The sequence below is a fragment of the Pseudomonas sp. LBUM1646 genome, from assembly GCF_059716165.1.
The window spans coordinates 182,672-644,044 of record NZ_CP166810.1; the positions used below are offsets into that span (position 1 = coordinate 182,672).

Genomic DNA, 461,373 nt, shown 5'->3' on the forward strand with positions numbered 1-461,373 from the left:
GTTTCGATGTGCGGGGGAGTGATCTGTCGAAACTGGTAATGATGTGTCTGGACAACGACGGCAAGGTCTCGAAGCACCGACGCAAGCAGTTTCAATACAGCGTGCCGGAGGAGGTTTTTGCGTTTATTGAGGAGGAAGCCGGGAGGCTAGTGACTGAGGAATAACCGTGAGGCTCGTTTCCAGAAACGAATTTGTTTCAAAACTTGACCATCTTTCCCCTCGAATGCGATATTGATAGTTAGCAAACTAACAGTGTGTCATTCCCCGTGCCTCAGAACCTCGACGCTCTCCAGATGAACATCAGCAGTGCCATGGTGGTGGCCGCCAGGCATTGGCGGAAGATCTGCCAGACCACGCTGGTCAATTATGGAATCTCCGAAGCCTGCGCCGTCCCGTTGTTGATGATCGGACGTTTGGGGGAGGGTGTGCGGCAGGTGACGGTGGCGCAGGCGGCGGGGATGGAGAGCCCGTCCCTGGTGCGTTTGCTCGATCAACTGTGCAACTCCGGCTATGTGCGCCGGACCGAAGACGCCCATGACCGGCGCGCCAAATGCCTGAGCCTGACCGACACCGGTCGTGAGCTGGTGCAAGCGGTGGAAGTCGAGCTGGTGCGTCTGCGCAATGAAGTGCTCGAAGGCATCGATCAGAGTGATCTGGAAGCCGCATTGCGCGTGTTGCGAGCCTTTGAAGCCGCCAATCCACCGCTGGTGATCCACCCTTGAGCGGTTTCTGGACAGGCGTTCCCCCGGCGCGGGACTGGTTCTACGGTGTGCGCACCTTCGCTGCGTCGATGATCGCGTTGTACATCGCCATGCTCATGCAAATGCCGCGTCCGTATTGGGCGATGGCCACGGTGTATATCGTTTCCAGCCCGTTTGTCGGCCCGACCAGTTCCAAGGCGTTGTACCGCGCGGTTGGTACGTTCATGGGCGCAGCGGCGGCGGTGTTTTTTGTGCCGATGTTCGTGCAGAGCCCGTGGGTGCTGGTGGTGATCATCGCGTTGTGGACCGGGACGCTGTTGTTTCTGTCCCTGCACCTGCGCACCGCCAACAGCTACGCCTTGATGCTCGCCGGTTACACCTTGCCGCTGATCGCCCTGCCGGTGTTGGATAACCCGCTGGCGGTGTGGGACATCGCCGAAGCGCGCACCGAAGAAATCTTTCTCGGCATTGCCGTGGCGGCGGTGGTCGGCGCGATGTTTTGGCCTCGGCGCTTGGCGCCAGTGTTCAACGATTCGGTGAATAAATGGTTCACCGATGCCTCGACCTATAGCCTGCGCTTCCTCACTCGCGAGGTGAAGCCGGAAGAAGTCAGCACCCTGCGTTCGGCCATGGTTACGACCTTCAATAGCCTGGAATTGATGATCGGCCAGTTGCCCCACGAAGGCGCGCGGCCGCAAACGGTGCGCAATACCAAGGAACTGCGCGGGCGAATGATCCACCTGCTGCCGGTGATCGATGCCCTGGATGACGCGCTCTATGCACTTGAGCGCCGTACTCCGGAGCTTGTGGATAAGTTCGCGCCGCTGCTGACCGCGACCACCGAATGGCTCAACCACAAAGACGCCGACCTCGAACGCTGGCAAGCACTGAAAGACCAACTCGAAGCACTGCAACCGAGTGCCGAGGCGCTGGATGATCGCAAGCAGCTGCTGTTCTCCAACGCCTTGTATCGCCTCGGCGAGTGGATCGATTTGTGGCAAGACTGCCGCAGCCTGCAATACGCCATCCAGTGCGAAAGCCAGGACAGCTGGCGCGCGGTGTATCGGCATTGGCGCCTCGGTCGCCTGACGCCGTTTCTTGACCGTGGGTTGATGCTCTATTCGGCCTTGTCGACAGTCAGCGCGATCATTGTTGCTTCGGTGCTGTGGATTCTGCTCGGCTGGACCGACGGCGGCAGCGCGGTGATTCTGGCGGCGGTGGCGTGCAGCTTCTTCGCCTCGATGGACGACCCGGCGCCGCAGATTTTCCGGTTCTTTTTCTGGACGGCGATGTCGGTGTTGTTCGCCAGTCTTTATCTGTTTCTGGTCCTGCCCAACCTGCATGACTTTCCAATGCTGGTGCTGGCGTTTGCGGTGCCGTTCATCTGCATCGGCACCCTGACGGTGAAGCCGCAGTTTTACCTGGGCATGCTGCTGACGCTGGTGAACACCTCGTCCTTCATCAGCATCCAGGGTGCCTACGACGCGGACTTCCTCAGTTTTTCCAACTCCAACCTGGCCGGGCCGATTGGCTTGTTGTTCGCCTTTGTCTGGACGCTGATTGCCCGCCCATTCGGCGCGGAGCTGGCGGCCAAGCGCCTGACCCGTTTCAGTTGGCGCGACATTGTCAGCCTCACCGAACCGGCGACGTTGTCGGAACACCGCAAGTTGGGTGTGCAGATGCTTGATCGGTTGATGCAGCACTTGCCGCGCCTGGGCTTGATCGGCCAAGACACCGGCGTCGCTCTGCGCGAAGTGCGCGTCGCGCTGAACTTGCTCGATCTGCTTGCCTACACCCCGCGAGTGCTCGGCGTGCCGCAAGTGTTGCTGCATCAAGTGGTGGCGGAAGTCGGCGAGTACTTCAAGGCGTGCCTCAAGGCCGGCGAGCGTTTGCCGGCACCAAGTCCTTTGTTGATGACGCTGGACCGCACCCGTCGCGCCCTCAACAGCGAGTGCGATGACGAGGCCCGGCTACATTTGCTGCACGCCTTGAGCGGACTGCGCCTGGCGTTGTTGCCCGGGGTTGAATTCGTCGGCACAAGCGCACTCGAAGAACCGCTTCCCCATGGCATCGATGGAGCGCCTTTATGATCGGTGATCTGGATATCAGCGGGGTGTTCCTGCCCACGCTGCTGGTGCTGATGGGCATTACCTACCTGTTTTACCTGTTGGTGCACGGGGTGCTCACGCGCCTGCACTTTTACCGTCTGGTCTGGCACCGGGCATTGTTCAACGTGGCTCTCTACGCTTTGCTGCTCGGCGCCGTGGACTCACTCAGTCGATACCTGATGACATGAAAAAACCTTTTTTGACCATTGGTCGCGTGCTGCTGACCCTGCTGATCGTGAGTTTCGCCGTTGTCGTGGTCTGGCGCATGGTGATGTATTACATGTTCGCGCCCTGGACCCGTGACGGGCACATCCGTGCCGACATCGTGCAAATCGCCCCGGACGTGTCCGGTCTGATCCAGCAAGTGCAAGTGCGCGACAACCAGTTGGTGCAACGCGGCCAGGTGCTGTTCAGCATCGACCAGGACCGTTTCAAACTGGCCCTGCGCCAGGCGAAAGCCGCCGTGGCCGACCGTGAAGAAACCCTGGCCCAGGCCCAGCGCGAGGCCAAGCGTAACCGTGGCCTCGGCAACCTGGTGCCGGGCGAGCAACTGGAAGAAAGCCTGTCGAAAGTCGCCCGGGCGCAATCGGCGTTGTCCGAAGCGCTGGTGACGGTGGACAGCGCCCAGCTCAACCTCGACCGCTCGACCATCCGCAGCCCGGTGGACGGTTACATCAACGACCGTGCACCCCGCGCCCAGGAATTCGTCACCGCCGGGCGGCCAGTGTTGTCGGTGGTGGACAGCAATTCCTTCCACATTGACGGCTATTTCGAAGAAACCAAACTGGACGGCATTCACGTCGGCCAAGGCGTGGATATCCGGGTGATCGGCGACCGCGCTCGCCTGCGCGGGCATGTGGAAAGCATCGTCGCCGGCATCGAAGACCGCGACCGCAGCAGCGGCAGCAACCTGTTGCCCAACGTCAACCCGGCGTTCAGTTGGGTGCGACTGGCGCAGCGGATTCCGGTGCGGATCGCCTTCGACGACGTCCCCGCGGATTTCCGCATGATTGCCGGGCGCACCGCGACGGTGTCGATCATTGACGACAAAGACAAAACCGAGGAGCCCGCGAAATGAGCAAAGCCTCGGCTTTGGCGGTGGCCGGGTTAGGCCTGTTGCTGTCGGCGTGTCAGGTGGTCGGGCCGGATTATCACTTGCCGGACGACGCTGCCATGCACCGTGAAGACTTGCAGGGCAACCTGCTGCCGAACGACAAAGATGTGGTGTCGGCGCCAGTGCCCAGCGATTGGTGGCGCTTGTATCAGGATCCACGTCTCGACCAATTGGTGCAGCAAGCCATGGCCACCAACACCGATTTGCGTGTCGCGGCGGCGAACCTGTCCCGGGCGCGGGCGCAGGTGGATGAAGCCCAAGCGGCGGGCGGCTGGAGCGGTGGCGTGAAGATGGGCGCCCAGCGTTTGCAGGAGTCCGGCGAAGCATTCCTGCTGCCAGAAAAAGTGCCGGTGGCCAACGTTGGCGACATTGGGATTACCACGTCTTATCAATTCGACCTGTTCGGCACCTTGCAGCGCGGGATCGAAGCGGCCAAGGCCAATGCCGATGCGACCCAAGCGGCGGCGGATACGGCGCGCATCACCCTGGTGGCCGACGTGGTTCGGGCCTACACCCAAGTCTGTGCGGCCAATGAGGAGCGAGAAATCGCCCAGCATTCCCTCGACCTGCAAGCCCAGAGCACCACCCTGACCCAGCGTCTGCGTGATGCCGGGCGTGGCGATGAAACCCAGGTCACCCGTTCACAAACCCAATTCAAATCTTTGCGCGCCGACATGCCGCGTTATGAGGCGGCGCGTCAGTCCGGGTTGTTCCGTTTGTCGATGCTGCTGGCCAAACCACTGGATCAACTGCCGGCCGGCACTGACAGCTGCGCTGAACTGCCGAAGATTGCGCAATTGTTGCCGGTGGGTGACGGCGCCACGTTGCTCAAACGCCGCCCGGATGTGCGTCAGGCCGAGCGCCGTTTGGCTGCTGCGACCGCCGGCATCGGCATCGCCACCGGCGAGTTGTACCCGGACATCAGCATTGGCGCGACCGTCGGCACCGTCGGTCTGCTGGAAAACCTCGGCAAGCCGTCGGCCAATCGCTGGGGCTTCGGTCCGTTGCTGAGCTGGACCGTGCCGTCCAACGGCTCCCGCGCGCGAATCCGCGAAGCCGAAGCCTCGACCCAAGGCGCGCTGGCGCACTTCGACGGCGTAGTGCTCAACGCGATTCGTGAAACCCAGACCGGCCTGGCCCAGTACTCCGCGCTGTTGCAACGCCGCGATGCCCTGGCCGACGCCGAGCAATCGGCGCAACTGGCGGCGGACCAGACCCACCGCTTCTTCCAGGCCGGTCGCGCGTCGTTCCTGGCGGACCTGCAAGCCACCCGCACCTACACCGATGTCACGGCGCAACTGGCCTCGGCCAACACCCAGGTCGCGATGAGCCAGATCGATTTGTTCCTCGCGTTGGGCGGTGGTTGGGAAAGCGGACGAACGCAAGCGTCACAGCCCGGCAAACCCTGAGGCCGTTGCTATGCTTTGAGTTGATGAGGTCGCGTGACGAGCTCATCAATCAAGGCTCGCGTTGGTCATGGGGACTCTAATAATGAAAAACCCTTATGCTCCCGGCTTCTGGTGCGCTATAGCGGCATTGGTGTTGCTGTCGGCCACCTATTTCTACGGCATCATGCTCGCCCACCAGATCGACAAGGCGCTGGTGTTCCTCGACAGCGCGGCGGCACTGATTGCCGTGATGTCCATCGTGGTGGTGGCCTGGGCTTCGGTTCAGGGCACGCGCATCAAACGAAGACACCTCGAACAAGGCAAAACATTGGTGCTCATTTGGGACACCAAGGTCGCGCTGCGTCGGGTCGAAACCGTGTTCGATCGGTATTTCTGGGGCAGCTACTGGCAACCGGGGCGCACGTTCCAGGAAGTCATGGGCGAACTCACCGGCACGCCGCTGGAAAAAAGCCTCGAAGCCTTGAAAACCCAATGCCTGGCCCTCGACAAGCAAGTCACCGAAGAAGGCTGGCACTGGCTCAACAACGCCCGCGAACTCTCTGACGTGGCCAACGCCATGGCGCGCGAGCGCTATCAACTGGACTTCTGCGACCCGCGTGCGGAAGTGACGGGCGGGGCGGTGATCAATCGGGATTTTGAAGTGCTGGTCTATACGTGGACGGCGCGGCTCAAAAGCTTTGATCATCAGTTGGATGAGATTGAAGTTCAGTATTCCTGACCGCAAAAAGATCGCAGCCTTCGGCAGCTCCTACAGGTTTACGCGTTCCCCTGTAGGAGCTGCCGAAGGCTGCGATCTTTTCAGGCAACACATTCCTTGCATACGGGAACGATCGCCACCCTGTGTGCTCCATAGACACTCTTTCACCTTTAATCATTAAGCCCTCCCGCCCAGCAAATGCTAATCTCCATCGCACTTTTGCGCAGTCGTGACCACGACCCGTCTTGGGTTCAGGGAAGACGAGCACTTTTCAACAACGGACATTGATCGGGTAATTCATGAATAAATCAGCAGGCGTGCTTCTTGGAATTGTCGTCGCCATCGGTGCAATCAGCGCCGGCGGTGCCTGGTACACCGGCACTAAACTGGAAGGCGTGCTCAACGCCTCGGTTGTAGACGCCAACAAAGAACTGCAAACCGCGCTGGTGGGTTCCAATGGCACGGCGTCGCTGGAGCTGGTGTCCGTGGAGCGTGGTGTTTTCAGCAGCACCGCGCATTACCGCCTCAAGGGCGAAGGCGAGATGTTCGGCGGTGCGCCGGTCGAATTGCTCTTCGTCGATCGTGTCGAACACGGCCCGCTGCCATTCTCGCGTCTGGCTTCGTTGAAATGGTTGCCGGTCATGGCCACCAACCACTTCGAGCTGGAAAAGACCCCTACCACCGAGAAATGGTTCGCCGCCGCTAACGGCCAATCGCCGGTCAAAGGCGTGGTCAACATCGGTTATGACAACTCCACCAACGGCAATTTTGAATTGCTGCCGCTGGAAGTGGCGCTGGATGACAAGTCCAGCCTGAAGTTCTCTGGCTTGAACATGGACGTTGACGCCAGCGCCCAGGCCCAGAAGCTCAAGGCCAACGGCTACATGGACAGCCTGAAACTGACCACCGTGTCTGAAGATCAGGCGCCGGTGTTGGTCGAGCTGAATGGCCTGACCCTGGCCAGCAACCTGGTGAAAAGCACCTACGGCTACTACACCGGCGAAAACACCCTCGAGCTGACCAGCAGTAAAACCACTTTCGGCCCCAAGCAGTCGATCGTCGGCGTCAACAAGTTTGAAATGAAGAACCAGACCGAAGAGTCGGGCACCAGCGCTTCCGGGCGTGCCGATTACAAGGTGGGCGAAATCTCGTTCAACGGCAAAACCGTCGGTTCGGCACAGATGGCCATGAGCCTGAAAAACCTCGACATCCCTTCGACGATGTCGCTGATGCAGATTTACCAGACCAAGCTGCAACCGTACGAGAAAGCTGCCACCGAAGCCGCTGCGGCGGGTCTGCCGGCCCCCGAGTTGAACCTGACGCCGGAGGAAGAGACGCAGGTCAAGGCCGGTCTGGAAAAACTGCTGGCCGCCGGCCCGCAGTTTGCGCTGGAAAACCTGTCGTTCAACACCGCCAACGGTGAAAGCCGCGCCAACCTGGTGGTCGACCTGACCAAACCAGCTTCGATGGACGTGCCGCCGGATCAATTGATCCGTCAGATGATCGCGCTGTTGGATTTCAATCTGCAAGTGTCCAAGCCAATGCTCGTTGACCTGCTCAGCGTCCAGGCGCAAGCCGATGGCCAGACCGACGCCAAGACCATCGTCGATCAGGCAACGGCCACCAGTGACATGTTCAGCAGCATGGCCTTGGGCACGCAATTGGCCAAACTGGACGGCACCAACGTCGTCACCAAACTGCATTACGCCAACAATCAGGTGGAATTCAACGGCCAGAAAATGACCGTCGAGCAGTTCGTCGGCTTCGTGATGGGCAAACTCGGTGGCGCTGGGCAGGTCCAGTAAAACCTGAGCGGTACACCGCAACGCCCGGCCTCTGTGCAACGCAGACGCCGGGCGTTTTGCTGTCTGGCGTTTGAGCGTTGCCTGAGCGTGGCGCACTGCTGAACGTTACGAATCTGAATAAATATTGTGTTCTGAATAGCTGACCAAACTCGCGTGCAAGACTGCGCCCCGACAAGCCGGATCCCCTCGATCCGGCCTTCCATTACGAATGGGCAGGGGGGCATTGCGACCCGGCTGGCCAAGTAAGGATGCTGACAGATGCCGCGTTTTGCAGGTCCCTTTATTCATCGTGGTTTACGCCCCTTGTTCCGCATGGCGTTGTGCAGCCAGTTGCTCTGGCCGGCGCTGGCGTTTGCCGACACGCCTTACGACCAGAGGGTCCGCGATGCCCGTGCGGGCAACTACGCGCCCGCGCTGACGACACTACGCCAGGTACCGGTGAACCAGGCCACCACCGGCCAGGTCAGCGATCACTTGCAGATCGCCAGTTGGGCCGGTCTGGATGCCGAAGTGGTGCAAGTTTATGAAACCCAGGGCCGCCACCGCGTGCTACCGGTGCAGGCGTTGACTGCCACGGCGCGGGCCTATCGCAACCTCAAACGTTGGGATTCGGCGACCGAGGTCTACAACAAGGCCTTGGCACTGGAGCCACAGAACCCGGACCTGCAACTCGGACTGGCCCTGACCCAGGCCGACGCGGGTAACCCCGACGAAGCCGTAACCCGCACCAAAACCCTGGTAGCCGCCAAACCGGACGACCCTTCCCGTCGACTGGCGCTGGCCTATGCCTTGACCCGCGCGGGCAATAATTACGACGCACTGTTCGAATACGACCAGGCCTTTATCCGCGCTGGTAGCAAACCTGACGTCGCCCGCGAATACGTGTTTGCCCTGCAACGCGCGCGCCTGCCGGAACCGGCCCTGCGCCTGGCACATCAACGGCCGGGGCTGATCGATCCGGTACTGCTGCGACGTATCGAAGGTGACCTCGCCGCCGAGCGCGTGCGCCTGGCGGAACTGGCCACCCGCAGCGAAAAAGAACGCTATGTAATCGCTGATCGGGCACTGGCTGACTACGACCAACTGCTCGCCACCTGGACCCCGGACCCGACGGCCCACGACGACGTCACTCGCTGGCGCATCGACCGCATGGGCGCGCTCAAGGCCCGAGCGCGCACCGCCGACGTCATCAGCGAATACCAGAAGTTGATCAGCGAAGGGGTGAAGATTCCGACTTACGCCTTGCGCTGGGTGGCGGCGTCCTACCTGGACCAACGTCAGCCAGAAGTTGCAACCGACCTCTATCGCCAAGTACTGGTCGCGCCGGACGCCGATGTCGGCGATCGCCTCGAAGACAGCACCGCGCTCTATTACGCCCTGCTCGAAAGCGACCAGGCCGACGAAGCGCGCAAAGTCGCTGAAGACTTGGCAAAAGCCCAGAAACCACGCGTCGAACTCAAGGGTTTGCCGGTGGGCAACCCCAACGATGAATGGATGGACGCCCAGCAACTCGCTGCCCAGGCCGGGACCTACGGTGCCGATCTGCCGTCCGGCGAGCAGCGCTTGCAGACGCTGGTCGATCAGGCGCCGGGCAATATCGGCTTGCGCCTGGCCCAGACCGATCTGTACCTGGCTCGTGACTGGCCGCGCCGCGCGGAATTGCAGCTCAAGGAAACCGAGAGCATGGTCCCCCGGGACATGGGCCTCGAAGTAGCACAGGCCCATACCGCCATGGATTTGCAGGAATGGCGGCAGATGGATGCGCTGACCGACGACGTGGCCGCGCGTTTCCCGGACAACCGTCAGGTCCAGCGTTTGCTGCGCCAGCGTGAAGTGCATGACATGGCCGAGCTGCGGGTGCAGACCTACGGCGGCAAAAGTTATGGCGGTGGCAGCAGCGGTGCCGGCGCGGTGGCGGGTAGCAAGGATTTCGGGATCGAAACCGTGCTCTACAGCCCGCCCATCGACGAAGACTGGAGGGTGTTTGCCGGTGTCGGTTACGCCTCGGGTGATTTCCAGGAAGGCACCGGCCGAGATCGCACGCAACGGCTCGGGGTCGAGCGTCGCACCCGCGACATGACCCTGGAAGCAGAAGTCTCCAATCACAACTTCGGCTACGGCGACAAGCAAGGCGCGCGGCTGTCGATTGCTCGCGATATCGACGATCACTGGCAGTACGGCGCCAGCCTCGCCTATCTCTCGGCGGATACGCCGTTACGGGCGTTGAACAGCGACGTCACGGCCAACGGCGGCAGCGGTTTCATCCGCTGGCGCGCCAATGAAAGTCGCGAATGGAAACTGGCGGTCAGCCCCTCGCATTTCAGCGACGGCAACAACCGCGTCGAAGCCCTGCTCACCGGGCGCGAAGGCGTCTACACCGCGCCGAAAGTGCAAGTCGACCTCGGCCTAGAAGTCGGCACCAGCCACAACTCCGCCTCCGAGGACGTGCCGTACTTCAACCCAAAATCCGACTTCAGCGTGCTGCCGATGGTGAACGTCAACCACGTGCTGTATCGCCGCTACGAAACGGCCTGGAGCCAGCAATTCCAGGCCGGCGCGGGGACTTACAGCCAACGCGACTACGGCACCGGCGGCATTGGCCTGCTGGGCTACGGCCAGCGCTACAGCTGGAACGACGTGTTCGAGGTGGGCGGCTTGTTGACCGTGATCAACCGGCCCTACGACGGCGACCGCGAAACCGATCTGCGCCTGCTTGTCGACCTCACTTACCGCTTCTAGAAGAGTTTGAAGATGCCTTTTATCTCGCGTTTCATCCTTTTGCTGGGAGCGCTGCTGGTCAGCGCCTGCGCCCAGCAAGCCCCGGCGTTTACCCCGCCGTCCGAGCGCCCGGTGCCGGCCAACGAAAAGCCGTGGCCGAAAAACCACGTGCTGGGGATTGCCTACCACGACGTCGAAGACCGCGACCCCGATCAAGCCGTGGTGGCGGTGCGCACCGAACGCATGATCGAGCAGCTTGCCTGGTTAAGGGAGAACAACTACAAACCGGTCACCGTCGACCAGATCATCGCCGCGCGCAACGGTGGCCGTGAGCTGCCGCCCAAGGCGATTCTGCTGAGCTTCGACGATGGCTATTCGAGCTTCTACACCCGCGTCATGCCGGTGCTGCGTGCCTACAACTGGCACGCCTTGCTGGCGCCGGTCGGCGTGTGGATTGATACGCCGCTGAACCAACCGGTGGATTTCGCCGGCACACCGCGCCAGCGTTCGGACTTCCTGACCTGGGATCAGATCCGGGAAATCTCCAAATCCGGGCTGGTGGAAATCGCCGCGCACACCGATGCCAGCCACAAAGGCGTGTTGGCTAACCCGCAAGGCAACCTGCAACCGGCCGCCGCGACCCGTCGTTACGATGCGGTCGCCGGCCGCTACGAAACCGAAGCCGAGTTCCAGGCGCGTATGCGCACTGACGTCGCGACCATCACCGAGAAGATCCGCAAGGCGACCGGTTACAAACCGCGAGTCTGGGTCTGGCCCTACGGCGCGGCGGACGGCACTTCACTGCAAGTGGTCAGCGAGCAGGGCTACCAAATGGCCCTGACTTTGGACGACGGCCTCGATGCCCTCGACAACCTGATGAGCAGCCCGCGCTTCCTGGTGGCTTCGGACCCGGACGGCGAGCACTTCGCCAACAGCATCGTTTCGGTGCAAGCCGACTCGCCGATGCGCGTGGTGCATGTGGACCTGGATAACGTTTACGACCCGGACCCGGCCCAACAGGAAATCAACCTCGGCAAACTGATCCAGCGCATGGCCGACATGGGCGCCAACACCGTATTCCTGCAAGCCTTCGCCGATCCGCAAGGCGATGGCCTGGTGCACTCGCTGTACTTCCCTAACCGTCACCTGCCGGTGCGCGCCGACATCTTCGACCGCGTGGCCTGGCAGTTGCGCACCCGCGCTCACGTCAAAGTGTTTGCCTGGATGCCGGTGCTGAGTTTTGCCCTGGATGCGAAGCTGCCGCGCGTCACGCGTTGGGACCCGAAAACCGGCACCACGGCGGTGGATCCGGACCAGTACAAACGCCTGTCTCCCTTCGACCCGAACGTGCGGCGGATCATCGGTGAACTCTACGAAGACGTCGCGCGCCTGACCTCGGTGGACGGCATCCTTTATCACGACGACGCGGTGCTGTCGGACTTCGAAGACGCCAGCCCCGAAGCGCTCAAGGTGTATGCCGCCAATGGCTTGCCGGGCTCGATTGGCGCGCTGCGCGACGATCCGGTCACGCTGCAACGCTGGACGCGATTCAAGAGCCGCTACCTGATCGATTTCACCCAGGAACTCAGCGCCAAGGTCCGCGCGATTCGCGGCCCGCAGGTGCTGACCGCGCGCAATATCTTTGCCGAGCCGATGCTCAATCCCCAAAGCGAAACCTGGTTCGCCCAGAACCTCGACGACTTCCTTGGCGCCTACGACTGGACGGCGCCGATGGCCATGCCGCTGATGGAAAAACAGAGCCACGCGCAATCCGGGCCATGGCTTGAAGCGTTGGTAGCGACGGTCAAGGCACGCCCCGGTGCGCTCGATCGCACGGTGTTCGAATTGCAGGCCAAGGACTGGACCCAACAGACCGATTCCGACATCGACGGTGCGCAACTGAGCGACTGGATGGGCCGCCTCAAGCGTCAGGGCGCCACCAGTTTCGGCTACTACCCGGACAACTTCCTCGAGAACCAGCCGGACCTGAAAACCGTGCGGCCCGCGCTCTCCAACAAGTGGAATCCATAACATGCTGGACAGACTGCTGGCCCTGCTGGTTCTGGCGATCGTCCTCGGGATACCCCTCGGGCTGATCTTCCTGGTCACCGGGCAATTCCTGATGGACTTCGTGTTCTTTTATCCCCTGTTCATGTCAGGGCTGTGGATCGCTGGTGGCCTGTATTTCTGGCTGCACTGGGAGCGTCACTGGCCGTGGAAGGACGATACCTTGCCACCGGCACTGGCCGGTGAACCGCTGATTTCGATCCTGATCCCTTGCTACAACGAAGGCGACAACGCCGCCGACACGATTCATGCGGCGCTGGCCCAGCATTACCCGAACATCGAAGTGATCGCGATCAACGACGGCTCCAAGGACAACACCGCCGCCGTACTCGACGCCTTGGCAGCGCAGGATCCGCGCTTGCGAGTGCTGCACCTGGCGGAAAACCAGGGCAAAGCCGTGGCCCTGCGCATGGGCGCCATCGCGGCGCACAGCGAGTACTTGGTGTGCATTGATGGGGACGCGCTGCTGGCGCCGAACACTGCGGCCTATCTGGTGGCGCCCATGCTCGATAACGCACGCCTTGGGGCCGTGACCGGCAACCCGCGCATCCGCACCCGCTCGACGCTGGTCGGCCGGGTTCAGGTCGGTGAGTTCTCTTCGATCATTGGCTTGATCAAGCGTACACAGCGGGTGTTCGGGCGGATCTTTACCGTCTCCGGGGTGATCGTCGCGTTCCGCCGCACAGCGCTGAACCGGGTCGGCTACTGGAGCCCGGACATGATCACCGAAGACATCGACATCAGCTGGAAGCTGCAACTGGACCACTGGAGCATCTTCTACGAGCCCCGCGCGTTGTGCTGGATTCTGATGCCGGAAACCCTCGGCGGCCTGTGGAAGCAGCGTTTGCGCTGGGCCCAGGGCGGCGCCGAAGTGTTGTTCAAGAACATTCGCGGCATTTGGCAGTACCGCCATCGCTACCTGTGGCCGCTGCTGTTCGAATACTGCCTGTCCACCGGTTGGGCGTTCACGTTCCTGCTGTCGGTGATCTTCTGGGGCGTGGGCAAGTTTATCGACATGCCAGAGGCGATCGCGGTGGATCATTTGTTGCCGCCGGCCTTTACCGGATTGCTGCTGGCGATGGTCTGTCTGGTGCAGTTCGCCGTCAGCATCATGATCGACCGGCGTTATGAAAAGGGCCTGGGCAAGACCATGTTCTGGGTTGTCTGGTATCCGCTGGTGTTCTGGTTTATCAGTTTGCTCACCACCTTGGTCAGCTTTCCCAAAGTGTTGTTCGGGCAACATCAGAAACGCGCGCGTTGGGTCAGTCCGGATCGGGGCATCAAGCCGCTGGACGATGAGGAAGAGGTCATCCAATGAAAATTATCAGAACCCGGCAGCGGCCCTTTCTGGTCGTGATCGATGCCTTCTTCACGGTGCTGGCCTGGATAGGCCTGTTCTATTTGCTGGTGCGCGGGTTGTGGCCGCTGATTGATACGCACGATGGGCCGCGCATTGATGTGGCGGTGTTCGACGCCCTCGGTACGTTGCAGATTTATCTATGGGTGGCGCTGTTGAACGCGGTGATCCTGATCTCCTGGGCGCGTTACCAGCATCGCAAAAGCAGGAGCTTTGCCCAGCGCCGCTTGCCAGCGCCGGTGGTGGACGATCATGGCCTGAGCAAGAGTTTCAAGTTGACCGGCGATCGTCTGCAAAAGCTGCGCACACCAGGATCGATGACCATTCACAACAATCAGGACGGCGATGTCAGCCATGTGATCACTCACTACTTCCCGATTGATCCGGCGCTGCCATCACCGTCGCTGGCACCGCTGGAACATCCGTTGGTGATTCGATTGCCGGCTGAGGATCGCCAACTGTAGGAGCATGGCTTGCCCGCGATGGCGTCCGTAAAATCGCCATCGCGGGCAAGCCTTGCTCCTACAGATTTGGTTCAATTCAACGTCAATTCAAATCCCGAACCAATCGCCACGCCTCATCCACCGGCAGCGGCTGTTTCATCCGCTCCGCCAGCATCGCCATCGCCCGCTCTTCATCGCAGGCCACCGCCGCCACCACCACTCCATGCTTGCCGAACAACCCGATAAAGGGCGGATGGTACGGATCACCCTTGAACTCAACCTCATCCCAACTCTCGGCATGGCCCAGGTAGTCGTAGTTTTTGCCGAAGTGCCAGGTCCAGAAATACGGCACGTCGAGATAATGCTCATCGCCGCCGAGCATGTTCGCAGCAGCGATCCGCGCCTGTTGCTGCGCCAGGCGCCAATGCTCGATCCGCTGGGGCTGGCCGTTGAGCGGGAAGGTCGCGATATCGCCGACGGCCCACAACCCATCCCTCACGCGCATGCCACCGTCGACCTTCAGCGACTGATCTTTTTCCTTGGCCAGCTCGGCAAACATCGCGGTGGCCGGGCTGACGCCAATCCCGACCAACACCAGATCCGCCGCTAAACGCTGGCCATTGTCCAAAAGCACTGCTTCGACCTTGCCTGAGCCTTCGATGGACGCCGCTTCGCCCTCGGTGTGAAAAACCACGCCATGGGCGACATGCCGGGCGCGGATTGCCTTGCCGACGGTTTCGCCAAATTGCGCCGCGAAGGGCACGGCATGGCGGGCGAGCACGGTCACGTCCAAGCCATAGGTGCGCAGGGCCGACGCCGATTCCAGGGCAATGAAACTGTCACCGATGATCACGGCTTTTTGCCCGGGTTTGGCCGCGTCGAGAATCCGTTTTGCCTGATCTTTCGAGCGCAACAGGAAAACCTGCGGCAAGTCAGCGCCGGGCAACTCCAGAGGTTTGGGGACGCCGCCAGTGGCCAGCAATGCGGCGTCATAGCTCAGGGTTTGGCCATCGGCCAGTTTTAAGGTTTTGTTTGGCGCGTCGAGGCTGGCCACTTCGCCCCGGATGCGTTCGATGCGCTGTTTACTATAAAAGGCCTCGTCGCGCAGGGGCGGGACTTCTTCCGGCGGCATTTCCCCGGCGATCACGAATTTGCTCAGCACGGTGCGGTCGTAGCCGGCGTCGGCCTCTCGGTCGATCAGGTGTATCCGGCCGCCGAAGCCTTTTTCGCGCAAGGCTGCCGCTGCGGCGGTGCCCGCGGCGCCAGCACCCACGATGACAAAGGTTCGCTCATCGTCTGCAGGCGGGGTATGAGCGTCGACCATCGGCTGGTCGTCGACCCAGACTTCGTCTTCGCGCATTTCCAGCGGATAGCGCTTGAGACCATCCAATGACGGTGGCTCGCACAGCGCCCCGTCCTCGATCCGATAAGCCGCCTTGTGCCACGGACAGATCAGCCGTCCGTGACACAGCGCGCCCTCGGCCAGCGGCGCTCCGGCATGGGGGCATTCGCCCTGGAAGGCGCGCAGTTGATCACCGACCCGCAGCAAAACAATTTTGGTGTCATCGATCCGGACTTCCAGACCCCGGTTTTCCGGCACATCGGCGAAACGGGCAACACGGTGCAGTGCCATGAGCGCTCTCCAGGCAGGTGTTTCTCTATGGAGTTTGCTGCTTATCCCGAGGTTCAGCCCAATTCCCACTGCCACCGCGCGAACGGTACGGCTATAGTCTGCGAGCCGACGACGGCCTAACCCGCACAAGGTGCTCCGGTAATGACCCGATTGACCTCTCTGAACCCTTGGCTGGCGGCCGTTGCAGTCGCCCTTTGCGTGCAATTGCCCGTGCAGGCCCAGGAGCGTTTCACCCTCAACATTCCAGGTGTCACGGACGATCGACTGTTTACTTCGGCAGCCGCCAGCGATGCGCCCAATTGCGGTGGGCACAACCAGTCGCCGGCCTTGAACTGGAACGCCGGCCCGGCGGGTACCCTCAGTTACGCCATCGTCATGCACGACCCCGACGGCGCGAAAGGCCAGGGCGTCGATCACTGGGTGCATTACGGCATCAAACCGACCACCCACCAGATTGCGGCCGGTGTCGGCGCCAAATCTGCCCTTGAAGGCGTCGGCGGCATGAACGTCAAAGGCACCACGACCTATGTCGGCCCTTGCCCGCCGGTCGGCGACAGCGCGCACCACTACGTCATCCAGATTTATGCCCTGGACCTGGCCCCGGACGCTTTACCCGCCGGCCTGACCCGCGCGCAATTGCTGGAAAAAATCAAAGACCACGTACTGCGAAACAGCAGCGTGGTGCGGCGTTATCACCGCTGAAGATTTTTTCTTAGCGGTTTAACCCGAACCGGGCGGGCTGACCGTCTCAGAGGATGAATGGATCAATTTCCTCCTGAGGTCAGCCCCCATGTCCCTCCCTGTGCATTTCCTCCGACCGGCCGCCCATGGTTTCGCCATTGGGTTGCTGCTGGCCGTTGCCGGTTGCGGCGTTTCGTCCAAGCCTGATTCCGCTGTCGTTGCGCCGCCGTCACCGTTGCCGTCATCGGCTCAAGGTGAGTTGAAAGCCGAAGCGGTGGCGCCGAGTCAGACGGTTATGGCGGATGCGACGATGGCCAAGCGCAGCGTGCGTGCGGCGCCGATCGCGAGCTTTGCGCCAATGTCTGAAGCCGCTCCGCCCGGCTATCAGGATGAGCAGCGCGAGCAATATCAAGCACTGGCCGACAACCCGATCCACAGCGTCGCCGAAGCGCCGGTCTCGACCTTCAGCGCCGACGTCGATACCGGCGCCTACGCCAACGTCCGCCGTTTGCTCAATCAGGGGCGCTTGCCACCCGAAGGCGCGGTGCGGCTGGAGGAGATGGTCAATTACTTTCCCTACGATTACGCCCTGCCTACCGATGGCTCGCCGTTCGGCGTGACCACTGAACTGGCGCCGTCGCCGTGGAACCCGCATACCCGTTTGCTGCGCATCGGCATCAAGGCCTCGGACCGCGCGGTTTCGGAGTTGGCCCCGGCGAACCTGGTATTTCTGGTCGACGTGTCCGGCTCGATGGACCGCCGCGAAGGACTGCCACTGGTTAAAAGCACGTTGAAGTTATTGGTCGATCAATTGCGCGAACAGGATCGGGTGTCGCTGGTGGTCTATGCCGGCGAATCCCGCGTGGTACTGGAGCCCACTTCCGGACGAGAAAAAGCGAAGATTCGTACAGCCATCGACCAACTGACTGCGGGCGGTTCAACCGCCGGAGCGTCGGGCATCGAACTCGCCTATCAAATGGCGCAACAAGCGTTCATCCCCAAAGGCATCAACCGCATCCTGTTGGCCACCGACGGTGACTTCAACGTCGGCATCAGCGACTTCGACAGCCTCAAGCAAATGGCTGTGGATAAACGCAAGACCGGCATTTCCCTGACCACCCTGGGTTTTGGTGTGGATAACTACAATGAACACCTGATGGAACAACTGGCCGATGCCGGCGACGGTAACTACGCCTACATCGACAACCTGCGCGAGGCGCGCAAGGTCTTGGTGGATCAACTCGGCTCGACCCTCGATGTGGTGGCGAAAAACGTGAAGCTGCAGGTGGAATTTAACCCGACGCAGGTCAGTGAATATCGGTTGCTGGGGTATGAAAATCGCGCTTTGAAGCGTGAGGATTTTAGTAACGACAAGGTGGATGCCGGTGAAATTGGTGCAGGGCATACGGTGACGGCGTTGTATGAAATTGTGCCGAAGGGGGAGAAGGGGTGGCTGGAGCCGTTGCGCTATGGTGATGCTTCGTCAGTTGCTTCCGGGAAATCCGGGGAAATGGCCATGCTGCGTGTGCGATATCAACTGCCGGAGGGTGGGAATAGTCGTCTGATTGAGCGGCCGATTGCTTCGAGCTCAGCACCTGCCAGTGATGACCTGCGCTTTGCGGCGGCTGTGGCTGCGTTTTCTCAACAGCTGAAGGACGGTCGCTACACCGGTGATTTCAGCCTGAAAGACACCGAAGCCCTGGCCCGTGGCGCCCGGGGCGATGACCGCTTCGGCCTGCGTGCGGAGTTCGTGCAATTGGTCGAATTGGCGCAGAGCTTGCGCACTTCGACCGCATCGAATCAGGTGTCCAATGCCAACCGTATCGAGTGAAAGGGACCATCGTTGATATGACTGCTCCTGAAATGAGCACCGACGCCGGCAGCGACGAATCGCTGCTGGCGCGCTATCGCTCGGGCGACGGGCCGGCGTTCGAGATCTTGTACGCCCGCCATCGTCAGGGGCTTTATCGCTTCCTCCTCGGCCTCAGCGGCAAAGCCGAACTGGCCGAAGAGGTCTATCAGGACACCTGGCTGAGCCTGATCCGCAGCACCAGTCAGCCACAAGGCCGGGCGAATTTTCGTACCTGGCTGTACCAGATTGCCCGCAACCGACTGATCGACCACTGGCGCAAACATGGCATCCACAACCCCTTGCACGACAGCTACGACGAACAGGCCCACGCCGTGATCGACAACGCCGCCGACCCCGAACAACTGCTGAGCCTGAGCCGCGACACCCAGCGCCTCGAAACCGCCCTGCAAACCCTGCCCGCCGACCAGCGCGAAGTCTTCCTGCTGCGCGCCCACGGCGACCTCGACCTGCCACAAATCGCATCCCTCACCGAAACACCGCTGGAAACCGTCAAAAGCCGCTTACGCTACGCCCAGCAAAAACTGCGTCGGCTGCTGGCCGAGGAGGTACTGACATGACTGACGCCCGTAAAACGCCTGACGAACAAGTGATCGAGCATTTTCGCGAACACGGCAACGATGGTCCGCCGGCGCATCTCGACGCGTTCATTCTGGCCGCCGCCCACCGGGAAACACCTGTGCGCAAACCGAGCGTTTGGCAGCGTTGGGTTCAGGCGTGCCAGAAACCGCGTTGGCAGGTTGCGTTTGCCAGCCTCGTTGGCGTGGCGCTGATGTTGGCGTTGGTGCAGCGGACGCCTGAGCAAGAGCCGCAGTACGATTCAGCTCCAGCGCCTGAAATTTCGTCCTTTGCGGCGAAGAAAGAAGCCCCGGCACCAATTGCGCGTTCGTTGTCTGCCCCGGCCGGCGCGTTATCTGCCCCTGCACCCGCAGCGCCAATGGCTGATTACGCCGCGCCCGCCCAGAGCGAATCTCTCAGCGCGGAAATGGCTGACGAAGCCAAGGTCAGCAAGCGTGCGGCTGCTCCGGTGAAAACCCTTGATGACCAACTACGCGAGATCCTGCGCCTGCAAAACACCGGTCAAACCCAAGCCGCCGATGAGCTGTTGAAGACATTGCACAAACGCTTCCCCAACGAAAACCTCACCACTCGACTCAAGGCCCTGAAGAAAAACTGAGCCCCAGCCCCTCCACCCATTTGGCATCAACCCCCGAAAGCGCGCACTATCGGGGCATAGCCGATGCGTTGGAGGAAGCCGTGGCGAAAAAAATCGATCGCATCGCCCAAATGCTCAACTGCCCGCAGAAAGGGGAAGAGCTGAGGCGGGGAATTATTGAGAGCCGTAAGGAGTTTCTGCTGAACAAGCAGGAAGGAGACGTTCCCGAGGAAGACACCGTTGAGGATGAGGTGTTGGAGGAGGGGGACGAGGATGACGATGAATATGACGAGTTTGATTGGACGACTGAATGATAAAAAAACCGCTTAGGCGGTTTTTTTCATTCAGTGATTCGGATAAACCGAACAACTGAATCCTTCAGCATGTCGCTCGCACTGAGATTTAGAGCACCCACAAAAAAGCCCCAGTCCCTAAGGGCCTGAGGCTTTCTCGTTTCTACTATATGGTGCCCAGGCGTCGTTTGAACTGAAGGCTTTAGTGCCCTATCTACGGGGCTGCGGCGGCATTGTTTTCGTCAGGCATACACGTGGGCATACAAGCAGCGAACTGCTGTCATTACCTGTTGGCGTTCTACAAAGGTGGGTATGTGCTGAGACACGACTCATAGAGCGTTATGTTCCTGGCTGATGATTCGTAACCGTTTTAAATCGAAAATCGGAGTTCCGTATAGGAAGCTGGGCGCCGTGACATCCTTTTTACGATCGGGTCTTGAGTGTTCGTGATCGGGAAAAAAGGGGAGGTCGGGGTGATCTGGTGCGGAATCCGCTCTGTAAACAGCTACAGCGTCACCTGGTTTGAAAAGCATGTAGGCATAATCCATCAATGTTCTCAACCGCAGAATCCAATACCATCCAGTGGCAAGTTCAATTTTGAGACACCATCCGTTTTTGCGTTTTTCGGCCTCGCCGACAGTACCTCTTAGCTCGCGCGCTGCAATTTGATGAACCTCAGCGATCATTGCATCGGGAATTGACTCACTCCGAATCGATTCTGGGAGATCAAGGGAAAGCGAAAACATTTTTGATATAAAAGCCAACACACTCGGCTCCGCTTTTGCTTCCTCCAGATGATTTGCGCACAGAGGAAGCTGCACAAGGGTGGCTTCAGAGGCCGCCATACCAATTGTCGTGCTTGCATGCGCGACGGCAGGGGCGGCACACACAACGCATCCCAGCCCGCTCGAAATTATCAACGAACGTTCGACAGAAGTATTTTTGAAGCGGCCTTCAGCAAGGGCCGTCGCCTGTTGATTTCCTTGTGTAGTCCAGTGATGCCAAGCATTGAAAACGGTCCGAGCTGAGGCCGTGTCTAACTGCGAATAAAGTGCCTTTTCGGTGGCCAGTACCACCCACTTGCGCCCCCACTGTTGAGTACGCACCGGGTGATCGACATTGAGCCTATACGTTCGTATGCAACCGCAGTGTTCGGTCGCGTCATAAACGGCCACGCCCTCATTCTCGTCCTGTATCCAGTAGCGTTCGGATGCGCTATCTAACATGTGTAACCAGGTGAATGGGTTATAGGTTGATGACTCGACAATGTGGGGTAGACGTTTTGAAATGAAGTCAAAGCTTTTGTAGGCCAATGATGCGACGTACAAATCAATTGTTGGTCCGACTGGGTCTGAATCAGATAGCGCTTCGACCATGTCGTCTACGTTAAACAGGCGCCATATAGGTTTATGTTCCATTTAAACCGTCTCCTACCACCTGCATGGTGGCAATTCACTTTTTGCCTTCAGTAGGCAGAGATAAAAGCGCTAGGTTGATGAATTCAAGATTCTTGTCCAGGGTATCGAGAGCGCCTCTAACATTACTCGCCACATCGGCAGAGCCTCGTTGCTCCACCCAAACCGCGAGCTCCTCAACTGCTGCGCCTAAGGCCAGTTGATTCTGGTTCATACGGGTAAGCAGTGATGCCAGAAGTGAGATGTCTTCCATGATGGTTCTCCTCGAGGTTTACTGAATGGTAGCTTTGCAATCGTCCACGTAATGCCATCCGTCGTGTAATCGAATTAGTTTCGTTCAGTGGTTGAATTCTGGACCCTGCTGGGGACCCTGAGCATTAACCATGGATACGGGGTCGGAAACCCGCGAGATCTTGGTAGCGACAGTTTTATCAGCTTACTGAAATTTCAACGTTGAAATTGAAAGGACATTGAAGAGAAAAGGGCATCGTTACCGCAACGGTAAAGGTGGACTACCGTGTTGTTGATAGCGAACGGTTGAGCCCCGTCAACCACGTCAACCTGTCAACCAACGTAGAAAATCCAGCCGCTAACACGATTCGGCGGGTTCTTTGCTCCGTGTCATTCAGAAATGCTCAGGGTCCCCGGCGACCTTCCAATATCTTGTGCAATTGCACTGGTGAACTGTGCGTTCACCCGGTTCACCTGTTCACTAAGCTGGGCACCTGTCCGCTAACAAAGTCCGGCGGGTTTCCGACCCCGTGGTTATCCGAATTCTCCAGGGACCCCAGCAACGAGCGAACGTGCAATATGCAAGTGAAGGTAAATAGCAGATCCAACCTGATCTATTTCAGATCATTCAGCAAATGTGATGCCCGTCTTCGCGGATGGCAGCGGGGAGCTACAGCGTTAGATAAAGGGTGTAACTGGTGTTACCGGTGTGGCGAGAACGCTAATCTATTGATTTTGATAGATATTAATTGTTACACGAAGACGAAGTATGTCACGCCCAACCGCGTGTTACAGGTGTATTCGTGTAACAGCAGCCTCCAAAAATTTGTTTGAATGACTATTTTACTAATGGCATCGCCCAGCTGCACGTCTGCCTCGCATGTTTTGAAAAAACCATTTTTTCCATTTGCGACTGGTCTGCGACGAGCTTTGATGCCGTTCAGTCAAAGCGATTTATTCTTGTGTGAATAGAGACCTTTACCTAATGCCTTCACTTCGCAGATGATGGCTATCTGCCTTGTAGTGGGCTGATGGAAAATGCGACTAGGTAATAAGAGAAAATTATAGATGGTAGGGCGGCCACTTTCATGCTATGAGATCGCGAAATGTGTTTGTCGCTGAGATATTGACTAACGTTTTCTACATAGGTGTCGCTTGTAGAAAATTGAAGGACCGCCGAGTAGTGACCGTGCAAAGCACGTATATGGAACCTAATAAATGAATTCTTATATTCCAAAGGGACAGTTTACATTTTGGCTTCCTAAGGCCTTGGAAGGCCAGCAAGGTCAGGTAGATAGCGATTTTCTACATACCTTGTGGCAGCGTTACCCTAAAAGCAGCGCCAAGATTAGGACACTGATTAAGGATCTATCAGCTGTCACATTGACACCAAAAGATTCTGCAATCGATAAACTTGCTGAGCTTCTCATAGATCCCTCTTTTTTGAATCGTTGGCTTACTCAAGAAAAAAAGCCCTATCCATCATTACCTGGTTTAGTATCATCGTATTTTGGCGCTAACGAACAAAATCTTTGTTTCAATAATTTAAAGAAAATTGGGTTTTTAGTTCCGCATAAAACACTCAAGACTAGATTCCTAACTGATATTTCTAAAATACCTATTGTAGTTGGATTCATTGCCGATTCGAAACTAGATGCGCGATATGTTTCTTTGTTTATATGGAAAATGCTCACCGACTCAAAGACTGGGAGGTTAAAGTTTCCGAATGAGTCATCTATCCTAGAATTTGAGAAAGCTTTCATTTTAGCTCTTGAGGAGGAGGGATTAGACGACCTGTTGGTTGGCGCTTATGAGGCTAACTGGCAGCCTGTCGCTCGGTTGAACATTGAGCAAACAAATAATGAAGCGCTGGTTGGTAGTGAAGAACTATCTCCAACAAAATCCGATATTACTGCGCCACCGCAACGGCGCTGCATTATTGGAGAGCAGCATGTTGCAGCAGTTAAAGCGTTAGAAGCAAAAATTGAGAAGTATAGCTTGAGTTGTTATGGGCTGATTTCAAAAACGAAGCTGCTAATTAGTGAAGATGATCCCGCTTCTACCTTGAAGGCGATAAGGGAGTATTCTAGTTCCCTAGAAGAACTTTGCGCAGAAGTAAAAAGCGATTCCGTGGATCTTAATGCTAAGATGCATGATAGTTTGGAATCGGCCTTGCGGAAAGTCGGTATTGCTTTTGAGAGTAAGAACGATGCTAGAGTACCTCTCGCCTCAAGTAAACAGTGGATCGAGGATGTCCAACATAAAATCGAAGTAAACTCCGCGATATTATTGTTGCTGGATCAACTTACTGATGTTGATGCTTTGTCTCGAATCTGTGAAGAGAACCGTTCCTCAGCCGTAAGCTATAAATACGATGATTTGACAGGTGTCCTTGCGGGGATAGCCGACAGATATCAACGTATGATTACCGGCTTAGCCGCAGAGAGAGATTTTGATTTATCGATAAAGCGTAATTTGCATAATCTTGAGTGGAATGCATTTCAAGATTCAACTCTAAACTATGAGGCCTGGTGCCGACTTGCACAGTATTACATCCTTACAGGTGATATTAGTGCTCGGCTTGGTATCGCCGTGCAGAGGACATTCAGAACTACCGCGCTTAGTTTCGGTGATCTTCTCTGCTCGCAATTATCGGCATGTAACAGTTTGGCCGTTGCTGCATGTGTGCATACGTTGTCTTGGCTTACTTTAGGCCAGCAAGAACAGTTGGCTGCCACTCATCCCTCTTTGAAAACATTAGTAGCGCTTAGTCAGTTAGACGCATATTTCAAAGCGCTTAGCCATGGTATGGATTTTTATATTTATTGGAGTACAAGTCCGCTCGGTGAGATCTCTAATAATCATGTGAGCTTGGCGGTTAGAAGTTTCTTGAAGTCGATATATGACCTGGTCTCGGCGGCGGGGGCTGAGCCTCTAAGCGCGCAGTCTTTGGCACTTTGTGTTTCAAGTACGCAAATTGGCAATGCTCGCACTCAAAATGAACAAGCCTCATTAGAAGCTTTTACAGGTGAGTTGCGGGAGATACTGTCGTATAAAAAGAAAGGGGGTAGAACGACTTATGCACATATATGGCAGGCTGCCTATGATGAGGTTTTTTCTCCGTTGTTAGACATACTCAATCATCAAGGGGTGAAAGAGTTTGTTGCTGCCTATGGAAAATGGCAATCTAATTTTGATGTGGATTATAGAATAGATAATTGGAAGTCGGAAATTCCAGATCATTTAAAGAAAAATTCCGAATATGATAAATTTATTAGAAATCAATTTTATCTTAAAACCTTTGAGATTGACGGTTGGTTGAAGGTGTACGAGTCTGTAACGCAGAAGGCGCAACTGCGAAAAACAGATCCGCTCGCTGCCTTTAAATTGACTATCGATAAAATATTCAAGTCGACAGAGCAAGATTGTTCACTTGTTAGCGCATGGCTTGATTCAAAGACTATTGACCAAAAAAACAGATCAAATAATTATATTTGCCAGAACAGAAATTGGGCGGCTGACGTAAATTGTGTTGCAAGCTTTAAAGAGATGGACGCGTATCACCCAAGAGCCTTTTCAAAAATAATAGACCGGAATATAACATACGAGGATATCTATACAGATGACCTTGTTTCAAGTTTTGGATACGGCACTATAAATAATCTCGTAGAACTCTATGCTTCAAATGAGCTTTTCGAAGGTTATGCGTTGATTGCAAATGACTCTAATGAAGAGATTTCACCGGCATTAGATCGTACGGTAGAACGGCGCACTGAAGAGCTTTCAGTTGAACTTAAGCAGCGGATTTCGGCCCTCGATGGTGTACATCGGAGTGATTCGCTTACGACAGCTTTGGTTAATGCACAAGTTTACATTGATAACCAGCGGTGGCGGTTTGCAGCTAGAGAAATTTCAACCGCTGAAGCAATTGCAAACGATATCAATGAGAACTTTAAAGTCTTAGCTGAGCGTGCACGGCTACTCTCTAGGATTGAAAAGTTGGGTGGTCATCCGGCTGCCGGACCTGATGTGGAAAATTCAAAGCTCTTAATTATTGTGAACGATCTTTTGTTGCAATATAAAAGTCGGCGATTACATGTTGTTGTTTTGGAGAAGCTATTAGGCTTGAGTGCTGCTGAGTTTGATACTCAACTTATAGATTGTTTAGAGTATCTAGATCGCGTTGATCGTTATCCGACTGCTGCTGCTTCAGATTTGGTAGCGTACTATCTAGAGCAAGCAGTTGATCCAATATTCAATGAGTTGAGTAGAAGTCGAACACTCCTTGCGACTTATGCTTCCCAGTTGCGGAGACTTGGAAAACTCCTTCTGTTGAATATCCGGCATGATCAAAATCTTTTTGATGATGGATCAAATTTGATTTCAATACTTGTGGACACTGCTGAACAATGGCAACACCTGTCCTCGGAAGGGAAATCAGGTGTGGACAAGATCCTCGCAGTCTTTATGAAAAGAGGTTTTCAAGAGGCTGAAGAGTTGCTAGGCGTTGATAAAGTTGCGGACGCCGGCCCAGTTATACCGGATAAAAATCCTATACATGACGAGATTGATGCATTTGAAGAGTTAACAGCTAAAGCGAGAGAAATAGCTGCTTCGAGCGTGCTTAGGATTTCCAATACCAAAGAAGACATTGCTAAATTGATCCATCTCAAGTCTTGGCAAACAGTCGCAGATGCATCGTTGATAAAGCTAGTAGATAGCCAATTTAGTTCTTCAGAAGATTTGGCTAACTGGGCCGTTAGTACCGCCCTCGACGCTAAAATATCGCTTAATACCGCAGAGCTAGCGTCGGTGTTGCGCATGATCAATGGCAAGGCCAAGTCTTCTGTCGTCAGATATTTGCACCAGGAGAAATCAGTTAGGTCTTTGATTGGTGATTTGGTCAATCGTCTCTTTGTTATTATGTCTAGCAGCGGTGATGTGGACGATACAAAAGAAAGTGGATATCCAGCTCTTGAAGTGTTGCAAACATTACAAGTGAACATAAATCTGACCGTGATTCACCAGGAAAGCTTTAGGCGCTGTTTTGAGGTAAATGTTTTTGAAACTATTGGTCTCAAGGCATATTGGGAAAGGTTTGCTGGTGACCAGAAACAAGCAGAGGCGCGTGCAATACTAATGTATCTGGCTTGGAGGCTTCACTCTTCTCGAGCGCTTGCATACTGCCTAACAATGCCGCCGATAGACTTGGAAAGACGCAAGGCCGAAGCACTTGCTAGAGTGGCAGAGGACGCGCTTGTAAGTGGGAATAGCGACCTGCTCCAAGGTTTCTTCGATCTTAAGAAAAGCATTCAAGCCAAACCCTTTCAAATTTTCGCGGACTTGGTGCTCAGCAAATCGATATCACATGGTGAAAATGCTGCCAAATTAACGTTGCTGGGCGGACTTGAACGCCATAGCGATGGAACGTTGCGGAGCGTTCTGCGGATTGAGCCAAGGCGGGTCGATAGCCCAGATAGTATAACCCTTAAGCTTCCTAATAATTGCCCTGTTCGATTTTCCAATGATACATCTACTGAGAAATTGACTGGACCATTTTTTACCGATACGTCGTTACCGATGTCCTTCAAATTAATAGATGAGCATGCGGTTAAGTTTAGTATCGAATTGGCTTGCTCAGTAGTGTCCCTAACTGGCGAGTCATCGAGTTTCAGTCAGAGAGTCGATTTTTCAGTAATTGGCGATACGGCTTTTGAATCTCTTACAGCTGATGAGATAGATGACGCCTTTGACAATTTTCCAGACGTGCACATGCGAGGAGAAAACTACGTTCCGCGTGTTATTGACGAACAGAAAATTGAAAAAGCTCTTTTCAAAAGCAAAACGGTACGAAGTGTCTGGATTTCCAGTCCACGCAGGTCAGGCAAGACGACGATGCTCTATCGAATTTTAGATGCTTTCTCGCATAAGGTTAATCGAGATAATCTGGTGGTATATCTGACGTTGGACGAAACGTTTGCTGACAGCATGTCGTTCAATCGTTGGATTTGGAGGCGCCTGCGGACATTTTCCCCTAACCGGGAACTTCGGGATCTTTATGAAGATTTCGAAGCTATTGGCCGCGACCTACCATTTGATTCTGATACGGGCACATTCATTGGAGAGTTATCAGATAGGCTACTCAGTTTTCGGCCGGACGGTACACGAATCATATTCTTGATCGATGAGATTGATCGTTTTGCAGCTATGTATTTTGAAGGGGGAGTTAAAAAGAGCGCCGCCGTAGATATCCTTTGGCAGATTAGGCACACGGTAACTGATCGGCGTGATATCGGGATGGTATTTGCTGGATCTTCTGCGGCTAAGCAAATATTCATTACAGATGCGGAGTCCCCTTTTTATAATTGTATCGATCATTTGGAGTTAACACCTTTCTCCTGCAGAAATAAGGCGATGGAGGAGACCTCTCGGCAGATTGTAGAACCTCACAAAGTTAGATTTAAATATGAGCTGCCAAAAGACAGCCTGGAACATTTGATTTGGGTTTGTGCTGGTATTCCCTATTATATGAAGCTTGTTGCAGGAGCGACATTCGCCAGAGCGAAGCAGTCCCATATTCTCAAGTCAGATGTTAACGAAGGGCTCCGAGCTCTGCTTGGCAGAGACACAGGGATTTCGAAGTTAGACGACATGGGAGGAGACCCAGGATCCGATGACCTGAGGACTACAATCTCAATCGAAAAAAGTGATGATGCGATATTAGCCAAGGCGGTACTATACTCGTTTGCAGATCTTCACAGTCCTATAAGTGGACACAAAACATATCGCGGCAAGATTACATCAACAGAAAGTCGGCTCGTATCCCACTATAGTATATCGAAAGTGCAGATTGAAAGAGGTTTAGACATCTGTATTGGCCTAGGGCTTATTCGACTAATAGAAACTGAGTCTGTTCCGGAAATAGACTTCGTAATTCCTATTCTAGGTGAGTCCCTACGGAAATCTTCTGGCAGACTCTGGGCAAACATTGATCACGAACTGGTTGCGCTAGCTCAAGGAGGAGTATAAAAATGTTGCCGTCCGCCCAGAAAACTGTATTGGTAGAAGTGATTAAAACTTGGCTGTTGGCAAGAAGCAATTATGTGATCGTATGTCCGCCGATGAACGGCGAACGACAAGTAATAGAGTTTTTAACATCTGAGCATTCAATATATGAGGTGGTCGGAGATAGCTATCATAAACTGGCAATAGCGAGTTTAGATACCGCAGACTTTAAAACAGAATTAGTTTTTGCTAGGAGTGTAGCTCGAAAATGGGAGGTTGAGACTGATGTTGCCAATGAAAATGATCCAAGGTCCATATTGGAGTTGGCATGCGCGGCTGTAACTCATCAAAAAAGAATACCTATTTTAATCATCCACCGATTTCATGAGGCTTTGGATAAACTCGGTGAAGATATTGGCTCGGCTCTACGTGATCTGGAACATTCTCATAACTTAAAAACCGTTGTAACTATGCCGGTTTCCTTAACTGTACTGCGGGAAAGATGGGAGGCTATGGACTCAAACAAGGCTCCGTTTCTTGCATCGGATTGGGGGCAGGGACATCGAAGTAAAATTTTAAAAGGTTATAGTTCCAACGAGATTCTGGTTATAGGCAGGTCGAAAAATATAGATAGCGATAATTGCGAAGCTCTTTTCAAAGCTACAGGTGGCGTGGTTGGTGTAGTAGATCTGTTAATTGACGAAGTTGCAGGAAAAAAAGGAAGGGGGCTGACTCTTTATTTGCAGCAGCGATCTCCGGAAATTTGCAAGAGATTGCTGGATTGGCTTGATCCTATAAATACATCTAACACGTATAAAAAGTCGTTAGTAAGTTTATTAAATCCGAGCTTCTATCCTACAGCACTTGCCTTTATCATGAATCATGATTGGAAAGCTATATTGCTTAATAAGGAGGGGCTGCTAAATTTTGAAATGTTGGCATGGGCCGCAGCCTCCGTAATGTCCAAATCCACGGATGCGAGCTGGGCCACTACATTGAGGCTGTTGTACCAAGATGAAAATTTTGATGCGGCCATTGCTATGGTGGAAGTTATGTATGGTGCTGATACGGCGAACAGCAATTACTGGATAGCGTTAAGAGATCTTACTATATTCTGCAAGTCGACGAACGATGTTTTTTCTAATTCTGGTCAATGGGCGACGGCCAGAAGGAAGTTGACTAAGTTGTTGGGTGGTAGTAATTTGCCTGCTCAAGTTGTTAAGTCTTTTACTGCGCTGGAGGCTTGGAGGCCAATTACTGAATTACTGTCTAATTTCCTTTCTTGCAAAGCGGTGCATCCGGATCTACGTATCGAAAATTACATATGCATGAAGGGTGATCGAGAATACTTGCTACCCTTTCTTCAATTGCTTGCTTTAAGGCTACAAGCTGCTGAAAGTCACGATACATTCCAATCACTTCAATCGGTTATGACTGCTCCAGAAAGCTTACTGCAAATATATGCATATTTCGAACTTAATATTTGCTTTTGGAAGTTTTCGGGGTTGACTGGTGATCGGTCCGATAAGTTGGAGGAGATCGCCAGGAAACCGTACCGCATCACTAGCGAAGTGCTTGGCTATTCCGATTTGGCGCATCTAATTACTCTATATGGAGAACTCGGTGAAGTCTCTGGTTGTCTGATTTCTAATCGTGGGGAGTTAGATAATGTATTGGCCAAATATGAAGTGCGTAAAGAGAACTCTCATAGTACTGCGTTTACGGAGGCAGTTACATGTCAGCAATATCGCGCATTCTTAGAAGAATTACTTTTGCGCTATTTTAAAGTTTTATCGGCAAATCCCGCTGATACGGACTTGGCTTCTCCTCTGTCTTGTGCTTTGGAGCTGCTCACATACTCGCCTCGATCACCACTTTCTTACTAGATTCACAAAAACGGGGCTGGCTTTTCCATTTTTTGATCATATTGCATACCTCCGGCATTATATTTTCTCTGTCGAAATTTATCTTTGGTGGCCTCGAGTGAGTTTTTCTTGTTTTGTCCTCGGATGTGTAAAAAGCCGACTTGCGCCGGCTTTTTCGGGTTGGCGGTTCAGCTAGTTTCTCTACATCGTAAGCACGTCTTGAATGGTGTGTTGGCGCGCACGTTCTGAAAGCTCATGCCACTTCCAGCTGTGGAAGTTTTCCCCTTCTTCAGGAATGACAAGCTTCATGAGTCCGACCTGATCGTAGCCGAGCAAGTTGTAAGTAGCCCAAAGCCTGCCCCCCACATCAAACAACGCTTCAGCTGCTTCGTTCCACTGTTCCTCAAGAACCATGTGTGCTAGTCGGATAGCGTCCTGTTCAATTTTTTTGTGTTCCTGTTTAGCTTCAGTGATGTGTTTGTCCACAGTAACCAGCTCCTGTTCTAGCGCCGTGATGATCAGTAGTTGTCGGCGGTGATGCTCGGTTGCCGTTGCAAGGCTCTTCGCGGCCTTTTGCGCATCAGCATTGGCACTGTTTTCGCCCTCCACGTCGCCCCAGGCGACCGCCTGTGCATAGGCCGTTGCTGCCACTGTCTCGGCGTGACGCGCCGTTGCCAAGTCTTCTTGAGCCTGCTTCCGGATATGATCCAGACGAGTACTGAGACTTAGTCGCTTTTCATTGAGCTCTTGTTCGTCAGCTTTCCAGTTCGCCATTGAGTCTATGTAGCCCGCCATCAAGGTTGTCCGGTTGGTGAGGTGTTCCCGACGATGAATCTTCCGATTCATTGTGTGGATCTCCAGGTTCAGCGAGTCAAACTTCCGCTTCCGCTCGTTGTATTGATCTCGCACCTCGCGCTCCCGACCCTGTTCGATAACTTCAGGACTTTCCAGTGCCGCCTCGAGGGGACGCATTTCGGCCCTGATACTTTCCATTTCGATGGTCAGTTGTTCGCGGCGCTCTTTCAGTTTTTCGATCTCGTTCATCCGTATTGTTTCTGTGCAATTCGATTGTTTGATTGTTTCGTGGCTCTCTAGCGCCGCGTCATAGGCATGCACTCCGGCTTTGAGATCCTCCACCTCAATGGTCACAGGTTCGCGGTGGTCTTTCATTTCTTGAATATTGGTCATCTGTCTTGTCTCTGTGTATTTCGATTGTGGGGTGGTTGAGCGGCTGGCGAGGCCGGGGGTGAGCCGGCTTTACCTCAATACGTAGGGATGCCATCAGGCCGCCCGGGCCTCGCTCTCATCCGTCCCCGGAATCGTCTTTACGATGTAGCAGCGTTGCGGGCCGAGGCCGGGCAAACGGACCAAGCTCGATGCTTTGCCATCTGTACCGGGCTCCAGTACACCTCGACGTAGAAGCTCCTTGTTCACCGCATTGATGTTCATGCCTTTGAACACCTCGGAGCGCCACGCCTCCGGCAATACGTAATAGGTGTTGGTGGTGTGCAAGGCGTCACCCAGGCCGTGCTCCAGCGTTTTGCGAAAGCCCAAACGGTCAATGGTGCGTGGACCGTGCTCATCGATCTTCGCGGCCGCCGATTCCCAGCGGGTGAAGCGGCTTTCACCGAAGCGCTCGATCACCTGGCGCAACCGCGCCAAGATCGCATCTCCTTCAAGGTTCCCGGCGCCGCCGCGCTCATTCATCCAGGCACTGAGGCAGACCCGGGCGGCAGTGGTGGCGGTGCCGTCCGGCCAGCCGGTAATGCCCATCGCGGTAGCTAGCTCTCCGGCGGCAGCAGCCAGTCCAAAGCGAGCCGCGGCACGATGCGCCTGACCGCTGGCTGAGACGGGTAGCGCTTTGGCGATAAATCCCTCCAAGGTGTGGCGCAGGATCGCTGACCAACCATGCCGCTTGCCGGGCTCACAGAGGGCCGACAGGAAAGCGGTGAGCGGTGTACCGTAGTACTTGCCCACCCGTGCCTTCAGTGCATCGGAGAGGGCGGCTGCATCATCGAAGCCGTTCAGCACATCGAACATACCGAGGCCTTTACTGGCATCCGCTGGGACGGCGAGCATTCGCACCTCCATACCGGCTTTCAGCTCCTTGTTGGCTTCGGCCATGTGCTGCGCAAGCGTCTTCTCTCCAGTCGAGAGAAACAGCAAGCGCCACTCCTGTACCTGTCGACCTGCCTGTCCGCGATCATTGGCGCGAGCCTTCCCGGTACCGTTGCCGAGCATGTACACCGTTTCGCCAATGATGCGTGGATCGCACATGCCGATTTCATCCAGCACCAGGAGCCCGTCCGAGTGCGCGGCGGCGATGGATTCCAAGGCGTTATCCGTGGAGCGCCAGGAGCGCACCAGGCGCGGCCCGCCGTAGATCGAGGCGGCCACTTGCAGGTGGGTGGTCTTGCCGCCCGAGCTGTCGCCGTAAAGGTGAAATCCGCCGGACTCATGGCCGAGCATGTGCAGCAGCGGACCGGCAAACGCCACGCTGGCCACAAACGCTAAGCGGTGATTACCGATGCACAAGGCGCCGATTTGCTCTTGCCACTGCTCCAGGGTGCCGGCTTCGCTGATAGGGGGAAGCTGAGCGCCGGCCTCGTAGAAGTGCAGGTGTTCGGCGTGCGACCCGACCTGTTGTTCAGGCAGCAGGAAGGCGCTGTCGTGCCAACCCAAACGGGTGACCAGACGTGCGCGCTGGGCGCTGTCGAAACCGCCGAGATAACTCTGCAGGTCGTTGCGGGCATTGCGGCCGGAACGACTGCCAGCCAGTCGCAAGCCCATGTCCACCAGTGGGCCGAGCACGTCCTTGCCGAAGTCGCCGGTCATGGTCCGTGCCGGGATGTTCCAGCGCTTTTTCGCGCCATCCGGATCGTCAAACTCGACCAGCAAACCCCAGTTGTGACCTTGCGCATCACGAGTGCGCGCCAGGATTTCCAGTGGCGAACACACCGGTCGTGCTTCGCCATCGTCGCCGGAATAAAACACGCCTTCGGGTGTCAGGCGAAAGCCGCCGGGCAGCAGATCGTTTTTGGGTTTTGCGGTGCGCTTGGTTGTTGGCTTGGCCTTCGCTTCGGGTGGTTCGACCGGTGCTTTCTGCGATTCAACACCGAACAATTCGCCGCTGCGTTCCAGCTCGGCGACGTGTGCCGCCGTCCAGCCTTTAGCTTGGGCATCGGCCGCGTCGTCGCCGTCGTCCCATTGACCACCTTTGGCAAAGGTCAGTTGACCGCTCTTGAGCGTTGGCTTGCGTTTGAAGACATCCAGGGCGATCACACGCACTGACGCGGCGCCGATCTGTTGCAACTGTTCGGTGACGGCGTCCATACAGTTTTTTCCACTGGCGTCGTTGTCTGGCCACAACACTACGGATCGACCTTTGAGCGGTGTCAGGTCAGCCTTGTGCCAGGAGTTCGAGCCATTCGGCCAGCATGTGGCCACATAGTTGGGCAGCAGCTCCGACGCAGCGTCGGCGGCTTTTTCGCCTTCGCACAGAATGACCGGCGCTTCTGCGCGTTGCGCGAGTTCATCCAAGCGCAGCAGAGGGCGCGGCCCCGGCAGAACTTGCCAACGCCACTGCTGTGTTTGGCCGTCGGCACGCTGGCACCATGTCAACGGCGCAAATACTTTGCGTGGCTTGCCGTCCTCATCCGGACCCAAATCGAAACGGTAGAGCGCCATGACTGGCTGGCCCTGAGCGTCGCGGTAAATCCAGACTTTAGACGGTGCGCCGTGTTGCCGGTGTTTGGTCGGGCACTTGTTCATCGCCTCGGCCGGGATCGGCTGGATGGCGAGCCATTCCGGTGTTTTGTTTTTGCTAGGGCTCGGTTTCGATTGAGCCGCGCCAGCGGTAACGCGCAGCAGATCCGCCAACTTGTTGCAGGCCTCGAAGTCGGTACCGCCGTCGAGGTAGCGCACCAGATCGATCAGGTCGCCGCCTTTGTCTCCAGTGGCAAAATCCGCCCAGGTGCCTTTGCTCAAGTTGACCTTGAGGGAGCCGGCGCGCTTGTCGGTTCGGGTTGGATTGGCGGCCGTGTATTCCTTGCCGCCGTCGACGCGTTTACCGTTGGGCAGCCAATGGGAAAGTACCCGGTCGACCTCTTTCAGAGAGGCCGCTTTCACGTCGGCGAAGCTGGGGCGTTTTGCTTTATTGGTCATGGCCAGCCTCCAGTCGCAGGAGAGCGCTGGTCACATCGTCAATCACGGCCTTACCCATTTCACTGAGGTAATGAGCGGCCATCGCGCACTGTTCTGTGTTGTCGCCGTGGGTGGCCAGGAGCGTCATGCGATTCGCGCAGCTCAGCAGGTCGGAAGCATATTCAAGCGCGTCGGATACCGGGACACCGGCACTGAGTCGAAACAGCGTCTGATGGGGCTGCCCGCACTGCGCGAACGTGGTCGCGCCTGGGGTGGTGACGTTGGTCCGAGGGGTCATTGCGCACCCCCGTTTTTAGCCCGAGGTAGCGAAGTCGCATCGCCGTGCAGGGTCAGGGTTTTGATCAGGCCCAGTGTTCCGCGCACGTCCCAAATGACGGCGGCTAATACGTGATTGGCCAGACGCGGTCTGTCGCTTTCGCTTTCGAAGTGGTCCTCGAGCAGGGTCAGTACTGAATCGGCGCGATTAATGGCACACGTGATGGCGTCAATTGGAATGCCGGCTTCGACATTGTTGCTGACGTCGAGCAGGTCTTCGGGTAGGGAGCAACTCAGGGCGTTGTTCATTGGGCACCGCCTGCGGTTTCGAGCGCGCGGGCTTTGGCCATGTGAGCGTTGTAGCGGGAGAGGCGCGTAGCGAGGCTGGAGTTGGCGTGTAAAGCGGCGAGAGCCATTGCACGATGGGCCGCGGCGCGATTTTTGGACGGATCGATAGTGATCATTTGTTGTAGCTCCCGAATCAGAGGAGCCACCACAACCTGCCGCCAAGCAGGAATGGGTGGCGAATTGCGCAAGATTGGCGGACCGGTGATTCAGGAACCCGGCGCACCCGAAGGTGCTCCTGCGCAACTCGCCATAACGCATAATCGCGGGCACAAAAAAAGCGCCTGCAATTGAGTATATGGCGCTGTTGCGCCTGAAATCGTTCGACCCGCCAAGGTCGGTCACTGAATTTGCAGCGACCGCCAGAGAGTAACGTCCCGTTTTCGAAAGTGCAACCGTGCGGAAACCTTGCGCATTTTTTCGATGCGTCATAAATTGTGCGGGCATGTAGATTTACCTCAACGCCTCCGGATCGCTCCCGGGGGCGTTTCCATTTCAGGTGTGAACTTCCCAGTGCAGAGAAAGCAGGGGCAGGAAGTCACCATCAATCATTGAGCGAGCATCTTCGTAGGCTGCTACTTGCTGGCCTTCGTCGACAATTACAGCGCTGAATTTCTCGGTATGCATCGCTAGGGCGCACCAGGTTCCATCAGGCCACTTCAACACTCCCACGACGCGATTAAGGCGTTCGTTTTTGGTTCGGTAGCGCTCGAGTCGTTGCATGTACGATGCCGATAGACCGATCTCGCGAAGGACTGAAAACGGCTTCAATACCGCCCTATGAGCAATGTGCCTTCTCATGCTGCTGCCTCGTTGCGAGCGGCGATACGCGCTCGGGTCCAACTCAAAACCTCAGACAAAACCCAGGCGACTGGAGCACCACGGGCATTGCTGTCAGTGAGCTTTACGGACTGCGGGAATCCGCTTTCGGGCTGACTCATGAGTTTGTAAACGGTAGCGCGACCGATACCTGTGATGGCCATCACCAGGTGAATGCGGATGAGCGTGGCGGCGGGATCGAAGCGTCCTAACTCTGAATCGCTAACTCTCATTGGCGAGGTCGTAGGCGGCACAGATTCTCGAATCGAATCGGCATTGGTTACTGGAAGTGCAAGCGCCGTAACGGTGCATTTCTGCTTGGTTTCAACCATTACGCATGTCCTCGCGCTAAGTTGGTGGTAGCGGAGCACACACGACTTTCGAGCCAGGTGGCGACATCTTGAGGGCGGTAACGCACTCGAGATCCGGTCTTTAGGTAAGGGAGAGAGTTGGTGCGAGAACTGCGCCAAGCGGCAAGCGTTCGGCTGGACAAGCCAAGTGCAGTGGCAACTTGATCGGTGGTCAGCAGTTCAGATGTGATCGTGGTATCAGATGTAACTGAAGCGTTGAGGAGCGTCATAGCGCGTTTCCTGTAGTAGTTCTTACAGGCCCAAGCTATATAAACGCTTTTGCATTTATTGGAAGTTCGATTTTCTGGGGCTTTACCCTTCTGCTGTGCTTTTTTGGGGGGAAAGTCGTGCACGTTCGCAGCACAGTTTTGGTTTTCACTGTAGGCGTCCAACCATGTCCTACTGGTTTTTCATACAGTTTAAAAATGAAAAGTCAGAGATGACGGCTGTGTAAAAATCCGACGAACGGTAGACCCCAGGCCCCTGATCCGTAATCAGGAGCAGCGACGCGAATTCCGCCGGATTACACGTAATGGAGCAGCCTGCAAGAAGGTGAGGAGGATTTAAGGCGTTACGCCTCTTTGCCGCGTAACACCGGGTGGATGGATAGCCTGTGCAGCGTGTTGCGCGGTAATTACCCAATAAATTCAATGGGTTGGTCGTCGCTGTAACACCCGTGACACCCGTAACACCAATTTTTCATGGGTGCTGGGATTGCACAGTCATACCGCCTTGCCAAATTGACCCTGGACAATGTTGCCGTGCTCCAATTCATCAAGGTGGTCTGCATACCACTGCATCATGACTTTGCGCTGGGGCAAGTACACCGCCTTGTTGTACACACCTGCTATTCCCTCTTTTACATGAGAGAGCTGAGCCTCAATGTGGTTTTCGTCAAATCCCTGTTCATTAAGGATCGTGCTAGCAATGTGACGAAAACCATGGCCAGTTTGTCGGCCCGCATATCCCAGCCTGCGCAGCGCCATCAGAAAGACGGTATTGCTACGGGGGATGGTTCGATCTTTTCTCCCAGGGAAGAGAAGGGGGTATGCGCCTGTCAGCGTGCGCAGCTCCGTAATCGATTCAATGGCCTGGCGAGATAGAGGCACAACATGCTCGCGACGACGCTTCATTCTCTCGGCTGGAATCGTCCATAGCTTTTTGTTGAGGTCGATCTCTGACCAGCGTGCTTCTCGAATCTCACTCGGGCGTGCCGCTAATAAGGCCAGCAATCGGAGACCTAGACGGACGTCCTTCGCGTGAGGGTAAGAGTTGATGGCGCGAAGTAATGCAGGCAACTCTTCTATTGATACGTGTGCATAATTTTCAGCACTGCGCGTCTGTAGAAATTTATTGAGGCCTTCAAGGGGGTTGTGGATCGCTCGACCTGTCACGCGTGCCAAGTCATAGATCTCTTTGCAGAAGGCCCGAACTCTGCCCATTTGCTCAATGATCCCTTTCTGCTCCATGCCGCGCAGAAACTCCATCCATTCAAGGGGCAGTATTTCTGTGTAGATGCGTTTGCCGAAAACGGGGAATACGTGAAGCTCCAGTGCTCCAAGGACTCGACGGGACGTGCCGGCTTCCCAGCTTGAGCGCCTTGCCTCAAACCATTCGCGGCCTAATGCTTCAAAAGTGTTGTTGGCAGCCACCCGGTCAGCAATCTTACGAGCCTGCTTACTGACTAAAGGATTTTTACCAGTCGATGCGTCATCCCGCAGTTGCGCCGCCTTCTGCCTGGCTAGCGAACCACTGATTTCGGGGTAACCGCCTAGGCCCAACCAGGACCATTTCCCGTCTGGTTTTTTGTAGCGCAACTCCCACGACTTCTGCCCATTTGCCTTGACCCGAAAGTACAAGCCGTTGCCGTCTTGCTCCCGGTACGTCGCACTCTCCGGCTCCAGTCCTGCGAGAGTAGTGTCGGCCAGTGGGCGGCGTTTGATTTCAGTACGCTTCACTGCGTGTATGCCTCCAGTTCAATGAATCTCAAAGCATACACGTGGGCATACACGGCGTGAAGTTATAGGGGTAGACAGGGAGGGATAGCCAGAAACAAGAAAGCCCGCACAGGGCGGGCTTCTTGGGGTGTTTCGTAGACTGTCTGAGACAGGTCTAGACTGCTATATGGTGCACCAGGCGGGATTCGAACCCACGACCACTGCCTTCGGAGGGCAGTACTCTATCCAGCTGAGCTACTGGTGCAAGCGGCCGCCATGATACTCATAAGCGTTGCGGGCGTCCATGCTGCTGAATCGTCAGTGTTTTTCCAAGCTGTAACAGCCGTTTGCTACGTTGATCAGAAAAAATAGGCAAATGCGCCGTTTTCGTTCTTTTTTTCGAACGCCCTATTGTCCTTTTTCGGCATTGATCCTAGGATTCGTTCGAGATTTCAAACGCTCTTGTCTGGGTGCTGAACCGCACGAGTTTCGATCAGTGCGCTATTTATGTGCTTCAGCCCGGTGAATGATTTCCCTGACGGCAGCCTTCGAGGCGCCTTTCTACAATCATAATTCGCTCCGCGCTGGTCGCGGTGCTGTTAAGGAAAGCCGACATGCAGCTTAAAGACACCCAGTTGTTCCGCCAGCAAGCCTTTATCGATGGCGCTTGGGTCGATGCGGACAACGGTCAGACGATCAAGGTCAACAACCCGGCAACGGGCGAAATTCTGGGCACTGTGCCGAAGATGGGCGCTGCCGAAACCCGCCGTGCAATCGAAGCCGCTGACAAAGCGCTGCCGGCCTGGCGTGCACTGACCGCCAAGGACCGTGCGAACAAGCTGCGTCGCTGGTTCGAACTGATCATCGAGAACCAGGACGACTTGGCTCGCCTGATGACCCTCGAGCAAGGCAAGCCATTGGCCGAAGCCAAGGGCGAAATCGTTTACGCCGCTTCCTTTATCGAGTGGTTCGCCGAAGAAGCCAAGCGCATCTACGGTGATGTGATTCCGGGCCACCAGCCAGACAAGCGCCTGATCGTGATCAAGCAGCCTATCGGCGTGACCGCTGCAATCACCCCGTGGAACTTCCCGGCCGCGATGATCACCCGCAAGGCGGGTCCAGCACTGGCCGCCGGTTGCACCATGGTGCTCAAGCCGGCTTCGCAAACTCCGTTCTCTGCATTCGCTCTGGCTGAACTGGCCCAGCGTGCTGGCATTCCTGCTGGCGTGTTCAGTGTTGTGTCCGGCAGCGCCGGCGACATCGGCAGCGAGCTGACCAGCAACCCGATCGTGCGTAAATTGTCCTTCACTGGCTCGACCGAAATCGGTCGTCAGCTGATGGCTGAATGCGCCAAGGACATCAAGAAAGTGTCCTTGGAACTGGGCGGCAACGCGCCGTTCATCGTGTTCGACGACGCGGACCTGGATAAGGCCGTCGAAGGCGCGATCATTTCCAAGTATCGCAACAACGGCCAGACCTGCGTCTGCGCCAACCGTCTGTACATTCAGGATTCGGTCTACGACGCGTTCGCCGAGAAGCTGAAAGTGGCCGTGGCCAAACTCAAGATCGGCAACGGTCTGGAAGAAGGCACCACCACTGGCCCGCTGATCGACGAAAAAGCCGTGGCCAAGGTTCAAGAGCACATTGCTGACGCGATCAGCAAAGGCGCGACCGTTCTGGCCGGCGGCAAGGTCATGGAAGGCAACTTCTTCGAGCCAACCATTCTGGTCAACGTGCCGAAGAACGCTGCGGTGGCCAAGGAAGAAACCTTCGGCCCACTGGCGCCACTGTTCCGCTTCAAAGACGAAGCCGAAGTGATCGCGATGTCCAACGACACCGAGTTCGGTCTGGCTTCGTACTTCTATGCTCGTGATCTGGGTCGTGTGTTCCGTGTGGCTGAAGCCCTGGAATACGGCATGGTCGGCGTCAACACTGGGCTGATCTCCAACGAAGTCGCGCCGTTCGGCGGTATCAAGGCGTCGGGCCTGGGCCGTGAAGGCTCCAAGTACGGCATCGAAGATTACCTGGAAATCAAATACCTCTGCCTGGGCATCTAAGCTTGTAATAGATAAGCGCCGGCAAGGCATTGCTTCAAGCAGAAAGGGCACGAGAGCGCTGTCCCTTTCTGCGTTTCAAATGGAATTTTCTCTGTGGCCGGGAAAGCTGTGGCAGTCGATCATCGCATGCTGCCGTAGTTGCCTCCCCGCCGCATTTTCCTTGAACCACGCCGCCCGATGAGCGGTGAATGAGGACTTTATGAGCAAGACTAACGCATCCCTGATGAAACGCCGCGAAGCCGCTGTACCACGCGGTGTTGGCCAGATTCACCCGATCTTCGCTGAGTCCGCGAAGAACGCCACCGTCACCGACGTTGAAGGTCGCGAGTTCATCGACTTCGCCGGCGGTATCGCCGTGCTGAACACCGGTCACCTGCACCCGAAAATCATCGCCGCCGTGACCGCTCAGATGAACAAGCTGACTCACACTTGCTTCCAGGTACTGGCTTACGAACCGTACGTAGAACTGTGCGAAAAAATCAACGCCAAGGTGCCAGGTGATTTCGCCAAGAAAACCCTGCTGGTGACCACCGGTTCCGAAGCCGTAGAAAACGCCGTGAAAATCGCTCGTGCCGCCACTGGCCGTGCCGGCGTGATCGCATTCACTGGCGCTTACCACGGTCGCACCATGATGACCCTGGGCCTGACCGGTAAAGTCGTGCCTTACTCGGCCGGCATGGGCCTGATGCCAGGCGGCATCTTCCGCGCGCTGTACCCGAACGAACTGCACGGTGTGAGCGTCGACGACTCGATCGCCAGCATCGAGCGCATCTTCAAGAACGATGCCGAGCCGCGTGACATCGCTGCCATCATCATCGAACCAGTTCAGGGCGAAGGCGGCTTCTACGTCGCGCCTAAAGCGTTCATGAAGCGTCTGCGTGAACTGTGCGACCAGCACGGCATCCTGTTGATCGCTGACGAAGTACAAACCGGCGCTGGCCGTACCGGCACTTTCTTCGCCATGGAACAGATGGGCGTTGCTGCCGACCTGACCACTTTCGCCAAATCCATCGCTGGCGGCTTCCCGCTCGCCGGTGTGTGCGGCAAGGCCGAATACATGGACGCCATTGCTCCAGGCGGGCTGGGCGGCACCTACGCCGGTAGCCCGATCGCTTGCGCCGCGGCCCTGGCCGTGATGGAAGTGTTCGAAGAAGAACACCTGCTGGATCGCTGCAAGGCAGTCGGCGAGCGTCTGGTCACTGGCCTGAAAGCTATCCAGGCCAAATACCCGGTGATCGGCGAAGTCCGTGCCCTGGGCGCGATGATCGCGGTCGAGCTGTTCGTCGATGGCGACAGCCACAAGCCGAACGCTCCAGCAGTGGCAGCGGTTGTGGCCAAGGCGCGCGACAAGGGCCTGATCCTGCTGTCCTGCGGCACTTACGGCAACGTTCTGCGCGTCCTGGTACCGCTGACTTCGCCGGACGAGCAACTGGACAAAGGTCTGGCCATCATTGAAGAGTGCTTCTCTGAGCTCTGATCGCCAAGTGTGACCTGATCGACAAAAAAACCCGCTTCGGCGGGTTTTTTCGTGTCCGCGGAACACATCACGCTGTATCGAATGGCCAGCGTTGACTAAGGTTCATGCATTGCCGTTGGAGTGTGCGAATGACCGCTGTGGTTTTACCCGCTATACCGCGTGTGCTGATTGCCGAAGCTGACCCTTGGTCCCGCGACCTGCTCAAGCAGGTGTTATTGAATGTGCGCTGCGACGCGCGGCTGGACCTGTGTGCCGACGGCCAGCAGGCGATGGAGCTGCTGGCGAATGTTCCTTATGACTTGGTTATCGTCGACTGGGAGTTGCCGGGCATCGATGGCCTGAATGTCTTGCGCAGTGTCCGTCAGCGCAAACGCAACCCGCCGCTGCCGTTCATTCTGATGAGCAGCCGCAATGACAGCGCCAGTGTGCGCGAAGCCTTGCCCCTGGCGCCCACCGCGTACCTGACCAAACCTCTGGACATGGAAGGCCTGACCCATCGTCTGCAGAATTTACTGCTGAACGCTGGTGAAGAGGTGTCCTGCGAGGCGCCAACGCTGTCGCCGGGCATGACGTTGTCGGTGTACCTGGAGCGTCGACGTGAGTCGACAGACGGTGCGCCGCTGATGACCGACGTGCAGTTGGCAGTCAAACGCAGCCTTAATCCCAATGGTCTCGACCTGACGCTACTGGAAGGCGAGATTCGCAATGACCCGCAAATCACCGCGGTCCTGATCGCCGCCGCCAACAGTGCGGCCCAGCACCATGGCGTGGCGGTGCAAACCCTGTCCCAGGCGCTGCATCGCTTGGGCACCGCGCAAAGCATGAACCTGATTCTGGGCTTGGCGCTCAAGCGCTGCGCGCGGCTCAGTGATCCGCAATTGGCCGACTATGCGGAGCGTTATTGGGAGCTTTCCCTGCGCACCGCCGAATATGGCCGGACCCTGGCGCGCTTGCTGGACCTGGATCAGGAGCGCTGCTATTGCGCGGGGATGCTGCATCGTCTCGGCGATCTGGCGCTGTTGCGCTGTTTGCAGGAATGGAAGCAGGCCGGTGGCGAGCTGGATGAATGGGAAGAGGTCGGTGAGGCGCTGGACCAGTTCGGCGCGGGCTATGGCTCGGCGTTGCGTACGCGCTGGCGGTTGCCGTTGGAACTGCGCGAGCTGATCGCAGCGGTCTACCAGCTCGGTGGCGGGGTTTACTCCCGTGAAGCGCTGGTGATGAACATGGCCGCGCAACTGGCGCGTCTGACTGAGCATGAGGGCATTGAAGAGCTGTCCAAGAGCCGCACGGCACGCTTGCTCAAGATCGGCTTGCCGGAGTTGATGCGGCTGCGCAAAAAATAACGCCGCGAGATCGTTCCCACGCTCTGCGTGGGAATGCCGCCCGGGACGCTCGGCGTCCCTTAGCAAGTTGTGACGCAGAGCGTCACAGGATGCATTCCCACGCAGAGCGTGGGAACGATCATCGGCTCAGGCGGAGATGATGCGGTTCTTGCCCTGACGCTTGGCCTCGTACATCGCCGCATCGGCGCGGGCGAACAGGCTGTCGAGGCTGTCATCCTCGGCGGTGAGGCTGGTCAGGCCCTGGCTGACGGTGATGCCAAACGTCTGGTCGTCATGGCTGAAGCTCAGACGCTGAATCTCTCGTTGCAGACGCTCGGCCACTTGCATGGCCATGTCCGGCGCGCAGCCGGGGAACACCGCGGCGAATTCTTCGCCGCCGATTCGCCCGAACAGATCACCCCGACGTAATGCTGCGCGACCGCTCTCGGCGATGTGTTGCAGCACAATATCGCCTACCTGGTGGCCGTAGGTGTCGTTAACCTTCTTGAAGTCATCAATATCCAGCAGCAGGAAAGCCAGCGGCGCGCCCTGCAGCCGCGCCTGTTCGAACTCGCGATGGGCGCATTCGAAGAAGTGCCGGCGGTTGCTGCTTTGGGTCAGCACATCGGTGGTCGCCAAGCGTTGCAGCTCGGTTTCCATTTGCTTCTTTTCGGTAATGTCCTCGGCAATGCCGACGATGATCACCGGTTGCCCTGGCTCGGCCTGACGGTTGATAAAGCATTTGTCGCTGAGCCAGCGCAACTCACCGTCAGCCGCGATGATGCGGTATTCGCGATCTTCTACGGCACCTTTATCCAGCACATCGGCCAGACTGCGCTCGGCGTAGTCCAGATCATCGGGGTAAATACTGTCGCGCCATTGGTTGTAGTCGGCCAGTAACAGGCCGGCGGAACGGCCGAAAATCCGTTCATAGGCGGGGCTGACGTAGAGCACCTGACGGGTTTCCCAGTTGAAGGCCCACAGTACCGCGTTGACGCTCACCAGCAGCGAGCTGAAGAGTTGTTCGCGTTCGCTCAGGCGTGCGACTTCACCTTGGGCGTGCATCAGCGCCATCAGGGTTTGCGCGGCTTCTGGCCACTGCGGGAGGGATGAGTCTTGTAGGTTTTTGGTGACCATCGGCACAAATCTCAAAGGGCGTGCACCGCTCGAGGTTCGAAAGCGGCCACAACATGGGCCCTTATCGATTATTTCTTGTGCCACGACAGACGCATCACGCTCTGTGTGGGAAATAACGGACAACAGGTCCCGGCCCGCCTGGATGGCGAAGTGTCTTTGAGATAGGGGATTTGGAGCTTAGTTCCGGAGGGTGCGCCCGCGAGCGGGGCGCACCGATCAACGGCGTCAGACGGCGGCTGGGCGCAGGGAGTAGGTTTTCAGCTGGTCGGCGAAGTCGCGCAGGGATTGAATCCCGCTGGCTTCGGCTTCGTGCACCCAATCCTTGATAGCGGCAAGCATGTCGTGACCATTTGAGCTGGTCTTGACCCAGATCTGCTGCAAGGCCAGGCGTTTCTCGTAAATTACCTTCAGTGCCTGGCTGTGCTCGAGCATGTTCTGGATGCGGATATGGTGTTTGTCATCCAGCAGGCTGGTTTCCCGCGAGAGCAAACGCTTGGCGCGGTGGAACTGGTGACGGACCGAGTGATCGACCTTTTCCAGCTCTTGCTTGACCAGTGGCGCGATCACCAGCTTGCGGTACTGGGCCATGATCTGGAAGCGGTTGTTGAGGATGGCCATGGCGGTGTCCATGTCCAGGCTGCCCTTGCCTTCGACCCGGTGGGCGATCGGCGCAACACGCTGGACCTTGGCCAGACGGAAGAAACTGAAGACCTGTATCCAGGCCCAGCCGAGGTCGAATTCCCACTTCTTCACCGACAGTTTTGCCGAGTTAGGGTAGGTGTGATGGTTGTTATGCAGTTCTTCGCCACCGATCAGGATGCCCCAGGGCACCAGATTGGTCGCCGCGTCGCGGCATTCGAAGTTGCGGTAGCCGATGGCATGGCCCAGGCCATTGACCACGCCAGCAGCCCACACCGGGATCCACATCATCTGGATGGCCCAGATGGTGATACCGATGGTGCCGAACAGCAGCAGGTCGATGACGCCCATGATCGCTACGCCCAACAACGGGAAACGGCTGTAGAGGTTGCGTTCGATCCAGTCTTCGGGGCAGTTCTTGCCGTAGATGCGCAGGGTTTCCGGGTTTTCCGCTTCTTCGCGATACAACTCGGCGCCCTTGCGCAAAACGGTGGAAAGACCCTTGATGACCGGGCTGTGCGGGTCATCGACGGTTTCGCATTTGGCGTGATGCTTGCGGTGGATGGCTGTCCACTCGCGGGTGTTCTGCGCCGTGGTCAGCCACAGCCAGAAGCGGAAGAAATGTTTCAGGCCGGCATTGAGCTCCAGGGAGCGATGGGCTGAATAACGATGCAGATAGACCGTGACACCAACAATGGTCACATGGGTCATCAGCAGGGTGACTGCCACCAGTGACCAGGGCGACAAGCCGAGAAAACCTTCGTACCACATAGGCTATAGGGCCCTCGATAAATAAATAAACAGCCGTTGCATTATCACTAAGCCCACAGATAAAACCAGTCGCCCTTTCAGATAAGAGTGGCTGGATGTTTCTTTGACCTATAATTCCAACCCTTTTGTAGGGACATGGACGGCCGAATGTCAGCCACATACCGCGATGCCTTGCGTGCAGCGCTGCTTTACCTGGTGCTTTCAGTAGTCTGGCTCCAGTTCAGTGGTTATTTATTGAACAGTTTCTTCGATAGCTCCCATGAACTGTTGCGATGGCAACTGATCAACGGTTACGCCTGGGTGCTGCTCAGCGCCGGATTAATCTTCCTCGCCCGGGCCAGATTGTTCCGATGCCTGGGGATCGGCGCCAAATTGCGCGAGCGCAATGAAGACCGGGAGCGCTTGCGACAGGCCGCCGCTGTGTTCGATTGCACCCGCGAAGGGGTGTTGGTGACTGACAGCCAAGGCCTGATCGTGCATGTGAACCGGGCGTTTATGGAAATCACCGGTTATCAAAGTGAAGAAGTTCTGGGCCAGCAACCGAGTCTGTTCAAGTCCGGTCACCACCCGCCGACGTTCTATCAGGCGATGTTCGCCATGCTCGACAGCTCTGGCGAGTGGAGCGGCGAGATCTGGAACCGCCGCAAAAGCGGCGAGATCTACCCGCAATGGCAGACGATACGCATCATTCATGACGATCTGGGTCGGGTCAGTCATTACGTGGCAGTGTTTTCCGACATCAGCGCGATCAAGAACTCCGAACACGAACTGATGCACCTGGCCCACCACGACCCGCTGACCGATCTGCCCAACCGCCTGCTGTTCACTGATCGCGTCGAGCAGGCGCTGACGTCGGCGCAACTGCACAAGCGTGGCTGCGCCTTGCTGATGATCGATCTCGATCACTTCAAGATGATCAACGACAGCCTCGGGCACAACATCGGCGACCAAATGCTCAAGGCGGTGGCCGAACGTTTCAAGGGGTTGTTCACACCGGGTATCACCCTGGCGCGCCTGGGCGGCGACGAATTCGCCGTACTCGCCGAAAACTGCTCGCAACTGGTGCAGGCGGCGGCACTGGCGCAGCGGATCATCGATGGCCTCAAGGAGCCGTTCGAGATTGACGGCCATCAGTTGTTCATCAATGCCAGCATCGGCATCAGCCTGTTCCCCAGCGACGCCTTGAGCGCCGAGCAATTGCTGCGCAATGCCGACTCGGCTTTGTTCAAGGCCAAGAGCGCCGGGCGCGATGGCTACGCGCTCTACACCGAAGAACTCACCGCCCATGCCCAGCAGCGGGTCGAGATCGCCTTCGAACTGCGCCGTGCGTTGGAACTGCAGGAACTGCGGGTTTATTACCAGCCGGTCCATGACCTCAAAACCAGTCGCCTGATCGGCGTCGAGGCGCTGGTGCGCTGGGAGCACCCGCAACGCGGGCTGATTTCGCCGGCAGAATTCATTCCCGTCGCCGAACGCACCGGGTTGATTGCCGAGATCGATGCCTGGGTCATGCAGCAGGCCTGTCAGCAGATGTGCCAATGGCAGCAGGCCGGGGTGGGGTTGTCCTTTATCGCGGTGAATGTGTCTTCGCGTTTGTTCGCCCGTCGCGAGTTGTATCAGCAGGTGGCGCACGTACTGCACGAAACCGGGCTGGATCCGGCGTACCTGGAACTGGAAGTCACCGAAAGCGCGGTGATGGACGATCCGGAAGTGGCGCTGGAACAGATGCATCGTTTGCGTGAACTGGGCGTGCGGCTGGCCATCGACGATTTCGGCACCGGGTATTCGTCGCTGCTGCGGCTCAAGCGCTTGCCGGTGCAGAAACTCAAGATCGATCAGGGTTTTGTCGCCGGGTTACCGTGGGACGAGGACGATGGCGCGATCGTGCGGGTGATCATCGCGCTGGCCAAAAGCATGGGGATGCAGGTGCATGCCGAAGGGATCGAGCAAGTGGAGCAGGCGGGGTTCCTGCTCGAACACGATTGCGATCTGGGGCAGGGTTATTGGTTTGGCAGGCCGGTACCGGCCGAGCAACTGGATTGGGCGCGGGCGCCAGTGATTGGCTAACCCGATCGTTCCCACGCTCCGCGTGGGAACGCCGCCCGGAACGCTCCGCGTTCCATTCCCGGGCGTGACGCAGAGCGTCACAGGATGCATTTCCACGCAGAGCGTGGGAACGATCAAGCCTGAAATCCCCCGCAACCCCTTGTCCCATCAAATAATACTTTCTGGTTATATAAACATTCTTAAATAGTCTTTTTAAGAATATCCGCGCCTATCTACTATTGCCCTCACGCCGCAAGCAGTGCCGCCACTGCCAGGCAACCTCTCAGTCGAAGGAGCAGCACCATGAGCGCATCCCTACGTAGCGTTGACGGCCAGGACGAAGCAACCATTTTGCGTGAGATCCAGAGCGCATTGCGCGATCTGCGTTTCGGCGCAGTGGAAATCACCGTGCACAACGCCCAGGTGGTCCAGATCGAACGCAAAGAGAAATTCCGCTTGCAGAACCCGACTAACAAGCCGAGCTGAAGCGAAAGATCAAAAGATCGCAGCCTTCGGCAGCTCCTACGGGGGATTGATGTAGGAGCTGTCGAAGGCGGCGATCTTTTTTAACCGGCAACCGCGATTCCAGAAACCCATAAGAAAAGCCAACACCACCAGAATTCCAGGAGCTTTCACCATGTCGTCGATTCGTCATTTCGCTTTGGCCGCGCTGGCCAGCGCCCTTTTTGCGGGTTCCGCGGTTGCCAAGGATTACGAGCTGCTCAACGTGTCGTACGACCCGACCCGTGAGTTGTATCAGGACTACAACGCCGAATTCATCAACTTCTGGAAGAAAGACCACGCTGGCGACAACGTGAAAATCCAGCAATCCCACGGTGGCTCGGGCAAACAGGGCCGTGCGGTGATCGACGGTCTGCGCGCCGACGTGGTGACCCTGGCCCTGGCCGGTGACATCGACGAAATCGCCAAACTGGGCAAGACCCTGCCGGCCGACTGGCAGACGCGTCTGCCGGATGCGAGCACGCCTTACACCTCGACCATCGTGTTCCTGGTGCGCAAGGGCAACCCTAAAGGCATCAAGGATTGGGGCGACCTGGTGAAGAACGACGTGTCGGTCATCACCCCGAACCCGAAAACCTCCGGCGGCGCACGCTGGAACTTCCTCGCGGCCTGGGCCTATGGCCTGAAAGCCAACGGCGGTGACGAAGCCAAGGCCAAGGAATACATCCAGACCCTGTTCAAGCACGTACCTGTGCTGGACACCGGCGCTCGCGGTTCGACCATCACCTTCGTCAACAACGGTCAGGGCGACGTGTTGCTGGCTTGGGAAAACGAAGCGTTCCTGGCGCTGAAAGAAGACGGCGGCGCGGACAAGTTCGAAATCGTCGTGCCTTCGCTGTCGATCCTCGCCGAACCACCGGTGGCCGTGGTCGATAAGAACGCCGAGAAGAAGGGCAACGAGCAAATCGCCGAAGCCTACCTCAAGCACCTGTACAGCCCGGCCGGTCAGGAAATCGCTGCGAAAAACTTCTACCGTCCACGTGACAAGGACGTAGCGGCCAAATACGCCAAACAGTTCCCTAAACTGGACCTGGTGACTATCGACAAGGACTTCGGCGGCTGGAAAACTGCCCAACCGAAATTCTTCAATGACGGTGGCGTGTTCGACCAGATTTACCAGGCGCAGTAACCTGCAGCAGCCATAAAACGAGCCCCGATTTAACCGTCGGGGCTTTGCGCGTTCTCAACCAAGGACTTTTATGTCGCGTCGTATCTCCCCCGTCATACCCGGCTTCGGGCTGACGCTGGGCTACACCTTGGTGTACCTCAGCCTGATTGTGCTCATTCCACTGGCGGCCATGTTCATCCATGCCTCCCAACTCACCTGGGATCAGTTCTACGCCATCGTCACCGCGCCTCGGGTGCTGGCGGCGTTGAAGCTGAGCTTCGGCACAGCGCTGTATGCCGCGATCATCAACGGCATCATCGGCACGTTGTTGGCCTGGGTGTTGGTGCGCTACACGTTCCCGGGACGCAAGATCATCGACGCGATGATCGACCTGCCGTTCGCCCTGCCCACCGCTGTGGCCGGTATCGCGCTGACCGCGCTGTACACGCCGACCGGTCTGGTCGGGCAGTTCGCCGCGGACATGGGTTTCAAGATCGCCTATACCCCGCTCGGCATCACCCTGGCGCTGACCTTCGTCACGTTGCCGTTCGTGGTGCGCACGGTGCAGCCGGTTCTGGCCGACATCCCGCGTGAAATCGAAGAGGCCGCCGCGTGCCTCGGCGCCAAGCCGTTGCAGGTGTTCCGCTACATCTTGGTGCCCGCGCTGCTGCCAGCCTGGCTGACCGGTTTTGCCCTGGCGTTTGCCCGTGGCGTCGGCGAGTACGGTTCGGTGATTTTCATCGCCGGCAACATGCCGATGAAAACCGAAATCTTGCCGCTGCTGATCATGGTCAAGCTCGACCAATACGATTACACCGGCGCTACCTCCATCGGCGTGTTGATGCTGGTGGTTTCCTTCGTCCTGTTGCTGCTGATCAACTTGCTGCAGCGGCGCATCGAAACCCCATAAGGAGGCGCGAACCATGTCCCAATCGTCTATTGCGGCCGCCTCTTCGGCCAACGCCGCCCGCCGTGGCAGTGCTACCTCGCGGCGCATCCTGATTGGCCTGTGCTGGCTGGTCTTCACCCTGTTTTTACTGTTGCCGTTGTTTATCGTGGTGTCCCAGGGCTTGAAAAACGGCCTGGGCGCGTTCTTCACCGCGATCTTTGAACCGGATGCCTTGTCGGCGCTGAAACTCACGGTCATCGCCGTGCTGATTTCAGTGCCGCTGAACGTGGTGTTCGGTGTCAGCGCCGCGTGGTGCGTGAGCAAGTACTCGTTCCGTGGCAAGAGCATGCTGGTGACACTGATCGACTTGCCGTTCTCGGTGTCGCCGGTGATTGCCGGTCTGGTCTACGTGCTGATGTTCGGCGCCCAGGGCCTGTTCGGTCCGTGGCTGCAGGATCATGACATCCAGATCGTCTTTGCCTTGCCAGGCATCGTGCTGGCGACGATTTTCGTCACCGTGCCGTTTGTGGCTCGCGAACTGATCCCGCTGATGCAGGAACAAGGCACCCAGGAAGAAGAAGCCGCGCGCCTGCTGGGCGCCAATGGCTGGCAGATGTTCTGGCACGTCACCGTTCCCAATATCAAATGGGGCCTGATCTACGGCGTGGTGCTGTGTACTGCGCGGGCGATGGGTGAGTTCGGTGCGGTGTCGGTGGTTTCCGGGCACATTCGCGGGGTGACCAACACCTTGCCGCTGCACGTCGAGATCCTCTACAACGAATACAACCACGTGGCCGCGTTCGCTGTGGCGAGCCTGTTGCTGATCATGGCGCTCTTCATCCTGCTGCTGAAGCAGTGGAGCGAAAACCGTATTAACCGCCTGCGCGCCAGCGCCGCGGAGGAATAACTCATGTCGATCGAAGTGCGTAACGTCAGCAAGAATTTCAACGCGTTCAAGGCCCTGAACGACATCAGCCTGGACATCCACAGCGGTGAACTCGTGGCCCTGCTCGGCCCGTCGGGCTGCGGCAAGACCACGTTGCTGCGGATCATCGCCGGCCTGGAAACCCCGGACCAGGGCAACATCGTGTTCCACGGTGAAGACGTTTCCGGCCATGACGTGCGTGATCGCAACGTCGGGTTCGTGTTCCAGCACTACGCCTTGTTCCGCCACATGACGGTGTTCGACAACGTCGCGTTCGGCCTGCGCATGAAGCCGAAAAACCAGCGCCCGAGCGAAAGCCAGATCGCGGTGAAGGTCCACGAACTGCTGAACATGGTGCAACTGGATTGGTTGTCGGATCGTTACCCGGAGCAACTGTCCGGCGGTCAGCGTCAGCGGATTGCCCTGGCTCGCGCGTTGGCGGTGGAGCCGAAGGTTTTGCTGCTGGACGAACCGTTCGGTGCCCTCGATGCCAAGGTCCGTAAAGAACTGCGTCGCTGGCTGGCGCGGCTGCACGAAGACATCAACCTGACCTCCGTGTTCGTGACCCACGACCAGGAAGAGGCGATGGAAGTCGCGGATCGCATCGTGGTGATGAACAAGGGTGTGATCGAGCAGATCGGTTCACCGGGCGACGTCTACGAAAATCCGGCCAGCGATTTCGTTTATCACTTCCTCGGCGATTCGAACCGTTTGCATTTGGGTGACGACAAACACGTGCTGTTCCGCCCGCACGAAGTGTCGCTGTCGCGGCATGAGCTGGAGGACCATCACGCGGCTGAAGTGCGGGATATCCGGCCGTTGGGCGCTACCACGCGGGTGACGTTGAAGGTGGAAGGGCAGAGCGAATTGATCGAGGCGGAAGTGGTGAAGGATCACGACAGCCTGGTCGGGTTGGCCAAGGGTGAGACGTTGTTCTTCAAGCCGAAGGTCTGGCAGAAAGTCGCCAACATCTAAGATCAAAAGATCGCAGGCTTCGCCAACTCCTACAGGAATACGCATTCCCCTGTAGGAGCTGGCGCAGGCTGCGATCTTTTAAGCGGCCTAAGCCGCCGCTTTCTTTGGATTGACCCGCACCCCACCGACTCGCGCCTCGATCTGCTCCTTGAGGTCATGCCGCAACCCCAGCAAAAACGCCAATTCCGCCACCACAAACAACGGCCCGACAATCAACCCCGTCACATCATCGACAAACGCCGGTTTGCGCCCTTCGTAATGATGGCCGACAAACTGAATCGCCCAGCCAATCACAAACATCGCCACGCCGCTGCTCAACCAGAGCAGGGTGCTTTGCTGCGCGAGAATTTGCCCTGCCCAAATGCACAAGCCCAGCAACACCGTCATCAACACCCCGAGGCGCAACTCCAGGCGCAAGTAAAACCACGCCGACGCCAGCGCCAGCAGCACCGCCGGCGAAACCCAGCCACCAACCCACTGCGGCCGCGACAGCAAAACCGCCACCGCCACCACAATCAGCGGAATGCCGATAAAGTGGCTGACAATATTGCGCGGGTCACGGTGGTAGGCGGCGTATTGACTGAGATGGTCAACGAGGCTTTTCATTGTTATTCCTCCTGTAGGGTGAGGGATCATGCCCCGGGTTCAGCGTTCGCTCTGTCAGCCAGGCGACAATTTCCAGGAGTCTTCATGGACATGCAGGTTTGGCGTTCGCGCCTGATGAGCGGGCAGTGGTTCAGCCATTTACCTGTTCCTTTACAGGATAGTCTGCTGGCAGTGGCCCGGCTGCGGCGGTTGGCGCCGGGGCAACGGCTGTTCAAACGCGGTGATCCGCCGTGCGGACTGTACGCGGTGCTCGAAGGCACCGTGCGCATCGGCGCGGTGAGCGAGCAAGGCAAGGAGGCGTTGCTGAGTCTGGTCGAGCCGCCGCATTGGTTCGGCGAAATCTGCCTGTTCGATGGTCAGCCACGGACCCACGATGCCTATGGTGCGGGCCAATGCATCCTGCTGCACATCCCGCAAACGGCGTTGCTGAAGCTGCTCGATGATCACCCGCTTTACTGGCGGCAACTGGCGCTGCTGATGAGCCACAAACTGCGCCTGACCTTCATCAACCTCGAACAGCTAAGCCTGATGCCCGCCCCGGCGCGCCTGGCCCATCGTCTGCTGATGATTGCCGAAGGCTACGGCGAGATCGATCCGCCGCGCCGGGTACTGCAACTGCCTCAGGAGCAATTGGCGTCGATGCTGTCCTTGTCGCGTCAGACCACCAATCAGATGCTCAAGGAGTTGCAGGGGCAGGGGATTATCGGGTTGGGCTACGGCGAAATCGAAATCCTCGATGCCGAGCGGTTGCGGGCATTGGCCACGATCTAAAGCCCAACACAAACCCCTGTAGGAGCAGAGCTTGCTCGCGAAAGCGCTGTCCCTGCCGCAGAAGATGTGCCGGATGTACCGACGCCATCGCGAGCAAGCTCAGCTCCTACAGGGGTATATCGAAGTTAGTGATGGGCAACCGGCCCGAACACGCCTAGCCTGTACCCCTGAATAATCGAGGTGTGCCATGCGTGTCCTGTTAGTGGAAGACGAACCTGAAGTCGCCAAGGTTCTGGCCAACGGCCTGAATGAGGCGAGCTATTCAGTGGATGTGGCGCTCAACGGCATGGACGGCCGGCGCTTCATCGAGTCCGGCGAATACGACCTGATCATCCTCGACGTCATGCTCCCGGGCCTCAACGGCTGGCAGCTACAGCAACAAATCCGCAAACTCGGCGAAACCCCGGTGCTGTTCCTTACCACCAAGGACGGCATTGAAGATCGACTGCGTGGGTTGGAATTGCATGAGGACGACTACCTGCTCAAGCCGTTCGCCGTGAGTGAACTGGTGGCTCGGGTGCGCAAGTTGTTGCGGCGGGATCGGGGGCGTTGAAAGATTTGTAGTGACTGGGCAATTGCCTTCGCGAGCAAGCCCGCTCCCACATTTGATCTTCAGTGAACACAAAATTTGTGAATAACTGAGATCTCCTGTGGGAGCGGGCTTGCTCGCGAAGAGGCCAGATCAGGCAACACATTTAGCAGAATTATCAACGCAACCCATCCCGAAACTGCCCCGGTGTCATCCCGGTCCAGCGTTTGAACGCGCGGCTGAAGCTGCTGGTATCGGCGAACCCCAGCAAATAACTGATCTCACTCAACGAGCACAGCGGATCACGCAGGTGCAGCAGTGCCAGGTTTTCGCGGCTTTCGTTGAGCAGCGTGTCGAAGCGACAACCTTCATCCGCCAGGTGCCGTTGCAGGCTGCGCAAGCTCAAGTGCAGGGTCTTGGCGATGTGTTCGGCGCTCGGTTCGCCTTCGGGCAGTTGCTCTTCGATGGCGTCGCGCACCTTGCGCTCCCAGGTCAGCGGTTTGAGCTGGGCCAGGGTGCGATTGAGCACGGTTTCGTTGTGTGCGGCCAGTTCCGGGTTGGCGTCGTCCAAGTGGCTGTCGAAGTCCACCAGGGCAAATTCCAGTCGGTCCTCGTCGGCGGCAAAGTACACCGGCGAGCGGAAGACCTTGTGCCATTGGTGCGGGTCGGCCGGTTCCGGTCGGCGCAAATACACCGCCAGCGGCGCGTAGTCACGACCTAGACGATTGCGGCAGGTGCGCACGTAAATCGCCGCGAAGGCATCGATCGCTTCGAAGGCCGGGGCCATGCTGCCGGGCGGGACTTTCAGGCGAAAACGGTAACGATCCTCGGCGCGGGTCAGTTCCAGCTCCAGGGCATCGCTGACCACCTGGTGATAGCGCACGATGCGCTCGAAGACTTCCCGAAGACTGCCGCTGGCCACCAGCGCATAACCGAGTGCGTGGAACGTGGTGGGGCTGACGAAGCGCGACACCCGCAAGCCAATCGCCGGGTCGCCGCTGACCTGCACGGCGATTTCCCACAGCCGCGTGGTGCTGGACAACGGGTAACGGGCGTTCGGGTCGTCCATCAACTGCGGGTCAAGCCCCGCCTGTTGGCACAGGGCGGTGCTGTCGAGGCCCAACGCATCGAGTTGCTTGCGCAGGGCGCGGGTCCAGCTGGCGAGGGAGGTCGGTTCAGTCATGCTGATTGGCGCTTCCGGTCAACAGGTTGGCGTTCACGGCTACTACGTTGTGAGGGTTCACAAGGCAGGATGCGAACATCAATAACCAGAGGATGGAAGCATGGACGGTACTTCTGCAAGTCCCCAGCGACTGAATGCAGCCCAACGATCAGCCCATATTCGCGAAGTGGTGCTGGCCAAGGGCGTCGAACTGCGAAAACGCTACCCGATTCTCAACCATCAGGACGCCTTGGGCGCGGGCATTCTGGCCTTTGCGCTGGCCGGAATGATCGGCTCGGCAGCGCTCTACATCACTGGCCACATGGCCTGGTGGGTGTGCCTGTTGCTCAATGCGTTTTTCGCCTCGTTGACCCATGAACTGGAACACGACCTGATCCACAGCATGTACTTCCGCAAACAACGCGTGCCGCACAACCTGATGATGGGGCTGGTGTGGCTGGCGCGGCCAAGCACCATCAACCCGTGGATTCGTCGGCATCTGCACCTCAACCATCACAAGGTGTCCGGCACCGAAACCGACCTGGAAGAGCGGGCGATTACCAATGGCGAACCCTGGGGTATCGCACGGTTGCTGATGGTCGGTGACAACGTGATGTCGGCGTTCATCCGCATGCTGCGGGCCAAGACCTGGGCGCATAAATTCAGCATCATCAAACGCACCTTGAAGGTCTACGCGCCGCTGGCGCTGGTGCATTGGGGCGCGTGGTATGTGTTTCTCGGTTTCCACGGGGCCAACGGTATCGCGTACTTGATGGGGGCGCCGATTGAATGGTCGACGACCACGTTGTCGGTGATGCAAGTGATCGACATCGCGGCGGTGGTGATCATCGGGCCGAACGTGTTGCGCACTTTTTGCCTGCACTTTGTCAGTTCGAACATGCATTACTACGGTGATGTGGAATTGGGCAATGTGATCCAGCAAACCCAGGTTTTGAACCCGTGGTGGATGTGGCCGTTGCAGGCGTTCTGCTTCAACTTCGGCAGCAGTCACGGGATTCATCACTTTGTGGTGAAGGAGCCGTTCTACATCCGCCAGATGACCGTGCCGGTGGCGCATAAGGTGATGCGTGAGATGGGGGTTCGGTTTAATGATTTCGGGACGTTTGGGCGGGCGAATCGGTTTGTGCGCAAGGAAGAGGTGGTGGGGGAAGAGGTGCGTACAGCTCGGGCTTGATGAGCGTATTGATCGTTCCCACGCTCTGCGTGGGAATGCCCTACCGGACGCTCCGCGTCCGCTCTTGGGACGCGGAGCGTCCCGGGCTGCATTCCCACGCAGAGCGTGGGAACGATCAGTCCTGAGTCAATCCGGCTGAAACGGCGATTCAGTCAAAATCACCCCAGTCTCATCCACATATTTCTGCCAATGCTCGATCAGCGCAGTGAGTTTGTCCGGCTGACTTAAAGCCAAATCATGAATCTCCCCCGGATCACTCCGCAGATCATAAAGCTGCCAAGTCGCCGGCCCCACCGGCCCGGGGATATACACCGCTTTCCACTGCCCCTGCCGAATCGCCCGGCGCCCGAATAGCTCCCATCCAGTCACCGTGTGCTCGTCATGCACCTGCGCCGTTTCACCCGACAGAAACCCCAGCCACGATTTCCCCCTCAGCTCTGCCACGTCCTTGCCACGCCAACGCTTGCCCGGATGGCGCACGCCGGCCAGGTCGAGGATGGTCGGCGTGATGTCCATCACCGTGCCAAACCCATGGCTGATCTGCCCCTTGAGCGACAGCTGCGGGTAATGCACCAGCGCCGGCACGCGAATTCCGCCTTCGGTGGTGAAGGCCTTGAACAGCCGTGACGGCGCGGTCGCGACCTGGGCCCAACTCGGTCCATACCAGACGTAGGAGTTGGCGCGGCCGATGTTGTCCAGGCTGTTGTCGTAATGCTGGTTCAGATAGGTCAACAGCTCCGGGCCGAATTTAGGGAAGGCTTCCAGCAGCGCTCCTTCAGCGCCGTTATCGGACATGAACAGGATGAAGGTGTTGTCCAGTTGCCCCTGTTTGCGCAAGTAATCGACGACGCGACCGATGTTCCAGTCCATGCGCTCGACCATCGCCGCGTAAACCTCCATGGCCCGCGCGGAAACCTGCCGTTGTTCGTCGCTCAAGGCATCCCATTGGGCGTTGAGCTGGATCAGCGGATGGGGTTCGACGTCGGCATCGATCAGACCCAAAGCCTTGAGTTTTTCCAGGCGCTCCAGACGCAGCACTTCGGGGCCGGCGTCATAACGTCCCCGGTATTTTTCAACCACGTCGGCCGGCGCCTGCAACGGCCAATGCGGCGCGGAAAACGGCAGATACGCAAAGAATGGCCGGGTCTGATCCCGTTCCTTGAGGTACTGCAAAAGCTTGTCGCCGAAAGCATCAGAGGAATAAAAATCCTTCGGCAATTCATCGATGAATTGGTCGTCTTCGATGTACAGCGCCGGGGTCGATTTGAGCAGGCCAGGCGTTTGTTCATCGTAGGTCGGTTCGAAACCGTAATGGTTGGCGGCGCCCGGCAGCAACGAGAACGAACGCTCGAAACCCCGTGCATGGGGCGCCAGTTCAGCAGTCAAACCCAGATGCCATTTGCCGCTCATCAACGTCTGATAACCGGCCTCGCGCAGCAGTTCTGGCAACGCCACCACGCGGTCGTTGAGGTGACCCTCATAACCCGGTTTGCCGATCAGCTCCGGGGTCAGCGCTTCGGCCATAGTGCCGATGCCGGCGATGTGGTGGTCGGTGCCGGTGAGCAGCATCGAACGGGTCGGCGAGCAGGTTGGCGCGGTGTGGAAATCGGTCAGGCGCAGGCCGTTGTTGGCCAACGCATCGAGGTTCGGCGTGGCGATTTCACCGCCGAACGCGCCGATATCGGAAAAGCCCAGGTCATCGGCCAGGATCACCAGAAAGTTGGGACGTTGCGGCATCAAAAGTCTCCTGTTCAGCAGGCAATGAAGGACAGCGGCAGGTCGCGGATCTGCACCGGCACGGTGGGTTGGTAGTGGTCGTCGCTGGTGAGTTCGTGAAGCAGTTCTTCGCGCAATTGGTGGAAGTCGAAACTGCTGCGCTGGCGCGGGTGGGGCAGGGCGATGTCGACCACTTGCTTGATGCGTCCGGGACGCGGCTCCATCACCACCACGCGGTCGGCGAGGAAGATCGCTTCTTCGACATCGTGGGTGACCAGGATTGTGGTGATTTTCGCTCGACTGCGAATCGCCAGCAGCTCGTCCTGCATCTGCTGCCGGGTCAAGGCATCGAGGGCGCCGAAGGGTTCGTCCAGCAGCAGAATCCGCGGGCTGGCGACCAGGCCGCGAGCGATCGCCACCCGCTGCGCCATGCCGCCGGAGAGTTGGTGTGGATAGGCGCGGGTGAAGTCGCTGAGGCCGACCAGTTCGATGAAGTCGTCCACGCGTTTTTGCTTCTGTTCGGCGCTCAGCGCTTCGTTGACCAAGCCCAGGCCGATGTTGTCGGCCACCGTCAGCCACGGGAACAAACGGTGTTCCTGAAAGACAATCCCGCGCTCGCCACCGATGCCGGTAACGGCTTTGCCGTCCACGGTAATCTGTCCGCGAAACTGCGTGTCGAGGCCCACCAGCAGCCGCAGCAAAGTGGATTTTCCGCAGCCGCTGGAGCCGACAATGGCAACGAATTCACCCTCGGCGATCTCCAGGTTGAATTCACGAATCGCCTCCAGCTCGAAGCCATCGACGTCGAAGGATTTGCCCACGTGATTGAAGCTGACAATCGGTGCGTTCATGCGTGTCTCCAGCGGGTAGCGCGGATTTCCAGGCGTTGGCCAATGAGGTTGAGCAGGGCGCCGGTCAGGCCCACCAGGAGCATGCCGGCCATGATCAGGTCCATGCGCAGCAGTTGTTGCGCGCCGATCATCTGGCTGCCGATGCCACCGTTGGACGACATGAAATATTCGGCGCCGATGGTGCCGAGCCAGGCGTAGATCAGGCTGAGGCGCAGACCGGCGAAAATTCCTGGTGCGGCACCGGGCAAGACCAGACGGCGCAGGCGTTGGCCGAGATTCAGACGTAGCACTTGCGCGGCTTCATTGAGTTGCGGCGAGAGGTTGGCGACGCTGCGTTGGGTGGCGATGAACAGCGGGAAAAACGCGGCAAGGGCGACGAACACCCACTTGGCCAGTTCCCCCAGGCCGAACCACGCGGTGAGCAACGGTACCCAGGCGAAAATCGCGATCTGGCGGATGGCAGCGAGAGTCGGGCCGAGCACGCGTTCGCTGGTGCGCGACAATCCCAGCAGCAATCCCAGCGCAAATCCAAGTCCGCCACCCAGCAGCAAACCGCCGAGGGTGCGGCCCAGGCTCAGGACCATGCCGCCGCTCAAGGTGCCGTCGAGCAAACCGTGCGCGGTGGTTTCTAAAACGGCCAATGGGCTGACCAGAATATTAGCGTCGATCCACTGCTGATCCGTGGTCACTTGCCACAGCACCAGCAGCGCTAACGGCAACAACCACGGCTGCACTCGCTGCCAACCTGCATAACGCGGCCCACGACGAATCTCGGCAGTGGCCGGATGCGGCCAATGCACCAGTTTTTTATCCAGCAGACCGATGCCGCGGTCCATCGCCACGCCAATCAAGCCAATGACCACGATCACCACAAAGACGATGTCGAGCATAAACAACTGCCGCGCCCAGACCATCAGGTAACCGATGCCTTCGCTGGACGCCAATAGCTCGACCGCCAGCAACGACGTCCAACCGGCTGCCAATGCCAACCGTACGCCGGCCATGAACGCAGGGAGGGCGGCGGGCAAGATGAGGCGACGGATCAACAAGCGAGTGGGTAGGCGCAGTACGGCGGCGGCTTCGCGCAGTTTGGGTTGTGCATCGCGCACGCCAACCAGGGTGTGCAGGGTCACCGGCACCACGATGGCCTTGACCAGTACCACCAGTTTCAACACTTCTCCGATGCCGAAAAACACCATGAACAATGGAATCCAGGCCAGGGTCGGGACCTGCGCCAACCCGGCGAACGTCGGGAACACCAACCGCTCCAGACGCCGACTGAAACCCAACGCGGCGCCCAGGGCGGCACCGACGCTGATGCCGGCGAGCAAGCCCCAGAACAAGCGTTGCAGGCTGATCCACAGGTGGTTCCACAACTCGCCTTGGGACAGCTCGACCGCGCTGCTCCAGACCAGCGAGGGCGCGGGCAGGATCTGCTCGCTCATCCAGTGATTGCGGCTGGCCAGCCACCAGAGCGAGAACAGGCTGATCGGTAACAACCAGGGCAACAGTCGCTGGCTCAGGCTTGGCCAGAGGCGTCGGCCGTTGAGCGGCGGGGCGACCAGCGGCGGGCTGAGAAGGGAAACACGGGCCATGGGCGACCTCCGTTGTCGGACTTTTTCTGGGTCAAAATCAAAAGATCGCAGCCTTCGGCAGCTCCTACAGGTATCGACGTGCACCCCGTAGGAGCTGCCGAAGGCCGCGATCTTGGCGATCTAAAAATCTTAAAATGGTTATATTAAAATCAGCATCAATTCTATTGAGAGATAAGCGAGACCATTTAAGGCCTCCAGCCCACACGCATCCAATGCATTCGAAGAATATTTTCGATGCTGTTTATGCATACCCGCCCAAGAACCCCGCGCTGACTGGCATAGACCCAAAAGCTATAAAAATGTGAATTTATAGTATTTAAGCGCTGACCCCGATTAAGCCTACGTTCTGCTCCTCAACGCCGTCGCCACCAGGAGCCGTACCCATGAATCGTCCCTTCAAACGTGTCATCAGTCTGTTTGCCATACCGGCCCTGGCGGGGTTGCTGGCGTTCACCGCCCACGCCGATGAACTCAAGGAAATCAGGATCGCCGTGCCCGACCTCAGCGCCGGCACCCAACACAGTGGCGGCGGTATAGCGGATGTACTGCGCGACCAGCAGATCTACGAAAAAGCCTTCGCCGATCAGGGCATCAAGATTCAGTGGAGCTTCTTCAAGGGTGCCGGTCCGGTGATCAACGAAGCATTCGCCAATGGTCAGGTCGACCTCGCCTACCTGGGTGACCTGGCGGCAATCATCGGTAAGTCCAATGGCCTGGACACCCGCTTGCTCAGCGCCTCCGCACGTGGCGTGAAACAGTATCTAGGCGTGGTGCCCGGCTCTGGGATCAAGACGCTGCAAGATCTCAAAGGCAAACGCGTGGCGATCTTCCGTGGCACCGCCACTCAGTTGTCCTTTGATGCGGCACTGGCCAGCCAGGGTTTGAGCGAGAAGGACCTGAAAGTCATCAACCTGGATTTCAACGGTGCGGTAGCGGCGTTGGCGGCCAAGCAAATTGATGCGTCCTGGGGCAGTTCCGGGTTGACCGCGTTGCAAGCCAAGGGCCTGGCCGAGTTGCCGTTGAACACCAAGGATCTGGGTGGCGCGGGCAGTGTGCAGGCGGTGTTGGTGGGCACTGGCAAGTTTGTCGACGAGCACCCCGACGTCGTCGCGAAACTGCTGAAGGCTCAGCAGCAAGCGGTTGAGTGGCTGACCCAGGACAGCAACAAGGATGCGTATATTCAGTTGGTGTCCGGGCTGGCGAGTTATCCGCCGGTGATTCTTCAGCAGGATCTGAAGGATCAGAAATTGAGCGAAGTGTTCCCGTCGACGCTGGACCCGGTGTTCCTGGGAAAATTGCAGGATGCGGTGGATTTGGCTTCGCAGCAGAAGCTGATTCGCAAGCCGTTCAAGGTCACCGATTGGGTGGTGCCGGAGTTGGCTGCGGCGAAGCTCTGAGTCACCGATCGTTCCCACGCTCTGCGTGGGAATGCCTCAACGGACGCTCCGCGTTCGGCTGTGGATGGGACGCGGAGCGTCCCGGGCTTCATTCCCACGCGGAGCGTGGGAACGATCAAACCGCGACGCTGATCGCTTGTTTATCCACCGCCACCAATGTCTCAATCATCGCCCTTGCGGCAGGCGACAACCGAAACCCGGTGCGACTGACAATCCCGCATCGCGCATTCATGCTCTCGACGTTCTGCGGCAAATTGCGCCAGTGCAACAACACCAGCGAACCCTGGGCAATGTCTTCGACAAACGCCTCTTCCGTACCAATGCCAATCGCATTCGACTGCAGCACGATCTTCACCAGCGCCGGAAAGTGCTCGGTCTCGATGGTCGGTGAAAAATCCATCCGTCCACTGAGGTTCGCCAGCAGTTTGCGGATGCCCGGCGGAATCAACGTGGTCGCCAGCGGGTAGTCGAACATGTCGTTGGTCGACAGGCTGTCCTTGACTAACAACGGATGCCCCGGCCGGCAGAAAAACACCCCACGTTTCGGCGTCAAGGCTTGGGTCTGGAAGTTCGGGTCGGCTTCGAAATGACGGATGTCGGCGATGAAGAATTCGATCTCTTCCCGGCTCAACGCGCGGCTGAGTTTTTCCCAGTTATCCACCTGAAAACAGGTGCGCACTTTCGGGTGCGCGTTGATGAATTGCGCCACGGCATCCGGTACTAATTTGACGGCCGGCGCCGGGCCGCAACCGAAGCGTAGTTCGCCGGCATCGAGCTTGGTCATCTGCGTCACTTCGGCATTGAGCAGCGCCGCGCCTTGCACCAGGGTCAGGGCATGTTGCAGCACCACCTGGCCTTCCGGTGTCGGGCGCAAATCCTTGTTGCCACGGTCCACCAACACACAGCCGAACTCTTGCTCCAGCCCTTGAATACTGCGGCTGAACGCTGGTTGAGTGATGCCCATGGCGTCGGCCGCGCGGACAAAACTGCGGTGTTCGTTGAGGGCGATGAAGTAGCGCAACTGGCGAAGATCCATATGCTTTTGCGGCATCCTAAAAATAGCTCGAAGGCATTTGCGACGAAGGTTGCTAGAGGTTTTAAATGCAAGCTCTTATTCCGTCAACGAAGCATGTGAATATCTATTAGACCCAAACAGAATATAGATAGAGCAATGTTTAGTTGCCGTTCAACCGTCAGCAGTCCGATCGAGGGTCTACCCATGAGCAATGCCGCTTTAGCTGTAAAACCCGCTGTTCACGCGCTTGAAATCCATCCGGTGGCCGGTCGGATCGGCGCCGAGATCCGTGGCGTGCAACTCTCCGGTGAGCTGGACGCGAGCACCGTCGAAGCGATCCAGCAGGCGCTGGTCCAGTACAAAGTCGTGTTCTTCCGCGATCAGACCCAGCTCGACGATCAGAGCCAGGAAGCCTTCGCGCATTTGCTCGGCGAACCCGTGGCGCACCCGACCGTACCGGTGCGCGACGGCACCCGTTATCTGCTGGAACTGGACGGCGCTGAGGGCCAGCGCGCGAACTCCTGGCACACCGACGTGACCTTCGTCGACGCTTACCCGAAAGCGTCGATCCTGCGCTCGGTGGTGGCCCCGGCGTTCGGTGGCGACACCTTCTGGGCCAACACCGCCACGGCCTACAACGAATTGGCGCCGGAACTGCGGGAGCTGGCGGATAAACTGACGGCGGTGCACAGCAACGAATACGACTACGCTGGCGCCAAGCCTGACGTGTCGGCGGAGAAGCTGGAGCGCTACCGCAAGATATTTACTTCTACCGTTTACGAGACCGAACACCCAGTGGTTCGCGTGCACCCGATCAGCGGCGAGAAGAGCTTGCTGTTGGGACATTTCGTCAAGCGCATCAAGGGCTATTCCCAGGCGGATTCGGCGCATTTGTTTGGGCTGCTGCAAAGCCATGTCACCCGTTTGGAAAACACCGTGCGCTGGCGCTGGAAGGCCGGTGATGTGGCGATCTGGGACAACCGCTCCACCCAGCATTACGCGGTGGATGATTATGGGACTCAGGATCGAATCGTTCGCCGGGTGACGCTCAAGGGAGAAGTGCCGGTGGGCGTGGCGGGGCAGCGGAGTCAGACCATCAAAGGGATTTGAGGACCAGATCGTTCCCACGCTCCGCGTAGGAATGCATCCCGGGACGCTCCGCGTCCCATCCAGAGCCGAACGCAGAGCGTCCGTTGAGGCATTCCCACGCGGAGCGTGGGAACGATCAGAGGTGGGTTACCACACGCCGATTTGCACTAACTTCTCGGTTTCCGGCTCGCCATAACGAAACCGCTGCCCGCGCAAATCAATTTCCTGATGACTGATCGTCGTGCGCCGCTTCAGCCCGCGCACCCACTCGAACAAATACCCCGCATGCTCTTCACGAACCGCCGCAAACGCCGGATCGGCGCCCAAATCCCGTAACTCCTGCGGGTCCTCCAACAGATCAAACAGCTGCGGTCGAAAGCCGTCATACGCCAGGTATTTCCAGCGCTCGCTGCGGACCATAGTCATGCGGCAGCGGTCGATGGGTTGTTCCAAACGCTCACGGGCCGGGGCCTGGAAGGCGTAGTCGTACTCGCTGATTGCATAGCGGCGCCAGTCGGTTTTCAGACCGTGCAGCAACGGAATCAGCGAGCGTCCTTCTAGCCGGTGTTCAGCGCTTGGTAAACCCAGTGCCTCAAGAAAGGTCGGCAACGCATCAATGGTTTCCACCAGCCGATCATCCACCGATCCCCGGGTGACATCCGCTGCCACACGCGGGTCGCGAACGATCAGCGGAATCCCCACCGCCGGTTCCAGCAAAAATTCTTTTTCCCCCAGGTAATGGTCGCCGAGGAAGTCGCCGTGATCGCTGGTGAACACGATCAGCGTGTCGTCCCATCGTCCATTGCTCTGCAAAAAATCGAACAACCGCCCGAGTTGATCATCAACCTGTTTGATCAATCCCATATAGGTCGGCACCACGTTCAACCGCACCTCATCGCGGGAAAAATTCAGGCTCTCTTCATGCTGCCGAAAGGCGCCGTACACCGGATGATCGCTTTCCTCGCCCACCGCTGCGCGCACCGGTTCAATCACTTGGTCTGCGCCGTACAACGCGTGATACGGCGCCGGGGCGATGTAGGGCCAGTGCGGTTTGATGTACGACAGGTGCAGGCACCACGGCTGCTCGCCTTGCTCACCAATGAAGTCGATGGCGCGGTCGGTGGTATAGACGGTTTCCGAATGCTGCTCGGGAACCCGGGCCGGCAAATGAGCATTGCGCATTTTCCAGCCACTGAGGATTTCACCGTTATCACCCTCGGCCGCATTGGCCCAGTCGTGCCACGGGTTGCGGCCCTCGAAACCGCGCTCACGCAGGTAATGGGTGTAGGGCGCGGACTCGCGTTTGTCGTCGAACAAAGGGTCGTCCGGGAAGATGCCGTCATGGCGAAAGTACGCTTCGAATCCGACCTCGTTCAGCGCTTCGGCTTGCTCGCTGGAAGGATCGATCGCTAACCGTTGCAAGGCGTCAAGATTGGGCGTGGCGTGGGTCTTGCCCACCAACGCAGTGCGGATGCCATGCGGGCGCAAATAATCGCCGATGGTCAGCTCTTCCAGGGGCAGCGGCACTGCGTTCCACGTTACTTGATGGCTGCTGACATAACGGCCGGTGTAGGCCGACATCCGCGATGGTCCGCAGATCGTGCCTTGGGTATAGGCCCGACTAAAGCGCACGCCGGCAGCGGCCAGACGATCGATATTGGGCGTGTGCAAATGCGGGTGGCCGTAGCACGACAGGTAATCGCGGCGCAGTTGATCGCACATGATGTACAGCACGTTGCGCACGGGTTTTTGGGTGTTGGGCATGGGGTTCACCGATCAGAAGACAGGCGAGGGTTTTCGCTGCTGGGGCGGGGTTGAGGCAAGTGCATTTGGGGAATGGTTTTTATGCAGTGATTGCATCGTTGGCCGGATCAGACAGCGAGATTCTCCAGCGAACACACTTCCTCATCCCGCTGATCAATCTCCTTGATCTGCGCAATCATCGCTTCCGCCAACGGCGACAGCCGATACCCGGCGCGGCTGACAATCCCATACCGCGTGTACAGCTCCTCCAGATCATCGGCCAGCCCTTCGATCTTCAAACACACCAGTTCACCCTTGGCGAGGTGCAGCGCATCTGAATAAGCGCCGACAATCCCGATGGCATCCGATCGCATCACCACGCTCAGCAGGCTGTAGCTGTTTTCGCATTCCACATTCGGGGTGAAATCCGGGCGTCCGCTCAAGTCGACGATGACTTTGCGCAGGTTCGGCGGACGGATGCTGACGGCCATTGGAAAACTCATTAATTCCCCCGCGCTGACGCTTTCGCGCCCCGCCAGCGGATGCCCGGCACGGCAGCAAAAATGCCATTTGCGCGGGCGCAGGCGTTGGGTCAGATAGTCCGGGTTGGCTTCGAAATAACGCGTGTCAGCGACGAAGAATTCGAACTCCTCACTCAGCAGCCGCTTGCTCAGGCTCTGCCAATCGTCCACCTGAAACTGCACCCGCGCTTTCGGATAGCGGCCGATGAAACTGCCGATTGCCCGGGGGATCAATCCGGCCGCCGGTGCCGGGCCGCAACCGAAGCGCAATTCGCCGGCCTCCAGGCCATTGAACTGGCTGATCTCGTTGGCCATCTGCTGCGCGCCGCTGACCAGCCGCCGCGCATGTTCAAGCAACACCTGGCCCTGTTTGGTCGGCGCTAGGTCCTTGCGCCCGCGATCCACCAACTGACAGCCGACGCTGTGTTCCAGCGCCTGAATGCTACGGCTGAACGCTGATTGCGAGAGGTTCACCGCCAGCGCACCCGCGACGAAGCTGCGCTGGTCGGCGAGGGCGATGAAGTGTCGGAGTTGGCGCAAATCGATATGCATTTTTCACATAAAAAATATCGGGCGAATGCATTGGATATGCATCAGGTGGACTCCTTATAAAGGCAATCTCTTATGCAGTAAATCTTTGTAAAAACATAAATAAATAACTTAAAAGAATATGCATTGCTGAATGTCACTGCGTGTTTTTTGACCAGGAGCCGCCTCATGAGTCCGTTGAACCTTGCGTTACCCCTTTCGCCCCGACGGCTCAAACGCCTGCCCCTGGCCCTGTTGCTGGCGGGGAGCGCCCAGGCTTATGCGGCTGGCACCACGACGCCCGAAGCGGTCCCCGCCGGCAAGACCACGGCCGACAGTTCGCAACTGGAAACCGTCACCGTCACCACCCGCCGCCGCGAAGAAAGTTCGCAGGACGTGCCGACGCCAATGAGCGTGGTCAGCGGCCAGGCCCTGGAAACCCAGCGGGTCTATCGCATCCAGGATTTGCAGCAACTGGTGCCCAGCGTCAACGTTGCCTACATGCATGCGCGCCAGTCCAGCGTGTCGATCCGCGGCCTCGGTAACAACCCGGCCAGCGATGGCCTGGAAGGCAGCGTCGGGCTCTACATCGACAACGTCTACCTCGGGCGGCCGGGCATGGCGGTGTTCGACCTGATGGACATCGAACAACTCGAAGTCCTGCGTGGGCCGCAAGGCACGTTGTTCGGCAAGAACACCACCGCCGGGGTGATCAACATCAACACTCGTGCGCCGTCGTTTACCCCGGAACGCAGCATTGAAACTTCGGTGGGCGAGGATGGCTACTTCCAGACCAAGGGCACGATTTCCGGGCCGTTGAACGACGAGCTCGCGGGACGGTTTTCCGCGTACCGCACCCGCAGCGACGGCGACATCAAGAACGAATTCAATGGCCACGACTTAAATGGCGGCTCTCGCGATGGCTTCCGTGGGCAGTTGCTGTACAAGCCCAACGAGTCGTTCAACCTGCGCTGGATCGGCGATTACAACGAAGAGGATTCCAGCGCCGGCACCCGCGTGTTGTACAACACCGGGCCGACCATCAACGGCGTCAACCTTTACTCGGCGCGGGCCGCTGCGGCCGGCGCGACGCTGGTCAACGGCTCCCATCGCAAGGTCAACCTGGACAACGATCAACACGTCACGGTGCATCAGGGCGGCACATCGGTGGAGGCCAACTGGACCTTGCCGAGCGACTTCACCCTGACCTCGGTCAGCTCCTATCGCTGGTGGAATTTCACCCCGCGCAACGACGACGGCTTGAACGTGCCGGCGAGCTACAACGCCGGGGTCTCGGTGGAGGATAAGCAGTACTCCCAGGAGTTCCGCCTCGCATCGCCCAAGGGCGAGTTCTTCGATTACGTGCTTGGCGCCTATTACTTCGGCTCGGACCTGGACAACAAATCCTTCTCCTATTACGGCCCACAAGCCGATATCTGGAACGGCACGCCGCGAGGGGCACTGGCCAACGTCAACAGCGTCGGCAACGGTCATATCGAAACCAATAGCTTTGCGTTGTTTGCCCAGGGCACGTGGCACCTCACCCCGCGCCTGGATTTCACCGCTGGGGTGCGTGGCACTTACGAAGAGAAGAACGCCTGGGTAACTCGCGATGCCCCGGTGGGTGGCGCAGCTGTCACCGGCGCGGCGGCGACGGCACGACGCGGCCGCACTGGCGCCTACGATTCCGGCGATTTGAATCAGTACAGTTCCAGTCCTTCCGGCTTGCTGAACTTGAGCTACCGCTTCACCGATGATTTGCTTGGTTACGCGACCCTGTCCCATGGCGAGAAGTCCGGCGGTGTGAACCTGGCAGTCGGCTCCGCACCAACTGCTGGCGCCGACTCACTGCTGATTGGTACCGAGCGCGCCAACAACGCCGAACTCGGTTTCAAAAGCACCCTGTGGGACAAGCGTCTGCAACTCAACGCCAACGTCTTCTGGACCCAGGTCAACGCCTATCAGACCAACGCCTACGACGACGTCAACCGCGTTCAATACCTGACCAACGCCGGCTCCGTGCGCTCACGTGGCGTGGAAGTCGAAAGCACGATCATCCCGTTGCGCGGCCTGACCCTGAACCTCAACGGTTCCTTCAACGACGTCAGCTACCTCTCCTACAAAGATGCCCCGTGCCCGCCGGAAGTCAGCCAGGCGCCGGGTGCTCCGGCGTCGTGCGACCTCAGCGGCCATCAAGTGGTTGGCGCCTCGAAATGGATCGGCAACGCCAATGGTGAATACAAATGGAACCTGAGCAACGGCTTCGAAGAGTACGTCACCGCCAGCTACGCGTTTCGCTCCAAAGCGGTGGGCACGGTCGAGGATTCCGATTACGGGCAGATTCCGAGTTATGCGGTGGTCAACTTATCCACCGGCCTGCGCGACGACTTCAACCAAGGGCAATGGGATGTGTCGCTGTGGCTGAAAAACGCCTTCGACAAGACCTATTACACGACGCTATGGACTGGCGGTAATGGGGGGTATGAAGGTTTGCTCGGAACGCCTCGTACCTTGGGTGTGACCGGTCGCTATGACTTCTAAACCGGCTTAGTTCTTACGGAAGTAATGTTTGAATATTTTGGAATAACTTATGAAAACTTTGCATAGTGGCTATCGCATTTTCGTCGACAAATAAGTGTGTTTCGGCGTGGACAATAATCGAATGTCGAACCATGCTTTGTTTCGTGAGTTTCCAGGAGGAAACTTGCTCTCATCGGAAGACACTTATTTAACCGATAAAGGAAGTCGAACCATGTCGAGCATTAATGGTACTTACGTAAATTCCAATGCTGGCGCCAAACTGGTGATTACCGACGGTAATGATTCCAACGGCACATTCAGTGGCACGTTCAGCCAGGGCGGCGTGAACTACGATGTCAGCTACGGGCACTACCACTTCCAGAACAGCACCGGACAACCTACCACCCTCACGTTCGTCGGCCTGAATGGCAGTAGTGGTTTTCAGGCGTGGTCGTTGTTCTCACCTGATCACAACTATTCAAAAGTTCGTGCGGTAGGTTCGCGTACCAACTTTGATGGTGAAGTAGTCGGGTTGGCTGGCGAGTTCGTCAAGCAATAAATAGTTCTGTGGCAAATAACAGGCTGATGCATTGAACATGCATCAGTCTGTTTTTTTTTTGTGGGCGATATACGTGGTTGTTAGTTGTTTCTCTCGTAAATCGATGCCTTGCGCGAATACTTTCAATGCTTGAAAAGCATCGTTTTACAGGCGTTCCGCTACAAGCCTTGTACGGCGTGGCTTTGGCGGAACTGATCCTTTTTAATATTCGATTAAGATCTATTCATAACCTCAAATATTACTTTAAGAGATAAGTGTCTGGCCCAATGATTGGCCCGTCGATACGCCTCGCGGGGGATTCAAGTGCGGGTGTGTCGAGCTGTTCATGAACAGACCGTAAAAGAGACCGCAGGGAGTTAATCAATGGGCAATGTCCAGACCGCCGCCGGCGCACATGAGGTGCTCTGGCGCCAGGCGCCGAGTGGCGAGTTGGTCGACCTCGGCAGGGTGCACCGTGTGCCGTTGGGCCAGTTGCGTTTGCAGCGGGCGCCCAAGGGCATTCTGAGCCGGCGCGAAACGATCCTGCTCGGTGTGCTGGCGTTGCTGGTGCATGGCGCGGTGATCTATTGGGTCAATCAGCAACCGACCACCGTGCTGCCGATCGTGCCGCCGGAAATTCCGCCGATGACCATCGAGTTCTCGCGCCCGGCACCGCCGGTGGTCGAGCCGCCACCGCCACAACCCGTTCAACCCGTGGTCGAGCCACCGCCGCCCGTGGAAGACGAGTTGGCCGTGAAACCACCGCCACCGAAACCGATTCCTAAACCAAAGCCTGTCGCCAAACCCGTACCGAAACCGGCCCCTAAAGCCGTCGAGCAGCCTCCGGCGCCGCCTCAACCGACAGCGCCAGTCGCGGCTCCAGCGCCACCCGCACCACCGGCGCCCGCGCCAGTGACCCCGGCCTCGGCGAATGCCGCGTACCTGAAAAATCCGGCGCCGGAATACCCGTCCCTGGCCCAGCGTCGCGGTTGGGAAGGCACGGTGTTGTTGCGGGTGCATGTGTTGGCCAACGGCAAGCCAGGCGAAATCCAGATTCAGAAAAGCAGTGGTCGCGATCAGCTCGACGAGGCCGCGCTCAACGCGGTGAAGCGTTGGAGTTTCGTGCCGGCCAAGCAAGGTGATGTTGCCCAGGATGGCTGGGTCAGCGTGCCCATCGATTTCAAGATTCATTAAACCGAAACCAATTTCGCGCGAAACGTTTACACGAGGGAATACATCATGACGTTACTGGCCTCTCCACTTGAATCCATCGAAGGCGCGGTGATCTGGCTGCTGGTGGTTTTTTCCGTTGCCACCTGGGGTTTGGCGTTGCTCAAGGGCGTGCAGTTCGGTCGCCTGAAAGCCCAGGATCGCAAATTTCATAAACAGTTTTGGGCGGCGTCGAGTCTCGATTCGGCGGCCGAATTAAGCGAAACCCAACCCGGCGCGGCGGCGCGTGTGGCCCAGGCCGGTTATGCAGCAATCCAGGTGGGCGAGGCGCCGCAGGCAAATGACTTGAGCCAGGCGATCAATCATCAGGATCGTCTGGAGCGAGCGTTACGTCAGCAAATCGTCCGCGAACGTCGTTCGCTGGAAACCGGGTTGGCGGTGGTCGCGAGTATTGGCAGCACCTCGCCGTTTATTGGCTTGTTCGGCACGGTGTGGGGAATCATGGAAGCGTTGAAAGGCATCAGCGCGGCGGGCTCGGCGAGTCTGGAAACGGTCGCCGGGCCGATTGGTGCGGCACTGGTCGCCACCGGTGTGGGGATTGCCGTCGCGGTGCCGGCGGTGCTGGTTTACAACTACTTTTTGCGTCGGCTGAAACTGACGGCGGCGGACCTGGATGACTTCGCCCATGACTTCTACAGCCTGGCGCAGAAGAGTTCGTTCCGCCTGTTGGTTCACCCGACTTCGCACAAAGTCGTGGCCCAGGGCGGCGCGCAGAAAGTGAAGGAGGCGTCCTGATATGGCCTTCTCCACGCAAGACAGTGATGAGGTGTTGAGCGAAATCAACGTGACGCCGTTGGTAGACGTGATGCTGGTGCTGCTGGTGGTGTTTATCGTCACCGCGCCGCTGCTGACCAACGCGATCCCGATCAACCTGCCCAAGACCGAGGCCATGGCCCCGGTGGAACAGAAGGACCCGCTGGTGGTGAGCATTGATGGCGCCGGCAAGCTGTTTATCAACAAGGACGAAATTGAGCCGGGTTTGCTGGAGTTCAAGCTGCAAGCGGCGAAGGCCAAGGATCCGGAAGTGCGTGTGCAATTGCAGGCCGATGACGGGGTGAATTACGGCGAAGTGGCACGGGCCATGGCCTCGATTGAGCGGGCGGGGATTACCAAGTTGTCGGTGATTACCGCGCGGTAAGTTTTCTACAGTTTTCCGGGGCCGTCTCCTTGGCAGGGTGCGGCCCTTTTTTTATTCCCCGAAAGATGCCGTCAGAGATCGTTCCCACGCTCTGCGTGGGAATGCCTCAATGGACGCTCCGCGTCCGCTTCGGCAGGGACGCGGAGCGTCCCGGGCTGTATTCCCACGCGGAGCATGGGAACGATCAGTATCCGGCTTTATATTCTTTATAGGTCTTAATAAATAGCTTCTTATTCCTTAACGAATATAACTCTCGTCCCTATACTCGATCAGGAACAGACACGCAGCAGGAGAGCTCCCCCATGCGCAACGAATTAATTCGCTACCTGATTGTGCCGGGCTGGCAAGGATCGCCGGAAGATCATTGGCAAAGCCATTGGCAGAACAGTCTGCCGAACAGCGCACGGGTGGAGCAGGCCGACTGGCTGACGCCGCGCCGTGAAGACTGGGTCGCGGCGCTGGCCGAGGCGATTGCAGCCGACAGCACGCCGGTGATCCTGATCGCCCATAGCCTGGGTTGCATCACCGTTGCCCATTGGGCAGCCACCGCGCCATTGCAGTTTTTACGTCAAGTGCGCGGTGCCTTGCTGGTCGCGCCGGCAGACGTCGAGCGTCCGGCTTGCTCGCCAGCCTTGCGTAATTTCGCACCGATTCCGACCACCCTGTTGCCGTTCCCGAGCCAAGTCGTCAGCTCCGACAACGACAGTGCCGTCAGTGCGCCGCGAGCGATGGAGCTGGCCCGCAACTGGGGCGCCGAGGCGGGGATTCTGGCGGGTGCCGGGCATATCAACGTCAAGTCCGGTCATCAGCGCTGGGAGCAGGGTTTTGCCTATCTCTATCGCCTGCAAAACCGCATGGAACATCACGCCCGGCGCCGTGCCTGAGTTTTTTATTTTTTAAACGCCTCCGTCTCCCGACGGTTTTGGGCGGGAGTCTGCCATGAGTTTTGAAGCCTTCGGTCAGCCACTGCTGACCTTCCCCGACGCCGAAAAAAGCCCCCTGAGCATCCGCGCCAAAGCGCTGGTGTTCGTCGATCCGCGCTCGCGGCAGTTGCGCCAGGAATTGGAGCAATTGGCTCCACGCGCCATTTCCGTATTGATTCGCGGTGAAACCGGCAGCGGCAAGGAGTTGCTGGCGCGGCACATCCATCGTGCCAGTGATCGTGGCGGGCTATTCGTCTCGGTCAATTGCGGCGCGATCAGCCCGACCTACGCCGATGCCGAACTGTTCGGTTATGCCGCCGGCAGCTACACCGGCTCGGCCAGCAGCCGTGCGGGCTGGTTTGGTTCGGCCAATGGCGGGACGCTGTACCTGGATGAGATCGGCGACTTGCCGTTGCCGATCCAGATCAAACTGCTCGCCGCCCTGGAAAACCACGAAGTCACCCGCGTCGGCGCTCATCAGCCGAGCCCGGTGGACGTGCGCCTGGTCGCCGCCACCAGCATCGACCTGGCCCAAGCCGTGGCGGCGGGGAAATTCCACGAACGGCTGTATCACTACCTCAGCGAAGGTCAGCTCGAATTGCCGGCGTTGCGTGAGCGGGTGGGCGACATCTTGTCCCTGGCTGAATACTTTCTGGGTATCTACAGCCAGCGCCTGGACCTGCCGGTGCCGTTGATCAGCGAGGCTGCGCAGCATCTGTTGGAGGCCCATAGCTGGCCGGGCAACACCCGAGAGCTGGAGAACGTCATTCACTTTGCGCTGCTGGTCAGCACCGGTGATGAGATCTTGCCCGAGCATTTAAATCTGCCCGAGGCATCCCCTTCATTGGTGCAGATCGAGCGACAACTCAAACAGATCCTAGCCAGTGGCTCCGCCGCCGATCAAGCCGCCCTGAAACAACTCCTCAAAAACACCGCACTCCCGTAGGAGCAAAGCTTGCTCGCGAACCCAGGCGACGCGGTGTTTCAGGAAGGACGCCTTCGCGGGCAAGTCTCGCCCCTACGGGGATGTGCGGATTAGAGCGGGCGGTGGTTGTATGAACAAAATGGAATATCAAAGTGAATAAAAGATATTGTTCGGGAATAAAAAATCCCGGTATTGTCCGCTTCACGCCAGCGATAGCACTTCACTGGCACTCGTACTAATAGCCGTCGCCACGAGCGACCGTGATTCCCGATAAGGACACTGCATGAAAAAGGTTCTGTTGTTCACCGCATTGGCGGCTGCCCTGACTGCGGGCCTGGCCCAGGCTGGCGAGAAACTGGTGGTTGCGGCGACCCCGGTCCCACACGCCGAGATTCTTGAATTGATCAAGCCGACCCTCGCCAAAGAAGGTGTGGATCTGGAAATCAAAGTCTTCACCGACTACGTTCAGCCGAACGTGCAGGTCGATCAGAAGCGTCTGGACGCCAACTACTTCCAGACCCTGCCGTACCTGAAAAGCTTCAACGAAGGCAAAGGCACCAACCTTGTGACCGTGATCGGTGTGCACGTCGAACCGTTTGGCGGCTACTCGAAGAAAGTCAAAAGCCTGTCTGAGCTGAAAGACGGCGCAACCATCGCTATCCCTAACGAAGGCAGCAACAGCGGCCGTGCCCTGATCCTGTTGCAGAAGGCTGGCCTGATCGAGTTGAAAGACCCGAAAAACGCCCTGGCCACCCCGAAAGACATCGCCAAAAACCCGCACAACTTCAAGTTCAAGGAACTGGAATCGGCCATGCTGCCGCGTGTGCTGGACCAGGTCGACCTGGACATGATCAACACCAACTACGCGCTGGAAGCAGGCCTGAACCCGGCTAAAGACGCGCTGGTAATCGAAGGTGCAGATTCGCCTTACGTGAACTTCCTCGTGGCTCGTCCGGACAACAAGGACAGCGATGCCATCCAGAAACTGGCCAAAGCCTTGACCAGCCCGGAAGTGAAAGCATTCATCGCGAAGAAGTACAACGGCGCGGTACTGCCGGCGTTCTGATTCGACGCAACAACAAACCCCTTCAAGGTTTCAACGCCGACGGCTGGTATTAGCGTCGGCGTTTTTGTATGTGCATTGATCGTTCCCACGCTCTGCGTGGGAATGCAGCCCGTGACGCTCCGCGTCACTGGACGCGGAGCGTCCCTTGAGGCATTCCCAAGCGGAGCGTGGGAACGATCATCTCAGGCCACCCTGGCCTTCAACGCTCTGCGCAACGCCACCAACAACTTCACAATGTCCTGCGGATCCAGCCGCTGCGGTGCTTTTACGTCAGCCATTTTTCTCTTCCTTGTGATGGTTTGGCCGAGAGTCTGGCCAAAAGCTGTGCGTCCTTGGAGGGGCTTTTTGAAAAAAAGATCCTTCCTACAGCGAAAAGGAAAATAGCCGTCTTCCGTTGGCGCCGCAAATCCACGGGATAGTTTTTTGCGTGATATCAATATGCTTTAACGGTATTTAAATTCTTATTTTTATACCTTTAAAGTCGGTGCCTGCCGGGCGGTTATCCACCGCCCATGGACTGCACCACCGTCGCTTACCGAGCGACGTTCAGGATGTTCAATGACCTTCGATTACGCATTTATCCTCAGCACCCTGCCGGCGTTTCTCAAAGCCGTGGGCGTGACGCTGCAGGTCGGCTTCATTGCCATCGGCACCTCGCTGCTGGTGGCGCTAATCAACGCGACGATTCTGGTGTTCCGCACGCCTTACTTGCAGCGCCTGGTCGGGCTGTACGTGGAACTGGCGCGCAACACGCCTTTGTTGATTCAGCTGTTCTTCGTCTACTTCGCCCTGCCGGCGCTGGGCATCAGCGTTTCCGGTTTTACCGCGGCGATCATCACCATGACTTTCCTCGGCGGCGCCTACCTCACCGAAGTGCTGCGCGCTGGTGTGGATGCGGTGCCGCAAGCACAACTCGAATCCGGCCGCTCCATTGGCCTGTCCCACGGGCAATTGCTGCGCTATGTGATCCTGCCGCAAGCCGGGATCCTCAGCCTGCCGTCGCTGTTTGCCAATTTCATTTTCCTGCTCAAGGAAACCACCGTGGTCTCGGCGGTGGCGGTGCCAGAGATTCTCTACACCACCAAAAGCTACATCGCGCTCTACTACAAAACCTACGAAATGCTCGCCGTGCTGACGTTGATTTGCGTGCTGCTGTTCTTGCCGCTATCGCTGTTGCTCAGCCGTCTGGAAAGGAGGCTCCAGCATGGCCAGTTCGGGTCTTGAGTTGCTCTGGGTGTCGTTGCCGCAACTGGGCAAAGGCGCGGCGCAGACGTTGTCGATTTCCTTCCTGAGCATCGCCATCAGCACCGTTGGCGGCGTGCTCTACGGCGTGTTGCGCACGCTGAATTCGAAATGGCTGAACGCAATCCTGCGGGTCTACCTGGAACTGTTCCGGGCGATCCCGGTGCTGGTCTGGCTCTACCTGCTGTTTTTCGGCCTGCCGATTTTCTTCGGCGTGAGCATCCCGAGTTTCTGGTGCGCGGTGCTGGTGCTGTCGCTGTGGGGCGCCAGCGAGGTCGGCGAAGTGGTGCGTGGCGCGTTGCTGTCGTTGCCTCGCGGCCAGCGTGAGGCGGGGCTGTCGATTGGTCTGGACGGTCCGCAACTCTATGGCTACGTACTGCTGCCGCAAGCGCTGAAACGCATGACGCCGCCGACCATCAACGTCTACACGCGAATCATCAAGACCAGCTCCCTGGCGGTGCTGATCGGTGTGGTGGACGTGATCAAGGTCGGCCAGCAGATCATCGAGCGCACTTACGAGTCGGTGCTGATCTACGGCGCACTGTTCCTGTTTTTCTTTTTCATCTGCTACCCGCTCTCGGCCGCCTCGCGCGTGCTGGAGCGGCGCTGGACGCAAGCATGAGCGCATTGATCGAGTTCAAGGGTTTCAACAAGTTTTTTGGTGAGCAACAGGTGCTCAACGAGATCGACCTGCAAGTGAAACCGGGTGAAGTGATCGTCATCCTCGGCCCCAGCGGTTGCGGCAAAAGTACCTTGCTGCGCTGCCTCAACGGCCTGGAAGTCGCCCACAGCGGCAGCTTGAAATTCAATGGTCGCGAGTTGCTGGACAAGGGCACCGACTGGCGCGATGTGCGGCAGCAGATCGGCATGGTGTTCCAGAGTTATCACCTGTTCCCGCACATGAACGTGCTCGACAACTTGCTGCTCGGCCCGGTCAAAGTGCAAAAGCGTGATCGCCGCGACGCTCGCGCCCAGGCCGAAGCGTTGCTCGAACGCGTGGGCCTGCTGGACAAGCGCGACGCCTTTCCGCGCCAGCTCTCCGGTGGCCAGCAGCAACGTATCGCCATCGTTCGTTCGCTGTGCATGAACCCCAAGGTCATGTTGTTCGATGAAGTCACCGCCGCCCTCGACCCGGAAATGGTCAAGGAAGTACTGGAAGTGATTCAGGGCCTGGCCCGCGAAGGCATGACCCTGCTGATCGTCACCCACGAAATGGCCTTCGCCCGCGCGGTGGCCGACCGCATCGTGTTCATGGATGCCGGGCGCATCCTCGAACAAAACCCTCCCGAGCTTTTCTTTACGAACCCGCAAACCGCACGAGCGCAGCAGTTCCTGGAGAAATTCTCCTACGTCGAAGCCCTGCCCAAAAAGACTCAATCAAAGGAACTGGAACTGCTATGAAAACTGCCAAGTCTTCACTCTTGCTACTGCCGCTGCTCGGCCTGGCGTTGTTGGCCGGCTGCAACAAATCCGAAGAAACGCCAAAGCCAAAAGTCGCCAGCGAAAGTACCGCGCCGGCCAGCTACCTGGACAAAATCAAGGCCCGGGACAAGCTGATCGTTGGGGTCTTCACCGACAAGCCGCCGTTCGGTTTCGTCGATGAAGCAGGGCGCTACGTCGGTTTCGATACTGACATTGGCCGTCAATTCGCCAAGGATCTGCTTGGCGATGAAAACAAAGTCGAATTCGTCGCCGTGGAACCGGCCAGCCGTATTCCGTTCCTGCAAAGCGACAAGGTTGACCTGATCCTGGCCAACATGACCGTCACCCCGGAGCGCAAGGAAGCGGTGGAATTCACCAACCCGAACCTCAAGGTCGCGGTGCAGGCCCTCGTGCCGCAGGGCAGCTCGGTGAAAAACCTCGATGACCTGGCGACCCGCACCACCATCGTCACCACCGGTACTACCGCCGATATCTGGCTGACCAAGAATCATCCGGACTGGAAACTGCTGAAGTTCGAGAAAAACTCCGAGTCCCTGCAAGCCTTGGCCAATGGGCGTGGCGATGCCTATGCGCAGGACAATCTGGTGCTGTTCAGCTGGGCCAAGCAAAACCCTGGCTACCGCGTGTTGGCCCAGACCCTGGGCGCCGAAGCACCGATTGCACCAGCGGTGAAGAAGGGCAATATCGAACTGCGTGATTGGGTGAATACCGAGTTGGCGAAGCTGGGTGAAGAGAAGTATCTGCTCAAACTGTACGACCAGTACGTGCGTAAAGAACTGAGCGATGACACCCAGCCTGAGAGCGTGATTGTCGAGGGTGGGAAGTGGCAGGGGTGATTCTCTGACCTGATCGTTCCCACGCTCCGCGTGGGAATGCAGCCCGGGACGCTCCGCGTCCCATTGGAACGCAGAGCGTCCCTTGAGGCATTCCCACGCAGAGCGTGGGAACGATCGGTGCGCCTCAATCCGGCCAATTCCACGCCGGCTCATCCAGCACCCGCTGCCCGACTATCCCGGTCTGGCCCAAGGTCTTCTCCAGCACAATGCAATTGCACTCCAGGTCTTCCTGTAACGCCGAGATCAACCGTCGGGCATGGGACACCACCCACACCTGACACTGTTCGGACGCGCGGATAATCAAGCGCGCCAACGCCGGCAGCAGGTCCGGATGCAGGCTGGTTTCCGGTTCGTTCAGCACCATCAGCGTCGGCGGTCGAGGTGTCAGCAGCGCCGCGACCAATAGCAAATAACGCAGCGTGCCGTCCGACAGTTCTGCCGCCGACAACGGTCGCAATAAACCTTCCTGATAAAACTCGATGGCGAAGCGTCCACCGGGCAGCGGTTCGATGTGCAGTCTCGCGCCGGGAAAGGCGTCGCTGATCGCTGCCCGCAGTGCCTCGGGGTCACCGATTTCGATGATGGTCTGCAAGGCTGCCGCCAAGTCGCGACCGTCGTGGTGCAACACCGGCGTGCGGGTGCCGAGCTGCGGTTGGCGCACCGGGGCATCGGCATCACTGCGAAAGTGATCGTAGAAGCGCCAGCGACGGATAAACTCGCGCATCTCCAGAACCTCCGGCGAAGTGCGCAAGCTGCCGACCTGATCGAATAGGCTGTCAAAGTTCGGCGTGTGCTGGGCCAGCACGTCCCAGCTACGGTTGGCTCGGGCGCGAATCATCGGCCCATCGCGATCTATCAGCAGGCTCGCTGGACGATAGAACGGCCCGGCCCAGACGCATTCGCGCTTGATTTGCGGGTCGAGGCTGAAACGTGACGGAATGGGTGAGCTGTGCTCGGGCAGCATGAAGTGGCCGTTGGATTCGGGCAGCCCGAGGCTGATCGAGTAACCGAAGTCTTCACCGGCAAATCCCAGGCGCAAGCGCTTTGCACCGTGTCGAACAGTCGCCTCGACTGGCACTTCACCGTTACGCATACGCCGGCTGATGTTCTCCGGCCCGGCCCAGAACGTCGAATCCAGCCCGCCCTCACGGGCCAGCGCATTGACCACGCCACCCTGGGCGGTTTCCGCCAACAAACGCAGCGCACGGTAGAGGTTGGACTTGCCGCTGCCGTTGGGGCCGGTGATCAGGTTCAACCGACCCAGCGGGATCACCAATTTGTTGATCGAGCGGTAATTGGCCACCGCGAGTGTTTTGAGCATAAGAGCTTCCTGCTGCATAGGCGGCCAGTTTGCCTTATTGTCGGGAACACCGTGACCTGTAGCAGCTGGCGAAGCCTGCGTTCGGCTGCGAAGCAGTCGTCAAACCTGAGTACTCAGTCTGCCTGATACACCGCGGTGTCTGACTTCACGACTGCTTCGCAGCCGAACGCAGGCTTCGCCAGCTGCTACAAAGACAGCGGTGTGATCGCATTATTTAACGCTTCCAGTGCACCCATTGAACCCTGTTCTAAGCTCACAGTCGTATCGTCACTGGCACGTTCGTACAACGCAAAGGAGTCTGCATGGCGGGTCCCGGATTGAAAATAATGATCGGCCTGAGCCTCCTTGCGATGCTGGCTGGCTGCGGCGATAAAAAACCGGTCGAGAAAGACCTGCCGCGCGTCTTCGTGCAAGCGGTAAAGCCCGCGGATTACGCCGCTTCGGTGACCCTCACCGGCGACGTCCAGGCTCGGGTGCAGACTGAGTTGTCGTTCCGCGTCGGCGGCAAGATCATCCAGCGCATGGTCGATGTCGGTGACCGGGTTTCCGCCAAACAGGTGCTCGCCAAACTCGATCCGAAGGACCTGCAGACCAACGTCGATTCGGCCCAGGCCCAGGTCACCGCCGAACAGGCTCGGGTCAAGCAGACCGCCGCCGCGTTCGTTCGCCAGCAAAAACTCTTGCCCAAGGGCTACACCAGCCAAAGCGAATACGATGCGGCGCAGGCTGCTTTACGCAGCAGTCAAAGTGCCCTGACCGCCGCCCAGGCGCAATTGGCCAACGCCCGTGAACAACTGAGCTACACCTCGCTGATCTCTGAAGCGCCAGGGGTGATTACCGCGCGTCAGGCCGAAGTCGGCCAAGTGGTCCAGGCCACCGTGCCGATCTTCAGCCTGGCCCGGGACGGCGAACGCGACGCCGTGTTCAACGTCTACGAATCGCTGCTGTCCGAGCCGCCCTCGGACAAATCCCTGGTTGTCAGCCTGCTCGATAACCCGGCGATCAAAACCACCGGCACCGTCCGGGAAATCACCCCGGCCGTTTCGGCGCAGACCGGCACCGTACAAGTCAAAGTCACCCTTAACGGTCTGCCTGACGGCATGCAGCTTGGCTCGGTGGTCAGCGCCACGGCCAAGGCGCCGGGCAAATCCGCCGTGGAATTGCCCTGGTCAGCGCTAACGAAAAACCTCAGCGAACCCGCCGTGTGGCTGGTGGACGCGGACGGCAAAGCCCAATTGCACACCGTCACCGTCGGCCGCTACCTGACCGGCAAAGTCATCATCAGCGGCGGCCTGGACGGTGGTGAAAAAGTCATCATCGCCGGTGGCCAGTTACTGCACCCGGGAATGAAAGTGGACATCGCCGAGAACACCTACAAGGATCTGGCACCGGGAGCCGACCAATGAAGCGCCTGATGCTGCTGTCCGCCGGTTTGCTGCTGGTCGCCTGCTCGAAAAAAGAGCCACCGCCGGAGCCGGTGCGCCCGGTGCTGTCCATCGAAGTCAAAGCGTTGAATGAGGAAGACCTCGGCCGTTTCGCCGGCAGCATCCAGGCGCGCTACGAAAGCAATATCGGCTTCCGCGTGCCGGGTCGTATCGCCAGCCGTAATGTCGATGTTGGCGCCGAAGTCGAGAAGGGCGCTTTACTCGCGACCCTCGACCCCACCGATCAACAGAACCAATTGCGCGCGACCCAGGGTGATCTGGCGCGCATCCAGGCGCAATTCATCAATGCCCAGGCCAGCGCCCGTCGCCAGCAGGAGTTGTTTGATCGCGGGGTCGGTGCCCAGGCGCAACTGGACATCGCCCAGACCGACCTGAAAACCACCCAGGCGTCCCTCGATCAGGCCAAGGCCGCGGTCGATCAGGCCAAGGACCAACTCAACTACGTCCAGTTGCGCACCGATCACAAAGCCATCGTCACCGCGTGGAATGCCGAGGCCGGGCAAGTCGTCACCGCCGGCCAGCAAGTGGTGACCCTGGCGCAACCGGACATCAAGGAAGCGGTGATCGACCTGCCGGATACCCTGGTCGATCAACTGCCGACGGACGTGGTGTTCCAGGTCGCCTCGCAACTGGACCCGAGCATCACCAGCACTGCGATCATCCGCGAAATCGAACCCCAGGCCCAAAGCGCGACCCGTACCCGTCGCGCGCGCCTGACCCTGACCGACACGCCACCGGGCTTTCGCCTCGGCACGGCGATCAGCGTGACCCTCAGTTCGGCGATCAAACCGCGCATTGAATTACCCGTGACTGCGCTTCAGGAGGCGGACGGCAAAATCCGTATCTGGGTCATCGACCCGCAGACGCAAACCGTTGCTCCGCGCGACGTCAGTCTGATCAGCCGCACCGATTCAACGGTGGTGCTGGCCGACGGCGTGAAGTCCGGTGAACGGGTGGTCAGTGCCGGTGTGAACAGCCTGAAACCTGGGCAGAAAGTCAAAGTCGATGAGGGCAGCCCACAATGAAAGGGAGTTTCAACTTATCCGAATGGGCCCTCAAGCATCAGTCGTTTGTCTGGTATTTGATGTTCGTCGCGCTGCTGATGGGCGTGTTCTCGTACATGAACCTGGGTCGTGAGGAAGACCCCTCGTTCACCATCAAGACCATGGTCATCCAGACCCGCTGGCCGGGCGCGACCCAGGAAGAAACCCTCAAGCAGGTCACTGACCGCATCGAGAAAAAGCTCGAAGAGCTCGACTCCCTCGACTACGTGAAAAGCTACACCCGACCCGGTGAATCAACGGTCTTCGTCTACCTGCGTGACACCACCAGCGCCAAGGACATCCCGGAAATCTGGTATCAGGTGCGCAAGAAGATCAACGATATTCGCGGCGACTTCCCCAAAGGCCTGCAAGGGCCGGGGTTCAACGACGAGTTTGGTGACGTGTACGGCTCGGTGTACGCCTTCACCGCTGACGGCTTGTCGATGCGCCAATTGCGCGATTACGTAGAGCAGGTTCGTGCCGCGATTCGTGACGTGCCAGGGCTGGGCAAGGTCGAGATGATTGGTGAGCAGGATGAAGTCCTGTACCTGAACTTCTCCACGCGCAAACTCGCCGCGCTGGGCATTGATCAGCGCCAGGTTGTGCAGAGCCTGCAATCGCAAAACGCCGTGACCCCGGCCGGTGTGATCGAGGCAGGTCCCGAGCGGATTTCCGTGCGCACTTCCGGGCAGTTTGCTTCCGAAAAAGACCTGGCCAACGTCAACCTGCGACTCAACGATCGCTTCTATCGCCTGGCCGATATCGCCGACATCAGTCGTGGCTACGTCGATCCGGCTACCCCGGAGTTTCGCTTCAACGGGCATTCGGCCATTGGCTTGGCGATTGCCATGAAGAAGGGCGGCAACATCCAGGAGTTCGGCAAGTCCCTGCACCAACGCATGACCGACCTGACCGCCGATTTGCCGGTGGGCGTCGGTGTGCACAACGTGTCCGACCAGGCTGCCGTTGTGGAAAAAGCTGTCGGCGGTTTCACCAGTGCGTTGTTCGAAGCGGTGGTGATCGTGCTGATCGTCAGCTTCATCAGCCTCGGCGTGCGAGCAGGGCTGGTGGTGGCCTGCTCGATTCCGCTGGTGCTGGCGATGGTCTTCGTCTTCATGGAATACAGCGGCATCACCATGCAGCGGATTTCCCTCGGTGCGCTGATCATTGCCCTCGGCCTGTTGGTGGACGACGCGATGATCACGGTCGAGATGATGGTCACGCGCCTGGAAATGGGCGAAACCAAGGAGCAGGCGGCGACGTTCGCCTACACCTCGACCGCGTTTCCGATGCTCACCGGCACGCTGGTGACGGTCGCCGGTTTCGTGCCGATTGGCTTGAACGCCAGTTCCGCCGGTGAGTACACCTTCACGCTGTTTGCGGTGATTGCCGTGGCGATGCTGGTGTCGTGGATCGTCGCCGTGCTGTTTGCCCCGGTGATCGCCGTGCACATCCTCAGTACCAATGTGAAACCGCATTCCGCCGAGCCGGGTCGCATCGGCCGGGCATTCAACGGCGGCATGCTCTGGGCCATGCGCAATCGCTGGTGGGCCATCGGCATCACCATTGCGTTGTTCGTGGCGTCGGTATTTTCCATGCAGTTCGTGCAGAACCAATTTTTCCCATCCTCGGATCGGCCGGAAATCCTCGTCGACATCAACCTGCCGCAAAACGCCTCGATCGACGAGACGCGCAAGGCTGTGGACAAGCTCGAAGCGACGTTCAAGGACGACCCGGACATCGTGCGCTGGAGCACCTACATCGGCGAAGGCGCGATTCGTTTCTACCTGCCCCTCGACCAGCAATTGCAGAACCCGTACTACGCGCAACTGGTGATCGTCAGCAAAGGCCTGGAATCGCGCACCGCGCTCAGCCAGCGCTTGCGTGAGCGGCTGCGCAAAGACTTCGTCGGCATCGGCAGCTACGTGCAGGCCCTGGAAATGGGCCCGCCGGTGGGGCGTCCGATTCAGTACCGGGTCAGCGGCAAGGACATCGATCAGGTGCGCAAGCACACGATCGAACTGGCCACCGAGCTCGACAAGAACTCGCACATCGGCGAGATCATTTACGACTGGAACGAACCGGGCAAAGTCCTGCGCATCGACATCGCCCAGGACAAGGCGCGGCAACTGGGGTTGTCGTCGGAAGACGTGGCCAACCTGATGAACAGCATCGTCGTCGGCTCGCCGATCACCCAGGTGGACGATGACATCTACCTGATCAACGTCGTCGGTCGCGCCGAAGACGCCGAGCGCGGTACGCCGGAGACCTTGCAAAACCTGCAAATCGTCACGCCGGGTGGCACCTCGATCCCGCTGCTGGCCTTCGCCACGGTGCGCTATGAACTGGAGCAACCGCTGGTCTGGCGCCGGGATCGCAAACCGACCATTACCATCAAGGCAGCGGTGCGCGACGAGATCCAGCCGACGGACCTGGTGAAACAGCTGCAACCGACCATCGATAAGTTCGCTGCCGGGTTGCCGGTGGGTTACAAGGTCGCCACTGGCGGTACGGTCGAGGAAAGCGGCAAGGCACAAGGGCCGATTGCCAAGGTCGTGCCGCTGATGTTGTTCTTGATGGCGACCTTCCTGATGATCCAGCTGCACAGCGTGCAGAAGCTGTTCCTGGTGGCCAGCGTCGCACCGCTCGGCCTGATCGGCGTGGTGCTGGCGCTGATCCCGACGGGCACGCCGATGGGCTTCGTGGCGATCCTCGGGATCCTGGCGCTGATCGGCATCATCATCCGCAACTCGGTGATTCTGGTGACGCAGATCGATGCGCTGGAGAAGGAAGGCCTTGAGCCGTGGGATGCGGTGGCGAAAGCCACGGAACATCGGCGTCGGCCGATTCTGCTGACGGCGGCGGCAGCGAGTTTGGGGATGATCCCTATTGCCCGGGAAGTGTTCTGGGGGCCGATGGCCTACGCGATGATTGGCGGGATTATCATTGCGACGTTGCTGACGCTGCTGTTTTTGCCGGCGCTGTATGTGGCCTGGTACAAGATTCGCGAGCCGAAGAAAGAGGCGCGGTAAGGCACATACCCAGTGGGAGCGGGCTCGCTCCCACTGGGGGAATGCTGTCTCCTGTCGGAGCGAGGCTTGCCCGCGAAGGCGATCTACAATTTCCCAACATTTTACTGCCCGACATTTCCATTGCGGTTGATTACCCTCCCTGCTCTTGACGCAGAAGGGACACCCCCATGCCGCCTCGCCATCGCTCTCTGTTGCTGATCTGCACCTTGCTGTTCTCGCCTTGGGCCCTGGCCGATATCGTGCTGGAAAACCCGCTGTGGCGTGTCGAACTCGACCCGGCAACCTTGTCGATCCGCGCCACTCCCGCGCACAACCTGCCCGTGCAGGCGTCGGCCGGTGTGCCTGAGCACAAGGTCAGCCAGCTTGTGCAGACTCCCCAGCGCATCGATTGGCAATGGGACGACGGTGCCTGGACCCTCAGCGCCAGTCTCGACCAGCGTGATCTCTCCCTGTCCATCAGCGCGCGCGACCCCGGAGCGCTGAGCTTCCTCAAGCAACCTGGCAGTTCAATGGGCAAAGCCCTGATCTGGCCGCTGGCAGAAGGGCATTACGTGCCGGCCGGGGATCCGCTGTGGCAAGCCTTTTTGCTCGATCAGGGCGAGCTCAATACCACCCAGGACCTGAGCCTGCCGCTATGGGGCGTCGATCACGGCAGTTTCACGCTGAACTGGCTGATGACCAATCCCTACAATAATCACCTGACGTTCAGTGCCGAGGGCAAGACCCTGGCGCTGGCCGCCCGTCACCAGTTCACCGCGCTGGCACCCGGCACACCGCTGACGTTCACGTTGTCGTTGGGCGACGTCGATCCCCTGGCCGGTGCCAAGCGCTATCGACAATGGCTGATCGACAGCGGGCAATACGAACCCCTGAGCGACAAACTGCTGAAAACCCCCGAGGCCAAAAAACTGTTGGGAGCCAGTCATGTTTATCTGTGGGGCAACGACCTGCTCGGCCCCGACGATGTGCGCAGTTGGCCAGCATTGCTGAAACTGCTGCGAGGCACTGGCGCTCTGGCCAGCGAGTTGCGTGGCAGCTTTGACGCTGAAACCCGGCAGATCCTGAGCCGCGCCCAACCGCCCCTCGACCGTTACCAGCAAACCACGTTGCTGCGCAGCCTCAATGGCGCGCTCAACCAAAAGGCGCGAAGTGGTTGGCAGGCCGTCGCTGAGCCGGACATGCAAAAACTGGCTGAAGGTTATGGCCGGCTGCGCACGGAAGTGGCTAAAGCCTTTGCCGAAGCGCTGACCCCAACCCCCGAACGCTGGGGTAGCACGTTGTCGCCGAGAACGTTTGAACAGTTGCAAGCCGCCGGGTTATCGCGCTTGTGGCTGGGTCTCGGCGAGGGCTGGGAGGGCGGTCTTTGGCATCCCGAAGCAGTGCGCCAAGGCGTGGCGGCCGGGTATCTGGTGGCGCCTTACGACTCTTATGAAACGGCGTTGACCACATCTGAAAACCCGGACTGGACCACTGCGCACCTCGGCTCACGGGCCAATCTTGAGTGTGCGATTGTCTTGAACGGTGGCGCCTTCAAAAGCGGTTTCCAGCAATCCGGGCATTACACCGATCCGCGTTGTGTGCGGCCGTTGCTCGAGGCTCGCATCAAAGCCGTGCAGGCCAAGGCCGGTTTCAACAGCTGGTTTCTCGACGCCTACGCCACGGGTATGGTGTTCGACAGCTATCGCCCCGGCGCCAGCATGACCCAGGCGCAAAACGCCGAGGGCAATATCGACGCTTCGCGCTGGCTCAACGAGACGTTGCAACTGCCGGCCGGCTCCGAGGATGGCAACGCCACCACGGCCCGGGGCGTGCTGTTTGCCCACGGCATGCAGACCTCGGTGATCGGTTGGGGCGATGCGGACATGAGCAAGAACCCTAAGTCGCCCTATTACTTGGGCCGCTGGTTTCCCAACGAAAAGCCCCAGGTCTTTTTCAAAATCGTGCCGCTCAAGGAACCCTATCGCACGGTGCACTTTGCCCCGCAGACGCGGTTGCCGCTGTATCAGGCGGTGTTTCACGGCTCGGTGATCACCACTCATCATTGGCTGTTCGACAGCCTGAAACTGAGCAACGTGCGGGCCGAGAACGAACTGATGCAGCTGCTCTACAACGTGCCGCCGCTGTACCACCTGAGCGCCGATACGTTGAAGCAGCGCTTGCCGGTGATTGCACGGCAGGATGGGTTTTTCCGGCCGCTGCACGAACGTCTGGCGACTGAGGCGATGACGGATTTTCGCTGGCTGAGCAAGGATCGCCTGGTGCAGCAGACGACGTTTGCCGATGGCACGCGGTTGGTGGCGAATTTTGATGCGCGTGAGCGTGATGTTGAAGGCAAGACACTGGCTAGGCAGAGCATCACGGCGTTTGGCACGGACGGGACGGTGGTGAAATATCAGGTTTCTTTGTCGCCCTGAAGATCTTCGCGGGCAAGCCTCGTTCCTGCAGGGATGTGCGGCGCGCTGTAGGAGTAAGGCTTGCCCGCGAAAGCGTCGGACCTGACTACACAGGCTTACGCCAAACACTCGCCAACCAAGGTTGCTGTTCGCGCGGCAACCCCGCCGGCCGGTAGTAATGCTCCAACTCCACAAACCCCGCCTCGGTCAGCAATGCCTGCCACGCCTGCAAATCGTGATACGCCCCATACCGCGGCCCATTCCAGCCTTCCTGATTCTCCCCACGGGGATTGGAGCTGAACAACACCCCGCCCGGTTTCAGCGCCGCGTGCAGTTCCTGCAACACCCGAGGCAATTCCTGACGCGGGATATGAAACAGCACCGCATTGGCAAAAATCCCGTCAAAGCGTTCGGCCGGCAGATCAAGCTTCAGAAAATCCTGCTGCCAGACCTCGCAACCACTGTCCTCCCGGGCCATCTGCGCAAACTTCTCCGAACCGTCGAGGCCGACGGCGATGTGGCCCATGCGTGTGAAAGTTTGCAGGTCACGACCCGGACCGCAGCCGAAATCGAGAATGCTGAACGGCGCTTCACCCTGGATGTGCCGCAGCAACGCGTCGATGTTCTGGCTCACATCATGATCGCGCGTCCCCTCACGAAAACCCTCGGCCACCGAGTTGTAATGGCCCAGGGTGGTGGAGGTGATCTGCTGGAGGTCGTCGGGGGTCTGTTTCATGGTGGGCTGCGCAGGCAATGGGGATTTGCCGAATATACGCCATCAAACATGGGGCTGCTTCGCAGCCATCGCGAGCAGGCTCGCTCCCACAGGGGAACGCGGTCAACTGTGGGAGCGAGCTTGCTCGCGCTGGCAATATCACTGACAACCAATAACCCAAGCCAGACTCAGCGCTTGTTAAGGCCCCGAGCCAAGCGATCCCCACCGAGTTGAATAATCGCCACCAACACCACCAGTAACACAATCACCGTCAGCATGATCTGGCTATCAAAGCGCTGATACCCGTACCGATACGCAATGTCCCCCAGCCCACCGGCACCAATCGCCCCGGCCATGGCCGACGAATTGATCATCGTCACCAGCGTAATGGTGAAGCCGCCAACAATCCCCGGCAACGCCTCAGGCAGCAGTACATGCCAGACGATATGCCAGCGTCGGCATCCCATCGCTTGCGCGGCTTCGATCAAGCCGTGATCGACTTCTCGCAAACTCACTTCGGCGATGCGCGCAAAGAACGGTGTCGCGGCAATGGTCAGCGGCACCACAGCCGCCCAGACACCATAAGTGGTGCCGACGATCAGCCGCGTGAACGGAATCAACGCCACCATCAAGATCAAGAATGGAATCGAGCGAAACAGGTTCACGAACGCGCCCAATGCTCGGTTAAGCGCCGGAGCTTCGTAAATCCCGCCCTTGGAGCTGGTCACCAGGATCACCGCCAGCGGAATGCCCGCCAGCAGCGCGATGAGCGATGACACACCCACCATCAAAAACGTATCGATAAAGCCCTGCAGCAAGCGATCAAACCACATAACCCAGCACCTCCACCTGTTGCGCCCAGTTGCCGGCGCGCTGACGCAGTTCTTCAGCGCCCAGGGACGAGCCTGTCACCGCCAACAGCAGTTGCCCCAGCGCATGGCCCTGGATCCGCTCTACGCCGCCCTGAAGCAACCGTACGCGGCCACCGAGCGCCGCGAACAGCGCCGCCAGGTCCGGTTCGTCGGTCGCGCTGCCAGTGAATTGCAAACGCAGCACCACAGCGGCGTCCGAAGATTGCGGCTGTGCCTGTAAACGACTCTGCAATTCCTCCGGCAACGCGTGTTGCAGCGGTGCGAGCAAGGTCTTGCTGACTTCATGCTGCGGGTTGCCGAAGACTTCCCACACCGGCCCTTGCTCAACGACACGTCCGTGTTCAAGCACCACGACCCGGTCGCAGATATCGCGGATCACCGCCATCTCGTGGGTGATCAGCACAATGGTCAAACCCAGGCGCCGATTGATCTCGCGCAGCAGGCCGAGGATCGATTGGGTGGTCTCCGGATCCAGCGCCGAAGTCGCTTCGTCGCACAGCAAAATCTCCGGGTCATGCACCAGCGCGCGAGCGATGCCGACGCGCTGTTTCTGCCCACCGGAAAGCTGCGCCGGGTAGGCCTTGTGCTTCTCTTGCAGCCCCACCAGTTCCAGCAACTCACGGACTTTCTTTTCGCGTTTCTCCTTGGGCACGCCAGCGACTTTCAGCGGCAATTCAACGTTCTGCCAAACGGTCTTGGCTGACATCAAATTGAAGTGCTGGAAGATCATGCCGATCCGCCGCCGCAGCGCCACCAAACGGTCTTCATCGAACTCGCCGATGTCGACCTGATCAATCAGCACCCGCCCGGTGCTCGGTTGTTCCAGGCGATTAATCGTGCGAATCAGCGACGACTTGCCGGCGCCGCTACGGCCGATGATGCCGAACACTTCACCGCGCTGGATCGCCAGGTCAATGCCGTGCAACGCCGCCACCGGACCTTGCTGGCCGTTGTAGGTTTTGCCCAGGCCAATGAAGCGCACGTGAGCGCGATTGAGGTCCGGGTGCAGTTCCTTCTGTTCGGCTTTCTGAGGCTCTGGAATATCCAGTCGCCGTTGGATCGCGGCCGTCATGCTCAGCTTTCCCAACCGGCTTGATAGAGCTTGCCGTGAGCCTTATCCAGCGCTGCGCGAACGGCGGGCGAGTGCTGGTAGATGTCGACGAATTTGATCAGGCGCGGGTCGGTTTTGCTTTTTGGCTGGATCACGAACTGAATCACGTATTCCTTGTGATCGAGGCCGTCGAACAGCAGCGCCGAGCCGGCATCGAAGGTCTTCGACAGGCGAATGTAGGCCGGGTAGCCCTGGACCAGATCGGCGTCGTCATAGGCGCGCACCAATTGCACGGCTTCGACCTGGAGGATTTTGATCTTCTTCGGGTTGGCGATGATGTCTTCTTCGGTGGCCTTGTAGCCAACGCCAGGCTTGAGGGTGATCAGGCCTGCTTTAGCCAGCAGTTGCAGGCCGCGACCGCTGTTGATCGGGTCGTTGGCGATGGCGACGGTGGCGCCTTGCGGGAGCTCGTCGAAGCTTTTGTATTTCTTCGAGTAGAGGCCGACGTTGTTGATGATCCCCGGCGCGAACGGCACCAGGTCAAAACCGGCGGCAGACTTGGCGTTTTCCAGGAACGGGATGTGCTGGAAGTAGTTCACGTCGATGTCGCCAGCGGCGAGGCTGACGTTGGGGGCGATCCAGTCGCTGAACTCCACGAGCTCGACGTTCAGGCCTTGTTTGGAGGCTTCTTCAACGGCGGCTTCCAGCGGGATGGCGAAGGCGGCGGTGGTGCCGACTTTCAGCGGCGCTTCGGCGGCGAAGGTGACGGAACTGAAGAGGCCGAGGGCCAGGGCCAGTGCTTTGACTGGGTGAGAGAGGTAGTGCTTGGTCATGATGGTTATTCCAGTCAGTGCATTGAATTCGGATCGTTCCCACGCTCTGCGTGGGAATGCCTCAATGGACGCTCTGCGTCCGCTCTTGGGACGCGGAGCGTCCCGGGCTGCATTCCCACGCGGAGCGTGGGAACGATCAGGTATGGGGTTGGTATCGGTAATGGGCGCCCGTGTGTTGCTCAGGCAAATGCGCGTCACCGTGAAACAGCTTCTCGCGCAGGCTGCCGCTGTCGTAGGCGGTCTTGTACGACCCGCGACGCTGCAACTCGGGAATCACCAGATCGATGAAATCCACATAGCTTTCCGGGGTGACAATCCGCGTCAGGTTGAAGCCATCCAGCCCGGTTTCGGCGATCCACGATTCCAGCTCATCCGCCACTTGCTCAGGCGAACCCACCACGGTGATGTAGCGGCCACCGAGGGCGTGTTGTTCGAGCAATTTGCGCCGGGTCCAGTCGTTGTTTTGCAGGTTCTTGGTCGCCGACTGGATCGCGTTGCTCTTCACGTACTGGATCGGTTCGTCAATTTCGTACTGGGAAAAATCGATCGCCGTGGACGCCGAAAAGTGCGCCACGCCGGCCTCGGCACTGGCGTAGCTCAGGTACTCGGCGTGCTTGGCCCAGGCCAGTTCCTCGGTGGCGCCGACGATCACGTTCAGGCCCATGAACACCTTGATGTCCTCAGGGTTACGCCCGGCCTCGACCGCGCTGGCGCGGACCTTGTCCACCTGCACTTTGGTCGACGGTTTGTTCTGGCCGCTGATGAACACGCACTCGGCATGACGCCCGGCGAACAGCAATCCGCGATCCGAACTGCCAGCCTGGAACAGCACCGGCGTGCGCTGCGGCGACGGCTCGCAGAGGTGATAACCCTCGACCTGATAGAACTCGCCCTTGTGCTCGACCTTGTGCACTTTCTCCGGCTGGGCGTAGATCCGTTGCTTGGGATCGTTGAGCACTGCGCCGTTTTCCCAGCTGCCTTCCCAGAGTTTGTAGAGCACTTGCAAGTACTCGTCGGCCTGGTCGTAGCGGCGGTCGTGCTCGACTTGTTCGCTCAGACCCATGGCCTTGGCGGCGCTGTCGAGGTAGCCGGTGACGATGTTCCAGCCGACCCGACCGCGACTCAAATGGTCGAGCGTCGACATGCGCCGGGCAAACAGATACGGCGGTTCGTAAGTCAGGTTGGCGGTCAGGCCGAAACCGAGATTTTTCGTCACCGCAGCCATGGCCGAAACCAGCAGCAGCGGGTCGTTGACCGGCAGCTGGATCGACTCTTTCAGCGGCACGTCCACCGAGTTTTGATAGACGTCGTACACGCCAACGATGTCAGCGATGAACAAACCGTCGAACAGTCCACGCTCCAGCAACTGCGCCAGTTCAGTCCAATATTCGACGGTTTTGTATTGGGTCGAGTTGTCTCGTGGGTGCGTCCACAGGCCGTGGTTGATGTGCCCGATGCAGTTCATGTTGAACGCGTTGAGCAGGATCTTCTTCTTGGTGTCGGCCATCAGATGGTCCCCCGCAGCGGCGGGTTTTCATCGTTGAGGTAGTAATTGCCCACCGCGTGATACTTCCAGCGCACCGGGTCGTGCAAGGTATGCACGCGAGCGTTACGCCAGTGCCGATCCAGACCGTGTTCGATCAGGGTTGCCTGGCTACCGGCCAACTCGAACAGCGTGCTGCCGGCGGCGAGGGAAATTTCGGTGCTGATGGCCCGAGCCTCGGCGACGGCAATCGAGGCGGCGGCCACGGTCTCGGCATTCATGTCGGCCTGGGCCTTGTCGAGGAATTCGCCGGAGCGTTCCAGCAGTGCTTCGGTGGCGTGCAGGCGAATCGCAAGGTGGCCGAAGCTCTTGATCGTCAGCGGGTCTTCGACGGCTTTTTCATGGGTGGCGTCGATCCACGGCCGGGTTTTGGTGCGCACGAAATGCAAGGCATCTTCGTAAGCCGCGCGGGCTATGCCGGTGTCGATGGCGGCGTGAAGGATCTGCGCCAATGGGCCGACGGTGGTTGGGCGTTCGAAAGCACTTTGGAACGGGATCACATCTTCGGCGGCGACGTACACGTCTTCGAACACCACCGAACCGCTGCCGGTGGTGCGCTGGCCGAAACCGCTCCAGTCGTCGATCACGGTCAAGCCTTTACTGTCGCGAGGCACGAAGGCCAGTTGCTGCACGCCGTTTTCATCCACCACTGAAGTGGGGATGCGTTGGGCGTAGATCGCGCCCGTGGCGTAGAACTTGCGACCGTTGATGCGATAGCCGTCGCCGTCGCCGTCGCCGTCGCGGGTCAGGCTGGTGACGCGGTCGTGGGCGGTTTTGGTGCCGAGTTCGGCGAGGGCATTGCCGAAGCGCTGACCGGCCAACACTTCGGCGTAGAGACGTTTTTTCTGCGCTTCGCCGCCGTTCACGCGCAGCACTTCGAGGGCGTAAAAATGGTTCTGCGGGATTTGTCCGAGGGAGCCGTCAGCCTGGGCAATCAAGGCAATGACCTTGGCCAAGGTGACATTGGAAACCCCGGCGCCGCCGTATTCTTTTGGCACGCTGATGCCCCAGAGGCCCGAGCGGGAAAACACTTCCAGTTCCGGGTGCGGCAAACGGCGTTCGCGGTCGCGCAGGGCGCTGTCGCGTTTGAAATCTTCGGCCAGGTCACTGGCGACGATCAGGGCTAGCTCATCGCTGGTTATGACCGCGACGTGGTGAGAAAGAGTCATGTGTTTCTCCAGAGGTCTGGTCAAATCCAGGAGTGGCGAGCCGGCAGCGTGCCGTTCAAGTGGTAAGTGCCGACGGCGTGATATTTCCAGCGGACGGGGTCGTGCAAGGTGTGCACGCGGGCGTTGCGCCAGTGGCGGTCGAGGTTGAATTCGGCGAGGGTGGCGCGGCTGCCGGCCAGCTCGAAAAGCTTTTCGCTGGCCAGCAACGAGATTTCGGTGGTCAGCACTTTGGCTTCGGCCACGGCGATTGAAGCGCGGGCGGCGGACTCGGCGGTGAGTGGCGCGGCATTGACCTGATCGAGCACTTGCCCGGCCTTGCGCAACAGGGCTTCGGCGGCGTGCAGTTCGATTTTTAGTTTGCCGATGTCGGCGATCACGTAGAGGTCGTCGCTGGCGCGTTGGACCTTGGCGTCGATCCATGGCCGGGCGCGGGTTTTGACGAATTCGATGGCGTCGTCGATGGCACCACGGGCGATGCCGGCGTCGATGGCCGCTTGAATCAATTGCGACACGGCGCCCTGGATGTTCGGGCTGTCGTTGATCTTCCAGTTATCCACCACCAACTCGGCGTCGACCGGCACGTTGTTGAGCAAAATGGTGCCGCTGGCGGTGGTGCGCTGGCCGAAACCGGACCAGTCATCAACGATGCGCAGGCCCGGCGTGCCACGGCGGACGAAGGCCAGCACTTGCTTGCCGTCATCGTTCAACGCCTTGACCGCGACCCAGTGGGCGAACAGCGCGCCGGTGGAGTAGAACTTCTGGCCGCTGATGACAAAACCGTCGCCGTCAGCAGTGATCCGCGCCTTGAGTTCGAGGGTGTTTTTGGTGCCACGTTCTGGCCCGGCATTGCCGATGCGCCAGCCTTCGAGCACGCTTTTGAACAGCTGTTTTTTCTGCGATTCAGTGGCGCTGCCGAGCACCAGGTTCAGGATGCCGAACTGGTTCTGCGGGATTTGCCCGAGTGCCGGGTCCGCCGCGGAAATGATCGCGAAAACATCGGCGATGGTGACAAAGGAAACCTGCGGACCACCGTACTCGCGCGGGATGGCAATGCTGCCCAGGCCGCTACGGGTGAATTGTTCAATTTCCGACCACGGCAGCTTGCGCTGCTGGTCACGTTTGGCTGCCTGCAGGCGAGCGACTTGCGCCAGCTCATGGGCAGCCTTGATGGCTTGTGCGTCGTTGCGCAAAACCTGCGCGGGCAACAACAGGGGGGCGATATCCAGGTCACTCTGGATAGTGGCTTCTGCCAGACTGGACATCAGTGCCGCTCCTTGGCTGCACGCAATGCCCTGGCGTTCTGCACTGGGGTGATTGTGTTCCGGACCATACCTACCTCACATCTCATGAAAACGCCGCGACGGTTGCGGCGAACGAATAACAAGAAGGTCCGGTGGTCCGGTGTATATACCCTAAGCGCGTATAAATAATTAATAAACTAACTTTTAGGAATATGCATAGAAGGGCGTCTGTCCGCAGAACAACACTTGTTCATGTAGCAACAGCGGAGGCTGGGGGTTGGCTCTGTAGCTCTGTAGCTCTGTAGCTCTGTAGCAGCTGTCGAGCACCGCGAGGCAGCGTTCGGCGGCGAAGCCGTCGTCAAACTGAGAACGCGGTCTACCTGCAACACCGCGTAGTCTGATTTCACGACGGCTTCGCCGCCGAACGCTGCCTCGCGGTGCTCGACAGCTGCTACACAAGCCGAACTCAGGGCTCAGCGTTTGTGGGGTTCTGCTGCCTTGAGCGCTTCTTTGAACGGCGCTTTCAGGTAGGGATTGGCACACCCGATCTTCAGCATCCGCGGCGGCGCCCAGCGAGAATTGTTGCCCACCCGGTCGAGGATGCAGTAGGTCACTTCCAGCCTCAGGTCTTCGCCGGCTTCGAGAATGATCGCCGGCGGCACCCACACATGGATTGGCTCGCCGACATCGCCAGCCCTGAGCTTGGGCAGGTCCATGCGCACATCGCCCCAGCGCAGGGTGATTTCGTCGTCGATGGCCATGTTCAGGTAGGGCTCGATGGTCAGCGGTACGCCGCGTTTGATCTGGTTCGGATTGACCCCTTGGCGGCGAATGGTTTCGGGGAGGTTTACCGGGGCGAGACTCTGGTTTTCGTCGCCGGATGCGGCAGGTGACTGGCCGCCCGGGCAGTCAAGCTTGATCTGCACCCGCGTGGTCGGCGACAAGGCCGGGTCTTGCCCGACCTGCATGATGCGGTAGTGGACGTGTGAGGTGCCATTGATGACAAAGCTCTCGGGCACTCGCAGTTGCACTGGTTGATTGACGTCGTCGACGATCAGGGCTTTTGAAGCCACGTAGCAGTCGTCCCAGTAGAGTTCGATCAGATCGCCTTCGTCCATGCCGGGGTAGGGTGCTACCGCGATCAGCAAGTGGGCGGCCGAGGTGATGTTGATGCCACTCCTGTGGGATTGCGCCAGGGTCGGGGCCGCAAGTTCGGGTTTGTTCGAGGTGCTTATCATGGGTTTTCTCCTTGAAGCCTTGCAGCGAAGTCCGTTTCTGGAAGTTCAAGAGGCGTGAATTACCGGGCAACAAAAAGTTCGTTAGGGGTAGCTGTTATTTAACGAATGAGTTGAGGTGTTTGACGCCTGTTGGAGACTAGATAAGAGCGCGCCGGAATAGGTGTCAATAGAGTTTGTTAGTTGGGTGATGGATTCGGCGTTATTCAGAAATTTCCTACGGTGTGCAGTTAATAAGCCGCATTGCCGTGTCGACCTTTACCTGCTTTTATCCGGTATTAATGCGTCGCATACGACCACACGTTGAGTTGTGCGATCCGGGTGTATGGCTGATTTTAGGCGAGATGATTCTGTTGCAGGACATATATATGCACCGCACAGGTCGATAGGAAGTTGTATATGTTGTGTGCGAGAGGAATGAATCAAGGAACGATTATGAGGGTGTTGTTAGTGGCGGTTAAATATCACTTCCTTCCATGGAAGTTAACAAGTATCAAACGGTGTTTCAGTGGTGCGTGTTATTCAGAAACTTGCTGAGGAACTGCTTTGTCCGTTCTTCTTTAGGATTGGCAAACAGTGCCTTCGCTTCACCTTGCTCGACGATCACACCCTTGTCGAAAAACACCACGCGGTTCGCCACGTCACGGGCAAAGCCCATTTCGTGGGTGACGATGACCATGGTGCGATTCTCCTCGGCGAGGCTGCGGATGGTCGCCAGCACTTCACCGACCAGCTCTGGGTCGAGCGCTGAGGTGGGCTCATCGAACAGAATCACTTCCGGCTCCATCGCCAACGCCCGGGCAATCGCCACACGCTGTTGCTGGCCACCGGACAGGCGTCGCGGGTAAGCGTCTTCCTTACCCGCCAGGCCAACCCTGGCCAACAGCTTTTTGCCCAGGGCAACGGCTTCGGCGTGCGGGATCTTCTTCACGATGATCGGGCCTTCGATGACGTTTTCCAGAGCAGTGCGATGCGGGAACAAGTTGAAGCTCTGGAACACGAAGCCCACGTGTTGGCGCAAACGTCGCACCAGACCCTGCTGCTGGTTCAGCGGGCGGCTGCCATCGATTTCGATGTCGCCGACCTTGATCCGGCCGCTGGTGGGTTCCTCGAGGAAATTCAAGCAACGCAGGAACGTGGTCTTACCCGAACCGCTCGGCCCGATAATCGCCACGACCTCGCCTTCCTTCACTTCCAGATCGATGCCGTTGAGCACCACTTGACCCTTGAACTGCTTTGTCAGTTTTTCCACGACAATCATTGGGTCAGGACTCCTGGTCGTGCCGATTGACCCGTGCTTCCAGCTGGTTTTGCAGGTGCGACAGCACCGTGGCAAGAATCCAGTAGATCAGCGCGGCGGCCAGATACATGGTGAAGATTTCGAAGGTGCGGGCGGTGATCAATTGCGCCTGGCGGAACAGTTCCGGCACCTGGATGGTGGCGGCCAGCGCCGTGTCCTTGACCAGCGAAATGAAGCTGTTGCCCAGCGGCGGCAGAGCGGTGCGCATCGCTTGCGGAATGATGGCCCGGCGCAGGGTCTGCGCGCGGGTCATGCCGATACTCGCGGCGGCTTCCCACTGGCCACGCTCGATGGAGCTGATCGCGGCACGCAGGATTTCGCAGGCGTAGGCGGCCATGTTCAGCGAGAAGCCGATCAGCGCCGCTGGCAATGGATCAAGTTCGATGCCCAATTGCGGCAAGCCGTAATAGATCACGAACAGCTGCACCAGCAACGGCGTGCCGCGAAAGAACGACACGTAGATGCGGGCCAGCCAGCTCACCAGTTTGAAGCGCGACAGGCGCATCAACGCCAGGCCGAAGCCCATCACCAGGCCGAAAAACATCCCGCCCAGGCTCAAGATGACCGTGTAATACGCGCCCTTCAGCAGGAAGGGCGCGGAATCCAGCGCCAGTTGGAAAGCTTCTTCCATTATTGAGTGACGTCAGCGCTGAAGTATTTTTCCGAAAGCTTTTTCAGCGTACCGTCGGCACGCAGCTTGTCGATGGCCTTGTTCACCGCGGCCAACAGCTCAGGCTCGCCTTTGCGCAGGGCGACACCGGCTTCCTGGCGGGAGAACGCTTCGCCGGCGGCGGAGGTGTCCTTGGCTTTCTTGGCGTATTCCAGCGCGGCGAGGCGGTCGATCAGGATCGCGTCGATGCGACCGTTTTTCAGGTCCGCAAACTTGGTCGGATCATCGTCATAGGTGCGCACGTCAGCGCCCGGTACGTTGGCTTTGACCCACTGTTCGTAGTTGGTGCCCAGGCCCACGCCGACTTTCTTGCCAGTCAGGTCGGCCGCGGACTTGATGTTCAGCTCCGCAGCTTTCTTGGTCTGCACCAGCGCCTGAATCCCGGAAACGGTGTAAGGCTCGGAGAAGTCATACTTCTTCTTGCGCTCGTCGGAGATGGTCACTTGGTTGATCACCGCGTCCAGACGCTTGGATTCCAGTGCCGCGAGAATGCCGTCCCATTTGGTCGGTTGCAGTTTGACCTTCACGCCCAGCTCTTTGGCCAGGGCTTCGGAGAACTCGACTTCGAAGCCGGCCAGTTTGCCGTCGGCGTCGACGAAACTGAACGGTGGGTAAGTGCCTTCCAGGCCGACGTTGATCACGCCTGCGTCCTTGATTTTTTGCAGTTGCTCACCGGCAACCGCTTGCCCCAACAGGCCGGCGCTCAATGCCAGGCCCAGCGAACCTACCAGCAGGTTGCGACGTAGTGCGGAAAAATTCATGACAAGCCCCTGTATTTTCTTATGAAGACGCTTTTAGGAATGTTGGCAAAATCGGGATTTGAACGACTGCAATATCCTGCCCTAAAGCAGCTGATGCGTCTCCCGGCAAATTCGCCTGCGGCGCGACTATATGACGACACCGTTAGATAGGAAAATACTAAATATAAAGTTTGTTATTCCTTTTGTGCATATTAGCGCTCCCACGCTGATCGTTCCCACGCTCCGCGTGGGAATGCCTCAAGGGACGCTCCGCGTCCAGTGACGCGGAGCGTCACGGGCTGCATTCCCACGCGGAGCGTGGGAACGATCGGTCAAAGGAAATCTTTATAGGCAAACAACGCCGGCGCGCCACCGGTGTGCAGGAAGATGATCGGGCCGTCATCAAAACGTCCGCGCCCAATACCATCCAACAACCCGGCCATGGCCTTGCCGGTGTACACCGGATCGAGCAGTAAACCTTCCTGGCTCGCCAGCAACTTCACCGCCGACGCCGTCCCGGCATTTAGCGCTCCCACGCTGATCGTTCCCACGCTCCGCGTGGGAATGCCTCAAGGGACGCTCCGCGTCCAGTGACACGGAGCGTCACGGGCTGCATTCCCACGCAGAGCGTAGGAACGATCACTTACAGGAAATCTTTATAGGCAAACAACGCCGGCGCGCCACCGGTGTGCAGGAAGATGATCGGGCCGTCATCAAAACGTCCGCGCCCAATACCATCCAACAACCCGGCCATGGCCTTGCCGGTGTACACCGGATCGAGCAGTAAACCTTCCTGGCTCGCCAGCAGCTTCACCGCCGACAGCGTCCCGGCATTCGGCTCGCCATAACGCGGGCCGAAGTATTCATCCCACAACTCGACTTTGAAACTCGCCGGCAGGCTCACACCCAGCAACTCGGCCGTGCGCTCGGCAAGGCCCTGGACTTTCGGCCGCTGATCTTCCTCGCTGCGGGAAACCGTCACGCCAATCACTGGCAGATTCGGGAGTGCTTCGTTCAATGCCAGCGCCAGACCGCTGTGAGTCCCGGCACTGCCCGACGCCAGCACCACGGCGGCGAATGTCAGGCCGGTGTCCTTGATCTGTTCTGCCAGTTCCAGGCCGGCGCGCACGTAACCCAGGGCGCCCAAGGCGTTGGAGCCCCCAATCGGCACCACATACGGCTTCTTGCCGTTGTTGTGCAGGCGATCAGCCAAGGCTTGTAATTGATCGTCGGCGTTGTCGAGGTTTTCTACCAACTCGACTTTGGCATCAAACAGGTCGAGCAACAGCCGGTTACCGTTGCCGACATAGTTGGCGTCGTCGGTGCCCAGCGGGTTCTCCAGCAACGCCACACAACCGAGGCCAAGTTTGGCCGCGATGGCGGCGGTCTGGCGCACATGGTTGGATTGCAACGCACCCGCGGTGATCAAGGTGTCGGCGCCCTGGGCCAGCGCATCGGCGGCCAGGTATTCGAGTTTGCGCAGCTTGTTGCCGCCCATGGCCAGGGGGGTCAGGTCATCGCGCTTGACGTAGACATCGCGGCCCAGCCAGGTCGACAGGCGTTCGAGTTTTTCCAGAGCGGTAGGGTGGCCAAGCAGGTCGAGGCGGTTAAAGCGGGCAAGCGATTGTTTGATCATGGGTCCGTACTGGCGGAGGAGGATGTCAGGACTATAGGCACGGCTATTTGTACGGGCAACCGCCAATCGCTTATATCCGAATGTACTGATCACAGCACAATTGGTTCTTAATTCGGCCTCCAGCCCTTGCCGTAAAGTAATCGCCGTCAGCGCGGCCAGACAGTCCGGCCGCCCGTGTGGAGTTTTTACCGTGAGCGAGCGTTCCAGCCATTGGCAATTGCAGACCATCGTCAGCCAACTGCGCACGGCGCGTGATCAATGGCGTGCACAAAACGGCCGTGCCAGCGGCGAGCAGGGCGGTCGTGAGTTACCGTCCCGGGCGGCGATGGCGGACATTCTTGAAGCCTTGTGCGGTGCGTTGTTCCCGATGCGCCTGGGGCCGGTGGATTTGCGCGAAGAGAGTGAAGACTTCTACGTTGGCCACACCCTCGACGTCGCATTGAACGCGTTGCTGGCCCAGGCGCGGCTCGAATTGCGTTACGCCGCCCGCCACAGCGCCGAGGCCGACACCGAAGTCGAGGCCAAAACCATTTCCATCATCCAGGACTTTGCCCTCGCGTTGCCGGGGCTGCGCAGTCTGCTGGACACCGACGTGCTGGCGGCCTATCACGGCGACCCGGCGGCCCGCAGCGTCGACGAAGTGCTGCTGTGCTATCCGGGGATCCTGGCGGTGATTCACCATCGCCTGGCGCACCATTTGTACCGCGCCGGGTTGCCGCTGCTGGCGCGGATCAGCGCTGAAATCGCCCACTCGGCAACCGGCATCGACATTCATCCGGGGGCGCAGATCGGCCGCAGTTTCTTTATCGATCACGGGACGGGTGTGGTGATTGGCGAGACGGCGATCATTGGTGAGCGCGTGCGGATTTATCAGGCGGTGACGTTGGGCGCCAAGCGTTTCCCTTCGGATGAGGATGGTCAATTGCAGAAGGGCCATCCACGGCATCCGATTGTCGAGGACGATGTGGTGATCTATGCCGGTGCGACGATTCTCGGGCGGATTACCATCGGCAAGGGCTCGACCATTGGCGGTAACGTCTGGCTGACCCGCAGCGTGCCGGCGGGGTGCAACCTGACGCAGGCGAATTTGCAGCATGATGATGGGACGCAGAAGTAAGCCCCCACCCGATCATTCCCACGCTCTGCGTGGGAATGCCTCCAGGGACGCTCCGCGTTCCAGGGCTATCGCCAATGTTGTGCCTGGCACTGATGTGACGCAGAGCGTCACGGGCTGCATTCCCACGCAGAGCGTGGGAACGATCTTTTGACACTGAACGAATCCCCCAAACCCCGCGTCATACCCTTCCTTGAGCTAGCGTAGGAAAGCAACCGCCGAGCCCTGCGATTAGTCCTTAGCACGCTATTCATGTTTAACTTGAACGCTCATTCAAGTTAAACCGCCGGTTTGCTGCCCGCTCACAACAGGAGGCTTGCCCTTGCCGAGTCCGTTATTGATTGCCCTGTTTCACCCCCTTGAGGTGCGCTGTTCATGAGTGCACCGTCCACCCCTCCAAGCGGCCAGGTCCGCATGAATCCGCCCGTGTTCTACTTTGCCGCGGGTTTCATTCTGTTGTTCGGCATCGTGGTTATTGCCTTGCCTGAACAGGCCGGTGCCTGGTTGCTGGAAGCGCAAAACTGGGCGGCCAATACGGTCGGCTGGTATTACATGCTCGCGATGACCCTGTATCTGGTCTTCGTGGTGGTCACCGCCTTGTCCGGCTACGGCAAGATCAAGCTCGGTGCCGACCACGACGAGCCCGAATTCAGTTATCTATCTTGGGCGGGCATGCTGTTCGCCGCCGGGATCAGCATTACGCTGTTTTTCTTTTGCGTCTCTGAACCGCTGACGCACTTGGCGCAACCGCCCCAAGGCACTGCCGGTACGCCTGAAGCGGCGCGGCAGGCGATGCAGATTCTGTTTCTGCACTGGGGCCTGCACGGCTGGGGCGTGTTCGCCTTTGTCGGCATGGCGCTGGCCTATTTTGCGTATCGACATAACCTGCCGCTGGCTCTGCGTTCGGCGTTGTATCCGCTGATCGGCAAGCGTATCAACGGCCCGATCGGCTACGCGGTGGACGGCTTCGGCATCATCGCCACGGTGTTTGGTCTCGGTGCCGACATGGGGTTCGGCGTGTTGCACCTCAACTCGGGCCTGGACTACCTGTTCGGCATCGCTCACACCCATTGGATTCAGGTCGGCCTGATCACGCTGATGATGGGCGCGGCGATCATCGTTGCGGTGTCCGGCGTCGATAAAGGCGTACGGGTGATGTCCGACATCAACATGCTGCTGGCCTGCGCGCTACTGCTGTTTGTGTTGTTCGCTGGCCCGACTCAGCATCTGCTCAACACCTTGATCCAGAACATCGGCGACTACCTCGGCGCGTTGCCGATGAAGAGTTTCGACCTTTACGCCTACGACAAACCCAGCGACTGGCTGGGTGGTTGGACGGTGTTCTACTGGGCCTGGTGGATTGCATGGTCGCCATTCGTAGGCTTGTTCATTGCGCGGATTTCCCGTGGCCGGACCATCCGTGAATTCGTCTTCGGCGTGCTGCTGATCCCGCTCGGTTTCACCCTGGCGTGGATGTCGATCTTCGGCAACAGCGCCATCGACCAGGTGCTCAACCACGGCATGTCGGCGCTGGGCATGTCGGCCATCGATAACCCGTCGATGACCCTGTACCTGCTGCTGGAAACCTACCCGTGGAGCAAGACCGTGATCGCGGTCACGGTGTTTATCAGCTTCGTGTTCTTTGTCACGTCCGCCGACTCGGGCACCGTAGTGCTCTCGACACTGTCGGCCAAGGGCGGCAACCCGGATGAAGACGGGCCGAAATGGCTGCGGGTATTCTGGGGGGCGATGACGGCATTGGTGACCAGTGCGCTGCTGTTCTCCGGCAGTATCGACGCGCTGAAGTCAGCGGTGGTGCTGACCTCGTTGCCGTTCTCGATGATCTTGCTGCTGATGATGTGGGGGCTGCACAAGGCGTTTTACCTGGAGTCCCAGAAGCAGATCGCGCAGATGCATTCCTTGGCACCGGTCTCCGGTTCCAAGCGTGGAGGCTGGCGTCAGCGCTTGAGTCAGGCGGTGCATTTCCCGTCCCGGGATGAGGTCTATCGCTTCCTCGAAACGACAGTGCGACCGGCGATTGAAGAAGTGACGGCGGTGTTCGTCGAGAAGGGTTTGAGCGTGGTCGCTCAGCCGGACCCGGCGAATGACAGCGTCAGCCTGGAAATCGGGCATGGCGAGCAGCATCCGTTCATCTACCAGGTGCAGATGCGTGGTTACTTCACGCCGTCCTTTGCCCGTGGCGGCATGGGTTCCAAGCAGCTCAACAATCGTCGCTACTACCGCGCCGAAGTGCATTTGAGCGAGGGCAGCCAGGACTACGATCTGGTGGGTTACACCAAGGAACAGATCATCAACGACATCCTCGACCAGTACGAACGGCACATGCAGTTCCTGCACCTGGTTCGTTGATCGAGAGCCGGTGGCGCCTAGGCTTTGTTCAACACCATGAACAGAACCAGCGCCGCCACCGGCACGCTGAACACCACCGTGCCGACCACCAGTTCCGAACTCACCGGCTGGCCGGCTGTGACCACGCCCACCGCGCCGTTGATCACCGTCAAGGCCAGCCACAGGACGACGAAACTGTAGGTCAGCGTCTGGCGGCTGAAGCCGACTCGCTCGCCGATGTAGAGCATCAGCGCCAGCAGGATCAGGCCGAAGAAAATGATGATGGTGGTGTGCATGGTGTGGGCCGTCCTTCAGATGTCTGTTGCCTTGAGATCGTCTTCGAGGGCAAGTCGAATCGTCGCACCGCTCGCTCCTACAGGGTTTATGCGCACTCTGTAGGAGCGAGGCTTGCCCGCGATGGCGTCCTTACAGATTTACGCGAAGCAAATCATCAATCCCGATCCGCTTGGCAAAGTCGATCCGCACCCGCTCCGACACTTCCAACACCTCAGCCGCGCCGTCCCCGACAAAATCGATCACCGAGCGCGCCGGCCGTGAGCCTTGGGGCAACCCGACAATGCGCACAATGTCATCGGCTACGGCTTGCGGATCGGCATCCTCCGGGGTCAATGCACTCAATCGTTCGCCGACTTTATCCATCACCCCGTCATATCGAGCATAGGCGGCGTTGCGTGCGGCGTCGGCCGGTTTGCCGGCGCTTGGGAAATGATCGGTGCCGCGGGTGAACGCGCCGGGCACCACGATCGAGGTTTCGATGCCGAAGCGGGTCAGTTCGTAGGACATGCTCACCGCCAGGGAATCCATCGCCGCTTTCGCGGCGGCGTAAGGCCCCATGAACGGTGGGTAACCGCCCTTGGTCGTGGTGCTGCTGATCCACAACACCAACCCTGAGGCCTGAGCGCGCATCTGCGGCAACACCGCACGGCTGACCCGCTGGGCGCCGTAGAAGTTGGTGTCGAAGACCTTCATGATTTCTTCGGCGGTGAAGGCTTCGGTCGGGCCGATCACCAGGTGCCCGGCGTTCTGCATTACTACGTCGAGACGACCTTGCTCCTTGACGATGGTGGCTACTGCAGCGTCCGCCGAATCCTGGGACAACACGTCCAGTTCCAGCGGATGCAATTCAACGTTCTGCTCCCTGGCCCACTGGCGAAGGCCATCGGCCCGCTGGGCGTTGCGCCCGTTCACGTCTCGCATGCTGGCGTAAACGATGTGCCCGGCCCGGGCGAGGGATTCGGCGGCGAGTTTGCCGATTCCGGTGCCGGCGCCGGTGATGAGAATGACGTTTTTCATGAAGTTCTCCTTGATCGTGGATATTCAGAAAGGGCTGGCTTACACCAGGCCGCCGTTGACCCGCAGGATTTGTCCATTGACCCAAGCCGAATCCGGGCCGACCAGGAAGGACACGACGCGAGAGATGTCTTCCGGCTGAGCCAGGCGTTCCAGCGGCGCCATTTTGGCGAAGGTCTGGATTTGTTCTTCGCTCTTGCCGTGCAGGAACAGGTCGGTGGCGACCGGGCCCGGTGCCACGGCGTTGACGGTGATGTTGCGACCGCGCATTTCCTTGGCGAACACTTGGGTCAGGGATTCCACCGCCGCTTTGCTGGCGATGTACACCGCATAGCCCGGCAGGTTCAGGCCGACGGTGCTGCTGGAGAAGTTGATGATTCGCCCGCCAGCGTTCAGGCGAGTCGGGGCTTCACGCAGGGTATTGAAGGTGCCACGAGCGTGGATGTTGAAGTTCTGGTCGAACAGTTCGTCGCTGTGCTGGGCGAGTGGCAGCACCTTGAGGATGCCGGCGTTGTTGACCAGCACATCGACCTTGCCCAGTTGCGCTTCGGTTTCGTCGAACAGACGGCGAACGTCGTCGGCACTGGAAACGTCAGCCTTGATCGCTATGGCCTGGTGGCCGGCCTGGCGTAATTCGACCACCAGTTTCGAGGCTTCGGTGGCGCTGCTGGCGTAATTGATGGCGACGGCAAAACCTTCGCTGGCCAGTTGTTTGGCGATCACCGCGCCGATGCCGCGGGAGGCGCCGGTGACGATGGCTACTTTTGAATTTTGAGTGGTCATGGCGGTGCTTCCTTTGAAGTTGTTTGCTTGGGGTGAAGCCAGGTTCACATGTTTACTAAGGGTGATAAATGCACGAGAGTTGCCTTTACTGTTCAATAATCGCCAACAATCGAATGCCGGGGGCCGGACGTGGATCAAGTCAAAGCGATGAAGGTGTTCGTGCGGATCTACGAGCGCAGCAGCTTCACCCTGGCCGCCGATGACCTGAGCCTGTCACGGGCCACGCTGACCCATACGCTGAACCAGTTCGAAGCCTGGCTCGGAACGCGTCTACTGGAGCGCAGCACGCGCAAGGTGCGCCCGACGCTGGATGGCGAGGCGTATTACCTGCGTTGCGTGCAGTTGCTGGCGGAGCTCGAAGAAGCCGAATTGGCGTTTCGCGGCGTGGCACCGAAAGGGCGGTTGCGCGTGGATTTGCACGGCACCTTGGCCAAGCACTTTGTGATCCCGGCGTTGCCGCAATTCATGGCCCGTTATCCAGACATCGAACTATCAATCAGCGAGGCCGACCGTTTTGTCGACCTGATCGCTGAAGGCGTCGATTGCGTGCTGCGTGCCGGCACCCTGAGTGACTCGGCACTGATCGGCAAACGCGTGGCCAACCTGCGCCAGATCACCTGCGCCAGTCCTGTGTACTTGCGCAGTTACGGCGAACCGAAACGCCTCGAAGACCTGAAAAATCACCGCGCGGTGAACTACGTGTCGCGCACCACCGCCAAGCAGTTTCCGTTTGAATTCATGGTCGATGGCGAGCTGAAAGAGGTGACCATCGACGGCGCGCTGTCGGTGTTCGGTGCGGAAATATATGCGGCGTCGGCGATTGCCGGGCTCGGCATCATCCAGTGCCCGCACTACCGGATGGAGGCGCTGATTTCCCAAGGGCTGGTGCAGGAAATCCTGACCGATACACCGCCGCCGCCAATGCCGGTTTCAGTGCTGTATCCCCATAACCGACACATGTCGCCACGGGTTCGGGTGTTTGTGGATTGGTTGGGGGAGGTGTTTGCGGGGGCGATTTAAGCGTGGCTCAAGATCAAAAGATCGCAGCCTTCGGCAGCTCCTGCAGGTGTACGGCATTCCAATGTAGAAGCTGCCGAAGGCAGCGATCTTTTCAGGATGTGTACTGAGCACCTGCAACCACGTCCGCTCCCCTCTCCCCGCAACACTCCCAGACTCTCCTGTGCTCCCTCATTGTCTCTAGCGCGTTGATCGCTACCAAGAGATTGCGCGCTACTTTCCGCCTACAGATTCCTTTGAACAGTTGATTTTCCCAGCGGCTTTGGGCGCTGTGACAGGGCGTTCCTGGCTGAGTACCAAGGCCGAAAACCACGAAAAATCGCCGTACCATGTGGTACGAAAAATGGCTTGCCTGGAGTCTTCCATTAGACGGGCGCTCAGGGTGAATTTCGGCGAATTTTGGCTGATTTTAGCCAAGTAATTGATCCTCTACGGCGGTACGTACTGTTACCTTGAAAAAGTACACGTCCATGTGTCATTTGCGAGTGATCCGGGAAAAATTTGAAACGTTTCAGCAATTCGTCGAACACGAGGTTGGCGTGGCATTGCTTGGGCGTATGCTGGGCACTTCAATTTATCGAGGGTAGTTCAAAACCCGGCACGGGGCCGGTCCTTGGGTTGGCCGGGTCAGGCAACAGATGTGCGTAACACTATTCGCGAGCAGGCTCGGTCCCACAGGGGAATGCATTCCAGATGTGGGAGCGAGCCCGCTCGAAGAAGTCGACACCATTTCAAAACAGACAAGAGAGGATTCGATGACTTACACCGCTGCCGAAAACCGCTATGACTCTATCCCGTACCGCCGCGTAGGCCGCAGCGGGCTGGTTTTGCCGGCCCTGTCCCTGGGGTTGTGGCACAACTTCGGCGACAGCACGCCAATCGACACCCAGCGCTCGTTGCTGCGCACCGCGTTCGACCTGGGCATCAACCACTTCGACCTGGCCAACAACTACGGCCCGCCGTACGGCAGCGCCGAAATCAACTTCGGTCGTTTGCTGCGCGAAGACTTCAAGCAGTACCGCGACGAACTGATCATCTCCAGCAAGGCCGGTTGGGACATGTGGCCAGGCCCTTACGGCCAGGGCGGCGGTTCGCGCAAATACGTGCTGGCCAGCCTCGACCAGAGCCTGCAGCGCCTGGGCCTGGACTACGTGGACATCTTCTATTCCCACCGTTTCGACCCGGACACTCCGCTGGAAGAAACCGCCAGCGCCCTGGCTACCGCTGTGCAACAAGGCAAGGCGCTGTACATCGGCATCTCGTCCTACTCCGGGGTGAAAACCCGCGAAATGGCCGCGCTGTTGCAAGAGTGGAAAGTGCCGCTGCTGATTCACCAACCGGCCTACAACCTGCTCAACCGCTGGGTGGAAAAGGATCTGCTGGACGTCACCGACGAACTCGGCGCGGGCGTGATTGCCTTCACCCCGTTGGCTCAGGGCCTGCTGACCGACAAATACCTCAACGGCATTCCGAAGGACGCGCGGGTCAACCGTCCGGGCGGTGGTTCGTTGCAGTCGGCGCACCTGTCCGAAGCCAACATCGCCCACGTACGCGGGCTCAATGAGATCGCCAAGCGCCGTGGTCAGAGCCTGGCGCAACTGGCGTTGGCATGGACGCTTCGTGACCCGCGCGTAACCTCGGCACTGATCGGCGCGAGCCGGCCGGAGCAGATTATCGAGAACGTCGGGGCGTTGAAGAATTTGAGCTTTAGCGCGGAAGAGTTGGCGGAGATTGATCGGTTTGCCCAGGAGGGCGGGATCAATCTTTGGGAGAAGCCTTCGACGGCTGAGTAACGCCTACGGATCATTCCCACGCTCCGCGTGGGAATGCATCCCGTGACGCTCTGCGTCACAGTGGACGCGGAGCGTCCATGGCTGCGTTACCACGCGGAGCGTGGGAACGATCGGTTCACCGGAAGAACGGCACATCCCCCAACACCGTCGCCCGTTGCATCACCCGCCGCGCCGGGCGGTAATCATCCACCGCGTAATGTTGGGTCACGCGGTTATCCCAGAACGCCACATCGTCCTTCTGCCAACGCCACCGAATGGTAAATTCCGGCCGTATCGCATGGGCGAAGAGAAACTTCAAAATCACCTCGCTCTCGGTCTCCGACAACTCATTGATCTTCGACGTAAAGCCTTCATTGACGAATAACGACCGACGCCCGCTCACCGGATGTGTACGGATCACCGGGTGCGACAGTGGTGGGTTCTTGCGCCGTGCTTCTTCCCATTGGGCCAGCGCTTCCGGCGTGTTGCCGTAGCGTTCCAGCGGGAATGAACGGGTGAAGTCGTGAGTCGCAGTCAGCCCTTCGAGCAAGGTCTTCATCGGCGCCGACAACGCTTCGTACGCCGCAATCCCGCTCGCCCACAACGTGTCGCCACCAAACTCCGGCAACAACTTGGCGCTGAGCACCGCGCCCATCGCCGGGGTCGGGAGGAAGGTCACGTCGGTGTGCCAGATCGCGTTGTCGCGCACGTCGGTGACGGCGGTGTCAAGGATCAACACTTCAGGTTGTTCCGGCACGTTGGGGTAGATCGGGTGAATGTGCAGATCACCAAAATTCGCAGCGAAACGCGCTTGCTGCTGCGGCGTGATCGGTTGGTCGCGGAAGAACAGCACTTGATGCTTGAGCAGCGCCTGTTCGATGGCGTCGCGCTGTTCCTGGTCCAGCGGCTGGCTGATGTCGATGCCGCTTATTTGTGCGCCGAGAGCCGAGCTTAAAGGGACGATTGTCAGAATGCTCATGGTGGTTCTCTTCAATCCGGTGGTGCTGAGTTTTAGCTTTTTTGTGGGAGCGATGTTTAGTGCGCCTGGCCGTGCCACGGCACCAGTTTGCGTTGCAGCGCGCGCAGGCCCATTTCCATGGCGAAGGCGATCAGCGCGATCACCAGAATCCCCAGCACCACCACATCGGTGACCAGGAACTGCGCAGCCGACTGCACCATGAAGCCCAAACCGCTGGTGGCGGCGATCAATTCGGCGGCGACCAGCGTCGACCAACCCACGCCCAGACCAATGCGCACGCCGGTCAAAATGTCCGGCAGCGCGCTCGGCAGAATCACATGCCGAATCAACTGCGCCCGGGTCGCGCCCAGGGACTGCGCGGCGCGCAACTTGGCTGGATCGACCGTGCGTACGCCGGTCGCGGTGGCGATGGCAATCGGGGCGAAGATCGCCAGATAGATCAGCAAGACTTTCGACAGCTCACCAATGCCGCACCAGATCACGATCAGCGGCAGGTAAGCCAGCGGTGGAATCGGGCGATAGAACTCGATCAGCGGATCGAGAATCCCGCGAGCAATGCGGTTGTGGCCGATGGCAATCCCGACCGGCACGGCGGTCAGTACGGCAAAGCCGAGGCCGAGGCCAATACGGCTCAGGCTCGCGCCCAAGTGCTGCCACAAGGTCGAATCCATATAGCCTGTAGTCGCCAGCAACCAGCCTTTTTGCAGCACGGCGGACGGTGGCGGCAGGAACAGCGGTTCGATCATTCCGGTGGCGGTGACGGCCCACCAGATGAGCACCAACGCGACCAGCGTCAGCACACTGATCCAGCGTGTGCTCACACTGCGCCGTACCGGAATCACCGTCGAACCGGGCTTCACTGTGACGCCCGGAATTTCATAGCTGCTCATGCGCGCTCCTGCCGCGTGGCGGCGCTGCGTTGGGAGAACACTTTGGCGAGCACGTGTTCGCGGGTTTCGATAAAGCGCGGGTCGGATTTGATCGCCCGTGCCGACTCCCCGGCGGCGTAACGCTGGCCGAAGTCCAGGCTCAGGCGTTCGACGATTTGCCCAGGGTTGGGCGCCAGCAGAATCAGGTCGGTGGCGAGGAACACCGCTTCTTCGATGTCGTGGGTAATCAGGAACACCGGTTTGGCAGTGCGCTGCCAGACTTGCAGCAACAGCTCCTGCATCTGTTCGCGAGTGAAGGCATCGAGGGCACCAAAGGGTTCGTCCATCAGCAAGACGCGTGGGTCAGCGGCGAGGGCGCGGGCTAGGCCGACACGTTGCTTCTGGCCGCCCGAGAGCTGCCAGATACGACGGTTTTCGAAACCGGAAAGGTCGACCAGCGCGAGCATTTCCCGAGCACGGATTTCCCGTTTGTCGCGGGAAACGCCCGCCAGTTCCAGGCCGAATCCAACGTTAGCCAACACGTCCTGCCAGGGCAGCAGGGCGTCATCCTGGAACACCACGCCGCGTTCGGCGCTCGGGCCTTTGACCGGTACACCGTCGAGGGTGATGCGCCCGGCGCTGGGCTCGACGAAACCGGCAATCAGGTTCAACAGCGAAGTCTTGCCACTGCCGGACGGGCCGAGGGCCACCAGCAATTGCTGGGGCCCCAGGCTCAAGGAAATATCCGTCAGTACCGGTTCCGGACTGCCGGGGTACTGTGCGCTGATGCGCTCCAGCTGTAGCAAAGCCATCGCGGTTAACTCCGATCAGTTGGTGATGTATTTCGAGCTGACGTACGGGGCGTAGTCCGGCAGCACGGCCTCGACCTTGCCTTGTTCTTTCAGGAACGCGGCGGTGTCGGTGATGGCCTTGGTGGTCGGTGCGCCGAGGGTGATGACTTGATCAGCCGCCAGCGGGTAGACGTTGCCTTGCAGCAGCAATGGAATGTCGGTGGCTTTGGCGCCGGACAGCTTCACCAGTTTGTCGACGTTGCTTTGGTTGGCGAGCCAGGTTTTCGGGTCTTTGCGGTAATCGGCGTAGGCGTCGAGGGTCACTTTGGCGAACGCGGTGACGATTTCCGGGTGCTTCTCGGCGAAGTCTTTACGCACGATCCAGGCATCGAAAGTCGGCGCGCCGAACTTGGCAAGTTCGCCAGAGGTGATCAGCACTTTGCCGTTTTCCTTGGCCACGCCAAGCGCTGGGTCCCAGACGTAAGTGGCGTCGATATCACCGCGTTTCCACGCGGCGACGATGGCCGGTGGAGCGAGGTTGAGAATGGTGACTTTCGATGGATCGATGTTCCAGTGCTTCAACGCGGCGAGCAGGCTGTAGTGGCCGGTGGAAACAAAGGGCACGGCGATTTTTTTGCCGATCAAATCCTGTGGCGTCTTGATCCCGGAACCGTCACGGGCGACCAGCGCTTCGGCGGCGCCGATCTGGGTGGCGATGAGGAAAGTTTCAACCGGGACTTTGCGAGTGATTGCCGCCGTCAAAGGGCTGGAACCGAGGTAGCCGATCTGCACGTCGCCGGAAGCGATGGCGGCGATGATGTCGGCACCGTTGTCGAATTTGCGCCAGTCGATCTTGGCGTTGGTGGCTTTTTCGTACGCGCCGTCGGCCTGGGCGACTTTGGCCGGGTCCACGGTGGTCTGGTAGGCGACGGTCACGTCAGCCGCCTGGGCAAAGAAACTCGCCGCAGCCAAAGACGCGGCCGCCAGGAGGCGAAGAGGGAAATTCAATTTCATTGGGAAGCTCCTTGTCAGGCGACCGAGGATCGGCGTGAAAGGAGACTAAATGATATAAGAATCCGAAAATAAATAACTTTTTCGAATGAGCTTATGAGCGGAAAATTCTAAGCAGGTCACCTTGATCGTTCCCACGCAGAGCGTGGGAACGATCAACTTTTTCGAATGAGCTTATGAGCGGAAAATTATAAGCCGATTACCCGATCGTTCCCACGCTCCCGCGTGGGAATGCAGCCCGTGACGCTCCGCGTCACCTGGACGCGGAGCGTCCCTAGAGGCATTCCCACGCAGAGCGTGGGAACGATCAACTTTTTCGAATGAGCTTATGAGCGGAAAATTATAAGCCGATTACCCGATCGTTCCCACGCTCCCGCGTGGGAATGCAGCCCGTGACGCTCCGCGTCACCTGGACGCGGAGCGTCCCTAGAGGCATTCCCACGCAGAGCGTGGGAACGATCAACTTTTTCGAATGAGCTTATGAGCGGAAAATTCTAAGCAGGTCACCTTGATCGTTCCCACGCGCCCGCGTGGGAATGCAGCCCGTGACGCTCCGCGTCACTGGACGCGGAGCGTCCCTAGAGGCATTCCCACGCAGAGCGTGGGAACGATCAACTTTTTCGAATGAGCTTATGAGCGGAAAATTCTAAGCAGGTCACCTTGATCGTTCCCACGCTCCCGCGTGGGAATGCAGCCCGTGACGCTCCGCGTCACCTGGACGCGGAGCGTCCATAGAGGCATTCCCACGCAGAGCGTGGGAACGATCAACTTTTTCGAATGAGCTTATGAGCGGAAAATTCTAAGCAGGTCACCTTGATCGTTCCCACGCTCCCGCGTCGGAATGCAGCCCGTGAAGCTCCGCGTCACTGGACGCGGAGCGTCCCTAGAGGCGTTCCCACGCAGAGCGTGGGAACGATCAACTTTTTCGAATGAGCTTATGAGCGGAAAATTCTAAGCCGGTTACCTGATCGTTCCCACGCTCCCGCGTCGGAATGCAGCCCGTGAAGCTCCGCGTCACTGGACGCGGAGCGTCCCTAGAGGCATTCCCACGCAGAGCGTGGGAACGATCAGAGGGTAGGTGATTAGTTGCTAATCGCCAGAATACTCGCCTGATACGACCCGACAAACACATCGAAATCGCCAACTTCGTTCTGTTCCAGCTCCGCCTGCTGAGCCAGCGACGAACGCGCCAGCTCTTCAAACTTCGCCTGATCCTCAACGCTCAGCGGCTCGCTGCGGAAGTACTCGGCATGAGCACGGCTCTGACGCAGGGAGAACTGGGCAAAGCTTTCCTTATGCTCGGCCATCGCCGCCAGCACTTGGGCTGACGGGGTCCGGGACGGGTCCTTGATCTTCTCCAATTGCACGTCCAGCGCCTTGCTATGAGCTTCGCCGCCATGGCTTTGATCGAGCAACGCGGCGAGCGGGGCAATCTTCTCCAGCAGTTCGGTGGCCCATTCCTTCATGTCCACCGGTTGACCGTCGCGCTGCAATTGCAGGCCCGGACGACGACCTTCCTTGACCACACTGAGGAAGTTCGAGGTCGCATTGTTGCAAGTGTTGTTGGCCAGCAACGGGCTATCGTTCAGTGCGCAGTAAAGCAAGAAGGCGTCGAGGAACCGCGACTCTTGCAAGTCGATACCCATCGGCAGGAACGGGTTGATGTCCAGGCAACGCACTTCGACGTACTGAATGCCGCGGGCGACGAGCGCCTGGATCGGCCGTTCGCCAGTGTAGGTCACGCGTTTCGGGCGGATGTTGGAGTAATACTCGTTTTCGATCTGCAGGATGTTGGTGTTGAGCTGAACCCACTCACCGTCCTTGTGCGTGCCGACTTCAACGTAAGGTGCATAAGGCGTCGCAACCGCTTTGCGCAGGCTGTCGGTGTAGCTCGCCAGGTCGTTGTAGCACGGCGTCAGGCCGGCCTGGGCGTTGCTCTGGTAACCCAGGTCGCTCATGCGCAGGCTGGTGGCGTACGGCAGATACAACGTGTCCGGGTCCAGTTGTTCCAACTGGTGCGAACGACCGCGCAGGAAACCGGCGTCCAGCGCTGGCGAGGCGCCGAACAGGTACATCAGCAGCCAGCTGTAGCGACGGAAGTTGCGGATCAGCGCGATGTAGGCCGACGACTGATAGTCGCGGTCGGTGCCGACAAAACCTTCAGCCTCTTTGAGCAGCGGCCAGAGCTTTTCCGGCAGGGAAAAATTGTAGTGAATCCCGGCGATGCACTGCATGGTCTTGCCGTAACGCAGGGCCAGGCCTTTGCGGTAGACGTACTTGAGCTGACCGATATTGGACGTGCCGTAATAGGCAATCGGGATGTCTTCCTCGGCCGGCAACGGGCACGGCATCGATGGACTCCACAGGTACTCGTTGCCGAGTTTGCTGTAGGCAAAACGGTGAATGCTGTCCAGGCTCGCCAGGGTGTCTGCCGGGTCGGGCAGGGCGGGCGTGATGAATTCCAGCAGCGATTCGGAATAATCGGTGGTGATTTTTTCGTTGGTCAGCGCGGAACCCAATTCTTCCGGGTGCGGCGTTTGCGCCAGGCGACCTTCGTCGGTCACGCGCAGGCATTCACGTTCGATGCCGTGAAGGCACTGTTCGAGCAGAGAGAGGTTAGCGCGCTCGCCGAGCAGAGCCAGGCGGCGGTTGAGAAGTTCGCTCAAGTTGGATTCCTTCACGCGTCAGTCGCCCCAATATGGGGGTGGGCAAGACGGTCTACAAGGGTGAAGTTAAAACTGGCGTTTTCGCCTGGTTCTTGAGCCATAAAGGCCCGTACTGAAATGCCAACTTCACTCCCTGAATCTGGCTATCGCGCACGCGGAAAAATTCGACGCCGCAGTCGTAGCGCCGAAATTAACTCAAATCGAGGGTGGGGAGCTATAGGACAGCGAACGTGCCTTGCGCTTTTGCGACCAGTTTGTCGCCTTGCATCACGTCGGCTTCGACCACCAATGTGCGGCGGCCCGGGTGGATGACCCGCGCCGTGCACATCACTTCACCGTCAGAAACCGCGCGAATGTAGTTGATCTTGCATTCGATGGTCGCGCTCTGCTGGTCAAAGCCGTGGGTGCTGGAACAGGCCAGCCCCATGGCAATGTCCACCAGACTGAACAAGGCCCCGCCGTGCAGCTTGTTGCCACGATTGCGCAGCTCTGGCGCAAGCCCCAGGGCGACTTGCGCCACCCCGGCTTCCAGACTGTGCAAGCGACACCCCAGCAGCTTGAAAAAAGCGCTTTCGGTCAGCCCGGCAGGGATCTCCATCAGCGTTTCTTCAACTGCTTGGCGTTGGCAAACAGCGAAGCCATGGCGTTGTTGGCCGGGGCTGGCGCCGTGGTTTCCTTGCGCGGTGCAGTGTTCTGGGATGGGCGCGAAGACGAGCCGGGGCGTGCGCCACGAGCACCGTCGATTTTCTCGCCCGGGGTGTCGCTCATGCGCATCGACAAGCCAACGCGTTTACGCGGGATGTCGATTTCCATGACCTTCACTTTCACCACGTCACCGGCCTTCACCGCTTCACGCGGATCTTTGATGAACTTCTCCGAAAGCGCAGAGATGTGCACCAAACCGTCCTGATGCACGCCGATGTCGACGAACGCGCCAAAGTTGGTCACGTTGGTCACCACACCTTCGAGGATCATCCCCAGTTGCAAGTCCTTGAGGTCTTCGACGCCTTCCTGGAACTCGGCAGTCTTGAACTCGGGACGCGGGTCGCGACCCGGTTTTTCCAGTTCTTGCAGGATGTCGGTCACCGTCGGCAGACCGAAAGTTTCGTCGGTGTACTTTTTCGGATCGAGGCGCTTGAGGAAGCTCGCATCGCCGATCAACGAACGGATATCACGCTCGGTTTCAGCGGCAATGCGCTGCACCAGCGGATAGGCTTCCGGGTGAACGGCCGACGAATCCAGCGGGTTGTCACCGTTCATAACGCGTAGGAAACCGGCAGCCTGTTCGAAGGTTTTTTCGCCCAGACGCGCGACTTTCTTCAACGCCGCGCGGGTTTTGAACGCGCCGTGCTCGTCGCGGTGGCTGACGATGTTCTGCGCCAAAGTCGCGTTGAGACCAGAGATGCGGGCCAGCAGCGCCACCGAAGCAGTGTTCACGTCCACGCCCACGGCGTTTACGCAGTCCTCGACCACTGCGTCCAGGCCGCGCGCCAGTTTCAGCTGCGACACGTCGTGCTGGTACTGACCGACGCCGATGGATTTCGGATCGATCTTCACCAGTTCGGCCAATGGATCTTGCAGGCGACGAGCGATGGACACCGCGCCACGGATCGACACGTCGAGGTCCGGGAATTCCTTGGAAGCCAGTTCCGACGCCGAGTAAACCGATGCGCCAGCCTCGGAGACCATGACTTTAGTCATCTTCATCGCTGGGTATTTTTTGATCAGCTCAGCGGCCAGTTTGTCAGTCTCGCGGCTGGCGGTGCCGTTGCCGATGGCGATCAGGTCCACCGCATGCTTGGCGCACAGGGCGGCGAGCACGGCGAGGGTCTGGTCCCACTTGTTATGCGGCACGTGCGGGTAAACCGTGGCGTGATCCAGCAGTTTGCCGGTGGAATCGACTACGGCCACCTTGCAACCGGTGCGCAGGCCCGGGTCGAGGCCCAGTGTGGCGCGCGGGCCGGCCGGGGCCGACAGCAGCAAATCGTGCAGGTTGTGCGCGAACACGTTGATCGCTTCGGTTTCTGCGCCGTCGCGCAGTTCGCCCAGCAGATCGGTTTCCAGGTGAGTGTAGAGCTTGACCTTCCAGGTCCAGCGCACCACTTCGCCCAGCCATTTGTCGGCGGCGCGGTTCTGGTTCTGAATGCCGAATTGCTGGCCGATCATGCCTTCGCACGGGTGCATGGTACCCGGCAGCTCTTCGCCGACTTTCAGCGCGGAGCTGAGAATGCCTTCGTTGCGGCCACGGAAAATCGCCAGCGCACGGTGCGATGGCATGCTTTTCAGCGGTTCGTCGTGTTCGAAATAGTCGCGGAACTTGGCGCCTTCCTCTTCCTTGCCGGCGATCACGCGAGCACTGAGGATCGCTTCCTGCTTGAGGTAGCTGCGCAATTTGTCCAGCAGGCCGGCGTCTTCGGCGAAGCGCTCCATGAGGATGTATTTGGCGCCTTCGAGGGCGGCCTTCACATCGGCCACGCCTTTTTCGGCGTCGATGAAGCGCGCGGCTTCGGCGTCCGGCGTCAGGCTCGGGTCGTTGAACAGGCCGTCGGCCAAGTCTCCGAGGCCGGCTTCCAGGGCGATCTGGCCCTTGGTGCGGCGCTTCTGCTTGTACGGCAAGTACAAGTCTTCGAGGCGGGTCTTGGTGTCGGCGAGTTTGATGTCGCGTTCCAGTTGCGGGGTCAGTTTGCCTTGCTCTTCGATGCTGGCAAGGATGCTGATGCGCCGTTCGTCGAGTTCTCGCAGGTAGCGCAGACGCTCTTCCAGGTGCCGCAACTGGATGTCATCGAGGCTGCCGGTCACTTCTTTCCGGTAGCGGGCGATGAAGGGAACGGTAGAGCCTTCATCGAGTAGCGCGACGGCCGCTTCGACCTGTTGTGGGCGTACACCGAGTTCCTCGGCGATGCGGCTGTTGATGCTGTCCATAAAACCACCTGACAAATTGTGAAAGCAGGCTCGCAGGCGCAGGGATAAAGGCTCGGCGAGACTGGTTGAGCGGCCTGGCCTGCGCCGCTACCTGGGTCAACAGGCATCCCGTTGACCCGTGAAATCGAACAATTACTGCGCGGGCCATAAAAATAAAAAGCGGCCGACTACAGTAACGATCAGACGTTGCCTGACACAAAACGCCGCGCATTATAACCAGCGTTCTGTCATTCGGGGGCATTGCACCCTGTAGGCAGAAAGACTGGTTTTCTGGCGATCAAGGAAAAATCTGCTAACAATGCACACGGTGCGTATAACGGCAGCTACGCCATAATGCGCGCCGAGCTAAAAGGAGCATCTAATGAGCAGCACTGCAAACAATGCTGAAGGCGAAAAAATTCTTATTGTTGATGACGATCCAGGGCTGAGCAGCCTGCTGGAACGCTTTTTCGTCAGCAAGGGCTACCGTGCCCGCGCCGTCCCGAACACCGAACAAATGGATCGCCTGCTGGCGCGTGAAGTGTTCAACCTGGTCGTCCTCGACCTGATGCTGCCCGGTGAAGACGGTTTGACCGCCTGCCGCCGACTGCGTGGCGCGGACAATCAGATCCCGATCATCATGCTCACCGCCAAAGGTGATGAGCTGAGCCGTATCAAGGGCCTGGAACTGGGCGCCGACGATTACCTGGCCAAGCCGTTCAACCCGGACGAACTGATGGCCCGGGTCAAAGCGGTCCTGCGTCGTCAGGCAGCGCCGGTGCCGGGTGCGCCGGGCAGCGAAGATGAAAGCGTGACCTTCGGTGACTACGAACTGTCCCTGGCCACCCGTGAACTCAAGCGCGGTGACGAAGTGCACATGCTCACCACCGGTGAGTTCGCGGTACTCAAGGCCTTGGTCATGAACGCCCGTCAGCCGCTGACCCGCGACAAGCTGATGAACCTGGCCCGTGGTCGCGAATGGGATGCCCTGGAGCGTTCTATCGACGTGCAGATCTCCCGTCTGCGCCGGATGATCGAGCCCGATCCGTCCAAACCGCGCTACATCCAGACAGTCTGGGGCGTGGGCTACGTGTTTGTTCCGGACGGCGCCGCCACCAAGTGATCGGCGATTTGTAGGAGCGGGTCTTGCGGACGAGATTGTCCGCAGACTCGCGATCCGCAATATGCGAGCATCGCTCGCTCCTGCAAGTGTGTAGCGGTTATCCATGAAAACCCCCGTTTGGTTCCCCCAGAGTTTCTTCTCCCGCACCCTGTGGCTGGTGCTGATCGTCGTCCTGTTCTCCAAGGCACTGACCCTGGTTTATCTGTTGATGAACGAAGACGTGCTGGTGGACCGCCAATACAGCCACGGCGTCGCCCTGACGCTGCGCGCCTATTGGGCCGCCGATGAAGAAAACCGCACGAAAATTGCCGATGCCGCGACCCTGATCCGAGTAGTGGGCGCCGGTGTGCCGGAAGGCGAACAGCACTGGCCGTACAGCGAGATCTACCAACGGCAGATGCAGGCGGAGTTGGGTGCCGACACCGAAGTCCGGTTACGCATGCATTCCCCGCCGGCGCTGTGGGTCCGGGCGCCGAGCCTGGGCGATGGCTGGTTGAAAGTGCCGCTGTACCCCCATCCGCTGCGTGGCCAGAAAATCTGGAACGTGCTCGGCTGGTTCCTCGCCATCGGTTTACTGTCCACCGCCTCGGCGTGGATCTTCGTCAGCCAGCTCAATCAACCCTTGAAGCGTTTGGTCTATGCCGCGAGGCAACTCGGCCAGGGCCGCAGCGTGCGCCTGCCGATCAGCGACACGCCGAGTGAGATGGCCGAGGTTTACCGGGCCTTCAACCAGATGGCCGAAGACGTAGAACAGGCCGGTCGCGAGCGTGAATTGATGCTGGCTGGGGTGTCCCACGACCTGCGAACACCGCTGACCCGGTTGCGCCTGTCTCTTGAGTTGATGGGCGACCACAACGACCTGACGGACGACATGGTGCGCGACATCGAGGACATGGACGCGATTCTCGACCAGTTCCTGGCGTTCATTCGCGACGGTCGTGACGAGTCGGTGGAAGAGGTGGACCTGACGGATCTGGTGCGGGAAGTGGCAGCGCCCTACAACCAGAACGAACAGAAAGTCCAGTTGCGCCTGGAGCCGATCCAGCCGTTTCCGCTACGTCGAGTCTCGATGAAGCGCTTGCTGAACAACCTGATAGGCAATGCCTTGAACCATGCCGGCAGCGGTGTTGAAGTCGCGGCTTATGTGTCCGGCGACGTCAATGCGCCGTATGTGGTGCTGAGCGTCATGGACCGTGGGGCGGGGATTGATCCGTCGGAACTGGAGGCAATCTTCAATCCGTTTACCCGTGGTGATCGGGCTCGGGGCGGCAAGGGCACCGGGTTGGGTTTGGCGATCGTGAAGCGGATTGCTTCGATGCATGGCGGGAATGTTGAGTTGCGTAACCGGTCCGGTGGCGGGCTGGAAGCTCGGGTACGGTTGCCGCTGGGGCTTATGCTGCCGAGGGATGCGGTCTAACCCGATCGTTCCCACGCTCCGCGTGGGAATGCAGCCCGGGACGCTCCGCGTCCCATTCAAAGCCGAACGCAGAGCGTCCGTAGAGGCATTCCCACGCGGAGCGTGGGAACGATCAGTGTGTTAGCCCTTGCCTTTGGTGCGGGTCATATTCGGCCCACCATTCTTCTCAAGATGCTCAATGATGATCCCCGCCACATTCTTCCCTGTGGTGGTTTCAATCCCTTCCAGCCCCGGTGACGAGTTCACTTCCATCACCAGCGGCCCGTGATTGGAGCGCAGGATATCCACGCCCGCCACCGCCAGACCCATCACCTTCGCCGCTCGCAACGCGGTCATGCGTTCTTCCGGCGTGATCTTGATCAAACTGGCGCTGCCGCCACGATGAAGATTGGAGCGGAATTCCCCCGGCTTGGCCTGACGCTTCATCGCCGCGATCACCTTGTCGCCGACCACGAAGCAGCGAATATCCGCACCGCCGGCTTCCTTGATGTATTCCTGAACCATGATGTTCTGCTTCAGGCCCATGAACGCCTCGATCACTGACTCCGCCGCCGTCGCCGTTTCACACAGCACCACGCCGATGCCCTGGGTGCCTTCCAGCACTTTGATTACCAGCGGTGCGCCGTTGACCATGTCGATCAGGTCGGGAATGTCGTCCGGTGAGTGCGCAAACCCGGTGACCGGCAAACCGATCCCCCGGCGCGACAGCAGTTGCAACGAACGCAGTTTGTCTCGCGAACGAGCGATGGCCACCGATTCGTTGAGCGGGAACACCCCCATCATTTCAAACTGGCGCAACACCGCGCAGCCATAAAACGTCACCGACGCACCGATCCGCGGGATCACCGCATCGAAACCTTCCAGCGGCTTGCCGCGGTAATGGATCTGCGGTTTGTGGCTGGCAATGTTCATGTAGGCGCGCAAGGTGTCGATCACCACCATTTCATGGCCGCGCTCGGTGCCGGCTTCGACCAGACGACGGGTGGAATACAGACGCGGGTTCCGCGACAGCACAGCGATCTTCATGCAACACCTGTGGAAGAGGTAGATACCGGGAACACCGGCTTGTCTTGTACGTATTTGATCCCCGGATTGACCACCAACTGGCCGTCGATCAGGGCTTTGGAACCGAGTAACAGGCGATAACGCATGGACTTGCGGCAGGCGAGGGTGAACTCGACCCGCCAGACCCGATCACCGAGGGCCAGGGTGGTGCTGACCACGTAGCGCATTTGCGCGTGGCCGTTGGAGCTCTTGATGGTTTTCATCGTCACCAGCGGCGCCTCGCAGCGCCGGTGGCGCAATTGCACCACCGTGCCCAGGTGCGCCGTGAAGCGCACCCACTCTTGCCCGTCCCGTTCGAACGGCTCGATGTCGGTGGCGTGCAGGCTGGAGGTGCTGGCGCCGGTGTCGATTTTTGCCCGAAGGCCCGCGACTCCCAAATCCGGGAGCGCCACCCACTCGCGCAGACCGACAACGGTCAAATGGTCAAATGTCTTCAATAGGAAAAAACCAGCGATTAACGCGCCCAGGCCTCAGGTGATACCGGAGGCAGCGCTTTGAATGCAGGTTTGGCGAACCAGTAACCCTGCATCAGAAATATTCCACAGTCCGCCAGGAAATCCCGTTCACCGGCGCTCTCAATGCCTTCGGCAATGACTGTAACGTTCAACTCCGCACACATTGTGACAACCCCCCGAACGATAGCCTGACGAACACGGTCGCGATCGACATCGCGGATCAGCGCCATGTCGAGTTTGATCAGGTCCGGTTGGAAATCAGCCAGCAGATTGAGCCCCGAATAACCGGCACCGAAATCGTCGATGGCGGTCTTGAAGCCGAATTCGCGGTATTCACGCAGAATATTGGTCAAATGGCGATAGTTATCTACGTGCTGGCTTTCCAGGGTCTCGAAAATCAGTCGATCGATGGGGAAATTGTGTTTTTTCGCAGCCTCAAGAGTGCTGCGAATACATAGCTCTGGACGGTACACGGCGTTGGGCATGAAGTTGATCGACAAGTGTGTCTGCATATTAAGATTGGCCGCGCCTTCTATGGCGCGGGTCCGGCAGAGCTGGTCGAAGCGGTAGCGGTTTTCTTCTGTAACCTGATCCAGCACGGACAACGCGCCTTCACCCGCCAAGCCCCGGACCAAGGCTTCGTGGGCGAAAATCGACTGGTCGCGCAAGTCGACGATGGGTTGGTAGGCGAAGGCAAAATCAAAGCCCAGCGCCTCGCTTTGCTGGCAGCCCTGGCACCCGGTCTTGGGCGAGGTCAATGAAGTCGGAAATATAGTCACTCGATCACTCCATGCCGATGAGCCGGCTGAGACCAGATTCTAGCTGGCGGGCCAGGTTCTTGCGCCCGACAGAATCAGTAGTACAGTTCCGACTATTGGCAGAAAGAGGAATTCATATGGCACAAAAACAGGAAGAGGACGACAAGGTCCGTCTCGATAAATGGTTGTGGGCCGCGCGTTTCTACAAAACACGGGCTTTGGCCAAGTCGGCCATCGAGAGTGGCAAGGTGCATTGCCGGGGCGAACGCTGCAAACCGGGCAAGGAACCGCGAATTGGTGACGAGTTTCAGATTCGCATCGGGTTTGAGGAGAAGACGGTTGTGGTTCAGGCGCTGTCGATCGTGCGCCGTGGGGCGCCGGAGGCTCAAACGTTGTATGCGGAGACCGAAGCGAGCGTCGCCAAGCGTGAAGCGGCCGCGGCGATGCGCAAGGCTGGCTCGTTGGGCATGAGCACCGATGGCAAGCCGAGCAAGAAACAGCGGCGGGATTTGTTCAAGTTTCGCGGGAGCAGTAACGACGAGTGATCCAAGGATCGTTCCCACGCTCTGCGTGGGAATGCAGCCCGGGACGCTCCGCGTCCCAAAGCGGACGCGGAGCGTCCATTGAGGCATTCCCACGCAGAGCGTGGGAACGATCAGGCTTCAGCTTGCAGTTCGCACCACACTCATCCGCGAAACCACCGGCAATTTCCCCAGCAGCCCAAACACCGGCGCCGTCACTTTCAGGAAAAACTCCGAAACGTAATACGCAAACGGCGTGTAGTAACCCCAGCCCAACGCCCACACCGCCAGCAGCACGCCACCGATGTAATCGTCCTGGCCCCAATGGGCGCCCGCCACCAGTCGCGGCATCATGAACAGCAGCGCCAGTCCCCAGATCGTCAGCGTCTGCCCGTTTCCGCGGCTGAACACCGTCATGAACAGCGCCCAGATCAGCAACACCGAAGCATGGTCGCCGGGGAAGCTTTGGCTTGAGCGGTCCTTCAATTCCCACGTCTTCTCGAGTCCGGGGAAGTAATCGCTCATCTGAATGGCGCCGTTGATCATCATCGACGGACTGCTGTGCTGCCAATCCATGTGATCGGCAAGCTTCGAGAACAGCATGCGGATAAACAGCAGCAACAGCAGAATCGCCAGGAAACCGAAAAACGCCCGGCGCACATCAATGGCGTCAAACACCCAGTCACCTTTGATCAGCAGCGTCAGCAAAATCACTCCGACCACCGCGTCAAATGGCCGCAGACTTGCAATTGCCCAGATGTGGAGCCATATCGGGTTGCTGGCCAGCGGAGCATTGAGCAGGTGAAACAGCCACTCGTCGAAAATCACGCACAACATCTGACCCGTGGGCCATAACCAGAATGCCAGCAGCGCCAGAGGCACAACATTGCACAAAACCAGCCGGCGGAGGTTCCACCTTGCTTGGAACAAACCCGGATTGTTCATAAAATGCCTCCAATGGCTGAACATCGCGCACCAAAACGGTGCCGCAAAGGCGTGATTTTCACTGCTTGTAACTAAATTGTCATCACTTCAGATACCCAGACCTATGACCGATCTACCGGATTCCGACTTCACCCAACGCTTCATCTTCGATGACAGCGACACCCGCGGCGAGCTGGTGTCATTGGAACGCAGCTATGCCGAAGTGCTGGCCAAACACCCCTACCCAGAGCCAGTCGCGCAATTGCTGGGCGAACTGATGGCCGCCGCCGCGTTGCTGGTGGGCACGCTTAAGTTCGATGGACTGCTGATTCTGCAGGCTCGTTCCGATGGCCCGATTCCGCTGCTGATGATCGAGTGCTCCAGCGAGCGCGAAATCCGTGGCCTGGCTCGCTACGAAGCCGACCAGATTGCCCCTGACGCGACCCTCGCCGACCTCATGCCCAACGGCGTGTTGGCGCTGACAGTCGACCCGACCCAAGGCCAGCGTTACCAGGGCATCGTCGACCTCGACGGCGAAACCCTGTCCGAGTGCTTCACCAACTACTTCGTCATGTCCCAGCAAGTCGGCACGCGCTTCTGGCTGTACGCCGATGGCCGTCGCGCCCGTGGCCTGTTACTTCAGCAATTGCCTGCCGACCGTCTGAAAGACGAAGAAGAGCGCGCCGCCAGTTGGCAGCACATCACCGCGCTGGGCAGCACCCTGACCGCCGACGAATTGCTGAGCCTGGACAACGAAACCGTGCTCCATCGCCTCTACCACGAAGAGCAGGTTCGGCTGTTCGATGTGCAGAAACTGCGCTTCCGTTGCAGTTGCTCTCGCGAACGTTCTGCCAATGCGCTGGTCAGCTTGGGTCTGGAAGATGCCCAGTCGCTGGTGATTGAACACGGCGGCCACATCGAGATTGATTGCCAGTTTTGTAACCAGCGCTACCTGTTCGATGCCGCGGATATCACTCAATTGTTCGCTGGCGCGGGTGTCGATACGCCGTCAGATACCCGGCACTAAAACGGTTCAGCGCAGGTAAATTCACTGGTTAGCGCCGGAATAACGCCGTTACGACGGGAGGGCCCTACTATTTTTGGGCGTTTCTGGCATAATCCGGCCCACTTTTTGTCGCGGTAGTAGTGCACGACTTTCTACTACAAAACGTTTGGAGCACACTCGGCCACTGGCCGACGGGGAATCTCATGACGCAAGCCAATAACGCCGTGTACACCGATCTGAGTGTTGATGATCTGGTAAAAGAAGCCTTGAATCGCGGTGAAGGCGAGCTTGCCGATACCGGCGCGCTGGTTGTTCGCACCGGTCACCGCACCGGCCGTTCGCCAGTCGATCGGTTCATCGTAGAAGAGCCTTCCACTCAGGCAGCCATTGCCTGGGGCCCGATCAACCGCAAGTTCCCGGCCGACAAGTTCGATGCCCTGTGGGCTCGCGTCGAGGCGTTCAACAACGCGCAAGAGCATTTCGTTTCCCACGTGCATGTAGGTGCGTCTGAAGACCACTACCTGGCTGTGAAGATGACCACCCAGACTGCCTGGCAGAATCTGTTCGGTCGTTGCCTGTTCATCAACCCGGCGCAGTACAACCCGGCCGGTCGTGACGAGTGGCAAGTGCTCAACGTGGCCAACTTCGAATGCGTGCCTGAGCGTGACGGCACCAACTCCGACGGTTGCGTGATCCTCAACTTCGCACAGAAGAAAGTGCTGATCGCCGGCATGCGTTACGCCGGTGAAATGAAGAAAGCCATGTTCTCCGTGCAAAACTTCCTGCTGCCGGCCGCTGACGTGCTGCCAATGCACTGCGCCGCCAACATCGGCGAAGCAGGCGACGTGACCCTGTTCTTCGGTCTGTCCGGCACCGGTAAAACCACCTTGTCCGCCGACGAAAGCCGTTACCTGATCGGTGACGACGAACACGGCTGGGGCGAAGGCGTTGTCTTCAACATCGAAGGCGGCTGCTACGCCAAGTGCATCGACCTGTCCGAGAAGAACGAGCCGGTCATCTGGAAAGCCATCAAACACGGCGCTGTGCTGGAAAACGTCGTCATCGACGACGCCAAGCACGCTGACTACGCCGATGTCAGCCTGACCCAGAACAGCCGCGCCGCCTACCCGCTGGAACACGTTGCCAAGCGTTCCGAGCACAACCTCGGTGGCGAGCCAAACGCTGTGATCTTCCTGACCTGCGACCTGACCGGCGTCCTGCCGCCAGTGTCCATCCTCAGCGAAGAACAAGCGGCTTACCACTTCCTGTCCGGCTACACCGCACTGGTGGGCTCGACCGAAATGGGCTCCGGCAGCGGCATCAAATCCACCTTCTCCACCTGCTTCGGCGCACCGTTCTTCCCGCGTCCGGCCGGCGAATACGCAGAACTGCTGATCAAACGCATCCGCGGCTTTGGCTCCAAGGTCTACCTGGTAAACACCGGCTGGACCGGCGGCGGCTACGGCGTCGGCAAACGCTTCAACATCCCGACCACTCGTGGCGTGATTGCAGCGATCCAGAGCGGTGCTTTGATTGGTGTTGAGACTGAGCACCTGGACACCATCAACCTGGACGTGCCGTTGACTGTTCCTGGTGTTGAGACGGGCCTGTTGAACCCGCGTAACACCTGGGCTGACAAGGCTGCTTACGATGAAGCGGCTAAGGCGTTGGCCGGGTTGTTTGTTGAGAACTTCAAAAAGTTTGAAGTGAGCGATGCGATTAAGGCTGCTGGGCCTAAGTTGTAAGGTTTGGTCTGACGTAATGAAATAGCCGCCCTTAGGGGCGGCTTTTTTGTGTGCGCCCAGCATGGGCGCAATCTTGTGGGTGAAAGTCCCGCCGTAAGCTGACCACAGCGAACGAAGTGAAGCGCAACTGCATGAGGGCGACCGAGTGTGGGGAGGAAGCGTGAATCGAAGCCATGAGCCGATGGACAAGAATCGGATACAAGGCGAAGCCGATCAGGGCGAGCGGGCATAAAACCGCGAAGCTCTTGTGGTCAAGGATCAGGCTGCGTAAATCCGGCGGTTGTGTGGTGAAGGATTGCGTCCTTACCTGGGGAGATCTCGCCTTGCGCCTGAAAGGGCGACGGTGCGAATCGGAGCGAGAAGTCAGCAGAGGTCGTAGTAGTCATCTTTTTTTTGACGAAGGGCCAAACGAGAGAAAGCGTTATAGGCCATGTTGATGCGAGAAACCGGAAGTCAGATGCCTGCCAAACGCGGGGCGGATGGAGACTGCGAACGGTGAAGCCGTGAGAAGCTCCGTCAGCGACGAGGTCAATCGCCCGCAAAATGAAACCGACAACGCAGGGCAAGGGCTGCTGAAGCGGGCCTTTGCGAAAGAGAACTTGAAACGGGCGTGGAAGCGGGTCAAAGCCAACAAAGGGGCAGCAGGTATCGATGGTCTGGATATTGAACAGACCGCCGAATATTTGTTGAGCCAATGGCCGAGGATTTGTGAGCAGCTTCTTTCAGGCGCCTACCGGCCCAGCCCGGTAAAGCGCGTAGTCATTCCCAAACCTGACGGCGGTGAACGCGAGTTGGGTATCCCGACGGTTACCGATCGGCTGATTCAACAAGCGTTGCTGCAAGTCTTGCAGCCATTACTTGATCCAACTTTCAGTGAACACAGCTACGGCTTTCGTCCGGGGCGTCGTGGGCAGGACGCCGTTTTGGCGGCTCAGCGTTACGTATCCTCAGGCCGAAAAGTGGTCGTGGATGTAGACCTGGAAAAGTTCTTCGACCGGGTTGATCACGACATTTTGATTGATCGTTTACGCAAACGGATCACGGATCGGGCGGTTATCCGACTGATTCGGACTTATCTGGACGCGGGGACGCTGATCAATGGAGTGATCGAGAAAAGCCGCTGCGGGGCGCCGCAAGGCGGCCCGCTGTCGCCGTTACTGGCGAACGTGCTGCTGGATGAAGTGGATCGAGAGCTTGAGCGTCGAGGTCATTGTTTCGTGCGCTATGCCGACGATGCGAATGTGTATGTTCGTAGCCAGAAGGCCGGGCAGCGAGTGATGGCCCTGCTGAGGCGGTTGTACGAAAAGCTGCACTTGAGCGTCAACGAGAGCAAGAGTGCAGGGACGAGTGCGCTTGGTCGTAAGTTCTTGGGCTATGAGTTATGGACGGTCCGAGGCGAAGTCAGGCGCGCAGTCTCTTACAAGGCGCAAAAGCAGTTCAAGCAGCGTATCCGCTGGCTCACTCGACGATCGTGCGGTCGCAGCTTGCAACAGATCGCAGATAATCTTCGGCCCTATCTTCTGGGTTGGAAAGCTTACTTCACGTTGTCGCAAACACCTGCGGTCTGGCACAAGCTGGATGAGTGGATACGACATCGATTAAGAGCAATCCAACTCAGGCAGTGGAAACGGGGCCCTAAGATATATCGCGAGCTTCGAACGCTGGGAGCGAGTCAACAGGTGGCAGTCAGGGTGGCCAGCAACTCTCATCGCTGGTGGCGTAATAGCCGTTTTGAGTTAAACCGTGTGCTGAATATTGCATGGTTCGACAGGCTGGGATTGGTACGTCTCTCATAACCTCAATCTCTCGAACCGCCCGGTGCGGACCCGCATGCCGGGTGGTGTGGCAGGGGAGCGGCCTGAGAAGGCCGCCACCTATGCCGATGGACGCTCGTTTCAGGTTTTCAGGTGCAGAACGAATGCGCCGACCAAGACCAAAACGACGCCCAACACTTGTACCTTGGCCAATCGCTCCTTGAAAAACACATAACCCAAAATCGCCGCAATCCCGCCCGACAATGTGCTGATCACGGTCACTACCGATACGGATCCGGCCACCGCACCCCAAGCGAATGACGAAAAACCACCCAGATTCATCAGGCTCGCGCCCGTCAGCGTCATGCAGTTTTTCAGGGGCGGGATTTTCAAGCCGTCCTTGATCTTCAAAACCATGACAACCAATACGATCAACCCAACCAGATAGGCGAGCCATAACATCGTCACCGGCCCAAGGACAGGAAGGACGAAGTGGCCTTGCAACCAAAAACTGGTGCCATAGAACACGGCGGCCAACAACGCATAGGCAATCGAACTGCTGGCCTGAGTGGTGTGCGGCACTTTCGAGTCAGAATGAATGCTGGAGAGGATGACGCCGAGCACGCACAAGGCGATGCACAGCATCTGGATCAGGTTGATTTGTTCGCCTCCGGCCCAGGACAGCAACGTCGTCACCACGCCGTAGGACGTCACCAGCGGCGCAACAATAGAGGCTTTGCCAAGGGCGAACGCTTTGGACAAGGCCAGGGCGCCGGACACGGTCAGGATGGCGGCGCCGATGCCAATCAACCAGACAGTGAGTGGTGCAGCCATGGATTTGAAGATGAAGCTGGGAACGGCGATCAGCAGCAGGCTCATGATCGTGAAGCCCAGCGCCTGCCCGAAATACACGGCGCGTTTGACGCCGACGGCGCGGGCATTCAAGCCCACCAGAAAATCCGTACCGCCCCAGAGTAGGGCGGCGAGTAAACCCATCAGTACGTCCACGCTATGTCCTTATAGGTGTTCGCTGCGCACGTTTAGAAGCCTTCAAGCTCCTGAGTGTCCCAGCGTTGAGCCTTGATGGCTTGGCAAAGCATGCCGATGGTCAGCGGGACTTTATCGCCACGCCCTTTGGCTCTGCGTTTGAGGAACACATCGTAGCCTTCGGGTTGGAGGTAGCGATAGGTATCTTGTTCGATGATAAGAAGGGGCTCTCAGCTATTTTCCTGATAGCCGAAACGCTGAAGCCATGTTGTCTTGCTCCCGTTTCGACAGGCCCGCGGCACTGGCTACTTTTGGCCACTGGCTCACCACTTCTTGGAAACGCTCAATAATATCTTGCGCATCATCACGGCTAACCCGATAGATTTCGGCCACTTCGCGGGCGAGTTCGAGATCCAAGGCGTTGTCGGCATCGGTAATGTTGAGCTTCAACCCATCGGCATGAGCCACCGGGTTCATGTCATAGGCGTCAGACAAACGCCATCCACGACCAGGATCAAGAAGAAAACCATGGTTACGCAGGTGGTCGTCGGTGTTGGAAACCAGGATGTTGAACACAATCCGTGACCACAGCTCGCGCAGATCCTCGTTGGGTTCTGAGCCGTGCTCCACGAGCACTTCCGCCAATTCAAGGTAACTGGCGCCTACCGATGCGTCGTCACCGTCCACGCGGTCGGTCATGGTCATGGCTGAGGCGAAATGCAGTCGCCTTCCCGTTGCAGTGCGGTCGAAGCGTTTGACCATGAAGCAGTGATGGTCGCTCGCATAACGTTGCGCCATCCCCATGGCCACTCGCAGACCACATTGCTCCGCCAGGGCATTCACCACGAATTCCCACCCGCCGACGTCATAGTCGTCGCGAGTGCTCGGAAACTTGGCGATCCACAGATGACCGTTCTTGTCAGCAACGCTGGCCTTGGGTCTGGTGCCGCCCAGTGAGCCACCGGGTGCGATCAACATTCTCAACCACTCACGCCCATCGAGTGAGGTGTTGTCTGGATCGTTTTCCAGCGCGCGACTTGCCTGTTCCAACGCGCGTAGTTCGGTAAAGGGCGGCGCTGCCAAGTTATCTCGATCGTCCAGAAAACTGCCTTCGTCATTCAACTTGTAGCGAATAGCACCGACTCGATAGAGGTCATGAACGCCTAGCAGGTAATCGGACTCGTAGAGCTTTGTACCCTTTGGGACCAAGCCTTCGCGGATGTCTCGTTCCAATCGGCGTTTCATCAGCAATTGCCCCCAGCGATCCGGGCTTGAGTCGGCAAAAACGCCGAAGCGGGTCTGGTGCTGCCCAGGGAATTGTCGTCCTTCGAAGAGCCCGATACGGGGATCCAGCGTCGTGAAGTTCAACTCGGGATCGGCCAAAGTGGCGGGGTCGTATTCAAACTCGAACACGTTGGTGGATCGAGCCTTTCGGGCATGGAGAAACCCAAGACGCCTTGGTCCGTTCAGGGTTTCCCAATCGGCATACACCGCGATCAGTGTCATTTTTAATCCGTCTCAGGTTTGGATTTTTTCGTGGTGAACAACTTGGAAAACGAGTAGGTGTTCAATGGAAAATCAACCTCGATATCCGAATCGGAAATGGGGCTTTCCGATGCTTCCTCTGTCCTGTCGCGAATCGGTGACGACGTCTTCGTGGAGGTCATGTTGCGCACTCGTTGGCGTTTACTGGCTGCTGTGTTCACCTGTGGCGTTAAGCGCGCGTCTTGCAGTTGGCGTCCCAACTCGTCGGTCGCAGCGAGCTTGTTCAAGTCTTTCTCCAAGCCCAGAACCTGCATCACAGACATGTACGCCCCCATCGTCACGCCTGAACCGCCGGACTCCAGGGAGCGAAGCGTTGTCAGCGACATGCCTGCTCTTTCGGCGACTTGCTTTGCGGTCAGCCTGCGACGCAGTCGAGCGAGTTTCAGGCGTTCGCCAAACTCCGCGAGCAGTCTGGATGCGGAGGGCATGAGAGGCGCTGTTTTCTTAGCCATGTGCCATTATTCCTTCACTTTTTGGCTTCAACTGCCAGAATAATAGCACTTATGTTGTGATCTGCAGGGCGTTGCAAGGCTCCGTTTTCCGGTACAACGGCAATCGACGGGATCGGAATCCATTTTTTATAACTGCCATTATTCCAGCTGAATTAGCAGTAGACAGCCAGAATAATGCCACTTATCTGTTCAGCTAGAGGCTTTCCAGCGTTTGCGTATCCCACCGTTGCACCTTGACCGCTTGGTAAAGCATGCCAATGGTCAGCGGGACTTTGTCTCCGCGCCCCTTTGCCCTGCGCTTTAGATGCACATCGAACCCTTCTGGCTGGAAGTAGCGGTAGGCGTCGTAGTCGATGAAGTCGATCCCGAACTGTTCTTCCAGTGCTTCCATCAGATTCCGCGCATCGGCGCCATCGCAGCCGAGGTCAAAGTTGATCGAGGTGGTGAGGCTGATGGTTTTGCGTTCGGGCAGGCCAAGTTCTTCGTGTAATAACTGCATGAGCAGGTGCATGGCGTGGTCGTCGGGGAAGTTGGGGGCGAGTTTCATGGTGCGTCTTCCGTCAGGGGCATTTCGATGAGGTGGATTAAGCCTGATTTCGCGGCGTGTCGGATGTTGATCCGTGCTGTGAACATGGTGTTTGCGGGAAGGTTGGCGCTCGCCGCGTAGGATTCCGTTCATCTGTTGCACACTTTCCATTAGCTCATCAAAAAACATGCTCATGGTTATCCTCAGATTTTGATCGTTCCCACGCTCTGCGTGGGAATGCAGCCCGGGACGCTCTGCGTCCCTAAGAGCCGAACGCGGAGCGTCCGTGGAGGCATTCCCACGCGGAGCGTGGGAACGATCTTTGCTGGGTGTCAGGTTGGGGCTTTCCAACCCATCATGCGTTGCTGGGCGACTTTGAGCAGGTCGCAGCCGTCCTGGCTGAGCAGGTAGAGCGCGTGGGTGATGTGGGGGATGTCTTCGACGTCGCCGTGTTTGAAGCAGACGCAGTGCAGGGTTTTGAGGAGGTCGCTGGAGGCTCGGATGCGCTGGAGGGCGGCTTCGAGGATGTCCTGAGGGTCGGCCTCTGTGTCGATGATCAGGGGCGGGGAATCGGTGAGGTTGGTTTGTAGTGGGAGGTAGCGATCGTTTGTGAACGGATTCCATGAATTCATTTATGTAGTCTCAAATGTGTCATCAAATGAAGCCACCGCCATCGTGACCAAGCGATGGAGGCGGACTGTGTTCGGGTTGGTCAACCGGTGGAACCCATAAAGACCGGCACGCCTTACGGCGTCCCGAACACAGCCACCATATAGCGTGCAGACACTTGAGATGCCGGCAGCATACAACGGACGCGCTTATGGATTCCATCGGGTGACCAAGCCCGAATCGCTGACTAGTCAGCGACAGTCACGACTATAGAGATGGGCTGCGGGGCCGCGATAGAAGACAAGGAGTCTTCTCCTGTAGGAACGGGACGAAGCTTCTATAGGCTGTTCCTACCGTTTCGCCGACCTTTTAAACACGTCGCGTTTTTCTGTTATCAGACGCCTCAACGAATATGCTGATACGACCCCTTATCCATCTTCAAACTCGCCGCCAACCCCGTCGCCGGTGCATAGACCGCACCTTTCACCGCCGAAAAATTAACCCCTTTGCTCCCCAGCGAAACGTACCGCTCGCCCTTATCCAGATCCGTGAAGTACGTGTACGAGCACTTCTGCATCGCCACGTATTTCGCTTCAGCGCTGGCCATGACGCTGTGCAGGTTTTCCAGATCCGCCTGAGTCAGGTTGAGGGTTTTGTTCAGCGGTACGCCCCAGCGCTTGAGGCAGACTTCGGCGAAGTGGCGGACGATCTGGCCCGGTTCGGCCAGGACTTTCGGGCCGCTGACGCCGTCGGCGGAGGCGTTGCCGACCAGGGTGCCGTGGCGGCCGGGCATCGGGTAGATGTGGGTTTTGGTCAGGGCGGAGGTTTCCGGGACGACGCAGCAGAAGCCTTTCGAGCGTTCGTCGCGGGCGTAGAAGGCGACGTACTCTTTGACGTTCTTGTTGAGTTTGACTTTGTCATTCTGGAAGTTGGCGGTGCCCGGTACTGGATCAACGGCAAAGATATTGACCGGGATGTCTCGTAGTTGGATGTCGTCGTACAGTGCGTTGGCCAGCATGTGGCAACTAATGCCGCCACGGCTCCAGCCGACCAAGTTGATTTGAGTAGGGATAACGCCGTCCTTACGGAAGGTTTTAATAATCTGTTCCTGTAACGTTTGCTGAGTGACACTGCGATCACCGTAGTTATATTTACGCCACATCCAGGAACCTTCGACTTTCACATCATCGATGGGAATGCCGGCGGCTTTCAGACGGTTGTATTCGGCTTCAGTCAGTTTCTCTCGTTGCCAGTCACAGCGGCCGATGATGATATTGATCGCGTGCTTGACGTTCTCTTCCCAGCCCTTGCCGAACAGGGTGCCGCTGAGGCCGTAGTCCTTGGATTGGGTGAACAGTTCGTCGGCTTGCAGGTTGCTGGTGCCGGGGCCATCGACCACGATCCAGTCGGCAAATTCGCGGCCGGAATGATGAGAGGCCAGTGTCGAAACCAGTTCGCCGTTCCAGTAAGTTGCATTCTTATTGTCGAATTTAGTCGAGCCGGTACCGCAAAAGAAAATAGTTAATGTAGTCATTGTTAAACTCTAAGTTGATTGAAAGAGTCTGCAGACTAATTTTGGTTGGCTGAATAATAAAGCGCTTAGTTGTTGCTGGTTTTGTATTAGGGTTTGATTCTTGTTTTTGCAACTTCCAGAAGTTGGTGTCCGTCTTGGGTTAGTAGGTAAAGTGCATTAATGATATGTGGAATATCTTTACTGTCCGCTTCGTTGAAGTTCTGGCAATAAAGCGTCTCAAGCAAGTTGCTGGCGGCGCGGATGCGTTGGCGGGCGGCGTCGAGGATTTCGTGCGGGTCGGCTTCGGTGTCGATGACCAAAACGGGAGTGTCGCTGTAGCTGGTCTTGAGCGGGCGATAGCGGTGGGTCTGTGAATGGAGCGTGTTCATCGAGGTTTGTCCTGTGCGAAATCACGGCAGGCCGAGACACTGTTTCAGCCGCGCCGCAGACTATAAAAGGGCATTACATCGCTCGGCAATACGGCCGCGATGGACAGTATTCGTAGGGGTTTTACCCGTGTTTTAGGACCGTGCCTACGCGTTACCCGTGGTTTTTTACGGCGAAACCCTTACGAGTAAAATTTCCCACGGGTTTGTCAGGCAATGCGCGGAAAACCTCTGTATGGTGCGCGCCAGAATCTGTAGGGCGTTTCCAAACGTCTGACCAACGCTTAAAGGGAATTAGGTATGCAATGGCTACGTATGGCCTCGATTGTGTTGTTGTGGGCCGGTGTTTGTCGTGTGGCGGGCGCCACTGACGCGGGTGGTTCGATGGTACAGGCCAATATGGACCGAACCGGTTGGCCGGATGCCCTCACTACCCAGGCCGAAGTCGATACTGCGTCTCGCGCTGAAGTGCTGATGATCGGTAAGGCGCTGCTGGACAGCGAAGCGCTGGACGAACCAGGCCTGAAACAACGTCTGGGCGTGCAGGCGGTGAAGCTCAAGTCTGTACGGCAGGTGCGTGACGGGTTGTGGGATCGCTTGCTGACCACCTACCGCAATGCCAGCCAGAACTGTGACGGCGAACCGTTTTGCCCGCGTGCGCGCAGCGTTGCTGATTTGCGTCAGTTGGCGGCAGCGTTCACCGGTGAAATCAGCCCGGCTCATGCAGCATGGGCGAGCAAGAGCCGGGTATTTCAGGAGCAGATGTTGAACGAGCAACTGCGGGTGGCCGTGGCGGTGCCGTAGCCACTTACCGCGCGGTTGTCAGGACGTTCGCCAAGTCTGTTGGGCTGAACACTCCAGGGTGTCGCATGTAGCGAGCAACGGTGGCTCGTCAGGAAGGCCATTGCAGCCGCTTAGCAGCAGGGATGTCAGGAGCAGGGCGATTGCATAAAACGGTTGTTGAGGCATGGTCGTTCCTTGTTCAAATGCCGCGCTCATCAGGCGTCCTGCCATGATGTGAAGTGCGCGGACGGTGGTTGTGCGCCGAAGACCTTACCGTCCGATTGAGCAGAATCGCCAGGCACAAAGTGTTTCGTTTGTTTCAACCTGTGGCAAAGGTGCCTCGGGCGAAGGCTGTATCATCCCGTATCGTTTTGGTCCCCGACCTTTTCTCGACTCGCTGCAATCGCCGGCTAGGCTTTTGGCATCGCAGCAGTCAACGGAGTGACAGCTTATGCACAACACCCTGGAACAGGTTTTCGGTTATCCACAGTTTCGGCCCGGCCAGGAGGCGGCGGTCAGCGCGGTGTTGGCCGGGCGCTCGGCGGCGGCGATTTTCCCCACCGGTTCGGGCAAGTCCCTTTGCTATCAATTGCCGGCATTGTTGCTGCCACACCTGACGTTGGTGGTGTCGCCGCTGCTGGCGCTGATGCAGGATCAGTTGGCGTTCCTGCAACGCCACGGCATCTCGGCGGGCAGTATCGATTCGGCGCAGAGCCGTGACGACGCCAGTGACGTGATGGCCCGGGCCAAGTCGGGCGAGCTGAAGATTTTGATGATTTCCGTGGAGCGTCTGAAGAACGAGCGCTTCCGTAATTTCTTGCAGCAAGTGCCGATCTCGCTGCTGGTGGTGGACGAGGCGCACTGCATCTCGGAGTGGGGCCATAACTTCCGTCCCGATTACCTCAAGCTTCCGGACTACCAACGCCAGTTCAATATTCCCCAGGCTTTGCTGCTGACCGCCACCGCAACGCCCAAGGTGATCGCGGACATGGAGGCGAAATTCGCCATCGCCCCCGAAGACGTGGTGACCACCGGTTTCTATCGACCCAACCTGAATCTGCTGGTGGAACCGGTGCGCGGCCAGGACAAACGCCGACGCCTCGTCGAGTGGATGAGCCAGCGTCCCGGCCAGCCGAGCATCGTTTACGTCACCCTGCAAAAAACCGCCGAGCACATCGCCGAGCACCTGGGCCGCAACGGCATTCAGGCCGAGGCCTATCACGCCGGTTTGCCCCACGAACAACGGGAAGGCATTCAAAAGCGCTTTATGGGCGGCCAGTCCAATTGCATCGTCGCCACCATCGCTTTCGGCATGGGCATCGACAAGAGCGACATCCGCAACGTCGTGCATTTCGACCTGCCCAAATCCATCGAAAACTACAGCCAGGAAATCGGCCGCGCCGGGCGTGACGGACAGCCCTCCGATTGCCTGGTATTGGCCAACCGCGACAGCCTCAACGTGCTGGAAAACTTCGTCTACGGTGACACGCCGGAGCTGGACGGCATTCGCTGCGTACTCGACGAGTTACAAGCCGCCGCGCCCGAAGGGCAGTGGGAGTTTTTGCTGGGGCCGTTGGCGGATCAGAGCAACATTCGTCAGCTACCGCTCAAGACCCTGCTGGTGCAACTGGAACTGCGTGGAATCATCGCCCCGCGTTACGCCTATTACGCGGAATACCGTTTCAAATACTTGCAGGAACCGGAGGCTTTGCTCGCTCGTTTCGAGGGTGAGCGCAAGGACTTTGTCGCGGCGATTATCCAGACCTCTACGCGCGCGCGGACCTGGGCGACGGTGAATTTCGACGCGCTGTATGAACAGCATTCGGCCGAGCGTAATCGGGTGGTCAAGGCGCTGGATTACTTCCAGGAAAAGGGCTGGGTCGAGCTGGAAAGCAAGCAGATGACCGAGGTCTACAGCCTGCTGCAAACCGGTTTTGATGCTCAGGTCCTGAGCGAAGAGTTGCACGCCTATTTCACCCGCCACGAACAAACCGAGATCGCACGGATCCACGCGATGCTCGATCTGTTCGCCACCGATCACTGTCTGGGTTATCGCCTGGCCGAATACTTCGGCGACGAAAATGCGCCCCGACAGTGCGGACATTGTTCGGTGTGTCACGGTGATGTGGCGCGCCTGCCGACGCCACCCGAGTTGCCAGCGCTTGTGGATAAAAACTTTGAAGCGCTGTGTGGTGATTTTATCCACAGGCATGAGCAGTACACCGGGTATTTTCCGTCGGCGGAGCGGGTGACACGGTTTTTGTGTGGGATCAGTGTGCCGTTGTTTACCAAGCTCAAGGCGCGTTCGATTCCGGGGTCGGGTGCGCTTGAGGATTATCCTTATGCTGAAGTGCGGGAGTGGGCGCAGGCGCACCTCTGATCCTTGGGGCATATCCATCCCCTGAATGTCCCCCATCACACGAATAAATTTCAAAAACGTGCGATGGCTGACTATGGTGAAGGCTGTCTTTGGATCGCCAACAAGAGAACAACAATGAGCCAGACGCCGTTCAATATTCAGCGCGCCGCCGTGATCGGCGCGGGCACCATGGGCCGTGGCATTGTCATGTGCCTGGCCAACGCCGGGGTGCCGGTGCAATGGGTCGATAACAATCCGCAGATGCTTGAACAGGCGTTGGCTGCCGTCGTCGACACCTACGCCCACAATGTGCGACAGGGCCGAATCGATCAGGCTGAAGCCGATGCTCGCATTGCGCGAGTGACCAGCGCGGCTGATTACGCGGCGATCCGCAATGTCGATCTGGTGATTGAAGCGGTGTACGAAAACCTCGAGCTGAAGCAGAAGATCTTCCGCGAGCTCGACGGCTTGCTCAAACCCGAAGCGATTTTGGCCAGCAATACTTCGGCGCTGGATATTGACGCGATTGGCGCTGCCACTCGCCGCCCGCAACAAGTGCTGGGCCTGCACTTCTTCAGCCCGGCGCACATCATGAAATTGCTGGAAATTGTCCGTGGCGAGCAAACCGCTCCGGCGGTGCTCGATGCCGCGCTGGCTCTAGGTAAACGCATGGGTAAGGTCAGTGTGGTGTCGGGCAACTGCCACGGTTTTATCGGCAATCGCATGCTGCATACCTACGTGCTCGAGGCGCGCAAGATGCTGCTTGAAGGCGCATTCCCCTATCAGGTGGACGCGGCGCTGCAGGGCTTCGGTTTCGCCATGGGGCCGTTTCGTATGTATGACGTGGTCGGCATCGATCTGGAATGGCGTGCTCGCGAACTGGCAGGAAAGGGTCAGGATGCGCCCGAGGTTCAGGTCGATAATCGCCTGTGTGAGTTGGGACGGTTTGGCCAGAAGAGTGGCGACGGTTATTACCACTATGAACCGGGCAGTCGGCAGGCTGAACACGATGTGGAGGTCGATGCGCTGGTGCTGAAGGTCAGCGAGGGTTTGGGCTTCCAGCGGCGTGAGATCGGGCCTGAAGAGGTTCTGGAGCGCAGCTTGCTGGCGCTGGTCAACGAAGGGGCGAAGATCCTTGAAGAGGGCATTGCCGGATCGGCCCATGACATCGATCTGGTTTATCTCAACGGCTATGGCTTCCCGGCGGACAAGGGCGGGCCGATGGCCTGGGCGGATCAGCAAGGGTTAGCTGATATTCATCAGCGGTTGCTGGCGTTGGAAACCCGGCAGGGCGATCAGTGGAAGCCGGCGCGGTTGATTGGAGAGTTGGCGGCGGTGAGTAAGGGGTTTGCTGACAGGTAGACTCCACTGCGGTGATCGTTCCCACGCTCTGCGTGGGAATGCAGCCCGGGACGCTCCGCGTCCCAAAAGCGGACGCAGAGCGTCCATTGATGCATTCCCGCGCCGAGCGTGGGAACGATCCTTCAAACTGAGAGCTTTCGATGAACCAACGCACCGACTACCCGCACTTCCAGCCCATCACCACCCGCTGGCATGACAACGACGCCTACGGTCACGTCAACAATGTCACCTACTACAGTTTTTTCGACACGGCGGTGAACACCTACCTGATCGAAGTCGGCGGGCTGGATATCCATGACGGTGAAGTGGTGGGTTTTGTGGTGAGTTCGGCTTGCGATTACTTTGCGTCCATCGCGTTCCCGGATCGCATCGAGATCGGCTTGCGGGTCGGCAAGTTGGGCAACAGCTCGGTGCAATACGAGCTGGCGGTGTTCAAGCAAGGGGAAGACGAGGCCTGTGCTGCCGGGCGTTTTGTGCATGTGTTTGTAGATAGGGCGTCGAATCAGCCAGTGGCGATTCCTGCCGGGTTGCGCGGGGCGCTGGAGCGGTTGGTGGTTTGATGGGCAAAAAAAATCGCAGCCCCGGGCTGCGATTTTGGTTCTACCTGTCTGCGAAGCCGTTCAGGCCTCAGCGATGACGATTGTATTTGTGATGCTTGCGGTGGCCATAGGCATGACCACGACCCCGGTGGTCATCGCGGTAGTAGCGACGATCATCACGGCCACGATAGGAACGACGATCGTCATCCTCATCGCTCTTGTTGCCCATGTAGTTACCCATCGCGCCGCCAGCACCGCCGCCGGCTGCGGAGCCGATCAGGCTGCCGGTGCCGCCGCCCAGGCTACGACCGACCACGTTACCGCCTGCTGCGCCCAACGCACCGCCAATGGCGGCTTCGCCACGGCTGCGTTTGTCGGCGCCGACGGCACTACCACCCGCGCCGCCCAGGGCCGCGCCGATGGTGGAACCTGTATTGCCGCCTAGTGACTGACCGACGACCGAGCCCAAAACCCCGCCCAATGCGCCGCCCACACCTGCTTCGGTGGTGCCTCCGGCAGAAGCAAAGCCACTGGCCAGGCTAAGGGACAACAAGAGAATCGAGGAGAACTTCATAGAGGAACCTCAAGGGGATGACGGCGCGATCCTGAGGCTGTGTCCTGATTGTGACAATCGAAATCCGACGAGTAACACGACTTGTACACAATTCTATAAGTTGCTGTTTTTTGGGCGGAACTTAAGGGTTTTTTGCCGGTCTTTAGCTACTTCAGACAGGCCGTTTCCATGCAGAAACGGCCTTTTTTGTGGGCGATTGGAAAGTGTTCCCAGTGATCGTGATCGTTCCCACGCAGAGCGTGGGAACGATCGGACCTGCTGCCGCGTCAGGCCGACTTGGCGAAAATCAACCCCGTCTCACTCGCCATTTCCAACCGAATCGCCACAAACTTCGACGTCGGTGTATGGCTGCCATCCCCGGTGCTTTCCAGCGGCACCAGCGGATTCACTTCTGGATAGTAAGCCGCCGCCTGCCCCGCAGGAATATCAAACGCCAACAGCGTAAACCCTTTCACCCGACGCTCACGGCCATCGTCCCAGATCGACACGATGTCAGCCTTCTGCCCTGGCTTGAAGCCCAGGCGAATGATTTCCGCTTCGTTGACGAACAACACATCCCGCTGACCCTTCACCCCGCGATAACGGTCATCAAGGCCATAAATCGTGGTGTTGTACTGATCGTGGGAGCGCAGCGACTGCATGATCAGGTCCGGCAATACGCCCGTGGCGCGCGTGCGTTCGTGCACCAGGTCTTTGGGCAGGACGTTCGGACGGAAATTGGCCCGGCCCGACGGTGTGTTCCACTTGCGCGCACCGGCACTGTTGCCGAGGTAAAAACCACCCGGATTCTTCACCCGCTCGTTGAAGTCGCGAAAGCCCGGAATAGTGTCGGCGATCAGGTCGCGGATGCGGTCGTAGTCGGCCACCAGCCAGTTCCAGTCCACCGGTTTGCTGCCCAGGGTCGCGGCGGCGATGCCAGCGATGATCGCCGGCTCCGAACGCATCTGGTTCGACAGCGCCTGCAACTGACCGTTGGAGGCGTGGACCATGCTGAACGAGTCTTCCACGGTGACGGCTTGCGGGCCTTCGGTCTGGATATCGATGTCGGTCCGGCCCAGGCACGGCAGGATCAGCGCTTCTTTACCGTGGGCCAAATGGCTGCGGTTGAGCTTGGTGCTGATTTGCACGGTCAGGTCGCAATTGCTCAGGGCCTGGAAGGTGCGCGGGCTGTCCGGGGTGGCTTGGGCGAAGTTGCCGCCCAGGCCGATAAAGACTTTGGCGCGACCGTCGGCCATGGCGTGAATCGCTTCGACCACGTTGTGACCGTTTTCACGCGGCACCTTGAATTGGAAGCGGCGCTCCAGGGAATCGAGGAACGCCACCGGCGGACGCTCGTTGATGCCCATGGTCCGGTCGCCTTGCACGTTACTGTGGCCACGCACCGGGCACAAACCGGCGCCCGGCCGACCGATGTTGCCGCGCAGCAGCATCAGGTTGGCGATTTCCTGGATGGTTGCCACCGAATGGCGATGCTGGGTGATGCCCATCGCCCAGCACATGATGACGTTCTTGCCCTTGGCGTACATGCGTGCCGCTTGCTCGATTTCCATCAGGGGCAGGCCGGACTGCTCGACGATCTGCTCCCATGGCGTGTCGTCGACGATGCCCAGGTATTCCAGCACGTTGACGCTGTGTTCATTGAGGAAGTCGTGGTCGAACACCGCAGGCTCGCCGGCCTTCTGCGCATCGCGTTCCCATTGCAGCAGGAACTTGGCCATGCCGCGCATGATCGCCATGTCGCCGCCCAATGCCGGACGGAAGTACGCAGTGTTGGTCGGCTTGTCGCCGTTGGTGAGCATTTCGATCGGATGTTGCGGGTGCTGGAAGCGTTCCAGGCCACGCTCTTTGAGCGGGTTGATGCACACGACCTGCGCACCGCGTTTCACCGCTTCGCGCAGCGGTTCAAGCATCCGCGGGTGGTTGGTGCCAGGGTTCTGGCCCCAGACAAAAATCGCATCCGCATGCTCGAAGTCGTCGAAGGTCACGGTACCTTTGCCGACGCCGACACTTTGCGCCAATGCCACACCGCTGGCCTCGTGGCACATGTTCGAGCAGTCGGGGAAGTTGTTGGTGCCGAAAGAACGCACGAACAATTGATAGAGGTATGCCGCTTCGTTGCTGGCACGGCCCGAAGTGTAGAACTCGGCCTGATTCGGGCTCGACAGGCCCTGCAAATGTTTGGCGATCAAGGAGAACGCAGCTTCCCAACTGATCGGCTTGTAGCGATCGGTTTCGGCGTCATAACTGAGTGGTTCGGTCAGACGACCCTGATATTCCAGCCAATAGTCACTTTGCTCCAGCAACGAGCTAACGCTGTGCTTGGCGAAAAACGCGCCATCGACACGCCGTTTGGTCGCTTCCCAGTTCACCGCTTTGGCGCCGTTCTCGCAGAACGCCACCATGCCGGCTTCCTTGGAATCGCCCCAAGCGCAACCGGGGCAGTCGAACCCGCCGTTCTTGTTGGTTTTAAGCATCATGCGCAGGTTTTTCAGCGCGTTGTCACTGGTCAACCAGGCCCGGGCAACGCTGGCCAGCGCGCCCCAACCACCGGCCGGGCCTTTGTAGGGCTTGTAGCGCGGAACGGGTTTCTGGTCGGCTTGATTGTGTTGACTCACGCTTGATTCTCCAACGCAGGGCTGTAGACCCGCGGCGCACTTTTTTGCGGCAGGTGGATGAGATTGAGGTTGTGGCGACGGGCCCATTGCACGGCAAGGCCGGTGGGCGACGACAGGCTGACCAGGGTTTGAATCCCTGCGCGCAGCACTTTCTGGATCAATTCGAGACTGCAACGGCTGGTGACAATTGCCAGGCCGCCGGTAGTCGGGATGTTCTGGCGGATCAAGCCACCGATCAGCTTGTCGAGGGCGTTGTGGCGGCCGATGTCTTCGCGACCCATCAACAACTCGCCCTGGCCGTTCATGAACACCGCGGCATGCACAGCGCCGCAATGCTGGCCCAATGGCTGGAACGCGCCGATGTGCTGACGCAGGCCGTCGAGCCATTCGGCCGGCGGCAACGGGGCGCCGGGCAGCACTTTGAGATCGGGCAGCGCCTGTTCGACCGCTTCCACACCGCAGAGCCCGCAACCACTGGTGCCGGCCAGTTGCCGACGTTGCTGCTTGAGGTTCCAGAAGGCGCGGTTGGCGATGGTCACTTGCGCGTACTGCGCCGAACCCGAGCCGCTGAGTTGCAGATCGTAGATGTCGGTGGCGTCTTCGATGATGCCGCTGCCGAGGCTGAAACCGACGATGAAGTCTTCCAGGTCCGTCGGGGTGACCAACATCACAGCCTGGCTGATGCCGTTATAGGCGATCGCCAACGCGACTTCCTCGGCCAGCGCGGTGCTGTCCGATTCAACATAGTCGAGCGAGTTGTAGTTGTAGATCTGGCTGGCGGCGGGCGCGGGCGTTTCAAGAGCGGGCGCCGCGCAGACTGGGCGCTTGGCGTTCATAGGGCATCACCGACGGATTAGTCAGTTGTAAGACTAGGCGCGTCAACATGTCGCGTCTAATCACTACTACTGATCTACCGATAGATGACGTCGATCAAGAACCCGCCAGCGATTTCTGATAGATCGCGAAACAGGCCTCCGCCAAGGCCGAACGTGGGGCGCTGCGACGCATGATCAACCCTAGCCGGCCGAGGGTTTGCGCGTTTTCGATGGGTTGCAGGCGCAAATGGTCGGTAAGGTTTTCCAGGCCGCCGTCCAGGGGCATCACCGCGCAGCAGAACCCGCCGTGCACCGCTTGTAACAACTGGTGAACCGCATCGGTTTGCAGCAACGGCTGTGGGGTCAGGCCGCGGCTGTGGAAGTTGTGGTCGATGGACTGGCGAAAGTGCATGCCGCTGGTGAGCATGCCCAGAGGCAGTTCGATCAGCGATTCCCAGCTCAACGGTGCCTCGCCGAAGGTGTAGAAACGCTGATCGTAGAGCAGGCCCATGCGGGTTTCGCTGAAGGCCAGGGAGTCGAAGCGCTCGCCGTCGAGACGCTCCAGATAGGACACACCGAGGTCCAGGCGATTGTTGGCCAGTTGTTCGAGGATCTGCTCGGAACTCAACGCGGAGAGTTCGAAGCGCAGGTTCGGGTGCTCGGCATGCAGGCGTTGCATTAGTGGCAGCGGATCGAAACTCGACAGAGGCACCACGCCCAAGCGCAATGTACCGACCAGATTGCCGCGACACGCCGCCGCCTCGGCCTGCAAACCGTCATAAGCCGCCAACACCGTGCGCGCCCAGGCCAACACTCGCTCGCCCGGCGCGGTGAAGCCTTCGAAGCGCTGGCCGCGATTGACCAGGGGCAGTTCGAGTTCTTCTTCGAGACTGCGCAGGCGCATGGACAGGGTTGGCTGGGTGATATGACAGCGCGCGGCGGCCTGGCCGAAGTGCCGGGTTTCGTCGAGGGCGATGAGGAATTTGAGCTGCTTGATGTCCATCTTCGCTCCAGGGCGCGGTGAGGGTGGGGATTTTAGCGCTTGCGATGGATCGACGTCATTGGTCGGGTTGGAACCAGGGATTGCGGGCTTGGTCTAGTCTTTTGCGTCTGGACCCTTATCCCATGGAGAGAACACGATGAGCCTTTTCAGCTTTTTAAAAGATGCCGGTGAAAAAATCCTTGATGCGCTGACGCCAGACAAGGCCGAAGCCAACGGCGAAGCGTTGACCAAGCACGTCAAGGATGCACTGACGGGAATCGACACTTCCAAAATCCAGGTGAAAGTCGAAGGCGAGAAAATCATCGCCACCGGCGAAGCCGCCAGTCAGGAAGAGAAGGAAAAAATCCTGCTGGCCCTCGGTAACGTGGCCGGTATCAGCGGTGTGGATGATCAGATCACTGTGACCGGTCCGGTGGCCACACCGGCGAAATTCGTCACGGTGGAGAAGGGCGACACGCTCAGCGCGATTTCCAAGCGTGTTTATGGCGATGCCAACAAGTATCAGAAGATCTTTGAGGCCAACAAGCCGATGCTCAAGGATCCGAACAAGATCTATCCGGGTCAGTCGTTGCGGATTCCTGAGTAACCCCCACTCGATCATTCCCACGCTCTGCGTGGGAATGCCTCCGCGTTCGGCTCTAAAAGGGACGCGGAGCGTCCCGGGCTGCATTCCCACGCGGAGCGTGGGAACGATCAGGTGCAGGCAATTCGATCTTTCTACAACCCGGCAATCAACTCTCGATAATCCCCAGCCGCCGCAAACTCCGCCGTGTCCTTCGGCCCTTTGCGGCTGTCCGGTTCGCTCACGGCCAACAGGTGCGCCACACCAAAATTGCGCGCACTGCGCAGGATCGGCAACGTATCGTCGATAAACAGACTGCGCGCCGGATCGAAACCGATGTCCGCCTGCAAGGCATCCCAGAACTGCGGGTTTTCCTTGGCAAAACCGTAATCGTGGGAACTGATCAACCGCTCGAAATACGGCGCCAGTTCAATCCGTTCCAGCTTGAGTGACAGCGAATCGCGGTGGGCATTGGTGATCATCACCACACGCTTGCCGGCCTGTTTGATCGCCGCCAGAAAGGTGTCGGCATCCGGGCGCAGGGCGATCAAGTGCGCGGTTTCCAGTTTCAGTTCACGTACCGGGATTTTCAGCTCGGCGCTCCAGAAGTCCAGGCAGTACCACTGCAACTGGCCGGCATTGCGCTCGAACAGCGGCTGCAATTCCATTTCTGCCATGGCGCGGCTCACCCCATGCAACTCGGCATAACGCTGGGGCAGGTGTTCCATCCAGAAATGGTTGTCGTAGTGCAGGTCCAGCAGCGTGCCGTCCATGTCCAGCAGAACGGTGTCGATGTCGCGCCAGGGCAGCAGGGACATAAAAAACTTCTCCAGCGGTAAAAAAGATATCCGAGGTAAACAATCAGGATAGGCCGGGTATAGTAACCCGCTTACGCCAAGGAGCCTTTTATGCGCCAGAAACCCACCGTCCTCGCCCGCGAGATTGTCGCCACCAGCCGTTTATTCTGCGTCGAAGAGCTGAAGCTGCGCTTTTCCAATGGCGTGGAGCGCACTTACGAGCGTCTGGTCGGTAAAGGCGCCGGGTATGGCGCGGTGATGATCGTGGCGATGCTCGATGCAGACCACGCGGTGCTGGTCGAAGAATATTGCGGCGGTACCGATGAATACGAGCTGTCCCTGCCCAAAGGCTTGATCGAGCCGGGTGAAGACGTGCTGGCTGCGGCTGAGCGCGAGCTCAAGGAAGAGGCCGGGTATGGCGCGCGGCAGTTGGAGCATCTGACCGAGCTGTCGTTGTCGCCCGGTTACATGAGCCAGAAGATCCAGGTGGTCTTGGCCACCGATCTGTACGAAGAGAGACTGGAGGGCGACGAGCCCGAGCCGATGGGCGTGGACAAGGTCAACCTGCGCGAGTTGTCCGGCCTGGCCCAGAACCCTAAATTCACCGAGGGCCGTGCCTTGGCGGCGTTGTATCTGGCCCGTGATTTGCTGACCCAGCGTGGGGTGTTCCTGCCATGAATTTTCCTCATCCGTTGATGGCGCCGGTCGTTGAGTTGGCGTTGAAGGCTGGCGAAGCGATCCTGCCGTTCTGGCGCACCGGCACGGCCGTGACCGCCAAGGCTGACGATTCTCCAGTCACTGCCGCAGACCTGGCCGCCCACCATTTGATTCTGGCCGGGCTGACGGCGCTGGACCCGAGCATCCCGGTGCTGTCCGAAGAAGACGCCAACATCCCCCAGAGCGTGCGCGCCGAATGGCAGCGCTGGTGGCTGGTGGACCCGCTGGACGGGACCAAGGAATTTATTTCCGGCAGTGAAGAATTTACCGTCAACATCGCGCTGATCGAGCAGGGCCATGTGGTGTTTGGCGTGGTGTCGATGCCGACCAACGGGCGTTTCTACGTCGGTGGTGCCGGGTTGGGGGCCTGGCGGGGTGATAAAGGCGCAGCGCCGCTGCCGATTCAGGTGCGCGACGTGCCGGCGGCGGGCGAGGCGTTTACCGTGGTCGCCAGTCGTCGGCATTCCAGCCCTGAGCAAGAGCGTTTGCTGGCAGGGTTGAGTGAAAGCCTGGGTGAGTTGCAATTGGCGAATTTCGGCAGTTCGCTGAAATTTTGCATGTTGGCGGAAGGGGCGGCGGATTGTTATCCGCGCCTGGCGCCGACTTCGCAGTGGGACACGGCGGCAGCGCAAGGTGTGCTGGAAGGGGCGGGCGGTGAAGTGCTGGATTTGAGCGGTGCGCCGTTTAGTTATCCGGCGCGGGAATCGTTGTTGAATGAGTTCTTTTTGGCGTTGCCGGCGAAGGCTACGTGGCGCGAGAAGTTGTTGGAACTCGCACGCGGATAAGCTCGTTCCCACGCTCTGCGTGGGAATGCCTCTAGGGACGCTCCGCGTCCAGTGACGCGGAGCGTCACGGGCTGCATTCCGGAGCGTGGGAATGATCAGTTGTCAGCGGTGCAAAACGTACTGCCCCGTAAACGTCACCGCATTCTCTTCACTCCCCACATTCACAATCCGCGAATGCAGCGTCACCCGCGCTCTCCCATAACGCTTATACATCGCCAAAAACTTCTTCCACACCGCCGCACTCGGCGCCTGGCAAATCGCGATGGCATCGGTGGTTACCGGCAGCGGATAGTTGATCTGCCCTTCCTGAATCACGATGTGCCCGTCTTCAATCCCTTCTTCACGCAACCGCAAATGCAGCCAGCCCCAACCCGCCAACACCGCGCCGCAATACAGGCTGCCGCCGAACATGGTGCTTTTGTGATTGACGTTTGCTTCCAGCGGCAAGTGCAGGCGCAATTGCTGGTCGTGCCAGTCGAGCACTCTGAGACCCATGTCCCGCGTGAGGGGGATGTCGTGGTGCAGAATCGATTCCAGGTGACGACTGTCGCGGCTCATGCACGGGTCTCTTGTTTGAAGATGGTGATTGGACGGTAGCTCAATCGAGGTCATCGGTGTGGCTGTGGGCGCCGCCGTCGGCGAAGTTCAGCCCGTGCTTGCGCAGTTTGTCGTGCAGGGTCTTGCGCGGAATACCCAAGGCTTCGGCGAGGCTGCGCACCGAACTGTGAGAGCGCGCCAGTTCGGCGGCAATCAGGGTCTTCTCGAAGTTTTCCACCTGCTCGCTGAGCCCTCCGCTGACCACGTCGACCGTGGTGCTGACGCCACCTTCCGGTGCGCTGTTATCCAGCGCCAGCTCCAAGCCGAGGGCAAAGCGTTCGGCGGCGTTTTGCAGTTCGCGCACGTTGCCCGGCCAGGTGTGGCGCAACAGCAAAGCCCGTTGCCCCGGTTGCAGTTCGTGGGGCGGCAAACCGTGGCGGGCGCTGGCTTCGTCGGCGAAATGCTGGAACAGCATCAACGCATCTTCACCGCGTTCGCGCAGTGGCGGAATGCGCAGCGGTGCGACGTTCAGCCGGTAATACAAGTCAGCGCGGAAACGTCCCTGATCGGCGGACTGGCGCAGGTCTTCCTTAGTGGCGGCGATGACGCGGATGTCCAGCGGGATCAGCTGATTGCCGCCCAAACGCTCCACCACCCGCTCCTGCAACATGCGCAGCAATTTCACCTGCACATCCAGGCTCATGCTTTCGATTTCATCGAGAAACAGCGTGCCGCCGTTGGCGAATTCGAACTTGCCGATGCGGCGTTTTTGCGCGCCGGTAAACGCGCCGGGCTCGTGACCGAACAGCTCGCTTTCCACCACCGATTCGGCCAGCGCCCCGGCGTTGATCGCCACGAACGGACCGTTGCGGCGGCTCGACAGGTCGTGCAGCGCCCGAGCCACCACTTCTTTGCCAGCACCGGTTTCGCCGAGGATCAGCACGTCGGCCTTGGTCGCCGCCAAGGCGCCGATTTGCTCGCGCAGGCGCAGCATCGACGCCGATTGACCGACCAGTCGGGCGCTCAGTTCATTACGATCACTCAGAGCCAGACGCAGGCTGCGGTTGTCCAGCACCAACCGGCGCAAAGCCAGGGCGCGGCGCACGCTGTCGAGCAGGGCGTCGCTGGCGAAGGGCTTTTCCAGAAAGTCATAGGCCCCGGCGCGCATCGCTTGTACCGCCAACGGCACATCACCGTGGCCGGTGATCAGCAGCACCGGCAACTCCGGGTCTTGGGCGTGGAGTTCGGTCAGCAACTCGAGGCCGTCCATGCCCGGCATGCGGATGTCGCTGACCACCACGCCCGGCCAGTCGCGCTCCAGTTGCCCGGCCAAGCCCTTGGCTTCAGCCAGGGGCAGGATCTTCAGGCCGGCCAGGTCCAGAGTCTGGCTCAGGGCTTGGCGCAAGTGCGGATCATCGTCGATCAATACGACCTGGATGCGGTTATCGATGGTCATGCACTTCGGTCCTCGGACGGTTGCAGGCTCACACCCGGTGCGCCTGCGCGCAGTTTCAGGGTAATCAGGGCGCCACCTTCCTTGTGGTTGGAGAACGACAGTTCACCACCGAAGGCGCGCATCAGGGTGTCGCAGATCGCCAGTCCCAACCCAAGGCCCTGAGTCCGGGTCTTGGTGGTGTAGAAAGGCTCGCCGGCGCGACCCAGCGCTTCCAGGCAGAACCCGGGGCCGTTGTCGCGAATGTACAGGTTGACGCCGTCTGTGGTGGATTGGGCACTCAACCAGAGTTTGCGCGGCGGGCCTTTTTCGGTCAGCGCATCGAGGGCGTTGGCCAGCAGGTTGCCGAGCACCTGACGCAAACGGGTTTCCCCGGCCTCGACCCACAACGTGGCAGCCGGCAGGTCGCGGATCAACTCGACTTCCATGCTACGGCGACGCTTGGCCAGCAACGCCAGGGCATCGTCCAGCGCCGGTTGCAGGGCGACGCTTTCCGGGGCGTGGCGATCGCGGCGGGCGAAAGCACGCAGGTGCGCGATGATCGATGCCATGCGCCCAGTCAGTTCGCTGATCAGCTTGAGGTTGCCACGGGCATCGTCGGTGCGCTGATGATCGAGCAGCACTTCAGCGTTTTCCGCATAGCTGCGGATCGCCGCCAGCGGCTGGTTGAGCTCATGGCTGATGCTCGCCGACATCGTCCCCAGCGCTGACAGCTTGCCGGCTTGCACCAGATCGTCCTGGGCGCGCACCAGTTCCTGCTGGGCGTGTTCGCGCTCCAGCACTTCCTGTTTCAGGCGCCGGTTGAGGCCTTCGAGGTCGCTGGTGCGCTCGGCCACCCGGCCTTCCAGCTCGCGGCGGGCCTTGGCTTCGAAGGCGATCCGCTCCAGATAATGGCGACGGCGTTGCATCATCAGCCCGAGCAACAGCATCAACACCAGCAACGTCGCGCCACCGATGGCCACGACCGTGCGCACCGGGCGGTCGATCAGGGTGCGTGGCGCGAGGATGCTGACGTTCCAGCCGGTTTCCGCGATCGACTGGGTCTGGGTCAGCCAGGCGTTGGGGTTGAGCCTCAACGGCTTCGGATCGCGGGTCGGGTAAGGTTGAATTGCGCTGATGGCTTTGTTCTCGTCGTCACTCAAGACGCGAGTGGAGCGGAAACGCCATTCCGGCCGCGACGTCAGAATGACCACGCCGTTGTGATCGGTCAGCAGCAGTTGTTCCGGGGTTTTGCCCCAAAGGCTTTCGGTGTGATCGAGATCGACCTTGACCACCAGCACGCCGATGACTTTTTCGCCCTCACGCACGGCGGCGGCGAAGAAGTAACCGCGTTTGGCCGAGGTGGTGCCCAGGCCGAAAAAGCGTCCGAGCCGTCCGGCCATGGCTTCGCTAAAGTACGGCCGGAAGGAAAAATTACGCCCGACAAAACTGTCGTGTTTATCCCAGTTGGACGCCGCCAGGGTCTTGCCGCTGGTGTCCATCAGGTACATGACTTCGGCGCCGGTCTGGGCGCTGATATTTTTCAGCAAGCGGTTGGCATTGCCCTGGGTGACGCCATCATCAGGGGCACCCAGCACGGCGCGCAAGGCAGGCAGATCGCCAAGGATTTGCGGCAACACTTCATAGCGGTGCAGGGTGCCCAGCAGGTTGGCGACGTAGAGGTCGAGGGTCTGACGATTCTGCCCTGCCAGCTCGCTGCGGTAATACCGCTCGGCCAGATGCTGCAGCGGCCACAGCAACGGCGCCAGGCACAGTGCGAGCAGGGCCAGGCTGCGCCAACGGGGTCTGCGAGGAAGGGTCGGAGTCATGAGCATCGAGCGCCTGTGGGTACAGGCGCATTATGCCTAGGGTTGCGGGCGCAGTCTGCGTAACCGCGGCCGGCGCGCTGTTGAAGTGAAGATTCAGACAGCGTTTCAGGAAAAGACGTCAGCGTCCTTGAAGAAGGCCGCCGCCGCGTCCTTGCCCGACAGTTTTGGCTCTTCATCCAGTTGCCAGTCGATGCCCAGGTCCGGATCGTCCCAACGAATGGCGCGCTCGGCCGACGGAGTGTAGTAGTCGGTGGTTTTGTAGAGGAATTCGGCGAACTCGCTCAGCACCACAAAGCCGTGGGCGAAACCTTCCGGGACCCACAGTTGACGATGGTTCTCGGCGGACAGGCGCACCGCCACCCATTTGCCGAAGTGCGGTGAGCTGCGGCGAATGTCTACCGCGACGTCGAGCACTTCACCGGCGGTGACGCGAACCAGTTTGCCCTGGGTGTTTTCCAGTTGGTAATGCAGGCCGCGCAGCACGCCTTTTTGCGAGCGGGAATGGTTGTCCTGAACGAACTGCGTGTTCAGGCCGGTCGCGTCTTCAAAAGCCTTGGCGTTGAAGCTTTCATAAAAGAAGCCTCGCTCGTCACCAAACACCTTGGGCTCGATGATCAGGACACCGGGCAGGTCGGTGGTGACTACATTCATGGGGTTTCTCCAGCGATAGGCATTGATGGGTGACATTCTTACGCAAAGTGCTGATTGGTGCGAGTGCTGCGATGTCTTTTGACCGGTGCTGATCAGGGACGGGGGTTGCGTATCGCCCCAAGCGGTGGCGATATAAGCGCCTAATAAAATTTCAGGGGTTGTTGTATGCCGCTCGCCACGTTGATTCACCGCGCCAGTTTGCCCAGCCCGCAAGTGTCTGCGGAGCAAGCGTTAGAGCTGTTGCAGGCACATTACGGGTTGAGCGGGACCTTGCAGGCTCTGGGCAGCCAGCAGGACCTGAACTATCGCGTCGACAACGACCAAGGGCGGTTCGTCCTGAAAATCTGCCGGGGCGATTACTCGGCGCTGGAGCTGCAAGCCCAGCACGCGGGGCTCGAGCATTTGGCTGAGCACTCCAATGTGCACGTGCCGCGAGTGATTCGCGCGAAAAACGGTGCAGACCTGCTCTCCCTGGAAATCGGCGGTCAGGCGGTGCATGTGCGCCTGCTTGATTACATCGAAGGCCAATCGCTTACACACCTCGATCACTTGCCGGGTTCGGTGGTCGCCGGTTTTGGTCGGCTCTGCGGCGAAATGGATCTGGCGTTGGCGAGCTTTGACCATCCGGGGCTGGAGCGCACGCTGCAATGGGACGCCCGCCACGCCAATGCCTTGATCGCCCACCTGCTGCCAGTCATTCAGGATGGTCAGCAACGCGCATTGATCGCTGAAGTCGCCGAACAGGCTGAACGAAGCTTGCTGCCCTTAGTGGCGAAGCTTCCGGTGCAGGCCATTCACATGGACATCACCGACGACAACGTGGTGTGGCAGCGGGATTCGCAACGCCAATGGCAACTGCAGGGCGTGATCGATTTCGGCGATCTGATCCGTACCTGGCGCATCACTGATTTGTCGGTGACCTGCGCGGCATTGCTGCACCACGCCGAGGGCGATCCGTTCTATATCCTTCCGGCGGTACAGGCCTATCACACCGTCAATCCGTTGCAGCATGAAGAGCTGCAGGCGCTCTGGCCGTTGATCGTCGCCCGGGCGGCGGTGCTGGTGCTGAGCGGCGAGCAACAGGTCAGCATTGATCCGGGCAATGAGTACAGTCGCGACAACCTGACCCATGAGTGGGAAATTTTCCGCGTGGCGACGTCGGTGCCGCTGGAGCTGATGGAAGCGGCGATCCTGATCGCCGTCGGCCACACTCTGCCGAGTATAGGCAGCGAAGGTTTCGCGCCGTTGCTGCCGAGCCTGGTCGGCCGTGAATTTGCCTTGATCGATTTGGGTGTACTCAGCCCGCATTTCGAGGCCGGCAACTGGGAGCAAGAAGGCATCGATCAGCGTCTGCTGACGGAAGCCGCAGCGGCCCATGGTCTGGCGGCCAGTCGTTATGGACAATATCGGCTGTCTCGCACCCAACCGGACCGTGCAAATGAACCAGACACTTGCCCACTGCACGTCGAGTTGCGCGTGCCCCACGGCACGGCGGTTGAGTCGCCGTTTGCCGGGGTTGTTCACCAACCGGCGGTGGGCGTTTTACAACTCGACGGCCCGCAACTGAGCGTACGGCTGTGGGGCGTGACCCCGTCGCTGCACACCGGCGCGGCACTGGTTAAAGGTCAGGTGCTGGGTTCGGTCAGCGGGCCACTGATTGTGCAGTTGTGCCGAGGCGCGTCGTTTGATGCGCCATTGTTTTGCACGCCGTCCCGCGCAGCGGCCTGGCAAGCGTTGTGCCCATCCCCGGCGGTGTTGCTCGGGCTGGCGTGTGACGCTGAAGACGAACTCGATTCGCAAACGTTGCTGGCGCGTCGCGACGCCAGTTTCGCCCGTACCCAGAAGCACTATTACGTCGACCCGCCACGCATCGAACGCGGCTGGCGCAATCACCTGATCGACATGCAGGGCCGCTCCTACCTCGACATGCTCAACAACGTCGCGGTGCTCGGCCACGGTCATCCGCGCATGGCCGCGGTCGCCAGCCGTCAGTGGTCGCTGCTCAACACCAACTCGCGGTTTAACTACGCGGCGGTTGCCGAGTTTTCCGAGCGTTTGCTGAAGCTGTCGCCGGACTCCATGGACCGAGTGTTTCTGGTCAACAGTGGCAGCGAGGCCAACGACCTGGCGATTCGTCTGGCGTGGGCCTACAGCGGCGGGCGCGACATGCTCAGCGTGCTTGAGGCGTATCACGGCTGGACGGTGGGCGCGGACGCGGTGTCGACGTCGATTGCCGATAACCCCAAGGCCTTGAGCAGCCGTCCGGATTGGGTGCATCCGGTGATTGCGCCGAACACCTATCGCGGCGAATTCCGCGGCCCGGACAGCGCGCCGGATTACGTGCGCAGCGTCGAACACAACCTGGCGAAAATCGCCGAACAGAAACGGCAATTGGCCGGGTTTATCTGTGAACCGGTGTACGGCAATGCCGGCGGGATTTCATTGCCACCGAATTATTTGAAGCAGGTTTATGCGCTGGTCCGCGCGCAGGGTGGCGTGTGCATCGCCGATGAAGTGCAGGTCGGTTACGGGCGCATGGGCCACTTTTTCTGGGGTTTCGAAGAGCAGGGTGTGGTGCCGGACATCATCACCATGGCCAAGGGCATGGGCAACGGCCAGCCGTTGGGCGCGGTGATCACCCGCCGGGAAATCGCCGAAGCGTTGGAGGCCGAGGGTTACTTCTTCTCGTCGGCGGGCGGCAGTCCGGTTAGTTGCCAGATCGGCATGGCGGTGCTGGATGTGATGGAAGAAGAAAAACTCTGGGAAAACGCCCAGATCGTCGGCGGCTATTTCAAGGAGCGTCTTGAAGCGTTGATCGATATTCATCCTCTGGTGGGCGCGGTGCATGGTTCCGGTTTCTATCTGGGCGTCGAGCTGATCCGCAACCGCGACACCCTGGAACCGGCGACCGAAGAAACCACGGCGCTGTGTGACCGCTTGCGCGAACTGGGGATTTTCATGCAGCCGACGGGGGATTATCTGAACGTGCTCAAGATCAAACCACCGATGGTGACTTCGCGCCGGAGCGTGGATTTCTTTGTCGACATGCTTTCGAAGGTGTTGGACGAAGGGTTGTAGGGCTTGATATCGCTATCGCGGGCAAGGCTTGCCCGCGAAGGCGTCTTCGAAACCGATGCTAAATATCGATTGTTATCGGCTTTTTCTGGTTGTTTTTAGACGGAAGGCTCTTTGGTGACTTTTAAAGCCGATATTTATCGGCTATAAAGTCGCCATTGCCTACCTATAAAAAGACCCAGGAGATGATTCATGAGCCGTATCGTTACCGTCGCCGCTACCCAGATGGCTTGTTCCTGGGACCTTGAAGCCAACATCGAGACCGCCGAGAAGCTGGTCCGTGAGGCGGCGGCCGAAGGTGCGCAGATCATCCTGATCCAGGAATTGTTCGAGGCCCCGTACTTCTGCCAGAAGCCGAACCCGGATTACCTGCAACTGGCCACGACCGTTGAAGACAACGTCGCGATCAAGCACTTCCAGAAAGTCGCCAAGGAACTGCAAGTGGTGTTGCCGATCAGCTTTTACGAACTGGCTGGCCGCGCGCGTTTCAATAGCATTGCGATCATCGATGCCGACGGCTCCAACCTCGGGATTTATCGGAAAAGCCACATCCCGGACGGTCCTGGCTACCACGAAAAGTATTACTTCAACCCGGGCGATACCGGCTTCAAAGTCTGGAACACCCGTTACGCGAAAATCGGCGTGGGTATCTGCTGGGACCAGTGGTTCCCGGAGTGCGCCCGCAGCATGGCGTTGCTCGGCGCGGAAATCCTGTTCTACCCGACGGCCATCGGCAGCGAGCCCCACGACAAGACCATCTCGTCCCGCGACCACTGGCAGCGCGTGCAACAGGGCCATGCCGGCGCCAACCTGATGCCGCTGATCGCCAGCAACCGCATCGGCAACGAAGAGCAGGACGGCTACGACATTACCTTCTACGGCTCGTCGTTTATCGCCAACCAGTTCGGTGAGAAGGTTCAGGAACTCAACCAGACCGAAGAAGGCGTGCTGGTGCAGAGCTTCGACCTCGACGAACTGGAGCACATCCGCAGCGCGTGGGGCTCGTTCCGTGATCGTCGTCCGAACCTATACAATGCGCTCAAAACCCTCGACGGTTCCCTGGAGTCCTGAGCCTGATGACCACTTTAAACAGCACCCCGCGCGCCGACGGCTTCTACATGCCCGCCGAGTGGGCGCCACAAACCCAAACCTGGATGATCTGGCCCGAGCGCCCGGACAACTGGCGCCTGGGCGGCAAACCGGCGCAAGCCGCGCACGTCGCGGTGGCCAAAGCCATTGCCCGTTTCGAACCGGTAACCGTCGCGGTCTCCGCCGGCCAGTATGAAAACGCCCGTGCCCGTCTGGACGTGCCGAATATTCGTGTGGTCGAGATGTCCAGCGACGACGCCTGGGTTCGCGACACCGGCCCGACCTTCGTGATCAATAACAGCGGCGAAGTCCGTGGCGTGAACTGGGACTTCAACTCCTGGGGTGGTTTTGACGGCGGTCTGTACTCGCCGTGGAATCGCGACTCCCAGGTCGGCGGCAAGATCCTCGAGATCGAGCGCAGCCAACGCTACCGCACCGAGGGCTTCGTGCTCGAAGGTGGATCGATTCATGTCGATGGCGAAGGCACTCTGATCACCACCGAAGAATGCCTGCTGAACCGCAATCGCAATCCGCACCTGAACCGGGCGGACATTGAAGCGGTGCTGAGCGCGAATCTGGCTGTGGATAAAATCATCTGGCTGCCGGATGGTTTGTTCAACGACGAAACCGACGGTCATGTGGATAACTTCTGCTGCTACGTGCGTCCGGGCGAAGTATTGCTGGCCTGGACTGATGACCCGCAGGACCCGAACTACCCACGCTGTCAGGCGGCGATGAAAGTGCTGGAAAGCAGCACCGATGCTAAGGGTCGCCCATTCACGGTGCACAAGATGCCGATTCCGGGGCCGCTGTATGCCACCGAGGAAGAGTGCGCTGGTGTTGATCCGGTGGACGGCACCCAGGAGCGTAATCCTACCGTTCGCCTGGCGGGTTCCTACGTGAACTTCCTGATCGTCAACGGCGGCATCATCGCGCCGAGCTTCGATGACCCGCTGGACGGCCCGGCCAAGGAGATTCTGCAGAGCCTGTTCCCGCAGCACGAAGTGGTGATGGTGCCCGGCCGTGAACTGTTACTGGGAGGCGGCAATATCCACTGCCTTACCCAACAGCAGCCCGCGTCGCACAACGAGTGAGTGCAGTTGTAACAGCTTGAGTTGATTGCATATTCAACCGGGCAGAGATTGCCCTGTTCCGTTTAAGAGAAAGCCCGCAGCCCGTCAGGACCGCGGGCTTTTTTGTATCCACTCATCGACAGGTCGGAAACATTGGCACAGCTCTTGTATCTGTCATGGGGCAAAACAGGGAGGGGAGAACGGCGACGTTCTGTCATAAACCTTGGATAAGTTAGCCGCTCACAAACCGGGAGAGAGCGCTGAAATGAACGCCGAAGTGAACGTAGTGAGCGAGCGGACATTGCATCCCCTGGCAGTCAATAGCGAATCGCTACAGATCCTTGCGCACTGGTTGAAATCCAATGGAACGCGTCAGATCAGGGAACCTGATCCGCGCCGGATGATGATCGAGCGCTACCCCGCTGGTTTGTTCAGCGAAGCGGAGCTGGAAGCGTTGTGGGATGTGATGGAAGGATAAGAAGAACAACAACGGATTGATAAAAGCGCTGCCGGGAAGGCGGCGCTTTTTTATGGGCGATGATCGTTCCCACGCTCTGCGTGGGAATGCCTCACCGGAAGCTCTGCGTCCATCTGGGACGCAGAGCGTCCCCGGCTGCATTCCCACGCGGAGCGTGGGAACGATCACGTTAAAGCGAGAAGTTTAGAAGCTGTAGGTGCCGGTCACGACCAGGCTGCGCGGCGCACCCGGTTGAATCTGATATTGGCTGGTTGACGACGCGTAGTAGGTCTTGTCGCTGATGTTGTTCAACGCCGCGCGCAAATCCCAATCCTTCTGCCGGAACCCGGCCAGTGCATCCCAACGCCCATAACCCGGCAGAACAGTGGTGTTCAGGTTGTCGGCATAACGCTCGCCGACCAGCGTCAGGCCGGTTTCGGCGTACCAGCCCATTTCCGGCTTCCAGGTCAGGAATAGGCTGCCGTTGTGCTTGGCCACGTTATTGACGCGTTTTCCTTCAAAGCCATTGTTGTCTTTGACGACGGTAGCGTCCTGCAGGCCCACGCCACCGCGCACGTACCAGTTGCCACCAAGTTTGCCGGTGCCGGTCAACTCGATGCCACGGGAGCGTTGCTCGCCGGTGAGCAGGGTAATGGTTGGGTTGAGCGGATCGCTGGTGCGGCGGTTGTAGAGTTCCAGTTCGTAGATCGCCAGGGTGGTACTCAGGCGATCGTCGAGCCAGTCGCTCTTCACCCCGATTTCCTTTTGCTTGGTCAGTTCCGGGCTCAAGTCGTTGCTGTTGCCGGCCACGCCCGGGGTAATGCCTATCAAGCCGCCGCCAACCGGCGAGAACGTCTTGGTCCAGGAGGCGTAGAAGGAATGATTCTGCAGCGGCGTCCAGACAACGCCTACACGGGGACTGGTGCTGTGGCTGTCACGGTCTTCGGAAATATCCCGCAGCTTGTTGGTCGATTCGATGTCGAAAGTGTCGTAGCGCAAACCGGCCAGCAGTTGCCATTGATCGTTCAGGCGCAGTTGATCTTGCACGTACACCGCACGGCTTTCGACTTCGGTGTGGTTGTTGCTGGAGACCTGCATGCGACCGGTGTGACGCAAATCGCGGTTCGGGTTGTACAGGTCCAGCGCCGGCACGGCAGAGCTGCCGCGCTCGGAAGTTGCGGCGTTGTACAGCGTCGGATCACGACGCTGGCTGCCGATCTCGATGCCGGTCAGCAAGCGATGCTCGAGGCCGAAGGTGTCGAAGCCACCTTCCAGCTCCAGATTGTTGAACACGTTGCGGGTGGTCAGGTCCTGCTGCCAGTGCTGGCGCGTGACTTTTTTGGTCGCCGGTGTGTACCCCGTCAAGTAGGTGTTATCGAAATCGCTGTCGAGCTTGAACACGCCGAGGGTGTGGCGCAGCTGCCAGTTGTCGCTCAGTTCATAGCTGAGTTTCGAACGTAGGGATTGCGACTTGTCGTCGATGAAATCGTGTTCGCTGCCGTAGGTCGTATCCCGTCCTACGTCCGCCGGGCGTCCGTTTACACCGGGAATACCGCGATCCGGTGTACGGTTGTAACGGCTGTATTCGTACTGCACCAGCCAGTTCAGGTCCGGCGTCAGTTGCCAGCTCATGGACGGCGCGAACAGTTGGCGATTGCCACTCACACCGTCGCGGAAGCTGTTCTCGTCCATGTTGCCCATGTTCAGGCGCAGGCTGATGTTCTCGCTCGGATCGGTGCTCAGGTCCGCATAAAGACTGCGCAAATCATCGCTGCCGCCCTGGGCTTCGATGGTCGAGCGGCGGCCGAACTCTGGCAGCTTGCTGACCCGATTGACGATCCCGCCCTGGCTGCCACGGCCATACAGCACGGCGGCCGGCCCCTTGAGCACTTCGATGCGTTCGATGTTGTGCAAGTCGCGCACGTACTGGCTGTCGTCACGGATGCCGTCGAGGTAGAAGTCGTTACTGGCGTCGAAACCACGGATGCGCAGGCTGTCGAAGCGGGTGTCAGCGCCACTGCTGACGTTGGGAATGCCGCTTAGTGCAGTGCCCAGATCGTTAGTGCCGTAGTCCGCGACGTTGGCGGTTTTAATCGAGTCGATGGCTTGGGGCACATAGCGCACCGGCGTTGCCGTGCGGGTGGCGGTGCTGGTTTCTTTTACTCGCGGGTCATCGGCATCGGCGTCGGCGCTGATGGATGTCTCGGGCAACGTTGTAGGAGCAGCGTAGGAAAAACCAGCAGACAGCAGTGCGGAAAGGCCAAGACTGTAGGAAGTAAGACGAAAAGGGGCAGGCATTGAGGAGCGCATCCGTGGGATTTTAGGCAGTAGGGTGTAGGGGGGGGCATGAATGGTAATGCTTGCTATTTACTTCCGTTAATTATTCCTGATAGTCGCAGCGGCTTGATTGTTTCGAATTGTGTCGTGATTGCCACAGTCATTCGCCATAGGCATTCGACCGATTCTTGAAACAGACTCAACGCCATTCCAGCGTTTTTCCGAAACGGTCTGAGGACTAGGCTGCCGGCATCGATTTTTCCTACCTTTGGCCGGAGCCTTCCCATGATCCTTCACTACATTTACGACCCGTTGTGCGGCTGGTGCTACGGCGCCAAACCCCTGGTGCAAGCAGCTCAAGCTGTGCTCCCAGTGATCGCTCATGGCGGCGGCATGATGACCGGCGCCAATCGCCAGACTGTTTCGCTACAACTGCGCAACTATGTGATGCCCCACGACCGACGCATCGCCGAATTCACCGGTCAGCCGTTTGGTGAAGCGTATTTCGAAGGTTTGTTGCGCGACGAAAGCGCTGTTTTTGATTCCGCGCCGCCGATTGCCGCTGTGCTGGCCGCCGAGCAGATCGCCGGCCGCGGACTGGAATTTCTGGGGCGTTTGCAGAGCGCTCATTATCTGGAAGGGCGACGCATCGCTGACGAAGCAGTCCTGTTTGAACTTGCCAACGCCATCGGTCTGGACACTCAAGGTTTCCAGAGCGCTTTCAAACAAGCCGATACCGAGCGCCATATCAAGAAAAGCCGCGCTTTATTAGCCAACGTTGGCGGCCAAGGCTTCCCGACTTTCGCCCTGGAAAAGAAGGGACAATTCACCTTGATCGATATCGGCCCGTGGTTGGGCAAGCCGGAAGCCTTCGCGGCATGGCTGAGCCAATCGCTTCCGGCCCAAGCCTCGGCAGCCGAGTTTCAAGCCTGCGACCTCGACGGTTGCATCCACTGAATTCCCACTAAAACCTGCAACTGACACTCACAGACCAGGGTTTTCTTAGACGATTTTTGCCTATTCTCAGACGATTCATGAAATTGACACAGACTTGAGGGCGCGGATAGGATTCACGCCAACGCCTGTGGCTAACCGCCATGACTCACAAAACAATAAAAAGGCCCGCCGCGATTTTTCGTGGGCGGGCCTTTTTGTTTCGGGGTGAAAAAAGAGCGCAACAGCGCCATTTCAGCCGTTCGGCACAGCGCGTATCAACCGGTAATAAGGAAAAGAACAAAATGTTGAATAAGCGAATCAGCCTGATCGCTCTGGGGATGTTGAGCGCTACACAGGCCATGGCTAACGACCAGGCCGAATCCAAGGGATTTGTTGAAGACAGCAGCCTCAAAGTGCTGTTGCGCAACGCCTACATCAATCGTGACTACAAAGACGGCAACGCGGATAAATCCGAGTGGGGCCAAGCGGCCATCGGTACGTTCTCGTCCGGTTTCACCCAAGGCACCGTCGGTGTCGGCGTTGATGCTTTCGGTCTGTACGCACTTAACCTGGAGCGCAGCGAAGATCGCAGCGGTGCCCAGGGTATCGACTTCTTCAAGAAGGGCGACAGCGGTAACCCGGCCAACGACCTGTCCAAGGGCGGCGCGGCAGTCAAATTCCGCCTGTCCAGCACCACGCTGACCTACGGCGACCAGATGCCGGAATTGCCGGTGCTGAACTACGACAGCTCGCGCCTGCTGCCAGAAAGCTACACTGGCACCCTGATCACCTCCAAGGAGATCAAAGGCCTGGTGCTGAACGCCGGTCGCTTCACCGCCGAATCGCGCAAAAGCGCAGAAGGCCGTGACAGCGGTGGCTTGAAGTCGATCAACGTATTGGGCGGTAGCTACCAGTTCACCGAACAGTTCAAGGCAGCGGTCTACGCTTCCGACGTCGAAGACGTGCTGAAGAAGCAATACGTGAACGCCAACTACGTGTTCCCGATCGATAAGGATCAGTCCCTGGCCCTGGACTTCAACGGCTACCGCACCAAGCTGGACAATTCTTACGTCCGCGAAAACGGTATCACCGGCGACGACAACAAGATCTGGAGCCTGGCCGCGATCTTCGCCACTGGCCCGCACTCGTTCACCATCGCTCACCAGCGCAGCACCGGCGACAGCAACCTGGGCTACGCCTACGGCGGCTATCAGAAAGATCAAGGTCGTGTGGGCGATGGCGGCAACACCATCTACCTGGCCAACTCCTACTGGTCCGACTTCAACGCCGAAGACGAACGCAGCTGGCAACTGGGCTATGGCCTGGACTTCAGCGCTTTCGGCGTTCCGGGCCTGAGCTATAACTTCGCCTACGTGCGCGGCGACAACATCACCACCTCCACCAGCGAAGGCGGTACCGAGCGCGAAATCTTCAACCAGTTCAAGTACGTCGTGCAAAGCGGCCCGGCCAAAGACCTGAGCGTGAAACTGCGCAGCTCGATCCTGCGCGTGTCGCAGAAATCCAGCGAGTACAACGTCAGCGGTAATGAACTGCGTGTGTTCGTCGATTATCCGATCAACATCTTCTGATGATCGGTTGAGTTGCTAAAAACTCACTGAAAAACCCCGACTGGCTCGGGGTTTTTTTTTACTGCTTTAGGGTGAAAACGTTCTAAAAGCGCTTTTTTTGGCATAAAAAAGTCCATTCAAAAGATCTTTTTATGGCGCTTCAAGCAACGCTTGATATGCCTGAAATTCTTTCTCATGGGCCAAAAATCCTACAGATACTAGATTGAGCCGCTAAATGCAGCGGAGACTAGTAATGATCGTTTTAAACAGAGAAGTTGGCGAATCGCTAAGACGCGACAAATTTGTCAACGTCCAGGGTGGTGACTTCAATCTCTACGGTCATTTCGCCGACTTCGTCAGACTGACCAGAAGCTGGGAAAACATGGAGCCAGACAGCTACTACGGCCAGGCCGAATCCGGTATGCGTTTCCGTCGCTACAGTGACTTCGAATACAACCCGGTGACCCGCGAGTTGACGCAGCTGGAACACCGCGCCTATGTGCAATCCAAGGCCAACAACAGCTACGTCGGCGGAATGATTCGCCACTTCCAGGACTTCTCCGATGAAGTGATCAATTCGCCGGTGATGCGTAGCCTGATCGACATCGACTTTGAAGTGTACAAAAACGTGTTGCCGCCGGAGTTGCACGATGAAATCTGGCAATGCCAGATCCATCAAATCCGCATCGAGATCAAGCCGGGCAAGCAACTGGAAATCACCCCCGAAGGCATTCATTGCGACGGTTATCCGTTCAGCGGCGTGCACTTCTGGGGACGTAACAATGTAGACGGTGCCGAGAGCCGTCTGTACTCCGCCCACGAAGAGCAACTGGCGTCGACGACGTATCAGGAAATCCTCGACACCACGTTCTTCCTCGACCGTGATATGCGCCACTACGTGACCCCGGCGCGCAATACCCATTCCCACGACATGGCGTACCGGCAAATCCTGGCGATTTCCTTCTCGCGGCCCGGGACCGCTTTCGACATTGTTCGCTGAACAGCTCGACCTCATGGACAGCCCCTCGACATCAGTCATGATGTGGCGGGCCAATGCAAAGGATGCCGTGCGCCTGGAGCGCTTCTTTCGGCAGTTCGACGAAGTGTCGTTCTGCGACTGGCAGGACGCCAAATGCTTGCGCGGCGTGTTGGTGCAGAAGACCACCACCGCGTACCTGGCGCTGGATCTCAGTGGCGAAGTGGTCGGCGCAGTGCTGGGCGGTATGCTCGGTAGTCGTGGCACCATCAACCATTTGGCGGTAAGCCCGCTGTATCGCGCCCAAGGCGTGGGCCAGCGCCTGGTTGAAGCGGCTTCGGCGGATATGAAACGCGTGGGTGTGCTGCGGATGTTCCTGTTCGTCGACGATGCTAACCTTGCCGGCAAACGTTTTTGGACTGCCCAGGGTTTTTGCGAGCCGCGTGGCGAAACGACCTTTGAGAGGGACCTATGAATGAGACGTCCAGCAGCCAGCCGCTGATGGTCGAGCCGCAGCCTTCGCGCACCTTTGCAGAAGCCAGCCCGGTTGTGGCCGGTTACTTCACGGTGTCGTTCGTGTTTGGTTTGATGGCCGTCAACGCCGGGTTGCCCGTGTGGTTGCCGGTCGCGATGTGCCTGTTCGTGTACGCCGGCGCTTCTCAGTTCGCCGCGTTGGCGCTGATCTCCAGCGGCGCGTCGCTGACCACGATTATCCTCACCACGTTTTTGATCAACGCGCGGCATATGCTGATGTCGGTCTACATGGCCAAGGCATTGCGGGCGTTGGGGCTCAGTCGTTTTGAGCGTTGGTGTTATGCCGGTGGATTGACCGATGAATCGTTCGCCTTTCACAGCGTGAAACTGGGCAGCGGCGCCCCGGTCAACGTGCGTTACCTGATCGGCTTCAACCTGTTTTGCCACACCTCGTGGGTGCTCGGCGGTTTGCTCGGGGCAATCTGCGCGCAGTACGCGTCGCACTTGATCAAGTACCAACTCGACTACGCCCTGACCGCGATGATGCTCTACGTGCTGGTGTCGCTGTGTAACACCCGCAACAAGCTGATCGCCGCAGCGGCCGCGGTCGTTTGCATGGGTGCCTTGAGCCTGGTCGGCAGCTCGCCGTTCAATGTATTTATCGCCACATTCGTGGGTTGCGGGGTGGGTGTATGCCTGACCAAACGTTCCTGATCCTGGTCGTCGTGTTGATGATGGCCGTGACCTTCCTGCCACGCGCGTTGCCGCTGCAAGTGAACACCGACCACTGGCCGCCCTTCGTCGCCCGGGCGCTGGAATACCTGCCAGTGGCGATCGTCGCTGCGATCAGCCTTACGCCCTTGTTGATCAAGGACCAGCATGTGCAGCTCGATCGCCCGGAATTCTATGCAGCGATTCCGACGTTGTTATGTGCGTATTTCAGCAAAAACCTCTTTCTCAGTGTGGCGGTTGGGACGGCTGCGTACATTGCGCTCGGCTCGTTCATGTAGCCGCAGGTCGACCACATCGCTCAAGGCCTGGCCCGACAACTCAGGGTTATTGACCGCCAGCCGCACTTCGAGGAAATCCTCGAAACCGGGAAAAATGGTCAAACCGTTACGTTGTGCAGCGGCGCGGGAGACCATGCCGATCCCGTCCATTTGCGGGATCAGCGACAGGGTCAAGGTTTCACTGCAGGAATAAATCATCCGTTGGCCAGTCTCGTAATTACCGAGACCCGCGTCGAGAAAGCGCAAGAAGCTGTGGGAATACGGACAATCGTCCGCCGGACGAACCTGGAATTTGTCGCCCAGTATCACCAGCGGATCGTTCTCCTGACCGCAGTGCGCGCCGACCACCTGAACGTGTACATCCGGCAGCAAAATGCTCGGCATCCCCGGTTTTTGCGGCCCGATCAAAACGGCCAGGTCGAAATCTTCATTCTTCAGCTTGCTGAGGTTCTCCATCGACTCGGCGTAGGAGAACTCCAACTGATGGTCAGGAAACACCTCAAACAGGCGTCCGATCATTCGCCGATTGAAGTCTTCCGACAGCGTGGTATTCAACGCCACCTTCAGCGTGCGCTGGCCGGGCACTTTCAGCGCTGCAACTTTCTCTTCCATCTGCCGCGTGGCGACCAGGACCTTGTCTATATAAGGCGTGAGCTCCGTGCCCTGCGTGGTCAGGGTCAAGCCCTTGTTGGAACGTCGAAACAGGCGAAAACCAAACTGCTCTTCGACCTTGTTCAACTGCGCGGCCAACGCCTGCACTGTCAAACAGGAATGCTCCGCTGCCGCCGACAACGAGCCGGTCTGCACGATGCGCATGAGGTTGCGTAAGGTTCTGCTATCCATGGGGTAATGCCCTCTAAAGTGGGCTGGCAATTGTTGTGTACTTAGCGGCCGATCCTGCGCCTATGCCGGCTATATTCCTGCACCTGAGCATAGTTGTCGCGGGTTTAGTAGCGAATTGATTCCGCAGCCGATGGCTGGAGGCTTACACAGGATCGGGGTTTTTTGTGATGGTGGGGGTGATTGGGGTCAAATAAGGATGCCTGGACCGGGGAGGTTTGGGCATTTTTTTGGAGAGTGAGGCTTACAGCGGTGTTGGATTCTTCCTGCAATGGACTCGGACATGTCTCAGGGACGGTTGCGATCGGGCTGATGGTAGTTGTTTGCGGAAGTGGCTGTAATAGGTCGAGAACCCTCCAGTCGATAGCCAAGAGACATTTTCCATTGAGTCGGAGGTAAGGCCGCTTATCAACTTGGTATTGACCGAAAATGAGCCCCCCGATCACAATGCAGAGGTAGCGCCAATGTAGCTACAAATAAAAAATGAGGTTATTACCATGGGTGCATTGCTGAAAACCACAGACGTGCGTTGCCGCATTGATGAGGATCTGAAGATGCGTGCTACAGAAGTATTGAGCGCTTGCGGGCTGAGTATCAGTGATGCCATGCGTCTTTTTCTCCGTCAGGTCGTAGCGACTCAAGGACTCCCGTTTGAGGTTCGCGTCCCTTCTGAGAAGACTGCCCGCGCCATGATAGAAGCACGAGATATTCGCCAGCGGTTCGGCTCGATAGACGACATGCTGAGGGACGCTGATGGCGAAACCGGAAAAAAAGCAAAAAAGCGCTGAGCGGCCTAAACAGTGCGCACAAACGTCAGAATTCAAGAAGTCTTGGGAACGCTACAAACGAGCTGGGCGTCGTGACATGAATGAAGTCCGCCAGTTGATGGTCATGCTATTTCTGGGCGAGCAGTTTCCTCCCGAGTACCTCGATCATGCTTTGACTGGCGATTGGACTGAATTTCGGGAGTGTCATATTGGTGGTGATTTCTTGTTGATCTATGAGAACACGAGTTCAGATTTGATTACATTTGTGGATCTTGGAAGCCACTCTGAGCTGTTCAAATAGAGCGCGTGGGACAAAGTTGTCGCAGTTATTTTTGCTACAAAAAAGCAGCCCAATCCAATCAGGCTGCTTTTTCATAAGAGGTCTCACCCGAGCACTGATGTTCAAGTCATCAACGGGGTTCCTAACGCCGACTATCGCCACTTGAAGGCAATAAGTTTCGCGCTCTTGGGTCGTTTTTCTGCAACGAACGGTATTCGCGTCAACTTGTCAAATGGATGCTTAATACGCTTACGGATTAAATTCACATTTTTGTTCATATCTGTACTAGCCTGAACCCAAGACATTCCAAAGGAGGCCACTCGCATGCCTACCTCATCGCCAGCCCTCAGCCCACAGCAACAACTCGACTCCCCAGAAGCCGGCCGGGTCGCGCTCAAGTTCTTCTTCAACCTCATGGAACGCTGGGGCTGCAGCGCCGAGCAACAACGCACGCTACTGGGCAAAGTCGGCAACACCACGTTCTACAAGTACAAACACCTACCGCCCAACGTGCGTCTACCCCACGACACCCTGGAACGCATTTCCTACCTGATGGGCATCCACAAAGCGCTGAGCATCATCTTCAGCAACAGCCGCGAGCGCGCCTACAAATGGGTCAGCAGCCCAAACACCGCCGCGCCGTTCAATGGCCAAACGGCTTTGGACTACATGCTGGTCGGCCGCGTTGTAGACATTGCTGACGTGCGCCGTTACCTCGACGGAGTGCGCGGTTGATGGCGCCGGAACTGGCCGATCCGCAGTGGTCGCGGGCCTATCGGATTGTTAACAGTTGCTTCCCGCCGATCTCGTTGTTCGAAGATGTGCTAGATCCGGAAGACTTGCCGACCGCTTATGCGCTTGAAGCGCTGACCAATGATCGGTTGATGGAAGAGGCCGGTGTGCTTTCTCGCGTGCGCCCTGAAGACCGAATCTCCGGGCCTGGCTCTACGCCGGTCATGGCCGCGTTTACTCATATCGGCAAAACCAGCCGCTTTACCGATGGCACCTTCGGCGTCTATTACGCTGCGAGCAGCCAGGCGGCGGCTATTGCCGAGACGAGCTATCACCAGGAACGGTTTCTCGCTGCCACCAATGAGCCGGACCTTGAGTTGACCATGCGCACCTACGTCAACAAAGTCGTCAAACCGTTGCACGACATTCGTCAGAACTATCCGCACCTTCATGACCCGGACACGACTGCGTATGGTCCGTCCCAAGCCTTCGCCCGACAACTCCGGGAAACGTTGTCCTGGGGGCTGCTATACAACAGCGTTCGGTTGCCTGGGCATGAATGTGTTGCGGCGTTTCGACCGCCGGCGGTGTCGATTCCGAAGCAGGGGAAACACATTCGGTATGTTTGGAGTGCGAGTAGTGGGAGGATTTCGTTTGTTTTTGAGGTGAGTGAGGTTTGAGTGGGGAAGGCCGAAACTGTTATAGCGTGGGTGATTTGGCGGATTTCTAAACGGTTTTATGCAAAAGGTCCGTTTTATGTTTGTTTTTGAGCAAGAAAACTCATTTTTGTGCAGTTGGAGAGCTCGGTTGATAAAAATGCTGTTCCATCAGAATCGCCAGAAATGTTCGTTTTTATGCATTTGCACCTAAAAATAATCATTTTTATGCAGGACAACTCAGTTTTGAGCGTTACTCTCCATTTATAAGCATTTTTGATTGGGCTGAGCTTTCACAGGAGCGTGACCGTGAGTGAGTTCCCCGCAGACCCCGTCGGCGCCGCCTGGCTAGCGACGACATTCGCAGTCCTGCCGATGGCACGGCTGCCGGTGTTAAGTCAGATCGGTAGTCGACGGTCGACTCAGGTCGAGGATGGGATTCGTCTAGAAAGCTACACGGAAAATATGCGCCCCGATCCGGACCTCTCATCCCATCTGCAATTTCACCTGCGGCATGAAGTCCCGAACTTTGAGTTCCTGACCCGACTATTCATCAAGGTCGGCCCTGCACCCGTCCAGGATTGGTTGAACGCCGAGCCTAGTGGTCAATATGTACGCAGGGCCGCTTTCCTGTTTGAGTGGCTGACTGGCGAGCAGCTGCAAGCGCCAGAGCCCATCGGCGGTAAGTATGTAGACGCCATCAACGCCGATCTGATGGTGGCCGCTTCACCTGAAGAAGCGGTGAAAGTCCCGCGTTGGCGAGTGAACGACAACCTGCCCGGCACAAGCTACTTCTGCCCAACCATCGTCAAGACAGAGGCCGTGAAATCGGCCGCCAACCTCGATGTTCCTCAGCTCTTTGGTCAACTGACCGCAGAGTTTGGCGAAGCGCTTCTGCTCCGTGCGGCGGCGTGGATGACGCTCCGAGAAAGCAAAGCCAGCTTCGCCATTGAGGGGGAGGCGGATCGTTCGACTCGTATCCAGCGCTTCGCCGATGTCCTGGCGCGACGCACCGGTCAGGGTGAATTGCCGCTTACCGACGCCGCGCTTGCTGAGATACAAAACGAAATCCTGGGCGCCGTAACAACACTCACCCGCCTGGGGATTCGTCAGTCCCCCGTATTTGTTGGCGAGACGGTGCGCTATCAGGAAATTGTCCATTACGTCGCTCCGCCGGAGACTGACCTAGAGCGAATGCTGGAAGGCATTCGCGTCTTTCTGAATCGCACCAAGGGCCAATCCCCGGTCATGCGCAGCGCAGTAACCGCGTTCGCTTTTGTCTATATCCATCCGCTGGCTGACGGTAATGGCCGGGTACATCGCTTCCTGATCAACGATATTTTGCGTCGTGACGGCGCCATTCCAGACACGGTGATTCTTCCGGTTTCAGCCGTTATCACTGACGACTCGGCCGAGAGGCGCCTGTATGACAGCGTGCTGGGTCAGGTTTCAAAGCCGCTCATGCAGGGCATTCGTGATCAGGTAACGTTCGCCAGTACCCGCACGCAATATCCCGACGGCGTGGTCTCAAATATTGAATTCACTGGCCAGGATCAGGCCCGCCCGGTGTGGCGCTACCCGAACCTGGGGCCGCATGTGGTTTTCATGTCCAACGTCATTCGTCGCACCATCACCGAACAGATGCGTGAAGAGTCGCGGTATCTACGCAGCCACATAAAGGCCCGACAGGCGATCAAAGAGGTTGTTGAAATGCCGGACCATCAGGCTGATCGACTCTTGCGATCGATGGAGCAGAACGAAGGCAAGCTGAGCAACGTACTGGCAAAGGAAATGCCTGTGCTGACGAGGCCGGAAATTTGGTCTGCCATTACCGAAGCGGTGGCTCAGTCTGTGCGGGAGGAAGAGCCGATAGACAGTAGCGTGAGTGATCGATATCACCCTACGCAGCCAGTGGGTAGATGACAGACTGAGGTTTCACCCGCTTAGCCAACGTAAAAAGCCCCGATTGATTCGGGGCTTTTTCATGCGTGCGGCTTGGATTTACATGACTACTCTGGACGGCGATTGTTACACGGTGCATCAAGCACCTTCGCCACGTCATCAATGATTGCCTTGCTCATTTCCTGCAAATAATACGACGCCCAGGCATGCCGGTCTGTTTCGCGAACCATGGCGGCGTCAGAGGCGAGCAATTTGGCGACATGGAGCAGGTTGGAAGCGTGGGAAAGGGCTTCGATCACCGGGACACCGGAATTGATGCGGAACAGTGCTTCGTTGGAGTGGTAGGAGAACGGGGTGAGGCCGATGGTTTTCAGGTCTTGGGGGATGGTCATTGGGCACCTCCGGTTTTTGGGCGGGGGTGGAGGTGAATAGTGCAAATTTGGATTGTATTGCGGGCACGCATAATGAGAACTCCGATTGGTTCCTGCATCGAATTCGAGTTCTCAGGCCCGGTCGCTGAATTGGCAGCGACGGCTTGAAGGTAGCTTGAGGCGAGAGGATGCGCAATCGTGGCGAGGTGGTGGCGCGGGGTGAACGTCCCTGCATCGATCGCAATTATTCGATCTTACCCGTTGCGAACTCGGAAGCACGCGAATCGATCACGTCTAATCCAGCTGCAGCTTCATCCTCTTTTACGCCCGGTTTTTTGAGGCAATCGGCGAGTATTGAAAGCTCCATTTCCCCCGCGATTTTGCTAGCGACTTCCCCGTCATGCGTGACATGGAAAGGGCTGTCGAAGTACTGAATTGTCATGAGCATTTTCCGATATCTAATGATTGCGAAAAAATGGCGGTTGGCCGATTCAACATTTCTGAAGCAGACAGTTTTAGCGTGTATCGCCGCAGCAATCATTACACCAAGTAACTAATGATGTTCCCGCCCCCACCTTTATCCCCCTGACCCAACCCAATACATTTATCTCCAACGCCTCCCCATCATCCCGACGGGGCAGGTCACTGGAGATTTTCCTCATGCCTTTCGTAAGCGTTCGCATCACTCGCGATGGCGTTACCTCCGAGCAGAAAGCTCAGGTGATCGCCGAAATCACTGAAACCCTGCAGCGCGTCCTCAAAAAGGATCCGCACCTGACCCACATCGTGATCGAAGAAGTCGACACCGATAACTGGGGTTACGCCGGGATGACCACCACCCAGTACCGCAAGCAACTGGCAGAGGCGGAGGGCAAGTCATGACCGCGTCCGTCGCCATCGATTTCATCTCCGACGTGGTGTGCCCGTGGTGTGCCTTGGGCGCGACGGCGCTGGAGCAGGCGATCGCGAACGTGGCCGGTGAAGTCTCGGTCGAGTTGACCTACAAGCCTTTCGAGTTGAACCCGGACATGCCGGCAGTCGGCGAGAAAGCTGTCGAGCATTTGATGCGCAAATATGGACGGACCGCCGAAGACGTCGCCGCCGGTAAAGCGATGCAGATCGCTCGCGGCGAGGCCATCGGTTTCACGTTCGATCTGGAGAAGCGCAGCCACTTCTACAACACCTTTGATGCGCACCGGTTGCTGACGTGGGCATTGCGGGAAGGGCGGCAGGTCGCGCTGAAGAAAGCTTTGCTGCGCGCTTATTTCACCGACGGCCAGAACCCGAGTGATCGCGAGACGCTGGTTCGACTGGCGGCAGAAGTGGGGCTGGATGCGGCGGCTGCCCGCGAGGTGCTGGCTTCCGGGGCGTTCGCCACGGAAGTGCGTGATCTTGAGGAGTTTTATCGCGAGCGCGGCATTAATTCGGTCCCGGCCATGGTGCTGAACGGTCGTCAGCTGGTGTCCGGTTCGCAGTCGGTCGAGTACTACGAGCAGATGTTGCGACAAATGGCGCAGGCGCCTGTTGAAGCCTGATTCATCACTTTTTCAAACCATCATTTATTAGTTGAGGTTCGTCATGAGCAATTCGAAAAAAGTCATCGTTATTACGGGTGCTTCCCAAGGTCTTGGGGCTGGCATGGTTAAAGCGTTTCGTGATCTGGATTACAAGGTTGTTGCCACCTCGCGTTCGATCAAGCCGTCCACCGATCCGGACATCCACACCGTGGCCGGCGACATCGGCGATCCGGCAGTAGCCCAGCAAGTGATTCGTGAGGCGATTGAGCGTTTTGGTCGTGTCGACACCCTCGTCAACAACGCCGGGATCTTCGTCGCCAAGCCGTTCACCGCTTACACCCAGGAAGACTACGCGGCGGTGCTGTCGGTGAACCTGAATGGCTTCTTCTACATTACCCAGCTCGCTATTACCGAGATGGAAAAACAGGGCAGCGGTCATGTCGTCAACATCACCACCAGCCTGGTGGACCATGCGATTGACGGTGTGCCATCGGTACTGGCGTCGCTGACCAAGGGTGGTTTGAACGCGGCGACCAAGTCCCTGGCCATTGAGTACGCCAAGCGTGGGATTCGGGTGAATGCAGTTTCCCCTGGCATCATCAAGACGCCGATGCATGGCGAAGAAACCCATGCCGCGCTGGGGAACCTGCATCCGGTGGGGCGTATGGGAGAAATTGGCGATATTGCGCAGGCGGTTGTTTACCTGGATAACGCCAATTTTGTCACCGGGGAGATTCTGCACGTCGATGGTGGGCAGAGCGCGGGTCACTGAGACCTGGTTTCACTCGCCGCTTAAACGACAAAGCCCTCGCAGAAATGCGAGGGCTTTGTTGTGTTCAAGCATGCACTTCCAGAACAGTTGGCCAACGGTAAGTTTGCTCGATATAGCTTTCGCTCAGGCTGGCCTCGGTGCAATGGGACGCGATGCGCAGCGCAGAGGCAATCACTGTTCAGGCTGAGGGTTTTCCTGCAACAGCCGCTTGGGAAGGAACACAGGCGAAATATGGATGATCGACATCCGCACGACGTGGTTGAGCATCACGAACGCCGGATCAAGTTTCAGCAGCAGCGCGGCTGCGGTCATGACCTCGACCCCACCGGGAACCCAGGACATGAACAGGGCTAGGAAGGGCTTGCCGGTCAGCTTGCTGAAGGCAAAGGCGACCAACAGCGTCGTGCAGAACGTCAGGGCAGTGACCACCAGGCCTGCGCGGATGTAGCGCACGAAATCCTTGAAGGTAATGTCCTTGAGGCGAATACCGATCAGGCCGCCCAGCAGAATCAGCGCGACGATCGCGAAGGGATCGGGAACATGCAGATTGGCTTGAGGAAAGCCGACGTTGACCGCGGCGGTGCAAATCAGGCCGGTCAACATGTAAGGCGCGGGAACGTCAAAGCGCTCAAGCAGATAGCCAAGGGCGACAGCTGCGATCGCTGGAGGGATCACGCCAAGGTAGTTATCAAAGGAACCCAGGACTGGCGCCGCGCTTTCGGCATGCCCGCCGGCGATGATCGTCACGACCAGCAGCAGCGCGAGCAAACGCACAATGTGCACGAACGCAATGCGTCCGGAGGCGGGACCTTCCTCCCCGGAGACAGTCATGACAGCGGCCATCGCGCCCGGAATAGAACCCAGCAGGCTTTCGATATGGCCCCATTTCTCCATGCGCCGCAACCAGTTGTAGCCGACGAAGATCTGCGTGGTCATGCAGATGAGAAGCCCGACCAGAATGCTGAAATCGGTCAACTCACGCATCATCGAAGCGGTGACGATGGAACCGACGCTGACCCCGAGCAGAAGCTGGACGGTTGCCACGAACGGGTAGGGCATCCGCATGGGCACGCCCATTTTGCTCAGCGCTGTGACTACGCAAATTGCACCGATCAACTCACCGAGCGGAAGCCCGGTCATGTAGCCGATCCATGCCCCAAAGGCCGCCACGGGAATGGGGATAAGGCTTTCAAACAGCGTCTTCATTGAATTTCCAACTTATCTGAAGGCATGACATTTCCATCCAGCTCAGGAAGGTCAGCGCATTTATTTGGAAAGGACGCGAAGTGCCGGTCTAAGCATTTTGGGCGGGCAAAAAACGATGAGCTGCATATGGCCTTCCTGGCAATCTGGCATAGCTTGTAAAGCTCCAACAAAAAATTGATCCAAACACTCGACGTGGAAGGGCAGCGGTACTTTCTGTTATTGGCGTAGAACGTCCATCGGTTCTTGGCACAGGCTTGGTGCTTAGAACTTATCAACGTCTCCAGGGACGTCAAATCCATTCCAAGTCCGGTGCTTGAAACATCCTGATGAAAACTTTATTCACAGGCCAATACCATTTCCGTCGTGATTGATACCCAACGCTTGACCGTTTGTCAGGGCGGGCACGGGCACTGGTGTTTCAAGTCATGGATGGTTTGAGCCCCGCCGCAAACGCGCAAGCGCGCAGCCCGCTGAAACTTTCTGGCGTCAGGCGAGATTTGGAGGGTGTCGAAGTGGGGCTGTGAGCGCAGGCGAGGCTGCCGAAACATTTGAATGTGGACGTTTTGTGGACGTTTTCACGTTTTGACGTGAGGGAGTTCCGAAGCCCAGATGCAACAAAGCCCCTGCATTTCTGCAGAGGCTTTGTTTTGTATGGTGCCAGGCACCAGGAGTCGAACCCGGGACCTACTGATTACAAGGAAGCTGCTCAGAACGGTAAAATCAAGGGTTTGGGAGATTCCTTATTACGTGCGGACACGCCAAAGCCCGCGCTATTCGGAGGCTCTAGATCGCTTGTTACGTGGGGTTTACTCGGACAGTTCATTCTTGCGGCTGGTAAAGGAAATCCATGTCTTCAGCACTGAGATTCCACTTTTTCGCGATCTCGCGTACTTCACCCGCATGAAGCAGCACGTTCTTGGCTGGGGGAAACAAGCTCGCATAATGATGTGAGAAGTGCCCCATCAGCATGACGATAACCTGCAAGTGACCTGTCCCCAGCATGTACTGATCTTCTAGGGTGACCGCTTGGCCGTTCTGAATCGCACCGATGTAGTCACTGTGGACATGCCCGCTTAGGAAGTAATAGGTCGAGGTGAAATAGGTTCTGTGCAAACCAGCCTCTACTGCCAGATCGTTCCAGTTCGCGGCTACACCCCAGTTACCCTTGCACACACGTTCTTGCTGGGACTTCGTGTAGTTTTGGAAGTGCGGAGAGCTCTGGATCAAAGGCCACAAAGCGGCGGCATCGTCTTTGGCTACCTGTCGGATTTTCCGAGCATCAACCGTGGTGGCGGCTAGTTTGCTCCGCTTTTTCCACCCACAATACTCCCAAACATTATGTCGAAACTCTTGCAGCGATTCATTTCCGCCGCTCAGAAGCCACGTCATGACTAAATAGTTCTCAAGCGATGAGCGAGTCAGAGTCGCTACTGACGAGTGGTCAATAAAGCCGTGTGGTGGGATGATCCCATTTTGAAAGGGAGAAGGTTCCAGTAAAGATCGCGCGGAACACATCTGACGAAAAAGTTTCTTTGCCAGGTCATGCTGACTGAACATCCACCCAGGGGAATCGGCTGTCGGATCGTGTTGAGTTGCCTGCGCGGTGATCATGTCTGCCATGAGCGAAATCAGAAGACCGAATTCCCTCTCAAGCTCTTCCATTCGTTGATACGGCATCCGCTTACCTCCCCGCTTTCTTCATGTTCATTCAGTGTATCAGTTCGCCTGTCGCCGCTGACCAGGCGCGACCTCGTTTCCCGTTACGTGCAAACACGCAAAAGCCCTCATAGATCGAGGGCTCTAGTTCGCTTGTCACGGGGGGTCAGTCAGCAGACGGGGATACGGTAGGGATACTCAAGTCGTAAACGTCCATCATCTTAGGGTCACGATGCCCGCTGGCTTCCTGCTTGTCTGCTCGGTTACCGACCGTATCGGTAATGCCGCGTCGTTTCAGGTCATGCAGGGCAAAGCGTTCCTCTGGCGTGACGGCGCCGTCCGCTATCGCCAGTGTGATGAACCTCTGCCAGGCGGTGTCGAGGCTGGACTTGAGAAGTGGGCCGCCGTGACTGGCCACGATGATGTGCCGCCGTGCTGGTGCGATCGGGATAGCCGTCTTGCGACGTTCCCAGGTCCTTGCACGAATCGCCTTCGCAGAATCCCACACCGCACGCAGGCGTGGGGTCCAACGCACGATGTTGTCCCGGCTACCCTTGCGCCGGTTGGTCAACAGCCCCTCGTCCAGCTCGTTGGCGTCGGTTAGGGTCACGACCTCGATGCCGCGCAGCCGACAGAGATAGGCCAGCTCCATTACGCTGGCCAGGTACTCCGGGCAACCACCTGGTTCATTGCGTGCCAACCGTCCACGTGCAGTTGCTCGATCGATCAGTACGTCCATGACGTTGTGGTGTGGCAGCCGGCGCTGTTTGCGCTCAATCGGCGCCTCGATACCGAGCGCGGGATTCACTTCCAAAAATCCCCGGTTACGGCCCCACTGCAACACGCGACGCAGGTATCGCAGTGCGTGCGCAGCTTTCGACGGTGTGCCTTCATCCGCAAGTCGATCGACAATGCGTTGTACCAGGGCCGCCGTAAATTTCTTTACAGCCAGGTCGCCCAGGGGCTTGCCCAATTTCGTGGGCACGTTCAGCAACACGTCGCGGGAATAGCAGTAATCATCGTGGGTTTTTGGGCTGAGTTTTTTATAGCGGTCGCTCTCGTGGAATTGCTCACAAACATAGCGCAGGGTGCCCCGATCAATGTTGGATGCCTCCTCCATAATCCGGTGAAGTTCTGCGAGTGAGACGTCCGCCGGCGCCAAATTCTTCCGGCGCTGTTTTCCTGTCTCGTCGTAATGAAGGGTGTAGAACGACAATTCCCTGAACTGACCGGTGGCTACCACCTGCCGCGCTTTGCCCGGGTTATCGCCGTGGCCGACGCCCCGGCTGGCGCCGGGATCTGTGACGACTTCCGGCCGCGCTATGCCGTGGACATCGAAGTACTCGGCTCGGATGGTGAAGTCGACCCCCTGTTGCCGCAGCTCGCCGGCGTGCCGCTGCCACTGCCCACCGGTGGCGAAGAAATGGGCATCTATGCTTTTCCAGAGGAAGGCACCCAAGTGGTGGTGTGCTTTGCCTATGGCCTGCCGAACAAGCCCTACATTCAAACCATTCTCCCACACGGGCTGAGCATGCCCCGGGTGCCGAAAGGTGACCAGGTCTGGCAACACAGCGAGGCCGCCCAGCAGCGCGTCGATGCCGACGGCAACTGGCTGCGCCAGACCGATGGCAAGATCCAGGACAAGGCGATCGAGCGCGAAGTGCAGGCCCTGGAGAACCGCGAGCAGTTCCAGAACCACACCCAGGCGATTGATGACCATTCGACCGAGACGGTGGGTGGGGTGAAGACAATCGAGGCGCTGGGCGCGCTGAAGCTGATGTCGGGCGGCTCCGCGAGCTTGGCGGCGGTGGATGATCTGCACCAGGCGACCGGGCGGGATTTGAACTTGGTGGTGGGACAGAAGCATAACGCCACGGTGGGTGGCGATATGCAGGAGCGGATTCAGGGGCTGCGCAGAAGCGTGGCCGGCGTCAGCCAGCAGTTGCAGGCGCCGAAAAACTGGATCGGGTCCGAGGGGGTTAACCTGTTTCAGGTGGTGTGCGACATGTTGGATCTGATACAGCAGATGAACACGCAACTGGCTGCGCACACTCATGTCCCTGGACCGACGCCGAGTCTGACCGATACAGCGGCATTCACGGCGAAGGCTTCCAAATCATTGGCATTGGCATTGGCATTGGCATTGGCCTTGGCCTTGAAATTGAAACCAATCACCGGATAGCAAAAGCGCGCCAGACGGTGGGCTTTGAATGAAGCCTTATGGTTTCGCTGTATCCGTGGTGCACTGCTTCAAGCGATCCGTATCCGTGCCGCTGCCTTCGCTGCTATCGATATCGCCGTTACGGTCGAGGTGAATTTCCGTCGTTGGCCATCGCGGCGTTATGCTGACGCAATGGTTTAGCCCCTTGTCATTCCACCAATCGAACCTCATGAAAAACTTATCGTCGGGAAAGATATGTCCTACATCACCGGTTGTCTCACCCGGACGCAATTCACCTCGGACGATTGTATGTTGTGTATTCAAGACGTAGCTGATGTTCTCTGTGCCATCGTTCGAATAGAAGACGTAGACCTTCGGCGGGGCGTAATACCAGAACGCAACCGCTGCCACGAGCAGCAGGACAATCCACCGTCCAATGTGTAGCGGTTTTTTTTCACTTGCAGACATGCTTTTTAACCCCTGCTGCCCACTCGGCTATTGGCACTGCCAACACCTTGTCCATGATGATTTTCGCGGTGACACCACCAGTCGGGTACTCCTTATAGAGGTTCATCCCGAGGATGATTGAGACCCTATCGGGTACATCGTCCCATGCTCGCATCCCTTCAACGCCTTCCGTTCTACGTGGGCCTTTGAATCTCTTAGAGTCTTGTGCTTTCCGATACAGGTCTGATCCTATTTGCTCAACACCGGCACCATCCAGCAGCACACCATCTGAAAGCCCTCCGGCTATACCAATGTATCCATAATGGATGTTCGACCAAATGTCATAGTAGTAGTCATAGGCCCCTTGCTTGTGCCAAGGGTGCGCACCAAAAATCGCTAGTATTTTCGGCTTGTGGTCCCAGTCCTGACCCTGAGCCACCCGTTCCGTCCAGATAGCGAGCGCAATTGTTTGCTTCCCAAGCGCGAGGCTGTAGAAGTCTGGGCCGGCCCCCATGCGGAGATAGACGGGCACTCCCTCCTCATACTTCTTCGTTTCCGCAGCAGCGTCGTAGCTGTTCAGATCCATCATTTGCCGAACATACGAGCTATTGATATTGGTGTTCATCTCGCCCGCGATGTACTCGGCCAGCTTCTCCATCATGTCCGGATCAGTACAAACAGCAGGTGCCGCCTCTGGCTCAGTCTTCGCCTCCGACTGCTTAGTGACTGCCTTGGGATCTACCAACGCATTAGCAGCGGCCACAGGTATCGCCAACACGGGCCGAGCCCATGAAGTTGATATTTGTGTCAGCGGAGGCAGAGGCAATCGGGGTGGTTCCATGACCAGGCATTGGGCAGACGTGTTTGTCACCCAGTCGTGCAGAAGAAATCATGCTTCGTCCCTATTCCTTGCAAAAAAAGCCTCCGTCATTGGAGGCGAAAAAGCATTGTAGGCCAGAGTCCTTCGAGGTATTGATTGATAGTGAGTTCAACAGGGTTTATCAGGCGAGTTTGTCGAAATTAGGGGTGCTTTCGGTCGAAGAGGCAAGGCAGATTGTCCGCTTCCACCAGTTAGCCAACGGCGTCAGGCTTGATGTAATCCCCGGTGGTGCCCTTGCTAGGGGAACGTCTAATCCTGAGCCTTCAAGGAGGCTGCTGGTTTACTCGAAGCAGCTTTGGATATCGGTCGCGAATTGACTGCGCCAAAGCCGGAACCGTCACCGAAATGGTGGAGGTTCTGGGTCGCTAATAAATAAGTGTGGACACTTTGTGGACGTTTTCACGTTTTGACGTGAGGGAGTTCCGAAGCCCAGATGCAACAAAGCCCCTGCATTTCTGCAGAGGCTTCGTTTTGTATGGTGCCGGCACCAGGAGTCGAACCCGGGACCTACTGATTACAAGTCAGTTGCTCTACCAACTGAGCTATACCGGCGTGTTAGGGCGACGATTATAGCGATTGGGTTGGTTCTGTAAACCCCTGAATTCAGACTATTTTTACTTGGCCCTCAGGTTAGCCTCGAACCAGTGCTTTCCTGAGTTTCTGAAGGGTGCGCCAGCCCCGACTATTTTGCATCGCGCGCAGTTGCGCTTCGGCGGTTTCGGCGCGTTGCAGGGCGGTGGCGAGCTGCTTTTCAGTGTCTAGATCGGCGGCGCTGATGGGGTGGGCGAGCGCATGGCCCTGGCACAGTTGAAAGTTGTCGAGGTTGCACGGTGGGATGTCGAAGGCGGGTTTGAGGTCAAGGTGTTCGTTGGCCAGGAACCAGGTGTTGATGCCGTCGAACAGGATGGCCTGGTAGCCGGCGTCGGTGACGAGGTGTTCCCAGGTGTGGTCGCGAGCCCATGGGGTTTCGATGAGGATGATCCACGGGCGCCAAGTGGCGAAGTCCATGCCGCGCAGGACGGTCTCTTCGTGGCCTTCGACGTCGATTTTCAGGAAGTGGATGGGGCGGTTCCGGGCGTGTTGCTCGCAAATGGAGGTAAGGGTGCGGGCTTTGACGGTTTGGCGGTGGATGTCCATGCCCAGGGCCGTGCGTTCCTGGGCGGTGGCCGGGTCGACGGTGGAGAGGCCGGTGCCGGGGATGCCGTAGAAGATGAGGTCGTCGGCGCTGTCGCTGGCTACGCATTGCAGGTTGGTGTCGTGAGGGCGTTGTTGGCATAGGGCGTCGTAGAAGGTTTGCATCGGCTCGACGTTGATGCCGGTCCAGCCCCGGTCGTAAAAGGCTTTGGTCACGGAGTCGTGGATGGGGTCGTTGGCGCCGACGTCAATGTAGAAGCCGTTTTCGAACTGTTTGAGGGCGCGCCACAGGCGGATGTCTTCGAAATTCTGTGCGTATGAAATGAACGTCACTGTTGCTTCCTGTCAGTCGTTCGTGGCCGCGCTTTTGGCGCCCTTACCCTCTTGTATAGCAAGGGGGGAATGCCGAGTGCGATTTTCCGTTCATGGCGTCCGGTATTCGGCGGTTATGTCCTTTCGATTGGATGCTTATGCACAACGGGATGGCTGATCAGTGGGATCAACGGCGTTTTTGTGGACTCGTTCTCATTTGTTCGCAAAGCCCTGTTTTTAGGCTTTTTTATTTATATGTACGAAAAATGAACAGTTGTGTTTCAGGCGCGAAACAGCGCATTTATTGGATCCACGAGAATTTCATCAACAGAGTTATCCACAGGCTGCGACTGTTTAAGGACGCTCGGCCAGGAGCAGGAAATTGCGCGGTGTGAGTGGGGTTTCGCAGAAGGTGCCGAGACGAACGGTATAACCCTGTTCGCTTAGGAAAAGTGCTCGATCAAGTACCAGCCACAGTTCCAATGGGCGTCGGAAAAGGCCACGCAGCAGCTCCAGATTGCGCACTTCGGCCAGTCGCTGCCAACCGGCGGCTTCAAGGGCAGGCCAATCCTGCGGGCCGATTGTGGATAACTCCTTTAGTGCGGCCAAATGATGGCAGTAGTCGGCAAAGGATTTATCCAGCCAGGCGCTGGGCAGGGAAGGTGTGGGCAGGTATTCGTCGACGCTGCGCAACTGCCGTTGCAGCAGGTCGAAAGCCAGCCGCCGCGCCATGGAAGTGTCGCGTTGACGTCGGACTCGAGCACCCGCAGTGACGGTTTCGCTCATCGGTAGTGCGAGGTCTTCGAGGGACAGCTGTAGGTCGGATCGACTACTCGCCGAGGAAAGGGCCTCATAAGTAGAAAGACTGATCCGGTTATAGCAGCACGGCGCAATGGCCAATTGTTTACATCCGGCCGCACTGGCGAGCCGGATCAACCGCACATGCAGATCACCACAAGCGTGCAGCGCTACCGGCGTGTGCTCAGCCTTCAATAAGGAGGTAGCGCCAACCCCGAGCACATCTTGCTCAACATGCAGCGCATGCAACTGATGACGCTGGCTGAGTGTCTGGCCGCTCAACACCAAAGAAGGATCGTATTCCAGACAGGTCAGCTGCTGTCCGGTTTGCAATAGACGCCGCCCCAAGTGCCCCTTGCCCGAGCACCAATCCAGCCAATGTTTCGGCGGCGCAGCGAACGACAAGCGACTGGCAAACGCCTCAATCTGCTGCCACTTGCGCCCCGGTACATCGACGTTCAACCGATTTCCAGCCACTTCAAGCGCATGTCCCGGCAACTCAGCCACCGAACTCAGCTCAAGCGACAATGCCGCCAATGAAGCAAACGGCTCCGGCGCATCCAGCAAACAAGGTTGGTTATGACTGCTTTCCGCCTCCTCCAGCGACCGTCCACGTAACCACAAGGACAGCGATGGGTAGGACGCTTCCCAAGGAAGCTGCAGATGAGTAAACGGCCGAGGCTTCCACAACGCCTGATGCTCAATCAGAAAAGCATCCAGCGCGGTGAAGCGGGCGAGTAGGGCCTCGCCCGTCAGCACGTAGGAAGTATCAACGCCCTTGGCAGGCATCGACGCGCAGCCAGCGCTCCAGCAGCTTGAAGCCGCGAACCAGCACGTAAGCCATCAACAGATAGAACATGCCCGCGGCGAAGAAGATCTCCACCGGCAGGTAGGTCCGGGCAATGATGGTGCGGGCCATGCCGGTCAGTTCCAGCAAGGTCACGGTGCTGGCCAGGGCGCTGGCCTTGAGCATCAGGATCACTTCGTTGCTGTAGGCCGGCAGGCCGATGCGCGCGGCACGGGGCAGGATGATATAGAACAGCGCCTTGGGCTTGGACATGCCCAGCGCCCGCGCCGCTTCGATCTCGCCCGGCGGAATTGCCTGAATCGCGCCGCGCAGGATCTCGGCGATATAGGCCGCGGTGTGCAAGGTCATGGTCGCCGTGGCGCACCAGAACGGATCGCGCAGGTACGGCCACATCGAGCTGTTACGCACCGCATCGAACTGCGCCAGGCCGTAGTAGACGAGGAACAGCTGAACCAGCAACGGCGTGCCACGGAAAAAGAAGATGTACGCGTAGGGCAATGACCGCACGTACCAGAGTCGCGATGAGCGCGCGATGCCTAGCGGAATCGCCAACAGCAACCCGGCGATCACGGCGATGGCCACCAGTTCCAGGGTCAGCGTTGCGCCTTGGGCCAGTTTCGGCAGCCATTTGATGATGACTTCCCAATTCATTGGGTGCTCCTCGCGAAGCCGCGAGCGGCGCGTCGTTCCAGGAAGTACATGCCGGTCATGGCCAGAATGGTCAGGCCCAGGTACATAAATGCAGCGACCATAAAGAAGGTGAACGGCTGCTTGGACACGGTTACGCCGATTTGCGCGTGACGCATGATTTCTTCCAGGCCGATCACCGACACCAGCGCGGTGTCTTTCATCAGAATCATGAACAGGTTGCCCAGCCCCGGAAGGGCGATACGCCACATCTGCGGCATGATCAGTTTGGTGAAGATGCGAAATTTCGACATGCCCAAGGCCACGCCGGCTTCTCGGTGTCCTTTGGGGATCGCCAGAATCGCGCCACGAAACACTTCCGTGGCATAGGCGCCGAAGCACAGGCCCAGCGCAATCACGCCAGCGGCGAAAGCATTGAGTGCGAGGTCGGGGTTGCCGAAAAACTCGCCCAGGGCACGCATCAAATTGACGGTGCCGAAGTAGATCAACAGCACCCAGAGCAGTTCCGGGATGCCACGAACCAGAGTCGAGTAAGTGCCGCCCAGCCATTGCAGCGGCTTGTGCGGAGAAGTCTTGGCCAAGGCGCCGAGCAGACCGAGTACCAGCCCCAGGCACAGGGCCGAGAGTGCCAGTTTCACAGTCATCAGCGCACCAGCGGCGAGCGCCGGGCCGAATCCGTAGAGGTCGATAATCATGGATTTCTTTTCAATCGCGGCAGGCAATGCCAAAGACTGGCACCGTCAGCGAACGGCGCCAGTCAGGCAGGTCAGAATCAATAGATGCTGAACGGGAAGTACTTGTCGTTAATCTTTTTGTAAGTGCCGTCTTCGACGATTTCTTTCAGCGCAAGGTTCAGCCTGGCGCGGATTGTGTCGCCTTTACGTACAGCGATACCGATCTTGTCGCTTTCTTCTACCGGATCACCCTTGAATTCGTAAGGGCGGCCAGCGTCGCTTTTCAGCCACTCGTAGTTGACGTATTTGTCCGCGAGGATGCCGTCCAGACGACCGGAGGTCAGGTCCAGATAAGCGTTTTCCTGGGTGTCGTAGAGTTTGACTTCAACGCCTTCCATGTTGTCTTCCATCCAGGTACCGGCGAGGGTCGCACGTTGTGCGCCGATCACTTTGCCTTGCAGGGAAGCCTTGTCGGTTTTGAAGTCGACGTCTTTCTTGGCGATGAATTGCAGTTTGTTGGAGTAGTACGGGTCGGTGAAGTCCACCGCTTGCTTGCGCTCGTCGGTGATCGACATCGAGGAGATCAGGAAGTCGAACTTCTTGGCGTTCAGGGCCGGGATAATGCCGTCCCAGTCGGACGTGACCACGGTGCAATCGACTTTCATCTTGGCGCACAGGGCGTCGCCGATTTCTTTGTCGAAGCCGACGACATTGCCACTGGCATCTTTATTGTTGAACGGCGGGTAGGCCGCTTCGATGCCCATCTTCAAGGTCTCGGCGACAGCACCGGCGCTGAAGGCCAGGGTGACGGCAGCAGCCAGGAAAATTCTCTTGTAGTTCTGCATGCGGGTAGCTCCGTTAGCGGTTGCTGGACATGAATTGTTTGCAGCGCGCCGAAAGCGGGTTGTCGAACACCTGCTGTGGCGATCCTTGCTCTTCTACCAAGCCTTGGTGGAGGAACACCACTTCACTGGACACCTGACGGGCAAAGCCCATTTCGTGGGTGACGAGCAGCATGGTGCGGCCTTCTTCGGCCAATGCGCGGATGACATTAAGTACTTCCTGGACCATTTCCGGGTCAAGGGCGGAGGTGGGCTCGTCGAACAGGATCACCTTGGGCTGCATCGCCAGCGTGCGGGCAATCGCTGCCCGTTGTTGCTGGCCGCCGGACAATTGCGCCGGGTAGGCGTGGCGCTTGTCGGCGATGCCGACCTTGGCCAGCAAGGCTTCGGCGACTTCGATGGCTTCGGCTTTGCTCTGACCGAGCACCCGGCGCGGGGCTTCGATGATGTTGTCGAGCACGCTCATGTGCGGCCAGAGATTAAAGTTTTGAAACACAAAACCGATCTCGCTGCGCAGGCGATTGATCTGTTTGCCGTCGGCGGCAACCAGTTCGCCGTTCTTCGCGGCCTTGAGTTTGAGTTCTTCGCCGGCCACCAGGATCTGGCCCTGGTGCGGGTTTTCCAACAGGTTGATGCAACGCAGGAACGTGGACTTGCCGGAACCGGAGGAGCCCAGGATCGAGATCACATCGCCGTCGCGGGCGGTCAGCGAGATGCCTTTGAGCACCTCAAGCTGTCCGTAGCGTTTGTGCAAGTTGCGGATTTCAAGCGCGGGCGTGGCCTCAGCCATGTGCGTTCCTCATAGTGTTTCGCTCCTGCTGTTGGCGGCCTTCCTGGCGAGGCGGCCAAGCTAGCATAGCGTTCGAATGGCAGCCAACAGCGCTACGGGCGGTAAACGGATGGCATGTGGCAGGTTGTCGCATCGGTACAGCAGACTGTCGCGCTGCTATCAACCGAACAGCCGTTTGAACCAGCCATCCCGCGGGTGTCGCGTAAAAAAAGGCGCGATGTTGCCAGCTTTGACGGGGTGTTGGAAGCGCTAACCGGACAAACGTTCCTGATCTGCACTTTTATTGTGCATCACACATTTTTTCAGTGTGTTTCTGGTGCGCTGATTCGTTCTTCAAGTGGGTCGCTCGGTAACGCTCTGGCGAATTGCCATTAATCTCAATGACTTGCGATGACTGCCCGGTCCTGCTGTGAGTCGCAGTTCTGGGGACTTTGTAACATTTTGGCGCAATTATTGCGTGCAGAATAAGGAACGCCCCGTTGGATTCTTTTTACGAGAAAGAAATGCCAGACGCGGTGGACTGAATCGCTTTCCTTGCAAAGGTAGTTTCAATGAGCAGCACCCAAAGCTCCAATGGCCTCGAACAGGGGCTCAAACCGCGTCATGTGACCATGTTGTCGATCGCCGGGGTTATCGGCGCCGGCCTGTTTGTTGGCTCGGGCCACGCTATTGCAGCGGCCGGTCCAGCCGTACTGTTGGCCTACGCCGCCGCTGGTGCGCTGGTGGTGCTGGTGATGCGCATGCTCGGCGAAATGGCCGTGGCCTCGCCGGACACCGGCTCCTTCTCGACATACGCCGATCGCGCGATCGGTCACTGGGCCGGTTTCACCATCGGCTGGTTGTACTGGTGGTTCTGGGTGCTGGTGATTCCGCTGGAGGCCAACGCCGCCGCAACCATCCTGCATGCCTGGTTCCCGAATGTGGCGATCTGGGCCTTCACTCTAGTGATTACTTTGCTGCTGACGGTGACCAACCTGTTCAGCGTGAAGAACTACGGTGAGTTCGAATTCTGGTTCGCCCTGGTCAAGGTCATCGCGATCATCGGTTTCATCGGTCTGGGCATTCTGGCGATCTTCGGCTTCCTGCCGAACAGCCAGGTCAGCGGCGTTTCGCACCTGTTTGACACCCAAGGCTTCCTGCCAAACGGCATGGGCGCTGTACTGGGTGCGATCCTGACCACCATGTTCTCCTTCATGGGTACTGAGATCGTGACCATTGCGGCTGCGGAATCGAAGAACCCTGGCCAGCAAATCTCCAAGGCCACCAACTCGGTGATCTGGCGGATCGGCTTGTTCTACCTCGTGTCGATCTTCATCGTCGTGGCCCTGGTGCCATGGAACGATCCAGTATTGGCCGCTGTGGGTTCCTACCAGACCGTGCTTGAACGCATGGGCATCCCGAACGCCAAGCTGATCGTCGACATTGTGGTACTGGTTGCTGTGACCAGCTGCCTGAACTCGGCGCTGTACACCGCCTCGCGCATGATGTTCTCCCTGGGCAAACGCGGTGATGCACCGGCCGTTTCCCAACGCACCAACAAAAGCGGCACGCCGTACTGGGCCGTGATCCTGTCCACCGGCGCCGCATTCGTCGCGGTATTCGCCAACTACGTGGCCCCGGCCGCCGTGTTCGAATTCCTGTTGGCTACCTCCGGCGCCATCGCGCTGCTGGTGTACCTGGTGATCGCGATCTCACAACTGCGTATGCGCAAGCAGCGCATGGCACGCGGTGAAAAAATCGCCTTCAGCATGTGGCTGTTCCCAGGCCTGACCTACGCGGTGATCTTCTTCATCGTCGCGGCCCTGACCATCATGCTGTTCCAGGAAGCCCACCGCGTGGAAATCCTCGCGACCGGGTTCCTGAGCTTGCTGGTGGTGGCGGTCGGGTTGTTTGTGGCTCGCCGTCGTCGCAATGAAAAGTTGATCGCAGCAGTAGCGCGCTGAGTGTTCTGACTCAAACCAAGTGCTGTTGAAACAAAGAAACGACCGCCATCAGAAATGATCGCGGTCGTTTTTGTTTTCATTCAGGTGTGTGATCAGGTGGCTATCTGATGGACACAATGGTGGCGAGATAGTAGCCTTCGCAGCAAATGTGTATCTCGCTATTGCGAGATGCAATGGAGTTTCAGGACACGGATTGTTCGACGCCCCCAGCCTTTCTGGCTAAAGCCCCCGACCCTTTCATGCCTGCTCCCTCATCTGACGCGCGTCACAGATGCATTTGCGTGTGCCTGCCAATTAACGGCAGATCAGAATCAGAGCTGCATGGAGCTAGCCCCGCCATTCAGCCAATCCATTGGGGCATCAAGGAGATAGACATGGCGTTTACATCGGTTGTGTTCAAAAACCCTCAAACCGGTGCCACGAAAGAAGCGCCAATCGGCTTTTCGTGGACCGTGTTTTTCTTTGGCTTTTTCCCGCCATTGTTCCGTGGTGACATCAAGTGGGCCGCGATCATGTTCGTAGTGGCCTGCTTCACCTTCAGCCTGAGCAATCTGGTGTTTATGTTCATCTACAACAAGCTGTACGTGCAGGACCTGATCGGTGCTGGCTTCAAAGCTCAATCCATCGCCAAAGGTGACCTGAGCTATGCCAGCTCCAAAATCGGCATTGAAATTCCACGTCTGGAAGGTGCCGCTGCCTAAGATTTGATCTTCGGCGGGCAAACAAAACGGGCGCAATCAGCGATGATTGCGCCCGTTTTGTTTGTCCGGGATTCAGTTGATCAGACGGACTCTTCCTTTGCCTCGGCGTCGTCCAGCGTCTGGCGATAGCTGTCCAGCGCAGTGCCGAAGTCAGTGATGAACTGCGGATCGGTCAGCCAGGCCTGGGCGGTTTCGCGGTCCATGCCGTCGGCCCACATGCGGTAGTCGATCAGCATGTCGGCAGCCAGGTGGGTGGCGGCCATCGCTTCGTTGTCGGCGTTTTCCATGTCCAGCAGTTCTGGATGGTCGCTGATGATGTCGGCGAGGTTCGACAGCAGGGTCATCAGCATGTCGTTGCGGCCGATGGCTTCGGCGTCGCGCATTTTGCTGAACATCGCCAGGGTGTATTCCGGGATCGGCTCGCCGATATCGCCCAAGTCATCGTCCAGTGCGGCGGGTTTGCGGCCGTGGATGTTGATTTGCTTGGCTTTGATCTTGGCGCGTTTGGCGCGTTTCTGTTGCTTGTTCAGGGATGCCATTAATTTCAGTTCGCTTTCGGTTGTGTTTGGGCCGCGATGGCGTCAGACGCCGCCACGTAGTCAGCCTGGAAGGCTGGGGATTCGATCCACGCCAGGGCAGCCGCTTCGTCCACTTCGGCGGACCACTGGCGATACTCGATCAGTGCCGCGAGGATGAAGTCGGTCGCTGTCTCTTCGCCTTCCTGCTCCAGCACCAATGCGAGCAGCGGGTGTTCAAGAAAAGCTGCGCACATCGCTTGTTGGCTGATCTTTTGTGCGTCGATCATTTCTTTGAACAGCTCGGTCAGGTCCACCGATTCGAAGTCGATGCGATCATCGTTCGGGTCCAACTCGACCGGCGCAGCGGCGCGTTGGGTGCGGTTCTGCTTGGCCTTGGCTTTGGCGCGGGTGGCGCGTTTTTGCTGCTTGTCGGCGGAGGCCATGGGCGTCGTTCCGTATTTCGTTAAGGGGACAGGTCACTCAGCTGCGTGGCACTCGCCGCCCGGGGGTGTCGGGGGCCAGTTCGCCGTTTTGCAGCCAGGACAATGCAATGGGCCATAGTGTGGCTTGGTATGGGCTGCGAAAAAAGGCGAAATGTCCGACTTCTTCTTCGCCGATGTCTTTCGGCTCGATTCGCAGATGGGTGGTCGTGCCGCCATTGAGGTAGCCGAGCAGGCGCTCGATGGCCGGGATGGTGCCGTAAGGATCGTCGCTGATGCTGATTGCCAGGGTTTTCGCGCTGACGTTGGCGAACGGCAGCCGTCCGTGTCTTGCGTGGATCACGCGGCCGCTGGGGCGCGTCTCGTAACGTGAGGTGGGCGTGCTCCAGTCGCGCACGACGCCAGCGGGAGTGTCTTCCAGCCAGCCAAGGCGTTTGCCGGGGAAGTAGCCGCAGACCATCGTCACCAACGGCATCACCAGGTGCCACTTGCCGAACATTCGCCAGCGATAAGCGGGCGCATAGTCGCGCCAGTAAGCGAACTGCGCGCCGACGGTCACCAAGTGCCGGATCAAGTGACCAGAGGCCCCCAGGCCCGCCGCACAGCCGCCGAAGCTGTGGCCGACCACGTCGATGGGTTGGCCGGGGAATTCACGCTGAGCACGCTTGAGCATCGCCTCAAAATCCAGCGCGCCCCAGTCGGACCATGTGGCGTTGAGCCCTTTCAGCGATGCCGGCCGCGATTCGCCGATGCCGCGGTAGTCGTAGGTGATGACGTCGAAGCCGTTGGCGAACAGGTAATCGGCGAAGCGTGAGTAGTGGCGGCAACGGACCGAGGTGGCGGCGTTGATGATGACGACCGGGCGAGTGCTGTCGTGATGGGTGTGGCGCCAGGTGAAACCGCCGAGGAGGAAGCCGTCGGGAGCGGGTTCCTTGAAGAGTGCACCGACGGTACTCGTTGGCGACCTTTCGGCTTGGGGCGCTGGAGATTGCGCGGGTGGGACTTGTTGCCGCATTGGCGCTCCGTTGCTGGCCAAGCCAGTGTCTGGCGAGGAAGTTTATCTAGAGTTTGTCTAATGTTTAAGGTTAGAAGAACGCCGGATTATCCAGCGACCTTTGTGCAAACCACCTGATTTTTCAATGCTTTGGTCACGCGTCGACATAGAGTGCAGCAGATTGCGAAATTTGTTTTGCTTCTGTTTTTCGTCTAAAGCGTCAGACAGTTTGTCTAGGATCAGCGTGGCCAGCTCAAAGCGTGATGCGGATCCATATTGCGTTAAATAATCGAGAACCATGTCTTTGTAGCAGACATCATTGAATGCCCGGTTGCGAATGTAGTCACTTTGGTTGCCTGTGCTTCGCGCCACTTGGGCCGCGGCGTAATAGTTCGGTTTCCGTCCTTCAATAAGCCCTCGCTTGCGCAACAGTCCAGCGGCATCGTCTGTAATGGTCAGCTTTGCCTTGTCCAGAAACGTCGCAAGATCCCAGGTTGGAATGTCTTCAGCGAACGGCGCATTGCGATGTTTCTCCGAGAACTTTTCTCGTGCAACGCGAAGTGCTTGTTCATCCAGATCACAGAACGTTGCATTCACTACTTTTTCGGCCGACCAGTCTCGGGTATCCATTGGCTCATTCAAAATGGCCTCAAGTCGTTCCTGTCGCATCTCGACCAATGCGTCGTCGAGTCGCTGCCAAGCTTTGTCGTGTGCATATATCGGCAATCTGGGCCGATGCCTGGGGATGTGGAATATCCAGACAGTCTTTCCTGAATCGCTGGTGGTCAGGCTTTCAACGCAAAATCCTTCCGAGTCCAGATTGGTGCATCTTCCTAATAGCCTCTGGCGAATGTTTTCAGGTGTGTAGTCGTGAAACTGCTGGATCCCGACAATGTGTAACGACGTGTCTTGGACGCCAACAATCAGATGCCCACCGGCTATATTGGCGATTGCGGACAGGTAGCTTGCGATATCCGAACCTTTACGCCCGGAGACTGCATGGGCGAGGTTCTTGAATTCCTTCCATTCGCAGGCGGAGCTTTCCTTTGGAAATTTTTCGCGCAAATAGCTTTGGAGAGCCGACTCGTTCATCGTGCGTCCTGATCACGGAGCCGTACTCCAAGTGCCGAGCATTCCCGATCCAGCTCCGCCCGCAGTTCATCCTCGCTCGGCAGTACCAGTTTGTACTTGCTGGCAAACAACTGTTCATTGCCCTGTAACACCGAGTAGCGCACCACTGATTCTTTTTTTTGCGCGCACAGAATGATGCCGACGGTCGGTCCGTCTTCAGCGTTGCGCTTGAGGTCGTCATACATGCGCACATACATGTCCATTTGCCCGACATCTTGATGGGTTAGTTCCCCGCGCTTGAGATCGAAGATGACAAAGCATTTGAGCAGGTAGTTGTAGAACACCAGATCGATGTAAAAGTCTCTGCCCTCGGTGCTTATGCGTTGCTGGCGGGCGACAAAAGCGAAACCGTTGCCCAGCTCAAGCAGGAAGCCCTGAAGTTGCTCGATGAGGGCTTGTTCAAGTTCGGTTTCCAGAACGAGCCCTGCATTGGGCAGGCCGAGAAACTCCAGCATCACGGGATCCCGGATGAATTCCCGGGGGCTCTCCGTCATCGCATGGATGTTGGTCGCGGCTTCCGTCATGACGGGCGCCTTGTCCCGACTCATCAGCAGGCGCTCGTAGTAGAGGGTGTTGATCTGCCGTTCCAGGGCGCGGCTTGACCAGTTCTGGTTGGCGGCTTCGTCCATGTACCACTGGCGAGCCTTGTCACCGTCGACGCGCAGCAGTCTGCGGTAGTGGGTCCAGCTCAATTCGAGACGCAGTGCGTCTCGAATTGGAAACACCTGATAAAACAGGCGCATTTTTCGCAAGTTGGTCTCGTCAAATCCCTTTCCGAACTCTGCTGTCAGAGTCTGCGCCAGCGTCGATAGCAACTGCTTGCCATACACCGCCCTCCGGGCGCCTTCCTGCTCGAACTCAACAATATGCCGCCCAATCTGCCAGCAGGTTTGTACTTGCGCGGTATCGACCGCTCTCAACACGTTCTGCCGCGCCTGCCGGATCAACTCGCCAAGATTGCCAAGCAGTGAGGCGAGTTGTGGGTCTGTGTTGTCGGGTTTGAGGTGGCTCATGAAATCTTCCGCCGCTGGATGAACTGGCGGAAAAGGATGCCAATGACGGGCTGGTCAGCGATGCCGGGCGTTGCTGGTAAACCGGAAGGAAATGCCGGATTCGTTTTGCAGGATCAGGCCGACAAAAACCCAGGCATTTGGAATACACCCTGTAGTCCCATTCGCAGTGACTCCAAGTCCCAATCAATCTAAAACTTGAACATCCCGCCGGAAATCTAAAAGGCGTAACGAGTGGGTTCCATGGAACCCGGGAGTCGCCATCATGAGATACGTCCATTCCCTCGTATTGATATTCACCGCCCTCGGCGTGTTGATGTTTCCAACCCTGTCCTTAGCCGCCAGCCTCGACCCGGTCGACAGTTCGGGCGTGCAAGTGCAGCCGCAACTGCAAAACGGAATTAGCTACTTGTCTGGCGGTATCGGCGAGGATGAGTCAAAGGCCATCCAGCAGGCCAAGGGTTACAACCTGCACATGACTTTTTCCGTGGGTTCGCAGAATGAATACATTCCCGACGTGGATGTGGTCATTCAAAAAGCCGAGGGGCAAACCGTGCTGACGATTAATCAGGCCGGCCCTCTGGTTTATGTCCAGTTGCCCGCCGGCAAGTACACCGTGGTTGCGACGCGCAATGGCGAGGTGCGGCGTGACGTGACGGATGTCGGCGACGGCACGGCTCGCAATCTGGTTTTCCACTGGAATGGTGAGAGCTAGAGGCTGCGGATTTTGACGTGACGAGATCATTAACTTGATCGTGAGTCTGTCCGCCGTACCCGGTCGCTTGCATTGATGAGGGATTTGTCGTGGGACGTCTCGTGTGGAGGCGCGGGGCGGGTCTCGGAGATCGTTGTAAAACTCTCCGGGATATTTCGCAGCGAAGAGCAAAGCAATTCACTGGCTCGCCGAGGCGTGAAGAGGTTGGCGATTTTTTCTGCGAGGGGAGAGATACAGGTTTTGTGTTTTTTTCAGTACACCTGAAATCCCGCGATGTTCGTGCAGGTATGATCGCGTCCTTTGGCGATTGATCAGGGACGACAATGATAAAACGGCACTTATGGATGGGACCGGCGCTGGCGGCGCTATTGAGCGCAACCGGACAAGCGTGGGCGAGCGAGCCGTCCTCGGTGTACCTGCGTTGCACCATGGCCCCGGAGCAGTACGCCAAGGCAATGGCGGCTCCCCCGGGTTCGGCGCACGCGTACAGCGACTGGCAGCGGTGGTTCGACGGGGTAGACATGTCCGGCTCGGGCAAGGTCGATGCCGAGTCGCTGCGTGATTCTGGCGCGCAGAGCCTGGAGGAGTTGGTGCAATCCTGGGGTGGGCGTTCTCGATATGACCAGACCACAGGAAGTTGGCAGTTTGTCTTGCCGCAATTCACCGAAAACTACGGCGAGATGATCCAGTTGCTGGCGCCGCTGCGCAGCGTTGCGCCTTACTGCGCAGCCAACTCCGCCAGTTTCCTGTTGGTCTATTCGTATATCTGGGGTAATGGTGACAACGCCTACCTGACCCTCGACAAACAGCACAGCCAGTTTGCAGCCGCGCCGACGCCAGCCCAGCGTAAAGAGGCAGATGCGGCGCTCGAGGCGCTGATGGATTCAGGTGCGGACTAAGGCAGCCTCAGGCGCTGATTGCTCGCGGCGTGCCTATGGCGCTAAATCGCAGGCAAATAAAAACCCAAGGACATATTGTTCCTTGGGTTTTTTTCGGTATTTGGTGGCAGAGGCTTCGCAGGCGCGGGCAGCGTTTATTTCGTGAAGCGAACCTCTAGAACCTGGCCAGATTTTTCATCTATCCGGCAATTGCACCCAGCAAAATTTGCGACCCACAGTGGTTCCTCAATCGTCACGCTGGTATAGGCGTCCACGGCACCCATTCCAATATCCGGCGCTCGCCAAAGTAGATTGCCTGACCGGCCGTAGCAGAAAAGATTTTGCGCAGGAGCATTCCGCTCAAAAGCCATCCAATCAAATATCACCAGCACCCGCCCATTGATCAAAACGGCTTCAAGGGCAGGATATTGACCCTCAAACCGCACCCCGTCCCCGAAAATCCAGTTGCCGCTCACTTCAAGTTGCATGCGTGCTCTTCCTGTTCGGTGCTTTTACCCAATTGCGCCAGGTCAGCCACTCTTTACCGCTACAATCCCGCGCCTTATAAAGCGCGATATCGTCTGCCCGCTCATCACGGTGGTGTCCCTGCCGGTGGATGCCGCGCTGGACACCGTGTTGCTGCCAGTGGATTACATCAACACGTTATGACGCATCTTCAATCTGACGCGTCCTGTGGCGCGTCAGGCGGGCAGCCGGGCTAACGGCGAGTCCGTTTGCGCTTTGGCTCGTCCGGCGCCGCCAGCACGATTCTATGCAGGTTCATGAGCCAAAAGGTGACTCGGCCTTCGCGGTACGGCGGGGGGTGGGGCAGGGGAGTGCGGGTTTTCTCTGGCTCATGACGTTGGTTACCCTTTTCCGTAAGGGGAAGCAAAAGTACCGCGGATCGTAAGCAGAAAACGCACCGGATCAAATCGCGCCCATAAAAAAACCCTGAATCTTGCGATTCAGGGTTTTCGGTATTTGGTGCCCAGAGACGGAATCGAACCGCCGACACGGGGATTTTCAATCCCCTGCTCTACCGACTGAGCTATCTGGGCAACGGGGCGCATTAAACTGGTTTTTCAGGGGGTCGTCAAGAAAGTTTTCAAAAAAATTTTAATTATTACCGTCGCTTACGATCCGACCCCCGAATAATCGGGATTATTCAGCTGGCGGAACATAGCCTTCGGCCTGGGCGTATTCCTCGCCGGAAAAGAACTTGTCCATCTCGCCCTGCAGATATTTGCGATCTTCGGCGTTCATCATATTCAGGCGTTTTTCGTTGATCAGCAGGGTCTGGTGTTTCTGCCAGTCGGCCCAGGCCTTGGCGGAGACGTGGTCAAAAATGTCCTGGCCTTTTGCGCCAGGGAACGGAGCGCGCTCCAGGGCGGGCAATTCTTCTTTGTACTTGCGGCACATGATGGTGCGGGTCATGACGACTCTCCTGCGTTCAATACGGCAGCCGCGCGTTCGAGCAAGGTTTTGACCGGGGCGGCAAGGCCCAGGCGCGGCGGGGTGGCGAGGTTATACCAGAGCCAGTCGGCCTCGGCCACGTGATGGCCGGCTTCCTGGACCTGGACCAGCCAGGGTTCGATGGACAACTGAAAATGACTGAAGGTGTGCACCAGGCTCGGCAATGCCTGTTGGCTGCCCAGTTCCAGCGAGTGCTGCGTGGCCAGGTGTTGCAGGTCGTCGAGGTCGTCGAGTTCCGGCAAGCTCCACAAACCGCCCCACAGGCCCGTGGAAGGCCGGCGGTAAAGCAGAATCGCGCCTTCGCCGTTGGCGAGCATCGGCATCAGCGTGCGCTTCTGTGGCACGGCTTTGCGCGGCTTGGGGATCGGGTAGCGGGTTTCCAGGCCGAGCATGTGCGCTTCGCAGCCCTTTTCCAGCGGGCAGAGCAGGCAGCTCGGTTTGCTGCGGGTGCAGAGCGTGGCGCCCAGATCCATCATCGCCTGGGTGTAGGCGTTGACCCGATCATGGGGCGTAAAGCGCTCCGCATTCGCCCAGAGCTGCTTGGCGACCTTTGGCTCGCCCGGGTAACCCTCTTGCGCGGTAAAACGCGCCAGCACCCGTTTAACGTTGCCGTCGAGGATCGGCGCCCGCAGGCCCATGCTCAGGCTGGCGATGGCGCCGGCCGTGGACAAACCGATGCCTGGCAGTTCAACCAGTTTTTCCACGTCCCGGGGAAACTCGCCGCCGTGTTCTGCGACGACGATCTTCGCGGTCTTCTGCAGATTGCGCGCACGGGTGTAGTAACCCAGGCCCGTCCACAAGTGCAGCACTTCGTCTTCCGGCGCGGCGGCCAGGGCTTCGACCGTCGGCAGCGAGGCCATGAACCGGTCGAAGTAATTCAGCACGGTGCTGACTTGGGTCTGCTGCAGCATGATTTCCGAAACCCACACCCGATACGGGGTGATGCCCTGCTGCCAAGGTAAATCGTGGCGGCCATGGCGGTCGTACCAATCCAGCACCGCCGATGAAAACTGCTCGGCTCTCATCGCTTGAACAGCCCCTTCAGCGCGTTTTTCAGTTCGGGGCTGACTTTGTCACCGAGCTTCTCGTCGATTTTGTCGCTGAGTTTCTCGCCGGCCAGTTTGGCCGCGACCTGGCCCATGCGTTCGTTGTCCACGCGGCAGGCCTTGGCACCCAATTCCAGCGGGCCACGGCAGCGCAGCGGCCACTCGATACCGACGTATTTCTCGCCGACCTGGCAGGCCGGATCGGGCATATCGCTGGTGTCGCCTTCGACGATGATGCCAACGCGGTAGTCCATGCCCAGCACCCGCAGATCGACGTCGCCGTCACCATTGACGGTCATGCCCGGGATGCGCACTTTCAGGTCCGGATTGCTGGCCACGCCGTTGCGGAAGGTCAGGTTGCCCTTAAGCTCCTGGAACGGCGTGTCCTTGCCCCGCGGTTCGCCGCTGAGGGTCTTGCGGTTCAGGGGGGCGATGCCTTTGCACAGTTGTTGCTCAAGGTTGGCGTTGAGCAACACGCCATTGTTGATGACGAAACTGGCGTTGCCGTTGAGGCTCTCGATCAGTGCGCTCTGGCTATTGCCGCTTCCGGTCAGCGCACTGTTGAGCGTCACCAGGCCTTTGACCGGCGGGTTTTTGCCCTGGCTTTCGAGGATTTTTTCCACCGGCACCTTGGTGATGTGGGTTTGCATGCTCAGCGCCGGCACTTGCTGGCGCACGTCGAGGGTGCCCTTGGCTTCGAAGTTGCCGTTGTACAAGTCACCACGCAAATTCTCCAGGGTCAGCAGGCCGCCCTGGCCGGTGGCCTTGAGCGCAGCGTTCTGGATCGGCAGTTTGTCGAGGGTCAGTTGGCCGAAGGTCAGGTCGGCGTCCACGTCGAGTTTGGCCAAGCGCTCCACCGGCAGCAGGCGCTCGGTGCTCCAGGCGCCTTTGGTCGGTGATGGCGGCAACGGCGTGGAGCCCGCGCCCGCCATGGCATCGGCCTCGGTGCTGGCCACTTCGGCCTGACGCACTTGCGTCGCGCTGCTGGCTTCGGCGGATTTTGGCGGCAGATAGCGGTCGACATTGAAGGTGTCAGCCTTGAGGACTGCTCGCAGCGATTGCTTGGCAAAATCCTCGACGGCGATACGGCCGCTGAAGCTGCTGTCGTCGACTTTCAGGTTGATGTTGTCGAACGCCAGGCTGGTTGGCGTCCCGGAGAGGCGGCTGACCAGCTCGACTTTACTCAGGCTGCCCTCGGCCATGGCCGGGAGTTTCTGGCCGACGCTGTCGACGAATTTCGCCAGGTCAAACTGGGCAATCGACAGGCCACCGTTGATTTGCGGCGTCTTGTCGAGGTCGTTGACCTTGAGTTCGCCCAAAGCACGCAACTGGTTAGCGGAGATCTTGATCCCGGTCCATTCGGCGACGTTGGCTGCTTTATCCAGCAGCAATTGGCCTTGGGCGGCGAAGGTCATGGTCTTGCCTTGCAACGGATCGCCGGTCACTTCGCCCGACAGCTTCATGTCTTCGAACTGGTAACGCTGGAGGGCGCGGGCAATGCGTAACTCGCCGTTCAGCTCAGTACGAATCCGCAGCGCCGGTTGGTTGGAGGACAGGAATGCAGTGAGCTTGAGCGGAATATTGGTCGAGTCGTGGACCGCGCCGGTGCTCATCTGGATGCTTTCGGCGCTGTAGTTCTTGCCGGTTTTTTCATCGTTGTATTCAACCCGCGCGTTGTTCACGGTCAGGCTGTCGATGTCCAGGCGGATCGGCTGCGGCGGTTTTTCCGCGACGACCGGGGCTTCCGGTGCCGGTTCGCCAGCGGGAACGGCAGGCGGGGTCGCGCCGGTATTGGCCGGTGCCGGGATCTTGCCGATGTCTTCCCAATTGCCGTGGCCATCTTTGTCGCGGTTCAGGCGCAGGTTCAAGCCTTCGACGCGTACATCGCTCATCTGCACTTCACGGCGCAGCAGCGGCAGCACGCGGACCGACAGGCCGAGCATCTGCAAGTCTGCAAACGGTTCGGTGGGTTTGACCAGGGTCGCGACACTGGCTTCGTGCAATTCCAGGCCCAGCCACGGGAACAGGCTCCAACCGATGTCGCCATTGAGCGTCAGCTCGATGTGGGCCTTGTCGCGGGCAATCTGGCGAATCTCGTCTTTATAGTCGTTGGGATCGAAGAGGTGGGTCAGGGCAAAGCCCAGCGCCACAATGATCAGCAACAGCCCGAGAAGTACCAGACCCAGGATTTTGCCGAACGCTTTCATGGGCGAGTCCTTGTAGTTAGTCGAATTCGAAATTTAGCCGGGGAGTATAGCGCTCCGAAACTGACGACCGGTCAGTTCATATGGGCAGCACATCCAGTGGCACGTTCAGTTTGGCTGCCAGCGCCTGGGCTTCCAGATGCCCGGCAGGCGCCAGCAGGCGCAATATCGCGCCCGATTGCGACGCCATTTTCTGCGCTTCGTTCACCAGACGCTCCGCCACGCCACGGCGCCGGGTGATTTTTCGTACGCAAATTTGCGAAAGGTGCCAGACGTCCGGTTGACGTTGCAGACGCCCTGCGCCCAGCAGTCGATCGTTGAAGCGCCCGGCGATCAGCGAACCGTCGCCCAGGCAGCCTTCGATCAACTGTACATCGCCGGCAAATGGCGCAAACAGCCAGTCCGGTGCGTCGCGGTAAATTTTCTGCAGGTCTTGCTGATCCTGGTAAGTGGCTTCGGTCAGCGGCTCGACAATGATCGGCATGGCGGTTCCTGTCAGGTTGTATAGATATCGACCCATAGGCGCTGATGAAGACGGCGATCTTTTGATCTTTCTTCGGTTACAAAAAAATCAAAAGATCGCCGTCTTCGGCAGTTCCTGCGCTTGAAAGTCTGTTCTTTCAGTCATACGAGAACAGATGACACAGAAAAGGTGATGTCAGTTTGGTTTTTCTGTCACGAGCAAATGGTAACCTCTGCCGGTTCGTCCGTCCTTCTGCGACGTAACGTCGCGCCCTCATGGAGCTTCACCCAAGAAAAAGGTCATGCCTGCGTGCATATAAGGCTGAGGGTGAGGAGTGGCTGGCGAACCATACTAATAATTGGGGGATACACAATGAGCACGAGCATCACGGCGGACGGCTTCAAAGCCGACCAGCCCGCGTTCCTGTCCAAGGAGCGCATCATCGCCAAGCCCGGTTTCAACCGTTGGCTGGTCCCACCGGCCGCTCTGGCCATCCACCTTTGCATCGGCATGGCCTACGGCTTCTCGGTGTTCTGGTTACCGCTGTCCAAGGCCCTGGGTGTCACCGCTCCAGTGGCTTGCGCGCCGGACATGAGCTTCATTTCGCAAGTCTTCTCGTCTCAATGCGACTGGCCGATTTCGATGCTCGGCTGGATCTACACCCTGTTCTTCATCTTCCTTGGCTGCTCGGCAGCGATCTGGGGTGGCTGGCTGGAACACGCCGGGCCGCGCAAGGCCGGTGTTGTGTCGGCGCTGTGCTGGTGCGGTGGTCTGTTGATTTCAGCGCTGGGGATTTATACCCACCAGATCTGGCTGATGTGGATCGGCTCCGGGGTCATTGGCGGTATCGGCCTGGGCCTGGGTTATATCTCGCCAGTCTCGACCCTGATCAAGTGGTTCCCGGACAAGCGCGGCATGGCGACGGGCATGGCGATCATGGGCTTCGGTGGCGGCGCGATGGTTGGCGCTCCACTGGCTGCGGCGCTGATGAGTCACTTCGCTTCGCCAAGCGGCGTAGGCGTATGGCAGAGCTTTCTGGTGATGGCGGCGATCTACTTCGTGTTCATGATCGGCGGCGCACTGTCCTACCGCGTTCCGCCAACCGGCTGGAAGCCTGAAGGCTGGACCGCTCCAGCGAAAAAAGCGTCGAACGCGATGATCACTCACCGCCATGTTCACGTGAACGTCGCGTGGAAAACCCCGCAATTCCGTCTGGTGTGGCTGGTGCTGTGCCTGAACGTATCCGCCGGTATCGGCATCCTCGGCATGGCTTCGCCACTGTTGCAGGAAGTGTTTGGCGGCAAATTGATCGGTGTCGACCTGCCATTCGGTAAGCTGGACGCCGGGCAACTGGCCTCCATCGCAGCCATCGCAGCCGGTTTCACCGGTTTGCTGAGCCTGTTCAACATCGGCGGCCGGTTCTTCTGGGCTTCGTTCTCCGACTATCTGGGTCGTAAAAACACCTATTTCGTGTTCTTCGCCCTGGGCTTTGCCCTGTACGCACTGATCCCGAACCTCGGTCATTTGGGCAACGTGGCACTGTTCGTGGCGGCGTTCTGCATCATCCTGTCGATGTACGGCGGTGGTTTTGCGACGGTTCCGGCTTACCTGGCGGACCTGTTCGGTACGCAAATGGTCGGCGCGATCCACGGTCGTCTGCTGACGGCATGGGCCGCGGCGGGCGTGTTGGGTCCGGTGTTGGTGAACTACCTGCGTGAGTATCAGCTGAGCATCGGCGTTGAACGTGCCGCGGCTTACGACATCACCCTGTACATCCTCGCGGGCCTGCTGGTGCTGGGTTTCATCTGCAACCTGCTGGTGCGTCCGGTAGCCGACAAGTACTTCATGACCGATGCTGAACTGGCCGCCGAACAGGCGCTGGGCCACGACAAGGGTGCTGACAGCAGCACCGTGCTGGAGTGGAAAGCGGCGCCGGGCAGCAAGCCGTTGGCGATTGCTGCATGGCTGGTGGTGGGGATTCCGTTGGCGTGGGGTGTTTGGGTGACCCTGCAGAAAACCGCGGTCCTGTTCCACTAAGTACCCCGTAACTGATCGTTTCCACGCTCTGCGTGGGAATGCCTCCCGTGATGCTCTGCGTCACTTTCGAAGTGGACGCGGAGCGTCCGGGGCTGCACTCCCACGCAGAGCGTGGGAGCGATCAGTGGTCTTGGGATGCTTGTACTGACATGTACATCGCCGGCAGCGCCGAATTCACTCCGTCAGTCATATCACCTCTCGTGTTTCTGTTTCGCGCCCGCGCCCCTATAATGGCTGCCTTTTTCGCCCAATGATTTTGCGGAGCTGGTGATGGCCGAACGTAAGGCGTCTGTCGAGCGCGACACTCTGGAAACCCAGATCAAAGCCTCGATCAACCTGGATGGCACCGGAAAGGCCCGATTTGATATCGGTGTTCCTTTTCTTGAGCACATGCTGGACCAGATCGCCCGTCACGGGCTGATCGACCTGGATATTGTCAGCAAGGGCGACCTGCATATCGACGACCACCACACGGTGGAAGACGTTGGTATCACGTTGGGTCAGGCCTTTGCCAAAGCCATCGGCGACAAGAAAGGCATCCGTCGCTACGGCCACGCCTATGTGCCGCTCGATGAAGCGCTGTCGCGCGTGGTGATCGACTTCTCCGGCCGTCCTGGCCTGCAGATGCACGTTCCCTATACCCGCGCCACCGTTGGCGGCTTCGACGTTGACCTGTTCCAGGAATTCTTCCAGGGCTTCGTCAACCACGCCCTCGTCAGCCTGCACATCGACAACCTGCGTGGCACCAACACCCACCACCAGATCGAAACCGTGTTCAAGGCTTTCGGCCGCGCCCTGCGCATGGCCGTCGAGCTGGATGACCGCATGGCCGGGCAAATGCCGTCGACCAAGGGCGTTCTGTAATGCAGACGGTCGCGGTTATCGATTACGGCATGGGCAACCTGCACTCGGTGGCCAAGGCCCTCGAGCACGTCGGTGCCGGCAAGGTCTTGATCACCAGCGATGCCGCTGTGATTCGCGAAGCCGACCGGGTGGTTTTCCCCGGTGTCGGCGCGATTCGCGACTGCATGGCTGAAATCCGTCGCCTGGGCTTCGACTCGCTGGTGCGTGAAGTCAGCCAGGACCGTCCGTTCCTCGGCATCTGCGTCGGCATGCAAGCCTTGCTCGACAGCAGTGAAGAGAACGACGGCGTCGACTGCATCGGCCTGTTCCCGGGCGCGGTGAAGTTCTTCGGCAAAGACCTGCATGAAGACGGCGAACACCTGAAAGTCCCGCACATGGGCTGGAACGAAGTGAAACAGACGGTGGATCACCCGCTGTGGCACAACATTCCGGACCTGGCGCGTTTCTACTTCGTGCACAGCTACTACATCGCCGCCGGTAATCCGCGGCAAGTGGTGGGTGGCGGTCATTACGGTGTCGATTTCGCCGCAGCGCTGGCCGATGGCTCGCGTTTCGCCGTGCAGTTCCACCCGGAGAAAAGCCATACCCATGGCCTGCAACTGCTGCAGAACTTCGCCGCGTGGGATGGTCGCTGGTAAATGGCCGTCAAGAAAAAACCGCCGATCCTGACCCTCACTCCCGAACAGGAGAACGAGGCCAATCACAAGATCAAGCGGTTCATGGAAGATCGCTTCGAACTGGACCTGGGTTCGTTCGAAGCGGCTGAAATCCTTGAGCTGTTTACCCGCGAAATTGCGCCGCACTATTACAACAGGGCGATTTTCGATGTGCAGACGCACCTTAAAGAAAGGTTCGAAAGCATCGAAAGCGACCTGTGGGCGCTCGAGAAAGAATAGAAGCAGCGGCGAGCTTAAAGCTGCAAGCTGCAAGAATTAGATACGCGTGCGCGCTTGCAGCTTATGGCTTGCAGCTTGCAGCTCTTTTGACGAAGGAAAAAGCATGCTGATTATTCCCGCTATCGATCTCAAGGACGGTGCCTGTGTTCGTCTGCGCCAGGGCCGCATGGAAGATTCCACGGTGTTCTCCGATGACCCGGTGAGCATGGCTGCCAAGTGGGTGGAGGGCGGTTGCCGTCGTCTGCATCTGGTCGATTTGAACGGCGCCTTCGAAGGCCAGCCAGTCAACGGCGAAGTGGTCACCGCCATCGCCAAACGCTACCCGAACCTGCCGATCCAGATCGGCGGCGGTATCCGTTCCCTGGAAACCATCGAGCACTACGTCAAAGCCGGCGTGAGCTACGTGATCATCGGCACCAAAGCCGTGAAAGATCCGGCTTTCGTTGCTGAAGCTTGCCGCGCGTTTCCGGGCAAAGTGATCGTTGGTCTGGATGCCAAAGACGGTTTTGTTGCCACTGATGGCTGGGCCGAGATCAGCACTATTCAGGTGATCGACCTGGCCAAGCAGTTCGAAGCCGACGGCGTGTCGGCGATCGTTTATACCGACATCGCCAAAGACGGCATGATGCAGGGCTGCAACGTTCCGTTCACCGCCGCGCTGGCCGCTGCCACGCGCATCCCGGTGATCGCCTCCGGCGGTATTCACAACCTGGGTGACATCAAATCGCTGCTCGACGCCAAGGCACCGGGCATCATCGGCGCGATCACCGGCCGGGCGATCTACGAAGGCACCCTCGACGTCGCTGAAGCGCAAGCTTTCTGCGATTCGTACAAAGGCTGAGGACTGACCATGGCGCTGGCCAAACGCATCATCCCTTGCCTGGACGTGGATAACGGCCGGGTCGTCAAAGGTGTGAAGTTCGAGAACATCCGTGATGCCGGCGACCCGGTAGAAATCGCCCGTCGCTACGACGAGCAGGGTGCCGACGAGATTACCTTCCTCGACATCACCGCCAGCGTCGATGGTCGCGACACCACGCTGCATACCGTCGAGCGCATGGCCAGCCAGGTGTTCATCCCGCTGACCGTCGGCGGTGGCGTGCGCACCGTGCAGGACATTCGCAACTTGCTGAATGCCGGCGCGGACAAGGTTTCGATCAACACCGCCGCCGTGTTCAATCCGGAATTCGTCGGCGAAGCGGCGCAGCATTTTGGTTCGCAATGCATCGTCGTCGCCATCGATGCGAAGAAGGTCTCTGGCCCGGGAGAAACCCCGCGCTGGGAAATCTTCACCCACGGCGGCCGCAAGCCGACCGGTCTCGACGCCGTTGAATGGGCGAAGAAAATGGAAGGCCTGGGTGCCGGTGAAATCCTGCTGACCAGCATGGACCAGGACGGCATGAAAAACGGCTTCGACCTGGGCGTCACCCGGGCGATCAGCGATGCGCTGGGTATTCCGGTGATCGCTTCCGGCGGCGTCGGCAATCTGCAGCATCTGGCCGACGGCATTATCGAAGGCCACGCCAGCGCGGTATTGGCGGCGAGTATTTTCCACTTTGGCGAATACACCGTGCAGGAAGCCAAGGCCTACATGGCCCATCGCGGCATCGTGATGCGCTAAAACCGATACAGGCCAGTGGACAGCATGGCGGGCTCAGGGCACTCTTGGGCACGCCATGGATTCCGGTAGCCCGACATGCTTAAACGTCTTCTTCTTGTCCTCGCCAGCGCTTCTCTGTTGCTCATCAACGCAGCCCGCGCCGAAGAAAGCCCAGCCACCGACCTGGTGCTGCTGACGGAAAACTTCCCGCCCTACAACATGGCGAAGAACGGCAAAAACTTCGCTCAGGACGAGAACATCAATGGCATCGCCGTGGACATCGTCCGCGAGATGTTCAAACGAGCCAACATCACCTACAGCCTGACGCTACGTTTCCCTTGGGAGCGAATCTACAAGATCGCCCTGGAAAAACCCGGTTACGGCGTGTTTGTGATGGCGCGGCTGCCGGATCGCGAAAAGCTCTTCAAGTGGGTCGGCCCTATCGGCCCGGATGACTGGATCATGTTGGCTAAGGCTGACAGCAAAATCACCCTCGAGTCGCTCGAGCAGGCGCGCAAGTACAAGATCGGCGCCTACAAGGGTGATGCGATTGCCGAGACCCTGGCCAAGCAAGGGTTGAAGCCGATTGTGGTGCTGCGGGATCAGGACAATGCCAAGAAGCTGGTCAGTGGACAGATTGATTTGTGGGCAACCGGTGACCCGGCGGGCCGTTATTTGGCGCGCCAGGACGGTGTGACCGGACTGAAGACTGTGCTGCGGTTCAACAGCGCCGAGTTGTATCTGGCGTTGAACAAAGACGTGCCGGATGAGGTGGTGGCCAAGCTTCAGGCTGCGCTGGATCAGTTGCGCAAGGAAGGTGTGGTGGACGAGATCATGGCGAAGTATCTCTGACTATTCGCTGATCGTTCCCACGCTCCCGCGTGGTAACGCCTCCCGTGACGCTCTGCGTCACAGTGGACGCGGAGCGTCCATGGCTGCATTCCCACGCGGAGCGTGGGAACGATCTCCGGTGGTGGCCAAGCTTCAGGCTGCGCTGGATCAGTTGCGCAAGGAAGGCGTGGTGGACGAGATCATGGCGAAGTATCTCTGACTATTCGCTGATCGTTCGCACGCTCCCGCGTGGTAATGCCTCCCGTGACGCTCCGCGTCACAGTGGACGCGGAGCGTCCATGGCTGCATTCCCACGCGGAGCGTGGGAATGATCTCAACTCCTGCGCCGAACGCATGTCCCTGTAGGGGCTGCCGAAGGCTGCGATCTTTTAGCGGTACACGCCATCTTTCCCGTGGGCCGCAGTGGCGCGATTGCCGCGCACGCTGATCATTAACTTGATATCAATCCAATCAATCCCCTGACTCTTGAGCTTGGGTAACTCGCGCTCCAGCACCGCCAGTGTCTGCGGATACGGATGCCCGATCATCACCGCCGAACCCTGCTTGTGCGCCAGACTGATCGCTGTTTGTAGCTGCGTGAAAATCGCCGCTTCAGTGCGCTCGTCATCGAGAAACACATCCCGCGAGACACTCGCCAGCCCAATCTTCTGTGCTTCAGCCGCGCCAACGGTTTGCGCGCTGGTGCGGCTGTCGACGAAGAACTTGTGCCGGCGCTGCAAATCCGCCATCAGCCAGGCCATGGCCGGTTGCTGCGCGGTCATGCGGCTGCCCATGTGGTTGTTGATGCCGGCGGTGTACGGCACAGCCTTGAACGCCGCGTCGAGGCGTTTTTCCAGCTCTTCGATGGGCAAGTCGGGGTGCCAGGCGAACGGGCCGGTGGCCGGGTCCATGGGCATGTGCAGGATGACGATCTTGCCGGCGCGATGGGCTTCGCGGGCGAATTCAGCGGCGTGGGGTGTGTCGGGCATGATAGCCGTGGTCACCGGGCCGGGTAGGGCGAGCACGCGACGATCCCGGGGCAGGTTCTGCCCCAGGTCATCGATGATCAGTGTCAGGTAGGCCTTGTGTGGCGTGGTCTTGGCGGGTTCCGCGTGAGCAGCACCCGCCAGACAGCACAACAGGCCGAGGATGAACCACAGGCGCATCTCAGCGGCCGGAGGTGATGCTCAGCCCTTTGAGCAGGCTCAGGGCCTGGGCCAGTTGGTAATCGTCATCCTGCGGCATCGCCTTGGCTTTGCTGCTGGAGGTCGGCTTGTCGGCGCCGCCGTTGCCATTGCCCAGGTGACCTTGCAGATCGGCTTCCTTGAAGTACTCGCCGTCCTGCTCGTTGGTGATCTTGGCCTTGCGCACTTCGATGTCCGGGACGATGCCCTGTGCCTGGATCGAGCGACCGTTCGGCGTGTAATACAGTGCCGTGGTGATCTTCAGGGCGCGATCGTTATTCAGCGGCAGCACGGTTTGTACCGAGCCTTTGCCGAAACTCGTGGTGCCCATGACCACTGCGCGTTTCTGATCCTGCAAGGCGCCGGCGACGATTTCCGAAGCCGAGGCGCTGCCGCCGTTGATCAGTGCGACCATCGGCACGGCTTCGCTTTCATCCTTGCCGGTCGCGGAGAAGCGCAGCTCGGAGTTGGCGATGCGGCCCTTGGTGTAGACGATCAAGCCTTTGGTGATGAAGTGGTCGACCACTTCAACCGCCGCTTGCAGCACGCCGCCCGGGTTGTTACGCAGGTCGAGGATGATGCCGTTGAGCTTCTTGCCGTTGTCCTTGCGCAGCTTGGCCAAGGCCTTGGAGACCTCTTCGCCGGTCTTGACCTGGAACTGGGTGATGCGGATGTAGCCGTAGCCGGATTCCAGCAACTGCGCCTTGACGCTCTTCACCTGGATGGTGGCGCGGGTCAGCACCACGTCGAACGGTGTGCCGCCATCGCGGACCAGGGTCAGGGTGATCTTCTGGCCGATCTTGCCGCGCATCTTGTCTACGGCTTCGGTCATGCTCTGGCCGCGAGTCGGTGCGCCGTTGATCTTGACGATGAAGTCGCCGGCCTGGATGCCCGCCTTGGAGGCCGGGGTGTCATCGATTGGCGAAACCACTTTGATGAAACCGTCTTCGGCGCCGACTTCGATGCCCAGGCCGCCGAATTCGCCGCTGGTGCTTTCCTGCAGCTCAGCGAAGTCTTCCGGGCCCAGGTAGGCGGAGTGCGGGTCGAGGTTGCTGAGCATGCCCTTGATGGCATTTTCCAGCAGGGTCTTGTCATCTACCGGTTCGACATAGGCCGCCTTGATCCGGTCCATGACCTCGGCAAAGGTGCGCAACTCGTCAAGAGGCAATGGCGCCTTGGTGGTCGCAGCCGTGCCCGCAGGTGCAGGAGCTGGCGCAGCTGCCGGGGCAGGCTGAGCGGCAAACGCCAGAGGCGCGCCGATCACCAGGGCGATCGTCAGGGCCAGCGAGGTAAGGCGGGACAAATGCAGCATGTCGAACGAACTCCTAATGTAGGTGACTCAACGCCTATCCTTGCGCGCGGCACCATTGCGCCGGATCACTCGGGTGACCCTGCTGACGAATTGCGAAATACAGCGCTGGTGTGTCCTGGCCGCCACTGTTACCGACAGTGGAGATGGACTCACCGGCTTTAACCACGTCACCCGCAGACTTGAGCAGCGTCTGGTTGTGACCGTAAAGACTCAAGAAACCGTTGCCGTGGTCCAGAATCACCAGCAGCCCCGCGCCGCGCAACCAATCGGCGAACACCACGCGACCACCGTGCACGGCATGCACCTGGCTGCCGGCGGAGGCGCTGATCATCACCCCATCCCACTTGGTCCGGGCGTCGTCGCCGCGGCTTTCGCCGAAGCGCGCCAACAGTCGACCATCAACCGGCCATGGAAGTTTGCCGCGGGTTGAAGCAAATGCGCCGCCGAAGGTCTCGCCTGAACTTGAAACCAGCGCGCCGGGTGTCGATTTAGGCGGTTTGCGTGGGGCATCAGTAGTGGCATCGGCCTGTTCCTGAGCCTCACGTAAACGCTTTTTTTCGGCTTCCTGCTGGGCGATCAGCGCTTTTTGCCGCGCCTCTTCTGCCTCACGGGCCTGACGGGCCAGGGTTTCTTCAATAGTTTTAAGGACTTTAGACAGATCTGCCTGATCCTGCTCGCGGGTGGCCAGCTTCTGATCGCGAGCCTTTACGTCGTCATTGAGCTTGGCCAGGACTTTTTGGCGTTCCTGGCGGACTTTGTCGAGTTCGTCGCGCTGGCTGTCGAGGCTGCTTTTCTGGACCAGCAACTGCGCCTGTTGCATGGAAATGTCTTTTTCGACATTGGCCAGTTGGCGCAGGGTCTCGTTGAAATTCTTCAACTGCTCCAGGCGGGCCTGGCTCAGGTAGTCGTAATAGGTCAGGGTGCGGGCGAATTTTTCCGGGTTTTGCTGGTTGAGCAGCAGTTTCAGGTACTCCTGACGGCCGTTCTGATAGGCCGCGCGGGCCTGGATGGCGATCAGTCGTTGCTGTTCAATGCGCGCGCTCTGGAGTTTTTTTTTCTCACCATCGAGTCGCTGCAGCTCGGATTCGCTTTTCTTCAGCTCTTTTTGCAGAGCATCGACCTGCTTCTCAAGCTTGCCCATCTCGGTCTCGGTGCCCTTGAGGTCTTTCTGCACACCGGATTTTTCTTCCTGCAGTTTGCCCAGCAGTTTTTTCAGCTCGGCAATGTCCTGACGCGTGGCGTCCAACTGTTGTTGGGTTTGCGCGCGCTCGTCAGCGAAGGCCGGTTGGAGCAGGCAAGTCAGGGCAAGGGCTATCAGGACGCGAAGCATAGAGGCGGGCGACACCAGGGAAAGGGACGGCCTAGTATGCCCGCCAAGCGCCGCAAAAAAAACGCCTCAAAGGCAACTGCTTTGAGGCGTTCGTCATAAAAAGCCGTTTCGGGCTGTTTATGGGGGGCTTTTGCTATCAGACCAGTATCGAAGTGCCAGTCATTTCGGCTGGCTTCTCAAGGTCCATCAACATCAGCATGGTCGGCGCCACGTCCGCCAGCACGCCGCCATCGCGCACCTTGAAGTCACGCTTGCCGACATAAATGAACGGCACCGGCTCGGTGGTGTGAGCGGTATGGGCCTGGTGGGTTTCTTCGTCGGACATTTTTTCGCAGTTGCCGTGGTCGGCGGTAATCAGCGCTTCGCCGCCGACTTTATCCAGCGCGTGGACGATGCGTCCGACGCACAGGTCCAGGCATTCCACGGCTTTCACTGCGGCTTCAAGGTTGCCGCTGTGGCCGACCATGTCGCCGTTGGCGTAGTTGACCACGATCACATCAAAGCGTTGGTTGTCGATGGCATCGACGATGCGGTCGGTGACTTCCGGCGCGCTCATCTCCGGCTGCAAGTCATAGGTGGCGACTTTTGGCGAAGGGATCAGGATGCGTTCTTCGCCCGGGAACGGTTCTTCGCGACCGCCGGAGAAGAAGAAGGTCACGTGCGCATACTTTTCGGTTTCGGCGATGCGCAGCTGGGTCTTGCCGTTTTTCGCCAGGTAGTCGCCCAGCACGTTTTCCAGGCTGCCGGCGGCGAAAGCCGACGGCGCAGGAATGCTGGCGGCGTATTGGGTCAGCATGACGAAGCCGGCCAGTTTCGGCTGGCGGGCGCGTTCGAAGTCCTTGAAACCGTCTTCGACGAATACGCGGGTCAGCTCACGGGCGCGGTCGGCGCGGAAGTTCATGAACACCACGGCGTCGCCGTCTTCGACTTTCACCGGCTCACCGATGGAAGTTGCCTTGACGAATTCGTCGCTCTCGCCACGCTCGTAAGCGGCTTGCAGGCCTTCCTGGGCGGTGGCGGCGTTGAATTCGCTCGTGCCGTCGACAATCAGGTTGTAGGCCTGGGCCACGCGGTCCCAACGGTTATCGCGGTCCATGGCGAAGTAGCGGCCGACAATGCTGGCGATCCGGCCTTTGCCGAGGGCCTGGAAGGTCGCGTCGAGCAGTTCGATGGAGGACTGGGCGCTCTTCGGTGGCGTGTCGCGACCGTCGAGGAAGGCGTGCAGGTAGATTTTTTCGGCGCCGCGCTTGAAGGCCAGTTCGGCCATGGCGACCAGGTGATCCTGGTGGCTGTGAACGCCGCCATCGGACAACAAACCCATGAAATGCACGGCTTTACCGGCAGCGACGGCTTTATCCACGGCGGCGCAGATGGTCGGGTTCTCGAAGAACTCGCCGTCGCGGATCGATTTGGTTACGCGGGTGAAGTCCTGATACACCACGCGGCCGGCACCAAGGTTCATGTGGCCGACTTCGGAGTTGCCCATCTGGCCGTCGGGCAAGCCGACGTCCATGCCGCTGCCCGAGATCAGGCCGTTCGGTACGGTGGCGGTCAGACGGTCCAGAACCGGCTTCTTGGCCGAGTACACGGCGTTGGCTTCGTGGCTCTCACTGTGACCGAAGCCATCGAGAATAATCAGGACCAAAGGTTTAGGCGTGGTAGTCATGGATTCCACTCGTGGCTGAGTTAAAAAGAGGGCAATGGAAAAGGGAGTGGCAGTTTAAAGCGAAGTTCCGACCGCGTCACCGCCGGACGGGGTTTGGCCCGCCATAGGGGCTGTGTATACTGGCCCACTTTTCACGCCCTGGAACCACCTTAAATGCTTGATCACCTGATTGCATTTGCCACCACCCACTATTTGCTGGCCGGCATTTTCGTTGTTCTGCTGGCTCTGCTGATCGCCCATGAGATGAAAGGTGGCGGTCGTAGCCTGAGCACCGGTGAACTGACCGGGCTGGTCAACAAGGACGCAGGCGTGGTGATCGACATCCGTTCGGCCAAGGATTTCGCCGCCGGTCACATCGTTGGCGCGTTGAACATTCCTCACGACAAACTGACTGCTCGCGTCGGCGAACTGGAAAAGCACAAGGCCAAGACCATCATTCTGGTTGATGCCCAAGGCCAGACTGCCGGCACTCACGCTCGCGAACTCTTGAAAGCCGGCTTCACCGCCGCCAAGCTCTCCGGTGGGATTTCCAGCTGGAAGGGCGACAACCTGCCGCTGGTGAAGTGATATGAGCAACGTCGTCGTCTATTCCAGCGATTACTGCCCTTACTGCTCGCGAGCCAAGTACCTGCTCGAGAACAAAGGCGTGGCCTTCGAAGAGATCAAGGTCGATGGCAAGCCGCAGTTGCGCGCCGCGATGGCTCAGAAGGCCGGACGTACGTCAGTGCCGCAGATCTGGATCGGCGATCGCCACATCGGCGGTTGTGATGATTTGTTTGCCCTTGAGCGCGCGGGTAAGCTCGACGCCATGCTCAAGGCCTAATGCCTTCCCTACAAGACCCAAGATCAGAAAGGATCTGAGATGACTGACCAACAGAACACTGCAGCTAGCGAAGAAGAAACCGCACCGCAATTCTCCTTGCAGCGCATCTACGTACGTGACTTGTCCTTCGAAGCCCCGAAAAGCCCGGCGATCTTTCGCCAGCAGTGGGAACCGAGCGTTGGTCTGGATCTGAACACCCGTCAAAAGGCCCTGGAAGGTGACTTCCACGAAGTCGTGCTGACCTTGTCCGTTACCGTGAAAAACGGTGAAAACGGTGAAGTGGCGTTCATCGCTGAAGTGCAACAGGCCGGGATCTTCCTGATCAAGAACCTGGACGACGCTTCGATGAGCCACACCCTCGGCGCGTTCTGCCCGAACATCCTGTTCCCGTACGCTCGCGAAACCCTGGACAGCCTGGTAACCCGCGGTTCGTTCCCGGCCCTGATGCTGGCTCCAGTGAACTTCGACGCGCTGTACGCACAAGAACTGCAACGCATGCAGGCGGATGGCGAGACTCCAACCGTTCAGTAAGCGTTCGATGCAGCAACGAAAAAAGCGCCGTAACAGGCGCTTTTTTCATGGGCGGGATGAAACGGCTGCGGGCGGGCGTGATCGTTCCCACGCTCCGCGTGGGAATGCCTCTAGGGACGCTCCGCGTCCGCTTTGGGACGCAGAGCGTCCCGGGCTGCATGCCCACGCGGAGCGTGGGAACGATCAGGCGACCAGGCGCGGGGTTACTTGAAGCCGAGCTGACGCCAGCCTTCGTACACGGCGACGGCCACGGTGTTCGACAGGTTCAGGCTGCGGCAGCCTTCGCGCATCGGCAGGCGCAGGCGTTGTTCGCCGGGCAGGGCGTCGAGTACTTCTGCCGGTAGGCCACGACTTTCCGGGCCGAACAGGAAGGCGTCGCCCTCGGCGAAGCTGGCATCATGAAACGGTCGCGAGCCCTTGGTGGTAAACGCGAACAGCCGTGGATGACCGAGGCTTTCCAGGCAACTGGCGAGGTCGGCGTGGCGTTGCAGGGTGGCGTACTCGTGGTAATCGAGGCCGGCCCGGCGCAGGCGCTTGTCGTCCATCTCGAAGCCCAGCGGTTCGATCAAATGCAGGTGGCAGCCACTGTTGGCGCACAGCCTGATAACGTTGCCGGTATTCGGCGGAATTTCTGGTTGGAAAAGGATGACGTGAAACATGCACGGCTCCGAAGGTAAAGATGAGCGGCATTCTACGCCGCCCGTGGACAACCGTTCGAAACTATTCCCGCGGGTGATCGGTTCGCTGGCGATTGTCGGGATGATGGTCGGGCTGATGATCGGCCGCCTGACCACCCCCGACCCCAGCGAATTGCAGCAGGTCGAGGTCACAGCCGATGGTTTAGTGGTGTGGTTCAACAACGAGCCCAAGACCCACGGCGAGATCGTGGACGGCAGCGTCGCGTTGTTGTTCGGTGCCGAAGGCAAGGCGCAGAAAGGCCAGCTCAAGCTCAACGGCAAAGACGTGAACTGGCGCGTGCGGTTGAGTGATGGGGGATTGTTGCTGACGGTGGTGGCGGCCCGGCCGCTGCTGGGCGAGTGGGTCGGTAGCGAGGTCGATGACCGCTGGCGGCTGGAGATCCATCTCCGAGAGCAATAAAAGAGGGAATCCCCGGCCTGCCTGTACCAAGGTTCCCAAAACGGCAGGGACTTTGCGCTTTGCGGCGTCAGTCCCGGTGTAAAGAAGGAATCCCCGGCCTGCCTGTACCAAGGTTCCCAAAACGGCAGGGACTTTGCGCTTTGCGGCGTCAGTCCCGGTGTAAAGAAGGAATCCCCGGCCTGCCTGTACCAAGGTTCCCAAAACGGCAGGGACTTACGCTTTGCGGCGTCAGTCCCGGTGTAAAGAAGGAACCCCTGACCTGCCTGTATCAAGGGCCCCAAAACGGGTTGGGCTCGTCGCGTTTGCGGTGTGAGCCCGATGTAAAGAGGGGAATCCCCGGCCTGCCTGTACCAAGGTCCCCGAAACCGGGTAGTGAACTGAATCACTGAATGGACTATTGCAGGGGGCGTGCCAGGTTTTAATAAAATGAAACACAAAGTCATGTCGAAGCGCTGAAAGCCCCGTAATTCGGGGCTTTCGTGTTTTTTCGATCGGGGTTCGATTGCGAACTCGGGCGGGATTCTGGATTGGGTGCCGTGCGCGATTGCGGTTCACGGTGCATTGCGGCGGTGCACGAAGCTTTAAAAGTGCGAGCTTGCTCGCGAAAGCGGTAGAACAGTCGATATTGATCGTTCCCACGCTCTGCGTGGGAATGCAGCCCGGGACGCTCCGCGTCCCATCCAGAGCCGAACGCGGAGCGTCCGTTGAGGCATTCCCACGCGGAGCGTGGGAACGATCAGCCGTAACTAGCCCTCTTCCCCCTCATCATCATCTCCACCATCGACCTTCATCCCCAACTCCTTGATCTTGCGCGTCAGGGTATTACGCCCCCAACCCAGCAAAACCGCAGCATCGCGGCGGCGGCCGGCGGTGTGTTTGAGGGCGGTTTCGATCATGATCCGCTCGAACGCCGGCACGGCGCTGTCGAGCAGGCTCGATTGACCGCGTGCCAGAGCCTGGTCGGCCCACTGGCGCAGCGCTTGTTCCCAGTTGGTCACCGGCGCCGAATCCTGCGGCAGGTTCAGCAGTTCTGGCGGCAGGTCGCTGATGTGCACTTCGCGACCCGAAGCCATCACCGTGATCCAGCGGCAGGTGTTCTCCAACTGACGCACGTTGCCGCCCCACGGCAGGTTCTTCAGGTATTCCTCGGTCTCGCTTTTCAGCAGCTTCGGTTCCACCGCCAGTTCTTGCGCAGCGCGGCTGAGGAAGTGCTTGGCCAGGGTCGGGATGTCTTCGCGACGGTCCGACAGCCGTGGGATATGAATGCGGATCACGTTGAGACGGTGGAACAAGTCCTCGCGGAATTTCCCGGCGTGGACCAGTGTTTCCAGGTTCTGGTGAGTCGCGGCGATGATGCGCACATCGACCTTCACCGGCGTATGACCGCCGACGCGGTAGAACTCGCCGTCGGCCAACACCCGCAGCAAACGGGTCTGGGTGTCCGCCGGCATGTCGCCGATCTCATCGAGGAACAATGTGCCGCCGTCAGCCTGCTCGAAACGCCCGCGACGCAGGTTGGCCGCGCCGGTGAACGCACCTTTCTCATGGCCGAACAGTTCGGATTCCATCAGGTCTTTTGGGATCGCCGCCATGTTCAGCGCAATGAACGGCGACGCCGCCCGTGGGCTGTGACGGTGGAGGGCGTGGGCCACCAGTTCTTTACCGGTGCCGGATTCGCCGTTGATCAGCACGGTGATGTTGGAGTGGCTCAAGCGCCCGATGGCGCGAAACACTTCCTGCATCGCCGGCGCTTCACCGATGATTTCCGGGGTGCGGGTCAAAGCGACCGGGACTTCCAGGCCTTGCTGTTCCTGAGCGTGCTGGTTGGCGCGCTTGACCAGGGACACCGCTTCGTCGACATCGAATGGCTTGGGTAGGTATTCGAACGCGCCGCCCTGATAAGAGGCGACCGCGCTGTCCAGGTCGGAGTGGGCGGTCATGATGATGACCGGCAGCCGTGGGTGTTGTTCGCGAATCCGCGCCAATAGGTCCAGACCGCTGGCACCCGGCATGCGAATGTCGGAGATGATCACATCCGGCTGCTGGCGCGCCAGACGGCTCATCACGCCATCGGCGCTGTCGAAGCTTTGCGTGGTCATGCCTTCTTGTTGCAAGGCTTTTTCCAGGACCCAACGGATAGAACGGTCGTCATCGACGATCCACACGGTTTCACTACGGCTCATGTCGATGTGGCTCCTTGTTCCAGTGGCAGAAAGATCGAGAAAGTGGTGTGGCCTGGGTGGCTGTCACACTCGATCAGGCCCTGGTGCTGGCTGATGATGTTCTGGGTAATGGCCAGGCCCAGCCCGGTACCGTCCGGGCGGCCGCTGACCATGGGAAAGAAGATGGTTTCCTGCAAATCCGCAGGAATGCCCGGGCCGTTGTCGATGATCTCGATCTTGGTCACCAAGCGATGGCGCACGTGGCCGATAGTGAACTGGCGCATGGTGCGGGTGCGCAGACTGATGCGGCCCAGGCGCAGCTCGTTCTGGCTGCTGATGGCTTGCATAGCGTTGCGCACGATGTTCAGCACCGCTTGAATCATTTGTTCGCGATCGATCAATACGTCGGGGATGCTTGGGTCGTAGTCGCGCACCAACGTGATGCAGCCCTGGCTTTCGGCCTCCACCAACTGACTGACCCGCTCCAGCACTTCGTGCACGTTGCACATGGCCAGCGACGGCAATTTGTTCGAGCCGAGCATCCGGTCGACCAGGTTTCGCAGGCGGTCGGCTTCTTCGATGATGACGTTGGTGTAGTCGCGCAGGCTTTCCTCCGGCAGCTCGCGAGCGAGCAATTGCGCCGCGCCGCGAATCCCGCCCAGCGGATTCTTGATTTCGTGAGCCAGGCCACGCACCAGCATCTTGCTGGTTTCCTGCTTGGACAGTTGCGCCTCTTCCTTGGTGATCCGCAGCAAGCGGTCACGGGGATGGACTTCCAGCAGCAGCATGGTGTCGCCATTGCTCAGGATCGGCGTAACCGCGTAGTCGACGGTCAGGGTCTGGCCGGTGAGGGCGGTGAGCATCGCTTCGCGCTTGGTGAACGGGTGCGCCTGCTCGACCGCCTGGCGCAAGGAATTCAGCGCCTCGGTGGATTCGGTGAACAACTCACTGATGAACTGCCCATGGCTGCGCTGGCCGCTGATGGCCAGGAGCATCTCCGCCGCCGGGTTCATGTACTCAAGGCGCAGTTCGGCGTCGAGCAGGATGGTGGCAGTGGTCAGGTTGTCGAGTAATAGTCGATGCAGTGCGTCGCTAATGGTCATCCGGACCTCTTTTGGAGCAGGGTGCGCGCAACAAATGAGCGCTGATGCGGGGAAAATGCAAAAAACAAACCAAAGCTCCGAAAAGAAGCGTTTAAGGCCTGAAACGGGCGTTTAGCGCTCGATCGCGTGGCGTTCTGCCAGCTTTCGCGGGTACTTTCGAACCAAAATGGGTTTCGATGTGGGTACGGTGCAACCGATTGCACCAATATAGTGCGCAAACCTGAACGAGGTTAGAAGAACTTCAGGAAGGGATTTTTTTCTTCGGGAGGTTTGTCTTTGAGCGGACATTCTGGCCGTTGGCCGTAGTCGGTGAGGGTGCAGGGCTTGACCTTGCGCTTCTGCGCCAGGGAAATACGCAGCATGTGGAAGGGTTGATTGGCGGTGCGCTCGACGGTGCGACCCTGCTCATCGAGGATTTCCACGGACAGGTTATGGCTGCCACGGTCGATATTGCTCAAGGCGAACACCGGGCTGAGGCCTGGTTCTGCGGTGGGTAGGCCATCGAGTAACAAACGGTAGCGGTGACCGCGTTGCAGGCCGGGTTCGCTGGTAACGCTGACAATCACCTCGCCAGCACTGCTGCGGATCGTGGCGTCCGGTTCTGGTACCAGCACGCGCAGCATGTCGTAGTGGAATAGCGGTTTTTCTTCGGGTTTTTCCGCGGCAATCAGTGGCGCGGCGCCGGTCGGGTTTGAGGACATGCGATTGCTGGTGGCCAACGGCACACGCTTGGCGTTGCCGGGGCGCGGTTGATCGGTGAAAACCCGATTGCCCTGGGCGTCGATGTAGGTATAGACGTCGGCCATTGCCGGGAAGGCGATCAGGCAGGCGATCAGCAACCAGCCCTTCAAGGCTTGTGCACCCGTTGCACGGTGAAGGTCACGGAGGGGCTTTGCTGGACGACACTTTCCCCGTTGATCACCTGGACCGCGAGGCTGTGTTCCCCGCGATCAATGTTCACCAGTTGCAGGATCGGCACGTTGCTCGGCTGCCCGTAAGGTTGGTCATCCAGCAACAGCCTGAATAGGTGCGGGCCTTGCAGGCGCGGCTTGATCAGCACGCTGACGGTGAAGGTGCCATTGTTGGCGCGCAGGGCTTCGGTGGTGGGCAGGCCGGTTAGCTCAAGTACCTCGTAGGCGCTGCGGGCCTGTTCGCGGTGACTGGCTTCAGCGGGAGGTGTCACAGGTGCCGAGGGGGCGACACTGTTGAGCGGCGGCAACTCCACCGGCTGCGCCTTGACGCCATCGGGTGGCTGATTGCTGTAGGCGGTGTTGCCGGAGGCGTCGGTGTACTTATAGATCTGCGCTGCGGCGGGCAGCGCGATCAACAGCAACATCAGTAGAAAACCACGACCCATAAGATTGACCGCAAGCGAAGGCGTTGGGTTGCAGCATAGGCCAGGGCTGGCGATAGACCCAAGTTGTAAACATTTGGGCATGATTTACCGAGGCTTATTGGTCACCCGCCAACCAATGTGGGAGCGAGCAAGCCCGCTCCCACATTGGTTTGTCGCTGGTCGCAAAATCAGTGAATGAATTTTTGCTTGCGTCGTTCCATTTCTGGCGTCGGCGGGGCGCAGCGTTCCGGTATTTCCTTGCCTGTTTCGTCGTAGTTAACCGTGCAGCCCAGAAAGCCACGGTCGAAAAAATAGCGGCTGCTGACTACGCCGTTCGGGTGGAAACACAGCTGTTCGCCGTACAGTTCGGCACCGTCGTAGTCTTTAACCGGTTGCTGGTTGATGGTCATCAGCCTGAAGCCTTTTTTGGTCAGCGTGCACCAGCCGCCGTCAGAACCATAGCTACTAACCGTGACCTGATCGTCCGTGCCGATGATCATTTCCTGGGTTTTTCTCCCGGTTTCAACGTTGTATTCGACGTAGTTTTGTTTGTGCCCGTAGAGGTATTCGCTTTCGCTTTCCAGTTTTCCTTCCTTGAAAACACGGAACTTCCCACAGAGACCGACTTTCGGCCCGTTCTCGTCGAAGCTGCATGAGGTCGTTTCCAGCGCCACGGCGCCCTTGAGGTCACGATCGATCCAGGTGCCGACAAATTTTCCATCGACGTAGTCGCCGTTGGAGGCGACTATGCCGTCGTCGAAGTAGTCGCGATAAGGGCCGTCGAGCACGCCATCGCGCCAGGTCATCTCTCTAATGAGGCGGCTGCCGTCGGTGCTGAAATGCTGGGCCGGGCCATGCGGTTTGCCATTTTCATACTGCTCGCGGAAGGTCAGTTTGCCGTTCGCGGCATAGCCTTCCCGGGTACCTGCGAGCACGCTGGCCTTGTAATGCTCGATCAGCGTCAGCGTGCCGCTGGCGTCGGTATCCCGCAGCTCGCCCTCCTTCTTGCCTTCGACGAAGCTCACACGTTGTGTGTGTCCCTCTTTGGCCTTGAGTATCCAGGGGCCGCTTTGCAGGTCATTTTCAAAGGCGCCTTCACCGGCCTCGGTCAGCCAGGGGCCTTGGCGTTTGTCGTTCTGATAATCGCCCCGCTCGGTTACCACACCATTGCTGCGCCGTTCGCTGGGGCCTTGGAGTTGGTCGTGCAGGTAGTTGACGAAACCGTAGGACTCGGGCTCATCGTCGTCTGGCGGCGAGGTTCGCCAGCGACCTTCGCGCCAGTCATTCTCGTAGTTGCCGACCTGCAGTTCCTGGGGCGTCCAGATGCTCCATCGGCCCTGACGTTTGCCGTTTACGTAGGCGCCGTTCGAGCGATTCTCCCAGCCTTTCTGAAAGGTCCACTCACCGGTTCGCAGATTGTTTTTGTACTGGCCGATGGAGCGCAGAAGTCCGTCGTTAAAGGTCACGGCATCGCCATCACGCGTGCCGTCAAACTGCGTCGGATCGGTTTCCCAGGCGATGCTGGAAATCTGAAAGTTATACGCCGTCCGATCACTGTAAAAGCGCTCCGCTTTATCCGTGCCGCGCCAGTAAGTCACCGTCAGGAAGCGTCCGTTCTTCTTCTGAAAAGTTTTCTTGTAGGTGCTGATGTTGTCCTTGGACAGATCTTCGGGGACCGGGTTTTTCTGGTCATCGAAATAGCTGACAAGGGTGCCGGCGGTGTGATCGATTTGATCAAACTCGGTGACCCCGGTTTCTTCATAGTGGACGCGATAGTCAAACGGGCTCAGCTTCGTCAGTGCCTTGCGGACAATGAATGCGTTCAGGTTTTTCTGATCGTTGGTGATGCGGTCTAGGGCGGGTTGCAGTCGGGTGAGTCTGACGTAGATTTCCGGGCTCTCGGAGAAGCGGTAGGCGCGAATGCCGTAGCGGTTTTTCACCTTGAACAGCACCAGCATCGAGGTGTGTTCGTTGTCCAGCGGGGTATTGAACACGGCTTCGATGGAGGCGTCGCCATAGGAGTCGAGCGCTTGCGGCTGGCGATCCGGCTTCTGGCAAAGGCAGTAATAAGCGGTGACGCCTTTGCTTTCCTTGATGAAGGCCAGGGTTGCCTGGCTGTCCTGGAGGCTGTCGATGGCCGGGTGGGCCAGCGGCTTGCCCTCATAAAAAGGCGCGGCGTGAGCGGTGCTCAAGCACAGGCAGGTCAACAGGCAGAGGTAAGCCAGACACTTCATACGAATCCCTTCGTCAGGGCGCCGGGCGGGGCGCGAGAGCGGCGGATTATCCATGGATGTGTGTCCGGGGGAAACGAGCGCGCACAAAAAAGGCCTCCCGAAGGAGGCCTCTTTTTGTCACGCCGCGTGAAGCAGCGCTACCGGATCAGCAGCTGTAGTACAGCTCATATTCCAGTGGGTGTACGAAGGTGCGGACCTTGATTTCTTCTTCGCTTTTCAGAGCGATGTAAGCGTCGATGAAGTCATCGGAGAACACGCCGCCTTTGGTCAGGAACGCACGACCTTTGTCCAGCTCTTCCAGGGCTTCTTTCAGGCTGCCGCAAACTTGTGGGATCTCTTTCGCCTCTTCAGGCGGCAGGTCGTACAGGTTTTTGTCAGCAGCATCGCCAGGGTGGATCTTGTTCTGGATGCCGTCCAGGCCAGCCATTACCAGGGCCGCGAAGGCCAGGTACGGGTTGGCTGCCGGATCCGGGAAGCGAGCTTCGATACGGCGAGCGCGAGGGCTGGACACGTAAGGAATACGGATCGAAGCGGAACGGTTGCGAGCCGAGTAGGCCAGCATCACTGGAGCTTCGAAACCTGGGACCAGACGCTTGTAGGAGTTGGTCGACGGGTTGGTGAAGCCGTTCAGTGCCTTACCGTGCTTGATGATGCCGCCGATGAAGTACAGGGCGGTATCGGACAGGCCGGCATAGCCTTCGCCAGCGAAGGTGTTCTTGCCATCTTTGGCGATGGACAGGTGAACGTGCATACCCGAACCGTTATCGCCATACAGTGGCTTAGGCATGAAGGTTGCGGTGCGGCCATAAGCGACGGCTACGTTGTGCACGCAGTACTTCAGGGTCTGAACTTCGTCAGCCTTGGCGACCAGGGTGTTGAACTTCACACCGATTTCGTTCTGGCCGGCAGTTGCCACTTCGTGGTGGTGAACTTCGATGACCAGGCCCATTTCTTCCATGGCGTTGCACATGGAGGTACGGATTTCGTGGTCGTGGTCAAACGGTGGAACCGGGAAGTAACCGCCTTTGATACCTGGACGGTGGCCATGGTTGCCGCCTTCGATGTCCTGGTCGGACATCCACGAGCCTTGTTCGGAGAAGATTTTGAACATCGAGCCGGAAATGTCGGACTTGAACTTCACCTGGTCGAAGATGAAGAACTCAGGCTCCGGGCCAACGAAAACGGTATCGCCGATACCAGTCGACTTCAGGTATTCCTCGGCGCGCTTGGCGATCGCACGTGGGTCGCGATCGTAGCCTTGCATGGTCGAAGGCTCGATGACATCGCAAACGATGATCAGCGTTGGGTCTTCGGTGAACGGGTCGAGAACGGCAGTGCTGTCGTCCGGCAGCAGGATCATGTCGGAAGCTTCGATGCCTTTCCAGCCAGCAATGGAGGAACCGTCGAACATTTTGCCTTCTTCGAAGAAAGCTTCATCCAGCGCATCGCGAGCCGGCATGGTCACGTGGTGCTGAGTGCCTTTGGTGTCCGTGAAGCGCAGATCAATCCACTTGACGTCATGATCTTTGATGAGTTGAACCGACTTCGACATAGTGTCCTCCGGGTGGCTTCGGGCTTAAGTAGTGGATGCCCTTAGAATGTGGGTGATGCCGGCGCGAATACTCTGCCAAGGCAACCTGCCTCACAAGGGAGCAAATTGCATGCCAGTGCCCCACCATGGGTTTTTTGCCCCAATTTCACGCTTATAGAGGTGCAATGCACCGCAAAGCTGAAATAAGCGCCCTGTAATGTAGCGTCTATTTCTGTAAATGACCTGTTTTGGTGCGCGCGAAACCTTCTGCATATTAACTGGTTAAACCTTGAGCAATTTCCGCTATAATCCGCGCCCCCCTTTTTCGGCTGGCCCAGCGCGCGCTGTTTTCATGAAACTAATCGTAAAAGTCTTCCCCGAGATCACCATCAAGAGCCGCCCGGTACGGATGCGTTTCATCCGCCAATTGGCCAAGAACATCCGTGCCGTGCTCCGCGATCTGGACCCGGCTGTGGTGGTGAACGGTGTGTGGGACAACCTCGAGCTGGAAACCCGCGTCACTGAGCCCCGGGCCCTGAAGGAGATGACCGAGCGCCTGAGCTGCATGCCGGGCATCGCGCATTTCCTGCAGGTCGACGAATACCCGCTGGGCGACTTCGACGACATCGTTGCCAAGTGCAAGCAGCACTACGGTGATGCACTGGCCGGGAAGATCTTTTCGGTGCGTTGCAAGCGCGGCGGCCATCACACCTTCTCGTCCATGGACGTGGAGAAATACGTCGGCAGCCAGCTGCGTCGTCAGTGCGGCGCCGCCGGGATTTCCCTGAAAGAGCCGGAAATCGAAGTTCGCATCGAAATTCGCGACCAACGGTTGTATGTGATCCACAGCCAGCACAACAGCATCGGCGGTTATCCGCTGGGAGCGCTGGAACAGACGCTTGTGCTGATGTCCGGCGGCTTTGACTCGACAGTCGCCGCCTACCAGATCATGCGCCGTGGCCTGATGAGCCATTTCTGCTTCTTTAATCTGGGCGGCAGAGCCCATGAACTGGGCGTCATGGAAGTCGCGCACTTCATCTGGAAGAAGTACGGCAGCTCCCAACGCGTGTTATTTGTCAGTGTGCCGTTCGAGGAAGTACTGGGAGAAATTCTCGGGAAAGTCGATAACAGTCATATGGGCGTAGTTTTGAAGCGTATGATGTTGCGCGCTGCATCGAAGATTGCCGATCGGCTCGATATCGATGCGCTGGTCACCGGTGAGGCGATCTCCCAGGTGTCGAGCCAGACGTTGCCGAACCTGTCCTTGATCGACTGCGTGACCGAGAAGCTGGTCTTGCGCCCGCTGATCGCCAGTCACAAGCAGGACATCATCGACCTGGCCAACGAAATCGGCACTGCCGACTTCGCCAAGCACATGCCGGAATACTGCGGGGTCATCTCGGTGAACCCCAAGACCCACGCCAAGCGCAACCGCGTGGAGTACGAAGAACAACAGTTCGACATGGCAGTCCTTGAGCGTGCGCTCGAGAACGCCAAGCTGGTGCCGATCGATCGCGTGATCGACGAATTGGGCCAGGACTTGCAGATCGAAGAAGTCAGCGAAGCACTGGCGGGCCAGATCATCATCGACATCCGTCACCCGGATGCCGCTGAAGACGAGCCGCTGGAGCTGGCTGGCATTGAGGTACAGACGATGCCGTTTTATGCATTGAACGCTCGTTTCAAGGAACTGGACCCTACTCGCCAGTACCTGCTGTATTGCGACAAAGGCGTGATGAGTCGCCTGCATGCCCACCATTTGCTCAGTGAGGGGCATGCCAATGTGCGCGTTTATCGACCGAGCTAAGTGCCCGGGGCTGTTTGCCTGTGGCCTGCGTCACCGGCCCCCCGACGCCGCCGTCAAGCTGTAACGGCTTTGCCGGACTCTACTGTTAATCGCTGCCAAGACTTGTCAGCACACCGAATCCTCTGATCGAGATACACAAGTGATCGAAAATCTACGCAACATCGCCATCATTGCTCACGTTGACCATGGTAAAACCACCCTGGTAGACAAACTCTTGCGTCAATCCGGCACCCTGGAGCGCAACGAGCTCAACGACGAGCGCGTGATGGACTCCAACGACCAGGAGAAAGAGCGCGGTATTACCATTCTGGCGAAAAACACCGCCATCAACTGGAACGGCTACCACATCAACATCGTGGACACCCCGGGCCACGCCGACTTCGGCGGCGAAGTTGAACGCGTAATGTCGATGGTTGACTCCGTTCTGCTGCTGGTTGACGCTCAAGACGGCCCTATGCCGCAAACCCGTTTCGTGACCAAGAAGGCTTTCGAAGCCGGCCTGCGTCCAATCGTGGTGATCAACAAGGTTGACCGTCCAGGCGCACGTCCGGACTGGGTTCTGGACCAGATCTTCGACCTGTTCGACAACCTCGGTGCTACCGAAGAACAGCTGGACTTCAAAGTTGTGTACGCCTCGGCCCTGAACGGCATTGCCGGTCTGGAACACACCGACATGGCTGAAGACATGACCCCGCTGTACCAGTCGATCGTCGACAACGTACCAGCACCGAAAGTTGACCGTGACGGTCCGTTCCAGATGCAAATCTCGGCACTGGACTACAACAGCTTCCTGGGCATCATCGGCGTTGGCCGTATCGCTCGTGGTCGCGTCAAGCCGAACACCCAGGTTGTTGCGATCGATGCCGACGGCAAGCGCCGCAACGGCCGTATCCTGAAGCTGATGGGTCACCACGGCCTGCACCGTGTAGACGTTGAAGAAGCAGCTGCCGGCGACATCGTCTGCATCAGCGGCTTCGAGTCGCTGTTCATCTCCGACACTCTGTGTGATCCACAGAACGTTGAAGCGATGAAGCCGCTGACCGTTGACGAACCAACCGTTTCGATGACCTTCCAGGTTAACGACTCGCCGTTCTGCGGCCGTGAAGGCAAGTTCGTTACCAGCCGTAACATCAAAGAGCGTCTGGACAAAGAACTGCTCTACAACGTTGCCCTGCGCGTTGAAGAAGGCGACACCGCCGACAAGTTCAAAGTCTCCGGCCGTGGTGAGCTGCACCTCTCGGTACTGATCGAAACCATGCGTCGCGAAGGCTTCGAAATGGGTGTTGGTCGTCCGGAAGTGATCATCCGTATGGTTGACGGCGTGAAGCACGAACCGTACGAAAACGTGACCATCGACCTGCCAGAAGAATCGCAAGGTTCGATCATGGAACAGATCGGTATCCGTAAAGGCGACCTGACCAACATGGTTCCGGATGGCAAGGGCCGTGTGCGCCTTGAGTACAACATCCCGGCTCGTGGCTTGATCGGTTTCCGTAACGAGTTCCTGACCCTGACCTCCGGTGCAGGCATCCTGACCTCGATCTTCGACCGTTACGACGTAATGAAGTCCGGCGACATGTCCGGCCGTCAGAACGGCGTGCTGGTTTCGGTGGCTACCGGTAAGGCTCTGACTTACTCGCTGGAAACCCTGCAAGCTCGCGGCAAACTGTTCCTGGGTCACGGTGAAGACGTGTACGAAGGTCAAATCGTCGGCATCAACAGCCGCGACAACGACCTGGGCGTCAACCCAACCAAAGGCAAGAAGCTCGACAACATGCGTGCCTCGGGTAAAGACGAAACCATCGCTTTGGTTCCGCCTATCCGTTTCACCCTGGAACAAGCTCTGGAATTCGTTCAAGAAGACGAATTGTGCGAAGTCACTCCTAAGTCCATCCGTCTTCGTAAGAAGATCCTGGGCGAAAGCGAGCGTACCCGCGCTGCCAAGAAAAGCGGCAACTGAGTTTCGACTTAGTTAAGGCTTAAAAAAACGCCCCCGACCGCAAGGTCGGGGGCGTTTTTGTTTGTCTGGCTGTAGCAGCTGCCGAGCTTGCGAGGCTGCGTTCGGCTGCGCAGCAGTCGTAAAACCAAACGCTGCGGTGCACCATTTCAACCGTATTTACCGGACTGCGACTGCTGCGCAGCCGTACGCTGCCTCGCTGGGGCTCGACAGCTGCTACGGGATTAAGGCGTTTTTAAAACTTTTCCAGCGTGCGGCGGCTACTGCTGGTCTCACGCGCCACTTCTTTGGGCTTGTAAGCGCAATACCCCGGCCGCGGGCCGATTTTCGGGTGGTTACGGCAAGTATCCGGGCGCTTTTCATAAATAGTGCACAGACGGCTCTTACGATCCAGGTACAGGCAATCGTTGTTGCTCATGCGCTGGAGGGTGAAGATCTCGGACTTCTGGTTGTAACGCTCGACGATCCCTTCCTTCTGCAAGCGCTTGGCGATGTTCTTCGCCGGCTCGCCGCGTTCGAACTCGTCGACGATACCGATGCGGATCAGATCCTTGATCTTGACCTCGACCGGCAAGGTGCAGCAGCTCGACACGCAGGAACCGCACATCGGGGCAGAGTACTTGGCCCAGGTATCGAGGCGGTCGATCTCCGCAGCGGCGATCAGGTTGGACTTCATCATCGGTTGTTACCAGCGTGTGCATCAGGGCGCGCGATGATACCGGGACTGGTGGATTTTTGAACAACCTTTCGCCAGTTTTTTTCTGGATCACCCAATAATCACCGTTAATCCGGCACGGCCCCTGCATTGATTCAGACACACGACAATGTAATGCCGACCTATCTCGCACTATCAGGAAAAACTGCCGAACCAGAGCCCATACCGCCTGTCAGACCGTCTAGGCTCAGACAACTCAAAGCTCGCTCGAGGTCCTATCGATGACTCAAGAACCACTTGTTCGCGAAGCAGAGGTGGCCGCATTCCGCGACGCCGTCTTGACCAAACTCACCTACGCGGTGGGCAAAGACCCGGATCACGCCTTCGACCACGACTGGTTCGAAGCCATTGCCCTGGCAGCGCGCGACCACATGGTCGAACACTGGATGGACCACACCCGGCAGATCTACCGCAAAGGGCAGAAACGGGTTTACTACCTCTCCCTGGAATTTCTCATCGGCCGCTTGCTCTACGACAGCCTGAGCAACCTTGGCCTGCTGGACGTCGCCCGCGAAGCATTGACCGAACTCGGCGTCGACCTGGAACGCATCCGCCTGCTGGAGCCCGACGCGGCGCTGGGCAACGGTGGCCTCGGTCGCCTGGCGGCGTGTTTCATGGAAAGCATGTCGACCCTCGGCATCGCCGGCCACGGCTACGGCATTCGTTATGAACACGGTTTGTTCCGCCAGGCCATTGTCGATGGCTGGCAGCAGGAACAGACCGAACACTGGCTGGATTTCGGTAACCCGTGGGAGTTCGAGCGGCCAGAGGTCGTGTACCCGATCGGCTTTGGCGGCAGCGTCGAAACCGTGACCGACGAGGCCGGCAAGTCCCGGCAAGTCTGGACCCCGGTGGAAACCGTGCGGGCGATTGCTTATGACACTCCAGTGGTCGGCTGGCGTGGGGCGAGCGTCAACACCTTGCGTCTGTGGCGTGCCCGCGCCATGGAAGATTTGCACCTGGAACGCTTCAACGCCGGTGACCACTTGGGCGCCGTGGCAGAAGTCGCCCGGGCCGAAAGTATTTCCCGCGTGCTTTACCCGGCGGACAGCACCGAAGCCGGCCAGGAACTGCGCCTGCGTCAGGAGTACTTCTTCGTCGCCGCGTCCCTGCAGGATTTGCTGCGCCGCCATCGCAACATGCACACCTCGGTGCTGACCCTGGGCGACCACGCGGCGATCCAGCTCAACGACACCCACCCCTCGATTGCTGTGGCTGAGCTGATGCGTCAGTTGGTCGACGTCTACGATGTCGCGTGGGATGCCGCGTGGCAGGTCACGGTCGATACGCTGTCGTACACCAACCACACGCTGCTGCCGGAAGCACTGGAAACCTGGCCGGTCGGTTTGATGGAACGCATGCTGCCGCGGCACATGCAGATCATTTACCTGATCAACGCCCAGCACATCGACTCGCTGCGCGCCAAAGGCATCCACGACTTCGACGTGCTGCGCGCGGTGTCGCTGATCGAAGAAGACAACGGCCGCCGTGTGCGCATGGGTAACCTGGCGTTCCTCGGTTCCCACAGCGTCAACGGCGTGTCGGCGCTGCATACGCAGCTGATGCGCAAAACTGTGTTCTCCGAACTGCACAAGCTCTACCCGGAGCGGATCAACAACAAGACCAACGGCATCACCTTCCGCCGCTGGCTCTACCAGGCCAACTCCGAACTCACGTCGATGCTGGTCGATGCGCTCGGTCCGGACCTGCTGGACAACGCCGAAGAGCGTTTGCTCGACCTGGAGCCGTTCGCCGAAAAGCCGGCATTCCGCAAGGCCTTCGCCGAGCAACGGTTGCACAGCAAGAAAGCCCTGGCGTACTTGATTCACGAACGGCTGGGGATCGCGGTCAACCCGGCGGCGATGTTCGACGTGCAGGTCAAGCGGATACACGAATACAAACGCCAGTTGCTCAACCTGCTGCACACCGTCGCGCTGTATCAGGCGATTCGTGCCGAGCCGGAAATCGACTGGGTGCCGCGGGTGAAGATCTTCGCCGGCAAGGCCGCCGCCAGTTATCACCAGGCCAAGCTGATCATCAAACTGACCAACGACATCGCGCGGGTGGTGAACAACGACCCGACCGTGCGTGGTTTGCTCAAAGTAGTGTTCCTGCCCAACTACAACGTCAGCCTGGCGGAGAGCATCATTCCGGCGGCGGATTTGTCGGAGCAGATTTCCACGGCCGGCTTCGAAGCGTCGGGCACCAGCAACATGAAGTTCGGTCTCAACGGCGCGCTGACCATTGGCACGCTGGATGGCGCCAACGTCGAAATGAGCGAGCGCATTGGCGTCGAGCACATGTTCATCTTTGGCCTCAGTGCGCAGCAGGTTGAAGCGCGCAAACAGAACCATGAGTTCAACGCCGCGCCGGACATTGCCGCGTCCCATCGCCTCAATGATGTGTTGCAAGCGATTCGCGGCGGGGTGTTCTCGCCGGATGATCCGTCCCGCTACGCCGGGCTGATCGATTCGCTGATCGACTACGACCGCTTCCTGGTCTGCGCCGATTTCGACTCCTACTGGGACGCGCAGATGCGCGTCGAGGCGCACTGGCATGACTCTCAAGCCTGGTGGCGTTCGGCGGTATTGAACACCTCGCGGATGGGCTGGTTCTCTTCTGACCGGACGATTCGTGAGTACGCCACGGATATCTGGAAGGCTTTGGAGTAACTTTTAGCAATAATTGCGAGCAAGGCCCAACGTACGTTGGGCCGGATCGATATACTAAGCGCCAGTTTTGCCGGATGTTTCAGTGACCGCTGCGCGGTCAATCGCGGGCAAGCCTTGCTCCTACAGGGATCGGTGTCTTCTGTAGGAGCAAGGCTTGCCCGCGATGGCGTCAGCGCAGACGCCGCACGGCAATGGGCCGCTTAGGGATATCGACCATGCAATGGATTTTCATGCTGATTGGCTTGGTGCTGGGCTGGGTACTCGACGAGTCGCTCAGCGATGCGCTGTTGGGCGCGTTGCTCGGGTTGGGCATCGGCCAGGCCATTCGCATTGGTCGTCTGGGCTCGCAAGCGGCCGAGCAACACCGTCTGCTTGAGCAGACACAGGTGGCGCTCAATACGCTGCTGCAACGCTTGCTAGCGCTGGAGGGCGCTGGCGTCAAAGCGCCGGATGTCGCTCAGCCCGAAGGCAGTCAACCTGAAGTCAACGAATCCGTTGCCGCCCCTGAATTCATCCTCGACGACATCTCCTTCAAAGCCCCCGCCGAATCCCCGGAGATGATCTGGGATCTCCCGCCTGAACTCGAACCGATCACCGCCGCCGCCGCCGCCACCGAAACCAGCCGTCCGCTGCCCGTCGATGTCTGGACTCCGGAACCGGTCGCCCGCGAACCGCGCCAACCGGCGGTTCCACGCGAACCCAATGTCTTCGACCGCGCCATCAACGGCGCCCGCAACTGGCTGTTCGGTGGCAACACCGTGCTGCGGGTTGGCGTGGTGCTGTTGTTCCTCGGTCTGGCATTCCTGCTGCGCTACGCCACCGAAGGCATGGTGGTGCCGATCGAGATGCGTTACGCCGGCGTTGCCGCCAGCGCCCTGGGCTTGCTCGGTCTGGGCTGGTGGCTGCGCCATCGCAACACCCAATACGCGCTGATGTTGCAAGGCACCGGGATTGCCGTGTTGTACCTGACGGTGTTCGCCGCGATGCGCTTGCACCCGCTGCTCGATCCAACGGCAGCTCTCGGCCTGCTGGTGGCGGTGACAGTGTTCTCGGCGATTCTGGCGATCACCCAGGATTCCCTGGCCCTGGCCTGTGCCGCCGCGTTGGGCGGTTTCGCCGCGCCGATCCTGACTTCGACCGGCGCCGGCAATCACGTCGCGCTGTTCAGCTACTTTGCCCTGCTCAATGCCGGCATCCTCGCCATTGCCTGGTTCAAGGCCTGGCGATTGCTCAATCTGATCGGTTTCGTCGGGACTTTCGGCATCGGCTTTGCCTGGGGCTTGCGTTCCTATGCGCCGGAACTGCTGTGGAGCACCGAACCGTTTCTGATTCTGTTCTTCCTGATGTACCTGGGCATCGGCCTGCTGTTCACCCGGCGCAAGCTGTTGGAGATGACCGACGCACCGGCGGACGACAGTCGCCAGGCTTTGCTGCACTGGTCGGCGCGCAAGGGCGATTACGTCGACGGCACAATGCTGTTCGGGCCGCCGTTGGTGGGCTTCGGTTTGCAGTTCGCGCTGGTCCAGCACCTGGAGTTCGCCGCTGCGTTCAGCGCGCTGGCGCTGGGCATGCTCTACATGGGGCTGGCCCGATTGCTCATGGGCGGTCGCGCGTTGCTGCTGGCGGAAACATGCCTGGCACTGGGCGTGATCTTCACCAGCCTGGCGATTCCTTTGGGCCTTGACGCTCGCTGGACCGCTGCCGCCTGGGCCGTGGAAGGCGCGGGGATCTTCTGGCTCGGCCTGCGTCAGCAACGGCCACTGGCCCGTGCCTTCGCTTTGCTGCTGCAACTGGGTTCGGCGTTGGCATTTCTGAGTGAATTGCAGGCTGGCGCAAGCAGCCTGTTGAACGGTTCATGGCTGGGCGCGTTGATGCTCGGCGTGGCGTTGCTGTTCAGCTTCTACCAATTGCGCAAAGCCCTGCCGGAGCAGGCTTCCGAGTGGGAACGCCAATGCCTGCCAGCGTTGGCATGCCTCGGCCTGACCTTCCTGTATCTGCTGGCGCCGTTATTCTTCCTGACCCACGGCACGGCGATCAGCTGGGCGCTGGCCGGGCTGGCGACGCTGTTCGTCGGCCTGCGCCTGCAATCGCGCACGTTCCTGTTCACCGCGTTTGCCGTGCAATTGCTCGGTGGCGCGTTGTTCCTGTTGCGGTTGCAAGGGGCGAGCGGTGATTCGTCGGCGGTGTTCAGCGCTGGCTGGAGCGGCTTGCTCAGTGCCTCGCTGATTGGACTTGCATTGATCGCCGGCATGTTGCTGGCGGCCCGTGATGAGATGGTCCGCAGCGACGTGCGCTTGCTGCGTGGCTTGTCGGTGATATTGCTGGCCGGTCTGGTGCTGATCAACCTCGCCGTGCTGTTCGTACTGCCCTGGCAAACGGCGAGTGCGGTATGGGCTGCCAGCGGTTTGTTCATCATTTGGTTGAGTTTGTACCTCAAGCAGCGCGTGAGTTTTGTCTTCGGTCTGCTGTTGCAGGTGATCGGTGGTGCGGCGTTCCTGTTCGCCGGTCCGGATCTGCTGGGGCCGTTGGCCAGTGAAGGATTACGACCATTGGCCCATAGCGGTTTCTGGACGCCATTGGTGCTCGGGTTGGCCGCGCTGGTCGGGGCGTGGCGTCTGCAGCTTGGCAACCACGCTTCGGCGTTTGATGTGCTGAGCCTGAGTCGCTTGTCCGAATTGCTGCTGGTGTGGGGCGCGGGCTGGTGGGCGCTGGCGTGGTTCAGTGAAGTGCTGCGCTTTGCCCCGTTGAATCTGCAAACGACCTTGTTGCTGGCCGTCGCGGCGCTGAGTGTGGCGCTGTGGACCGTGTTGGCGCTGCGGCTTAAATGGTCGGCGCTGGGCTTGCTCTGCACCTTCCTGATGCCAGTGGCGGGGCTGGTGTTGCTTGGCGCGTGGCAGTCGCGCTATCACCCGGCGGCCAATTTCGGCTGGCTGGTGTGGGCAGCGGTGTTCGTCGTGCATTTCATCTCGTTGCGGCGTTTGGCGCCGATGCTGCCGGCACGCGCCCTCAGTACTGCCCACGTGCTCGGCTGCTGGCTGTTGATCGGTGTACTGGCCCTGGAGCTGCGTTACGGTTTGCTGTTGTTGTCCGAGCAGTACAACGCCTGGCGCTGGTTGGGTTGGGCGATTCTGCCGAGTCTGTATCTGGTGCTGGCGGCCGCACCGCGTAATTGGCCATGGCCGGTGTCGGCGTATGCGCGCGAATACCGGGTCTATGCCGCCGCGCCGTTGGCGCTGCTGATGCTTGGCTGGTTCTGGCTGGCGAATGGTGTCAGCGACGGCACCGCCGAGCCGCTGCCTTACGTACCGTTGATCAACCCGCTGGAATTGGGCCTGCTGTTTGCGCTGTTCGGCGTATACGTCTGGTCGCGCAGTGCGGTGACGCAATTTGCTTTGCCGAAGGTTTACGCCGAACACGCCACACAATTGATCGCCGGCATTTCGTTGTTCGCCTTTTTCTCCGCAGTGGTCACGCGCACGGCTCACCATTGGGGCGGCGTACCGTTCGAGCTGGACCTATTACTCCCGTCGATGCAGGTGCAGGCCGGTCTGTCGATCGTTTGGACCTTGATGGCGCTGGGCCTGATGATCGGCGGCCATCTGCGTCATCGTCGAGAAGTCTGGTTGATCGGCGCCGCACTGATTGGTGTGGTGGTGGCCAAGTTGTTCTTTGTTGAATTGAGTAACCGTGGCGGACTCGCCCGGATCGTCTCGTTTATTGGCGTTGGCGTGTTGCTGCTGGTGGTGGGCTATTTCGCCCCGTTGCCGCCCAAGCGCGCCGAAGCCGAGCCGGAGGCTGAAAAACCGGCCCCTGCAACCGAAGGAGTGTCGTCTTGAGTCAGAAGCTGAACCTGGGGTGGTTGGGCGCTGTTGCGCTGGGCGTGGCGATGTCGGCCAGCGCCCAGGAAAAACCGTCGGATTTCAGCACTCAAGTGCCGCTTTCCGTGAGCGGGGAAGGCCCGTGGTATCGCCTCGAACTGCCGCTGAGCGTGCAACTTAACGCGCGGCAGACCGATCTCAGCGACGTGCGCGTGTTCAACGCGGCCGGTGAACCTCAGGCCTACGCCTTGGCCCGGGAAACCGCGCAGTCCGCCGAGAACCGCACCACGACCGACGTGAAGTGGTTCCCGCTATATAACTCGGCAGACGCCACCGAACGTGCGCCGAGTGTGCGGGTGCAATCGAGCGCCAACGGCACGCTGGTGGAAGTGCAGCCGTCCACTCAACTGGAGGTGGGCGAAGAAGTGCTGCGTGGCTGGTTGCTCGACGCCAGCGGGATCAAGGCACCGTTGCAGCAGTTGATCCTCGACTGGACCAGCGAGCGCGACGGCTTCCAGCGTTTCAGCATCGAAGCCAGCGACGACTTGCAGCATTGGCAGTCGTGGGGCGAAGGGCAGGTGGCGCGGCTGTCGTTTGCCGACGAGCGGGTCGAGCAGCATGAAGTCGGCCTGCCGGGGCAATCGGCGCGCTATCTGCGTTTGCTGTGGAACACCCCGCAATCGGCGCCGACGCTGACTTCCGCGCAACTGGAAAGCGCCAGCACCCGCAGCCTGCCGTTGCCGTTGGTCTGGTCGCAACCCTTGGTCGGCAGCAGCGTGAAGGCCGGTGAGTACACCTGGCAATTGCCGATGGGCCTGAATGTCGAGCGCGTGCAGGTCGAGTTGAATCAGCCCAACAGCCTGGCGCCGGTGACCTTGTCCGGTCGGCGCGAGAGCAGCTTGCCGTGGCAACCACTGAGCGGCGGTTTGCTGTATCGCCTGACCCAGAACGGCCAGGACGTGGTGCAGAACGAATTGCAGCTGTCGGGGCAAACCGTACAGCAATTGAAACTGATGGTGGACGAGCGCGGTGGTGGCCTCGGCGCTGAGGCGCCGACCGTGAAATTCGCCGTACGCTCGACGCAAGTAGTGTTCCTGGCGCGCGGCGCCGGGCCGTATACGCTGGCGCTGGGCAGTGCGACGGTGAAAACGGCGAATTTGCCGTTGTCGACGTTGATCCCGGATTACAGCGCGGCGAAATTTGCCTCGCTGGGCAAGGCCGCGGTCGATGGCGGGACGCTGGTGACACAGACGCCGACGGCGGTTGCGGCGGCGACGGCTGATACCAACTGGAAGAAGTTCGGGTTGTGGGCGGTGTTGTTGCTGAGTGTGCTGTTTCTGGCGGTGATGGCGTTCAGTCTGTTGCGCAAACCCCCGGTCAAGCCTTGAAAGTGGTTGCTGCGCAGCCAATCGCAAGCAAGCTCGCTCCCACAATGGAATGCATTCCCCTGTGAGAGCGAGCTTGCTCGCGATAGCGGTTTATCGAGCGGTAAAGATCTTCGATTCGAACTACGCTCAACCCCGCACATGAACTCTATTGGGTGTATCACGTCTGATAGGAGGAAATGCGCCCCGACTCGCGTTAAACTGCGCGGGTTTTTAGCCCCCCCATTCCACCGGAGCCTTCCATGTCTCGCGTTACCCTGAGTCGCTATTTGATTGAGCAGACCCGTAGCAACAACACCCCTGCCGATCTGCGTTTCCTGATCGAAGTGGTGGCGCGCGCCTGTAAAGAAATCAGCCACGCCGTCTCCAAGGGCGCCCTGGGCGGCGTTCTGGGCAGCATGGGCACTGAAAACGTCCAAGGCGAAGTGCAGAAGAAGCTCGACGTGATCTCCAACGAGATCCTGCTTGAAGCCAACGAATGGGGCGGTCACCTGGCTGGCATGGCGTCCGAAGAAATGGACAATGCCTACCAGATCCCGGGCAAATACCCGAAAGGCGCGTACCTGCTGGTATTCGACCCACTGGACGGCTCGTCGAACATCGACATCAACGCCCCGGTCGGCACCATCTTCTCCGTACTGCGATGCCCGAACGAATACCTGACCCAGAACGAGCCTTTGAATGAAAAGGCCTTCCTGCAGCCGGGCACCCAACAAGTCGCTGCCGGTTATGCCATCTACGGCCCGCAGACCATGCTGGTGCTGACCCTGGGTGATGGCGTCAAAGGCTTTACCCTGGACCGTGAAATGGGCAGCTTCGTGCTGACCCACGAAGACATCCAGATCCCGGAGTCCACTCAGGAATTCGCAATCAACTCGTCCAACCAGCGTCACTGGGAAGCACCGGTACAACGCTACGTCGGCGAATTGCTGGCGGGCGATGAAGGCCCGCTGAAAAAGAACTACAACATGCGCTGGGTCGCGGCGATGGTTGCTGACGTGCATCGCATCCTGACCCGTGGCGGCCTGTTCATGTACCCACGCGACAGCCGCGAGCCATCGAAGCCGGGCAAACTGCGTTTGATGTACGAAGCCAACCCGATGTCGTTCCTGGTCGAACAGGCTGGCGGCGCGTCCACCGATGGTCACCAGCGCATCCTCGACATCAAGCCAGATGGCCTGCACCAGCGCGTAGCGGTGTTCCTCGGCTCGAAAGAAGAAGTCGCACGCGTCACGGCTTACCACAAGGAATAAACCCATGACCGCGCCCTGGCAGCCGTTGCTCGAATGGTGGTTTGGTAAAGCCGAATCCCCCGACGATGTAGCGGCTGACAAAGGCAAGTTATGGTTCGGCAAGCGCGACAGCCAGGACCTCGAAGCGCGCGAGCGTTTCGGGGACTGGGTCGAGCAGGCACTGGCCGGCGGATTGACTGACTGGGCGCAACGCCCGGAAGGTTGGTTGGCCTTGGTGCTGCTACTCGATCAACTCCCGCGAATGATCTTTCGCGACACTCCCAAATCCTTCTCTGGTGATCTCCGGGCCCAAGCCCTGGTGGCGCAAGGCATTGCCGCGGATTTTGATCGGCAGTTACGGCCGATTCAGCGGGTGTTCATTTACCTGGTGTTTGAGCATTGCGAGAATCTGGCGGTGCAGAACGAAGCGGTTTCGCGGTTTATCGCATTGGTTGCCGAGCAGCCAGAAGCCGATCGGGCAGTGTTTGCCGATAATCTGGATTATGCCGAGCGGCATCAGAAGGTGATTGCGCGGTTTGGACGGTTTCCCCATCGCAATGGGGTGTTGGGGCGTGAGTCTACGGCTGAGGAAGTTGAGTTTCTAAGCGGGCCAGGTTCGAGGTTCTAGTTCAAGGATTGTTTTGCAATAGCCGCTTCATCAGCAATGTCGGTAGATCTCTGCGTGTGTCGGCAATGATGTGGACGTAGACCGTTTGCTCTCGCACTTCATAAATGACGCGATTCATCCCCGAGAGGGTTTGTCGATATTGGCTGAGGTTGAGCTTCTCGATTTCATCCGGGATGGATCCTGCATAAGGCACGCTCCCCAAATGACGGATGGCCGCCTTCAGGCTGGAATAGGTGCTTTGCCAAGTCTGGGTAGAGAAGTGTTTGATGAGATAGGTACGTAGATCTTTGAGGTCTGTTTCGGCTGACTGAAGAATGACGACCTTAAAACTCATTGATGATCGATCCTGTCCAGTTCTGCAAAGACATCTTCGGCATCCCGAAATTTGCCTTCTTCAATCTCCCGATTACCCATCGCCAAGAGCTTCAACAGAGCCATGGTGTCTTCTTGTTCTTCAAAGCTTTTCACATCCATGACCACCAGCTTCGCTTCGCCATTTTGGGTGATGACCAAGGGTTCACGGCTTTCTGTGATGGTTTTGACGATTTCGGCAGTGTGACTTTTCAGATAGCTGATCGGCTTGATTTGAGATGAAAGCTTCATGATGTGGGCCTCGCCAGATTGAATAGGACCGAGTTTAGTCTTAATTCAGTCCTGCGTCAGCGTGTGCCGACCGACGTTTTTCGCGAAGTGCTTGGATCTCCATCGCTGCTGATGCCGTCTTCGCGGGCAAGCCTCGCTCCTACAGGTTGCGCGCGGTTCAAAATGCGGCGCTAATTCTGTAGGAGTGAGGCTGCCCGCGAGAACAGCTTAAATCCTGAAACTACCCACCAACTGCTTCAACCGCGCCGCTTGCTGCTCAAGATCAGAGCACGCGCGCAACGTCGCCTGCAAGTTCTCCACCCCTTCCTGATTCAGCGTGTTGATCTCGGTAATGTCGACGTTGATCGACTCCACTACGGCCGTCTGCTCTTCAGTCGCGGTCGCTACAGACTGGTTCATCCCGTCGATCTCGCCGATACGCTGAGTCACGCTGCCCAGGCGTTCGCCGGCCTGGTTGGCGATGCCAACGCTGCTTTCACTCTGGCGCTGGCTGTCGGTCATGGTGCTCACGGCTTCCCGGGCGCCGACTTGCAGCTCTTCGATCATCTTTTGCACTTGCTGCGCTGAATCCTGGGTGCGGTGGGCGAGGTTGCGCACTTCGTCGGCAACCACGGCAAAACCGCGTCCGGCTTCACCGGCACGCGCCGCTTCAATCGCCGCGTTCAAGGCCAGCAGGTTGGTCTGTTGGGAAATGCTGGTGATCACTTCCAGAATCTGGCCGATGTTCACCGTGTTGCTGTTGAGCGTTTCGATGTTGCCGCACGAATCGCTGATCTTCGCCGACAGCTGCTGCATCGCCGCGATGGTTTTATCCACAACCTGTTGACCGTCTTCGGCCAGGGCGCGGGCGTCGCTGGAGTGTTGAGAGGCGAGGGCGGCGTTCTGGGCGATTTCCTGGGCGGCGGCGCCCAGCTCGTTGATCGCCGCGGCGACGCTGCTGGTGCGCGAGGCTTGTTGGTCGGAGTTGAACATCGAAGAGTTCGACGCAGCGACCACACGCAAGGCGACCTCGTTGACCTGACCGGTGGCCGAGGCCACTTCGCGGATCGAGGTGTGAATCCGTTCCACAAAACGGTTGAACGAAGTGCCCAACGCACCGAATTCATCATGGCCGTGAATGGTCAGGCGTTTGGTCAAATCGCCTTCACCTTCGGCGATGTCATGCATCGCGCGACCCATGGTCAGCAGTGGCTGCATCAGGAAGCTGATCAGCATGCCCAGCAGCGCGATGATGATGACGACGGCGATAACCATGGCGATGATCGCCGAGGTGCGGAACTCGCTAAGCATCGAGAACGCGGTGTCTTGATCCAGCACCAGCGCCACATACCAGTCCGCCGACGGCACACCGTTGACGTGGGTGAAGGAGATGAACTGCGACTTGCCGTCGAGTTCGACTTCTTTCAGGCCCGGGCTCACCCGTGGAGCGCCGTTCGGGTAGGCCTCGGCCAAGGTCTTGAGCACCAGTTTGCTGTTCGGGTGGATCAGGATCTTGCCATCGGCGCTGACGATGAATGCGTGGCCGTGACCGCCGAAGTTCAGCGAGTTGATGATCGCGCTGACGCTGGTCAGGTCGATGTCCGCGCCGGCGACGCCGATCATCTTGTTCTCATGCTGCACCGGCGTGGCGACGGTGATCACCAGTTTGCCCGACGAAGCGGCGATGTACGGTTCGGTGACGATGGTTTGCCGCGCGCTGTCGGCGGCCTTGTACCAGCCACGGGCGCGTGGGTCGTAGTCGGCGGCGCGGTTGCCGGCCGGAATCGAGGTCATTACACCTTCGGTGCTGCCGAAGTAGCTCAACTGGAAGTTGCCGGTGTAGGCCGGCAGGTCGATGGCGCGTTTCAGGCTGGCCGGGGCGCTGCCATCCACGGCGATCTGTTGCGACAACGATTGCAGCAACTGGATGCGGCTTTCCAGCCAGGTCTGGATGTTGCTGGTGGTCAGGCTGCCGAGTTCCTGCATCGAGGATTCGGTACTGCTGCGCAGGGTCTCGCGCTGGCGGTAGTCGTTGAACAGGATAAAGCAGGCGAACGCAACGGCGACCACGAGGGCGGCTGCCAGCAGAATCTTGTGGCTGAATTTCATGTTTCTGGTCATTAGGTGTACTACCGCGGAGGGGCTGGTCAGCGAGGAGCGTCAATTTGCCACAGAGAGGGCTTTGCGCTGCTTCTATGTCGACAGGGCGACGCCAAAGATTAGGCGTTATTTTGCGAAAACCGACGAATTACCCAACAGCACGAGAAAGTCGCTGATTTATTGGTAAAAGGCAGACGAGCGGGATAACAAATAGCCGGGCGGTCGGGGAACCAGATCGGGGTTTTCTCTTCTAAGCTTCAGCTTGGCAGCCATGCCAACCCCCTTCGCCCCAGGAGCTACACCATGTCGCTGCGATCTATCGCCTTGCTCTCGTTCTGCGTGTTGTTGGTCGCGTGCAGCAAGGTCAATCAGGAGAACTACTCCAAGCTGTCGGCCGGCATGCCCAAGGCCGAGGTTGAAACCTTGCTGGGCAAACCCGCCGATTGTTCGGGCGCGCTTGGGATGTCCAGTTGCACCTGGGGCGACAAAAACAGCTTTATCAGCGTGCAGTACGCCGGTGACAAAGTGCTGATGTTTTCCGGCCAAGGCCTGAAGTAAACCGGGGCTACGCGCCCGCGGGAGAAAAACAATGAAGCGGTTATTGATAGTTCTTTTTGCCGGCCTGGTATTGGCCGGCTGCGCCTCTTCTGGCGTAGATCCGTTGGCACCTAAGACTGCCAGCAGCGTCAACCTCAAGCGCTACCAGGGCACCTGGTACGAGTTGGCCCGCCTGCCGATGTATTTCCAGCGCAACTGCGCGCAATCCGAAGCCCATTACACGCTCTTGCCTGACGGCAACGTGGCGGTGCTCAACCGCTGCCTGACGCCGGATTGGCAGTGGGAAGAAGCCAAGGGCACGGCCTGGCCACAGGTGCCGGGCAAGACCGATAAGCTATGGGTCCAGTTCGACAACTGGTTTTCGCGGCTGATTCCGGGTGTGGCGAAGGGTGAGTACTGGGTGCTGTACGTCAGCGACGACTACAAGACCGCCATTGTTGGCGACCCGAGCCGCAAGTACCTGTGGCTGCTGTCACGGACCCCGACTGTCAATGGTGTGGTGCGTGAAGAACTGCTGAGCAAGGCGCGGCAGCAGGGTTACGACACGACGCGGCTGATCTGGCGTGCGTCGGATACGAAGATGGCCAAGACGTCGAACTGATCACTCGGCTACAGATCGTTCCCACGCTCTGCGTGGGAATGCCTCTAGGGACGCTCCGCGTCCAGTGACGCGGAGCGTCACGGGCTGCATTCCCACGCAGAGCGTGGGAACGATCGGTTAGGGATTATCCGAGCAGATCGCGCAGGACTTGGGTAAACGCGCGGCTGCTTTCTTCTTCGCCGGCATGTCGCCCGTCACGCACAACCCATTGGCCGTTGACCAATACATCGCGCACCTGACGATCGCCGCCGGCAAACAACCAGCGATTCAAAATCCCGTCGCCACTGGCCGTTGCCAGGTACGGATCGTTGCCATCGAGCACCAGCCAATCCGCCCGTTTGCCCACTTCCAGCGCACCGATCGGCTGACCCAGCGCCTGAGCACCACCATCCAGCGCCGCGTCGTACAACGTGCGGCCGACCATCGGCTGGTCCGCGCCATACAACCGATTACGCCGCTGATCCCGCAGACGCTGGCCGTATTCCAGCCAACGCAATTCTTCCACCACGCTCAATGACACATGGCTGTCGGAACCGATACCCATGCGCCCGCCCTGGGCGAGGAAATCCACCGCCGGGAAAATCCCGTCGCCGAGGTTGGCTTCGGTGGTCAGGCACAGGCCGGCGATGGCGCGACTCTTGGCCATCAGCGTGACTTCTTCCGGGTTGGCGTGGGTTGCGTGGACCAGGCACCAGCGTTGGTCGACCTCGGTATTTTCGTACAGCCATTGCAGCGGACGACGACCGCTCCAGCTCAGGCAGTCATCGACTTCCTTCTGCTGTTCGGCGATGTGGATGTGTACCGGGCATTGCTTGTCGCTGGCAGCCAGCACTTCGCGGATCTGCTGCGGCGTGACCGCGCGCAACGAGTGGAAACACAGCCCCAGCGACTGCGCCGGTTGCTGCGCCAGGATCGGCTGCAAACGCGACTGAAGCGTGAGGTAGTTTTCGGTGCTGTTGATAAACCGGCGCTGGCCTTCGTTCGGGGCCTGGCCACCGAAACCGGAATGGCTGTAAAGCACCGGCAACAACGTCAGGCCGATACCGGCGGAGCTGGCGGCCTGGCTGATGCGCAGCGCCAGTTCCGCCGGGTCAGCGTAAGGCTGGCCATTGGTATCGTGGTGTACGTAATGAAATTCCGCGACCGAGGTGTAACCGGCCTTGAGCATTTCGATGTACAGCTGACGGGCGATCACACCGAGTTGCTCCGGGCTGATTTTTCCGACGAGGCGATACATCAGATCGCGCCAGGTCCAGAAACTGTCGTTCGGATTACCGGCCACTTCGGCCAATCCGGCCATGGCCCGCTGGAAAGCGTGGGAGTGCAGATTGGGCATCCCCGGCAGCAGCGGACCGCTTAGCCGTTCGGCGCCATCTGCATGGGAATCGGCCTGGATATGGGTCAAAACGCCGTCGGCGCTGACCTCAAGACGTACATTGTTGGCCCATCCACTAGGCAGCAGCGCGCGTTCGGCAAAGAAGGCGGACATGGTTCAGCACCCCATCGTGTGTTATTTGTATATACATATACAGACGTTTGCCTGCTCGGTAAACTCCGGCAAGCTAGCAACCTCTAACAGATGATCAAGGATTAACCGTGCCGACTCCGCCTGCCACATCGCCGCTGAGTGCCAATCTGGGCGACAGTCCGGCGCCCTTGTACGCCCGCGTCAAACAGATGATCACCCAGCAAATCGACAGTGGAAACTGGCCGCCGCATTACCGCGTTCCATCGGAAAGCGAGCTGGTCAACCAGTTGGGTTTCAGCCGCATGACCATCAACCGCGCCCTGCGCGAGATGACCGCCGACGGCCTGCTGGTGCGCATGCAAGGCGTCGGTACGTTCGTCGCCGAGCCGAAAAGTCAGTCCGCGCTGTTTGAAGTGCACAACATCGCCGACGAAATCGCGTCCCGTGGCCATCGCCACACCTGCAAGGTCATCACCCTCGAAGAAGAGGCCGCCGGTTCCGAGCGCGCACTGGCCCTGGACATGCGTGAAGGCCAGAAAGTCTTTCACTCGCTGATCGTGCATTTCGAAAACGATATTCCGGTGCAAATCGAAGACCGTTTCGTCAACGCACTGGTGGCGCCGGACTACCTCAAGCAGGACTTCACCCTGCAAACGCCATACGCCTATCTGAACCAGGTCGCGCCGCTGACCGAAGGCGAGCACGTGGTCGAGGCGATTCTGGCCGAGGCGTCCGAGTGCAAATTGCTACAGATTGAAAAGGGCGAGCCGTGCCTGCTGATCCGTCGCCGCACTTGGTCCGGCCGTCAGCCAGTGACCGCCGCCCGTTTGATCCACCCCGGTTCCCGTCATCGTCTGGAAGGTCGGTTCCATAAATGAAAACGAAGGTTTTACGCGCCAAAGATTACCCGCGCATGCCGTGGAAAAACGGCGGCGGCAGCACTGAAGAAATCACCCGCGATGCCGGCACCGGTCTGGATGGTTTCGGCTGGCGCCTGTCGATTGCCGACATCAGTGAGTCGGGCGGTTTCTCGACGTTCGCCGGCTATGAGCGGGTGATCACCGTGCTGCAAGGCGACGGTATGACCTTGCGCGTCGATGGCCAGGACACCCGGCCGTTGTTACCGCTGGACCCGTTTGCCTTCAGCGGTGAGAGCCAAGTCTCGTGCACCTTGCTCGGCGGGCCGATTCGCGATTTCAACCTGATTTATGCGCCGCAGCGTTACAGCGCGCGGTTGCAGTGGCTGGACGCTGAGCAGCGGTTTTTCACTTCGGCGGGGACGGTGCTGGTGTTTAGCATTGCCGAAGCGCTTGAAGTGAAGGTCGGTAACAGCGACGCGCAATTGGGTCGCCATGATTGCCTGCAACTTGATGGTAATAACGGTCTTTTGGAAATCTCCAGTAACGGCCAGTGCTGTGTGATTGAGCTGATCGCACGCTGATTCAACCCCTCCACTGATCGTTCCCACGCTCCCGCGTGGGAATGCATCCCGTGACGCTCCGCGTCACAGTCGCCAACAGCGGACGCGGAGCGTCCTTGGCGGCGTTACCACGCAGAGCGTGGGAACGATCATGCGATTCGAAAATGCGCACCACTTTGTTACCGAACGCCCCAGCGTGGCGCAAAACCACGCTCAAGTAACAGCTGGCACCCTCCCGCACAAATCCCCACGAAAAATTTCATCTCCACCAAAACCCTTTATCTACAAGCCTTCCAGCCCTCCAGAAACTTTTCTTGAATGCTCATCCAACAAGTTGGCCGCTTGATTGCATATGCTTGTATGTACAAGTAAAGACGTATGCGTATGAGTCGACCGAGACTCCTCGCAGCGTCCACTGATTCGCTTGTGGCGCAACGATGCGCACAGGCTGGCTTGCCCACCGCCAGGGTTGGTTTGAATTGATCGCTGAGGAGTCTTTTTCGTGACTGACAATAAGCCCACTAAGTACCGTGACGTAGAAATCCGTGCCGCCCGCGGCAACAAGCTGACCGCCAAGAGCTGGCTGACTGAAGCGCCGCTGCGCATGTTGATGAACAACCTCGACCCGGAAGTCGCCGAGAACCCTAAAGAACTGGTGGTTTACGGTGGTATCGGTCGTGCGGCGCGTAACTGGGAATGCTACGACAAGATCGTCGAAAGCCTGACCAACCTGAATGACGACGAGACCCTGCTGGTGCAATCCGGCAAGCCGGTCGGCGTGTTCAAGACCCACACCAATGCCCCGCGCGTACTGATCGCCAACTCCAACCTGGTGCCACACTGGGCGAGCTGGGAGCACTTCAACGAACTCGACGCCAAAGGCCTGGCCATGTACGGCCAGATGACCGCCGGCAGCTGGATCTACATCGGCAGCCAGGGCATCGTCCAGGGCACCTACGAAACCTTCGTCGAAGCCGGTCGCCAACACTACAACGATGACCTCAAAGGTCGTTGGGTCCTGACCGCCGGCCTCGGCGGCATGGGTGGCGCTCAACCTCTGGCCGCGACCCTGGCCGGCGCTTGCTCGCTGAACATCGAATGCCAGCAGGTCAGCATCGATTTCCGCCTGAACAGCCGTTATGTCGATGAGCAAGCCACCGACCTCGACGACGCACTGGCCCGTATCGCCAAATACACCAAAGAAGGCAAAGCGATCTCCATCGCCCTGCTGGGTAACGCGGCGGAAATCCTGCCGGAACTGGTCAAGCGCGGCGTGCGCCCGGACATGGTCACCGACCAGACCAGCGCCCACGACCCGCTCAACGGTTACCTGCCGGCTGGCTGGACCTGGGAAGAGTACCGCGCTCGCGCCAAGACCGAGCCGGCCGCTGTTGTGAAGGCCGCCAAGCAATCGATGGCCGTGCACGTTAAAGCGATGTTGGATTTCCAGAAAATGGGCATCCCGACCTTCGACTACGGCAACAACATCCGTCAGATGGCTCAGGAAGAAGGCGTGGAAAACGCATTCGACTTCCCAGGCTTCGTACCGGCTTACATCCGTCCGCTGTTCTGCCGCGGCATCGGTCCATTCCGTTGGGCTGCACTGTCCGGCAATGCCGAAGACATCTACAAGACCGACGCCAAAGTAAAAGAGCTGATCCCGGACGACGCCCACCTGCACAACTGGCTGGACATGGCGCGCGAGCGCATCAGCTTCCAGGGCCTGCCGGCACGTATCTGCTGGGTTGGCCTGGGCCTGCGCGCCAAGCTGGGTCTGGCGTTCAACGAAATGGTTCGCAGCGGTGAATTGTCCGCGCCAATCGTGATCGGTCGCGACCACCTGGACTCCGGTTCGGTAGCCAGCCCGAACCGCGAAACTGAATCGATGCAGGACGGTTCCGACGCTGTGTCCGACTGGCCGCTGCTCAACGCTCTGCTGAACACCGCGAGCGGCGCGACCTGGGTTTCCCTGCACCATGGCGGCGGCGTCGGCATGGGCTTCTCCCAGCACTCGGGCATGGTGATTGTCTGCGACGGTACTGATGAAGCGGCCGAGCGTATTGCTCGCGTCTTGCACAACGACCCGGCGACCGGCGTCATGCGTCACGCCGATGCGGGTTACCAGATCGCGATCGACTGCGCCAAGGAACAGGGCCTGAACTTGCCGATGATTACTGGCAAATAAACAACCCATGTAGCAGCTGCCGAAGGCTGCGTTAAGGGCCGAAGGACCTTCGTTCCACGTTGGAATGCCGGGGTCGCTTCGCAACCCAACGCAGCCTGCGGCAGCTGCTACAGGGATTGCGTAAACCTACAATAACAATCCACAGAGGTTGAACCATGGCTGTCAACGATCGTGTAAGCAGTAAACCGTTGATCGAGAAACGCTCGATCGACTACATCCCGGAAGCGGAAAGACACGGTCGTCTGTTGAGCCAGTTCACCTTGTGGATGGGTGCCAACCTGCAAATTACCGCGATTGTCACCGGGGCCCTGGCCGTGGTGCTGGGCGGTGACGTGTTCTGGTCGTTGATCGGTTTGCTGATCGGCCAATTGATCGGTGGTGGCGTGATGGCGTTGCATGCGGCGCAAGGGCCCAAGCTTGGCCTGCCGCAGATGATTTCCAGCCGGGTCCAGTTCGGCGTGTATGGCGCGGCCATCCCGATCGTGCTGGTCTGCTTGATGTACCTCGGTTTCACCGCAACCGGCACCGTGCTGTCCGGCCAGGCGCTGGGCCAGTTGTTCGGGGTCAGCGACAGCGTCGGCATTCTGCTCTTCGCCAGTGTCATCGTGCTGGCCACGGTGCTCGGTTATCGAGTGATCCACTTCATCGGCCGGGTCGCCAGCATCATTGGCGTGATTGCTTTCGTTTTTCTGTTCTGGCGCCTGATGAGCCAGACCGACGTCGGTGCACTCCTGCAAATTCGACATTTCAGCTTGAGCAGCTTCCTGCTCTCGGTGTCGCTCGCGGCGTCCTGGCAGATCGCGTTCGGCCCTTACGTGGCTGACTATTCGCGCTACCTGCCGAGCAAGACGTCCTCGGTGAAAACCTTCTTCGCTGCGGGTGCGGGTTCTGTCATTGGTGCACAAGTGGCAATGATCCTCGGCGTGTTTGCCGCCGCCTCGGCCAACGGGCAATTCGCCGGGCACGAAGTGGCGTACATCGTCGGCCTGGGCGGTACCGGTGCCACCGCTGCGCTGCTGTATTTCAGCATCGCGTTCGGCAAGGTCACCATCTCCACGCTTAACTCGTACGGCAGCTTCATGTGCATTGCGACCGTGATCAGCGGTTTCCGTGGTGAGCTGAAGGTCACGCGTTTGCAGCGTCTGGTGTTCGTGTTGGTCATCGTCGGCGCGGCGACCCTGATGGCGTTGCTCGGCCAGCACTCGTTCCTCGGTGCGTTCAAGTCCTTCATCCTGTTCCTGCTCGCATTCTTTACGCCATGGAGCGCGATCAACCTGGTGGACTACTACTGCATCACCCGCGAGCGTTATGACGTTCCGGCGCTGGCCGATCCGAACGGTCGCTACGGTCGTTGGAACATCCTCGGCATCAGCGTTTATGTCTTCGGTGTGCTGGTGCAATTGCCGTTCATCTCCACCAAGTTCTACACCGGTCCGCTGGTGGCAGCCCTGGGTGATGTGGATATTTCCTGGATCATCGGTCTGGTGATTCCCGCCGTCCTGTATTACGTGTGCGCAAAAAAATGGCACAGCGCAGTACCCGATCACCTGATTCTGCCGATCGAGCAGAACAGCGATGCAGCACCTAAAACAAGCGGGGCCGGTCGCGCTGCGGCGCAGGCCTGATTGGACGTGGACAGGGCTGGATGCCTCTTGACTGCCGTAAGCCAACTCATGATTAGGAGCGTCACTACAATGAAATCGAACAAGACCCTGCTGACCACATTGCTTTCCATGGGCCTGCTCGCCAGCGCCGGCGCCACTCAGGCTGCCGGTTGGTGCGAATCGGGCAAACCGGTGAAATTCGCCGGCCTGAACTGGGAAAGCGCCATGCTGCTGACCGACGTGCTGCAAGTCGTGTTGGAGAAAGGCTACGACTGCAAGACCGACAGCCTGCCGGGCAACTCCATCACCATGGAAAACGCCCTGAGCAGCAACGACATCCAGGTGTTTGCCGAAGAATGGGTAGGCCGCAGCGAGGTCTGGAACAAGGCCGAGAAGGCCGGCAAAGTCGTTGGTGTCGGCGCTCCGGTAGTCGGCGCAGTGGAAGGCTGGTACGTGCCGCGCTACGTGATCGAAGGCGACGCCAAGCGCAAGCTGGAACCGAAGGCGCCGGACCTGAAAAACATTGCTGATCTGGCCAAGTACTCTGCCGTGTTCAAGGATCAGGAAGAGCCATCCAAGGGCCGTTTCTACAACTGCCCGGCCGGCTGGACCTGTGAACTCGACAACAGCGAAATGCTGAAAAGCTACGGCCTGGAAAGCACCTACACCAACTTCCGCCCAGGCACCGGCCCGGCGCTGGATGCAGCGGTGTTGTCGAGCTACAAGCGTGGTGAGCCGATCTTGTTCTACTACTGGTCGCCAACCCCGCTGATGGGCCAGGTTGACCTGGTCAAACTCGAAGAGAAGCCAGGCGTCGACAAGCGCGTGACCATCAAGGTCGGCCTGTCCAAGGTGTTCCACGAGCAGGCCCCGGAACTGGTGGCTGTGCTGGAAAAGGTCAACCTGCCAATCGACCTGCTGAACCAGAACCTCGGACGCATGACCAAAGAGCGGATCGAATCGCCAAAACTGGCCAAGATCTTCTTGAAGGAACATCCTGAAGTCTGGCACGCATGGGTGAGCGACGACGCAGCCAAGAAAATCGACGCGGCCTTGTAGGTTGAGCCTCTCCGACTGCTGGCAACGGCAGTCGGACGCTTGATCGCAACCCCTTGATTGAGAGTCTCTTATGTTTCCCGAAAGCTTTACCTTTTCCATCGCCGACTGGGTCAACAGTTGGGTCGATTCGCTGGTCACCAACTACGGCGACGTGTTCCGGCACATCTCCGACACCCTGTTGTGGGCCATCGTCAATCTTGAAGGCATGCTGCGTGCGGCGCCGTGGTGGCTGATGCTGCTGATCGTGGCGGGCGTTGCCTGGCACGCGACCCGTAAGGTCGTGACCACTGCGGTGATCGTCGGTCTGCTGTTCCTGGTCGGCGCGGTCGGCCTCTGGGACAAGCTGATGCAAACCCTGGCGTTGATGATGGTCGCGACGATCATTTCGGTGCTGATCGGCATTCCGCTGGGCATTCTCTCGGCGCGCAGCAATCGCCTGCGTTCGGTGCTGATGCCGTTGCTGGACATCATGCAGACCATGCCAAGTTTCGTGTACCTGATCCCGGTGCTGATGCTGTTCGGCCTGGGCAAGGTCCCGGCGATTTTCGCCACGGTGATCTACGCCGCGCCACCGCTGATTCGCCTGACCGACCTGGGCATTCGCCAGGTGGACGGTGAAGTGATGGAAGCGATCAACGCCTTCGGCGCCAACCGTTGGCAGCAACTGTTCGGCGTGCAATTGCCGCTGGCCCTGCCGAGCATCATGGCCGGGATCAACCAGACCACCATGATGGCCCTGTCGATGGTGGTAATCGCCTCGATGATCGGTGCCCGTGGCCTGGGCGAAGACGTGTTGGTGGGGATTCAGACCCTCAACGTCGGACGTGGCCTTGAAGCCGGTCTGGCGATCGTGATTCTGGCAGTGGTGATCGACCGCATTACTCAAGCGTACGGTCGGCCACGGCATGAGGTGAGCAAATGAACGATGCAACCGTGAGCAAAATCGAAGTCAAAAACGTCTTCAAGATTTTCGGCAACCGCTCCAAGGAAGCGCTGGGCATGATTGGCCAGGGCAAGACCAAGGATCAGGTGCTGGCCGAAACTGGTTGCGTGGTCGGCGTGAACGACTTGTCCCTGAGCATCGGCACTGGCGAGATCTTCGTGATCATGGGCTTGTCGGGTTCCGGCAAATCGACCCTGGTGCGTCACTTCAATCGCCTGATCGACCCGACCAGCGGCGCGATCCTGGTGGATGGCGTGGACATCCTGCAATACGACATGGAAGCCCTGCGCCAATTCCGTCGGCACAAAATCAGCATGGTGTTCCAGAGCTTCGGCCTGCTGCCGCACAAGACCGTGGTGGACAATGTTGCCTACGGCTTGAAGGTGCGTGGTGAGAGCAAGCAAATGTGCTCCGAGCGCGCGCTGCACTGGATCAACACCGTGGGCCTCAAGGGCTACGAAAACAAATACCCGCACCAGCTCTCGGGCGGCATGCGTCAACGTGTGGGCCTGGCCCGCGCATTGGCGGCGGACACCGACATCATCCTGATGGACGAGGCGTTCAGCGCCCTCGACCCACTGATCCGCGCGGAGATGCAGGACCAGTTGCTGGAACTGCAAAAGACCCTGCACAAGACCATCGTCTTCATCACCCACGACCTCGATGAGGCGGTGCGCATTGGTAATCGCATCGCGATTCTCAAGGATGGGCGACTGATTCAGGTCGGCACGCCAAGAGAGATCCTGCACTCGCCGGCGGATGAGTATGTGGATCGGTTCGTACAGCGGCGGGCAGCGGTGGTTTAACAGTCGATCGTTCCCACGCTCTGCGTGGGAATGCATCCCGTGACGCTCCGCGTCACCCATGCGCAGGGCTTGAGCCTTGCGCTGACAACGGGACGCGGAGCGTCCCAGGCGGCATTCCCACGCAGAGCGTGGGAACGATCAAGTTCAAGAGGTTGAAGATGTCCCAGGCTGAAAAAATCGTTATCGCCGACGCCCCGTTGCGTTGGCAGGATGTGGTCGCCGTCGCCCGTCATGGCGCGCAGCTTGAGCTGTCGGCCGAGACTTGGGCACGCATCGACAATGCCCAGGCCATCGTCCAGCGCATCGTCGCCAGCGGCGAACGTGCGTATGGCGTCAACACCGGCCTCGGCGCCTTGTGCAACGTCTCGCTGAAAGACGAACAACTCAGCCAACTGTCGCGCAACACACTGCTCAGCCACGCCTGTGGCGTTGGCGCACCCTTGGCCGACGAGCAGACCCGCGCAATTATCTGCGCCGCCATTCGTAACTACAGTCACGGCAAATCCGGCATTCATCGCCGGGTCGTCGAAGGTTTGCTGGCGCTGCTCAATCGCGGCATCACCCCGCAAGTGCCGTCCCAGGGTTCGGTGGGTTACCTGACGCACATGGCCCACATCAGCATCACGCTGCTGGGTGTTGGCAATGTCAGCTATCGCGGGCAGATTGTGTCCGCGCAGCAAGCCCTGGCTGAAGAAGGCCTGGAGCCGGTTCAGCTCGGCGCCAAGGACGGTTTGTGCCTGGTCAACGGCACGCCGTGTATGACCGGTCTCAGTTGCCTGGCGCTGGCCGACGCGACGCACCTGGTGCAATGGGCCGATGTGATCGGCGCCATGAGCTTCGAAGCCCAGCGCGGCCAGATCGCGGCGTTCGATGCCGAGATCATCGCGCTCAAACCGCACCCGGGCATGCAGCAAGTCGGCGTCAATCTGCGGGCGTTGCTCGATGGCAGTGAAGTGATTGCTTCAAGCCTTGGCATTCGCACCCAGGATGCATTGAGCATCCGCTCGATCCCACAGGTTCACGGCGCCGCTCGCGATCAGCTCGAGCATGCGAAAAAACAGATCGAAACCGAACTCAACTCGGTCACCGACAACCCGATGCTGCTGGGCACGCCGGACAACTTCCGCGTAGTGTCCCAGGCCAACCCACACGGCCAATCGGTGGCGCTGGCGGCGGATTTGCTGGCGATTGCCATGGCTGAAATCGGCTCCATCGCCGAGCGTCGTCTGGATCGCTTGATCAACCCGCACGTCAGCGGTCTGCCGGCATTCCTGGTGGCCAATCCGGGGGTGAACTCCGGGATGATGATCGTCCAATACGTCGCCGCTTCGCTCTGTGCGGAAAACCGCCAGTTGGCGCAACCCGCCGTGCTCGATAACTACGTCACTTCCGGCCTGCAGGAAGACCACCTGAGCCTCGGCACCAATGCCGCGCTGAAGCTGCATCGCGCCCTGGAAAACGTCACACAGATCCTCGCCATCGAGTATTTGCTGGCGGCCCAGGCGTTTGAATTCCTCAAGGAACAACGCTTCGGCGCCGGCACCGATACCGCTTGGCGTCTGCTGCGTGAACGCGTCCCGGCCTATGACCAGGACCGTTGGTTGGCACCGGACATCGCCGCCGCTGCCAGCGTGCTGAAAGACCCGATTTTGCTGCACAAGGCTTTACCCAACCTCAACTGATTTCCATAACACCAGCGTGCCAAGGCGCGTCTCCCCAAAAGCGAGACGCGACGGACAACGGACATCTCCGGAGCGTCTGGTGAGTTAATAAGAAGCTCTCAAAAGGAGAATGATGTGACTGCGCTTAATTTGATTCCCGGCCAACTGAGCCTTGCCCAACTGCGTGATGTTTATCAGCACCCGGTGAAAATCACCCTCGATAACAGCGCCTCGGCGCAAATCGAAGCCAGCGTTGCCTGCGTGGAACAGATCCTCGCCGAAAACCGCACTGCTTACGGCATCAATACCGGTTTCGGCCTGCTGGCTTCGACCCGCATCGCCAGCGAAGACCTGGAAAACCTCCAGCGTTCTCTCGTTCTGTCCCACGCTGCCGGTGTCGGCGAGCCGATCAGCGACGCATTGGTGCGCCTGGTCATGGTGCTCAAGGTCAACAGCCTGAGCCGTGGTTTCTCCGGTATCCGCCGCGTGGTGATCGACGCGCTGATCGCCCTGATCAACGCCGAGGTTTACCCGCACATTCCATTGAAAGGTTCGGTCGGTGCATCGGGCGACCTGGCGCCGCTGGCGCACATGTCTCTCGTGCTGCTGGGCGAAGGCAAGGCTCGCTACAAAGGCGAGTGGATGGAAGCGACCGAAGCGCTGAAAGTCGCCGGTCTGACCCCGCTGACCCTGGCTGCGAAAGAAGGTTTGGCGCTGCTCAACGGCACTCAAGTGTCCACCGCTTACGCCCTGCGCGGCCTGTTCGAAGGCGAAGACCTGTTCGCCGGCGCCCTGGCCATTGGTGGTATGACCGTTGAAGCGGTGTTGGGCTCGCGCTCGCCGTTCGATGCACGTATCCATGCCGCTCGCGGCCAGAAAGGCCAGATCGACGCCGCTGCCGCTTATCGCGATCTGCTGGGCGAGCGCAGTGAAGTCTCCGACTCGCACCAGAACTGCGAAAAGGTCCAGGACCCGTACTCCCTGCGCTGCCAGCCGCAAGTCATGGGCGCCTGCCTGACCCAGTTCCGTCAGGCTGCCGAAGTGCTGGCCGTCGAAGCCAACGCCGTTTCCGACAACCCGTTGGTCTTCGCCGCTGAAGGCGACGTGATCTCCGGCGGTAACTTCCACGCTGAGCCAGTGGCCATGGCTGCTGACAACATGGCATTGGCCATCGCCGAAATCGGTTCCCTGAGCGAACGTCGCATCTCGTTGATGATGGACAAGCACATGTCGCAACTTCCGCCGTTCCTGGTGGCCAATGGCGGCGTGAACTCCGGCTTCATGATCGCCCAAGTGACGGCAGCGGCACTGGCCAGCGAGAACAAGGCATTGTCCCATCCGCATTCGGTGGACAGCCTGCCGACTTCCGCAAACCAGGAAGATCACGTGTCCATGGCCCCGGCCGCTGGCAAGCGTCTGTGGGAAATGGCCGAAAACACTCGCGGCGTTTTGGCGGTTGAGTGGCTGGCGGCGTGCCAGGGCCTGGATCTGCGTGACGGTCTGAAGACGTCGACCAAGCTGGAAAAGGCTCGCGCCATCCTGCGTGCTGAAGTGCCGTTCTATGAGAAGGACCGGTTCTTTGCGCCGGACATCAATGCTGCGAGCGAACTTCTGGCGACCCGTTGCCTGAACGAACTGGTTTCGGCGAAGTTGCTGCCTAGCCTGTAAGTCTGATGATGATCGTTCCCATGCTGATCGTTCCCACGCTCTGCGTGGGAATGCCTCTGGGGACGCTCCGCGTCCAGTGACGCAGAGCGTCACGGGCTGCATTCCCACGCTGAGCGTGGGAACGATCATCAACGATCACCTCCGCCAATAAAAATAATTAAGGACGAGCAATGCAACCGCAAGCAAAAGGATTAAAACGCGGGCTCTCTGCCCGACATATTCGCTTCATGGCGCTGGGGTCGGCTATCGGCACCGGGCTGTTCTACGGTTCTGCCTCGGCCATTCAAATGGCCGGGCCTGCGGTACTGCTCGCTTACCTGATTGGTGGCGCGGCGGTGTTCATGGTCATGCGCGCCCTCGGTGAAATGGCGGTGCACAACCCGGTGGCCGGCTCTTTCGGCCACTACGCCAGCACCTACCTGGGGCCGATGGCGGGCTTCATCCTCGGCTGGACCTACGCGTTTGAAATGGTCATCGTCGGTATGGCCGACGTCACCGCATTCGGGATCTACATGGGCTTCTGGTTTCCGGAAGTAGCCCGCTGGATCTGGGTGCTGGGCATCGTTTCGGTGGTCGGCGGCCTGAACCTGTGCAACGTCAAAGTCTTTGGCGAAATGGAGTTCTGGTTGTCGCTGCTCAAAGTCGCGGCCATCGTCGCGATGATCCTCGGTGGCTTCGGCATCATGCTGTTCGGCATCAGCACCGCGCCCGGCGCCCAGGCGACCGACATCAGCAACCTCTGGAGTCATGGCGGCTTCATGCCCAATGGCGTGGGCGGCCTGATCGCTTCGTTTGCCGTGGTGATGTTTGCGTTTGGCGGCATTGAAATCATCGGCGTCACCGCCGGCGAAGCCAAAGACCCGCAGCACGTGTTGCCCCGGGCGATCAATGCCGTACCGTTGCGAATCCTGCTGTTCTACGTGCTGACCATGTTTGTGCTGATGTCGATTTTCCCGTGGCAGCAGATTGGCAGCCAGGGCAGCCCGTTCGTGCAGATTTTCGACAACCTGGGCATCAGCTCGGCGGCAACCATCCTCAACATCGTGGTGATCTCCGCAGCGGTGTCGGCCATCAACAGTGACATCTTCGGCGCTGGCCGGATGATGTACGGTCTGGCCCAGCAAGGACACGCGCCTAAAGGCTTCGCCCGCTTGTCCGTTAATGGCGTCCCATGGATGACCGTGGTGGTGATGAGTGCCGCGCTGCTGCTGGGCGTGCTGCTGAACTACCTGATTCCGGAGAACGTGTTTCTGTTGATCGCCTCTATCGCGACCTTCGCCACGGTGTGGGTCTGGCTGATGATTCTGTTCACCCAGGTGGCGATGCGCCGTTCCATGAGCGCCGAACAGGTCGCGCAACTGAAATTCCCGGTGCCGTTCTGGCCTTATGCGCCGATGGCGGCGATTGCGTTCATGCTGTTCATTTTCGGCGTGCTCGGTTACTTCCCGGATACCCAGGCCGCGCTGATCGTTGGCGTAGTCTGGATCGTGTTGCTGGTGCTGGCCTACCTGACCTGGGTCAAACCCGCGGCAGGTAAAGCCGCATTGGTGGCGCGAGACCCTGATTTTTCTCATCGATAACCTAATGGAGGCCAGGATGAAAACGCTCTGGCAACACTGCAACGTCGCAACCATGGCGCAAGGCGTCTACTCGATCATCGAGGATGCGGCCATCGTGACGTCCGGTGCGCACATTGAGTGGATCGGCCCACGTGCTGAACTGCCGTCGGGCGAATACCCGGCGGTCAACGACTTGAAAGGGGCCTGGGTCACGCCGGGCCTGATCGACTGCCATACCCACACGGTGTTTGGCGGTAACCGCAGCGGTGAATTCGAACAACGCCTGCAAGGCGTCAGCTACTCGGAAATCGCCGCGGCCGGCGGCGGCATCGCCAGCACCGTGCGCGCCACCCGCGCGGCCAGCGAAGACGAACTGTTTGCCAGCGCCGCCAAGCGTCTGAAAAGCCTGCTGCGCGACGGCGTGACCACGGTCGAGATGAAGTCCGGCTACGGTCTGGATTTGGCCAGTGAACGCAAGATCCTGCGAGTTATCCGTCGTCTCGGTGCTGAACTGCCGGTCAGTGTGCGCAGCACCTGCCTGGCTGCCCACGCCTTACCCCCGGAGTACAAGGATCGCGCCGACGCCTACATCGATCACATCTGCGCCGAGATGCTCCCGGCACTCGCCGCCGAAGGGCTGGTGGATGCCGTGGACGCGTTCTGCGAATACCTGGCGTTTTCGCCAGCGCAGGTCGAGCGCGTGTTCATCACCGCCCAGGAACTCGGTTTGCCGGTGAAGCTGCACGCCGAGCAGTTGTCGTCCCTCCACGGTTCGAGCCTGGCCGCGCGTTACCACGCGTTGTCCGCCGATCACCTGGAATTCATGGACGAAGACGACGCCATTGCCATGGCCAAGTCCGGTACCGTCGCGGTGCTGCTGCCCGGTGCGTTCTACTTCCTGCGCGAAACCCAATTGCCGCCGATGGAAGCCCTGCGCAAGCACGGGGTGAAAATCGCTATCGCCAGCGACCTCAACCCCGGCACCTCGCCTGCGTTGTCATTGCGCTTAATGCTGAACATGGCCTGCACCTGTTTCCGCATGACCCCGGAAGAAGCCCTGGCCGGTGCAACGATTCATGCCGCCACCGCGCTGGGCATGGCCGAGACTCACGGTTCGCTGGAAGTGGGCAAGGTCGCAGACTTTGTGGCCTGGCAAATTGATCGTCCCGCTGACCTGTCTTACTGGCTGGGCGGCGACCTGGAAAAACGCGTCGTGCGTCACGGCGTCGAGACAAGCATTTAGGAGAGCAGTTGTGGATAAGGTTCTGAACTTCAAACAAGGCCGCGTGCCGCTCCTGATCAGCATGCCCCACGCCGGCCTGCGCCTGACACCGGTGGTCGAAGCCGGGTTGATCCCCGACGCGAAAAGCCTGCCGGACACCGACTGGCACATCCCGCAGCTTTACGATTTCGCCACCGAACTGGGTGCTAGCACCCTGGCCGGCGAGTACTCGCGGTTTGTCATCGACTTGAACCGACCGTCCGACGATAAACCGATGTATGTCGGCGCTACCACCGGGCTGTACCCGGCGACGCTGTTTGACGGCATTCCATTGTTCCGCGAGGGCATGGAGCCGTCGGCGGCCGAGCGCGCGACGTACCTGGAACAGATCTGGGCGCCGTATCACAGCACTTTGCAAAACGAGTTGGCGCGACTCAAAGCCGAGTTCGGTTATGCGCTGCTGTTCGATGCGCACTCGATCCGCTCGATCATCCCACACCTGTTCGACGGCAAACTGCCGGACTTCAACCTCGGCACCTTCAACGGCGCCAGTTGCGATCCACAGTTGGCCACGCAAATGGAAGCGATCTGCGCCCGGCACACCGAGTACAGCCATGTGCTGAACGGGCGCTTCAAGGGCGGCCACATCACCCGGCATTACGGTAATCCGGCCGAGAACATCCACGCGGTGCAACTGGAGCTGGGGCAGTGCACGTATATGGAAGAGTTCGAGCCATTCCGCTATCGGCCTGATCTGGCGGCACCGACGCAGGTGGTGCTCAAGGAGTTGCTGCAAGGGTTGTTGGCCTGGGGCCAAAAGCACTACGCGTGACTGATCGTTCCCACGCTCCGCGTGGGAATGCCTCAAGGGACGCTCCGCGTTCCAGCTCTCGAATGGGACGCAGAGCGTCCCGGGCTGCATTCCCACGCAGAGCGTGGGAACGATCAGCACTTCGCCATCAAGTCGCCACCGTGCAAATCTCGGTCGCCACAGGTCGCTTTTACCCTCTCGACGCTGCGTAATGTTCTGGGCACGGTGCATAAAGACACCGGCCCCCAACAATAATCTGCCGCACGAGAAAGCTTTCCATGACAAGCACCAAAGGTTTGTTCACCCGCTGTCTCTCAATCCTCTGCGGCACCGCTCTGCTGAGCACCAGCGTCCTGGCCAGTGACGATGCGTCCTGCAAGGCCGTGCGCATGGGTGTGGTCAACTGGACCGACGTGATCGCTACCAGCGGCATGGCCGATGTATTGCTCAATGGCCTCGGCTACGAAAGCAAGCAAACCAGTGCCGTGCAGCAAATCATCTTCGCCGGCATCCGCGACAAGCGCCTCGATATTTTCCTCGGTTACTGGAAACCGGCGATGGACAAAAACATCGCACCATTCGTCGCCGCCAATCAAGTGAAGGTCATGGACACGCCAAGCCTGGCCGACGCCCAAGCCACTCTCGCCGTACCGGACTACGTCGCTGCCGCAGGCCTGAAAACCTTCGCCGATATCGCCAAATTCAAAGAACAGCTCGGCGGCAAGATCTACGGCATCGAGCCAGGCAGCGGCGCCAATACCAATATCAAGACCATGATCGAGACCAACCGCTTCGGCCTGAAGGATTTCAAACTGGTCGAGTCCGGTGAGGCCGGCATGCTCGCCGCCGTGCAACGGGCGGTGAACCACAAGGAATTCGTGGTGTTCGTCGGCTGGACCCCGCACCCGATGAACATCAACATGAAAATCGCCTACCTGACCGGCAGTGAAGACGTCTACGGTCCGAACGAAGGCGCGGCAACGGTCTCCACCGTCACCGCCCCGGACTACGCCGAACGCTGCCCGAATGTGAATCGCCTGCTGCAAAACCTGACCTTCACCGCTTCCCAGGAAAGCCAGTTGATGGTGCCGATCATGGAACGCAAGACGCCGCAGGAGGTTGCCAAGGCCTGGCTGCGTGATCACCCGGAAGACCTTCAGCGCTGGCTGGCCGGGGTGAGCAGTTTTGATGGCAAGGATGGCGTGGCGACCGTACAGGCCAGCCTGAAAAACTGACTTCAAGTGAAGAACCTGTGGGAGCGAGCTTGCTCGATCCCACAGGGGGCTCCTTTTAAACTCAAAATATCCTGAACAGGCTGACACCAGGCCCATGGCTCCTTATCCCCTTTCTGCCCAGATGTCGGCCTTCGTCGAGAAAACCCTCGGCTTCAACAGCACCGACAGCAGCCTCACCGGATTGCGCCAGGCCTACAGCGAGATGTGCCGGGCGTTTACTCCGCCACGTCCTGCCGGGCTTGAGGTTACCGACTTCACTTTGTCGGGCGTCGCGGTGCGTTCCTATCGACCCGCAGTGACGCCACCGGCGAGCGGTTGGCCGTGCATTCTGTATTTGCACGGCGGTGGCTGGGTGGTGGGGGATCTGGATTCCCATGATTTCATCTGTGTCGAACTGGCGTCGGCGCTGGGGGCGATGGTGGTTGCGGTGGATTATCGGCTGGCACCCGAGCATCCGTTCCCGGCGGGGTTCGACGATTGCCTCAAGGTTTGGCAGGCCTTGCGCTCGGGGCCATTCTGGTTCGATCCGGCGCGGATGCTGGTCGCCGGCGACAGCGCCGGGGGAAACCTGGCGGCAGGTTTGTGTCTGGCCTTGCGTGATGCCGGCGAGCCGTTGCCCACCGCGCAGGTGCTGATATATCCGGGGCTGGGTGGCGATCACCGCTTACCGTCCCGCAGCGAATGCGCCGACGCACCATTGCTCAGCAGCAGCGATCTGGACTGCTATCACGCACTTTACTTGCCGGGCACCGCACAACCGAGCGCCTATGCCATGCCATTGCTCGCCGACGATTTCACCGATTTGCCCCCCGCATGGATTGCCGTGGCGCAATTCGACCCGTTGCGCGACGACGGTGTGCGCTATGCCGAGCGACTCAACGCTGCTGGCGTGAGCGCGACGCTTTACTACGGCGAAGGGCTGGTTCACGGTTGCCTGCGGGGCCGCGGGCAGGTCGCCGAGGTCGACCGACTGTATGAAACGCTGGTCGGGTTTCTGGCTGACAGGCTCTGACGCTGCAAGGGCATGCTCATTGACGTAATTCGGGTTTATGATGCCGGACGGCAGAATAATAGAAGTCCCCCCAGGGATGACCTCGACCCCTTACGGAGCGCGCAATGCAGACTTTGTTCCCGCAGATCAAACCCTACGCCCGGCACGATCTGGCCGTCGATAAAACCCACACGCTGTATGTCGACGAAAGCGGTTCACCGGAAGGTTTGCCGGTGGTGTTCATCCATGGCGGCCCCGGCGCCGGGTGTGATGCCCAAAGTCGTCGGTATTTCGATCCGAACCTGTATCGCATTGTCACCTTCGACCAGCGCGGCTGCGGTCGCTCCACGCCCCATGCCAACCTTGAAAACAACACCACTTGGGATCTGGTCGCCGACCTGGAACGGATCCGCAAGCACCTGAATATCGAAAAATGGGTACTGTTCGGCGGCTCCTGGGGTTCGACCCTGGCGCTGGCCTACGCGCAAACCCACCCGGAGCGTGTTCATGGCCTGATCCTGCGCGGGATCTTTCTCTGCCGTCCGCAGGAAATCGAGTGGTTCTATCAGGCCGGCGCCAGTCGTCTGTTTCCCGACTACTGGCAGGACTACATTGCGCCGATCCCGCTGGACGAGCGCGGCGACTTGCTGACCGCTTTCCACAAGCGTCTGACCGGCAACGATCAGATCGCCCAGATGCACGCGGCCAAAGCCTGGTCCACCTGGGAAGGCCGGACCGCGACCCTGCGGCCGAACCCGCTGGTGGTCGATCGCTTCTCCGAGCCGCAACGTGCTTTGTCGATCGCGCGTATCGAATGCCACTATTTCACCAACAATGCTTTCCTTGAGCCGAACCAACTGATCCGCGACATGGGCAAGATCGCCCATTTGCCGGGTGTAATTGTCCATGGCCGTTACGACGTGATCTGCCCGTTGGACAACGCCTGGGAATTGCATCAAGCCTGGCCGAACAGCGAGCTGCAGGTGATCCGCGATGCGGGCCACGCCGCGTCCGAACCGGGCATCACCGATGCGTTGGTGCGAGCCGCTGGTCAGATGGCCCGGCGCTTGCTTGATCTGCCGCCAGAAGAAGCATGAAGGGCCTGCTGCAACGCGTGCGTGGCGCGCGAGTCGAGGTAGCGGGGGAGGTGGTCGGCGCCGTCGACCAGGGTTTACTGGTACTGGTGGCGATTGAGCCCGAGGACACTCGGGCCAGTGCCGACAAACTTCTGCATAAGATGCTTAACTATCGTGTATTCAGTGACGCCGAGGGCAAGATGAATCTGTCCCTGGCGGACGTCGGCGGTGGGTTGCTGCTGGTCTCTCAGTTCACCCTGGCGGCCGATACCAAGAGCGGGTTGCGCCCGAGTTTTTCGACCGCGGCACCTCCGGCCCTGGGTGAAGAACTTTTCGACTATTTATTAGGCAAAGCGAAAGAGGTGCATGGCACTGTGGCATCAGGTAGATTCGGCGCGGATATGCAGGTGCACTTGGTCAATGATGGCCCGGTAACCTTCCTGTTACAGACCTGAAAGCCCCTGAAACATGTTTTTAAGGGCATTTCGACTGAAAACAGGGGGTTTTCGCGATAAATACTTTGCTACCCCTGATGCGTTGTAACGCGCCCTACTAGATAATCGCGCGCTACGGGGATCAGCGTTCGTTGGCCCATTTTGACTTAGGTAGAGACTTGCCCGGAACCTGTTGGGGAATCATTTAGCCCCACAGGAGTCGGAACAATGCTCGCCAACCTGGCATATAGATAGCTGGCCGTTGGTTTTTTGATCTGTTTTCGGCGAGGGTTGCTCGTGATTGTTAGTCCCTGTAATGCACCAAAATTGTCTGCCCAACGGTTCCGAAGCGCTCTGGTAGCGGGCTCTGCACTGCTGTGCCTGCTCAGCGCCGGCCAGCTTTGGGCATTCAACCTGGATGATGTGTCGGTCAAGGCTAAAGAGCTGGCCGGGCAGAAATACGAAGCCCCGCGCAGTAACCTGCCGAACGAATTCCGCGAGATGAAATTCGCGGACTATCAAAAAATTCGTTTCCGCACTGAAAAAGCCGAGTGGGCCGATCAGAAAACCCCGTTCAAGCTGTCGTTCTATCACCAGGGCATGCACTTCGACACCCCGGTGAAAATCAACGAAATCACGGCCAACACCGTCGAAGAGATCAAATACGACCCAAGTCGTTTCGATTTCGGCGACGTATCGTTCGATCCTAAAGCCACCGAACAACTGGGTTATGCCGGTTTCCGTGTGCTGTACCCGATCAACAAGGCCGACAAGCAAGACGAAATCATGACCATGCTCGGCGCGAGTTACTTCCGCGTTGTCGGCAAGGGTCACACCTATGGTTTGTCCGCTCGCGGCATGGCCATCGATACCGCATTGCCGTCCGGCGAAGAATTCCCGCGTTTCACCGAGTTCTGGATTCAACAGCCAAAACCGGGTGACAAACACCTGGTGATCTTCGCCCTGCTGGATTCGCCACGTGCGACCGGTGCCTATCGCCTGACCCTGCGTCCAGGCAGCGACACCGTGGTCGACGTCAAGGCCAAGATGTTCCTGCGTGACAAAGTCACCAAGCTTGGCGTTGCGCCGCTGACCAGCATGTTCCTGTTCGGCGCCAACCAGCCGTCGAAAGTGCTGAACTATCGCCGCGAACTGCATGACTCCAGCGGTCTGTCGATCCATGCCGGTAACGGCGAGTGGATCTGGCGCCCACTGAACAATCCAAAACACCTGGCGGTGAGCAACTTCGCCATCGAAAACCCGCGTGGCTTCGGCTTGCTGCAACGTGGTCGTGACTTCAGCCACTACGAAGACCTCGACGACCGCTACGACAAACGCCCAAGTGCCTGGATCGAGCCAAAAGGCGATTGGGGCAAGGGTTCTGTAGACCTGGTGGAAATTCCGACCGCCGACGAAACCAACGACAACATCGTTGCTTTCTGGAGCCCGGACAAACTGCCTGAACCAGGCCAGCCGCTCGACGTCGCCTATCGCATGCACTGGACCATCGACGAAGCCGCGATTCACGCACCGGATAGCGCCTGGGTAAAACAGACCCTGCGTTCCACGGGCGACGTTAAACAGTCCAACCTGATCCGTCAGCCGGATGGCAGCGTTGCTTATCTGGTGGACTTCGAAGGCCCGTCCCTGGCTGCATTGCCGGAAACCGCCGATGTGCGCAGCCAGGTCAGCATTGGCGACAATGCCGAACTGGTCGAAAACACCGTGCGCTACAACCCTGAAACCAAGGGCTGGCGCCTGATGCTGCGCATGAAAATCAAGGATCCGAGCAAGGCCACCGAGATGCGTGCGGCGCTGGTCGAGAAGATCCAGCCTGAGGATCTGGCCAAGTCGTTGGTACCTTCCTCCAGTTCTTCTGTTGCCAAGGCCGACAAGGTCGCCGCCAAGCAGCAAGAGAAAGTGGACAAGGAAACCAAGGACGCCAAGCAAGCAGACGCCAAGCAGGCCGATGCCAAGCCGGTTGCCGATGCCAAGAACAAGGACAACAAAGACGCCAAGCAGCCAGCGGCTGCGGACGCGGCCCCAGCCACACCGGAATCGACAGAGACTGAAGAAGTCCTGACCGAGACCTGGAGCTACCAGTTGCCTGCCGATGAGTAATTCTCAACTTAAGCCAGAGACTCTCTCCGAGTATCTGGCGCATTTACCGATGACCGACGAGCAGCGCGCGGAACTCGCGGGTTGCCAGTCCTTCAGTGAGCTGCACCAGCGTCTTTCGTCTTCGACGTTCGACGCGCCGACCGAGGCCGCTCAGGCCTCGGTCGGCAAGCGCTTGCTCCTGAACAGTGCTGAAGAGCTGGAAGAAGCGGAGATGCTGGCGGTTGACGCCAGTGGTCGTGTCGTACTCAAGGCGACTCCGCCGATCCGTCGGACCAAGGTCGTGCCGGAGCCATGGCGCACTAACATCCTGGTGCGCGGCTGGCGGCGGATGACCGGTCGCACCAATCCGCCGGCCCCGCCGAAGGATGAACGCGTGTTGCCGGCGGCTCGCTGGCGCACCGTCGGTTCGATCCGTCGCTACATTCTGCTGGTGCTGATGCTCGGCCAGACCATCGTTGCCGGCTGGTACATGAAAGGCATCATGCCGTACCAGGGTTGGTCCTTCGTCGACATGGACGAAATCATCAACCAGTCCTTGATGCAAACCGCGATGCAGGTCCTGCCTTACGCCCTGCAAACCAGCATCCTGATTCTGTTCGGGATTCTGTTCTGCTGGGTGTCGGCCGGTTTCTGGACCGCGCTGATGGGCTTCCTCGAGTTGCTCACCGGTCACGACAAGTACCGCATTTCCGGCAAAAGCGCCGGCAATGAGCCGATCGCCAAGGACGCACGCACCGCACTGGTGATGCCGATCTGCAACGAAGACGTGCCGCGGGTGTTTGCCGGTTTGCGGGCGACCTTTGAGTCGGTTGCGGCCACGGGTGACCTGGATCGTTTCGACTTCTTCGTCCTCAGCGACAGTAACGAAACCGATATCTGCGTCGCCGAGCAACAGGCCTGGCTGGACGTCTGCCGTGAAGCCAAGGGCTTCGGCAAGATCTTCTATCGCCGTCGCCGTCGCCGCGTCAAACGTAAAAGCGGCAACCTCGACGACTTCTGCCGTCGTTGGGGCGGTGACTACAAGTACATGGTCGTGCTCGACGCGGACTCCGTGATGAGCGGCGAATGCCTGACCAGTCTGGTGCGCTTGATGGAAGCCACGCCGGACGCCGGGATCATCCAGACCGCGCCGCGTGCGTCGGGCATGGACACCCTTTATGCGCGGATGCAGCAATTTGCGACCCGTGTGTACGGTCCGCTGTTCACCGCCGGTCTGCACTTCTGGCAGTTGGGCGAATCCCACTACTGGGGCCACAACGCGATCATCCGCATGAAGCCGTTTATCGAGCACTGCGCCCTCGCGCCGTTGCCGGGTAAAGGCGCGTTTGCCGGTGCGATTCTGTCCCACGACTTCGTCGAAGCTGCGCTGATGCGCCGTGCCGGTTGGGGCGTGTGGATTGCCTACGACTTGCCGGGCAGCTACGAAGAACTGCCGCCTAACCTGCTGGACGAACTCAAGCGTGACCGTCGCTGGTGCCACGGTAACCTGATGAACTTCCGCCTGTTCCTGGTCAAGGGCATGCACCCGGTTCACCGCGCGGTGTTCCTGACCGGCGTGATGTCTTACCTGTCGGCGCCGTTGTGGTTCTTCTTCCTGGTGTTGTCCACCGCGCTGTTGGCGGTGAACACCCTGATGGAACCGCAGTACTTCATGGCGCCGCGCCAGCTGTATCCGTTGTGGCCTCAATGGCACCCGGACAAGGCTGTCGCGCTGTTCTCGACCACCGTCGTGCTGTTGTTCCTGCCGAAGTTGCTGAGCATCATCCTGATCTGGGCCAAGGGCGCGAAAGAGTTCGGTGGCAAGTTCAAGGTGACCGCCTCGATGCTGCTGGAGATGTTGTTCTCCATGCTGCTGGCGCCGGTGCGGATGATTTTCCACACCCGCTTCGTACTCGCCGCGTTCCTCGGCTGGGCCGCGACCTGGAATTCGCCGCAACGTGACGACGACTCCACGCCATGGAGCGAAGCGGTCAAGCGCCACGGTCCGCAAACCTTGCTGGGCTTCTTCTGGGCCCTGCTGGTGATCTGGCTGAATCCGAGCTTTCTCTGGTGGCTGGTGCCGATCGTCGGTTCGTTGATGCTGTCGATTCCGGTGTCGGTGATCTCCAGCCGTGTCGGCCTGGGCCTCAAGTCCCGTGACGAGAGCCTGTTCCTGATCCCTGAGGAATACAATCCGCCACAGGCCTTGCTGGCGACCGACCAGTACACCCATGAAAACCGTTATCACGCGCTGAATGACGGCTTCATCCGGGCCGTGGTCGATCCACAGCAGAATGCGTTGGCGTGCGCGCTGGCGACATCCCGTCACGGTCAGGCCGAGCCGATCGAATGGTTGCGTATCGAACGGGTTCGTCATGCGTTGAAGGCCGGTCCTGCCGGGCTCACCAACCATGAGCGCCTGCAACTGCTGAGCGATCCGGTGGCATTGGGTCGCCTGCATGAGCAGGTCTGGAGCGAAGGTCACGCCGAGTGGCTGGACGCCTGGCGCAAATCGGTGAAAGCCGATCCGCATGCGCCGCTGTTGCCGCTCAAACCGTTGAGCGCACAGCCTCAGTTGGCATAACGAAAAACCCCGCGAAAGCGGGGTTTTTTGTTTGTGGTTGATCGTTCCCACGCGCCGCGTGGGAATGCAGCCCGGGACGCTCCGCGTCCCATCCAAAGCCGAACGCGGAGCGTCCGTTGAGGCATTCCCACGCAGAGCGTGGGAACGATCGGTCGAGCAACAATTCCTCTGTAAACCCTTGTGCAAACAAACAAGTGCGATAGGATCCGTCCCCGAATTGGTGTGCCCGGACAGCTTTCTGTTCGTATCTGCCGGTTTTCTAAAGAAAACCGCCGATTGCGCGCCTCACAACGCAATGGTTTTGGGGACTTGATGATGAAGAAGTATCTCTCGATGCTGCTGGTCGGCGTCACGGCATTGGTTGCAGTCAACGCGGCGCAGGCCGGTGCCATCGATGACGCGGTCAAGCGCGGCACGCTGAAAGTCGGCATGGACCCGACCTACATGCCCTTCGAAATGACCAACAAGCGCGGCGAGATCATCGGCTTCGAAGTCGACATCCTCAAAGCCATGTCCAAAGCCATGGGCGTCAAGCTGGAACTGGTTTCCACTGGTTATGACGGGATCATTCCGGCCCTGATGACCGACAAGTTCGACATGATCGGCAGCGGCATGACCTTGACCCAGGAACGTAACCTGCGCCTGAACTTCAGCGAACCGTTCATCGTGGTCGGCCAGACCTTGCTGATCCGCAAGGACCTGGAAGGCACCATCAAGTCCTATAAAGACCTGAACACCGAAAACTACCGCATCACTTCCAAGCTCGGCACCACCGGCGAGATGGTTGCCAAAAAGCTGATCTCCAAAGCCACGTACCACGGTTACGACAACGAGCAGGAAGCCGTGCTCGACGTGGTCAACGGCAAGGCCGACGCTTTTATCTACGATGCGCCCTACAACGTCGTCGCGGTGAACAAGGTCGGCGCCGGCAAACTGGTGTTCCTCGACAAGCCGTTCACCTACGAGCCGCTGGCCTTCGGCCTGAAGAAGGGCGACTACGACAGCCTCAACTTCATCAACAACTTCCTGCACCAGATCCACGAAGACGGCACCTACGATCGCATTCATGACAAGTGGTTTAAAGACACCGCTTGGCTGAAGGACATGGAGTAACCCCTTCCGCTGATCGTTCCCACGCTCTGCGTGGGAATGCCGCCCGGGACGCTCCGCGTCCCTTCGCTGACGTGACGCAGAGCGTCACAGGATGCATTCCCACGCAGAGCGTGGGAACGAGCGCTAAGAGCCCCGCAAATGAAACATAAAAAATCCCAACTGCCCTGGCACGTGTTAACCGTGCTGGTGCTGATCGGCCTGGCCGGCGCGTTGTATTACGCCACCTCGCTGATGTCCTACGAATGGCGCTGGAACCGCGTGCCCCAGTACTTCGCCTACCACGCCGAAGAGTCCCAGCGCGCCGCCGATATTTCCACGGTCAGCGAACTGGTGCGCAAGGGCGACAAGGCTGAAGTCACGCTGCGCAATGACGCAGGCACAGAGCAGCGCCTGACCGTCGACGACAACAGCCTGCAAGTCGCCCAGGGCGATGATGTGGCTGAAGGCGACGTGATCGGTGTCACCCGGCATTGGGCCGCCGGACCGTTGCTCTGGGGCCTGTGGACCACGTTGTGGCTGTCCGTGGTATCTGGCGTGCTCGGTCTGTTGATCGGCCTGGCTACCGGCCTGTGCCGCCTGTCAAACAACCCGACCCTGCGCGATCTTTCGACCATTTACGTCGAACTGGTACGCGGTACGCCGTTGCTGGTGCAGATCTTCATTTTCTACTTCTTCATCGGCACCGTGATGAACCTGTCCCGGGAATTCGCCGGGATCGCCGCGCTGTCGCTGTTCACTGGCGCCTACGTGGCCGAGATCATCCGTTCCGGTGTGCAGTCGATCGCCCGTGGCCAGAACGAAGCGGCGCGTTCGCTGGGTTTGAGTGCCGGCCAATCGATGCGTCACGTGGTGCTGCCGCAAGCGCTGAAACGCGTACTGCCACCGCTGGCCGGGCAGTTCATCAGCCTGGTGAAAGACACCTCGCTGGTGTCGGTGATTGCGATTACCGAACTGCTGAAAAGCGGTCGCGAAGTCATCACCACCTCGTTCTCGCCGTTCGAAATCCTGTTCTGCGTGGCCGGGTTGTACCTGTTGATCAACCTGCCGCTGTCGAAAATCGCCAGCCGGCTAGAGCGGAGGCTCGCGCAAAGTGATTGAAGTCCGCGATCTGGTAAAAGTCTTCGACACCCGCGGCCAAGTGGTGCGCGCGGTGGATAACGTCTCCACGAAGGTGGCCAAGGGCGAAGTGCTGGTGGTGATCGGCCCGTCCGGCTCCGGCAAATCAACCTTCTTGCGTTGCCTCAATGGCCTGGAAGAATTCGACTCGGGCTCAGTGAGCATCGACGGCCTGCAACTGGCCGACCCGAAAACCGACGTGAATGCCTACCGCCGCGAAGTCGGCATGGTGTTCCAGCATTTCAATCTGTTCCCGCACATGACCGTGCTGGAAAACCTCTGCCTGGCCCAGAAGGTCGTGCGCAAGCGTGGCAAGAAGGAGCGTGAGGCCAAGGCTCTGGCGTTGCTGGAGAAGGTTGGCATTGCGCAGAAGGCCAACGAGTTTCCCTCGCGCCTGTCCGGCGGCCAGCAACAGCGTGTGGCGATTGCCCGGGCGCTGGCGATGGAGCCGAAGGTCATGCTGTTTGATGAGCCGACCTCGGCGCTCGACCCGGAAATGGTCGGCGAAGTGCTGGACGTGATGAAAACCCTGGCCGTGGAGGGCATGACCATGGTCTGCGTCACCCACGAAATGGGCTTTGCCCGGGAAGTGGCGGATCGGGTGCTGTTCTTCGATCACGGCAAGTTGCTGGAAGACGCCTCGCCGGCGGAGTTCTTTGATGCGCCGAAGGATCCGCGAGCGCAGGCCTTCTTGCGCCAAGTCCTCTAACTGATCGTTCCCACGCTCTGCGTGGGAATGCATCCTTTTACGCTCTGCGTCACGCTTGAGAAGGGACGCTGAGCGTCCCGGGCGGCATTCCCACGCGGAGCGTGGAAACGATCAGTCCGTGTCCTTAAACCTTGAATCGCCCCACCAACATCTGCAGATGCGTGCCCAATCGCGCCAGTTCAACGCTGGACGCCGCCGTCTCTTCACTCGCCGCCGAGGTCTGCTCGGACACATCACGCACGTTTAGCACGCTACGGTTGATCTCTTCGGCCACGGCGCTCTGTTGCTCGGCGGCAGCGGCGATCTGCTGATTCATCGACTGGATCGCCGACACCGTGCGGGTAATGCTTGCCAGCGAGCCACCGGCCCGGCGGGTCAGTTCGACGCTGCTGTCGGTCAGGCTGCGGCTGTTGTCCATGATCGTTGCCACTTGTTGGGTGCCAGTTTGCAGGCCGACGATCAGCTCTTCGATTTCCTCGGTGGACTTCTGGGTGCGCTGGGCCAGGCTGCGGACTTCGTCGGCGACCACCGCAAAACCGCGCCCGGCCTCACCGGCACGGGCGGCTTCGATGGCGGCGTTGAGCGCCAGCAGGTTGGTTTGTTGCGCCACGGACTTGATCACGTCGAGCACGCTGCCGATCTTGTCGCTTTCGCGTTTCAGGTCGCTCATGGCGACCGTGGAGTTGCCCACTTCGATGGCCAGGCGCTCAATCTGCGCGATGGCTTCGCCGACCACTTTGTCACCTTCGCGGGCCTGCTGATCAGCAGCGACGGCGGCTTCGGAGGCTTCCTCGGCGTTACGCGCGACTTCCTGCACGGTGGCGGTCATTTCGTGCATGGCAGTGGCGACCTGATCGGTTTCCACCTTCTGGCTGTTAACCCCGGCGCTGGTTTGCTCGGTAACGGCGGACAGTTCTTCAGCGGCACTGGCGATCTGCGTGACGCCGTCGCTGATGCCGCCGATCAACTCGCGCAGGCCCAGGGTCATGCTCTGCATGGCGCGCTGGAGCTGGCCCAGTTCGTCCTGGCGTTCGGAGATGAGGTTGTGGGTCAGATCACCGGCAGCGACGCGCTCGGCGACTTTGAGTGTCTGGCTCAGCGGAATGACGATCTGGCGGGTGATGGCCCAGGCTGCGAGCAAGCCAAACGCCAGCGCCAGGATAGAGGCCATCAGGAGTTGGTTCTTGGCATGGGCAGCGTCGGTATCACGCACGGTGGTTTGCGAGGCGGTCAGTTTTTTGCTGACGTTGAGCAGAGTGTCGCCTTGCTCGCTCATGCGCTTAAGTGCGGCGGCACTGGCCACCTGAGAATCGCGGAACTGGCTGACGGCGGCGCGGTAGGCCTTGAGCGAATCACTGGCTTGTTGCAGGTTGGCGGCGTACTGCTCCGGCAGTTTGCCCGGCAGGGTCTCGAGGTTTTTCAGGGCGTTATCGATGGCGTCCAGCGCAGGCTGTTCGGCTTCGGTCTTGGCGCTGTAGGTGTAGCCGCGCACCTGGAAGCGCGCTTGCTGGATGAGTTTGCTCAGGTCGATCACGCTGTTGAACTGGGCGACGCTGTCGCCTTGCAGCAACGCCTTTTCGACTTCAGCGACCTTGGCCACGGCGTTGTCAGCGGTTGCACCGAGCTTGCTGCGGGCGTCTTCGCGGTTGGCGCCGGCCTGGGTCATGGCCGTGAAGGCTTGCTTGTACTGGCTGACGGCGGCCAGTTGCTGGTCGATCATCGCCACATCGGCGGGTTGCTCGATCAGCTTGCGCGCGGTTTGCAGGCCGGCATCGAGTTGGCCCACCAAGTCGTTGACCGCACCCGGGCCTTGTTCACCACGGCGCATTTCGTAGTCCTGACGGGCGAGGCGCAGGTCCTTGGTCAGCTCGTTGAGGCTGGCAATGAACCCGAGTTTGTCGCCGCGGTTCATCACACCCGTCAGGCCGGTCCAACCGGTGAAGGTGATCAACAAGGTCAGGAGCAGGACGAGACCGAAGCCGACACCCAGTTTGCGATTGACGCTTACGTTTCCCAGTTTCTCGGCTAGCCAACGGTACATGCTGCTACTCCCCTTGGAACACAATTTGGTTTTATGGGGACTGTATCGGCTGACGGGAGACATTCTGTAGAGGCTGGATACGCATTCTATGTAGCAGCTGACGAAGCCTGCGTTCGGCTGCGAAGCAGTCGCAAATTGGGCACTGCGGTTATTCAGGTTAACCGTGTAGGCCGGATTGACGACTGCTGCGCAGCCGAACGCAGGCTTCGCCAGCTGCTACAGGGTGTTTTGGGTTAGAAAAGGCGCGCCAGCAGCGCGGTGACGGCGGTTTCGACTCGCAGGATTCGGTCGCCAAGCTGCACCGGTTGCAGCCCGGACTTGCCCAGCAATTCGATTTCGTAAGGAATCCAGCCACCCTCGGGGCCGATGGCCAGGGTCACCGCTTCGTCCAGGCCGCGAGGGCAGGGCGGGTAATTGCCGGGATGGCCGACCAGGCCGAGGGTGCCTTCGGTGATGGCGGGCAGACGGTCTTCGACGAACGGCTTGAAGCGCTTCTCGATGACAATCTCCGGCAGCACGCTGTCCCGGGCCTGTTCCAGGCCGAGGATCAATTGCTCACGAATCGCCTCGGGCTCAAGGAATGGGGTTTGCCAGAAGCTCTTCTCGACGCGGTAGCTGTTCACCAGCACGATCCTTGGCACACCCATGGCCGCCACGGTCTGAAACACCCTACGGAGCATTTTCGGCCGTGGCAGGGCCAACACCAGGGTCAATGGCAGCTTGGCGGGCGGTGGCTGGTCGAGGGTGACGCGCAGTTCAGCTTCTGAAGCCTCCAGGCGCAGCACTTCGGCCGAGCCCATCAGCCCGCCGATCCGGCCGACGCGCATGCTGTCACCGACGACGCAGCGATGGACTTCCTGCATATGCGTCAACCGCCGATCACGCAGGATCACTCGGTCGGCCGCAATGAAATCGGCCTCTTCGAGGAGCAGCAGGTTCACGGCTGGGTCGCTGGCGGCTGGTCGTTATGATCGTCAGCCGGTTGGTCGTCCGGGTGCTCGCCCCGTTTGCTGACCAGGCTGCCGAACAGGATGCCGATTTCGAACAGCAACCACATCGGTACGGCCAACAACGTCTGCGAGAAAATGTCCGGCGGGGTCAGGATCATGCCGACCACGAAGCAGCCGATGACCACGTACGGACGAATCTTCTTCAGGTAAGCAACGTTGACCACGCCGATCCACACCAGCAGGACCACGGCCACCGGGATTTCGAACGCCACGCCAAAGGCGAAGAACAGGGTCATGACGAAATCGAGGTAGCTGCTGATGTCGGTCATCATTTCCACGCCGGCCGGGGTGGCAGCGGCGAAGAATTTGAAGATCAGCGGGAACACCAGGTAATAGGCGAACGCCATGCCGGTATAGAACAGCAGAATGCTGGAGACCAGCAACGGCACCGCGATGCGCTTCTCGTGCTTGTACAGGCCCGGCGCGATGAAGCCCCAGATCTGATGCAGGATCACCGGGATCGCCAGGAACAGCGACACCATCATCGTCAGCTTCAGTGGCGTCAGGAACGGCGACGACACGTCGGTGGCAATCATCGTCGCGCCCACCGGCAGGTACTGGCGCAGCGGTGTGGAGACGAAAGTGTAGATTTGCTGGGTGAACGCGAACAACCCGGCGAAGATGATGAAAATCGCCGCTACACAGCGCAGCAGGCGGGTACGCAACTCGGTGAGGTGCGAAACCAGCGGCATGTGCTGGTCGTTTTCAGGAAGATCGCTCATGGGGCTCGCGGCGGCAGTGTGGGGTCATGAGGAGCGGGAGCGATGGGCGCCGCCGCAGGAGCAACTGGTTCTACGGGTGTCGGCGCGGCGACAACAGGTGCGGGTTCGACGCCGCCCATGGAGGCGACTGGTTCCGTGCCCGGCGCATGAATCGTCTGCTCGGCCATCGGCTCAACCGGCTGCACCGGCGTGGCTTCCTGCTGGGTAGGCGTGAAAATCTTCCGCGCCTCTTGCTCCAGGGACAGAATGTGCTCGTTGTGCAGTTGCCGACGAATCTCGTCGGCACCGATTTCACGTTCAACTTCCTGTTTGATCGCGTTGAAGCTGCGCTTCAGCCGCCCGATCCACAGACCGGCGGTGCGCGCAGCACCCGGCAGACGCTCGGGGCCCAGCACCAGCAGGGCCACGAGGCCGACGAGCAGCAGTTCAGAGAAGCTGATACCAAACATTAGTCTGTGCTCACACGTCTTTGCGGATCGGCTCTTCGACTTTCTGCGCCTGCACGTCGATGGTGTGCGGCTGGTTCAGTGGCGAGGTCGTCGTTGGTTGAGCAGGTGGCACCGGTTGGGCCGGGGTCACGGTCGGATCGGCCGGTTTTTCTTCATCGTTCATGGCTTTGCGAAAGCCCTTGATCGACTCGCCGACGTCAGTGCCGAGGTTCTTCAGTTTCTTGGTGCCGAACACCAGCACCACGACAACCAGGATGACGATCCAGTGTTTCCAGTCAAAAATGCCCATGTTACTGCTCCTCTCAAATTAGTTATTCAGGCGGACGGACGCGAGGCTTTCTCGGCGTGTCCGGACAGACCGAAGCGACGGTCCAGTTCATCGAGCACAGCCTGTGGATGCTGCCCCAGTTGGGCGAGCATGACCATGCTGTGGAACCACAAATCGGCGGTCTCGTAGATCACATCGCTGCAGTCACCGCTGATGGCGGCGTCCTTGGCGGCAATGATGGTTTCGACCGACTCTTCGCCGACTTTTTCCAGAATCTTGTTCAAGCCCTTGTGGTACAGGCTGGCGACATACGAGCTGTCGGCGGCCGCGCCTTTGCGCTCTTCCAGCACTTCGGCCAGACGGGTCAGAGTGTCACTCATGGCTGTGTCCTGCGGAATAGATGGCGTGCGGGTCTTTCAGGATCGGGTCGACGGTTTTCCAGTCGCCGTTCTCGAAGACACGGTAGAAGCAGCTCTGGCGGCCGGTATGGCAAGCGATGTCGCCGATCTGCTCGACCATCAGGATGATCACGTCGGCGTCACAGTCCAGGCGCATCTCATGCAGGTTTTGCACGTGGCCCGACTCTTCACCTTTGCGCCACAACTTGCCACGGGAACGTGACCAGTAAATGGCACGGTTCTCGGCAGCACTCAGTTCCAGCGCTTCACGGTTCATCCAGGCCATCATCAGGACGCGCCCGGTCTTGTGATCCTGGGCAATCGCCGGCACCAGGCCATCGGCATCCCACTTGATCTCGTCCAGCCAGTTTTTCATCTTCGACTCCGACAGCGGGCCCGACACTTCATTAGTCGGGCAGGCGTTGAAACAGTGTGCCAGCGTGCGATGGCTCTGGCTATCGGCGAACGACCAGATACAAACCGACAATCATCATGACCCCGGCCGGCCAATGCCCCAGTTCATTCAGCGGGCCGCCCGCTGCGAGTAGCGCGCCACCGCCCAGATGCGCGCAACCGAGCAACCGCAGGAACCAGTCGTCCTTGCGCCGATGCCACGGCGGCGGCGGATCGTAGGCGTGGGGCTGGGACATGCGTTCCAGCAGGTCGCGGGCCATGTTGGCCAGGTGCGGCAGTTGCTCGAACTGGCTCTGCACGTTGCCGATCAAGGCTTTCGGGCTGACGCGCTCGCGCATCCAGCGTTCGAGGAACGGCTGGGCGGTGTTCCACAGATCCAGGTCCGGGTACAGCTGACGGCCCAGGCCTTCGATGTTCAACAGGGTTTTTTGCAACAGCACGAGTTGCGGCTGCACTTCCATATTGAAGCGCCGAGCGGTCTGGAACAGGCGCATCAGCACCTGACCGAAGGAAATATCTTTTAACGGTTTTTCGAAGATCGGTTCGCAAACGGTGCGGATCGCCGCTTCGAATTCATTGAGTTTGGTTTCCGCCGGCACCCAGCCCGAATCGATGTGCAACTGCGCCACACGCCGGTAATCACGCTTGAAGAAGGCGAACAGGTTACGCGCCAGGTAATCCTGGTCTTCCGGGGTCAGGCTGCCGACGATGCCGCAGTCGATCGCAATGTACTGCGGGCTCCACGGGGTCACGGTGCTGACGAAGATGTTGCCCGGGTGCATGTCGGCGTGGAAGAAGCTGTCACGGAACACCTGGGTGAAGAAGATCTCCACACCGCGTTCGGCGAGCATTTTCATGTCGGTGCGCTGGTCGGCCAGGGTCGCCAGGTCGGTGACCTGAATCCCGTAGATGCGCTCCATCACCAACACTTTCGGGCGGCACCAGTCCCAATAGACTTGCGGCACGTACAGCAGCTCCGAGCCTTCGAAGTTGCGCTTCAACTGGCTGGCGTTGGCCGCCTCGCGCAACAGATCGAGTTCGTCGTAGATGGTTTTTTCGTAGTCCAGGACCACGTCTACCGGGTGCAACAGGCGCGCATCGGCCGAGAGTTTTTCGGCGGCGCGGGCGAGGATGAACAGCCACGCCAGGTCCTGCTTGATGATCGGTTTCAGGCCCGGGCGGATTACTTTGACGACCACTTCTTCGCCGGTTTTCAGCTGCGCCGCATGCACTTGCGCCACCGAGGCCGAGGCCAGCGGTTCGACGTCGAAACGGCTGAAGACTTCGCTGATCTTTTTGCCGAGCTGTTCTTCGATCAACTTGACCGACACTTGCGAGTCGAACGGCGGCACCCGGTCCTGCAGCTTCATCAGCTCATCGGCGATGTCTTCCGGCAACAGGTCGCGGCGAGTGGACAGAATCTGCCCGAACTTGATGAAAATCGGCCCCAGGTCCTGCAGCGCCAGGCGCAATCGCGCGCCACGGGTCAGGTCCAGGGTCTTGCGCGGGAACCAGCGCCACGGCAAGGCGTAGCGCAGCGCCAGCAGAAACCAGGGCAGCGGCAGGGCGAACAGCAGGTCATCGAGGCGGTAGCGGATCACGACGCGCTGGATGCGCAACAAACGGCGGACGGCAAGCAGCTTCATGCGTTATCGCTTGGGTCGAGGGATCGGGAAAGGCGCTCGAAACGCGCCTCGAGACGTTCAAGATCAAGTTTGATCTGGTCCAGTTCACTGAAACGGGCTTCGGCTTCGCGCTGACCGACGAGGGTGCGCGATTCTTCGGCCAGGTATTCGCCCATGTTCTGATTCAGGCTGGCGAACCCTTGCTGGTAAAAGCGAGCGCGGCTGCGCAGGTGACCGCCGAGCAGTTGCGTGGCGACCGGGCCGAGCCAGCGAGAAAGTTCGTACTCCCAGTCCAGCTCAAGGTCTTGCAGGACGGCCGCCAGTTCCAGCAATACGCCGCTGTCACCGTCGAGTTCGACTTCATGGCCATGCAGCACCGAGGTCTTGTCCTTGCTCAGCGCCAGTTTCAACAGGCTCGAGGCCGGTGCACGCAAGGTGCAGTCGGCGCCGGTTTCCCACTGGGAGGCGAGCATCAGGCCTTCATCGCTGGGCAGGATGAACAGCTGCAGCGCCGGGCTGCGGCAATCGACGGCAATCACTCTGCCGCTCAAATGCGCCAGCCGTGGCAGCGCCGTGCTGTCGAGACGCAGCACCCGGTTCAGACCGAGCTCGACGCTGGCGAGCAGGCCGGCCAGCAACATCAGGGCTTGATGCCGCGGTGCAGGGCGACGATGCCTGCGGTCATGTTGTGATAGGTCACGCGGTCGAAACCAGCCTCGACCATCATCGACTTCAGGGTTTCCTGATTCGGGTGCATGCGGATCGATTCGGCCAGGTAGCGGTAGCTTTCCGAGTCGTTGGTGATCAGCTTGCCCATCAGCGGCATGAAGGCGAACGAGTAGGCGTCGTAGGCTTTGGACATCAGCGCGTTGGTTGGCTTGGAGAATTCCAGCACCAGCAAACGGCCGCCCGGCTTGAGTACGCGCAGCATCGAACGCAGGGCGTCTTCTTTATGCGTGACGTTGCGCAGGCCGAAAGCGATGGTCACGCAGTCGAAATGGTTGTCCGGGAACGGCAGCTTTTCCGCATCGGCCTGGACGAATTCGACGTTGCCGGCCACACCCAGATCCAGCAGGCGGTCACGACCGACCTTGAGCATGGATTCGTTGATGTCGGCCAATACCACCTGGCCGGTCGGACCGACGAGGTGCGAAAATTTCTTGGTCAGGTCGCCGGTGCCGCCGGCGATGTCCAGCACGCGGTTGCCGGTGCGAACGCCCGACAGTTCGATCGCGAAACGCTTCCACAGACGGTGCATGCCGCCCGACAGGAGGTCGTTCATCAAGTCGTACTTGGCGGCTACCGAGTGGAAAACCTCAGCGACTTTTTCCGCTTTTTGGCTTTCCGGAACGTTTTTGAAACCGAAGTGAGTGGTGGGTTCGGCATCGCTGCCTTTGCGCTGATCAGTCATATCGCTGTCACCAGAAGAGAATGCGGGACATTCTAATCCCGGTGGCCTGCTTTGTCTTGGCAAGGCTGAAGGTAAGATAGGCGACCACCGGGACGTTTTGCCGCAGCAGCGGTCAAGATGCTTCAGGAAAGTATCCATAAAGCAGGAGTCATTCGATGGCCCGAATTAGTGTTGAACGTGCCCACGGCCTGGGCAAGGAAGCAGCTCGCGAGAAGGCCGACCTGTTGGCGCAGAAACTGTCCGAGCAATATGGCCTGGAGCCGTCGTGGTCGGGCGACACCCTGAACCTCAAGCGTTCGGGGGTGAAGGGCGCGGTGCATGTAGGCGAGGATTCGATCAAGGTCGATGTCGAGCTGGGCCTGTTGATGTCGGCCATGAGCGGCACCATCAAATCGGAAATCGAAAAGGCCCTCGATAAAGCGTTGGTGTGATTCCGGAAAGATCGCAGCCTCGTTTCACTCGACAGCTCCTACAGATGCACGCCGCCGACCTCTGTAGCAGCTGTCGAGTGAAACGAGGCTGCGATCTCTTCCATCAGGCACCCTCTGTTTATGTCAGTTGTTAGGGTGCCGTTTCTAATTTTTCTCCCTACTTTGTGCCTGAGCCCGACACTTTCGCGGGCAGTTCCTCAAACCTTCTGCGCGTGAGGTGCACCATGGCCAAAGTTATTTTGAAGAAAAAAATCGACGCATCGACTAACGCTCTGCAAGACGTCAGAACGTATGCCCGCAAGATCTGGCTGGCAGGCCTGGGTGCCTACACCAAGGTTGGCCACGAGGGCAGCGAGTACTTTCAAGAGTTGATCAAGGCTGGTCAAACTGTTGAAAAGAAAGGCAAAAAAGTAGTCGAGGCGAAACTCGAAGCGGCCAATGCCGAGATCGATGAAGCCAAGAGTGAAGTGAGTACTTTCAAAGGCAAGGTCGAAGTTCAACTCGACAAAGTCGAGAAGGCTTTTGACTCGCGTGTCGCAAGTGCCTTGAATCGTATCGGCATTCCGTCTAAACATGACGTTGAGACACTCTCTGCTAAGCTCGATGAGCTGACGGCATTGCTCGAACGTGTCGCGCGTAAATCTTAAGGAGAACGGGATGGCTGGTAAAAAGAATACTGAAAAAGAAGGCAGCTCGTGGATCGGGAAAGTCGAAGACTACTCCCGCAAAATCTGGCTGGCTGGTTTAGGCGTGTATTCGAAGATCGACACTGACGGCAGCAAACTCTTCGATACATTGGTTAAAGACGGCGAGAAAGCCGAGAAGCTCACCAAAAGCGCAGTCGGCAAAAAAGTCGATGCCGCCAAGGACTCCGCTTCGTCGGCCAAGTCGCGCATCAGCGGCGTGAAAGATCGCGCACTGGGCAAGTGGGATGAGTTGGAAGGGGCTTTTGACAAGCGCCTGAACAGCGCCATTTCGCGCCTGGGTGTTCCGAGCCGCAATGAGGTGAAGGCACTGCACAGCAAGGTCGATACCCTGACCAAGCAGATCGAAAAACTCACCGGCGCCAAGGTTGCCCCTGTTGCGGCGAAAACCGCAGCGGCCAAACCTGCTGCCAAGCCACTGGTGAAGGCCGCTGCTAAAGCGGTTGCCAAGCCAGCAGCTAAAGTCGCTGCCAAAACCGCTGCCGCTAAACCGGCCGCCAAGGCAGCTACCAAAGCAGCAGCCAAACCGGTCGCCGCCGCGAAGGCAGCAGCCAAACCTGCTGCTAAACCGGCTGCCAAACCCGCAGCTGCCAAACCCGCAGCCAAGCCAGCGGCAAAACCTGCCGCAGCGAAGAAGCCAGCGGTGAAAAAACCGGCAGCGCCAAAAGCCGCCGCACCAAAACCAGCAGTGGCTGCCGCCAAACCGGCAACCTCGGCCACTTCAGCGAACTCCGCTGCAGCGCCGACCCCTGCTGTGACCCCGACTGCCGCGCCAGCTCCATCGACGCCAACCAGTCAGTCCTGATTTCAGGGCTCAAGAAAACGCCCGGCCTGCAAAGGTCGGGCGTTTTTTTATGCACGGATTAATGAACACCGTAGATCCCCTGTGGGAGCGAGCTTGCTCGCGATGAGGGCGTGTCAGTCGACATCGATGTTATCTGACACACCGCCATCGCGAGCAAGCTCGCTCCCACAGGGGGTTAGTCGTGTTCTTCGAGGTACTGCAACGCCAGTTGCTCCGTCGCGGCCTTGATCGGCGGCAGCAGGTGCGGCGCCACCAGCATCATGATCTGGTACACCACCAACCTCACTTCACCCTCGCGATCAAGAATCCGCTGATAGTCCAACGAAAACAGCAACGTCATGGTGATCTGTTCCACCAGTTGCCCCAACGCCTGGGTGTCGCTGACCAACTGCCCCTGAGCCTTCAATCGCGCCAGCAATGATGCCAATGTGCGTTTCAGGGCGTTGAGCAAATTGCGGATACCCTTGGCCAGTTTCGGCAGGCGCCCAGCCAGGTTCGACAGGTCCTGGAACAGGAACCGGTAGTGCGCCAGGCGCTCGACGATCAGGTGCAGGAACAGCCAGTAATCTTCGGGACCGAGTTCCACATCGGAAGGCGGATCAAGCAGCGGCGCCAACTCATTCTGGAAGCGTTCGAACAACCCCAGAATCAGCGGTTCCTTACCGTGGAAGTGGTAGTAGAGGTTGCCCGGGCTGATCCCCATTTCATTGGCAACTTCCATGGTGGAGACGTTCGGTTCGCCCTTGTGATTGAACAACTGCAGGGCACATTCGAGGATCCGGTCGCGGGTTTTCATCCAGTCTTCTTAATGGTCGAGTCATGCCACGGCCTGCGTCGGCCGTGGTTGTTTGCGCGTCAGCGCACGCGGACGTAAGTGCCGGGTGCGGCTTCCATCGGTGGATAGTTCTGGTTGCCGAGGGCCATATGGGTTTCTTTTTGCGCTCCGGAGCGTTCCTGAATCCAGCCCAGCCATTGCGTCCACCAACTGCCGTCGACTTGCTTGGCGTCGTAATACCAGGCCCTTGGATCACTGCTCAGTTTCGGGCTTTCGACGAAGTTGGCTTTCGGGTTGGAAGGCGGGTTGAGAATGCTCTGCACATGGCCGCTGTTGGACAGCACGAAACGTCGCTCGCCACCGAGTAGCAGGGTTGAGCGATACACCGCATCCCACGGGGTGATGTGGTCATTCATGCCGGCCACGCTGAAACTGTCGACGGTGACTTTCTGCAAATCGATCGGCGTGCCGCACACTTCCAGACCGCCCGGATGACTCAGCGGGTTGTGCTTGAAGAAGTCCAGCAGGTCGCCATGGAACGCCGCTGGCAGCCGCGTGTTGTCGTTATTCCAGTAGAGAATGTCGAACGCCGGCGGCTCCTTGCCCAACAAGTAGTTGTTGACGAAGTAGCTCCAGATCAAATCGTTGGGGCGCATCCAGGCGAACACCTTGGCCATGTCGCGACCGTCCAGCACACCCTTCTGATAGGAGCGGCGCTTGGCAGCTTCCAGGGTCTGTTCGTCGGCGAACAGGGTGGCCGGGCTGTCCATCTGGCTGTCGAGCAGGCTCACCAGATAGGTCGCGCTCGAGACTCGGCGCAGTTGCCGCTTGGCCTGAAGATGGCCTTGCAACGCGGCAATCGTCAGCCCGCCGGCGCAGGCGCCCATCAGGTTGACTTCGCGCGCGCCGGTGATCGCCCGGCAGACATTCATCGCTTCTTCTACCGCTTCAACGTAGGTCGACAGCCCCCATTCGCGATGGCGAACATCCGGGTTGCGCCAACTGATCATGAAGGTTTGCAGGCCGTTCTTCAGGGCGAACTGGACGAAGCTGTTGTGTGGGCTCAGGTCGAAAATGTAGTACTTGTTGATCTGCGGCGGCACCACCAACAGCGGCTTGGAATACTGCTTTTCGCTCATCGGCTTGTACTGGATCAGCTCCAGCAACTCGTTGCGAAACACCACGGAACCGGTGGTGGTGGCGACGGTTTTACCGACTTCGAAGGCTTGCTTGGTGACTTGTCTGGGCAAGCCATCGTTGTGCAGGAAGTCGTCGATCAGGTGCCCGACACCGCGCACCAAACTATTGCCGCCGGAGTTGAATATCTCCTTGATCGCCAGCGGATTGAGCAAGGTATTGGACGGCGCCACGGCGTCGTTGAGCAGGGCAAACGCGAAGTGGGCGCGGGCCCGATCATCGGGGCTCATGGCGCTCTCGTCGATCCAGCTTTTGACCTGTTTCTGCCAGCTCAGATACGCCTGCAAACTGCGCCGATAGAACGGGTTGAGGCTCCACGCCGGATCGGCAAAGCGACTGTCCTGCGGGTTGGTCGGATGCAGGGTTTCCCCCAGCAGCACACGACCCAACTGACCGCCGAGTTTAAGGGCGTGGCGGGCGCTGTGCACCGGGTTGCGCAAACCGTGGGCGGCAACACTGCGCAGGGTCGAAAACAGATCCCGGCCACGCAGGCCGGTAATCGCACTCTGTGCGTTGATGAACGCGGCGGGAGTGGGTAAAAATTCCCTCGCTGGTTTTTCGCGCATGAATCAACACTCCTTCGTCTTCAGGCCAAAAACAAACACACTGAACCAGAACACCATAGACGCTGTTACGGGTTGTTGCGCGGAACGGCGTCCTGCCATTCCCTTTCCGTCGGCTAAACGGCTGATTAGCCGCCAAATGGCGCCGGATGCGGATGCATCACCGCACGCTGACGTTCTTCCTCGAGGAACTTCATGATGATCGGCGCCACCGCTTCGGCCCGGGTAATCAGGAACAGATGCCCGTCGTCGATGATGTGCAACTGGGCGTTCGGAATCCGCCAGGCCAGTACGCGCATGTTGATCAGCGGGATCAGCGGATCGTCATCGCCGGCCAGCACCAGCGTCGGTTGGTGGATCTTGTGCAGCCAGTGAATGCTGGTCCAGCCGAGGCCGGCGAACAGCTGCCAGTAGTAACCGAGCTTGCCCGCCGAACGCACCTTCGCCGCATGGCTGGCAGCCAGCGTCGGATCGCGGCGGAACGAGCCGCCATAGATCATCGGCGCAATGCGGATCACGTGTGATGGTTGGATATAACGCCTTGGGCTGGCCATCATCCACAACACTTTCGGCTTGCCGGGCACCATCACCGCGCCCGCTGCCGTGGCCGCCAAGACCAGTTTCTTGCAGCGTTCGGGATAGTCATAGGCGAACTGTTGCGCCAAGGCACCGCCCCAGGACACGCCGATCACGTTGACTTGTCCGTAGTCGAGATAGTCGAGCATCCGTGCCGTGAGTTTCGCCAATCCCGGAAAACGATACGGGTGATTGGGCGTTGACGAGCCGCCGACCCCGGGAACGTCGAAGGCGATGACTTCCAGGTCCGGGTCCAGCGCCGCGACGAACGGAAACACCAGCTCCAGGTTGGCGCCGATGCCGTTGAAAATCAGCAAGGGCGTCAAGTGAGGCTTGCCGGGGCGTACCGCCGTGCGGAGGGTCTGGCCATCCAGGTCGACGGTACGAAATATGAACGGTTGCGGCATGCTTCAGGCCCTGTGGGTGAATTCATCCCCGATCCCTGTAGGAGCTGCCGCAGGTTGCGATCTTTTGATCTTGATTCTTGAAACCAGACTCAAAAGATCGCAGCCTGCGGCAGCTCCTACAGGGCGAGGTGTGTCAGTTACCGTTCATGCACGTAAGTACCCGGCGCAGCTTCGCCCGCCGTGTAGGTTTTGTTGCCCAGTGTGGTCGGGGATTTCTTCAGCTTGCCCGAGCGCTCGGCCTGCCACGCCTGCCAGTGCAACCACCAGGAATCGGTGTGCTTGGTGGAGTTCTCTTGCCAGTCCTCGGCCTTCACCGGCATGTCGATGCTGGTCATGTAGCGCGACTTCGGGTTGCCCGGCGGGTTGAGGATGCTCTGGATGTGCCCGCTGCTGGACAGGACAAATTCAACGTTGCCGCCGAACAGTTGCGCCGATTTGTAGCAGGACTTCCACGGGGTGATGTGGTCATTGGTACCGGCCAGGGAAAAGATATCGGCCGTGACTTGCTTCAAGTCGATCGGTGTACCGCACACTTCCAGAGCATTGGGGCGGATCAATGGGTTGCTTTTGAACATCTCGATCAGGTCGCCGTGGAACGCGGCCGGCAACCGTGTGGTGTCGTTGTTCCAGAACAGGATGTCGAACACCGGCGGCTCGTTGCCCAGCAGGTAGTTGTTGACCCAGTAATTCCAGATCAGGTCGTTGGGGCGCATCCAGGCAAAGACTTTCGCCATGTCGCGACCTTCCAGCACGCCGGCCTGGTAGGAATGACGCTTGGCGGCTTCGAGGGTCTGCTCGTCGACGAACAGGGCCACGTCGCTGTCCAGGGTGGTGTCCAGCACGCTCACCAGCAAGGTCAGGGCGTTGACCTTCTTCTCGCCGATCGCCGCGTAGTGGCCCAGCAGGGCGGTGCAGGTGATGCCGCCGGAGCAGGCGCCGAGCATGTTCACGTCTTTGCTGCCGGTGATTGCCATGACCACATCGACCGCTTCCTTGAGCGCTTCGATGTAGGTGGACAGGCCCCACTCGCGTTGTTCCTTGGTCGGGTTGCGCCAGCTGACAATGAACGTCTGCAGGTTATTGCGCAGGCAAAAGCGCGCCAGGCTCTTGTCCGGGCTCAGGTCGAATACGTAGAACTTGTTGATCTGCGGCGGTACCACCAGCAGTGGGCGCTCGTGCACCTGCTCGGTGATCGGCCGGTACTGGATCAACTCCAGCACGTCGTTGCGAAACACCACCGCGCCTTCGGTCACGCCCAGGCTCTTGCCAACCTCGAACGCGCCCATGTTGACCTGGCTCGGCATGCCGCCGTTGTGCACGATGTCCTTGGCCAGGTGGGAGAGGCCGTCAAGCAGGCTCTTGCCGCCAGTTTCGAAGAAGCGTTTGACCGCTGCCGGGTTGACCGCACTGTTAGTCGGGGCCATGGCTTCGGTCATGAGGTTGATCACGAAATGCCCGCGGGCGACGTCTTTTGGCGACAGGCTGCTGTCGTCGATCCAGGCATGGAGTTCCTTGCGCCACGCCAGGTAGGTTTGCAAATAGCGTTTGTAGAGCGGGTTCTGGCTCCAGGCCGGATCGGCAAAGCGACGGTCTTCGCCTGGCGGGTGCAGCTCGGATTTTCCGAACAGCACATTCTTGAGTTCGAGGCTGAAATGAGCGACATGCTTGACGCTGTGAATCGGTTGTTTGATGGCCTGCCTGAGCACCATTCGAGCAGAAGCCAGTAGATCCTTTCCACGCAGCCCAACAACAGGATTAAGCCCCAGGGTGTTTTCCGAGGCTTGATACTTCAGGTCATCGTTGTTCTTGTTACTCATCTACGACGCTCCATTGTCCTGAGACGAGTACCTGAGCCCAGCCGTGTAGTCACACAACCAATACCAGGTACTGCTGCTCGGGTGACCGTTAATTCCGCAACGCTAATGCTGCTTTCTAGTTCATAGAGCACTGCAGGGAACTTGCCAGTTCCATTGGTTACCCGAGTTTAATTTTTTTCGCAAGCGGGCCGATCCTCAGCCACACAGCGGAGCATTCAAACAGATGAAATTAGAAAATGCCCTCTAAAGAGCAAGAGGCCTGACCTAGAGCATCAGCTTGACGATGGACTGGCTCGGATCGCGGGTTTTGCCGGCGGCTTTGAGCTCGGCAAGATAATCGTTCCAGAGGTCTTCCTGGCGCACGCCCAACTGGTACAGATATTCCCAAGTGAAGAGGCCGCTGTCATGGCCGTCGTCGAAGGTCAATTTCAGTGCGTACTGACCGGCCGGTTCTACCTTGCTCAGGCCGACGGCGATCTTGCCAAATTGCAGGATAGGTTTGCCATGGCCCTGGACCTCGGCGGAGGGAGAGTGCACGCGCAGGAACTCGGCGGGCAGGTGATATTCCTCGCCGGACGCGTATTTCAGCGACAGGGTTTTCGAGGCTTTGTGCAGTTTGATGTCGGTGGGAATCATAGAAGGGGCCTTGGGCGGCAAGCTACAAGCTGCAAGCTTAACGCGATCAGCTTGACGCTTGTAACTTGCAACTTGAGGCTCTACAGAATGTAGCGGGACAGGTCTTCGTTCTGCGCCAATTCGCCGAGGTGGCTGTTGACGTACTCGGCGTCGATCAGGATCACCTTGTCATCGTGGGCGCTGGCCAGGTCACCGGCGCTGAACGACACCTCTTCCAGCAAACGCTCAAGCAGCGTGTGCAGGCGACGAGCACCGATGTTCTCGGTTTTCTCGTTGACCTGCCAGGCGATCTCGGCGATGCGCTTGATCCCGTCCGGCTGGAACTCGATGGTCAGGCCTTCGGTTTTCAGCAGCGCGCAGTATTGCTCGGTCAGCGACGCATGCGGCTCGCTGAGAATGCGCTCGAAGTCTTCCGGGGTCAGCGCCTTCAGTTCAACGCGAATCGGCAGACGACCCTGCAGCTCAGGCACCAGATCGCTCGGCTTGCTCAGGTGAAATGCACCGGAAGCGATGAACAGGATGTGGTCGGTCTTGACCATGCCCAGCTTGGTGTTGACGGTGCAGCCTTCAATCAACGGCAGCAAATCGCGCTGCACGCCTTCGCGGGACACGTCGACGCCACCGGAATTGCCGCGCTTGGCGACCTTGTCGATTTCGTCGATGAACACGATGCCGTGCTGCTCGACCGCTTCCAGGGCCTTGGCCTTCAACTCTTCGTCGTTGACCAGACGGCCGGCTTCTTCGTCACGTACCAGTTTCAGTGCGTCCTTGACCTTGAGCTTGCGGCTTTTCTTTTTGCCCTTGCCCATGTTGGCGAACAGGCTCTGCAACTGGTTGGTCATCTCTTCCATGCCCGGTGGCGCGGAGATATCGACACCCGCCACTTCGGCGACTTCGATTTCGATCTCCTTGTCATCCAGCTGACCTTCGCGCAGGCGCTTGCGGAACAGCTGACGGGTGTTGGAATCGGCGGACGTCGTCGATTCTTCATTGCTGAAACCCATGCGTGCCGGTGGCAGCAGGGCGTCGAGGATGCGATCTTCGGCGGCGTCTTCGGCGCGGTGGCGAACCTTGGTCATTTCCTGTTCGCGCAGCAGCTTGATTGCGGCGTCAGCGAGGTCACGAATGATCGATTCGACGTCGCGGCCGACATAGCCGACTTCGGTGAACTTGGTCGCTTCGACCTTGATGAACGGCGCGTTGGCCAGTTTGGCCAGGCGACGGGCGATCTCGGTTTTACCGACACCGGTCGGGCCGATCATCAGGATGTTCTTTGGCGTTACTTCAACGCGCAGCTCTTCCGGCAGCTGCATCCGGCGCCAGCGGTTACGCAGCGCGATGGCGACGGCGCGCTTGGCATCGTCCTGGCCGATGATATGGCGATTGAGTTCGTGGACGATTTCACGGGGAGTCATGGACATAGTAATTGGCGGTCCTCTGGCAAAAGCGAGCCGTGGCACTGGGCCGAAACAGGCTTACTCGGCGAGGTCCTGCTCCTCAATGGTGAAGGTGTGGTTGGTGAATACACAGATGTCGCCGGCGATGCCGAGCGCGGTTTCGACGATTTCCCGGGCTGACAAATCGGTTTTCTTCAGCAAAGCGCTGGCTGCGGCTTGAGCGTAGCCGCCGCCGGAACCCATGGCGATCAGGCCTTCTTCGGGTTCAACCACGTCACCGTTGCCGGTGATGATCAGCGATGCGTCTTTGTTGGCGACCGCGAGCATGGCTTCGAGGCGGCTGAGGGAGCGGTCGGTGCGCCATTCTTTGGCGAGTTCGACGGCGGCGCGAACCAGGTGACCCTGATGTTTTTCGAGCTGGCCTTCAAAACGCTCGAACAGGGTGAAGGCGTCGGCGGTAGCCCCGGCAAAACCGGCGATGACCTGACCGTGGTACAGGCGACGAACTTTCTTCGCGTTGCCTTTCATCACGGTATTGCCTAGCGAAACCTGGCCGTCGCCGCCCATGACGACTTTGCCGTGGCGGCGAACTGAAACGATGGTGGTCAAGGGAGAGTCTCCACGCAGCGGGGCGAAAATGCCTTATGCCAACTCATATGGGGGTGGTGGAGATTTTTTCAACTGTAGGGCGGGAGAGGGGACGAGCGGTGTGAGTGCTGATCGTTCCCACGCACCGCGTGGGAATGCAGCCCGTGACGCTCCGCGTCACTGGACGCGGAGCGTCCCTTGAGGCATTCCCACGCGGTGCGTGGGAACGATCGGAGGTGGGTCAGCGGCTTTGGCGTTGTTGTAACAACAGGTTGCTGAAACCGCTGCCGGCCAGTTGTTTCTGGGCGGTGGTCAGTTGTTCGCGATTGCTGAACGGCCCGACCAACACCCGATACCAGGTTTCATCCTTAACCATGCCGGACTCTACCACCACCGCCTGACCGAGCAAGATGATCTGCGCGCGAACCTTATCGGCATCAGCTTCTTTGCGGAACGAACCGGCCTGCAGGAAGAACTTGGTCACCGGCGCCGCTTTGGAAACCGGTGGCGGCGGTGGCGGCGTAATCCCGGCCAGCGCAGCCTGAGCCCGTGCAGTGTCGATCTTCGCCGCTTGCTCTGGCGTCACCGGGGTGGTCGGAACCGTCGGCACTTGCGGCGTCGGCAGGGTTTTCTCCGGCACCGCGTCCGGCGGCACGATCACTTCCGATTCCGGCAGCAAGGTGTAGAAGTCGTACTTCGGCTTCACCGGTTGTGTCGGGCTCGGCGGAGTCTTGTTGGCCTCGGCAATCTTGCTGGCTTTCTGTTGCTCGATCTTCTCGCGCTTGACGCTCTCGCTGCCTTTACCCGGCTCCAGTTTCATCAGGAACACGATAAACGCGCCGACCGTCAGGCCGATGGCCATCCACAGCCAACCCGGGATCGGTTGTTTTGCAGGAGCGGTGTAACGACTGGCGCCACGCTTGGGTGCAGGTTTTTTCTTGGCAGCCAACTTACATACGCTCCAGAGTTTCCAGACCCAAGAGTTCCAGGCCTTGCTTGAGTGTGCGGCCGGTCAGCGCGGCGAGGCGCAGGCGACTCTGCATTTGCGCCGGGGTGTCGGCGCTGAGGATCGGGCAGTTCTCGTAGAAGCTGGAGAACAGCCCGGCGACATCGTACAGGTAGGTGCAGAGGATGTGCGGCGTCCCTTTATCGGAAACGTTGTTCAGCACTTCACCGAACTGCGCCAGCTTGGCGGCCAGTTCATGTTCGTGTGTGGCTTCGAGGACGATTTGGCCTTCGACTTCGCTGAAGTCCTTGCCGAGCTTGCGGAACACGCCGGCGACGCGGGTGTAGGCGTACAGCAGGTACGGCGCGGTGTTGCCTTCGAAGTTCAGCATCAGGTCGAAGTTGAAGCTGTAGTCGCTGGTGCGGTGCTTGGACAAGTCGGCGTATTTCACCGCGCCGATGCCCACGACCTTGGCGATGTTGCGCAGATCGTCTTCGGCCAGCTCCGGGTTCTTCTCTTTCACCAGGGTGTAGGCGCGATCCTTGGCTTCGGTCAGCAGATCGACCAGCTTCACGGTGCCGCCATCACGGGTTTTGAACGGACGGCCATCGGCGCCGTTCATGGTGCCGAAGCCCATGTGCTCCATTTCCATCGGGTGCGTCACGAAACCGGCCAGGCGTGCGACCTGGAACACTTGCTGGAAGTGCAGGGCCTGACGCTGGTCGACGAAGTACAACACGCGATCAGCTTTCAGCTTGCCGCTGCGATAACGCACGGCCGCCAGGTCGGTGGTGGCGTAGAGGTAGCCGCCGTCAGCCTTGACGATGATCACCGGCAGCGGGTCGCCGTCGGCGTTCTTGAATTCGTCGAGGAACACGCACTGGGCGCCGTTGCTCTCGACCAGCAGGCCGGCGGCCTTGAGGTCGTTGACCACGTTGATCAGGTCGTCGTTGTAGGCACTTTCGCCCATCACGTCGGCCATGGTCAGTTTGACGTTCAGTTGTTCGTAAATTGCCTGGCAGTGCGACAGCGAGATATCGCGGAAGCGCGTCCACAGGGCCAGGCACTCGGCATCGCCGGCCTGCAACTTGACCACCAGGCCACGGGCACGATCAGCGAACTCTTCTGATTCGTCGAAGCGTTGCTTGGCGGCGCGATAGAAGTTTTCCAGGTCCGACAGCTCGTCGCTGGTGATCGGGTTTTCTTGCAGGTAGGCCATCAACATGCCGAACTGGGTGCCCCAGTCGCCGACGTGGTTCTGGCGGATCACGGTGTCGCCGAGGAACTCCAGCACTCGGGCCACGCCGTCGCCGATGATGGTCGAGCGCAAGTGGCCGACGTGCATCTCTTTGGCCAGGTTCGGCGCCGACAGGTCAACCACGGTGCGCTGCACCGGGCCGGCCTTGCGCACGCCGACGTTCTTGTCGGCCAGTGCGGCGTCCAGGCGCGAGGCCAGGGCCTCGGTGTTCTGGAAGAAGTTCAGGAAGCCCGGGCCGGCGATTTCAGTCTTGGTGACGTTTTCGTCAGCCGGCAGGGCGGCGATGATTTTTTCCGCCAAGTCGCGCGGCTTCATGCCCGCCGGTTTGGCCAGCATCATCGCGATGTTGCTGGCGAAGTCGCCGTTCTTCTTGTCACGGGAGTTTTCCACCTGGATCGCCGGCGACAGGCCTTCAGGCAACACACCTTCGTTGACGAGTTGGGTGATGGCTTGTTGGATCAGCTGGCGAATGGTGTCTTTCATGGTGTTCTCTTTCGACCGCAAGCGCGGCGGCGCCTGGATGCGCTAGTGGAAAAACTGGGCATTATCCGTGGCACGGACGTGCTTGCCAACTATAGCGGGCAGGTTATGGATATGTGGTGACAATTAGGACCTCTTCGCGGGCAAACCTCGCTCCTAATCAATACAAATCGACGGGATCAACATCCAAAGACCAACGCACCGCGCGCCCACTCGGCATTTGCTCCAACGCCAGCAACCAACTGCTCAGCAACCGATGCAACGGCGCCCGCGCCGTCGCCTGCAACAACAACTGCGCCCGATAACGCCCGGCCCGACGTTCCATCGGCGCCGGCACCGGCCCGAGCAACTCGATACCGGTCAGATTCTGCTCAGCCAGCAATCGTTCCGCCTCGCTGCACGCCTCATCGAGAAAACCTTCGGCCTGCCCCGGTTTGTGCGCTTCGGCCCGCAGCAGCGCCAAATGCGCAAATGGCGGCAGGCCGGCGGCACGACGTTCGCTCAAGGCCTGTTCGGCAAAGGCGAAGTAACCCTGTTCGGTCAGTTGCACCAGCAATGGATGGTCGGCCAGGTGCGTCTGGATGATCACTCTGCCCGGCTCTTCAGCCCGGCCAGCGCGGCCGGCGACCTGGACGATCAACTGCGCCATGCGCTCGCTGGCGCGGAAGTCACCGGAGAACAGCCCGCCGTCGGCATCCAGAATCGACACCAGCGTTACCCGTGGAAAGTGGTGCCCTTTGGCGAGCATCTGCGTGCCGACCAGGATGCACGGCTGGCCTTTCTGGATGGTGGCGAACAGCTGATTCATCGCATCCTTACGCGACGTGCTGTCGCGGTCGACCCGCAGCACCGGCACATCCGGGAACAAAATCGCCAAACGTTCCTCGGCGCGCTCGGTGCCCGCGCCGACGGGGCGCAAATCGACCTTGCCGCATTTCGGGCAGTGCCGGGGTACGCGTTCGACGTAGCCGCAATGGTGGCAGCGCAGTTCGCCGGAGCGCTGGTGCACGGTCATCCGCGCATCGCAGCGCTGACACTCGGACATCCAGCCGCAATCGTGGCAGAGCAAAGTCGGGGCAAAGCCGCGACGGTTGAGGAAGACCAGGACTTGCTGGCCGGCGGCCAGGGTCTGACCGATGGCTTGCTGCATCGGCCCGGAAATCCCGCTGTCCAGTGGACGACTTTTTACGTCCAGACGCAGGAAACGCGGCTGCTTGGCCCCGCCAGCACGCTCATTCAGGCGTAGGAGACCGTAGCGGCCGGTGTAGGCGTTATGCAGGCTTTCCAGCGAAGGTGTGGCGGAGCCGAGGACGATCGGGATGTTTTCCTGCCGGGCGCGGACCAAGGCCAGGTCGCGGGCGTGGTAGCGCAAACCTTCCTGCTGTTTATAGGAACCGTCGTGCTCTTCGTCGATGATGATCAGGCCGGGGTTTTTCATCGGCGTGAACAGTGCCGAACGGGTGCCGATAATAATGTCGGCGTCGCCGTCCCGGGCCGCGAGCCAGGCTTCCAGGCGTTCGCGATCGTTGACCGCCGAATGGATCAGCGCGATGCGCGCATTGAAACGCTGCTCGAAGCGCGCCAGGGTCTGTGGGCCGAGGTTGATCTCCGGGATCAGCACCAGCGCTTGCTTGCCGGCTTCGAGGGTTTCGCGGATCAGTTGCAAATAGACTTCGGTCTTGCCGCTGCCGGTGACGCCGGCCAGCAGGAACGCGTGATAACTGTCGAACCCGGCGCGGATTGCCTCGTAAGCGGTGCGCTGTTCCGGGTTGAGCGGCAATTCAGGCTGGGCCAGCCAGTGTTCGTGGCGGGCGCCGGGGGCATGCTTGCGGATTTCGACCTGCACCAGGTCTTTGGCCAGCAACAGGTCGAGGCTGTCCTTGCTCAGCATCAATTTGCTCAGCAACTGATGGGCGACGCCGTGGGGGTGCTGGGCCAGCGTCGCCAGGGCTTCACGCTGGCGCGGGGCGCGGGCGATGCGCGGATCATCAAGACTGGCGCCGGGAGCGACGGACCAGAAGCGTTCCTGGCGTGCTTCGGCCAGTTCGCCCTGGCGCAGCAACACCGGCAGCGCCCAACTCAAGGTGTCGCCGAGGCTGTGCTGATAATACTGGGACGTCCACAGGCACAACTTGAACAGCGCCGGTGGCAGCGGCGGCGTGGCGTCGAGCAGGGCGATGGCCGGTTTGAGCTTTTCCACCGGGACTTCGCTGGTGTCGGTGACCTCGACCAGAATGCCGATCATCTCCCTTCTGCCGAACGGAACCCGCAGGCGCATGCCCGGTTGCAACTGGGCGCGCAGGACCCCGGCCGGGGCACGGTAATCGAACAGGCGGCGCAGGGGCGAGGGCAGGGCGAGGCGCAAAATGGCGTCGGGCACGCGAAGGTTTTCTCGATGATGGGGCGGTGAAGAAGGCAGGGAGCCTAGCAGACGGTCGGTAGAAGCGACAGCTTGCGCGATTTCAAAGGTCTGGTAGAATCCGCGGCCTAATTACGTGCGGTATTCAACAATAGTGTTGAGTGGCGGCACGCTAGCCTGAGGAATACACCATGAAAGCCGATATCCATCCAGCGTACGAAACCATTGCAGTAACTTGCAGCTGCGGCAACAAGTTCGAAACTCGTTCGAACCTGTGCAAGCCACTGGGTACTGACGTATGCAACGAGTGCCACCCGTTCTACACCGGTAAGCAGAAGACTCTGGATACTGGCGGCCGTGTACAGCGCTTCGCAGACCGTTTCGGTGCTTTTGGCAAAAAGCCTGCTGCTGCAGAGTAAGGTTGAGAAGCCCTATGGGCTTTTCCTCGCTGTTGAAAAAGGCGTCCCTCGCGGGCGCCTTTTTTGTGTCTGCGATTTGGCTTTCCAGTGCCCAGGCCTTTTGCCCGACGCCGAGCGGTCTGGCGCCTGTCGTGGTGCAGCGGGTGGTGGATGGCGACACCCTGCGCCTGAGCGATGGCCGCAGTGTGCGAATGATCGGCTTGAACACCCCGGAACTGGGCCGACAAGGCCGTACCGACGAGCCGTTCGCCGTGGCCGCACGCCAGCGCCTCGAAGCGTTGGTGGCCGCCAGCAACGGTCGGGTGGGATTGCTGACCGGTAAGGAGGGCAAGGATCGCTACGGGCGCACGCTGGCTCATGTCTACGGCGCTGATGGCGCCAATCTCGAAGCGCAGATGCTCGCCGAAGGCCTCGGTTTTCAGGTGGCAGTGGCGCCGAATGTCGATTTAGTGACTTGCCAGCAAGCAGCGGAGCGCACGGCTCGACAGGCTGGCCTCGGGCTGTGGCGCCAGTCGCCTGTGCTGAAAGCGGATCAGATCCGCGCGTCCGGTTTCGCGATACTCAGTGGTCGTGTGAGCAAGGTCCAGCGCAATCGCGGTGGGGTTTGGATCGAGTTGCAGGATTCGGTTGTATTGCGCGTTGCACCCAATTTGCTGGCCCGGTTCGATGTCGCCGCGCTTGAGCGGCTGAAGGGCAAGCAGATCGAGGGGCGCGGTTGGGTGCTGGACCGCTCGCGCCGTGGCGGGCTCCATGACGGTCAGGCGCGTTGGCTGCTCCCGTTAAGTGATCCTTCGATGCTTCAAGCCCGGCAGTGATAAAAAGTTGTAGACATTTTTTGTACGGATTGTGAACAGTCAATCCCTTGTGTTCCGTGGCTCTTGGCCCAAAGTCGTAGGGCCGGGCGCTTGACAGGGGTGACCGGTCAGTCTTGTAGGGACTTTGCGACACGCGTATCCTCGGCGGTCCGTCTGTCCAACAGTAAAAAGCGGAATGCCCACATGTCTGATTTGAAAACTGCCGCTCTCGAATATCACGCCCATCCTCGTCCAGGGAAGCTGAGTGTCGAGCTCACCAAGGCCACCGCTACCGCCCGCGACCTGTCGTTGGCCTACAGCCCCGGCGTAGCCGAACCAGTACGCGAAATCGCCCGCGATCCTGAACTGGCCTACAAATACACCGGCAAGGGCAACCTGGTTGCAGTCATTTCCGATGGCACCGCGATTCTCGGCCTGGGTAACCTCGGCCCATTGGCTTCCAAGCCAGTGATGGAAGGTAAAGGCGTGTTGTTCAAGCGCTTCGCCGGCATCGACGTGTTCGACATCGAAGTCGACTCCGAAAGCCCGCAAGCCTTCATCGACACCGTCAAGCGTATCTCCATCACCTTCGGTGGCATCAACCTGGAAGACATCAAGGCGCCTGAGTGCTTTGAGATCGAACGTGCTCTGATCGAGCAGTGCGACATTCCGGTATTCCACGATGACCAGCACGGCACCGCGATCGTTACTGCGGCCGGCATGATCAACGCCCTGGAAATCGCTGGCAAAACCCTGGCTGACGCCAAAATCGTCTGCCTCGGTGCCGGTGCGGCCGCCATCTCCTGCATGAAATTGCTGGTGAGCATGGGCGCCAACATCGAAAACATCTTCATGGTTGACCGTACCGGCGTGATCCACTCCGGCCGTGACGACCTGAACCAGTACAAGGCTGTGTTCGCTCACGCGACCGAGAAGCGTACCCTCGCTGACGCCCTGACCGGTGCAGACGTGTTCGTTGGCCTGTCCGGCCCGAACCTGCTGAGCGCTGAAGGCCTGAAGTCCATGGCGGCCAACCCGATCGTGTTCGCGTGCTCCAACCCGGACCCGGAAATCGCCCCGGAACTGGCACACGCCACCCGTGACGACGTGATCATGGCTACCGGCCGTTCGGACTACCCGAACCAGGTCAACAACGTACTGGGCTTCCCGTTCATCTTCCGCGGTGCCCTGGACGTTCGCGCCAAGCGCATCAACGAAGAAATGAAAGTGGCCGCGGCCAACGCCCTGCGTGAACTGGCCAAGCTGCCGGTTCCTCAGGAAGTGTGCGACGCCTACGGCGGCATCAAGCTGGAATTCGGTCGTGAGTACATCATCCCGAAACCAATGGATGCCCGTTTGATCACCGTGATCTCCGATGCCGTGGCCAAGGCTGCCATCGAGACGGGTGTAGCGACCCTGCCGTATCCGAAGAACTACCCGCTGAAAAGCGTGGATGACGTGTTCAACGGCTAAGCCGTTGTAGCGCTTCAACCGAAAGCCCCGGCTCTATTGAGTCGGGGCTTTTTTATGTCTGCCGGATGATCATTCCCACGCTCCGCGTGGGAATGCAGGCCGGGACGCTCTGCGTCCCTTCCAGAGCCGAACGCGGAGCGTCCGTTGAGGCATTCCCACGCAGAGCGTGGGAACGATCGGTGCAAAAAAAGCCCCGCTCTTCTCTCGAAGGCGGGGCTTTTTGCTGCGTTACTCGATCAGAACAAATCGATCGGTGCCGCTTCATCCGCTGGCAGCGGGCTGCCTGGTGCAGTGCCGTTACCCAGTTCGTTCGCCGACGGTGGCGTGTCTTCGGCCTTGAACAGCTCGAAGTAGGCCCCTGGCGTGCTTGGCGTGGCCGCACGGCCGCTGAGCGGATCCACCCGCAGGCTGAGGATGCCTTCCGGTTCGGCTTGCGTATGCGGCGGCTTGCCCTTCAGCGCAGCAGCCATGTAGTTCATCCAGATCGGCAGTGCGACGGTGCCGCCGAATTCCTTGCGACCCAGGCTCTCGGGCTGATCGAAACCGGTCCAGACCGTGGTCACGTAATCGGCGTTGTAGCCGGAGAACCAGGCGTCCTTGGATTCGTTGGTGGTGCCGGTCTTGCCCGCGATGTCGGGACGGCCCAAGGCCAGCGCGCGGCGACCGGTGCCGAGTTTGATCACGTCCTCGAGCATGCTGTTGAGGATGAACGTGGTGCGGCCATCGACGATACGTTCAGCCAGCGCCGGGGTTTGCGGCACTGTGCCGGGAGCCGCCGTGGCCTCGCCCGGAGTCGGGTTGACCGTGAACGTCTGGGCTACCGGTGCGGCAATGCCACTGGTCGCCGCATCGCCCTGAGGCACGCTCGGCGGGTTGGCAACGAACAGCGTATCGCCGTTGCGGCTGTCGATTTTGTCGATGATGTACGGGGTGATCTTGTAGCCGCCGTTGGCGAAGGTGCTCCAGCCGGTGGCGATTTCCATCGGCGTGAGGGTCGCGGTACCGAGGGCCAGGGACAGGTTGCGCGGCAGGTCCTGCTTGTTGAAGCCGAACTTGCTGATGTAGTCGATGGTGCGATCAACGCCCAGCGCCTGCACCAGGCGGATCGACACCAGGTTACGCGACTTGTACAGGCCTTCGCGCAAGCGGATCGGGCCGAGGAAGGTGTTGGTGTCGTTCTTCGGACGCCAGACCTTGTCCAGGTACTCGTCGACAAACACGATCGGCGCATCATTCACCAGGGTGGCGGCGGTGTAGCCGTTATCCAGAGCGGCGCTGTAGACGAACGGTTTGAAGCTCGAACCCGGCTGACGCTTGGCCTGCATGGCGCGGTTGTAATTGCTCTGCTCGAAAGCGAAGCCGCCCACCAGCGAGCGAATGGCGCCGTTCTGCGGATCAAGGGAAACCAATGCTCCCTGGGCCTGCGGAATCTGGCTGAACTTCAGCGAATTGTCCGGCTGGCGCTGCACACGAATCAGGTCACCGACCTGAGCCACATCCGCCGGCTGCTTCGGATTGGCGCCCATGCTGTTGGTGTTCAGGAATGGTCGTGCCCACTTCATGCCGTCCCAGCCGACGTGTTCGTCGCCGGTGCGGGTCATCACTTGCAGGCCGGTCTTGTCGACCTGGGTGACGATGGCCGGCTCCAGGCTGCTGATGGTGCGCTGCTTGGTCAGTTCGGTGGCCCAGGCTTCACGGGTCTTGCCTGGCAGGCGCGATTCCGGGCCGCGATAGCCGTGACGCTGGTCGTAGGTCATCAAGCCTTCGTGGAGCGCGGTGTTGGCCATTTCCTGCAGATTGCTCGGCACAGTGGTCGTGACGCGGAAACCTTCGGTGTAAGCGTCGCTGCCATAACGGCCGACCATTTCGGCGCGGGCCATTTCAGCGATGTACGGTGCGTTAACTTCCGGGGTCGGCACGTGATAGCTGGCGTTCAGCGGTTCGTTGATCGCGGTGGTGTAGTCGGCTTCGGTGATTTTCCCGAGCTTGTACATGCGCCCCAGAATCCAGTCGCGACGCTCCTTGCTGCGGGCCGGGTTGGCCAGTGGGTTGAAGCGCGACGGAGCTTTCGGCAGGCCGGCGATCATCGCCATCTGCGCCAGGCTCACATCTCGAATCGACTTGCCGTAGTAAACCTGCGCGGCCGCCTCGATGCCGTAGGCGCGGTTACCCAGGTAGATCTTGTTGACGTACAGCTCAAGGATTTCGTCCTTGGTCAGCTGCCGTTCGATCTGCAGGGCCAGAAGGATTTCGGTGGTTTTGCGCGAGAAGCTGCGTTCGCTGGTCAGGAAGAAGTTCTTCGCGACCTGCATGGTGATGGTGCTGCCGCCGGATTGAATGTGGCCGCTTTTAACCAGTTGGGTCGCGGCGCGCATCAGGCTGCTGGGATCGACGCCATAGTGGTTGGCGAAGTTATCGTCTTCAGCACTTAGTAACGCATTGATGAAATTGGGGGGAATGTCGGCGAATCGGATCGGAGTCCGGCGCATTTCGCCAAATTCTGCGATCAACTTGTTATCGCTGCTGTATACCCGTAGAGGAATCTGCAACTGAATGCTTCTCAGCGCCTCCACGGACGGCAAACCCGGACTAAGGTAAAGATAGGCGCCACTGAGACCTAAAAGCAGTCCGCAGAAAACGGCGACGATGGACCAACCGAAAAATTTCAGCAGACGAATCAAGGCGTTTGGACATCCAGGGTAAAGAATGAATTTGGCGTCAGGGTCCCGGCTACACAGAGAGCGACCCGCGCTGGCAGTAAAAGCGGAAAAAAACGCTGGGCATTATAAGCATTTTTCCGTGGTGGGCGTCATTTGCGCTTCTGTCAAGACGCAGGGATTGAACGCAATGCACATTACAGAGTCCGTAACTCACGGATAGTCATAGGGAATTGGTAGTGCTAGGACTCTTCAATAAAAAGACCAGAACGCTTCTGGGGATCGACATCAGTTCCACGTCGGTGAAGCTTCTGGAGCTGAGCCGCCAGGGCGACCGCTATCGCGTTGAGGCCTATGCGGTCGAACCGTTACCCGCCAGCGCAGTCATCGAAAAAAACATCGCCGAGCTCGAAGGCGTGGGCCAGGCACTGTCTCGCGTGCTGCTCAAGGCCCGGACCGGCATCCGCAACGTCGCCGTCGCCGTGGCCGGTTCGGCGGTGATCACCAAGACCATCGAGATGGACGCCGGGCTGTCCGACGACGAGATGGAAAACCAGCTCAAGATCGAGGCCGATCAATACATTCCTTATCCCTTGGACGAAGTCGCCATCGACTTCGAAGTCCAGAGCGTATCGGTGCGCAACCCCGAGCGGGTCAATGTATTGCTTGCCGCCTGTCGAAAAGAAAACGTCGAGGTCCGTGAGGCTGCCCTGGCCCTGGCCGGGCTGACCGCCAAAGTGGTGGACGTCGAGGCTTACGCCCTTGAACGTTCCTTTGGTCTGCTTGCAACCCAACTCGCTTCCAACCAAGAGCGCCCGACCGTCGCCGTGGTGGACATCGGCGCGACCATGACCACCCTGAGCGTTCTGCACAACGGTCGCATCATCTATACCCGAGAACAATTGTTCGGCGGTCGCCAGCTCACCGAAGAGATCCAGCGCCGTTATGGCCTGACCATTGAGCAGGCCGGGCTGGCAAAGAAGCAGGGCGGCTTGCCGGACGACTACGTCAGCGAAGTGTTGCAACCGTTCCGCGAGGCTCTGGTGCAGCAGGTCTCTCGTTCATTGCAGTTTTTCTTTGCGTCCGGCCAGTACAACGCGGTCGACCATATTCTGCTGGCCGGCGGCACCGCCTCGGTCTCCGGTCTTGATCGGTTGATCGAGCAGCGGCTGGGCACTCCGACCCAGGTTGCCAACCCGTTCGCCGATATGTCGCTGAGCAGCAAGGTCAACGCCGGTGCTCTGGCCAGCGATGCGCCGGCCTTGATGATCGCCTGCGGTCTGGCCCTCAGGAGTTTCGACTGATGGCGCGGATCAACCTTTTACCCTGGCGTGAAGAGCTGCGCGAAGAGCGCCGAAAGCGCTTTCTGCTGACGTTGGTGGGCGTGCTGGTCGGTTCGGTGGGCCTGGTCCTGATTGCCGACCAGGTTTTCAGCAGCGCCATCAGCCAGCAAGTGGCGCGCAACGAATACCTCGGCAAACAGATTGCCGTGGTCGATGAGCGGATCAAGCAAATCAGTGACCTCAAGGCCCGCCGCCAGCAGCTAGTGGAGCGCATGCGTATCATCCAGGACCTGCAAGGCAACCGGCAGATCAGCGGGCGAATCTTCGATCAGTTGGCGCGTACCCTGCCGGACGGCGTGTATTTCACTGAAGTGAAAATGCAAGGCAAAAGCCTGGCCATCACCGGCGCAGCAGAGTCGAACAACAAGGTCTCTGAGCTGATGCGCAATCTGGATGCCTCGGACTGGTTCGATGCACCGAGTCTGACCGAGGTCAAGGCGACAACCGCCGGTCAGTTGGATCAGGCCAACGTCTTTCAGTTGACCGTCCGTCAGACACGACCCGTTGTGGTGGAGGGCGCTAAATGACTCCATCCGAATGGTTCGAAGGGCTGCGCAAGATCGACATCAACGATCTGGACACCAACAACATCGGCTCCTGGCCGCCGGCAATCAAGGTGGCGGCGGGCATCCTGCTGATGGTCCTGGTGTTGGCGCTGGGCTACAACTTCTTCATCAGCGACCAGCAAAACGAGCTCGATCTCAAGCGCACGCAAGAGTCGACGCTCAAGGAGCAATTCGCCAGCAAGGCGAGCATGGCGGCGAACCTGGAGCTCTATACCCAGCAGATGAAGGAGATGGAAAACTCCTTTGGCGTACTGTTGCGCCAACTGCCCAGCGACACTGAAGTCCCCGGGCTGCTGGAGGACATCACCCGCACCGGTCTGGGTAGCGGTCTGGAATTCGAAGAGATCAAGTTGCTGCCAGAAGTCACCCAGCAGTTCTACATCGAGTTGCCGATCCAGATCACCGTCACCGGCGCCTATCACGACCTGGCCACGTTCGTCAGTGGCGTGGCCGGGCTGCCGCGAATCGTCACCCTGCATGACTTCGACCTTGCGCCGGCCAATCCCGACGGCGGGACGAAGCTGCGCATGAGCATCCTCGCCAAGACCTACCGCTACAACGACAAAGGGCTGCAAAAATGAGCCCGTTTCGTTGTTTTTCGATGGGTGTGTTGCTGGCCGGTCTGGCCGGTTGCGGCGGCGATAATGGCTTCGGCGACCTGGACGCCTACCTGAACGAAGTACGCCTGCGTCCACCGGGCAAGATTGAACCAACGCCGACATTCCGGTCTTACCCCACATTCACTTACAGCGCGGCGAACCTGCGCAGCCCGTTTTCCCGGCAGGTCAGGGTCGATCTGGCGGGTCAGAAGCACGGTTCGCGCAACGTCAAGCCTGATCCCAATCGGGTCAAGCAGTACCTCGAAGGTTTCAACATCGAGCAGTTTGAAATGGTCGGCACGATCTCCAATGCCACCGGCTCCTTTGCGCTGCTGCGCGGGGCGGGCGGTGTGCATCGGTTGAAAGTCGGCGATTACCTGGGGCGTAACGATGGACGAATCGTCGCCATCAGCGGCTCGCAAGTCGATGTGGTCGAAATCGTTCCCGATGGCGAAGGCGCCTGGCTGGAACGGCCACGGACCATCCCTTTGAAAGAGCACTCATAGTGGAACTCGAATAATGAACAGGATTTTCTCAACCCTCGGTATTTCGCTATGGATAGCGCTGCTGTCGCCGATGGTACAAGCGGCCAACCTCAATGCGCTGGATGTCGCCGCGCTGCCGGGTGACCGCGTCGAGTTGAAGTTGACCTTCGACGGGCCGCCACCGCCGCCTCACGGCTACACCACCGAATCACCGGCGCGCATTGCGCTTGATCTGCCGGGCGTGGTCAACAAACTGGCCAGCAAAAATCGCGACCTGGGTGGCGGCAACGCCCGCAGTGCAACGGTGGTGGAGGCCAAGGACCGTACGCGACTGATCATCAACCTGACGCAACTGACGCCCTACAGCTCCAGGGTTGAAGGCAACAAACTGTTCGTGGTCGTTGGGCAAGGCGCTAAAGGCGCGGCGTCCAAACCTGTCGCCAGCACGCCCCGCACTGCTACCGCAACGCCGGCCCCGGCGAAAGCCTATGCGCCAGTGGGCAAGTCGATCCGGGGCGTGGACTTTCAGCGCGGCACCCAGGGCGAAGGCAATGTGGTGATCGACTTGTCGGATCCGTCCATTGCGCCAGACATCCAGGAACGCGACGGCAAGATCATCCTCGGCTTCGCCAGGACCCAATTACCCGAGCCATTGCGCGTGCGTCTCGACGTCAAGGATTTCGCCACCCCGGTGCAATTCGTCAATGCCAGCGCCACCGGCGACCGCGCCGTGATCAGCATCGAACCCAGCGGCGCCTTCGAATATTCGACCTACCAGACTGACAACAAGCTGACCGTCAGCATTCGTCCGGTGACCGCCGACGACTTGCAGAAGCGTAATGCCGAACGCTTTGCCTACACCGGTGAAAAACTCTCGCTGAATTTCCAGGACATCGATGTGCGCTCGGTGCTGCAGCTGATCGCCGACTTCACCAACCTCAACCTGGTGGCCAGCGATACGGTGCAGGGCGGCATTACTTTGCGACTGCAGAACGTGCCGTGGGACCAGGCGCTGGACCTGGTGCTGAAAACCAAAGGTCTGGACAAGCGCATGATCGGTAACGTCTTGCTGGTCGCGCCGGCGGATGAAATCGCCGCCCGTGAGCGTCAGGAACTGGAGTCGCAGAAACAGATCGCCGAACTGGCGCCGTTGCGTCGGGAGCTGTTGCAGGTCAACTACGCCAAAGCTGCGGACATCGCCAAGCTGTTCACTTCGGTGACCAGCGCCGAGGCGAAAGTCGACGAGCGCGGTTCGATCACCGTCGACGACCGGACCAACAACATCATCGCCTACCAGACCCAGGACCGCCTCGACGAGCTTCGGCGCATCGTCGCGCAACTGGATATCCCGGTGCGCCAGGTGATGATCGAAGCGCGAATCGTTGAAGCCAACGTCGATTACGACAAGAGTCTCGGCGTGCGCTGGGGTGGGTCGATCCAGAACAAAGGTAACTGGAACACGTCGGGTGTCAGCAACGGCACCGACGGGTCGGCCACCATTGGTACGCCTGGCGGCACGAACACCAACTCGTCGTTCGTCGATATGGGGACTGCGGCCAATACTTCGGGGCTCGGCATCGCGTTCATCACCGACAACGTGCTGCTCGATCTTGAGCTGACGGCGATGGAGAAGACCGGCAACGGCGAAATCGTCTCGCAGCCCAAGGTGGTCACGTCCGACAAGGAAACCGCAAAAATCCTCAAGGGCACCGAGATTCCCTATCAGGAAGCCAGTTCCAGTGGTGCGACTTCTGTGTCGTTCAAGGAGGCCTCGCTGTCCCTGGAAGTGACGCCGCAAATCACCCCGGACAACCGCATCATCATGGAGGTCAAGGTCACCAAGGACGAACCGGATTACCTCAACAAAGTGCAGGACGTACCGCCGATCAAGAAAAACGAGGTCAACGCCAAAGTGCTGGTCAACGACGGCGAGACCATCGTCATTGGCGGGGTTTTCTCAAATACTCAGAGCAAGGTTGTAGATAAGGTGCCATTTCTCGGCGATGTGCCGTATCTTGGCCGCCTTTTCCGGCGTGACGTGGTTTCGGAGAAAAAATCCGAGCTGCTGGTATTTCTCACTCCGCGTATCATGAACAACCAGGCGATTGCTGTGAGTCATTGATTCTGTGCGAAATTTGATTCTTGTTGGACCGATGGGGGCTGGAAAAAGCACCATCGGCCGGTTGCTGGCCAAAGAGCTGCGCCTGCCATTCAAAGATTCCGACAAGGAAATTGAATTGCGCACGGGCGCCAATATCCCGTGGATCTTCGATAAGGAAGGCGAGCCGGGCTTTCGTGATCGCGAACAATCGATGATCGAAGAGCTGTGTGCCTGCGACGGCGTAGTGCTGGCGACCGGTGGTGGTGCAGTGATGCGCGAAGCCAATCGTCGGGCCCTGCATGCCGGGGGGCGTGTGGTTTATCTGCATGCGTCCGTCGAGCAGCAAGTCGGCCGCACTTCCCGTGATCGCAATCGTCCGCTGTTGCGCACCGCCGATCCGGCCAAGACCCTTCGGGATCTGCTGGCGATCCGCGATCCGCTTTATCGGGAAATCGCCGATCTGGTGGTGGAAACCGATGAGCGGCCGCCGCGAATGGTCGTGCTCGACATCCTTGAACGCTTGCAGCAGCTTCCTCCCCGTTAAAGCGCGGCGCGAAATGCGCTATCCTCGGCGTCCTGTCATGGCCGCTCAAGGTTGTGGCGGATGGCTATCAAACGGCGTCACACCAGCAAGCGCCGCGCACATTCGTTAACTCAAGGCAGGACGCCTGATTCCATCTTCACTGTGGGGACACATGCAGACACTCAAGGTCGATCTAGGCGAGCGCAGCTACCCGATTCATATTGGCGAAGGTTTGTTGGATCAGCCCGAGTTGCTGGCCCCGCACGTTCGCGGACGGCAAGTGGCAATCATCTCCAACGAGACCGTGGCGCCGCTCTATCTCGAACGTCTGACCAAAAGCCTCGCACAATTTTCAGTTGTCTCGGTGGTGCTGCCGGACGGCGAAGCCTTCAAGACCTGGGAAACCCTGCAACTGATTTTCGACGGTCTGCTGACCGCCCGGCACGACCGCCGCACCACGGTGATCGCCCTCGGTGGCGGCGTGATCGGTGACATGGCCGGTTTTGCTGCGGCCTGCTACCAGCGCGGTGTCGATTTCATCCAGGTGCCGACCACGTTGCTGTCGCAAGTCGACTCGTCAGTGGGCGGCAAGACCGGGATCAATCATCCGCTGGGCAAGAACATGGTTGGCGCCTTCTATCAGCCCAATGTGGTGCTGATCGATACCGCGACCCTCAATACTTTGCCGGCTCGCGAGCTCTCTGCGGGCCTGGCTGAAGTCATCAAGTACGGGCTGATCTGCGACGAGCCGTTCCTCACCTGGCTCGAAGAAAACGTCGATCGCCTGCGCGCCCTGGATCAAGTGGCCCTGACTTACGCGATCGAACGCTCCTGCGCGGCCAAGGCTGCGGTGGTCGGCGCTGACGAAAAAGAAAACGGCGTTCGCGCCACGTTGAACCTGGGGCATACCTTCGGCCATGCCATCGAAACCCACATGGGCTATGGTGTGTGGCTACACGGTGAAGCGGTCGCTGCGGGCACCGTAATGGCGCTGGAAATGTCCGCGCGCCTGGGCTGGATTAGCGAGCAAGAGCGAGATCGCGGTATTCGCCTGTTCCAGCGTGCCGGCCTGCCGGTCATCCCGCCGGAAGAGATGGCCGAAGCCGATTTTCTCGAACACATGGCAATTGACAAGAAAGTGATCGACGGTCGTTTGCGCCTGGTGCTGCTGCGCCACATGGGCGAAGCGGTGGTGACCGACGATTATCCGAAAGAGGTTTTACAGGCCACGCTGGGAGCGGATTACCGCGCCCTGGCTCAGCTTAAAGGTTAATAAGATCCCGATGACTAGTTTGCATGCCGACGAGGCTTTCCTCGGCCATTTCCAGTTAAGTCATGACCCTTTCGCTCCACGGGTGCCTGGCTTCAAATTTTTCCCGGCCCAGCGCAAACCGGTGCTGGGACAACTGCATCACCTGGCGCGTTACAGCCAGTTGCTGCTGGTGGTCACCGGCCCGCAAGGCAGCGGCAAGACCCTGTTGCGCCAGGCCCTGGTGGCCAGCACCAACAAGCAATCCGTGCAAAGCGTGGTGGTTTCCGCCCGTGGTGCCGGCGATGCCGCCGGTGTGTTGCGTCAGGTCGCCCAGGCGCTGAACGTGGCCCAGGCCGAGATCGGCGCGATTCTGGCCCAAGTGGTGCAACTTGCCCTCACCGGGCAGGAAGTCTATTTGCTGGTGGATGATGCCGAGCAGCTCGACGAATCCGCGCTCGACGCCTTGATGGCCCTGGCGGCCGGTGCGCCAGAGGGTCGCCCTCATGTGTTCCTGTTCGGCGAGTCGTCGCTGATTGCGCAACTGGAGGCGCTGAGCCTCGAGGAAGAGCGCTTCCACGTCATCGAATTGCAGCCGTACACCGAAGAAGAAACCCGCGAATACCTGGATCAGCGTCTTGAAGGCGCCGGTCGGGGTATCGAACTTTTCACCGCGGATCAGATCTCTGATATTCACGAAAGCTCCGACGGTTGGCCTGGCAACATCAACCAGGTCGCCCGCGATGCGATGATCGAAGCCATGATTGCCAGCCGCACAGCGGTGAAGCGTCCAAGTATGGGGTTCAACATGCCGAAGAAACACGTATTGGCGATATCCGCCGTAGTCGTGGTCGCGGTAGCCGCCGCCTGGTTGATGCCGGGCCGCAGCAAGACACCGACCACCGGCGCACCGGCCAACGAGCAAGCCCAGTTGCCATTGGGTACGCCACAACCGAACGCCGCTGGCGGCGCTCCTTCCGTGGAGTTCGCCGGTAATACGCAACCGATGCCTTTGCCGCTGGTCGGCCAATCGCAACCGGTCATGCGCAGCCCGCTGGCCGAAGCGGCTGGTGGTATCACTGAAGGCGACGACGGCGTGCCGGTCGAAGGCTCCAGCGCTACACCGCCGACCGTTACCACCATCGCACCGCCTACCGGCATCCAGCCAGGCCCTGCGCCGACGCCTGCCGCGAAACCGGCTCCGGCACCGACCCAGGTCGCTACCGCCAAGCCAGCGCCTGCACCCGTGGCCAAACCGGCTCCAGCGCCGGCCAAGCCAGTCGTCGCCGCCAAACCTGCCGAGAAGCCGGTTACCGTGGCCAAGGCCGCCGGCGGCACCTGGTATGCCGGGCAGCCGACGAGCAATTACGTGGTGCAGATCCTCGGCACCAGCTCCGAAGCCGCTGCACAATCCTTCGTCAAGGAGCAGGGCGGCGAGTACCGTTACTTCAAGAAAGTCCTCAACGGCAAACCGCTTTACGTCATCACCTACGGCAGCTTTGCCAACCGTGATGCAGCCGTTTCCGCCATCAAGGCCTTGCCAGCGAAGGTTCAGGCTGGTAAACCTTGGCCTCGCTCTGTCGCCAGCGTCCAACAAGAACTGGCCACAGCTCGCTGAAGATTCGGCGGCCTTACCCAGGCCGCCTCTCCCGGCACCTCAAAATTTCTACAAGTGCATGCCGTCTCTACAGACCGCGTGCCTTGTGGTGTCTGCGTCATAGTGGTCTTTGAGTCGTTGCGGTCAAAATTAAAAAAGTTTTGACTAGCACAGCATATCGCTTTAAACCTTTCACAAATGCGACATAGATTTGCGACATTTCGTCGTCAAATTTGTGAGCCTAAGTGTCGGTGTGTACAATGACCTCCCTTTTGCCCCCGCAAAGCTGACGTACGTTCGGCGTGGATGGCAAGTGGTTGAATTGAAAAGAAATTTGCCTCGGAAAGAGGCAGCCTGGTGAGAAAGTGTCTATGAAAGCAGGTCTGTACCAACCAGATGAATTCAAGGATAACTGCGGTTTCGGCCTGATAGCCCATATGCAGGGCGAGCCCAGTCATACCCTTTTGCAAACGGCCATTGAGGCCCTGACCTGCATGACCCACCGTGGTGGGATCAACGCCGACGGCAAGACCGGTGACGGTTGCGGCTTGCTGATTCAAAAGCCGGATGTGTTCCTGCGAGCCATTGCCCAGGAAACCTTCGGCGTCGAGCTGCCCAAGCAATATGCGGTGGGCATGGTCTTCTTCAACCAGGACCCGGTCAAAGCCGAAGCGGCTCGCGAGAACATGAACCGCGAGATCCTCGCTGCCGGTCTGACCCTCGTCGGCTGGCGCAAGGTGCCGATCGACACCAGCGTCCTCGGCCGCCTGGCCCTTGAGCGCCTGCCGCAAATCGAACAGGTGTACATCGGCGGTGAAGGCCTGAGCGATCAGGACATGGCGATCAAGCTGTTCACCTCCCGTCGTCGCTCGTCCGTGGCCAACGCTGGCGACGCCGATCACTACATCTGCAGCTTTTCGCACAAGACCATCATTTATAAAGGCCTGATGATGCCGGCGGATCTCACCGCCTTCTATCCAGACCTCAGCGACCAGCGCCTGCAAACCTCGATTTGCGTGTTCCACCAGCGCTTCTCGACCAACACGCTGCCGAAATGGCCGTTGGCGCAGCCGTTCCGCTTCCTCGCCCACAACGGCGAGATCAACACCATCACCGGTAACCGTAACTGGGCCGTGGCCCGTCGCACCAAGTTCACCAACGATCTGATGGACCTGGAAGAACTCGGCCCATTGGTGAACCGCGTCGGTTCCGACTCCTCGAGCATGGACAACATGCTCGAGCTGATGGTCACCGGTGGCATCGACCTGTTCCGTGGCGTGCGGATGATCATTCCGCCTGCGTGGCAGAACGTCGAAACCATGGACCCGGATCTGCGGGCGTTCTATGAATACAACTCGATGCACATGGAACCGTGGGACGGCCCGGCCGGCGTGGTAATGACCGACGGTCGCTACGCCGTGTGCCTGCTCGACCGTAACGGTCTGCGTCCGGCGCGTTGGGTCACCACCAAAAACGGTTTTATCACCCTGGCCTCCGAAATCGGTGTCTGGAACTATCAGCCTGAAGACGTGATCGCCAAGGGCCGTGTTGGCCCGGGCCAGATCTTTGCCGTGGACACCGAAACCGGTCAGATCCTCGACACCGATGCCATCGACAACCGCTTGAAGTCCCGTCATCCGTACAAACAATGGCTGCGCAAGAATGCCCTGCGCATCCAGGCGACCATGGAAGACAACGACCACGGCTCGGCTTTCTACGACGTCGACCAGCTCAAGCAGTACATGAAGATGTACCAGGTCACGTTCGAAGAACGTGATCAGGTGCTGCGTCCGCTCGGCGAACAAGGCTACGAAGCCGTTGGCTCGATGGGCGACGATACGCCGATGGCCGTGCTGTCCCAGCGCGTGCGCACGCCGTACGACTATTTCCGCCAGCAGTTCGCGCAGGTCACCAACCCGCCGATCGACCCGCTGCGTGAAGCCATCGTCATGTCGCTGGAGATCTGCCTCGGTGCCGAGCGCAACATCTTCCAGGAGTCGCCGGAACACGCCTCGCGTGTGATCCTCAGCTCGCCGGTCATTTCTCCGGCCAAGTGGCGTTCGCTGATGAACCTCGATCGTCCGGGCTTCGAGCGCGCGATCATCGACCTCAACTATGACGAAAGCGTCGGCCTCGAAGCGGCGATCCGCAACGTGGCCGATCAGGCTGAAGAAGCCGTGCGTTCCGGTCGTACCCAGGTTGTGCTGAGTGACCGTCACATTGCCCCGGGCAAGTTGCCGATCCACGCTTCGCTGGCTACCGGCGCGGTGCACCACCGCTTGACCGAAAAAGGCCTGCGCTGCGACTCCAACATCCTGGTAGAAACCGCCACTGCTCGCGATCCGCATCACTTTGCGGTGTTGATCGGTTTCGGCGCCTCGGCGGTCTATCCGTTCCTGGCCTACGAAGTGCTGGGCGACCTGATCCGTACCGGTGAAGTCCTGGGCGACCTCTATGAGGTGTTCAAGAACTACCGCAAAGGCATCACCAAAGGTCTGCTGAAGATCCTGTCGAAGATGGGCATCTCCACCATTACTTCGTACCGCGGTGCGCAGTTGTTCGAAGCCATCGGCCTGTCCGAAGAAGTCTGCGAACTGAGCTTCCGTGGCGTGCCGAGCCGCATCAAGGGTGCGCGTTTCGTCGACATCGAAGCCGAGCAGAAAGCCCTGGCCGCCGAAGCCTGGAGCCCGCGCAAGCCGATCCAGCAGGGCGGTCTGCTGAAGTTCGTCCACGGTGGCGAATATCACGCCTACAACCCGGACGTGGTCAGCACCCTGCAAGCCGCTGTGCAGCAGGGCGACTACAGCAAGTTCAAGGAATACACGGCGCTGGTGGACAACCGTCCGGTGTCGATGATCCGTGACATGTTCAAGGTCAAAACCCTGGACACGCCGTTGGACATCAGCGAGATCGAACCGCTGGAGTCGGTGCTCAAGCGCTTCGACTCCGCCGGCATCTCGTTGGGCGCCTTGTCGCCAGAAGCTCACGAAGCCCTGGCCGAAGCCATGAACCGCCTCGGTGCGCGTTCCAACTCCGGCGAAGGCGGCGAAGACCCGGCGCGCTACGGCACCATCAAGAGCTCGAAAATCAAGCAAGTGGCGACGGGCCGTTTCGGTGTGACCCCGGAATACCTGGTCAACGCTGAAGTGCTGCAGATCAAAGTCGCCCAGGGCGCCAAGCCCGGCGAAGGGGGTCAACTGCCAGGGGGCAAGGTCAACGGTCTGATCGCCAAGCTGCGTTATGCGGTACCGGGCGTGACCCTGATTTCGCCGCCGCCGCACCACGACATCTACTCGATTGAAGACTTGTCGCAACTGATTTTCGACCTGAAACAAGTCAACCCGAAGGCCCTGGTCTCGGTGAAACTGGTCGCAGAAGCGGGCGTCGGCACCATCGCCGCCGGTGTGGCCAAGGCCTACGCGGACTTGATCACCATCTCCGGCTATGACGGCGGCACCGGCGCATCGCCGCTGACCTCGATCAAATACGCAGGCGCACCGTGGGAACTCGGCCTGGCCGAAACCCACCAGACCCTGCGCGGCAACGACCTGCGCGGCAAAGTCCGGGTGCAGACCGACGGCGGCCTGAAAACCGGCCTCGACGTGATCAAGGCTGCGATCCTCGGCGCTGAAAGCTTCGGCTTCGGCACCGCGCCAATGATCGCTTTGGGCTGCAAATACCTGCGCATCTGCCACCTGAACAACTGCGCCACTGGCGTCGCGACTCAGAACGAGAAGCTGCGTAAAGACCACTACATCGGCACTGTCGATATGGTGATCAACTTCTTCACCTACGTCGCTGAAGAAACCCGTGAGTGGCTGGCGAAGCTGGGCGTGCGTTCCCTCGAAGAGCTGATCGGTCGTACCGATCTGCTGGAAATCCTCGAAGGCCAGACCGCCAAGCAGCAACACCTGGACCTGACCCCGTTGCTCGGCAGCGATCACATCCCGGCAGACAAGCCGCAATTCTGTCAGGTCGACCGCAACCCGCCGTTCGACAAAGGCCTGCTGGCCGAAAAAATGGTCGACATGGCCACCTCGGCCATCAACGACATGAGCGGCGCCGAGTTCGCCCTGGATATCTGCAACTGCGACCGTTCGATCGGCGCGCGGATCTCCGGTGAAATCGCCCGTAAGCACGGCAACCAAGGCATGGCGAACGCGCCGATCACCTTCCGCTTCAAAGGGACGGCTGGTCAGAGCTTCGGTGTGTGGAACGCCGGCGGTTTGAACATGTACCTGGAAGGCGACGCCAACGACTACGTCGGCAAAGGCATGACCGGCGGCAAACTGGTCATCGTTCCGCCGAAGGGCAGCGTCTACAAGACGCAGGACAGCGCCATTATCGGCAACACCTGCCTGTACGGCGCCACGGGCGGCAAGCTGTTCGCCGCTGGCACCGCGGGCGAGCGTTTCGCCGTGCGTAACTCCGGTGCTCACACCGTGGTGGAAGGCACCGGCGATCACTGCTGCGAGTACATGACCGGTGGTTTCGTCTGCGTATTGGGCAAGACCGGTTACAACTTCGGCTCAGGCATGACCGGCGGTTTCGCCTACGTGCTCGACCAGGACAACACCTTCGTTGACCGGGTCAACCACGAACTGGTGGAAATCCAGCGGATCAGCGGCGAAGCGATGGAGTCCTATCGCAGCCACCTGCAACGCGTGCTGGACGAATACGTCGCGGAAACCGACAGCGAATGGGGTCGTAACCTCGCTGAAAACCTCGACGACTATCTGCGCCGTTTCTGGTTGGTCAAGCCTAAGGCTGCCAATCTGAAATCGTTGCTTTCCAGCACCCGTGCCAATCCGCAGTGATATGCGCCTGAAGAGTTTGATGAGGTTTTAACAATGGCTGAACGTCTGAATAACGACTTCCAGTTCATCGACGTCGGGCGCAAAGATCCGAAGAAGAAACTGTTGCGTCAACGCAAGAAAGAGTTCGTGGAAATCTACGAACCCTTCAAACCCCAGCATTCGGCCGATCAGGCCCACCGCTGCCTGGGTTGCGGTAACCCGTATTGCGAATGGAAGTGCCCGGTGCACAACTTCATTCCCAATTGGCTGAAACTGGTGGCCGAGGGCAACATCCTCCAGGCCGCCGAGCTGTCGCACCAGACCAACACCCTGCCGGAAGTCTGCGGCCGGGTGTGCCCACAGGATCGTCTGTGCGAGGGTGCCTGCACCCTTAACGACGGCTTCGGCGCGGTGACCATCGGTTCGGTCGAGAAGTACATCACCGACACCGCGTTCGCCATGGGCTGGCGCCCGGACATGTCCAAGGTCAAGCCGACCGGCAAACGTGTTGCGGTCATCGGCGCAGGCCCGGCCGGCCTGGGCTGTGCCGACGTGCTGGTACGTGGCGGCGTGACTCCGGTGGTGTTCGACAAGAACCCGGAAATCGGCGGTCTGCTGACCTTCGGCATCCCCGAGTTCAAGCTGGAAAAGACCGTGCTGAGCAATCGTCGCGAAGTCTTCACCGGCATGGGCATCGAGTTCCGCCTGAACACCGAAGTGGGCAAGGACGTGACCGTCGAGCAACTGCTCGAAGAATACGATGCCGTGTTCATGGGCATGGGCACTTACACCTACATGAAAGGTGGCTTTGCCGGTGAGGACCTGCCGGGCGTGCATGACGCTTTGGATTACCTGATCGCCAACGTCAACCGCAACCTGGGCTTTGAAAAGTCGCCGGAAGATTTCGTCGACATGAAAGGCAAGAAGGTTGTGGTGCTGGGCGGCGGCGACACGGCGATGGACTGCAACCGTACATCGATTCGCCAGGGCGCCAAGTCGGTGACCTGCGCTTATCGTCGCGACGAAGCGAACATGCCGGGCTCGCGTAAAGAGGTGAAGAACGCCAAGGAAGAAGGTGTGAAATTCCTCTACAACCGCCAGCCGATTGCGATTGTGGGTGAAGACCGCGTTGAAGGCGTGAAGGTGGTCGAGACCCGTCTCGGCGAACCGGATGCCCGTGGCCGTCGTAGCCCAGAGCCGATCCCGGGCTCCGAAGAGATCATCCCGGCTGACGCCGTGGTTATCGCATTCGGTTTCCGTCCAAGCCCGGCGTCGTGGTTCGAACAGTTCGAGATCCAGACCGACAGCCAGGGCCGCGTCGTGGCCCCGGAACAAGGCAAGTACAAGCACCAGACCAGCAACCCGAAAATCTTCGCCGGCGGCGACATGGTTCGTGGTTCTGACCTGGTGGTAACGGCGATCTTCGAAGGCCGTAATGCGGCTGAAGGGATTCTGGATTACCTGGGCGTCTAACCCCTCCACTGATTGTTCCCACGCTCTGCGTGGGAATACAGCCCGGGACGCTCCGCGTCCCAAAAGGCGTGACGCAGAGCGTCACAGGAGGCGTTACCACGCGGAGCGTGGGAACGATCTTTTAGTGCCGAAACCGCGACAAATTGACCCGATAGACAAAAGGTGCGGCGCTTGCCGTGCCTTTTGCGTCGCGCTCTGAGAAAATGCCCGCACTTTTTTTCCGGATGCCGACATGACTGCCCTGAAGAACGACCGTTTCCTTCGCGCCCTGCTCAAGCAACCTGTAGACGTCACGCCGGTATGGATGATGCGTCAGGCCGGTCGCTACCTGCCTGAATACCGCGCCAGCCGTGCCAAGGCCGGTGACTTCATGAGCCTGTGCATGAACCCGGAGTTCGCTTGCGAAGTCACGATGCAACCGCTCGACCGCTACCCGCAACTGGACGCGGCGATCCTCTTCTCCGACATCCTCACCATCCCGGACGCCATGGGCCAAGGCCTGTACTTCGAAACCGGTGAAGGTCCGCGCTTCAAAAAAGTCGTCAGCACGATGGCCGACATCGAAGCGCTGCCGATTCCGGATCCGCACAAAGACCTCGGCTACGTCATGGACGCGGTCAGCACCATCCGCCGCGAACTGAACGGCCGCGTGCCGCTGATCGGCTTCTCCGGCAGCCCATGGACCCTGGCCACCTACATGGTCGAAGGCGGCTCGTCGAAAGACTTCCGCAAGACCAAGGCCATGCTCTACGACAACCCGCAAGCCATGCACCTGCTGCTGGATAAACTCGCGCAGTCGGTCACCAGCTACCTCAACGGCCAGATCATGGCCGGCGCGCAAGCGGTGCAGATCTTCGACACCTGGGGCGGTAACCTCTCGGCGGCGGCGTACCAGGAATTCTCCCTGGCCTACATGCGCAAAATCGTCAGCGGCCTGATCCGCGAACACGAAGGCCGCAAAGTGCCGGTCATCCTGTTCACCAAAAACGGCGGCCTGTGGCTGGAAAGCATTGCTGATGCTGGCGCAGACGCATTGGGCCTGGACTGGACCTGCGACATCGGCGAAGCCCGCCAGCGCGTCGGCAACAAAGTCGCCCTGCAAGGCAACATGGACCCGACCGTGCTGTACGCCAAGCCAGAAGCCATCCGCACCGAAGTCGGCCGCATCCTCGCCAGCTACGGCAAGGGCAGCGGTCACGTGTTCAACCTCGGGCATGGCATCACGCCGGAAGTTGATCCGGAGCATGCGGGTGCGTTTATGCGCGCGGTGCATGAGTTGTCGGCTCAGTATCACGAGTGATCGTTGCCCGATAATGAAAACGCCCGGCTTATGCCGGGCGTTTTTGTTTGTGTGGGTTTTCAGTGGCCGAGAAGTTGTTCGGCGTAGCGGGCGATGATGTGGTCGAAAGGTTTTTGATCGGAGATGTCGGTTGAGCGAATCGCGGTCACGAGGCGATAGAGATCTTCATCGCTGGCGTGCGTGATGAACTCATCATCGAATAGTCGGCGGATTGTGGCCTGACGTCGATTGTTGAGGTAGGCAATGTCTAGTGCCAACACCTCAATCATTTTGGTTGCCGGCAGGTCGTCAGAGTCGGTTGGTTGGATTTTGCCTGTCCTTAAATACCGGAAGCGCAGTTCGCATTGCTCATCCATTGGAGAGATGTGCTGCGTTTCGTCAAACCAGTTTCCTTTGCGATGGCCACAGTGCAGTGGGTTGCCAGGCTTGGTTTCTCGTATACAAGAGGCATGGAGATTTTGATACTCCAGTGCCAACTCTTCATAGTCCTCTTGAGGCTTGAAATGCTCGATATGACTATTGGAAGCATCTATCTCTCTGCCGCAGTAGCAACAGAAGTGCCCTTGCTCAAGCAACAAATTGGTATGTAACTCCCGTTTTTGCGGGTTTTGCAGCGTTTGATAAGTGGGGTTCCACTCATCATTCGCCGAGTTTTTCCATTCTGTAAATGAAGCGGGTTCAGTTCCTTTGAGCACTCGTTTCATTTACCGAGGATCTCCTTTCGCCTGATCAACGCTTCGGCCCCTGCGAACTCTGGAAGGTCCGGGGCTTTTTTCTTTAGCGCCTCAAGTTGGATTTTTGCTCTTTTGAGGTCGTTGTCTTCCAGTGTAGAAAACAGCTCGGAGAGCAGTGTTTCAATCTCGGGCTCGCGTTGTGTAACGCCCATGACTTCCTCCAGCACGCTGCTGGAATCCAGGCCATAGGTAACCCGTGGGTGAGAAGCATCACCGTTGTTAAGCACGATGACTTCTTCGGGTTTCAGGCTGCCGATGATTTGAGGTGAATGGCTGGCTGCGATGAACTGGACTTTGGGGAATGCTTCCTTAAGTGCCGGCACAATAATGCGTTGCCAGGCAGGGTGAAGGTGAATGTCCAGTTCATCGATGATGACTACACCTGAAGTATTTTTCAGGACATTTTTACCCATATGCGGGTTGAGGATGCACATGCGGCGGGCGATGTCTGCGATTAGAGCCACCAATCCGCGCTGACCATCACTCAATTCGTTGAATGGTAAGTAACTATGCCCCTCCAGGTTGACGAGAAGGCTTCTGAGGGGAAGGTCGTAATAAATACCGGTTGAATTCGGTAAGGCGGATCTTAGCGCTGTGTTAATCCAGCAGAGTTCATCATCAAAGACCGACATAACATTGGAAGATCGATGTACGGACTGGAGCTGCTCCAGAGTCTTTCCAATAAGCCAGCTTTCAAAGTCTTTAATGTCAGCTGCTGCGTCATGCCAATTTTTATAACCGTCCAATCTCGATATTTTCTGAGTTGCAGAAAATTCGGCGGAAACATTCGCTGTGGTCCAGCGACGGTTGGCTTGATAGAACGCCAGTAAAGGTAGATCAATAGTTTTGCTTTCGTTCATTTCATCAATGTTTTGATGAACAGCGGCAACAAGCTCTCCGTCTGGAAAGGTGTACTCCTCAGCCCTCAGTCTTTTTCTAGACCAGGAGCGATTTCCGAATACGTAGCCGTTTGCCTCAAGAAATATAGGGTACTGGCGTTCAAAACGAATTCGGCCGTTGTAGTTATCGATGATAAAACGGGCGTCTTTCTCGTTTAGCGAGTCTTGATTAACACCAGTGGAGGCAGCGAAGTCCTCAAAACTGGCGGCCACCGCCTGCAACAACGAAGTCTTCCCACTCCCGTTAACTCCCACCACCAGATTGAAACCCGGCTGAAAGTCGAAAGTGGCATCTTCGTAGCAACGAAAATTCTGAATGTGGAGACGGTCCAGGCGCATTCTGGCTTCCCTTTACCAAGACTGACGAATGCCGTCAGTGTACCTTGGCTCGCGATTACCGCTAGGGCGCAGTTGTGGCTAAACCTGTGCGGTGCCCGGTAGCGGCGGCAACTTCGCCAGTTTCAACGCCACCAACAGCGCAATCACCAACAGCCCGCCAATAAACAACCCGATCCCGTTCCAACCGCCGAGGTGCCAGAACACCCCACCGGCCGTTCCGGCAATGCTCGACCCGGCGTAATAGCTGAACAGATACAGCGACGACGCCTGCCCCTTGGCCTTGATCGCCCGGCGTCCAATCCAGCTGCTGGCCACCGAATGCGCGCCAAAGAAGCCGAAGGTGAAAATCAGCATGCCAATGATCACCAGCGGCAGCGGCGTGAACATTGTCAGCGCAAGGCCCGCGAGCATCAGCACAATCGTCGCCCAAAGCACTTTGCGCCGGCCCAGCTTGTCAGCCAGCGAGCCAATCTTCGCCGAGCTATAAATCCCCGACAGGTACACCACCGACAGCAACCCGACGAAGGCCTGGTCCATGTTGTAGGGCGCCGCCAGCAGGCGATAGCCGATGTAGTTGAACAGCGTGACGAACGCGCCCATCAGCACAAAGGCTTCGAGGAACAACAACGGCAGGCCTGCATCGCGAAAGTGCATGGTGAAGCCGTCGATCAGGCTGCGCGGGTGCAGTGAACGGGCGCGGAAGTTGCGTGATTCGGGAAGGATCTTCCAGAACACCGTCGCCGCGATCAGCGCCAAACCGCCAATTACCAACATCGCCGTGTGCCAGCTGACAAAGTCGATCAACACGCCAGTGATCAAACGTCCGCTCATTCCGCCAATCGCGTTACCACCGATGTACAAACCCATGGCCAGGCCGATGTGCTGCGGGTGAATCTCTTCACTCAGGTAAGTCATCGCGACCGCTGCCAGGCCGCTCAGAGACAGCCCGATCAACGCGCGCATGATCAACACGCCTTCCCAGCTCGGCATCATCGCACTGGCCATCGTGCACAAGGCCGCGGCGAACAACGCGGTCACCATCACCGGCTTGCGCCCGACGCGGTCAGAAATCGGGCCAGTGATCAGCAGACCAATCGCGAGCATGCCAGTGGCCACCGACAGGATCAGGCTGCTTTGCGCCGCATTGATCGAATACTCATGGGACAGCAGAGGCATCATTGGCTGCACGCAATACAGCAGGGCAAACGTCGCAAAGCCGCCGGAGAACAGCGCCAGCACCGTGCGCATGAACATCGGCGTGCCTTTTTCGATGTAGATCTCGTTCAGCTCGGCGACGACATCGTCCAGCGCAGTAGGCGGAACTTCATGGGCGAGTGGGGCGACAGCAGTTTTCACTTCGGACCTCGGAGGGCGCAGCCGGTCAGGCAATGGAAAAAAGCATATAGCTGCCTAACGATTCAATCCAATATATTATTCGACCTGTTTAAGACGTTTTACGACCTAATGGAGTTTTCATGGAATTACGCCACCTGCGCTACTTCATCGCCGTCGCCGAAGAACTGCATTTCGGCCGCGCTGCCCAGGTGTTGGGCATCTCGCAGCCACCGTTGAGTCAGCAGATTCAAGCATTGGAGGCGGAGGTCGGTGCGCGGCTTTTCGAGCGGACCAATCGTCGGGTCGAACTCAGTGAGGCCGGTCGGTTGTTTCTGGAAGAGGCGCGGTTGGTGCTGGCTCAAGTCGATAAAGCGGCAGATGTTGCTCGTCGTGCGCAGCTTGGCGAGTTGGGGGAACTGAAGATTGGCTTCACCTCGTCGGCACCGTTCAACTCGACCATTCCCCAGGCGATTTTCTCGTTTCGTCAGCGCTTCCCCGCTGTGCACCTGAATCTGCGGGAGATGAGCAGCACCCAAGTGGCCGACGCGTTGGTGGATGAATCGATTGAAGTCGGCATCATGCGACCGCTCGGCTTGCCTGATTCCCTCAGCGTCGTGGAATTGATGCGCGAGCCACTGGTGGCCGTGCTCAGTTCCAAGCATCCGTTGGTCAACAGCAGCGAAGAAGGCCTGTTCCTGTCAGCCCTGGCCCTCGAACCTTTCGTATTTTTCCCACGCAGTTATGGCAGTGGTCTGTACGCGCAGCTACTCAGCCTGGCGCGGGATGCCGGGTTTAGCCCGCATTTCGCCCAAGAGGCGGGCGAGGCGATGACCATTATCGGGTTGGTGGCTGCTGGGTTGGGCGTTTCGGTGTTGCCGGCGTCTTATCAGCGGATGAGGATTGATGGCGTGGTGTATCGGCCGTTGCTTGATCCGGAGGCTGTGTCGGCGGTGTGGCTGGTGCAGCGCAAGGATCAGAAATCGCCGATGGCGAAGGCGTTTGTGGAGTTGTTGACGCGCAAAGTCGAGCCTCTGAAACCGTGACGACTTTGTGGGACATTTCCGAAGCTATGTTCCGGGAGCCTACAACGCCTTGCGGCGGAGCCTACGACTGCCCCAGAATCCGCCGGCTTGTGCGTCTTGGGGGCCGTCGGTAACTTGATTCGCGTCACTGCTCATCAGTGATCGGGTTTAGTAGCTCGTGGTTACACGAAGCGCATTTGCTTTCCAGACTGACAGGTGTTTTCCATACCTGTACTTGATGGTAGCTGTGCGCAGGGCGCTCTCGGGCGCGCCGGTTTCGTGTCTCCCCGGTCTACTAACCTGCGTTCAGCTGCCACCCTTTTGTTTAGTAGCGATTCGGTGACGGCTCCACTTTTTTGGAGACCGAATTATGTTCAAGGAAACACCCAACCCTCCGGATACCGATCCGGCATCACGCGACACACTCCACGACGCCGCCCCCGGCAATAAACCCCAACGCAAACCTAGCAACATTGTCCTCATCGATCCCGAAATCGACAACCGGACCTTGCTGGAATACGCCTGTGAATCGCTGGCATCGGCGAATGTCATGGCGAGTGATTTCGTGAGGTTTCTGGATGGATCGCAGTGCAACACACTGTTGGGGATTCAGCAGTCGATCATGCTGGGAGAGTTGGCGGTGAACCGTGTGCTGGACAATTACGACTCACCTTGAAAACTACAGAGATGATCGTTCCCACGCTCCCGCGTGGGAATGCCTCGATGGACGCTCTGCGTCCGCTTCGGATGGGACGCGGAGCGTCCCGGGCTGCATTCCCACGCGGAGCGTGGGAACGATCATCTGTTTGCAAAAAAAAGGGCGCCTGAAAAGGCGCCCTTTGTCGTATCTGACGTTACTGAACCTTCGCCAAATCCCCTTTCAACGCAACACCCGCCATGATTGCCCCGGCGTGGCATTCATAGTTCTTGGCGTCTTTGCGCTCGTTGCTCTTATAGAAACTCACGATGTTGGTCACGGCATTGGCGCCGGCGCTTTTGGCGGCCTGGTGCAGGCTGATGATTGCCGATTGGGCGACCCATTCGCAGGCCACGGTGTCGGACTTGTTGAAGGCGTTGGTTTTCTTGTTGGTCACGGAGCCCGCAGTGAGGACGGTGACGGTGCCGGCCGGGTTGTTGCCCGCCAGGTAGAACTTCACGCTGCCATCGATTTTGCCGGTGCGGGTGGCTTCGGCGACGGCTTTGTCGAATGGCAGGTACACCGGGGTGTCACGGGCCTGGCTGACGGCCGGGATGGCGCAGATCAGCAGGGTGGTGGCGGCAGCGAGTTTCTTGAAGTGCATGGAGGTCTCCTTGACCCTGATTATTACGGTTACGACCAGCGGCGGAAGATCAGCGAAGTGTTGACGCCGCCGAAGGCAAAGTTGTTGTTCATCACGTATTGGTTGCTCATCTGCCGGAATTCGCCGCGCAGGTAGTCGAGCTTGCCGCAGTGCGGGTCGATCTCGTCGAGGTTGAAGGTGTGCACGTACAGGTCGCGGTTAAGCATTTCGATGCTGAACCAGGACTCCAGCGCACCGCAGGCACCCAACGTGTGGCCGAGGAAACTTTTCTGTGAGCTGATCGGCATGTGTTCGCCGAACAACGCGCTGGTCGCCAGTGTTTCGGCAATGTCGCCCTGTTCTGTAGCGGTGCCGTGGCCGTTTACATAGCCAATGTCCGACGGCTGCAAACCGGCGTCTTCCAGCGCCAGTTCCATCGCCCGGCGCATGGTCGTCTGTTCTGGACGCGTAGTGTGCTGACCGTCGGCGTTGCTGCCGAAGCCGACGAGTTCGGCGTGGATGTGCGCACCTCGGGCCAATGCGTGTTCGAGTTCTTCGAGCACCAACATGCCGCCGCCTTCACCGATCACCAGGCCGTCGCGACCCTTGTCATACGGACGTGGGCTGGTTTGCGGCGCATCGTTTTTCAGGCTGGTGGCATACAGCGCGTCGAAGACCATGGCTTCGGTCGGGCACAGTTCTTCGGCGCCGCCAGCGAGCATCAGCGGCAGGCGGCCGAACTTGATCGACTCGTAGGCGTAACCGATGCCCTGGCTGCCGCTGGTGCAGGCGCTGGAGGTCGGGATCAGACGGCCAGTGAGGCCGAAGAAGATGCTGATATTCGCTGCGGTCGTGTGCGGCATCATCCGCACGTAGGAGTTGGCGTTCAGGCCCTCTGCCACCGAGTTGAGCAACATGTTGCCGAATGCCTTGATCTCGTCGGTGCTGCCGGTGGAGGAACCGCAAGCGACGCCCATGCGCCCGTCCTTGATCGATTCGTTTCCCAACAGCCCGGCGTCGGCCAACGCTTGTTCAGCAGCACCAACAGCGAGCCGCGAGACGCGACCCATGCTGCGCAATTGCTTGCGTGTCCAGTGGCTCGGGACTTTGAAGTCATCGATGGGCCCGGCCAGACGGGTGTTGAGTTCGGTAAAGCGATCCCACTCGTCCATGCGGCGGATGCCGCTGCGGTTGGCCGCGAAGTTGCCGGCGATTGTTTCCCAATCGCTGCCCAGTGAGGTGATGCCGGACATGCCGGTGACGACGACGCGCTTCATCAGCACAGGCCTCCGTTGACGGCCAGAACCTGGCGGGTGATGTACGAGGCTTCCGCCGACATCAGGAAATTCACGGCGCCGGCCACCTCTTCAGGGGTGCCCATGCGTTGTGCGGGGATCATTTTCATCAGTTCTTCTACCGGCACGTTTTCGTCGAGCATGGCAGTGTCGATCAGGCCGGGTGCGACACAGTTAACGGTGATTTTGCGCTTGCCCAGTTCGATCGCCAACGCTTTCGCCGCGCCGATCAATCCCGCCTTGGAAGCGCTGTAGTTGACCTGCCCGCGATTGCCGATCAGCCCGGAAACCGAGGTGATGCAGACAATCCGCCCAGCGGCGCGACGACGAATCATCGGCATCATCACCGGGTGCAGCACGTTGTAGAAACCGTCGAGGTTGGTGCGCATCACCACGTCCCAATCATCCTCGCTCAGCGCCGGAAAAGCACCGTCGCGGGTCAGCCCGGCGTTGAGCACCACGCCGTAATAGGCGCCGTGGGCTTCGACGTCGGCTTCGAGAGTGGCTTTGCAACTGGCGCGGTCGGAGACGTCGAATTGCAGCACGCGAGCATTGCGCCCCAAGGCTTCGATTTCGGCCTTTACCACTGTGGCTTCAGCCAGACCGCTGCGGCAATGCAGCACGATGTCATGCCCGGCCTGGGCCAGGCGCAGGGCGATGGCGCGGCCGATACCACGGCTGGAACCGGTGACCAGTACGGATTCAGTCATCACTCGACTCCTTGGGGTTCTTGAAAATAGTCAGCCGCCTGGGGCGGGCGGTACACGTTCAACCGGGCGGTGGCGTGGATGCCGGGGGCGTTGATATGGCATTCGAACACGCCCATGCCGCTGTCGTCTTCCAGCGAGCGCACGCCGTGGATGAGCAATTCGGTGCCGGCCGGGAAGTGTTCCACGTTGCATTCGAATTTACGGGTGCCGAGCAAAAAGCCCAGCTCAACCGGATTACCGCGAGCCCGGGCATGGCAACCGGCATAGGCGGCCACGCTTTGGGCCATCAACTCGATGCCGACCCAGGCCGGCAGGCTGCCGTCGGGACGGTTGAACAAGCCGCCGGGCTTGACGGTGAGACGAGTGTGAATCTGCTCGTCATCGAACGACAGGATCTGCTCGATGAGGATCATGTCGCCAGCGTGAGGCAGCAGTTCGGCGAGCGGCCAGTCAATCATGGGGCGTCTCCGATAATCAGGCTGACGTTATTGCCACCGAAGGCAAACGAATTGCTCATCAGGTAGCGAGGTGCAATGGACGCCAGGCGATCGGCCGGGGTCACCCAATTCAGTGCCGGCAGGTCCGGGTCGGGCTGGCCGTCCCAGACGTGGGGCGGCAGGGCGTGTTCGGGATTGTCGGCGCTCAGGCTCAACCAGCAGAACGCCGCTTCCAGGGCACCGGCGGCACCGAGAGTGTGGCCGGTCATCGGTTTGGTCGACGAGCAGGGCACGCCGTCCGGGAACAGCGCGGCCACGGCCAGGCTTTCCATGGCGTCGTTGTGTTGAGTCGCGGTGCCGTGCAGGTTCAGGTAACTGATTTGCGACGGTTGCAGGTGGGCACGGGCCAAGGCTTTGCACATGGCTTGCTGAGCGCCACGGCCGGTCGGTTCCGGCGCGGAAATATGGTGCGCGTCGGAGCTGGCGCCGCTGCCGAGCAGGGCAATCGATTGGCCGCCGCCCGGTTGTTTGCTCATTAAAAACAGCACCGCCGCTTCGCCGATGTTGATGCCATTGCGGTTGGCTGAAAATGGATTGCAGCGCTGTTCAGACACCGCTTCCAGGGCCGAGAAACCATTGAGGGTCAGTTTGCACAAGCTGTCGACACCGCCGCACAGCACCGCATCGCACAACCCAAGGTCGAGCAAACGCTGGGCACTCATCAAGGCGCGAGCGCTGGAAGTGCAAGCGGTGGAAATCACATAGGCCGGGCCGCTCAGTTGCAGCCAGTCGGCGAGGAAGTTCGCCGGCGCGCCGAGTTCCTGCTGCCGATAATCGTAGTCGGCGGGGAATTCATGCTCACGGATGTAATGGGCCAAGCCGCGACTGGCTTCGTCGATGCCGGAAGTGCTGGTGCCCAAAACAATCCCGATACGGTCACGGCCAAAGGTCTGGATCGCTTGGTCAATCTCTGGACGAATTTGCAGCGCCGCTTCCAGCAGCAATTGATTGTTGCGGCTGCGTTGCTCGGCCAGTTCGGGCGGAATCGGCGCCAGCTCACCGTGAACCGCCGCCACCGGCAACGAACGTTCCGCCACCCAGCCGGCCTCGCTGCGCATGCCGGAGCAATCGCCGGCAAACAGGTTGCGGGCGACTTCCTGTTTGTCGCGACCCAAGGCGCAGATCACCCCCAGAGCGTTCAACCAGACGGTCATGGGGTGTCCCCGTTCAGCGGCGTGACTTGGTATTTCGGGCCTTTGGGCAGGTTCAACTCAAAACTCATGGGGCGGGAATAGCGGACATCCCAGCGCTCAGGCAGGGTTCGTTGCGCGCCATGCTGCCAGGCGACGGGGTAGTTGCTCTGCAACTCGCCTTCAGGCGTCAACGCAAACAGCAGCGCGGCGAACAGCTCCCGGGCTTCCGGGTTCGGCGGCAGCAGACCGTCGGCCTGCCAGGCGCCGTCGATCAGCTTCTGCCGGGCCTGGGGAATGCCCAGCAAATCCATCATCGACCAACGCAGCGCCGGGCCCTCCTGCTGGATCACCAGCACCCAGTCCTGACGCTGGTCCGCCACCAAGCGCTGAATATGCAATTGCAGCGGCAGCGCCAGGCTCGGGCTGTGCTCGGGCAGCGGAGCGCGGCTGGCGCAGGCGCTCAGCAACAGGACGCAACCCAGGAGCAGAAAACGGATCATCAGACGTTACCTTCAAGCGGCTTGCGCGCCACCACATTGACCAGGGTTTCTTCCCGTTGGCCAAAGGGCTTGGGTTTGCGCAAACCAAAGCGTTCAAGCAGGCCGAAATCCTTGGCGCGGCTCCACCACAGGTACGGATAAGACACGTTCTGCGGGCCGAATTCGAAACCCTGCTGGCGAATCATTTGCAGATACCCGGCCGCGCTCTTTTGCACGTGCATCGGGTGGCGGAACAACCAGCGAATCACCCACGTATCAATGTAAGCCTCGGTGGACTCGGCGAATAGCAGATAGCCGCCGGGCTTGAGCACGCGATAGAACTCGGCCAGGGCTTGGTCCTGTTCAACCAGATGATGAAAGGTCTGGTGGCAGAACAGCAGATCGACGCTGGCGTCCGCCACGTTGAGCGTCGCGCAGTCGCTGCCGATCAATTCCACGGTCATGCCCTGGCGCGCCGCCTCTTCGCCGCTGAGTGTCAGGCTGTGCAGATCGGCATCCACACCGATCAAACGCTGGGGCGCAAAGGTTTGGCGCAGGTACTGGAACGACTTGCCCTGGCCGCAACCGGCATCCAGCAACACCGGGTTGCTCGGTGGCGACTCGCTGAACAGGCCACGCAGGTCATTGATCGCCACCCGCAGCACATGGTGCTGCCAGGTATAGCTACGCAGGAACCAGAAACCGAATCGGGTTTCCTCGACGTAGTTGTCGCTCAGGTAACTCATGTGGCATCCCTTGCACAAATTTCTGAAATCACCTTCAACCGGCGTTTCGCTTCGCTGACGAACGGGTTGCGTTCATCCCAGGCATAACCGGCGAGGATCGAGGCGATCATGCGGCGGATATCGGTGGAGCTGCCGTCATGGAAAATCACGTCCTGGAAGGTGCCGGCGTACCAGCCTTCGACGTAGCAACGGAAGGTGTCGACGCCGCGTTTCAGCGGGTCGGCAAACTCGGTTTGCCAGTCGACGCTTTCGCCCTGCAATTGTCGATGCAATACACCCGCTGCCATGCTCGCCGAGCGCATGGCGATGGTCACGCCGGAGGAGAACACCGGGTCGAGGAATTCCGCGGCGTTACCCAGCAGCGCGAAGCCTGGGCCGTGGAGGGTTTTGACGTTGGCCGAGTAGCCGCCAATGGTCCGCGCCGGGGTGTCCCACACGGCATTGTTCAGCACACCGGAGAGGCTTGGGGTTTCGGCGATAAAGCCACGCAGGCACTCGTCGAGATCATCGGTGCGGCCTTCGAAATGTTCGGCCGCCGCCACCACGCCCACCGAGCAACGGCCGTTGCTGAACGGGATGGTCCAGAACCAGATATCGCGATGGATCGGGTGGGTAGTCACAAGGATCTTGGTGCGGTCGAAATTCGGGTTGTCGATGTGGTCTTCGACGTGGGTGAACACCGCTTGGCGCACCGGGAAGTTCGATGGTGCTTCCAGGTCGAGCAAGCGCGGCAACACCCGGCCATAGCCGCTAGCATCGAGCACAAAGTCGGCTTCGACACGGTATTCGCTGCCGTCCTCGCGCAGCACATTCAGCTGCGGTTTCGCCAGGCTGAAATCGGCGCTGACGATGGCTTCGCCGTAACGCAATTCCACGCCTTGCAGCGCGGCTTGATCGGCCAACAACTTATCGAAATCGGCGCGCTGTACCTGGAACGTGGTCGGTTTGCCATTGCTGAAGGTGTCGCCGAAATCGAAGGCACTGTACTGCTCACCCCAAGCGAACGCCGCACCGGTTTTTATCTGAAAACCGGCGGCGTTCACCGCGTCCAGCATGCCGGCCTCTTCGACGAAATCCAGGCAATGGGACAACAGGCTTTCACCGATGGAAAACCTTGGGAAATGCTGGCGCTCGATCACCAATACATCGTGGCCCTTGCGCTTAAGCAGCGCGGCGGCGATGGCGCCCGAAGGACCGGCACCGATGACCACGACCTGACGATGTTCCATTTCAACGATTGGCACGAGGACTCCTTGCCGGGGCGGCGATATTCAGCGGGATTCGGTGCATGCCGGCCAGTGCCGGCAGCAGTGTTGCGATCAGGCCCATCAGCATCAGCGCAAAGTACAGCGCCGGGCTGATGAGTTGTTGTTGCAGCAGCAGGTTGAGAAAGACGATCTCGCTCAAGCCGCGAATATTCAGCAGCAGGCTTTCGCGCCAGCGGCTGGCGCCATCAACCGAGACGCCGGCCCAGCCCAGGCCCAGCCAGTTGCCCAGCAGTTTGCTGGCAATCGGTAACAGCAGCAGCGCGGCCAGTGGCAACCAGCCGAGGCTGGCCATGGCGCTGTGCACATCGATCTGCACGATGCCGAACGTAAGGATCAGTGGGATGGCGATCCAGGTCTGCAAACGGTTCATCCACAGCGCCGGCAACGGCAACACCAGCGGTACTTTGAGCGCTGCCATGCACAGCAGATAACCGATGCCGAAAATCAGCGCGTTGAGCTTGAAGTGCTCGGCCACCACCAGCAGCGCGAAGAAACAGCCACTGTGCAGCAGCGGTTGGCGCAGACCGAGCAGCCGCAATAACACCGGTAAACAGGCGCCGGCCAGTGGCAGCAACAGACTGCTCAGGTGCAGGCTGCCTTGGGCGAAGCCGAACAGCGTCCAGCACGTGAGGTCGATAAGGATCGCGGTCTGCACCAGACGCCGAGTGGCGTCGGGCGGGTAGTTGATGTGTCGCAGGTACAGGTACAACACCGGAATCGCGGTGATGGCGAATACCAGGCCGACGGCCAGCGAGCTGATCCACGCTTGTGGCGGCAACAGCCAGACCGCCGTCGCCAAGCCGCAGGCGAACGGAATACAGAAACTCGGCAGGGCGATTTTCAGGCTCTGGCGTTCCAGCCGCAGGTCGATCACGTCGCTGAGAATATGCCCCAGTAGCAAGGCGAAACTCAGGCTGTAGAGGTTTTTCAGCCACACCGGCGAAATCAGGTTCGCGCCGCTGAGTTGCCAGCCCGGCTCAATCCAGAAGTACATCAACAGCGGCAGGCCGAACGTCGCCAACAGCAATTGGCTGACAATCGGGATCAGCCCGAAATGCCGACCGACGCGGGTGGCCACGGCGAACATCCCCAGGGCCATCGCCCAAAACAGCACGATCATCATCATGCGGCTGGCTCCGCGACTGCAACGGTATGCGCCTGGCGTCCGGCCCACGGTGCGAGGATGAAGCTGAACGCCAAGCCGAGGCTCACCGACAACCCGAAGTTGCTCACCGCCGGCGTGCTGGACACCGCCAGCAAACCGAACGACAGCCAAGTGGTCAACGCCGCCAGCAAGGTGCCCAGCAAGCTCACAGCGGCGCCGCCGATCTGTTCGCGCATGAGGATCGCGTAATCGACGCTGATGGCCGTCACCAGCAGCAGGCCGAACAGGCTGAACAGGGTCAGCGGTTGACCGAGCCAACCGAGGCTGGCCAGGCTGCACAGCGCCGCCAGCAGTGGCAGCGCGACGATGCGCAGCGCGCCACTGAGGCCGAACGGCAGGATCAGCACCAGCACGATCAGCACGCAGGAGGCGAGTTTCAATTCCGCGGCGCTGATCTGGGTTTCGGCAAAAACCTTATTCAGTTCGCCGAGACGATCCACCAGTTCAACCCCCGGCAAGTCCAGGGCCTGGACCCGCAGCAGCGACGGGTTGTTCAAGCCTTGCAGGCTGACCATGGCCGCCACGCCGCCGTCATCGGTCGGCCCCAGCCACAGGGTGCGATAGGGTTCGGCCAACGGCCCGATCAGCGCGGCGTCGATGTCTTCGGTGGGCAGCGCCTGCAACTTCGTCAGCTCGGCTTGCAATGCCTCGACCGGCACTCCGACGTCGAGCAACGGTTGCCAGAATTGCGGCAGTTTATTCAGCGCGTCGCGTACCTGCTTCTGTTCAATGGGCTGGCTGACCAATTGGTTGAGCGACAGGAAACCCTGGAGTTTGTCGAGGTTGACCAGTTGTTCCAGGCGATCACCGAGCGCCGCTTGGCGTTCGAGCAGTTCTTGCTGGTTGGCGGCCCGGATCAGGAAAAACTGGCTGGTGGGTTGGTAGCCGGTGATGCGCGCGATGGCCTGCGCTTCATCGGTCAAGTGCTGCGGCATGCCGACCCATTGGCGAATATCATTCTTGGTGCTGAGTTGCAGCAAACCAGCGACGCAGAAAGCGATCAGCAGCGCCAGCAACACCGGAGTGCGGACGCGTTGCAGCAGCGCTTCACGCAGGTTAACCAGACACTCGGCCACTCGCAGTGGCCATTGCGCCGGCCGCAGGTCAGCCCCCTTGAGCAGCGCCGGCAACAGGCACACCGCCGACAGATAGGCACCGAGCAGACCGGCGGCGGAGAACACCGCGATTTGCGTCAGCGCCGGGAACGGTGTCCAGGCCAGGGCGAGGTAGCCGATGCAACTGGTGATCAGGCTCAGGGTCAGACCCGGCAGGGTCAGGCGCAAGGCCGGCCAGCTGTTCCAGGGTTTCAGGCTCCAGCTCTTGGACAGGTAGTGCAGCGGGTAATCGACGGCGACGCCGATCAGACTGGAACCGAGCACCAGTGTCATCACATGCATATGGCCGAACAGCGCCACGCAGGCGACGCCACCGAACAACATGCCCACCAGCACCGGGACGAAGGCGAGCAATACGCGCAAACGCCGGAACGCCAACAACAGCAACAACAGGATGCCCAGCGTGGCACCGCCACCGACCCAGGTCATTTCTCGGGTTGCTTGCTGCTGACCGTTGGCGGCATAGAGCAAGCCGCTGGCGGCAAGCAATTGCACGTCGCCCTGGGCGGCTTCTTCGCGACTGTGTTTTAGCAACTCGGCCACTTGCAGCGGCAGGTTCATGTCGAAAGCATTGCCGGTGGTTCTTGCTCGCAGCAGCACCCAGCTTTTACCGTCGGCATCGGCGATCAAGGCACCGCTGCCAATGTCCAGTTGCACCGCGCCGTGTTGCGGCTGGCTGTTCTGGATACGCCCGGTCAGGCCCAGCCAGTCGTCCTGGCTCGGCACCAGGCTGAACCCGGTGAAGGGGTCGAACAGTGCTTGTACCCGCTGCTGGATAAAGGCGTCGGGATGCTCGATGAGTTGTTGCCGATCCTCATCCGCGAGCATCGCCAGCCGACCTTGCAGCAGTTGCGTGCGCAGGGCTGGCAAGTCGGCTTGCAGGGTCCACTGGACCTTTTCGAACAGACCGCTGGCCTGCCACTGCTCACCGAGTTTCTGCGCCATGGCCACGGCGTGCTGGCGATCGGTGTGGCCGACCAGCACCAGCATTTCGCGGTTCAGCGGTTCTTGCATGCGTTGTTCGGCGCGCTGTTCCAGCGCGTCCGGCGCCGTGCCTGGCACCAGTTCCATCAAATTGGCCGACAGCGGAGCGCCGTCACGCCATTGCCAACCGGCGAGCGCGAGCACCGCCAGCAGCAGGATCAGGAACAGCCGTGGGAGCCTCCGTTCACTCGGCAAAGTCATGTTGCTCCGCATCGCTTAACGGTTGAGCGCTGGTGCTGTCCTGCATGCGCATGAGGGTGCTGTCGCCCTGGGTTTCCAGCAATTCGATGCTGTTCACCAGCGCGCCGCCGTCGATGTTGATCTGATTGAAAACTTGCTTGAGCAGCATCGAACGCGGGGTCAGGGTCAGCTTCCATTTTTGTGCGTCGCCACTCAGCGAAAGCTCGAAATCCCGTTGCAGGCCGCTGCTGTCACCTTGCAGCACGGCGAGGAACAAACGGTTCTGCTCGGCCCCGGCGCTCTTGCCCGGCAGCAATTGCCAGCCGTTGGCGTCACGTCGGGCGATGCCCTTGGCGTTGATGCGGTAATCCTGTTGCAGCGGGGTTTTCAGCAGCCAGAGCAAGCCGTGATTTTTCGCCAGGACAAAGGTGCCCTTGCTGGTCAGCGGCTGGGGCAGGGCGCGCAGGTGTTTTTCCTGGATGAAATTGCCGTGGATCACATCGGGCTTGGCCAGTTGATTGCTCAACTGTTGCAAATCAAACGCCTGCGCCTGCGAAGCAAAGCCCGCCATCAACAGCAACACGATCCCGTAGCAGCTGCCGAGCCCGCGAGGCTGCGTCCGGCGGCGAAGCTGCCGTAAAACCTGCGTATGCGGTGTGTCAGGCAAATCGCGGGGCGACTGCTTCGCAGCCGAACGCAGGCTTCGCCAGCTGCTACAGAAGGCGTGCGCCTGTGAAGTGACTGCGGCCATCAACAGCAACGCAATCGCGTAGCAGCTGCCGAGCCCGCGAGGCTGCGTCCGGCGGCGAAGCCGTCGTAAAGCCTGCGTATGCGGTGTGTCAGGCAAATCGCGGGGCGACTGCTTCGCAGCCGAACGCAGGCTTCGCCAGCTGCTACAGAAGGTGTGCGCCTGTGAAGTGAACGCAGCCATCAACAGCAACGCAATCGCGTAGCAGCTGCCGAGCCCGCGAAGCTGCGTCCGGCGCCGAAGCTGTCGTAAAACCTGCGTATGCGGTGTGTCAGGCAAATCGCGGGGCGACTGCTTGGCAGTCGAACGCAGGCTTCGCCAGCTGCTACAGAAGGCGTGCGCCTGCGAAGTGAACGCAGCCATCAACAGCAACGCAATCGCGTAGCAGCTGCCGAGCCCGCGAGGCTGCGTCCGGCGGCGAAGCCGTCGTAAAACCTGCGTATGCGGTGTGTCATGCAAATCGCGGGGCGACTGCTTCGCAGCCGAACGCAGGCTTCGCCAACTGCTACAGAAGGCGTGCGCCTGCGAAGTGAACGCGGCCATCAACAGCAACGCAATCGCGTAGCAGCTGCCGAGCCCGCGAGGCTGCGTCCGGCGGCGAAGCTGTCGTAAAACCTGCGTATGCGGTGTGTCAGGCAAATCGCGGGGCGACTGCTTCGCAGCCGAACGCAGGCTTCGCCAGCTGCTACAGAAGGCGTGCGCCTGTGAAGTGACCGCGGCCATCAACAGCAACGCAATCGCGTAGCAACTGCCGAGCCCGCGAGGCTGCGTCCGGCGGCGAAGCCGTCGTAAAACCTGCGTATGCGGTGTGTCATGCAAATCGCGGGGCGACTGCTTCGCAGCCGAACGCAGGCTTCGCCAGCGGCTACAGAAGGCGTGCGCCTGCGAAGTGAAACCCGCCATCAACAGCAACGCAATCGCGTAGCAGCTGCCGAGCCCGCGAGGCTGCGTCCGGCGGCGAAGCCGTCGTAAAACCTGCGTATGCGGTGTGTCAGGCAAATCGCGGGGCGACTGCTTCGCAGTCGAACGCAGGCTTCGCCAGCGGCTACAGAAGGCGTGCGCCTGCGAAGTGAAACCCGCCATCAACAGCAACGCAATCGCGTAGCAGCTGCCGAGCCCGCGAGGCTGCGTCCGGCGGCGAAGCTGTCGTAAAACCTGCGTATGCGGTATGTCAGGCAAATCGCGGGGCGACTGCTTCGCAGCCGAACGCAGGCTTCGCCAGCTGCTACAGAAGGCGTGCGCCTGTGAAGTGAACGCGGCCATCAACAGCAACGCAATCGCGTAGCAGCTGCCGAGCCCGCGAGGCTGCGTCCGGCGGCGAAGCTGTCGTAAAACCTGCGTATGCGGTGTGTCAGGCAAATCGCGGGGCGACTGCTTCGCAGCCGAACGCAGGCTTCGCCAGCTGCTACAGTGGGATTGGAGAATCATGGCAGCATCCTTTCAACAGCTTCGGTGAACACTTTCGGCGAGGCCAATTGCATCTCACGGCTGCTCATATCGACGGCGACTTGCACCGTGCTGGCGCGGGTCAGGCGTTCGCCGGTTTGCTGATCGCTGATCAGGTAGTTGATCTTCAACCGGTTCTCCCACTCCACCAGACTGGCGCGCACGTTGAGCTTCTGGCCGAACACCGCACCGCGCACGTAGCGCAGTTGCAGGTCGATCACCGGCCAGGCAAAACCCGACTCGACCATGGCGGTGTAGTTGTGGCCAAGCTTGTCCAGCAACGCACAGCGGGCGACTTCCAGGTATTTGACGTAATGGCCGTGCCACACCACGTTCATGGTGTCGACGTCAAAGAACGGCACGAGGATTTCCGTATCGGCGTGAAGCACTCCCTTGCTACGCATGCAGCCTCCAATGTTGCTCGGCGATTCGTTTCAGGCACAGGCGCAATTCGCCTTCCAGGGCGCGGTCTTCGATGACCGGCGGGAAGTCCTTGGCCAGTTCTTCGTGCATGGCGGCCAGGGACGGCGGCAGTGGTCGTGCGTCTTCGGCCTGGCCACGCAGCCAGACGCCTTGATTGGCAGCCAGCAACGTCGCGGCGGCGACCTGTTCGGTCAGCTCCAGCACGCGAACGGCATCGCGGGCAGCGATGGTGCCCATGCTCACTTTGTCCTGGTTATGGCACTCGGTGGAGCGCGAGAACACGCTGGCCGGCATCGTATTTTTCAGGGCTTCGGCGGTCCAGGCGCTGGTGCCGATCTGGACCGCCTTAAAGCCGTGGTTGAGCATGGCGCGGTCAGCGCTGGCGCCGGACAGATTGCTCGGCAAGCCGTGGTTGTAACGTTCATCCACCAGCAAGGCGAGCTGGCGGTCGAGCAAGTCGGCAACGTTGGCGACCAGGGTTTTCAGGCTGTCCATGGCGAACGCGATATGGCCGCCGTAGAAGTGCCCGCCGTGCAGCACGCGTTCGGCTTCAGCGTCGATGATCGGGTTGTCGTTGGCGCTGTTGAGCTCGATCTCGATGAACGAGCGCAGCCAGTTCAGGCTGTCGGCCAGCACGCCGAGCACATGCGGTGCGCAACGCAGGGAATAGCGGTCTTGCAGGCGATGCAGCGGCGCGGTCGGTGCGTCGATCGCCAGATCCTTGCGCAGCCACGCGGCGACTTGCATCTGCCCCGGATGCGGCTTGGCGGCGAACAGGCGTTCGTCGAAATGCTCCGGGTTGCCTTGCAGGGCGACCACGTTCATCGCGGTGATGCGCGTGGCCAGTTGCAGCAGGTAATTGGCGCGGGCGAAGGCCAGGCAAGCGATGCCAGTCATTACCGCGGTGCCATTCATCAGCGCCAGGGCTTCTTTGGGGCGCAACACCAGTGGCGTCCAACCGAGTTCGCGATGGACGTCGGCGGCTTCCCGGCGTTCGCCACGGAACATCACTTCGCGCTCGCCGGACAAGGTCGCAGCGACGTAGGACAGCGGCGTCAAATCACCACTGGCGCCGACCGAACCTTCCTCCGGGATCAGCGGCAGGATGTCGTATTCGAGGAAGGCTTGCAGGCGTTCCAGCAACTCCACGCGCACCCCGGACACACCGTGGCACAACGACTGCAAACGCGCCGCGAGTACCGCGCGGGTGGCCTGGGCGTCGAGCAGTTTGCCCAGGCCACAACCGTGAAAGGTGTACAGATGACGCGGCAGCGCTTCGACGTGATGCAGCGGCACGGCCACCACGCAGGAATCGCCGTAGCCGGTGGTCACGCCGTAGATCACGCCTTCCTTGTCCAGCAGGGAATCGAGGAATCGCGCGCCTTTGGCGATGCGCTCGCGAAATTCAGGGTCGCCCTGCAGCTGCGTCGGCGCCTGACGATTGGCCAGGGCCAGCACGTCTTCGATGCGCAAAGGGAGTTCGCCGAAGGTTACCGGCTCAAGCGTTGGCGTCGTCATCGGTCTTCCAGAAAGGGTAAAAGTTGAACCATTGTTGTGGCGCTTCAAGGCAATAGTGACCCAAGCGTTCGGCGTAGCGGGAAGCCCACTGATGAATGACCTGTTCGCGGTCGCTGCGCTTCCACACCACCGCTTCGGCGAACGGTTCGAGGGTCAGTCGGTAGGCGCCCGTCGGTTGCTTCAGGCACAGCAACAGATTGACCTTGCACTTGAGCAAGCCGGCCAGCAGCCAAGGGCCTTGGGGAAATGCCGCCGGATGACCGAGGAAGTCCACGATCACGCGGCGCCCGCCATGCAGCGGCACACGGTCGCCGGCAATCGCCAGCCACTCGCCGCGCTCCAGGCGTTCGTGCAGTTGCAGCATGATCACCGGGTCCAGCTCGCTGACCTGAATCAGGCGCAAATTGGTCGCCCCGGCCTCACCGAGCAAACGGTTGAACTGCTCGGCGTGCTTGGTGTGCACCAGCACGTTCATCGTGACTTGTTCGCCGATCTCCGCCAGTGCACGGCAGACCTCAAGATTGCCCAAGTGTGCGCCCACCAACATCTGCCCACGGGCGCCGCGCAGTTGGGTGCGCAACAGCGCCGGGTCGTCGATTTCGATCTGCTTGATGCTCAGCTTGCCGTTCCACACGTCGAGCTTGTCGAGCATGGAATCGGCGAAGGCCATGAACTGGCCGAAGACGCGCCAATGGGTCGGACGCAACTCCGGACGAGCGCTAAAGTCGGCGAGGCGTTGTTGGTATTGCCAGGCGCTTTTGCGCGCGCTGCGGCCGAACAGGAAAAAGTACAAAACGATGCCGTACAGCAAAGGGCTCAATAGCCGCCGACCGAGCACTTTGGCGCAGACGGCGGTGAATTTCATCAGCCAGAAACTGCCGCGCTCCTGGCGATCGGCCCAGTGTTTTTTATCCGCGTCAGTGCTCATGCCCGCCACCGTCGCCAGAGGATCACCGGAGCACGCAACAACATGCCGAAGAACAGCCGGGTGTGCATGCTCGAAATCAGCACGTTGTCGTGGAACAGGCGAAAGTGCGAGACGCCGTCCAACGGGTAATGAACCTTGGTTTGCAGCCACTGCATCGGCAGATTGCGCCAGGCCAGCCGCACCAGAATGTCCGAGTCGAAATCCATGCGCTTGCCGATCTTCGCCGAACTGATCAGCGCCAGGGTCGGCGGTAATGGATAGACGCGGAAGCCGCACATCGAATCGCGGATCTGCAGCGACAGGGTGTTGATCCACACCATCACGTGGGTCAGGTAGCGCGCATACAAACGACCCTTGGGCACGCTGGCGTCGTACAGCGGATAACCGCAGATCACCGCTTCGGGATGGGCGCGGGATTGTTCGATGAAGGTCGCGACATCGGTCAGGTCATGCTGGCCGTCGGCGTCCACTTGCAGCGCGTGGCTGAAACCCAGGCGCGAGGCTTCGCGCAAACCGGTCATGACTGCGCCGCCCTTGCCCTGATTGACGGTGAGGCGGATCAGAAACACGTTGTCCCGCTGCGCCAGTTGATCGAGTACTTTTGCGCAGGCCGGGGTGCTGGCGTCATCGACCAGAATGCACGGCAAATTCCGGGCGAGCAGCGCATCGACCACCGTGGTGATGGCGGTTTCGTGGTTGTAGACCGGGATGATGGCGCAGGGGTTATGCATTTGGACACCCTCCGCGCCCCTGTAGCAGCTGGCGAAGCCTGCGTCCGGCCGCGAAGCGGTCGTAAAACAGGTCACTGAGGACTTTCAGCATAACCGTGGCAGCCCGATTGCGAGCGCTTCGCACTCGGACGCAGCCTGCGGCAGCTGCTACACGGGAATTCAACTTATCCACAGGTCGCCTCCAGCACGATCCGCCCACTTGAGCAGGTGGCGGTGTCGTTGCGAAAGGTGAAATACAACTTGCTGCGCACCGGGTCGAACCTCAGGTGCAACTGGATTTCATCGCCCGGACGCACCAGTTGCTGGAATTTCAGCACTTCCATGCCGGCGAACATGGCCGGCAGGTTCATCAGCTGTTGACCCAGATTCAGCGCCCAATCCACCTGCACCACACCGGGCAATACCGGCGCCTGAGGGAAGTGCCCGCTGAAGTAGGCCAGGTCCGGTGGCACCGCCAGTTGCAGACTCCACTCGCCGTCCGTTTCGACCTGCTCCAGTACTTGCGGTGCCTTCGGGCGCGGTGCCAACAGCAGCGCTTCAACCTCGGCCTGGGGCAGTTTGCCTTGGGCGTTCAACGGCAGTTGTCGCAGCAAGCGCCAGCGCCGGGGCAAGGCGAGGGCTTCGCAATGCTGGCTGAGGTGCTGACGCAACTCCTGAGTGAGGGTTCGCCGACCCTGATTGCGCAGGGCATGCAGCCCTTTTTGGCTGAGCACCAGCACCGCGCCCAATGAGGCGCGGTTTTCCTGAACCACCCCGAGGCGCGCTTCGGCGACCCAGTCGTGGGCCATCAGCGCTTGTTCCAGCATCGGTAGCGAGATACGTTTTTCTTCCAGTTTGACAATCCGGTCCAGCCGTCCCAGCAGTTCGAAGCGGCCGTCGGCGGCGATTCGTGCGGCGTCGGCAGTGTGTTCGATGTGGTCGGCCGGCAAGTACGGCGATGCGATGAGCAGGGCACCGTCGCTGTCCTGGCTCAGGATAACGTCGGCGAACGGCCGCCAGAGGTCTTGCCCCTGACGCCAGGCAATACCGCCGGTTTCCGAGCTGCCGAGGATTTCCGTCGGCCATTGCTGCAAGCGTTCGAACAGGCTTTGTGCCGCGTCGGCGGGCAGGGCGCCGCCGGAGGAAAACACCCGACGCACCGCGCTCAGGGCCGGCCAGTCGAGGTTGTCACCCATGCGCTTGAGCAGCGCCGGGCTCGCGACCCAGGCGAACGCCGGGTGTTCGCGGCTGGCGCGCTGCAAGTCTTCCGGGAAGGCCAGTTGCTTGCGCACGAACGGCCGCCCGGCGCACAGCGGCCACAGCACCCGGAACAGCAAACCGTAAATGTGTTGAGTGCCGACACTGCCGATGATGCAGGCCTGGCCCAGATCGGCGCCCCACAGCTGTTCCAGGGCTTGGACTTCATTGGCCAGCTGGCGCAGGGTTTTGTCGATGCGCTTGGGTTCGCCACTCGAGCCGGAGGTGCACAGGCTGAGCTGGCAGCGATCCAGATCCAGCGCGACGGCGGGCATTGGCGCGTGCTGATAGTCGCTCAGATGCGCGTCGTCGGCCTGATCGGTCAGCCACAGATCGACTTCACTCGACCAGCGCTGACGCGTCTGGGCTTGCAGATCGGCGGGCAGCAAGACGCTGACCCCGGCACGCCAGGCGCCCAGCAGCGCAATCGCCAGCTCGGCGGCGTCTTCGAGGTGCACGGCAATGCGCTGCAGGCCTTGGGCTTGCAGGCCGGCGGCGAGGCTCAGGGCCTGTTCGCACAATTGCGCGTGATTCAGCGCCGGGCCGGCCGTCATGGCACGTTCCGGCTGAGCCTTGAGCAGCAGGTGCTCAAGTGTTATCCAATTCATGGGTGGCCTCGTACCCGTTGTCGTATTAGCCATTCAATGGCAAACATCAGGCCGATCAATCCATAGGAGATCAGGCCGGTGTACAACATCCACCAACTCAGCGGTGCCCAAAGGGTCAGCGCGGCGGCGCACAAACCGTTGCAGAGAAAAAACACACTCCAGGCCACCGTGACCTGGCGGGTATAAACAATCGCCTTGGCCGGCAGATGCGGTTCACGCAGGCGGGCCAGGCGTTCGGCCATCGGCGGGCCGTATTTCAGGCTCAGCCCGAACAGCGCGAGCATGAAGCCGCTGATCAATACCGGGTACCAACGCAACAGCGCCGGACTGTCAAACACGGCCAGTAGCAGGCAAAACACGATGGCGACGATGGCCATCCACAGGCTGCCTGGGCGCCGCAAGCCGGTCAGCGCACGCGCCAGCCACAGGCTGCCCAACAGCAAGCCAAACTGCCACGGGGCGAAGTGCTCCATGCCGAAATACACCGCGAAGGGGTACAGCAGGCCCGCCAGCAGCAGGCCAAGGCCGATCACTCGGCTCATGCGGCCGGTTGAACCAGACGGTAGACCGCCTCGACCACGTCGCTGACGGTACGCACCGATTTGAATTCTTCGGCGGCGATTTTCTTGCCGGTCTGACGCTTGATGTGATCGATCAGGTCGACGGCGTCGATGCTGTCGATTTCCAGGTCCTGGTACAGGTTGGATTCCAGGCTGACGCGCTCGGGGTCCAGCTCGAAGAGTTCGACCAGGGCATCGCGCAGGGTGTTGAAAATGTCGTCACGAGTTTGCATGGTCCGGTCTCAAGCTGCCTGTTTTGCAGTGACGAACGCCGCAAGGCTCGCCACGTTGGTGAAGTGATTACGGGTGTCCTTGGCGTCGGCATCGATCTTGATGCCGTACTTTTTCTGGATCGCCAGGCCGAGTTCCAGGGCGTCTACCGAGTCCAGGCCCAGGCCTTCGCCAAACAGCGTCTGGTCGTCGCCGATGTCGTCGATGCTGATGTCTTCAAGGCCCAGAGCGTCGATGATCAGGGTTTTTATTTCACGGTGCAGATCGCTCATCTTCGGCGAGCTCCTTAATAAAGTAGTGATGCAAGTAATCGTTGAGCTTGCGCGAGGCCTGCGGGGGCGGGCCCTGCGCGGCAAAGGCTTGTGGGTCTATATCGGCACCCACACGGAAACTGAAGTGCACGCGACGTTTTGGTATCCGATACCACGGCTCGGCCTTGGTCAATGTGGTCGGGCTGACCTTGATAATTACCGGGGTGAGGATTTTCGCACCACGCAGGGCAATGGCCGCGGCACCCCGATGAAAGGCCGGTGCCTGGCCGGGTTGGGTGCGGGTGCCTTCGGGGAAGATGATCAAGGTCTGGCCGCTTTTCAGTGCATCGGCAGCGGCGTCGAGCATGTCCATGCTGCCGTCGTTGCTGATGTATTCGGTGCTGCGCAGCGGACCGCGGGTGAAGGGGTTCTCCCAGAGACTCTTTTTGACCACGCAGTTGGCGTGGCGCACCAGGCCGATCAGGAACACCACGTCAATCAGTGACGGGTGGTTGGCGATGATCATCTGCCCCGGGCGACCGAGTTTTTCCGCGCCCTGAATGTCGTAGGTCAGCACGCCGGTGCGGGCCATGAAGCGGACAAAAAACCAGAAACAGCGACTGACGGTTTTGCGCGCGCGCAACCGATGGGCCTGGGCATCGCCGGGCAGGCAGCCGAGCAGCGGGAAAACCAGCAGCCGCAGGCATAGCCCGCCCAACCCGAACAGGGTGAAGCTCGCGGCGGTGGCCAGCAGGCGCCAGTAATAGGCGTCGCGGTTTTTATCGGCTACAGGTTGCGTTGCCAGGTCCATACACGATTTTTCCAGGCATGTTGGCAGGTTGACTGCTGGCCGAGCAGGGTACGCAATAGATTCAAGGCATGGGGCCAGTGAGCTTTGGACAGTGCATCCGGGTTGCTGTTCAGGGACAGCTGCCAGTCAGTGCCGGGGGTGAGCAGCAGACCGACCGCGTAAGGGAATGGCACATCGTCGATCCAGGCCGAATAGGCCTCGGGCGGTTGTTCTTCAGTGACCACCAGCAACACGGCGGGGGCACCCTCGGAAAGTAGCGCCGCCGCCTCAAGCATGCCGTGTTCAAGCCCGTCGCCAGCGGCGGCGAGGGCAGTCATCTCGCTGGTTTCGCCGCGCATGATCGACCACAGCCCAATGACCGCATTGTGCACAGAGAGGCTGAATTGGGTCGGCGACAGCGGCTGATCGGCCGCCAGGTCGCTGAGAATATCGAAGGTGCGCGGGGTTTCGCCGTGACGGGAAATAAAGACCAACGGTAGGTCCTGCCGACCACCGGCCAACGGCCAGCCGACACTGAAGGCCATCCGCGCCAGGCGACTGAGTCGCCGACGCTGCATGGCCGGCAGAAACGACACATCGGGGGCGGCATCGCTGCTTTGGAGCGCGACCGGTTGTCGGCTCCAGGCCTGCCAATCGTCCACGCTTTCGAGCCCAGGGGCCCATGCGCGCCATTGGGCGATGTTGAAGTTGATCACAAAGATTCATCCCGCCCCTGCGGGCTTTCCTTGACGCGGTGAGTCGCACAATCTGCGCCCGACCTTGCGTGGCGCTTAACGCCGAGTGGCGCGCATTATCCCGGTGCGGCGGGCGTGTAGCAAATGCTGGTTACATTTTGCGCAATCAAATGTACCGTTTGGTTCGTGAAAAAGCTGTCGTATGGCCATTATCCACACGGTGGCGAGCAAGTCTGTCGGTTCTGTCTGCGATGAATGGACGAGTTCGCGGCTTTTTCACCAAGAGATTACGCCTGACTGTGTAGTCCCTATGCCCGCGAGGTAGCTAAGCGGCGCCGTGGACTACTACACTCGGTCATTCTTTGATACACGGAGGTTTCGACATGCGGCGCGTGGTGTTCAATCAGAAAGGTGGTGTGGGTAAATCCAGCATTGCCTGCAATCTGGCAGCGGTCAGTGCCAGCGAGGGGTATCGCACCCTGTTGGTGGATCTCGATGCCCAGGCCAACTCCACTCAATACCTGACCGGCCTCACCGGCAATGACATCCCCATGGGCATCGCCGATTTCTTCAAGCAGACCTTGTCTTCCGGACCGTTCTCGAAGAAAAACCAGGTGGATATCTACGAAACCCCGTTCGATAACCTCCACGTCATCACCGCCACCGCCGAGCTGGCCGATTTGCAGCCCAAACTTGAGGCTAAACACAAGATCAACAAACTGCGCAAACTGCTCGATGAGCTGAGCGAAGACTACGACCGGATCTACCTCGATACACCGCCGGCGCTGAACTTCTATGCGGTGTCGGCGTTGATTGCCGCTGATCGGGTGCTCATTCCTTTCGACTGCGACAGCTTCTCGCGTCAGGCGCTGTATGGCTTGCTGGCGGAAATCGAAGAGTTGAAGGAAGACCACAACGAAGGGCTGGAAGTCGAAGGCATTGTGGTCAACCAGTTCCAGGCCCGCGCGAGCCTGCCTCAGCAAATCCTCGACGAACTGATCGCCGAAGGCCTGCCGGTATTGCCGGTGTACCTGGGCAGCTCGGTGCGCATGCGTGAATCGCACCAAGCCAATACGCCGCTGATCCACCTCGATCCGCGGCACAAGCTGACGCAGCAGTTTGTCGAGCTGCACAACCTGCTGGAAAACGCCTGAAGATCGAAAGATCGCAGCCTGCGGCAGCTCCTGCCGGATCGGTGAAACGCCGATACCTATGGAGCTGCCGCAGGCTGCGATCTTTTAAAGCTGTTATCAAATCCCCTGGCTACGCAACCAACTCATCAACTGCGGCAACGGAAATGCCCCGCTCTGGCGCGCCACTTCCCGGCCGTTCTTGAACAGAATCAGGCTTGGAATCGAACGAATCCCCAACTGCGCCGACAACTGCTGGTTTGCCTCGCTGTCGAGCTTCGCCAACCGACATTTGCCCGCCAACTGCCCCGCCGCCTGCTCGAACACCGGCGCAAACGACTTGCATGGCCCGCACCAGTCGGCCCAGACGTCCACCAGCAACGGCAGATCGCCCTTGATCTGACTGGCGTAATCGCCCTGGGTCAACTCGAAAGGTTTGCTCAGCAGGACTTCAGCCTTGCAACGCCCGCATTTCGGCTGGTCGTTGAGGCGCTCGGCGGGGATACGGTTGAGGCCGTTGCAGTGGGGGCAGGGAATGAGCAGTGGCTCGGACATGCGCGCAGCTCCGCAAAAATCGATAAGGAGTGCAGTAAGTGGTGGCGTGCGGGCGAAAATCAAGTTGCCGGGGACATCCGCTGCGGTGGCTGGCACGCTCTGATAGGATTGCGCGCGGCTTTTCAGGGCCGCACTGTTTACTAAAGGGAATTAACCGTCATGAGCCACACCAATGAGCCCGCTTCGGGCGCCGATGCCACGCCTTACAACGACGCGAACCTGAGTTGCGGCTACTGCAACTGCTCGCTAAAGCCTACGTATCAGCAAGCATTTGATCTGGTCGAGCAACAGCCCATCAATTGCCATCAGTGCCGTTCGGATCTGCTACTCGCGGAAGCCGACCGTCAGGTCTTGGGCAAAAAACTGCAAAGTGCCGCCCGCATGGGCAAGCTGGCGCTGCTGATTCTGGGCCCGTACTTCTTGTTCGGCCTGATCTCGGGTATCTACTTTATGTTCTTTGCCAAAGCGCCGTTTCCGGGCTTCTCCGGGGCGTTGGTGGTGGGCGGTATTGTCCTGGGATTCATCATCAAGAGCCTCGGTACGGATAACACCGAGTGCGATTTTGTGCTGTTCAAGCACGGCGAGGGGCCGGCTGCTCCGACTCAGGCGGCGTAACACGCCGGCGGTGCGGGCCCTGTGACCGTCAGTGAGGTTCGGGCGCCCGTGCGAACTCAGTGAGACTGCACAAACAGCGCGTCGGCTGGCAGCAACGAGCCCAGGGTTTGCAGGTAACTGTCCAGCAAGTGCTCCGGCAAATACGCTTCGAACCCGTCATTGCGGTCCGCCTGACAAGCGACAACCCTATGGTTCTTGCGGTCGATGAGCACGCGCTGGCAGGTGCGCCAAGGTGCCGAGATCTGCGGGTGCATGTCGAGGTCCAGCCCCAGCCAGGCGCGTGGACCTACCAGAGTCGCCGCGACGGTCGGCGCAAGCAACCAGGCCAGTGGCGGGTTGCCGTGCACCAGGACAAGGCTCAGTAGCGGGACACCGATTCGCAGCAGGCCGAGAATGCGCCCGGCATGCTCCGGGATAGCTCGATACTGGAGGCGCCAGCCATTACCCGGGTGGATGCCGAAGTAGTAGGCGGACTTGCGGCGAACCACCATGACCCACAGGTAGCTGATGATCAGCAACCAAGCCACGCCAAAGCCGCTGCTGAACAGCACCGACTTTTGTTCAGGGTAGGGGCGGCTGACGTAGTCTTCATACAGGCCGTTGGCCAGAGCAATGATTGCGAACAACACCAGCAACGCCATGGTGATATCCCATGCGCGGGTCGGTCGGGTCTGAACCTTGATCGACCAGGCCATCAGCGGCGGCTCGGTCGAGTCCGGCCCACGCTGCATTCCAAACCCGAGGGGCGGCAACCCATCACACCCGCTTTCGCGGATCACACCGATTCCTGGTCTTGCTTGGTGAGGCTAATCGTTGCCGCGGTGGACGTTTGCGTGTCTTTGGCACGCGGTCGACGTTGGCGGATCCGCCGTAGCATGTTGATGCCGTAAGCAATGCACAGCCCGCCACTGGCGTAATGCACCCAGGCCTGCGCATGACTGCGATCTGCGTCGGGATAGCACGCGTAGGCAAGCGACGCCGAGGTGGCGAGCAAGCAGAACATGATCAGGTTGCTATTGGGGTTTTCGTGGTCCTGATACCGCCAGTCGGGGTAGGCGTCCGGCAGGCCTTCAATGTGGAGTACCCATGTTTCTTTGGTTTGGACATGGGCAATAACGGTTTGCCCCTCTTCAAGGTATTGCTCGACGAGCATTTTGACGGGGGCCATTAGCACGAAGCTTCTTTCGCCAACCCTGATTTGAGAGCCCACCGGGTTGCGGCGATAGACGCCTTGTACCAAGTTCACCGTTTCTCGCGGTCGGTGTTTCTCCAGGGTCATCGGTACAAACCCGGCAATGGCAATCAAGGTGCCCAAGATGTACCAGCCCGGGTTGTTGCCCAGTAAGTCGATGGCCATTGCCCAGAACATCAGCATGGTCAACACGACGGCGGCGCTACCCAGAACGCGCCGCAGATCGGGCATGTCGGTATAGATTTCGTAGGCGGCGAGGCGACGTTCTTTTTTGCTGGTGCGCCGCTGACCGAGTATCAGCGTGGAAGGGTCGTCTATCCTCGGCCCAGGGATGCCAAAATCCCACTGGGCGCGGATCCTGGCGAACGTTTCGACGCTCTGTGCGAAGTCTTCAATGGCGTAGCCATCATTCAGCCTGATCACATACGCGCGTTTTTTTCCGCAGATGACTTCAATCTGGTTTTCGCCCTGCTCGTTCAGAAACTCTTTTGCCTCGACAGGCAGAAACACCGGAAGGTCGCCGATCAGGTCCATTCCGGTCCAGTCCGCCATGGTCCCGCCTTTTCGATACGGACCGCTGTGTTGGCGAACCTCTCGTTCGAAGGTTTCTTTGGGGTAGTAGATGGCGAGCAGTCGCTGCTCATTGATCGATGCGCAGCGCAGGGGCGCACAGCCACGAAACCATTTGAATTTGAAGCGATAGGCCCAAATGCCGCCGATAAAAATCGCCAGTAACAGCACTTGGAACAGCATGATGCCGATTGACAGCAATCCTTGCACGGGAACGTCCTTGTCGTGATTTGGTACGGTTTTTCTGGAAGCGGATCAGTCGAAACTCATGAAGCAATCGTGCTCGGCGTAATACCCGATCGCTTTCAGCAGTTCGGAGTCTGTCACTGACGGTTTGTGGTGCAGCGCACTCATCACCACATCCTCCAGTAGTTCGTCGCTGAACCAGAACTCAAGACCCTGGTGGACGACAAAGTCCGGATAAGTTTCTTCGTCGTTGTCAGTGATCTGGGGAAAGGCTTCGATCACGCAGAGGGTTTGCAAGGTGATGGTGCTGGAGTCCTGAGCGCCATAGACACAGAAATGCAGGGTTTTTTCCTGTTTTCTGAGAATCCCGATCAGTTCGCCAACGGTGAGTTGCTGTTGGTAGTGCATGAAACGTCCCTGTTCATTTAGTAAACGGTCACCTGGCGGACCTCACGACGAGCAACTGATCTCCAGATGCTTGCCCCATTCCGGTGGCCGCTCGGCGTAGCTCTCCATTCCCGCCTGTTCCACAAACGGATTACTCAGCACCGTATGCAGGCGGCGAACCTCGGCATAGTCGCCACTTTCTGCCGCATCAATGGCTTTCTGCGCCAGGTAGTTGCGCAGGATATACAGCGGATTAACCGCATGCATCCGCCCACGACGCTGCTCCTGATCAACCGCGCCTTCACGGGTAACCCGAGCGATATACAGCTCGCCCCAGGCATCAAAGCCCTTGATGTCGACGAAGTCATCACGCAAGCGAGCGACGGCCAACTCGGGTGATTCGTCGCCGAGGCGGCGGAAGAACAGCGTGTAATCAACGCCACTGTTTTGCATCAGTTGCAGCAGACGCTCCAGCAATTTCTGGTCATCGTCTTCAGCGGTGGTCAGGCCGAGGCGGCGGCGCATCAGGTCCAGGTAGTGGGCCTGGTACAGCGGCAGGTACAGGCCGAGGGTTTCGCGCAGGGCGTCGACGCTGATGAATGGCGTCAGGGCCTGGGCGAGGGCGCTGAGGTTCCACTGGCCGATCGGCACCTGGTTGCTGAAGGAGTAGCGGCCCTGATCATCGGAATGATTGCAGATGAAGTTGGCGTCGAAGTCATCGAGGAAGGCGAATGGGCCGAAGTCGAAGGTGATGCCCAGGATCGACATGTTGTCGGTGTTCATCACCCCGTGGCAGAAACCATAGGCCTGCCATTTGGCGATCAGCTCGGCGTTGCGCTCGACGATTTCGCGGAACATCGCCAAGTACGGTTCCGGCTGTTCCAGGCATTCGGGGAAGTGCATGGCGAGCACGTGCTCGCCGAGGGCTTTTTGCTGTTCGGGACGCTTGGTGTAGTAGAAATATTCGAAATGACCGAAGCGCACATGGCTCGGCGACAGCCGCAGGACCATGGCCGCGCGTTCCTGTTTCTCGCGCCATACCGGCGTGTCGGAGCCGATGACGCACAGGGCGCGGGTGGTCGGGATGTTCAGGGCGTGCAGCGCTTCGGAGGCGAGAAACTCGCGGATCGATGAACGCAGCACCGCCCGTCCATCGCCCATGCGTGAGTACGGCGTCTGACCGGCGCCCTTGAGGTGCAAGTCCCAATGCTCGCCCGCCTCGTTGTACACCTCGCCCAGCAACAAACCGCGACCGTCGCCCAGTTGCGGGTTGTAGGAACCGAATTGATGCCCGGAATAGACCATCGCCCGAGGTTCGGCTTCAGCCCAGAGCTTGTGCCCGCCAAACAGTTCGGCGAACACCGGCGTCTCGGCCACGGCCGGGTCCAGGTCCAGCAGGGCCATGGCGGCAGGGCTGGCGACCACCAGTCGCGGCGCGGCGATGGGCTCGGGCAGCACATGGGTTGAGAACGCATCGCCCAGGCGGGCAAAGCGATTGTCGAAGGTCAGTTCGTCGAGGGCTTTCAACGGCCATCTCCAGCAGAATGTCCGAGCATTCTGCTAGGGATAAGGCGGTTAGTCGAGTTTGGTCGGAGGCGGCTCTTGTTCCGGGACGTCGCGGGAGGCTTCACGGGGGACTTCGCGAGAGATGATGGTTTTGTTCTCTTCCTCGACCGGTACCAGCTTGTATTCCTGACCGTGAAGGTTCTTCAGGTAAACCTCCATCTGCCGGAACGAGATGTTGATGTGCTGCTTCTTGAACTCGCGGTTGATAAAGCGATTGACCTCATCGAGTACCGGGTTACGGTCACCGAGGTCGCGCACGTGCATGCGCAACTCGTGGTCGAGGGTGCTTTCGCCGAAGTTCAGGAAGTACACGTGGGGCTCGGGTTCCTTGAGCACCCGCGGGTTTTCCCGGGCGGCTTGCAGCAGCAGCGCCTTGACCAGGTCCAGGTCCGAGCCGTAGTCGACGCCGAGCTTGAGGGTCACCCGGGTAATGGTGTCGGTCAGGGACCAGTTGATCAGTTGCCCGGTGATGAACGTCTTGTTCGGGACAATGATGTCCTTGCGGTCGAAGTCGGTAATGGTCGTGGCGCGGATGCGGATCTTGCTCACCGTGCCGGAGAGGTTGCCGATGGTGATGGTGTCGCCGATCCGCACCGGGCGTTCGAACAGGATCATGATGCCGGAGATGAAGTTGGCGAAGATTTCCTGCATGCCGAAGCCGATACCCAGCGATAGCGCAGCCACCAGCCACTGCAATTTGTCCCAGCTGACGCCGAGTGTGGACAGGGTTGAGACGAAACCAACGCCGGCGATCACGTAGGACAGCAAGGTGGTCGTGGCGTAGGCGCTGCCCTGGGCCAGGTTCAGCTTTGACAGCACCAACACTTCCAGCAGCCCCGGCAAGTTGCGCGCGAGGGCGAAGGTGATGCCGATGATGATCAGTGCGCCGAGCAAGTCGCCGATGCTGATCGGCACCATGCTCAAGTTGGCGCCCGTGCCGCTGGTGTATTCGTAGAGGGTTACGTTGTCCAGGTACGAGAACACTGTAATCAGATCCGACCAGACCCAATACAGCGCCGCGATAAAGCCGGACAGCAGCGCCAGACGGATCAGGCGCAGCGACTGTTCGTTGACCTTTTCGATATCCAGTGTCGGCTCTTCGATCACCGCTTCGCCTTCGCCGGCCTCTTTCGCCGCCTGGCGTTTGGCCAAGGCACGCTGATAAGCCAGGCGCCGTGCTGCCACGCTGAGGCCGCGCACGAACGTGGCTTCGATCACCAGCCAGAACATCAGCAGGTACAGGGTGTTGATCAAGCGGTCGCTGAGTTTTAGCGCGGTGTAGTAGTAGCCGAAGCACACCGCCACGAACAAGGCGATCGGCAGGGCGGTGAACAGGATCCCCACCGCTTTGCGGAACAGCGACGCGCTCTCATGGGTCGGGCTGCTGATCAGCAGGCGACCGAGCAGCCAGGCCATCAAGGCGTAGCAGGTCAGCACCACCGGCATGCCGAGCACGTCGTCGGCCAGTGCCGCCGGTTGCAGTTCAGCGACCGCCACCACCGCGACCAGCGCCATGACCACCAGCCCGAGGCGACGGACCCAACCCTGGAGGAATTCGACCTGGGGTTTTTCCCAGCGGAAATGCAGTTCGGCCACGCCGCCCGGCGCGAGGATCCGGTAGGCGGTGTAGAACACCAGCCAGGCCTGGCCCATTTGCAGCAGGGCCGCACCCATATTGGCGTTCTGTCCGCGGGCGTCGATCTGCAAGGCCAGGCCGCACAACGCAAGGCCCAGCGCCACCGGCATCGCCAGCAGGATGTTGATCAGAATCGCCTGGGGCGTATGCCACTGGCTATCACGCTTGAAATGGCCGATGTCCTGGTGAACCTTGTTCAGTCGGGCATACAGGCTCTTGCGCCGCCACAGCAGGGCGCCGATCAGCAGCACCAACGGCAGGAACAACAATGGCCGCTGGACCAGGCCGTCGCTCAGTTCGCTCAGGCTCGACGTCCAGGGCAGGGTGGTGACTTGGCGTTGCAGGCGCTCCGGCACGCCGCGCATCCACTCCGGGTCCAGCGGCTTGTTGCTGGGAATCCAGAACATCTGCTCGTCGAGGGTCGCGCGCAGGCTTTGCGCGGTGCTCAGCAGTTGTTTCTGGTTGAGTTGCAGGGTGATGGATTCGTTGAGCACCGCGCTCAGTTCGCGGTTCAGGCGTTCCAGCAGGTCGGCGCGGGTGTTGGCCAACTCCAGCAGGTTCTTGCGCAATTGCGGCGTGACCTGCTCTGGCGGTTGGGTGGACAGCAGGTTGTCGACATAAGTGGCAGGGTTGCTGAGCAGTTCCCGTTGCTGGCTGACTTCGAACTGATACAGGCGAATGTCGGCAATCTGGTCCGCCAGGTCGCGGTCGAGCTTGAGGCGCGGCAGGGCCTGTTTCTGCTTATAGAGAATCTTCGACAGCAGCAGGCTGCCCTTGAGCACGTTGATCTGCTCGTCCAGGGCCGAATCGCTCTGGGTCACGCTGTCCAGTTGCTGCTTGGTTTGCAGGTTCTGCTGGGTGACCTCGTTGAGGCGGTCGGTGCTTTTGAGCAGGTAGTCCGACAGCTTCAGGTTGGCCGCGCTTTCGGTGGCCAGCAGGCTGCTGCTGCCGGACTTCTGCGCTTCGATGGACTGTTGGGTCACCGTCTCCTGGGACTGGGCCAGGCGCTTCTGGTTGATCAGGGTTTGCAGTTCCTGGATTTCCTGATCCTGGCGCGCGACTTTTTCCGAGAGCAAGTCGTGCTGGCTGTTGCCCAGATCCTGCAATTGGCTATTGCCGGCCAGTTCCTGTCGGCGCAGCGGGATCAGCGCGTTCAGCGCCGCGAGTTCGGCGTTGAGCTGGTCACGTTGCTCGATGCTCAAGGTCTTGCCGTTGTCTTTGCCGGCCTTGAGGATGTTGTTGATCTGCTGGATGCGCGTCTGGCTGCTGGCGATCTCGGCTTGGGCGCGCTCCGGGCGGGTCTGGGCGGTGATGATCAGGCTGTTGGCATCGGCCAGGGCTTTTTGCAGCTCGCCTTGCTGGGTGGAGCGGTCGGTCAGCATCTGCTCGAGTTGCTGGATTGACGAGTTGGCGTAGCGCTGCTCGATCGGCACCACTTTGGTGGCCTTGAGCCGGGCCAGTTCACGCTGGTTCTCGATGTTCTGCTTGGGCGCGGTGGCCAGTTGCTGCTTCAGATTGATCAGTTTCTGATCGGAATCGCTCTTGCTGGTGAGCTGGGTCAGCGTGCTCTGCAGGATGGTTTGCAGAGCCTTTTGATCGGCTTCCGGCAGTTTGCGCTCGGCAATCCTGTCCAGGCTACCCTGCACGGCTTCGCTGGACGGCGGTTCGGCCGCTTGCAAGGTACCGATGGAGAGACTCAAGCCCAGCAGGGCAATGGCAAACAAGGAGCGCAGGGTTGGCATAGAGACCGATCGAATCAGGTGAAAAGAATGGCAGTTTAGAGGAAGAGTCCGGGACCCGGGCGACTTCCTTCGGGGAATCTGACGCCCACTTTGCCGATCTTGTTCCCTTCCATGACCGCGACCGTCCAAATGGTGTTGTTCCACTCCACCTGGTCGCCCACGACCGGCGCACCGCCGACTTTCTGGGCAATGAAGCGGCCCAGGGACATATCCGGATCGATGCCTTCGACTTTCAACCCGTAGAGCGCAGCAACCGCGGCCAGTTGGGCGTCTCCTTCGAGGACGAAGTCGCCGAAGAAACGCAAGTCGAGGCCGCGTTGTGGTGCCTGGCTGAAGAGTTTTCCGAGGGCCGGCAGGTTGTGTTCGTGGCCGATCACGCAGAGCAAATCATCGACTTCGAGCACCGTACTACCCGACGGATGGAGCAGTTGCTGGCCACGAAACAGCGCCGCGATACGGGTGCCTTCGGGCATTTTCAGCTCGCGAAGGGGCGAGCCGATGCACCATTTCTCGGCGCCGAGGCGGTAAACGAACAGCTCCCACTCGCTGGTGACGTGGACTTCCAGGGCCGATCGGGAGATCGGTGCCGGCTCGGGTGGAACCGTCACCTTCAACAGTTTGGCGACCCACGGCAGGCTTGTGCCCTGCACCAGCAGCGACACCAGCACGATAAAGAAGGCGAGGTTGAAATACAGCTGGGCGTTCGGCAAACCGGCCATCAGCGGGAACACCGCCAGAATGATCGGCACCGCGCCGCGCAGGCCAACCCAGGAAATAAAGGCTTTTTCGCGACCGTGGAACGCTTTGAACGGCAGCAGGCCGACCATCACCGACAGCGGTCGGGCAAACAGGATCATCCACAGCGCCAAACCGAGAGCGGGCAGGGCGATTGGCAGCAGGTCATGAGGTGTCACCAGCAGCCCCAGCACCAGGAACATGCCGATCTGGGCCAGCCAGGCCATGCCGTCGAGCATGTGCAGAATGCCGTGACGGCTGCGTACCGGGCGGTTGCCGATCACCAGACCGCACAGGTACACGGCGAGGAAGCCGCTGCCGTGCAAGGCGTTGGTCAGGGCGAACACCAGCAGGCCGCCGGCAATCACCAGAATCGGATACAGGCCGTTGGCCAGGTTGATGCGGTTGACCAGTTGCAGCATGACCCAACCGCCGCCCAGGCCAATCACGCCGCCGATGCCGAATTCACGCACCAGGTGACCGAGCAGGCTCCAGTGCAGGCCGGTCTGGCCGCTGGCGAGCATGTCGATCAGGGTCACGGTGAGGAACACCGCCATCGGGTCGTTGCTGCCGGATTCGATTTCGAGGCTGGCGGTCACCCGTTCGTTCAGGCCCTTGCCGCCCAGCAGTGAGAATACGGCCGCGGCGTCGGTAGAGCCGACGATGGCACCGATCAGCAAGCCTTGAATGATGTTCAGGTTGAACAGCCACGCCGCCGCCATGCCGGTCAGCCCGGTGGTGATCAACACCCCGACCGTCGCCAGCGACAACGCCGGCCACAACGCCACGCGGAAACTGGAGACTCGGGTGCGCAAGCCACCGTCGAGCAGGATCACCGCCAACGCCAGGTTGCCGACCAGATAAGCCGTGGGGTAGTTATCGAAAATAATGCCGCCGCCGTCGACGCCAGCGGCCATGCCCACGGCCAGGATAATCACCAGAATCGGGATGCCGAGGCGGGACGAAAGGGAACTCACCAGAATGCTTGCACCTACCAGCAACGCGCCGATCAAGAACAGGCTGTTGATGGTCGTCGCATTCAAAGGCAATACTCCAGAAAGCTGAAAGGCGGGCACAAACTGACCATGCAGTCTGCGTGCCAGCGATTCTAACCTGTTGAAATGTGATGCTGTCAAAAAGGTTTTGCAGATCAAAAGATCGCAGCCTCGTTTCACTCGACAGCTCCTACAGAGGATCTGCGTAAACCTGTAGGAGCTGTCGAGTGAAACGAGGCTGCGATCTTTTTTGATCGTCCCCACGCTCTGCGTGGGAATGCCTCAACGGACGCTCCGCGTTCGGCTTTTGATGGGACGCGGAGCGTCCTGGGCTGCATTCCCACGCAGAGCGTGGGAACGATCAGGGGAAAACTTAGAGGCTAAACCGCCCAACCATGTTGTTCAGGTCCAGGGCCAATCGCGACAGCTCGTTGCTTGCCGCACTGGTCTGATTCGCCCCGGTCGCCGATTGCACCGACAGATCGCGGATGTTCACTAGGTTACGGTCTACTTCACGGGCCACTTGAGCCTGTTCCTCGGCGGCGCTGGCGATCACCAGATTGCGTTCATTGATTTCGACGATGGCGCTGTTGATCGTATCGAGCGACATCCCGGCACCACGGGCAATGTTCAGCGTCGACTCGGCGCGCTCGGTGCTGTTGCGCATCGAATCCACGGCGTGTTCGGTACCGCTCTGGATGCTGCCGATCATGCGTTCGATTTCGCTGGTCGACTGCTGAGTACGGTGAGCCAGCGCACGAACTTCATCCGCCACCACCGCAAAACCACGCCCGGCTTCACCGGCGCGTGCTGCTTCGATCGCTGCGTTCAAGGCCAGCAAGTTAGTCTGGTCAGCCAAGCCGCGAATCACGTCCAGCACCTTGCCGATGTCCCGGGATTCGTTGGCCAGGTCGCCGATCAGGGTCGCCGTGCTCTGCACGTCGGCGCTCATGCGTTCGATGGCGCTGACGGTTTCCTGCACCAGGTCACGACCGTCGCCGGCGGAAGTGGTGGCGTTTTTCGAGGCTTCGGAAGTGCTCACAGCGTTACGGGCGACTTCTTCCACGGCGCTGGTCATTTCGTTGACGGCGGTGGCGGCCTGTTCGATTTCGTTGTTCTGCTGGGTCAGGCCCCGAGCGCTTTCGTCGGTGACGCTGTTCAGCTCTTCAGCGGCGGAGGCCAGTTGCGTGGCCGAGCCGGAAATCCGTTGCAGGGTGTCGCGCAGTTTGTCCTGCATCTTCGACATCGCGGCTAGCAAGCGACCGGCTTCATCCTGGCCGTCGACGGTGATCGGGCGAGTCAGGTTGCCTTCAGCAATTTCTTCAGCGGCGCTCAGGGCATTGGCAATCGGCTTGGTGATGCTGTTAGTCAGCAACCAGGCGAACAGCAGGGTCAGGCCAGTGGCGATGACCAACAGAGTAATCACCAGGTTAAAGGACGACGAAAACTGATCGCTCGCGCCCTGGTCGGTCTCGGCAATCTGCTGAGTATTGATCTCCAGCAGTTTCGCCAGGGCGGTGTTGACCGCTTCGGAGTTGGCCAGCAGTTCGGTGTTGAGCATTTTGCGCAGGTCATCGATCTGGTTGTTACGCGACAAGCTCTTCATCCGGTCTTCGAGCTGACGGTACTGCGCCAGCAACTGCACGTACTGATCATAAGCCGCGCGTTCCTGCGGGCCGTCGATCAACGGTTCATAGACCCGCTGGGCGTCGCGGATCTGCTGGTTACGGACGTCGAACAGCTCCATGGTTTTCTGCTGCACGTCCGGTTCGCGGTTGATCAGCAAACGGTAGGACAGCACGCGCAGGCGCAGGGTCAGTTGCGTGAACTCATCCAGACTCTTGATGCTCGGCACGCTCGCGGTGGCGATGTCTTCGCCGGCCGCGCGGATCTTGCTCATCTGGTTCAGGGCGAATACACCCAGGACCAGCATCAGACTGCCAATCAGGGCAAAACCGAGGAACGCGCGCGGCGCGATATTCATATTACGAAGGGACATGGTGTTTACCGTGAAAAGCGCATCCGTGCGGGGCTGAGACTGCTGTATGAGTGACTTATCGGTTCTACGACTAAAGTCTTGAGCCCCTGCGCGTATTTGTCGCACACCGGTCCCGGCGACGAAGTGCAGGAACCAGATTCGCCAATCACAGTCTTTAAAACTCGCGAGTAAGGTTGCCCGCCAGGAAAATCAAGGCCTTGCGCCCCAATAACCCTGGCATCCGTGGTGACTTTTCTTTATCGTACGCGCCCTTTGAAAAAGCTTGGAAAATCAAAATGTTGGAAGCATCCCTGAGTCAATTGGAACAACTGGTCAGCGACCTGGTGCAACAGAACCAGAGCCTGCTCGCCACCAACCAGACCCTGAGCGCAGAACTGGCCCAGGCCAAGGATGAAAACGAGAGCCTGCAACTGAACCTGATGGAACAGGAAGAGAAACAAGGCGCCACTGCCGCCCGCATCCAGGCCTTGGTTGAGCGCGTCAGCGCCGGCCCTGTCAGCGCATGAATCAGGGCGCCGCAGGGGTAAAAGTCGTCTCGATCCTGGGGGAGGACTATTCGATCAAGGCGCCGGAAGGGGAAGAGCAAACCCTGCTGGACGCCGCATTGATGTTGAAGGCAGCCCTGGCCGACACCAAACGCAAATACCCGACGCTGATCGGTGATCGTTTGTTGGTGCTGGCGGCGATGAATCTGTGCTCCCAGCAGATCGAAATGAAAAAGCAGCACCAGCAGGATCTCGACCGTTACCAAGAGCAAGTCAGCGCCACGGTTGAAGTGATCGCCAAGACGATCAATCAGGCCTGATCGGCTTTGCGCACAACCAAAGAATAAAATTGTCGTTTGTGTTGTATACAATCGGCACGGCTGTTGCAGTGTTTCAGCCTCTTATTCTTTGGGGGTGCTCCATGCAGTTTTGGCGACGCAGTATTCAATGGCAGTTGATCCTGAGTATGGGCACCGCCCTGCTGGTCAGTATTCTGATCGTGGTCGGCGTTTATACCCTGGTGGTCAACCGCCTCGCTCAGAGTTATCTGGTCGAGCAAGCGCTGCCGTCGAGCATCGAAGCGATGCGCAACGACATCGAGCGCATCCTCGTTCAACCGCTCACCGCCGCCAAGGACATCGCCAGCAACAGCATGGTGCGCGACTGGCTGGCCGGGGGCGAGAACAGTGCCCAGACCGATGCGTTCGTGACGTATCTGGAAGGCATCCGCGCCGAACACAAAGCCTTTACCGCGCTGATCATCGGCACCGCTACCAATCACTACTTCACTGAAAAAGGCCTGGATCGGACCCTCAGCCGTTCCAACCCCAAAGACGCCTGGTTCTACTCCTTTCTCGACAGCAACCAGCCGCGCACCCTCAATATCGACAATGACACCGCGACCGGAGAATTGGCGCTGTTCATCGACCTCAAGGTCGAGCAGGCCGGTAAAGTCGTGGGCGTTGCGGGCCTTGGGCTCAGCATGAAAGAGCTGTCGGAGCTGATCCACAACTTCAACTTCGGTGAGCGCGGCAAGGTCTACCTCGTGCGTTCCGACGGTTTGATCCAGGTTCATCCCGAAGCGCAATTCAGCGGCAAACGCACGTTGGCCGAGCAAATCGGTGGTCCGGCGGCGCAAGCAGTGATGGGTCAAAAAGTTGCCACTAGCAGCGGGTTTGTCCGCGATGGCGAAGATTTTCTGGCATTGAGCCTGCCGTTGCGGGATCTCGGTTGGACGTTGGTGGCCGAAGTGCCACAGTCGCAGATCTACGCCGAGGCCCGCCGCGCCATGTGGATGAGCAGCGGCATTGGCCTGGCAGTGGCGCTGGTGTGTCTGATGTTGGTGGTGCTACTGGCCCGTGGCTTGGTTCGACCGATCCGTCAGGTAACAGCGGCGCTGGTAGCCATCGGTAGCGGTGGTGGAGATTTGACCCACCGGTTAGATTCCAGCCGCGCCGATGAACTGGGCGACCTGGCGCGGGGCTTCAATCGGTTCCTGGAAAGCCAGCGCGACATGATCGGCGAAGTGCTGACCACCAGCGAACGTTTGCGCACCGCTGTCGGCCAGGTGGCGAAAGTGGTGGATAACACGGCCGAGCGTTCCGGCCGGCAGCAGGAAATGACCGACATGGTCGCCACCGCTGTCCATGAAATGGGCCTGACCGTACAGGAAATCGCGCAGAACGCCGGCAATGCGGCGGTGGCTTCGCAAACGGCTCGCGATGAAGCGATGCAGGCGCGGGAAGTGGTCGGTGGGTCGATCCGGCATATAGAAAGCATGTCCGATGAAATCGGTGTCGCCGCCACGGCGGTGGGTGAGCTGGCCCATCAGGTCGCGTCCATCGATCAAGTGTTGGCGGTGATTCGCGGGATTTCCGAGCAGACCAATCTGTTGGCGCTGAACGCTGCGATTGAAGCGGCGCGGGCCGGTGACATGGGACGCGGGTTTGCGGTGGTCGCGGATGAAGTGCGAACCCTGGCGCGGCGCACGCAGTCGTCCACCGACGAGATTCAGCAGATGATCGGCAGTCTCAAGCAGGGCGCGGAAAATGCCGTGTCGTCCATGCATTCCGGGCAAGCGGCGACGGGGACCGGTGTCGAGTCGAGCCAGCGTACCGGGACGTCGTTGACGGCAATTACCGGGCAGATCGAACGCATTAGCGACATGAACCATCAGGTCGCGACGGCCACGGAAGAACAGTCGGCGGTGACTGAAGAGATCAACCGCAACGTGCAGGGAATTTCCGATCTTGCGCGGGCGACGGCCGGGGAAGTCAGAGCTTGCCGTGAAGACTGTCAGACGTTGCAGCGGTTGGCTGACGATTTAGCGCGGCAGATGGGTGGGTTCAAGTTGAGCTGAAGGATCGTTCCCACGCTCCGCGTGGGAATGCAGCCCGGGACGCTCTGCGTCCCTTCCAGAGCCGAACGCGGAGCTTCCGCTTAGGCATTCCCACGCGGAGCGTGGGAACGATCGGTCGATCGGTGTCAGAACCACTCATCTTGCATGGTTAAGCACACATCATCCCGCGCCTCCAGAATCGCCAGCTCATGGTGACAACCCGGCACTTCCCACGTCAGGAAATACCGCGCCGCCTGCAGCTTGCCTTTATAGAAGCTCACATCCGCCGCATTGCCCTTGGCCAACCCTTCCTCGGCACGAATCGCCTGTTCCAGCCAACGCCAGCCGATCACCGTGTGGCCGAACACTTTCAGGTACAGCGCCGAATTCGCCAGGCTGCTGTTGACCTTGCCTTGCCCCAGATCCGTCAGCAAGCCGATGGTCACCGTTTGCAGGCGCGCCACCAGTTTCTCCAGTGGCTCACGCAGAGGGGTTAGCGATTCGTACGCCTGGGCGCGCTCGGCGGTGTTGGCGATCAGCCGGATCAGTTGCTTGAGCCCGGCGCCACCGTTCTGCGCCAGTTTACGGCCGAGCAAGTCCAGCGACTGGATGCCGTGGGTGCCTTCATGGATCGGGTTCAAGCGGTTGTCGCGGTAGTACTGCTCCACCGGATATTCGCGGGTGTAACCGTGGCCGCCGAGAATCTGGATCGCCAGTTCGTTGGCCTTCAGGCAAAACTCCGACGGCCAGGATTTGACGATCGGCGTGAGCAAATCCAGCAGCTCATGAGCCTGCTTACGCTCGGCTTCTGTCTCCAGCGTTGTGGTGTCATCGAACAACCGAGCCGCGTACAGCCCGAGATCGAACGAGCCTTCGACGTAGGCCTTTTGGGTTAGCAACATACGTTTGACGTCCGCATGCTGAATGATCGCCACCGGCGCGGTGTTCGGGTCCTTGCTGTCTGGCACGCGACCCTGCGGCCGCTCGCGGGCGTACTCCAGGGAATACAGATACCCGGCGTAACCGAGCATCACCGCGCCCATGCCGACGCCGATCCGCGCCTCGTTCATCATCTGGAACATATAGCTCAAGCCATGATGCGGCTTACCCACCAGATAGCCGACACACTCGCCGTTATCGCCGAAATTCAGCGCGGTGGAAGTGGTACCACGCCAGCCCATCTTGTGGAACAACCCGGCCAGCAACACGCCGTTGCGCTGGCCGAGGCTGCCGTCATCGTTGACCAGAAACTTGGGCACGATAAACAGTGAAATGCCCTTCACCCCGGCCGGTGCGTCCGGCAACTTGGCCAGCACCATGTGCACGATGTTTTCCGACAGTGGATGGTCGCCACCGGAGATGAAGATCTTGTTGCCCTTGAGTCGATAAGTGCCGTCAGACGCCGGCTCGGCGCGGGTACGAATATCCGACAGCGACGACCCGGCGTGGGGTTCGGTCAACGCCATGGTGCCAAAGAAGCGGCCGTCGATCATCGGCTGCAGGAAGCGCTGCTTCTGTTCCTCGGTGCCGAAGCTTTCAATCAGGTTGGCCGCGCCCATGGTCAGGAACGGATAGGACGTAGACGCCGCGTTGGCCGACTGAAAGTGCGCAAAGCAAGCCTGGGACAGCAATGTAGGAAGTTGCATGCCGCCGGCGTCGAAACTTCGCGCGGCGTTGAGGAAACCGGCTTCGAGGAAGGCATCCACCGCCGGTTTCACCTCTGGAATCAGAATCGCCTGACCGTTCTCATAGCGCGGCTCGTTCTCGTCGCCCTTGCGGTTGTGCGGGGCGAAGAACTTCTCGGCGATGTTGCGGGCAGTGCCGATGGCGGCGTCAAACGTCTCGCGATTGTGCTCGGCGAACCGCTCACGCTGGGTCAGACCCTCGGCATCGAGGACTTCGTACAGCTCGAAAGCCAGATTTCGGGAACTGAGCAACGTCTCGGACATGTCGGCCTACCTTTTTTGGGGATGGACCGAGTCTAGGCGCGCTAATAAAGGCTGAACAGGATGATTGATGAGCGTGATGGAGGGGCAAAACGAGGGTAGGGCATGATCGTTCCCACGCTCCGCGTGGGAATGCAGCCCGGGACGCTCCGCGTCCCCAAACGACGTGACGCAGAGCGTCACAGGAGGCATTCCCACGCGGAGCGTGGGAACGATCAGTGGTGTGTCAGCCGATGGTCATCAAACTGGCATTACCACCCGCCGCAGCGGTGTTAACGCTCAACGCCCGCTCAATCACCAACCGCTCCAGCGCAATATTGGTCTCGCCCTGGGACAACCCATGAACCCCGACAATCGCCCCGGCACGCTTGGCCACTTGCTGACAAACCGCACGCAGCTGATCGGAATGGCCATGATGCAGAACCGCATCAAACACCGCTTCGTCCTTGCTCCAGTCGGAAACCAGCTTGATCCGCGCCTGAATGTCCTTCGGCAGGCGTGCGAACAATGCCTTGGTCAAGTCAGCTTCCGGCCATACCGCCGAACCGCCAACCGCCAATACCGCCGCCAGTTGAGTCAGCAAATCGCCTTCAACTTCCGCCAGACACAGCACGTGTTCGCGCGGCAGGATGGCGTAGCTGTTGCGCTCACCGGTCGGGCCAGCGAGGACACGGGTGATTCCGCTTTGCGATTGCGCCGCGAACTGCACACACAGGGTGCTCAGGTCGGCAAGCTTATTGCTGTCAGCCCAAGTTTGCAGGGCGGTCAGCGGCTTGCTCATGGCATCACGCAAGCGAACGTCCGGCGCAGCGATGGCATCACCGCGAGCGAACGATTGTTCGATCGCATCCGTAGGACGCGTCGACAACAGACGGTACAAGTACAGCGGACCACCCGCCTTCGGACCGGTGCCCGACAAGCCTTCACCACCGAACGGCTGCACGCCAACCACAGCGCCAACGATGTTGCGGTTCACATAGACGTTACCGGCGTTGACGTTGTCGATCACCTTGGCGATGGTTTCGTCGATGCGAGTGTGCACGCCCAGGGTCAGGCCGTAGCCGGAAGCGTTGATCTGGCCGATCAGTTGATCGATGTCTTTGCGCTTGTAGCGAACCACGTGCAGCACCGGGCCGAAGATCTCCCGTTGCAGCTCGTCGAAGCTTTCCAGTTCGATCAGGGTTGGCATCACGAAGGTGCCGCGTTTGACTTCTTCGGCGTCGGCGATAGCCACCTGATACACGTTGCGACCTTTGTCGCGCATGGCCTGGATGTGTTTCTCGATGCCGGCCTTGGCTTCGGCGTCGATCACCGGGCCGATGTCCACAGACAAGCGCTCTGGGTTGCCGAGACGGCATTCAGCCATGGCACCCTTGAGCATTTCGATGACACGGTCGGCGGAATCTTCCTGCAAGCACAACACGCGCAGGGCCGAGCAACGTTGACCGGCGCTGTCAAACGCCGAGGACACCACGTCGATCACAACCTGTTCGGTCAGCGCCGAGGAGTCGACGATCATCGCGTTCTGGCCGCCAGTTTCAGCGATCAGCGGAATCGGACGACCCTGGGCATCCAGACGACCGGCGACGTTGCGTTGCAGCAAACGAGCGACTTCGGTCGAACCGGTGAACATCACACCTTTAACCCGATCGTCACCGACCAGGCGGGCGCCAACGGTTTCGCCACGGCCCGGCAGCAGTTGCAGCACGCCTTCCGGAATCCCGGCTTCGAGCAGCAAGCGCACGGCTTGAGCGGCCACCAGTGGGGTTTGTTCCGCAGGCTTGGCCAGGACCGGGTTACCGGCGGCCAATGCAGCAGCCACCTGGCCACTGAAGATCGCCAACGGGAAGTTCCACGGGCTGATGCAGACCACCGGACCCAATGGGCGGTGGGCGTCGTTGGTGAAATCGTTGCGTGCCTGCACCGCGTAATAACGCAGGAAATCCACGGCTTCACGCACTTCGGCGATGGCGTTGGCGAAGGTCTTGCCGGCTTCACGAGCCAACAGGCCCATCAGTGGCTGGATCTCGCCTTCCATCAAATCGGCGGCACGTTCCAGGATCGCGGCACGTTCGGCGGGCGGGGTGGCCTGCCAGATCGGTGCGGCATTCAGGGCGCACTGGATCGCGTTGTCGACGTCTTCGACGGTGGCTTCCTGTACATGGCCGACCACGTCACGCAGATCGGACGGGTTCAGGACTGGCGCAGGAGTTTCAGTGCTGGAAGTGCAGCCGAGCATCGGCGCGGCTTTCCAGCTGTTATGCGCGGTGGCCAGCAGGGCGCAGGACAGCGACGCCAGACGATGTTCGTTGGCCATGTCGATGCCGCTGGAGTTGGCGCGTTCGGCACCATAAAGGTCGCGCGGCAGCGGGATGCGCGGGTGCGGCAGGCCGAAGCCACCTTCCACGGTCGCCATCTGCTCGATGCTGGCCACTGGATCGGCGACCAACGCCTGAATCGAGATCGACTGATCGGCAATCTGGTTGACGAACGAAGTGTTCGCGCCGTTTTCCAGCAGGCGACGCACCAGGTACGCCAGCAGTGTTTCGTGAGTGCCGACCGGTGCGTATACGCGGCACGGACGGTTCAACTTGCCTTCGGAAACTTTGCCTACAACCTGTTCGTACAGCGGTTCACCCATGCCGTGCAGGCACTGGAACTCGTACTGGCCGGGGTAATAGTTCTGACCGGCAATGTGGTAAATGGCCGACAGGGTGTGGGCGTTGTGCGTGGCGAATTGCGGGTAGATAACTTCCGGCACCGACAGCAGTTTGCGCGCACAAGCAATGTAGGAAACGTCGGTGTACACCTTGCGGGTGTACACCGGATAGCCTTCCAGGCCTTCGACCTGGGCGCGCTTGATTTCGCTGTCCCAGTACGCGCCTTTTACCAAACGGATCATCAGGCGATGACGGCTGCGGCGAGCCAGGTCAATCACGTAGTCGATCACGTACGGGCAGCGCTTTTGATAAGCCTGGATCACGAAACCGATGCCGTTCCAGCCAGTCAGTTGCGGCTCGAAGCACAAGCGCTCAAGCAGATCCAGCGACAGTTCGAGGCGGTCGGCTTCTTCGGCGTCGATGTTCAGGCCGATGTCGTATTGCTTGGCCAGCAGGGTCAGCGACAACAGGCGCGGGTACAACTCGTCCATCACACGTTCGTACTGCGCACGGCTGTAACGCGGGTGCAGTGCCGAGAGCTTGATGGAAATGCCCGGGCCTTCATAAATCCCACGACCGTGGGAGGCTTTGCCGATCGAGTGGATGGCTTGTTCGTACGAGGCCAGGTACTTCTGCGCATCGTGCTCGGTGAGTGCAGCTTCACCCAGCATGTCGTAGGAATAGCGGAAACCCTTGGATTCGAACTTGCTCGCATTGGCCAGGGCTTCGGCGATGGTTTCGCCGGTGACGAACTGCTCGCCCATCAGGCGCATGGCCATGTCGACGCCCTTGCGGATCATCGGCTCGCCGCTCTTGCCGATGATGCGGCTCAGGGACGAAGTCAGGCCGGTTTCGTTATGGGTGGCGACCAGTTTGCCGGTCAGCAGCAAGCCCCAAGTGGCGGCATTGACGAACAGCGACGGGCTGTTGCCCAAGTGCGGCTGCCAGTTGCCGGTGCTGATCTTGTCGCGGATCAGTGCATCACGGGTGCCCTTGTCCGGAATACGCAGCAGCGCTTCGGCCAGGCACATCAGCGCCACGCCTTCCTGGGACGACAGGGAAAATTCCTGCAACAGGCCCTGAACAATCCCTGCACGGCCACCGGCACTTTTCTGATTGCGCAGTTTGTCGGCAATCGAAGAGGCGAGCTTGTTGGTGGCTTCGGCCATCGCAGCCGGCAGACGGGCCTGTTCGATCAGCATCGGCACCACTTCGGGTTCCGGGCGACGGTAAGCGGAGGTGATCGAGGCGCGCAGGACTGATTGCGGCAGGATGCTTTCGGCGAATTCGAGGAAGCATTGGTGAGCGTGATCCAGAGGCGCATCGACGGTGTCGTCGGAATCCTTGGTCAAACCGCTCAGCTCGGTCAGGGTTGCACCACCCTCGAGTTTTTCCAGGTAATTGAAAATTGCCTGCTTGATCAGCCAGTGCGGCGTGCGATCAATCGAGGTCGCGGCAGCCTTGAGGCGTTCGCGGGTTGGGTCGTCAAGTTTGACCCCAAGGGTGGTGGTAGCCATATTTTTATCCTCATGTTTGCCACGACCGCGTGGCATCAGCTGGCGGCAAGATTAGCTGTGCGCTGGCAGAGGTGCAACCGGGTGCAACCCTTTTTTTGTCGGAATAATAAGCAGCTCGTCAGGAATTAAATTCCGGTACGAACGTACCGCTCCTGCTTGGTGCTTTTACTTCTAGCGAAAGAGCCTGACTGCCCTAAAAGGGAGCAAAAACAGCTCTTTTTCATATAAATCCGACTAGGTGCAACTTATTCTCAAGAAATGGGTTGCACCTCATTTGGATTGTTGAATAGGATTCGCGCCCAAGGTGCAACCGGCCAAAAAAAGGCAAGTGCACCGGCTGATGGCTTTCCTGGGGAAACATCAGTCATAAATGCGCGGGGCTGGAAACCGTCTGAACAAACAGTGTCGTTTGTCGGCGTTTCACACTTCGCCGCTACATAAAAACAAAGCCAGGGCAGCATTCGAATGAGCGTAAGCAATCCAACCCTGATCACGTTCGTGATCTACATCGCAGCAATGGTGCTGATCGGCTTCATGGCCTATCGCTCCACCAACAACCTTTCTGACTACATCCTCGGCGGTCGCAGCCTGGGCAGCGTCGTGACTGCGCTTTCCGCCGGCGCTTCCGACATGAGCGGCTGGTTGTTGATGGGCTTGCCCGGCGCAATCTACATGTCCGGTCTGTCCGAAAGCTGGATCGCCATTGGCCTGATCGTCGGTGCCTACCTGAACTGGCTGTTCGTTGCCGGTCGTCTGCGCGTGCAGACCGAGCACAACGGCGATGCGTTGACCCTGCCGGATTACTTCTCCAGCCGTTTCGAAGATAAAAGCGGCCTGCTGCGAATCATCTCCGCCATCGTGATCCTGGTGTTCTTCACTATCTACTGCGCCTCCGGCATCGTCGCCGGCGCCCGTCTGTTCGAAAGCACCTTCGGCATGTCGTACGAAACGGCGCTGTGGGCCGGTGCTGCCGCGACAATTGCCTACACCTTCGTAGGCGGTTTCCTGGCCGTGAGCTGGACCGATACCGTACAAGCGACCCTGATGATCTTCGCCCTGCTGCTGACGCCGATCATCGTGCTGCTGGCCACCGGTGGCGTCGACACCACGTTCCTGGCCATCGAAGCGCAAGACCCAAGCAACTTCGACATGCTGAAAAATACCACCTTCATCGGCGTTATCTCGCTGATGGGCTGGGGCCTGGGCTACTTCGGCCAGCCGCACATCCTCGCGCGTTTCATGGCGGCGGATTCGGTCAAGTCGATCGCTAAAGCACGCCGCATCTCCATGACCTGGATGATCCTGTGCCTGGGCGGCACCGTCGCTGTAGGCTTCTTCGGCATTGCCTATTTCTCGGCTCACCCTGAGCTGGCAGCGCCTGTGACCGAAAACCACGAGCGCGTGTTTATCGAGCTGGCAAAAATCCTCTTCAACCCATGGATTGCCGGTGTGTTGCTGTCGGCCATCCTGGCTGCCGTGATGAGCACCCTGAGCTGCCAATTGCTGGTGTGCTCCAGCGCGCTGACCGAAGACTTCTACAAAACCTTCCTGCGTAAAACCGCTTCTCAGCTCGAACTGGTCTGGGTCGGTCGCGCCATGGTGTTGCTGGTTGCGTTGATCGCCATCGCGTTGGCCGCCAACCCGAACAACCGCGTACTGGGTCTGGTCAGCTACGCCTGGGCCGGTTTCGGTGCTGCGTTCGGTCCTGTTGTGCTGATCTCGGTGATCTGGAAAGACATGACCCGCAACGGCGCACTGGCCGGCATCCTGGTCGGTGCAATCACCGTAATCGTCTGGAAACATTTCGAACTGCTGGGTCTGTACGAAATTATCCCGGGCTTCATCTTCGCCAGCCTGGCGATCTACATCGTCAGTAAGCTGGGCGCGCCGACCAAAGGCATGCTGATGCGCTTTGCAGCGGCCGAAGCGGATTTCCGCCTGAACAAGTGATGGGGAGGAGCTGAGGCTCTGATTCTTCGCTTACAGAAACGGCCCGTCTCCTGTTGGAGGCGGGCCGTTTTTTTGTTTGCGAGAAAGAAATCAGAGTTATTGGAGCCACCTCACTTCTTCCGAAGGGAAGTGTCTGTAGCCAAATGCACCGATTCTTGAAGGATAAATCCCTAAAAAAGTAGGGTAAATCTGATTTTCCTGCCCTCCGCTCAACACCCCGTTTCGCTCATGCAGAATCGCCCGCCTTCATTCTGCAGAGATACATCGGATGTTCGCGCCTGCCAATCAACCGCGTTTCACGTTGACCCTCGACGGCGTCCAGAATGAGCTCAAGGTCCTTGAGTTCTCGGGCAAGGAAGCCATCAGCCAACCGTTCCGTTTCGACCTGGATCTGGTCAGCGACCGGCCGGACCTCGAACTTGAAAACCTCCTGCATCGTCAGGCGTTTCTGAGTTTCGATGGGCAAGGTTCCGGTATCCACGGTCAGATTTATCGGGTCGGCCAGGGAGATTCCGGTAAACGTCTGACGCGCTATCAAGTCAGCCTGGTCCCGCGCCTGGCCTATCTCGCTCAACGCTTCAATCAGCGGATCTTCCAGCACAAAAGCGTGCCGGCGATCATCGCGCAGATCCTCAAGGACCACGGCATCCAGCGTGATGCCTTCGAATTTCAACTCGGCAGCGACTACCCCGAGCGCGAGTACTGCGTGCAATACGCGGAAAGCGATCTGGCGTTCATCCAGCGCCTGTGCGCCGAGATCGGTATTCACTTCCACTTCCAGCACAGCCCCGACGGGCATCTATTGGTGTTCGGTGACGACCAAACGGTATTCCCTCGTTTGCCCGAGCCCACGCTGTACTTGCCCGGCAGCGGCATGGCCGCGAGCGCCCCGGCGATCAAGCGTTTCAACGTGCGTTTGGAGACCCGGACTACAGCGGTCACTCGCCGGGACTACGACTTCAACAAACCACGTCTACAACTTGAGAGTCGTGTCGATAACGAACAGCGACCGGTGCTGGAGGACTACCACTTCCCCGGTCAATTCACCGACCGCGAATCCGGCAAGCAACTGACCCAACGAGCGCTGGAGCGCCATGGTGCGGATTACCGTCAGGCTGAAGGTCGCAGCGATCAATCGGTGTTGGTCAGCGGACATTTCCTGCAACTGGCCGAACATCCGCGCGACGCCTGGAATGACCTGTGGCTGATCACTGAAATCGAACACCATGGCCGACAGCCGCAGGTGCTGGAAGAGTCCGTCACCGACGACGGCGAATTCCAGGGTTACCGCAATACCTTTCTGGCGACGCCGTGGGACGTTTCGTTTCGTCCGCCACTGGGGCCGGACAAGCCGCGAATGCTCGGCTATCAACCCGCCGTGGTCACTGGACCGACCGACAGCGAAATCCATTGCGATGAATTCGGCCGGGTCAAAGTCCAGCTCGCCTGGGACCGTGACGGCCAACTCAATGAACATTCCAGTTGCTGGCTGCGGGTCGCCACCGGTTGGGCTCACGATCGTTACGGCTGCGTACTGATACCGCGAGTCGGCATGGAAGTGCTGGTGGGCTTCATCGACGCCGATGCTGATAAACCACTGGTAATGGGCTGCCTGCCGAACGCCGCGACCCCGATCCCGCTGGACCTGCCGGCCGACAAAACCCGCAGTATTTTCCGCAGCCAAAGTAGTCCCGGCGGCGGAGGCTACAACGAATTGCGCATCGAGGATCGCAAAGGCGCCGAGGAAATTTACCTGCGTGCCCAGCGAAACTGGACTCAACACGTACTGAATGATCAACAGGTGCAGGTCGATAACGCCCGCAGCATCGTCGTCACCGGCATCGCGCGCCATGAGTTGAAGGCTGACGAACAACGCATCACCCACGGCCAGCGCCAGACTGAAGTGCGACAGGACGATCATCTACTGGTGACCGGCGACCGACATATTCGGGTGAACAGCCAAGCGCTGAACGCCAGTCAGCAATTCCATGTCAGCGCCGGTCAGCAAGTGGTGATCGACGGCGGCGCCAGCGCGACCATTCAGGCCGGTGGGCAGTGGATCAACATCGGCCCGGGCGGGATTTTCAGCAGTGTGCCGATTATGGTCGGGGGGGCGCCGATGGTGGCCATGGCGGCTGTGCCGACTTCGCCGGATGCGCCATTAAAACTGGCTGCGGCCCCGGCGACATTGCTCACTGCGGCGCAGGTGTTGAGCCTGAAAAGCGATGCGCCGTTTTGTGAGGAATGTGAGCGCTGCAAGGACGGGATGTGCCCTGCGCCGAACACACTGACCGGTGCGCCAAAGGCTGCATCCGCTGCGCCTGCTTCAACGGTCGAGCCGGGTTTCCACATTGTCGAACAGGGCATGTCTCGGTCTGCGCTTGAGTCGATATTGTTTGCACAACCAGAGCCAGCGGTGCTGGAGAAATTCAGAAGCCTTAATCCACAACTCACTAACTTCGCCAAACCCGGCCAATTGATTGTCCTCAGCGATCCTCGCAATACGCAATGTACCCGGGAAGAAGCCTTGCTGATGGAAGCTGCGCAGAAAGTTGATGCAGCGCTTGAGCCTTTGAGTGATGCCGAGGCTGAGTTTATGGCGCGTCATCATGGGGAGATTGAGTCTTTTCTTTCTCAGGGGTCGACTGGGGTTGGGATTGGTGCGGCGATGTTTGGAAAACACCTGGGCAACTTGAAGGACACGCTCTTAGAGTTGGAAAACCTACACAAACGCACTTTCGACAAACACGGAAAACTCCAGGGTGCGGACTTCTTTACCGAGCGTAAGAAGCTGATGGGACGGTTGGATAACAGCCTTGGGCCATTGGTACGCAAAGGCGTGGGTATTCCGGATCATCCAAAACTTAAAAATGCGCTGGGAATCTCCAGCCGCAGTCTTGTGCATCACTGGAGTAAGGCTGGTACGGCTGGAGGAATTCCTGGGTATGCGACGCATATTGATGGGGTGAGTAAGGCTGGGAAGGTAATTAAAGTTGGTGGCTGGGTTGGCATTGCATTAGGAGCTTCTGCTTCTGGGCTAAAGGTCAAAGAAACCTGCAAAGTCGGGACGGAAGAAGCTTGCAGGAAGGTGAAGTTCACGGAAGGCGGAAAGTTCGGCGGCTCTTTGGCTGGAGGTGCATTTGGGGGCGCGGTTGGTGGTGGGGCTTGCCTAGCCATTGGCGCAACTACTGCAGGTGTTGGTGGGATTATCTGTGGCCTTGTTTTAGTTGGAGTAGGAACCTCTCTTGGTATCGCCGGAGGCGAACTTATTGGAGAGGACTTGGGAGAGATAATTTATGAGGGAATACATCCGTGAGGACCGAAGCTGAAACTACGATCTTCTTGATTGGCGGTGGAGTGTTTTTTCTATTGGGCTTTTTTATGTTGGTCGTTCAATTGTATTTGTCATATTTCAAGATGAGCGAAATATTGCACTCTTTGGCTAGGTCAAGAGCTGTCTTAAGTCGACGGTTTATTGTCGGGGGTGATCCTTTTACTAGGTTTTTCATATTGGTGTCGATTGCTCCGCTTCTGATGTTTCCACGGCGGGCCATAAAGCTTGGAGAATTAGATCAAGAAGATTACTTGGAGTTTTCTCCCCGCTTGTTACGAATCATAAAATGCTTTTATTGTCTTGCACATGTAGGTACCGCAGTTTTGATTGTGTTGTGCTACCTAAGCTTGAAGAGGATTAGATAATGAGGTTTTCGTGGTTTAAGAAAATCTCGGGAAGGAAGTCAGTTGGGTGAGGGACGAAATCGTGTGTGAGGTCACCAAATGAGAACAATACCTGAAACCGTATTTCTATGGGGTGGTCTGGTTCTGATTGCTCTTATTTTGCTGGTTTCATTGAGTGTGTTGTATTTAGCTTACTTTCGCGCAAGGGAAATATTGAAGCATTTGAGTAACTCTCCAGCTGTTATTCACAGAAAAAGCACATTGGGATGGGATCCGATTGGCCGCTTTTTATTTATTGGTTGCGTGGGCACTCTCTTTATTTTTTTTTCGCGAAAATCTTTGAAAAATGGAGAGCTCAATGCGAAAGACTACGAATGCTTTCCAGTTGGTTTGCGTCGGAAAATAAAATTCGTTAGTGGGTTGATGCTCGTGCTGAGTGCGATTTCTATAGTTGGCTTGGTTATCGGAAGACTCAATGGCTAGTGAACTTGTTGTTTGTAGGTGCTCTGCACTCGATAAGAGTTAATGGCTTTTCGAAAGTGTTATTTTTCACGTTAGAAATATTTCTATCAATTGTTGTTCTGGATAACAGCGCACTCGATCCTTTCGGGCGCTGCACGGGCGCTCGTCATGAATACAGTAACTCCCAGTTATTGGCTGCAACTTCAGCCACTCACGACTGATGAAAAACTCTTCGCAATTTTCAGCAACGCCAGCGCGGCTGAGCCATTCAAAGCCTGGCAACGCTCAATCACTGCGCAAGCACCGAGCCCGATCTGGGCTGACACCGCCTACGCCGAGTGGGAAGCGGTGATGCCTTTTGTGGGAATCGTCGACGCTGATAGTGAGTTTCTGGAGTGGGTCGCCTCCACCGAGTCCCGCGATTGGGGCTGGTTGGCGGTTTCTTCGGCCAGCCCTGAAGCGCTGGTCGAACACTTGCGCTCCCTCACGCAAGCGCTGCTGCCCAATGGTGACAGTGTGTTTTTTCGTTTCTGGGATGGGCGCTATCTGCTGCCGATTCTGCAATCCAGCGAAGTCCGCGTCGCTGAACTGATGCCAGTGATCGACCGTTGCTTGATCAATGGTCAGACGCTCGACATCGGTGGCCGCGCGCTAAAAAGCACTCAGGTTTTCCCCTGGTGGCAAGTCCCCGAAATGCTCCTGGAACAGCTCGCCGCGCAGTCCTCCACCACCCGAATCAACAACCTGCTGAAGTGGCTGAGCGAAGACCGCCCGGACCTGTTCGAAGCATTTTCCGAAAGCGTTTTACGCCGCAAGGTCGCGAGTTTTCTTGAGGCGCCGGACCTGCCCGAGGCACCGAAACAGGCCTTGGTGGATTACCTGATGGTGGAGCTGAACTGATGGATCAGATGGTGTACATCGAGCAGGAGCTCGACAGTTTCAAAGACACTTTGAGTGTGTATCGCCAACAGCTCGACCGCTTGTTCGTCCGGGCTGCGGACAAGGTCAGCCGCGCCACGGATATGCCTTCGCTGATGGGCATGGAGCGGACGATCAAACTGGGCAACACCACCACGGCGGTGAGCAGTCGCGACGACGATTTTTTCTCAAGCGTTGCCCAGTGTCCAGACAGCGGAATTCTGGAGATCGAGAGCAAGTTCGAGTCGGTTTACGACATCCCCTTGGGAAACATTCAGGTGGATGTCATCGCTACTGAGGGCGGCGAGACCACGCCCGTCACGCTTGATCAACACGGCAAGGGGCAATTCTCAGGCACGCCCGGCAAGTTCTACCGCATCCGTGTCCAGAGCGAAGTGACACCGGAGCAAGTCGACGAGCTTTTTCAATCGTACGACGGCCTCACACAAGAGCTGGAAGGCTGGCTACGCCGTGAATGGGAAGGCTTCCAGCCGCAGTGGTCGCAGTCAGTAATGGCCGCAGCGGGCAATGGCCTGCTCGCGGGAAGCTGGGCGGCGATCATCGGCGTTTGGGACAGTATCAGCCTTGTTTTTGACATCCTTAAAAACCCGGGCGATCACCTTGATCGGCTCGGCAGCGGCGCGCAGGAACTCATCGATTTAGCCAGGCAATCTCCTGCTGCGATGGAAAAAGCCATGCTGCTGGCCAGTGACGAAGCCGCGCTGTGCTTGCTGTTTCGCACGGCGAGCCTTTGGTTTTCGGCGCTACCGCCGAGCCAGATGATGGGATCATCCGCAGAGATGATCAGCAACGTCATTGTCATGTTGCTGATCGATATCCTGATTGCTTTTGCGCTGAGCCTTACAGGTGTCGGTCTGCCCGCCGCCGTGGCCTTTTTGACCTTGCGCGGGGTGAAGTACGGGAAGTGGCTGGCCGATCTCGCCATTCGTTTCGTCAAGGCGACTTTCAGCATCCTCAACCGCTTCATGACCTACGTCGACCACTACAAAAAGGTCGCGGCGCGAGGCATTGCGGCGGGTATCAAGAACGGCGCAATGCAGCTGCGTTGGGATGCCCGGCGCAATACCACTATCAAGAAAAACGAACACCACGACGACGCCCCCGACCAATCGAAAAACCCCAACGACGACGCCGCCACCTGTGCGCCTTCGACTTGCAACAATGGCTGCCCGGTATCGATGGTCACGGGCGAAGAACTGCTGACCCTCACCGACGGATCACTCGACGGCATCCTGCCGTTCGACTTCACCCGGCTCTACCGCACCAGCGCTGCCGAGATCGACAGCGGCCTCGGTTTCGGTTGGAGCCACAGCCTCGCCCATCGCCTGGAAATCGATGGCGACTACGTCATCTGGATCGACCACGAAAACCGTCACACCACGTTTCCGCTGCCGTCCACCGAACGCCCGGCGATCCACAACAGCCTGTCGCGCGCGGCGATTTATCTCGGCGAAGAACCTGAAGAACTGATCCTCGCCCAGGCCGGCGAAGAAACCCGTTTCTACCACTTTCATAATGGTTTTCTGACAGCGATCAGCGACGCGTACGACAACCGTCTGCGTGTCACCCGCGACCGCCAGGAACGCATCAAACGCCTCGACAACGGCGCCGGTCGCGCCTTGCTGTTGCGCTATGACCGCAGCCATTTGATTGCCGTCGATTACCAGCAATTCCGCCCGGCCGAGACACTCGATGATGCCTGGCACACCGAGCAGACGCTGGTCAGCTACCGCTACGACGAACGCCATCGATTGATCGCAGCGACCAACGCTGCCAGCGAAAGCGAGCGTTACGACTACGACGATCAGCACGTGATCCTCCAGCGGCAATTGGCCGGTGGGGCGAGTTTCTTTTGGGAGTGGGAAAGATCTGGCAAGGCTGCGCGATGTGTCCGGCATTGGGCGTCGTTTTCGCAGATGGACACGCGGTACGTCTGGGATGACGAGGGCAGTGTCACCGTTAAAAACATCGATGGCAGCGAAGAGGTTTACGTTCACGACGACCGGGCGCGGTTGGTGCGCAAGGTCGAATTGGACGGTGGCGAACACCTCAAGGCCTATGACGACAACGGCCGGCTAATTGCCGAACAAGACCCGCTCGGCGCCGTCACCGAATACCGCTACGACGAAGTCGGACGCCTCGTGGCGCTGATTCCACCGGAAGACGAGCCAACGGCCTACGAGTACCGCAGCGGTTTCCTGCATGCGCGCTATCGCGGCGAAGCGGTGTGGACCTATCGGCGCAATGCCCAGGGTGATGTCACCGAGGCTGTCGACCCGGATGGGCAGGTCACCCATTACCACTACGACGCTCAGGGGCGGATGCTGTCGGTCCGCTACCCGGACACCAGTCGGCATGTGTTTGTCTGGAATGGCTTGGGGCAACTGGTTGAAGATACGCTGCCGGACGGCGGCGTGCGGCGTTATTCCTACGACGTGCTGGGCCGAAGGACTACCAGTCAGGACGAACATGGCGCTGTTACCCGCTACCAGTGGGACGCCGTCGGCCGACTGATCCACACGACGCTTCCTACAGGTGCCACCCGCGCCTTCAGCTACAACGCCTACGGCCAGATCACCGCCGAACAGGACGAACTCGGCCACGTCACTCGCTACGAATACGCCGACGACCTGCACCTGGTCAGCCGCCGCATCAACCCTGACGGTACGCAGCTCAACTATCGCTACGACAACGCGCAGCTTCTGCTGACGGAAATCGAAAACGAATCCGGCGAAAAATATCAGCTGGATTACACGCCCAACGGATTGATCCGACAGGAAACCGGATTCGACGGCCAGCGCACGGCGTATGCCTACGACCTCAATGGCCAATTGCTGGAGAAAACCGAGTTTGGTGATGACGGCTCGCAGCTGATCACCGCTTACGAGCGGGATTCGGCCGGGCGGCTGTTGGTCAAAACCCTGCCCGACGGCATCAAGGTCGAATACCGCTACGACAGCCTTGGCCGCTTGGTCGGCGTCGATGACGGCAGCGACCATCCGCTGGAATTCGAATACGACAAGCACGACCGCCTCATCACTGAGCACCAGGGCTGGGGCACCTTGCGCTATGGCTATGACGCCTGCGGCCAACTCAAACGCCTGCGCCTGCCAGACAACAGCAAACTCGACTACCACCACGCCAAGGGCGGCGCCCTCAACGCCATCGACCTCAACGGCGCGCGGCTTACCACCCACCAATACCAATTCGGTCGCGAACAACAGCGTCAACAAGGGCAACTGACCAGCCACTACCACTACGACGAACAAGGCCGACTGCAAGCCCACGCTGTCCACCAACAAAACCGTCCGCAGTACCTGCGCCATTACAGCTACGCGGTTAACGGCAACCTCGCGTCCATCGCCGACAGCCGCCACGGCCAACGCAACTATTACTACGACGCCCTCAACCGCCTGACCCGCGTGCGCCACACCCGCGACGAACCGCCGGAAAGTTTTGCCCATGACCCGGCGGGGAACCTGCTGATGCAGGATCGGCCGGGTGCGGCGACCGTTAAGGGCAATCGCCTGCTGATGCAGGGGGATCGGCATTACGACTATGACGCCTTTGGCAATCTGATTCGTGAGCGTCGGGGTACTGGGCAGAAACTTGTCACCGAATACCGTTATGACTGCCAGCATCGGTTGGTTGGCGGCACGTTGCCGGATGGGAGTAGTGCGAGTTATCGCTACGACGCGTTTGGTCGCCGTATTGCCAAAACGGTCGAAGGTCGGACAACCGAGTTCTTCTGGCAGGGCGACCAAGTCGTCGCCGAAAGCAGCCGCGAACATTACCGCAGCTATATCTACGAACCCGGCACCTTCCGCCCCTTGGCCATGCTCGACGGCAAAGGCCCGCGCAAGGCTTGCCCGTTTTATTACCAACTCGACCACCTCGGCACACCGCAGGAACTGACGGATTTTGGTGGCGAGATTGTTTGGTCGGCGAAGTACAACGGCTATGGAAAGGTTGTTGGCCTGACGCATGGCGCGGGTGAACAACTTGAACAGCCGTTGCGGTTTCAGGGGCAGTATTTCGATGCTGAGAGCGGCCTGCATTACAACCGGCATCGGTACTATGATCCAGAGGTTGGGCGGTACCTGACGCCGGACCCGATCAAATTGGCGGGTGGGATCAACCAGTATCAGTACACGCCGAATCCGACGGGGTGGGTTGATCCGTTGGGGTTGGCATGTCTACCTTGTCCCGGTGATCCTGAAGGGCCATTTAGCGAAATTGTTCCCGGTGGGGGGTTGGGGGCTCATGAGGCTCGAGGTGGCCATTTGATCGAGAAGCATATAGGTCGGACGGAAGGTCAAATGAGGGCTAGGCTTAAAGCAGAACCTAAAATACCAATTGCTTCCACTTTTGCTACTAGGGTTGAAGCTGAGGCGGCTGTTTCAGGAGTCATTGCTAAGAATAAGAAAGAAATTGCTGATTTTCTAAAAGGTACGGATAAAAAACTGGTTATTAATCAATCAGTGCCAGCGCCTGCAGGTGTTGGCGTAGTTCGCAAGAGCGGAACACTCGAGCCTTTATCTATGATCAGGTTAATACTTAAACGAGATCTAGGTTCGCCAACTGGATATTTTATATTAACGGGGTTTGTAAATGGATAGTAAAAATTTCCCACGTCTATATCAGTTCTTGGGGGCTTACTTTCATGAGGATTGGATGAGTGAATTTGAGTTTGCAGATGATGTTGTTAAATCGTTTCTGTTGGACTCATCTAAGGAATCTGTTCTAAGCGTCAAGGCAGAAATAAATACGCTTATAATGCATAGGGTGAATGAGCCTGAACTGCAAGATTTTCTATTAAGCGAAATGAGCTGTTGCTATTGTTATTGGGATGATTGGTCGTCGGGGCGGGAATGGTTGGCGCATGTTCTCGGTCTGTTGGAAAAAAGTTGTGAAAATGATGTGTGAAGAAATAATTCGAGAATTTAATTCTCCTGGGGGCATATGGCGACACTGTTATTGACTTGTACGAAAGTGACGATGACGGTGATGCTGCAGTTTTCCAAAGTACAGTTATGAGTATTTTTGGTGCAAAGGGGTTATTGGAGTTAGCGACAGATCCAGCTTGTCCGAGTAGACTCTATTTTGCCGAGTTGCTTTCGAAATATTTCTTGTGGATGTTTCGGTGCAGTGTTGAATTGCCGTTTCATACTTCTCGATTTCGCGGAATTATGTCGAGAGAAGAGTATCGAAATGAAAATATGAAGCGAGATGATGAGATTTATAATCTTTGCTTGGTTTTAGACAGTATGCGAACTATTTATGATTCCGCGGTTCAGTCCCTGCATAAGCAAATCCTTGATTTTAGGAATGGTCAGGGTGAGTGCAGTTCTAAGTATTATTTTGAGTGCTGCTCCAAGTTGGATCTGAGTCTGTTTGATCGGTAAATACTTTATGGAAGAGCCGAGTCTGCCTAAAGGGTGTGTTTTACTCGCAGAATTTACAGGGAAATGAATGAGCAATTTCCCGAGTTGCATGAGTTTTTGGGAGCGTATTTCCACCAAGACTGGACGGTGGAGCATGAGACCGCTGAGCAAGTAATAGATGCTTTTCTCGCTGATTCTGACTCGGAAGATCTCACTATTGTCAGAGGAGAAATTAATGCTCTGCTTAATAAGGGGGAGGATGAGATGGAATTACGAAATTATCTTTTGAAAGAGCTGAGCTGTTACTACTGCTACTGGAATGTGTGGGAGTCCGGCGTGTCCTGGCTGCTCCATATAGCAGATAGATTAGCTAATGGAATTGCCCGTCCCTGATCACAACGGGCTGCGAAATTTCCGGACAAGGTCATCGGAAGTTTCCTTCAAGATGTAGCGGTTTCCATGAACTGGTGCGATGTGAGATCCGTGGATAGTCTTTGGCTGTCGCTGCAAATGTAGTGGCAGGGTGTAGGAACCCTTGGGTATTCACCGCGCATCTGCGCTGTCGTCTGATTGCGGCACTTTATTCGTGTCCGTAAGATCGTTCGCGGCGGTTGTGCGCGGGACACGCTTCGGCGTGGCTGAGTTTGGTGGGTACCTCAGTTTCCTACTCCCGCGCACGGCTGCCACCCAAGCCCGTAGGAAAGGCCGTTGGTAGCTCAAATGTAACCACCAAGGTCTATAAAAAATGAAAACTCTTCACCCCGACCCACCCTACGAAAAACCAGTCCCCCACCCCGACAACCGCTACATGGCGCTCACCAGCAATTGCTGTGAAATGCCCACCCTGTTCGTCGACACCCACGCCCCGCTTGATGTTTTGTATGACGCTGCCAACTATCGAATCCGCGCCGTTACCCAGGTGCTGGAGAACCTGTCCATGCGCGATTCAATCGAATGTGAGTCCTTCATCCTCAGTGACTTTGCCTTGCTCTGCGCCATTCCGTTGCGGGATGGGTGTGATGTGATGGATGTGATTGGGCGGCGGTTGCGGGCTCGGTCGCCGGAGTAGGGCTACGTGATGATCGTTCCCATGCTCCGCGTGGGAATGCAGCCCGTGACGCTCTGCGTCACCTCGGTGTAAGGACTTGGCACCGGTGGTGCGGCTGGAACGCGGAGCGTCCCTGGAGGCATTCCCACGCGGAGCATGGGAACGATCGAGGTTCGGCGTTTGATCGTTCCCACGCTCCTGCGTGGGAATGCAGCCCGTGACGCTCTGCGTCACATCGGTGTAAGGACTTGGCACCGGTGGTGCGGCTGGAACGCGGAGCGTCCCTGGAGGCATTCCCACGCGGAGCATGGGATCGATCGAGGTTCGGCGTTTGATCGTTCCCACGCTCCTGCGTGGGAATGCAGCCCGTGATGCTCTGCGTCACTTCGGTGTCAGGACTTGGCGCCGGTGGTGCGGCTGGAACGCGGAGCGTCCCTGGAGGCATTCCCACGCGGAGCGTGGGAACGATCACCGTGTGGCGTCAGGCGCGATCAAATGCCCGCTCAGCCGCGAACCCCTGACGTTAGGCTCGGTACAAGGTAAACTTCCCGGCCTTCGCAGGAGCAATCATGAATTATCGTCACGCCTTCCATGCCGGCAATCACGCCGATGTGTTCAAACACCTGACTTTGACCCGCCTCATCGCCCTGATGTCGCGCAAGGAGCAGCCGTTTGCCTATCTCGACACTCACGCCGGTATTGGTCTGTATGACCTGCAGGGTGATCAGGCGAGTCGTACCGGGGAGTACCTGGAAGGGATCGCGCGGTTGTGGGATCAGCCGGATCTGCCGGAGCTGACCGCCGATTACATGAAGGTGTTGCACGACATGAACCCGGATGGCCAGTTGCGCTATTACCCGGGGTCGCCGGAGTTGGCGCGGCGGCTGACGCGGCCGCAGGATCGGGTGATGCTCAACGAGAAGCATCCTGAAGACGGTTTGCTGCTCAAGGACAATATGGCCGGTGATCGTCGGGTGAAGGTTCATCTGGGCGAGGGCTGGCATGTGCCGCGGGCGATGTTGCCGGTGCAGGAGAAGCGCGCGGTGATGTTGATTGATCCGCCGTTCGAGCAACTTGATGAGATGCAGCGCTGTGCGGCGTCGCTGAAAGAGGCGATTGGCCGGATGCGCCAAACGGTGGCGGCGATTTGGTACCCGGTGAAGGACCAGCGCCTGCTGCGTCGTTTCTATCAGGACCTGGCCGGCTCGGGCGCGCCGAAGTTGTTGCGGGTGGAGTTGTTGGTGCATCCGCTGGATACGCCGAATAGCCTGAACGGCTCGGGGTTGGCGATTGCGAATCCGCCGTGGGGGCTGGAAGAGGAATTGCGTGAGCTGCTGCCGTGGTTGTCCAAGAAGCTTGGGCAGACCCAGGGTGGGTGGCAGATGGATTGGTTGATTGCTGAGAGTTGACCGATCGTGACTGATCGTTCCCACGCTCTGCGTGGGAATGCCTCAAGGGACGCTCCGCGTTCCAGCTCGCGAAAGGGACGCGGAGCGTCCCAGGCTGCATTCCCACGCGGAGCGTGGGAACGATCAGATCGAGGCATTCCCACGCAGCGTGGGGACGATCAGGTCAAACGATCAAATCGGGCAAGTCACGCCCGTGCCGCCAATCCCGCAATACCCTTCAGGGTTTTTGGCCAGGTACTGCTGGTGATAGGCCTCGGCGAAGTAGACCGTCGGCGCTTCGTCGATTTCGGTGGTGATGGTGCCTTTGCCAGCCTTGGTCAGTTCAGCCTGGAACACTTGTTCGCTGTGCTTGGCGGCGGCCAACTGATCCGGGTTGGTGGCGTAGATCACCGAGCGGTATTGAGTACCGATATCGTTGCCCTGGCGCATGCCCTGAGTGGGGTTGTGCAGTTCCCAGAACATCTTCAGCAGTTCGTCGTAGCTGACTTTCGCTGGTTCGTAGACCACCAGAACCACTTCGCTGTGGCCGGTCAGGCCTGAGCAGACTTCTTCATACGTCGGGTTCGGCGTAAAGCCGCCGGCGTAACCCACCACCGTACTGACCACGCCTTCGCGCTGCCAGAATTTGCGTTCCGCGCCCCAGAAGCAGCCCAGGCCGAAGATCGCGAAATCCACGTCCATCGCGAACGGGCCCAGCAACGGCGCGTCGTGGACAAAGTGTTTTTCCGGCAGGTTCATCGGGGTTTCACGGCCGGGCAGAGCTTGTTCTTTAGTCGGGAGCACGTTTTTGTTCACCAGAATTTCCGAGCGCAAGACCATCATCAGTCCCCTCAGTCAGGTTGAATGTAAATTGTCAGACACGCAGTTTGCCCGAGTGTTACGCCGCTGTCAGGCAATCGGGCCGCGCGGGTAGCGTTTGAGCTTTTCGATCAGCTCGGAACCGGGGATCGGGCGGTCGAACAGGTAGCCCTGGCCGACGTCGCAACGGTGGCGGCGCAGGAACGCCAACTGCTCGGCGGTCTCGATGCCTTCAGCCACGACCTTGAGCTTCAGGTTGTGGGCCATGGCGATCACTGCGGAGGTGATTTCCATGTCGTCCTGGTTGTCCGGGATTTCGTGGATGAAGCTGCGATCGATCTTGATGATGTCGATCGGGAATTTTTTCAAGTAGCTGAGCGATGAGTAACCGGTGCCGAAGTCGTCCATGGCCAGGGTCAGGCCCAGGCGCTTGAGCTGGTCGAGTTGCAAATGAGTGTCTTCGGTGGCCTCCAGCAGCAGGCCTTCGGTCAGTTCCAGCTCCAGCAGGTTGGCCGGCAGGGCTTCTTCCTTGAGGATGCTGGCGATGGACGCCACCAGGTCCGGGTCGGAAAACTGCTTGGGCGACAGGTTGATCGCCACTTGCAGTTTGCCCAGTCCCGCAGCGGTCAGATCCTTGCTCATGCGGCAGGCCTGACGGGCGATCCATTTGCCGATCGGAATGATCAGGCCGGTCTCTTCCGCCACGCTGATGAACTGGTCCGGGCGGATCATGCCTTTTTCCGGATGGTTCCAGCGCAGTAAGGCTTCCATCCCCAGCAAACGACCGCTGCGCAGGCACAGCTTGGGCTGGTAGAACACGTCCAGCTCATTCTGGGTCAGGGCGCGACGCAGGTTGTTTTCGACGAACAGTTTGTAGCTGGCTTCGGCATTCAGCGCTTCGGTGAACACCTGGACCTGATGCTTGCCGTTGGCCTTGGCCTTGTGCAGCGCGAGGCCGGCGTTGCGCATCAGCGTTTGCGGGTCGCGGCCATGCAGCGGCGCGCAGGCCAGGCCTACGGAGCCGGTAACGCTGATCAACTGGTTGTCGACGAACATAGGCTTGTCGAGGGTCGCCAGCAATTGGTTGGCGACTTGCTGGCCGGCCGAGAGGTCGGTGTTGTCCAGCAGCACCGCGAATTCGTTACTGGCGAAGCGCGCCAGGCTGCCGCTCGGGCTCAGGCTGTTGCGCAGGCGCCTGGCCAGGCTGATCAGCAGTTTGTCGCCGGTCTGGTGGCCGAGGCTGTCGTTGATCCGCTTGAAGTTGTCGATGTCCACCAGCAACAGGCTGATCGGGGTATCGCTGTCTCGTGCGAAGCGTTCGTCCAGGTTACGGATAAACGCCGGGCGGTTGCCGAGGTTGGTCAGGTTGTCGGTGTAGGCCAGGCGCTCGATGCGCTGCTGGGCGAGCTTGGTCTGGGTGATGTCTTCGTAGATGCCGATGTAATGCGTCAGTTCGCGGTTGTCGCCGTAAACCTTGGAGATCGACAACTGGCCCCAGTACGGTTCGAGGTTTTTGCGGCGGCTCTTGAACTCGCCCTGCCAGCTGTTGCTCTTGGCCAGCGCCGAGGGTGCATCGAACAGCAGTTCGCTGAGGTTTTCCAGCGCCGGCAGTTCCGACAGCCGCTGGCCGTGGACTTCTTCGGTGCTGTACTGGGTGATCGCGGTGAAGCTCGGGTTGACGTATTCGACCACGCCGTCGCAATTGACCAGTAAAAAGGCGTTGGCACTTTGCTCGACCGCACGCTGGAACAGGTGCAGGGCGCTGGTGGCGGTGCGGCGGTTGTGGTTGTTGATGACCTGGGCGAACTGATCCGCCAGCTCACCGGCAAAGGCGATTTCGTCGGACTGCCAGGCGCGGGTGGCACCGGTCTGCTCCAGGCACAGGACGCCGACCACCTGACCATCGACGCGGATACTGGCGTCGAGCATGGCGTTGACGTCCCGCGGGCGCAGGCTTTCGGCCATGTCCCGGGTCCGCGGATCGCGGATGGCGTTATGCGCGTCGATAGCGCGACTGGTGTGCAAGGCGTCGAGGTAGTCGGGGAAACTGCTGACGTCGATCGGCTCCGGCAGCAAGTATTCCTGAGTGGCGCGGTGATAAGCCGAGATCGGCACCAGGGTCGAGCCTTCGAGGTTCCACAGGCTGGCGCAGTCGATTTCGTAGATGTCGCAGGCGCAACGGGTGATCAGTTCGGCGGCTTCTTGCAGGGAATTGCCGGTGCTGTAGCGCTGGCGGGTCAGCAGCAGGATCAAGTCTTGCTGGGCGCGCACCCGGTCCAGGTGCTGCAGTTGTTCCTGCTGGGCGCGCTGGTTGAGTTCCAGGGCGATTTGCAGGCGCGAGTTCTGGGTTTCCAGGTCCAGGGCCGGCAGCAGCGGCTCACCGTCGAATAAGCCGTCCACCACCAGCAGGTAGCCGCGCAGCAGGTGTCGATTGTGTTGTTTGTAGGCTTCGCCGAGTTCCAGCAGGCTCAAGGTGCCAGCGGCGGTGTGCAGGGTGTAGCGGATCAGGTAATGCGGGCTTTCGGTGAGTTGCAGCTGGATCGCGTCATGCAGTTGATAGCGCGCTTCGGGCTCCATCAGGCTGGCGTAGGGCGAACCGACCAGCGCGCAGAGCTCCACCGCCGGCAGGCCGAACTGGCGTTCGCAATTGGGATCGAGAAACAACAGCGCCCAGCTCGCTTCATTCAGCCGTTCGAAACGCAGCATGCCGAGCCGCGAGGGCACAGGCAACTGCGTCACTACCTCGGCCACCATACGGCTGGCGGCATCGGGTTGGCTTTTCATGGAGGGAAACTCGCTTCGAATATGCTGATCGCGCCGGGCTCTCGCCCTCTTTACTGTTGCCTGCGGCAAGGTTGCATCATTGCGGCACCGACTGACAAGAGACATGAAGGCCAAGTGCTATAAGAATATGTCGGCAGGAGGGGGGATTTCTTCAGCGCAGGGCAGAAAGTAACGGTTTTGGCCGAAAAGATCGCAGCCTTCGGCGGCGCCCACAGGCGCAAGGAGCTGCCGAAGGCTGCGATCTTTTGCTATTAACGCAACGGAATGCCGACCGACTGCAAAAGGTTGCCATCCCGGTCGTGGTAATTGACGCGAATCTGCTGCGCCTCAACCACCACATGCGCAAAATTATCCTGGCTCACCACCTTGCTCGTCAGCTCATGCCGATAGTCGCCAGCGGCTGTTTGCACCAACGGCTGATCAAGGATGAAGGTCGATTCCTTGGCATATGGCAGCAGTTTGCTGTTGCACAGCGGCGACGAAACGATGGTGTGAATCTCGAAGTCCGGATCTTCGCTGTGGGTCAGACGACTGGTCAGGGAGCCGTGGACATCACCGGAAATGATGATGACGTTCTGGATACGGTGTGTACGAATTGTCTCCAGTAACCGCAGGCGCTGTTCGGGGAAGGCTTTCCAGGCGTCGTCGCCATGGCTTTTGCGGTCGGGGTAGAACATCACGCTGGTGACCACGAATTTGACCCGTGCCGGACTGTTGATCAGCCATTTGAGCAGCGTTTGTTCCTGTTCTGCATCAAGGATGCGTCGATCATCGGCAGATAGATTGCGTCGGGTTCGGCTGTCGGTAACAAACCATTCAATATCGCCTTCGGTAAATTGATACCAATACTGTTGCCGTTGTCGGCTTATTTGCCCGTCGGTCAGTAGTTCATGCGCCGGGCTGTGACTGGCTTGATATATCTCATAGGCGCCAATGGCATTTTTATACAAATAATCATCGTTTTTACTTTTGTTGGCGGGCCAGTTGTCTTCGATTTCATGATCGTCCAGGATCATGTAAGTCGGCGTACCAGACATTAGTCTGCTGATATTGGGCTGTGAAAAAGCCGCGCGGTATTTACGCAGTATGTCGTTGTATTCCCGGTCGGGGGCAACGAGGTTCAAGTCATCAACATAAATCTGGTCGCCGGTCATCAGTGTGGCGCTGATTGGCGGATGAGCCTGTTCCGCCAGCTTCGTGATCGAGGAAAAAATCCGGTCGCCCAGATGCGGTGTCGAGGCTATACCGGCCGTCATGCGCAGGTATCGGCAAGACCCGACGATGTAAGCCCGTGGCAACGTGGCCTTGCTGGATCGAGTGCGGAAACGATAGATCTCCCGCGGCCATTGCAGCGGCAACTCCCCCACGGTTTCTACGGTATGCACCGGGCTCATGGGGCTGAACCAACCGGCCTGATACTCGTATTCGGTATCTTCGCTCAGGGTATTTAATGCAATGACATCGGCCATGTCCTGCAAGACTGAGAGTTTTGCAAACACGCCTTTAGTCCAGCGCTCTTCGCTCAGTCGTCGATAACGGATGCCCGCAAATACCAAGGCGTCATTTTGACTGTCACCGCGCAAGAAGATACGCGCATGGTTAGTTGTGGTGTGGCCAATAATCGGGCCAACAGTTGGTTTGAACATGTTCGAGTCCGTTCGAGTTAATGCTAACTAAGCTAATTTAGGTGTCAAAGTTCATGCTGAACTTTATGAAACTAAGCCTAGTTATTGGCGTGCAAAAAATATCGAGCCGAAGTGGACTGAAGTTGTGGGCGAAGTAAGCCGCGGACGTAGGAAATAAATCAGTGCTTTCTTCAAAGCAAAAAAAAGCCCCGCCAAATTGGCGGGGTTGAGGTACGAGCGTGGCGCTCGGAAATCGTCGAACGCGACAGGCCCTCCGGTAAAGGAGGACCCGCCGGTTTGTTACAGCAGGATGGTGCGGATGTCCGCCAGCAGGCTGCTCAGACGCTGGGTGAAGCGTGCAGCAGCGGCGCCGTTGATCACACGGTGATCGTAGGACAACGACAGCGGCAGCATCAGTTTCGGCTGGAAGGCTTTGCCGTCCCAGACTGGCTGGATGGTTGCCTTGGAAACACCAAGGATCGCCACTTCCGGCGCGTTGACGATCGGCGTGAAGCCGGTGCCGCCAATGTGGCCGAGGCTGGAAATGGTGAAGCAGGCGCCTTGCATGTCGTCAGCGGTGAGCTTCTTGTCGCGGGCTTTGGCAGCCAGCACAGCCGCCTCAGCCGCAAGCTGCAGAAGGCTTTTCTGGTCGACGTTCTTGATGACCGGTACCAGCAAGCCATCCGGGGTGTCGACCGCGAAGCCGATGTTCACGTACTTCTTGCGGATGATCGCCTTGCCGCTTGGTGCCAGCGAACTGTTGAAGTCCGGCAGTTCCTTGAGCAGGTGCGCACACGACTTGAGCAGCAGCGGCAGGATGGTCAGCTTGACGCCAGCCTTCTCTGCAACGGCTTTCTGGGCGATGCGGAACGCTTCCAGGTCGGTGATATCAGCCGAATCGAACTGAGTCACGTGCGGAATGTTCAACCAGCTGCGGTGCAGGCTCGACGCGCCGATTTGCATCAGGCGAGTCATCGGCACTTCTTCGGTTTCACCGAAGCGGCTGAAGTCCACGACCGGAATCGGCGGGATGCCCGCGCCGCCGGTGGCGCCAGCCGCAGCGGCCGGTGCTTCCTTGGCCTTCTGCATCATGGCTTTGACGTAAACCTGCACGTCTTCTTTCAGCACACGACCGTGCGGACCGCTTGGGCTGACCGCGCTCAGCTCGACGCCGAATTCACGGGCCAGTTGGCGCACAGCCGGGCCGGCGTGAACCTTGGCGCCTGGCTTGGCCGGAGCCGCAGCGGGAGCAGCGGCTGCCGGAGCAGCAGGTGCCGCGGCAGATGGAGCAGGAGCAGAAGCGGTCGGTGCGGCGGTAGCGGCAGGAGCCGGTGCAGCAGCAGGTGCAGCGCCTTTGACTTTCAGCTTCAGGATCAGGTCGCCAGTACCGACTTCGTCATCCAGCTTGATGGAAACGCTTTCCACCACGCCAGCGGCAGGCGATGGAATTTCCATGCTCGCCTTGTCGGATTCCAGGGTGATCAGCGACTGGTCGGCGGTGACGGTGTCGCCAGCCTTGACCAGTACTTCGATGATCTTGGCCTTGCCCGACGAACCGATGTCCGGGACGTGAATGTCCTGAACGCTGTCGGCAACCGGTGCAGCCGGGGCCGCAGCGGCTGGCGCTGGAGCAGCGGCGGCGGCCGGAGCAGCCTGAGCTGGCGCGGCAGCAGCAGGGGCCGCAGCACCCGCCACTTCCAGGTCCAGGATCAGATCGCCGGTGCCGACTTCGTCATTGAGCTTGACGCTGATGGCCTTGACCACGCCAGCGGCAGGCGATGGGATTTCCATGCTCGCCTTGTCGGATTCCAGGGTGATCAGCGACTGATCAGCCGCGACGGTGTCGCCGACCTTGACCTGAATCTCGATGATCTGGGCCTTGCCCGACGAACCGATGTCCGGCACGTGCACTTGCTGAACCGAAGCGGCAGCAGGCGCGACAGCTGGAGCGGCGGCGGCAGGAGCAGCCGCCGGTTTCGCTTCAGCCTTGGCAGCCGGCGCAGCAGCGGCAGGCGCAGGGGCCGCAGCAGCGGCACCTTCGACTTCCAGCTCCAGCAGTTCGTCGCCTTCTTTCAGGCGGTCGCCCAGCTTCACTTTCAGGCTCTTGATGATGCCGGCTTTCGGCGCAGGCACTTCCATGCTCGCCTTGTCCGACTCAAGCGTCAGGATGCTCTGGTCGGCTTCGATACGGTCGCCGACCTTCACAAATAGTTCGATTACTTCACCTTCACCGCTGCCGATGTCAGGTACTCGAATGAGTTCGCTCACAGATTGTCTCCTCAGCAGTCCAGTGGGTTGCGTTTTTCCGGGTTGATCCCGAACTTGACGATAGCCTCAGCCACCACCTTAGGTTCGATATCACCACGGTCAGCCAAGGCTTCCAGGGCTGCCAACACCACGAAATGACGGTCGACTTCGAAGAAGTGACGCAGCTTCTTACGGCTGTCACTGCGACCGAAACCGTCGGTGCCCAGGACTTTGAATTCCTTGGACGGGACCCACTGACGAATTTGTTCAGCGAACAGCTTCATGTAGTCGGTAGAGGCGATGACCGGACCTTGACGGCCGTTCAGGCACTCTTCGACGTAGCTCAGCTTAGGCTTCTGGCCCGGGTGCAGACGGTTGCTGCGCTCCACGGCCAGGCCATCGCGACGCAATTCGTTGAAGCTGGTAACGCTCCACACGTCAGCGCCGACGTTGAACTGTTCACGCAGGATCTTCGCGGCTTCACGGACTTCACGCAGGATGGTGCCGGAGCCCATCAGTTGAACGTGATGCGCCGCTTCGCGGGTGTCTTCTTCGAGCAGGTACATGCCCTTGATGATGCCTTCCTCGACACCGGCCGGCATGGCTGGCTGCTGGTAGGACTCGTTCATCACAGTGATGTAGTAGAAAACGTCCTGCTGCTGTTCGGTCATCTTCTTCATGCCGTCCTGGATGATCACCGCCAGCTCATAGCCGTAGGTTGGATCAAAAGTGCGGCAGTTCGGGATGGTGCCGGCCAGGATGTGGCTGTGACCATCTTCGTGTTGCAGGCCTTCGCCGTTGAGCGTGGTCCGGCCGGCGGTGCCGCCGATCAGGAAGCCACGGGTACGGCTGTCGCCAGCGGCCCAGGCAAGGTCGCCGATACGCTGGAAGCCGAACATCGAGTAGAAGATGTAGAACGGCAGCATTGGCTGGTTGTGGCTGGAGTACGAAGTACCGGCAGCGATGAAGGAGCTCATGGCGCCCGCTTCGTTGATGCCTTCTTCGAGGATCTGGCCCTTCTTGTCTTCTTTGTAGAACATCACCTGGTCTTTATCGACTGGCTCGTAGAGCTGGCCGACGGACGAGTAGATGCCCAACTGACGGAACATGCCTTCCATACCGAAGGTACGGGCTTCGTCCGGGATGATCGGAACGATGCGCGAGCCGATTTCCTTGTCCTTGACCAGTTGCGCGAGGATCCGCACGAAAGCCATGGTGGTGGAAATTTCACGGTCGCCCGAGCCGTCCAGGATAGCCTTGAGGGTATCGAGTGGCGGTGTCGGGATATCGAAGCTCTTGGCGCGGCGCTGTGGCACGAAACCGCCCAGTGCAGTGCGGCGCTCGCTCAGGTAGCGGGCTTCGGCGCTGTTCGGCTCTGGCTTGAAGAACGGCAGGTTTTCCAGCTCTTCGTCCTTGACTGGGATGTCGAAACGATCGCGGAACAGCTTCAGGCTTTCAACATCAACCTTCTTGGTGTTGTGCGCGGTGTTCTTCGCTTCGCCGGCACCGGTGCCATAACCCTTGATGGTCTTGGCCAGGATGACGGTCGGTTGTTCTTTGTGGTTGACCGCTTCGTGGTACGCCGCGTAGACCTTGTACGGGTCGTGGCCGCCACGGTTGAGTTTCCAGATCTCGTCGTCGGACAGATCAGCAACCATCGCCTTGAGTTCTGGCGTGTTGAAGAAGTGTTCACGCACGAACGCGCCGTCTTTGGCTTTGTAGTTCTGGTACTCGCCGTCGATGACTTCGTCCATGCGACGTTGCAGGATACCGTCGACGTCTTTGGCCAGCAGCGGGTCCCAGAAACGGCCCCAGATGACTTTGGTCACGTTCCACTGAGCACCACGGAACACGCCTTCGAGTTCCTGGATGATCTTGCCGTTGCCGCGAACCGGGCCGTCGAGGCGCTGCAGGTTGCAGTTAATGACGAAGATCAGGTTGTCGAGCTTCTCGCGGCCAGCCAGCGAGATCGCGCCCAGGGATTCCGGCTCGTCGCACTCGCCGTCGCCCAGGAAGCACCAGACTTTTTGCTTGCCTTCAGGGATGAAGCCACGGGCTTCCAGGTACTTCATGAAGCGTGCCTGGTAGATCGCCTGGATCGGGCCCAGACCCATGGATACGGTCGGGAACTGCCAGAAGTCAGGCATCAGCCAAGGGTGCGGATAGGACGACAAGCCCTGGCCGTCGACTTCCTGGCGGAAGTTGTTCATTTGTTCTTCGGTGATGCGGCCTTCCATGAACGCGCGGGCATAAACGCCTGGCGAGGTGTGGCCCTGGAAGTAGATCAGGTCGCCGCCGTGTTCGTCGGTCGGGGCCTGGAAGAAGTAGTTGAAGCCGATGTCATACAGGGTGGCGCTGGAGGCGAAGCTGGAGATGTGACCGCCCAGGTCCGAATCTTTCAGGTTCGTACGCATCACCATGGCCATCGCGTTCCAGCGAACCAACGAGCGAATGCGGCGTTCCATGAACAGGTCGCCAGGCATGCGTGCTTCGTGGGTAACAGGAATGGTGTTGCGGTATGGCGTGGTGATGGCGTAAGGCAGTTGCGAACCGCTACGGGTCGCCAATTCGCCCATACGGGTCATCAGATAGTGAGCGCGGTCTTCGCCTTCTTTGTCGAGAACCGATTCCAGGGCGTCCAGCCATTCCTGGGTTTCGACGGGATCGAGGTCTTGCATGGCTTGCTCCAGGGCGGAAAGGCTTCCAGAATCGGTTGCCTGAGTTTGCGACTGGCCTTGTGGGCAGACGATATAAATTCTTGGATTGCCGAGAGGTTGTTCCGGCGGCGTGTAGTTTTACTACAAATCAACGGGCATTTCAGCCTTTCGAATGTATAGACGAGTAGTAAAACTACAGATGAATGGCTTGTGGCCTCCGGCTGCGTTGTGAGAATAATCGTTAAGGTTGGTCTTTTGCCAACCAGAAAAGGTGAAAGCTTGATGTTGGCTGCCAAAATAAAAGAAATTTCAGCTATTTCTAACCTTTGTTCGACAGTCGGTCACGTAGCGGGTTTTCAAGAATCACTACATGCAGCCCTTCACACGCCGATCAAGGATAGACCATGACCCTGCCTTCGCTTGCCGAACTGCCCGCCATTCTCCAGCCGTTGGTCACTCGTGCGGAGCAGTCGTTCCGTACGGCCGTCGCCTTGTTGGAAGACGACCATGGACTATCCACCTGGACGCCCGAGCGCTGGGCGCAATTCGCCCGCGTCAGCGCCGCCAGCGACTTCGTGATTGAACAGAGCGTTCGTGACCCTTTGATGTTGCTGGCGCTGGTGCAGTCCGGCGAACTGGATCGCGCCTTTGCCCCCGGCGAACTGTGCGCGCAGATTGCGGCGGCAGTGAATGCGGCTGAAAGCGAAGACGAACTCGGCCGCGACCTGCGCCGTCAGCGCACCCGCCATCAGGTGCGGATCATCTGGCGCGACCTGACGCGCCAGGCCGATCTGGTCCAGACCTGCCGCGACCTCTCGGACATGGCCGATGCCAGCATCGATCAGGCCTATCAGTGGTTGTACTCGCGGCATTGCCAGCAATTCGGCGTGCCCACCGGCCGGCGCAGCGGCGAGCCGCAGCAAATGGTCATCCTCGGCATGGGCAAGCTCGGCGCGGTGGAGCTGAACCTGTCGTCGGACATCGACCTGATCTTCGCTTACCCCGAGGGCGGCGAAACCGTCGGCGTGAAGCGCTCACTGGATAACCAGGAATTTTTCATCCGCCTCGGCCAGCGCCTGATCAAGGCCCTGGACCCGATGACCGTCGACGGTTTTGTGTTCCGCGTCGACATGCGCCTGCGGCCTTACGGTTCGGCCGGTGCGCTGGTGTTGAGCTTCAACGCGCTGGAACAGTATTACCAGGATCAGGGCCGCGACTGGGAACGCTACGCGATGATCAAGTCACGGGTGGTGGCCGGCGATCAAGTGGCCGGCGCGCAATTGCAAGAAATGCTGCGGCCGTTCGTTTACCGGCGTTATCTGGACTTCTCGGCCATCGAAGCGCTGCGCACCATGAAGCAGCTGATTCAGCAGGAAGTCCGGCGCAAAGGCATGGCCGACAACATCAAGCTCGGCTCCGGTGGCATTCGTGAAGTCGAATTCATCGCCCAGGCGTTCCAGCTGATCCACGGCGGTCGCGACCTGAGCCTGCAACAACGGCCACTATTAAAGGTGCTGAGCACGCTGGAAGGGCAGGGTTATCTGCCGGCACCGGTGATCGCCGAGCTGCGCAATGGTTATGAATTTCTGCGCTACACCGAGCACGCGATCCAGGCGATCGCCGATCGCCAGACCCAGATGCTGCCGGATGGCGCACAGGATCAGGCGCGGATTGCCTTTATGCTCGGGTTTGCCGATTGGGACGCGTTCCACGAGCGGCTGATGTATTGGCGTGGCCGGGTGGCTTGGCATTTCGCGCAGGTGATTGCCGATCCTGACGAAGAAGAAGGTGCCGAAAGCGAAGTGGTGGTGGGCGGTGAGTGGTTGCCGCTGTGGGAAGAGGCACAGGATGAAGAAGCTGCGTGCCGTCAACTGGAAGAGGGCGGTTTTGTCGATGCCAGCAAAGCGTTGAAAGCTTTGGCCGGCCTGCGCGGCAGTCCGCAATTGCGCGCCATGCAACGTCTGGGGCGCGAACGCCTCGATGCCTTTATTCCGCGGTTGCTGGCTCAGGCGGTGGAACACGCCAATCCAGACTTGGTATTGGAGCGAGTGCTGCCGCTGGTTGAAGCCGTGGCCCGCCGTTCGGCTTATTTAGTGTTGCTCACGGAAAACCCCAGTGCCTTGCGTCGCTTGTTGACCCTGTGCGCTGCGAGTCCGTGGATTGCCGAGCAGATCACGCGCTTCCCGTTGTTGCTCGATGAATTGCTCAACGAAGGCCGATTGTTCAAGCCACCACTGGCGCCGGAACTGGCCGCCGAGTTGCGCGAGCGCCTGACGCGGATTCCTGAGGACGACCTCGAACAGCAGATGGAAGCCCTGCGCCATTTCAAACTGGCGCACCGTTTGCGCGTCGCCGCATCGGAAATCTCCGGCAGCCTGCCATTGATGAAAGTCAGCGATTACCTGACCTGGCTCGCTGAAGCGATCCTTGAGCAAGTGTTGGCCCTGGCCTGGCGGCAAACCGTGGCCAAATACGGCACGCCGCTGCGTACCGATGGCACGTTGTGCGATCCCGGCTTTGTGATTGTCGGTTATGGGAAGGTCGGTGGCCTGGAGTTCGGGCATGGTTCCGACCTGGATCTGGTGTTTATCCACGACGGCGATCCGCAGGCGGAAACCGACGGGCCGAAGCCTATCGACGGTGCGCAATTCTTTACCCGGTTGGGGCAGCGGATCATTCACTTGCTCACCGCCCAGACCAACTCCGGTCAGCTGTATGAAGTGGATATGCGTCTGCGACCATCCGGCGCGTCCGGGCTGCTGGTGAGTTCCCTGGGGGCGTTTGCCCGTTATCAGGAAAACGAAGCCTGGACCTGGGAACATCAGGCGTTGGTGCGGGCGCGGGTGCTGGTGGGCAGTCAGGGAGTCGGGCAGGCGTTCGAGAAGGTACGTGCGGCGATTTTGGGCAAGGCTCGGGATTTACCGACCTTGCGCCAGGAGGTCAGCGAGATGCGCGCCAAGATGCGCGATAACCTCGGCAGCAAGAGCACCGCCGCCGGCACCGGGGCAAATGCCTTCGAGGCCACGGCGCCGTTCGATCTCAAGCAGGACGCCGGAGGTATCGTCGATATTGAATTTATGGTGCAATACGCGGCCCTGGCGTGGTCCGAACAGCACCCGTCATTGCTGCGCTGGACCGATAACATCCGCATTCTGGAAGGGCTGGAACAGGAAGGGCTGATGCCCGCCGAAGACGCCAGCCTGTTGCGCGAGGCCTATAAAGCCTACCGCTCCGCCGCCCACCGGCAGGCCTTGCAGAAGGATCCCGGAGTGATTCCGGGCGACCAGTTCGTGGACGAACGGCGGCAAGTGTTGCGGATTTGGCGTGAGCTGGGGTTAAGCTGAAACACAACGGGTTTCAAATGTGGGAGCGAGCGTGCTCCCACAGTAGATCTACAGTGTTTGGTAGATTGAAGTCGCTAAGCTACACCGCACTGGATGTGCACCAATACCCATGTGGGGGCGAGCCTGCCCGCGATAGCGGAGTGACAGTCGACAGCAATGTTGAAGGTGATGACCCATCGCAAGCAGCCCTGTTCCCACAGTGATTATCGAGGCGGGGAGGCATATGCCTCCCCGGTTCGTTTTTGGAAACCACATGAAAATTCTGATCGTTGGGCCCAGTTGGGTCGGTGACATGGTGATGGCGCAGACACTGTTTCAGTGCCTCAAGCAACGCCACCCGCAGTGCGAAATCGACGTGCTGGCCCCCGAGTGGAGCCGGCCGATCCTTGAGCGCATGCCCGAAGTGCGTCAGGCCTTGAGCTTCCCGCTCGGCCACGGTGCCCTCGAATTGGCGACCCGTCGGCGCATCGGCAAATCCCTGGCCGGCCAGTATGACCAGGCGATCCTGCTACCCAATTCCCTGAAGTCGGCGCTGGTGCCGTTCTTCGCCAGCATCCCGAAACGCACCGGCTGGCGCGGCGAGTTTCGCTACGGCCTGCTCAATGACGTACGCACGCTGGATAAAGAACGTTACCCGTTGATGATTGAGCGCTTCATGGCTCTGGCCTACGAGCGTGACGCGGATCTGCCGCAGCCGTATCCACGGCCGAGCCTGCAAATCGATCCGGTCACCCGCGAGGCAGCGCTGGCCAAGTTCGGTCTGGCCCTGGATCGTCCGGTGTTGGTCCTGTGCCCCGGCGCCGAGTTCGGCGAGTCCAAGCGCTGGCCGTCCGAGCACTACGCCAAGGTTGCCGAAACCAAGATCCGCGAAGGCTGGCAGGTCTGGCTGTTCGGTTCGAAAAACGATCACGCTGTCGGCGAAGATATCCGCGCGCGGCTGATTCCCGGTCTGCGTGAAGAGTCGGTGAACCTCAGCGGCGGTACGTCCCTGGCCGAGGCGATCGACCTGATGTCCTGCGCTGATGCGGTAGTCTCCAACGACTCCGGCCTGATGCACGTCGCCGCGGCGCTGAACCGTCCGCTGGTCGCGGTCTACGGCTCGACTTCGCCGGGTTTCACCCCGCCGCTGGCCGAGCACGTCGAGATCGTGCGCCTGGGCATCGAATGCAGTCCCTGCTTCGATCGCACCTGCCGCTTCGGCCATTACAACTGCCTGCGCCAGTTGATGCCGCAACCGGTCAACGAAGCCTTGCAGCGGTTGCAGGGCACTGTGGTCGAGGTCAATTAGTTTGCGGGTACTGCTGATCAAAACTTCATCGCTGGGCGACGTGATTCACGCGTTGCCAGCGTTGACCGACGCGGCGCGGGCAATCCCCGGCATCACATTCGACTGGGTGGTGGAAGAAGGCTTTGCCGAGATTCCGACCTGGCACCCGGCCGTGGGCAAGGTGATTCCGGTGGCGATCCGGCGCTGGCGCAAAAACATCTGGCAGACCATTAAAAGTGGCGAATGGAAGCGCTTCAAGCAAAGCGTTCGCGCCACTAAATATGATCTGGTGATCGACGCCCAAGGCCTGCTGAAAAGCGCCTGGCTGACCCGTTACGTCAAGGCCCCGGTGGCCGGGCTGGACAAGGATTCGGCCCGCGAGCCGATGGCTGCACGCTTCTATTCCCGACGTCTGGCCGTGGGCCGTGGCCAACACGCGGTCGAGCGAGTGCGCCAATTGTTCGCGCTGGCGTTGGGCTACGACTTGCCCAAGGGCTTGGGCGATTACGGCTTGAACGTCGAGCGTTTGGTGGAACTGCCGCGCAAGAATCCATACGTGCTGTTTCTCCACGGCACCACCTGGGACACCAAGCATTGGCCCGAAGCCTACTGGCGTGAACTGGCCGAGCGCGTCGGTCACCTCGGTGTCGCGGTGAAACTGCCGTGGGGCAACCCGATCGAGAAGGCCCGCGCCGAGCGCATCGCCGCCGGTTTCCGCCACGTCGAAGTACTGCCCAAATTGAACCTGGCGGGTGTCGGCAAAGTCTTGGCCGGCGCGCAAGCTTGCGTGGCCGTGGACACTGGCCTCGGTCACCTGGCTGCGGCGCTGGACGTACCGACGCTGTCGCTGTTCGGCCCGACCAACCCGGGCCTGACCGGCGCCTACGGCAAGGCGCAGATTCACATCGCCAGCGACTTCCCGTGCGCGCCGTGCCTGCAAAAGAAATGCACCTATCAACCGACGGCCGAAGACGCCCGTCAGTTCGACCTGAAACGCGAGTGGCCCCTGTGCTTCACGCGTCTGAATCCCCAGCGTGTCGCCAGCCGACTGAGCACGTTGTTACTGGCTGAGGAGCTGCGCTGATGCAATTGGCTTTTGTCCTTTATAAATACTTTCCGTTTGGCGGTTTGCAGCGCGATTTCATGCGCATCGCCCTGGAGTGTCAGCAGCGCGGGCATCAGATCCGCGTCTATACGCTGATCTGGGAAGGCGACGTGCCGCCGGGTTTCGAAGTGCTGGTGGCGCCGGTCAAGGCGTTCTTCAACCATCGGCGCAACGAAAAACTCACCGAGTGGATGGAAGCGGACCTGGCCAAGCGTCCAGTAGATCGTCTGATTGGCTTCAACAAGATGCCGGGCTTGGACGTCTACTACGCCGCCGATGGCTGCTTCGAAGACAAGGCGCAGAACTTGCGCAACTCGCTGTACCGGCGCTGGGGTCGTTACCGGCACTTCGCCGAGTACGAGCGCGCGGTGTTCGCCAAGGACGCCAAGACTGAAGTGCTGATGATTTCCGAAGTGCAGCAGCCGCTGTTCATCAAGCATTACGACACGCCGCTGGAACGCTTCCATTTGCTGCCGCCGGGCATCTCCCAGGACCGTCGCGCGCCGGCGAATGCCGCCGAGATTCGCGCTGAATTCCGCCGTGAGTTCAAGCTCCAGGACGACGATTTACTGCTGGTGCAGATCGGCTCCGGGTTCAAGACCAAAGGCGTGGATCGCAGCCTCAAGTCGCTGGCGGCGTTGCCCTCGGAACTGAAGAAACGTACCCGGCTGTTTGTAATTGGCCAGGACGACCCCAAATTATTCCAGATGCAGAGCGCCACATTGGGGCTCGGCGACAACGTGACATTCCTCAAGGGCCGCAGCGATATCCCGCGTTTCCTGTTGGGTGCGGACCTGTTGATCCACCCGGCGTACAACGAAAACACGGGCACGGTGCTGCTTGAAGCGCTGGTCGCCGGGTTGCCGGTGCTGGTGAGCGCGGTCTGTGGTTACGCCCATTACATTGCCGAGGCCGACGCCGGCCTGGTGCTGGACGAACCCTTCGATCAGGCGCAGCTCACGCAGTACCTGACCGGTATGTTGAATGACGCTAAAGCACGGGCGGCCTGGAGCCGCAACGGTCTGGCTTTCGCTGAGACGGCCGACCTCTACAGCATGCCGCAGCACGCGGCCGATGTGATTCTGGCGGAGCACGCTTAATGAAGTTGATGCTGGCTGAACCGTTCAAAAGCCTCTGGGCCGGACGCGACCCGTTCGCCGAAGTCGAGGGCTTGCAGGGCGAGGTGTACCGCGAGCTCGAAGCACGCCGGACCCTGCGCACTGAAGTGGACGGCAACGGGTTTTTCGTGAAGATCCACCGTGGCATCGGCTGGGGCGAGATCTTCAAGAACCTGCTCACCGCCAAGCTGCCGGTACTCGGCGCGGGCCAGGAGTGGAAAGCCATTCAGCGCCTGCAAGACGTCGGCGTGCCGACCATGACCGCCGTCGCGTATGGCGAGAAGGGCAGCAACCCGGCGGACCAGCACTCGTTCATCGTCACCGAAGAACTGGCACCGACCGTCAGCCTCGAAGACTTCAGCATCGATTGGGTCAAGAACCCGCCCGAGCCCAAGCTCAAACGTGCGCTGATCGCCGAAGTCGCGCGCATGACCGGCATGATGCACCGCGCTGGGGTCAACCATCGCGACTGCTACATCTGCCACTTCCTGCTGCACACCGACAAACCGGTGACCGCTGACGACTTCAAACTCTCGGTGATCGACCTGCACCGCGCCCAGACCCGCCCGGCGATTACTCAGCGCTGGCGCAACAAGGATCTGGCCGCGCTGTATTTTTCGGCCTTGGACATCGGCCTGACCCAGCGCGATAAATTGCGTTTCCTCAAAGACTACTTCCAGCAGCCTTTGCGCCAGATTCTGGCCGAGGAAGCGGCGCTGCTCGCCTGGCTCGAAGGCAAGGCCAACAAGCTTTACGACCGTAAACTGCGATACGGGGATGCGCTCTGATGCCGGGTTGGAAACTGGAATCTGCTTACAGCGATCTGGCCCAAGACTTCGGTAGCCTGGAAGCCGTGTTTGCCCTCCAGGGCGAGCGCCTGACCCGTGACCCGTTGTCCGAGGTCATCCGTGTCGAGCGCAATGGCGTCAACTATTACGTCAAGCGTTACGTCGGCGCTGGCAAAGGCCTGCGTCGCTACCTCGGCAAGCCACGGGTGAAAGCCGAATGGCAAAACCTCAAGCGCTTCGCCAAGTGGGGCATTCCGACCGCCGAAGTGGTGGCCTGGGGCCTGGAACGGCGGGGTGCGGCGTACGACCGTGGGGCAATGATCACCCGCGAACTGCCGAACACTGAAGACTTGTCAGCCCTGGCCGACCGGCATGACCCGAAACTGGCGGACCGCGCCTGGGTCGATAACATCAGTCGGCAACTGGCGGGTTACACCCGGACCATGCACGACAATCGCTTCACCCATAACGATTTGAAGTGGCGCAACCTGCTGATCGATGATGAGGCCCGGTTGTTCCTGATCGATTGCCCCAACGGCAATTTCTGGCGCGGCTTTTGGCTCAAGTACCGAATCACCAAAGACCTGGCCTGTCTCGACAAGGTGGCCAAGTATCACCTGTCGGCCACCCAGCGCCTGCGCTTCTACCTGCAATACAGTCAGCGGACCCGGCTCGATGCGGCCGACAAAAAACGGATACGGCACGTGGTGAGATTTTTCGAGGGGCGCGAATGACTGATTTTCTGGCCGCTGAAGACCGTGCGCTACTTGAGCGCCACGGCCTCGGCACCTTCGACGCCCTCTGGGCCAAGCAGCTCGACGCGGTGGATGAACCGAACACCGCGCGCGGCGGCTGGAGCAGCGTGTTTCGGCTGGACCTGGAAGGTCAGGGTTTCTACCTCAAGCGCCAGAGCAACTACCTGACGCGCACCTTGCATGCGCCGTTTGGCGAACCGAGTTTTGCCCGCGAGTTTCGCAATATCACCCGCTATCAGAAGATGGGCATCCCGGCGCTGCAAGCGGCGTTCTTTGGTGAGCGCAAGGTCGACGGCGAGGTCCGGGCGATTCTGCTGACCCGCGCCCTTGATGGCTGGGATGACCTGGATTCGCTGTTACAGCGTTGGTCGGACCTGAGCGAAGCGCAGCACTCGGCGATTCTACAGGCCTGTGGACAACTGGCGCGGCGCCTGCACGGCGTGCGTCAGGTTCACGGCTGCTTCTACCCCAAACACATTTTCCTGCGGGCCACCGGCGACGGTTATCAGGCGCAATTGATCGACCTGGAAAAGACCCGGCCCTTGCTGTTCGGCCAGCGTGACCGGATCAAGGATTTGGAACCGTTGCTGCGCCGGGCGCCGGAATGGACCGACAGCCAGCTGCGCGAGTTGTTGGCGAGCTACGTGGATCAGTCCAGTGACAGCGCGTTGGTGGACAGCTGGGTTTCGCGCCTGACCGCGCGGCGCAGTCACAAGGAGACGCGTTGATGCGTTTGTCCGACCTGAAAAACGCCGGCCGCAGCCCGAGCCTGCCATTGAACATTCCACTGGCCGATGCCGCTGGGCCTGCCGAGCTGCAACTGTTGAGTTTGTTGCGCGTGTTGCCGGGGCAGCGTTACGTCGGTGCCGGTGTCTGGCGCGGCCGGCCGGTGCTGGCCAAGTTGCTGGTGGGCAGCAAAGCAGCGCGGCATTTTCAACGTGAGCGCGATGGCGTGCGCTTGCTTGCTGACCAAGGCCTGACCACGCCGCAATTGTTGGCCGATGGCTTGAAGGATGGTGAGGGCGGCTGGTTGCTGTTTGATTTTCTCGAAGGCGCCGAAAGCCTTGGCGACACCTGGAAGCAGGTCGAGAATTTGCCGGTACTGGCCGATGGGCAAGGGGCCGTCCTGGCCGAGGCGTTGGGCGCTATTGGCCAAATGCATCGCAAGGGCTTGTGGCAGGAAGACCTGCACCTGGACAACCTTCTGCGTCAGCGTGGTCGGTTGTATCTGATCGATGGCGCCGGGATCTGTGCCGAAAACCCCGGTCAGCCGCTGTCACGCCAGAAAGTCCTGGAAAACCTCGGCGTATTTTTCGCCCAGTTGCCCAAATCGATGGAGCCGTTCATCGAAGAGTTGCTGGTGTATTACCTGTTGAGCAACGGCGAGCACGCCTTGCCGATGGAGGCCTTGCAAAAGCAAATCGACAAGGTTCGCCGCTGGCGTCTGAAGGACTTCCTGATCAAGTGCGGCCGCGAATGCACGCTGTTTAGCGTCCAGCGCGGAGCGTTCGGCTTGCGGGCGATTCGCCGCGAGGAAGAGGCAGCAATGCTGCCGGTGCTGGAACAGGCCGATGCCTTGCTCGATCAAGGGCATCTTTACAAAACCGGTGGTGCCGCTAGCGTTGGCAAGGTCGAAGTCGCCGGGCGCACGCTGGTGATCAAGCGCTACAACATCAAGGGTTTTGCCCATTGGCTCAAACGCTTCTGGCGCCCGAGCCGCGCCTGGCATTCCTGGCGCGAAGGCAATCGCCTGGCGTTCCTGGGCATCGCTACGCCGAAGCCGTTGGCGGTGTTGGAAAAGCGCTTTCTCTGGTTGCGCAGCCGGGCTTATCTGGTGACCGAGTACCTGCCAGGGCCGGACATCATCGAGCGTTTTGCACCGTATGTTGAGAGCGGCGAAGCTCCTGAAACGGAGCTGTTGGCGCTGGATCACCTGTTCGCCGAACTGATTCGCGAGCGGATCAGCCATGGCGATTTCAAGGGTCACAACCTGTTCTGGCAGCAGGATCGCTGGGCGCTGATCGATCTGGATTCAATGTGCCGGCACAGCTCCGTGGGCAGCTTCGCCCCGGCGTATGCGCGGGATCGGGCACGGTTCATGCGGAACTGGCCTGAGAGTAGCGCGCTGTATCAGGTGATCGATCAGCGTCTGCCAAAAGACATCTCCAGCGCGGCCTGAATCGGGCCTTCGGCCCTATCGCGAGCAAGCTCGCTCCCACATTTGAAATGCATTCCCCTGTGGGAGCGAGCTTGCTCGCGATGAGGCCGATAAATCCATTGCACATCTTTGGTCTGTCATTGGAGGACAAGTTCTTACGAACCGTCCTACATGATCCACAGACCCCATGAACTGTGCCCTGAATAACCCCGATGCTAGTTTGCCTGACGTTCTCGACAGGCAGATTCAGATGAAAAAAATGGCGGCTGTACTGGGTACTTGCTCATTGATCTTATCCGGCTGCGGCACCGCCGTAACCGTGCTGCAAGACGATGCCGACGCAGCCCGCGGCCTCAGGAAACAAAAGACCTACTGCCAGTCCATCCCCCGCGTCTACAGCGGCCTGGCCTATGACTTTTGCGTATTGAACGCGCCACCCGACCCCACCGGGTTTTTGGTGCCGCTGGTGTTGCTGGATTTGGGCCTATCGGGCGCTCTGGACACGGTGGTCTTGCCGTACACGATCTATCGGCAGGGAGTTGACGGCAATATCGCGATTTACTGGCGGCCAGGGCGCGGGTAACCACTAACAGGAGGCTCTGGCCGGGTCCTTCTTCAGCGGCTGATAACCGCAGGGTCATTCCCGCCATGTTTACGCTATAATCCCGCCCTTTAGCTGTCTCTCGCCCCTTGCGAGGGCACATTAATTTTTGAGGCGCTTGTCGCCTGAATGCAGACTAAAGAGGCTAGACCCCTGTGGCATTGACGATTCTTGGCCTGTCCGGCGCCCTTAGCCATGATCCTTCCGCAGCCTTGTACATCGACGGCAAGCTGGTCGCGGCGGCTGAGGAAGAGCGCTTCGTACGCGATAAACATGCAAAGAACCGCATGCCCTACGAATCGGCGAAGTTCTGCCTCGAACAGGCAGGCATCAAGCCGTCCGACGTTGACGTGGTAGCGATCCCGTTCGCCCCGATCAGCCTGTTCGGCAAGGCGCGCTGGCACTACGCCAAGCGTTACTGGTACGCCCCGGACCGCGCCCTCGACGCGATCCTGATGGGCAACCGTCGCTACAAGCGCTATCGCAACAAGATCGTGTTCTGCCTTGAGCAACTGGGTTTCGACCCGAAGAAGATCAAGATCGAACCGGTCGAGCACCACTTGGCTCACGCCTCCAGCGCTTACCATTGCTCCGGTTTCAAAGAGAAAACCGCGATCCTCGGGATCGATGGCAAGGGTGAGTACGCCACGACCTTCTTCGGCTATGGCGAAAACGGCAAGATCCATAAGATCAAGGAATTCTTCGATCCGGACTCCCTCGGCGGCCTGTACGGCGCGATCACCGAGTTCCTCGGTTTCGAGATGCTCGACGGCGAGTTCAAGGTCATGGGCATGGCGCCGTACGGCGACGCCACCAAATACGATTTCTCGCGTCTGGCCTCGTTTGAAAACGGCGAGCTGGTGATCAACACCGACTACGCCAACGTCATCGGCCTGCGTCGTTATAAAGAGAAGGGCAAAGGCTTCTACTTCTCGCCGAAGCTGATCGAGTGGCTGGGTCCGAAGCGCGAAGGCGATATCGCCGACGAGCCGTACATCCACTACGCCGCCAGCATGCAAGCGCTGTTCGAAAAGATCTCGCTGCAGATGATCGACCACTACTTGGGCGACGTGCTCAAGGAAACCGGCAAGCTGGCCTTCGCTGGTGGCTGTGCGTTGAACGTCAAGTTGAACCAGAAAATCATCGCCCGTGACGACGTCAAGGAACTGTTCGTGCAACCTGCGTCCGGCGATGCCGGTACCGCAGTGGGTGCAGCGGCCTACGTGTCCCACGCCCGTGGCGTACCGGTCGAGAAGATGGAACACGTCTACCTCGGCCCGTCCTACAGCAACGAAGACGTGATCGCCGCGTGCGCCCGTCACCCGAGCAAGCCCGCCTGGCGCAAGATCGAGAACATGCCGGAAAACATCGCCAAGATCATGGTCGACGGCAACCCGGTGGCCTGGTTCCAGGGTCGCATGGAGTTCGGTCCGCGGGCCTTGGGCGGTCGTTCGATCATCGGTTGCCCGAGTGCGACCGGCGTGGCTGACCGCATCAACCACCAGATCAAGTTCCGCGAGCGTTGGAGGCCTTTCTGCCCGTCGATGCTCGACACCGTGGCCCCGCAGATGATCAAGGTCGATCACCCGGCGCCGTTCATGACCTTCACCTTTGAAGTGGCTGAAGAGTGGAAAACCCGCGTGCCGGAAGTCGTCCACGAAGACGGCACGTCCCGGGCTCAGGTGCTCAAGCGTGAATACAACCCGCGCTACTACGACATGATGAAAGCGCTGGAAGTGCTGACCGGTAACGGCGTGTCGCTGAACACCTCGCTCAACCGTCGTGGTGAGGCGATGATCTGCTCGCCGACCGACGCCCTGAACATGTTCTTCGGCTCCGACCTGCAATACCTGATCATGGAAGACATTCTGGTGGTCAAAGAAGGCGCGGACGCTTATGACACGCTCGGCTGAGCGCCATGTGCTGCAGTTCTGCCACGGCTATGACGGGCCGTTCCTGGACTGTGCCCGGCAATACGCCAGCCTGTTCGCGGGGACTGGCTATCGAGTGACCACGGTCTTTTTGACCGGGGCCGCCGATAGCGACGTCGCCGCGGGCTGCGCTTCCGACGAAGTGCTGTTCATGGAATACAGCTCCAAGGCCATTCGTGGCCTGAAGCTGGGCGCCATCGGCGATCTGCGCAAGATCGCCGCCTCGCGCAATTTCAGCTTCTGCATCGCTCACCGTTTCAAACCGATTTACATCGCCTTGCTCGGCACGTCGTTGCCGGTGATTGGTGTGCACCACGCGTTTGACGACTACAAACGCGGCACGCGCAAACTGTTCGCGCATATTTTCCGCAAGCGCCTGAGCCTGCTCGGCGTGTCCGATGCGGTGCGTGACGACATGCGCAAATGCTTGCCGAAATGGCCGGTGGCGCGGATTCAGACGCTCTACAACCGTATCGATGTGCAGGCCTTGCAGGTTACTCAGGTATCGACTCGCGAAGCCCGGGAAACCCTCGGTCTGGCGGCGGACGCCTGGGTGGTCGGCAACGTCGGGCGGCTGCATCCGGACAAGGATCAGGCCACGCTGTTGCACGGTTTTGCTGCGGCGTTGCCGGGTTTGCCGGGCAACAGCCAACTGGTGATTCTCGGTTCCGGTCGGCTGGAGCAGAGCCTCAAGGATCTGGCCCGTGAACTCGGGATCGGCGATCGCGTGCTGTTCCTCGGCCAGGTGCCCGAGGCCCGGCGTTACTTCCGCGCTTTCGATGTATTTGCCCTGAGTTCCGATCACGAGCCGTTCGGCATGGTGCTGCTCGAAGCCATGGCCGCCGGCGTGCCGTTGCTCGCCACCGCGTGCGGTGGGGCGAAGGAAGTGGTTGAAGGCGTGGGGATTCTGTTCCCGCTGGGCGATGCCGAGCGCTTGGCGCAAGGGTTGCAACATTTGGCCGCGATGAACGAGCAGCAACGTCGCCAGTGTGCCGAGCTGATGCTCGACCGCTTGCGTGAGCGCTTCAGCGACCGCGCGGTGCGCGAGGCTTTCTGGCATTTGCCACACGTTACCGAACTGGCACAGAGGGGCTGATGCTCAACCGATTTCAAGGCTGGCGCGAACGTGGCTGGGCGTCGGTTGACGCCTCGACTTATGCCGATGTCTGGCAGCGTTTTGGCGGCAGCGTCGCGACTCATCCCATCGTCGTCGAGCGGCTGGCAGCGCTGGCGCAGATCCCGGTGCGTTACCTGGCCTGGGAACACAATGGCGAAATCAAAGCCGCGATTCCTACCTGGGGCCGCGACCTCGCATTATCCAAAGACGTGCTCAAGCGCAGCGGCAAAAAGGGCCTGTTCGATCTTGGCAATGCCGAGTTGATCCTGCCGGCCGCCGCTGATACTCAGGCACCTTTGCGTCATCGCGGACGATATTTGTCCGCGCTGAATGAAGGCCGCTTCACCGGCATCAAGTTGCAGCCCGAGCAACTGGCCATGGCCCGCACCCCCGAAGAATTGTCGAAGAAGTTTCGCTACAACCAGCGCCGCGAATTGCGTCTGCTGGAAGAGGCGGGCGGGGTGGTGCGCCCGGTCAGCGAGTTTTCCAGCAGCGAGTTGGCCGCGATTTATTGCGACCTGTTCCAGCGCCGTTGGGGCTTTCCGGCCACCGGTGCGGCGCGCATGGGCGAGGTGATCGAGTTGCTGCGTGAGCTGCTGATCGGCTCGGTGATTTTCCTCAACGATGCGCCGATTGCGATTCAACTGGTGTACCGCGTCGAAGCGCCGGAATGGATCAGTGTCGAGTACATTAATGGCGGCGTCGACCCTGAAACCCGCGAGTTCAGCCCCGGCAGCGTGCTGAGTTTTCTCAACACCCAAAGCGCCTGGGAACACGCTCGGGCCTTGGGTAAACCGTTGAGGTTTTCCTTCGGTCGGGCCGACCGTGAATACAAGGACCGCTGGTGCAATCCTGTGCCGGTCTTCACCGTATGAGCCAACCCATGAGTCGCAAACAGCAACTGCTCAAGCGTCACCGTCGCAACAAGCGCATCGGTTTGCTGATCGCGCTGGCGCTGTTGATCGTCATCGGCCTGCTGGTGGCCTGGTGGGTGCCGCTGGTGCTCGCGGTCCTGGGCTGGATCGCCCATGAGGCGTGGTTCGCCGACCATTTGTTCTACTCGCCCAAAGACGATTACCAGTACAGCTTCCCGCCCTACACCCAGCGGCCCAAGGTTCACTTGGTGGGCGAGCACCTGCGGCTGGACGAAGGCGTGATGCTGGTCGACGACGCCACGCTGGTCCTGGCGCTGCGGGTCAAAAGTACTTGGCTGGGTCGTTTTATCGACCCGGTGATCGAGTTAGCGTGCGGTAACAACCCGGACCGGCAAACCTTCGAACGCGGCGTCGATGGCCTGCGCTACTTGAACCTTACGGGTCAGTCGCACGTACTGTCCCAAGGGCAGTTGCGATTGCGCGGGCGCTTCTGTCGGTTGCTCGGCGAACCGGTGCTCTGGGCCTTTGAGCAACCGGATTACCACCGTCAGCGGGTCATGGTGATTGCGCCCCATGCCGACGACGCCGAACTGGCGGCCTACGGTTTGTACAGCCAGGCCAATGAAGCCTGGATCGTCACCTTGACCGCCGGCGAGATCGAAGCCGAACACTATCAGCAGATGGGCCTGAACAAGGTCGAGGCGGCGCGCCTCAAGGGCCGCTTGCGGGCCTGGGACAGCATCGCCGTGCCGCGCTGGGCCGGGGTGCCGGAAGCGCATTGCGTGCAGTTGGGTTATTTCTGCCTGCAACTGGCGGCCATGAAAGCGGCGCCATCGCAACCGATGGGATCGCGGGAAGCCGAGTTGGGTGACACCCGCCTGTTCCGCCAGTTGAACCCGTTTACCCTGCCGGGCGACGTTGACGGTGCGCCGACCTGGAACAACCTGCTGGCCGACCTGCGTGAAGTGCTGTTGCGAGCCCGTCCGGAGGTGATCGTGCTGCCGCACCCGACCCTCGATCCGCACCCGGATCATATCTGTGCCCAGGAAGCCGTCCTCGAAGCGCTCAGGGGCCTGGACTGGCAGCCGACCCTGCTCGGCTACGCCAACCACTTGCACGACAATGATCGCTGGCCGATGGGCAATGCGGGCCATGGCATCGCGTTGCCTCCGGCGTTCGATTCGACCGTACCGATGCAGCCCTGCTGCCTGCCGATGTCCCTGGAACAGCAGCGCGACAAGGCGATGGCGCTGGGCATGATGCATGACCTGCAACCGCCCATGCCGTTCAAGCGACGTTTGCGCCGCTGCATACAACGACTGCTGGCCGGGCGCGTTCCGCCGACTTATGGCGAGAACGAGTTCTTCCGCAAAGCCGTCAGGCGTCATGAATTGTTGTGGGTTTTGAAGCATATCGATACATCTACACAGTAAAAATGAAGCATGACGCGGTTTAGCATGGCGACAAATTAACCCACTGCAGTGAAGTTTCTGTGATGAGTCCATACCCGCGTATTCTTTTTCTGATTCCTTATTTCGGCCAATGGCCGTTCTGGATGCCGTTTTTTCTGGAGAGTTGCAGACGTAACGCCGATATCGACTGGTTGCTGTTCAGTGACTGCGGCATTCCCGAGAATCTGCCGCCCAACGTCAGCGTCGAGGCCATGACGTTCAGCGACTATTGCGCGTTGGTGTCGCGGCGCTTGAATATCGACTTTGCGCCCGATGCCGCCTATAAGCTCTGCGACATCAAACCGGCGTTGGGACATATTCATGTCGACCGCCTGCAAGGCTATGATTTCTGGGCGTTTGGCGATATTGATCTGGTGTATGGTGACCTGCGAAGTTACTTCACGCCGCAGCGGCTGGCCGGCTATGACCTGTTTTCCACCCATGAGCGGCGGGTAGCAGGGCATCTGTGCCTGATGCGCAACACCGCGCGCAAGCGTGAGTTGTTCATGCAGATCAAGGGTTGGCAAAAGCGTTTTACCGATCAGGAACATCACGCGCTGGACGAGGGGGCTTTCAGCCGTATCTTCCACTGGCGCAAGAATTTTCCCGAGCCTTTGTTCACCCTGGTGGGCAAGTTCAATCCGTGGCGTCGCCGTAGCGAATTCACCGAGGCATTCAGTACGCCGGGTGGCTGCATCAAGTGGCATGACGGCACGGACGATTTTCCGCGTCTCTGGTATTGGCGCGATGGCAGTTTGAGCAATGATCGCGATGGCGATCGCCGGTTTCCGTATTTCCACTTCGTTTGCTGGAAACGCAACGAGTGGTCACGGTTGCCCCAACCCGACCCGGCCGAGGTCAGGCGCCTCGCCGCCGAACCGGCCTGGGTCATCGATGCGACTGGTTTCCACGGGGAGAGTTATGAGTCAACGGTCAAAGGTTCTGCAACTGCAGCCTGACTACAACGTCAAAGCCCATGATTTTGCCGACCTGGCAGAGCAGATCGTCAAGGCACTGCCGAGCGATCGCTATGAGGTGACCGCCGCGTTCCTGCGCGGCAAGCCGGGGCCAGGCGAGGCGGTGAGCCGTGCCGACCGTTCGGTGTATTTCGAGTTTTCCGACAAGTCCCTCAAGGGCATGCGCCTGCGCGCGATGTGGCAGTTGTACAAGTTTTGCCGCGCGGAAAAGTTCGACGTGGTGATCTGCAACCGTTTCAAGCCTGTGAACATGATGCTGACGCTCAACCGTTGGCTGAAAGTGCCGCTGTGCATCGGCATTTCCCACGGTTTTGGCGAGTACGACCGGTTTTACCGGCGCCGCCAGACCCAGCGGCTGGTGGATCGTCACTGGCGCTTTGTCGGCGTCTCGCCAGCGGTCAAACAGTACCTGCTGGACTGCGACTGCGGCTTTACCGAGCAGAACACCTACGCGATCACCAATGCCATCGACATCGAGCAGGCCGAAGGCTTGCAGCACAGCCGCGAGCGCGCCCGTGAGATGTTGGGCGTCGATCCGTCGGTTCGGCTGATCGGCGCACTGGGCCGTCTGGTGCCAGTCAAAGGCCACACCTACCTGCTACAGGCTTTTGCCGCGCTCAAGGACAAATACCCGAACACCCAACTGGCGATCATCGGTGCCGGCCGCGAAGAAGCGAAACTGGCTGCCGAGATCGAGCGCCTGGGCCTGACCGGTCGTGCGCACCTGCTGGGGTTCAAGGAAATCGCCTTGCAGTACATTCGCGCGTTTGATGTCTGGACCATGCCGTCGCTGGCCGAAGGCCTGGGCCTGGCGCTGCTCGAAGGCATGAGCGGGCATCTGCCTGTCATCGCTTCGAACGTGCCGGCGATGCTGCCGCTGATCGAAGGTGCCGGCGGGCTGGCGATTACCCCCAAGGATGTACCGAGCCTGGTCGCCGCGCTGGATAACTACCTCGCCCTGTCGGATGAAGAACTCAAGGCCAAGGGTGAGCAGGCGTTCCGTTATCTGCAGACAGAACACGACATCGAGGTGTTCCGCCAGGAATACCTGAACCTGATCGACTCCGGCCTGGAACAGGCTCGCAAGGAACCAAAATGAACGACGCGCAACCCATCGTCACGGTCATCATCGCGTCGTACAACCATGCGCCCTACATCGAGGAAAGCATCCTCAGCGTCCTCAACCAGACCTATTCGAACATCGAATTGCTGGTGGTCGATGATGGCTCCAAGGACGACAGCGTCGAGCGCATCAAGGCGTTGCAGGCGCAGCACGGTTTCGATTTCCGGGTCCAGGAAAACCAGGGCCTGACAAATACGCTCAATGGCGCAATCGCCCGTTCCAGGGGCAGCCTGATCGTGCCGTTCGGTTCCGATGACATCATGTTGCCGGAGCGCATCGCCACGCAGGTGGCGTACATGGACGGCAAACCCGAGGTCGGCATTTGCGCCGGCAACATCGAGCTGATCGACGCCGACGGTAATCTGTACCCGGAGAAGCGCCAGCGCCGGGATGTGCCGTTCCGTCGCCTGGATTTCGATGACATGTTCCTGGAGCGCAAGCCTTATCCGCCGGCGCCGACCCTGATGATCCGTCGTGAAGCGCTGGACAAGGTGGGCGGGTTCGATCCGAACATCCGTCTGGAGGATTTGCTGATCGAACTGAAGGTGACCCATGCCGGTTATTTCATCGATGGTCTGAATGTGCTGATGGCGCGCTATCGCAAGCACGCCACCAACTCCTACAAGAACCACCGCTTCATGATCGACAACATCCTGCGGTCCTACGCGCTGTTCAGCGATCATCCGCTGTACGACGAGGTGCGCTACAAGTTCCTCAGTTCGATGTTCCTGAAAACCGCCAACCGTGACCGCAAACTGGCGCGGGAGCTGCTGGCGCAGATTCCGTTCAAGGCCTGGAACAAGAAGACCTGGCGTGGTCTGAGCCGGCTGTACTTCTCGCCGCTGGAAAAGGACTGAGTTCGTTCAGGAAGTTCGCTCGAGGTTACCGAGCGAACTTTTCCCTCAGGTTCTTCGCCATCCGGCCCTGACGGAGCCACTTCAAGACGTGCTTGCCGGCGTTGATGCCGGGCTTTTCGATGTACAGGAAGGTCGCGCTGCTGATGATGATCAGCAGGCACGCGCACAGCGCCATCATCGGCAGGAAGGTCCAGGTTTCACGCGTATCGATGGGCAGTACGTGTGGCAGGCGCTGCAACATGACCCAGAGCAGGAAACCGTGCAGTAGGTAAGTGCTGTAGCTGATTTCTCCGAGCCAGCGGATGCTGCGCGGCTTCAGCGCGCCGAATAGTGTGTGCCCCGACGCCACGATCACGAAGAACACCGACATCAACAGCAGCGGCATCAGGCTGAACGCGCGGTTGAAGGCGGTAAAGGCAATCGCCAGTGCGAGCAACGCGATAATGCCCGCCAGCCGTGTTTGGCTCCAGGCGACCAATTGCGGGCGGCGTACCCAATACGCGGCACCGATGCCACCGAGGAAGCTGGCCAGAAAGTGCTTCTTCAGCGAATGCTCCCAGCCGACCACCTGGTACAGCGCATAAATGCCGATCAGGCATAACACCACTCGCAGCCAGCTGCCTCGATAGATGAACACCATTGCGGCCAAGGGCAGCGCCAGATAGAAAAACACCTCGTAGCCCAGGGTCCAGGTGACGTTGGAAATCAGCATGCCTGTTTGGTGGTACTGGTTGACGTCCGGGCGGTCGAAGGTCAGCCAGGCCAGAATCTGCCCGACGACCTGGATGCCGGGCACCTTCAGCTCCCAGTTCTGCAGATGAAAGACCGAGACAAACACCAGCAGCATCAGTGGCAGGTACAGCGGGTAGAGGCGAAACAATCGGGAGACCGCAAAGGCCAGCCAGTCATGTTCGCGCCCCTGGGTGAGCAATCGGCTCCAGAACAGAAAACCGGTGATCATGAAAAACAGCGCAACACTGCCCTGGCCAAGCTGCGAGTAGAAGTTGCTCGGTGGAAAATCAATCACACCCGTGCGCAGAAAGATCCAGGTAATGATTGAGTGATGCACAAACACCCCAAACGCCAGATATCCGCGCAGGCCGTCGATGCTGGAATAGCGACTTTCGCCGGAGTGCTGCAGATGCCGGGCGATTTTCGGAACGGCGCGCAGCAGTAACGCGGCGGTCAGGATGGCCACCAGGTAGGCGCCCAGCGCAATGAAGGGGTTGGTTTCGGTCATCAATGAGCCTTGGCCGTGTTGCTGGCGGCCAGCACTTGCCTGTGCAGGTTGTTTACGGCGGATGTGGATGCGGTGGCAGCGTATCCCTGGAGCAGCGCCTCGAAGTGATCCTCGAACAGCCAGCGCCGATCCTCGTTGTAGCGTTGCATATGGCGCAAATTACGTTGACGCAGCGACAGACTCAATGACGACGGGTAGATGCGCATGTCGGCCAGGTCGATCAGGCCGAATTCGCCGTCGCTCAGCACCAGTACATTGCCCAGGTGCAGGGAGCGGAAGTACACGCCTTGCTCATGCAATTGCGCCATGAACTTGCCGAAACGCTCTACCAGGGCCTGACGCACCGCTGGCGCGGTGATCCCTTGTAGGACCTGACGCAGGGTGTTGCCGGGCAGCGGCGAGTAATGCACCGCACTGCTGCCGTCTTCGAGCCGATACAGACCCAAGGTCTGTGGTGTTGGAATGCCCAGAGTACGCAGTTGCTCGCTGTTAACCGCAAAGCGTTCGGAATATGGGTTGAAACTGCCCGAGGTGTACCAGCGACGACGGCGGAACAACTTGAGGAAACTGCCATCGACCAGGCGCAGCACTTTCGGCCCGAGGCCATCCTCTTCTATCACCTGGGCATTCACGGTCATTTGCTCGAACGCCGTCGGCGTCAGCGTTTTAACCGGCGTGGCCAGCAGGCGTCTGGCGCGCTGGTTAATGCTCAGTGCGGCGATCAGCGCCAGAGGAATCCACAGCAGAAACCAGTGCTCCTTGGGGCGGGAAATGATGCCGCCGCCCTCGGTCAAACCTGCACCGATGCCGAATATCAGCCAGGTCGACGCGACGATAAACATCGGCTGGACACGATTGCGCCAGCTGCTCAACAGGGCCCAGCCCTGAAAGAACAGCCAGGGCAACAAGCCTAAAATGCCGACGTAATAGAGCACGCCAAGCGCAAAACTGTGGGGTTCTTGCAGGGTGTAGCCGACGCCGGGGTCGAGTGCCAGGCTGGCGTTGTAGCCATGACCGATCCATGGGTGTTCGGCAATTCGATGCAGCACCATCTGCCAGATTTCGAGGCGAAAGGAGTCGCCTCGCTCAACGATCATCCGCGAAAACATCACGCTGACCCCTAGCCCGCTGACGATCAGGGCTGCGAGCAATACGACCGAGCGACGATTCCAGCAGATGAAACTCAGCCATAGCGCCGCCAGTGTCAGGGCCACGAGTGGGGTTCTGGAGCCCGTGGCGATGACCGCGGCGAACATGACGGCCATCGCCGGAAGGCTGAGCCAGAGCATCTGCCGACGCTTGCAGGTCATGCTCAGGCTCAACCAGTAGGCGCAGAAAAAACCGAAGATATGCGAGCTGAGCAAGGGATTGTCGAACGCGCCGCCGCCAATCAATCGCATACCCGGCTGGTAGATATGGGAAAACATGAACAGGTTGTAGACCGAAGCGATCAATCCGGCCATCGCGGCGCTGAACAGCAGCGGCTGGATGATTTCGCTGCGGTGGCGCACCAACAGGTAGGAACCCGCGAACAATAGCAGCGTATGCAGCGCTGGCTTGAACTGGGCGGGAATGCTCTCGTTATCCGGTGGTCCCCAGCTCAGGCTCAGCAGGGCCCAGGCGGCGAACAGCAATAGCGCGATGAACACCGGCTCACGCAACAACTCCTTGAGTTCCCGCGGGCGCAGGCACAGGGCAATCAGCGATGGAATGCTGAACAGGCCATAAAACAACTTGTGGTGAAGGCTGCGTCCGGGCAGAAAGAACAGCGCACACAGAAGCAAGAGATAGCCCAGTGGAAGAATCCACAGGCAAATGAAATCGAAGACTCGATTGGACGTGCTGTTGAAACCGCTGAGTTGCATGCTGAGAGATTCAATCCTGAAGTTGATCGGCCATTTCGGGATGATGGCTATTTGATGCTGAATGCAGTGCCTAACAATAACAGCCTTTATGCGTTTGCCAGAACCCTGAAGAAGCTGTGCTAAAGTCAGCGTCCTTTTTATCGACAATCGCGTGATATGACCGACTCCAGTCTCTCCGCAAGCCCATCGAGCTTGAAAATCTACTTCCGTCTGCTCGGCTATGTCCGGCCGTACATCAGTCTGTTCCTGATCAGCATTGTCGGCTTTCTGATTTTCGCCTCGACGCAGCCAATGCTCGGCTACATTCTCAAGTACTTCGTCGATGGCCTGTCCAATCCAGAGGCCGTGCTGTTTCCGACGGTGCCTTACCTGCGCGACCTGCAACTGTTGCAGGCAGTGCCGTTGCTGATCATCCTGATTGCGGCGTGGCAAGGTTTCGGCTCTTACCTGGGCAACTACTTCCTGGCCAAGGTTTCCCTCGGTCTGGTCCACGACCTGCGGGTGCAGTTGTTCAACAACCTGCTGGTCTTGCCTAACCGGTACTTCGACAAGCATAACTCGGGTCATCTGATTTCGCGTATCACCTTTAACGTGACCATGGTGACCGGGGCGGCCACGGATGCGATCAAGGTCGTAATCCGTGAAGGCATGACGGTGATCTTCCTGTTTGCCTCGCTGTTGTTCATGAACTGGAAGTTGACGCTGGTCATGGTCGCGATCCTGCCGCTGATCGCCGTCATGGTGCGTACCGCGAGCAAGAAATTCCGCAAGCAAAGCAAGAAGATCCAGGCCGCCATGGGCGACGTGACCCACGTGTCTTCGGAAACGATCCAGGGCTATCGCGTGGTCCGCAGCTTCGGCGGCGAAGTCTACGAACAGAAGCGCTTCCTGGCCGCCAGCCAGGGCAACACCGACAAGCAACTGCGCATGACCCGTACCGGCGCGATCTACACGCCGCTGCTGCAACTGGTGATCTACTCCGCCATGGCGGTGCTGATGTTCCTGGTGCTGTACCTGCGCGGCGACGCTTCAGCCGGTGACATGATTGCCTACATCACCCTGGCCGGCCTGCTGCCGAAGCCGATCCGTCAGTTGTCCGAAGTCAGCTCGACCATCCAGAAAGGCGTGGCCGGTGCCGAAAGCATTTTCGAACAACTGGACGTCGAGCCGGAAATCGATACCGGCACCATCGAGCGCGATGCGGTCAGCGGTCGCCTGGACGTACGTCACCTGAGCTTCACCTACCCGGACACCGATCGCCAGGTGCTCAACGACATCAGCTTCTCGGTCGAGCCGGGGCAAATGGTGGCGCTGGTAGGGCGTTCGGGCAGTGGCAAGTCGACCCTGGCCAACCTGATCCCGCGCTTCTATCACCACGACAAGGGCGAAATCCTGATCGACGGTGTTGAAGTCGAACAATACAAACTGCTGAACCTGCGCAAGCACATCGCCCAGGTGACCCAGCATGTGACGCTGTTCAGCGACACCGTGGCCAACAACATCGCCTATGGCGATCTGGCCGGCGCGCCCCGTGAAGACATCGAGAAGGCGGCGAAAGACGCTTACGCTATGGACTTCATCGCGCAGTTGCCTGAAGGCCTGGACACTCAGGTCGGTGAGAACGGTGTGTTGCTGTCCGGTGGTCAGCGCCAACGTCTGGCGATTGCCCGGGCACTGCTGAAAAACGCACCGCTGCTGATCCTCGATGAGGCCACCTCGGCTCTCGATACGGAATCCGAGCGGCACATTCAGGCGGCGCTGGATCAGGTCATGAAAGGCCGGACCACCCTGGTCATCGCCCACCGGTTGTCGACCATCGAGAAGGCTGACTTGATTCTGGTTATGGACCAGGGCCGGATCGTCGAGCGCGGCACGCATGCCGAGCTGCTCGCACAGAACGGTTACTACGCCCGCTTGAACGCTATGGGCCTCGATGCCCCGGCAGAAGACATCGCCTGACCTGCTGCGAGGGTGAGCCCGTCTCACCCTCGCTCATCGGACGTGCAAGGCGTCCGGTGATTTGTATCGGCTTGCTTACCCGTCTTGACCAAACCTGAATAAAACTCTGCGCCGCGCTTGTTAAGGTTCCTGAACGAACTTCTGACTTTCATCGAAGGGGCCATCCCCATCGCGCGGGTACTGTCATGTTGCAACGCTATCTGTGGAAACTGTTGCCCAAGCAGCAGCGGGCCTTCCTGCTGGGGCGCCTGTCGGTCGTTGACCGCCAGGTAGTGAACAAGTCGATGTCGGCCAATCTGCAATTCCCCAAGTCTTTCGCACAGCATGAATGCCTGTTCATTCACGTTCCAAAATGTGCCGGGAGCAGTGTGTGTGCGGCATTGTTCGATGACTGGAGCCCTGGGCACTTGCCGCTGTACTGGTACGAGCAACAGTTTCCCGAGCAGTTTGCCGCCAGTTTCAAATTCGCTTTCGTTCGCGACCCGCTGGAAAGGGCCTACTCGGCTTACGCGTTCCTGCGCGGCAATGAGCTGGGCCGGCGCGATCAAGCGGCGCAGAAACTGGTCAGTCAGTACCGCGACTTCGATGACTTCGTGGCGCGTTGGCTGCATCCGGAGACGATTGGCCGACAACTGCATTTTGCCGCGCAAACAGATTTTCTCACCGACTCCCTGGGGCATCTGGCGCTGGACTTCATTGGCTATCAGGAACATCTGGCACGGGATTTCGCGCTGGTTTGCGAGCAGTTGCAGCATCCGGTGGTGCTGCCTCATATCAACAGCTCGCAGCAGCGCCAGCCAAGGCTGGCCCGTGATTTCTGTTCGGTTCGGACCCGGCGCCTGGTGCGCCGGGTTTATCAGCGCGATTACGAGATGCTCGGCTATGAATGAGGCCCAATCGATGACAGCGCCAATGCCAGCGATTCGCCCATATGGATTGGCGCTGTCGAGCCAGGCCCGTGCCGCGCTCAAGTCGCAGCGCCCGCGCTGCCTCTGGTTGACCGGGTTATCCGGGGCGGGCAAGTCGACACTGGCCAATGCCCTGGAGCTGCAACTCAATCAACGTGGCTTTCACACCTTTATTCTCGATGGCGACAACCTGCGCGGCGGGCTGTGCAGCGACCTGGGGATGGGCGCTGATTGTCGCCGGGAAAACATTCGGCGCATGGCCGAGGTCGCGCGGCTGATGGTCGATGCCGGGCTGATTGTGATCGTGGCGGCGATCTCGCCGTTTCGCGCAGAACGCGAGACTGCACGGCAGTTGTTCGCCGAGGGTGACTTCATCGAGGTCTATGTGAGCACGTCATTCGCGGTGTGCGCACAACGCGACCCCAAAGGTTTGTATCAGGCAGCCCTGCAAGGGCGGATCAAGGACTTCACCGGTATCGACAGCCCTTATGAGGCACCGCTGACCGCAGAGTGCGAGATCGACACCCAGAATCTGGAGCTGGAAGATGCCTGCGCCCGGTTATCGACTTTTTTGCTCAATAAATGATCAAAAAACTCAGCCAATTCATCCTGTTGCAGCCGTCACGCAAGCCTTCACCAACCCTGTGTTAATATCGCGGCCCTGTTCATTTTGTATGTGGGTTGCTCCATGAAGTTGTCCATGCCGCGATTCGATCAAGCCCCTGTCTTGGTGGTCGGCGATGTCATGCTCGACCGTTACTGGCATGGTGGTACCTCACGGATTTCCCCTGAGGCGCCGGTACCGGTGGTCAAGGTCGAGCAAATCGAGGACCGCCCGGGCGGTGCCGCCAACGTTGCTCTCAACATCGCCGCCCTCGGCGCCCCGGCTTCGCTGGTCGGCGTGACCGGCGACGACGAAGCCGCCGACAGCCTGGCCAATAGCCTCAAGGGTGCTGGCGTGCGGGCGTTGTTCCAGCGCATTGCGCACCAGCCGACCATCGTCAAGCTGCGGGTCATGAGCCGTCACCAGCAATTGCTGCGTATCGACTTCGAAGAACCCTTCGCCACCGACGCCCTGGCGCTGGGCGAACAGGTCGACGAATTGCTCGAAGGCATCAAGGTGCTGGTGCTGTCCGACTACGGCAAAGGCGCGCTGAAAAATCATCAGGTGCTGATCCAGGCCGCCCGTGCCCGTGGCATTCCGGTGCTGGCTGATCCCAAGGGCAAGGATTTCTCGATCTACCGCGGTGCGAGCCTGATCACGCCGAACCTCAGCGAATTCGAAGCCATCGTCGGCGGTTGCGCCGATGAGCACGAATTGGTGAGCAAGGGCGCGACCCTGATGCACGACCTCGACCTCGGCGCCTTGCTGGTGACCCGTGGCGAGCACGGCATGACGTTGTTGCGCCCGGATCATCCGGCTCTGCACTTGCCAGCCCGCGCCCGTGAAGTGTTTGACGTGACCGGCGCCGGCGATACGGTGATTTCGACCCTGGCGGCAGCGATTGCCGCTGGCGAAGAACTGCCCCACGCCGTGGCCCTGGCCAACCTGGCGGCGGGCATCGTGGTCGGCAAGCTCGGTACGGCGTGCATCAGCGCACCGGAACTGCGTCGCGCCATCCAGCGTGAAGAAGGTTCCGAGCGCGGTGTGCTCGGTCTTGAGCAATTGCTGCTGGCGGTCGACGATGCGCGTGCGCACAACGAGCGGATTGTCTTCACCAACGGTTGCTTCGACATTCTGCATGCCGGCCACGTGACCTACCTTGAGCAGGCGCGGGCCCAGGGCGATCGTCTGATCGTCGCGGTCAACGACGATGCCTCGGTGAGCCGCTTGAAAGGGCCGGGTCGTCCGATCAACAGCGTTGACCGGCGCATGGCGGTACTGGCCGGTCTGGGCGCGGTGGATTGGGTGATCAGCTTCCCTGAAGGCACCCCGGAAAACCTGCTGCGCGAGGTCAAGCCGGACGTGTTGGTCAAGGGTGGGGATTACGGGATCGACCAGGTGGTCGGCGCAGACATCGTCACCGCATACGGCGGGACGGTGAAAGTGCTGGGGCTGGTGGAAAACAGCTCGACGACTGCAATTGTCGAGAAGATCCGTAATAACTGACCCCGGATGATCGTTCCCACGCTCTGCGTGGGAATGCCTCAATGGACGCTCTGCGTCCGCTGTGGGGACGCGGAGCGTCCCGGGCTGCATTCCCACGCGGAGCGTGGGAACGATCAAACACAGGTGTACACATAACCCTGTAGGAGCTGCCGAAGGCTGCGATCTTTTGCTTTTAAGAGCCGACTTTCTTGCGCGGCACGATCTTCTTCAACAATTGCTTGGCCTTCCCGCGCAACCGCGCCAACCCTGAATCCTTCCCCGGCGGCGTCAGCCCCTGCTGCCGCACCCAATCCTTCCAGCGAATCCGCTCATCGCGCACCAGCCAGCCTTCCTGCTGGGCAAAGCTCTCCGCCAGGTACAACCCGCGCGTACTCGCCGGGTACAGCTGATCCTTCTTCAAGGTATACAGCTCAGCCATCGGCTGGCCATCCTCCAGCGGCATCAAGTACAAGTCCGGACGCTTGCGATCCAGCCGCGCCACCAACTGATCACCTTCCAGTCGTTCGTCAACATGGAACAGGCTCAGGGACTTGGCTTCCTTGGGCGCATCCAGGCGCAGATCGTAGATCAGTTGCAAGGACGCGGTCGGCAAGTGCACATAAGCCCGGGGCCGTTCGATCAACTGCATATTGGCGCAACGCACCGGCCGCGCCGAGCCGGATAACGGTGTCAGGCGAAACGGCAGGGCTTCACGATAATGCAGTGCTGACGCGTAGGGCGCCGGGAGCCAGGTGTCATTAAAACGCCCGGTCAGCCAGCCTTCCGGGGTTTCCAGCAGGCACTCTTCGGCGATCTCCTGGATCGCCGTGTGCAGCGGCAGGTTCAGCTCATGGGCCGGCACGTAACCGGAAATCAGCTTGAGTACCACGTCGCCGCGATCCTGGCGGCGCTGACGCACCAGCACCCAGTAATCGCGATTCTGCCAATGCAGGGTCAGGCGCACCGAAACCCCGAGATTGGCCAGCTCCAGGGCAAAGCGCTCGGTGTCAGCCACGGTGACCGGGCGACGACGTTGCAGGGTTTGGGAGAAATTCAGCGGCATCCCGACGCTTTGATAACTCAAGCCTTCGGGAGTCGCTTCGACGTACAACGGCAGGGTCTTGAAGTTGCTCGGGTTCTTTCTAATGAGCGTACGCGGCATGTCGGCTCCTGCTTAAGGCCGCGTGGGCGGCATCAGTTTCTACGTAGGACCTGGGCAACGGTCGCGACGTTGTGGGCGAGGTGCAGCGGATTGATGGTCCCGACAATAGCACTGGCAACACCCGGATGTTGGAACAACAACTCGAAGCTGGCGCGCACCGGGTCCACGCCAGGGCTCAGGCAGACGTGACCACTGGCGAGGGCCTTCTTGACCAGGATCGCTTTGCCATGGGCGGCAGCATAGTCAATGACGGCTTTCTCGTTCTGTTCGTTCAGATTGTAGGTGACCATGGCGCAATCACCTTGTTCCAGAGCCTTCAAGCCGCCTTCGACGGTTTTTCCGGAAAAGCCGAAGCCGCGAATCTTGCCTTCGTTCTTGAGTTCGGCGAGGGTCGCGTAGACCTCGCAGTCGTTGAGGATCCTAAGGTCATCGCCATCAGAGTGCACCAGCACCAGGTCGATAAAATCCGTTTCCAGACGTTGCAGGCTGCGCTCCACCGAGCGCCGGGTATGGGCAGCACTGAAGTCGTGGCTCGACTGGCCGTCGACAAACTCTTCGCCGACCTTGCTGACGATCACCCAGTCCTGCCGCTGACCGCGCAGCAATGGGCCGAGGCGTTCTTCGCTGCGACCATAGGCCGGGGCGGTGTCGATCAGGTTGATGCCCATGTCGCGGGCGAGTTTGAGCAGCATGCGCGCTTCGTCATCGTCCGGAATCTGGAAGCCGTTTGGGTACTTCACCCCTTGATCGCGGCCGAGTTTCACGGTGCCCAGGCCCAGCGGTGAAACCAGCAGGCCGGTGTTGCCGAGTGGGCGATGCAGGTCATGTAAGGTCGATACGCTCATGGCAGCAGTTGCTCCCAGGCCGGGACGCCCATCGGTGGTTTTGGCAGGTCGGGCAGCGGCGCTGCCGGGCCGGGTTGGATGCCGTCGCGGGTCAGGCTGGCGATCACCCGGTCAGCGAAGTCCGGCGCGAGTGCCAGTTTGGTCGGCCAGCCAACCAGCAGCCGACCTTGTTCGGCAAGGAAGGCGTTGTCCGGACGGGTCAGGCCGGTTTGCAGCGGCTCGGCGCGGTCCACACGCAAGGTCGCCCATTGCACGGTGCTCAGGTCAATCCACGGCAGCAATTGGCCAAGTTCTTTTTGCGCCGTGGCAATTTGCTCGGCGGGTTCGCGGGCGACGCCTTCGGCTTCGGCGATGTCGCCGCCCAGGTACCAGACCCACTGGCCATCGGCGGCCGGATGGGTTGTCACCGTGATGCGCGGTTTGGTGCCGCCGCCCAGGCAGTGGGCGTACAGCGGTTTGAGGCTCGGGCCTTTGGCGATGATCATGTGCAACGGCCGGCGCTGCATGGCGGGTTGGCTCAACCCCAAAGCTTCAAGCAGCGCGGCCGTTCCGCCACCGGCACTGAGGACGATGCGCTGGGCGCGAATCTCGCGTCCGTCGACTTTCAGTCCGGCCAGGATTCCACCTTCCAGCAGCGGTTCGATCGTTTGCCCGGCGAGCAGACCATCGCCCGCCAGATCGGCCAGGCGCTGGATCAGGCTCGGTACGTCGATCACCAGTTCGGCCAGGCGATACACCTTGCCCTTGAAGCGCTTGTCTTGCAGGGCCGGCGGCAGTTGATCGCCCTTGACCTGATCGACCCGGCCGCGCACGGCTTTGCTGGCGAAGAAACTGGTGAGGTTGCCGGCAATCGTGCCGGGGGACCAGAGGTAATGGGCTTCGGACAACAGGCGAACGCCGCTCAGATCCAGCTCGCCGTCACCGGCCAGCGCTTCACGCCAGCGACGCGGCATGTCGGCGATGGCTTCCGAGGCGCCGGTCAGGGCACCGTGCAGCGCGTACTTGGCGCCGCCGTGGATGATGCCCTGGGACTTCACGCTCTGCCCGCCACCGAGGCTGGCGCTTTCCACCAGCACGGTCGAAAAACCCTGGCGGCGCAGACGCGCATTCAGCCAGAGGCCAGCGACTCCAGCGCCGACAATCAGAACGTCGGTGGAAATAACGGATGGCATGCAGCGACCTCAGTGTTCAAGACGAGGGCGCAGTATACAGATTCATGCCGGACGCAAACTTTGTAGCCGCTGCCGAAGGCTGCGTTCGAGGACGAAGTCCTCGCCTTCGATCTGTCTGAAGCATCGCGTTGTCAGGGTTTACGACTGCTTCGTAACCGGAAGCAGCCTTCGGCAGCTGCTACATAAAGCCGCGGATCAATGCCCGGCGGTTTTGGAGAAGAGCTGAATGACCGCAACACCCAACACAATCAACCCCATCCCCAACATCGCCGGCACATCCAGTTTCTGCCCATAGATAAACAGCGCCGCCACGCTGACCATCACAATCCCCATGCCGGCCCACACCGCGTACGCCACCCCCACCGGCACACTGCGCACCACCAGGGTCAGCATCCAGAAGGCGATGCCGTAGCCGACGATCACCAGGATCAGTGGCAGTGGCGTGCTGAAGCCTTTGACCGCTTTCATCGAAACAGTGGCAATCACTTCGGCGCAGATGGCGATGGCCAGGTAGTAGTAAGCGGTCATGGGTCAATCCTCGTATGAAGTGTTGCTCTCTGAGGTCGGCATTCTAGAGATTCCCCAGATGGGGTAAAGTCATTACCTATCTGCCGGGGAGATGGGTTGAGCCATGAACATGCAATGGAATCTGGAACAACTGCGGTTGTTTGTCAGCGTAGCGGAACAGCGTTCGTTTTCGGCGGTGGCCCGGGATCAGCGCAAGGCGCAGTCGGCGGTCAGTAGCTCGATTGCGTTGTTGGAGGAGGACTTGGGCGTGAGCCTGTTCGATCGCAGCAGCGGCCGCCAGCCGAAACTCACAGAAGCCGGCAGTGCCTTGTTGGAAGAGGCGCGGGAGGTGCTGCGCCAGTGCGAGCGTTTGAATGGTCGGGCGCTGGCGATGATGCGTGGCCAGGAGGCGCGCCTGCGGGTGGCGCAGGATGAGGCCATGCCTTATCAGCCGATCATCGAAAGCTTCGAAGCCCTGGCGGAAAAATTCCCCAGCCTTGAAGTGCAACTGACCAGCGCCGCCCAAGGTGATGTCGCGCGCAAACTGGTGGAACGTCGGGCGGATCTGGGGCTGCTGTTCTTCCACGATCAGATCCCCGAAGCGCTTGAGCGACGAGTGCTCGGCAGCGTCGAAATGGTCACCGTGTGCGGCAAGGGCCATCCATTGGCGGGCATGGGCGAAGTGGATTGCCAGCAACTGGCTCAGCATCGCCAGTTGCTGATGTCCACCGAGTCCAGCGTTTATCCCGGCAGTGAGCCGGCCAGCCCGCAAGTCTGGCGTGCCGACAGCTTCTATGTGATGGCCGAATGGCTGGTGCGCGGCCTCGGCTGGGCCTGGCTGCCGCGGCACGTGGTGCAGTACCCGACGTATCAGAATCAAATGGTCGAACTGGTCAGCGAATGGACCCCGCCAGCCCTGGTGGTGGAACTGGTGTGGCGGCGCGACGAGCCGCTTGGCCCGGCCGCTCGCTGGTTGGCCGAACGTTTTGCCGTGCACTTGCAGGCGATCGGCTTAAAACCCGATAAACTCCGCCGCCATGAATAGAACTCTCTACACCGCGCTGTTTTACCTGGGGCTGCCATTGGTAGCGATTCGGCTATGGTTGCGTTCGCGCAAAGCGCCGGCGTATGCCAAGCGCATTGGTGAGCGCTTCTCCTTCGGCTTGCCGGCGATGCAGCCGGGCGGCATCTGGGTGCACGCCGTGTCCGTGGGCGAAAGCATTGCGGCGGCGCCAATGATTCGCGCCTTGTTGCAGCGTTATCCAGCGTTGCCGATCACCGTGACCTGCATGACCCCGACCGGCTCGGAGCGCATCCAGGCGCTGTTCGCCAACGAGCCGCGCATTCAGCACTGCTATTTACCCTATGACTTGCCGTGTGCGGCGGCGCGGTTCCTCGATCGGGTCCAGCCGAAACTGGCAGTGATCATGGAAACCGAGCTGTGGCCCAACCACATTCACCAGTGCGCCAAGCGTGGGATTCCCGTGGCGCTGGCCAATGCGCGGCTGTCCGAACGTTCGGCCAAGGGCTATGGCCGCTTCCATAAACTGACCGGGCCGATGCTCGCCGAGATGAGCCTGTTCGCGGTGCAGACCGAGGCCGAAGCCGAGCGCTTTCGTTCATTGGGTGCGCGCCCGGAAACGGTCGAGGTGACCGGCTCGATTAAGTTCGACCTGACCATCGATCCACAACTGCTCCAGCGTGCCGCCGAGTTGCGCGGACAGTGGCAGGCGCTGGAGCGTCCGGTGTGGATCGCTGCGAGTACCCACGAAGGTGAAGACGAAGTGGTGCTGGCGGCGCATCGTCAATTGCTGGCCAGTCATCCCGATACGTTGCTGATCCTGGTGCCGCGTCATCCGGAGCGTTTCAATTCGGTGTTCGAGTTGTGCAAGCAGCAGGGAGTTGCCACGATGCGGCGTTCCACGGGCGAGCCGGTCACTGCCGATACGCAGGTGCTGCTGGGCGACACCATGGGCGAGTTGCTGTTTCTCTATGCGTTGGCCGACAGCGCGTTTGTCGGTGGCAGCCTGGTGCCGAACGGCGGGCATAACCTGCTGGAACCGGCGGCACTGGCCAAGCCTGTATTGACCGGCCCGCACCTGTTCAACTTCCTCGAAATCGCCGCACAGTTGCGCAGCGCCGGGGCATTGCAGGAAGTGGAGGATGCCGAAGGGCTGGCGCTAGCGGTGCAGCGGTTATTCGAATTGCCGCGAGATGCGCAGCGCATGGCAGAGGCGGGGTTGAAAGTGATGCGCACCAATCAGGGCGCGTTGCAGCGGTTGCTGGATGGCCTTGGACGATTGATCAACCGTTAAACCAGGGCGGCTGAAACAAAAAGATCGCAGCCTTCGGCAGCTCCTACAGGGTGTACATCCATCCCAATGTAGGCGCTGCCGAAGGCTGCGATCTTTTGCTTTTACTGACCCGGCCGAGCCTTGAGCTGCTCCGCCGCAGCCTTGGCCAGATCCGGTGGCAGGAAGTCTTTGTCCGGGTTGTAGTCAGCCTTGAGATAGCGCGACAAATCCTGCAAATCCCCCGGGTTCAACGTACCCGCCGCTTGCTTCAGGCGCAGGTTGTCGAGGATGTAGTCGTAGCGGGTGTTGTTGTAGTTGCGCACCGAGGTGTACAGCTGGCGCTGGGCATCGAGCACGTCGACGATGTTGCGCGTGCCCACCTGATAACCGATTTCGGTTGCTTCTACGGCGCTCTGGTTGGAAATGATCGACTGCTTGCGCGCCTGCACCTGTTCGACGTCGGTGTTCACCGCGCGGTGCAGGTTGCGGGTGTTTTCCACCACTTGCCGACGCAGCTGCTCGCGCTGCTGCTCGGACTGGTCAAGGCGTGCGAAGGACTCGCGCACCTGGGAGTTGATCAGGCCGCCGCTGTAGATCGGGATGTTCACTTGCAAGCCGACGGTGGTCTGCTCGACGTTGCCGCCGTAAGGCTGGCCGAAGGCGTTCGGGTTGCTGAAACCCAGCGCGTCGTTGTCACCCTTTTCGTATTTGGCCACCGCATCGAGGGTCGGCGCGTGGCCGGCCTTGCGTTGCTTGAGGGTTTCTTCGGCGGCGCTGACGGCGTAGTTGCTGGCCAGCAGATTGAGGTTCTGTTTGGCAGCGGTGTCGACCCAGGCCTTGGCGTCGTTCGGCGCCGGCGGCAGGATCGGCAAGGTATGGACGATGCCCTGGATCGAGTTGTACTGACGGTTGGTCAGGGTGATCAGGGCTTCGAATGCGTCATCCACCTGACGCTGGGCGAGGATACGGTTGGCCCGCGCGGTGTCGTAGCTGGCCTGGGATTGCAGCACGTCGGTCTTGTCCGACAGGCCGACATCGAAGCGCTCGTTGGACTGGTCGAGCTGACGCTTGAACGCTGCTTCTTCAGCCTTGGTCGAGGCCAGGTTGTCCTGGCTGCGCAGCACGTTGAAATAGCTTTCTGCCGATTGCAGGATCAGATTCTGTTCGGTGGCCGACAGTTGCAGCGAGGCTTGCTCGTTGACGTCTTTGGCCGCCTGGAACTGGAACCAGCGATCAGCGCGGAACAAAGGCTGGGACAACGTCGCCTGATAGGAATGGGCATCGCGGTTGGCGGTCGCCGACGGTTGATCGATCTGGGTGCGCACGGAGCTCAGGTTGGCCCCGCCCGAGAGGTTCGGCAGCAGGCCGGCGCGGGCCTGGGGCACGACTTCTTTCTGGGCGCCGTATTGGGCGCGGGCGGCAGCCAGGTCGGCGTTGTTATCCACGGCTTCCTGGTAGACGCTGACCAGATCGGTCTTGGTGGATAAGGGCGCTTCTGCTGCCCAGGCCATTCCATTGGAAGCACAAGACACGGCAAGGGCCAGTGAGAGTTTGCGCAGCATGCGGCCATCCCTAAAAAATTACGCTGATAATTTGAGCGCCAAAGGTACGGCGCAGCCTGCACAGCGTCAAGGCGCGGCACAGCGTAGCGAGTGTAGTTGCGCGCGCGAACCGCAACAATCCGTTAATTGCGCCATTCATCACGGTGTTTACTCCGGTGTTGGCGTTCTTTGCCAGTTGTGTCTAGACTGGCCGGGTTCTTGTCGGGGTGCCTTGCTATGAGGCTGAGATCGAATAATTTCGGATCCCGTTGAACCTGATCAGGTTAGCGCCTGCGTAGGGAACAAGATTTCTCGTCACCCGGCGAGTCCTCTTGTGCTTCGTCCGGGATGTTGTTCGACAATCGAACACCCCTCGAGCACTGAGCACAGCACCAACAGCATTGTTATTGCTATCGCTGATTGGTCGCGTCCATTCGTTACAGGTTCGCTCCGACAAAATTCCACTGCCTGGATGCTGTCTGGAGAGCCCGTGATGACGATAAAACTAAAAAATACGACGAACCTGAGTGATTCGGCCCAAGTCGATCAACAGTCGGTTCAACCGTTTACCCGCTCGCAAAAAATCTATGTCCAGGGCTCCCGCCCGGACATCCTCGTGCCGATGCGCGAAATCAGCCTCGATGTGACTCCGACCGACTTCGGCGGCGAGATCAACGCACCTGTCGTGGTCTACGACACCTCGGGCCCGTACACCGACCCCAACGTCATCATCGACGTGCGCAAAGGCCTGGGCGATATTCGCTCGCCGTGGATCGAGTCCCGTGGCGATACCGAACGCCTGCCCGGCCTGAGCTCCAACTTCGGCCAGGAACGTCTCGCCGACGCAGAGTTGACCAAGCTGCGTTTCGCCCACGTCAACAACCCGCGCCGCGCCAAGGCCGGGGCCAACGTCAGCCAGATGCACTACGCCCGCCAAGGCATCATCACCGCCGAGATGGAATACGTCGCCATCCGCGAAAACATGAAGCTCGAAGTGGCCCGCGCCGCCGGGCTGCTGGACCAGCAACATGCCGGTTACAGCTTCGGTGCCAGCGTGCCGAAAATCATCACTCCGGAATTTGTCCGTGACGAGATCGCCCGTGGCCGCGCGATCATTCCAGCCAACATCAACCACACCGAACTGGAACCGATGATCATCGGCCGTAACTTCCTGGTGAAGATCAACGGCAACATCGGCAACAGTGCTTTGGGTTCGTCCATCGAAGAAGAAGTGGCGAAACTGACCTGGGGGATTCGCTGGGGTTCGGACACGGTCATGGACCTGTCCACTGGCAAGCACATTCACGAAACCCGCGAGTGGATCATCCGTAACTCGCCGGTGCCGATCGGTACGGTTCCGATTTACCAGGCCCTGGAAAAAGTCGACGGCGCTGCCGAAGACCTGACCTGGGAGCTGTTCCGCGACACGCTGATCGAGCAGGCCGAGCAGGGCGTCGACTACTTCACCATCCACGCCGGCGTGCTGCTGCGCTACGTGCCGCTGACCGCCAAACGCGTGACCGGCATCGTTTCGCGTGGTGGTTCGATCATGGCCAAGTGGTGCCTGGCGCATCACAAAGAGAACTTCCTCTACACCCATTTCGAAGACATCTGCGAAATCATGAAGGCCTACGACGTCAGCTTCTCGCTGGGCGACGGCCTGCGTCCGGGCTCGATTGCCGACGCCAACGATGCTGCGCAATTCGGTGAGCTGGAAACCCTCGGCGAGCTGACCAAGATCGCCTGGAAGCACGACGTGCAGTGCATGATCGAAGGCCCGGGCCACGTGCCGATGCAGTTGATCAAAGAGAACATGGACAAGCAGCTCGAGTGCTGCGACGAGGCGCCGTTCTACACTCTCGGCCCGCTGACCACCGACATCGCGCCGGGCTACGACCACATCACCTCCGGCATCGGTGCGGCGATGATCGGCTGGTTCGGTTGCGCCATGCTGTGCTACGTCACGCCGAAGGAACACTTGGGCCTGCCGAACAAGGATGACGTGAAGACCGGGATCATCACCTACAAGATCGCCGCGCATGCCGCCGATCTGGCGAAAGGGCATCCGGGCGCACAGATTCGCGACAATGCCTTGAGCAAGGCGCGTTTCGAATTCCGTTGGGAAGACCAGTTCAACCTGGGCCTCGATCCGGACACCGCACGTTCGTATCACGATGAAACCCTGCCGAAGGATTCGGCCAAGGTCGCGCACTTCTGCTCCATGTGCGGGCCGAAATTCTGCTCGATGAAAATCACCCAGGAAGTCCGCGAATACGCGGCCAACCAGCGGATCGAAACGATTGATGCCGAAGTCGCCCAGGGATTGGCGGAACAGGCTGAGCGGTTCAAACAGGAAGGCAGTCAGCTGTACAAGAAGGTTTGATCCAGCACTGATCGTTCCCACGCTCCGCGTGGGAATGCAGCCCGGGACGCTTCGCGTCCCAAAGCGTGACGCAGAGCGTCACAGGAGGCATTCCCACGCGGAGCGTGGGAACGATCATCGCGGGTCAACACAACAACAAAATGTCCCTCTGAGATAACACCCTTGAGCATTCAACCCAGCACTTATTCCCCTGATATCGCGGTGCCAAAAGACAAACGTGTCTTCGGCGGACGCGATCTGTTTTCCCTGTGGTTCTCCCTCGGCATCGGCCTGATGGTCTTGCAGACCGGCGCTCTGCTCGCGCCAGGTCTGGGCTTGTCCGGCTCGTTGCTGGCGATCTTCCTCGGCACGCTGGTCGGCGTTTTGCTGCTGGCGGCAGTCGGCGTGATCGGCAGCGACACCGGCCTGTCGTCGATGGCCGCGCTCAAACTCAGCCTCGGCAAACATGGCGCGAGCCTGCCGGCGGTGCTGAACCTGCTGCAACTGATCGGTTGGGGTTCGTTCGAAATCATCGTCATGCGCGACGCTGCCAGCCTGCTCGGCGCCCGGGCGTTCAGCGAAGGCAGTTTGCTGTCGAACCCGTTGCTCTGGACCGTATTCTTCGGTGGCTTGGCGACCTTGCTCGCCGTCAGCGGCCCGCTGACCTTCGTGCGGCAGATCCTGCGCAAGTGGGGCATATGGCTGCTGCTCGCCGCGTGCATCTGGCTGACCTGGAACCTGTTCGCCAAGGCTGACCTGGCCGCGTTGTGGGCGCAGGCCGGTGATGGTTCGATGCCGTTTGCCGTGGGTTTCGACATTGCCATCGCGATGCCGCTGTCCTGGCTGCCGCTGATTGCCGACTACTCGCGTTTCGGCAAGCGTGCGAAAAACGTCTTCGGCGGCACCGCGCTGGGCTTCTTTATCGGTAACTTCTGGCTGATGAGCCTGGGCGTGGCCTACACCCTGGCGTTTGCGCCGAGCGGTGAAGTGAATGCCTTGCTGTTGGCGCTGGCCGGTGCTGGCCTGGGGATTCCGCTGCTGCTGATTCTGCTGGACGAGTCGGAAAACGCCTTTGCCGATATTCATTCGGCGGCGGTGTCGAGCGGGATTCTGTTGCGCTTGAAAGTCGAGCATTTGGCTCTGGCGATTGGTGTCATCTGCACATTGATTGCGTGCCTGGCGCCATTGGCCCAGTACCAGAACTTCCTGCTGTTGATCGGTTCGGTGTTTGCGCCGCTGTTCGGCGTGGTGCTGGTGGATCACTTCATCCTGCGCAAGCGCGGTGCTCAGGTCGCGTCAGCCGCATTGCGCTGGCCGGCGTTGCTCGCCTGGTTGGGCGGGGTGAGCACCTATCATTTGCTGGCCAATCTGTATCCGGATGTCGGCGCAACCCTGCCGTCGTTGATTCTGGCAGGGTTGCTGCAACTCGTGCTCGGTCGAGCCTTCAGTTACGGCCGGGAAACAGCTCGGGCTTGAGAATGCCATTGAGGCGCGGGTAGGGGATCTTCAGTTCGATGTGGCCCAACGCGTAAGGCGCGATGGTGCTCACTTCGTACTTGAGGATCACCCCACCGTAGGTCAGCGCCACGTTCTGGGTTTTCTGGAAATGCCAGGTTTTCAGGAAATCCGCTTCCTGATCGAGCTTGGTGCTGATCAGCCAGCTGTTGTGCGCCACTTGCGCGGCTTTCCAGAACGCTTCTTCCTGACCCGGCAGCAACATGTCCGACAAGGTCAGCACTTTATGCTGCTGGCGCGAATAGTTGATGAAGCTGCGGCCCGGGGTGCCATGGGCGCCGCCGGTGTCCAGATAGCTGGAAAACTCGACGATCACCAAGCCGTCATGCTGCTCACGTACTTTGGCTTGCAAGTAGCTGCTGGAGCGCGGCGCTGCGGTGCTCAAAAACTGATCGCGATAGGCGGCCAGGGTCGGCGCCGCCGGGGCGTCCGGGGTGCGGGCCAATTGCAGCAGGTTTTTTTCAACGATGCCGTCCAGCTGTGGCTCGGCCGGGAATCGCAGGGTATCGATGTTCACCAGCGGGCAGTCAGGCGTGGTGCAACCCGGCTTCAGTATTTCCGAAGCATCGCGGGTGGTTTCCAGCGGCGTCCGGTAGTTGGGTTGGAACAGGCTCTGGCAAGCGCCCAGTGTCAGGGCGATGGCGGCCACGGAGGCGATTTTAAAAAGCGACATGGGCGTCCTTCATAAAACAGGGAAAGGCGAAAAGTTACCGCTTCGACTGTCAACGAAGCAGTCAGTTCGCCACTAAGCTAATTAGAGTTGGTTTCGCCCTCACCGTCTATCCCGCTGACAGTAAAGGGGCTGCATCAAACATCAACCGCGCGTTAGGATGGCGCGAAGTCGAGGTTGGAACCTCGTCACGGATAAGCAGTAAACGAGGATTGCCATGACTGATTTTGCCAACGCCATTCCGACCACCGTTGAAATCGTTCGACGTGAACAGTGCTACGCGGGCTTCTACAAGCTCGATCGCCTGCATTTGCGCCATGAATTATTCGCCGGCGGCATGAGTCGCGAGATCAATCGTGAAGTATTCGTGCGTCACGATGCGGTGTGCGTGCTGCCGTACGATCCGCAGCGTGATGAAGTGGTGTTGATCGAGCAGTTTCGGGTCGGCGCCATGGGCAAGACCAGCAACCCGTGGCTGATCGAGTTGGTCGCCGGTCTGATCGATAAAGACGAAGAACCGGAAGAAGTTGCTCACCGCGAAGCGCAGGAGGAAGCTGGGCTTGTGTTCGGGGCGCTGTGGCCGATGACCCAATATTTTCCATCGCCGGGCGGCAGCAACGAATTTGTGCATCTGTACTTGGGGCGTTGCGAAACGAATGGAGTAGGCGGCCTGCATGGACTGGCAGAAGAAGCGGAAGATATCCGCGTCACGGTCTGGGCCTTTGAAGATGCCCTGCAGGCCGTACGCGACGGACGAATTGCCAACGCGGCCAGCATCATTGCTTTGCAATGGCTTGCTTTGAACCGCGCTGAAGTGAGGGGGCTATGGTCGTAAACAAGCTGCGCGATCGCTATCGGGTGGACCTCGTGGGGCTGCAAGCCTCCTGCGAGGCGAACTACGCGCGTTTGATGCGACTGCTGCCGGACATGCGCAACGAGCCCGAGGCACGGCGTATTGCCGTGACCCAGGGCGACCAGATGCTCGGCGTGCTGGCGCTGGAAGTGCTGCAAGTCAACCCGTACACCACCACCCTGCAAGTGCGCCAGGAACATAGCCTGCCGTGGCTGCCGGTGCCGCAACTGGAAGTCCAGGTCTACCACGATGCCTGCATGGCAGAAGTCGTCAGCGCCGAACATGCAAGACGCTTCCGGGGCATCTATCCTTACCCGAATGCCGCGATGCATCAGCCGGATGAAAAGGCCCAGCTCAATCTGTTCCTGGGGGAATGGCTGAGTCACTGTCTGGCGTGTGGGCACGAGTACGCAGTCGTTCGGTAGTTGTGAACTGCGTCCGGTTCACAGGTTTCCTCTTTTGGTCTTCCCCCAGCATAATTGCGGCCTCTATCCAACTCCGTGATCACGCCCTGGGAGAACGCCTTGCCGAGCGTATCCACATTGACCACCGCCGATTCGGCGTTGCTGGTGCAGCTGTCCGACAGTCACTTGTTCGCCGAGGCGGACGGCACGTTGCTGGGCATGAATACGCGCGAGAGCCTGCAAAAGGTCATCGAGCTAGTGCGCCAGCAGCAGCCGCAGATCGATCTAATCGTCGCTAGCGGCGATATTTCCCAGGACGGGACGTTGGAGTCCTACCAGCAGTTTCGCGACCTGACCCGGCAGCTCGATGCCCCTGCACGCTGGATTCCCGGCAATCACGATGAACCGCAAATCATGGCTGAAGCGGCGGTGCAGAGCGCGCTGCTGGAGCCGGTGGTGGACATCGGTAACTGGCGGGTGACGCTGCTCGATTCCGCGGTGCCGGGCTCGGTGCCGGGGTACTTGCAGGATGAACAGTTGCAGTTGCTGGCGCGCTCATTGAGCGAGGCGCCGGAGCGGCATCACCTGGTGTGCTTCCATCATCATCCGGTGTCGATTGGCTGTGCGTGGATGGAGCCGATCGGATTGCGCAACCCTGAGGGACTGTTTGCGGTGCTGGACCGGTTTCCGCAGGTGCGCGCGGTTTTGTGGGGGCATGTGCATCAAGAGATCGACCAGATGCGCGAGGGTGTGCGGCTGATTGCATCGCCGTCGACCTGCATTCAGTTCGAACCGGGCAGCGAGGATTTCAAGGTTGGGGAGCAGGCGCCGGGGTATCGGTGGTTGCGACTTATGCCAGATGGCCTGATTGAAACCGGTGTTGAGCGTGTCACGGGCTTCGACTTTACGGTTGATTACGGCTCCGACGGCTATTGATTGCCCCCGTAGGAGCTGTCGAGTGCAACGAGGCTGCGATCTTTTGACTTTGTTTTTTAAAAGCAAGATCAAAAGATCGCAGCCTTCGGCAGCTTCTACGCACCATGTTCATTTCGATGGATGCTGGTGCCCAACATTTCCCGTCTCCCTGTAAACTGCGCCTCTTTACCCGACGCCCAGGGAGTTCAAATGTCCGGTTCGATCCTTTATATCCACGGTTTCAACAGCGCGCCCGCTTCGAAAAAGGCCTGCCAGTTGATCAAAGTGATGGACCGCCTGGGCCTGAGCGACCAATTGCAGGTTCCGGCCTTGCATCACCACCCGCGCGAGGCCATCGGTCAGCTAAACCGGGCGATCGAGGAGCTTGGGCGGCCACTGCTGGTCGGCAGCTCACTCGGCGGCTACTATGCCACTCACTTGGCCGAGCACCATGGCCTCAAGGCTCTGTTGATCAACCCTGCCGTCAGTCCGCACCGGATGTTTGACGGGTATCTGGGAACGCAGAAAAACCTGTATACCGATGAAGCCTGGGAATTGACCCACGACCACGTGACGGCCCTGGCCGAGCTGGAAGTGCCGGCGCCCCGGGACCCGCAGCGCTATCAGGTGTGGTTGCAGACCGGCGATGAAACGCTGGACTATCGCCTCGCCCAGCAGTACTACCGGACGTGTGCCTTGCGCATCCAGGCCGGCGGCGACCATAGTTTCCAGGGTTTTGCCGAGCAATTGCCGGCCATGTTGAGTTTTGCCGGCATCGGCGCAGATTTGTATCAGTCGATCGATTTCACCGCTCTGTGAATCATCGCCCCTTATTTAAACGAACACTGACGACGAGACCCCATGGCCACTCCCAGCGCTAGCTCTTATAACGCAGACGCCATCGAAGTCCTCTCGGGCCTCGACCCGGTGCGCAAACGCCCCGGCATGTACACCGACACCAGTCGGCCGAACCACCTCGCCCAGGAAGTCATCGACAACAGCGTCGACGAAGCCTTGGCCGGGCATGCAACGTCGGTGCAGGTCATCCTGCACGCCGATCACTCCCTGGAAGTCAGCGATGATGGCCGTGGCATGCCGGTGGACATTCACCCGGAAGAGGGCGTTTCCGGGGTCGAGCTGATCCTCACCAAGCTTCACGCGGGTGGCAAGTTTTCCAACAAGAACTACCAGTTCTCCGGCGGTTTGCACGGGGTGGGTATTTCCGTGGTCAACGCCTTGTCGAACGAAGTCCGGGTGCGCGTCAAGCGTGACGGCAACGAATACCAGATGACCTTCGCCGACGGTTACAAGAAAACCGAGCTGGAAGTCATTGGCACCGTCGGCAAGCGCAACACCGGCACCAGTGTGTTCTTCGCGCCGGACCCGAAATACTTCGATTCACCGAAATTCTCCATCAGCCGCCTCAAGCACGTGCTCAAGGCCAAGGCCGTTCTGTGCCCGGGGTTGCTGGTCAGTTTTGAAGACAAGGCCAGCGGCGAAAAAGTCGAATGGCACTACGAAGACGGCCTGCGCTCCTACCTGGTGGACGCGGTCAACGGCTTCGAACGTCTGCCGGACGAGCCGTTCTGCGGCAGCCTGGCCGGTAATAAAGAAGCGGTGGATTGGGCGCTGCTGTGGTTGCCGGAAGGTGGCGACAGCGTGCAGGAAAGCTACGTCAACCTGATCCCGACGGCCCAGGGCGGCACCCACGTCAACGGTTTGCGTCAGGGTTTGCTCGATGCGATGCGCGAGTTCTGCGAATTCCGCAGCCTGCTGCCACGTGGCGTGAAGCTGGCGCCGGAAGACGTCTGGGAGCGTATTGCCTTCGTCCTGTCGATGAAAATGCAGGAGCCGCAATTCTCCGGCCAGACCAAGGAACGCCTGTCGTCCCGTGAAGCGGCGGCGTTTGTTTCCGGTGTGGTCAAGGACGCGTTCAGCCTGTGGCTCAACGCCCACCCGGAAACCGGCATGCTGCTGGCGGAACTGGCGATCAACAACGCCGGCCGTCGTCTCAAGGCAAGCAAGAAGGTCGAACGCAAGCGCGTCACTGCAGGTCCGGCGTTGCCGGGCAAACTCGCCGACTGCGCCGGGCAGGACCCGATGCGTTCCGAGCTGTTTCTGGTGGAAGGTGATTCCGCTGGTGGTTCGGCCAAGCAGGCGCGGGACAAAGAGTTTCAAGCGATCCTGCCGTTGCGCGGCAAGATTCTGAACACCTGGGAAGTCGATGGCAGCGAAGTGCTGGCCAGCCAGGAAGTGCACAACATTGCCGTGGCCATTGGTGTCGATCCGGGCTCCGCGGACATCGCCCAGTTGCGTTACGGCAAAATCTGCATCCTCGCCGACGCCGACTCCGACGGTCTGCACATTGCCACGCTGCTCTGTGCGTTGTTCGTCCAGCATTTCCGCCCGTTGGTGGATGCCGGTCACGTCTACGTCGCGATGCCGCCGCTGTACCGCATCGACCTGGGCAAAGAGATTTACTACGCCCTCGACGAAGCCGAGCGCGATGGCATCCTCGATCGCCTGGTGGCCGAGAAGAAGCGCGGCAAGCCACAGGTCACTCGATTCAAAGGTCTGGGCGAAATGAACCCGCCGCAACTGCGCGAAACCACCATGGACCCGAACACACGGCGCCTGGTGCAGCTGACGCTGGACGATTTCGAAGCGACCTCGGAAATGATGGACATGCTGCTGGCGAAGAAACGCGCCGGTGATCGCAAGTCGTGGCTGGAATCCAAAGGCAACCTGGCCGAGGTTCTGGGCTGATGCGGGTTGGCTGTGCCCTGGCGTGTGCGTTACTGCTGACCTCGTTTACGGTGTCCGCCGAGCCGGCGCCAGAGCTGCGCGTGGTGTCCGAACATGCCGTCGATGGCATGCGCGGCGGCAACCTGTCGGGGCTCGCCCAGTGTGGCAAGGACCTGTGGACGGTTTCCGATCGCGACGATGATCAAATCTATCGTCTCGATACAACCGCCAGCACCTGGCAAGCCGAAACGGTGCGCATTGACGTACCTCCTGTGCCGGACACCGGTTTGCCCTGGGGGTTGCGTTCGCGGACCTGGGCGGCCTCTTTCGTGCGGGGCGGAGATCTGGATTTCGAAGGCATCAGCTGCGACAGCGCCGGCAATCGTTACATTGTCAGCGAAGGCCATGCAGCCGTATTGCAAGTGCCGCCAATGGGACCCCCTTCATGGTTGAAAATCTCACCCATGATGGTTCGCGAAGCACGGGCCCGCGGCATGTTGCTGCAATTCAATGCACTCTTTGAGGGCCTGGCGATCAATCCGGCAGGCGATCAGATGTGGCTTGCCGCCGAACGTCAAAGCCGTGGCCTGCTGCTAATCAAGCGCAAACAGACAGTGTGGGATTGTGACGGTGGTTGCGTGCTGCTGAGCGAGGCGGGCATGGAAATGCAACCGCCGCAGTTTCCCAGGGCCCGAGCGGTTAACCGGGATTTTTCCGACCTGTCATTGTTCAACGGCAAGCTGTTTACCCTCGAGCGCAATGCCTATCAGATTTGTCGCCGCGACCCGCAGACGGCCAAAGTCGAGCGCTGCTGGTCGTACGCTGCCGAACTGTTGCAGAAAAACCGGCGCTATTCACAGAATTACGGGTTGGAAGAGGCGTTGGTCGTCGACGCTGACGGTGCCTGGATCGGTGTCGACAATAACTTCGGTGCCCGCGCCGATGGTGAGGTCCGCCCGATTATCTGGCGCTTTGCCGCGCCGGAAGGTGGCTGGAGCGCCAAACCATGAGTCAGCAACCGCCGGGCAAACGCGCCGGTCGGGTGTTTATGGTGCTGGCGTGGTGCGCAGCACTGTTTTTGGCTACGCGGTTTTTCGGTCAATGGGAACAGCGTCAGCAGAACCCCAATGCTGTGGTCACTTCACAGCAGGGCGAAGGATTTGTCGAAGTGAAACTGGTCGGTAACAGCCAGGGTCATTTCGTCGCCAGCGGCCAGATCAACGGCCAGCCGGTGGATTTCATGCTTGATACCGGGGCGACTGATGTGTCGATCCCGGCCAGTCTGGCCGAACGGCTGAAACTGGAGGAGGGCTTCGGGGTGACCCTGAGTACCGCCAACGGTCTGAGTCAGGGTTATCGAACCCGCATCGACCGGCTGCAACTGGGCGATATTGTGCTGCGTGATGTTCGCGCGCTGGTCGCGCCAGGGCTGGATGGCAATCAAGTGCTGCTCGGTATGAGCGCACTGAACAAACTTGAATTTACCCAGCGCGGTGGCACCATGCTGCTGCGCCAGACAACGAAATGATGAGGCCCGCATGAGCGACTCCCTTGATCTCAGCCTGGACGGTGTAGAGCGCCGGTCACTGGCTGACTTCACCGAAAATGCCTACCTCAACTACTCCATGTACGTGATCATGGACCGTGCCTTGCCGCATATCGGCGACGGCCTGAAACCGGTACAGCGGCGCATCATCTATGCGATGAGCGAGTTGGGGCTGGACGCCGATTCCAAGCACAAGAAATCGGCGCGTACCGTCGGTGACGTGCTCGGCAAGTTCCACCCGCACGGCGATTCGGCGTGCTACGAAGCCATGGTCCTGATGGCCCAGCCGTTCAGCTACCGCTACACACTGGTGGACGGCCAGGGCAACTGGGGTGCGCCGGATGATCCGAAGTCCTTCGCCGCCATGCGTTACACCGAAGCGCGGCTGTCGCGTTATTCCGAAGTGCTGCTCAGCGAGCTGGGCCAGGGCACCGCGGACTGGGGTCCTAACTTTGACGGCACCCTCGATGAGCCGCTGGTGTTGCCGGCACGTTTGCCGAACATTCTGCTCAACGGCACCACCGGCATCGCCGTGGGCATGGCCACCGACGTACCGCCGCACAACCTGCGGGAAGTCGCGACGGCGTGCGTGCGTTTGCTTGATGAGCCGAAAGCCACGGTCGAACAGCTCTGCGAGCACATTCAGGGCCCGGATTACCCGACCGAAGCGGAAATCATCACGCCTCGCGCCGACCTGCTGAAAATGTACGAAACCGGCAAGGGCTCGGTGCGCATGCGCGCCGTGTACCACATCGAAGACGGCGACATCATCGTCACCGCGCTGCCGCATCAGGTCTCCGGTGCCAAGGTACTGGAGCAGATCGCGGCGATGATGCAGGCCAAGCCGTCCAAGGCCCCGCAGATCGCTGACCTGCGCGACGAATCCGACCACGAAAACCCGTGCCGGATCGTGATCATTCCTGGCGCGCGCAAGAACTTCGACCACGACGCATTGATGCAGCACCTGTTCGCCAGCACCGAGCTGGAGTCGAGCTACCGGGTCAACATCAACATCATCGGCCTCGACGGCAAACCACAGCTGAAAAACCTGCGGGCGTTGCTGGTCGAGTGGCTGGAGTTCCGGGTGCAGACCGTGCGTCGTCGCCTGCAATTCCGCCTCGACAAGGTCGAGCGTCGCCTGCACCTGTTGGACGGTTTGTTGATCGCTTACCTCAACCTGGATGAAGTGATTCACATCATCCGCACCGAGGAGCACCCGAAAGCCGCGTTGATCGCCCGTTTTGCCTTGAGCGAAATCCAGGCCGACTACATCCTCGATACCCGTTTGCGTCAGTTGGCGCGACTGGAAGAAATGAAGCTGCGTGCCGAGCAGGACGAACTGCTCAAGGAACAAGCCAAGCTGCAAGCCCTGCTGGGCAGTGAAGCCAAGCTGAAAAAACTGGTGCGCACCGAGCTGATCAAAGACGCTGAAACCTATGGCGACGACCGCCGTTCGCCAATCGTCGAGCGCACCGAAGCCAAAGCCCTGACCGAGCACGATCTGCTGCCGAACGAGAAAGTGACGGTCGTACTGTCGGAAAAAGGCTGGATTCGTTCCGCCAAGGGCCACGAAATCGACGCCACAGGGCTTTCCTACAAGGCTGGGGACGGTTTCAAGGCCTTGGCGCCCGGACGCTCTAACCAGTTTGCAGTGTTTATCGACTCCACTGGCCGCAGCTATTCGGTGGCCGCTCACACGTTGCCATCGGCCCGTGGCCAGGGCGAACCGCTGACTGGCCGCCTGACGCCGCCGCCAGGGGCAACCTTTGAATGCGTGCTGATGCCGGAAGACGATTCGCTGTACGTGATCGCCTCCGACGCCGGTTACGGTTTCGTGGTCAAAGGGGAAGACTTCCAGGCCAAGAACAAGGCCGGTAAAGCGTTGCTGAGCTTGCCGAACAATTCGAAAGTCATTCTTCCGCGCCCAGTTGCCGATCGCGAGAACAATTGGCTGGCCTCGGTGACCACCGAAGGTCGCCTGCTGATCTTCAAAATCAGCGATCTGCCACAATTAGGTAAAGGCAAAGGCAATAAGATCATCGGTATTTCCGGTGAGCGGGTTGCCAGTCGCGAAGAATATGTCACGGACATCGCCGTTCTGCCGGAAGGCGCTACTTTAGTGCTGCAGGCCGGAAAACGTACCTTGTCACTGAAGGCGGACGACCTCGAACACTACAAAGGTGAGCGTGGGCGCCGTGGTAACAAATTGCCACGTGGCTTCCAGAGGGTAGATGCGCTGCTCGTCGAAAACCTCAATTAAGCGTCCTAGAGCGCTCGATCTACGATTTAACGCGTAGATCGACGCTTTGCCGCTGGAGTCGGAACGCATATTCACGGATGATATGGCCTTTCAAGCGCCGGCGTGGCCGAGCGTTCTTCATATTTATTGAGTATTTTCACTGTGGTTAGCCTTGTGGCCGCCACCTGGATGGGACGATGACTGCTCTGCGCCTTCCGTTAATTTTGATGCTTGCTGGCCTTCTTGGCCTGGCGGGTTGCAGCGTTCACCAACCGGTGTCGTTGTATCAGCTGGACAGCGGAAGTCCGGCTCAGCCTGCGCAAAGCGCGGGCATGGCTGTTTTGTTGGGCCCGGTCACAATTGCCGACTACCTGCAGCGTGAAACGTTGCTGCAGCGTCAGCCGGATGGCAGCCTCCAGGCTTCGTCCGATGGGCGCTGGGCTGGCAGCCTGTCTTCGGACATCGATCAGTTGCTGCTGCGTCAGGTCGCCGGTCACTTGGACAGCCAGCGCGTAGTGCTGGCACCCGCGACATTGGGCTTTACCCCGGATGTTCAGGTGCTGCTGACGATCACTCGCCTGGATTCGGGGGAGTCGCAACCGGCGATCCTGGATGCGCAATGGCGTCTGATCGACCGTCGTGGCCAGGTTCGCGACAACCGCATCATTCACCTGCAGGAACAGCATGCCGGCGGTACTGCGGCGCAGGTTCAAGCGCAAGGTGTGCTGGTGCAGCGTCTGGCCGAGCAATTGTCCGTGGCGCTGAAGCCATTGGCCAACCAGCCGCCGATTGCCGAAGCGCCGCGTAAAAAGGAGGCCAAGCCTGTGGCTCCGGCCGCCGAGCAGGACAAGCAGCCGAAGATCCCGATGGCTTCGCCGATTCGCACCGATATGGAAGTGTTCAGGTTCTAAGCCTGGATTGATCCGACACAAAGCCTGCAGAGATGCGGGCTTTGTTGTCTCTGACTGATCGTTCCCACGCTCTGCGTGGGAATGCAGCCCGTGACGCTCTGCGTCACTTCGGTGCGAGGCGCGGCCTTGGAACGCGGAGCGTCCCTGGAGGCATTCCCACGCAGAGCGTGGGAACGATCATGATAGCCCCCCCGCGAATTGGCTGATTTACGACTGCTGCGCAGCCGAACGCAGCCTCGCAGGCTCGGCAGCTGCTACATGATTCAAGTGGCAACAAAAAACCCGCAGACGATCACTCGTCTGCGGGTTTTTTAATGACAGGGCGGTTACGCCCGACGCTCATGCATCCGCGCCAGTTGCCGTTCCAGCATCGACGGATAAGGCTCCATCAACCGCTCTACACAGCAAGCGCCCTCAGGGCTGGCGATCGGCCGGATCCGTGCACGCTGGCGGATCAGGGCGTCGTCGCCGATCTTGCGCTCCACCAGCAACAGGTTGCGGCTGTGTTGCGACAAGGCCAGGGCGTCCTGGGCGGATTCGGTCAGCAACAGGTCGATCTGGCTCAAGCCGAACAGCTCGTCGCCCAACGTCAGGCCCAGTTGCAATTGCAGGGTGATGCCGCTGTCCGCGACTTCGATCTGCAACTGATGGCCCAGCGCCCGCAATAGCTCACCGCAGCAGATCGCATTGGTCAGGTAGTCGTCGCCGCTGTCTTCGGTGTGGAACAGCATCAGCGTACTGCCATCATTCAGGGTGTGCAGTTCGCTCTGATACAGCGAAGCCGCCTGGTCGAGGCAATCGCGGTAGCGTTTGAGCAGTTCCTCAAGGCGCGTGCGGGGCAGGCGACGCAGTTGATCCTGAGCGCCCAGTTGCACGGCCAGCACCGCGCTGTGCTGCGGCACGTTCGAGATCACCGGTTTGGCCAGCGTTATCGGCGCATTGTCTGCCGACTCATCGCGCAGGTCGGCAAACGCATCATCGTCTTCATCGTCTTCGACTGTGCTGACAGTGCGCTTTGGCGCAGGCTTGAGGCCAGCAACCGGCTTGGTTTCATCGAAGCTCGGATCGCGCAGATTGCGTACTTCAAAGGCCGGGTCAGCCTCCTCGTCGTAATCGGCATCGTCGAATTCAGGCTCCGGTGCGGGCTCAGGCTCGGCCGGTTCCGGGGCGAAATTGGCGTGCAGCTGACGGGCCAGGTCGCCGATCTCATCCTGACGCTCGGTGGCCGGGGTGTATTCGTCGATATTGCGCAGCCAGACCCGCAATTGCATGAGCGGTGTGGAGATGTGCCGACCGAGGCGCAGGCTCAAGGCCAGGGACAGGGCCAGCAAAATCGCACTCAAAATGCCCATGCTTTGCAGGCTGATGGTCATCGGCTGTTGGAACTGATCCATGTCCAGGCTGATGCGCAGTTGCCCGGCGGTCACGTCCTGGAAAGTGATCTTGCTCTCGTACATGCCCTCGGCTTCGCCCAAAAGGCTGTGCTTGGGGCGCTGGCCAGACTCGGCGAGGATGCGGTTATCCACGCTGTAGATGGCGGCGTGGGCCACCAGCTTGTTTTTGGTCAGGTTGTTGAGCAGCACGTTGAGGCTGAGGATGTCATTGGACACCAACAGCTCTGTCGCCGAGGTGGCGGTCTGCGTGGTCAGGCTTTCGCCCAGCGCATCGGCCTGCTCGTGCATGGCCTGCTTGAACTGCAAACCCATCACACAGGCATAGATCACCAGGGCCAGAGCGACCAGGATCACGTTATGGCTGGCAATGCGCAATGCAATCGGTACACGGCGGTGGCGCAGTGCCCGGAAGATCAGCAGGAAGAAGTTATCGGTTTTTACTGGCGTGGGCCGGTTCACTTGAGCTCGGCTCTTTTGTCCGTGAAGTTGACGCGCAGTATAGCGACAGGCCCTAGACCGGCAAAGCGCTGACGGTGCCCGATGGTCACTGAAAGTGGGTAGAATGCGGTTTTTTTCCACCTGCGGGGGTGCGCCTTGCGCGAAATCGTCCTGATAAACATCACGGGAGTCGACCGACCGGGTCTGACTGCGGCCATTACCGGCGTTCTGGCCCAGGGTGGTGTGAACATTCTCGACATTGGTCAGGCGGTGATCCACGACACCTTGTCGTTCGGCATCCTGGTTGAAATTCCTGACACCGAGCAAGGCAAGTCAGTGCTCAAGGACATCCTGTTCAAGGGGTACGAGCTCGACCAACAGGTGCGTTTCACCCCGGTGTCCGAAGAGGATTACCAGCAGTGGGTCGGCAACCAGGGCAAAAAGCGCCACATCGTGACTCTGTTGACCCGCAAGGTGACCGCCGGGCAATTGCAGGCCGTGAGTTCGATCACCGCCAAATACGGTCTGAACATCGACCATATCGATCGTCTGTCCGGGCGCATGCCGCTGGACACTCCGGCTGACAAGGGCAAGGGCTGCATCGAGTTTTCCGTACGTGGCGAAGCGGCCGATCCGCAAGCGCTGCGGGCTGAATTCCTCAACGTGGCCCAGGAACTGAACGTCGACATCGCCTTCCAGGAAGATTCACTGTTCCGGCGCAACCGTCGCCTGGCGGTGTTCGACATGGACTCGACGCTGATCGAAGCCGAAGTCATCGACGAATTGGCCAAAGCTGCGGGCGTGGGCGATCAGGTGTCTGAAATCACCGAACGAGCGATGGCCGGTGAACTGGATTTCCGCGCCAGCTTCAAGGAACGCCTGGCCTTGCTCAAAGGCCTGGACGTCAGTGTGCTGGACTCCATCGGCGCCTCGCTGCGCCTGACCGAGGGTGCCGAAACCCTGTTCGCCGAACTCAAGCGCCTGGGCTACAAGACCGCGATCCTGTCCGGTGGCTTCACCTACTTTGCCAAGCAATTGCAGGCGAAACTGGGCATCGACTACGTATTCGCCAACGAGCTGGAAGTGGTGGACGGCAAGGTCACGGGCGTGGCGGTCGAGCCGATTGTCGATGCCCAGCGCAAGGCGGATCTGCTGAAGGAGCTGGCGCACAAGGAAGGTTTGCGCCTGGAGCAGACCATCGCGGTCGGCGACGGCGCCAACGACCTGCCGATGCTGGCGATTGCCGGGCTGGGCGTGGCGTTCCGTGCCAAGCCGCTGGTCAAGCAGTCGGCGAAACAGGCGATCTCGACCCTTGGGTTGGATGGGGTGCTGTATCTGCTGGGCTTTCGGGATCGTGACGGGCAGCTCTGAGTTCTGGATTGTCTGAGCGGGCCTCTTCGCGGGCAAGCCTTGCTCCTACAGGTAGGCGGTGTTTTCGAAAACGCCCTGGACCTGTAGGCGCGAGGCTTGCCCTCGAAGGCCGCGCTGCGGTGTCACAGACTCATAACGACTTCCACAACGAATCAAAATCCTCTTCCGCCCCGACCACGCCGCTCCCCGCAGCGTTTTCGGTTTTGCTCGCTTCCAGCGAGCGATAAGCAAACTGGTTGAAACTGTTGGTACTCGACACCCGTCGATCCAGCCCGGCGCGGCGTTCCTGGCCGTTGGTGTTGATCAGCACCTTGTTGCCTTCCTGGAAGGGCAGGCGTGGGGCCAGCAATGTGGCCGGCAGGTCAATCGCGCTAATAGCCGGCAGCAACAAGCCCCGTAGGTACTGACTGTGATCGTCGCGGGTGCGCACCAGTTGCAGGCCGCAAGGCTCGGCATACGGCGCAACCTGCTCGATCCCCATTTGCGTACCGCCGCCACGCACCTGGCGAATCCAGCGCACGACAGCGATGCTCCAACCCTGACCGGCAGAATCCTCGATACCGACCATTTCACCGGCCTGAAGCTCGGCGGGCACGGTGCCGGGCCATGCCAGGCAATAACCGCCGGGGCTGTGATTGATCACCGGTAGTGCGTACGTCGGAAAATGCTGGTTGCGGTCGGCGGCCTCGTGGCTGTCGTCATTCTGTAAATGCGGGTATTCGATTTCTTCGTAAGGCAGCAGGGCGTCGCTGTTGCCACTAGGTGCGGCGTCGAAGGCGTGGCTCCAGTTGTCTTTCCCGCCATCGGCCGGGGATGTTGCCGAAAACTGCGCCAACCGACCTGCGGGGTTTTTCAGAATGTCGCTGAACGAGCGTTGCCCGCCCAAATAAAAGTGCAGCGCGCTCATGCCCACGCACAGCGTCAAGGTGCCATGGCCAACGGTGCGCTGGAAACTGCGCTCGGCAGCCTGGCCCCATGCGGCGTGCAGGTGTTGCAGCGTATCCAGGTTCAGCCCGGTCGGTATGGGCAGCCCGGACGCGTTGTCGGTCGGGTTCAGCAGACGGGCCTCGATGGCCGTCACCAGCGGCTGCGGATCGATCCCCAGCAAGCTCTCTTGCTGCTCGGCGCGGAATTTGGCGCGATAGCGTGGCCCGACGTCGAGGTCTGACGCGATAGCAAACAACTCATTGCCGGGTTTGCCGGGGTGCAGCTTGATCCATTTGCTCCAGGGTTCGAGTACCTCGGCGAGGCGCGCGATCTGGTTCTGCCGCAACTGATTGCAGCGCGAGGCGCCCAACAGCAGGGCGGCCACGTACGTTTGCTCGATGCTCAGGTCGGGCGTCTCACTGGCCAGTTCATCGCGCACACTGATGGTTTGCAGTCGATGCTCGCAGCCGATTCGATACAACTGATGCAACTCCAGCCACACCCCTTCCGGCACCGGGCAATAGAGCTGGGTGGCGCGGATTAATGGGCCGTTCAGACAATGGATCGCCCGTTGCAGCGCCTGGGTGAGCAGCGATGCGCGATCCTTGGTGAAGCGTGGTGCGACGCGCATGACGATCTGTTTGTAGCCAATCGCCAAATGGCTTTGCAGCGCCTGACAGAGGTTGGCGATCTTGCGCGAACGCTCGTCGAGGACAATCGCCTGATGCAGGAAGTGGCGCTCCAGGTGCTTGCAGACGTAATGCACCTCGGGGCGCAGCAGTTCGAGCAATTGCAGGCGATTATCGCTGGGGGTCAGCAGTTGGTTGAGTTCACTCAAGCCTTGATACAACTGGCGAGCGGTTTCGCCGATGTTGGCTTTGGGCAGGTTGGCGATCCAGCGCTTGAGGTCGCGCGGGGTGGCTTCGCAGAACGACAGGCGCAAGCCGGCGGGGATCGGTGCGCGCAGCAACAGTGGGGGGCTGGTCTCATTCATGCCGTGGAAAAACTCCGACCGGGAAATGGGCAGTGAATGACCTGACTGTAGCAGCTATGAACGCGGGAGGGGCGACGCGATGCCTGCCCTTGTAGGCGCTGCCGAAGGCTGCGATCTTTTGATTTTGATTTTTCCAGATCAAAAGATCGCAGCCTTCGGCAGCGCCTACGGGGATGGTGTGGAGCAGGATGCACCGAACCCGCTCGGGGGTCGGCTCGGGGAATCAAGCGTTCGGCAAACCCAACGCCTGGCCCATCTGCACCGGCGACAGAGCGCCCAGGCCTTCAGCCCATTTCACCTGGTCCGGCCCGAACAGCACGACAGCCGTCGAACCCAGCTTGAATCGACCCAGTTCTGCGCCTTTTTCCAGATGGATAGGCGCACGCGCAGCTTCGTCGTAACGGAAGGTTTTCAGTTCGCGTTTCGGCGGCGTGACCAGCCCGGCCCACACGGTTTCGATCGACGCCACGATCATCGCGCCCACCAGTACCACGGCCATTGGCCCGCGCTCGGTGTCGAAAATGCACGCCACGCGCTCGTTGCGGGCGAACAGTTCCGGCACGTTTTCAGCAGTGGTTTGATTGACCGAGAAGATCCGGCCCGGGATGTAGACCATTTCGCGCAGGGTACCGGCCAGCGGCATGTGCACGCGGTGGTAGTCCTTCGGCGACAGATAAATAGTGGCGAAATCACCGCCCATGAACGGCGCGGCATTCGCCGCATCGCCACCCAGCAATTCCAGCACGCTGAAACTGTGGCCCTTGGCCTGGAACACGCGGCCGTGCTCGATCGGGCCAAGTTGACTGACCGCGCCGTCGGCCGGGCTGAGGATCGCGCCCGGGGTTTCGTCCAGCGGACGCGCGCCGTCTTTCAAGGCGCGGGTGAAGAACGCGTTGAAATGCTCGTAGGCCGTCAGGTCTTCGACCAGTGCCTGGGACATGTCCACCTGATAGCGCTTGGCGAACCATGCGGTGAAGGCGTTCTTGAACCAGCGCACGCGGCATTCGGCGATGCAGCCGGCCAGTCGCGAGAGCAAGTGATGGGGCAGCAGGTATTGGCTGAGGATAAACAAACGCTTATTCATTAACTGTCCTTAAAAACCTTAAATCTCTACGGGGGTGTCGGGATGGTTGCCCCATTCGCCCCAGGAGCCGGCGTAGCCTTTGACCCGTGGATAACCGAGGGACTTGGCCACTAGATAAGTGAAGCCAGAACGGTGGTGAGTCTGGCAGTGGGTGATGATTTCTTTGTCTTTGGTGATGCCGAGTTGTTCGAGGATCTTCGGCATGTCGGTACGGATGCGCAGATGGCGCGACTGATCCATGCCGGCGGTCCATTCGAAATTGACTGCGCCCGGAATGTGTCCGGCTTTGGCCGCCAGCACTTTTTCGCCGGAGTACTCCAACGGCCCGCGGGCATCCCAGATCGCCAGGTCGGCGGCGCCGAGACGGCTTTGCAGGTATTCGCGGGTGGCGGTAGGTTCGTCGTGCAATGTCAGTGAAACCGGGCCGCCAACCGGGGCCGGGATCTGGATCGACATCGGCAAACCTTCCGCCAGCCACGCCGGCAGGCCACCGTCGACATAGTGGTACTTGCTGTGGCCGATGACATCGAGCAACCAGATGAAGCGCCCGGCCCAGCCGCCGCCTTCGTCGTCATAAACGACGTACACCGCGTCCTTGTTATGCCCCAGTTCGCCGAACAACGCTTCGAGCGCAGCCTGCGGCGGCATCAGTCCCGGCGCCGGCGCCTGACCGAGTTGCGTGCGTTTCGGATCGACAAAACGCGCGCCGGGCAGATGGCCTTCGGTATAGCGGGCGTTGCTGGTCAGGTCCACCAGAATCAGTTCGCGGGCGTCAAGACGCGGGAGCAAGTCGCTCGGCTCGATGACCAGCGGCAAGCCAGAGAAGTCAGACATGTGAGGTCTCCAGGGCACAAAGGGGAGGATTGTAGCGCAGCCTATTGGCCACGGGTGCTAAAGCTATGCAGGGCCTTTTCGATGCACTGCGCGGTTTTTCCGAAGGCTTGCACGGTAATTTCCGAGAGCGGCCCGCCGCCCTGATCGGCCACTACCACCATGATCACCCGGCCATTGTTCACCAGTGAGCGTAGCAATAGGTGTTCACCGCTGAACTGCGAACGCAGGCCGGCGGGCAGCAGAGCTGAAAACTGGGCATTGTTGGCCGGAGTAATGCGTACCTGGGCTTGCTGCGCGAGCAAACGTTGCAACACGCTGCTTTGGCTGACCGCAAAATTCATCCCGGCGGCTTCTTTTGGCAGCCCGGCCGTCTGGTGCACACGCAAATTGGTGTGGGTGCGATCGGCCATCAGGATCAACACCCGGCGCATGCCGCAGGCGACCAACGCATCCCGGGCCGAGGTGGTCAGGTGCATCGCATTGGTGAAGCGGCTCGGCTCCACCAACAGCTCGGCGCACTGTTTGCGCCAGTTTGTCAGGTCTTCGGTAGTCGGTGCCGGTGCCGGCAACAACCCGGCGTGAATACGGTTCATACCCCACGGCCACAGCAGCGAAACCGCCGGGTGCCAGAGGTCTGGCATGGCATGTTGACGGGCGCTGTTGGCGGCCTGTTGGTGCAACTGTTGTTGCACTTCATCCATCGGGATTTGCAGGTAAAGGCTGGTCAGGTACTGCCAGCGTTCACTGTGCGGGCAGTCCCAGGCCTGTTGCGCCGACAGCGCCAGGCCGTTGGCCAGCAACACGGTGTTGGCCGGCTGATTAAGCCAGCGGCGCAGGGTCGGATCATCGTCGAGGCGATTTTGCTGGCGCAGCGGGTGATCGCTGTCCCGGGCAATGCGCAGAACTTTCACTAGCTCCCGTTGTTCGTTGAGCAGCAGGCGATAACCCTGTTGCACCCAGATCGGCAGCCGCCAGGCATCCACCAGCGCCAGGCAGATGTCCAGCAGGCGCACGCCGAACAACTGCTTTTCTACTTTGCGCGCCGACTCGCCTTTATGGATGACCCGCAGTTCCCACTCTTCGAGCAAATGCGGATGAGTCAGAGCCATCGGCCACAGCGGCGAGAGAAACAGCAGGCTGCCCCAATGGATGTCCTGCCACAGCCGCGCCAGGCGATTGGCGAAAAAACCGTTGGCCTGTTGCGTCGCGTGCTGGCTGATCAGTTGCAGCTGGCGCAGTGCCTTCGGAATCTCGGACTGCGGCTCGGCCGGCAGGCGCGCGAGCAGTTCTTCGGTGCGTTTCAACCCGAGGCGATTGAGCGCCACATCGAGGTTTTCCGCAGGCTCAGTCATGCTGCCGTGGGTGTGGCGGTTGGCTTCGCGAATCACGCTCAAGGCCAGGGCCGGGCTTTCCTGCATCAATTCGGCAATGTCGCGCAGCGAGCTGCGGTTATTGCGAATGGCCGAGCAGACACGGTCGTGACTCTCCTGCGGAACCGGCAGGCGCACGCCATCGAGAAGCTTGACCCAGCCTTCGAGAGTGGTCGGTTTTGGAGGTGGAACGTTCGTTTCGTTAGCCATGGCTGGACGGGATCATCATTGGCTGTAAACACGCCCGGCGCGGGCTAAATTGGCTTTTCGCCTGAACTGGCTATAGTCTGGCGCAGTTTTGCCGATAAGTAGAAGAAGAGATTTTTTAACTTCCGAATATGACCTTGAACCCGACTCAGTAAGTGCTCTCCTACCTATGGCTAAATTAATCGGCATCATCGTCGTATTCGCGAGCGTGCTCGGCGGATACGTGCTCTCCCATGGCAAAATTGCCGCCCTGATTCAGCCTTTCGAGGTGATGATTATCGGTGGCGCGGCCCTTGGCGCATTCCTGCAGGCCAACCCCGGTTACATGACCATGCACGTGCTCAAGAAATCCTTGAGCATGTTCAGTTCGCGCTTCAATCACACCTTCTATCTTGAAGTGCTGGGCCTGATCTACGAGATCCTCAACAAGAGCCGCCGCGAAGGCATGATGGCCATCGAGGGCGACATCGAAGATGCCGCTGCGAGCCCAATCTTCGCCAAGTACCCGACAGTCTTGAAAGACGAACGCATGACCGCGTTCATCTGCGATTACCTGCGCATCATGTCCTCCGGCAACATGGCTCCCCATGAGCTGGAAGGCCTGTTCGACATGGAGCTGTATAGCCTCAAGGAAGACCTGGAGCACCCCTCCCACGCGGTGAACGGTATCGCCGACGCCATGCCGGGTTTCGGTATCGTTGCGGCGGTACTCGGTATCGTGGTGACCATGGCTTCCCTGGGTGAAGGCGACCAGAAATCCATCGGCCTGCACGTTGGTGCGGCGCTGGTAGGTACTTTCTTCGGTATTCTCGCGGCCTACGGCTTCTTCGGCCCGCTGGCGCATTCCCTGGCCCACGATGCCAAGGAAGAACTGAACGTCTACGAAGCCATCAAGGCTTCGCTGGTGGCGTCGGCTTCCGGCATGCCGCCATCGTTGGCGGTGGAGTTCGGGCGCAAGGTTCTGTACCCGGCGCACCGTCCTAGCTTCGCTGAGCTGGAACAAGCGGTTCGCGGTCGCTAAGTCATGGAAAATAATCAGCCGATTATTATCAAGCGCGTCAAGCGCATCGCCGGCGGGCATCACGGCGGGGCCTGGAAAATCGCCTTCGCTGACTTCGCGACGGCGATGATGGCGTTCTTCCTGGTGTTGTGGCTGCTGTCTACCGCCACGCCGGAACAGAAGATCGCCATCGCCGGTTACTTCAAAGACCCGGTCGGCTTCTCCGAAAGCGGCACGCCCTACATCATCGATCTGGGCGGAACACCGACCCTGGCGCCGGAAAACACCCTCAACCCCGAGGTGAAATCCCAGCCGCAGCCAGACAAGGTCACGGTCGATACCGACCAGGTCGAAGGCATGGCCGAACAGGTCGAGAAAGAACGCCTGGAACTGCTGCTGCAAGAACTGCAAAACAAGGTTGAAGAGAACCCGCAGCTGCAGAAATTCAAGGACCAGATCCTGTTCGAGATCACCCCGAACGGCTTGCGCATCCAGATCATGGACGCGGACAACCGGCCGATGTTCGACTCAGGCTCTGCACGTCTGAAACCGTACTTCGAAGACATCCTGCTGGCCATGGCCGACACCATTAAAGCGGTGCCGAACAAGATCAGCATCAGCGGCCACACTGACGCCAAGCCGTACTCGGGCACCGGTGATTTCGGTAACTGGGAATTGTCGGCCAACCGTGCCAACGCCGCTCGCCGTGCGCTGGTTGCTGGTAGTTACCCGGAATCGCAAGTGGCGCGAGTCGTCGGCTACGCCTCGTCGGCGTTGTTCGATCGGGAGAATCCGTTCAACCCGGTCAACCGCCGTATCGACATCGTTGTGCTGACCAAGAAAGCCCAACAGGCTATCGAAGGTGCACAAGGTGCCGATCCAGTGCCAACTCCGGGGCAGGGCGCTCCGGGTGAAGCACCGGGCACGCCGGTCGATCCGAATGCCTTGCCGGCGGACAAGCAACCGGTGCCGGCCCATGAGCTTCGCGAGCGGTTGAATCTGTTCGATGATGCAGCGCCGAAACCGGGTGAACCGGCCAAACCGGCTGGGCCGCCCAAGCAGTAACCCGCAAAAAAGCCACGATCATCGTGGCTTTTTTGTTTCTGGCTGCGTCACCACAGCACGTTTTTTTGGAATCAGGGAAGATCAGTGATGGAAAGACTCAAAGCCTATTTTCAGCGGCACGGCAACGCACCCTTCAAGTTCGGTGAGGGCCGGGTCAGCGGCTATATCTCGGCCACACTCGGGTTGTTGAGCCTGCTGGCAGTATTCTGCTTCCTGTTTCCCGAATGGTTGACCACCGCTGAACTGCGCAAGGTCTACGACGAGCAGTTTGCGCGCACTACGCTGCTGCTCGGGCTGGTGCTGTCGTTCAGCCTCGGCACCCTGAATATCCTGCTCAACAAGCGCAAGCGCCTGGGGATCACCGGGTTGGTGGCCTCGGGTTTGGCAGTATTCCTCGGCGGCACCAATGTGCAGATCAGCTCGATTGGGCAGACCCCTTATTCGCTAGGGCTGGACTGGTTCGTCCTGGCCCTGCTGGTGTCGGCCATCGTCTTCATCCCCCTTGAAAAACTCTATTCCAAGGACCCCGAGCAAAACATCCTGCGCCCGCACTGGCGTACCGACCTGACCTACTTTTTCGTCAGCCATATGCTGGTGCAGTTCATCCTGATCTTTATCACCGCGTCGTCGAGTTATGTGGCGGGTTGGGCCATGTCGACGGATTTGCAGGCCAGCGTGCAAAGCCTGCCGCTTGTCGTGCAGTTCTTCCTCGCCGTGCTGGTGGCCGACCTCGGTCAGTACTGGCTGCATCGCCTCTACCATGTGGTGCCGTGGCTGTGGCGTATTCACGCGGTGCATCACTCGAGCACGCACATGGACTGGCTCGCCGGTTCGCGGGTGCACTTCATCGAGATTCTGCTGACCCGCACCGGCGTGCTGGTGCCCCTGATGCTGCTGGGCTTCGCGCCCCAGGCGTTGAACGCTTATGTGATTCTGGTCGGCGTCCAGGCTGTGCTGGCCCACGCCAATGTGCGGATCAACGGCGGTTGGCTGAACTACGTGATGGTTTTGCCGCGCTATCACCATTGGCACCACGCTCGGCACAAGGATTACATCTACAAGAACTACGCGATTCACACGCCGTTGGTGGATATGTTGTTTGGCACGTTTAAGTTGCCGCCGAAAGAGTGGCCGGTGCGTTACGGGGTGTTTGGCAAGGAGTTGCCGGGTGGGATTGTGCGTCAGCATCTTTATCCGTTTCAGAAGCCTGAGCCGAAGGTCGTTGCACCGAAGCCGCCGGCTGCTGTTTCCTGAGTCAACAATCAAGCCGACAGCGATGTCGGCTTTTTTGTACGGCTTTCATTTTCAGCGGGGGACGCTGTGACTATGGGAACGAGGCTGCTCGCGAAAGTTTTGGGTCAGGCGACGTGGGTTTTGATGGCTGTGTGCATATCCGTTTCTGCGGTAACGGCCGCTTATGGTTTCGCTCTTACAGCGAGTCACTTTGGAAAAGCCCCAAAGTAACCAAAAGGCTTTTGCCCCTTTCGTTCGGTGCCTCGCTTCGGCTCGGCATGCCCTCGCTCCGGTCCTGCTCCGTGGGCCCGCCGCCATCGGCCATTCATGGCCGGGGGCGGCTAACCCGGCATCCATGCCGGGTTGCCCACTACGCAGAACCTCCACTCGGCCTCTCGAGGGGGCGTACACCGCAACAGCATCGCGAGGCGGCCTGATAGCCGACCAGATTGTCTGGCGGGGCCGGGTTTTCCTGTTGGATGCGTTTGCTGGTGAGATTGGTAGTTGTAGGAAGGGTCTGAAATTGCGTTCTGGGGTTCTCAGCGTGGGGGGCTTCTGCCTATAGTTTCGCCGTTGCTGCCAGTGTGGTGGCCGATCTTAGCCGGTCGAAATAAAGATGAAACCTTTCGACAGTCAACGGAGTTTTGACCCATGGCTAAGTACCGTCCGCTTCAAGGCAACTTCAGCGTCGACCCGACGCTGTACATCGACACCGAAGCCCGCGCTTCCGATCTTCTTGAAACCGCCGTCCACCGACTCAAAGCCGCGCGCAATCTGCTCAACAGCGTCACTTGCCTGTGCGTCAAAGACGCCGAAGGTCACGATCTGGAGCATTTCGCCAATGCTGCACATATGTTGATTCAGGATGGCTGTGACGCCTTGGATGTGTTGGGCTGGAAGTTGGAAAAAGCAGCACTCTGAAACCAAAAAAAGCCGCGAGATGATCGCGGCTTTTTCGTGTCTGCGGGAAGCGGCTTAGTAACTGGTTTCCGGCAAACTCGCAATAATCGACCGATAGCTGTTCATCCGTTGCTGCTGCACGCGCCCATCTTCCAGCGCCTTGAGCAACGCACAACCCGGCTCACGATCGTGTTTGCAGTCGCGAAAGCGGCAAGTACCGATCAAGTCGTTGAACTCGATGAAACCGGCTTCGACGTCGGCGCGGCTGACGTGGCCGAGGCCGAATTCGCGGATACCCGGGGAGTCGATCAGTTCACCGCCGCCCGGGAAGTGGAACAACCGCGCGGTCGTCGTGGTATGGGTGCCTTGGCCGGACAGTTCGGACAGCGGGCCGACGCGGGTTTCGACTTCCGGCAGCAGGCTGTTGACCAGCGACGACTTGCCGACGCCGGACTGGCCGACGAAGACGCTGATGCGGCCGTCCAGTTGCTCCTGCAATTGCTCCATGCCGTTGCCGTGGTGGGCCGACACTTCCAGCACCGGGTAACCGAGCGTGCGGTAGACCGCGAGCAAGGCATTCAGCGCCGGGGCGTTCTGTTCGTCGATCAGGTCGAATTTGTTGAGCAGCAGCAGCGGACGAATCCCGGCGTGCTCAGCGGCGACCAGATAGCGGTCGATCAGGTTGGCGTGGGGCTCGGGCAGCGGGGCGAAGACGATGACGATCATGTCGACGTTGGCCGCAACAGGCTTGAGCTGGCCACGGCTGTCCGGGCGGCAGAGTTCGGTTTTACGCGGCAGTTGCGCCACGATAACGCCGATCCCTTGGTTGCCGGCACGCCAGACCACCTGATCGCCGGTCACCAGCGCAGGCAGGTTGGCGCGCAGGTGACAACGGAACACCTGGCCGGCCAGATCGCCATCAAGCGCTTCGACTTCGACCTGCACACCGAAGTGCGCGATCACCAGGCCGGTCTGTTCCGGACCCAGGTCGCCGCCCTCAAGTGCCTCGACAGCCGAGGACTCGCGTTTGGCGGCGCGGGCAGCGCGTTCGCCCTGAATCTTTTCGATGCGCCAGTTTTGACGACGATTGAGTTGGCGTTTGGCCATGGGTGTTCCGTATCAAGAATGCAGCGATTAGGTAAAACGGCCGCGAGTTTAGCACGCCCGGCCGGTTGCCTAGGCTAAACTGCGCAGCATTGCCTAGGAGCCGACACATGCAAAACCCGCAGAATCTGATCTGGATCGACCTGGAAATGACCGGTCTGAACCCTGATACCGACGTCATCATCGAGATGGCGACCATTGTCACCGACAGTGATCTGAACACGCTGGCCGAAGGCCCGGTGATCGCCATTCATCACAGCGACGCGATTCTCGCTGGCATGGACGAGTGGAACACCCGTCAACACGGCGGTTCGGGCCTGACCCAACGGGTTCGCGACAGCCGCATCAGCATGGCCGAAGCCGAAGCCGAGACCATCGCCTTCCTGGAAAAGTGGGTGCCGAAGGGCAAATCGCCGATCTGTGGCAACAGCATCTGCCAGGACCGTCGCTTCCTTTATACGCACATGAAATCCCTGGAAAGCTACTTCCATTACCGCAACCTCGACGTGTCGACCCTCAAAGAACTGGCCGCACGCTGGGCGCCGGATGTGCGCGATAGCTTCCAGAAGGGCAGCACACACTTGGCGCTGGACGATATTCGCGAGTCGATTGCCGAGCTGCAGCACTACCGCAAGCATTTCATCAAGTTCTGATGTTATGGCGTCTGCACCGACGCCTGCGCGGGTAAGCCTCGCTTCTGCAAGGGCTACATCGTACCTGTAGGAGCGATGTAGCCCGCGAAACAGGCGACTCGGTCTTCCTGTGTGATCGCCCTCTTTTGGTGCCGCCGCGAAATGGCTAGACTGCGCGCCTTCCTGCAAGGACCGCCGCCATGTTGCTGATGCTCTACCTGATCGCCATTACTGCCGAAGCCATGACCGGTGCCCTGTCTGCCGGCCGTCGGGGCATGGACTGGTTTGGCGTGGTGCTGATCGCCTGCGTCACGGCACTGGGTGGCGGTTCGGTGCGCGACGTGCTGCTCGGCCACTACCCGCTGACTTGGGTCAAACACCCGGAGTACCTGGTCCTGACCTCGGTCGCGGCGATGTTCACGGTCTTCGCCGCCCGCTGGATGCGCCACCTGCGTTCGCTGTTCCTGGTGCTCGACGCCGTGGGCCTGGTGGCGTTCACACTGATCGGCTGCATGACCGCACTGGAAATGGGCCACGGCATGTTGGTGGCTTCGGTCAGCGGCGTGATCACCGGGGTGTTCGGCGGCATTCTGCGCGACATCTTCTGCAACGACATCCCGCTGATCTTCCGCCGCGAGCTCTACGCCAGCGTCTCGTTCGCGGCGGCGTGGTGTTACATGCTCTGCATCTACCTGGAATTACCCGGCGAGCAGGCGATCTTGATCACGTTGTTTGGTGGGTTTTTGCTGCGGTTGCTGGCGATCCGTTTTCATTGGGAAATGCCGAAGTTCGTTTATAACGACGAGGCCTGACGCTCGGCGTGTTGCTTCAACGCCCACTCCACATGCTCACGCACCAACTCCGACGGATACTCCCGCCGCGCCTTCAACGCCTCCAGCACCGGAATGCTCGATGGCGCGTTACCCAACCCGACCGCCAGATTACGCAACCACCGCTCATAACCCGCCCGACGTAATGGCGAACCTTCGGTACTGCTGAGAAATCGCTCCTCATCCCACATGAACAGCTCCGCCAGTTCCGCATTGTCCAGATTATGCCGTGGCTTGAAGTCGCTTTCCCCGGACGGGCGGGCGAAGCGGTTCCACGGGCAGACGATCTGGCAATCATCGCAGCCAAACACCCGATTGCCGATCAACGGTCGCAAGTCTTCCGGGATCGCGCTTTTCAGTTCGATGGTCAGGTAGGAAATGCAGCGCCGGGCGTCCAGCACGTAAGGGCCGACGAAGGCGTTGGTCGGGCAGATGTCCAGGCACGCGGTGCAGCGGCCGCAATGTTCGGTGCTGTGCGGTGGGTCTTCTGGCAGCGGCAGGTCTACGAAGAGTTCGCTGAGAAAGAAGTAACTGCCAGCCTTGCGATTCAAGACCAGGGTATTTTTGCCGATCCATCCAAGGCCAGCCTTCTCGGCGATGGCTTTTTCCAGCACCGGAGCGCTGTCGACAAAAGCGCGAAAACCGAAGGGTCCGATCTCGGCCTGAATTTTATCGGCCAGTTGTTGCACACGTTTACGGATCAATTTGTGGTAATCGCGGCCCAAGGCATAACGCGACACATAGGCTTTTTCCGGTTGCGCCAGTAATTGCGCCATTTGCGTGTCGCCGGGCAGGTAGTCCATGCGCAGGGAAACTACACGCAAGGTGCCGGGCACCAACTCTTCCGGGTGCGAGCGTTTGCTGCCGTGGGCGCCCATGTACTCCATTTCGCCGTGGTAGCCGGCGGCGAGCCAGCGCTCCAGGTGCTGCTCATGCTCGGCGAGGTCCAGGCCGCTGATGCCGACTTGCTGAAAGCCCAGCTCGCGGCCCCAGTCCTTGATGGATTGGGCGAGGGCGGGCAGGTCTGTAGTAATAGCGGGCATGAGACGAGAGAAACCGGAGCTGAGGTGCGTATAATTCTGCCAGACATCGGAGCCCGAAGACGCATGCTGCACACTAAAGATGATTTACCCGACGCGCTGTACAGCGCCGCGCAAGTGCGAGGGCTCGATGCGAGCCTGATCGCGGCGGGCACAAAGGGCTTCGAATTGATGCAGCGGGCGGCGCGGGCGACGTGGCGGGCGCTGGTCCGGCAGTGGCCGACGGCCAACGAAATGACGGTGCTGGCCGGTCACGGCAATAATGCTGGCGACGGTTACCTGGTGGCAGTGCTGGCCCGGCGTGCCGGGTGGCAAGTGCGGGTGCTGGCGGTCGGTGACCCTCAGCGTTTGCAGGGTGATGCGGCGTTGGCCCATGCCGAGGCCGTGTCCGAAACAGTCTCCATCGACGCCTGGACTGCAAGCACCGAATTGCGCGGCATCGTTTTGGATGCCTTGCTCGGCACCGGTCTGACGGGCGAGGTGCGCGAGCCCTACGCTAGCGCCATCGCCGCGATCAATGCCAGCGGTCTGCCCGTCGTGGCGGTGGATATCCCGTCGGGGCTGTGCGCCGATACCGGTCGTCTGCTCGGCGTAGCCGTTCGGGCTGATCTGACCGTGACGTTTATCGGTTTGAAGCTGGGGCTTTTCACGGGCGACGCGGCGGATGTGGTCGGCGAACTGGTCTTCAACGATCTGCACGCGGATCCGCAGTTGCTTGAAAACGCCGCCATCAGTGCCCGTTGCCTGACTTCCCGTAACCTGCCGCGTCTGGCGGCTCGGCCTGCAACTTCACATAAAGGCAAATTCGGCCACGTGCTGCTGATCGGCGGTGATCGCGGTTTTGGTGGCGCGATCCTGCTGAGTGCGCAAAGTGCGCTGCGCAGTGGTGCGGGGATGGTGTCGGTGGCCACGCGTAGCGAGCACGTTCCTGCCGCGTTGGCGAGAATCCCGGAAGCAATGGTCCTGGGCACTTCGTCGGCCAATCAATTGATGGGTTTGCTGGAAAAAGTATCTGTCTTGGTGGTTGGTCCTGGGCTCGGTCAGGCTGGGTGGGGGCGTAGTCTGCTGTCCGCGGCGGCCAACGCGCCTTTGCCGCAAGTCTGGGACGCCGATGCGTTGAATATGCTCGCTGAAGAGCAGGTGAAGCTGCCCGCCGATTGCATCATCACCCCGCATCCGGGCGAGGCGGCGCGTTTGCTCGGGATAAGCACCGCCGAAGTCCAAGCCGATCGTCCGGCCGCCGCTCACGCATTGAGCAAAAAATATACAGCCGTAGTGATTCTAAAAGGCGCCGGCAGCCTGATCGCCAGTCCCGACGGGCGTCTGGCGGTGTGTCATCAGGGGCATCCGGCGATGGCCACTGCCGGTCTGGGCGATGTCCTGGCCGGTCTGGTCGGCGCCTTGCTGGCCCAGGGCATGGCGGCGTTCGATGCCGCGTGCCTGGCGGTCTGGCTGCACGCCAATGCCGGCGCACAACAAGGTAAATCGGGCCGTGGGCTGGCGGCCAGTGATCTGATCCCGGCCATTCGTCAGTTGTTGGAGGAGCAAGCACCGTGTCTGAAGTAACCCTGTACCTGGCTGATGAAGAGGCGATGACCGCATTCGGTACTCGCATAGCAAAAACCACCCAAGGGCACGGTCTGATTTTTCTCGAGGGGGATCTGGGCGCGGGCAAAACCACGCTGTCCCGGGGCATCATCCGTGGGCTGGGGCATGTGGGCGCGGTAAAAAGTCCTACCTTCACTCTGGTCGAACCCTACGAGATAGGTGACATCCGCGCCTTCCATTTCGACCTGTATCGACTGGTCGATCCGGAAGAGCTGGAGTACCTCGGTATCCGCGATTACTTCGATGACGATGCCCTGTGTCTGATCGAATGGCCCCAGAAGGGTGCAGGCTTTTTGCCAAAGCCCGACCTGACCATTACCATTAGCCCGCAAGACAGCGGGCGTTCGCTGAAAATTTTATCCCAGGGCTCGCGCGGCGAGTCGTGGTGTGCCGCTTTGGCATTGGAATCCAATTAAATGATGGGGTCAGGTATGCGCTTTCGCGCGATGGTAGCTGCCGTAGGGTTGTTGTTTTTGGCGGTGACCGTCGACGCTGTGGCCGAATCGAAGGTCAACAGCGTTCGCCTGTGGCGAGCTCCGGATAACACACGACTGGTGTTCGACCTCACGGGGCCGGTACAGCACAGCGTTTTCACCCTGACTTCGCCGGATCGGCTGGTCATCGACATCAACGGCGCGACCCTCGGTGCGCCGCTCAACGTCAACACCTCCAACACGCCGATCACCGCCATGCGTTCGGCCCAGCGCACGCCGACCGACCTGCGGGTGGTCATCGACCTGAAAAAAGCCGTCACGCCGAAAAGCTTCACCCTGGCGCCGAACGCCCAGTACGGCAATCGCCTGGTGGTCGACCTGTTCGACAGCGCCGAAGCCGCCGCCCCCATTCCGCCGGCACCGACCAACGTCGCGACCGTGGCCCCGGTGCCAGTCACCCCAATCGATCCTCCGGTGAAACTGCCGCCCGCTCCGGCCGGCAAGCGCGACATCATTGTGGTGATCGATGCCGGCCACGGCGGCGAAGACCCGGGTGCCTCGGGCTCGCGCGGTCAGCATGAGAAAGACGTGGTCCTGGCCATCGCCCGTGAACTGCAGCGCCAGGTCAACGGCATGAAAGGCTTCCGCGCCGAACTGACCCGCACCGGCGACTACTTCATCCCGCTGCGTGGCCGTACCGAAATCGCCCGCAAGAAAGGCGCCGACCTGTTCGTCTCGATCCACGCCGACGCCGCGCCGTCTGCGGCCGCTTTCGGTGCGTCGGTGTTCGCTCTGTCTGATCGCGGCGCCACCTCCGAGACTGCCCGTTGGCTGGCCGACAGCGAAAACCGTTCCGACTTGATCGGCGGTGCCGGCAGCGTCAGCCTCGACGACAAGGACCGCATGCTGGCCGGCGTGTTGCTCGACCTGTCGATGACCGCTTCCCTGACTTCTAGCCTCAACGTTGGCCAAAAGGTCTTGAGCAACATCAGCCGCGTCACGCCGTTGCATAAACAGCGGGTGGAGCAGGCCGGGTTCATGGTGCTGAAATCGCCGGACATTCCATCAATTCTGGTGGAAACCGGCTTTATCTCCAACGCCAATGAAGCGAACAAGTTGTCCGGCGCGAGCCACCAGCAGGCCCTCGCGCGCTCGATCAGCGCCGGTGTTCGTCAGTTCTTCCAGCAGAATCCGCCACCGGGCACCTACATCGCCTGGCTGCGCGATTCCGGGAAGATTGTCCAGGGCCCGCGTGACCATCGCGTCAGCCCGGGCGAGACACTTGCGATGATTGCCGTGCGTTATCAGGTGTCCCCGGCGACCCTGCGCAGCGCCAACAACCTGAAAAGCGATGAGCTGAAAATCGGTCAGACCCTGACCATTCCCGGCACTGAACTGGCGGCCAAAGAATGAACCAGGTGCTGACCAATATCGCGCGCATCGAGCTGCTCAGCCCGCGACTGGCGAACCAGATTGCCGCCGGTGAGGTGGTCGAGCGCCCGGCATCGGTGATCAAGGAACTGCTGGAAAACAGCCTCGACTCCGGCGCCAAACGCATCGACGTCGACGTCGAGCAGGGCGGCGTCAAGCTGCTGCGGGTGCGTGATGACGGCAGCGGTATTTCTGCCGATGACTTGCCGCTGGCCTTGGCGCGACACGCCACCAGCAAGATTCGTAATCTTGAAGACCTCGAACAGGTCATGAGCCTCGGGTTTCGCGGCGAAGCCCTGGCGTCGATCAGTTCCGTGGCGCGTCTGACCCTGACCTCCCGCACCAAAGATGCCGACCAAGCCTGGCAGGTTGAAACCGAAGGCCGGGACATGGCGCCCCGCGTACAACCTGCCGCTCACCCGGTGGGCACTTCGGTGGAAGTGCGTGACCTGTTCTTCAACACCCCGGCCCGGCGCAAGTTTCTCAAGACCGAAAAAACCGAATTCGATCACCTGCAAGAAGTGATCAAGCGCCTGGCCTTGGCGCGTTTCGATGTGGCATTCCATTTGCGCCACAACGGCAAGACCATCCTCAGCCTGCATGAAGCCCATGACGACGCGGCCCGTGCCCGGCGTGTGGCGGCGATCTGCGGTTCGGGGTTCCTGGAACAGGCGCTGCCGATCGAAATCGAGCGCAATGGCCTGCATTTATGGGGTTGGGTCGGGTTGCCGACCTTCAACCGCAGCCAGGCCGACTTGCAATATTTCTTTGTGAATGGCCGTGCCGTGCGCGACAAACTGGTGGCCCACGCGGTGCGCCAGGCGTATCGCGACGTGCTGTTCAACGGCCGGCACCCGACGTTCGTGTTGTTTTTCGAAGTCGATCCGGCGGGCGTTGACGTCAACGTGCACCCGACCAAACACGAAGTGCGCTTCCGTGACGGGCGCATGGTTCACGATTTCCTCTACGGCACCTTGCATCGCGCCTTGGGCGATGTGCGACCGGATGATCATTTGGCGGCACCCGTAGCGACGGCCATCGTTCGACCTACCGGCATCGATGCCGGTGAGTTCGGTCCGCAGGGCGAAATGCGCCTCGCGGCCAATGCCTTGCTGGAACAGCCTCAGGGGCAGCCGACCTTTAATGCGGCGGCGGGCTCGGGCGCTGGCGCCGGTTTTCAGTATCAGTACACGCCAAAGCCTCAATCCGGCGTGCCGGTGGCGGAAGCCCAGGCTGCGTACCGCGAGTTTTTCGCGCCGTTGCCGGAAGCCAATGCCGTCGCACTACCCGCCGGGCAGGACGACATTCCGCCACTGGGTTACGCACTGGCGCAGCTCAAGGGCATTTATATCCTTTCGGAAAACGCCCAAGGCCTGGTGCTGGTGGACATGCATGCCGCCCATGAGCGGATCATGTATGAACGCCTGAAGATCGCCATGGCCAGCGAAGGCCTGAGCGGCCAGCCGCTGCTGGTGCCGGAATCCCTGGCGGTCAGCCAGCGCGAAGCCGATTGCGCCGAAGAGAACGTCGCCTGGTTTCAGCGTCTGGGCTTTGAATTGCAGCGCCTGGGCCCGGAAACCCTGGCGATCCGGCAGATCCCGGCGTTGCTCAAACAGGCGGAAGCCAATCGCTTGGTCAGTGATGTACTGGCGGATTTGATGGAATACGGCACCAGCGACCGGATCCAGGCGCACCTCAACGAATTGCTCGGCACCATGGCCTGCCACGGCGCGATCCGTGCTAATAGGCGCCTGGCGATACCAGAAATGAACGGCCTGCTGCGGGACATGGAAAACACCGAGCGCAGCGGTCAATGCAACCATGGCCGACCGACCTGGACCCAATTGGGCCTGGACGATCTGGACAAACTGTTCTTGCGCGGTCGTTGATGAGCCAGCTCCCTCCAGCGATTTTCCTGATGGGCCCGACCGCTGCGGGCAAGACCGACTTGGCCATCGAACTGACCAAAGTCCTGCCGTGCGAGCTGATCAGCGTCGATTCGGCGCTGGTCTATCGCGGCATGGACATCGGCACTGCCAAGCCTTCCAAAGAGATATTGGCTGAGTTTCCGCACCGGTTGATCGATATTCTCGACCCGGCCGAGAGCTACTCGGCCGCGGATTTCCGTCGAGATGCCCTTGAGGCGATGGCCGAGATCACTTCGCGGGGAAAAATTCCGCTGCTTGTAGGCGGCACGATGCTCTACTACAAGGCTTTGGTCGAAGGATTGGCGGAAATGCCCGCGGCGGATCCCGAGGTTCGTGCGCAAATCGAAGAAGAGGCTGAACGCCTTGGCTGGCAAGCCTTGCACGACCAATTGGCAGTGATTGATCCGGTTTCTGCGGCACGAATTCACCCGAACGATCCCCAGCGCCTCAGTCGAGCGCTGGAAGTTTATCGCGTGAGCGGTCAGAGCATGACCGAGCTGCGGCTGAGACAATCTGCGCAAAGTACTGAAGCAGCCGCTTCGGGACTGCAACAATTGCCCTATACTGTCGCGAACTTGGCCATCGCTCCGGCAAATCGCCAGGTACTGCACGAGCGTATTAAACAAAGATTCACAAATATGTTGGAACAGGGATTCATCGACGAGGTCGTAGCCCTGCGTACGAGAAGTGACCTGCATTCAGGGTTGCCGTCCATACGCGCTGTAGGGTACCGACAAGTCTGGGATTACCTGGATGGCAAGCTGACGCAAGCCGAGATGCAGGAGCGTGGAATCATAGCCACGCGCCAGTTGGCAAAGCGCCAGTTCACCTGGCTGCGCAGTTGGGCTGATTTACACTGGCTGGACAGCCTCGATTGCGACAATCTGCCGCGCGCCTTGAAATACCTCGGGACCATCTCCATATTGAGCTGAGTCCTTGCAATTGCCGTCTATCCTTGGGGGTGTGACGGCCCAAGCCATCTGTTTACCTATTTTTTATATTGAATCCTTAAAGGAGTGCGGCACATGTCAAAAGGGCATTCGCTACAAGACCCTTACTTGAATACTTTACGTAAAGAGAAAGTTGGGGTGTCCATCTACCTGGTCAACGGGATCAAACTGCAAGGCACGATCGAGTCTTTCGACCAGTTCGTTATCCTGCTGAAAAACACCGTTAGCCAGATGGTTTACAAACACGCTATCTCGACAGTAGTGCCGGTTCGTCCAATTCGTCTGCCTAGCGCAACCGAATCCGAAGCAGGTGACGCTGAGCCAGGTAACGCCTGATAGGAGTCTCCTTTGTTCTTTGAGCGCCACGGTGGTGGTGAGCGAGTGATCCTCGTTCACTTGGATGGACAGGACCCTGAGGCGCGCGAAGATCCGCAGGAGTTTCAGGAATTGGCTAATTCGGCCGGCGCCGAGACCGTTGCGTTTTTTAACGTGCCGCGTCATCGGCCAACCGCCAAATTCCTGATTGGCAGCGGCAAGGTCGAGGAGCTGCGCGACCTGGTCCATGCCGAAAAGGCAGATCTGGTCATCTTCAATCACATCCTCACGCCCAGTCAGGAACGTAACCTCGAACGTGTTTTCGAGTGTCGCGTGATCGACCGTACCGGTCTGATTCTCGATATTTTCGCCCAACGCGCCCGTACCCATGAAGGCAAGCTCCAGGTCGAACTGGCCCAGCTTGACCACATGAGCACCCGGCTGGTTCGTGGCTGGACCCACCTTGAGCGTCAGGGTGGCGGTATCGGTATGCGTGGCCCGGGTGAAACCCAGCTGGAAACCGACCGCCGTTTGCTGCGGGTTCGCCTGCGACAGATCAAGGGCCGGCTGGAAAAAGTGCGCAGTCAGCGCGAACAGTCGCGACGCGGTCGTTCGCGTGCGGATATTCCTACCGTGTCCCTGGTGGGGTATACCAACGCCGGCAAATCCACGCTGTTCAATAACGTGACGAAATCCGACGTGTACGCGGCTGACCAGTTGTTTGCCACGCTGGACCCGACCTTGCGCCGTCTGGAACTGGACGACCTGGGGCCGATCGTCCTGGCCGACACCGTGGGTTTCATCCGCCACTTGCCCCACAAACTGGTCGAGGCATTTCGGTCTACGCTCGAAGAGTCGAGCAACTCAGACCTGCTGTTGCACGTGATCGATGCGGCCGAACCGGATCGCATGTTGCAGATCGAGCAGGTGATGGTGGTGCTGGGCGAGATCGGTGCCCAGGACTTGCCGATCCTCGAGGTCTATAACAAACTCGATTTGCTTGAAGGCGTTGAGCCGCAAATCCAGCGCGACGAAAACGGCAAGCCCCAACGGGTCTGGCTGTCGGCGCGTGATGGCAGTGGTCTGGAATTGCTTGAGCAAGCCATTGCCGAGTTGCTGGGCGGTGATTTGTTTGTTGGCACCTTGCGCTTGCCGCAACGTTTTGCTCGACTGCGTGCGCAGTTTTTCGAACTCGGTGCGGTACAGAAAGAAGAACACGACGAAGAAGGCATCAGCCTGCTGGCCGTCCGCTTGCCTCGGGTCGAGTTGAATCGACTGGTGAGCCGCGAAGGCCTGCAACCGATGGACTTCATCGAGCAACACACTTTGCAATAAAAGCCTGAGAAAGCGGTTGTGCCGCGGTGACAGGCATTCTGTAGCATTGGTCGGCGCGCCGTGGGTGCGTCTTTGCTTTATCAGATGGAGAGCGCTATGGCTTGGAATGAGCCGGGTGGCAACTCGAATAATCAGGATCCTTGGGGTGGCAAGCGCCGCAATAACGGCGACCGCAAGGGGCCACCGGATCTCGACGAGGCCTTCCGAAAGCTGCAGGAAAGCCTGAACGGGTTGTTCGGTGGTGGTAAAAAACGCGGTGACGACGGCGGTGGTTCGGGCAAGAGTGGCGGCTTCGGCGGCCTGCTCGGCATCGGCCTGGTCGTGCTCGCTGCCGTGTGGCTGTACAGCGCGGTCTACGTGGTTGACGAGCAGGAGCAAGCTGTGGTGCTGCGCTTCGGCAAGTACTACGAAACTGTCGGCCCTGGCCTGAACATCTACTTCCCGCCGATCGACAAGAAGTACATGGAAAACGTGACGCGTGAGCGTTCGTACACCAAGCAGGGCCAGATGCTGACCGAAGACGAGAACATCGTCGAAGTGCCGCTGACCGTGCAGTACAAGATCAGCAACCTGCAGGATTTCGTGCTGAACGTCGATCAGCCGGAAATCAGCCTGCAGCAAGCGACCGACAGCGCCTTGCGCCATGTGGTGGGTTCCACCGCCATGGATCAGGTCCTGACCGAAGGTCGTGAGTTGATGGCCAGCGAAATCAAGGAGCGTCTGCAACGTTTCCTCGATACCTATCGCACCGGTATCACCGTCACCCAGGTCAACGTTCAGAACGCAGCCGCACCGCGTGAAGTCCAGGAAGCCTTCGATGACGTGATCCGCGCCCGTGAAGACGAGCAGCGTTCGCGCAACCAGGCTGAAACCTACGCCAACGGTGTCGTACCGGAAGCCCGTGGCCAGGCCCAGCGCATCCTTGAAGATGCCAACGGTTACCGTGACGAAACGGTATCGCGCGCCAAGGGTGAGGCGGATCGCTTCACCAAACTGGTCGCCGAGTACCGCAAGGCCCCTGAGGTTACCCGCGAGCGTCTGTACCTGGACACCATGCAGGAAGTCTTCACCAACACCAGCAAGGTGCTCGTGACCGGCAACAAGAATGGCCAGAGCAATCTGCTGTACTTGCCGCTGGACAAGATGATCGACAGTGGCCGCAGCACCAGTGCACCGGTAACGGGCGCGGCAGCCAGCAGCAATGAAGCGAATGCGCGTGCAGCCGCTGATCTGCAACAACAGCAAGCACGTACCAGGGAGAGTCGCTGATGAGCAATAAATCGCTGATCGCCCTTATTGTCTGCGTCGTCGTGGCGATCGCAGCCTGGAACTGCTTCTACATCGTAGGTCAGACCGAGCGTGCGGTAATGCTGCAATTTGGTCGTGTGGTCCAGACCGATGTCCAGCCGGGCCTGCATGTGAAAGTGCCTTACGTTAACCAGGTGCGCAAATTCGACGCACGCCTGATGACGCTGGACGCACCGACACAACGCTTCCTGACGCTGGAAAAGAAAGCCGTCATGGTCGATGCCTACGCCAAGTGGCGCGTGAAGGATGCCGAGCGCTTCTACACCGCGACATCGGGCCTCAAGCAGATTGCCGACGAGCGTCTGTCCCGTCGTCTGGAATCGGGCCTGCGTGACCAGTTCGGTAAACGTACCCTTCACGAAGTGGTTTCCGGTGAACGTGACGCGTTGATGGCGGACATCACCGCTTCGCTGAACAAGATGGCGGAAAAAGAGCTGGGCATCGAAGTGGTCGATGTTCGGGTCAAGGCCATCGACCTGCCGAAAGAAGTAAACCGCAGCGTGTTCGAACGTATGAGCACCGAGCGTGAGCGTGAAGCTCGCGAGCACCGCGCCAAGGGTAACGAGCTGGCCGAAGGCATCCGTGCCGACGCCGATCGTCAACGCCGCGTGTTGCTGGCCGAAGCCTATCGTGAATCCGAAGAGGTTCGCGGTGACGGTGACGCCCAGGCTGCTGCGATCTACTCCAAGGCTTACGGCCAGGATCAGGAGTTCTACGGTTTCTACCGTAGCCTGCGCGCCTACCGTGAAAGCTTCGCGAACAAAACCGACGTCATGGTCCTGGACCCAAGCAGCGACTTCTTCCGTTACCTGGAAAAAGCCAAGCCTTGATACAGCGTTGACCTGAATCATCCCCCGCCTGGCGGCTAAAACCTGCGGCGGGGTGATCCTTTGGGAAAACGTGTGTATGATGCGGCAGCCGGGAAATTCCCGGCTTTTTTGCGTCTGCACGTTTGATTGCGGTTTTTATGCAGGCGCCCGAGTTGAATGACTCGACAGGTTTTTCGAGGAAAGTGGTTGGCGAAGCCGATTTCAGGCTTTTCGCCGCGTTGTTCATGCGCGTTGTTTGCACATGAACCGATCATTTTCTGCTTCACTCAAGGCTCGCCCAACGGCTGGCCGCCCGGATCATAGGGGAATGGCGTAATGGCAACGGTAGACCGCTGGCTGCTGCCAGATGGCATCGAAGAAGTACTGCCACCAGAAGCGGCGCGCATTGAAGTCGCGCGTCGTCAGGTGTTGGATCTGTTCCAGAGCTGGGGTTACGAGTTTGTCGTGACTCCCCATATCGAGTACCTGGAATCCCTGCTGACCGGCGCGGGCCAGGACCTGGATCTGCGTACCTTCAAGGTCATCGACCCGCAAT

General features: G+C 59.4%; 393 protein-coding genes, 3 tRNA genes, 8 pseudogenes and 1 riboswitch (2 of these 405 only partly in view). Of the genes and pseudogenes, 215 read left to right on the top strand and 189 right to left on the bottom strand.

From position 1 onward, the window contains the following. The 12 genes from ACA071_RS00790 to pgaD form a co-directional block, all read left to right on the top strand. On the top strand, positions 1–164 hold the end of the coding sequence (locus tag ACA071_RS00790; RefSeq protein WP_497642725.1) for a Fic family protein. It extends 1,312 nt beyond the left edge of the window; only the last 164 of its 1,476 coding nucleotides appear in the window; its start codon lies beyond the left edge, outside the window; the stop codon is at positions 162–164. A gap of 129 nt (positions 165–293) precedes the next feature. After that, the gene (locus ACA071_RS00795) at positions 294–722 is read left to right on the top strand and encodes a MarR family winged helix-turn-helix transcriptional regulator (RefSeq protein WP_123409403.1); all 429 of its coding nucleotides are present in this window, start codon (positions 294–296) and stop codon (positions 720–722) included. After that, complete coding sequence (locus tag ACA071_RS00800; RefSeq protein ID WP_497642726.1) at positions 719–2,791, top strand: FUSC family protein; 2,073 nt, start codon at positions 719–721, stop codon at positions 2,789–2,791. The genes ACA071_RS00795 and ACA071_RS00800 overlap by 4 nt, the downstream gene beginning before the upstream one ends. Then, positions 2,788–2,997, top strand: a complete 210-nt coding sequence (locus ACA071_RS00805) for a DUF1656 domain-containing protein (RefSeq protein WP_054050271.1) — start codon at positions 2,788–2,790, stop codon at positions 2,995–2,997. The genes ACA071_RS00800 and ACA071_RS00805 overlap by 4 nt, the downstream gene beginning before the upstream one ends. Beyond that, the gene (locus ACA071_RS00810) at positions 2,994–3,887 is read left to right on the top strand and encodes an efflux RND transporter periplasmic adaptor subunit (RefSeq protein ID WP_497642727.1); all 894 of its coding nucleotides are present in this window, start codon (positions 2,994–2,996) and stop codon (positions 3,885–3,887) included. The genes ACA071_RS00805 and ACA071_RS00810 overlap by 4 nt, the downstream gene beginning before the upstream one ends. Continuing rightward, a complete protein-coding gene (locus ACA071_RS00815; protein ID WP_497642729.1) occupies positions 3,884–5,332 on the top strand; it encodes an efflux transporter outer membrane subunit in 1,449 nt (482 codons plus the stop codon). The genes ACA071_RS00810 and ACA071_RS00815 overlap by 4 nt, the downstream gene beginning before the upstream one ends. A gap of 82 nt (positions 5,333–5,414) precedes the next feature. Then, on the top strand, positions 5,415–6,050 hold the full coding sequence (locus tag ACA071_RS00820) for an NADH:ubiquinone oxidoreductase subunit N (RefSeq protein ID WP_123409399.1): 636 nt from the start codon (positions 5,415–5,417) through the stop codon (positions 6,048–6,050). A 278-nt stretch (positions 6,051–6,328) separates the two neighbouring features. Further along, entirely contained in the window at positions 6,329–7,834 is a 1,506-nt protein-coding gene (locus tag ACA071_RS00825) for a YdgA family protein (protein ID WP_497642730.1), read from the top strand. Positions 7,835–8,092: 258 nt separating this feature from the next. Beyond that, positions 8,093–10,573, top strand: coding sequence for a poly-beta-1,6 N-acetyl-D-glucosamine export porin PgaA (gene pgaA / locus ACA071_RS00830; RefSeq protein WP_497642731.1), 2,481 nt, complete (start codon positions 8,093–8,095; stop codon positions 10,571–10,573). 12 nt (positions 10,574–10,585) lie between these two features. Continuing rightward, positions 10,586–12,583, top strand: a complete 1,998-nt coding sequence (pgaB, locus tag ACA071_RS00835; protein ID WP_497642732.1) for a poly-beta-1,6-N-acetyl-D-glucosamine N-deacetylase PgaB — start codon at positions 10,586–10,588, stop codon at positions 12,581–12,583. 1 nt (position 12,584) lies between these two features. Continuing rightward, positions 12,585–13,937, top strand: coding sequence for a poly-beta-1,6-N-acetyl-D-glucosamine synthase (pgaC, locus tag ACA071_RS00840; RefSeq protein WP_497642733.1), 1,353 nt, complete (start codon positions 12,585–12,587; stop codon positions 13,935–13,937). Beyond that, positions 13,934–14,440, top strand: coding sequence for a poly-beta-1,6-N-acetyl-D-glucosamine biosynthesis protein PgaD (gene pgaD, locus ACA071_RS00845; protein ID WP_497642734.1), 507 nt, complete (start codon positions 13,934–13,936; stop codon positions 14,438–14,440). Before pgaC ends, pgaD begins: the two co-directional genes overlap by 4 nt. 82 nt (positions 14,441–14,522) lie before the next feature. Here the strand turns inward: pgaD and ACA071_RS00850 are convergent, their stop codons facing one another. Further along, positions 14,523–16,052: an FAD-dependent oxidoreductase gene (locus tag ACA071_RS00850; protein WP_497642735.1), complete on the bottom strand. Its 1,530-nt coding sequence runs from the start codon at positions 16,050–16,052 to the stop codon at positions 14,523–14,525. A 141-nt stretch (positions 16,053–16,193) separates the two neighbouring features. On the opposite strand from ACA071_RS00850, the gene ACA071_RS00855 reads away from it, so the two are divergent. The 5 genes from ACA071_RS00855 to ACA071_RS00875 all read left to right on the top strand — a co-directional run bounded on the left by ACA071_RS00855 (position 16,194) and on the right by ACA071_RS00875 (position 20,073). Further along, complete coding sequence (locus tag ACA071_RS00855; RefSeq protein ID WP_497642736.1) at positions 16,194–16,754, top strand: YbhB/YbcL family Raf kinase inhibitor-like protein; 561 nt, start codon at positions 16,194–16,196, stop codon at positions 16,752–16,754. An 88-nt stretch (positions 16,755–16,842) separates the two neighbouring features. Next, positions 16,843–18,564 (top strand): vWA domain-containing protein, encoded by a 1,722-nt coding sequence (locus ACA071_RS00860; protein WP_497642737.1) that lies wholly within the window; start codon positions 16,843–16,845, stop codon positions 18,562–18,564. A 17-nt stretch (positions 18,565–18,581) separates the two neighbouring features. Then, positions 18,582–19,163 (top strand): RNA polymerase sigma factor, encoded by a 582-nt coding sequence (locus ACA071_RS00865; RefSeq protein ID WP_497642738.1) that lies wholly within the window; start codon positions 18,582–18,584, stop codon positions 19,161–19,163. Next, positions 19,160–19,780 carry a hypothetical protein gene (locus tag ACA071_RS00870; RefSeq protein ID WP_497642739.1) on the top strand — a complete coding sequence of 207 codons (621 nt, stop codon included), beginning with the start codon at positions 19,160–19,162 and terminating at the stop codon, positions 19,778–19,780. Before ACA071_RS00865 ends, ACA071_RS00870 begins: the two co-directional genes overlap by 4 nt. Positions 19,781–19,800: 20 nt before the next feature. Continuing rightward, positions 19,801–20,073: a hypothetical protein gene (locus ACA071_RS00875; protein ID WP_497642740.1), complete on the top strand. Its 273-nt coding sequence runs from the start codon at positions 19,801–19,803 to the stop codon at positions 20,071–20,073. Positions 20,074–20,381: 308 nt separating this feature from the next. On the opposite strand, the gene ACA071_RS00880 is transcribed toward ACA071_RS00875, so the two are convergent. Beyond that, positions 20,382–21,470 (bottom strand): hypothetical protein, encoded by a 1,089-nt coding sequence (locus tag ACA071_RS00880; RefSeq protein WP_497642741.1) that lies wholly within the window; start codon positions 21,468–21,470, stop codon positions 20,382–20,384. Positions 21,471–21,504: 34 nt separating this feature from the next. Continuing rightward, positions 21,505–21,720, bottom strand: coding sequence for a hypothetical protein (locus ACA071_RS00885; protein ID WP_497642743.1), 216 nt, complete (start codon positions 21,718–21,720; stop codon positions 21,505–21,507). Positions 21,721–22,916: 1,196 nt separating this feature from the next. Here ACA071_RS00885 and ACA071_RS00890 point away from each other — a divergent pair. Both ACA071_RS00890 and ACA071_RS00895 read left to right on the top strand, forming a co-directional pair. Then, positions 22,917–28,727, top strand: coding sequence for an ATP-binding protein (locus ACA071_RS00890; RefSeq protein WP_497642744.1), 5,811 nt, complete (start codon positions 22,917–22,919; stop codon positions 28,725–28,727). Between the two features lie 2 nt (positions 28,728–28,729). Next, a complete protein-coding gene (locus ACA071_RS00895) occupies positions 28,730–30,589 on the top strand; it encodes a hypothetical protein (RefSeq protein WP_497642745.1) in 1,860 nt (619 codons plus the stop codon). 180 nt (positions 30,590–30,769) lie between these two features. Here ACA071_RS00895 and ACA071_RS00900 read toward each other — a convergent pair whose 3' ends face one another. From ACA071_RS00900 to ACA071_RS00945, 10 genes are all read right to left on the bottom strand, one after another. Further along, the gene (locus ACA071_RS00900; RefSeq protein ID WP_497645248.1) at positions 30,770–31,612 is read right to left on the bottom strand and encodes a chromosome segregation protein SMC; all 843 of its coding nucleotides are present in this window, start codon (positions 31,610–31,612) and stop codon (positions 30,770–30,772) included. Between the two features lie 237 nt (positions 31,613–31,849). Further along, on the bottom strand, positions 31,850–34,732 hold the full coding sequence (locus ACA071_RS00905) for a DUF927 domain-containing protein (RefSeq protein WP_497642746.1): 2,883 nt from the start codon (positions 34,730–34,732) through the stop codon (positions 31,850–31,852). Further along, positions 34,722–35,009, bottom strand: coding sequence for a DUF3077 domain-containing protein (locus ACA071_RS00910; RefSeq protein WP_497642747.1), 288 nt, complete (start codon positions 35,007–35,009; stop codon positions 34,722–34,724). The genes ACA071_RS00905 and ACA071_RS00910 overlap by 11 nt, the downstream gene beginning before the upstream one ends. Next, positions 35,006–35,296 (bottom strand): hypothetical protein, encoded by a 291-nt coding sequence (locus tag ACA071_RS00915; protein ID WP_497642748.1) that lies wholly within the window; start codon positions 35,294–35,296, stop codon positions 35,006–35,008. Before ACA071_RS00915 ends, ACA071_RS00910 begins: the two co-directional genes overlap by 4 nt. Next, complete coding sequence (locus ACA071_RS00920; RefSeq protein ID WP_497642749.1) at positions 35,293–35,451, bottom strand: hypothetical protein; 159 nt, start codon at positions 35,449–35,451, stop codon at positions 35,293–35,295. The genes ACA071_RS00915 and ACA071_RS00920 overlap by 4 nt, the downstream gene beginning before the upstream one ends. Positions 35,452–35,827: 376 nt before the next feature. Beyond that, positions 35,828–36,133: a hypothetical protein gene (locus tag ACA071_RS00925; RefSeq protein WP_497642750.1), complete on the bottom strand. Its 306-nt coding sequence runs from the start codon at positions 36,131–36,133 to the stop codon at positions 35,828–35,830. Further along, positions 36,130–36,384, bottom strand: coding sequence for a helix-turn-helix transcriptional regulator (locus ACA071_RS00930; RefSeq protein WP_092281582.1), 255 nt, complete (start codon positions 36,382–36,384; stop codon positions 36,130–36,132). The genes ACA071_RS00925 and ACA071_RS00930 overlap by 4 nt, the downstream gene beginning before the upstream one ends. Before the next feature lie 98 nt (positions 36,385–36,482). Next, on the bottom strand, positions 36,483–36,731 hold the full coding sequence (locus ACA071_RS00935; RefSeq protein ID WP_253434641.1) for a helix-turn-helix domain-containing protein: 249 nt from the start codon (positions 36,729–36,731) through the stop codon (positions 36,483–36,485). 492 nt (positions 36,732–37,223) lie between these two features. Beyond that, on the bottom strand, positions 37,224–38,459 hold the full coding sequence (locus ACA071_RS00940; RefSeq protein ID WP_253434662.1) for a tyrosine-type recombinase/integrase: 1,236 nt from the start codon (positions 38,457–38,459) through the stop codon (positions 37,224–37,226). A gap of 167 nt (positions 38,460–38,626) precedes the next feature. Continuing rightward, a tRNA-Arg gene (locus tag ACA071_RS00945) sits at positions 38,627–38,703 on the bottom strand. Between the two features lie 349 nt (positions 38,704–39,052). On the opposite strand from ACA071_RS00945, the gene gabD reads away from it, so the two are divergent. The 3 genes from gabD to ACA071_RS00960 all read left to right on the top strand — a co-directional run bounded on the left by gabD (position 39,053) and on the right by ACA071_RS00960 (position 43,315). Continuing rightward, the gene (gene gabD / locus ACA071_RS00950) at positions 39,053–40,495 is read left to right on the top strand and encodes an NADP-dependent succinate-semialdehyde dehydrogenase (RefSeq protein WP_201192510.1); all 1,443 of its coding nucleotides are present in this window, start codon (positions 39,053–39,055) and stop codon (positions 40,493–40,495) included. A 199-nt stretch (positions 40,496–40,694) separates the two neighbouring features. Next, positions 40,695–41,972: a 4-aminobutyrate--2-oxoglutarate transaminase gene (gene gabT, locus ACA071_RS00955; protein WP_497642751.1), complete on the top strand. Its 1,278-nt coding sequence runs from the start codon at positions 40,695–40,697 to the stop codon at positions 41,970–41,972. 128 nt (positions 41,973–42,100) lie between these two features. After that, positions 42,101–43,315 (top strand): HDOD domain-containing protein, encoded by a 1,215-nt coding sequence (locus ACA071_RS00960; protein ID WP_497642752.1) that lies wholly within the window; start codon positions 42,101–42,103, stop codon positions 43,313–43,315. A 126-nt stretch (positions 43,316–43,441) separates the two neighbouring features. Here ACA071_RS00960 and ACA071_RS00965 read toward each other — a convergent pair whose 3' ends face one another. Continuing rightward, a complete protein-coding gene (locus ACA071_RS00965) occupies positions 43,442–44,431 on the bottom strand; it encodes a GGDEF domain-containing protein (protein WP_497642753.1) in 990 nt (329 codons plus the stop codon). A 225-nt stretch (positions 44,432–44,656) separates the two neighbouring features. Beyond that, complete coding sequence (gene desA / locus ACA071_RS00970; RefSeq protein ID WP_123515975.1) at positions 44,657–45,841, bottom strand: delta-9 fatty acid desaturase DesA; 1,185 nt, start codon at positions 45,839–45,841, stop codon at positions 44,657–44,659. 147 nt (positions 45,842–45,988) lie between these two features. On the opposite strand from desA, the gene dibA reads away from it, so the two are divergent. The 6 genes from dibA to ACA071_RS01000 all read left to right on the top strand — a co-directional run bounded on the left by dibA (position 45,989) and on the right by ACA071_RS01000 (position 52,306). After that, positions 45,989–47,908, top strand: a complete 1,920-nt coding sequence (dibA, locus tag ACA071_RS00975; protein ID WP_497642754.1) for a phosphodiesterase DibA — start codon at positions 45,989–45,991, stop codon at positions 47,906–47,908. Between the two features lie 282 nt (positions 47,909–48,190). Then, positions 48,191–48,373 (top strand): sulfur starvation response protein OscA, encoded by a 183-nt coding sequence (oscA, locus tag ACA071_RS00980; RefSeq protein ID WP_054050217.1) that lies wholly within the window; start codon positions 48,191–48,193, stop codon positions 48,371–48,373. Between the two features lie 151 nt (positions 48,374–48,524). Beyond that, positions 48,525–49,538 carry a sulfate ABC transporter substrate-binding protein gene (locus ACA071_RS00985; protein WP_149658984.1) on the top strand — a complete coding sequence of 338 codons (1,014 nt, stop codon included), beginning with the start codon at positions 48,525–48,527 and terminating at the stop codon, positions 49,536–49,538. 70 nt (positions 49,539–49,608) lie between these two features. Next, positions 49,609–50,427, top strand: a complete 819-nt coding sequence (cysT, locus tag ACA071_RS00990) for a sulfate ABC transporter permease subunit CysT (protein WP_201199576.1) — start codon at positions 49,609–49,611, stop codon at positions 50,425–50,427. A 13-nt stretch (positions 50,428–50,440) separates the two neighbouring features. Continuing rightward, positions 50,441–51,313 carry a sulfate ABC transporter permease subunit CysW gene (gene cysW, locus ACA071_RS00995; RefSeq protein WP_054050211.1) on the top strand — a complete coding sequence of 291 codons (873 nt, stop codon included), beginning with the start codon at positions 50,441–50,443 and terminating at the stop codon, positions 51,311–51,313. A gap of 3 nt (positions 51,314–51,316) precedes the next feature. Next, positions 51,317–52,306, top strand: coding sequence for a sulfate/molybdate ABC transporter ATP-binding protein (locus ACA071_RS01000; protein ID WP_149658986.1), 990 nt, complete (start codon positions 51,317–51,319; stop codon positions 52,304–52,306). Between the two features lie 87 nt (positions 52,307–52,393). On the opposite strand, the gene ACA071_RS01005 is transcribed toward ACA071_RS01000, so the two are convergent. Continuing rightward, complete coding sequence (locus ACA071_RS01005) at positions 52,394–52,912, bottom strand: Mpo1 family 2-hydroxy fatty acid dioxygenase (protein ID WP_497642755.1); 519 nt, start codon at positions 52,910–52,912, stop codon at positions 52,394–52,396. Between the two features lie 84 nt (positions 52,913–52,996). Between ACA071_RS01005 and ACA071_RS01010 the strand changes: the two genes are divergently transcribed. Together ACA071_RS01010 and ACA071_RS01015 are read left to right on the top strand one after the other, a co-directional pair. After that, positions 52,997–53,683 carry a Crp/Fnr family transcriptional regulator gene (locus ACA071_RS01010; RefSeq protein ID WP_497642756.1) on the top strand — a complete coding sequence of 229 codons (687 nt, stop codon included), beginning with the start codon at positions 52,997–52,999 and terminating at the stop codon, positions 53,681–53,683. Between the two features lie 187 nt (positions 53,684–53,870). Further along, on the top strand, positions 53,871–54,236 hold the full coding sequence (locus ACA071_RS01015) for a response regulator (RefSeq protein ID WP_169372163.1): 366 nt from the start codon (positions 53,871–53,873) through the stop codon (positions 54,234–54,236). Positions 54,237–54,390: 154 nt separating this feature from the next. On the opposite strand, the gene ACA071_RS01020 is transcribed toward ACA071_RS01015, so the two are convergent. Next, positions 54,391–55,395, bottom strand: coding sequence for an AraC family transcriptional regulator (locus ACA071_RS01020; RefSeq protein ID WP_497642757.1), 1,005 nt, complete (start codon positions 55,393–55,395; stop codon positions 54,391–54,393). A 100-nt stretch (positions 55,396–55,495) separates the two neighbouring features. On the opposite strand from ACA071_RS01020, the gene ACA071_RS01025 reads away from it, so the two are divergent. Beyond that, positions 55,496–56,569, top strand: coding sequence for a fatty acid desaturase (locus ACA071_RS01025; protein ID WP_497642758.1), 1,074 nt, complete (start codon positions 55,496–55,498; stop codon positions 56,567–56,569). Positions 56,570–56,695: 126 nt separating this feature from the next. On the opposite strand, the gene ACA071_RS01030 is transcribed toward ACA071_RS01025, so the two are convergent. From ACA071_RS01030 to ACA071_RS01040, 3 genes are read right to left on the bottom strand one after another with little or no spacing between them, the layout of a single operon-like run. Further along, entirely contained in the window at positions 56,696–58,306 is a 1,611-nt protein-coding gene (locus ACA071_RS01030; protein WP_497642759.1) for an arylsulfatase, read from the bottom strand. 14 nt (positions 58,307–58,320) lie between these two features. Then, the gene (locus ACA071_RS01035; protein WP_497642760.1) at positions 58,321–59,136 is read right to left on the bottom strand and encodes an ABC transporter ATP-binding protein; all 816 of its coding nucleotides are present in this window, start codon (positions 59,134–59,136) and stop codon (positions 58,321–58,323) included. Further along, a complete protein-coding gene (locus ACA071_RS01040; protein ID WP_497642761.1) occupies positions 59,133–60,731 on the bottom strand; it encodes an ABC transporter permease in 1,599 nt (532 codons plus the stop codon). Before ACA071_RS01040 ends, ACA071_RS01035 begins: the two co-directional genes overlap by 4 nt. Before the next feature lie 383 nt (positions 60,732–61,114). Between ACA071_RS01040 and ACA071_RS01045 the strand changes: the two genes are divergently transcribed. Beyond that, a complete protein-coding gene (locus ACA071_RS01045) occupies positions 61,115–62,128 on the top strand; it encodes an ABC transporter substrate-binding protein (protein ID WP_497642762.1) in 1,014 nt (337 codons plus the stop codon). 115 nt (positions 62,129–62,243) lie between these two features. On the opposite strand, the gene ACA071_RS01050 is transcribed toward ACA071_RS01045, so the two are convergent. Continuing rightward, the gene (locus ACA071_RS01050) at positions 62,244–63,164 is read right to left on the bottom strand and encodes a LysR family transcriptional regulator (protein WP_497642763.1); all 921 of its coding nucleotides are present in this window, start codon (positions 63,162–63,164) and stop codon (positions 62,244–62,246) included. Positions 63,165–63,347: 183 nt separating this feature from the next. Here ACA071_RS01050 and ACA071_RS01055 point away from each other — a divergent pair, with 183 nt between their 5' ends. Next, a complete protein-coding gene (locus ACA071_RS01055; RefSeq protein WP_497642764.1) occupies positions 63,348–64,253 on the top strand; it encodes a TauD/TfdA dioxygenase family protein in 906 nt (301 codons plus the stop codon). 126 nt (positions 64,254–64,379) lie between these two features. Here ACA071_RS01055 and ACA071_RS01060 read toward each other — a convergent pair whose 3' ends face one another. Both ACA071_RS01060 and ACA071_RS01065 read right to left on the bottom strand, forming a co-directional pair. After that, on the bottom strand, positions 64,380–65,996 hold the full coding sequence (locus tag ACA071_RS01060; protein ID WP_497642765.1) for an alkaline phosphatase family protein: 1,617 nt from the start codon (positions 65,994–65,996) through the stop codon (positions 64,380–64,382). A 107-nt stretch (positions 65,997–66,103) separates the two neighbouring features. Further along, positions 66,104–67,048, bottom strand: coding sequence for a LysR family transcriptional regulator (locus ACA071_RS01065; RefSeq protein ID WP_497642766.1), 945 nt, complete (start codon positions 67,046–67,048; stop codon positions 66,104–66,106). Between the two features lie 165 nt (positions 67,049–67,213). Between ACA071_RS01065 and ACA071_RS01070 the strand changes: the two genes are divergently transcribed. The 12 genes from ACA071_RS01070 (at position 67,214) to ACA071_RS01125 (ending at position 78,885) form a co-directional block, all read left to right on the top strand. After that, positions 67,214–69,565: a TonB-dependent receptor gene (locus ACA071_RS01070; protein ID WP_497642767.1), complete on the top strand. Its 2,352-nt coding sequence runs from the start codon at positions 67,214–67,216 to the stop codon at positions 69,563–69,565. Positions 69,566–69,776: 211 nt separating this feature from the next. Next, on the top strand, positions 69,777–70,103 hold the full coding sequence (locus ACA071_RS01075; protein ID WP_497642768.1) for a hypothetical protein: 327 nt from the start codon (positions 69,777–69,779) through the stop codon (positions 70,101–70,103). A gap of 363 nt (positions 70,104–70,466) precedes the next feature. Then, entirely contained in the window at positions 70,467–71,276 is an 810-nt protein-coding gene (locus ACA071_RS01080; protein ID WP_497642769.1) for an energy transducer TonB, read from the top strand. A gap of 45 nt (positions 71,277–71,321) precedes the next feature. Beyond that, on the top strand, positions 71,322–72,047 hold the full coding sequence (locus ACA071_RS01085; protein ID WP_497642771.1) for a MotA/TolQ/ExbB proton channel family protein: 726 nt from the start codon (positions 71,322–71,324) through the stop codon (positions 72,045–72,047). Position 72,048: 1 nt separating this feature from the next. Beyond that, entirely contained in the window at positions 72,049–72,450 is a 402-nt protein-coding gene (locus ACA071_RS01090; protein WP_497642773.1) for an ExbD/TolR family protein, read from the top strand. Positions 72,451–72,752: 302 nt separating this feature from the next. Further along, complete coding sequence (locus tag ACA071_RS01095; RefSeq protein WP_497642774.1) at positions 72,753–73,334, top strand: alpha/beta hydrolase; 582 nt, start codon at positions 72,753–72,755, stop codon at positions 73,332–73,334. Positions 73,335–73,389: 55 nt separating this feature from the next. After that, positions 73,390–74,319: a sigma 54-interacting transcriptional regulator gene (locus ACA071_RS01100; RefSeq protein WP_497642776.1), complete on the top strand. Its 930-nt coding sequence runs from the start codon at positions 73,390–73,392 to the stop codon at positions 74,317–74,319. Positions 74,320–74,581: 262 nt separating this feature from the next. Continuing rightward, positions 74,582–75,364, top strand: coding sequence for a MetQ/NlpA family ABC transporter substrate-binding protein (locus tag ACA071_RS01105; protein ID WP_497642777.1), 783 nt, complete (start codon positions 74,582–74,584; stop codon positions 75,362–75,364). A 558-nt stretch (positions 75,365–75,922) separates the two neighbouring features. After that, on the top strand, positions 75,923–76,588 hold the full coding sequence (locus ACA071_RS01110) for an amino acid ABC transporter permease (protein WP_497642779.1): 666 nt from the start codon (positions 75,923–75,925) through the stop codon (positions 76,586–76,588). Beyond that, on the top strand, positions 76,569–77,228 hold the full coding sequence (locus ACA071_RS01115) for an amino acid ABC transporter permease (protein ID WP_497642781.1): 660 nt from the start codon (positions 76,569–76,571) through the stop codon (positions 77,226–77,228). Before ACA071_RS01110 ends, ACA071_RS01115 begins: the two co-directional genes overlap by 20 nt. After that, a complete protein-coding gene (locus ACA071_RS01120; protein WP_497642782.1) occupies positions 77,225–78,007 on the top strand; it encodes an amino acid ABC transporter ATP-binding protein in 783 nt (260 codons plus the stop codon). Before ACA071_RS01115 ends, ACA071_RS01120 begins: the two co-directional genes overlap by 4 nt. After that, the gene (locus ACA071_RS01125; RefSeq protein WP_497642783.1) at positions 78,004–78,885 is read left to right on the top strand and encodes a transporter substrate-binding domain-containing protein; all 882 of its coding nucleotides are present in this window, start codon (positions 78,004–78,006) and stop codon (positions 78,883–78,885) included. The genes ACA071_RS01120 and ACA071_RS01125 overlap by 4 nt, the downstream gene beginning before the upstream one ends. Before the next feature lie 124 nt (positions 78,886–79,009). On the opposite strand, the gene ACA071_RS01130 is transcribed toward ACA071_RS01125, so the two are convergent. Beyond that, positions 79,010–80,206 (bottom strand): AAA family ATPase, encoded by a 1,197-nt coding sequence (locus tag ACA071_RS01130; protein WP_497642784.1) that lies wholly within the window; start codon positions 80,204–80,206, stop codon positions 79,010–79,012. 302 nt (positions 80,207–80,508) lie between these two features. Here ACA071_RS01130 and ACA071_RS01135 point away from each other — a divergent pair, with 302 nt between their 5' ends. The 4 genes from ACA071_RS01135 to ACA071_RS01150 all read left to right on the top strand — a co-directional run bounded on the left by ACA071_RS01135 (position 80,509) and on the right by ACA071_RS01150 (position 88,140). After that, entirely contained in the window at positions 80,509–81,612 is a 1,104-nt protein-coding gene (locus ACA071_RS01135) for an efflux RND transporter periplasmic adaptor subunit (protein WP_497642785.1), read from the top strand. Next, on the top strand, positions 81,609–82,676 hold the full coding sequence (locus tag ACA071_RS01140; protein WP_497642786.1) for an efflux RND transporter periplasmic adaptor subunit: 1,068 nt from the start codon (positions 81,609–81,611) through the stop codon (positions 82,674–82,676). Before ACA071_RS01135 ends, ACA071_RS01140 begins: the two co-directional genes overlap by 4 nt. Further along, the gene (locus tag ACA071_RS01145; RefSeq protein WP_497642787.1) at positions 82,673–85,726 is read left to right on the top strand and encodes an efflux RND transporter permease subunit; all 3,054 of its coding nucleotides are present in this window, start codon (positions 82,673–82,675) and stop codon (positions 85,724–85,726) included. The genes ACA071_RS01140 and ACA071_RS01145 overlap by 4 nt, the downstream gene beginning before the upstream one ends. 167 nt (positions 85,727–85,893) lie before the next feature. Then, complete coding sequence (locus ACA071_RS01150; protein ID WP_497642788.1) at positions 85,894–88,140, top strand: glycoside hydrolase; 2,247 nt, start codon at positions 85,894–85,896, stop codon at positions 88,138–88,140. Positions 88,141–88,225: 85 nt separating this feature from the next. Here the strand turns inward: ACA071_RS01150 and ACA071_RS01155 are convergent, their stop codons facing one another. From ACA071_RS01155 to ACA071_RS01215, 13 genes and pseudogenes are all read right to left on the bottom strand, one after another. Then, complete coding sequence (locus ACA071_RS01155; protein ID WP_497642789.1) at positions 88,226–88,855, bottom strand: class I SAM-dependent methyltransferase; 630 nt, start codon at positions 88,853–88,855, stop codon at positions 88,226–88,228. Positions 88,856–89,022: 167 nt separating this feature from the next. Beyond that, positions 89,023–89,667: a methionine ABC transporter permease gene (locus ACA071_RS01160; RefSeq protein WP_154852881.1), complete on the bottom strand. Its 645-nt coding sequence runs from the start codon at positions 89,665–89,667 to the stop codon at positions 89,023–89,025. Then, entirely contained in the window at positions 89,657–90,778 is a 1,122-nt protein-coding gene (locus ACA071_RS01165; protein WP_497642790.1) for a methionine ABC transporter ATP-binding protein, read from the bottom strand. Before ACA071_RS01165 ends, ACA071_RS01160 begins: the two co-directional genes overlap by 11 nt. Positions 90,779–90,780: 2 nt before the next feature. Next, complete coding sequence (locus ACA071_RS01170; RefSeq protein ID WP_497642791.1) at positions 90,781–91,590, bottom strand: MetQ/NlpA family ABC transporter substrate-binding protein; 810 nt, start codon at positions 91,588–91,590, stop codon at positions 90,781–90,783. Positions 91,591–91,726: 136 nt separating this feature from the next. After that, positions 91,727–93,097 carry an LLM class flavin-dependent oxidoreductase gene (locus ACA071_RS01175; RefSeq protein WP_497642792.1) on the bottom strand — a complete coding sequence of 457 codons (1,371 nt, stop codon included), beginning with the start codon at positions 93,095–93,097 and terminating at the stop codon, positions 91,727–91,729. Further along, positions 93,097–94,302 carry an SfnB family sulfur acquisition oxidoreductase gene (locus ACA071_RS01180; RefSeq protein ID WP_497642793.1) on the bottom strand — a complete coding sequence of 402 codons (1,206 nt, stop codon included), beginning with the start codon at positions 94,300–94,302 and terminating at the stop codon, positions 93,097–93,099. The genes ACA071_RS01175 and ACA071_RS01180 overlap by 1 nt, the downstream gene beginning before the upstream one ends. A 20-nt stretch (positions 94,303–94,322) precedes the next feature. After that, positions 94,323–95,564: an SfnB family sulfur acquisition oxidoreductase gene (locus ACA071_RS01185; RefSeq protein WP_497642794.1), complete on the bottom strand. Its 1,242-nt coding sequence runs from the start codon at positions 95,562–95,564 to the stop codon at positions 94,323–94,325. Positions 95,565–96,016: 452 nt separating this feature from the next. Continuing rightward, on the bottom strand, positions 96,017–96,781 hold the full coding sequence (locus ACA071_RS01190; RefSeq protein ID WP_497642795.1) for a hypothetical protein: 765 nt from the start codon (positions 96,779–96,781) through the stop codon (positions 96,017–96,019). Positions 96,782–97,283: 502 nt separating this feature from the next. Beyond that, positions 97,284–98,039: an L-cystine ABC transporter ATP-binding protein TcyN gene (tcyN, locus tag ACA071_RS01195; protein ID WP_497642796.1), complete on the bottom strand. Its 756-nt coding sequence runs from the start codon at positions 98,037–98,039 to the stop codon at positions 97,284–97,286. A gap of 4 nt (positions 98,040–98,043) precedes the next feature. Next, complete coding sequence (tcyL, locus tag ACA071_RS01200; protein WP_150633140.1) at positions 98,044–98,709, bottom strand: cystine ABC transporter permease; 666 nt, start codon at positions 98,707–98,709, stop codon at positions 98,044–98,046. Next, positions 98,709–99,509 (bottom strand): cystine ABC transporter substrate-binding protein, encoded by an 801-nt coding sequence (gene tcyJ, locus ACA071_RS01205; protein WP_497642797.1) that lies wholly within the window; start codon positions 99,507–99,509, stop codon positions 98,709–98,711. Before tcyJ ends, tcyL begins: the two co-directional genes overlap by 1 nt. A gap of 311 nt (positions 99,510–99,820) precedes the next feature. Then, positions 99,821–100,021, bottom strand: a pseudogene (locus ACA071_RS01210) (D-cysteine desulfhydrase); the annotation flags it as partial. A 110-nt stretch (positions 100,022–100,131) separates the two neighbouring features. Beyond that, positions 100,132–101,124 (bottom strand): D-cysteine desulfhydrase, encoded by a 993-nt coding sequence (locus ACA071_RS01215; protein WP_497642798.1) that lies wholly within the window; start codon positions 101,122–101,124, stop codon positions 100,132–100,134. Positions 101,125–101,314: 190 nt separating this feature from the next. Between ACA071_RS01215 and epsC the strand changes: the two genes are divergently transcribed. Together epsC and betT are read left to right on the top strand one after the other, a co-directional pair. Further along, on the top strand, positions 101,315–102,241 hold the full coding sequence (epsC, locus tag ACA071_RS01220; protein WP_497642799.1) for a serine O-acetyltransferase EpsC: 927 nt from the start codon (positions 101,315–101,317) through the stop codon (positions 102,239–102,241). Between the two features lie 411 nt (positions 102,242–102,652). Continuing rightward, positions 102,653–104,608 carry a choline transporter BetT gene (betT, locus tag ACA071_RS01225; RefSeq protein WP_497645249.1) on the top strand — a complete coding sequence of 652 codons (1,956 nt, stop codon included), beginning with the start codon at positions 102,653–102,655 and terminating at the stop codon, positions 104,606–104,608. A gap of 17 nt (positions 104,609–104,625) precedes the next feature. Here betT and ACA071_RS01230 read toward each other — a convergent pair whose 3' ends face one another. From ACA071_RS01230 to ACA071_RS01240, 3 genes are all read right to left on the bottom strand, one after another. Then, on the bottom strand, positions 104,626–104,883 hold the full coding sequence (locus ACA071_RS01230; protein WP_497642800.1) for a hypothetical protein: 258 nt from the start codon (positions 104,881–104,883) through the stop codon (positions 104,626–104,628). A gap of 130 nt (positions 104,884–105,013) precedes the next feature. After that, positions 105,014–105,901, bottom strand: a complete 888-nt coding sequence (locus ACA071_RS01235; RefSeq protein WP_497642801.1) for an SDR family oxidoreductase — start codon at positions 105,899–105,901, stop codon at positions 105,014–105,016. A 39-nt stretch (positions 105,902–105,940) separates the two neighbouring features. After that, complete coding sequence (locus ACA071_RS01240; protein ID WP_497642802.1) at positions 105,941–106,681, bottom strand: SDR family oxidoreductase; 741 nt, start codon at positions 106,679–106,681, stop codon at positions 105,941–105,943. A 129-nt stretch (positions 106,682–106,810) separates the two neighbouring features. Between ACA071_RS01240 and ACA071_RS01245 the strand changes: the two genes are divergently transcribed. Both ACA071_RS01245 and mgrA read left to right on the top strand, forming a co-directional pair. Continuing rightward, on the top strand, positions 106,811–107,701 hold the full coding sequence (locus tag ACA071_RS01245; protein ID WP_497642803.1) for a LysR family transcriptional regulator: 891 nt from the start codon (positions 106,811–106,813) through the stop codon (positions 107,699–107,701). 752 nt (positions 107,702–108,453) lie between these two features. Further along, positions 108,454–109,491 carry an L-glyceraldehyde 3-phosphate reductase gene (gene mgrA / locus ACA071_RS01250; RefSeq protein WP_429531328.1) on the top strand — a complete coding sequence of 346 codons (1,038 nt, stop codon included), beginning with the start codon at positions 108,454–108,456 and terminating at the stop codon, positions 109,489–109,491. 115 nt (positions 109,492–109,606) lie between these two features. On the opposite strand, the gene tauD is transcribed toward mgrA, so the two are convergent. The 7 genes from tauD to ACA071_RS01285 form a co-directional block, all read right to left on the bottom strand. Continuing rightward, entirely contained in the window at positions 109,607–110,449 is an 843-nt protein-coding gene (gene tauD / locus ACA071_RS01255) for a taurine dioxygenase (protein WP_497642804.1), read from the bottom strand. A gap of 56 nt (positions 110,450–110,505) precedes the next feature. Next, positions 110,506–111,339 (bottom strand): taurine ABC transporter permease TauC, encoded by an 834-nt coding sequence (gene tauC, locus ACA071_RS01260; RefSeq protein ID WP_497642805.1) that lies wholly within the window; start codon positions 111,337–111,339, stop codon positions 110,506–110,508. Then, a complete protein-coding gene (gene tauB, locus ACA071_RS01265; protein WP_497642806.1) occupies positions 111,336–112,130 on the bottom strand; it encodes a taurine ABC transporter ATP-binding subunit in 795 nt (264 codons plus the stop codon). The genes tauC and tauB overlap by 4 nt, the downstream gene beginning before the upstream one ends. A 15-nt stretch (positions 112,131–112,145) precedes the next feature. Next, positions 112,146–113,123, bottom strand: a complete 978-nt coding sequence (gene tauA / locus ACA071_RS01270; protein ID WP_497642807.1) for a taurine ABC transporter substrate-binding protein — start codon at positions 113,121–113,123, stop codon at positions 112,146–112,148. 1,079 nt (positions 113,124–114,202) lie between these two features. Continuing rightward, the gene (gene gshA, locus ACA071_RS01275) at positions 114,203–115,786 is read right to left on the bottom strand and encodes a glutamate--cysteine ligase (RefSeq protein ID WP_497642808.1); all 1,584 of its coding nucleotides are present in this window, start codon (positions 115,784–115,786) and stop codon (positions 114,203–114,205) included. A 214-nt stretch (positions 115,787–116,000) separates the two neighbouring features. Further along, a complete protein-coding gene (locus tag ACA071_RS01280; protein WP_497642809.1) occupies positions 116,001–116,384 on the bottom strand; it encodes a PaaI family thioesterase in 384 nt (127 codons plus the stop codon). Next, the gene (locus ACA071_RS01285; RefSeq protein WP_497642810.1) at positions 116,384–118,708 is read right to left on the bottom strand and encodes a Tex family protein; all 2,325 of its coding nucleotides are present in this window, start codon (positions 118,706–118,708) and stop codon (positions 116,384–116,386) included. The genes ACA071_RS01280 and ACA071_RS01285 overlap by 1 nt, the downstream gene beginning before the upstream one ends. A 361-nt stretch (positions 118,709–119,069) precedes the next feature. Between ACA071_RS01285 and ompR the strand changes: the two genes are divergently transcribed. Continuing rightward, a complete protein-coding gene (ompR, locus tag ACA071_RS01290) occupies positions 119,070–119,810 on the top strand; it encodes an osmolarity response regulator transcription factor OmpR (protein ID WP_497642811.1) in 741 nt (246 codons plus the stop codon). Between the two features lie 103 nt (positions 119,811–119,913). Next, positions 119,914–121,227, top strand: coding sequence for an ATP-binding protein (locus ACA071_RS01295; RefSeq protein ID WP_497642812.1), 1,314 nt, complete (start codon positions 119,914–119,916; stop codon positions 121,225–121,227). A gap of 120 nt (positions 121,228–121,347) precedes the next feature. On the opposite strand, the gene rimK is transcribed toward ACA071_RS01295, so the two are convergent. Genes rimK through rimA form a run of 3 tightly spaced genes read right to left on the bottom strand, consistent with a single transcriptional unit; the run spans position 121,348 to position 123,526 of the window. Beyond that, positions 121,348–122,253, bottom strand: a complete 906-nt coding sequence (gene rimK, locus ACA071_RS01300; protein ID WP_007949201.1) for a 30S ribosomal protein S6--L-glutamate ligase — start codon at positions 122,251–122,253, stop codon at positions 121,348–121,350. Further along, the gene (rimB, locus tag ACA071_RS01305) at positions 122,250–122,729 is read right to left on the bottom strand and encodes a retropepsin-like aspartic endopeptidase RimB (protein WP_446739715.1); all 480 of its coding nucleotides are present in this window, start codon (positions 122,727–122,729) and stop codon (positions 122,250–122,252) included. Before rimB ends, rimK begins: the two co-directional genes overlap by 4 nt. Positions 122,730–122,746: 17 nt before the next feature. After that, positions 122,747–123,526, bottom strand: a complete 780-nt coding sequence (gene rimA, locus ACA071_RS01310) for a S6 modification regulatory phosphodiesterase RimA (RefSeq protein WP_497642813.1) — start codon at positions 123,524–123,526, stop codon at positions 122,747–122,749. 116 nt (positions 123,527–123,642) lie between these two features. On the opposite strand from rimA, the gene ACA071_RS01315 reads away from it, so the two are divergent. Next, positions 123,643–124,050, top strand: a complete 408-nt coding sequence (locus ACA071_RS01315; RefSeq protein WP_497642814.1) for an RNA-binding S4 domain-containing protein — start codon at positions 123,643–123,645, stop codon at positions 124,048–124,050. A 117-nt stretch (positions 124,051–124,167) separates the two neighbouring features. Here the strand turns inward: ACA071_RS01315 and ACA071_RS01320 are convergent, their stop codons facing one another. Further along, complete coding sequence (locus ACA071_RS01320) at positions 124,168–124,971, bottom strand: phosphatase PAP2 family protein (protein ID WP_497642815.1); 804 nt, start codon at positions 124,969–124,971, stop codon at positions 124,168–124,170. A 103-nt stretch (positions 124,972–125,074) separates the two neighbouring features. Here ACA071_RS01320 and hslO point away from each other — a divergent pair, with 103 nt between their 5' ends. From hslO to ltrA, 3 genes are all read left to right on the top strand, one after another. Further along, a complete protein-coding gene (gene hslO / locus ACA071_RS01325) occupies positions 125,075–125,977 on the top strand; it encodes an Hsp33 family molecular chaperone HslO (RefSeq protein ID WP_497642816.1) in 903 nt (300 codons plus the stop codon). Between the two features lie 182 nt (positions 125,978–126,159). Then, complete coding sequence (locus ACA071_RS01330) at positions 126,160–127,701, top strand: phosphoenolpyruvate carboxykinase (RefSeq protein ID WP_497642817.1); 1,542 nt, start codon at positions 126,160–126,162, stop codon at positions 127,699–127,701. 479 nt (positions 127,702–128,180) lie between these two features. Further along, a complete protein-coding gene (gene ltrA, locus ACA071_RS01335; protein WP_497642818.1) occupies positions 128,181–129,497 on the top strand; it encodes a group II intron reverse transcriptase/maturase in 1,317 nt (438 codons plus the stop codon). A 99-nt stretch (positions 129,498–129,596) separates the two neighbouring features. Here the strand turns inward: ltrA and ACA071_RS01340 are convergent, their stop codons facing one another. From ACA071_RS01340 to ACA071_RS01375, 8 genes and pseudogenes are all read right to left on the bottom strand, one after another. Beyond that, positions 129,597–130,451, bottom strand: coding sequence for an EamA family transporter (locus ACA071_RS01340; protein WP_497645250.1), 855 nt, complete (start codon positions 130,449–130,451; stop codon positions 129,597–129,599). 44 nt (positions 130,452–130,495) lie between these two features. After that, positions 130,496–130,657, bottom strand: a pseudogene (locus tag ACA071_RS01345) (DUF1493 family protein); the annotation flags it as partial. A 19-nt stretch (positions 130,658–130,676) separates the two neighbouring features. After that, positions 130,677–131,948 (bottom strand): type II toxin-antitoxin system HipA family toxin, encoded by a 1,272-nt coding sequence (locus tag ACA071_RS01350; RefSeq protein ID WP_497642819.1) that lies wholly within the window; start codon positions 131,946–131,948, stop codon positions 130,677–130,679. A 2-nt stretch (positions 131,949–131,950) separates the two neighbouring features. Next, the gene (locus tag ACA071_RS01355; RefSeq protein WP_497642820.1) at positions 131,951–132,439 is read right to left on the bottom strand and encodes a helix-turn-helix domain-containing protein; all 489 of its coding nucleotides are present in this window, start codon (positions 132,437–132,439) and stop codon (positions 131,951–131,953) included. 193 nt (positions 132,440–132,632) lie between these two features. After that, entirely contained in the window at positions 132,633–132,986 is a 354-nt protein-coding gene (locus tag ACA071_RS01360) for a DUF1493 family protein (protein WP_497645251.1), read from the bottom strand. Positions 132,987–133,297: 311 nt separating this feature from the next. Next, entirely contained in the window at positions 133,298–133,597 is a 300-nt protein-coding gene (locus tag ACA071_RS01365; protein WP_497642821.1) for a hypothetical protein, read from the bottom strand. Positions 133,598–133,977: 380 nt separating this feature from the next. Further along, positions 133,978–135,108 carry a hypothetical protein gene (locus tag ACA071_RS01370; RefSeq protein ID WP_497642822.1) on the bottom strand — a complete coding sequence of 377 codons (1,131 nt, stop codon included), beginning with the start codon at positions 135,106–135,108 and terminating at the stop codon, positions 133,978–133,980. Positions 135,109–135,194: 86 nt separating this feature from the next. Next, positions 135,195–135,476: a hypothetical protein gene (locus tag ACA071_RS01375; protein ID WP_497642823.1), complete on the bottom strand. Its 282-nt coding sequence runs from the start codon at positions 135,474–135,476 to the stop codon at positions 135,195–135,197. 297 nt (positions 135,477–135,773) lie between these two features. On the opposite strand from ACA071_RS01375, the gene ACA071_RS01380 reads away from it, so the two are divergent. The 4 genes from ACA071_RS01380 (at position 135,774) to ACA071_RS01395 (ending at position 140,537) form a co-directional block, all read left to right on the top strand. After that, entirely contained in the window at positions 135,774–136,277 is a 504-nt protein-coding gene (locus tag ACA071_RS01380; RefSeq protein WP_497642824.1) for a polysaccharide deacetylase, read from the top strand. A gap of 430 nt (positions 136,278–136,707) precedes the next feature. Next, positions 136,708–138,636 (top strand): RecQ family ATP-dependent DNA helicase, encoded by a 1,929-nt coding sequence (locus ACA071_RS01385; protein ID WP_497642825.1) that lies wholly within the window; start codon positions 136,708–136,710, stop codon positions 138,634–138,636. A gap of 114 nt (positions 138,637–138,750) precedes the next feature. Then, the gene (locus tag ACA071_RS01390; protein WP_497642826.1) at positions 138,751–139,977 is read left to right on the top strand and encodes a 3-hydroxyacyl-CoA dehydrogenase; all 1,227 of its coding nucleotides are present in this window, start codon (positions 138,751–138,753) and stop codon (positions 139,975–139,977) included. 140 nt (positions 139,978–140,117) lie between these two features. After that, a complete protein-coding gene (locus tag ACA071_RS01395) occupies positions 140,118–140,537 on the top strand; it encodes an acyl-CoA thioesterase (protein ID WP_497642827.1) in 420 nt (139 codons plus the stop codon). 67 nt (positions 140,538–140,604) lie between these two features. Here the strand turns inward: ACA071_RS01395 and ACA071_RS01400 are convergent, their stop codons facing one another. The 4 genes from ACA071_RS01400 to ACA071_RS01415 form a co-directional block, all read right to left on the bottom strand. Further along, complete coding sequence (locus tag ACA071_RS01400; protein WP_497642828.1) at positions 140,605–141,090, bottom strand: glycine zipper domain-containing protein; 486 nt, start codon at positions 141,088–141,090, stop codon at positions 140,605–140,607. A 266-nt stretch (positions 141,091–141,356) separates the two neighbouring features. After that, positions 141,357–143,705, bottom strand: a complete 2,349-nt coding sequence (locus tag ACA071_RS01405; RefSeq protein WP_497642829.1) for an FdhF/YdeP family oxidoreductase — start codon at positions 143,703–143,705, stop codon at positions 141,357–141,359. Beyond that, the gene (gene fdhD / locus ACA071_RS01410; RefSeq protein ID WP_497642830.1) at positions 143,702–144,541 is read right to left on the bottom strand and encodes a formate dehydrogenase accessory sulfurtransferase FdhD; all 840 of its coding nucleotides are present in this window, start codon (positions 144,539–144,541) and stop codon (positions 143,702–143,704) included. Before fdhD ends, ACA071_RS01405 begins: the two co-directional genes overlap by 4 nt. Before the next feature lie 94 nt (positions 144,542–144,635). After that, positions 144,636–145,523, bottom strand: coding sequence for a LysR family transcriptional regulator (locus tag ACA071_RS01415; protein ID WP_497642831.1), 888 nt, complete (start codon positions 145,521–145,523; stop codon positions 144,636–144,638). 136 nt (positions 145,524–145,659) lie between these two features. On the opposite strand from ACA071_RS01415, the gene lysM reads away from it, so the two are divergent. Next, positions 145,660–146,109 (top strand): peptidoglycan-binding protein LysM, encoded by a 450-nt coding sequence (gene lysM / locus ACA071_RS01420; protein WP_497642832.1) that lies wholly within the window; start codon positions 145,660–145,662, stop codon positions 146,107–146,109. A gap of 131 nt (positions 146,110–146,240) precedes the next feature. Here lysM and yrfG read toward each other — a convergent pair whose 3' ends face one another. Beyond that, on the bottom strand, positions 146,241–146,903 hold the full coding sequence (yrfG, locus tag ACA071_RS01425; RefSeq protein WP_497642833.1) for a GMP/IMP nucleotidase: 663 nt from the start codon (positions 146,901–146,903) through the stop codon (positions 146,241–146,243). Between the two features lie 90 nt (positions 146,904–146,993). Here yrfG and nudE point away from each other — a divergent pair, with 90 nt between their 5' ends. Together nudE and cysQ are read left to right on the top strand one after the other, a co-directional pair. After that, positions 146,994–147,560: an ADP compounds hydrolase NudE gene (nudE, locus tag ACA071_RS01430; RefSeq protein ID WP_133837780.1), complete on the top strand. Its 567-nt coding sequence runs from the start codon at positions 146,994–146,996 to the stop codon at positions 147,558–147,560. Beyond that, entirely contained in the window at positions 147,557–148,384 is an 828-nt protein-coding gene (gene cysQ / locus ACA071_RS01435) for a 3'(2'),5'-bisphosphate nucleotidase CysQ (RefSeq protein WP_497642834.1), read from the top strand. Before nudE ends, cysQ begins: the two co-directional genes overlap by 4 nt. Before the next feature lie 102 nt (positions 148,385–148,486). Here cysQ and ACA071_RS01440 read toward each other — a convergent pair whose 3' ends face one another. The 4 genes from ACA071_RS01440 to rfbC form a co-directional block, all read right to left on the bottom strand. Further along, positions 148,487–148,942, bottom strand: a complete 456-nt coding sequence (locus ACA071_RS01440; RefSeq protein ID WP_497642835.1) for a YiiD C-terminal domain-containing protein — start codon at positions 148,940–148,942, stop codon at positions 148,487–148,489. A gap of 40 nt (positions 148,943–148,982) precedes the next feature. Then, on the bottom strand, positions 148,983–150,377 hold the full coding sequence (locus tag ACA071_RS01445; protein WP_497642836.1) for a sigma-54-dependent transcriptional regulator: 1,395 nt from the start codon (positions 150,375–150,377) through the stop codon (positions 148,983–148,985). Continuing rightward, entirely contained in the window at positions 150,374–152,182 is a 1,809-nt protein-coding gene (locus ACA071_RS01450) for a sensor histidine kinase (protein WP_497642837.1), read from the bottom strand. The genes ACA071_RS01445 and ACA071_RS01450 overlap by 4 nt, the downstream gene beginning before the upstream one ends. A 105-nt stretch (positions 152,183–152,287) precedes the next feature. Next, complete coding sequence (rfbC, locus tag ACA071_RS01455; protein WP_497642838.1) at positions 152,288–152,833, bottom strand: dTDP-4-dehydrorhamnose 3,5-epimerase; 546 nt, start codon at positions 152,831–152,833, stop codon at positions 152,288–152,290. Between the two features lie 165 nt (positions 152,834–152,998). Between rfbC and ACA071_RS01460 the strand changes: the two genes are divergently transcribed. The 4 genes from ACA071_RS01460 (at position 152,999) to ACA071_RS01475 (ending at position 158,548) form a co-directional block, all read left to right on the top strand. Continuing rightward, the gene (locus ACA071_RS01460; RefSeq protein ID WP_497642839.1) at positions 152,999–155,911 is read left to right on the top strand and encodes an aminotransferase; all 2,913 of its coding nucleotides are present in this window, start codon (positions 152,999–153,001) and stop codon (positions 155,909–155,911) included. Positions 155,912–156,100: 189 nt separating this feature from the next. Continuing rightward, a complete protein-coding gene (aguB, locus tag ACA071_RS01465; protein WP_497642840.1) occupies positions 156,101–156,979 on the top strand; it encodes an N-carbamoylputrescine amidase in 879 nt (292 codons plus the stop codon). Positions 156,980–156,984: 5 nt separating this feature from the next. Further along, complete coding sequence (gene aguA / locus ACA071_RS01470; RefSeq protein WP_497642841.1) at positions 156,985–158,091, top strand: agmatine deiminase; 1,107 nt, start codon at positions 156,985–156,987, stop codon at positions 158,089–158,091. A 244-nt stretch (positions 158,092–158,335) separates the two neighbouring features. Further along, a complete protein-coding gene (locus ACA071_RS01475) occupies positions 158,336–158,548 on the top strand; it encodes a hypothetical protein (RefSeq protein ID WP_123598111.1) in 213 nt (70 codons plus the stop codon). Between the two features lie 183 nt (positions 158,549–158,731). Here ACA071_RS01475 and ACA071_RS01480 read toward each other — a convergent pair whose 3' ends face one another. After that, positions 158,732–160,825: a TonB-dependent receptor gene (locus ACA071_RS01480; protein ID WP_497642842.1), complete on the bottom strand. Its 2,094-nt coding sequence runs from the start codon at positions 160,823–160,825 to the stop codon at positions 158,732–158,734. A gap of 264 nt (positions 160,826–161,089) precedes the next feature. Here ACA071_RS01480 and ACA071_RS01485 point away from each other — a divergent pair, with 264 nt between their 5' ends. The 6 genes from ACA071_RS01485 (at position 161,090) to ACA071_RS01510 (ending at position 165,768) form a co-directional block, all read left to right on the top strand. After that, on the top strand, positions 161,090–161,761 hold the full coding sequence (locus tag ACA071_RS01485) for a DsbA family protein (RefSeq protein WP_497642843.1): 672 nt from the start codon (positions 161,090–161,092) through the stop codon (positions 161,759–161,761). Between the two features lie 281 nt (positions 161,762–162,042). Next, on the top strand, positions 162,043–163,329 hold the full coding sequence (locus tag ACA071_RS01490) for an OprD family porin (protein ID WP_497642844.1): 1,287 nt from the start codon (positions 162,043–162,045) through the stop codon (positions 163,327–163,329). Positions 163,330–163,561: 232 nt separating this feature from the next. Next, positions 163,562–164,308, top strand: coding sequence for a 2OG-Fe dioxygenase family protein (locus tag ACA071_RS01495; RefSeq protein WP_497642845.1), 747 nt, complete (start codon positions 163,562–163,564; stop codon positions 164,306–164,308). A gap of 13 nt (positions 164,309–164,321) precedes the next feature. Further along, on the top strand, positions 164,322–164,759 hold the full coding sequence (locus ACA071_RS01500) for a GNAT family N-acetyltransferase (RefSeq protein WP_178117459.1): 438 nt from the start codon (positions 164,322–164,324) through the stop codon (positions 164,757–164,759). Beyond that, the gene (locus tag ACA071_RS01505) at positions 164,756–165,472 is read left to right on the top strand and encodes an AzlC family ABC transporter permease (protein ID WP_149659069.1); all 717 of its coding nucleotides are present in this window, start codon (positions 164,756–164,758) and stop codon (positions 165,470–165,472) included. The genes ACA071_RS01500 and ACA071_RS01505 overlap by 4 nt, the downstream gene beginning before the upstream one ends. Then, complete coding sequence (locus ACA071_RS01510; RefSeq protein WP_010464672.1) at positions 165,451–165,768, top strand: AzlD domain-containing protein; 318 nt, start codon at positions 165,451–165,453, stop codon at positions 165,766–165,768. Before ACA071_RS01505 ends, ACA071_RS01510 begins: the two co-directional genes overlap by 22 nt. Here the strand turns inward: ACA071_RS01510 and ACA071_RS01515 are convergent. Next, a complete protein-coding gene (locus ACA071_RS01515; protein WP_497642846.1) occupies positions 165,685–166,611 on the bottom strand; it encodes a LysR family transcriptional regulator in 927 nt (308 codons plus the stop codon). The two genes, ACA071_RS01510 and ACA071_RS01515, sit on opposite strands and share 84 nt — an antisense overlap. 494 nt (positions 166,612–167,105) lie before the next feature. On the opposite strand from ACA071_RS01515, the gene ACA071_RS01520 reads away from it, so the two are divergent. The 5 genes from ACA071_RS01520 to ACA071_RS01540 all read left to right on the top strand — a co-directional run bounded on the left by ACA071_RS01520 (position 167,106) and on the right by ACA071_RS01540 (position 170,966). Then, positions 167,106–167,396, top strand: a complete 291-nt coding sequence (locus ACA071_RS01520) for a type II toxin-antitoxin system RelB/DinJ family antitoxin (RefSeq protein ID WP_497642847.1) — start codon at positions 167,106–167,108, stop codon at positions 167,394–167,396. After that, complete coding sequence (locus tag ACA071_RS01525) at positions 167,362–167,676, top strand: type II toxin-antitoxin system YafQ family toxin (RefSeq protein ID WP_497642848.1); 315 nt, start codon at positions 167,362–167,364, stop codon at positions 167,674–167,676. Before ACA071_RS01520 ends, ACA071_RS01525 begins: the two co-directional genes overlap by 35 nt. A gap of 303 nt (positions 167,677–167,979) precedes the next feature. Then, positions 167,980–168,390 (top strand): MbcA/ParS/Xre antitoxin family protein, encoded by a 411-nt coding sequence (locus tag ACA071_RS01530; protein ID WP_149659072.1) that lies wholly within the window; start codon positions 167,980–167,982, stop codon positions 168,388–168,390. Beyond that, positions 168,390–169,067 carry an RES family NAD+ phosphorylase gene (locus ACA071_RS01535; protein ID WP_497642849.1) on the top strand — a complete coding sequence of 226 codons (678 nt, stop codon included), beginning with the start codon at positions 168,390–168,392 and terminating at the stop codon, positions 169,065–169,067. Before ACA071_RS01530 ends, ACA071_RS01535 begins: the two co-directional genes overlap by 1 nt. A 285-nt stretch (positions 169,068–169,352) precedes the next feature. Next, a complete protein-coding gene (locus tag ACA071_RS01540) occupies positions 169,353–170,966 on the top strand; it encodes a Fic family protein (RefSeq protein WP_497642850.1) in 1,614 nt (537 codons plus the stop codon). Between the two features lie 86 nt (positions 170,967–171,052). On the opposite strand, the gene ACA071_RS01545 is transcribed toward ACA071_RS01540, so the two are convergent. Together ACA071_RS01545 and ACA071_RS01550 are read right to left on the bottom strand one after the other, a co-directional pair. Continuing rightward, the gene (locus tag ACA071_RS01545; RefSeq protein ID WP_163907764.1) at positions 171,053–171,337 is read right to left on the bottom strand and encodes a DUF3077 domain-containing protein; all 285 of its coding nucleotides are present in this window, start codon (positions 171,335–171,337) and stop codon (positions 171,053–171,055) included. 223 nt (positions 171,338–171,560) lie between these two features. Next, entirely contained in the window at positions 171,561–171,758 is a 198-nt protein-coding gene (locus ACA071_RS01550; RefSeq protein ID WP_497642851.1) for a hypothetical protein, read from the bottom strand. A 218-nt stretch (positions 171,759–171,976) separates the two neighbouring features. On the opposite strand from ACA071_RS01550, the gene ACA071_RS01555 reads away from it, so the two are divergent. From ACA071_RS01555 to ACA071_RS01565, 3 genes are read left to right on the top strand one after another with little or no spacing between them, the layout of a single operon-like run. Beyond that, positions 171,977–172,198, top strand: a complete 222-nt coding sequence (locus tag ACA071_RS01555; RefSeq protein ID WP_497642852.1) for a tautomerase family protein — start codon at positions 171,977–171,979, stop codon at positions 172,196–172,198. Continuing rightward, positions 172,195–172,851: a DsbA family oxidoreductase gene (locus ACA071_RS01560; RefSeq protein WP_497642853.1), complete on the top strand. Its 657-nt coding sequence runs from the start codon at positions 172,195–172,197 to the stop codon at positions 172,849–172,851. Before ACA071_RS01555 ends, ACA071_RS01560 begins: the two co-directional genes overlap by 4 nt. A 43-nt stretch (positions 172,852–172,894) precedes the next feature. Beyond that, positions 172,895–173,605, top strand: coding sequence for an SDR family NAD(P)-dependent oxidoreductase (locus tag ACA071_RS01565; RefSeq protein ID WP_497642854.1), 711 nt, complete (start codon positions 172,895–172,897; stop codon positions 173,603–173,605). Between the two features lie 171 nt (positions 173,606–173,776). Here ACA071_RS01565 and ACA071_RS01570 read toward each other — a convergent pair whose 3' ends face one another. The 3 genes from ACA071_RS01570 to ACA071_RS01580 all read right to left on the bottom strand — a co-directional run bounded on the left by ACA071_RS01570 (position 173,777) and on the right by ACA071_RS01580 (position 177,587). Beyond that, positions 173,777–174,811, bottom strand: a complete 1,035-nt coding sequence (locus tag ACA071_RS01570; RefSeq protein ID WP_497642855.1) for an AbrB family transcriptional regulator — start codon at positions 174,809–174,811, stop codon at positions 173,777–173,779. A gap of 819 nt (positions 174,812–175,630) precedes the next feature. Continuing rightward, positions 175,631–176,488 (bottom strand): DUF5677 domain-containing protein, encoded by an 858-nt coding sequence (locus ACA071_RS01575; RefSeq protein ID WP_497642856.1) that lies wholly within the window; start codon positions 176,486–176,488, stop codon positions 175,631–175,633. A gap of 145 nt (positions 176,489–176,633) precedes the next feature. Continuing rightward, positions 176,634–177,587 (bottom strand): site-specific integrase, encoded by a 954-nt coding sequence (locus ACA071_RS01580; RefSeq protein WP_497645252.1) that lies wholly within the window; start codon positions 177,585–177,587, stop codon positions 176,634–176,636. 75 nt (positions 177,588–177,662) lie between these two features. On the opposite strand from ACA071_RS01580, the gene ACA071_RS01585 reads away from it, so the two are divergent. Then, complete coding sequence (locus ACA071_RS01585) at positions 177,663–178,649, top strand: hypothetical protein (RefSeq protein WP_497642857.1); 987 nt, start codon at positions 177,663–177,665, stop codon at positions 178,647–178,649. 36 nt (positions 178,650–178,685) lie between these two features. Here ACA071_RS01585 and ACA071_RS01590 read toward each other — a convergent pair whose 3' ends face one another. From ACA071_RS01590 to ACA071_RS01630, 9 genes and pseudogenes are all read right to left on the bottom strand, one after another. After that, positions 178,686–179,096, bottom strand: a complete 411-nt coding sequence (locus ACA071_RS01590; RefSeq protein WP_497642858.1) for a hypothetical protein — start codon at positions 179,094–179,096, stop codon at positions 178,686–178,688. Next, a pseudogene (locus tag ACA071_RS01595) lies at positions 179,083–179,968 on the bottom strand (polymorphic toxin type 44 domain-containing protein). The gene ACA071_RS01590 and the pseudogene ACA071_RS01595 overlap by 14 nt, the downstream one beginning before the upstream one ends. Before the next feature lie 463 nt (positions 179,969–180,431). Then, positions 180,432–180,507, bottom strand: a tRNA-Thr gene (locus tag ACA071_RS01600). Positions 180,508–180,585: 78 nt separating this feature from the next. Continuing rightward, positions 180,586–181,422: an FkbM family methyltransferase gene (locus ACA071_RS01605; RefSeq protein ID WP_497642859.1), complete on the bottom strand. Its 837-nt coding sequence runs from the start codon at positions 181,420–181,422 to the stop codon at positions 180,586–180,588. A 333-nt stretch (positions 181,423–181,755) separates the two neighbouring features. Then, positions 181,756–182,988 (bottom strand): methyltransferase, encoded by a 1,233-nt coding sequence (locus ACA071_RS01610; RefSeq protein WP_497642860.1) that lies wholly within the window; start codon positions 182,986–182,988, stop codon positions 181,756–181,758. Continuing rightward, positions 182,969–183,658, bottom strand: coding sequence for an ABC transporter permease (locus ACA071_RS01615; protein WP_497642861.1), 690 nt, complete (start codon positions 183,656–183,658; stop codon positions 182,969–182,971). Before ACA071_RS01615 ends, ACA071_RS01610 begins: the two co-directional genes overlap by 20 nt. Then, positions 183,655–184,350 (bottom strand): ABC transporter permease, encoded by a 696-nt coding sequence (locus ACA071_RS01620; RefSeq protein ID WP_497642862.1) that lies wholly within the window; start codon positions 184,348–184,350, stop codon positions 183,655–183,657. Before ACA071_RS01620 ends, ACA071_RS01615 begins: the two co-directional genes overlap by 4 nt. A gap of 77 nt (positions 184,351–184,427) precedes the next feature. Continuing rightward, entirely contained in the window at positions 184,428–185,174 is a 747-nt protein-coding gene (locus ACA071_RS01625; protein WP_169372065.1) for an ABC transporter substrate-binding protein, read from the bottom strand. A 13-nt stretch (positions 185,175–185,187) separates the two neighbouring features. Next, positions 185,188–185,961 carry an ABC transporter ATP-binding protein gene (locus tag ACA071_RS01630; RefSeq protein ID WP_027922189.1) on the bottom strand — a complete coding sequence of 258 codons (774 nt, stop codon included), beginning with the start codon at positions 185,959–185,961 and terminating at the stop codon, positions 185,188–185,190. Positions 185,962–186,075: 114 nt separating this feature from the next. Here ACA071_RS01630 and ACA071_RS01635 point away from each other — a divergent pair, with 114 nt between their 5' ends. From ACA071_RS01635 to ACA071_RS01645, 3 genes are all read left to right on the top strand, one after another. Beyond that, positions 186,076–186,336, top strand: coding sequence for a hypothetical protein (locus tag ACA071_RS01635; RefSeq protein WP_497642863.1), 261 nt, complete (start codon positions 186,076–186,078; stop codon positions 186,334–186,336). A 176-nt stretch (positions 186,337–186,512) separates the two neighbouring features. After that, on the top strand, positions 186,513–187,904 hold the full coding sequence (gabP, locus tag ACA071_RS01640; RefSeq protein ID WP_497642864.1) for a GABA permease: 1,392 nt from the start codon (positions 186,513–186,515) through the stop codon (positions 187,902–187,904). A 374-nt stretch (positions 187,905–188,278) separates the two neighbouring features. Next, a complete protein-coding gene (locus ACA071_RS01645; protein ID WP_497642865.1) occupies positions 188,279–188,605 on the top strand; it encodes a hypothetical protein in 327 nt (108 codons plus the stop codon). 80 nt (positions 188,606–188,685) lie between these two features. Here the strand turns inward: ACA071_RS01645 and ACA071_RS01650 are convergent, their stop codons facing one another. From ACA071_RS01650 to ACA071_RS01670, 5 genes are read right to left on the bottom strand one after another with little or no spacing between them, the layout of a single operon-like run. Beyond that, positions 188,686–189,144, bottom strand: coding sequence for a hypothetical protein (locus tag ACA071_RS01650; RefSeq protein WP_497642866.1), 459 nt, complete (start codon positions 189,142–189,144; stop codon positions 188,686–188,688). Positions 189,145–189,149: 5 nt separating this feature from the next. Then, the gene (locus ACA071_RS01655; protein ID WP_133837810.1) at positions 189,150–189,566 is read right to left on the bottom strand and encodes a hypothetical protein; all 417 of its coding nucleotides are present in this window, start codon (positions 189,564–189,566) and stop codon (positions 189,150–189,152) included. 37 nt (positions 189,567–189,603) lie between these two features. Continuing rightward, a complete protein-coding gene (locus ACA071_RS01660) occupies positions 189,604–190,578 on the bottom strand; it encodes an alpha/beta hydrolase family protein (RefSeq protein ID WP_497642867.1) in 975 nt (324 codons plus the stop codon). Between the two features lie 57 nt (positions 190,579–190,635). After that, entirely contained in the window at positions 190,636–191,649 is a 1,014-nt protein-coding gene (locus ACA071_RS01665; RefSeq protein WP_497642868.1) for an AlbA family DNA-binding domain-containing protein, read from the bottom strand. Next, on the bottom strand, positions 191,646–192,701 hold the full coding sequence (locus tag ACA071_RS01670; RefSeq protein ID WP_497642869.1) for a PDDEXK nuclease domain-containing protein: 1,056 nt from the start codon (positions 192,699–192,701) through the stop codon (positions 191,646–191,648). The genes ACA071_RS01665 and ACA071_RS01670 overlap by 4 nt, the downstream gene beginning before the upstream one ends. A 262-nt stretch (positions 192,702–192,963) precedes the next feature. On the opposite strand from ACA071_RS01670, the gene ACA071_RS01675 reads away from it, so the two are divergent. Next, a complete protein-coding gene (locus ACA071_RS01675; RefSeq protein ID WP_497642870.1) occupies positions 192,964–193,413 on the top strand; it encodes a carboxypeptidase regulatory-like domain-containing protein in 450 nt (149 codons plus the stop codon). A 368-nt stretch (positions 193,414–193,781) separates the two neighbouring features. Next, complete coding sequence (locus ACA071_RS01680; protein WP_497642871.1) at positions 193,782–194,312, top strand: hypothetical protein; 531 nt, start codon at positions 193,782–193,784, stop codon at positions 194,310–194,312. 134 nt (positions 194,313–194,446) lie between these two features. Here ACA071_RS01680 and ACA071_RS01685 read toward each other — a convergent pair whose 3' ends face one another. From ACA071_RS01685 to ACA071_RS01710, 6 genes are all read right to left on the bottom strand, one after another. Beyond that, on the bottom strand, positions 194,447–194,779 hold the full coding sequence (locus tag ACA071_RS01685; RefSeq protein WP_497642872.1) for a DUF7957 family protein: 333 nt from the start codon (positions 194,777–194,779) through the stop codon (positions 194,447–194,449). Between the two features lie 494 nt (positions 194,780–195,273). After that, positions 195,274–195,349, bottom strand: a tRNA-Phe gene (locus tag ACA071_RS01690). A 103-nt stretch (positions 195,350–195,452) separates the two neighbouring features. Continuing rightward, a complete protein-coding gene (locus ACA071_RS01695) occupies positions 195,453–195,725 on the bottom strand; it encodes an oxidative damage protection protein (RefSeq protein WP_054054381.1) in 273 nt (90 codons plus the stop codon). Beyond that, on the bottom strand, positions 195,722–196,789 hold the full coding sequence (gene mutY, locus ACA071_RS01700) for an A/G-specific adenine glycosylase (protein ID WP_123511222.1): 1,068 nt from the start codon (positions 196,787–196,789) through the stop codon (positions 195,722–195,724). Before mutY ends, ACA071_RS01695 begins: the two co-directional genes overlap by 4 nt. Beyond that, positions 196,786–199,017: an AsmA family protein gene (locus ACA071_RS01705; protein WP_497642873.1), complete on the bottom strand. Its 2,232-nt coding sequence runs from the start codon at positions 199,015–199,017 to the stop codon at positions 196,786–196,788. The genes mutY and ACA071_RS01705 overlap by 4 nt, the downstream gene beginning before the upstream one ends. Positions 199,018–199,093: 76 nt before the next feature. Beyond that, entirely contained in the window at positions 199,094–199,498 is a 405-nt protein-coding gene (locus ACA071_RS01710) for an acetyl-CoA sensor PanZ family protein (RefSeq protein ID WP_497642874.1), read from the bottom strand. Positions 199,499–199,849: 351 nt separating this feature from the next. Between ACA071_RS01710 and ACA071_RS01715 the strand changes: the two genes are divergently transcribed. The 7 genes from ACA071_RS01715 to ACA071_RS01745 all read left to right on the top strand — a co-directional run bounded on the left by ACA071_RS01715 (position 199,850) and on the right by ACA071_RS01745 (position 205,726). After that, entirely contained in the window at positions 199,850–201,514 is a 1,665-nt protein-coding gene (locus tag ACA071_RS01715; protein WP_497642875.1) for an OFA family MFS transporter, read from the top strand. 270 nt (positions 201,515–201,784) lie between these two features. After that, positions 201,785–202,378, top strand: a complete 594-nt coding sequence (gene hisB, locus ACA071_RS01720; protein WP_003218037.1) for an imidazoleglycerol-phosphate dehydratase HisB — start codon at positions 201,785–201,787, stop codon at positions 202,376–202,378. Continuing rightward, positions 202,378–203,016, top strand: a complete 639-nt coding sequence (hisH, locus tag ACA071_RS01725; RefSeq protein ID WP_169372051.1) for an imidazole glycerol phosphate synthase subunit HisH — start codon at positions 202,378–202,380, stop codon at positions 203,014–203,016. The genes hisB and hisH overlap by 1 nt, the downstream gene beginning before the upstream one ends. Continuing rightward, positions 203,017–203,274 carry a DUF2164 domain-containing protein gene (locus ACA071_RS01730; RefSeq protein ID WP_090176775.1) on the top strand — a complete coding sequence of 86 codons (258 nt, stop codon included), beginning with the start codon at positions 203,017–203,019 and terminating at the stop codon, positions 203,272–203,274. 103 nt (positions 203,275–203,377) lie between these two features. Continuing rightward, the gene (gene hisA / locus ACA071_RS01735; RefSeq protein ID WP_010464588.1) at positions 203,378–204,115 is read left to right on the top strand and encodes a 1-(5-phosphoribosyl)-5-[(5-phosphoribosylamino)methylideneamino]imidazole-4-carboxamide isomerase; all 738 of its coding nucleotides are present in this window, start codon (positions 203,378–203,380) and stop codon (positions 204,113–204,115) included. A 9-nt stretch (positions 204,116–204,124) separates the two neighbouring features. Further along, positions 204,125–204,895, top strand: coding sequence for an imidazole glycerol phosphate synthase subunit HisF (gene hisF / locus ACA071_RS01740; protein ID WP_007972752.1), 771 nt, complete (start codon positions 204,125–204,127; stop codon positions 204,893–204,895). A 75-nt stretch (positions 204,896–204,970) separates the two neighbouring features. After that, the gene (locus ACA071_RS01745) at positions 204,971–205,726 is read left to right on the top strand and encodes a substrate-binding periplasmic protein (protein ID WP_497642876.1); all 756 of its coding nucleotides are present in this window, start codon (positions 204,971–204,973) and stop codon (positions 205,724–205,726) included. Between the two features lie 368 nt (positions 205,727–206,094). Here the strand turns inward: ACA071_RS01745 and ACA071_RS01750 are convergent, their stop codons facing one another. The 4 genes from ACA071_RS01750 to gpmI form a co-directional block, all read right to left on the bottom strand. Further along, a complete protein-coding gene (locus tag ACA071_RS01750; protein ID WP_497642877.1) occupies positions 206,095–206,871 on the bottom strand; it encodes a divergent polysaccharide deacetylase family protein in 777 nt (258 codons plus the stop codon). Between the two features lies 1 nt (position 206,872). Further along, complete coding sequence (locus ACA071_RS01755; protein WP_497642878.1) at positions 206,873–208,201, bottom strand: S41 family peptidase; 1,329 nt, start codon at positions 208,199–208,201, stop codon at positions 206,873–206,875. A 34-nt stretch (positions 208,202–208,235) separates the two neighbouring features. Continuing rightward, entirely contained in the window at positions 208,236–209,531 is a 1,296-nt protein-coding gene (locus ACA071_RS01760; protein ID WP_497642879.1) for a murein hydrolase activator EnvC family protein, read from the bottom strand. A gap of 136 nt (positions 209,532–209,667) precedes the next feature. Continuing rightward, positions 209,668–211,197 (bottom strand): 2,3-bisphosphoglycerate-independent phosphoglycerate mutase, encoded by a 1,530-nt coding sequence (gene gpmI, locus ACA071_RS01765; protein WP_497642880.1) that lies wholly within the window; start codon positions 211,195–211,197, stop codon positions 209,668–209,670. A gap of 153 nt (positions 211,198–211,350) precedes the next feature. On the opposite strand from gpmI, the gene ACA071_RS01770 reads away from it, so the two are divergent. From ACA071_RS01770 to secB, 3 genes are read left to right on the top strand one after another with little or no spacing between them, the layout of a single operon-like run. Next, positions 211,351–211,764 carry a rhodanese-like domain-containing protein gene (locus ACA071_RS01770; protein ID WP_497642881.1) on the top strand — a complete coding sequence of 138 codons (414 nt, stop codon included), beginning with the start codon at positions 211,351–211,353 and terminating at the stop codon, positions 211,762–211,764. Between the two features lies 1 nt (position 211,765). Then, positions 211,766–212,020, top strand: a complete 255-nt coding sequence (gene grxC / locus ACA071_RS01775; protein WP_497642882.1) for a glutaredoxin 3 — start codon at positions 211,766–211,768, stop codon at positions 212,018–212,020. A gap of 39 nt (positions 212,021–212,059) precedes the next feature. Next, positions 212,060–212,551 carry a protein-export chaperone SecB gene (gene secB, locus ACA071_RS01780; protein WP_497642883.1) on the top strand — a complete coding sequence of 164 codons (492 nt, stop codon included), beginning with the start codon at positions 212,060–212,062 and terminating at the stop codon, positions 212,549–212,551. A gap of 203 nt (positions 212,552–212,754) precedes the next feature. On the opposite strand, the gene ACA071_RS01785 is transcribed toward secB, so the two are convergent. Further along, on the bottom strand, positions 212,755–213,210 hold the full coding sequence (locus ACA071_RS01785; protein ID WP_007949025.1) for a tRNA (cytidine(34)-2'-O)-methyltransferase: 456 nt from the start codon (positions 213,208–213,210) through the stop codon (positions 212,755–212,757). Between ACA071_RS01785 and ACA071_RS01790 the strand changes: the two genes are divergently transcribed. Next, positions 213,209–213,649 carry a hypothetical protein gene (locus tag ACA071_RS01790; protein WP_497642884.1) on the top strand — a complete coding sequence of 147 codons (441 nt, stop codon included), beginning with the start codon at positions 213,209–213,211 and terminating at the stop codon, positions 213,647–213,649. The genes ACA071_RS01785 and ACA071_RS01790 overlap by 2 nt on opposite strands. A gap of 746 nt (positions 213,650–214,395) precedes the next feature. On the opposite strand, the gene ntrC is transcribed toward ACA071_RS01790, so the two are convergent. From ntrC to glnA, 6 genes are all read right to left on the bottom strand, one after another. Next, complete coding sequence (gene ntrC / locus ACA071_RS01795; protein ID WP_054055303.1) at positions 214,396–215,832, bottom strand: nitrogen regulation protein NR(I); 1,437 nt, start codon at positions 215,830–215,832, stop codon at positions 214,396–214,398. Next, on the bottom strand, positions 215,829–216,914 hold the full coding sequence (gene glnL, locus ACA071_RS01800; RefSeq protein ID WP_497642885.1) for a nitrogen regulation protein NR(II): 1,086 nt from the start codon (positions 216,912–216,914) through the stop codon (positions 215,829–215,831). Before glnL ends, ntrC begins: the two co-directional genes overlap by 4 nt. A gap of 230 nt (positions 216,915–217,144) precedes the next feature. Further along, positions 217,145–217,765, bottom strand: coding sequence for a DUF4124 domain-containing protein (locus ACA071_RS01805; RefSeq protein ID WP_497642886.1), 621 nt, complete (start codon positions 217,763–217,765; stop codon positions 217,145–217,147). Continuing rightward, the gene (locus tag ACA071_RS01810) at positions 217,762–218,271 is read right to left on the bottom strand and encodes a DUF4124 domain-containing protein (protein ID WP_497642887.1); all 510 of its coding nucleotides are present in this window, start codon (positions 218,269–218,271) and stop codon (positions 217,762–217,764) included. Before ACA071_RS01810 ends, ACA071_RS01805 begins: the two co-directional genes overlap by 4 nt. Positions 218,272–218,438: 167 nt before the next feature. Then, positions 218,439–220,538: a toxin-antitoxin system YwqK family antitoxin gene (locus ACA071_RS01815; protein ID WP_497642888.1), complete on the bottom strand. Its 2,100-nt coding sequence runs from the start codon at positions 220,536–220,538 to the stop codon at positions 218,439–218,441. A gap of 91 nt (positions 220,539–220,629) precedes the next feature. Next, complete coding sequence (gene glnA, locus ACA071_RS01820; RefSeq protein ID WP_131061256.1) at positions 220,630–222,036, bottom strand: glutamate--ammonia ligase; 1,407 nt, start codon at positions 222,034–222,036, stop codon at positions 220,630–220,632. Between the two features lie 331 nt (positions 222,037–222,367). On the opposite strand from glnA, the gene thiI reads away from it, so the two are divergent. Together thiI and typA are read left to right on the top strand one after the other, a co-directional pair. Continuing rightward, entirely contained in the window at positions 222,368–223,822 is a 1,455-nt protein-coding gene (gene thiI / locus ACA071_RS01825) for a tRNA uracil 4-sulfurtransferase ThiI (protein WP_054055314.1), read from the top strand. Positions 223,823–223,961: 139 nt separating this feature from the next. Beyond that, positions 223,962–225,782, top strand: coding sequence for a translational GTPase TypA (gene typA / locus ACA071_RS01830; RefSeq protein ID WP_169357454.1), 1,821 nt, complete (start codon positions 223,962–223,964; stop codon positions 225,780–225,782). A 232-nt stretch (positions 225,783–226,014) separates the two neighbouring features. Here the strand turns inward: typA and ACA071_RS01835 are convergent, their stop codons facing one another. Further along, positions 226,015–226,455 carry a YkgJ family cysteine cluster protein gene (locus ACA071_RS01835; RefSeq protein WP_149416955.1) on the bottom strand — a complete coding sequence of 147 codons (441 nt, stop codon included), beginning with the start codon at positions 226,453–226,455 and terminating at the stop codon, positions 226,015–226,017. A 260-nt stretch (positions 226,456–226,715) separates the two neighbouring features. Between ACA071_RS01835 and ACA071_RS01840 the strand changes: the two genes are divergently transcribed. From ACA071_RS01840 to ACA071_RS01860, 5 genes are all read left to right on the top strand, one after another. After that, entirely contained in the window at positions 226,716–229,166 is a 2,451-nt protein-coding gene (locus ACA071_RS01840) for a glycogen/starch/alpha-glucan phosphorylase (protein WP_497642889.1), read from the top strand. A gap of 215 nt (positions 229,167–229,381) precedes the next feature. Then, positions 229,382–233,002 carry a DUF2339 domain-containing protein gene (locus ACA071_RS01845; RefSeq protein ID WP_497642890.1) on the top strand — a complete coding sequence of 1,207 codons (3,621 nt, stop codon included), beginning with the start codon at positions 229,382–229,384 and terminating at the stop codon, positions 233,000–233,002. Further along, positions 232,999–234,372, top strand: coding sequence for a DUF3999 domain-containing protein (locus ACA071_RS01850; protein WP_497642891.1), 1,374 nt, complete (start codon positions 232,999–233,001; stop codon positions 234,370–234,372). Before ACA071_RS01845 ends, ACA071_RS01850 begins: the two co-directional genes overlap by 4 nt. 239 nt (positions 234,373–234,611) lie before the next feature. Continuing rightward, a complete protein-coding gene (locus tag ACA071_RS01855) occupies positions 234,612–235,622 on the top strand; it encodes a class 1 fructose-bisphosphatase (RefSeq protein WP_497642892.1) in 1,011 nt (336 codons plus the stop codon). 4 nt (positions 235,623–235,626) lie between these two features. Next, complete coding sequence (locus tag ACA071_RS01860) at positions 235,627–236,229, top strand: DUF924 family protein (protein ID WP_497642893.1); 603 nt, start codon at positions 235,627–235,629, stop codon at positions 236,227–236,229. A gap of 1 nt (position 236,230) precedes the next feature. Here the strand turns inward: ACA071_RS01860 and ACA071_RS01865 are convergent, their stop codons facing one another. The 4 genes and pseudogenes from ACA071_RS01865 to ACA071_RS01880 all read right to left on the bottom strand — a co-directional run. Continuing rightward, positions 236,231–236,563 (bottom strand): type II toxin-antitoxin system RelE/ParE family toxin, encoded by a 333-nt coding sequence (locus ACA071_RS01865; protein WP_497642894.1) that lies wholly within the window; start codon positions 236,561–236,563, stop codon positions 236,231–236,233. Next, positions 236,560–236,832, bottom strand: coding sequence for a type II toxin-antitoxin system Phd/YefM family antitoxin (locus ACA071_RS01870; protein WP_497642895.1), 273 nt, complete (start codon positions 236,830–236,832; stop codon positions 236,560–236,562). The genes ACA071_RS01865 and ACA071_RS01870 overlap by 4 nt, the downstream gene beginning before the upstream one ends. A gap of 207 nt (positions 236,833–237,039) precedes the next feature. Further along, the gene (locus ACA071_RS01875) at positions 237,040–237,804 is read right to left on the bottom strand and encodes a methyl-accepting chemotaxis protein (RefSeq protein ID WP_371927683.1); all 765 of its coding nucleotides are present in this window, start codon (positions 237,802–237,804) and stop codon (positions 237,040–237,042) included. 93 nt (positions 237,805–237,897) lie between these two features. Then, positions 237,898–238,932 (bottom strand): annotated as a pseudogene (locus ACA071_RS01880) (HAMP domain-containing protein); the annotation flags it as partial. A 282-nt stretch (positions 238,933–239,214) separates the two neighbouring features. Between ACA071_RS01880 and ACA071_RS01885 the strand changes: the two are divergent. Together ACA071_RS01885 and ACA071_RS01890 are read left to right on the top strand one after the other, a co-directional pair. Further along, the gene (locus ACA071_RS01885; protein ID WP_497642896.1) at positions 239,215–239,469 is read left to right on the top strand and encodes a hypothetical protein; all 255 of its coding nucleotides are present in this window, start codon (positions 239,215–239,217) and stop codon (positions 239,467–239,469) included. Between the two features lie 31 nt (positions 239,470–239,500). Further along, entirely contained in the window at positions 239,501–240,070 is a 570-nt protein-coding gene (locus tag ACA071_RS01890; RefSeq protein ID WP_497642897.1) for a lipocalin family protein, read from the top strand. 124 nt (positions 240,071–240,194) lie between these two features. Here the strand turns inward: ACA071_RS01890 and ACA071_RS01895 are convergent, their stop codons facing one another. Then, positions 240,195–241,559, bottom strand: a complete 1,365-nt coding sequence (locus ACA071_RS01895; protein WP_497642898.1) for a formimidoylglutamate deiminase — start codon at positions 241,557–241,559, stop codon at positions 240,195–240,197. 188 nt (positions 241,560–241,747) lie between these two features. Here ACA071_RS01895 and hutC point away from each other — a divergent pair, with 188 nt between their 5' ends. From hutC to ACA071_RS02000, 21 genes are all read left to right on the top strand, one after another. Continuing rightward, on the top strand, positions 241,748–242,416 hold the full coding sequence (gene hutC, locus ACA071_RS01900) for a histidine utilization transcriptional repressor HutC (RefSeq protein ID WP_236713266.1): 669 nt from the start codon (positions 241,748–241,750) through the stop codon (positions 242,414–242,416). Further along, positions 242,413–242,979 (top strand): HutD/Ves family protein, encoded by a 567-nt coding sequence (locus ACA071_RS01905; RefSeq protein ID WP_497642899.1) that lies wholly within the window; start codon positions 242,413–242,415, stop codon positions 242,977–242,979. Before hutC ends, ACA071_RS01905 begins: the two co-directional genes overlap by 4 nt. A gap of 481 nt (positions 242,980–243,460) precedes the next feature. Beyond that, a complete protein-coding gene (gene hutU, locus ACA071_RS01910) occupies positions 243,461–245,143 on the top strand; it encodes a urocanate hydratase (protein ID WP_497642900.1) in 1,683 nt (560 codons plus the stop codon). Between the two features lie 155 nt (positions 245,144–245,298). After that, positions 245,299–246,768: a purine-cytosine permease family protein gene (locus ACA071_RS01915; protein WP_497642901.1), complete on the top strand. Its 1,470-nt coding sequence runs from the start codon at positions 245,299–245,301 to the stop codon at positions 246,766–246,768. Positions 246,769–246,837: 69 nt separating this feature from the next. Continuing rightward, positions 246,838–247,806, top strand: a complete 969-nt coding sequence (locus ACA071_RS01920; protein ID WP_497642902.1) for an ABC transporter substrate-binding protein — start codon at positions 246,838–246,840, stop codon at positions 247,804–247,806. Between the two features lie 70 nt (positions 247,807–247,876). Further along, positions 247,877–248,728 carry an ABC transporter permease gene (locus ACA071_RS01925; RefSeq protein WP_133837848.1) on the top strand — a complete coding sequence of 284 codons (852 nt, stop codon included), beginning with the start codon at positions 247,877–247,879 and terminating at the stop codon, positions 248,726–248,728. After that, the gene (locus tag ACA071_RS01930) at positions 248,725–249,555 is read left to right on the top strand and encodes a quaternary amine ABC transporter ATP-binding protein (protein WP_054054680.1); all 831 of its coding nucleotides are present in this window, start codon (positions 248,725–248,727) and stop codon (positions 249,553–249,555) included. The genes ACA071_RS01925 and ACA071_RS01930 overlap by 4 nt, the downstream gene beginning before the upstream one ends. Positions 249,556–249,713: 158 nt before the next feature. Then, a complete protein-coding gene (gene hutH, locus ACA071_RS01935) occupies positions 249,714–251,237 on the top strand; it encodes a histidine ammonia-lyase (protein WP_497642903.1) in 1,524 nt (507 codons plus the stop codon). A 114-nt stretch (positions 251,238–251,351) separates the two neighbouring features. After that, the gene (gene hutH / locus ACA071_RS01940; protein ID WP_497642904.1) at positions 251,352–252,884 is read left to right on the top strand and encodes a histidine ammonia-lyase; all 1,533 of its coding nucleotides are present in this window, start codon (positions 251,352–251,354) and stop codon (positions 252,882–252,884) included. A 170-nt stretch (positions 252,885–253,054) separates the two neighbouring features. After that, positions 253,055–254,464 (top strand): amino acid permease, encoded by a 1,410-nt coding sequence (locus tag ACA071_RS01945; RefSeq protein ID WP_497642905.1) that lies wholly within the window; start codon positions 253,055–253,057, stop codon positions 254,462–254,464. Between the two features lie 16 nt (positions 254,465–254,480). Beyond that, positions 254,481–255,686 carry an imidazolonepropionase gene (gene hutI, locus ACA071_RS01950; protein WP_497642906.1) on the top strand — a complete coding sequence of 402 codons (1,206 nt, stop codon included), beginning with the start codon at positions 254,481–254,483 and terminating at the stop codon, positions 255,684–255,686. A gap of 10 nt (positions 255,687–255,696) precedes the next feature. Then, positions 255,697–256,497, top strand: a complete 801-nt coding sequence (gene hutG, locus ACA071_RS01955) for an N-formylglutamate deformylase (protein WP_497642907.1) — start codon at positions 255,697–255,699, stop codon at positions 256,495–256,497. 257 nt (positions 256,498–256,754) lie between these two features. Beyond that, complete coding sequence (locus tag ACA071_RS01960; protein WP_497642908.1) at positions 256,755–257,711, top strand: choline ABC transporter substrate-binding protein; 957 nt, start codon at positions 256,755–256,757, stop codon at positions 257,709–257,711. Positions 257,712–257,805: 94 nt separating this feature from the next. Next, positions 257,806–258,723 (top strand): alpha/beta hydrolase, encoded by a 918-nt coding sequence (locus tag ACA071_RS01965; RefSeq protein ID WP_497642909.1) that lies wholly within the window; start codon positions 257,806–257,808, stop codon positions 258,721–258,723. Between the two features lie 104 nt (positions 258,724–258,827). Next, positions 258,828–259,799 (top strand): prolyl aminopeptidase, encoded by a 972-nt coding sequence (gene pip / locus ACA071_RS01970; RefSeq protein ID WP_149659138.1) that lies wholly within the window; start codon positions 258,828–258,830, stop codon positions 259,797–259,799. Beyond that, entirely contained in the window at positions 259,796–260,233 is a 438-nt protein-coding gene (dtd, locus tag ACA071_RS01975; RefSeq protein WP_497642910.1) for a D-aminoacyl-tRNA deacylase, read from the top strand. The genes pip and dtd overlap by 4 nt, the downstream gene beginning before the upstream one ends. Before the next feature lie 276 nt (positions 260,234–260,509). Further along, a complete protein-coding gene (locus tag ACA071_RS01980) occupies positions 260,510–262,333 on the top strand; it encodes a glucan biosynthesis protein G (RefSeq protein ID WP_497642911.1) in 1,824 nt (607 codons plus the stop codon). After that, positions 262,326–264,896 (top strand): glucans biosynthesis glucosyltransferase MdoH, encoded by a 2,571-nt coding sequence (gene mdoH, locus ACA071_RS01985; RefSeq protein ID WP_497642912.1) that lies wholly within the window; start codon positions 262,326–262,328, stop codon positions 264,894–264,896. Before ACA071_RS01980 ends, mdoH begins: the two co-directional genes overlap by 8 nt. Positions 264,897–265,211: 315 nt before the next feature. Further along, positions 265,212–266,009, top strand: a complete 798-nt coding sequence (locus ACA071_RS01990; RefSeq protein ID WP_123511383.1) for a transporter substrate-binding domain-containing protein — start codon at positions 265,212–265,214, stop codon at positions 266,007–266,009. A gap of 138 nt (positions 266,010–266,147) precedes the next feature. After that, positions 266,148–267,107 (top strand): amino acid ABC transporter permease, encoded by a 960-nt coding sequence (locus ACA071_RS01995; protein ID WP_497642913.1) that lies wholly within the window; start codon positions 266,148–266,150, stop codon positions 267,105–267,107. Continuing rightward, positions 267,100–267,834, top strand: a complete 735-nt coding sequence (locus ACA071_RS02000; RefSeq protein WP_497642914.1) for an amino acid ABC transporter ATP-binding protein — start codon at positions 267,100–267,102, stop codon at positions 267,832–267,834. Before ACA071_RS01995 ends, ACA071_RS02000 begins: the two co-directional genes overlap by 8 nt. 124 nt (positions 267,835–267,958) lie before the next feature. On the opposite strand, the gene ACA071_RS02005 is transcribed toward ACA071_RS02000, so the two are convergent. From ACA071_RS02005 to ubiE, 11 genes and pseudogenes are all read right to left on the bottom strand, one after another. Next, positions 267,959–268,831, bottom strand: a complete 873-nt coding sequence (locus ACA071_RS02005) for a methyl-accepting chemotaxis protein (RefSeq protein ID WP_427631607.1) — start codon at positions 268,829–268,831, stop codon at positions 267,959–267,961. Then, positions 268,817–269,938 (bottom strand): annotated as a pseudogene (locus ACA071_RS02010) (methyl-accepting chemotaxis protein); the annotation flags it as partial. The gene ACA071_RS02005 and the pseudogene ACA071_RS02010, both read right to left, overlap by 15 nt. A 170-nt stretch (positions 269,939–270,108) precedes the next feature. Further along, on the bottom strand, positions 270,109–270,816 hold the full coding sequence (locus ACA071_RS02015; protein WP_497642915.1) for a 16S rRNA (uracil(1498)-N(3))-methyltransferase: 708 nt from the start codon (positions 270,814–270,816) through the stop codon (positions 270,109–270,111). Then, the gene (gene tatC, locus ACA071_RS02020; protein WP_169372009.1) at positions 270,813–271,607 is read right to left on the bottom strand and encodes a twin-arginine translocase subunit TatC; all 795 of its coding nucleotides are present in this window, start codon (positions 271,605–271,607) and stop codon (positions 270,813–270,815) included. The genes ACA071_RS02015 and tatC overlap by 4 nt, the downstream gene beginning before the upstream one ends. Next, the gene (tatB, locus tag ACA071_RS02025) at positions 271,604–272,056 is read right to left on the bottom strand and encodes a Sec-independent protein translocase protein TatB (protein ID WP_497642916.1); all 453 of its coding nucleotides are present in this window, start codon (positions 272,054–272,056) and stop codon (positions 271,604–271,606) included. Before tatB ends, tatC begins: the two co-directional genes overlap by 4 nt. Before the next feature lie 10 nt (positions 272,057–272,066). Then, complete coding sequence (locus ACA071_RS02030) at positions 272,067–272,345, bottom strand: twin-arginine translocase TatA/TatE family subunit (RefSeq protein ID WP_149659152.1); 279 nt, start codon at positions 272,343–272,345, stop codon at positions 272,067–272,069. 26 nt (positions 272,346–272,371) lie between these two features. Next, the gene (locus ACA071_RS02035; RefSeq protein WP_008047820.1) at positions 272,372–272,704 is read right to left on the bottom strand and encodes a phosphoribosyl-ATP diphosphatase; all 333 of its coding nucleotides are present in this window, start codon (positions 272,702–272,704) and stop codon (positions 272,372–272,374) included. Further along, positions 272,697–273,098, bottom strand: coding sequence for a phosphoribosyl-AMP cyclohydrolase (gene hisI / locus ACA071_RS02040; protein ID WP_497642917.1), 402 nt, complete (start codon positions 273,096–273,098; stop codon positions 272,697–272,699). Before hisI ends, ACA071_RS02035 begins: the two co-directional genes overlap by 8 nt. A 79-nt stretch (positions 273,099–273,177) precedes the next feature. Further along, a complete protein-coding gene (gene ubiB, locus ACA071_RS02045) occupies positions 273,178–274,782 on the bottom strand; it encodes a ubiquinone biosynthesis regulatory protein kinase UbiB (RefSeq protein ID WP_497642918.1) in 1,605 nt (534 codons plus the stop codon). Next, a complete protein-coding gene (locus tag ACA071_RS02050) occupies positions 274,779–275,402 on the bottom strand; it encodes a ubiquinone biosynthesis accessory factor UbiJ (protein ID WP_497642919.1) in 624 nt (207 codons plus the stop codon). Before ACA071_RS02050 ends, ubiB begins: the two co-directional genes overlap by 4 nt. Next, positions 275,402–276,172, bottom strand: a complete 771-nt coding sequence (gene ubiE, locus ACA071_RS02055) for a bifunctional demethylmenaquinone methyltransferase/2-methoxy-6-polyprenyl-1,4-benzoquinol methylase UbiE (protein ID WP_007948968.1) — start codon at positions 276,170–276,172, stop codon at positions 275,402–275,404. Before ubiE ends, ACA071_RS02050 begins: the two co-directional genes overlap by 1 nt. 155 nt (positions 276,173–276,327) lie before the next feature. On the opposite strand from ubiE, the gene ACA071_RS02060 reads away from it, so the two are divergent. From ACA071_RS02060 to ACA071_RS02070, 3 genes are all read left to right on the top strand, one after another. After that, entirely contained in the window at positions 276,328–276,603 is a 276-nt protein-coding gene (locus ACA071_RS02060; protein ID WP_169372004.1) for a polyhydroxyalkanoic acid system family protein, read from the top strand. A gap of 224 nt (positions 276,604–276,827) precedes the next feature. Further along, on the top strand, positions 276,828–277,250 hold the full coding sequence (locus ACA071_RS02065) for a phasin family protein (RefSeq protein ID WP_497642920.1): 423 nt from the start codon (positions 276,828–276,830) through the stop codon (positions 277,248–277,250). Positions 277,251–277,260: 10 nt separating this feature from the next. Beyond that, positions 277,261–278,112: a phasin family protein gene (locus tag ACA071_RS02070; protein WP_497642921.1), complete on the top strand. Its 852-nt coding sequence runs from the start codon at positions 277,261–277,263 to the stop codon at positions 278,110–278,112. A gap of 175 nt (positions 278,113–278,287) precedes the next feature. Here ACA071_RS02070 and ACA071_RS02075 read toward each other — a convergent pair whose 3' ends face one another. The 10 genes from ACA071_RS02075 to ACA071_RS02120 form a co-directional block, all read right to left on the bottom strand. Next, positions 278,288–278,908, bottom strand: coding sequence for a TetR/AcrR family transcriptional regulator (locus ACA071_RS02075; RefSeq protein WP_429513470.1), 621 nt, complete (start codon positions 278,906–278,908; stop codon positions 278,288–278,290). A gap of 59 nt (positions 278,909–278,967) precedes the next feature. Further along, a complete protein-coding gene (gene phaC / locus ACA071_RS02080; protein ID WP_497642922.1) occupies positions 278,968–280,650 on the bottom strand; it encodes a class II poly(R)-hydroxyalkanoic acid synthase in 1,683 nt (560 codons plus the stop codon). 125 nt (positions 280,651–280,775) lie between these two features. Then, positions 280,776–281,630 carry a poly(3-hydroxyalkanoate) depolymerase gene (gene phaZ, locus ACA071_RS02085; RefSeq protein ID WP_497642923.1) on the bottom strand — a complete coding sequence of 285 codons (855 nt, stop codon included), beginning with the start codon at positions 281,628–281,630 and terminating at the stop codon, positions 280,776–280,778. 137 nt (positions 281,631–281,767) lie between these two features. Next, positions 281,768–283,447: a class II poly(R)-hydroxyalkanoic acid synthase gene (phaC, locus tag ACA071_RS02090; protein ID WP_497642924.1), complete on the bottom strand. Its 1,680-nt coding sequence runs from the start codon at positions 283,445–283,447 to the stop codon at positions 281,768–281,770. A gap of 264 nt (positions 283,448–283,711) precedes the next feature. Then, complete coding sequence (locus ACA071_RS02095; protein WP_497642925.1) at positions 283,712–284,083, bottom strand: gamma-butyrobetaine hydroxylase family protein; 372 nt, start codon at positions 284,081–284,083, stop codon at positions 283,712–283,714. Positions 284,084–284,163: 80 nt separating this feature from the next. Next, positions 284,164–285,504, bottom strand: coding sequence for an ATP-dependent protease ATPase subunit HslU (gene hslU, locus ACA071_RS02100; RefSeq protein WP_497642926.1), 1,341 nt, complete (start codon positions 285,502–285,504; stop codon positions 284,164–284,166). Positions 285,505–285,558: 54 nt separating this feature from the next. Next, entirely contained in the window at positions 285,559–286,089 is a 531-nt protein-coding gene (gene hslV, locus ACA071_RS02105) for an ATP-dependent protease subunit HslV (protein ID WP_007899242.1), read from the bottom strand. Positions 286,090–286,309: 220 nt separating this feature from the next. Then, the gene (locus ACA071_RS02110; protein WP_497642927.1) at positions 286,310–287,017 is read right to left on the bottom strand and encodes an SPOR domain-containing protein; all 708 of its coding nucleotides are present in this window, start codon (positions 287,015–287,017) and stop codon (positions 286,310–286,312) included. A 1-nt stretch (position 287,018) separates the two neighbouring features. Further along, complete coding sequence (gene argS / locus ACA071_RS02115; protein ID WP_497642928.1) at positions 287,019–288,755, bottom strand: arginine--tRNA ligase; 1,737 nt, start codon at positions 288,753–288,755, stop codon at positions 287,019–287,021. A gap of 157 nt (positions 288,756–288,912) precedes the next feature. After that, positions 288,913–291,132 carry a primosomal protein N' gene (locus ACA071_RS02120; RefSeq protein ID WP_497642929.1) on the bottom strand — a complete coding sequence of 740 codons (2,220 nt, stop codon included), beginning with the start codon at positions 291,130–291,132 and terminating at the stop codon, positions 288,913–288,915. A 170-nt stretch (positions 291,133–291,302) separates the two neighbouring features. On the opposite strand from ACA071_RS02120, the gene rpmE reads away from it, so the two are divergent. The 3 genes from rpmE (at position 291,303) to ACA071_RS02135 (ending at position 293,797) form a co-directional block, all read left to right on the top strand. Next, positions 291,303–291,530, top strand: a complete 228-nt coding sequence (gene rpmE / locus ACA071_RS02125; protein ID WP_123511093.1) for a 50S ribosomal protein L31 — start codon at positions 291,303–291,305, stop codon at positions 291,528–291,530. 14 nt (positions 291,531–291,544) lie between these two features. Continuing rightward, a complete protein-coding gene (locus ACA071_RS02130; protein WP_497642930.1) occupies positions 291,545–292,345 on the top strand; it encodes a thermonuclease family protein in 801 nt (266 codons plus the stop codon). Between the two features lie 183 nt (positions 292,346–292,528). Next, positions 292,529–293,797, top strand: coding sequence for a malic enzyme-like NAD(P)-binding protein (locus tag ACA071_RS02135; protein WP_054054610.1), 1,269 nt, complete (start codon positions 292,529–292,531; stop codon positions 293,795–293,797). A 236-nt stretch (positions 293,798–294,033) separates the two neighbouring features. Here the strand turns inward: ACA071_RS02135 and ACA071_RS02140 are convergent, their stop codons facing one another. Then, positions 294,034–296,475 (bottom strand): penicillin-binding protein 1A, encoded by a 2,442-nt coding sequence (locus tag ACA071_RS02140; protein ID WP_497645253.1) that lies wholly within the window; start codon positions 296,473–296,475, stop codon positions 294,034–294,036. 218 nt (positions 296,476–296,693) lie between these two features. Between ACA071_RS02140 and ACA071_RS02145 the strand changes: the two genes are divergently transcribed. The 11 genes from ACA071_RS02145 to hemE all read left to right on the top strand — a co-directional run bounded on the left by ACA071_RS02145 (position 296,694) and on the right by hemE (position 312,486). Then, positions 296,694–297,758, top strand: a complete 1,065-nt coding sequence (locus tag ACA071_RS02145) for a pilus assembly protein PilM (RefSeq protein ID WP_497642931.1) — start codon at positions 296,694–296,696, stop codon at positions 297,756–297,758. Further along, positions 297,758–298,324: a PilN domain-containing protein gene (locus tag ACA071_RS02150; RefSeq protein ID WP_497642932.1), complete on the top strand. Its 567-nt coding sequence runs from the start codon at positions 297,758–297,760 to the stop codon at positions 298,322–298,324. The genes ACA071_RS02145 and ACA071_RS02150 overlap by 1 nt, the downstream gene beginning before the upstream one ends. After that, positions 298,321–298,944 carry a type 4a pilus biogenesis protein PilO gene (gene pilO / locus ACA071_RS02155; protein ID WP_497642933.1) on the top strand — a complete coding sequence of 208 codons (624 nt, stop codon included), beginning with the start codon at positions 298,321–298,323 and terminating at the stop codon, positions 298,942–298,944. The genes ACA071_RS02150 and pilO overlap by 4 nt, the downstream gene beginning before the upstream one ends. Continuing rightward, complete coding sequence (locus ACA071_RS02160) at positions 298,941–299,468, top strand: pilus assembly protein PilP (RefSeq protein WP_497642934.1); 528 nt, start codon at positions 298,941–298,943, stop codon at positions 299,466–299,468. The genes pilO and ACA071_RS02160 overlap by 4 nt, the downstream gene beginning before the upstream one ends. Before the next feature lie 13 nt (positions 299,469–299,481). Next, positions 299,482–301,569: a type IV pilus secretin PilQ gene (locus ACA071_RS02165; RefSeq protein WP_497642935.1), complete on the top strand. Its 2,088-nt coding sequence runs from the start codon at positions 299,482–299,484 to the stop codon at positions 301,567–301,569. Between the two features lie 4 nt (positions 301,570–301,573). Next, the gene (gene aroK / locus ACA071_RS02170; RefSeq protein ID WP_497642936.1) at positions 301,574–302,092 is read left to right on the top strand and encodes a shikimate kinase AroK; all 519 of its coding nucleotides are present in this window, start codon (positions 301,574–301,576) and stop codon (positions 302,090–302,092) included. Positions 302,093–302,243: 151 nt separating this feature from the next. Beyond that, entirely contained in the window at positions 302,244–303,344 is a 1,101-nt protein-coding gene (gene aroB, locus ACA071_RS02175; RefSeq protein WP_497642937.1) for a 3-dehydroquinate synthase, read from the top strand. Positions 303,345–303,354: 10 nt separating this feature from the next. Beyond that, a complete protein-coding gene (locus tag ACA071_RS02180) occupies positions 303,355–304,938 on the top strand; it encodes an AAA family ATPase (RefSeq protein WP_497642938.1) in 1,584 nt (527 codons plus the stop codon). Between the two features lie 350 nt (positions 304,939–305,288). Beyond that, entirely contained in the window at positions 305,289–309,734 is a 4,446-nt protein-coding gene (gene gltB / locus ACA071_RS02185) for a glutamate synthase large subunit (RefSeq protein ID WP_497642939.1), read from the top strand. 33 nt (positions 309,735–309,767) lie between these two features. Then, complete coding sequence (locus ACA071_RS02190; RefSeq protein ID WP_201199952.1) at positions 309,768–311,186, top strand: FAD-dependent oxidoreductase; 1,419 nt, start codon at positions 309,768–309,770, stop codon at positions 311,184–311,186. 232 nt (positions 311,187–311,418) lie between these two features. Then, positions 311,419–312,486: a uroporphyrinogen decarboxylase gene (gene hemE, locus ACA071_RS02195; RefSeq protein WP_169371984.1), complete on the top strand. Its 1,068-nt coding sequence runs from the start codon at positions 311,419–311,421 to the stop codon at positions 312,484–312,486. Between the two features lie 59 nt (positions 312,487–312,545). Here hemE and ACA071_RS02200 read toward each other — a convergent pair whose 3' ends face one another. The 3 genes from ACA071_RS02200 to ACA071_RS02210 all read right to left on the bottom strand — a co-directional run bounded on the left by ACA071_RS02200 (position 312,546) and on the right by ACA071_RS02210 (position 315,766). After that, positions 312,546–313,190 carry a retron system putative HNH endonuclease gene (locus ACA071_RS02200; RefSeq protein ID WP_497642940.1) on the bottom strand — a complete coding sequence of 215 codons (645 nt, stop codon included), beginning with the start codon at positions 313,188–313,190 and terminating at the stop codon, positions 312,546–312,548. Beyond that, positions 313,187–314,458 carry an AAA family ATPase gene (locus ACA071_RS02205; protein ID WP_497642941.1) on the bottom strand — a complete coding sequence of 424 codons (1,272 nt, stop codon included), beginning with the start codon at positions 314,456–314,458 and terminating at the stop codon, positions 313,187–313,189. Before ACA071_RS02205 ends, ACA071_RS02200 begins: the two co-directional genes overlap by 4 nt. A 78-nt stretch (positions 314,459–314,536) precedes the next feature. After that, positions 314,537–315,766, bottom strand: coding sequence for an MFS transporter (locus ACA071_RS02210; protein WP_497645254.1), 1,230 nt, complete (start codon positions 315,764–315,766; stop codon positions 314,537–314,539). A 167-nt stretch (positions 315,767–315,933) separates the two neighbouring features. On the opposite strand from ACA071_RS02210, the gene ACA071_RS02215 reads away from it, so the two are divergent. Then, a complete protein-coding gene (locus ACA071_RS02215) occupies positions 315,934–316,836 on the top strand; it encodes a LysR family transcriptional regulator (protein WP_497642942.1) in 903 nt (300 codons plus the stop codon). Positions 316,837–317,185: 349 nt separating this feature from the next. Beyond that, positions 317,186–317,491: a DUF6124 family protein gene (locus ACA071_RS02220; protein ID WP_497642943.1), complete on the top strand. Its 306-nt coding sequence runs from the start codon at positions 317,186–317,188 to the stop codon at positions 317,489–317,491. A 178-nt stretch (positions 317,492–317,669) separates the two neighbouring features. Here the strand turns inward: ACA071_RS02220 and ACA071_RS02225 are convergent, their stop codons facing one another. From ACA071_RS02225 to ACA071_RS02325, 21 genes are all read right to left on the bottom strand, one after another. Continuing rightward, positions 317,670–318,116 (bottom strand): excinuclease, encoded by a 447-nt coding sequence (locus ACA071_RS02225; protein ID WP_497642944.1) that lies wholly within the window; start codon positions 318,114–318,116, stop codon positions 317,670–317,672. A gap of 29 nt (positions 318,117–318,145) precedes the next feature. After that, positions 318,146–319,372: a beta-ketoacyl-ACP synthase gene (locus ACA071_RS02230; protein ID WP_497642945.1), complete on the bottom strand. Its 1,227-nt coding sequence runs from the start codon at positions 319,370–319,372 to the stop codon at positions 318,146–318,148. Then, positions 319,372–320,100, bottom strand: a complete 729-nt coding sequence (gene fabG, locus ACA071_RS02235) for a 3-oxoacyl-ACP reductase FabG (protein WP_497642946.1) — start codon at positions 320,098–320,100, stop codon at positions 319,372–319,374. The genes ACA071_RS02230 and fabG overlap by 1 nt, the downstream gene beginning before the upstream one ends. Then, on the bottom strand, positions 320,100–320,558 hold the full coding sequence (locus ACA071_RS02240) for a hotdog family protein (RefSeq protein WP_497642947.1): 459 nt from the start codon (positions 320,556–320,558) through the stop codon (positions 320,100–320,102). The genes fabG and ACA071_RS02240 overlap by 1 nt, the downstream gene beginning before the upstream one ends. Next, entirely contained in the window at positions 320,555–321,751 is a 1,197-nt protein-coding gene (locus ACA071_RS02245) for a beta-ketoacyl-[acyl-carrier-protein] synthase family protein (protein ID WP_497642948.1), read from the bottom strand. Before ACA071_RS02245 ends, ACA071_RS02240 begins: the two co-directional genes overlap by 4 nt. Then, complete coding sequence (locus ACA071_RS02250; protein WP_169371972.1) at positions 321,748–322,230, bottom strand: hypothetical protein; 483 nt, start codon at positions 322,228–322,230, stop codon at positions 321,748–321,750. Before ACA071_RS02250 ends, ACA071_RS02245 begins: the two co-directional genes overlap by 4 nt. Next, entirely contained in the window at positions 322,230–322,955 is a 726-nt protein-coding gene (locus tag ACA071_RS02255; RefSeq protein ID WP_497642949.1) for a class I SAM-dependent methyltransferase, read from the bottom strand. The genes ACA071_RS02250 and ACA071_RS02255 overlap by 1 nt, the downstream gene beginning before the upstream one ends. Further along, positions 322,952–324,199 carry an NAD(P)/FAD-dependent oxidoreductase gene (locus ACA071_RS02260; protein ID WP_497642950.1) on the bottom strand — a complete coding sequence of 416 codons (1,248 nt, stop codon included), beginning with the start codon at positions 324,197–324,199 and terminating at the stop codon, positions 322,952–322,954. Before ACA071_RS02260 ends, ACA071_RS02255 begins: the two co-directional genes overlap by 4 nt. After that, on the bottom strand, positions 324,186–325,346 hold the full coding sequence (locus ACA071_RS02265) for a sodium:proton antiporter (RefSeq protein ID WP_497645255.1): 1,161 nt from the start codon (positions 325,344–325,346) through the stop codon (positions 324,186–324,188). The genes ACA071_RS02260 and ACA071_RS02265 overlap by 14 nt, the downstream gene beginning before the upstream one ends. Beyond that, complete coding sequence (locus ACA071_RS02270) at positions 325,346–327,688, bottom strand: MMPL family transporter (protein ID WP_497642951.1); 2,343 nt, start codon at positions 327,686–327,688, stop codon at positions 325,346–325,348. The genes ACA071_RS02265 and ACA071_RS02270 overlap by 1 nt, the downstream gene beginning before the upstream one ends. Beyond that, complete coding sequence (locus ACA071_RS02275; protein ID WP_497645256.1) at positions 327,672–328,238, bottom strand: outer membrane lipoprotein carrier protein LolA; 567 nt, start codon at positions 328,236–328,238, stop codon at positions 327,672–327,674. The genes ACA071_RS02270 and ACA071_RS02275 overlap by 17 nt, the downstream gene beginning before the upstream one ends. Before the next feature lie 1,601 nt (positions 328,239–329,839). Then, positions 329,840–330,265, bottom strand: coding sequence for an acyl-CoA thioesterase (locus ACA071_RS02280; protein WP_497642952.1), 426 nt, complete (start codon positions 330,263–330,265; stop codon positions 329,840–329,842). After that, positions 330,258–331,802: an HAL/PAL/TAL family ammonia-lyase gene (locus ACA071_RS02285; RefSeq protein ID WP_497642953.1), complete on the bottom strand. Its 1,545-nt coding sequence runs from the start codon at positions 331,800–331,802 to the stop codon at positions 330,258–330,260. The genes ACA071_RS02280 and ACA071_RS02285 overlap by 8 nt, the downstream gene beginning before the upstream one ends. Beyond that, positions 331,783–332,730 (bottom strand): lysophospholipid acyltransferase family protein, encoded by a 948-nt coding sequence (locus tag ACA071_RS02290; protein ID WP_497642954.1) that lies wholly within the window; start codon positions 332,728–332,730, stop codon positions 331,783–331,785. Before ACA071_RS02290 ends, ACA071_RS02285 begins: the two co-directional genes overlap by 20 nt. Further along, positions 332,727–333,461 carry a glycosyltransferase family 2 protein gene (locus tag ACA071_RS02295; RefSeq protein ID WP_497642955.1) on the bottom strand — a complete coding sequence of 245 codons (735 nt, stop codon included), beginning with the start codon at positions 333,459–333,461 and terminating at the stop codon, positions 332,727–332,729. The genes ACA071_RS02290 and ACA071_RS02295 overlap by 4 nt, the downstream gene beginning before the upstream one ends. Before the next feature lie 164 nt (positions 333,462–333,625). Next, positions 333,626–335,305 (bottom strand): ApeI family dehydratase, encoded by a 1,680-nt coding sequence (locus ACA071_RS02300; protein ID WP_497642956.1) that lies wholly within the window; start codon positions 335,303–335,305, stop codon positions 333,626–333,628. Further along, positions 335,302–335,847: a COG4648 family protein gene (locus ACA071_RS02305; RefSeq protein WP_497642957.1), complete on the bottom strand. Its 546-nt coding sequence runs from the start codon at positions 335,845–335,847 to the stop codon at positions 335,302–335,304. The genes ACA071_RS02300 and ACA071_RS02305 overlap by 4 nt, the downstream gene beginning before the upstream one ends. Further along, positions 335,844–336,098: an acyl carrier protein gene (locus tag ACA071_RS02310; RefSeq protein WP_007992314.1), complete on the bottom strand. Its 255-nt coding sequence runs from the start codon at positions 336,096–336,098 to the stop codon at positions 335,844–335,846. Before ACA071_RS02310 ends, ACA071_RS02305 begins: the two co-directional genes overlap by 4 nt. A gap of 9 nt (positions 336,099–336,107) precedes the next feature. Beyond that, the gene (locus ACA071_RS02315; protein WP_169371961.1) at positions 336,108–336,368 is read right to left on the bottom strand and encodes a phosphopantetheine-binding protein; all 261 of its coding nucleotides are present in this window, start codon (positions 336,366–336,368) and stop codon (positions 336,108–336,110) included. Beyond that, positions 336,349–337,158: a lysophospholipid acyltransferase family protein gene (locus tag ACA071_RS02320; protein WP_497642958.1), complete on the bottom strand. Its 810-nt coding sequence runs from the start codon at positions 337,156–337,158 to the stop codon at positions 336,349–336,351. Before ACA071_RS02320 ends, ACA071_RS02315 begins: the two co-directional genes overlap by 20 nt. Further along, positions 337,134–337,859: a beta-ketoacyl synthase chain length factor gene (locus ACA071_RS02325; RefSeq protein ID WP_497645257.1), complete on the bottom strand. Its 726-nt coding sequence runs from the start codon at positions 337,857–337,859 to the stop codon at positions 337,134–337,136. Before ACA071_RS02325 ends, ACA071_RS02320 begins: the two co-directional genes overlap by 25 nt. Before the next feature lie 356 nt (positions 337,860–338,215). On the opposite strand from ACA071_RS02325, the gene ACA071_RS02330 reads away from it, so the two are divergent. Continuing rightward, positions 338,216–338,986, top strand: coding sequence for a ParA family protein (locus tag ACA071_RS02330; protein WP_054053184.1), 771 nt, complete (start codon positions 338,216–338,218; stop codon positions 338,984–338,986). A gap of 96 nt (positions 338,987–339,082) precedes the next feature. Here ACA071_RS02330 and trxC read toward each other — a convergent pair whose 3' ends face one another. Further along, entirely contained in the window at positions 339,083–339,517 is a 435-nt protein-coding gene (gene trxC, locus ACA071_RS02335; RefSeq protein ID WP_497642959.1) for a thioredoxin TrxC, read from the bottom strand. A gap of 159 nt (positions 339,518–339,676) precedes the next feature. On the opposite strand from trxC, the gene ACA071_RS02340 reads away from it, so the two are divergent. Further along, the gene (locus ACA071_RS02340) at positions 339,677–340,132 is read left to right on the top strand and encodes a hypothetical protein (protein WP_497642960.1); all 456 of its coding nucleotides are present in this window, start codon (positions 339,677–339,679) and stop codon (positions 340,130–340,132) included. Positions 340,133–340,188: 56 nt separating this feature from the next. Here the strand turns inward: ACA071_RS02340 and ACA071_RS02345 are convergent, their stop codons facing one another. The 8 genes and pseudogenes from ACA071_RS02345 to ACA071_RS02380 all read right to left on the bottom strand — a co-directional run. Continuing rightward, positions 340,189–340,911 (bottom strand): hypothetical protein, encoded by a 723-nt coding sequence (locus ACA071_RS02345; RefSeq protein ID WP_497642961.1) that lies wholly within the window; start codon positions 340,909–340,911, stop codon positions 340,189–340,191. Then, complete coding sequence (locus ACA071_RS02350) at positions 340,908–342,104, bottom strand: hypothetical protein (RefSeq protein ID WP_497642962.1); 1,197 nt, start codon at positions 342,102–342,104, stop codon at positions 340,908–340,910. The genes ACA071_RS02345 and ACA071_RS02350 overlap by 4 nt, the downstream gene beginning before the upstream one ends. 45 nt (positions 342,105–342,149) lie before the next feature. Next, positions 342,150–342,488, bottom strand: a complete 339-nt coding sequence (locus ACA071_RS02355; RefSeq protein ID WP_497642963.1) for a DUF7716 domain-containing protein — start codon at positions 342,486–342,488, stop codon at positions 342,150–342,152. 42 nt (positions 342,489–342,530) lie between these two features. Further along, positions 342,531–343,994, bottom strand: a complete 1,464-nt coding sequence (gene selO / locus ACA071_RS02360; protein ID WP_497642964.1) for a protein adenylyltransferase SelO — start codon at positions 343,992–343,994, stop codon at positions 342,531–342,533. Positions 343,995–344,042: 48 nt separating this feature from the next. Beyond that, positions 344,043–347,411, bottom strand: coding sequence for a mechanosensitive channel MscK (gene mscK, locus ACA071_RS02365; protein WP_497642965.1), 3,369 nt, complete (start codon positions 347,409–347,411; stop codon positions 344,043–344,045). Positions 347,412–347,446: 35 nt separating this feature from the next. After that, on the bottom strand, positions 347,447–349,189 hold the full coding sequence (locus tag ACA071_RS02370) for a potassium/proton antiporter (protein ID WP_497642966.1): 1,743 nt from the start codon (positions 349,187–349,189) through the stop codon (positions 347,447–347,449). A 325-nt stretch (positions 349,190–349,514) separates the two neighbouring features. Then, positions 349,515–350,387, bottom strand: a complete 873-nt coding sequence (locus ACA071_RS02375) for a methyl-accepting chemotaxis protein (protein WP_371925560.1) — start codon at positions 350,385–350,387, stop codon at positions 349,515–349,517. After that, positions 350,370–351,140: pseudogene (locus ACA071_RS02380) on the bottom strand (MCP four helix bundle domain-containing protein); the annotation flags it as partial. The gene ACA071_RS02375 and the pseudogene ACA071_RS02380, both read right to left, overlap by 18 nt. Positions 351,141–351,415: 275 nt before the next feature. On the opposite strand from ACA071_RS02380, the gene ACA071_RS02385 reads away from it, so the two are divergent. The 4 genes and pseudogenes from ACA071_RS02385 (at position 351,416) to ACA071_RS02400 (ending at position 353,984) form a co-directional block, all read left to right on the top strand. Continuing rightward, positions 351,416–351,646, top strand: coding sequence for a hypothetical protein (locus tag ACA071_RS02385; protein WP_090176480.1), 231 nt, complete (start codon positions 351,416–351,418; stop codon positions 351,644–351,646). Further along, complete coding sequence (locus ACA071_RS02390) at positions 351,643–351,945, top strand: cell division protein ZapA (RefSeq protein ID WP_497642967.1); 303 nt, start codon at positions 351,643–351,645, stop codon at positions 351,943–351,945. The genes ACA071_RS02385 and ACA071_RS02390 overlap by 4 nt, the downstream gene beginning before the upstream one ends. Positions 351,946–352,091: 146 nt before the next feature. Next, positions 352,092–353,117, top strand: a pseudogene (locus ACA071_RS02395) (HAMP domain-containing protein); the annotation flags it as partial. Between the two features lie 135 nt (positions 353,118–353,252). Next, positions 353,253–353,984 (top strand): methyl-accepting chemotaxis protein, encoded by a 732-nt coding sequence (locus ACA071_RS02400; RefSeq protein WP_497645258.1) that lies wholly within the window; start codon positions 353,253–353,255, stop codon positions 353,982–353,984. Positions 353,985–354,109: 125 nt separating this feature from the next. Here ACA071_RS02400 and ACA071_RS02405 read toward each other — a convergent pair whose 3' ends face one another. After that, complete coding sequence (locus ACA071_RS02405) at positions 354,110–355,912, bottom strand: acyl-CoA dehydrogenase (RefSeq protein WP_497642968.1); 1,803 nt, start codon at positions 355,910–355,912, stop codon at positions 354,110–354,112. Between the two features lie 223 nt (positions 355,913–356,135). Next, on the bottom strand, positions 356,136–360,086 hold the full coding sequence (gene putA / locus ACA071_RS02410) for a trifunctional transcriptional regulator/proline dehydrogenase/L-glutamate gamma-semialdehyde dehydrogenase (protein WP_497642969.1): 3,951 nt from the start codon (positions 360,084–360,086) through the stop codon (positions 356,136–356,138). Between the two features lie 465 nt (positions 360,087–360,551). Here putA and putP point away from each other — a divergent pair, with 465 nt between their 5' ends. From putP to ACA071_RS02455, 9 genes and pseudogenes are all read left to right on the top strand, one after another. Beyond that, on the top strand, positions 360,552–362,036 hold the full coding sequence (gene putP / locus ACA071_RS02415) for a sodium/proline symporter PutP (protein ID WP_497642970.1): 1,485 nt from the start codon (positions 360,552–360,554) through the stop codon (positions 362,034–362,036). 268 nt (positions 362,037–362,304) lie between these two features. Then, positions 362,305–364,314, top strand: a pseudogene (locus ACA071_RS02420) (type VI secretion system Vgr family protein); the annotation flags it as partial. 1,499 nt (positions 364,315–365,813) lie between these two features. Beyond that, positions 365,814–366,197: a hypothetical protein gene (locus ACA071_RS02425; RefSeq protein ID WP_497642971.1), complete on the top strand. Its 384-nt coding sequence runs from the start codon at positions 365,814–365,816 to the stop codon at positions 366,195–366,197. 147 nt (positions 366,198–366,344) lie between these two features. Continuing rightward, positions 366,345–367,076, top strand: coding sequence for a DUF4123 domain-containing protein (locus ACA071_RS02430; RefSeq protein ID WP_497642972.1), 732 nt, complete (start codon positions 366,345–366,347; stop codon positions 367,074–367,076). Beyond that, entirely contained in the window at positions 367,076–371,734 is a 4,659-nt protein-coding gene (locus ACA071_RS02435) for an RHS repeat-associated core domain-containing protein (protein ID WP_497642973.1), read from the top strand. Before ACA071_RS02430 ends, ACA071_RS02435 begins: the two co-directional genes overlap by 1 nt. Continuing rightward, positions 371,727–372,041, top strand: coding sequence for a contact-dependent growth inhibition system immunity protein (locus tag ACA071_RS02440; RefSeq protein WP_497642974.1), 315 nt, complete (start codon positions 371,727–371,729; stop codon positions 372,039–372,041). The genes ACA071_RS02435 and ACA071_RS02440 overlap by 8 nt, the downstream gene beginning before the upstream one ends. A gap of 542 nt (positions 372,042–372,583) precedes the next feature. Next, a complete protein-coding gene (locus ACA071_RS02445; protein WP_497642975.1) occupies positions 372,584–372,892 on the top strand; it encodes a contact-dependent growth inhibition system immunity protein in 309 nt (102 codons plus the stop codon). A gap of 352 nt (positions 372,893–373,244) precedes the next feature. Further along, a complete protein-coding gene (locus tag ACA071_RS02450) occupies positions 373,245–373,568 on the top strand; it encodes a hypothetical protein (protein WP_497642976.1) in 324 nt (107 codons plus the stop codon). Between the two features lie 548 nt (positions 373,569–374,116). Continuing rightward, positions 374,117–374,956 (top strand): 23S rRNA (adenine(2030)-N(6))-methyltransferase RlmJ, encoded by an 840-nt coding sequence (locus tag ACA071_RS02455; protein WP_497642977.1) that lies wholly within the window; start codon positions 374,117–374,119, stop codon positions 374,954–374,956. Between the two features lie 171 nt (positions 374,957–375,127). Here the strand turns inward: ACA071_RS02455 and msrA are convergent, their stop codons facing one another. From msrA to aceE, 5 genes are all read right to left on the bottom strand, one after another. Beyond that, complete coding sequence (gene msrA / locus ACA071_RS02460; RefSeq protein ID WP_497645259.1) at positions 375,128–375,775, bottom strand: peptide-methionine (S)-S-oxide reductase MsrA; 648 nt, start codon at positions 375,773–375,775, stop codon at positions 375,128–375,130. Between the two features lie 69 nt (positions 375,776–375,844). Next, positions 375,845–378,538, bottom strand: coding sequence for a sensor domain-containing phosphodiesterase (locus ACA071_RS02465; protein WP_497642978.1), 2,694 nt, complete (start codon positions 378,536–378,538; stop codon positions 375,845–375,847). A gap of 251 nt (positions 378,539–378,789) precedes the next feature. Further along, the gene (locus tag ACA071_RS02470; protein ID WP_497642979.1) at positions 378,790–380,184 is read right to left on the bottom strand and encodes an alkaline phosphatase D family protein; all 1,395 of its coding nucleotides are present in this window, start codon (positions 380,182–380,184) and stop codon (positions 378,790–378,792) included. A 279-nt stretch (positions 380,185–380,463) separates the two neighbouring features. Beyond that, positions 380,464–382,431, bottom strand: a complete 1,968-nt coding sequence (aceF, locus tag ACA071_RS02475; RefSeq protein WP_497642980.1) for a dihydrolipoyllysine-residue acetyltransferase — start codon at positions 382,429–382,431, stop codon at positions 380,464–380,466. An 11-nt stretch (positions 382,432–382,442) separates the two neighbouring features. Next, a complete protein-coding gene (gene aceE, locus ACA071_RS02480) occupies positions 382,443–385,088 on the bottom strand; it encodes a pyruvate dehydrogenase (acetyl-transferring), homodimeric type (RefSeq protein ID WP_497642981.1) in 2,646 nt (881 codons plus the stop codon). A 383-nt stretch (positions 385,089–385,471) separates the two neighbouring features. Here aceE and glnE point away from each other — a divergent pair, with 383 nt between their 5' ends. The 16 genes from glnE to ACA071_RS02560 all read left to right on the top strand — a co-directional run bounded on the left by glnE (position 385,472) and on the right by ACA071_RS02560 (position 404,534). Next, positions 385,472–388,411 carry a bifunctional [glutamate--ammonia ligase]-adenylyl-L-tyrosine phosphorylase/[glutamate--ammonia-ligase] adenylyltransferase gene (gene glnE, locus ACA071_RS02485; RefSeq protein ID WP_497642982.1) on the top strand — a complete coding sequence of 980 codons (2,940 nt, stop codon included), beginning with the start codon at positions 385,472–385,474 and terminating at the stop codon, positions 388,409–388,411. 253 nt (positions 388,412–388,664) lie between these two features. Further along, on the top strand, positions 388,665–389,699 hold the full coding sequence (waaF, locus tag ACA071_RS02490) for a lipopolysaccharide heptosyltransferase II (RefSeq protein WP_497642983.1): 1,035 nt from the start codon (positions 388,665–388,667) through the stop codon (positions 389,697–389,699). A 1-nt stretch (position 389,700) separates the two neighbouring features. Then, the gene (gene waaC / locus ACA071_RS02495) at positions 389,701–390,762 is read left to right on the top strand and encodes a lipopolysaccharide heptosyltransferase I (protein ID WP_123510928.1); all 1,062 of its coding nucleotides are present in this window, start codon (positions 389,701–389,703) and stop codon (positions 390,760–390,762) included. Then, complete coding sequence (locus ACA071_RS02500) at positions 390,762–391,883, top strand: glycosyltransferase family 4 protein (RefSeq protein WP_497642984.1); 1,122 nt, start codon at positions 390,762–390,764, stop codon at positions 391,881–391,883. The genes waaC and ACA071_RS02500 overlap by 1 nt, the downstream gene beginning before the upstream one ends. Then, positions 391,883–392,689: a lipopolysaccharide core heptose(I) kinase RfaP gene (gene rfaP, locus ACA071_RS02505; RefSeq protein WP_497642985.1), complete on the top strand. Its 807-nt coding sequence runs from the start codon at positions 391,883–391,885 to the stop codon at positions 392,687–392,689. The genes ACA071_RS02500 and rfaP overlap by 1 nt, the downstream gene beginning before the upstream one ends. Beyond that, the gene (locus ACA071_RS02510) at positions 392,689–393,423 is read left to right on the top strand and encodes a lipopolysaccharide kinase InaA family protein (protein WP_497642986.1); all 735 of its coding nucleotides are present in this window, start codon (positions 392,689–392,691) and stop codon (positions 393,421–393,423) included. Before rfaP ends, ACA071_RS02510 begins: the two co-directional genes overlap by 1 nt. Then, positions 393,420–394,172: a lipopolysaccharide kinase InaA family protein gene (locus ACA071_RS02515; protein ID WP_497642987.1), complete on the top strand. Its 753-nt coding sequence runs from the start codon at positions 393,420–393,422 to the stop codon at positions 394,170–394,172. Before ACA071_RS02510 ends, ACA071_RS02515 begins: the two co-directional genes overlap by 4 nt. Continuing rightward, positions 394,172–395,623 (top strand): lipopolysaccharide kinase InaA family protein, encoded by a 1,452-nt coding sequence (locus ACA071_RS02520; protein WP_497642988.1) that lies wholly within the window; start codon positions 394,172–394,174, stop codon positions 395,621–395,623. Before ACA071_RS02515 ends, ACA071_RS02520 begins: the two co-directional genes overlap by 1 nt. A gap of 229 nt (positions 395,624–395,852) precedes the next feature. After that, positions 395,853–396,185: a YceK/YidQ family lipoprotein gene (locus ACA071_RS02525; protein WP_497645260.1), complete on the top strand. Its 333-nt coding sequence runs from the start codon at positions 395,853–395,855 to the stop codon at positions 396,183–396,185. 173 nt (positions 396,186–396,358) lie between these two features. Continuing rightward, on the top strand, positions 396,359–398,116 hold the full coding sequence (locus ACA071_RS02530; RefSeq protein ID WP_497642989.1) for a carbamoyltransferase family protein: 1,758 nt from the start codon (positions 396,359–396,361) through the stop codon (positions 398,114–398,116). Beyond that, a complete protein-coding gene (locus ACA071_RS02535; protein WP_497642990.1) occupies positions 398,100–399,230 on the top strand; it encodes a glycosyltransferase in 1,131 nt (376 codons plus the stop codon). The genes ACA071_RS02530 and ACA071_RS02535 overlap by 17 nt, the downstream gene beginning before the upstream one ends. Then, complete coding sequence (locus tag ACA071_RS02540) at positions 399,230–400,126, top strand: antimicrobial resistance protein Mig-14 (protein WP_497642991.1); 897 nt, start codon at positions 399,230–399,232, stop codon at positions 400,124–400,126. The genes ACA071_RS02535 and ACA071_RS02540 overlap by 1 nt, the downstream gene beginning before the upstream one ends. An 8-nt stretch (positions 400,127–400,134) precedes the next feature. Beyond that, the gene (locus ACA071_RS02545) at positions 400,135–401,559 is read left to right on the top strand and encodes a PIG-L deacetylase family protein (protein ID WP_497642992.1); all 1,425 of its coding nucleotides are present in this window, start codon (positions 400,135–400,137) and stop codon (positions 401,557–401,559) included. 59 nt (positions 401,560–401,618) lie between these two features. Further along, positions 401,619–402,536 (top strand): DUF6625 family protein, encoded by a 918-nt coding sequence (locus ACA071_RS02550; RefSeq protein ID WP_497642993.1) that lies wholly within the window; start codon positions 401,619–401,621, stop codon positions 402,534–402,536. Further along, the gene (locus ACA071_RS02555; protein ID WP_497642994.1) at positions 402,499–403,653 is read left to right on the top strand and encodes a glycosyltransferase family 4 protein; all 1,155 of its coding nucleotides are present in this window, start codon (positions 402,499–402,501) and stop codon (positions 403,651–403,653) included. Before ACA071_RS02550 ends, ACA071_RS02555 begins: the two co-directional genes overlap by 38 nt. Next, positions 403,650–404,534, top strand: coding sequence for a glycosyltransferase (locus ACA071_RS02560; RefSeq protein WP_497642995.1), 885 nt, complete (start codon positions 403,650–403,652; stop codon positions 404,532–404,534). Before ACA071_RS02555 ends, ACA071_RS02560 begins: the two co-directional genes overlap by 4 nt. A 25-nt stretch (positions 404,535–404,559) precedes the next feature. Here ACA071_RS02560 and ACA071_RS02565 read toward each other — a convergent pair whose 3' ends face one another. Together ACA071_RS02565 and ACA071_RS02570 are read right to left on the bottom strand one after the other, a co-directional pair. Next, positions 404,560–405,774 (bottom strand): acyltransferase family protein, encoded by a 1,215-nt coding sequence (locus ACA071_RS02565; RefSeq protein WP_497642996.1) that lies wholly within the window; start codon positions 405,772–405,774, stop codon positions 404,560–404,562. Then, entirely contained in the window at positions 405,774–407,639 is a 1,866-nt protein-coding gene (locus ACA071_RS02570; protein WP_497642997.1) for an O-antigen ligase family protein, read from the bottom strand. Before ACA071_RS02570 ends, ACA071_RS02565 begins: the two co-directional genes overlap by 1 nt. A 156-nt stretch (positions 407,640–407,795) precedes the next feature. On the opposite strand from ACA071_RS02570, the gene msbA reads away from it, so the two are divergent. The 4 genes from msbA to hldE all read left to right on the top strand — a co-directional run bounded on the left by msbA (position 407,796) and on the right by hldE (position 412,616). Next, entirely contained in the window at positions 407,796–409,598 is a 1,803-nt protein-coding gene (gene msbA, locus ACA071_RS02575; RefSeq protein WP_497642998.1) for a lipid A export permease/ATP-binding protein MsbA, read from the top strand. A gap of 185 nt (positions 409,599–409,783) precedes the next feature. After that, entirely contained in the window at positions 409,784–410,488 is a 705-nt protein-coding gene (locus tag ACA071_RS02580) for a sulfotransferase family 2 domain-containing protein (RefSeq protein ID WP_497642999.1), read from the top strand. Then, positions 410,481–411,092: an adenylyl-sulfate kinase gene (gene cysC, locus ACA071_RS02585; RefSeq protein ID WP_497643000.1), complete on the top strand. Its 612-nt coding sequence runs from the start codon at positions 410,481–410,483 to the stop codon at positions 411,090–411,092. Before ACA071_RS02580 ends, cysC begins: the two co-directional genes overlap by 8 nt. Before the next feature lie 102 nt (positions 411,093–411,194). After that, the gene (hldE, locus tag ACA071_RS02590; protein WP_497643001.1) at positions 411,195–412,616 is read left to right on the top strand and encodes a bifunctional D-glycero-beta-D-manno-heptose-7-phosphate kinase/D-glycero-beta-D-manno-heptose 1-phosphate adenylyltransferase HldE; all 1,422 of its coding nucleotides are present in this window, start codon (positions 411,195–411,197) and stop codon (positions 412,614–412,616) included. A 172-nt stretch (positions 412,617–412,788) separates the two neighbouring features. On the opposite strand, the gene ACA071_RS02595 is transcribed toward hldE, so the two are convergent. The 4 genes from ACA071_RS02595 to ACA071_RS02610 all read right to left on the bottom strand — a co-directional run bounded on the left by ACA071_RS02595 (position 412,789) and on the right by ACA071_RS02610 (position 416,302). After that, positions 412,789–413,757 (bottom strand): metal ABC transporter ATPase, encoded by a 969-nt coding sequence (locus ACA071_RS02595; RefSeq protein WP_497643002.1) that lies wholly within the window; start codon positions 413,755–413,757, stop codon positions 412,789–412,791. A 32-nt stretch (positions 413,758–413,789) separates the two neighbouring features. After that, complete coding sequence (locus tag ACA071_RS02600; protein WP_497643003.1) at positions 413,790–414,602, bottom strand: aldo/keto reductase; 813 nt, start codon at positions 414,600–414,602, stop codon at positions 413,790–413,792. Beyond that, the gene (locus ACA071_RS02605; RefSeq protein WP_497643004.1) at positions 414,599–415,774 is read right to left on the bottom strand and encodes an NAD(P)/FAD-dependent oxidoreductase; all 1,176 of its coding nucleotides are present in this window, start codon (positions 415,772–415,774) and stop codon (positions 414,599–414,601) included. Before ACA071_RS02605 ends, ACA071_RS02600 begins: the two co-directional genes overlap by 4 nt. Before the next feature lie 195 nt (positions 415,775–415,969). Further along, positions 415,970–416,302, bottom strand: a complete 333-nt coding sequence (locus ACA071_RS02610; protein WP_497643005.1) for a DMT family transporter — start codon at positions 416,300–416,302, stop codon at positions 415,970–415,972. Positions 416,303–416,405: 103 nt separating this feature from the next. On the opposite strand from ACA071_RS02610, the gene ACA071_RS02615 reads away from it, so the two are divergent. Both ACA071_RS02615 and waaA read left to right on the top strand, forming a co-directional pair. Further along, entirely contained in the window at positions 416,406–417,326 is a 921-nt protein-coding gene (locus ACA071_RS02615) for a LysR family transcriptional regulator (protein ID WP_497643006.1), read from the top strand. Continuing rightward, positions 417,319–418,596, top strand: coding sequence for a lipid IV(A) 3-deoxy-D-manno-octulosonic acid transferase (waaA, locus tag ACA071_RS02620; RefSeq protein WP_497643007.1), 1,278 nt, complete (start codon positions 417,319–417,321; stop codon positions 418,594–418,596). The genes ACA071_RS02615 and waaA overlap by 8 nt, the downstream gene beginning before the upstream one ends. A 101-nt stretch (positions 418,597–418,697) precedes the next feature. Here the strand turns inward: waaA and ACA071_RS02625 are convergent, their stop codons facing one another. Continuing rightward, positions 418,698–420,137 carry a TolC family outer membrane protein gene (locus tag ACA071_RS02625; RefSeq protein WP_497643008.1) on the bottom strand — a complete coding sequence of 480 codons (1,440 nt, stop codon included), beginning with the start codon at positions 420,135–420,137 and terminating at the stop codon, positions 418,698–418,700. A 192-nt stretch (positions 420,138–420,329) separates the two neighbouring features. Next, a riboswitch (TPP riboswitch) is annotated at positions 420,330–420,435 on the top strand. A 174-nt stretch (positions 420,436–420,609) separates the two neighbouring features. Here ACA071_RS02625 and thiC point away from each other — a divergent pair. Together thiC and cytX are read left to right on the top strand one after the other, a co-directional pair. Beyond that, positions 420,610–422,499, top strand: a complete 1,890-nt coding sequence (gene thiC / locus ACA071_RS02630; protein ID WP_497643009.1) for a phosphomethylpyrimidine synthase ThiC — start codon at positions 420,610–420,612, stop codon at positions 422,497–422,499. A 162-nt stretch (positions 422,500–422,661) separates the two neighbouring features. Further along, positions 422,662–423,954: a putative hydroxymethylpyrimidine transporter CytX gene (gene cytX, locus ACA071_RS02635; protein WP_497643010.1), complete on the top strand. Its 1,293-nt coding sequence runs from the start codon at positions 422,662–422,664 to the stop codon at positions 423,952–423,954. Here cytX and ACA071_RS02640 read toward each other — a convergent pair. Further along, on the bottom strand, positions 423,923–424,666 hold the full coding sequence (locus tag ACA071_RS02640) for an RsiV family protein (RefSeq protein ID WP_497643011.1): 744 nt from the start codon (positions 424,664–424,666) through the stop codon (positions 423,923–423,925). The two genes, cytX and ACA071_RS02640, sit on opposite strands and share 32 nt — an antisense overlap. Positions 424,667–424,880: 214 nt before the next feature. On the opposite strand from ACA071_RS02640, the gene ACA071_RS02645 reads away from it, so the two are divergent. The 9 genes from ACA071_RS02645 (at position 424,881) to ACA071_RS02685 (ending at position 434,276) form a co-directional block, all read left to right on the top strand. Further along, the gene (locus tag ACA071_RS02645) at positions 424,881–425,498 is read left to right on the top strand and encodes an NUDIX domain-containing protein (protein ID WP_497643012.1); all 618 of its coding nucleotides are present in this window, start codon (positions 424,881–424,883) and stop codon (positions 425,496–425,498) included. After that, the gene (locus tag ACA071_RS02650) at positions 425,489–425,941 is read left to right on the top strand and encodes a DUF1249 domain-containing protein (RefSeq protein WP_497643013.1); all 453 of its coding nucleotides are present in this window, start codon (positions 425,489–425,491) and stop codon (positions 425,939–425,941) included. Before ACA071_RS02645 ends, ACA071_RS02650 begins: the two co-directional genes overlap by 10 nt. A 99-nt stretch (positions 425,942–426,040) precedes the next feature. Continuing rightward, complete coding sequence (gene cpdA / locus ACA071_RS02655) at positions 426,041–426,856, top strand: 3',5'-cyclic-AMP phosphodiesterase (protein WP_497643014.1); 816 nt, start codon at positions 426,041–426,043, stop codon at positions 426,854–426,856. 189 nt (positions 426,857–427,045) lie between these two features. Next, positions 427,046–427,654, top strand: a complete 609-nt coding sequence (locus ACA071_RS02660) for a YqiA/YcfP family alpha/beta fold hydrolase (protein ID WP_497643015.1) — start codon at positions 427,046–427,048, stop codon at positions 427,652–427,654. 42 nt (positions 427,655–427,696) lie between these two features. Beyond that, positions 427,697–429,601 carry a DNA topoisomerase IV subunit B gene (parE, locus tag ACA071_RS02665; RefSeq protein ID WP_497643016.1) on the top strand — a complete coding sequence of 635 codons (1,905 nt, stop codon included), beginning with the start codon at positions 427,697–427,699 and terminating at the stop codon, positions 429,599–429,601. Then, positions 429,601–430,590 carry an esterase-like activity of phytase family protein gene (locus ACA071_RS02670; protein WP_497643017.1) on the top strand — a complete coding sequence of 330 codons (990 nt, stop codon included), beginning with the start codon at positions 429,601–429,603 and terminating at the stop codon, positions 430,588–430,590. The genes parE and ACA071_RS02670 overlap by 1 nt, the downstream gene beginning before the upstream one ends. Next, positions 430,587–431,108 carry a retropepsin-like aspartic protease family protein gene (locus tag ACA071_RS02675; protein ID WP_497643018.1) on the top strand — a complete coding sequence of 174 codons (522 nt, stop codon included), beginning with the start codon at positions 430,587–430,589 and terminating at the stop codon, positions 431,106–431,108. Before ACA071_RS02670 ends, ACA071_RS02675 begins: the two co-directional genes overlap by 4 nt. A gap of 10 nt (positions 431,109–431,118) precedes the next feature. Continuing rightward, entirely contained in the window at positions 431,119–433,386 is a 2,268-nt protein-coding gene (parC, locus tag ACA071_RS02680) for a DNA topoisomerase IV subunit A (RefSeq protein ID WP_497643019.1), read from the top strand. A 176-nt stretch (positions 433,387–433,562) separates the two neighbouring features. Next, a complete protein-coding gene (locus ACA071_RS02685) occupies positions 433,563–434,276 on the top strand; it encodes a PqiC family protein (RefSeq protein ID WP_497643020.1) in 714 nt (237 codons plus the stop codon). A 326-nt stretch (positions 434,277–434,602) separates the two neighbouring features. On the opposite strand, the gene ACA071_RS02690 is transcribed toward ACA071_RS02685, so the two are convergent. Then, on the bottom strand, positions 434,603–436,129 hold the full coding sequence (locus tag ACA071_RS02690) for an AhpA/YtjB family protein (RefSeq protein WP_497643021.1): 1,527 nt from the start codon (positions 436,127–436,129) through the stop codon (positions 434,603–434,605). A gap of 135 nt (positions 436,130–436,264) precedes the next feature. Between ACA071_RS02690 and serB the strand changes: the two genes are divergently transcribed. Then, positions 436,265–437,479, top strand: a complete 1,215-nt coding sequence (gene serB, locus ACA071_RS02695) for a phosphoserine phosphatase SerB (RefSeq protein ID WP_497643022.1) — start codon at positions 436,265–436,267, stop codon at positions 437,477–437,479. A gap of 130 nt (positions 437,480–437,609) precedes the next feature. On the opposite strand, the gene ACA071_RS02700 is transcribed toward serB, so the two are convergent. From ACA071_RS02700 to ACA071_RS02715, 4 genes are all read right to left on the bottom strand, one after another. Further along, a complete protein-coding gene (locus ACA071_RS02700) occupies positions 437,610–439,400 on the bottom strand; it encodes a cyclic-di-GMP receptor FimW-related protein (RefSeq protein ID WP_497643023.1) in 1,791 nt (596 codons plus the stop codon). A gap of 223 nt (positions 439,401–439,623) precedes the next feature. After that, positions 439,624–440,484 (bottom strand): archaetidylserine decarboxylase, encoded by an 861-nt coding sequence (gene asd, locus ACA071_RS02705; RefSeq protein WP_285431772.1) that lies wholly within the window; start codon positions 440,482–440,484, stop codon positions 439,624–439,626. An 18-nt stretch (positions 440,485–440,502) separates the two neighbouring features. Then, positions 440,503–441,318 (bottom strand): rhodanese-like domain-containing protein, encoded by an 816-nt coding sequence (locus tag ACA071_RS02710; RefSeq protein ID WP_497643024.1) that lies wholly within the window; start codon positions 441,316–441,318, stop codon positions 440,503–440,505. 41 nt (positions 441,319–441,359) lie between these two features. After that, the gene (locus tag ACA071_RS02715) at positions 441,360–442,898 is read right to left on the bottom strand and encodes an HDOD domain-containing protein (RefSeq protein WP_497643025.1); all 1,539 of its coding nucleotides are present in this window, start codon (positions 442,896–442,898) and stop codon (positions 441,360–441,362) included. Positions 442,899–443,064: 166 nt separating this feature from the next. Here ACA071_RS02715 and motA point away from each other — a divergent pair, with 166 nt between their 5' ends. The 4 genes from motA (at position 443,065) to ACA071_RS02735 (ending at position 447,114) form a co-directional block, all read left to right on the top strand. After that, positions 443,065–443,916 (top strand): flagellar motor stator protein MotA, encoded by an 852-nt coding sequence (motA, locus tag ACA071_RS02720; protein WP_169371892.1) that lies wholly within the window; start codon positions 443,065–443,067, stop codon positions 443,914–443,916. Positions 443,917–443,919: 3 nt separating this feature from the next. Then, positions 443,920–444,960: a flagellar motor protein MotB gene (motB, locus tag ACA071_RS02725; RefSeq protein WP_497643026.1), complete on the top strand. Its 1,041-nt coding sequence runs from the start codon at positions 443,920–443,922 to the stop codon at positions 444,958–444,960. Positions 444,961–445,047: 87 nt separating this feature from the next. Then, positions 445,048–446,214, top strand: coding sequence for a sterol desaturase family protein (locus tag ACA071_RS02730; RefSeq protein ID WP_497643027.1), 1,167 nt, complete (start codon positions 445,048–445,050; stop codon positions 446,212–446,214). Positions 446,215–446,844: 630 nt separating this feature from the next. Continuing rightward, positions 446,845–447,114 (top strand): hypothetical protein, encoded by a 270-nt coding sequence (locus ACA071_RS02735; RefSeq protein WP_497643028.1) that lies wholly within the window; start codon positions 446,845–446,847, stop codon positions 447,112–447,114. 54 nt (positions 447,115–447,168) lie between these two features. Here the strand turns inward: ACA071_RS02735 and rsgA are convergent, their stop codons facing one another. Then, entirely contained in the window at positions 447,169–448,200 is a 1,032-nt protein-coding gene (rsgA, locus tag ACA071_RS02740) for a small ribosomal subunit biogenesis GTPase RsgA (RefSeq protein ID WP_123510832.1), read from the bottom strand. Positions 448,201–448,307: 107 nt separating this feature from the next. Between rsgA and orn the strand changes: the two genes are divergently transcribed. Together orn and ACA071_RS02750 are read left to right on the top strand one after the other, a co-directional pair. Next, entirely contained in the window at positions 448,308–448,850 is a 543-nt protein-coding gene (gene orn / locus ACA071_RS02745; protein ID WP_054053345.1) for an oligoribonuclease, read from the top strand. Between the two features lie 179 nt (positions 448,851–449,029). After that, a complete protein-coding gene (locus ACA071_RS02750; RefSeq protein ID WP_497643029.1) occupies positions 449,030–449,641 on the top strand; it encodes a trimeric intracellular cation channel family protein in 612 nt (203 codons plus the stop codon). Here the strand turns inward: ACA071_RS02750 and queG are convergent. Then, positions 449,623–450,702 (bottom strand): tRNA epoxyqueuosine(34) reductase QueG, encoded by a 1,080-nt coding sequence (gene queG, locus ACA071_RS02755; RefSeq protein ID WP_497643030.1) that lies wholly within the window; start codon positions 450,700–450,702, stop codon positions 449,623–449,625. The genes ACA071_RS02750 and queG overlap by 19 nt on opposite strands. A 63-nt stretch (positions 450,703–450,765) precedes the next feature. On the opposite strand from queG, the gene ACA071_RS02760 reads away from it, so the two are divergent. The 10 genes from ACA071_RS02760 to ACA071_RS02805 all read left to right on the top strand — a co-directional run. Continuing rightward, positions 450,766–452,265 carry an NAD(P)H-hydrate dehydratase gene (locus tag ACA071_RS02760; protein WP_497643031.1) on the top strand — a complete coding sequence of 500 codons (1,500 nt, stop codon included), beginning with the start codon at positions 450,766–450,768 and terminating at the stop codon, positions 452,263–452,265. Further along, positions 452,253–452,723: a tRNA (adenosine(37)-N6)-threonylcarbamoyltransferase complex ATPase subunit type 1 TsaE gene (tsaE, locus tag ACA071_RS02765; protein ID WP_497643032.1), complete on the top strand. Its 471-nt coding sequence runs from the start codon at positions 452,253–452,255 to the stop codon at positions 452,721–452,723. Before ACA071_RS02760 ends, tsaE begins: the two co-directional genes overlap by 13 nt. Next, positions 452,724–454,154 (top strand): N-acetylmuramoyl-L-alanine amidase, encoded by a 1,431-nt coding sequence (locus ACA071_RS02770; RefSeq protein WP_497643033.1) that lies wholly within the window; start codon positions 452,724–452,726, stop codon positions 454,152–454,154. Further along, positions 454,151–456,061, top strand: a complete 1,911-nt coding sequence (gene mutL / locus ACA071_RS02775; RefSeq protein WP_497643034.1) for a DNA mismatch repair endonuclease MutL — start codon at positions 454,151–454,153, stop codon at positions 456,059–456,061. Before ACA071_RS02770 ends, mutL begins: the two co-directional genes overlap by 4 nt. After that, positions 456,061–457,032, top strand: a complete 972-nt coding sequence (miaA, locus tag ACA071_RS02780) for a tRNA (adenosine(37)-N6)-dimethylallyltransferase MiaA (RefSeq protein ID WP_497643035.1) — start codon at positions 456,061–456,063, stop codon at positions 457,030–457,032. The genes mutL and miaA overlap by 1 nt, the downstream gene beginning before the upstream one ends. A gap of 93 nt (positions 457,033–457,125) precedes the next feature. After that, positions 457,126–457,386 carry an RNA chaperone Hfq gene (hfq, locus tag ACA071_RS02785; protein WP_007902656.1) on the top strand — a complete coding sequence of 87 codons (261 nt, stop codon included), beginning with the start codon at positions 457,126–457,128 and terminating at the stop codon, positions 457,384–457,386. A gap of 12 nt (positions 457,387–457,398) precedes the next feature. Next, positions 457,399–458,700, top strand: coding sequence for a ribosome rescue GTPase HflX (hflX, locus tag ACA071_RS02790; RefSeq protein ID WP_497643036.1), 1,302 nt, complete (start codon positions 457,399–457,401; stop codon positions 458,698–458,700). Between the two features lie 96 nt (positions 458,701–458,796). Next, the gene (gene hflK / locus ACA071_RS02795; RefSeq protein ID WP_054053363.1) at positions 458,797–459,969 is read left to right on the top strand and encodes an FtsH protease activity modulator HflK; all 1,173 of its coding nucleotides are present in this window, start codon (positions 458,797–458,799) and stop codon (positions 459,967–459,969) included. Then, positions 459,969–460,838, top strand: coding sequence for a protease modulator HflC (gene hflC / locus ACA071_RS02800; RefSeq protein WP_123402429.1), 870 nt, complete (start codon positions 459,969–459,971; stop codon positions 460,836–460,838). Before hflK ends, hflC begins: the two co-directional genes overlap by 1 nt. Before the next feature lie 315 nt (positions 460,839–461,153). Then, on the top strand, positions 461,154–461,373 hold the start of the coding sequence (locus ACA071_RS02805; protein ID WP_497643037.1) for an ATP phosphoribosyltransferase regulatory subunit. The gene runs 968 nt beyond the window's last position; the window shows 220 of its 1,188 coding nt (coding positions 1–220); its start codon is at positions 461,154–461,156; the stop codon falls past the right edge of the window.

Coding starts and splice junctions, on each gene's coding strand:
- ACA071_RS02715 (WP_497643025.1), bottom strand. CDS start 442,898: ATGGCTAACGAAACGAACGTTCCACCTCCAAAACCGACCACTCTCGAA.
- ACA071_RS01535 (WP_497642849.1), top strand. CDS start 168,390: ATGGCGCCGGAACTGGCCGATCCGCAGTGGTCGCGGGCCTATCGGATT.
- ACA071_RS02560 (WP_497642995.1), top strand. CDS start 403,650: ATGAACGACGCGCAACCCATCGTCACGGTCATCATCGCGTCGTACAAC.
- ACA071_RS01580 (WP_497645252.1), bottom strand. CDS start 177,587: ATGGAGGAGGCATCCAACATTGATCGGGGCACCCTGCGCTATGTTTGT.
- ACA071_RS02030 (WP_149659152.1), bottom strand. CDS start 272,345: ATGGGCATTTTTGACTGGAAACACTGGATCGTCATCCTGGTTGTCGTG.
- ACA071_RS02215 (WP_497642942.1), top strand. CDS start 315,934: ATGGAATTACGCCACCTGCGCTACTTCATCGCCGTCGCCGAAGAACTG.
- ACA071_RS02605 (WP_497643004.1), bottom strand. CDS start 415,774: ATGCCATCCGTTATTTCCACCGACGTTCTGATTGTCGGCGCTGGAGTC.
- ACA071_RS01015 (WP_169372163.1), top strand. CDS start 53,871: ATGCGTGTCCTGTTAGTGGAAGACGAACCTGAAGTCGCCAAGGTTCTG.
- ACA071_RS01350 (WP_497642819.1), bottom strand. CDS start 131,948: ATGACACTGATCGCGGTGTATGCCGATTGGGAAACCCTGAACGGACCA.
- ACA071_RS01560 (WP_497642853.1), top strand. CDS start 172,195: ATGACCGCGTCCGTCGCCATCGATTTCATCTCCGACGTGGTGTGCCCG.
- ACA071_RS02425 (WP_497642971.1), top strand. CDS start 365,814: ATGAGAACAATACCTGAAACCGTATTTCTATGGGGTGGTCTGGTTCTG.
- ntrC (WP_054055303.1), bottom strand. CDS start 215,832: ATGAGCCGTAGTGAAACCGTGTGGATCGTCGATGACGACCGTTCTATC.
- fdhD (WP_497642830.1), bottom strand. CDS start 144,541: ATGAACGCCAAGCGCCCAGTCTGCGCGGCGCCCGCTCTTGAAACGCCC.
- motB (WP_497643026.1), top strand. CDS start 443,920: ATGGAAAATAATCAGCCGATTATTATCAAGCGCGTCAAGCGCATCGCC.
- ACA071_RS02730 (WP_497643027.1), top strand. CDS start 445,048: ATGGAAAGACTCAAAGCCTATTTTCAGCGGCACGGCAACGCACCCTTC.
- dtd (WP_497642910.1), top strand. CDS start 259,796: ATGAAGGGCCTGCTGCAACGCGTGCGTGGCGCGCGAGTCGAGGTAGCG.
- ACA071_RS02070 (WP_497642921.1), top strand. CDS start 277,261: ATGGCTGGTAAAAAGAATACTGAAAAAGAAGGCAGCTCGTGGATCGGG.
- ACA071_RS01515 (WP_497642846.1), bottom strand. CDS start 166,611: ATGGATAGCAGAACCTTACGCAACCTCATGCGCATCGTGCAGACCGGC.
- ACA071_RS02700 (WP_497643023.1), bottom strand. CDS start 439,400: ATGAATGAGACCAGCCCCCCACTGTTGCTGCGCGCACCGATCCCCGCC.
- hemE (WP_169371984.1), top strand. CDS start 311,419: ATGACTGCCCTGAAGAACGACCGTTTCCTTCGCGCCCTGCTCAAGCAA.
- ACA071_RS01645 (WP_497642865.1), top strand. CDS start 188,279: ATGGCGTTTACATCGGTTGTGTTCAAAAACCCTCAAACCGGTGCCACG.
- ACA071_RS01760 (WP_497642879.1), bottom strand. CDS start 209,531: ATGCTTCGCGTCCTGATAGCCCTTGCCCTGACTTGCCTGCTCCAACCG.
- ACA071_RS02390 (WP_497642967.1), top strand. CDS start 351,643: ATGAATCAGGGCGCCGCAGGGGTAAAAGTCGTCTCGATCCTGGGGGAG.
- desA (WP_123515975.1), bottom strand. CDS start 45,841: ATGTGGTACGAAGGTTTTCTCGGCTTGTCGCCCTGGTCACTGGTGGCA.
- phaC (WP_497642924.1), bottom strand. CDS start 283,447: ATGAGTAACAAGAACAACGATGACCTGAAGTATCAAGCCTCGGAAAAC.
- ACA071_RS01870 (WP_497642895.1), bottom strand. CDS start 236,832: ATGAAGCTTTCATCTCAAATCAAGCCGATCAGCTATCTGAAAAGTCAC.
- yrfG (WP_497642833.1), bottom strand. CDS start 146,903: ATGTCCCTGCTGCCCTGGCGCGACATCGACACCGTTCTGCTGGACATG.
- ACA071_RS02075 (WP_429513470.1), bottom strand. CDS start 278,908: ATGAAAACCCGCGACCGGATCCTCGAATGTGCCCTGCAGTTGTTCAAT.
- ACA071_RS02500 (WP_497642984.1), top strand. CDS start 390,762: ATGCAATTGGCTTTTGTCCTTTATAAATACTTTCCGTTTGGCGGTTTG.
- parE (WP_497643016.1), top strand. CDS start 427,697: ATGGCCACTCCCAGCGCTAGCTCTTATAACGCAGACGCCATCGAAGTC.
- grxC (WP_497642882.1), top strand. CDS start 211,766: ATGAGCAACGTCGTCGTCTATTCCAGCGATTACTGCCCTTACTGCTCG.
- ACA071_RS01130 (WP_497642784.1), bottom strand. CDS start 80,206: ATGCTCAAAACACTCGCGGTGGCCAATTACCGCTCGATCAACAAATTG.
- cysT (WP_201199576.1), top strand. CDS start 49,609: ATGTCGCGTCGTATCTCCCCCGTCATACCCGGCTTCGGGCTGACGCTG.
- ACA071_RS02280 (WP_497642952.1), bottom strand. CDS start 330,265: ATGCGTAGCAAGGGAGTGCTTCACGCCGATACGGAAATCCTCGTGCCG.
- ACA071_RS01340 (WP_497645250.1), bottom strand. CDS start 130,451: ATGGGTTTACTCGCCGCCCTACTCTGGGGCGGTACGGATTTTCTGGTG.
- ACA071_RS01285 (WP_497642810.1), bottom strand. CDS start 118,708: ATGGACAGCATCAACAGCCGCATCGCCGAGGAACTCGGTGTACGCCCA.
- thiI (WP_054055314.1), top strand. CDS start 222,368: ATGAAACTAATCGTAAAAGTCTTCCCCGAGATCACCATCAAGAGCCGC.
- ACA071_RS02640 (WP_497643011.1), bottom strand. CDS start 424,666: ATGTCGCTTTTTAAAATCGCCTCCGTGGCCGCCATCGCCCTGACACTG.
- ACA071_RS02760 (WP_497643031.1), top strand. CDS start 450,766: ATGCTGCACACTAAAGATGATTTACCCGACGCGCTGTACAGCGCCGCG.
- rpmE (WP_123511093.1), top strand. CDS start 291,303: ATGAAAGCCGATATCCATCCAGCGTACGAAACCATTGCAGTAACTTGC.
- ACA071_RS02685 (WP_497643020.1), top strand. CDS start 433,563: ATGACTGCTCTGCGCCTTCCGTTAATTTTGATGCTTGCTGGCCTTCTT.
- phaC (WP_497642922.1), bottom strand. CDS start 280,650: ATGCGCGAAAAACCAGCGAGGGAATTTTTACCCACTCCCGCCGCGTTC.
- ACA071_RS01060 (WP_497642765.1), bottom strand. CDS start 65,996: ATGCCCAACACCCAAAAACCCGTGCGCAACGTGCTGTACATCATGTGC.
- ACA071_RS01010 (WP_497642756.1), top strand. CDS start 52,997: ATGGACATGCAGGTTTGGCGTTCGCGCCTGATGAGCGGGCAGTGGTTC.
- hisH (WP_169372051.1), top strand. CDS start 202,378: ATGCAGACGGTCGCGGTTATCGATTACGGCATGGGCAACCTGCACTCG.
- ACA071_RS02710 (WP_497643024.1), bottom strand. CDS start 441,318: ATGTCTGACTTCTCTGGCTTGCCGCTGGTCATCGAGCCGAGCGACTTG.
- cysQ (WP_497642834.1), top strand. CDS start 147,557: ATGAATTTTCCTCATCCGTTGATGGCGCCGGTCGTTGAGTTGGCGTTG.
- ACA071_RS01080 (WP_497642769.1), top strand. CDS start 70,467: ATGGGCAATGTCCAGACCGCCGCCGGCGCACATGAGGTGCTCTGGCGC.
- ACA071_RS02165 (WP_497642935.1), top strand. CDS start 299,482: ATGAACAGGATTTTCTCAACCCTCGGTATTTCGCTATGGATAGCGCTG.
- hutC (WP_236713266.1), top strand. CDS start 241,748: ATGATCACCCAGCAAATCGACAGTGGAAACTGGCCGCCGCATTACCGC.
- ACA071_RS02450 (WP_497642976.1), top strand. CDS start 373,245: ATGAAAACTCTTCACCCCGACCCACCCTACGAAAAACCAGTCCCCCAC.
- ACA071_RS01075 (WP_497642768.1), top strand. CDS start 69,777: ATGTCGAGCATTAATGGTACTTACGTAAATTCCAATGCTGGCGCCAAA.
- ACA071_RS00895 (WP_497642745.1), top strand. CDS start 28,730: ATGTTGCCGTCCGCCCAGAAAACTGTATTGGTAGAAGTGATTAAAACT.
- orn (WP_054053345.1), top strand. CDS start 448,308: ATGCAAAACCCGCAGAATCTGATCTGGATCGACCTGGAAATGACCGGT.
- mscK (WP_497642965.1), bottom strand. CDS start 347,411: ATGCCAACCCTGCGCTCCTTGTTTGCCATTGCCCTGCTGGGCTTGAGT.
- ACA071_RS01630 (WP_027922189.1), bottom strand. CDS start 185,961: ATGGCTGAGGCCACGCCCGCGCTTGAAATCCGCAACTTGCACAAACGC.
- ACA071_RS01520 (WP_497642847.1), top strand. CDS start 167,106: ATGGGTGCATTGCTGAAAACCACAGACGTGCGTTGCCGCATTGATGAG.
- ACA071_RS01585 (WP_497642857.1), top strand. CDS start 177,663: ATGAAGGGTGTAGAACGACAATTCCCTGAACTGACCGGTGGCTACCAC.
- ACA071_RS02060 (WP_169372004.1), top strand. CDS start 276,328: ATGGCCCGAATTAGTGTTGAACGTGCCCACGGCCTGGGCAAGGAAGCA.
- ACA071_RS02315 (WP_169371961.1), bottom strand. CDS start 336,368: ATGAGCGATCTGCACCGTGAAATAAAAACCCTGATCATCGACGCTCTG.
- ACA071_RS02525 (WP_497645260.1), top strand. CDS start 395,853: ATGAAAAAAATGGCGGCTGTACTGGGTACTTGCTCATTGATCTTATCC.
- rsgA (WP_123510832.1), bottom strand. CDS start 448,200: ATGGCCAAACGCCAACTCAATCGTCGTCAAAACTGGCGCATCGAAAAG.
- ACA071_RS02290 (WP_497642954.1), bottom strand. CDS start 332,730: ATGAGCACTGACGCGGATAAAAAACACTGGGCCGATCGCCAGGAGCGC.
- ACA071_RS00925 (WP_497642750.1), bottom strand. CDS start 36,133: ATGAGAAGGCACATTGCTCATAGGGCGGTATTGAAGCCGTTTTCAGTC.
- cysW (WP_054050211.1), top strand. CDS start 50,441: ATGTCCCAATCGTCTATTGCGGCCGCCTCTTCGGCCAACGCCGCCCGC.
- ACA071_RS02225 (WP_497642944.1), bottom strand. CDS start 318,116: ATGCACTTCAAGAAACTCGCTGCCGCCACCACCCTGCTGATCTGCGCC.
- ACA071_RS01475 (WP_123598111.1), top strand. CDS start 158,336: ATGAACGCCGAAGTGAACGTAGTGAGCGAGCGGACATTGCATCCCCTG.
- ACA071_RS01450 (WP_497642837.1), bottom strand. CDS start 152,182: ATGACTCCGACCCTTCCTCGCAGACCCCGTTGGCGCAGCCTGGCCCTG.
- ACA071_RS00985 (WP_149658984.1), top strand. CDS start 48,525: ATGTCGTCGATTCGTCATTTCGCTTTGGCCGCGCTGGCCAGCGCCCTT.
- ACA071_RS02650 (WP_497643013.1), top strand. CDS start 425,489: ATGGTCGTAAACAAGCTGCGCGATCGCTATCGGGTGGACCTCGTGGGG.
- ACA071_RS01625 (WP_169372065.1), bottom strand. CDS start 185,174: ATGCAGAACTACAAGAGAATTTTCCTGGCTGCTGCCGTCACCCTGGCC.
- ACA071_RS02150 (WP_497642932.1), top strand. CDS start 297,758: ATGGCGCGGATCAACCTTTTACCCTGGCGTGAAGAGCTGCGCGAAGAG.
- gabD (WP_201192510.1), top strand. CDS start 39,053: ATGCAGCTTAAAGACACCCAGTTGTTCCGCCAGCAAGCCTTTATCGAT.
- ubiE (WP_007948968.1), bottom strand. CDS start 276,172: ATGACTGATCAGCGCAAAGGCAGCGATGCCGAACCCACCACTCACTTC.
- ACA071_RS02065 (WP_497642920.1), top strand. CDS start 276,828: ATGGCCAAAGTTATTTTGAAGAAAAAAATCGACGCATCGACTAACGCT.
- fabG (WP_497642946.1), bottom strand. CDS start 320,100: ATGACTGAATCCGTACTGGTCACCGGTTCCAGCCGTGGTATCGGCCGC.
- ACA071_RS02440 (WP_497642974.1), top strand. CDS start 371,727: ATGGATAGTAAAAATTTCCCACGTCTATATCAGTTCTTGGGGGCTTAC.
- ACA071_RS00965 (WP_497642753.1), bottom strand. CDS start 44,431: ATGGTCACCAAAAACCTACAAGACTCATCCCTCCCGCAGTGGCCAGAA.
- tcyN (WP_497642796.1), bottom strand. CDS start 98,039: ATGATTGTCGTGGAAAAACTGACAAAGCAGTTCAAGGGTCAAGTGGTG.
- gpmI (WP_497642880.1), bottom strand. CDS start 211,197: ATGACTACCACGCCTAAACCTTTGGTCCTGATTATTCTCGATGGCTTC.
- ACA071_RS02610 (WP_497643005.1), bottom strand. CDS start 416,302: ATGACCGCTTACTACTACCTGGCCATCGCCATCTGCGCCGAAGTGATT.
- ACA071_RS01710 (WP_497642874.1), bottom strand. CDS start 199,498: ATGCCGATCATTGTCGAGCCGCTGACCGAAGCCACTTACCAGGATCAG.
- ACA071_RS01790 (WP_497642884.1), top strand. CDS start 213,209: ATGCACGGCTCCGAAGGTAAAGATGAGCGGCATTCTACGCCGCCCGTG.
- hfq (WP_007902656.1), top strand. CDS start 457,126: ATGTCAAAAGGGCATTCGCTACAAGACCCTTACTTGAATACTTTACGT.
- hflK (WP_054053363.1), top strand. CDS start 458,797: ATGGCTTGGAATGAGCCGGGTGGCAACTCGAATAATCAGGATCCTTGG.
- ACA071_RS01635 (WP_497642863.1), top strand. CDS start 186,076: ATGTGGCAGGTTGTCGCATCGGTACAGCAGACTGTCGCGCTGCTATCA.
- miaA (WP_497643035.1), top strand. CDS start 456,061: ATGAGCCAGCTCCCTCCAGCGATTTTCCTGATGGGCCCGACCGCTGCG.
- ACA071_RS00805 (WP_054050271.1), top strand. CDS start 2,788: ATGATCGGTGATCTGGATATCAGCGGGGTGTTCCTGCCCACGCTGCTG.
- ACA071_RS01575 (WP_497642856.1), bottom strand. CDS start 176,488: ATGCCGTATCAACGAATGGAAGAGCTTGAGAGGGAATTCGGTCTTCTG.
- tauD (WP_497642804.1), bottom strand. CDS start 110,449: ATGAGCATTCTGACAATCGTCCCTTTAAGCTCGGCTCTCGGCGCACAA.
- ACA071_RS02295 (WP_497642955.1), bottom strand. CDS start 333,461: ATGCATAACCCCTGCGCCATCATCCCGGTCTACAACCACGAAACCGCC.
- ACA071_RS01755 (WP_497642878.1), bottom strand. CDS start 208,201: ATGCTGCATTTGTCCCGCCTTACCTCGCTGGCCCTGACGATCGCCCTG.
- mdoH (WP_497642912.1), top strand. CDS start 262,326: ATGAGTAATTCTCAACTTAAGCCAGAGACTCTCTCCGAGTATCTGGCG.
- ACA071_RS01530 (WP_149659072.1), top strand. CDS start 167,980: ATGCCTACCTCATCGCCAGCCCTCAGCCCACAGCAACAACTCGACTCC.
- ACA071_RS01895 (WP_497642898.1), bottom strand. CDS start 241,559: ATGTCCGCCTTCTTTGCCGAACGCGCGCTGCTGCCTAGTGGATGGGCC.
- glnA (WP_131061256.1), bottom strand. CDS start 222,036: ATGTCGAAGTCGGTTCAACTCATCAAAGATCATGACGTCAAGTGGATT.
- ACA071_RS01545 (WP_163907764.1), bottom strand. CDS start 171,337: ATGACCATCCCCCAAGACCTGAAAACCATCGGCCTCACCCCGTTCTCC.
- putA (WP_497642969.1), bottom strand. CDS start 360,086: ATGGCTACCACCACCCTTGGGGTCAAACTTGACGACCCAACCCGCGAA.
- ACA071_RS01885 (WP_497642896.1), top strand. CDS start 239,215: ATGTCGCTGCGATCTATCGCCTTGCTCTCGTTCTGCGTGTTGTTGGTC.
- rfbC (WP_497642838.1), bottom strand. CDS start 152,833: ATGAATGTAGTCACCACCGACCTGCCCGGTGTCCTGATCATCGAGCCC.
- ACA071_RS01375 (WP_497642823.1), bottom strand. CDS start 135,476: ATGAACACGCTCCATTCACAGACCCACCGCTATCGCCCGCTCAAGACC.
- rfaP (WP_497642985.1), top strand. CDS start 391,883: ATGAAGTTGATGCTGGCTGAACCGTTCAAAAGCCTCTGGGCCGGACGC.
- ACA071_RS01490 (WP_497642844.1), top strand. CDS start 162,043: ATGTTGAATAAGCGAATCAGCCTGATCGCTCTGGGGATGTTGAGCGCT.
- ACA071_RS02520 (WP_497642988.1), top strand. CDS start 394,172: ATGCGTTTGTCCGACCTGAAAAACGCCGGCCGCAGCCCGAGCCTGCCA.
- ACA071_RS02320 (WP_497642958.1), bottom strand. CDS start 337,158: ATGGACCTGGCAACGCAACCTGTAGCCGATAAAAACCGCGACGCCTAT.
- ACA071_RS02095 (WP_497642925.1), bottom strand. CDS start 284,083: ATGATTCCCACCGACATCAAACTGCACAAAGCCTCGAAAACCCTGTCG.
- ACA071_RS02230 (WP_497642945.1), bottom strand. CDS start 319,372: ATGAAGCGCGTCGTCGTCACCGGCATGTCCGGCATCACCTCACTGGGC.
- ACA071_RS02250 (WP_169371972.1), bottom strand. CDS start 322,230: ATGATCCGTTTTCTGCTCCTGGGTTGCGTCCTGTTGCTGAGCGCCTGC.
- ACA071_RS01670 (WP_497642869.1), bottom strand. CDS start 192,701: ATGAGCCACCTCAAACCCGACAACACAGACCCACAACTCGCCTCACTG.
- ACA071_RS01120 (WP_497642782.1), top strand. CDS start 77,225: ATGAGCGCATTGATCGAGTTCAAGGGTTTCAACAAGTTTTTTGGTGAG.
- ACA071_RS02190 (WP_201199952.1), top strand. CDS start 309,768: ATGGCTGAACGTCTGAATAACGACTTCCAGTTCATCGACGTCGGGCGC.
- ACA071_RS01395 (WP_497642827.1), top strand. CDS start 140,118: ATGAACCAACGCACCGACTACCCGCACTTCCAGCCCATCACCACCCGC.
- aguB (WP_497642840.1), top strand. CDS start 156,101: ATGAGCCGTATCGTTACCGTCGCCGCTACCCAGATGGCTTGTTCCTGG.
- ACA071_RS01140 (WP_497642786.1), top strand. CDS start 81,609: ATGAAGCGCCTGATGCTGCTGTCCGCCGGTTTGCTGCTGGTCGCCTGC.
- ACA071_RS00820 (WP_123409399.1), top strand. CDS start 5,415: ATGAAAAACCCTTATGCTCCCGGCTTCTGGTGCGCTATAGCGGCATTG.
- ACA071_RS01050 (WP_497642763.1), bottom strand. CDS start 63,164: ATGGATCTTCGCCAGTTGCGCTACTTCATCGCCCTCAACGAACACCGC.
- aroB (WP_497642937.1), top strand. CDS start 302,244: ATGCAGACACTCAAGGTCGATCTAGGCGAGCGCAGCTACCCGATTCAT.
- ACA071_RS01480 (WP_497642842.1), bottom strand. CDS start 160,825: ATGCCTGCCCCTTTTCGTCTTACTTCCTACAGTCTTGGCCTTTCCGCA.
- ACA071_RS01135 (WP_497642785.1), top strand. CDS start 80,509: ATGGCGGGTCCCGGATTGAAAATAATGATCGGCCTGAGCCTCCTTGCG.
- asd (WP_285431772.1), bottom strand. CDS start 440,484: ATGAATAAGCGTTTGTTTATCCTCAGCCAATACCTGCTGCCCCATCAC.
- ACA071_RS01890 (WP_497642897.1), top strand. CDS start 239,501: ATGAAGCGGTTATTGATAGTTCTTTTTGCCGGCCTGGTATTGGCCGGC.
- gltB (WP_497642939.1), top strand. CDS start 305,289: ATGAAAGCAGGTCTGTACCAACCAGATGAATTCAAGGATAACTGCGGT.
- ACA071_RS01185 (WP_497642794.1), bottom strand. CDS start 95,564: ATGTCCAGTCTGGCAGAAGCCACTATCCAGAGTGACCTGGATATCGCC.
- ACA071_RS01770 (WP_497642881.1), top strand. CDS start 211,351: ATGCTTGATCACCTGATTGCATTTGCCACCACCCACTATTTGCTGGCC.
- ACA071_RS02750 (WP_497643029.1), top strand. CDS start 449,030: ATGTTGCTGATGCTCTACCTGATCGCCATTACTGCCGAAGCCATGACC.
- ACA071_RS00850 (WP_497642735.1), bottom strand. CDS start 16,052: ATGGCACTGCACCGTGTTGCCCGTTTCGCCGATGTGCCGGAAAACCGG.
- ACA071_RS01525 (WP_497642848.1), top strand. CDS start 167,362: ATGGCGAAACCGGAAAAAAAGCAAAAAAGCGCTGAGCGGCCTAAACAG.
- phaZ (WP_497642923.1), bottom strand. CDS start 281,630: ATGCCGCAACCGTTCATATTTCGTACCGTCGACCTGGATGGCCAGACC.
- ACA071_RS00920 (WP_497642749.1), bottom strand. CDS start 35,451: ATGATCACTATCGATCCGTCCAAAAATCGCGCCGCGGCCCATCGTGCA.
- ACA071_RS01035 (WP_497642760.1), bottom strand. CDS start 59,136: ATGAACGCACCGATTGTCAGCTTCAATCACGTGGGCAAATCCTTCGAC.
- ACA071_RS01855 (WP_497642892.1), top strand. CDS start 234,612: ATGTCTCGCGTTACCCTGAGTCGCTATTTGATTGAGCAGACCCGTAGC.
- ACA071_RS01915 (WP_497642901.1), top strand. CDS start 245,299: ATGGCTGTCAACGATCGTGTAAGCAGTAAACCGTTGATCGAGAAACGC.
- msrA (WP_497645259.1), bottom strand. CDS start 375,775: ATGGTCTTGCGCTCGGAAATTCTGGTGAACAAAAACGTGCTCCCGACT.
- ACA071_RS02770 (WP_497643033.1), top strand. CDS start 452,724: ATGATGGGGTCAGGTATGCGCTTTCGCGCGATGGTAGCTGCCGTAGGG.
- ACA071_RS02580 (WP_497642999.1), top strand. CDS start 409,784: ATGTTGCAACGCTATCTGTGGAAACTGTTGCCCAAGCAGCAGCGGGCC.
- ACA071_RS02135 (WP_054054610.1), top strand. CDS start 292,529: ATGTCTGATTTGAAAACTGCCGCTCTCGAATATCACGCCCATCCTCGT.
- mutL (WP_497643034.1), top strand. CDS start 454,151: ATGAACCAGGTGCTGACCAATATCGCGCGCATCGAGCTGCTCAGCCCG.
- ACA071_RS02240 (WP_497642947.1), bottom strand. CDS start 320,558: ATGATTGACTGGCCGCTCGCCGAACTGCTGCCTCACGCTGGCGACATG.
- dibA (WP_497642754.1), top strand. CDS start 45,989: ATGTCAGCCACATACCGCGATGCCTTGCGTGCAGCGCTGCTTTACCTG.
- ACA071_RS01695 (WP_054054381.1), bottom strand. CDS start 195,725: ATGACCCGCACCATCATGTGCCGCAAGTACAAAGAAGAATTGCCCGCC.
- ACA071_RS00960 (WP_497642752.1), top strand. CDS start 42,101: ATGACCGCTGTGGTTTTACCCGCTATACCGCGTGTGCTGATTGCCGAA.
- ACA071_RS01745 (WP_497642876.1), top strand. CDS start 204,971: ATGCTTAAACGTCTTCTTCTTGTCCTCGCCAGCGCTTCTCTGTTGCTC.
- aguA (WP_497642841.1), top strand. CDS start 156,985: ATGACCACTTTAAACAGCACCCCGCGCGCCGACGGCTTCTACATGCCC.
- ltrA (WP_497642818.1), top strand. CDS start 128,181: ATGGAGACTGCGAACGGTGAAGCCGTGAGAAGCTCCGTCAGCGACGAG.
- parC (WP_497643019.1), top strand. CDS start 431,119: ATGAGCGACTCCCTTGATCTCAGCCTGGACGGTGTAGAGCGCCGGTCA.
- ACA071_RS01360 (WP_497645251.1), bottom strand. CDS start 132,986: ATGAAACTCGCCCCCAACTTCCCCGACGACCACGCCATGCACCTGCTC.
- ACA071_RS02270 (WP_497642951.1), bottom strand. CDS start 327,688: ATGACTTTGCCGAGTGAACGGAGGCTCCCACGGCTGTTCCTGATCCTG.
- ACA071_RS01570 (WP_497642855.1), bottom strand. CDS start 174,811: ATGAAGACGCTGTTTGAAAGCCTTATCCCCATTCCCGTGGCGGCCTTT.
- gabP (WP_497642864.1), top strand. CDS start 186,513: ATGAGCAGCACCCAAAGCTCCAATGGCCTCGAACAGGGGCTCAAACCG.
- ACA071_RS01660 (WP_497642867.1), bottom strand. CDS start 190,578: ATGCGGCAACAAGTCCCACCCGCGCAATCTCCAGCGCCCCAAGCCGAA.
- ACA071_RS01090 (WP_497642773.1), top strand. CDS start 72,049: ATGGCCTTCTCCACGCAAGACAGTGATGAGGTGTTGAGCGAAATCAAC.
- ACA071_RS01000 (WP_149658986.1), top strand. CDS start 51,317: ATGTCGATCGAAGTGCGTAACGTCAGCAAGAATTTCAACGCGTTCAAG.
- ACA071_RS00885 (WP_497642743.1), bottom strand. CDS start 21,720: ATGGAAGACATCTCACTTCTGGCATCACTGCTTACCCGTATGAACCAG.
- ACA071_RS01965 (WP_497642909.1), top strand. CDS start 257,806: ATGGCTCCTTATCCCCTTTCTGCCCAGATGTCGGCCTTCGTCGAGAAA.
- tatC (WP_169372009.1), bottom strand. CDS start 271,607: ATGAGCGATCTTCCTGAAAACGACCAGCACATGCCGCTGGTTTCGCAC.
- ACA071_RS01070 (WP_497642767.1), top strand. CDS start 67,214: ATGAGTCCGTTGAACCTTGCGTTACCCCTTTCGCCCCGACGGCTCAAA.
- ACA071_RS02470 (WP_497642979.1), bottom strand. CDS start 380,184: ATGTTCAAACCAACTGTTGGCCCGATTATTGGCCACACCACAACTAAC.
- ACA071_RS01150 (WP_497642788.1), top strand. CDS start 85,894: ATGCCGCCTCGCCATCGCTCTCTGTTGCTGATCTGCACCTTGCTGTTC.
- gabT (WP_497642751.1), top strand. CDS start 40,695: ATGAGCAAGACTAACGCATCCCTGATGAAACGCCGCGAAGCCGCTGTA.
- msbA (WP_497642998.1), top strand. CDS start 407,796: ATGACCGACTCCAGTCTCTCCGCAAGCCCATCGAGCTTGAAAATCTAC.
- ACA071_RS01110 (WP_497642779.1), top strand. CDS start 75,923: ATGACCTTCGATTACGCATTTATCCTCAGCACCCTGCCGGCGTTTCTC.
- ACA071_RS02545 (WP_497642992.1), top strand. CDS start 400,135: ATGAGTCGCAAACAGCAACTGCTCAAGCGTCACCGTCGCAACAAGCGC.
- ACA071_RS02340 (WP_497642960.1), top strand. CDS start 339,677: ATGAGCCACACCAATGAGCCCGCTTCGGGCGCCGATGCCACGCCTTAC.
- pgaA (WP_497642731.1), top strand. CDS start 8,093: ATGCCGCGTTTTGCAGGTCCCTTTATTCATCGTGGTTTACGCCCCTTG.
- hisI (WP_497642917.1), bottom strand. CDS start 273,098: ATGAAAAACTGGCTGGACGAGATCAAGTGGGATGCCGATGGCCTGGTG.
- ACA071_RS01065 (WP_497642766.1), bottom strand. CDS start 67,048: ATGCATATCGATTTGCGCCAACTCCGACACTTCATCGCCCTCGCCGAC.
- ACA071_RS02200 (WP_497642940.1), bottom strand. CDS start 313,190: ATGAAACGAGTGCTCAAAGGAACTGAACCCGCTTCATTTACAGAATGG.
- trxC (WP_497642959.1), bottom strand. CDS start 339,517: ATGTCCGAGCCACTGCTCATTCCCTGCCCCCACTGCAACGGCCTCAAC.
- ACA071_RS00905 (WP_497642746.1), bottom strand. CDS start 34,732: ATGACCAATAAAGCAAAACGCCCCAGCTTCGCCGACGTGAAAGCGGCC.
- ACA071_RS02035 (WP_008047820.1), bottom strand. CDS start 272,704: ATGAGTGACACTCTGACCCGTCTGGCCGAAGTGCTGGAAGAGCGCAAA.
- ACA071_RS02265 (WP_497645255.1), bottom strand. CDS start 325,346: ATGATGATCGTGCTGTTTTGGGCGATGGCCCTGGGGATGTTCGCCGTG.
- ACA071_RS02400 (WP_497645258.1), top strand. CDS start 353,253: ATGGTCGCCACCGCTGTCCATGAAATGGGCCTGACCGTACAGGAAATC.
- ACA071_RS02300 (WP_497642956.1), bottom strand. CDS start 335,305: ATGAATTGGATAACACTTGAGCACCTGCTGCTCAAGGCTCAGCCGGAA.
- ACA071_RS02660 (WP_497643015.1), top strand. CDS start 427,046: ATGTCCGGTTCGATCCTTTATATCCACGGTTTCAACAGCGCGCCCGCT.
- mutY (WP_123511222.1), bottom strand. CDS start 196,789: ATGAGAGCCGAGCAGTTTTCATCGGCGGTGCTGGATTGGTACGACCGC.
- tauB (WP_497642806.1), bottom strand. CDS start 112,130: ATGGCTTTGCTACAGCTGGAGCGCATCAGCGCACAGTACCCCGGCAGT.
- ACA071_RS01190 (WP_497642795.1), bottom strand. CDS start 96,781: ATGATAAGCACCTCGAACAAACCCGAACTTGCGGCCCCGACCCTGGCG.
- ACA071_RS01355 (WP_497642820.1), bottom strand. CDS start 132,439: ATGGCTAAGAAAACAGCGCCTCTCATGCCCTCCGCATCCAGACTGCTC.
- ACA071_RS01495 (WP_497642845.1), top strand. CDS start 163,562: ATGATCGTTTTAAACAGAGAAGTTGGCGAATCGCTAAGACGCGACAAA.
- ACA071_RS02625 (WP_497643008.1), bottom strand. CDS start 420,137: ATGCTGCGCAAACTCTCACTGGCCCTTGCCGTGTCTTGTGCTTCCAAT.
- ACA071_RS01175 (WP_497642792.1), bottom strand. CDS start 93,097: ATGGCCGACACCAAGAAGAAGATCCTGCTCAACGCGTTCAACATGAAC.
- ACA071_RS01565 (WP_497642854.1), top strand. CDS start 172,895: ATGAGCAATTCGAAAAAAGTCATCGTTATTACGGGTGCTTCCCAAGGT.
- ACA071_RS00930 (WP_092281582.1), bottom strand. CDS start 36,384: ATGAGAGTTAGCGATTCAGAGTTAGGACGCTTCGATCCCGCCGCCACG.
- ACA071_RS02535 (WP_497642990.1), top strand. CDS start 398,100: ATGACACGCTCGGCTGAGCGCCATGTGCTGCAGTTCTGCCACGGCTAT.
- queG (WP_497643030.1), bottom strand. CDS start 450,702: ATGCCCGCTATTACTACAGACCTGCCCGCCCTCGCCCAATCCATCAAG.
- ACA071_RS01930 (WP_054054680.1), top strand. CDS start 248,725: ATGAACGATGCAACCGTGAGCAAAATCGAAGTCAAAAACGTCTTCAAG.
- ACA071_RS02330 (WP_054053184.1), top strand. CDS start 338,216: ATGCGGCGCGTGGTGTTCAATCAGAAAGGTGGTGTGGGTAAATCCAGC.
- ACA071_RS01610 (WP_497642860.1), bottom strand. CDS start 182,988: ATGCCTGCCAAGGGCGTTGATACTTCCTACGTGCTGACGGGCGAGGCC.
- betT (WP_497645249.1), top strand. CDS start 102,653: ATGAATCCGCCCGTGTTCTACTTTGCCGCGGGTTTCATTCTGTTGTTC.
- ACA071_RS01040 (WP_497642761.1), bottom strand. CDS start 60,731: ATGGCCCGTGTTTCCCTTCTCAGCCCGCCGCTGGTCGCCCCGCCGCTC.
- ACA071_RS01440 (WP_497642835.1), bottom strand. CDS start 148,942: ATGAGCCGCGACAGTCGTCACCTGGAATCGATTCTGCACCACGACATC.
- ACA071_RS01025 (WP_497642758.1), top strand. CDS start 55,496: ATGGACGGTACTTCTGCAAGTCCCCAGCGACTGAATGCAGCCCAACGA.
- ACA071_RS02355 (WP_497642963.1), bottom strand. CDS start 342,488: ATGCACTACCAACAGCAACTCACCGTTGGCGAACTGATCGGGATTCTC.
- ACA071_RS01415 (WP_497642831.1), bottom strand. CDS start 145,523: ATGGACATCAAGCAGCTCAAATTCCTCATCGCCCTCGACGAAACCCGG.
- ACA071_RS01390 (WP_497642826.1), top strand. CDS start 138,751: ATGAGCCAGACGCCGTTCAATATTCAGCGCGCCGCCGTGATCGGCGCG.
- ACA071_RS01655 (WP_133837810.1), bottom strand. CDS start 189,566: ATGGCCTCCGCCGACAAGCAGCAAAAACGCGCCACCCGCGCCAAAGCC.
- ACA071_RS01865 (WP_497642894.1), bottom strand. CDS start 236,563: ATGAGTTTTAAGGTCGTCATTCTTCAGTCAGCCGAAACAGACCTCAAA.
- ACA071_RS02465 (WP_497642978.1), bottom strand. CDS start 378,538: ATGAAAAGCCAACCCGATGCCGCCAGCCGTATGGTGGCCGAGGTAGTG.
- ACA071_RS01650 (WP_497642866.1), bottom strand. CDS start 189,144: ATGGCATCCCTGAACAAGCAACAGAAACGCGCCAAACGCGCCAAGATC.
- ACA071_RS02385 (WP_090176480.1), top strand. CDS start 351,416: ATGTTGGAAGCATCCCTGAGTCAATTGGAACAACTGGTCAGCGACCTG.
- hisF (WP_007972752.1), top strand. CDS start 204,125: ATGGCGCTGGCCAAACGCATCATCCCTTGCCTGGACGTGGATAACGGC.
- ACA071_RS01165 (WP_497642790.1), bottom strand. CDS start 90,778: ATGACGGCCGCGATCCAACGGCGACTGGATATTCCAGAGCCTCAGAAA.
- ACA071_RS01370 (WP_497642822.1), bottom strand. CDS start 135,108: ATGACTACATTAACTATTTTCTTTTGCGGTACCGGCTCGACTAAATTC.
- ACA071_RS01875 (WP_371927683.1), bottom strand. CDS start 237,804: ATGTTCAACTCCGACCAACAAGCCTCGCGCACCAGCAGCGTCGCCGCG.
- ACA071_RS01485 (WP_497642843.1), top strand. CDS start 161,090: ATGATCCTTCACTACATTTACGACCCGTTGTGCGGCTGGTGCTACGGC.
- ACA071_RS00915 (WP_497642748.1), bottom strand. CDS start 35,296: ATGAACAACGCCCTGAGTTGCTCCCTACCCGAAGACCTGCTCGACGTC.
- ubiB (WP_497642918.1), bottom strand. CDS start 274,782: ATGAAGCTGCTTGCCGTCCGCCGTTTGTTGCGCATCCAGCGCGTCGTG.
- ACA071_RS01230 (WP_497642800.1), bottom strand. CDS start 104,883: ATGCACACCACCATCATCATTTTCTTCGGCCTGATCCTGCTGGCGCTG.
- ACA071_RS01005 (WP_497642755.1), bottom strand. CDS start 52,912: ATGAAAAGCCTCGTTGACCATCTCAGTCAATACGCCGCCTACCACCGT.
- ACA071_RS01105 (WP_497642777.1), top strand. CDS start 74,582: ATGAAAAAGGTTCTGTTGTTCACCGCATTGGCGGCTGCCCTGACTGCG.
- secB (WP_497642883.1), top strand. CDS start 212,060: ATGACTGACCAACAGAACACTGCAGCTAGCGAAGAAGAAACCGCACCG.
- ACA071_RS00900 (WP_497645248.1), bottom strand. CDS start 31,612: ATGAACGAGATCGAAAAACTGAAAGAGCGCCGCGAACAACTGACCATC.
- ACA071_RS01160 (WP_154852881.1), bottom strand. CDS start 89,667: ATGTGGTTTGATCGCTTGCTGCAGGGCTTTATCGATACGTTTTTGATG.
- ACA071_RS01125 (WP_497642783.1), top strand. CDS start 78,004: ATGAAAACTGCCAAGTCTTCACTCTTGCTACTGCCGCTGCTCGGCCTG.
- ACA071_RS01170 (WP_497642791.1), bottom strand. CDS start 91,590: ATGACCAAGCACTACCTCTCTCACCCAGTCAAAGCACTGGCCCTGGCC.
- ACA071_RS02245 (WP_497642948.1), bottom strand. CDS start 321,751: ATGACCGTCTGGTTGAACGCTCTGGGGGTGATCTGCGCCTTGGGTCGC.
- pip (WP_149659138.1), top strand. CDS start 258,828: ATGCAGACTTTGTTCCCGCAGATCAAACCCTACGCCCGGCACGATCTG.
- argS (WP_497642928.1), bottom strand. CDS start 288,755: ATGAAAGACACCATTCGCCAGCTGATCCAACAAGCCATCACCCAACTC.
- ACA071_RS01810 (WP_497642887.1), bottom strand. CDS start 218,271: ATGGGTCGTGGTTTTCTACTGATGTTGCTGTTGATCGCGCTGCCCGCC.
- ACA071_RS01705 (WP_497642873.1), bottom strand. CDS start 199,017: ATGAAAGCGTTCGGCAAAATCCTGGGTCTGGTACTTCTCGGGCTGTTG.
- ACA071_RS02595 (WP_497643002.1), bottom strand. CDS start 413,757: ATGCCGCGTACGCTCATTAGAAAGAACCCGAGCAACTTCAAGACCCTG.
- tatB (WP_497642916.1), bottom strand. CDS start 272,056: ATGTTTGGTATCAGCTTCTCTGAACTGCTGCTCGTCGGCCTCGTGGCC.
- ACA071_RS01730 (WP_090176775.1), top strand. CDS start 203,017: ATGGCCGTCAAGAAAAAACCGCCGATCCTGACCCTCACTCCCGAACAG.
- ACA071_RS01380 (WP_497642824.1), top strand. CDS start 135,774: ATGCAATGGCTACGTATGGCCTCGATTGTGTTGTTGTGGGCCGGTGTT.
- ACA071_RS01280 (WP_497642809.1), bottom strand. CDS start 116,384: ATGGAGATCCCTGCCGGGCTGACCGAAAGCGCTTTTTTCAAGCTGCTG.
- ACA071_RS01845 (WP_497642890.1), top strand. CDS start 229,382: ATGCAATGGATTTTCATGCTGATTGGCTTGGTGCTGGGCTGGGTACTC.
- ACA071_RS02275 (WP_497645256.1), bottom strand. CDS start 328,238: ATGGCGGGCTTTGCTTCGCAGGCGCAGGCGTTTGATTTGCAACAGTTG.
- ACA071_RS02205 (WP_497642941.1), bottom strand. CDS start 314,458: ATGCGCCTGGACCGTCTCCACATTCAGAATTTTCGTTGCTACGAAGAT.
- ACA071_RS01665 (WP_497642868.1), bottom strand. CDS start 191,649: ATGAACGAGTCGGCTCTCCAAAGCTATTTGCGCGAAAAATTTCCAAAG.
- ACA071_RS01030 (WP_497642759.1), bottom strand. CDS start 58,306: ATGCCGCAACGTCCCAACTTTCTGGTGATCCTGGCCGATGACCTGGGC.
- tauA (WP_497642807.1), bottom strand. CDS start 113,123: ATGAAATTGAATTTCCCTCTTCGCCTCCTGGCGGCCGCGTCTTTGGCT.
- ACA071_RS02180 (WP_497642938.1), top strand. CDS start 303,355: ATGACTAGTTTGCATGCCGACGAGGCTTTCCTCGGCCATTTCCAGTTA.
- ACA071_RS01045 (WP_497642762.1), top strand. CDS start 61,115: ATGAATCGTCCCTTCAAACGTGTCATCAGTCTGTTTGCCATACCGGCC.
- ACA071_RS01905 (WP_497642899.1), top strand. CDS start 242,413: ATGAAAACGAAGGTTTTACGCGCCAAAGATTACCCGCGCATGCCGTGG.
- tcyL (WP_150633140.1), bottom strand. CDS start 98,709: ATGGAAGAAGCTTTCCAACTGGCGCTGGATTCCGCGCCCTTCCTGCTG.
- ompR (WP_497642811.1), top strand. CDS start 119,070: ATGAGCAGCACTGCAAACAATGCTGAAGGCGAAAAAATTCTTATTGTT.
- hisA (WP_010464588.1), top strand. CDS start 203,378: ATGCTGATTATTCCCGCTATCGATCTCAAGGACGGTGCCTGTGTTCGT.
- ACA071_RS01295 (WP_497642812.1), top strand. CDS start 119,914: ATGAAAACCCCCGTTTGGTTCCCCCAGAGTTTCTTCTCCCGCACCCTG.
- ACA071_RS01750 (WP_497642877.1), bottom strand. CDS start 206,871: ATGCGCCTGTGGTTCATCCTCGGCCTGTTGTGCTGTCTGGCGGGTGCT.
- ACA071_RS01320 (WP_497642815.1), bottom strand. CDS start 124,971: ATGAACAATCCGGGTTTGTTCCAAGCAAGGTGGAACCTCCGCCGGCTG.
- aceE (WP_497642981.1), bottom strand. CDS start 385,088: ATGCAAGACCTCGATCCCGTCGAAACCCAGGAATGGCTGGACGCCCTG.
- ACA071_RS02005 (WP_427631607.1), bottom strand. CDS start 268,831: ATGCAGAGCATGACCCTGGGCCTGCGCGAGTTGATCGGCGGCATCAGC.
- ACA071_RS01085 (WP_497642771.1), top strand. CDS start 71,322: ATGACGTTACTGGCCTCTCCACTTGAATCCATCGAAGGCGCGGTGATC.
- thiC (WP_497643009.1), top strand. CDS start 420,610: ATGACGATAAAACTAAAAAATACGACGAACCTGAGTGATTCGGCCCAA.
- ACA071_RS02565 (WP_497642996.1), bottom strand. CDS start 405,774: ATGACCGAAACCAACCCCTTCATTGCGCTGGGCGCCTACCTGGTGGCC.
- ACA071_RS01835 (WP_149416955.1), bottom strand. CDS start 226,455: ATGAAGTCCAACCTGATCGCCGCTGCGGAGATCGACCGCCTCGATACC.
- ACA071_RS02615 (WP_497643006.1), top strand. CDS start 416,406: ATGAACATGCAATGGAATCTGGAACAACTGCGGTTGTTTGTCAGCGTA.
- ACA071_RS02555 (WP_497642994.1), top strand. CDS start 402,499: ATGAGTCAACGGTCAAAGGTTCTGCAACTGCAGCCTGACTACAACGTC.
- waaA (WP_497643007.1), top strand. CDS start 417,319: ATGAATAGAACTCTCTACACCGCGCTGTTTTACCTGGGGCTGCCATTG.
- ACA071_RS01675 (WP_497642870.1), top strand. CDS start 192,964: ATGAGATACGTCCATTCCCTCGTATTGATATTCACCGCCCTCGGCGTG.
- hslO (WP_497642816.1), top strand. CDS start 125,075: ATGACCGATCTACCGGATTCCGACTTCACCCAACGCTTCATCTTCGAT.
- ACA071_RS01945 (WP_497642905.1), top strand. CDS start 253,055: ATGCAACCGCAAGCAAAAGGATTAAAACGCGGGCTCTCTGCCCGACAT.
- ACA071_RS01445 (WP_497642836.1), bottom strand. CDS start 150,377: ATGACCATCGATAACCGCATCCAGGTCGTATTGATCGACGATGATCCG.
- ACA071_RS01555 (WP_497642852.1), top strand. CDS start 171,977: ATGCCTTTCGTAAGCGTTCGCATCACTCGCGATGGCGTTACCTCCGAG.
- ACA071_RS02255 (WP_497642949.1), bottom strand. CDS start 322,955: ATGAGTTACCTGAGCGACAACTACGTCGAGGAAACCCGATTCGGTTTC.
- ACA071_RS01055 (WP_497642764.1), top strand. CDS start 63,348: ATGAGCAATGCCGCTTTAGCTGTAAAACCCGCTGTTCACGCGCTTGAA.
- putP (WP_497642970.1), top strand. CDS start 360,552: ATGAGCGTAAGCAATCCAACCCTGATCACGTTCGTGATCTACATCGCA.
- ACA071_RS02130 (WP_497642930.1), top strand. CDS start 291,545: ATGGGCTTTTCCTCGCTGTTGAAAAAGGCGTCCCTCGCGGGCGCCTTT.
- ACA071_RS00815 (WP_497642729.1), top strand. CDS start 3,884: ATGAGCAAAGCCTCGGCTTTGGCGGTGGCCGGGTTAGGCCTGTTGCTG.
- ACA071_RS02050 (WP_497642919.1), bottom strand. CDS start 275,402: ATGTTGCTGGCCGGCCTGCTCGCCAGCGTCGAGCTCGGTCTGAACCGG.
- ACA071_RS00870 (WP_497642739.1), top strand. CDS start 19,160: ATGACTGACGCCCGTAAAACGCCTGACGAACAAGTGATCGAGCATTTT.
- ACA071_RS01990 (WP_123511383.1), top strand. CDS start 265,212: ATGAAGAAGTATCTCTCGATGCTGCTGGTCGGCGTCACGGCATTGGTT.
- ACA071_RS01235 (WP_497642801.1), bottom strand. CDS start 105,901: ATGAAAAACGTCATTCTCATCACCGGCGCCGGCACCGGAATCGGCAAA.
- glnE (WP_497642982.1), top strand. CDS start 385,472: ATGACCCTGCCTTCGCTTGCCGAACTGCCCGCCATTCTCCAGCCGTTG.
- ACA071_RS02285 (WP_497642953.1), bottom strand. CDS start 331,802: ATGACGACGCCAACGCTTGAGCCGGTAACCTTCGGCGAACTCCCTTTG.
- ACA071_RS01215 (WP_497642798.1), bottom strand. CDS start 101,124: ATGATCAAACAATCGCTTGCCCGCTTTAACCGCCTCGACCTGCTTGGC.
- mgrA (WP_429531328.1), top strand. CDS start 108,454: ATGACTTACACCGCTGCCGAAAACCGCTATGACTCTATCCCGTACCGC.
- ACA071_RS00795 (WP_123409403.1), top strand. CDS start 294: ATGAACATCAGCAGTGCCATGGTGGTGGCCGCCAGGCATTGGCGGAAG.
- ACA071_RS02445 (WP_497642975.1), top strand. CDS start 372,584: ATGAATGAGCAATTTCCCGAGTTGCATGAGTTTTTGGGAGCGTATTTC.
- hflC (WP_123402429.1), top strand. CDS start 459,969: ATGAGCAATAAATCGCTGATCGCCCTTATTGTCTGCGTCGTCGTGGCG.
- ACA071_RS01550 (WP_497642851.1), bottom strand. CDS start 171,758: ATGACAATTCAGTACTTCGACAGCCCTTTCCATGTCACGCATGACGGG.
- ACA071_RS02645 (WP_497643012.1), top strand. CDS start 424,881: ATGACTGATTTTGCCAACGCCATTCCGACCACCGTTGAAATCGTTCGA.
- ACA071_RS02310 (WP_007992314.1), bottom strand. CDS start 336,098: ATGCAAACTCGTGACGACATTTTCAACACCCTGCGCGATGCCCTGGTC.
- oscA (WP_054050217.1), top strand. CDS start 48,191: ATGAGCGCATCCCTACGTAGCGTTGACGGCCAGGACGAAGCAACCATT.
- nudE (WP_133837780.1), top strand. CDS start 146,994: ATGCGCCAGAAACCCACCGTCCTCGCCCGCGAGATTGTCGCCACCAGC.
- lysM (WP_497642832.1), top strand. CDS start 145,660: ATGAGCCTTTTCAGCTTTTTAAAAGATGCCGGTGAAAAAATCCTTGAT.
- ACA071_RS01615 (WP_497642861.1), bottom strand. CDS start 183,658: ATGAATTGGGAAGTCATCATCAAATGGCTGCCGAAACTGGCCCAAGGC.
- ACA071_RS02540 (WP_497642991.1), top strand. CDS start 399,230: ATGCTCAACCGATTTCAAGGCTGGCGCGAACGTGGCTGGGCGTCGGTT.
- ACA071_RS02405 (WP_497642968.1), bottom strand. CDS start 355,912: ATGTCCGAGACGTTGCTCAGTTCCCGAAATCTGGCTTTCGAGCTGTAC.
- ACA071_RS01020 (WP_497642757.1), bottom strand. CDS start 55,395: ATGACTGAACCGACCTCCCTCGCCAGCTGGACCCGCGCCCTGCGCAAG.
- pilO (WP_497642933.1), top strand. CDS start 298,321: ATGACTCCATCCGAATGGTTCGAAGGGCTGCGCAAGATCGACATCAAC.
- ACA071_RS02375 (WP_371925560.1), bottom strand. CDS start 350,387: ATGTCGAAGATGCAGGACAAACTGCGCGACACCCTGCAACGGATTTCC.
- ACA071_RS01715 (WP_497642875.1), top strand. CDS start 199,850: ATGAGCACGAGCATCACGGCGGACGGCTTCAAAGCCGACCAGCCCGCG.
- hutI (WP_497642906.1), top strand. CDS start 254,481: ATGAAAACGCTCTGGCAACACTGCAACGTCGCAACCATGGCGCAAGGC.
- ACA071_RS02455 (WP_497642977.1), top strand. CDS start 374,117: ATGAATTATCGTCACGCCTTCCATGCCGGCAATCACGCCGATGTGTTC.
- ACA071_RS02305 (WP_497642957.1), bottom strand. CDS start 335,847: ATGAGCCGAGTGATCGGCCTTGGCCTGCTGCTGGCGGGCCTGCTGTAC.
- ACA071_RS02220 (WP_497642943.1), top strand. CDS start 317,186: ATGTTCAAGGAAACACCCAACCCTCCGGATACCGATCCGGCATCACGC.
- ACA071_RS01920 (WP_497642902.1), top strand. CDS start 246,838: ATGAAATCGAACAAGACCCTGCTGACCACATTGCTTTCCATGGGCCTG.
- ACA071_RS02510 (WP_497642986.1), top strand. CDS start 392,689: ATGCCGGGTTGGAAACTGGAATCTGCTTACAGCGATCTGGCCCAAGAC.
- ACA071_RS00860 (WP_497642737.1), top strand. CDS start 16,843: ATGTCCCTCCCTGTGCATTTCCTCCGACCGGCCGCCCATGGTTTCGCC.
- ACA071_RS01685 (WP_497642872.1), bottom strand. CDS start 194,779: ATGCAACTTGAAGTGAGCGGCAACTGGATTTTCGGGGACGGGGTGCGG.
- ACA071_RS01240 (WP_497642802.1), bottom strand. CDS start 106,681: ATGACCACTCAAAATTCAAAAGTAGCCATCGTCACCGGCGCCTCCCGC.
- motA (WP_169371892.1), top strand. CDS start 443,065: ATGGCTAAATTAATCGGCATCATCGTCGTATTCGCGAGCGTGCTCGGC.
- ACA071_RS01385 (WP_497642825.1), top strand. CDS start 136,708: ATGCACAACACCCTGGAACAGGTTTTCGGTTATCCACAGTTTCGGCCC.
- glnL (WP_497642885.1), bottom strand. CDS start 216,914: ATGACCATTAGCGACGCACTGCATCGACTATTACTCGACAACCTGACC.
- pgaC (WP_497642733.1), top strand. CDS start 12,585: ATGCTGGACAGACTGCTGGCCCTGCTGGTTCTGGCGATCGTCCTCGGG.
- ACA071_RS02675 (WP_497643018.1), top strand. CDS start 430,587: ATGAGTCAGCAACCGCCGGGCAAACGCGCCGGTCGGGTGTTTATGGTG.
- ACA071_RS02435 (WP_497642973.1), top strand. CDS start 367,076: ATGGATCAGATGGTGTACATCGAGCAGGAGCTCGACAGTTTCAAAGAC.
- ACA071_RS01100 (WP_497642776.1), top strand. CDS start 73,390: ATGAGTTTTGAAGCCTTCGGTCAGCCACTGCTGACCTTCCCCGACGCC.
- ACA071_RS01365 (WP_497642821.1), bottom strand. CDS start 133,597: ATGAATTCATGGAATCCGTTCACAAACGATCGCTACCTCCCACTACAA.
- ACA071_RS02670 (WP_497643017.1), top strand. CDS start 429,601: ATGCGGGTTGGCTGTGCCCTGGCGTGTGCGTTACTGCTGACCTCGTTT.
- ACA071_RS02600 (WP_497643003.1), bottom strand. CDS start 414,602: ATGAGCGTATCGACCTTACATGACCTGCATCGCCCACTCGGCAACACC.
- tauC (WP_497642805.1), bottom strand. CDS start 111,339: ATGAGCAGCTATGAAATTCCGGGCGTCACAGTGAAGCCCGGTTCGACG.
- ACA071_RS01460 (WP_497642839.1), top strand. CDS start 152,999: ATGCCGCTCGCCACGTTGATTCACCGCGCCAGTTTGCCCAGCCCGCAA.
- ACA071_RS01095 (WP_497642774.1), top strand. CDS start 72,753: ATGCGCAACGAATTAATTCGCTACCTGATTGTGCCGGGCTGGCAAGGA.
- ACA071_RS01500 (WP_178117459.1), top strand. CDS start 164,322: ATGGACAGCCCCTCGACATCAGTCATGATGTGGCGGGCCAATGCAAAG.
- hldE (WP_497643001.1), top strand. CDS start 411,195: ATGAAGTTGTCCATGCCGCGATTCGATCAAGCCCCTGTCTTGGTGGTC.
- ACA071_RS00935 (WP_253434641.1), bottom strand. CDS start 36,731: ATGACGCTCCTCAACGCTTCAGTTACATCTGATACCACGATCACATCT.
- hisB (WP_003218037.1), top strand. CDS start 201,785: ATGGCCGAACGTAAGGCGTCTGTCGAGCGCGACACTCTGGAAACCCAG.
- pgaD (WP_497642734.1), top strand. CDS start 13,934: ATGAAAATTATCAGAACCCGGCAGCGGCCCTTTCTGGTCGTGATCGAT.
- ACA071_RS00855 (WP_497642736.1), top strand. CDS start 16,194: ATGACCCGATTGACCTCTCTGAACCCTTGGCTGGCGGCCGTTGCAGTC.
- ACA071_RS02735 (WP_497643028.1), top strand. CDS start 446,845: ATGGCTAAGTACCGTCCGCTTCAAGGCAACTTCAGCGTCGACCCGACG.
- ACA071_RS01995 (WP_497642913.1), top strand. CDS start 266,148: ATGAAACATAAAAAATCCCAACTGCCCTGGCACGTGTTAACCGTGCTG.
- ACA071_RS01115 (WP_497642781.1), top strand. CDS start 76,569: ATGGCCAGTTCGGGTCTTGAGTTGCTCTGGGTGTCGTTGCCGCAACTG.
- ACA071_RS01400 (WP_497642828.1), bottom strand. CDS start 141,090: ATGAAGTTCTCCTCGATTCTCTTGTTGTCCCTTAGCCTGGCCAGTGGC.
- ACA071_RS00880 (WP_497642741.1), bottom strand. CDS start 21,470: ATGGAACATAAACCTATATGGCGCCTGTTTAACGTAGACGACATGGTC.
- ACA071_RS02515 (WP_497642987.1), top strand. CDS start 393,420: ATGACTGATTTTCTGGCCGCTGAAGACCGTGCGCTACTTGAGCGCCAC.
- ACA071_RS01315 (WP_497642814.1), top strand. CDS start 123,643: ATGGCACAAAAACAGGAAGAGGACGACAAGGTCCGTCTCGATAAATGG.
- ACA071_RS01785 (WP_007949025.1), bottom strand. CDS start 213,210: ATGTTTCACGTCATCCTTTTCCAACCAGAAATTCCGCCGAATACCGGC.
- waaF (WP_497642983.1), top strand. CDS start 388,665: ATGAAAATTCTGATCGTTGGGCCCAGTTGGGTCGGTGACATGGTGATG.
- ACA071_RS01815 (WP_497642888.1), bottom strand. CDS start 220,538: ATGGATAATCCGCCGCTCTCGCGCCCCGCCCGGCGCCCTGACGAAGGG.
- ACA071_RS01505 (WP_149659069.1), top strand. CDS start 164,756: ATGAATGAGACGTCCAGCAGCCAGCCGCTGATGGTCGAGCCGCAGCCT.
- ACA071_RS01330 (WP_497642817.1), top strand. CDS start 126,160: ATGACGCAAGCCAATAACGCCGTGTACACCGATCTGAGTGTTGATGAT.
- ACA071_RS00910 (WP_497642747.1), bottom strand. CDS start 35,009: ATGACCCCTCGGACCAACGTCACCACCCCAGGCGCGACCACGTTCGCG.
- ACA071_RS01510 (WP_010464672.1), top strand. CDS start 165,451: ATGCCTGACCAAACGTTCCTGATCCTGGTCGTCGTGTTGATGATGGCC.
- ACA071_RS02430 (WP_497642972.1), top strand. CDS start 366,345: ATGAATACAGTAACTCCCAGTTATTGGCTGCAACTTCAGCCACTCACG.
- ACA071_RS01840 (WP_497642889.1), top strand. CDS start 226,716: ATGACTCAAGAACCACTTGTTCGCGAAGCAGAGGTGGCCGCATTCCGC.
- ACA071_RS01620 (WP_497642862.1), bottom strand. CDS start 184,350: ATGATTATCGACCTCTACGGATTCGGCCCGGCGCTCGCCGCTGGTGCG.
- ACA071_RS01860 (WP_497642893.1), top strand. CDS start 235,627: ATGACCGCGCCCTGGCAGCCGTTGCTCGAATGGTGGTTTGGTAAAGCC.
- ACA071_RS02160 (WP_497642934.1), top strand. CDS start 298,941: ATGAGCCCGTTTCGTTGTTTTTCGATGGGTGTGTTGCTGGCCGGTCTG.
- ACA071_RS00825 (WP_497642730.1), top strand. CDS start 6,329: ATGAATAAATCAGCAGGCGTGCTTCTTGGAATTGTCGTCGCCATCGGT.
- ACA071_RS01180 (WP_497642793.1), bottom strand. CDS start 94,302: ATGACTCTTTCTCACCACGTCGCGGTCATAACCAGCGATGAGCTAGCC.
- ACA071_RS02570 (WP_497642997.1), bottom strand. CDS start 407,639: ATGCAACTCAGCGGTTTCAACAGCACGTCCAATCGAGTCTTCGATTTC.
- tcyJ (WP_497642797.1), bottom strand. CDS start 99,509: ATGAATTTTTCCGCACTACGTCGCAACCTGCTGGTAGGTTCGCTGGGC.
- hutH (WP_497642903.1), top strand. CDS start 249,714: ATGTCCCAGGCTGAAAAAATCGTTATCGCCGACGCCCCGTTGCGTTGG.
- ACA071_RS01925 (WP_133837848.1), top strand. CDS start 247,877: ATGTTTCCCGAAAGCTTTACCTTTTCCATCGCCGACTGGGTCAACAGT.
- ACA071_RS01960 (WP_497642908.1), top strand. CDS start 256,755: ATGACAAGCACCAAAGGTTTGTTCACCCGCTGTCTCTCAATCCTCTGC.
- rimK (WP_007949201.1), bottom strand. CDS start 122,253: ATGAAGATCGCTGTGCTGTCGCGGAACCCGCGTCTGTATTCCACCCGT.
- ACA071_RS01155 (WP_497642789.1), bottom strand. CDS start 88,855: ATGAAACAGACCCCCGACGACCTCCAGCAGATCACCTCCACCACCCTG.
- ACA071_RS01590 (WP_497642858.1), bottom strand. CDS start 179,096: ATGTCTGCAAGTGAAAAAAAACCGCTACACATTGGACGGTGGATTGTC.
- ACA071_RS01145 (WP_497642787.1), top strand. CDS start 82,673: ATGAAAGGGAGTTTCAACTTATCCGAATGGGCCCTCAAGCATCAGTCG.
- cysC (WP_497643000.1), top strand. CDS start 410,481: ATGAATGAGGCCCAATCGATGACAGCGCCAATGCCAGCGATTCGCCCA.
- ACA071_RS00890 (WP_497642744.1), top strand. CDS start 22,917: ATGAATTCTTATATTCCAAAGGGACAGTTTACATTTTGGCTTCCTAAG.
- hslU (WP_497642926.1), bottom strand. CDS start 285,504: ATGTCCATGACTCCCCGTGAAATCGTCCACGAACTCAATCGCCATATC.
- ACA071_RS00810 (WP_497642727.1), top strand. CDS start 2,994: ATGAAAAAACCTTTTTTGACCATTGGTCGCGTGCTGCTGACCCTGCTG.
- ACA071_RS00865 (WP_497642738.1), top strand. CDS start 18,582: ATGACTGCTCCTGAAATGAGCACCGACGCCGGCAGCGACGAATCGCTG.
- pgaB (WP_497642732.1), top strand. CDS start 10,586: ATGCCTTTTATCTCGCGTTTCATCCTTTTGCTGGGAGCGCTGCTGGTC.